Source organism: Streptomyces sp. NBC_00358, from assembly GCF_036099295.1.
Taxonomy (GTDB): domain Bacteria; phylum Actinomycetota; class Actinomycetes; order Streptomycetales; family Streptomycetaceae; genus Streptomyces.
On sequence record NZ_CP107976.1, the window covers coordinates 1,491,866 to 1,953,238 of the forward strand.

Annotated in this window: 356 protein-coding genes, 3 tRNA genes, 14 pseudogenes and 1 riboswitch (2 of these 374 only partly in view); of the genes and pseudogenes, 152 read left to right on the forward strand and 221 right to left on the reverse strand. The window is 71.0% G+C overall.

Features of this window, described 5'->3' with window-relative positions; all coding sequences use genetic code 11:
- On the reverse strand, nt 1-489 hold the 5' portion of the coding sequence (locus tag OHT01_RS06265; RefSeq protein ID WP_328552117.1) for an SCO0930 family lipoprotein. Its footprint begins 459 nt before the window's first position; only the first 489 of its 948 coding nucleotides appear in the window; it begins with the start codon at nt 487-489; the stop codon falls past the left edge of the window.
- 296 nt (nt 490-785) lie between these two features.
- Here OHT01_RS06265 and OHT01_RS06270 point away from each other — a divergent pair, with 296 nt between their 5' ends.
- The 3 genes from OHT01_RS06270 to OHT01_RS06280 all read left to right on the forward strand — a co-directional run bounded on the left by OHT01_RS06270 (nt 786) and on the right by OHT01_RS06280 (nt 2,938).
- The gene (locus OHT01_RS06270) at nt 786-1,403 is read left to right on the forward strand and encodes a hypothetical protein (protein WP_328552118.1); all 618 of its coding nucleotides are present in this window, start codon (nt 786-788) and stop codon (nt 1,401-1,403) included.
- 15 nt (nt 1,404-1,418) lie between these two features.
- Entirely contained in the window at nt 1,419-2,183 is a 765-nt protein-coding gene (locus OHT01_RS06275) for a bestrophin-like domain (RefSeq protein WP_328552119.1), read from the forward strand.
- Nucleotides 2,184-2,410: 227 nt separating this feature from the next.
- Complete coding sequence (locus tag OHT01_RS06280) at nt 2,411-2,938, forward strand: hypothetical protein (RefSeq protein WP_328552120.1); 528 nt, start codon at nt 2,411-2,413, stop codon at nt 2,936-2,938.
- Nucleotides 2,939-3,190: 252 nt separating this feature from the next.
- On the opposite strand, the gene OHT01_RS06285 is transcribed toward OHT01_RS06280, so the two are convergent.
- On the reverse strand, nt 3,191-3,682 hold the full coding sequence (locus OHT01_RS06285; RefSeq protein WP_328552121.1) for a hypothetical protein: 492 nt from the start codon (nt 3,680-3,682) through the stop codon (nt 3,191-3,193).
- A 331-nt stretch (nt 3,683-4,013) separates the two neighbouring features.
- Here OHT01_RS06285 and OHT01_RS06290 point away from each other — a divergent pair, with 331 nt between their 5' ends.
- The gene (locus OHT01_RS06290; RefSeq protein ID WP_328552122.1) at nt 4,014-4,676 is read left to right on the forward strand and encodes a class F sortase; all 663 of its coding nucleotides are present in this window, start codon (nt 4,014-4,016) and stop codon (nt 4,674-4,676) included.
- Between the two features lie 117 nt (nt 4,677-4,793).
- Here OHT01_RS06290 and OHT01_RS06295 read toward each other — a convergent pair whose 3' ends face one another.
- The gene (locus tag OHT01_RS06295) at nt 4,794-5,639 is read right to left on the reverse strand and encodes a polysaccharide deacetylase family protein (RefSeq protein ID WP_328552123.1); all 846 of its coding nucleotides are present in this window, start codon (nt 5,637-5,639) and stop codon (nt 4,794-4,796) included.
- Between the two features lie 81 nt (nt 5,640-5,720).
- The gene (gene lysX, locus OHT01_RS06300) at nt 5,721-8,999 is read right to left on the reverse strand and encodes a bifunctional lysylphosphatidylglycerol synthetase/lysine--tRNA ligase LysX (RefSeq protein WP_328552124.1); all 3,279 of its coding nucleotides are present in this window, start codon (nt 8,997-8,999) and stop codon (nt 5,721-5,723) included.
- Between the two features lie 103 nt (nt 9,000-9,102).
- On the opposite strand from lysX, the gene OHT01_RS06305 reads away from it, so the two are divergent.
- A complete protein-coding gene (locus tag OHT01_RS06305) occupies nt 9,103-9,567 on the forward strand; it encodes a universal stress protein (RefSeq protein WP_328552125.1) in 465 nt (154 codons plus the stop codon).
- 13 nt (nt 9,568-9,580) lie between these two features.
- Here OHT01_RS06305 and OHT01_RS06310 read toward each other — a convergent pair whose 3' ends face one another.
- Nucleotides 9,581-10,735: a CapA family protein gene (locus OHT01_RS06310; protein WP_328552126.1), complete on the reverse strand. Its 1,155-nt coding sequence runs from the start codon at nt 10,733-10,735 to the stop codon at nt 9,581-9,583.
- Nucleotides 10,736-11,010: 275 nt separating this feature from the next.
- On the opposite strand from OHT01_RS06310, the gene OHT01_RS06315 reads away from it, so the two are divergent.
- The 3 genes from OHT01_RS06315 to OHT01_RS06325 all read left to right on the forward strand — a co-directional run bounded on the left by OHT01_RS06315 (nt 11,011) and on the right by OHT01_RS06325 (nt 13,144).
- Complete coding sequence (locus OHT01_RS06315; protein ID WP_328552127.1) at nt 11,011-11,559, forward strand: sigma-70 family RNA polymerase sigma factor; 549 nt, start codon at nt 11,011-11,013, stop codon at nt 11,557-11,559.
- 135 nt (nt 11,560-11,694) lie between these two features.
- Nucleotides 11,695-12,210, forward strand: coding sequence for a hypothetical protein (locus tag OHT01_RS06320; protein WP_328552128.1), 516 nt, complete (start codon nt 11,695-11,697; stop codon nt 12,208-12,210).
- A gap of 253 nt (nt 12,211-12,463) precedes the next feature.
- The gene (locus OHT01_RS06325) at nt 12,464-13,144 is read left to right on the forward strand and encodes a zf-HC2 domain-containing protein (RefSeq protein ID WP_328552129.1); all 681 of its coding nucleotides are present in this window, start codon (nt 12,464-12,466) and stop codon (nt 13,142-13,144) included.
- 73 nt (nt 13,145-13,217) lie between these two features.
- Here the strand turns inward: OHT01_RS06325 and OHT01_RS06330 are convergent, their stop codons facing one another.
- From OHT01_RS06330 to OHT01_RS06340, 3 genes are all read right to left on the reverse strand, one after another.
- Nucleotides 13,218-14,078: an Fpg/Nei family DNA glycosylase gene (locus OHT01_RS06330; RefSeq protein ID WP_328552130.1), complete on the reverse strand. Its 861-nt coding sequence runs from the start codon at nt 14,076-14,078 to the stop codon at nt 13,218-13,220.
- A 38-nt stretch (nt 14,079-14,116) separates the two neighbouring features.
- A complete protein-coding gene (locus OHT01_RS06335; RefSeq protein ID WP_328552131.1) occupies nt 14,117-16,192 on the reverse strand; it encodes a SpoIIE family protein phosphatase in 2,076 nt (691 codons plus the stop codon).
- A gap of 78 nt (nt 16,193-16,270) precedes the next feature.
- On the reverse strand, nt 16,271-17,605 hold the full coding sequence (locus tag OHT01_RS06340; protein WP_328552132.1) for a DUF6777 domain-containing protein: 1,335 nt from the start codon (nt 17,603-17,605) through the stop codon (nt 16,271-16,273).
- 117 nt (nt 17,606-17,722) lie between these two features.
- Here OHT01_RS06340 and OHT01_RS06345 point away from each other — a divergent pair, with 117 nt between their 5' ends.
- A complete protein-coding gene (locus OHT01_RS06345) occupies nt 17,723-19,156 on the forward strand; it encodes a lipase maturation factor family protein (RefSeq protein WP_328552133.1) in 1,434 nt (477 codons plus the stop codon).
- A 51-nt stretch (nt 19,157-19,207) separates the two neighbouring features.
- On the opposite strand, the gene OHT01_RS06350 is transcribed toward OHT01_RS06345, so the two are convergent.
- Genes OHT01_RS06350 through OHT01_RS06365 form a run of 4 tightly spaced genes read right to left on the reverse strand, consistent with a single transcriptional unit; the run spans nt 19,208 to nt 23,152 of the window.
- Entirely contained in the window at nt 19,208-20,047 is an 840-nt protein-coding gene (locus OHT01_RS06350; protein WP_328552134.1) for an amidohydrolase family protein, read from the reverse strand.
- Nucleotides 20,044-21,030 (reverse strand): aldo/keto reductase, encoded by a 987-nt coding sequence (locus OHT01_RS06355; protein ID WP_328552135.1) that lies wholly within the window; start codon nt 21,028-21,030, stop codon nt 20,044-20,046. Before OHT01_RS06355 ends, OHT01_RS06350 begins: the two co-directional genes overlap by 4 nt.
- The gene (locus tag OHT01_RS06360; protein ID WP_328558037.1) at nt 21,027-21,791 is read right to left on the reverse strand and encodes an SDR family NAD(P)-dependent oxidoreductase; all 765 of its coding nucleotides are present in this window, start codon (nt 21,789-21,791) and stop codon (nt 21,027-21,029) included. The genes OHT01_RS06355 and OHT01_RS06360 overlap by 4 nt, the downstream gene beginning before the upstream one ends.
- Nucleotides 21,788-23,152, reverse strand: a complete 1,365-nt coding sequence (locus OHT01_RS06365) for an enolase C-terminal domain-like protein (RefSeq protein WP_328552136.1) — start codon at nt 23,150-23,152, stop codon at nt 21,788-21,790. Before OHT01_RS06365 ends, OHT01_RS06360 begins: the two co-directional genes overlap by 4 nt.
- A 375-nt stretch (nt 23,153-23,527) precedes the next feature.
- Between OHT01_RS06365 and OHT01_RS06370 the strand changes: the two genes are divergently transcribed.
- Together OHT01_RS06370 and OHT01_RS06375 are read left to right on the forward strand one after the other, a co-directional pair.
- Nucleotides 23,528-24,199, forward strand: coding sequence for a FadR/GntR family transcriptional regulator (locus tag OHT01_RS06370; RefSeq protein ID WP_328558038.1), 672 nt, complete (start codon nt 23,528-23,530; stop codon nt 24,197-24,199).
- Nucleotides 24,200-24,610: 411 nt separating this feature from the next.
- Nucleotides 24,611-25,954 carry an amidase gene (locus tag OHT01_RS06375; RefSeq protein WP_328552137.1) on the forward strand — a complete coding sequence of 448 codons (1,344 nt, stop codon included), beginning with the start codon at nt 24,611-24,613 and terminating at the stop codon, nt 25,952-25,954.
- Nucleotides 25,955-26,066: 112 nt separating this feature from the next.
- Here OHT01_RS06375 and OHT01_RS06380 read toward each other — a convergent pair whose 3' ends face one another.
- Nucleotides 26,067-26,243, reverse strand: a complete 177-nt coding sequence (locus OHT01_RS06380; RefSeq protein ID WP_328552138.1) for a hypothetical protein — start codon at nt 26,241-26,243, stop codon at nt 26,067-26,069.
- A 525-nt stretch (nt 26,244-26,768) separates the two neighbouring features.
- Here OHT01_RS06380 and OHT01_RS06385 point away from each other — a divergent pair.
- A complete protein-coding gene (locus tag OHT01_RS06385; protein ID WP_328552139.1) occupies nt 26,769-27,389 on the forward strand; it encodes an HD domain-containing protein in 621 nt (206 codons plus the stop codon).
- Nucleotides 27,390-27,455: 66 nt separating this feature from the next.
- On the forward strand, nt 27,456-28,262 hold the full coding sequence (locus OHT01_RS06390; RefSeq protein ID WP_328552140.1) for an SDR family oxidoreductase: 807 nt from the start codon (nt 27,456-27,458) through the stop codon (nt 28,260-28,262).
- Between the two features lie 61 nt (nt 28,263-28,323).
- Here OHT01_RS06390 and OHT01_RS06395 read toward each other — a convergent pair whose 3' ends face one another.
- The 6 genes from OHT01_RS06395 to OHT01_RS06420 form a co-directional block, all read right to left on the reverse strand.
- Nucleotides 28,324-29,838, reverse strand: a complete 1,515-nt coding sequence (locus tag OHT01_RS06395; RefSeq protein ID WP_328552141.1) for an SDR family NAD(P)-dependent oxidoreductase — start codon at nt 29,836-29,838, stop codon at nt 28,324-28,326.
- Between the two features lie 102 nt (nt 29,839-29,940).
- Entirely contained in the window at nt 29,941-31,269 is a 1,329-nt protein-coding gene (locus OHT01_RS06400; RefSeq protein WP_328552142.1) for a wax ester/triacylglycerol synthase family O-acyltransferase, read from the reverse strand.
- 167 nt (nt 31,270-31,436) lie between these two features.
- Nucleotides 31,437-33,779: a GH92 family glycosyl hydrolase gene (locus OHT01_RS06405; RefSeq protein WP_328552143.1), complete on the reverse strand. Its 2,343-nt coding sequence runs from the start codon at nt 33,777-33,779 to the stop codon at nt 31,437-31,439.
- A 322-nt stretch (nt 33,780-34,101) separates the two neighbouring features.
- Nucleotides 34,102-35,322 (reverse strand): glucose-1-phosphate adenylyltransferase, encoded by a 1,221-nt coding sequence (gene glgC / locus OHT01_RS06410; protein WP_328552144.1) that lies wholly within the window; start codon nt 35,320-35,322, stop codon nt 34,102-34,104.
- A gap of 81 nt (nt 35,323-35,403) precedes the next feature.
- Entirely contained in the window at nt 35,404-36,555 is a 1,152-nt protein-coding gene (glgA, locus tag OHT01_RS06415; RefSeq protein ID WP_328558039.1) for a glycogen synthase, read from the reverse strand.
- A gap of 85 nt (nt 36,556-36,640) precedes the next feature.
- Nucleotides 36,641-37,390: a (2Fe-2S)-binding protein gene (locus OHT01_RS06420; protein ID WP_328552145.1), complete on the reverse strand. Its 750-nt coding sequence runs from the start codon at nt 37,388-37,390 to the stop codon at nt 36,641-36,643.
- Nucleotides 37,391-37,600: 210 nt separating this feature from the next.
- Here OHT01_RS06420 and OHT01_RS06425 point away from each other — a divergent pair, with 210 nt between their 5' ends.
- Nucleotides 37,601-39,076: a DMT family transporter gene (locus OHT01_RS06425; protein ID WP_328552146.1), complete on the forward strand. Its 1,476-nt coding sequence runs from the start codon at nt 37,601-37,603 to the stop codon at nt 39,074-39,076.
- Here OHT01_RS06425 and OHT01_RS06430 read toward each other — a convergent pair.
- Entirely contained in the window at nt 39,066-40,265 is a 1,200-nt protein-coding gene (locus OHT01_RS06430) for a transglycosylase family protein (RefSeq protein ID WP_328552147.1), read from the reverse strand. The two genes, OHT01_RS06425 and OHT01_RS06430, sit on opposite strands and share 11 nt — an antisense overlap.
- Nucleotides 40,266-40,765: 500 nt before the next feature.
- Here OHT01_RS06430 and gndA point away from each other — a divergent pair, with 500 nt between their 5' ends.
- A complete protein-coding gene (gndA, locus tag OHT01_RS06435) occupies nt 40,766-42,205 on the forward strand; it encodes an NADP-dependent phosphogluconate dehydrogenase (protein WP_328552148.1) in 1,440 nt (479 codons plus the stop codon).
- 263 nt (nt 42,206-42,468) lie between these two features.
- Here the strand turns inward: gndA and OHT01_RS06440 are convergent, their stop codons facing one another.
- From OHT01_RS06440 to panD, 4 genes are all read right to left on the reverse strand, one after another.
- A complete protein-coding gene (locus OHT01_RS06440) occupies nt 42,469-42,693 on the reverse strand; it encodes a hypothetical protein (protein ID WP_328552149.1) in 225 nt (74 codons plus the stop codon).
- Between the two features lie 691 nt (nt 42,694-43,384).
- Nucleotides 43,385-44,062 carry an aspartate/glutamate racemase family protein gene (locus OHT01_RS06445; RefSeq protein ID WP_328552150.1) on the reverse strand — a complete coding sequence of 226 codons (678 nt, stop codon included), beginning with the start codon at nt 44,060-44,062 and terminating at the stop codon, nt 43,385-43,387.
- A complete protein-coding gene (locus OHT01_RS06450; RefSeq protein WP_328552151.1) occupies nt 44,062-44,406 on the reverse strand; it encodes a GNAT family N-acetyltransferase in 345 nt (114 codons plus the stop codon). Before OHT01_RS06450 ends, OHT01_RS06445 begins: the two co-directional genes overlap by 1 nt.
- A 53-nt stretch (nt 44,407-44,459) precedes the next feature.
- On the reverse strand, nt 44,460-44,879 hold the full coding sequence (panD, locus tag OHT01_RS06455) for an aspartate 1-decarboxylase (protein WP_328552152.1): 420 nt from the start codon (nt 44,877-44,879) through the stop codon (nt 44,460-44,462).
- A 526-nt stretch (nt 44,880-45,405) separates the two neighbouring features.
- Between panD and OHT01_RS06460 the strand changes: the two genes are divergently transcribed.
- The gene (locus tag OHT01_RS06460) at nt 45,406-45,669 is read left to right on the forward strand and encodes a hypothetical protein (protein WP_328552153.1); all 264 of its coding nucleotides are present in this window, start codon (nt 45,406-45,408) and stop codon (nt 45,667-45,669) included.
- Nucleotides 45,670-46,027: 358 nt separating this feature from the next.
- On the opposite strand, the gene OHT01_RS06465 is transcribed toward OHT01_RS06460, so the two are convergent.
- A complete protein-coding gene (locus tag OHT01_RS06465) occupies nt 46,028-47,740 on the reverse strand; it encodes a subtype B tannase (protein WP_328552154.1) in 1,713 nt (570 codons plus the stop codon).
- A gap of 599 nt (nt 47,741-48,339) precedes the next feature.
- Between OHT01_RS06465 and OHT01_RS06470 the strand changes: the two genes are divergently transcribed.
- From OHT01_RS06470 to OHT01_RS06480, 3 genes are all read left to right on the forward strand, one after another.
- Nucleotides 48,340-49,119 (forward strand): thioesterase II family protein, encoded by a 780-nt coding sequence (locus OHT01_RS06470; RefSeq protein WP_328552155.1) that lies wholly within the window; start codon nt 48,340-48,342, stop codon nt 49,117-49,119.
- A gap of 180 nt (nt 49,120-49,299) precedes the next feature.
- On the forward strand, nt 49,300-49,776 hold the full coding sequence (locus tag OHT01_RS06475) for a nuclear transport factor 2 family protein (RefSeq protein ID WP_328552156.1): 477 nt from the start codon (nt 49,300-49,302) through the stop codon (nt 49,774-49,776).
- A gap of 407 nt (nt 49,777-50,183) precedes the next feature.
- Nucleotides 50,184-51,491 carry a condensation domain-containing protein gene (locus OHT01_RS06480; protein ID WP_328552157.1) on the forward strand — a complete coding sequence of 436 codons (1,308 nt, stop codon included), beginning with the start codon at nt 50,184-50,186 and terminating at the stop codon, nt 51,489-51,491.
- Between the two features lie 25 nt (nt 51,492-51,516).
- Here the strand turns inward: OHT01_RS06480 and OHT01_RS06485 are convergent, their stop codons facing one another.
- Together OHT01_RS06485 and OHT01_RS06490 are read right to left on the reverse strand one after the other, a co-directional pair.
- Nucleotides 51,517-53,502 carry an AfsR/SARP family transcriptional regulator gene (locus OHT01_RS06485; protein ID WP_328552158.1) on the reverse strand — a complete coding sequence of 662 codons (1,986 nt, stop codon included), beginning with the start codon at nt 53,500-53,502 and terminating at the stop codon, nt 51,517-51,519.
- 151 nt (nt 53,503-53,653) lie between these two features.
- Entirely contained in the window at nt 53,654-55,987 is a 2,334-nt protein-coding gene (locus tag OHT01_RS06490; protein ID WP_328552159.1) for a peptidase domain-containing ABC transporter, read from the reverse strand.
- Nucleotides 55,988-57,912: 1,925 nt separating this feature from the next.
- Between OHT01_RS06490 and OHT01_RS06495 the strand changes: the two genes are divergently transcribed.
- The 3 genes from OHT01_RS06495 to OHT01_RS06505 are packed head-to-tail and all read left to right on the forward strand — an operon-like array spanning nt 57,913 to nt 68,381.
- Nucleotides 57,913-66,459 carry an SDR family NAD(P)-dependent oxidoreductase gene (locus tag OHT01_RS06495; RefSeq protein WP_328552160.1) on the forward strand — a complete coding sequence of 2,849 codons (8,547 nt, stop codon included), beginning with the start codon at nt 57,913-57,915 and terminating at the stop codon, nt 66,457-66,459.
- On the forward strand, nt 66,456-68,144 hold the full coding sequence (locus OHT01_RS06500) for an NAD(P)/FAD-dependent oxidoreductase (protein ID WP_328552161.1): 1,689 nt from the start codon (nt 66,456-66,458) through the stop codon (nt 68,142-68,144). Before OHT01_RS06495 ends, OHT01_RS06500 begins: the two co-directional genes overlap by 4 nt.
- A gap of 30 nt (nt 68,145-68,174) precedes the next feature.
- A complete protein-coding gene (locus OHT01_RS06505) occupies nt 68,175-68,381 on the forward strand; it encodes an MbtH family protein (RefSeq protein ID WP_328552162.1) in 207 nt (68 codons plus the stop codon).
- Nucleotides 68,382-68,509: 128 nt separating this feature from the next.
- Here OHT01_RS06505 and OHT01_RS06510 read toward each other — a convergent pair whose 3' ends face one another.
- The 6 genes from OHT01_RS06510 to fabG form a co-directional block, all read right to left on the reverse strand.
- Nucleotides 68,510-71,740, reverse strand: a complete 3,231-nt coding sequence (locus tag OHT01_RS06510; RefSeq protein WP_328552163.1) for an amino acid adenylation domain-containing protein — start codon at nt 71,738-71,740, stop codon at nt 68,510-68,512.
- Nucleotides 71,737-80,478 carry a non-ribosomal peptide synthetase gene (locus OHT01_RS06515; RefSeq protein ID WP_328552164.1) on the reverse strand — a complete coding sequence of 2,914 codons (8,742 nt, stop codon included), beginning with the start codon at nt 80,476-80,478 and terminating at the stop codon, nt 71,737-71,739. Before OHT01_RS06515 ends, OHT01_RS06510 begins: the two co-directional genes overlap by 4 nt.
- A gap of 55 nt (nt 80,479-80,533) precedes the next feature.
- Nucleotides 80,534-88,501, reverse strand: a complete 7,968-nt coding sequence (locus OHT01_RS06520) for a polyketide synthase (protein ID WP_328552165.1) — start codon at nt 88,499-88,501, stop codon at nt 80,534-80,536.
- Nucleotides 88,498-92,967 (reverse strand): MupA/Atu3671 family FMN-dependent luciferase-like monooxygenase, encoded by a 4,470-nt coding sequence (locus tag OHT01_RS06525; protein WP_328552166.1) that lies wholly within the window; start codon nt 92,965-92,967, stop codon nt 88,498-88,500. The genes OHT01_RS06520 and OHT01_RS06525 overlap by 4 nt, the downstream gene beginning before the upstream one ends.
- A gap of 29 nt (nt 92,968-92,996) precedes the next feature.
- A complete protein-coding gene (locus OHT01_RS06530) occupies nt 92,997-94,991 on the reverse strand; it encodes an AMP-binding protein (protein WP_328552167.1) in 1,995 nt (664 codons plus the stop codon).
- 175 nt (nt 94,992-95,166) lie between these two features.
- Nucleotides 95,167-95,928 carry a 3-oxoacyl-ACP reductase FabG gene (gene fabG, locus OHT01_RS06535; RefSeq protein WP_328552168.1) on the reverse strand — a complete coding sequence of 254 codons (762 nt, stop codon included), beginning with the start codon at nt 95,926-95,928 and terminating at the stop codon, nt 95,167-95,169.
- A gap of 284 nt (nt 95,929-96,212) precedes the next feature.
- Here fabG and valS point away from each other — a divergent pair, with 284 nt between their 5' ends.
- A complete protein-coding gene (gene valS / locus OHT01_RS06540) occupies nt 96,213-98,768 on the forward strand; it encodes a valine--tRNA ligase (protein WP_328552169.1) in 2,556 nt (851 codons plus the stop codon).
- A gap of 132 nt (nt 98,769-98,900) precedes the next feature.
- Here the strand turns inward: valS and OHT01_RS06545 are convergent, their stop codons facing one another.
- On the reverse strand, nt 98,901-102,461 hold the full coding sequence (locus OHT01_RS06545; RefSeq protein ID WP_328552170.1) for a choice-of-anchor D domain-containing protein: 3,561 nt from the start codon (nt 102,459-102,461) through the stop codon (nt 98,901-98,903).
- A gap of 586 nt (nt 102,462-103,047) precedes the next feature.
- On the opposite strand from OHT01_RS06545, the gene OHT01_RS06550 reads away from it, so the two are divergent.
- Both OHT01_RS06550 and OHT01_RS06555 read left to right on the forward strand, forming a co-directional pair.
- Complete coding sequence (locus tag OHT01_RS06550) at nt 103,048-103,587, forward strand: ArsR/SmtB family transcription factor (protein WP_328552171.1); 540 nt, start codon at nt 103,048-103,050, stop codon at nt 103,585-103,587.
- Nucleotides 103,584-104,876, forward strand: coding sequence for an MFS transporter (locus OHT01_RS06555; RefSeq protein ID WP_328552172.1), 1,293 nt, complete (start codon nt 103,584-103,586; stop codon nt 104,874-104,876). Before OHT01_RS06550 ends, OHT01_RS06555 begins: the two co-directional genes overlap by 4 nt.
- A gap of 57 nt (nt 104,877-104,933) precedes the next feature.
- Here the strand turns inward: OHT01_RS06555 and OHT01_RS06560 are convergent, their stop codons facing one another.
- Nucleotides 104,934-105,335: an ATP-binding protein gene (locus OHT01_RS06560; RefSeq protein ID WP_443043360.1), complete on the reverse strand. Its 402-nt coding sequence runs from the start codon at nt 105,333-105,335 to the stop codon at nt 104,934-104,936.
- A gap of 241 nt (nt 105,336-105,576) precedes the next feature.
- Between OHT01_RS06560 and OHT01_RS06565 the strand changes: the two are divergent.
- Both OHT01_RS06565 and OHT01_RS06570 read left to right on the forward strand, forming a co-directional pair.
- Nucleotides 105,577-106,408: pseudogene (locus tag OHT01_RS06565) on the forward strand (helix-turn-helix domain-containing protein).
- Nucleotides 106,405-106,617, forward strand: a complete 213-nt coding sequence (locus OHT01_RS06570; protein ID WP_328552174.1) for a DUF397 domain-containing protein — start codon at nt 106,405-106,407, stop codon at nt 106,615-106,617. The pseudogene OHT01_RS06565 and the gene OHT01_RS06570 overlap by 4 nt, the downstream one beginning before the upstream one ends.
- 93 nt (nt 106,618-106,710) lie before the next feature.
- On the opposite strand, the gene OHT01_RS06575 is transcribed toward OHT01_RS06570, so the two are convergent.
- Nucleotides 106,711-107,775: a hypothetical protein gene (locus tag OHT01_RS06575; RefSeq protein WP_328552175.1), complete on the reverse strand. Its 1,065-nt coding sequence runs from the start codon at nt 107,773-107,775 to the stop codon at nt 106,711-106,713.
- A gap of 353 nt (nt 107,776-108,128) precedes the next feature.
- Between OHT01_RS06575 and OHT01_RS06580 the strand changes: the two genes are divergently transcribed.
- Nucleotides 108,129-111,362, forward strand: coding sequence for an alpha-L-rhamnosidase (locus OHT01_RS06580; protein ID WP_328552176.1), 3,234 nt, complete (start codon nt 108,129-108,131; stop codon nt 111,360-111,362).
- Between the two features lie 138 nt (nt 111,363-111,500).
- Here OHT01_RS06580 and OHT01_RS06585 read toward each other — a convergent pair whose 3' ends face one another.
- Nucleotides 111,501-113,402 (reverse strand): ABC transporter ATP-binding protein, encoded by a 1,902-nt coding sequence (locus OHT01_RS06585; RefSeq protein WP_328558040.1) that lies wholly within the window; start codon nt 113,400-113,402, stop codon nt 111,501-111,503.
- A 240-nt stretch (nt 113,403-113,642) separates the two neighbouring features.
- On the opposite strand from OHT01_RS06585, the gene OHT01_RS06590 reads away from it, so the two are divergent.
- The 3 genes from OHT01_RS06590 (at nt 113,643) to OHT01_RS06600 (ending at nt 116,861) form a co-directional block, all read left to right on the forward strand.
- Complete coding sequence (locus OHT01_RS06590) at nt 113,643-114,626, forward strand: lysylphosphatidylglycerol synthase transmembrane domain-containing protein (protein WP_328552177.1); 984 nt, start codon at nt 113,643-113,645, stop codon at nt 114,624-114,626.
- Between the two features lie 147 nt (nt 114,627-114,773).
- Complete coding sequence (locus OHT01_RS06595) at nt 114,774-115,538, forward strand: crotonase/enoyl-CoA hydratase family protein (protein WP_328552178.1); 765 nt, start codon at nt 114,774-114,776, stop codon at nt 115,536-115,538.
- A 237-nt stretch (nt 115,539-115,775) separates the two neighbouring features.
- The gene (locus OHT01_RS06600) at nt 115,776-116,861 is read left to right on the forward strand and encodes a mechanosensitive ion channel family protein (protein ID WP_328552179.1); all 1,086 of its coding nucleotides are present in this window, start codon (nt 115,776-115,778) and stop codon (nt 116,859-116,861) included.
- 118 nt (nt 116,862-116,979) lie between these two features.
- On the opposite strand, the gene OHT01_RS06605 is transcribed toward OHT01_RS06600, so the two are convergent.
- Nucleotides 116,980-118,533, reverse strand: a complete 1,554-nt coding sequence (locus OHT01_RS06605) for a M1 family metallopeptidase (RefSeq protein WP_328552180.1) — start codon at nt 118,531-118,533, stop codon at nt 116,980-116,982.
- Between the two features lie 311 nt (nt 118,534-118,844).
- On the opposite strand from OHT01_RS06605, the gene OHT01_RS06610 reads away from it, so the two are divergent.
- The 3 genes from OHT01_RS06610 (at nt 118,845) to OHT01_RS06620 (ending at nt 123,485) form a co-directional block, all read left to right on the forward strand.
- The gene (locus OHT01_RS06610; protein ID WP_328552181.1) at nt 118,845-121,064 is read left to right on the forward strand and encodes an NADP-dependent isocitrate dehydrogenase; all 2,220 of its coding nucleotides are present in this window, start codon (nt 118,845-118,847) and stop codon (nt 121,062-121,064) included.
- A gap of 178 nt (nt 121,065-121,242) precedes the next feature.
- On the forward strand, nt 121,243-122,301 hold the full coding sequence (locus OHT01_RS06615) for a right-handed parallel beta-helix repeat-containing protein (protein WP_328552182.1): 1,059 nt from the start codon (nt 121,243-121,245) through the stop codon (nt 122,299-122,301).
- A gap of 155 nt (nt 122,302-122,456) precedes the next feature.
- A complete protein-coding gene (locus OHT01_RS06620; protein WP_328552183.1) occupies nt 122,457-123,485 on the forward strand; it encodes a methyltransferase in 1,029 nt (342 codons plus the stop codon).
- A 94-nt stretch (nt 123,486-123,579) separates the two neighbouring features.
- On the opposite strand, the gene OHT01_RS06625 is transcribed toward OHT01_RS06620, so the two are convergent.
- The 7 genes from OHT01_RS06625 to OHT01_RS06655 all read right to left on the reverse strand — a co-directional run bounded on the left by OHT01_RS06625 (nt 123,580) and on the right by OHT01_RS06655 (nt 128,895).
- Entirely contained in the window at nt 123,580-123,912 is a 333-nt protein-coding gene (locus OHT01_RS06625) for a TcmI family type II polyketide cyclase (protein WP_328552184.1), read from the reverse strand.
- A 30-nt stretch (nt 123,913-123,942) separates the two neighbouring features.
- Nucleotides 123,943-124,422, reverse strand: a complete 480-nt coding sequence (locus tag OHT01_RS06630) for an SRPBCC family protein (protein WP_328552185.1) — start codon at nt 124,420-124,422, stop codon at nt 123,943-123,945.
- Nucleotide 124,423: 1 nt separating this feature from the next.
- Nucleotides 124,424-124,684: a phosphopantetheine-binding protein gene (locus tag OHT01_RS06635; RefSeq protein WP_328552186.1), complete on the reverse strand. Its 261-nt coding sequence runs from the start codon at nt 124,682-124,684 to the stop codon at nt 124,424-124,426.
- A 29-nt stretch (nt 124,685-124,713) separates the two neighbouring features.
- On the reverse strand, nt 124,714-125,961 hold the full coding sequence (locus OHT01_RS06640) for a ketosynthase chain-length factor (RefSeq protein ID WP_328552187.1): 1,248 nt from the start codon (nt 125,959-125,961) through the stop codon (nt 124,714-124,716).
- Nucleotides 125,958-127,226 (reverse strand): beta-ketoacyl-[acyl-carrier-protein] synthase family protein, encoded by a 1,269-nt coding sequence (locus tag OHT01_RS06645; protein ID WP_328552188.1) that lies wholly within the window; start codon nt 127,224-127,226, stop codon nt 125,958-125,960. The genes OHT01_RS06640 and OHT01_RS06645 overlap by 4 nt, the downstream gene beginning before the upstream one ends.
- On the reverse strand, nt 127,223-127,702 hold the full coding sequence (locus OHT01_RS06650; protein ID WP_328552189.1) for a cupin domain-containing protein: 480 nt from the start codon (nt 127,700-127,702) through the stop codon (nt 127,223-127,225). The genes OHT01_RS06645 and OHT01_RS06650 overlap by 4 nt, the downstream gene beginning before the upstream one ends.
- 68 nt (nt 127,703-127,770) lie before the next feature.
- Complete coding sequence (locus OHT01_RS06655) at nt 127,771-128,895, reverse strand: SchA/CurD-like domain-containing protein (RefSeq protein WP_328552190.1); 1,125 nt, start codon at nt 128,893-128,895, stop codon at nt 127,771-127,773.
- Nucleotides 128,896-129,129: 234 nt separating this feature from the next.
- Here OHT01_RS06655 and OHT01_RS06660 point away from each other — a divergent pair, with 234 nt between their 5' ends.
- Nucleotides 129,130-130,797 (forward strand): FAD-dependent oxidoreductase, encoded by a 1,668-nt coding sequence (locus tag OHT01_RS06660; RefSeq protein ID WP_328552191.1) that lies wholly within the window; start codon nt 129,130-129,132, stop codon nt 130,795-130,797.
- Nucleotides 130,798-130,928: 131 nt separating this feature from the next.
- On the opposite strand, the gene OHT01_RS06665 is transcribed toward OHT01_RS06660, so the two are convergent.
- Both OHT01_RS06665 and OHT01_RS06670 read right to left on the reverse strand, forming a co-directional pair.
- Nucleotides 130,929-131,002, reverse strand: a tRNA-Pro gene (locus OHT01_RS06665).
- Between the two features lie 138 nt (nt 131,003-131,140).
- A pseudogene (locus tag OHT01_RS06670) lies at nt 131,141-132,059 on the reverse strand (LysR family transcriptional regulator).
- Between the two features lie 71 nt (nt 132,060-132,130).
- Here OHT01_RS06670 and OHT01_RS06675 point away from each other — a divergent pair.
- Nucleotides 132,131-133,018, forward strand: coding sequence for an SDR family NAD(P)-dependent oxidoreductase (locus OHT01_RS06675; RefSeq protein ID WP_328552192.1), 888 nt, complete (start codon nt 132,131-132,133; stop codon nt 133,016-133,018).
- A 67-nt stretch (nt 133,019-133,085) separates the two neighbouring features.
- Here the strand turns inward: OHT01_RS06675 and OHT01_RS06680 are convergent, their stop codons facing one another.
- From OHT01_RS06680 to OHT01_RS06700, 5 genes are all read right to left on the reverse strand, one after another.
- Complete coding sequence (locus tag OHT01_RS06680) at nt 133,086-133,853, reverse strand: NPP1 family protein (protein WP_328552193.1); 768 nt, start codon at nt 133,851-133,853, stop codon at nt 133,086-133,088.
- Nucleotides 133,854-134,141: 288 nt separating this feature from the next.
- Nucleotides 134,142-135,257, reverse strand: coding sequence for a maleylacetate reductase (locus tag OHT01_RS06685; protein WP_328552194.1), 1,116 nt, complete (start codon nt 135,255-135,257; stop codon nt 134,142-134,144).
- Nucleotides 135,254-136,117 carry a dioxygenase family protein gene (locus tag OHT01_RS06690; protein WP_328552195.1) on the reverse strand — a complete coding sequence of 288 codons (864 nt, stop codon included), beginning with the start codon at nt 136,115-136,117 and terminating at the stop codon, nt 135,254-135,256. Before OHT01_RS06690 ends, OHT01_RS06685 begins: the two co-directional genes overlap by 4 nt.
- 522 nt (nt 136,118-136,639) lie before the next feature.
- Complete coding sequence (locus tag OHT01_RS06695) at nt 136,640-136,819, reverse strand: hypothetical protein (protein WP_328558431.1); 180 nt, start codon at nt 136,817-136,819, stop codon at nt 136,640-136,642.
- A gap of 194 nt (nt 136,820-137,013) precedes the next feature.
- Entirely contained in the window at nt 137,014-137,373 is a 360-nt protein-coding gene (locus OHT01_RS06700; RefSeq protein WP_310434864.1) for an excisionase, read from the reverse strand.
- Between the two features lie 68 nt (nt 137,374-137,441).
- Here OHT01_RS06700 and OHT01_RS06705 point away from each other — a divergent pair, with 68 nt between their 5' ends.
- Entirely contained in the window at nt 137,442-138,413 is a 972-nt protein-coding gene (locus OHT01_RS06705) for a Clp protease N-terminal domain-containing protein (RefSeq protein WP_328552196.1), read from the forward strand.
- 401 nt (nt 138,414-138,814) lie between these two features.
- On the forward strand, nt 138,815-139,351 hold the full coding sequence (locus OHT01_RS06710) for an NUDIX hydrolase family protein (protein WP_328552197.1): 537 nt from the start codon (nt 138,815-138,817) through the stop codon (nt 139,349-139,351).
- 94 nt (nt 139,352-139,445) lie between these two features.
- On the opposite strand, the gene OHT01_RS06715 is transcribed toward OHT01_RS06710, so the two are convergent.
- From OHT01_RS06715 to OHT01_RS06815, 21 genes and pseudogenes are all read right to left on the reverse strand, one after another.
- On the reverse strand, nt 139,446-140,210 hold the full coding sequence (locus OHT01_RS06715) for a crotonase/enoyl-CoA hydratase family protein (protein WP_328552198.1): 765 nt from the start codon (nt 140,208-140,210) through the stop codon (nt 139,446-139,448).
- 85 nt (nt 140,211-140,295) lie between these two features.
- Nucleotides 140,296-140,889: a TetR/AcrR family transcriptional regulator gene (locus OHT01_RS06720; protein WP_328552199.1), complete on the reverse strand. Its 594-nt coding sequence runs from the start codon at nt 140,887-140,889 to the stop codon at nt 140,296-140,298.
- An 89-nt stretch (nt 140,890-140,978) separates the two neighbouring features.
- A complete protein-coding gene (locus tag OHT01_RS06725; RefSeq protein ID WP_328552200.1) occupies nt 140,979-142,361 on the reverse strand; it encodes a phosphotransferase family protein in 1,383 nt (460 codons plus the stop codon).
- Nucleotides 142,354-143,541: an acyl-CoA dehydrogenase family protein gene (locus OHT01_RS06730; protein ID WP_328552201.1), complete on the reverse strand. Its 1,188-nt coding sequence runs from the start codon at nt 143,539-143,541 to the stop codon at nt 142,354-142,356. The genes OHT01_RS06725 and OHT01_RS06730 overlap by 8 nt, the downstream gene beginning before the upstream one ends.
- A gap of 45 nt (nt 143,542-143,586) precedes the next feature.
- A complete protein-coding gene (locus OHT01_RS06735; protein ID WP_328552202.1) occupies nt 143,587-144,363 on the reverse strand; it encodes an SDR family NAD(P)-dependent oxidoreductase in 777 nt (258 codons plus the stop codon).
- 67 nt (nt 144,364-144,430) lie between these two features.
- Entirely contained in the window at nt 144,431-145,177 is a 747-nt protein-coding gene (locus OHT01_RS06740) for an enoyl-CoA hydratase/isomerase family protein (RefSeq protein ID WP_328552203.1), read from the reverse strand.
- Nucleotides 145,174-146,349 (reverse strand): acyl-CoA dehydrogenase family protein, encoded by a 1,176-nt coding sequence (locus OHT01_RS06745; protein WP_328552204.1) that lies wholly within the window; start codon nt 146,347-146,349, stop codon nt 145,174-145,176. The genes OHT01_RS06740 and OHT01_RS06745 overlap by 4 nt, the downstream gene beginning before the upstream one ends.
- A gap of 15 nt (nt 146,350-146,364) precedes the next feature.
- The gene (locus OHT01_RS06750; protein WP_328552205.1) at nt 146,365-147,126 is read right to left on the reverse strand and encodes an SDR family NAD(P)-dependent oxidoreductase; all 762 of its coding nucleotides are present in this window, start codon (nt 147,124-147,126) and stop codon (nt 146,365-146,367) included.
- Nucleotides 147,123-148,331, reverse strand: coding sequence for a thiolase family protein (locus OHT01_RS06755; RefSeq protein ID WP_328552206.1), 1,209 nt, complete (start codon nt 148,329-148,331; stop codon nt 147,123-147,125). Before OHT01_RS06755 ends, OHT01_RS06750 begins: the two co-directional genes overlap by 4 nt.
- Nucleotides 148,332-148,406: 75 nt before the next feature.
- A complete protein-coding gene (locus tag OHT01_RS06760) occupies nt 148,407-149,594 on the reverse strand; it encodes an alpha/beta hydrolase (protein ID WP_328552207.1) in 1,188 nt (395 codons plus the stop codon).
- Nucleotides 149,591-150,709 (reverse strand): homogentisate 1,2-dioxygenase, encoded by a 1,119-nt coding sequence (locus tag OHT01_RS06765; RefSeq protein ID WP_328552208.1) that lies wholly within the window; start codon nt 150,707-150,709, stop codon nt 149,591-149,593. Before OHT01_RS06765 ends, OHT01_RS06760 begins: the two co-directional genes overlap by 4 nt.
- A gap of 166 nt (nt 150,710-150,875) precedes the next feature.
- Entirely contained in the window at nt 150,876-151,262 is a 387-nt protein-coding gene (locus tag OHT01_RS06770) for a nuclear transport factor 2 family protein (RefSeq protein WP_328552209.1), read from the reverse strand.
- Nucleotides 151,259-152,215 (reverse strand): SMP-30/gluconolactonase/LRE family protein, encoded by a 957-nt coding sequence (locus tag OHT01_RS06775; protein ID WP_328552210.1) that lies wholly within the window; start codon nt 152,213-152,215, stop codon nt 151,259-151,261. Before OHT01_RS06775 ends, OHT01_RS06770 begins: the two co-directional genes overlap by 4 nt.
- A gap of 61 nt (nt 152,216-152,276) precedes the next feature.
- A complete protein-coding gene (locus OHT01_RS06780; RefSeq protein WP_328552211.1) occupies nt 152,277-153,389 on the reverse strand; it encodes an SMP-30/gluconolactonase/LRE family protein in 1,113 nt (370 codons plus the stop codon).
- A 132-nt stretch (nt 153,390-153,521) separates the two neighbouring features.
- On the reverse strand, nt 153,522-155,060 hold the full coding sequence (locus OHT01_RS06785) for a class I adenylate-forming enzyme family protein (RefSeq protein ID WP_328552212.1): 1,539 nt from the start codon (nt 155,058-155,060) through the stop codon (nt 153,522-153,524).
- Entirely contained in the window at nt 155,054-156,313 is a 1,260-nt protein-coding gene (locus tag OHT01_RS06790) for a CaiB/BaiF CoA transferase family protein (protein WP_328552213.1), read from the reverse strand. Before OHT01_RS06790 ends, OHT01_RS06785 begins: the two co-directional genes overlap by 7 nt.
- Nucleotides 156,314-156,620: 307 nt before the next feature.
- Nucleotides 156,621-157,283 (reverse strand): GntR family transcriptional regulator, encoded by a 663-nt coding sequence (locus tag OHT01_RS06795; protein ID WP_328552214.1) that lies wholly within the window; start codon nt 157,281-157,283, stop codon nt 156,621-156,623.
- A 70-nt stretch (nt 157,284-157,353) separates the two neighbouring features.
- On the reverse strand, nt 157,354-158,247 hold the full coding sequence (locus OHT01_RS06800; protein WP_328552215.1) for a hydroxymethylglutaryl-CoA lyase: 894 nt from the start codon (nt 158,245-158,247) through the stop codon (nt 157,354-157,356).
- A 58-nt stretch (nt 158,248-158,305) separates the two neighbouring features.
- Nucleotides 158,306-159,544, reverse strand: a complete 1,239-nt coding sequence (locus OHT01_RS06805) for a CaiB/BaiF CoA transferase family protein (protein ID WP_328552216.1) — start codon at nt 159,542-159,544, stop codon at nt 158,306-158,308.
- A 215-nt stretch (nt 159,545-159,759) separates the two neighbouring features.
- A pseudogene (locus tag OHT01_RS06810) lies at nt 159,760-159,903 on the reverse strand (IMP dehydrogenase); the annotation flags it as partial.
- A 353-nt stretch (nt 159,904-160,256) separates the two neighbouring features.
- Nucleotides 160,257-160,330: transfer RNA gene (locus tag OHT01_RS06815), tRNA-Pro, on the reverse strand.
- A 100-nt stretch (nt 160,331-160,430) separates the two neighbouring features.
- Between OHT01_RS06815 and OHT01_RS06820 the strand changes: the two genes are divergently transcribed.
- The 3 genes from OHT01_RS06820 (at nt 160,431) to OHT01_RS06830 (ending at nt 164,127) form a co-directional block, all read left to right on the forward strand.
- Nucleotides 160,431-160,958, forward strand: coding sequence for a DUF309 domain-containing protein (locus OHT01_RS06820; protein WP_328552217.1), 528 nt, complete (start codon nt 160,431-160,433; stop codon nt 160,956-160,958).
- 243 nt (nt 160,959-161,201) lie between these two features.
- Nucleotides 161,202-161,972 (forward strand): precorrin-6A synthase (deacetylating), encoded by a 771-nt coding sequence (gene cobF / locus OHT01_RS06825; protein WP_328552218.1) that lies wholly within the window; start codon nt 161,202-161,204, stop codon nt 161,970-161,972.
- 34 nt (nt 161,973-162,006) lie between these two features.
- Nucleotides 162,007-164,127 carry an MDR family MFS transporter gene (locus tag OHT01_RS06830; RefSeq protein WP_443043361.1) on the forward strand — a complete coding sequence of 707 codons (2,121 nt, stop codon included), beginning with the start codon at nt 162,007-162,009 and terminating at the stop codon, nt 164,125-164,127.
- Between the two features lie 142 nt (nt 164,128-164,269).
- Here OHT01_RS06830 and OHT01_RS06835 read toward each other — a convergent pair whose 3' ends face one another.
- The 4 genes from OHT01_RS06835 to OHT01_RS06850 form a co-directional block, all read right to left on the reverse strand.
- Entirely contained in the window at nt 164,270-165,016 is a 747-nt protein-coding gene (locus tag OHT01_RS06835) for a cobalt-precorrin-6A reductase (protein ID WP_328552220.1), read from the reverse strand.
- Between the two features lie 143 nt (nt 165,017-165,159).
- Nucleotides 165,160-165,933, reverse strand: coding sequence for a sulfite exporter TauE/SafE family protein (locus OHT01_RS06840; RefSeq protein ID WP_328552221.1), 774 nt, complete (start codon nt 165,931-165,933; stop codon nt 165,160-165,162).
- 64 nt (nt 165,934-165,997) lie between these two features.
- Complete coding sequence (locus OHT01_RS06845) at nt 165,998-167,506, reverse strand: long-chain-fatty-acid--CoA ligase (RefSeq protein ID WP_328552222.1); 1,509 nt, start codon at nt 167,504-167,506, stop codon at nt 165,998-166,000.
- Between the two features lie 168 nt (nt 167,507-167,674).
- A complete protein-coding gene (locus OHT01_RS06850) occupies nt 167,675-168,862 on the reverse strand; it encodes a thiolase family protein (protein WP_328552223.1) in 1,188 nt (395 codons plus the stop codon).
- Between the two features lie 369 nt (nt 168,863-169,231).
- On the opposite strand from OHT01_RS06850, the gene OHT01_RS06855 reads away from it, so the two are divergent.
- Nucleotides 169,232-170,044, forward strand: coding sequence for an SAM-dependent methyltransferase (locus OHT01_RS06855; RefSeq protein ID WP_328552224.1), 813 nt, complete (start codon nt 169,232-169,234; stop codon nt 170,042-170,044).
- Between the two features lie 148 nt (nt 170,045-170,192).
- On the forward strand, nt 170,193-171,926 hold the full coding sequence (locus OHT01_RS06860; RefSeq protein ID WP_328552225.1) for a GAF domain-containing sensor histidine kinase: 1,734 nt from the start codon (nt 170,193-170,195) through the stop codon (nt 171,924-171,926).
- A gap of 496 nt (nt 171,927-172,422) precedes the next feature.
- Here the strand turns inward: OHT01_RS06860 and OHT01_RS06865 are convergent, their stop codons facing one another.
- Nucleotides 172,423-174,240 (reverse strand): ABC transporter ATP-binding protein, encoded by a 1,818-nt coding sequence (locus tag OHT01_RS06865; protein WP_328552226.1) that lies wholly within the window; start codon nt 174,238-174,240, stop codon nt 172,423-172,425.
- 400 nt (nt 174,241-174,640) lie between these two features.
- Nucleotides 174,641-175,468, reverse strand: a complete 828-nt coding sequence (locus OHT01_RS06870) for a helix-turn-helix transcriptional regulator (RefSeq protein ID WP_328552227.1) — start codon at nt 175,466-175,468, stop codon at nt 174,641-174,643.
- 450 nt (nt 175,469-175,918) lie between these two features.
- Here OHT01_RS06870 and OHT01_RS06875 point away from each other — a divergent pair, with 450 nt between their 5' ends.
- Nucleotides 175,919-178,888: a helix-turn-helix transcriptional regulator gene (locus OHT01_RS06875; protein ID WP_328552228.1), complete on the forward strand. Its 2,970-nt coding sequence runs from the start codon at nt 175,919-175,921 to the stop codon at nt 178,886-178,888.
- 186 nt (nt 178,889-179,074) lie between these two features.
- On the opposite strand, the gene OHT01_RS06880 is transcribed toward OHT01_RS06875, so the two are convergent.
- The 8 genes from OHT01_RS06880 to OHT01_RS06915 are packed head-to-tail and all read right to left on the reverse strand — an operon-like array spanning nt 179,075 to nt 190,093.
- Complete coding sequence (locus OHT01_RS06880; protein WP_328552229.1) at nt 179,075-180,589, reverse strand: hypothetical protein; 1,515 nt, start codon at nt 180,587-180,589, stop codon at nt 179,075-179,077.
- Entirely contained in the window at nt 180,586-182,283 is a 1,698-nt protein-coding gene (locus OHT01_RS06885; protein WP_328552230.1) for a hypothetical protein, read from the reverse strand. The genes OHT01_RS06880 and OHT01_RS06885 overlap by 4 nt, the downstream gene beginning before the upstream one ends.
- Complete coding sequence (locus tag OHT01_RS06890; RefSeq protein ID WP_328552231.1) at nt 182,280-184,589, reverse strand: hypothetical protein; 2,310 nt, start codon at nt 184,587-184,589, stop codon at nt 182,280-182,282. The genes OHT01_RS06885 and OHT01_RS06890 overlap by 4 nt, the downstream gene beginning before the upstream one ends.
- Nucleotides 184,586-185,665: an LLM class flavin-dependent oxidoreductase gene (locus OHT01_RS06895; RefSeq protein WP_328552232.1), complete on the reverse strand. Its 1,080-nt coding sequence runs from the start codon at nt 185,663-185,665 to the stop codon at nt 184,586-184,588. The genes OHT01_RS06890 and OHT01_RS06895 overlap by 4 nt, the downstream gene beginning before the upstream one ends.
- Nucleotides 185,666-185,686: 21 nt before the next feature.
- Nucleotides 185,687-187,000: a M16 family metallopeptidase gene (locus OHT01_RS06900; protein ID WP_328552233.1), complete on the reverse strand. Its 1,314-nt coding sequence runs from the start codon at nt 186,998-187,000 to the stop codon at nt 185,687-185,689.
- Nucleotides 186,997-188,298, reverse strand: a complete 1,302-nt coding sequence (locus OHT01_RS06905) for a M16 family metallopeptidase (RefSeq protein ID WP_328552234.1) — start codon at nt 188,296-188,298, stop codon at nt 186,997-186,999. Before OHT01_RS06905 ends, OHT01_RS06900 begins: the two co-directional genes overlap by 4 nt.
- The gene (locus tag OHT01_RS06910; RefSeq protein ID WP_328552235.1) at nt 188,295-189,053 is read right to left on the reverse strand and encodes an ABC transporter permease; all 759 of its coding nucleotides are present in this window, start codon (nt 189,051-189,053) and stop codon (nt 188,295-188,297) included. The genes OHT01_RS06905 and OHT01_RS06910 overlap by 4 nt, the downstream gene beginning before the upstream one ends.
- Nucleotides 189,050-190,093 carry an ATP-binding cassette domain-containing protein gene (locus OHT01_RS06915; RefSeq protein WP_328552236.1) on the reverse strand — a complete coding sequence of 348 codons (1,044 nt, stop codon included), beginning with the start codon at nt 190,091-190,093 and terminating at the stop codon, nt 189,050-189,052. Before OHT01_RS06915 ends, OHT01_RS06910 begins: the two co-directional genes overlap by 4 nt.
- 383 nt (nt 190,094-190,476) lie before the next feature.
- Between OHT01_RS06915 and OHT01_RS06920 the strand changes: the two genes are divergently transcribed.
- The 9 genes from OHT01_RS06920 to OHT01_RS06960 all read left to right on the forward strand — a co-directional run bounded on the left by OHT01_RS06920 (nt 190,477) and on the right by OHT01_RS06960 (nt 202,347).
- On the forward strand, nt 190,477-190,680 hold the full coding sequence (locus OHT01_RS06920; protein ID WP_328552237.1) for a hypothetical protein: 204 nt from the start codon (nt 190,477-190,479) through the stop codon (nt 190,678-190,680).
- Nucleotides 190,681-190,816: 136 nt separating this feature from the next.
- Nucleotides 190,817-191,869, forward strand: coding sequence for a hypothetical protein (locus OHT01_RS06925; protein WP_328552238.1), 1,053 nt, complete (start codon nt 190,817-190,819; stop codon nt 191,867-191,869).
- A complete protein-coding gene (locus OHT01_RS06930) occupies nt 191,866-194,445 on the forward strand; it encodes a hypothetical protein (RefSeq protein WP_328552239.1) in 2,580 nt (859 codons plus the stop codon). Before OHT01_RS06925 ends, OHT01_RS06930 begins: the two co-directional genes overlap by 4 nt.
- Nucleotides 194,442-196,175, forward strand: a complete 1,734-nt coding sequence (locus tag OHT01_RS06935; protein WP_328552240.1) for a hypothetical protein — start codon at nt 194,442-194,444, stop codon at nt 196,173-196,175. Before OHT01_RS06930 ends, OHT01_RS06935 begins: the two co-directional genes overlap by 4 nt.
- Complete coding sequence (locus OHT01_RS06940; RefSeq protein WP_328552241.1) at nt 196,172-198,139, forward strand: YcaO-like family protein; 1,968 nt, start codon at nt 196,172-196,174, stop codon at nt 198,137-198,139. Before OHT01_RS06935 ends, OHT01_RS06940 begins: the two co-directional genes overlap by 4 nt.
- Nucleotides 198,136-199,680 (forward strand): hypothetical protein, encoded by a 1,545-nt coding sequence (locus OHT01_RS06945; protein WP_328552242.1) that lies wholly within the window; start codon nt 198,136-198,138, stop codon nt 199,678-199,680. Before OHT01_RS06940 ends, OHT01_RS06945 begins: the two co-directional genes overlap by 4 nt.
- Nucleotides 199,677-200,627 (forward strand): thiopeptide-type bacteriocin biosynthesis protein, encoded by a 951-nt coding sequence (locus OHT01_RS06950; protein WP_328552243.1) that lies wholly within the window; start codon nt 199,677-199,679, stop codon nt 200,625-200,627. Before OHT01_RS06945 ends, OHT01_RS06950 begins: the two co-directional genes overlap by 4 nt.
- Before the next feature lie 26 nt (nt 200,628-200,653).
- Complete coding sequence (locus OHT01_RS06955) at nt 200,654-201,574, forward strand: ABC transporter ATP-binding protein (protein WP_328552244.1); 921 nt, start codon at nt 200,654-200,656, stop codon at nt 201,572-201,574.
- Nucleotides 201,571-202,347 (forward strand): ABC transporter permease, encoded by a 777-nt coding sequence (locus OHT01_RS06960; RefSeq protein WP_328552245.1) that lies wholly within the window; start codon nt 201,571-201,573, stop codon nt 202,345-202,347. The genes OHT01_RS06955 and OHT01_RS06960 overlap by 4 nt, the downstream gene beginning before the upstream one ends.
- Before the next feature lie 256 nt (nt 202,348-202,603).
- On the opposite strand, the gene OHT01_RS06965 is transcribed toward OHT01_RS06960, so the two are convergent.
- Nucleotides 202,604-203,050: a MarR family winged helix-turn-helix transcriptional regulator gene (locus OHT01_RS06965; protein WP_328552246.1), complete on the reverse strand. Its 447-nt coding sequence runs from the start codon at nt 203,048-203,050 to the stop codon at nt 202,604-202,606.
- Nucleotides 203,051-203,164: 114 nt separating this feature from the next.
- Between OHT01_RS06965 and OHT01_RS06970 the strand changes: the two genes are divergently transcribed.
- Nucleotides 203,165-204,094: an alpha/beta hydrolase gene (locus OHT01_RS06970; protein WP_328552247.1), complete on the forward strand. Its 930-nt coding sequence runs from the start codon at nt 203,165-203,167 to the stop codon at nt 204,092-204,094.
- A 170-nt stretch (nt 204,095-204,264) separates the two neighbouring features.
- Here OHT01_RS06970 and OHT01_RS06975 read toward each other — a convergent pair.
- The 14 genes from OHT01_RS06975 to OHT01_RS07040 form a co-directional block, all read right to left on the reverse strand.
- Nucleotides 204,265-204,338, reverse strand: a tRNA-Pro gene (locus OHT01_RS06975).
- Nucleotides 204,339-204,397: 59 nt separating this feature from the next.
- Complete coding sequence (locus OHT01_RS06980; protein WP_328552248.1) at nt 204,398-205,705, reverse strand: MFS transporter; 1,308 nt, start codon at nt 205,703-205,705, stop codon at nt 204,398-204,400.
- Nucleotides 205,706-206,032: 327 nt separating this feature from the next.
- Nucleotides 206,033-206,392 carry an MmcQ/YjbR family DNA-binding protein gene (locus OHT01_RS06985; RefSeq protein ID WP_328552249.1) on the reverse strand — a complete coding sequence of 120 codons (360 nt, stop codon included), beginning with the start codon at nt 206,390-206,392 and terminating at the stop codon, nt 206,033-206,035.
- A gap of 167 nt (nt 206,393-206,559) precedes the next feature.
- A complete protein-coding gene (locus OHT01_RS06990) occupies nt 206,560-207,093 on the reverse strand; it encodes a GNAT family N-acetyltransferase (RefSeq protein WP_328558041.1) in 534 nt (177 codons plus the stop codon).
- Complete coding sequence (locus OHT01_RS06995; protein ID WP_328552250.1) at nt 207,093-207,665, reverse strand: helix-turn-helix domain-containing protein; 573 nt, start codon at nt 207,663-207,665, stop codon at nt 207,093-207,095. Before OHT01_RS06995 ends, OHT01_RS06990 begins: the two co-directional genes overlap by 1 nt.
- A 50-nt stretch (nt 207,666-207,715) precedes the next feature.
- On the reverse strand, nt 207,716-208,621 hold the full coding sequence (locus OHT01_RS07000; RefSeq protein ID WP_328552251.1) for a LysR family transcriptional regulator: 906 nt from the start codon (nt 208,619-208,621) through the stop codon (nt 207,716-207,718).
- 79 nt (nt 208,622-208,700) lie between these two features.
- Nucleotides 208,701-209,894, reverse strand: a complete 1,194-nt coding sequence (locus OHT01_RS07005) for a glycine C-acetyltransferase (protein ID WP_328558042.1) — start codon at nt 209,892-209,894, stop codon at nt 208,701-208,703.
- A gap of 19 nt (nt 209,895-209,913) precedes the next feature.
- The gene (gene tdh, locus OHT01_RS07010) at nt 209,914-210,942 is read right to left on the reverse strand and encodes an L-threonine 3-dehydrogenase (protein ID WP_328552252.1); all 1,029 of its coding nucleotides are present in this window, start codon (nt 210,940-210,942) and stop codon (nt 209,914-209,916) included.
- Nucleotides 210,943-211,220: 278 nt separating this feature from the next.
- The gene (locus tag OHT01_RS07015) at nt 211,221-211,808 is read right to left on the reverse strand and encodes a GAF domain-containing protein (RefSeq protein WP_328552253.1); all 588 of its coding nucleotides are present in this window, start codon (nt 211,806-211,808) and stop codon (nt 211,221-211,223) included.
- Nucleotides 211,805-212,404 (reverse strand): GTP-binding protein, encoded by a 600-nt coding sequence (locus tag OHT01_RS07020; protein ID WP_328552254.1) that lies wholly within the window; start codon nt 212,402-212,404, stop codon nt 211,805-211,807. Before OHT01_RS07020 ends, OHT01_RS07015 begins: the two co-directional genes overlap by 4 nt.
- On the reverse strand, nt 212,382-212,753 hold the full coding sequence (locus OHT01_RS07025) for a DUF742 domain-containing protein (protein ID WP_328552255.1): 372 nt from the start codon (nt 212,751-212,753) through the stop codon (nt 212,382-212,384). Before OHT01_RS07025 ends, OHT01_RS07020 begins: the two co-directional genes overlap by 23 nt.
- 2 nt (nt 212,754-212,755) lie before the next feature.
- Nucleotides 212,756-213,190: a roadblock/LC7 domain-containing protein gene (locus OHT01_RS07030; protein WP_328552256.1), complete on the reverse strand. Its 435-nt coding sequence runs from the start codon at nt 213,188-213,190 to the stop codon at nt 212,756-212,758.
- 84 nt (nt 213,191-213,274) lie between these two features.
- Nucleotides 213,275-215,332 (reverse strand): ATP-binding protein, encoded by a 2,058-nt coding sequence (locus OHT01_RS07035; protein WP_328552257.1) that lies wholly within the window; start codon nt 215,330-215,332, stop codon nt 213,275-213,277.
- Nucleotides 215,333-215,680: 348 nt separating this feature from the next.
- Nucleotides 215,681-216,898, reverse strand: a complete 1,218-nt coding sequence (locus tag OHT01_RS07040; RefSeq protein ID WP_328552258.1) for an MBL fold metallo-hydrolase — start codon at nt 216,896-216,898, stop codon at nt 215,681-215,683.
- A 423-nt stretch (nt 216,899-217,321) separates the two neighbouring features.
- On the opposite strand from OHT01_RS07040, the gene OHT01_RS07045 reads away from it, so the two are divergent.
- The 3 genes from OHT01_RS07045 to OHT01_RS07055 all read left to right on the forward strand — a co-directional run bounded on the left by OHT01_RS07045 (nt 217,322) and on the right by OHT01_RS07055 (nt 220,984).
- Nucleotides 217,322-218,977, forward strand: coding sequence for a thiamine pyrophosphate-binding protein (locus OHT01_RS07045; protein ID WP_328552259.1), 1,656 nt, complete (start codon nt 217,322-217,324; stop codon nt 218,975-218,977).
- Entirely contained in the window at nt 218,974-220,152 is a 1,179-nt protein-coding gene (locus OHT01_RS07050; protein ID WP_328552260.1) for a Glu/Leu/Phe/Val dehydrogenase dimerization domain-containing protein, read from the forward strand. The genes OHT01_RS07045 and OHT01_RS07050 overlap by 4 nt, the downstream gene beginning before the upstream one ends.
- A 211-nt stretch (nt 220,153-220,363) precedes the next feature.
- Nucleotides 220,364-220,984, forward strand: coding sequence for a TetR/AcrR family transcriptional regulator (locus tag OHT01_RS07055; protein WP_328552261.1), 621 nt, complete (start codon nt 220,364-220,366; stop codon nt 220,982-220,984).
- Nucleotides 220,985-221,386: 402 nt separating this feature from the next.
- On the opposite strand, the gene OHT01_RS07060 is transcribed toward OHT01_RS07055, so the two are convergent.
- Nucleotides 221,387-222,172, reverse strand: coding sequence for an SGNH/GDSL hydrolase family protein (locus OHT01_RS07060; RefSeq protein ID WP_328552262.1), 786 nt, complete (start codon nt 222,170-222,172; stop codon nt 221,387-221,389).
- Between the two features lie 368 nt (nt 222,173-222,540).
- Nucleotides 222,541-223,434, reverse strand: a complete 894-nt coding sequence (locus tag OHT01_RS07065) for a M23 family metallopeptidase (protein ID WP_328552263.1) — start codon at nt 223,432-223,434, stop codon at nt 222,541-222,543.
- Between the two features lie 2 nt (nt 223,435-223,436).
- A riboswitch (cyclic di-AMP (ydaO/yuaA leader) is annotated at nt 223,437-223,595 on the reverse strand.
- Nucleotides 223,596-224,226: 631 nt separating this feature from the next.
- Between OHT01_RS07065 and OHT01_RS07070 the strand changes: the two genes are divergently transcribed.
- Nucleotides 224,227-225,024, forward strand: coding sequence for a tyrosine-protein phosphatase (locus OHT01_RS07070; RefSeq protein WP_328552264.1), 798 nt, complete (start codon nt 224,227-224,229; stop codon nt 225,022-225,024).
- 22 nt (nt 225,025-225,046) lie between these two features.
- Here the strand turns inward: OHT01_RS07070 and OHT01_RS07075 are convergent, their stop codons facing one another.
- The 20 genes from OHT01_RS07075 to OHT01_RS07165 all read right to left on the reverse strand — a co-directional run bounded on the left by OHT01_RS07075 (nt 225,047) and on the right by OHT01_RS07165 (nt 246,230).
- A complete protein-coding gene (locus tag OHT01_RS07075) occupies nt 225,047-225,163 on the reverse strand; it encodes a DUF6126 family protein (protein ID WP_081221928.1) in 117 nt (38 codons plus the stop codon).
- 29 nt (nt 225,164-225,192) lie between these two features.
- Entirely contained in the window at nt 225,193-225,831 is a 639-nt protein-coding gene (locus OHT01_RS07080) for a helix-turn-helix domain-containing protein (protein ID WP_328552266.1), read from the reverse strand.
- A gap of 113 nt (nt 225,832-225,944) precedes the next feature.
- A complete protein-coding gene (locus OHT01_RS07085; RefSeq protein WP_328552267.1) occupies nt 225,945-227,345 on the reverse strand; it encodes an aspartate aminotransferase family protein in 1,401 nt (466 codons plus the stop codon).
- A complete protein-coding gene (dxs, locus tag OHT01_RS07090) occupies nt 227,342-229,294 on the reverse strand; it encodes a 1-deoxy-D-xylulose-5-phosphate synthase (protein WP_328552268.1) in 1,953 nt (650 codons plus the stop codon). The genes OHT01_RS07085 and dxs overlap by 4 nt, the downstream gene beginning before the upstream one ends.
- A 27-nt stretch (nt 229,295-229,321) precedes the next feature.
- Nucleotides 229,322-230,479 carry a flavodoxin-dependent (E)-4-hydroxy-3-methylbut-2-enyl-diphosphate synthase gene (ispG, locus tag OHT01_RS07095; protein WP_328552269.1) on the reverse strand — a complete coding sequence of 386 codons (1,158 nt, stop codon included), beginning with the start codon at nt 230,477-230,479 and terminating at the stop codon, nt 229,322-229,324.
- Between the two features lie 4 nt (nt 230,480-230,483).
- Nucleotides 230,484-231,506, reverse strand: coding sequence for an adenosyl-hopene transferase HpnH (hpnH, locus tag OHT01_RS07100; protein ID WP_328552270.1), 1,023 nt, complete (start codon nt 231,504-231,506; stop codon nt 230,484-230,486).
- 5 nt (nt 231,507-231,511) lie between these two features.
- Nucleotides 231,512-232,153, reverse strand: coding sequence for a phosphorylase family protein (locus OHT01_RS07105; protein WP_328552271.1), 642 nt, complete (start codon nt 232,151-232,153; stop codon nt 231,512-231,514).
- Nucleotides 232,153-234,156 (reverse strand): squalene--hopene cyclase, encoded by a 2,004-nt coding sequence (shc, locus tag OHT01_RS07110; protein ID WP_328552272.1) that lies wholly within the window; start codon nt 234,154-234,156, stop codon nt 232,153-232,155. The genes OHT01_RS07105 and shc overlap by 1 nt, the downstream gene beginning before the upstream one ends.
- A 154-nt stretch (nt 234,157-234,310) precedes the next feature.
- Entirely contained in the window at nt 234,311-235,441 is a 1,131-nt protein-coding gene (locus OHT01_RS07115; RefSeq protein WP_328552273.1) for a polyprenyl synthetase family protein, read from the reverse strand.
- Nucleotides 235,438-236,844, reverse strand: coding sequence for a hydroxysqualene dehydroxylase HpnE (hpnE, locus tag OHT01_RS07120; RefSeq protein WP_328552274.1), 1,407 nt, complete (start codon nt 236,842-236,844; stop codon nt 235,438-235,440). Before hpnE ends, OHT01_RS07115 begins: the two co-directional genes overlap by 4 nt.
- Nucleotides 236,844-236,981, reverse strand: a complete 138-nt coding sequence (locus OHT01_RS40145; RefSeq protein WP_405915508.1) for a DUF6380 family protein — start codon at nt 236,979-236,981, stop codon at nt 236,844-236,846. Before OHT01_RS40145 ends, hpnE begins: the two co-directional genes overlap by 1 nt.
- Entirely contained in the window at nt 236,981-237,931 is a 951-nt protein-coding gene (gene hpnD, locus OHT01_RS07125) for a presqualene diphosphate synthase HpnD (RefSeq protein ID WP_328552275.1), read from the reverse strand. The genes OHT01_RS40145 and hpnD overlap by 1 nt, the downstream gene beginning before the upstream one ends.
- The gene (gene hpnC, locus OHT01_RS07130) at nt 237,928-238,830 is read right to left on the reverse strand and encodes a squalene synthase HpnC (RefSeq protein ID WP_328552276.1); all 903 of its coding nucleotides are present in this window, start codon (nt 238,828-238,830) and stop codon (nt 237,928-237,930) included. Before hpnC ends, hpnD begins: the two co-directional genes overlap by 4 nt.
- A 366-nt stretch (nt 238,831-239,196) precedes the next feature.
- Nucleotides 239,197-239,976 (reverse strand): ABC transporter ATP-binding protein, encoded by a 780-nt coding sequence (locus OHT01_RS07135; protein ID WP_328552277.1) that lies wholly within the window; start codon nt 239,974-239,976, stop codon nt 239,197-239,199.
- Entirely contained in the window at nt 239,969-240,898 is a 930-nt protein-coding gene (locus OHT01_RS07140) for an ABC transporter permease (RefSeq protein ID WP_328552278.1), read from the reverse strand. Before OHT01_RS07140 ends, OHT01_RS07135 begins: the two co-directional genes overlap by 8 nt.
- 96 nt (nt 240,899-240,994) lie before the next feature.
- Nucleotides 240,995-241,879 carry a glycosyltransferase family 2 protein gene (locus tag OHT01_RS07145; RefSeq protein WP_328552279.1) on the reverse strand — a complete coding sequence of 295 codons (885 nt, stop codon included), beginning with the start codon at nt 241,877-241,879 and terminating at the stop codon, nt 240,995-240,997.
- Entirely contained in the window at nt 241,876-242,655 is a 780-nt protein-coding gene (locus OHT01_RS07150) for a CDP-alcohol phosphatidyltransferase family protein (protein WP_328552280.1), read from the reverse strand. Before OHT01_RS07150 ends, OHT01_RS07145 begins: the two co-directional genes overlap by 4 nt.
- Entirely contained in the window at nt 242,633-243,694 is a 1,062-nt protein-coding gene (locus OHT01_RS07155) for an iron-containing alcohol dehydrogenase family protein (RefSeq protein WP_328552281.1), read from the reverse strand. The genes OHT01_RS07150 and OHT01_RS07155 overlap by 23 nt, the downstream gene beginning before the upstream one ends.
- A complete protein-coding gene (locus OHT01_RS07160; RefSeq protein ID WP_328552282.1) occupies nt 243,682-244,434 on the reverse strand; it encodes a phosphocholine cytidylyltransferase family protein in 753 nt (250 codons plus the stop codon). The genes OHT01_RS07155 and OHT01_RS07160 overlap by 13 nt, the downstream gene beginning before the upstream one ends.
- Nucleotides 244,431-246,230, reverse strand: coding sequence for a DUF5941 domain-containing protein (locus OHT01_RS07165; RefSeq protein ID WP_328558043.1), 1,800 nt, complete (start codon nt 246,228-246,230; stop codon nt 244,431-244,433). The genes OHT01_RS07160 and OHT01_RS07165 overlap by 4 nt, the downstream gene beginning before the upstream one ends.
- 320 nt (nt 246,231-246,550) lie before the next feature.
- On the opposite strand from OHT01_RS07165, the gene galE reads away from it, so the two are divergent.
- The 3 genes from galE to idi all read left to right on the forward strand — a co-directional run bounded on the left by galE (nt 246,551) and on the right by idi (nt 249,483).
- Nucleotides 246,551-247,522: a UDP-glucose 4-epimerase GalE gene (gene galE / locus OHT01_RS07170; RefSeq protein WP_328552283.1), complete on the forward strand. Its 972-nt coding sequence runs from the start codon at nt 246,551-246,553 to the stop codon at nt 247,520-247,522.
- A gap of 141 nt (nt 247,523-247,663) precedes the next feature.
- A complete protein-coding gene (locus tag OHT01_RS07175; protein ID WP_328552284.1) occupies nt 247,664-248,602 on the forward strand; it encodes a cation diffusion facilitator family transporter in 939 nt (312 codons plus the stop codon).
- 287 nt (nt 248,603-248,889) lie between these two features.
- Complete coding sequence (idi, locus tag OHT01_RS07180) at nt 248,890-249,483, forward strand: isopentenyl-diphosphate Delta-isomerase (protein ID WP_328552285.1); 594 nt, start codon at nt 248,890-248,892, stop codon at nt 249,481-249,483.
- A gap of 8 nt (nt 249,484-249,491) precedes the next feature.
- On the opposite strand, the gene OHT01_RS07185 is transcribed toward idi, so the two are convergent.
- Nucleotides 249,492-249,992: an ATP-binding protein gene (locus OHT01_RS07185; protein ID WP_328558044.1), complete on the reverse strand. Its 501-nt coding sequence runs from the start codon at nt 249,990-249,992 to the stop codon at nt 249,492-249,494.
- A 297-nt stretch (nt 249,993-250,289) separates the two neighbouring features.
- Between OHT01_RS07185 and OHT01_RS07190 the strand changes: the two genes are divergently transcribed.
- From OHT01_RS07190 to OHT01_RS07200, 3 genes are all read left to right on the forward strand, one after another.
- Nucleotides 250,290-251,033, forward strand: a complete 744-nt coding sequence (locus OHT01_RS07190) for an enoyl-CoA hydratase/isomerase family protein (protein WP_328552286.1) — start codon at nt 250,290-250,292, stop codon at nt 251,031-251,033.
- An 88-nt stretch (nt 251,034-251,121) separates the two neighbouring features.
- The gene (locus tag OHT01_RS07195) at nt 251,122-251,988 is read left to right on the forward strand and encodes an SCO6745 family protein (protein WP_328552287.1); all 867 of its coding nucleotides are present in this window, start codon (nt 251,122-251,124) and stop codon (nt 251,986-251,988) included.
- A 153-nt stretch (nt 251,989-252,141) separates the two neighbouring features.
- Nucleotides 252,142-254,541 carry a Tex family protein gene (locus OHT01_RS07200; RefSeq protein WP_328552288.1) on the forward strand — a complete coding sequence of 800 codons (2,400 nt, stop codon included), beginning with the start codon at nt 252,142-252,144 and terminating at the stop codon, nt 254,539-254,541.
- A gap of 74 nt (nt 254,542-254,615) precedes the next feature.
- On the opposite strand, the gene OHT01_RS07205 is transcribed toward OHT01_RS07200, so the two are convergent.
- Entirely contained in the window at nt 254,616-256,256 is a 1,641-nt protein-coding gene (locus OHT01_RS07205) for an ABC-F family ATP-binding cassette domain-containing protein (RefSeq protein WP_328552289.1), read from the reverse strand.
- Between the two features lie 413 nt (nt 256,257-256,669).
- The gene (locus OHT01_RS07210) at nt 256,670-257,689 is read right to left on the reverse strand and encodes an oxidoreductase (RefSeq protein WP_328552290.1); all 1,020 of its coding nucleotides are present in this window, start codon (nt 257,687-257,689) and stop codon (nt 256,670-256,672) included.
- A 66-nt stretch (nt 257,690-257,755) separates the two neighbouring features.
- Here OHT01_RS07210 and OHT01_RS07215 point away from each other — a divergent pair, with 66 nt between their 5' ends.
- Complete coding sequence (locus tag OHT01_RS07215; protein WP_328552291.1) at nt 257,756-258,718, forward strand: FAD-dependent oxidoreductase; 963 nt, start codon at nt 257,756-257,758, stop codon at nt 258,716-258,718.
- A 25-nt stretch (nt 258,719-258,743) separates the two neighbouring features.
- Here the strand turns inward: OHT01_RS07215 and OHT01_RS07220 are convergent, their stop codons facing one another.
- Nucleotides 258,744-260,681, reverse strand: a complete 1,938-nt coding sequence (locus OHT01_RS07220; RefSeq protein WP_443043362.1) for a Xaa-Pro dipeptidyl-peptidase — start codon at nt 260,679-260,681, stop codon at nt 258,744-258,746.
- Nucleotides 260,682-260,883: 202 nt separating this feature from the next.
- Between OHT01_RS07220 and OHT01_RS07225 the strand changes: the two genes are divergently transcribed.
- On the forward strand, nt 260,884-262,407 hold the full coding sequence (locus OHT01_RS07225) for a M1 family metallopeptidase (protein WP_328552293.1): 1,524 nt from the start codon (nt 260,884-260,886) through the stop codon (nt 262,405-262,407).
- Nucleotides 262,408-262,443: 36 nt separating this feature from the next.
- On the opposite strand, the gene OHT01_RS07230 is transcribed toward OHT01_RS07225, so the two are convergent.
- The 3 genes from OHT01_RS07230 to OHT01_RS07240 form a co-directional block, all read right to left on the reverse strand.
- The gene (locus OHT01_RS07230; RefSeq protein WP_328552294.1) at nt 262,444-263,367 is read right to left on the reverse strand and encodes an adenosine kinase; all 924 of its coding nucleotides are present in this window, start codon (nt 263,365-263,367) and stop codon (nt 262,444-262,446) included.
- Between the two features lie 149 nt (nt 263,368-263,516).
- Entirely contained in the window at nt 263,517-263,996 is a 480-nt protein-coding gene (locus tag OHT01_RS07235; RefSeq protein ID WP_328552295.1) for a macro domain-containing protein, read from the reverse strand.
- Nucleotides 263,997-264,055: 59 nt separating this feature from the next.
- Nucleotides 264,056-265,522, reverse strand: coding sequence for an amino acid permease (locus OHT01_RS07240; protein WP_328552296.1), 1,467 nt, complete (start codon nt 265,520-265,522; stop codon nt 264,056-264,058).
- Nucleotides 265,523-265,822: 300 nt separating this feature from the next.
- On the opposite strand from OHT01_RS07240, the gene OHT01_RS07245 reads away from it, so the two are divergent.
- A complete protein-coding gene (locus tag OHT01_RS07245; RefSeq protein ID WP_328552297.1) occupies nt 265,823-266,521 on the forward strand; it encodes a MerR family transcriptional regulator in 699 nt (232 codons plus the stop codon).
- Nucleotides 266,522-266,554: 33 nt separating this feature from the next.
- Here OHT01_RS07245 and OHT01_RS07250 read toward each other — a convergent pair whose 3' ends face one another.
- The 6 genes from OHT01_RS07250 to OHT01_RS07275 form a co-directional block, all read right to left on the reverse strand.
- Nucleotides 266,555-266,869: a thiamine pyrophosphate-binding protein gene (locus OHT01_RS07250; RefSeq protein ID WP_328552298.1), complete on the reverse strand. Its 315-nt coding sequence runs from the start codon at nt 266,867-266,869 to the stop codon at nt 266,555-266,557.
- Nucleotides 266,870-267,000: 131 nt separating this feature from the next.
- Entirely contained in the window at nt 267,001-269,193 is a 2,193-nt protein-coding gene (locus OHT01_RS07255) for a 3-hydroxyacyl-CoA dehydrogenase NAD-binding domain-containing protein (protein ID WP_328552299.1), read from the reverse strand.
- Nucleotides 269,194-269,231: 38 nt separating this feature from the next.
- Nucleotides 269,232-270,446 (reverse strand): acetyl-CoA C-acetyltransferase, encoded by a 1,215-nt coding sequence (locus tag OHT01_RS07260; protein WP_328552300.1) that lies wholly within the window; start codon nt 270,444-270,446, stop codon nt 269,232-269,234.
- Between the two features lie 21 nt (nt 270,447-270,467).
- Nucleotides 270,468-271,610: an acyl-CoA dehydrogenase family protein gene (locus OHT01_RS07265; protein WP_328552301.1), complete on the reverse strand. Its 1,143-nt coding sequence runs from the start codon at nt 271,608-271,610 to the stop codon at nt 270,468-270,470.
- Between the two features lie 121 nt (nt 271,611-271,731).
- Nucleotides 271,732-272,868 carry a CaiB/BaiF CoA transferase family protein gene (locus OHT01_RS07270; protein ID WP_328552302.1) on the reverse strand — a complete coding sequence of 379 codons (1,137 nt, stop codon included), beginning with the start codon at nt 272,866-272,868 and terminating at the stop codon, nt 271,732-271,734.
- Nucleotides 272,869-273,118: 250 nt separating this feature from the next.
- Entirely contained in the window at nt 273,119-273,499 is a 381-nt protein-coding gene (locus OHT01_RS07275) for an MmcQ/YjbR family DNA-binding protein (protein ID WP_328552303.1), read from the reverse strand.
- A 140-nt stretch (nt 273,500-273,639) separates the two neighbouring features.
- Here OHT01_RS07275 and OHT01_RS07280 point away from each other — a divergent pair, with 140 nt between their 5' ends.
- The gene (locus OHT01_RS07280; RefSeq protein ID WP_328552304.1) at nt 273,640-274,812 is read left to right on the forward strand and encodes a saccharopine dehydrogenase family protein; all 1,173 of its coding nucleotides are present in this window, start codon (nt 273,640-273,642) and stop codon (nt 274,810-274,812) included.
- Between the two features lie 36 nt (nt 274,813-274,848).
- On the opposite strand, the gene OHT01_RS07285 is transcribed toward OHT01_RS07280, so the two are convergent.
- The 3 genes from OHT01_RS07285 to OHT01_RS07295 form a co-directional block, all read right to left on the reverse strand.
- On the reverse strand, nt 274,849-275,538 hold the full coding sequence (locus tag OHT01_RS07285) for an endonuclease V (protein ID WP_328552305.1): 690 nt from the start codon (nt 275,536-275,538) through the stop codon (nt 274,849-274,851).
- A gap of 89 nt (nt 275,539-275,627) precedes the next feature.
- Entirely contained in the window at nt 275,628-276,257 is a 630-nt protein-coding gene (locus tag OHT01_RS07290) for a DUF3887 domain-containing protein (protein WP_328552306.1), read from the reverse strand.
- 307 nt (nt 276,258-276,564) lie between these two features.
- Nucleotides 276,565-277,656: a WD40/YVTN/BNR-like repeat-containing protein gene (locus OHT01_RS07295; RefSeq protein ID WP_328552307.1), complete on the reverse strand. Its 1,092-nt coding sequence runs from the start codon at nt 277,654-277,656 to the stop codon at nt 276,565-276,567.
- A gap of 272 nt (nt 277,657-277,928) precedes the next feature.
- On the opposite strand from OHT01_RS07295, the gene OHT01_RS07300 reads away from it, so the two are divergent.
- Nucleotides 277,929-278,345, forward strand: coding sequence for an SsgA family sporulation/cell division regulator (locus OHT01_RS07300; RefSeq protein WP_328552308.1), 417 nt, complete (start codon nt 277,929-277,931; stop codon nt 278,343-278,345).
- A gap of 42 nt (nt 278,346-278,387) precedes the next feature.
- On the opposite strand, the gene OHT01_RS07305 is transcribed toward OHT01_RS07300, so the two are convergent.
- Both OHT01_RS07305 and OHT01_RS07310 read right to left on the reverse strand, forming a co-directional pair.
- Nucleotides 278,388-279,224: an isocitrate lyase/PEP mutase family protein gene (locus OHT01_RS07305; RefSeq protein WP_328552309.1), complete on the reverse strand. Its 837-nt coding sequence runs from the start codon at nt 279,222-279,224 to the stop codon at nt 278,388-278,390.
- Nucleotides 279,225-279,494: 270 nt separating this feature from the next.
- A complete protein-coding gene (locus tag OHT01_RS07310; RefSeq protein ID WP_328552310.1) occupies nt 279,495-280,175 on the reverse strand; it encodes a GOLPH3/VPS74 family protein in 681 nt (226 codons plus the stop codon).
- 330 nt (nt 280,176-280,505) lie between these two features.
- On the opposite strand from OHT01_RS07310, the gene OHT01_RS07315 reads away from it, so the two are divergent.
- The 3 genes from OHT01_RS07315 to OHT01_RS07325 all read left to right on the forward strand — a co-directional run bounded on the left by OHT01_RS07315 (nt 280,506) and on the right by OHT01_RS07325 (nt 284,236).
- The gene (locus OHT01_RS07315) at nt 280,506-282,140 is read left to right on the forward strand and encodes an ABC-F family ATP-binding cassette domain-containing protein (protein ID WP_328552311.1); all 1,635 of its coding nucleotides are present in this window, start codon (nt 280,506-280,508) and stop codon (nt 282,138-282,140) included.
- A gap of 128 nt (nt 282,141-282,268) precedes the next feature.
- Entirely contained in the window at nt 282,269-283,045 is a 777-nt protein-coding gene (gene ddaH / locus OHT01_RS07320; protein ID WP_328552312.1) for a dimethylargininase, read from the forward strand.
- Between the two features lie 213 nt (nt 283,046-283,258).
- Entirely contained in the window at nt 283,259-284,236 is a 978-nt protein-coding gene (locus OHT01_RS07325) for an acyl-ACP desaturase (RefSeq protein WP_328552313.1), read from the forward strand.
- A 194-nt stretch (nt 284,237-284,430) separates the two neighbouring features.
- On the opposite strand, the gene OHT01_RS07330 is transcribed toward OHT01_RS07325, so the two are convergent.
- Nucleotides 284,431-284,676 (reverse strand): WhiB family transcriptional regulator, encoded by a 246-nt coding sequence (locus OHT01_RS07330; RefSeq protein WP_328552314.1) that lies wholly within the window; start codon nt 284,674-284,676, stop codon nt 284,431-284,433.
- A 272-nt stretch (nt 284,677-284,948) separates the two neighbouring features.
- Here OHT01_RS07330 and OHT01_RS07335 point away from each other — a divergent pair, with 272 nt between their 5' ends.
- Complete coding sequence (locus OHT01_RS07335; RefSeq protein ID WP_328552315.1) at nt 284,949-285,740, forward strand: VOC family protein; 792 nt, start codon at nt 284,949-284,951, stop codon at nt 285,738-285,740.
- 159 nt (nt 285,741-285,899) lie between these two features.
- Here OHT01_RS07335 and OHT01_RS07340 read toward each other — a convergent pair whose 3' ends face one another.
- Complete coding sequence (locus tag OHT01_RS07340; protein ID WP_328552316.1) at nt 285,900-286,940, reverse strand: LacI family DNA-binding transcriptional regulator; 1,041 nt, start codon at nt 286,938-286,940, stop codon at nt 285,900-285,902.
- A 267-nt stretch (nt 286,941-287,207) separates the two neighbouring features.
- Entirely contained in the window at nt 287,208-288,239 is a 1,032-nt protein-coding gene (ligD, locus tag OHT01_RS07345) for a non-homologous end-joining DNA ligase (protein WP_328552317.1), read from the reverse strand.
- A gap of 74 nt (nt 288,240-288,313) precedes the next feature.
- On the opposite strand from ligD, the gene OHT01_RS07350 reads away from it, so the two are divergent.
- Both OHT01_RS07350 and OHT01_RS07355 read left to right on the forward strand, forming a co-directional pair.
- The gene (locus tag OHT01_RS07350) at nt 288,314-289,384 is read left to right on the forward strand and encodes an ATP-dependent DNA ligase (protein ID WP_328552318.1); all 1,071 of its coding nucleotides are present in this window, start codon (nt 288,314-288,316) and stop codon (nt 289,382-289,384) included.
- Between the two features lie 168 nt (nt 289,385-289,552).
- The gene (locus OHT01_RS07355) at nt 289,553-290,536 is read left to right on the forward strand and encodes a DUF3048 domain-containing protein (RefSeq protein WP_443043363.1); all 984 of its coding nucleotides are present in this window, start codon (nt 289,553-289,555) and stop codon (nt 290,534-290,536) included.
- A 15-nt stretch (nt 290,537-290,551) separates the two neighbouring features.
- Here the strand turns inward: OHT01_RS07355 and OHT01_RS07360 are convergent, their stop codons facing one another.
- On the reverse strand, nt 290,552-291,016 hold the full coding sequence (locus tag OHT01_RS07360) for a MarR family winged helix-turn-helix transcriptional regulator (protein WP_328552319.1): 465 nt from the start codon (nt 291,014-291,016) through the stop codon (nt 290,552-290,554).
- Nucleotides 291,017-291,289: 273 nt separating this feature from the next.
- Between OHT01_RS07360 and OHT01_RS07365 the strand changes: the two genes are divergently transcribed.
- The 7 genes from OHT01_RS07365 to pcaDC are packed head-to-tail and all read left to right on the forward strand — an operon-like array spanning nt 291,290 to nt 297,750.
- Nucleotides 291,290-292,072: a CoA transferase subunit A gene (locus OHT01_RS07365; protein ID WP_328552320.1), complete on the forward strand. Its 783-nt coding sequence runs from the start codon at nt 291,290-291,292 to the stop codon at nt 292,070-292,072.
- On the forward strand, nt 292,072-292,719 hold the full coding sequence (locus OHT01_RS07370) for a CoA transferase subunit B (protein WP_328552321.1): 648 nt from the start codon (nt 292,072-292,074) through the stop codon (nt 292,717-292,719). Before OHT01_RS07365 ends, OHT01_RS07370 begins: the two co-directional genes overlap by 1 nt.
- Nucleotides 292,716-293,918: a thiolase family protein gene (locus tag OHT01_RS07375; RefSeq protein WP_328552322.1), complete on the forward strand. Its 1,203-nt coding sequence runs from the start codon at nt 292,716-292,718 to the stop codon at nt 293,916-293,918. Before OHT01_RS07370 ends, OHT01_RS07375 begins: the two co-directional genes overlap by 4 nt.
- A gap of 10 nt (nt 293,919-293,928) precedes the next feature.
- The gene (pcaH, locus tag OHT01_RS07380) at nt 293,929-294,699 is read left to right on the forward strand and encodes a protocatechuate 3,4-dioxygenase subunit beta (RefSeq protein WP_328552323.1); all 771 of its coding nucleotides are present in this window, start codon (nt 293,929-293,931) and stop codon (nt 294,697-294,699) included.
- A 2-nt stretch (nt 294,700-294,701) separates the two neighbouring features.
- Nucleotides 294,702-295,265 (forward strand): protocatechuate 3,4-dioxygenase subunit alpha, encoded by a 564-nt coding sequence (pcaG, locus tag OHT01_RS07385; RefSeq protein ID WP_328552324.1) that lies wholly within the window; start codon nt 294,702-294,704, stop codon nt 295,263-295,265.
- Nucleotides 295,262-296,611, forward strand: a complete 1,350-nt coding sequence (gene pcaB, locus OHT01_RS07390) for a 3-carboxy-cis,cis-muconate cycloisomerase (RefSeq protein WP_328552325.1) — start codon at nt 295,262-295,264, stop codon at nt 296,609-296,611. Before pcaG ends, pcaB begins: the two co-directional genes overlap by 4 nt.
- Nucleotides 296,608-297,750, forward strand: a complete 1,143-nt coding sequence (gene pcaDC / locus OHT01_RS07395; protein ID WP_328552326.1) for a bifunctional 3-oxoadipate enol-lactonase/4-carboxymuconolactone decarboxylase PcaDC — start codon at nt 296,608-296,610, stop codon at nt 297,748-297,750. The genes pcaB and pcaDC overlap by 4 nt, the downstream gene beginning before the upstream one ends.
- A 260-nt stretch (nt 297,751-298,010) precedes the next feature.
- Here pcaDC and OHT01_RS07400 read toward each other — a convergent pair whose 3' ends face one another.
- Nucleotides 298,011-300,677, reverse strand: coding sequence for an ATP-binding protein (locus OHT01_RS07400; RefSeq protein WP_328552327.1), 2,667 nt, complete (start codon nt 300,675-300,677; stop codon nt 298,011-298,013).
- Nucleotides 300,678-301,473: 796 nt separating this feature from the next.
- Between OHT01_RS07400 and OHT01_RS07405 the strand changes: the two genes are divergently transcribed.
- Nucleotides 301,474-302,481, forward strand: a complete 1,008-nt coding sequence (locus OHT01_RS07405; protein WP_328552328.1) for a DUF2510 domain-containing protein — start codon at nt 301,474-301,476, stop codon at nt 302,479-302,481.
- 386 nt (nt 302,482-302,867) lie between these two features.
- Here the strand turns inward: OHT01_RS07405 and OHT01_RS07410 are convergent, their stop codons facing one another.
- Entirely contained in the window at nt 302,868-303,518 is a 651-nt protein-coding gene (locus tag OHT01_RS07410) for a restriction endonuclease (RefSeq protein ID WP_328552329.1), read from the reverse strand.
- 309 nt (nt 303,519-303,827) lie between these two features.
- Between OHT01_RS07410 and OHT01_RS07415 the strand changes: the two genes are divergently transcribed.
- Nucleotides 303,828-304,457 carry an MmpS family transport accessory protein gene (locus OHT01_RS07415; RefSeq protein ID WP_328552330.1) on the forward strand — a complete coding sequence of 210 codons (630 nt, stop codon included), beginning with the start codon at nt 303,828-303,830 and terminating at the stop codon, nt 304,455-304,457.
- Nucleotides 304,458-304,915: 458 nt separating this feature from the next.
- Here the strand turns inward: OHT01_RS07415 and OHT01_RS07420 are convergent, their stop codons facing one another.
- Complete coding sequence (locus tag OHT01_RS07420) at nt 304,916-305,533, reverse strand: TetR/AcrR family transcriptional regulator (protein WP_328552331.1); 618 nt, start codon at nt 305,531-305,533, stop codon at nt 304,916-304,918.
- 232 nt (nt 305,534-305,765) lie between these two features.
- On the opposite strand from OHT01_RS07420, the gene OHT01_RS07425 reads away from it, so the two are divergent.
- Nucleotides 305,766-306,716, forward strand: coding sequence for a phosphatase PAP2 family protein (locus OHT01_RS07425; protein ID WP_328552332.1), 951 nt, complete (start codon nt 305,766-305,768; stop codon nt 306,714-306,716).
- Nucleotides 306,713-307,729: a hypothetical protein gene (locus tag OHT01_RS07430; protein WP_328552333.1), complete on the forward strand. Its 1,017-nt coding sequence runs from the start codon at nt 306,713-306,715 to the stop codon at nt 307,727-307,729. The genes OHT01_RS07425 and OHT01_RS07430 overlap by 4 nt, the downstream gene beginning before the upstream one ends.
- Before the next feature lie 181 nt (nt 307,730-307,910).
- Here the strand turns inward: OHT01_RS07430 and OHT01_RS07435 are convergent, their stop codons facing one another.
- The 3 genes from OHT01_RS07435 to OHT01_RS07445 all read right to left on the reverse strand — a co-directional run bounded on the left by OHT01_RS07435 (nt 307,911) and on the right by OHT01_RS07445 (nt 311,897).
- Nucleotides 307,911-308,750, reverse strand: coding sequence for a phospholipid scramblase-related protein (locus OHT01_RS07435; protein WP_328552334.1), 840 nt, complete (start codon nt 308,748-308,750; stop codon nt 307,911-307,913).
- Between the two features lie 52 nt (nt 308,751-308,802).
- Nucleotides 308,803-310,854, reverse strand: coding sequence for a phosphocholine-specific phospholipase C (locus OHT01_RS07440; RefSeq protein WP_328552335.1), 2,052 nt, complete (start codon nt 310,852-310,854; stop codon nt 308,803-308,805).
- 488 nt (nt 310,855-311,342) lie between these two features.
- Complete coding sequence (locus OHT01_RS07445) at nt 311,343-311,897, reverse strand: hypothetical protein (RefSeq protein WP_328552336.1); 555 nt, start codon at nt 311,895-311,897, stop codon at nt 311,343-311,345.
- A 105-nt stretch (nt 311,898-312,002) separates the two neighbouring features.
- On the opposite strand from OHT01_RS07445, the gene OHT01_RS07450 reads away from it, so the two are divergent.
- Nucleotides 312,003-312,548 carry a hypothetical protein gene (locus OHT01_RS07450; RefSeq protein ID WP_328552337.1) on the forward strand — a complete coding sequence of 182 codons (546 nt, stop codon included), beginning with the start codon at nt 312,003-312,005 and terminating at the stop codon, nt 312,546-312,548.
- 287 nt (nt 312,549-312,835) lie between these two features.
- Complete coding sequence (gene rph, locus OHT01_RS07455; protein WP_328552338.1) at nt 312,836-315,448, forward strand: rifamycin-inactivating phosphotransferase; 2,613 nt, start codon at nt 312,836-312,838, stop codon at nt 315,446-315,448.
- Nucleotides 315,449-315,622: 174 nt separating this feature from the next.
- On the opposite strand, the gene OHT01_RS07460 is transcribed toward rph, so the two are convergent.
- The 3 genes from OHT01_RS07460 to OHT01_RS07470 form a co-directional block, all read right to left on the reverse strand.
- Nucleotides 315,623-316,537 (reverse strand): LAETG motif-containing sortase-dependent surface protein, encoded by a 915-nt coding sequence (locus OHT01_RS07460; RefSeq protein ID WP_328552339.1) that lies wholly within the window; start codon nt 316,535-316,537, stop codon nt 315,623-315,625.
- 350 nt (nt 316,538-316,887) lie between these two features.
- Nucleotides 316,888-317,421, reverse strand: coding sequence for a DUF742 domain-containing protein (locus tag OHT01_RS40150; RefSeq protein ID WP_443043364.1), 534 nt, complete (start codon nt 317,419-317,421; stop codon nt 316,888-316,890).
- 639 nt (nt 317,422-318,060) lie between these two features.
- A complete protein-coding gene (locus OHT01_RS07470; protein ID WP_328552340.1) occupies nt 318,061-320,403 on the reverse strand; it encodes an FUSC family protein in 2,343 nt (780 codons plus the stop codon).
- 450 nt (nt 320,404-320,853) lie between these two features.
- On the opposite strand from OHT01_RS07470, the gene OHT01_RS07475 reads away from it, so the two are divergent.
- Complete coding sequence (locus OHT01_RS07475; RefSeq protein ID WP_328552341.1) at nt 320,854-321,423, forward strand: hypothetical protein; 570 nt, start codon at nt 320,854-320,856, stop codon at nt 321,421-321,423.
- A 76-nt stretch (nt 321,424-321,499) separates the two neighbouring features.
- On the forward strand, nt 321,500-323,053 hold the full coding sequence (locus tag OHT01_RS07480; RefSeq protein ID WP_328552342.1) for a hypothetical protein: 1,554 nt from the start codon (nt 321,500-321,502) through the stop codon (nt 323,051-323,053).
- Between the two features lie 188 nt (nt 323,054-323,241).
- Here the strand turns inward: OHT01_RS07480 and OHT01_RS07485 are convergent, their stop codons facing one another.
- On the reverse strand, nt 323,242-323,520 hold the full coding sequence (locus OHT01_RS07485; RefSeq protein WP_328552343.1) for a hypothetical protein: 279 nt from the start codon (nt 323,518-323,520) through the stop codon (nt 323,242-323,244).
- A 497-nt stretch (nt 323,521-324,017) separates the two neighbouring features.
- Between OHT01_RS07485 and OHT01_RS07490 the strand changes: the two genes are divergently transcribed.
- The 4 genes and pseudogenes from OHT01_RS07490 to OHT01_RS07505 form a co-directional block, all read left to right on the forward strand.
- Entirely contained in the window at nt 324,018-324,341 is a 324-nt protein-coding gene (locus OHT01_RS07490; RefSeq protein ID WP_328552344.1) for a hypothetical protein, read from the forward strand.
- The gene (locus OHT01_RS07495; protein WP_328552345.1) at nt 324,338-325,141 is read left to right on the forward strand and encodes a GAF and ANTAR domain-containing protein; all 804 of its coding nucleotides are present in this window, start codon (nt 324,338-324,340) and stop codon (nt 325,139-325,141) included. The genes OHT01_RS07490 and OHT01_RS07495 overlap by 4 nt, the downstream gene beginning before the upstream one ends.
- 31 nt (nt 325,142-325,172) lie before the next feature.
- Nucleotides 325,173-325,898: a GAF and ANTAR domain-containing protein gene (locus OHT01_RS07500; protein ID WP_328552346.1), complete on the forward strand. Its 726-nt coding sequence runs from the start codon at nt 325,173-325,175 to the stop codon at nt 325,896-325,898.
- Between the two features lie 104 nt (nt 325,899-326,002).
- Nucleotides 326,003-327,353 (forward strand): annotated as a pseudogene (locus OHT01_RS07505) (hypothetical protein); the annotation flags it as partial.
- A 41-nt stretch (nt 327,354-327,394) separates the two neighbouring features.
- On the opposite strand, the gene OHT01_RS07510 reads toward OHT01_RS07505, so the two are convergent.
- The 3 genes from OHT01_RS07510 to OHT01_RS07520 form a co-directional block, all read right to left on the reverse strand.
- Complete coding sequence (locus OHT01_RS07510; protein ID WP_328552347.1) at nt 327,395-328,465, reverse strand: slipin family protein; 1,071 nt, start codon at nt 328,463-328,465, stop codon at nt 327,395-327,397.
- A 263-nt stretch (nt 328,466-328,728) separates the two neighbouring features.
- Nucleotides 328,729-328,950: a hypothetical protein gene (locus tag OHT01_RS07515; protein WP_328552348.1), complete on the reverse strand. Its 222-nt coding sequence runs from the start codon at nt 328,948-328,950 to the stop codon at nt 328,729-328,731.
- 470 nt (nt 328,951-329,420) lie between these two features.
- Entirely contained in the window at nt 329,421-330,422 is a 1,002-nt protein-coding gene (locus OHT01_RS07520; RefSeq protein ID WP_328552349.1) for an acyl-CoA desaturase, read from the reverse strand.
- 286 nt (nt 330,423-330,708) lie between these two features.
- Between OHT01_RS07520 and OHT01_RS07525 the strand changes: the two genes are divergently transcribed.
- Complete coding sequence (locus tag OHT01_RS07525) at nt 330,709-331,314, forward strand: DUF5994 family protein (protein WP_328552350.1); 606 nt, start codon at nt 330,709-330,711, stop codon at nt 331,312-331,314.
- A 370-nt stretch (nt 331,315-331,684) separates the two neighbouring features.
- Here the strand turns inward: OHT01_RS07525 and cpt are convergent, their stop codons facing one another.
- A complete protein-coding gene (cpt, locus tag OHT01_RS07530; RefSeq protein WP_328552351.1) occupies nt 331,685-332,218 on the reverse strand; it encodes a chloramphenicol phosphotransferase CPT in 534 nt (177 codons plus the stop codon).
- 306 nt (nt 332,219-332,524) lie between these two features.
- Here cpt and OHT01_RS07535 point away from each other — a divergent pair, with 306 nt between their 5' ends.
- Together OHT01_RS07535 and OHT01_RS07540 are read left to right on the forward strand one after the other, a co-directional pair.
- Nucleotides 332,525-335,440: a helix-turn-helix transcriptional regulator gene (locus tag OHT01_RS07535; RefSeq protein WP_328552352.1), complete on the forward strand. Its 2,916-nt coding sequence runs from the start codon at nt 332,525-332,527 to the stop codon at nt 335,438-335,440.
- 124 nt (nt 335,441-335,564) lie between these two features.
- Entirely contained in the window at nt 335,565-337,187 is a 1,623-nt protein-coding gene (locus OHT01_RS07540; RefSeq protein ID WP_328552353.1) for a S53 family peptidase, read from the forward strand.
- Between the two features lie 787 nt (nt 337,188-337,974).
- Here the strand turns inward: OHT01_RS07540 and OHT01_RS07545 are convergent.
- A complete protein-coding gene (locus tag OHT01_RS07545; RefSeq protein ID WP_328552354.1) occupies nt 337,975-338,151 on the reverse strand; it encodes a hypothetical protein in 177 nt (58 codons plus the stop codon).
- A 99-nt stretch (nt 338,152-338,250) separates the two neighbouring features.
- On the opposite strand from OHT01_RS07545, the gene OHT01_RS07550 reads away from it, so the two are divergent.
- The 3 genes from OHT01_RS07550 to OHT01_RS07560 all read left to right on the forward strand — a co-directional run bounded on the left by OHT01_RS07550 (nt 338,251) and on the right by OHT01_RS07560 (nt 340,259).
- Nucleotides 338,251-338,610: a hypothetical protein gene (locus OHT01_RS07550; RefSeq protein ID WP_328552355.1), complete on the forward strand. Its 360-nt coding sequence runs from the start codon at nt 338,251-338,253 to the stop codon at nt 338,608-338,610.
- A 655-nt stretch (nt 338,611-339,265) separates the two neighbouring features.
- The gene (locus OHT01_RS07555) at nt 339,266-339,847 is read left to right on the forward strand and encodes a hypothetical protein (RefSeq protein WP_328552356.1); all 582 of its coding nucleotides are present in this window, start codon (nt 339,266-339,268) and stop codon (nt 339,845-339,847) included.
- Nucleotides 339,768-340,259: a hypothetical protein gene (locus OHT01_RS07560; protein WP_328552357.1), complete on the forward strand. Its 492-nt coding sequence runs from the start codon at nt 339,768-339,770 to the stop codon at nt 340,257-340,259. Before OHT01_RS07555 ends, OHT01_RS07560 begins: the two co-directional genes overlap by 80 nt.
- A gap of 260 nt (nt 340,260-340,519) precedes the next feature.
- On the opposite strand, the gene OHT01_RS07565 is transcribed toward OHT01_RS07560, so the two are convergent.
- Both OHT01_RS07565 and OHT01_RS07570 read right to left on the reverse strand, forming a co-directional pair.
- A complete protein-coding gene (locus OHT01_RS07565; protein ID WP_328552358.1) occupies nt 340,520-342,751 on the reverse strand; it encodes a peptidoglycan recognition protein family protein in 2,232 nt (743 codons plus the stop codon).
- Between the two features lie 1,281 nt (nt 342,752-344,032).
- A complete protein-coding gene (locus tag OHT01_RS07570; protein WP_443043515.1) occupies nt 344,033-350,125 on the reverse strand; it encodes a DNRLRE domain-containing protein in 6,093 nt (2,030 codons plus the stop codon).
- Nucleotides 350,126-350,528: 403 nt separating this feature from the next.
- On the opposite strand from OHT01_RS07570, the gene OHT01_RS07575 reads away from it, so the two are divergent.
- The 5 genes from OHT01_RS07575 (at nt 350,529) to OHT01_RS07595 (ending at nt 355,575) form a co-directional block, all read left to right on the forward strand.
- Nucleotides 350,529-350,897 (forward strand): hypothetical protein, encoded by a 369-nt coding sequence (locus OHT01_RS07575; RefSeq protein ID WP_328552360.1) that lies wholly within the window; start codon nt 350,529-350,531, stop codon nt 350,895-350,897.
- Between the two features lie 1,312 nt (nt 350,898-352,209).
- Nucleotides 352,210-352,920: a hypothetical protein gene (locus OHT01_RS07580; RefSeq protein WP_328552361.1), complete on the forward strand. Its 711-nt coding sequence runs from the start codon at nt 352,210-352,212 to the stop codon at nt 352,918-352,920.
- A gap of 82 nt (nt 352,921-353,002) precedes the next feature.
- Nucleotides 353,003-353,605 (forward strand): hypothetical protein, encoded by a 603-nt coding sequence (locus tag OHT01_RS07585; protein WP_328552362.1) that lies wholly within the window; start codon nt 353,003-353,005, stop codon nt 353,603-353,605.
- 496 nt (nt 353,606-354,101) lie between these two features.
- Complete coding sequence (locus tag OHT01_RS07590; RefSeq protein ID WP_328552363.1) at nt 354,102-354,533, forward strand: NfeD family protein; 432 nt, start codon at nt 354,102-354,104, stop codon at nt 354,531-354,533.
- Nucleotides 354,534-354,537: 4 nt separating this feature from the next.
- Nucleotides 354,538-355,575, forward strand: coding sequence for an SPFH domain-containing protein (locus OHT01_RS07595; protein WP_328552364.1), 1,038 nt, complete (start codon nt 354,538-354,540; stop codon nt 355,573-355,575).
- 883 nt (nt 355,576-356,458) lie between these two features.
- Here OHT01_RS07595 and OHT01_RS07600 read toward each other — a convergent pair.
- A complete protein-coding gene (locus tag OHT01_RS07600; protein ID WP_328552365.1) occupies nt 356,459-356,851 on the reverse strand; it encodes an ANTAR domain-containing protein in 393 nt (130 codons plus the stop codon).
- A 520-nt stretch (nt 356,852-357,371) separates the two neighbouring features.
- Here OHT01_RS07600 and OHT01_RS07605 point away from each other — a divergent pair.
- From OHT01_RS07605 to OHT01_RS07615, 3 genes are all read left to right on the forward strand, one after another.
- Complete coding sequence (locus OHT01_RS07605; protein WP_328552366.1) at nt 357,372-357,851, forward strand: SRPBCC family protein; 480 nt, start codon at nt 357,372-357,374, stop codon at nt 357,849-357,851.
- Between the two features lie 66 nt (nt 357,852-357,917).
- Nucleotides 357,918-359,534 carry a phytoene desaturase family protein gene (locus OHT01_RS07610; protein WP_328552367.1) on the forward strand — a complete coding sequence of 539 codons (1,617 nt, stop codon included), beginning with the start codon at nt 357,918-357,920 and terminating at the stop codon, nt 359,532-359,534.
- A gap of 144 nt (nt 359,535-359,678) precedes the next feature.
- A complete protein-coding gene (locus tag OHT01_RS07615; protein WP_328552368.1) occupies nt 359,679-360,731 on the forward strand; it encodes a YihY/virulence factor BrkB family protein in 1,053 nt (350 codons plus the stop codon).
- Between the two features lie 651 nt (nt 360,732-361,382).
- Here OHT01_RS07615 and OHT01_RS07620 read toward each other — a convergent pair.
- From OHT01_RS07620 to OHT01_RS07635, 4 genes are all read right to left on the reverse strand, one after another.
- Nucleotides 361,383-363,329 carry an amino acid transporter gene (locus tag OHT01_RS07620; RefSeq protein ID WP_443043516.1) on the reverse strand — a complete coding sequence of 649 codons (1,947 nt, stop codon included), beginning with the start codon at nt 363,327-363,329 and terminating at the stop codon, nt 361,383-361,385.
- 745 nt (nt 363,330-364,074) lie between these two features.
- Nucleotides 364,075-364,329 carry a DUF6479 family protein gene (locus OHT01_RS07625; protein ID WP_328552370.1) on the reverse strand — a complete coding sequence of 85 codons (255 nt, stop codon included), beginning with the start codon at nt 364,327-364,329 and terminating at the stop codon, nt 364,075-364,077.
- 63 nt (nt 364,330-364,392) lie between these two features.
- Entirely contained in the window at nt 364,393-364,581 is a 189-nt protein-coding gene (locus tag OHT01_RS07630) for a DJ-1/PfpI family protein (protein WP_443043365.1), read from the reverse strand.
- 171 nt (nt 364,582-364,752) lie between these two features.
- Entirely contained in the window at nt 364,753-365,088 is a 336-nt protein-coding gene (locus OHT01_RS07635) for a helix-turn-helix domain-containing protein (RefSeq protein ID WP_328552371.1), read from the reverse strand.
- Between the two features lie 1,207 nt (nt 365,089-366,295).
- Between OHT01_RS07635 and OHT01_RS07640 the strand changes: the two genes are divergently transcribed.
- Entirely contained in the window at nt 366,296-367,534 is a 1,239-nt protein-coding gene (locus OHT01_RS07640) for a PP2C family protein-serine/threonine phosphatase (RefSeq protein WP_328552372.1), read from the forward strand.
- Nucleotides 367,535-367,672: 138 nt separating this feature from the next.
- On the opposite strand, the gene trhA is transcribed toward OHT01_RS07640, so the two are convergent.
- The gene (gene trhA / locus OHT01_RS07645; protein ID WP_328552373.1) at nt 367,673-368,494 is read right to left on the reverse strand and encodes a PAQR family membrane homeostasis protein TrhA; all 822 of its coding nucleotides are present in this window, start codon (nt 368,492-368,494) and stop codon (nt 367,673-367,675) included.
- Nucleotides 368,495-368,720: 226 nt separating this feature from the next.
- Between trhA and OHT01_RS07650 the strand changes: the two genes are divergently transcribed.
- Nucleotides 368,721-369,281, forward strand: a complete 561-nt coding sequence (locus OHT01_RS07650) for a hypothetical protein (protein WP_328552374.1) — start codon at nt 368,721-368,723, stop codon at nt 369,279-369,281.
- 419 nt (nt 369,282-369,700) lie between these two features.
- Nucleotides 369,701-370,057 carry a hypothetical protein gene (locus OHT01_RS07655; RefSeq protein ID WP_328446067.1) on the forward strand — a complete coding sequence of 119 codons (357 nt, stop codon included), beginning with the start codon at nt 369,701-369,703 and terminating at the stop codon, nt 370,055-370,057.
- 108 nt (nt 370,058-370,165) lie between these two features.
- On the opposite strand, the gene OHT01_RS07660 is transcribed toward OHT01_RS07655, so the two are convergent.
- The 4 genes from OHT01_RS07660 to OHT01_RS07675 all read right to left on the reverse strand — a co-directional run bounded on the left by OHT01_RS07660 (nt 370,166) and on the right by OHT01_RS07675 (nt 373,015).
- On the reverse strand, nt 370,166-370,474 hold the full coding sequence (locus OHT01_RS07660) for an SCO5918 family protein (protein ID WP_326784465.1): 309 nt from the start codon (nt 370,472-370,474) through the stop codon (nt 370,166-370,168).
- 50 nt (nt 370,475-370,524) lie between these two features.
- Nucleotides 370,525-370,929 (reverse strand): CBS domain-containing protein, encoded by a 405-nt coding sequence (locus OHT01_RS07665; RefSeq protein WP_328552375.1) that lies wholly within the window; start codon nt 370,927-370,929, stop codon nt 370,525-370,527.
- Between the two features lie 50 nt (nt 370,930-370,979).
- Nucleotides 370,980-372,470 carry a DEAD/DEAH box helicase gene (locus OHT01_RS07670; RefSeq protein ID WP_328552376.1) on the reverse strand — a complete coding sequence of 497 codons (1,491 nt, stop codon included), beginning with the start codon at nt 372,468-372,470 and terminating at the stop codon, nt 370,980-370,982.
- 341 nt (nt 372,471-372,811) lie between these two features.
- Nucleotides 372,812-373,015: a cold-shock protein gene (locus tag OHT01_RS07675; RefSeq protein WP_326784468.1), complete on the reverse strand. Its 204-nt coding sequence runs from the start codon at nt 373,013-373,015 to the stop codon at nt 372,812-372,814.
- A 663-nt stretch (nt 373,016-373,678) separates the two neighbouring features.
- Here OHT01_RS07675 and OHT01_RS07680 point away from each other — a divergent pair.
- Entirely contained in the window at nt 373,679-373,945 is a 267-nt protein-coding gene (locus OHT01_RS07680; protein ID WP_328552377.1) for an ATP-binding protein, read from the forward strand.
- 313 nt (nt 373,946-374,258) lie between these two features.
- On the opposite strand, the pseudogene OHT01_RS07685 reads toward OHT01_RS07680, so the two are convergent.
- A pseudogene (locus tag OHT01_RS07685) lies at nt 374,259-374,381 on the reverse strand (MerR family transcriptional regulator); the annotation flags it as partial.
- A 46-nt stretch (nt 374,382-374,427) separates the two neighbouring features.
- Here OHT01_RS07685 and OHT01_RS07690 point away from each other — a divergent pair.
- Nucleotides 374,428-374,619, forward strand: a pseudogene (locus tag OHT01_RS07690) (transposase); the annotation flags it as partial.
- 372 nt (nt 374,620-374,991) lie between these two features.
- Nucleotides 374,992-375,489: a MarR family winged helix-turn-helix transcriptional regulator gene (locus tag OHT01_RS07695; protein ID WP_328552378.1), complete on the forward strand. Its 498-nt coding sequence runs from the start codon at nt 374,992-374,994 to the stop codon at nt 375,487-375,489.
- A 212-nt stretch (nt 375,490-375,701) separates the two neighbouring features.
- Here OHT01_RS07695 and OHT01_RS07700 read toward each other — a convergent pair whose 3' ends face one another.
- The 6 genes from OHT01_RS07700 to OHT01_RS07725 form a co-directional block, all read right to left on the reverse strand.
- Nucleotides 375,702-376,868 carry a PP2C family protein-serine/threonine phosphatase gene (locus OHT01_RS07700; RefSeq protein ID WP_328552379.1) on the reverse strand — a complete coding sequence of 389 codons (1,167 nt, stop codon included), beginning with the start codon at nt 376,866-376,868 and terminating at the stop codon, nt 375,702-375,704.
- Between the two features lie 629 nt (nt 376,869-377,497).
- Nucleotides 377,498-378,019, reverse strand: a complete 522-nt coding sequence (locus OHT01_RS07705) for a MarR family winged helix-turn-helix transcriptional regulator (protein WP_328552380.1) — start codon at nt 378,017-378,019, stop codon at nt 377,498-377,500.
- Between the two features lie 60 nt (nt 378,020-378,079).
- Complete coding sequence (locus OHT01_RS07710) at nt 378,080-378,571, reverse strand: STAS domain-containing protein (RefSeq protein ID WP_328552381.1); 492 nt, start codon at nt 378,569-378,571, stop codon at nt 378,080-378,082.
- Nucleotides 378,568-379,650 carry a cobalamin B12-binding domain-containing protein gene (locus OHT01_RS07715; protein ID WP_328552382.1) on the reverse strand — a complete coding sequence of 361 codons (1,083 nt, stop codon included), beginning with the start codon at nt 379,648-379,650 and terminating at the stop codon, nt 378,568-378,570. The genes OHT01_RS07710 and OHT01_RS07715 overlap by 4 nt, the downstream gene beginning before the upstream one ends.
- Nucleotides 379,647-381,245, reverse strand: coding sequence for a PP2C family protein-serine/threonine phosphatase (locus tag OHT01_RS07720; protein ID WP_328558046.1), 1,599 nt, complete (start codon nt 381,243-381,245; stop codon nt 379,647-379,649). Before OHT01_RS07720 ends, OHT01_RS07715 begins: the two co-directional genes overlap by 4 nt.
- Before the next feature lie 828 nt (nt 381,246-382,073).
- Nucleotides 382,074-382,721: a type III effector protein gene (locus tag OHT01_RS07725; RefSeq protein WP_328552383.1), complete on the reverse strand. Its 648-nt coding sequence runs from the start codon at nt 382,719-382,721 to the stop codon at nt 382,074-382,076.
- A 143-nt stretch (nt 382,722-382,864) separates the two neighbouring features.
- Here OHT01_RS07725 and OHT01_RS07730 point away from each other — a divergent pair, with 143 nt between their 5' ends.
- Nucleotides 382,865-383,296, forward strand: coding sequence for an Hsp20/alpha crystallin family protein (locus OHT01_RS07730; RefSeq protein WP_328552384.1), 432 nt, complete (start codon nt 382,865-382,867; stop codon nt 383,294-383,296).
- Between the two features lie 178 nt (nt 383,297-383,474).
- Nucleotides 383,475-383,915, forward strand: a complete 441-nt coding sequence (locus OHT01_RS07735; RefSeq protein ID WP_328552385.1) for a DUF2267 domain-containing protein — start codon at nt 383,475-383,477, stop codon at nt 383,913-383,915.
- A 71-nt stretch (nt 383,916-383,986) separates the two neighbouring features.
- Here the strand turns inward: OHT01_RS07735 and OHT01_RS07740 are convergent, their stop codons facing one another.
- Nucleotides 383,987-384,163 carry a CsbD family protein gene (locus tag OHT01_RS07740; protein ID WP_328552386.1) on the reverse strand — a complete coding sequence of 59 codons (177 nt, stop codon included), beginning with the start codon at nt 384,161-384,163 and terminating at the stop codon, nt 383,987-383,989.
- Between the two features lie 182 nt (nt 384,164-384,345).
- On the opposite strand from OHT01_RS07740, the gene OHT01_RS07745 reads away from it, so the two are divergent.
- From OHT01_RS07745 to OHT01_RS07755, 3 genes and pseudogenes are all read left to right on the forward strand, one after another.
- Nucleotides 384,346-384,516 carry a hydrophobic protein gene (locus OHT01_RS07745; RefSeq protein ID WP_328552387.1) on the forward strand — a complete coding sequence of 57 codons (171 nt, stop codon included), beginning with the start codon at nt 384,346-384,348 and terminating at the stop codon, nt 384,514-384,516.
- 402 nt (nt 384,517-384,918) lie between these two features.
- Entirely contained in the window at nt 384,919-385,137 is a 219-nt protein-coding gene (locus tag OHT01_RS07750) for a transposase (protein ID WP_328552388.1), read from the forward strand.
- Nucleotides 385,073-385,417: pseudogene (locus OHT01_RS07755) on the forward strand (transposase); the annotation flags it as partial. The gene OHT01_RS07750 and the pseudogene OHT01_RS07755, both read left to right, overlap by 65 nt.
- A 22-nt stretch (nt 385,418-385,439) precedes the next feature.
- On the opposite strand, the gene OHT01_RS07760 reads toward OHT01_RS07755, so the two are convergent.
- The gene (locus tag OHT01_RS07760) at nt 385,440-385,865 is read right to left on the reverse strand and encodes a GNAT family N-acetyltransferase (protein ID WP_328552390.1); all 426 of its coding nucleotides are present in this window, start codon (nt 385,863-385,865) and stop codon (nt 385,440-385,442) included.
- Nucleotides 385,866-386,070: 205 nt separating this feature from the next.
- Between OHT01_RS07760 and OHT01_RS07765 the strand changes: the two are divergent.
- Nucleotides 386,071-386,392: pseudogene (locus tag OHT01_RS07765) on the forward strand (PRC-barrel domain containing protein).
- A 63-nt stretch (nt 386,393-386,455) separates the two neighbouring features.
- Here OHT01_RS07765 and OHT01_RS07770 read toward each other — a convergent pair.
- Entirely contained in the window at nt 386,456-386,794 is a 339-nt protein-coding gene (locus tag OHT01_RS07770) for a helix-turn-helix domain-containing protein (RefSeq protein WP_328552391.1), read from the reverse strand.
- A 931-nt stretch (nt 386,795-387,725) separates the two neighbouring features.
- Between OHT01_RS07770 and OHT01_RS07775 the strand changes: the two are divergent.
- Both OHT01_RS07775 and OHT01_RS07780 read left to right on the forward strand, forming a co-directional pair.
- Nucleotides 387,726-388,060: pseudogene (locus OHT01_RS07775) on the forward strand (ATP-binding protein).
- A gap of 327 nt (nt 388,061-388,387) precedes the next feature.
- Nucleotides 388,388-389,227 (forward strand): RNA polymerase sigma factor SigF, encoded by an 840-nt coding sequence (locus OHT01_RS07780; RefSeq protein ID WP_328552392.1) that lies wholly within the window; start codon nt 388,388-388,390, stop codon nt 389,225-389,227.
- Here OHT01_RS07780 and OHT01_RS07785 read toward each other — a convergent pair.
- The 4 genes and pseudogenes from OHT01_RS07785 to OHT01_RS07800 all read right to left on the reverse strand — a co-directional run bounded on the left by OHT01_RS07785 (nt 389,178) and on the right by OHT01_RS07800 (nt 391,989).
- Nucleotides 389,178-389,525, reverse strand: coding sequence for a LacI family DNA-binding transcriptional regulator (locus OHT01_RS07785; RefSeq protein ID WP_328558047.1), 348 nt, complete (start codon nt 389,523-389,525; stop codon nt 389,178-389,180). The genes OHT01_RS07780 and OHT01_RS07785 overlap by 50 nt on opposite strands.
- 101 nt (nt 389,526-389,626) lie before the next feature.
- Nucleotides 389,627-389,929: a putative quinol monooxygenase gene (locus OHT01_RS07790; protein ID WP_326784476.1), complete on the reverse strand. Its 303-nt coding sequence runs from the start codon at nt 389,927-389,929 to the stop codon at nt 389,627-389,629.
- A 37-nt stretch (nt 389,930-389,966) separates the two neighbouring features.
- Nucleotides 389,967-390,776, reverse strand: a pseudogene (locus OHT01_RS07795) (GH32 C-terminal domain-containing protein); the annotation flags it as partial.
- Between the two features lie 250 nt (nt 390,777-391,026).
- Nucleotides 391,027-391,989 (reverse strand): carbohydrate kinase family protein, encoded by a 963-nt coding sequence (locus tag OHT01_RS07800; protein ID WP_328552393.1) that lies wholly within the window; start codon nt 391,987-391,989, stop codon nt 391,027-391,029.
- Between the two features lie 259 nt (nt 391,990-392,248).
- Here OHT01_RS07800 and OHT01_RS07805 point away from each other — a divergent pair, with 259 nt between their 5' ends.
- From OHT01_RS07805 to OHT01_RS07820, 4 genes are all read left to right on the forward strand, one after another.
- Nucleotides 392,249-393,265, forward strand: a complete 1,017-nt coding sequence (locus OHT01_RS07805) for a sugar ABC transporter substrate-binding protein (RefSeq protein WP_328552394.1) — start codon at nt 392,249-392,251, stop codon at nt 393,263-393,265.
- Between the two features lie 210 nt (nt 393,266-393,475).
- Nucleotides 393,476-394,468 (forward strand): ABC transporter permease, encoded by a 993-nt coding sequence (locus OHT01_RS07810; protein WP_328552395.1) that lies wholly within the window; start codon nt 393,476-393,478, stop codon nt 394,466-394,468.
- Nucleotides 394,468-395,304, forward strand: a complete 837-nt coding sequence (locus OHT01_RS07815; protein ID WP_328552396.1) for an ATP-binding cassette domain-containing protein — start codon at nt 394,468-394,470, stop codon at nt 395,302-395,304. Before OHT01_RS07810 ends, OHT01_RS07815 begins: the two co-directional genes overlap by 1 nt.
- A gap of 76 nt (nt 395,305-395,380) precedes the next feature.
- Nucleotides 395,381-396,412, forward strand: a complete 1,032-nt coding sequence (locus OHT01_RS07820) for a LacI family DNA-binding transcriptional regulator (RefSeq protein ID WP_326784480.1) — start codon at nt 395,381-395,383, stop codon at nt 396,410-396,412.
- Nucleotides 396,413-397,249: 837 nt separating this feature from the next.
- Here OHT01_RS07820 and OHT01_RS07825 read toward each other — a convergent pair.
- The 11 genes and pseudogenes from OHT01_RS07825 to OHT01_RS07875 all read right to left on the reverse strand — a co-directional run bounded on the left by OHT01_RS07825 (nt 397,250) and on the right by OHT01_RS07875 (nt 412,407).
- A pseudogene (locus OHT01_RS07825) lies at nt 397,250-397,882 on the reverse strand (MBL fold metallo-hydrolase).
- A pseudogene (locus OHT01_RS07830) lies at nt 397,882-398,966 on the reverse strand (S-(hydroxymethyl)mycothiol dehydrogenase). The pseudogenes OHT01_RS07825 and OHT01_RS07830 overlap by 1 nt, the downstream one beginning before the upstream one ends.
- A 60-nt stretch (nt 398,967-399,026) precedes the next feature.
- Nucleotides 399,027-400,244 carry a cytochrome P450 gene (locus OHT01_RS07835; protein ID WP_328552397.1) on the reverse strand — a complete coding sequence of 406 codons (1,218 nt, stop codon included), beginning with the start codon at nt 400,242-400,244 and terminating at the stop codon, nt 399,027-399,029.
- Nucleotides 400,245-400,288: 44 nt separating this feature from the next.
- Nucleotides 400,289-401,278, reverse strand: a complete 990-nt coding sequence (locus OHT01_RS07840) for a PDR/VanB family oxidoreductase (RefSeq protein WP_443043366.1) — start codon at nt 401,276-401,278, stop codon at nt 400,289-400,291.
- Between the two features lie 130 nt (nt 401,279-401,408).
- A complete protein-coding gene (locus OHT01_RS07845; protein ID WP_328552398.1) occupies nt 401,409-402,173 on the reverse strand; it encodes an IclR family transcriptional regulator in 765 nt (254 codons plus the stop codon).
- Between the two features lie 51 nt (nt 402,174-402,224).
- Entirely contained in the window at nt 402,225-403,436 is a 1,212-nt protein-coding gene (locus tag OHT01_RS07850; protein WP_328552399.1) for an ABC transporter substrate-binding protein, read from the reverse strand.
- Nucleotides 403,437-403,603: 167 nt separating this feature from the next.
- Nucleotides 403,604-406,039 (reverse strand): beta-glucosidase, encoded by a 2,436-nt coding sequence (locus OHT01_RS07855; RefSeq protein ID WP_328552400.1) that lies wholly within the window; start codon nt 406,037-406,039, stop codon nt 403,604-403,606.
- 503 nt (nt 406,040-406,542) lie between these two features.
- Nucleotides 406,543-409,140 (reverse strand): family 78 glycoside hydrolase catalytic domain, encoded by a 2,598-nt coding sequence (locus OHT01_RS07860; RefSeq protein ID WP_328552401.1) that lies wholly within the window; start codon nt 409,138-409,140, stop codon nt 406,543-406,545.
- Between the two features lie 44 nt (nt 409,141-409,184).
- Nucleotides 409,185-410,099: a carbohydrate ABC transporter permease gene (locus OHT01_RS07865; RefSeq protein WP_328552402.1), complete on the reverse strand. Its 915-nt coding sequence runs from the start codon at nt 410,097-410,099 to the stop codon at nt 409,185-409,187.
- Nucleotides 410,100-410,104: 5 nt separating this feature from the next.
- On the reverse strand, nt 410,105-410,989 hold the full coding sequence (locus OHT01_RS07870) for a carbohydrate ABC transporter permease (protein WP_328552403.1): 885 nt from the start codon (nt 410,987-410,989) through the stop codon (nt 410,105-410,107).
- A gap of 101 nt (nt 410,990-411,090) precedes the next feature.
- Nucleotides 411,091-412,407 carry an ABC transporter substrate-binding protein gene (locus OHT01_RS07875; RefSeq protein WP_328552404.1) on the reverse strand — a complete coding sequence of 439 codons (1,317 nt, stop codon included), beginning with the start codon at nt 412,405-412,407 and terminating at the stop codon, nt 411,091-411,093.
- Between the two features lie 253 nt (nt 412,408-412,660).
- Here OHT01_RS07875 and OHT01_RS07880 point away from each other — a divergent pair, with 253 nt between their 5' ends.
- Both OHT01_RS07880 and OHT01_RS07885 read left to right on the forward strand, forming a co-directional pair.
- Nucleotides 412,661-413,710, forward strand: a complete 1,050-nt coding sequence (locus tag OHT01_RS07880; RefSeq protein WP_328552405.1) for a LacI family DNA-binding transcriptional regulator — start codon at nt 412,661-412,663, stop codon at nt 413,708-413,710.
- A 15-nt stretch (nt 413,711-413,725) separates the two neighbouring features.
- Nucleotides 413,726-414,817 (forward strand): LacI family DNA-binding transcriptional regulator, encoded by a 1,092-nt coding sequence (locus OHT01_RS07885; protein ID WP_328552406.1) that lies wholly within the window; start codon nt 413,726-413,728, stop codon nt 414,815-414,817.
- Between the two features lie 10 nt (nt 414,818-414,827).
- On the opposite strand, the gene OHT01_RS07890 is transcribed toward OHT01_RS07885, so the two are convergent.
- Nucleotides 414,828-416,054, reverse strand: coding sequence for an MFS transporter (locus OHT01_RS07890; RefSeq protein ID WP_443043367.1), 1,227 nt, complete (start codon nt 416,052-416,054; stop codon nt 414,828-414,830).
- Between the two features lie 258 nt (nt 416,055-416,312).
- The gene (locus tag OHT01_RS07895) at nt 416,313-417,224 is read right to left on the reverse strand and encodes a LysR family transcriptional regulator (protein ID WP_328552407.1); all 912 of its coding nucleotides are present in this window, start codon (nt 417,222-417,224) and stop codon (nt 416,313-416,315) included.
- A 126-nt stretch (nt 417,225-417,350) separates the two neighbouring features.
- On the opposite strand from OHT01_RS07895, the gene OHT01_RS07900 reads away from it, so the two are divergent.
- The 9 genes and pseudogenes from OHT01_RS07900 to OHT01_RS07940 all read left to right on the forward strand — a co-directional run.
- Nucleotides 417,351-418,352, forward strand: a complete 1,002-nt coding sequence (locus OHT01_RS07900) for a fumarylacetoacetate hydrolase family protein (RefSeq protein ID WP_326789531.1) — start codon at nt 417,351-417,353, stop codon at nt 418,350-418,352.
- Nucleotides 418,349-419,314 carry a cyclase family protein gene (locus OHT01_RS07905; protein WP_328552408.1) on the forward strand — a complete coding sequence of 322 codons (966 nt, stop codon included), beginning with the start codon at nt 418,349-418,351 and terminating at the stop codon, nt 419,312-419,314. Before OHT01_RS07900 ends, OHT01_RS07905 begins: the two co-directional genes overlap by 4 nt.
- A gap of 23 nt (nt 419,315-419,337) precedes the next feature.
- The gene (locus tag OHT01_RS07910; protein ID WP_328552409.1) at nt 419,338-420,468 is read left to right on the forward strand and encodes an FAD-dependent oxidoreductase; all 1,131 of its coding nucleotides are present in this window, start codon (nt 419,338-419,340) and stop codon (nt 420,466-420,468) included.
- Nucleotides 420,465-421,469, forward strand: coding sequence for an amidohydrolase family protein (locus tag OHT01_RS07915; RefSeq protein WP_328552410.1), 1,005 nt, complete (start codon nt 420,465-420,467; stop codon nt 421,467-421,469). Before OHT01_RS07910 ends, OHT01_RS07915 begins: the two co-directional genes overlap by 4 nt.
- Nucleotides 421,470-421,481: 12 nt before the next feature.
- A complete protein-coding gene (locus tag OHT01_RS07920) occupies nt 421,482-422,420 on the forward strand; it encodes a VOC family protein (protein WP_328455748.1) in 939 nt (312 codons plus the stop codon).
- Between the two features lie 103 nt (nt 422,421-422,523).
- On the forward strand, nt 422,524-423,495 hold the full coding sequence (locus OHT01_RS07925; protein WP_328552411.1) for a fumarylacetoacetate hydrolase family protein: 972 nt from the start codon (nt 422,524-422,526) through the stop codon (nt 423,493-423,495).
- A complete protein-coding gene (locus tag OHT01_RS07930; RefSeq protein WP_328552412.1) occupies nt 423,492-424,247 on the forward strand; it encodes an SDR family NAD(P)-dependent oxidoreductase in 756 nt (251 codons plus the stop codon). Before OHT01_RS07925 ends, OHT01_RS07930 begins: the two co-directional genes overlap by 4 nt.
- A complete protein-coding gene (locus OHT01_RS07935; protein WP_328552413.1) occupies nt 424,244-424,591 on the forward strand; it encodes an SDR family NAD(P)-dependent oxidoreductase in 348 nt (115 codons plus the stop codon). The genes OHT01_RS07930 and OHT01_RS07935 overlap by 4 nt, the downstream gene beginning before the upstream one ends.
- Before the next feature lie 14 nt (nt 424,592-424,605).
- Nucleotides 424,606-425,045, forward strand: a pseudogene (locus OHT01_RS07940) (CoA transferase subunit A); the annotation flags it as partial.
- A gap of 605 nt (nt 425,046-425,650) precedes the next feature.
- Here OHT01_RS07940 and OHT01_RS07945 read toward each other — a convergent pair.
- The 3 genes and pseudogenes from OHT01_RS07945 to OHT01_RS07950 all read right to left on the reverse strand — a co-directional run bounded on the left by OHT01_RS07945 (nt 425,651) and on the right by OHT01_RS07950 (nt 427,353).
- Nucleotides 425,651-426,250: a transposase gene (locus OHT01_RS07945; protein WP_443043517.1), complete on the reverse strand. Its 600-nt coding sequence runs from the start codon at nt 426,248-426,250 to the stop codon at nt 425,651-425,653.
- Nucleotides 426,138-426,512 (reverse strand): annotated as a pseudogene (locus tag OHT01_RS40155) (AMP-binding protein); the annotation flags it as partial. The gene OHT01_RS07945 and the pseudogene OHT01_RS40155, both read right to left, overlap by 113 nt.
- 55 nt (nt 426,513-426,567) lie before the next feature.
- On the reverse strand, nt 426,568-427,353 hold the full coding sequence (locus OHT01_RS07950; protein ID WP_328552415.1) for an AraC family transcriptional regulator: 786 nt from the start codon (nt 427,351-427,353) through the stop codon (nt 426,568-426,570).
- A 207-nt stretch (nt 427,354-427,560) separates the two neighbouring features.
- Here OHT01_RS07950 and OHT01_RS07955 point away from each other — a divergent pair, with 207 nt between their 5' ends.
- Entirely contained in the window at nt 427,561-428,439 is an 879-nt protein-coding gene (locus OHT01_RS07955) for an NmrA/HSCARG family protein (protein ID WP_328552416.1), read from the forward strand.
- A 96-nt stretch (nt 428,440-428,535) separates the two neighbouring features.
- Nucleotides 428,536-429,435, forward strand: a complete 900-nt coding sequence (locus tag OHT01_RS07960) for an NADP-dependent oxidoreductase (protein WP_328552417.1) — start codon at nt 428,536-428,538, stop codon at nt 429,433-429,435.
- A gap of 100 nt (nt 429,436-429,535) precedes the next feature.
- On the opposite strand, the gene OHT01_RS07965 is transcribed toward OHT01_RS07960, so the two are convergent.
- The gene (locus OHT01_RS07965; protein WP_328552418.1) at nt 429,536-429,790 is read right to left on the reverse strand and encodes a hypothetical protein; all 255 of its coding nucleotides are present in this window, start codon (nt 429,788-429,790) and stop codon (nt 429,536-429,538) included.
- Between the two features lie 1,560 nt (nt 429,791-431,350).
- Between OHT01_RS07965 and OHT01_RS07970 the strand changes: the two genes are divergently transcribed.
- From OHT01_RS07970 to OHT01_RS07980, 3 genes are read left to right on the forward strand one after another with little or no spacing between them, the layout of a single operon-like run.
- Nucleotides 431,351-432,415: an aromatic ring-hydroxylating dioxygenase subunit alpha gene (locus OHT01_RS07970; RefSeq protein WP_328552419.1), complete on the forward strand. Its 1,065-nt coding sequence runs from the start codon at nt 431,351-431,353 to the stop codon at nt 432,413-432,415.
- Nucleotides 432,412-432,669, forward strand: coding sequence for a hypothetical protein (locus OHT01_RS07975; RefSeq protein ID WP_328558432.1), 258 nt, complete (start codon nt 432,412-432,414; stop codon nt 432,667-432,669). The genes OHT01_RS07970 and OHT01_RS07975 overlap by 4 nt, the downstream gene beginning before the upstream one ends.
- Nucleotides 432,666-433,601, forward strand: a complete 936-nt coding sequence (locus tag OHT01_RS07980) for a PDR/VanB family oxidoreductase (RefSeq protein WP_328552420.1) — start codon at nt 432,666-432,668, stop codon at nt 433,599-433,601. The genes OHT01_RS07975 and OHT01_RS07980 overlap by 4 nt, the downstream gene beginning before the upstream one ends.
- 72 nt (nt 433,602-433,673) lie before the next feature.
- Here OHT01_RS07980 and OHT01_RS07985 read toward each other — a convergent pair whose 3' ends face one another.
- Nucleotides 433,674-434,456, reverse strand: coding sequence for an IclR family transcriptional regulator domain-containing protein (locus OHT01_RS07985; protein WP_328552421.1), 783 nt, complete (start codon nt 434,454-434,456; stop codon nt 433,674-433,676).
- 186 nt (nt 434,457-434,642) lie between these two features.
- Here OHT01_RS07985 and OHT01_RS07990 point away from each other — a divergent pair, with 186 nt between their 5' ends.
- Genes OHT01_RS07990 through OHT01_RS08005 form a run of 4 tightly spaced genes read left to right on the forward strand, consistent with a single transcriptional unit; the run spans nt 434,643 to nt 438,068 of the window.
- Nucleotides 434,643-435,614 (forward strand): ABC transporter substrate-binding protein, encoded by a 972-nt coding sequence (locus OHT01_RS07990; RefSeq protein WP_328552422.1) that lies wholly within the window; start codon nt 434,643-434,645, stop codon nt 435,612-435,614.
- A complete protein-coding gene (locus OHT01_RS07995; protein ID WP_328552423.1) occupies nt 435,611-436,420 on the forward strand; it encodes an ABC transporter permease in 810 nt (269 codons plus the stop codon). The genes OHT01_RS07990 and OHT01_RS07995 overlap by 4 nt, the downstream gene beginning before the upstream one ends.
- Nucleotides 436,421-436,425: 5 nt before the next feature.
- Complete coding sequence (locus OHT01_RS08000; RefSeq protein WP_328558050.1) at nt 436,426-437,235, forward strand: ABC transporter permease; 810 nt, start codon at nt 436,426-436,428, stop codon at nt 437,233-437,235.
- 20 nt (nt 437,236-437,255) lie between these two features.
- Nucleotides 437,256-438,068, forward strand: a complete 813-nt coding sequence (locus OHT01_RS08005; RefSeq protein ID WP_328552424.1) for an ABC transporter ATP-binding protein — start codon at nt 437,256-437,258, stop codon at nt 438,066-438,068.
- A gap of 41 nt (nt 438,069-438,109) precedes the next feature.
- On the opposite strand, the gene OHT01_RS08010 is transcribed toward OHT01_RS08005, so the two are convergent.
- The 11 genes from OHT01_RS08010 to OHT01_RS08060 all read right to left on the reverse strand — a co-directional run bounded on the left by OHT01_RS08010 (nt 438,110) and on the right by OHT01_RS08060 (nt 450,169).
- Nucleotides 438,110-439,711: a glycoside hydrolase family 13 protein gene (locus tag OHT01_RS08010; protein ID WP_328552425.1), complete on the reverse strand. Its 1,602-nt coding sequence runs from the start codon at nt 439,709-439,711 to the stop codon at nt 438,110-438,112.
- 39 nt (nt 439,712-439,750) lie between these two features.
- The gene (locus OHT01_RS08015; protein WP_328552426.1) at nt 439,751-440,626 is read right to left on the reverse strand and encodes a carbohydrate ABC transporter permease; all 876 of its coding nucleotides are present in this window, start codon (nt 440,624-440,626) and stop codon (nt 439,751-439,753) included.
- Nucleotides 440,623-441,594 carry a carbohydrate ABC transporter permease gene (locus OHT01_RS08020; RefSeq protein ID WP_328552427.1) on the reverse strand — a complete coding sequence of 324 codons (972 nt, stop codon included), beginning with the start codon at nt 441,592-441,594 and terminating at the stop codon, nt 440,623-440,625. The genes OHT01_RS08015 and OHT01_RS08020 overlap by 4 nt, the downstream gene beginning before the upstream one ends.
- A gap of 8 nt (nt 441,595-441,602) precedes the next feature.
- Nucleotides 441,603-442,952, reverse strand: a complete 1,350-nt coding sequence (locus OHT01_RS08025; RefSeq protein ID WP_328552428.1) for an ABC transporter substrate-binding protein — start codon at nt 442,950-442,952, stop codon at nt 441,603-441,605.
- A gap of 178 nt (nt 442,953-443,130) precedes the next feature.
- Nucleotides 443,131-444,129, reverse strand: a complete 999-nt coding sequence (locus OHT01_RS08030) for a LacI family DNA-binding transcriptional regulator (RefSeq protein WP_328552429.1) — start codon at nt 444,127-444,129, stop codon at nt 443,131-443,133.
- A gap of 77 nt (nt 444,130-444,206) precedes the next feature.
- Nucleotides 444,207-444,896: a GntR family transcriptional regulator gene (locus OHT01_RS08035; RefSeq protein WP_328552430.1), complete on the reverse strand. Its 690-nt coding sequence runs from the start codon at nt 444,894-444,896 to the stop codon at nt 444,207-444,209.
- 115 nt (nt 444,897-445,011) lie between these two features.
- Nucleotides 445,012-446,013 carry a proline racemase family protein gene (locus OHT01_RS08040; RefSeq protein WP_328552431.1) on the reverse strand — a complete coding sequence of 334 codons (1,002 nt, stop codon included), beginning with the start codon at nt 446,011-446,013 and terminating at the stop codon, nt 445,012-445,014.
- A 68-nt stretch (nt 446,014-446,081) separates the two neighbouring features.
- Entirely contained in the window at nt 446,082-446,981 is a 900-nt protein-coding gene (locus OHT01_RS08045) for a dihydrodipicolinate synthase family protein (protein ID WP_328552432.1), read from the reverse strand.
- A 59-nt stretch (nt 446,982-447,040) separates the two neighbouring features.
- Nucleotides 447,041-448,729: an FAD/NAD(P)-dependent oxidoreductase gene (locus OHT01_RS08050; protein WP_328552433.1), complete on the reverse strand. Its 1,689-nt coding sequence runs from the start codon at nt 448,727-448,729 to the stop codon at nt 447,041-447,043.
- The gene (locus tag OHT01_RS08055) at nt 448,722-449,021 is read right to left on the reverse strand and encodes a (2Fe-2S)-binding protein (protein ID WP_328552434.1); all 300 of its coding nucleotides are present in this window, start codon (nt 449,019-449,021) and stop codon (nt 448,722-448,724) included. Before OHT01_RS08055 ends, OHT01_RS08050 begins: the two co-directional genes overlap by 8 nt.
- A complete protein-coding gene (locus OHT01_RS08060; RefSeq protein WP_328552435.1) occupies nt 449,018-450,169 on the reverse strand; it encodes an NAD(P)/FAD-dependent oxidoreductase in 1,152 nt (383 codons plus the stop codon). Before OHT01_RS08060 ends, OHT01_RS08055 begins: the two co-directional genes overlap by 4 nt.
- Before the next feature lie 172 nt (nt 450,170-450,341).
- On the opposite strand from OHT01_RS08060, the gene OHT01_RS08065 reads away from it, so the two are divergent.
- The 3 genes from OHT01_RS08065 (at nt 450,342) to OHT01_RS08075 (ending at nt 454,286) form a co-directional block, all read left to right on the forward strand.
- The gene (locus tag OHT01_RS08065; RefSeq protein ID WP_328552436.1) at nt 450,342-451,751 is read left to right on the forward strand and encodes an aminopeptidase P family protein; all 1,410 of its coding nucleotides are present in this window, start codon (nt 450,342-450,344) and stop codon (nt 451,749-451,751) included.
- A 173-nt stretch (nt 451,752-451,924) separates the two neighbouring features.
- Nucleotides 451,925-453,754 (forward strand): ATP-binding protein, encoded by a 1,830-nt coding sequence (locus OHT01_RS08070; RefSeq protein ID WP_328552437.1) that lies wholly within the window; start codon nt 451,925-451,927, stop codon nt 453,752-453,754.
- Nucleotides 453,732-454,286, forward strand: a complete 555-nt coding sequence (locus tag OHT01_RS08075) for a hypothetical protein (RefSeq protein ID WP_328552438.1) — start codon at nt 453,732-453,734, stop codon at nt 454,284-454,286. The genes OHT01_RS08070 and OHT01_RS08075 overlap by 23 nt, the downstream gene beginning before the upstream one ends.
- 72 nt (nt 454,287-454,358) lie before the next feature.
- Here OHT01_RS08075 and OHT01_RS08080 read toward each other — a convergent pair whose 3' ends face one another.
- Genes OHT01_RS08080 through OHT01_RS08095 form a run of 4 tightly spaced genes read right to left on the reverse strand, consistent with a single transcriptional unit; the run spans nt 454,359 to nt 458,367 of the window.
- A complete protein-coding gene (locus OHT01_RS08080; protein ID WP_328552439.1) occupies nt 454,359-455,174 on the reverse strand; it encodes an ABC transporter permease in 816 nt (271 codons plus the stop codon).
- A 10-nt stretch (nt 455,175-455,184) separates the two neighbouring features.
- Nucleotides 455,185-456,075 (reverse strand): ABC transporter permease, encoded by an 891-nt coding sequence (locus OHT01_RS08085; RefSeq protein WP_328552440.1) that lies wholly within the window; start codon nt 456,073-456,075, stop codon nt 455,185-455,187.
- A 7-nt stretch (nt 456,076-456,082) separates the two neighbouring features.
- A complete protein-coding gene (locus OHT01_RS08090; RefSeq protein ID WP_405915603.1) occupies nt 456,083-457,291 on the reverse strand; it encodes an ABC transporter substrate-binding protein in 1,209 nt (402 codons plus the stop codon).
- Between the two features lie 26 nt (nt 457,292-457,317).
- A complete protein-coding gene (locus tag OHT01_RS08095; RefSeq protein WP_328552442.1) occupies nt 457,318-458,367 on the reverse strand; it encodes an ABC transporter ATP-binding protein in 1,050 nt (349 codons plus the stop codon).
- Between the two features lie 123 nt (nt 458,368-458,490).
- Between OHT01_RS08095 and OHT01_RS08100 the strand changes: the two genes are divergently transcribed.
- Together OHT01_RS08100 and OHT01_RS08105 are read left to right on the forward strand one after the other, a co-directional pair.
- Nucleotides 458,491-459,309 (forward strand): FadR/GntR family transcriptional regulator, encoded by an 819-nt coding sequence (locus OHT01_RS08100; RefSeq protein ID WP_328552443.1) that lies wholly within the window; start codon nt 458,491-458,493, stop codon nt 459,307-459,309.
- Nucleotides 459,266-460,060 (forward strand): PDC sensor domain-containing protein, encoded by a 795-nt coding sequence (locus OHT01_RS08105; RefSeq protein WP_328552444.1) that lies wholly within the window; start codon nt 459,266-459,268, stop codon nt 460,058-460,060. The genes OHT01_RS08100 and OHT01_RS08105 overlap by 44 nt, the downstream gene beginning before the upstream one ends.
- A 92-nt stretch (nt 460,061-460,152) precedes the next feature.
- Here the strand turns inward: OHT01_RS08105 and OHT01_RS08110 are convergent, their stop codons facing one another.
- Nucleotides 460,153-460,812, reverse strand: a complete 660-nt coding sequence (locus tag OHT01_RS08110; RefSeq protein ID WP_328552445.1) for an MmyB family transcriptional regulator — start codon at nt 460,810-460,812, stop codon at nt 460,153-460,155.
- Nucleotides 460,813-461,082: 270 nt separating this feature from the next.
- Here OHT01_RS08110 and OHT01_RS08115 point away from each other — a divergent pair, with 270 nt between their 5' ends.
- Nucleotides 461,083-461,373, forward strand: the 5' portion of a protein-coding gene (locus OHT01_RS08115) for a helix-turn-helix domain-containing protein (protein WP_328552446.1). Its footprint extends 366 nt past the window's final position; only the first 291 of its 657 coding nucleotides appear in the window; its start codon is at nt 461,083-461,085; its stop codon lies off the right edge, out of view.

Consider the following 461,373-nt stretch of genomic DNA (forward strand, 5'->3'; position numbering starts at 1 on the left):
GGCGAACCGGTACATGGGCCAGCCGCCTATGGTCAGCTGCTTCGTACCGTCGGACCGGGTGACCTCGCCGAGCAGCGCCTTGTTGACGCCGGTGGCGGCCTCGGCACCCTCGGCGGGCACGGGCGGCCAGGCGGTGGCGCAGGTGCCGTCACAACTCGACTTCGGCGGTTCGGCGGTGTCCTTGTCGAAGCGGTAGAGGGTGAATCCGGCGCCGTCGGTCAGCACCTTGCCGAGCTTCACGCTTTCCGTCACGGTGAGCTGGCCCGCGACCGCCGGCTTGGCGGCAGCGCTCTGGTCCTTGGAATCGGCGCCGTAGCCATTGCCCGCGCCCGCCGTGGCGCTCGTCCCGTAACCCCCCGCCGCCGCGGTGGCACCCACGTTCTGCGTGCCCGTAGAAGGGGTGCTCTGTTCCTGACCACACGCCGTCGTGAGCGCCAGCACGGCCGCAGCTGACGCTACGAGTGAGGCGCTCCGCCAGGAGGTCTTCATTGGTAACTCCCGCTGTTCGCATAAGTGTTGCAGCGCCCTGCAGCGCCGCGCATGGCCCTAGGTACGGACGGGAGGGGCAGGAGTGTTCAAACGGGCGGCAGATTTCTTTCGGAAGGCTGTGTCGCGTTTCCTTCGGAAGCCCGCGTCGCGTTCGATCCGACTCGCGCACATATTCGGTCAATGTCGGCGCTTCCCGGCCCCGTACGTCAAACCACCGGGATCCGGAGGTACCCCCTTCGGGGGCAATCCAGGACACTCCGGCGTGCCCGGGTTCCCCGCGCCTCATGATCTCCGTCGTGCATGCACCCCAACGGACCCGAACCGCCCTCGTCATACGGGCACTGGCGCTGACGGCGCTCACCTGGCTCCTCGTCGGCGCGCCCGGCACGACCGCCGAGGCCGACGCCTGCGCGTACGCCTCCACGGGCCCGGGCGGCGACGGGATCACCGCGGTGGCCGTGGCGGGCGACGGGGCGGTCGCCGTCGCCGGGAACACCGTCCGCTGCCCGGCCCCGACTCCGACACCGCCCTGCCCGCCGACCCCCACGCCGACCCCGCCGCCACCGCCGAAACCCCCACCGCCGCCGAAGCCGGCGCCACCCCCTCCGCCCACCCACGCCCCGAAGCCCAAGCCGCCGCCCCCGCCCCCGCCACCGCCTCCTCCGCCTGCGCCTGCGCCCGTGCCGAAACCGAAGCCCGTGCCGCCGCGGTCGGCACCGGTCCTGGCACCGAGACCCACGCCGAAGCCGACACCGAGCCCGCGCCCCAGCCCCGCACCGGTTCCGGTCAGCTATCCGGCGTACCGCACCCCGCCGCACAAGCACGCGCTCCGCGGCGGTCCGTCGCTGGTCTCGTTCACCCTGCTCATCACCGCGCCCGCGGTGCTCGCCGTCGCGGCGCTGCGCCCGCGCTGACCCTGGAGGCAAACCTTGTCGGATTGGCTTGTTCTCGCCCTCGCGATGGCGGCCGCGTGCCTCGTGGTTCTCATCGTGACCCTCGTACGCCATCGCAGGGCACGCGAGGACGAGGACCCCACCGAGACCCCGGACGTCATCGAGTACATGACGATGATGATCGGCGTGGTGTACGCCATCGTCCTCGGTCTGGCCATCGCCGGTGTCTGGGAGGCCCGCAGCGGCGCCCAGGACCATGTGCAGTCGGAGGCCCAGGCCCTGCACGAGATCTCCGAGCGGGTCCGGGTCTACCCGCCCGCCGTGCGCGACCGCATCCGCGGTGACGTCGACACGTACGTCCACTACGTGGTCACCACCGAGTGGAAGGCCATGGCCGAGCACGACCGGGTGACCGCCGAGGGCGGTCGGCTCCTCGACCGGATCCGGCACGACGTCACCGACTACCGGCCGAGGTCGGACTTCGAGGCGCAGGCGTACCAGCCGCTCCTCGACCAGGTGACGGCGGCCGACACGGCGCGGAGCGCCCGCGCCGACTCCACGGGGGCGACCATGCCGGGGGTGGTGTGGTTCGGGCTGATCACCGGCGCCGTGGTCACGGTGGGGATGATCTTCGCGCTGCAGATCCGGCGCACCGCGAGGGAGCTGATCCTGGCCGGGCTGTTCTCCGCCCTGATCGCCTTCCTGCTGTTCCTGATCTGGGACTTCGACGCGCCCTACAGCCGCGGGGTCACGGCATCGGCGGAACCCTTCACCGCGCTGTTCCCGCAGCTTCCCGGGTGACGGACCGCCCTCTACGGAAAACCGCGGACGGGGGACCGACGGCGCGCCGCGCCCGTCCCCCGTCCGTACGTACGCCATCCCTCGAACGGCCCACACGATTGCCCCGTTCGCGCTACTGGGATCGCGCCCCTGTTCACCCTTTCCTAGCGTTTCGACCATCGAGGTGCATTTCTGGCGCAAGCGGAAAAGGTCCGCAGCAAGGCTCCTCGGGGACCTGGAGGCTCACCATGCGCGCGATACGCGTCGCTTCGGCCGCACTGCTGGGCATGACCGCCCTGACCTTCACCGCACCCGCCGCGTTCGCCGGTGACGGGGACCACGGCATCACCCCGTTCGCCTTCAGCGTGCAGCCGTCGACCGTCGCCGCGGGCGGCCAGGTCTCGCTGCTCCTGAAGCGGGACGGCGGATGCAGGGGAAGCGCCACGGTCACCTCCGGGATCTTCGACACCGTCACCATCCCGCCGGGGCAGTCCTCGGCCACCGCCACGGTCGACTGGGACGCCAGACCCGGCGCCGTGTACGACGTGACGTTCTCGTGCGGGGGAGCGAGCGGCAGCACGGGTCTCACCATCGCCGGCCGCCGGCCGGTCGAGCCGACCCCGGTCCCCCTGCAGCGGGGTGTACGCGCCGGCGTGGGCGGCAGTGTGGGCGGCTTCGACCTGAAGGAGATCGGGATGGGAGCGGCGCTCATCGCCGGTTCCGTCGGCACGGCCTGGTACCTGTCCCGCCGGCGCACCGCGTCCGACGACTCCTGACCGGCGCACCGCGTCCGACGACCACCGACGGACCCGAGGCTCCCCGGCCGGCCCGGGGCTCCCCCGCGGACGGGGTGCGGTTCCGGAGGGGACCGGCGGCGCCGACGGCAGCGGGGCTCCCGACGGAGCGTCCGAGCCTCTCGCCCCGGGCCCTGTCAGGCGGGTCCGGAGCGAGGGGCTGTCATGGGCGCGCCGCACGGCGGACGGCCGGCCCGTGAAGGGGGCGGGACCGGCAGCTTCGCCGACGGAACGTCAGATGTGCTTCTCCGATCTGCGCCGCATCCAGAACACCCCGCCGGCGACGGCCGCCGCGGCCACCAGGCCGCCGCCGATCGCCATGTCGGCGGGCGTGGCGCCGGTGGTGCTGCTGCCGCCGAGACCACCGCGCACACCGCCGATGACGGTGAACGCGGCCGGCCGCGTCAGCGGGCCCGTGCCGTCGCAGTTGACGGTGATGTCGTACGAGCCCGGGCGGGCGTCCTGGTTGATGGTGGCGGTACCGCTGGACGACTCGTTGTGGCTGCCCAGGAGAGGCGAGAGCCGCGCCTGCCGGAACGCGGGCGAGGTCATGGTGCCTCCCCTCGGGCACCCGTCGACGGTCACGGTCAGCTGGCCGCCGCGGGCGATGACACTGGGCATGGCGACGATGTTGCTCGGTGTGTTCCACGCCGCGGCCATCGGGGCGGCGAGCCCCACGGCGGCGACCGTGGCGGCAGACACCGCCAGGGCACGAGTAGTACGCATGTGATCCTCCGCGGGGGCGCCCCGGGAACCGTCCCCGGTGGATCGGCGAGAAAGCGCCTCCCAGACAGACCCTCAGATGCCGTGCACGGGGCCGCATTTCGGGAATGGTCCGTCCTGGTGAGAGGACACGCCGAAAGAATTCCACACAATCGGATATTGCCGCAGGTCACGCACCGTCAGAAAATTCCTGGTCACGGCAACTCGGATGGCTCACGGGCCATTCCTGACGCCACCCGTTCGCCCGCGCCCCGTCGCCGGGCGGCGCTGCTGCCATTAGCGTGCTCATATGCGCGGATGACGAGGCGACGGCCGCGTCGAGAGGGGATTGCGAATGTCTGCGTCCGAGCTGGCCGAAGAGGAGGAGCGGCAGAGGAAGCGCGCTCCCTGGGGCGTGATAGCGCTTGTTCTGCTGACCGGCCTCGCACTCATTCGGAATGGTTCCGGTGAGTTCGACGTGGGCCCCCCGCAGCCCGCCTCGGCGGCCGCGGCGGACAGCCGTACACCCGTCGGCACCTTCTCCGACACGCCGGACCCGCTGCCGTACTCCGTGGTCGACCGGGTACGGATCCCGGCCATCCGGGTCGACGCGCCGGTGATGCCGGTGGGCCTGGACATGGACGGATGGGTCGACGCGCCGCCGCCCGACAACCCGAATCTCGCCGGCTGGTTCACCGGCGCGGTCTCGCCCGGCGAGAAGGGCACGGCCGTGATCGTCGGCCATGTCGACAACATGCAGGGCCCCGCCGTCTTCTACGGACTCGGCGCGCTCAAGAAGGGGAACAAGATCGAGGTCCTGCGCAAGGACGGGAAGACCGCGGTGTTCGAGATCTACGGCATCGAGGTCTTCGCGAAAGCCGATTTCCCCGGCGACCGTGTGTACAACAGCAAGGGCACTCCCGAATTGCGTGTCATCACCTGCGGAGGCGGTTTCTCCAAGCAGCACGGTTACGACGGAAACGTGGTCGTGTTCGCCCGGCTGTCCGGGGTGCGCTGAGCGTTTCCCGGACGGGCGGACGCGAAGCGGGCCGGCGGGTTTCTTCGCCTCCCGCCGACCGGCCCGGCAAAAGGCCCCGCGACACACGGCGCGCGGGGCCTTTTGCCTTTCCCGGTTCTAGGAGTATCTGCGGCGCGGCACCGTGATGTGGTAGCCGGAGTCCAGCAGGTGCGGGAGGTAGTCGCGCAGCGCCCTGACGCTCTGCGAGCGGTTGCCGCCCGCGTCGTGGGAGAGGACGACGACGCCGGGGGCGGCCTCCTTCTCGACCGTGCCGACGATCGAGCGGATGCCCGGCATCGACCAGTCGAGCGTGTCGATCGTCCAGGCCAGGGGCTCCATGCCGAGTTCGGCGCCGATCTGGTAGGTCGCCCGGTTCCACTCCCCGTAGGGCGCGCGGAACCAGACCGGAGGCTCGCCGTAGGCCTCCTCGATGACCTTGCTGGTGCGCTCCATCTCGGAGCGGATCGCCGAGCGGGAGAGCTTGGTCAGCAGCGGATGGCTCCAGGTGTGGTTGCCGACGATGTGTCCGTCGTCGGCCATCACGCCCAGCAGGTCCCTGTTGTCGTTGGCCATCTCCCCGCACACGAAGAACATGGCGTGCACGTCGTACTCGCGCAGGGTCCTCAGGATCTCCGGGGTGTACGTCGGGTCGGGGCCGTCGTCGAAGGTCAGCACCAGGGTGCGGCCGTGCCCGGACACGCGCATGAAGGGCTCGTGCCGGATGAGGGTCTGCGGGTGCGCGCCGTGCGGCGGCGGACCGTATCCGGCGATCGGCTGGAGGCGGTAGGCGGAGGGCTTGAGGGCGCGGGACGCCTGTGGGCCGGAGAGCGGGGAAGTCCCCGCCGGCTCCGCGGCCTGGCCGGCGGTCAGCAGGCGGGCCGTGCCCGCGGCCCCGGCCGCCCCCAGGACGGCGGCGCCGGCGATCAACGCCCGGCGCCGAGTAATCAGCTGATCCTTTTTCATGACCAATCAGTCACCCGGCGGAGGGGCCACCCGGTCGAGCAACACCGGTGAGGCCTCGCGAAAGCACCCGCCTGGACCATTTCAGCGGCGCCTCACCAGCGGGAACGGCAGCGTCTCGCGGATCGTCAGCCCGGTGAGGAACATGACGAGCCGGTCGACACCGATCCCGAGGCCGCCGGTCGGCGGCATGGCGTATTCCAGGGCGTCGAGGAAGTCCTCGTCCAGCTCCATCGCCTCGGGGTCTCCCCCGGCGGCCAGCAGCGACTGCTCGGTCAGCCGGCGGCGCTGCTCGACCGGGTCGGTCAACTCGGAGTAGGCGGTGCCCAGTTCCGTGCCGAAGGCGACGAGGTCCCAGCGTTCCGCGAGCCGCGGGTCGGTGCGGTGCTGCCGGGTGAGCGGGGAGACGTCGGTCGGGAAGTCCTTGTAGAAAGTGGGCAACTGCGTCTTCTCCTCGACCAGGCGCTCGTACATCTCCAGGACGACGTCGCCGCGTCCGTCGTCCGGCGTGTACGGCACGCCCGCGCGGTCGCACAGCCGCAGCAGCGCCTCCAGGGACGTGTCGGCGTCGATCTCCTCCCCCAGCGCCTCGGAGATCGCGCCGTGCACCGTCTTGACGGGCCAGTCCCCGGAGATGTCGTACTCGGTGCCGTCCTTGCGGGCGACCGGTGAGCCGAAGGCGGCGGTCGCGGCGCCCTGGATCAGTTCCCGGACGAGGTCGAGCATCACGTCGTAGTCGGCGAAGGCCTGGTACGCCTCCAGCATCGTGAACTCGGGGTTGTGCTTGTACGAGACGCCCTCGTTGCGGAAGGTGCGGCCCATCTCGAAGACCTTCTCCAGACCGCCGACGCACAGCCGTTTGAGGTACAGCTCGGGTGCGATGCGCAGATACAGGTTCAGGTCGTAGGCGTTGATGTGGGTGGTGAAGGGCCGGGCGTTGGCGCCGCCGTGGATCTGCTGGAGCATCGGCGTCTCGACCTCCAGGTAGCCGCGGTCGAGGAGGCCCTGGCGCAGTGCCTGGACGGCCGTGGAGCGGGCCCGTACGACGTCACGGGCGGCGGGGCTGGACACCAGGTCGAGATAGCGGCGGCGGACCTTGGCCTCGGGGTCGGCGAGGCCCTTGCGCTTGTCGGGCAACGGGCGCAGGCACTTGGCGGTGAGCCGCCAGGCGGTGACGAAGACCGTGGTCTGGCCGGTGTCGCTGGCGCCCGCCAGGCCGTCGGCGCTGATGTGGTCGCCGATGTCCACGACCTGCCGGAAGCGGTCGAGCGCGGCGCCCGAGTCCTTGCGGGTGAGGGCGATCTGGAGATCGCCGGACCAGTCGCGCAGCACGGCGAAGACGAGTCCTCCGAAGTCGCGTACGAGCATCACGCGTCCGGCGACGGTCACGTCCTCGCCGCCGCGGACGTCGGCCAGGACGTGGGTCCGCGGCGGGATGCCGACGGGATAGGGGTCGGTGCCGTCGGCGCGCAGCCGGTCGAGCTTGCGGTGCCGCACGCGGACCTGGTCGGGCAGACCGGTGATGGGATCACCGCCCCCGGCCGCGTCCCCGGTGGGGAGGCCGAGGGCCGTCAGCGACGGCAGCCCCGCGGTCGTGGCGGGTTTGGGTCCGCCCTTCGCGTGCCCCTTGCCCCACAGCGTGCGCAGCGAGGGCACGGAGACGAAGCCCTCGGCGATGGCGGAGGCCATGCCGATTCGGGCCAGGGCGCCGGTGTCGCCGTAGCAGATGAAACGCGGGTACCACTCGGGGTGGTACTTGGCGTTGGACCGGTACAGGGCCTCCAGCTGCCACCACTTGGAGAAGAACAGCAGCAGCCGCCGCCAGAGCCTGAGCACCGGGCCGGCGCCGATGCGGGCGCCCTCCTCGAAGACCGAGCGGAACACCGCGAAGTTGAGGGAGATCCGCCGGACACCGAACTTCCCGGCGACCGCGCACACCTCGGCGACCATGTACTCCATGACGCCGTTGGGCGCGCTGCGGTCGCGGCGCATCAGGTCGAGGGAGATGCCGTCGCGGCCCCAGGGCACGAAGGAGAGCAGCGCGAGGAGTTTGCCGTCGGAGCCCATCGCCTCGACGAGCAGGCAGTCGCCGTCCTCGGGGTCGCCGAGCCGGTCGAGGGCCATCGAGAAGCCGCGCTCGGTCTCCGTGTCGCGCCAGGCGTCGGCCCGGCTGACGATCTCCTCCATCTCGGTGTCGGACAGGGTGGAGTGGCGGCGTACCCGGCAGCTGGCGCCGGTGCGCTTGACACGGTTGACGGCCTGTCGGGTGCCCCGCATGTCGCGGCCGGAGAGGTCGAAGCCGGCGATGTGCAGGATCGCCTCGTCGCCGAGCTGGAGGGCGCCGAGCCCGGCGCGGGCGAACGCCTTGGCGCCCTCTTCGGAGGCGCCCATCGCGGCGGGCGCCCAGGCGTAGCGGCGGGCGATGTCCAGCCACGCGCCGATCGCGTGCGGCCAGGCCTCCCGGTCGCCGACGGGATCACCGCTGGCGAGGCAGACTCCGGCCTCGACCCGGTAGGTGACGGCCGCCTTGCCGCTGGGCGAGAAGACGACGGCCTTGTCGCGGCGGGTGGCGAAGTAGCCGAGGGAGTCCTCGCCGCCGTACGCCTGGAGGAGGGCGCGGATGCGGGTCTCCTCGTCGCCGTGCAGGGCCGCGACCAGACGCTGGGAGCGGAAGAGCGTGGCGGCGGCGTTGAGCAGGGCGAGGGCGCCGAACAGGCCGAGGACGAAGAACAGCCAGCGGGGCGGGCGGCCGTCGAAGGAGCGTGCGGAGACGAGTCCGCCGCAGACCCGGTTGGCGGCCCACAGCAGCCGCTGGCCGCGCGGGAGGGTGCCGGGGAACAGTTCGACCAGGCCCCAGCCGAGCAGGATCGCCACGACGAGTCCGCCGATCAGGACGAGCAGGGCCCGTCGTACGGCGGCGCGCCGCGAGTCGGCGTAGAACTCGCGGCGGGCCACGATCAGCAGGGCGAGCAGGAGGCCGCAGACGATCAGCGAGGGGATCGAGGCGGCGTAGAGGCCGGCCGCGACCCCGAGGGCGTCGGTCAGGACCAGCAGGCCGAGATAGACGACCACCAGCCACCAGGCGATCTTCTTGCGGGCGGCCGTCGCGGCGGCGAGCAGGAAGAGGAAGACGGCGTACGCGAGGTTGGCGCTGACCGGGATGATCAGAAGGTCGAGGAAGCGCACCACCGGGCGCAGCAGTGCGCGCACCGGGGGGATGAAGGCGAGCAGGGCGCAGAGCAGGCCGATGGCGCCGAAGAAGGCCGCGAAGCCCTCGGGCACCTTGCTGAGGAAGCCGTCCCGGGGCGGCCGTGCGGGGCCGGTGGTGGTCTTCGGCGGGCGGGCCTCCACGGTGGCACTCATGGTTCCGACTGTAGGAAGGGCGACGCCGCCGCGCCCGTCGAGCGCGTTTTCCCCGGGCTCCCCGGAGGCCGTGGGACCTGGGCGTTCCGATAGCCTCGCAGCCGTGACGGAAGAGCAGCACGCGCACAGGTTCGAGCGCGGGACGGACGGTCCCAAGGTCATCGTCGTCGGTGTGGACGGCTCCGACTCCTCACTGCGCGCCGCGGCGTACGCCGGGGGCCTGGCGCGGCGGCAGCGGGCGCTGCTCGCGGTGGTCTACGTGCGGCCGGTGATGGCGGCGGGGGCGGCGCTCGGGGTGCCGGTGGCGGACACGACCGACGAGATCGCCGAGGATCTGGTCCGGTACATCCGCGACGCGGCCGAGCGGGTGAAGGACATATTCGATGTGCGCTGGGAGTTCCACACCTTCCGCGGCGACCCGTACAGCGGCCTGGTGACCGCCGCCGACGAGTTGAAGGCGGACGCCGTGGTGGTCGGGGCCTCCGAGCAGGCGGGGCACCGGATCGTCGGTTCGGTGGCGATCCGGCTGGTGAAGGCGGGCCGCTGGCCGGTCACGGTCGTGCCGTAGGCGCGTCCGGGGGTCACTTGCCCATGACGAGGCCGGCCCGGCCCGCGCCCCGGCCGAGGACCACGTCCCGGATCCGGTCGCGTACGGAGCCGACCGTGGCGCCCTGCTCCAGCGCGGCGTCGAGATCGACGACCCGGCCCGCGTCGAGGTCGTAGGCCTCGGGGACGAACTCGGCCTTCGTCACCTCCCAGCGCCCGCCCGGCCGTGCGGGCGGGGCGAAGGTGAAGCGTCCGACGGTGCTCTCGTTGCCGCGCGGGTCCTGGACGCCCAGGCCGTTGTACATCTCGCCGGCGATCTGGTCGCCGGTGCCGTAGACGACCCAGGTGCCGTTGACCTTCTCGTACGCCTGCGGGACGTGTGCGCCGGTGCCGAGGATCAGGTCGATGTCGGGCCGCCCGCCGGTGCGGGACGCTGTCAGCCGCCCGCTCAGCAGCAGTTGCCGCTCGTCCGGCGCGTCCTGCCAGGCGGTGCCCCAGTCGAGGGAGACGACGACCACGTCGGCCCCCGCTCTGCGGGCCGCGCGGGCGTCCGCGACGATCCGGTCGGGGTCGGCCAGGCCGACCGCCCAGGGCTGTTCCGTCGGGAGCGGAAGGCCGTTCGTGCCGTCGGTGTACGCGAGATGGGCGACCTTCGCGCCCCCCGCCCGCATCAGGGGGGTGGCGGTCGCCTCCCGCGCGGTGCGCGCCGATCCGGTGTGCCGCACGCCCGCCCGGTCCAGTGTGTCCAGCGTGCGCCGGATGCCGTCGGCGCCGTCGTCCAGGGTGTACCGGGTGGCGGTGGAGCAGGAGTCGTAGCCCGTCGCGGCGAGGCCCTCGGCCACCTGGGGCGGGGATTCGAACGCGGGAGAGCCGGTGTGGTCGGCGGCGGCGTCGTCCACGGTCGCCAGATGACAGATCGCCAGGTCGGCACCGGAGACGACGGGCCGGATGCCGGCGAGCATCGGACGGAAGTCGTAGCCGGTGCCTCCCGCGTCGGAGTTCGCCCGTTCGAGGACCGAGCTGTCCGGCAGGACGGCGCCGGCGGCGACGAGGGTGAAGCCGCGGGCCGCGGCGGGGGCGGGCCGGCCGTCGCCGTGGCGTGCGGCCGAGTCGTGGGCCTGGCAGGCCATCGCGGCCGCGATGAGGGCGGCCGTGAGGGCCAGATTGATCTGTCGCGTGCGTGTGATCATGCCGGGCCCCATACCGTCGTATTTGATGACTAATCGAGGTGCATCCATGTACACAGGGGGCCGGCAGTCAAGGAGACACCACGGCCGCTCACCCGTTCGGCGTTCATGGTCGTGCCCGTCGGGGCGAACGGCGGTACGAGGGCGCGCCGGCCGGAATCCAGGGCTCCAGCTCGGCGGACCGTTCGGCGCACCGTTCACCGACTGCTTCGACCGCCCAGCGCACAACCGTGTCCCCGGCCTGTCCGCGCGGGGCGCGGGGCGCTGACATACACGCCATGACGGCCGGAACCACCACCATCACCCACGGGACGCCCGCCGAGCACGAGCTGGCCGCGCTGCAGCGCGAGCACGGCCGCCCTCTCTTCGCCCTGCTGCTGCGCCTGTCCGACGGCGACCGCCAGCGCGCCGAGGACCTGGTGCAGGAGACGTTCGTACGGGCCTGGCAGCATCCCGAGGCCCTGCGTGCCGACGACTTCGACTCCGTACGGCCCTGGCTGCTGACGGTCGGACGGCGGCTGGCGATCGACGCGCGGCGGGCCCGGCAGGCACGGCCCCCGGAGGTCGGGGACGCGGTGCTCGACAGCGCGCGGGTCTGTGCCGATCACGCCGAACGGTCGGCGGAGACGCTCGATGTGCGGGAGGCTGTGAAGACACTCACTCCCGAACACCGTGAAGTGCTGGTGCTGGTGTACTTCCAAGGGGCGAGTGTGGCGGAGGCCGCCGCGGCACTCGGGATTCCGCCGGGTACCGTGAAGTCCCGTGCGTACTACGCGCTGCGCGCCCTGCGACGGGTTCTTCCGGGCTACGCGGCCGACCTGCGGTGAAACCGAAGTCTTGGTCAAGCCTCCGTAAAGCGCCTTGCTGAGGACCATGGTTGAGCAATCAGCTTGCCTCATCCGTTTTCCGGACTGGGGCCCGGGGTCGGGCGACGCGCACGCACCGGAGGAAGGCAGGAAGGGATGCTGCACAGAGGGCAAGAGAGCACGGACGGCACCGACGGGGGCGAACTCACCGTCCCCATGGCCTGGTTGTACGCCGAGTACATCGCCGACGAACTGCTGCGGACGGGCGACCTGATGCCGCCCACCTCCTTCGAGTTCCGCGCCGGGCGCGACGCCCTCGCGCTGACCATCTTCCTCTCCGACAGCGGGGGCGAACTCTCCGGGATCCGGGTCATCACCCAACTGGAGACCTGGCTTTCGCTGACGGCCTACGACCAGCCCTGGCACACCTGGGTGCGCGAGCACCTGGCCCGGCGCGCGGCCGAGGCCACCGGATCCGCCGCACCCGATCCCGATCTGAGGCTGGCGTCCGCGGCCTGGCGGTGGCTGGAGGAGACGGAACTGCTCGCTCCGGACCTGGACGCGGTGCCCGGCGGCGGCTCCGTGCCGGGTGAGGACGACGGTCCCAAGGTGTGGACGGCGGCCTGGCGGCTGGGACTGCCGCTCGGGCATCTGGCCATCCACCTCTTCTGACGGTGGCCGCCGCACCGCCGAAAACACGTTCGGCGGCGGCGGTGACCGCGCCGGGAACCCTCCCGGCGGTGGCCGTGACCGCGCCTGGAGCAATTTTTGCGGGCCCGCACCAATCCGCGGGCACCGGCGCTCCGAATGTCTTGACCCCGATTCCTGACGAGTCTTGAGTGATTCGACGGTCTGATGCGTACCCGTGGGCAACAGCAACACCACTCACAGTCCGCACCAACGCCACGAGGATTCGGTATTCGGTATGAGGTCCCTGGAACGGCATCGCGACGTCGGCGCCTATGCGCTCGGCGTGCTCGGCGAGGCGGAAGCCTTCCGCTTCGAGGACCACCTCGTGGAATGCGCTCGGTGCACGGCGTACGTCAGCGAGTTCCGCCCCGCCGCACGGCAGTTGATGCTGTACCGCCGGTCGACACCACGCAGCGTGCACCCGTTCGCCGCCCCCGGGCCGCGACTCCTCGACCGGCTGCTCGGTGAGGTGGCCACACGCAACCGGGCCGGGCGCCGGCGCTTCCTGTTCGCCCTGGCGGCCTCGGTGGTACTCGCCGCGGGCGGCCCCGCGATCGCCCTCGTCGCCGCGCACGACTCCCCCTCGGACCAGGTCGCCGCGGCCGACCCGCCGGCGAACCAGATGGCCAGGACCGACGCGGCGACCGGCGTGTGGGCCCAGGTGACGACCCGGGACCGGATCTGGGGCAGTGAGGTCGAGGTCCAGGTCAAGGACGCCAAGGGACCGCGCTCCTGCGAGCTGGTCGCCATCGGCAAGGACGGCTCCGAGCAGACGGTGACGAGCTGGATGGAGCCCCCGCACAACGGCGCCGCCATCACCATGCTGGGCGGCACGTCGATGCGGAGCACGGAGATCGTCCGGTTCGAGGCCCGCACGGCGGACGGCGAACATCTCGTGACGCTCAACTCCCCCTGAACGAAGCCCTTCCCACCGCTGGGGCCGCCGCCCTCGGCACCGGCTCGTCGGGCAGAGCGCGGGTCCTGCCCCGCTACTTGAGCAGCCGGGACATCCGCCGGTCCGCGAGCGGCTTGCCGCCCGTCTGACAGGTCGGGCAGTACTGCAACGAGGAGTCGCTGAAGGAGACCTCGCGGATGGTGTCGCCGCACACCGGGCAGGCCTCACCCGTTCTCCCGTGCACCCGCAGACCGCTCTTCTTCTCCGCCTTCAGCCGTCCGGCCGCCAGCCCGTGGGAGCGCTCCACCGCCTCGGCGAGCGTGCCGCGCAGCGCCTCGTACAGCCGTCGGGTCTCCTCGGGGGTCAGCGAGGAGGCGATCTTGAACGGGGACATCCGCGCGGCGTGCAGGATCTCGTCGCTGTAGGCGTTGCCCACGCCCGCGATCAGACTCTGGTCGCGCAGCGCGCCCTTGAGCCGGCGCCGCTCGCCCTGGAGCAGCCCGGCGAACCGCGTCTCGTCGAAGTCGTCGGCGAGCGGGTCCGGGCCGAGCCGGGCCACGCCGGGAATCAGCTCGGGGTCCTCGACGACGTACACGGCGAGCCGCTTCTGGGTGCCCGCCTCGGTGAGGTCGAAGCCCTCGCCGGTCTCCAGCGCGACGCGCAGCGCGAGCGGCCCCTTGCCGGGCCGGGGCGGGCCGTCGGGGAGCGTGTCCTTCCAGTGCAGCCAGCCCGCGCGGGCCAGATGGGTGACGAAGTGCAGGCCGTCCGCGTCGAGGTCCAGGAACTTGCCGAACCGGCGGACGGCCGTGACCTCGCGCCCCTCCAGGGCGGTGACGGGAGGGTCGTACGTCTTCAGGACGCTGATGGCGACGGGCAGCACCCGCACGATCCGGCGGCCGGCCAGACGACCGGCCAGGAAGTCCTTGAGCGCTTCGACCTCGGGCAGTTCCGGCATACGTCCAGGGTGCCATCCGGCACCGGCGGCGCCAGTGATCAGTTCCGTTCCCGGACCATGAACTCGCACCACACGCACTTGCCGCCGCCACGGGCCTCGACACCCCAGACGTCGGTGAGGCGGTCGACGAGCAGCAGCCCACGGCCGGAGACACCGGACTCGCCGGCCTCACGCCGGCGCGGCAGCGCGCTGGAGGAGTCCTCGACCTCGACGCGCAGTCTGCGCTGGGAGCCCGTCAGGACCCGCAGGGTGACGATGGCCGAGCCCTCGGTGTGCATGAGGGCGTTGGTGATCAGTTCGTCGGCGACCAGCTCGATCTCGTCGGACCGGTCACGGGCTCCCCAGGCGCGGACCGCGGCCCGGATCATGTGGCGGGCCTCGATGAGCGCCTCGGGGTCACCGGGCGCCACATGCTGCTGGAGGCGTCCGCCCGCGCGCTGGTCGGTCCCCCCGTGGCGGCGCAGGAGCAGCAGGGCGACGTCGTCGTCGCCGCCGCGCTCCTCGGCCATGTCGATCAGCCGGTCGGCGAGGTCGTCGACGTCGTCCGGGCCGCCGCAGATGAGTTCCCCGAGGGTGCGCATGCCGTCGTCGAGATCGACGCCCGGCTCTTCGACGAGCCCGTCGGTGCACAGCAGCAGGGTCTGGCCGACGTCGAGTTCGACGCTGGTGACCGGGTATTCGAGGCGGCCGAACTCGGCGGACAGGCCGAGCGGCAGGCCGCCTTCCACCGGCAGCCGGCGGCACGTTCCGTCGGAGCGCCGGACCAGCGGGTCGATGTGGCCGGCCCGCACCATCTGCGCCACTCCGGTGGACAGGTCGATCTCGGCGTACAGGCAGGTCGCGAAGCGGTCGGTGTCGAGCTCGTCGAGGAAGACCGAGGCGCGGGCCATCACGGTGGCCGGGGTGTGACCCTCGGCCGCGTAGGCGCGCAGGACGATACGAAGCTGGCCCATGACGGCGGCGGCGTGGGTGTCGTGGCCCTGGACGTCGCCGATGACGGCACCGACCCGGCCGCCCGGCAGCGGGATCAGGTCGTACCAGTCGCCGCCGATGTCCCGGCCGAGGGAGGCGGAGCGGTAGCGGACGGCGATGTCGGCTCCGGCCACGCTGGGGATGGAGCGCGGCAGCATGGCCTGCTGGAGTCCCTGGGCGAGGTCCTTCTCCTGGTCGTAGAACATCGCCCGCTGGAGGCTCTGGGCGATGCTGCTGCCGAGCGCGAGGAGGACGTTGCGCTCGTCCTCGGAGAAGCCGTGCCGGTCGTTGTAGAGCAGGCCGATCGCGCCGATCGGACGGGCCTGCACGATGAGCGGCAGATACGCGGCCGAGGTGATCTTCAGACCGGTGATGTTCGGCCACAGGAGCGGGTACGACTCGGCGAACTCCTCGGGCGACTCGATGAAGTGCGGCGCGAGAGTCCGTACGACCTCGTTCATCGGGTACTGCGCGTCCAGGCGCGTGACCCGGGTGCCGGGGACGTAGCTGTGCTCGGGACCGGTGGCGACCATGCGGATGCGGCCGGCCTCCACCAGGCCCATGACCAGGCTGGCCGCCCCGAGGTGGGTGAGGCCGTGGGTGTCCTGCAGGACGTCGATGACGTCCTCGACGGTGCGGGCGTGGGCCAGCGCGGCCGTGGTCAGCTGGACGACGTTGGTCTGCTGGCGCCGTACCTCGTTCAGGGCCGCCTGTTCACGGCGGGCGGCGCTCTCGTCGAGCTCGTCGGTGGCGTCGCGGACGATGCCGATGATCCGGCGCGGCCGGCCGGTCTCGTCGCGACGGATGTAGCCCTGGGTGTGGGTCCAGCGCAGTGAACCGTCGCGGCGGCGGATGCGGAAGTAGGCGCCGTAGTTCTCGCTGCCGTCCTTGAGGGCGTGGGACACCATGGTGTCGAGACGCACGGCCTCGGTCGGCGGGACGCGCATGCCCAGGGTGGCGGGGTTGCCGTCGTATTCGTCCGGGCGCACGTCGAAGACCTCGTGGGCCTGGGCGTCCATCTGCATCAGACCGTTGTCCAGGTCCCAGTCGAAGCTGCCCATGCGGTTGAGCGCCAGGATCGGATCCGGGTGGGCTGGCCAGTCGTCCGGGAGTGACAGGGCGCTCGCTCCCCGATCAACCATGGGGCCACCATGCCAGTATTTGCCCGATTATTCGACTTCTGGGGAGCCCGGTTCGGGGCTCCCCGGACGAGCGGGCGTTCACCTGCCGAGGGCCACGGCCGAGACGTCGAAGACACTGTCCGGACCGGTCTGCTCGTCGGGGATCAGCCCGCCGCCGTCGGGCGGGTCGGGGCTGTCCGGGACGGTGTCCTCGGTGGGCGTGCCCGGCTCCTCCGACGGGACCTCCGGTGCGGAGGGCTCCTCGGAGCCTGTCGGGTCGGGAGCGGCCGTGTCCGTGGGCGGGGCGGTGTTCCCGCCCGAGGGGGCCGGGGTGGTCCGCGGACCGGTCGTCGGGGCTGCCGTGACGGTGGCCGTGGGGCAGTCCGAGGGACGGCCGGCCGGGGGCGCGGACCGGCCCGGCCCGGACACGTCCATGGCGGCCCCGTCGGTCGGCGTTCCGGTGGGCGTGGTGCCGGGCCCGGCGGTCTCGCCCGGGGCGCTCTCCCCCGTCCCCGGTGACGGCGTCGTGGTCGCGGTCGCGGTCGGCGTGACGCAGTCGGACGCCGAGGCCTCCGGGGACGGGCTGCGCCCACCGGGCGAGGCGCTGGAGGAGGGGTCGTGCGGGGACGCGGAGTCGTGCGGGCCCGGGGTCGGGCCGTCGGGCGGGGGGACGACATGGTCGTGACGGTGTCCGTCGTGCCCGACCGGCCGTTCGATCCAGGTGTTGTCACCGACGTCGACGATCGTGATGTCGGTGATCACGTCGGGCGCCGGGGTCACCATGACGACCTGGGCGGGCCGGTATCCGCGCCAGGACCTGCCCCGGGTACCCGGGTTCCCGTCGACCACGACGGGCGGGCCGAGCGGGTTGCCGCAGGCGCAGCGGACCCGGGGGACGCCCCGGTTGTCGACGAGGACGGCCGTACCGGCCTGGAGCACGGCCTGGAATCCGGTCGCCCGCCCGTCGCCGAATCCATGGTTCGTGACACGGGTGTCGGCGCGCAGGACGACCGGGGTGAGCTGGCGCAGATAGTCCGGGACGGACGCCGTGGCGATCCCGGAGACCTCGCCGAAGGCCCGCGCCCCGGCCCGGTCGGCGTCGAGGTAGCGGATCTGCTTCTCGACATCGCAGCTACCGGCGTTCCGGGTGCCGCCGTAGAGGCCCGGTGTGGCGCCCGAGAGGGTGCGCACCTGAGGTGAGCCGGTGGGCGCCGACTGCGGCGTTCGGGTGACGGGCGGCCGGGACGCGGTGGAGGTGTCGGTGGACGCCGTGAAGGGGTCCGGGCCCCGGTCCGCGACGGGCTGGAGGAACAGCTCACCGCCGGTCGAGCCGTTCGATGCCTGGCCCCTGTCACCGCTGTCACAGCCCGCGACGACGAGGAGTACCGCCGCGAACGCGCAGGCCGCGACAAGGGTCCTGGAGGGTATGTGCACCACGTTCTCCCGTTCGTCCCGGGCAGTCGGTGCACCATTCTCTGCGTCACCCTCTTGGCGCACGCAAGCGGAGATCGGTCACCCAGCGTCACAATGGTGGAGAGAGGAGCACGCGCCATGGAGTGGTTCACCGCATCCGGCTACTGGCTCAGCCGTCTGATCTTCCAGCGGGCTCTGGCCGTGCTGTATCTCGTCGCGTTCCTGGGCGCGGCCCTGCAGTTCCGCGCGCTGATCGGGGAACGCGGGATGCTGCCCGTGCCCCGTTTCGTGCGGCGGGTGGCGTTCCGTGAGGCGCCCAGCGTGTTCCAGCTGCGCTATTCGGACCGCTTCTTCGCCGTCTGGTGCTGGACGGGGTGCGCGGTCTCGGTGGCGTTGATCGCGGGTCTCGACGGGCGGCTGCCGCTCTGGGGCGGGATGCTGCTGTGGCTGGTCCCGTGGGCCCTGTACCTGTCGGTCGTCAATGTCGGCCAGACCTGGTACTCGTTCGGCTGGGAGTCCCTGCTCCTGGAGGTGGGCTTCCTCGCGGTGTTCCTCGGCAACGACGAGGTGGCGCCGCCGGTCGTCGTGCTGTTCCTCATGCGGTGGGTGCTGTTCCGCGTGGAGTTCGGCGCGGGGCTGATCAAGATGCGGGGCGACGCCTGCTGGCGGAAGCTGACCTGTCTCTATTTCCACCATGAGACCCAGCCGATGCCGGGTCCGCTGAGCTGGTTCTTCCACCATCTGCCCGGACCGTTCCACCGTGTCGAGGCGGCCGCGAACCACTTCACGCAACTCGTGCTGCCCGTGCTGCTGTTCACTCCGCAGCCGGTCGCGACGGCCGCGGCCTCGCTGATGATCCTCACCCAGTTGTGGCTGGTCCTGTCCGGCAACTTCTCCTGGCTGAACTGGACGACGATCGTGCTGGCGCTGAGCGTGGTGGAGCTTCCGGCCGAGGCGCCTCGGGTCGCCGCGGCGCCGCTCTGGTACGAGGTGCTCGTCCTGGTGGTGGCCGCGGGCCTGCTGGCCCTGAGTTACCGTCCGGCCCGCAATCTCGTCTCCCGGCGCCAGGTCATGAACCGCTCCTTCGACCCGCTCCACCTGGTCAACACCTACGGGGCGTTCGGCAGTGTCAGCCGGGTGCGGCACGAGGTGGTCATCGAGGGCACGTCGGACGAGGTGCCGCGCGAGGACGCGGACTGGCGCGCCTACGAGTTCAGGGGCAAGCCCGGCGATCCGCGCCACTGGCCGCGCCAGTTCGCGCCGTACCATCTGCGGCTCGACTGGCTGATGTGGTTCGTGGCGCTCTCTCCCGGCTACGCCGGAACCTGGTTCTCGGCATTGGTGGAGAGGCTCCTGGAGAACGACCGTGACACCCTGCGACTGCTGCGCCGCTCCCCGTTCCCCGCCGACGCGCCGCCCCGCTACATCCGCGCCCGCCTCTTCCGCTACCGGTACACGACCTGGCGGGAACTGCGGGAGACGGGCGCGTGCTGGCATCGGACGTACGTACGCGACTTCCTCCCGCCGACGCGGCTGGAGGGCGCGGTCGAGCGGCGGATTCCGCACGGGTGACGCTCCGGCGGCCCACGGGGGCCCGCAGACCTGCGGGGCCGTGGGCATGGATCAGACGCGGTAGACGCGGGCGGCCGTGGCGGTGAAGACGGACCGGCGCTCGGTCTCGTCCAGGTGCGCCGTCAACTGCTCCGCCGCCCTGAGGACTTGGCCGTAGGTCGCGGCGAGCGTGCACACCGGCCAGTCGGAGCCGAACATCGTCCGGTCGGGGCCGAAGGCCTCCAGGACCGTGTCGGCGTACGGCCGCAGGTCCTCGGGGGTCCACCGCGCGGGGTCCGCCTCGGTGACCATTCCGGAGAGCTTGCACACCGTGTTGGGCAGCTCGGCCAGGACGCGGACCGCGCCCGCCCAGGGTTCCAGGGCGCCGGTCACTATCGGCGGCTTGCCCAAGTGGTCCAGCACGAAGGTCAGTCCGGGGTGGTCGGCCGCCGTCCGCGCACAGGTGGCCAGTTGACTGGGCAGGACGACCAGGTCGTAGACCAGCCCCGCGTCCGCGACGGCGGCCAGTCCGCGCCGCACGTCCGGCCGCAGCAGCCATCCGGGGTCGCGCTCGCCCTGGACCTGGTGGCGGATGCCCCGGAGGAGACGGCCTCCGGGCACCTCCCGCAGCCGTGCGAGCTCGTCGGCGACGTCCGGCCGGGTCAGGTCCGTCCACCCGACGACGGCCGCCACCAGACGGCTCTCCTCCGCGAGGGCGAGGAGTTCCGGCGTCTCCTCGGCCACGGTGACCGTCTGGACGACGACGGTGCGGTCCACCCCGGCGGCGTCCGCCTCCGGCGCGAGATCGGTCATGCCGAAGTTCCGCCGCAGGGGCCGGAGTTCGGGGCCGGTGATCCAGTCCTGGTCGCGGACGGACAGGTCCCAGACGTGATGGTGCGCGTCGACGGTCACGGCGGATCCCGTACGGGGAGGGGTGCGGCGTCGGGCAGCAGGCCCTCCGCGTGCAGCTCCCGCCAGAAGTCAGGGGGTACGGGCGTCGCGAACGACCGCGCGCAGTCGCGGACCTCGGCCGCCGAGCGGGCGCCGGCCAGGACGCTCACCACTGCCGGGTGGGCGGCCGGGAAGGCGAGGGCGGCGGCGCGCAGGGTGGTGCCGTGCCGCTCGGCGACCGCCTTCAGACGCAGGGCGCGCGAGATCAACTCGTCCGGCGCCGCAGCGTAGTTGTAGGTCGCTCCTGGCCCCGGGTCGGCCAGCAGACCGGAGTTGAAGGCGCCGCCGATGACGACGGAGGTGCCGCGGTCCTGGGCGGCGGGAAGCAGTTCGGTGAGGGCGCCGTGATCCAGGAGGGTGTAGCGGCCCGCGCACAGCACCACGTCGACGTCCGTGTCGCGGACGAACCGGGTGAGCATCCCGGTCTGGTTCATTCCCGCGCCGATCGCGCCGACCACGCCCTGCGAGCGCAGTTCCTCCAGTGCGGGGTAGCCCTCGCGGAATGCCTGCTCGGCGTGGTCGTCGGGGTCGTGCAGATAGACGACGTCCACCCGGTCGAGGCCGAGCCGTTCGAGGCTGGCGTCCAGGCTCCGCCGTACGCCGTCGGCACTGAAGTCCCAGACGCGGTGGTGCGTGGCGGGCACCGCGAAGCCGTCGGCCAGGTCGTCGCCGCCCGCTTCCACGGGTTCCAGGAGGCGCCCCACCTTGGTCGAGAGGGTGTACTCGGCGCGGGGCCGGTCGCGCAGGGCCGCGCCCAGGCGGCGTTCGGAGAGGCCGAGGCCGTAGTGCGGGGCGGTGTCGAAGTAGCGGATGCCGCTCGTCCAGGCGGCGTCGACCGCCTCGTACGCCTGCTCGTCGGTGACCTCGGTGTACAGGTTGCCGATCCCGGCGGCGCCGAAGGCCAGCCCGCTCACGCGGACGCCGCTCCTGCCGAGGGGGTTCACCGGACATCCGGGCGCGGCCGCAGCCCCTGCATCCCGCCGTCCACCGCGAGCGCCGTGCCGGTGGTCGATCCGGACAGCGGGCTCGCCAAATAGGCGATGGCACCCGCGACTTCGGATGCCGACACCAGGCGGCCGGTGGGCTGGCGGGCCTCCAGGGCGGCACGCTCGGCGGCCGGATCGGGCGCGGCGTCCAGGAGCCGGCCCACCCACGGGGTGTCCACCGTGCCGGGGTTGACGCAGTTGACGCGGATGCCTTCGCGGACGTGGTCGGCTGCCATGGCGAGGGTGAGCGCGTGGACGGCGCCCTTGGACGCCGAGTACAGCGCCCGCTGGGGCAGGCCCGCGGTGGCCGCGACCGAGCAGGTGTTCACGATCGCCGCGTGCCCGGACTCACGCAGGTGGGGCAGGGCGGCGCGGGTCGTCCGCACGACGCCGAGGACGTTGACGTCCAGGACACGGTGCCATTCCTCGTCGTCGTTGTCCTCGACGCCGCCGCGGGCGCCGATGCCCGCGTTGTTGACCAGGATGTCGAGGCCGCCGAGGACCGCGACCGCCTCGGCCACCGCTGCCCGTACGGAGGCGTCGTCGGTGACGTCGGCGCGGTGGCCGGTCAGCGGTTCGCCGACGGACGACGGATCGAGGTCGAGGACCGCGACCCGGGCGCCGCGGGCGGCGAGGAGGTCGGCGGTGGCCCTGCCGATCCCCGAAGCACCCCCGGTCACCAGCGCCTTGAGCCCTCCGAGTTCCTGATGGCCCGTCATTTCCGGCATGCGACCTGTCCTTTCCCGTTGTCGATGTCCCGCCGGGCCCGGTCCGCGGCCCAGAAGGTGCCGCCCGGGTAGGTGAACTCCGCGACGGAACCGGGCCGCATGGCGGCGGAGAAGCCCGGTGCCGTGGGCGCCGTGTAGTGGCCGTCGCGGATCACCACGGGTTCGGCGAAGTGGTCGTGCAGGTGGTCGACGTACTCGATGACGCGGTCGTCGGTGGTGCCCGACAGGGCGACGAAGTCGAACATCGAGAGGTGCTGGACGAGTTCGCACAGGCCCACACCCCCGGCGTGCGGGCAGACGGGCACGCCGAACTTGGCCGCGAGGAGCAGGATGGCGAGGTTCTCGTTGACACCGCCGACGCGCGCCGCGTCGATCTGGACGATGTCGACGGAGCCCGCCTGGAGAAGCTGTTTGAAGACGACGCGGTTCTGCGCGTGCTCGCCGGTGGCGACCTTGACGGGGGCGACCGCGCGGCGCACGGCGGCGTGGCCGAGGATGTCGTCGGGGCTGGTCGGCTCCTCGATCCAGTAGGGCCCGAACTCGGCGAGCGCGTTGGTCCAGGTGATCGCCTCGTCCACGTCCCAGCGCTGGTTGGCGTCGATCGCGATCCTGATGTCCGGGCCCACCGCCGCGCGGGCGACGCGGCAACGGCGCACGTCGTCCGCGAGATCCGCGCCCACCTTCAGCTTGATCTGCCGGAATCCCCCGGCGACCGCCTCGGCGGCGAGACGGGTGAGCTTCTCGTCGCTGTAGCCGAGCCAGCCGGGTGAGGTGGTGTACGCGGGATAGCCCCGCGCGCGCAGGGCCGCGGCGCGTTCCGCGGCCCCTTCCCGGCCCCGGCGCAGCAGTTCCAGCGCCTCCTTCGGTGTCAGCGCGTCCGTGAGGTAGCGGAAGTCGACCTGGCCGACGAGCCAGGCGGGATCGGCGTCCGCGAGCAGCCGCCACAGCGGCTTGCCGGCGCGTCTGGCCGCCAGGTCCCACCCGGCGTTGACGACGGCGCCGATCGCCATGTGCATCACGCCCTTCTCGGGGCCGAGCCAGCGCAACTGGCTGTCGCCCACCAGGTCCCGGGAGAGCGAGCCGGGGTCGGCGCACAGTTCGTCGACGGACCGGCCGACCACATGTCCCCGCAGCGCGTCGATCGCGGCGACCTGGACGTCGTTGCCCCGCCCGATGGTGAAGGCGAAACCGTGCCCCTCGGCTCCGTCGGCCGCGTCGGTGCGCAGGACGACGTACGCCGCCGAGTAGTCGGGGTCCGGATTCATCGCGTCCGAGCCGTCGAGCTCGCGTGACGTGGGGAATCGGATGTCGTAGGTGTCGACCGCGGTGATACGCGCGGGGCTCGGGGACACGGGAGGCCTTTCGGTCGGTCCTCGTCGGGCGTTGTCGAGCGAAGTCGGGCGTTGTCGCACGGGGTGGTGGCGACCAGGTCGGGCGCGAAGGACTTGGGAGCGTGCCGGGCGGGAGGGTCGGTCGGCGGTCCCGCTGCCGACCGGGACGAATATTTATCAGACCACTTCGCGACACGGACACCCGTCGGCACGAACTTTCGCCGATTTTCCCGCGCATTGACTCACAGTGGTCCGACCACTCCTCTTAGACTGCCGCGCACCCCGGCGACAGGAGAACACGGCGTGGACGACACCCCGCTCGATGACACGGAGCCCGGCGAATCGGAGCCAGGCGCCCCCGGGCCCGGTGACGGGCCCGCTCCGCGGAAGGGCACCGTGACGCAGGGCGCCATCGAACGGATCAAGGCGATGATCCGCGAGGGCTCGCTGGAGCCGGGGCAGCGGCTGCCGACCGAGCGGGATCTGGCGGCGCGGCTGGGCATCTCGCGCAGTTCGATGCGCGAGGCGATCCGGGCGCTCACGGTCCTCGGTGTGCTGGAGGCGCGGCACGGATCGGGGATCTACGTCACCCGGCTGGAGGCCGGAGACCTGCTGGAGACCTTCGGCGTCGTCGCCGACCTCTCGCGCGGCCCGCAGCTCGTCGAACTGCTGGAGCTGCGCCGCGTCCTGGAGTCGGCGGCGACCTCGATGGCCGCCGCCCGGATCACCCCGGACCGGCTCGCCGAGGTGGAGGGGCATCTGCACGCGATGGACGCGACGGACGACCCGGAACGGATCCTCGCCCACGATCTGGCCTTCCACCGCGCGATCGTCTCCGCCGCGGGCAACGCGACGATGACCGCCGTCCTGGACGGCCTCTCCTCGCGCACCTTCCGCGCCCGCGTCGGGCGCGGCCACCAGGAGGAGGGCGCCTTCGAACGCACCCGGCGCGAACACGCCGCGATCCACCGCGCGTTGGTGGCCCGCGACCCGGAAGCGGCACGGGCGGCGGCGGCCGCGCACGTCGGTGGGGTGGAGCAGTGGCTGCGGTCCCGGCTCGACCCGTAGCGGCTCACGCGGCGCGCGCCGCTCGCCGGGGACTCGGGGCGCGGTCGGGTCCGGCGCCGCGGCTGATCGAGCGGGAGAGCACCGGGCCGTACCGTGCACGACGAGGGACTTCACCGGACACCCGAGGCCCACGCCGATCGCAAGGACATCAAAAGCCGCGAAAGGGGTGTTCCGCACCGAAGCCCGAGCATACGATCGAAGGACCGCGCGCCGCCGAGACGGTCCCGCGTGCCGCTGCGGCCGGTCCCGTGCGCCGCGGAGGCGGCTCCGGGGACATCGGCGGGCGCCCGCGCGGAATTCGGGGAGGACCGGACCGAGGTCCCGGGCCGACGGCTCTCGACGCGGCGCCCCACCTGCGGGCAGAGTGCTCCCCGTAACTACTCACCAGTACGACACGAGTGAGGAGCGCCCGTGACCATCTGGGCCGGCCGGACCGCCACCGAGATCGCCGCAGCCGTACGCGAGAAGAGGGTGACGCCCCGCGAGGTGGTGGCCGAACACCTCGCACGGATCGAACAGCTCGACGGGCGGGTCGGCGCCTTCCGTACGGTCCGCGCCGAGGCCGCCCTCGCGGAGGCCGACGAGCTGGCCACCAGGGATCTCGGCCGGCTCCCCCTCGCCGGTGTGCCCGTGGCGGTCAAGGACAACCTCGCGGTACGCGGCGAGTCGACCCGCAACGGCTCCGCAGCGACCCCGGACACGCCCGCCGACGAGGATCACGTCACCGTGGCCCGGCTGCGGGCGGCCGGCGCCGTCGTGGTGGGCCTGACGAACGTGCCGGAGCTCTGCGTCTTCGGCACCACGGACGGCGTGTACGGCAACGCCCGCAACCCCTGGGACCTGTCCCGCACGGCGGGCGGCTCCTCGGGCGGCAGCGCCGCGGCGGTCGCCGCCGGAATGGTGCCGATCGCGCTCGGCAACGACGGAATGGGCTCGCTGCGCATCCCCGCCGCCAACTGCGGCCTGGTGACCCTGAAGCCGGGCCACGGCGTGATCCCCGCCGGGATCGGCCACGGCGACTGGTTCGGCATGTCGGAGAACGGCCCGCTGGCCACGACGGTCGAGGACGCCCGGCTGATGTTCTCCCTCCTCGCGGACATCGAGCCGGCCCCGCCCACGGAGCCGGTCACCCACAGGATCGCCGTCTCGGTGCGCAGTCCGCTGGCCGGAGTTCGCGTCACCCGGCCGTATACGAACGCGGCCCGGGAGGCCGCCGCCCTGCTGGCGGAAGCGGGTCACCAGGTGCGGTCCGCGAACCCGCCCTACCCGCTCTGGCTGAGTACGACCTCGCTCGCGCACTGGACGGCGGGCACCGCGGTGGACGCCGAGGATCTCGACCCGCGCAGGCTGACCCGGCGCACCCGAGTCCACGCGGCGGTCGGGCGCCGCTTCGTGACCGGGGTCCGCAAGGGGGATCGCCGCGATCGGCTGCGCGCGCGGCTGGCGCCGTTCTTCGCGGAGTACGACGTCCTGCTGACCCCGGCGCTCGCCCGGCGCGGTCCCGCCTCCGCCGACTGGCACGAGCGGGGCTGGCTGCGCAATCTTCTGGCCAACACCACCTACTCGCCGATGACTCCGCCGTGGAACCTCACCGGCTGGCCCGCGATGTCGGTCCCCTTCGGAAAGCTGCCGAGCGGCGCCCCCTGCGCGGTGCAGCTCGTGGGCCCGCCCGACTCCGAGGCGGCCCTGCTGGAGGTGGCCGGACAGCTCGAAGTGCTGCACCCGTGGCGGCGCACCGCTCCGCTCGGTCCCTGACGGCCCGGTCGCACCGAAGCCGCGGCCGGTCGCCGGCCGCGGCTTCCACGATGGGCACGGGCGCGCATCCGCCCGCCCGTGCCGTCATCGATCGCGATGGTCCCTGCGTCGGTCAGTCGACGCTCGGCAGGATGTGGGGCTCGGCGAGGTCGTCCTCGTAGCCCGCGAGGCGGATGGGGGCGGACCTGGCCCACACGTCCAGGCTTCCGAGCTTGGTGTCGGACCCACCGCCCAGGCGCTCCGTGTGTTCCTTGGGGCCCTGATCGAGATTCGTCTTCTCTGGTGTCACCGCGCACTCCTTATGTGTCGGGTCACCCTCGGGACGGCGGCGCCCGGTGCCCGGGTCGCTGACGCCCGCTCGGGTATGAGTCGAAGCAGTTAGGGACGCGGTGGCGCCGGTAACTCGTGTGAGAGTGGGCCGTGGTGACCGGCTTGTCCCGGGACGGACCGTGGGTGTGGGTGGACCCCAGTAAGGCTGTCCGTCGGCTACAGACTAACCAAATGAGCAGGCCCCTGCTCGATGGGGCTGAAAACTTGAGGTTACTGTCACACGTCATCCAGGACTCATCAGGCCCCGATCTGCGGCGATTTGAAACATGATGCCCACTTCGCGACCACCCATTTGGCTCAATATCGCCCCTGGATGGGGGTGTCGGGGCCGACCAGGGGAATGACTGACGTCACCCTCGACCCAGGGTGACGCGCGCATCCGGCTCCGAGGGCGGAAGACAGTTCAGGTCCCGTTGGCCGGTTCGCAAGGAGGCCATGGTCTGCTGTCGCACGGCAACGGCCTTTCTCGCGGGAGGACTGACGCATGGAGCTGCGTGGCGTCGAGGAGCTGATGGATCTGCTGCACGCCTGCCGGGGCGTCTGGGACACCCCGGGACTCCCCCACTCCCGGCTTCGCCCGGGCGGGGGGACCCCCGTCGGCGGCCCCGTCGATCTGCACGATCACGCGCTGCAGACCGCCGCACTGCTGCGCCGGGGCCGTCCCAGCGACAAGGAGCTCCAGGTCGCGGGTCTGGTGCACGACATCGGACATGTGCTCAGGCCCGGTGACGACGCCGGGCACGCCGACCACGCGGCCGACGCTGTGCGGCCGCTGCTCGGCGAGCGGGTCTCCCGTCTCGTACGCCTGCATGTCGCGGCGGAGCGCCATCTGGCGGCCACGTCTCCGGGCCGGGGTCCTTCGCCACTGGGCTCGCTCACGCCGACCGTGCCCGGCGGCGCGATGAGCGCGATCGAGGTGGCCGCGTTCGAGCTCGACCCGCTGGCCGAGGACGCGGTGACCCTGCGGCAGGCGGACGAAGCCGGCAAGGTGGCCGGCCTGTACGCCGGAGTCATGGAGGACTGGCGCACGGTGCTGGAGCTGGTGGCGGAACGTTCCGTTCGCACGGGTATCCCGAGGGGCGCTCCCGCGGGCCCACGCCCGTGACGCCCGCCGCGCGGCGGCCGCCGCCGAGGCCTGTCGCCTGACGGCCCGTCATGAGACGGTACGCGGATGACGCCGCCGTACGGACTCCAGGGCAGGGCCGCCATCGTCACCGGGGCCTCGCGCGGGATCGGTCTCGCCGTCGCCGAGGCGCTCGCCGGAGCGGGCGCGCGGGTGTGTGTGACCGCGCGCGATCCGGACGCGGTGCGGCACGCCGCCGAACGGGTCGGCGGTATCGGGCTCGCGGGTTCCGTCGCCGACGCGGCGCATCTGACGGAGCTGACCGGGCTGGCGCTCCGCACGTTCGGGCGCGTCGACATCGTGGTCAACAACGCGGCGACCAACCAGCCCTACGGCCCGCTCATGGACGCCGAACCGGGGCGCTGGCGCGACGCGTTCACCGTCAACGTCGAGGCGCCGCTGCGGCTGGTGCAGTGCGCCTGGCGGGCCTGGATGGGCGAGCACGGCGGGTCCGTGGTGAACGTCTGCACGGAGGGCGCCGGGCACGTCGGGCCGCACGTCGGCGCGTACGGCACCAGCAAGGCCGCCCTGCTCCATCTGACCCGGCAACTGGCCGGGGAGCTGGCCCCGAAGGTCCGGGTCAACTCGGTCTCCCCCGGCCTGGTCCGCACCGAGATGGCCCGTTTCGTCTGGGAGCACTCCGAGGACGAGCTGGGCGCCGGGCTCCCGCTCGGCCGGATCGGGCGGCCCGAGGACGTCGCCCGCGCCGTGACCTGGCTGGCGTCGGACGCGGCCGAGTGGATCACCGGCGCCGACCTGCTGGTCGACGGGGGCACGCGGGTCCGGGCCGCGTACCCGGGCGCCCCCGTCCACGCGGTCCAGGAGCGCCTGCGGGCACGCGCACCCGACGGATGACGCCCCGGGACCCCGGCCGCGCGCACGCCTCGGCAGATCACCGTCGGCCTGCGCCTGCCCGCTACCACTTGCCGGGCGCGTAGTCCTTCATGAAGACGCCGTACAGGTCCTCGCCCTGCTCGCCGCGGACGATCGGGTCGTACACGCGGGCCGCGCCGTCGACCAGGTCGAGCGGGGCGTGGAAGCCCTCGTCGGCCAGGCGCAGCTTGTCGTAGTGCGGGCGCTCGTCGGTGATCCAGCCGGTGTCGACCGAGGTCATCAGGATGCCGTCGGTCTGGAACATCTCCTGGGCGCTGGTGCGGGTCACCATGTTCATGGCGGCCTTCGCGGCGTTGGTGTTCGGGTGGCCCGCGCCCTTGTAGCCGCGGCCGAAGACACCCTCCATCGCGGAGACGTTGACGATGTACGAGCGCTGGGAGGACGCCGTGCGCGCGGCCTCGGCCATCTGCGGGCGCAGGGCGCTGATCAGGATGAACGGCGCGGTGTAGTTGCACAGTTGGGTCTCCAGCAGTTCCACGGGGGAGATCTGCTCGATGGTCTGGACCCAGGTGTTGCTGTCGACGACGTCCGGGACCAGGCCGCCCGCGTCGATGGCGGTGCCGTCACGGTGCCGGACCACACTGGCGTTCCCGGCGACCAGCGCGAGGTCGGCCACCTTCTGCGCGTCCAGCCCGGAGACGCCGACCGGCAGCGCGGTCAGTCCGTCGACCGCGCCGGAGTTGAAGGCTCCGATGACGTGGCTCGCGGGGAGTTCACCGGCCGGCAGCGGGGCGCTCTCGCCCTCGACGAGCGCGGCGTAGGCGGAGGGCAGCCGGCGCACGGTCTGGGTGGCGTTGTTGATCAGGATGTCGAGCGGACCCTGCTCGGCGACGCGGTCCGCCAGGGCCACGGCCTGGGCGGGGTCGCGCAGGTCGATGCCGACGACCTTCAGGCGGTGCATCCAGTCCGCCGAGTCGTCCATGGCCTTGAAGCGGCGGATCGCGTCCTTCGGGAAGCGGGTGGTGACGGTGGTGTGGGCACCGTCACGCAGCAGGCGCAGCGCGATGTACATGCCGATCTTGGCGCGGCCGCCGGTGAGCAGCGCCCGCTTGCCGGTGAGGTCGGCGTGGGCGTCGCGGCGGGAGCGGTTCAGGGCGGCGCAGTCCTGGCAGAGCTGGTGGTAGAAGTAGTCGACCTCGACGTACCGCGTCTTGCACGTGTAGCAGGAGCGCGGGCGCTGGAGTATCCCGGCGATCCTGCCCTCCTCCGTCACGGACGACGGCAGGAGACCCTCGGTCTCGTCGTCGATGCGCTGGGCGGAGCCGGTCGCGGTGGACTCGGTGACCTGCTTGTCGTGGGCCGTCTTGGATGCGCGGCGCTCCTGGCGGCGGCGCTGCTTCACGGTCCGGTAGACGCCCGCGGTGGCGCGGCGCACGGCGATGGCGTCGGGGTGGTCGACGTCGATCTTCTCGAGTTCGTCGAGCACGCTGAGGCAGACGGCCAGTCGCTCGGCGTCGATACCGGGACCGAACGCGACGGCCGCCGCTTCTGTCGTGTCCACGGCGGGGGTCGCCCGGCCGTCCTCTGTCACCGTCATCGCTGCTGCCGTTCCTCGGGTTGTGCGCCGCGTTCGAACCGCGCTCGCTTTCGAAGGCGGAATTTTACGGACCAATCGCGCGCGGCACCAAACCCGTGGTGATCATGACGTGCAGGCGGTGATCAGTGAGCGCACCTCCTCGGTCAGGGAACGGGCCAGCAGATCGAGGTCCGGGACGGCCTCCGCGTCGGCCACGAGCCCGTAGTGGACGCGTCCCCGGTAGGTCGAGACGGCCACCGCGAGTGCCTGGCCGCGGGCCAGCGGGGCGAAGGGGTAGACCTCGGTGAGCGGGCAGCCGCCGAGCTTCAGGCCGAGGCTGGGCAGCGGCACGCTGGTCACGAGGATGTCGAACAGCAGCCGGGCGGCCTGGCCCACGACCGGGCCGCCGAGCCGGTGGCCGAGCGGCGGAACGTGGTCGGCGAGCAGCGCGACGGCGCCGGCGCCCCGGTTGGGTCCGGCGTCCTTGTTCCGGTCCATCGCCGTCCGTACGGCACGCAGCCGGCCGAGCGGGTCCGGATCGTCGACGGGAAGCCGTATCAGGTAGCCGGAGAGCCGGTTGCCCTGTGGGTGCGCGGTGCGCGGGCGGCGCCGGGAGACGGGGATCAGAGCGCGCGGGGAGACGCCCTCGCTGCCGTCACCGCGTTCGTCGAGCCAGCGGCGCAGGGCGCCCGCCACGACGGCGATCAGGACGTCGTTGACGGTGCCGCCGACGGTCTTGCGGACCACGTGGACGTCGTCGAGGTCGATGACCACACCGGCGGTGCGCCGGGTGCCGCTGGGCGTGGAGGTGAGGGCGGGCGAGGACCGCACGCCGAGTGTGGCGCGCGCCACCGAGGTGCCGATGTCGAGGGCGCGGCTCATGTCGGAGAGGGTGCCGCGGACCAGGTCGGGCAGCCTGCGGACGTCCGGGAAGAGCCCTCGGGGCGGCTCCGCGGGGCGCGGGCGGGGCTCCGGCAGGTCCATGGGGTCCATGATGGCGGCGGCGAGCATCAGCGCCCTGAGTCCGTCGGCGAGCGCGTGGTGGAACTTGAAGAGCACCGCGAAGGACACGCCGTCCTCACCGGGCAGGACGTGCGCCTCCCAGGGCGGCCGGCCGCGCTCCAGCGGGCGTTCCATCAGCCGTCCGGCCTCGGCGTGGAAGTCGGCGGCCGGGGCGTGCAGCAGGACGTGGTCCAGCGGTTCGAAGTCGGGGGCGGGCTCGCGGGCGGCGCTGCCGAAGGCGAGGGGCTCCAGCGGCTGCCAGACGTCGCGGATCCGCATGCGCAGCCCGGGGACGGCGGCGGCGCGGGCCGCGAGCAGGTCCGCGGCGTGGGCGCCGGCGGTGGGCGAGTGCGCCGCGAAGACACCGAGGGCTCCGAGGTGCATCGGGTGCCGGTCGGACTCGATGTTCCAGAAGGCCAGGTCGAGTGGTGCGAGGAGGTCGGAGATCAAAGGCTTGCTCTCGCGTCGACGACGGGTGAACTTGCAGTCAAACCCGGACTGGTGATTACGGTCAAGTACGATCAAGCTACACACAGTTAACAGCAGATTAAGTCCCGCTCCAAGTCCCGCCCCTCGGAGGAGGGACGGGACTCGATCACCTCACGACGTGTTCGGTGTCACTTCAGTACCGGGGGTGCCGCCGACGGCTCCGTTCCCCACGTGGAGGGCTCCGGGCCGACCGTGAACCGGAGCGAGCGGATGCTCCTCAGCGTGCCGGTCGTCACATACGTACGGCCGTACGACGATCCGTCCAGGCGGGCCGTCTGGATGTACCGGTCGGCGTCCGAGGTGCCCGGCGCCGTCACGGTCAGGGCGCCGCGCGGGTAGTAGCGCCGGTCCAGCGTGAGGTCGACCCGCTCGAAGACGGGCGTGGACAGGCCCCAGGTGTCGTAGCCGGGCTGCACCGGGAAGATCCCGATGGACGACAGGACGTTCCAGGCGGACATCGTGCCGAGGTCGTCGTTGCCGGTCATCCCGGTCGGCGCGTCCGTGAACAGGGTCAGCGCCGCGTGCACGACATCGGTCGTCTTCCACGGCTGTCCGGTCGACAGGTAGGTGTACGGGGCGATCAGGTCGGGCTCGTTCTGCGGGTTGTACTTGTCCGCGTTGTAGTAGGCGTACGGGCCGTTGACCCACACCTCGCGGGCGGTCTTCGCGGGGTCCTTCAGCAACTGCCCGTAGGCGAAGAACGCGTCGAGCCGGTCGTTCGCCGCCCGCTCGCCGCCGATCAGGCCGACCATGCCCGGCAGGTCCTGGGGTACGAGCCACTGGTACTGCCAGGACGTGCCCTCGTGGAAACCCTCGCTCTGGGCCGGGTCCGCGGGTCCGGTGAAGGCCCCGGAGGCGTCCCGGGCGCGGAAGAAGCCGGTCGAACCGTCGTGGATCGTGCGGTAGTTCTGGGACCGCGCGAAGTAGCGCGCGGCGTCCGCCCCATGGCCGAGATCCCGGGCCATCGCGCCGAGCATGGCGTCCGACAGGGCGTACTCCAGGGTCGCGGAGGCGCCGTGGTCGTAGTCCGAGTCACCGGACTTGGCGTGCGGCCGGCCCTTGACGTAGGGGGCGTAGCCGTTGGCGATGTACTCCCTGTTGGCCTCGCGGCCCACCGCCGGCGAGTCGGCGGGCGGCACGCCGTCGGCGTTCTTCTTCAGCGCGCGGTAGGCCCGCTCGGCGTATCCGCCGGCCCCCTTGAGCAGACCCTGCTGATAGGCGTTGGTGAGGAACGGGGTGACCGGGTCGCCGGTCATGATGTTCGTCTCGACCGTGCCGTAGCCCCACTTGGGCAGCCAGCCGCTCTCCTCGTCGATCCGGATGACGGAGATCGCCATGTCGCGCGCCTCGCGCGGCGCGAGCAGGGCCAGCAGTTGCGACTGGGTGCGGTAGGTGTCCCACAGCGACCAGTTCTGGTAGTACGTGAAGCCCTTGGCGCGGTGGATCCGCTGGTCCCAGCCGGTGTAGCGGCCGTCCGCGTCACTGCCGACGTTCGGCGCGAGGAAGGAACGGTAGAGCGAGGAGTAGAACGTGCGGCGCAGGGTGTCGGCGCCGCCCTGCGCGCGGACGTCGTCGAGCCGGTCCTCCCAGGCGCGGTGCGCGGCGCCGCGCACCGCGTCGAAGGAACGGCCCCCCTCGGAGCGGAGGTTGACGGCCGCTCCGCCGGCATCCACGTACGAGAGCGCGGTGGTCGCCTCGACCGTGCGGTCCTTGGTGGTGTCGAAGCGGACGAAGGCGCCGGTGCGTCCGGTGGTGCCGGCGGTCTCCTGGGAGCCCTCGGTGACGGTGTCGCCGTTCCAGGTGCCCGAGGTGGTGAACGGCCGGTCGAAGCGGGTGATCGTGTACACCGTGTACGGCTTGGTGGCCTGGCAGAAGCCGCTGCCGGTGATCGCCGTGCGGACCGTCCTGTTGTCCAGGATCTCGACCTTCGTCGCCACCGTCCTGTGCAGCGACTGGCCCGCGTTCAGCAGCACGTTGGCCTTGTCGGTGGCCGGGAACGTGTATCGCTGCACGCCGGTGCGCGCGGTGGCCGTCAGTTCGGCCTCGATCCCGGACTTCAGGCCGACCCTGTAGAAGCCGGGGTGCGCCTCCTCGGTGTCGTGGCCGAACTCGGCCTCGTACCGGGCGTCATCCGTCCCGGTGACGTCACCTGTCGTGGGCAAGACGGGCAGGTCGCCGCCGAGCCCGCAGCCCACGCCCGAGAGATGGACGAGGGAGAAGCCGCGGATGTGGTTCTGGGAGTGGTCGTAGCCGGTGTTGTGGCCGGTGTCCGGGGAGAACTGCACCATGCCGAAGGGCACGGCGGCGCCTGGATAGGTGTTGCCCTCGTTCTCCGTTCCGATGAACGGGTTGACCAGATCGGTGAGTTGGCCGTCGCGCGGCTCGGCGGCGTGTGCGGTGGGCAGGGCGAACAGCGCGGAGGCTGTCACCAGCCCGGCCGTGCACAGGCGCAGGCGCCGGGTCCATCTCATGCGGAAGACCTCCGGTGGGTGATCGACATCGTTGTCCACATGCATGGTCGGGGCGGGAGACCGGCTTTCCGGGCAACCGGAGGAGATCCCGCCGTACGCGTCGCGTCCGGGCACGGCGCGTCCGAGACCGTCACCGTCTATGACATCGTTGTCAGAGCTGTACAACGTTGTCATGCACGGCAGTTGGCATGACAACACGCGCCCTCGGCTCATGTCCAGGGACATGACAAAGGCCCCGGAGTCCCGGCTCGTCGAGCCGGGACTCCGGGGCCGTCGCCGCACGCGGCCGGCCGGGGGTGTCCGTGACCGCCGCCACCGGCGGTCACGGCACGAGCTGGCCCTTGCCCAGGGCGATCACGCCGCCCTTGGAGACCGTGTAGAGGTCGGAGTCGCGCTCCGGGTTGACGCCGATCGTCGCGCCCGGCGGTACCTCGACGTTCTTGTCGAGCACCGCCCCGCGCACCACGGCACCCCGCCCTATCTTCACGTTGTCGTGCAGGATCGAGCCCTGCACCACCGCGCCCGGATCGACGACCACGCCCGGCGACAGCACCGACCGCGTCACCTGCCCGCGGATCAGGCACCCCGCGCTGATGATGGACTCGCTCGCGATCCCCCCGGCGTTGAAGCGCGCGGGCGAGAGCTGACCGGAGCTCGTGTAGACGGGCCAGCTCCGGTTGAAGAGATTGAAGGCGGGACGCTCCGCGATCAGGTCCATGTGGGCGTCGTAGTAGGCGTCGAGGGTTCCCACGTCGCGCCAGTAGCCCTGGTCACGGGTGGTCTCGCCGGGCACGTGGTTGTCGCTGAAGTCGTAGAGCTGGGCCTCGCCGCGCTCGGTGAGCGCGGGCAGGATCGAACCGCCCATGTCGTGCACGGAGTGCTCGTCCTCGGCGTCCCGCTGGAGCGCCTCGACGAGGGCCTTGGTGGTGAAGATGTAGTTGCCCATCGAGGCGAAGACGCACTCGGGGTCGTCCGCGAGGCCGGGCGGGTCGGCGGGCTTCTCCAGGAAGCCCCGCACGCTCTGGCCGTCGGATCCGGGGCTGATGACCCCGAAGGACGACGACTCGGCGCGCGGCACCCTGATCCCGGCGACCGTCACTCCCGCACCGCCCTCGATGTGCTGGGCGAGCATCTGCCGGGGGTCCATCCGATAGACGTGGTCGGCGCCGAACACCGCGACGTACTCGGGCTGTTCGTCGTGGATCAGGTTCAGCGACTGGAGGATCGCGTCCGCGCTGCCCAGGTACCAGCGGGGGCCGAGCCGCTGCTGGGCCGGGACGGGCGTCACGTAGTTGCCGAGCAGGCTCGACATCCGCCAGGTGGTGGTGATGTGCCGGTCCAGCGAGTGCGACTTGTACTGCGTGAGCACGCAGATGCGCAGGATGTCGGCGTTCACGAGATTGGAGAGGACGAAGTCCACGAGGCGGTACGTGCCGCCGAAGGTCACCGCCGGTTTCGCCCGGTCCGCCGTGAGCGGCATCAGCCGCTTTCCCTCACCGCCCGCCAGTACGATTCCCAGCACCGAAGGTCCTCCGCGCCGCATGCCGCCGCCCCTCTAAGCCCGGTCGGACCGGGCCCGGACACCCGGACCCGCCCGTGTCTCTGAAGCTCACCTGTCCGATGGTTACCCCGGTTTGAGGACTTCCTCGTACAACTGGACGGTCTTTCGCGCGACCGCGTCCCAGCCGAACTCCCGTACCGCGCGCAGCCGTCCGGCCTCGCCCATCCGGCGGGCCGCTGCGGGGTCGGCGAGCACGGAGTCCAGGGCCGTCGCGAGAGCGGCCTCGAAGTCGTCCTGGAGCGGCACCAGCAGGCCCGTCTCGCCGTGCTCGACGACCTCGGGGATGCCGCCGACGCGTGAGGCGACCACCGCCGTCCCGCAGGCCATCGCCTCCAGATTGACGATGCCGAGCGGCTCGTACACCGAGGGGCACACGAACACGGCCGCGTGCGTGAGGAGTTGGATCACGTCGGGGCGCGGCAGCATCTGCGGGATCCAGTGCACGCCGTCGCGCACCGCGCTCAGCTCCTGGTACAGCTCGCGGAACTCCCGGTCGATCTCGGGGGTGTCGGGGGCACCCGCGCACAGCACCACCTGCGCGGCCGGGTCGATGTCCCGTACCGCGCGCAGGAGATGGGGCACACCCTTCTGCCGGGTGATGCGGCCGACGAACAGGATGTACGGGCGCCCGGTGTCCAGGCCGATCCGCTCCAGGACGTCGGTGCCGGGGTCGGGCCGGTAGAGGGCGGTGTCGATGCCGTTGTGCACGACGCGCACCCTGGCCGGGTCCAGGACCGGGTAGCAGCCGAGGATGTCCTCGCGCATGGCCCCGGATACCGCGATCACGGCGTCCGCGGACTCGATGGCGGTGCGCTCGGCCCAACCGGACAGGGCGTAGCCACCGCCCAGTTGCTCGGCCTTCCAGGGGCGCAGCGGTTCGAGGGAGTGGGCGGTCATCACATGCGGGATGCCGTGCAGGAGCTTCCCGAAGTGCCCCGCGAGGTTGGCGTACCAGGTGTGGGAGTGGACCAGTTCGCGGCCTTCGAGAGCGGCGGCGATGGACAGGTCCACGGAGAAGGTGCGCAGGGCGTCGTTGGCGCCGTCGAGTGCGGGCCAGGGCCGGTGACGGACGACCCCGCCCGTGCCGCCCTCGCCCCAGCAGTGCACGTCGAGTTCCGTGAGGGCGCGCAACTCCCGCGCGAGGAACTCGACATGGACGCCCGCACCGCCGTACACGTCCGGCGGATACTCCCGGGTCAGCAGTCCCACGCGCACACAGAACCCCCGTCGTAGCCGGTTGGTGCCCCTCATGGTCACTCAGTTGAAGCCGATACGGAAGACCACGCGGAAAGCCCCTCGGTCAGGTCCGGCCGGGCGCGGGCCGCGGCGGGCGGTCGAAGCAGCAGTCGCCGCAGACTCCGCCGCCGGGCACCCGGTAGTAGAGGCAGCAGCTCCGGCGGCGGAGCGTCCTCGGGTCGAGGGTGCCGACGAGGTCGGGGTGCGCGAAGAGCCGGCCGGCCAGCTCCCTGGCCCGCTCCCCCACCTCCGGGCGTTCGTGGACGAGCGCCCAGCGGTCGAGCTGACGGACGGTCCCGGCCAGGGCGGAGCCCGCGTTGCCCCACAGCAGGCCCGGCGAGACGCGGTACCGCGAGCGCAGGGCCGCGCTCAGCGGGACGAGAAGACCGGCGCGCACGACCGCGTCGAGATCGGTCACGGGCCGGACCCGGACCTCGGAGAGCCACAGGTCGTCCGGAGCGGCGGCGTCCGGGTCCCAGCGCAGCAGCTCAGGGTCGAGGTCGGGCACCTGGCCGCAGAGCGCGGCGGCACCGAGCGCGATGGACCAGAACCGGGCGGCCAGACCCTGCTGGGCCACCGAGACCGCGGTCCGCGACTCCGGCGCCCGAATACTCCGCGCGACCTTCTCTACGCGAAAAGTTGTCGGATCCGCGTAAACCTCCGCGGGGGTCCCGGATCGCGGGTCCGCCCAGGCGCTCGCGAGGGTGGGCAGGGGGCCGCGCGGCGGTACGCCGGTGCGTAGTACGAAGAATCCGCCGAGCCTGTCGAGCACGGTGAGTCGGGGGTCGAGGTCCACGAAGACCAGTAGTACCAAGTCCCCTAGGGGTAACCAGCAGTGGATCGGTCCCTGGTGTCGCCCACCCTGGGGAGGACAAGGGGCGATCCGTACTCCATCGGCAGTAGGACCCAATGACTGCTCAGGGACGACGACGCGAACTAAATCACGGGGCATCGTTGTTTCCATGGAAGCCGAACGTTCGTCGCGCCGGGGTGCTGCTCCGCGCCGTACGCAGAGGAGGGACTCGTGAGTGCCCTCGCTTTGTCCGTGGTGCTCTCGTTCGTCTCGGCCGTCGCGTATGCGGGCGGGGCGATCATTCAGGAGCAGGTCGCGGTGTCCTCTCCCGGCCAGACCTACGCACCGCTGCGCAAGCCGGGCTGGTGGGCCGCCGTGGCGCTGACCGCCCTGGGCGGGCTGCTGCACGTGGTCGCCCTCGCGTTCGGCCCGCTGAGTCTCGTCCAGCCGCTCGGCGCGCTGACCATCGTCTTCGCGCTTCCGATGGCGGCCCTCTTCGTCGGCCGCAAGGCCGGAGCGGCGGCCTGGCGCGGCGCGATCATGGCCACCGTCGGTCTGGCCGGTCTGCTGGCCCTGGTGGGCGCGTCCGACGCGCAGTCCCTGAGCAATGCCCAGCGCGTGGCGCTGGCCGTGGTGGCGGGCGGCGCGGTCGCGGCCCTCATGGTCGCCGGGCGCGCGGCGCACCGGCACCCGGCCGTGCGCGCCGTACTGCTGGCGGTCGCGTCGGGCATCGCGTTCAGCATGTCCTCCGTGTTCACCAAGACCGTCGCGGTGGACTGGTCACGGCACGTCTCGCTCGCCGACCTGTCGAGCCTCGCGGCCATAGGTGCCTTCGCCACGGCCGGCATGCTGCTCTCGCAGGCCTCCTACCGCGGCGCGGGCCTGGAGGCGCCGCTGGCCACGCTGACGGTCGTGAACCCCGTCGTGGCGGCCGCGGTCGGCATCACGATGTTCGGTGAGACCTTCCGCTACGGCACGACCGGCACCGCGCTCGCGCTGAGCTGCGGCGTCGTCGCGGCGGGCGGTCTGATCCTGCTGACGACCGAGCGGATCGGCAGCAGCGACCGAGCGGCGAGCGCGCTCCCGGAGCGCCCGGACCTGCCACCGGCGGACGCGCAGCGTCCGACGGACGAGCCGGCCGCGGTGGCCGCGGAGGTCACCGCCGACGAACTGGTTGCGGTGGCGGACACGGCCGACGGACCGGTTGCGGCGGCGGACACGGCGGACGGACCGGTTCCGGTGGTTGTCACGGCCGAGGCGGCCTACGGGGAGGCACAGCTTGCCGGGCCGGTCGCTCCTCAGCCGGTCGTCCAGGTCGTCCAGGTCGTATCGGACCGCAGGCTCCCCGAGTCCCCTGTCCCTGCCGTCCCTGTTGTCCCTGCGGCCCCCGTCTCTGCGGCCTCCGCCGTCCCTGCCGTCGCCGACCTCGGTGCTGTCACGGTCGGCGAGGCTGCCGTGGAGGAACTGCTGGCCGGGGTGCCCAAACCCTCCCGGGGCGGCGACGGGTTCACGCCGGGTTCGCATCCCTCAGGCGCCGGAGGGGTGCCCGTACCGGCTCCGCTGAAGGCCGCCGTGCCGGCCATGGAGATCGTCGCGGCGCAGGCCCCGGCGGCCAGGGACGAGCTGCCGTTCCTGACCGCCATGCTCGGCGTGCCCTACGTGCCGATGCCGTTCGTCAAGCACCGCCGCACCCGCGTCAAATCCTGACGCCGCCGGCCCGGAGGTAGGCCACCGGGTCGATGTCGGAACCGAAGCCGGGCCCCGTCCGCACCTCGAAGTGCAGATGCGGGCCCGTGCTGTTGCCCGTGGACCCGGAACGGCCGATGCGCTGGCCGGCCACCACACTCTGCCCGGCCTTCACCGAGATCGCTGAGAGATGGCCGTACTGCGTGTAGCGGCCGTCGGCGTGCCGGATCACCACCTGGTAGCCGAACGATCCGCCCCAGCCCGAGCTCACCACATGACCGGCGGCGACCGCCGCGACGGAGGTACCGGTCGGCACCGGGAAGTCGACGCCCGTGTGGTAGCCCTTCGACCAGTGGGAGCCGGTGGCACGGTAGGGGGTGCCGGTCGCGGCGTGCACCGGGGCGACGAGGGAGTGCGTCTCGGCCTTGTCCGGGGTCGTCCTGTGCGGGGTGGCTCTGTGCGGGGCCGTCGTGTGGGTCGAGGCCTTCTTCGCCGGAGCCCGTTCGGGCGACTTCGTCGGCGTCTTCGTCGACGGGTGCCGTGTGTGCGCGGGCGTTCGGGCCTTGCCGCCCAGTTCGAGGCGCTGGCCCGGCAGGATCAGGTCGGGGTCGGAGCCCACGGTCGTACGGTTCGCCGCGTACAGGTCCTGCCAGCCGCCCTGGACATGCCGGGAGTCGGCGATACCGGACAGCGTGTCGCCGTGGACGACGGTGTACATCTCGGCGGTCCCGGCCTGCGACTGCGGCGTCGTCTGCGGCTTCACGTCCCGCACCGAGCGCTGCTTCGCCGTTCGCGGCGCGGTCCCCGCCGGCTCGATGTCGGGGGTCGCGCCACCTCTGGTCAGTCCGCCGTGCACCGAACACACCGGCCAGGCGCCGGGCCCCTGGCCCTTGAGCACCTTCTCGGCGACGGCTATCTGCTGGTCCTTCGTGGCCTGGTCCGCGCGCCGCGCGTAGGCCCTGCCGCCGTACGCGTCCCAGGTGGACCGGGTGAACTGGAGTCCGCCGTAATAGCCGTTGCCGGTGTTGATGCTCCAGTTGCCGCTGGACTCGCAGGCGGCGACCTTGTTCCAGGTCCCGACATCGGCCGCGTGGGCGACCCCGGCGCCGACGAACGGGAGCGCGATCCCGGCGCCTCCCGCCGTGACGGTGAGTGAGGCGCGATTGATCCTGTTCGGCTGATACCGGCGGTGCCGACCGCGTACGGCCATGAGGTAGCCCCCTCGACATGCGTCAGGAGCGGCAAAAGTAAGCGTTGGGAACAGGACAGGACAAGGCGGCAACCGGTCGCTCCGAAAAGGCGGTTGACCGGTATTCGCGCTGCCGCCGGGCCCGCCGCGCCCGGCACGGTGGGTGACCGGGCCGCCCCTCGGCACGGGTTCACCCCGGCCGCTTCCAGGCCCGTCCGCGTCGAAGTTCCCGGGTCCGGCGAAGGACGGCCGCCCCGGTCCCCGGAAGGGCCGCCGCGGAGTCGGGAACCGTATCCGCGGCGGCCGGGGCCCCCGGGCCCGGCACCCGACGGCGTACGACCTGTCCGAATTCCGCCCCCGTGGCGCCGGGACGTCCCCCTGCGTGGACACCTCCGACACGTCAGGATGGCCTGGGGCAATACTGGCCGGCAGCACGGACGAGCACAGCCGGCAGCACCGACAGCAGGATTCTTCACCCTTGTCAGCGGCCGGACTTACCGCACTTCTTAGGAGCCAACCGAATGAGCACTTCAGCCCAGATCGGCGTCACGGGTCTCGCGGTCATGGGGCGCAATCTCGCCCGCAACTTCGCACGCAACGGCTACGCGGTCGCCGTACACAACCGCACCGTGGCGAAGACGAACGCGCTGGTGGAGGAGTTCGGCCACGAGGGCACGTTCGTGGCGGCCGAGACAGCGAAGGAGTTCGTGGCGGCGCTGGAGCGGCCCCGCCGCCTGGTGATCATGGTGAAGGCGGGCGATCCGACCGACGCGGTGATCCAGGAGTTCGCCCCGCTCCTGGAGCCCGGCGACATGATCATCGACGGCGGCAACGCGCATTTCGCGGACACCCGGCGGCGTGAGCGCGCGCTGCGCGAGCAGGGCATCCACTTCGTCGGCACGGGCGTCTCCGGCGGCGAGGAGGGCGCGCTGAACGGGCCGAGCATCATGCCCGGCGGCTCCGTCGAGTCGTATGCCTCGCTCGGCCCGATGCTGGAGAAGATCTCCGCGAAGGCGACGGACGGGTCGCCGTGTGTCACGCACGTGGGTCCCGACGGCGCCGGGCACTTCGTGAAGATGGTCCACAACGGCATCGAGTACGCCGACATGCAGCTCATCGGCGAGGCCTACCAGCTGCTCCGCGACGTCGCCGGGTACTCCCCCGCGCAGATCGCGGACATCTTCCGCACCTGGAACACGGGCCGGCTCGACTCGTATCTGATCGAGATCACCGCCGAGGTGCTGTCGCACGTGGACGCGGCGACGGGCAAGCCGTTCGTGGACGTGGTCCAGGACCGGGCCGAGCAGAAGGGCACGGGCCGCTGGACCGTGCAGATCGCGCTCGACCTGGGCGTGCCGGTGTCCGGTATCGCCGAGGCGGTCTTCGCCCGCTCCCTGTCCGGGCACGCCGACCTGCGCGCCGCCTCGCGCGGCCTCGCCGGTCCGACGGCTCAGAAGCTCGGCGAGTCCGAGGCCGCCGCCTTCGCGGACCGGGTCGAGCAGGCGCTGTACGCGTCGAAGATCGTCTCGTACACGCAGGGCTTCCACGAGATCATCGCGGGCAGCGACGAGTACGACTGGAACATCGACCTCGGTTCCGTCGCCTCGATCTGGCGCGGCGGCTGCATCATCCGGGCGGCCTTCCTCGACCGTATCCGCGCCGCCTACGACACCCGGCCCGACCTGCCGAGCCTGCTGTCGGACGAGACGTTCGCCCAGGAGATCGCGGCGGCCCAGGACGACTGGCGCGAGGTCCTCGTCGCCGCGACCCGCCAGGGCGTACCGACGCCGGGCTTCTCGGCCGCGCTCGCCTACTACGACGCCCTGCGCGCCGAACGTCTGCCGGCCGCCCTCACCCAGGGGCAGCGGGACTTCTTCGGCGCGCACACGTACCGCAGGACGGACCGCGAGGGCTCGTTCCACACGCTGTGGGGCGGCGACCGGTCGGAGGTCGGGGCGTAGGGCTGTCCGGGGACCGCAGGACTCTCACCGCCCGGGCCGTAACCCCGTGGCCGACGGGCCCGTAAGCCTGTGGCCACCCGGGCTCCAGGGCCGGCGCCCGGGCCGGACACCACGCTCCGCCGCCGAAGCCGTCACGTTCCCGAATCCGGGCCCGTGGCGGCTTCGGCATGCCCGGGACGGCAGGGGCTCGGGCCACTCCGGGTGCCGGGCTGGACCGCGCCCGCTGCTGAAGTGCCGGGCGCGGGGCTGGGGCTGGGGCTGACCTAGTCCCGCTGGGCGGCGAACAGTTCCAGGTGGGCGCAGGTGGGGCAGCGAAAGGCGTCTATCTGCCAATGCGCACGGCCCATCCTCTTGGCACCACCCATCGGGCCTCGTTCCAGGGCGCCTTGGATCCACCGCGCGAAGCCGCGACTGCCCTGTCCCGAGTCCTCGACGAAGCCCTGTTCCAGCCCCACCGCGCCGCATTGGGAGCACCGTATGTTGTTCACCGGGCGAGTTTATGGAACCGCCGGAGACGCCGGTCATCGGGGTCGGCTCCCTCGGCCCTGTCCGGCGTGACGGGCCACGGGCAGGCCATGTGCCGTTCGTCCACGGCCTGTTGGGGCGCACTTGCTCACGGCCTGTAGAGGCGCACTGCCCACATGCCCTTCGCGAGAACTCGCGTGCCCTTCGCGAGAGCTCGCGCGAGTCGGCCTCGGCGCGGCGCCCCGGCCTGAGGCGCGTCACGGCCGCAGGCGCGAGCCCCGGTCGCTCACGCACCGCGGCCGGGCACCCGTCGGGCCCGAGCGCCGGACGTCCGTCAGGACAGCGGTTCCGGCCGGGGCTGGGGTTCCGGTACCGGGTCGGGGCCTGGCGGCTTCGGGATCGGGGAGGGGGACGGGACGGGCTCCGGACCGGGGGCGGGATCGGGGTTCGGTCCGGGTACGGGATCGGGACCGCCCGGCTTCGGCGTCGGGTCCGGGAACGGACTGGGCCCCGGGGGCTCGGGGCTCGGCCCGGGGGTGGGTCCCGGCGGCACGGGGTCGGGGTACGGATGCGTCATGGTGGTCCTCCAGCCTGTCGGTGCGTCGGCTCTGGACTTGTCCCACGCGTACCCGGCCCCGGCTCACCCACTCACCCCGTCGCGCAAGGGACGGCGTCCAGGTGGGCCTATGCGGGGGCGCCCCGCACTGGTGGGCCCTAGGGACCGGCGTGCGTCGCGCGGATCGCGTCCGCCGCCGCGGCGAGTCCCGGACGGGGGCTCGACAGCACACGCACCGAGGTGGTGGTGAGCCGCTGGGCCGGTGCCATGGAGGCCTGGGCGAGGACGATCGCGTCGGCGTCGGTGACCTCGTCCGCGGCGGCGGCCACCGCACGGGCACAGCCGTCCGTGTCGCCCGCCTCGAACAGCGCCCACGCGCCCTCGACCAAGGCCGTACGGACGTCCACGGGGCGACCCGCGCGGCGGGCCTCCTCCTCGACTAGGGCGACGGTCGGTCGCAGGGTGCTCGCGACCGTCGCGAGGACGACGACGCGGGGGCCCGCGGCCACCGCGGCGGCGGCCATGGGCCGGTCCACGCGGAGCACGGGCACCCCGGCGTCGGTCCGCTCGGCGATGTCCCCGATGGTCGAGCAGGTGCAGAGCACGGCCCGGGCGCCGTCGGCGACGGCCCTGGTGAGCAGTGCCCGCACCTCGTCGGCCACCGCTTCGGGCCCGTCGCGCCGGGCCCTGGCCAGCAGCTCCTCGTCGACCGAGTGCCGCAGTTCCAGGCCCGGACGGTCCTCGTCGCGCAGCGCGTCGAAGACGGGGACGTGCGCCGGTGAGGTGTGCAGCAGGGCGAGCGGTCCGGAGTGGGGCGGGCGCGGCGCCCCTGCCATCAGAAGCGTCCCGGGTGCGCCTTGAGCCACTCCACCGCGGCCTTCAGCAGTTCCGGGTCGGCCGCAGGAGCCTCCGCCGGGTGACGCTCCGCCCACTTCACGACGTACGGGCAGAGCGGCGCGACGACGACTCCCTCGCGTGCGGCGATGACGTACAGCTCACGGGCGAGGGAGCCGGCGATGCCCTGGCCCTCGTGCTCGGGTTCCACGATGGTGTGCACGGGGACGAGAGCCCGGGCGGGTTCCTCCAGGACGAAGTACTCGATGTGCCCGACCACTTGGTCTCCGGCGAACGCCTCAAGGCGGCCGGCCGGCCGGTCGTCGCGGATCTCGATGTCGCTCACGGGCACTCCTCGGGTCGTCGGTCCAGGGGTCCTGCGATGACGCCGCCCGCCGATCAGGCGGTGACGGCCTGCGGGCTGCGCCGCTGGTCCGAGCCCGGTACCGGCTCGGACGGGTCGGCGCCGAGGGCCACGATCCGGTTGTCGCGGTCCACGTGCACGACGCTCGGCCGCAGCGCCCGCGCCTCGGCGTCGGTCACCTGAGCGTAACTGATGATGATCACCAGGTCACCGGGATGCACGAGATGGGCCGCCGCTCCGTTGATCCCGACGACCCCCGACCCGCGCTCCCCCTCGATGACGTACGTCTCCAGGCGGGCACCGTTGGTGATGTCGACGATGTGGACGAGCTCACCGGGCAGCAGATCGGCGGCGTCCAGCAGATCGGCGTCGATGGTGACGGATCCGACGTAGTGCAGGTCGGCCTGGGTGACCGTGGCACGGTGGATCTTGGACTTGAACATGGTACGAAGCATCGAGGCAACTCCGGAATGTCGGCTCCCTGCCTGCTCGTGCAGGTCAAGGGCGTTTTTCACTCTACAACGGTCAGCTTCCAACTGTTCCCGGCCTGCCTTTTCAGACACTGACGCCGACCCATTGCTGAGCTCTGATCCATTGGCAGGTGGAAGGGTAGGCGTCCTCGGGTATCCGCTCCGGCGTCAAGGTCAACAGGCGGAACCAGCGTACGGAACGGCGGTCCTGACCGCATTGAGAGCCCCGTCACTGAGCATGAACTGACGGAGAATCAGAGAGCGGTGCCTGCCGCACATCGAATTCCTGGCCCGTGGACCCGCAGCATCGAGCAGCATGGCGGCCTCACCGGGCCGGCTGCGACGAGACCAAATCCCGTCGCAGCCGGCCCCAGCCGTGCCCACCACCCCTGCCCTCAGAGGTCCCCACTCCATGACCCGGCCCTACGACCATCACCATCGCGAGGCCCTCGGCGCTCAGCTGCACTTGCCCGTGGCCGAACGAACCTGCCCAATCTGCGGCCGCACGACCATGCGTCTTTACCATCACACGAAGTACGGCCGGAGCGAGCCTTCGTGGATCAACTACCTGTGGTGCGGCGACTGTCATGCCTACTCGTCGTCCTTCACGGGTGCAGGCCGCAAGATGGTCGAAAGTGACCCGCTCCTTGAGCAGTACGGCGACCGGATCTCTGAGGTCTTCGACGACCCCGAGCGCCTGCTCAAGATCCTCGACGGCTACTGGAAGACGGGAAAGCTCCCTCAGACGATCTCCCGCCGCCCCCGCGGCCGCTGATGGGCGACGGCAGCGCCTTCCTTTGATGCTGTCCGACGATCGCACCCGCCGGCGTGCCAATGCTGTGAGCCCGGCGGGCGCGAAGCTCGGTGAGCGTGAGGCGGCGACCGCGATCCTGGAGGTCCGTGCCGAACCGGCGCGCGAGCGCCAAGTCCTGCTGCTGATCAGCGACAGGACTTGGCCGCAGAGGGCTTCGAGCGGCCCTCTCCATTCAGCGCAGCGCTGCTACCGCCGTCGAAGAGTAGGGGCGATCCTGCGGCCGGACGGGCAGACACCCAAAGGGTTCCGCCGGCTGATCAGTCGGCCAACGAGACACCCTCAAGGCCCGGCGCCGCGCGTCGGCCCACCGCCGGCCGGGCTATCCGTGGTGGCCGGGGGCGGGCGGGGTGCCGGCGTCGCGGACGACGTCGGCGATCCAGGCCATGGCCTCGGGCACGTCGTAGTTGCCGGCGTGCGGCTGGTTCCAGGCGAGCTGGTAGTCGACGTTCTTGACCTGCTTGTCCGCTTCGAGGGCGCGGTCGAGGTTGACCGAGACGATGAACGACGTGTCGCGGTCGCGGGTGCCGGCGCGCACGTACCAGTTCGGCGCGGTGTCGGCGCCGGTGCCGACGAAGTCCATCGGATTGATCAGGTGGACCTGGTCGTCGACGGTGGTGCTCCTCCTGCTGGTGTACTGGTCCCAGGTGAGCCCGGTGTCGTCCGTGCCGCTTCCGTCACCGGCGACGTTGTTGTGATTCCAGCTGTACTCGGTGTAGTTCATGTACTTCTGGGTCGGTGGGCCGAAGAGGTTGGTCTCGGTGCCGCTGGTGGTGTTGCCGTTGACGCCCACCGCGTCGAAGGCGGGAGTCGTCTTGAGGACGGCCTGGGTGGCGACGAACGCGAGGTACTTCGCCATGTCGACGGAGAGCACCTTGTCGGTGGCGTTGTCCGCGTCGATCCAGTCGTTGACGTACGACTTGGTGGTGGGCGGGCCTCCGGGACCACCGGACTGGATCTCGAACGTGCCGCCCAGAGGCGGAATCGTGTTGGCGGGATCCGCCTTCATGTAGGTCTCCGCTGAGCGGATGACCTCTTTCCTGATGGTGTCGAGCATGTTCGCGGCGGTGAGCCGGGAGCCGTCGGGGTTGCGCAGCCCGAGGCGCTGCTCGTACGCGGGAAACCGGGCCGCGATGGCGGCGGCGTCCGCCGGCGAGGGGTTCTCGCCCGTGGAGTCGCGGGTGGCGAGGATGTTGTACAGCCACTCATAGGCGGTGTCGGCGTTGCCGAGGTCGGTGATCGGGCAGTACGCGTTGACGGCGAACACGTCGTCGCGCAGGGTGCTTTGGCCCTTCGCGTCGATGCCCGCGGCGCCGACCGCGGCCAGGTAGGGGTCGTACTCGGCGCTGTTGCCGGAGGCGCCCAGGATCGAGGCCAGGGCGCCGCCGCCGCTGGTGCCGTTCACGACGATCCGCTCGGCGCTGCCGGGCATCGTCGCGTCGTTGAGGCGCAGGTAGCGGACGGCGGCCTTGGCGTCGACCACCGCGGCAGGGGCCTTGCCCGGAGACGTGCCGTCGGCGCCGATCAGTCCGCGGCTGCGGTTGGCGATGTCGGCGAAGACGTAGCCGGCTTTCAGCGCGGCGCCGACGTTGCTCGTCGCGCTGTCGTAGGAGGCGCCGTCGGTCACTCCGGCCTTGATGTAACTGGCCATCCAGCCGGCGTTGTTCACCGCGAAGTAGATCGGCGCCCGCTGGTCGGCGAAGGCGCTTTCGGGGACGAACACGTTCATGCTCTCGTAGCCGCAGGCGGTGTTGGGGATCGTGGTGCTGCCGCCGCCGGGGCCGCCGGGCTGCTGCGCCGCCGCGGCGACCGGGTTCGCGACGTAGCAGATCTCCTTGTACCAGCGCACGTTCATCGGCCGGCCGTCGACCGAGACGGTGATCGTCGTGTAGGCGCTGGAGTCGAAGGCCAGCGCGGCGTCCTGCGGGTCCGCCACGGAGGCGCCGCCCCGCGCGTGGGCCGCCCCGGCGCCGTCCGCCGCGAACGAGGCCGGCACAGGGGCCGCGGTGAGCACGAGGGAGCCTGTGACCGCCATGACTCTCAGGAGGTCTCTACGGATCACAGGGTGTGCCTCGCGCTTGCCCGTCACTCGGGCCAGTGCATCGCGTCCGAAGGACGCGGAGAGCCGCTGCATGGGGGTCTCCCGTCGTTGAGCACCAAGTGCTCCGCTGACGCCTTGGGGCCAAGGCGTGACGGACGCTACAAGATTGTTAACAATATACCTAGCGATCTATCAGACAATTTTGCTGACACTTTCGCTCCCGCGGACTTCGGGACAGCTCCCGGTCGACCGACCGCGCCCAGCGCGACTGCTGCCTGCCCGGCGGGTGGGTGGGTGAGTGAGTGGCAGGCTCCGGGGTTCGCCGTGTCGCGTCCGACACAACCTGCGACAGCGGGGACGAAGGGCCTGCGGCCAGGCCGAACCACGCTCCGCACGGCGGCTCTCGGGGGAAGGAGACAGCTTGATCCGCCGGGAACCGGACTCAACGATGTTGCATCATAAGGAACATGACGAAGCGACCGTAGAGCGACGACTTCGCGTTCCGGCGCAGGTCGGCCGCCGACGCAGGCCGTCGGCGCAGGCCGCCACCCGCAGCACCACGAGAGCCGTTCGGCGGCAGAGGGATCAACACCATGGCAGCAGCGTCCACCCGACCCGCCCGCTGGATCCGGCGGTTCCACCCGGCACCGGACGCCCCCACCCGGCTGATCTGCTTCCCGCACGCAGGCGGCTCCGCCTCGTACTACTTCCCGGTCTCCCGGTCGCTGGCCCCGGGCATCGAGGTCTTGGCCGTGCAGTACCCGGGCCGGCAGGACCGGCACGCGGACGCCTTCGTCGACGACATCCACCGCATCGCCGAGCTCGTCACCGCCGAACTGGACGACGAACTCCTGGACCGCCCGGTGGCACTGTTCGGCCACAGCATGGGGGCGACCGTGGCCTTCGAGGTGGCCCTGCTGCTGCAGCAGCAGGGCAGGATCCCGGTCGCCCTGTTCGCGTCCGGTCGGCGCGCCCCCTCCCGCCGCCGGGACGAGCGCGTCCACGAGGCCGACGACAAGGCCATCGTGGCGGAGTTGGCCAAGGCGGGCGGAACGGACGTCGGCCTGCTCGACGACGAGGAGGTGCTGAACATGGTTCTCCCCGTGATCCGCAACGACTACCGGGCCGCCGAGACCTACCGCTACCGCCCCGGGGCGCGGCTGCGGTGCCCCGTCGTCGCCTTGACCGGCGACAACGACCCCTATGTGACGATCGACGAGGCCCGGGCCTGGCAGGACCACACGTCCGCCGCCTTCGATCTGCGGGTGCTGCCCGGCGGTCACTTCTTCCTCACCGACCGGGCCCCGGAGGTGCTGGAGACCATCTCCGAGCAACTGGGCCGGGCGCTGTCGGCCCCTGCCGCGCGCACCTGACGGCAGCGGTGACGGGCCCGTCGCCGTCCGGGAAGCCGAGGCGAGACCGTCCCCCGCCTCGCACGGTCCAGCGACACCGACGTGGGCGAGCCGTGCCGACGCCGACGCCGGGCCACCGGCTCGGGGAATGAATCACGAAAGGTGTAGCGGTGCCGATGATCATCCTGATACGACATAGGGATGATTACTGAAGCACTGAATCCCATAGACCGTCTGCTTGCCGAGCGGGCATGCGAACGCGTCATCGTCGATTTTGTCCACAAGCTCGACTTCGGTGACCCGGGGGACGTGGCGGATCTCTTCACGGACGGCGGGTTTTGGGAGTGGCCGGAAGGGGACCGCCGGATCGAGGGACGCGACGCACTTCGGTCGTATTTCGCCGGCCGGCCCTCGGACCGGCTCTCGCGCCGGATATGCACGAATATCCTTGTCACCGTCACATCGGAATCGACGGCCATCGCGACCACCTACTTCACGACGTACCGCGTCGACGGACATACCGGCAGCGGTTTCGCGCCCCAGCGGCCCCCTACCCAGGTCGGGCACTACACGGACACCTTCCTCAAGGTCGAGGGCGATTGGCTCCTCGGTTCCCGGTCCTTGCACCTGGCCTTTGCCGGACCGACCGAGCGGCTTGAAGCAGAAGCCGAGGACTGAAATCGCCCTGGCATGAGCTGACATGCCAGGACCTGAGGCACCGGGTGAGCGTCTTGGCCGGGCCTCGGAAGGGAGCGGTCTCGCGGCACCCGTCAGGGGTGCCGCGACACCGGGAGCCGAGCGGGCGCGCGCACTCTGCGGGTTCGCCCGGCGGCCGGCCGCCGGGTTTCGGCCGACTCCGGGTTTCGGCCGGCTGCCGGGCGGCCCCTCCCGTCCGGCGCCCGGTCGACACGCACACTGAAATTCTTGTGAATTCCGGCTCCCGGGGAATGAAGTCTCAATTCCTGCGCGGTCGTTCCGCATTGACTCCCCTTGACAGCGGGCGCGGGCCCGCTGTTCGATGCTTTCGGAACCAAATACCGCCCCTATGCGGTGTGCCCGAAATCAACTCATCCGCAGGGAGAGAAATGCAGGCGTCGACGGCCGCGCCCACGGTGAGGTATCCGCTGACATCCGGGCAGTCCTCGTACTACGCCCGCGTGCGGGAGCGGCCGGAGATGTCCAGCTCGATATCGGCCGCCTACCGGATCGAGGGCGAGCTCGACGTCGCGCGGTTCGCGGAGGCCGTCGCGCGCACCGTCGCCCAGCACGACGCCCTGCGCATCGGCCTGTGCGACGAACAGGCCGACGTCCCGAGCCAGTTGGTGCGTCCGCAGCCGGACAACTCGGCGCTGCTCTCCCTCCAGCAGGTCCGCAGCAGCTCGGAGGCACAGTTCGACCGATACGTGCGGCTCGTGCACGGCAAGGATCTCGCGGAGCCGTGGGACCTCGCCACCGAGTACCCGTTCAGGTTCCGCCTGTTGCGCCGCTCCCCCACGGTCCACGCCTTCCTCGCCTCGTTCTCGCACGTCGCCGTCGACGGCAGGGGCATGTCCCTGGTACTGCGGGACCTCTGGCAGAACTTCGAGCAGGACACCGCACAGCCGGACGGCCCGTCCGCGCCACAGCGGGAGAGCTTCGTTTCGGCGGCCGAGCAGCACGCGGCCGACGCCTCGGCGAAGGCGGCCGGCTTCTGGCGGCAGCGCGTCGCCGAGAACCGCCCGTCCGGCGAGCCGGCGCCCGCGCGGCCGGACACGGCCGAGCAGCAGGGCGTGACCGTCCGGGTCACCCTGAGCGGAGCGGAGCGCAAACTGCTGCGTGAGCGGGCGCGGACCTTCGGCTGCACCGAGTTCCAGCTGACCATGGCCGCACTCGCGTACGCGGTGCTCACCGAGACGGCCACGGGTGACCGGGTGCACGTCTGGTTGCCCGTCGACGCCCGCTCCCCGGCGGATTTCGACACCTCGGGCATGTTCACCGTCTCCCTGCCCGTCGCTCTGCCCCGGACCGCGAGCCTCACCGAGATGACCCGTCAGGTACGGGAGGAGGTCATGGCCGTGGCGGCGTACCGGCAGGTCGATCCCGCTACCCTCACCGAACTCCAGTCGTCGTTCCGGGAGAGTGACGCGCGCCGCGGCTGGAGCGTCATGGCCACGTATTTCAACCGCGACCAGAATCCGGGGGAGAGGTCAGCGCGGGGCATCGTGGCACGCCCCGGAAGTTATCCGGCGGACTTCCAGTACCTATCCCGGGGAGTGGAGCTCGACGTGGTCGGCGGAGCCGCGTCGCTGAGGATCGCCCTCGCCCTCGACCCGGCGTTCTCCGCGGACGGTACGGCCGACCGCCTGGTGGACGCCTTCAGCGCGGGGCTGGGCGGCGTCCACCTCGCAGGCTGAGCGGCGGAACGGGCCGGATTCGCCGCTACTCCGATTCGGCGTGACGCATGACGCCGCCGTGCCGGCCCAGATTGATCACCTCAAGGGCCCTGCGCTGCGGCAGCCGGGTGGCCGACGCCGCATCCGCGCCCTCGGCCTCGGAGCGGGCGAAGCAGCGTATGAGGTCCCGCAGTCGGTAGCGGACCTCGCCGGTACCGTCGGTCCGGCGGGCGTCGACCAGCCGTAGGTCCACCAGTTCCTCGATCACGTCGGCGGCGTCGAACTCGGAGAGGCCGAGGGGGCCTGTCGCGTCGGCGATGGTGAAGCTGCGTTCGGCCCGGGTGCCGAGCAGCAGGAACGCCTCCACGCTCTGCGGGCTCAACCGGTGGAAGGCCGTGGCCAGGCTCGCCCGGATGTCGAGGTCGTTGTGGGTGAGTTCCACCAGGCGGCGGTCCTCGTCGGCGAGCCGGTCGGCGAACTGGCGGAGCGACCAGTGCGGGCGCGCCAGCAAGCGTGCCCCGGCGGTGCGCAGGGCCAGCGGTGAGCCGTCGGTGAACCCCCCGATCCGCGCCGCCTGGGCCGGATCCGTCGACAGCCGCTCGGGGCCGATGATCTGACCGAGCATCCGCACCGAGTCGTCCGCGTTCATCGCGTCCAACTCGACGATGTACGCGCCCTCCAGGCCGGTGAGCCGGCGGCGGCTGGTGATGATGGTGGCGCTCGCGCCGAGCAGCGGCCGGACCTGGCGTTCGTCGGCGACGTCCTCGAAGACGGTGAGCACGTCGTCCCCCAGCATCGACCGGTACAGCTCGCCGAGCTCGTCGAGGGTCAGCGTCTCGTCGGGCTCGTCCACGCCCAGCATGCGCAGCAGCCGCTGAAGGGCCTGCTGCGGCGTCACCGGGTCGGCGGACATGCCGCGGAGGTCGATCTGGAACTGGCCGCCCCGGAAGCGGCTCTTCACGAGGTTCGCCACCCGCAGCGCCAGGGCGCTCTTGCCTTCGCCCGCGTTGCCGGTGATCACGACGGTGGGGGGCACGTGGGCCGGCTCGACGAGGAACGTGCAGGCCTGGGTGAGCTCCCGCTCCCGGGCGACGAAGTCGCCGAGGTCCGGCTTGAGATGGCACCGCTCGGCCCCGCCCGGACTCGGGCGGCCGTTCGGCTTGCCGGCGTTCGAAGCCGCGGGCCGCTCGCTCCGGGAGTTCGGCGCGGCGGCCGTCACGGTCTTCCCGCAGGACAGGGTCATGGTCCGGATCGGTTCGCCGGCCAGGATCTGCAGCTGGATCTCCTGGAGTTCCCTGGCGGGTTCGATCCCGAGCTCGGTGGTCAGTTTCCGGCGGCAGTCCTGGAACACCCGGAGCGCGTCGGCCTGGCGGCCGGACCGGTAGAACGCGATCATCAGGAGGACCGCCAAGTGCTCGCGCAGCGGGTTCTCCACCAGCAGGCTGACCAGTTCGACCGCCGCCTCGGCATGCCGTCCGAGGGCTATGTCGATACCGATGCGGTCCTCCAGGGTGGAGAGCCGGCGCTCCAGCAGCCGGCTCCGCTCGGCGCCGAAGAAGTCGGTGGAGAGCGGACCGAAGGCGTCGCCGCGCCACAGCCCCAGCGCGGTGTCCATCCGCTCGCGCGCCGTCTCCAGGTCGATGTCGACCAGCGCGACTCCCTCGGCCAGGGTCTGCGTGAAGACGTTGAGGTCGACCTGTTCCCGGTCGACCAGCAGCGAGTAGCCGTTGTCGATGAGCGGGAGCAGTTCGCTGGTGCGGGCGTCGCCCATGTCCGGGTCCAGGGCGCGGCGCAGACCGCCCACGTATTTGTGCACCAGGTTGCGCGGGTTCCCGGGCAGTTCCTCGCCCCAGACCGCCTCGATGATCTCGGAGATGGCGTGCGGCTGTCCGGTGGCCAGCAGCAGCCGGGCCAGCACCGCCCGCTGCCGGGCCGGGCCCAGGTCGACCTCGTGGTTGCCCCGCCAGGCCCGGATCGGACCGAGCAGCGCGAACCGGAACGATTTGTCGGTCTCAAGCGGAAAAGGGAACACGGGTGTCACTCCCACGGTCGAGTCGTCCGCCGCGCGCGCGGCGGAACAGGCGGCCGACCGGCAGGCGAGCGGCGGGGACGGGCGGGCATCCCGATCGTCAGGTCGTCGGTACTTGGCTTCCATGGCATACGGTCGGCAGTCCATCGGCGCGTCAGCTCGTCAGGGCCCGGTAGGGGCCGTCCTGGTCGGAGAGCTCGTCCGGCTGCCCGAGCTGCACGACCCGGCCCGCTTCGAGCACCACCACCTGGTCGGCGCAGTCGATGGCGGTCAGCCGGTGCGCGACCACGACCAGCGTCATGGGCAGGCTGCGCAGGCGGGTGAAGATCTGGAGCTCCAGGATCGGGTCGAGCGCGCTGGTGGCCTCGTCCAGGATCAGCAGGCGCGGCTTGCGCACCAACGCCCGTGCCAGGATGATCCGTTGGCGTTGGCCGCCGGACACACCGGTGCCGCCGGGGCCGAGCAGGGTGTCGTACCCCATGGGCATCCGGGCGATGTCCTCGTGGATGCCGGCCAGTCGGGCGGCCTCGACGATCTCCGCTTCGGTGACCTCCGAGCCGCCCCAGCCGATGTTCTCCCGGATCGCCCCGGAGAAGAGCTTGGAGTCCTGGTTCACGAAGGAGATGGACCGGCGGTAGTCACCGGTGTCCACGGAGGCGAGGTCGTGTCCGTCCACCAGCACCGCTCCGCTGCTCGGCCGGTGCAGGCCCGCGAGCAGGAGCGCGCAGGAGGACTTGCCCGATCCCGAGGCCCCCAGGATCGTGGTGAAGCTGCCGTCCAGGACCGTGAACGAGACGTCGTGGACCACCGGGGTCCGCTCCGCCTGGTAGGTGAAGGAGGCCTGCCGGACTTCGAGGTTCCCGCTGACGGCGCCGACCTCGGTGTCGCCGGTACGGCGCTCCGGGGCCGCCTCCATGATGTCGCCCAGTCTGGTGAGTTCGGCGCTGATCCCGGCCACCTGGAAGCCGACCTGGACGCAGTTGACCAGCGGAACCAGCAGCCCCATGGCGAGCACGCTGAAGCCGAGCACGTCGCCCAGGCTCAGTGCGCCCGAGGAGAGCCGCTGCGTGCCGACGACCAGGATGATCAGCGGTGCGACCAGTTGCAGGGCGGAGCTGAGCGTCGAGGAGAACGCGAGGAGCCGCCGGCTGCGCAGCCGGGTGTTCAGCTCCTCGGCCAGGGTGTGACTCCAGCGGTGACCGGCCGGGCCCTCGACACCGGCCGCCTTGATCGTGGCCATGCCGTCCAGGATCTCGACCAGCTCCGACTCGGCCCGTGAGCGGGCCTCCAACGCGTCGGCGCTCGCGTACTCCTGACGGCGCCAGGTCACCACGAGGAGCAGCACCTGGAGCAGGGCCACGCCGACGACCACCAGCGCCAGTGTGCTGTCGATCAGCAGCAGCAGGGTCATGTAGACCAGGACCAGGAGACCGTCGAAGACACTGGCGAAGGACGAGGCCGAGAAGACCTGGCGGATCGTCGAACTGGTTCGTACGCGTTGCAGCAGGTCTCCCGGAGTCCTGCTGGTGAAGAAGTCGTAGGGCAGCGCGAAGAGCCGGTTGAGAATGCCGAGGGTGACGTTCTCGTCCATGGCCGCCTGGATGACCAGGAAGGTCAGCGAACGGAGGAACTGCAGCGCGAAGTAGGCCCCGGCGAGGACGGGTATCGCCACCCACAGGTAGCCGACCCCGACGGCGTGGCCCGGTACCACCTGGTCGACCACGTACCGGGTGGCCAGCGGCATGCCCAGGTTGAAGAACACGAGGAGCAGCGAGCAGACCGCGAACGGGACCCAGCGGTAGCCGGTGGGGACGAAGTGCCAGAGGTACCGCCAGGAGCCCGTGCTCCGGCGCGCGGCACGGCGGGCGCTCCAACTGCGCACCGTCTCCAGGGCCGGGGTGATCTGCAGGGCCACACCGGTGAAAGACGCCCCGGCGGCCTCCAGGGTCAGCCGTCTCCGCCCCAGCGCGGGATCCACGATGTGGACGGTGTCGCCTCGCACCCCTTCGAGTACGACGAAGTGCGCGAAGTCCCAGAACAGGATCGTGCCCGCTGGCAGGTGTCGTAGCGCGTCGAGTTCGACGCGGACACCACGCGCGTTGAAACCGTAGGTGCGTGCCGCTTCCAGGATCTGACGTGCCGACACCCCGTCCCGACCGGTGTCGGTCGCCTGACGGAGCTCCTGGATGGGGACGTCGACCCCGTGCAAGGCGAAGACCATGGAGAGCGACGCGGCTCCGCAGTCGCTGATCTGGGCCTGCAGGCGTACCGGCACGCGGGGCCGGGGCCGGGGCAGTCGGCGCTTTCTGCGGCGGGACGAGGCCGGGCCTTCGGCGGACGGCCGGAACGGGAGGCGTGCGAGGCGGCCGGGCGCCACCTGGGCGCCGTAGTCGCGTACGGCGCCGCGCGCGGCGAGAGCCTGCTGCCGAAACCTGCCCGCCGGAGCCGGTCGCGGGGTCGGGGCGCCGCCGTCTTCCGCAGTGTCCACTGTGCTCACCTGAGAGTTTCCATCTATGCGGTCCGGGTCGCGGGACCGACGTTCGTGTTGTTGCCGGTCGCGGCCTGAGCCGCTTCCCGGCGGGAGTGGTGGCCCCGCCGTCTACCGATCCCTGGGGTGACGGTGGGTCAACCGTCGCCGGGGCCTATCATGAACCGGGCCTCCTGGCATCTGATTCATGCCAGGAGGCCCGGTCTCATCGCCTTACAACGTCCTCATCCCCAGGGGGATTCAGAGGCAGCGGACGTGGCTGACGACCAGGGCGTGGCCACCAACGACATCGGCGAGCTCGTCGTCCGCCAGGTCGGCGATCTCGACGTTCTCGAACTCGATCTTCTCCATGCTGTTCACCTCCTCGCAGGACTCGGAACCTCGGCGCGGCCTCAGGCCGTGCAACGGGCGGGGTTGGCAACCAGGGCGTGGCCACCAACGACATCGGCGAGCTCGTCGTCCGCCAGGCCGGCGATCTCGACGTTCTCGAACTCGATCTTCTCCATGCTGTTCACCTCCCCTCGTTGGGCGAGACTGTGTGACAAACCGCGGCCTTCTCCCGAGCACAGCGCCTTGAGGGCACGGCGCTCAGGAGTACGGCAGCGGAGTATGCGGGGAGCCCACGACTCGTCCCGGCTTCCGGGGAGTGGACTCGAAGCGGCGGATCCGGGCACGACACCCTGCGGCACCTACGGGATGCGCGGCAGCGGGAGGTGTCGCGGGCAGAGATCCGCACAGGCGGCATCTCGGCGGAATGACTTCGGGAAAGAGAGGCCGTCGGCTTTCGATCGCCGAGACCGGCGTAGTGGCCGATGGGCGCCACACCTGGTGGCTGCCTTCGATCGATCGCCTGGAACGACGGTAATTCGGTCAGTGAATGAATGTCAACGGATGCTGCATCGACTCATGGCTGGATTCACGCTCCCCCGAGGTGTTTTGGTCAACCCGCCTAGCCATGATCAAACACTTCGACTCGGCGTCATGTCAACCCTGCTTGATATCAAGGCTGTTGCTGGATTGGTTGAATTGCTTGACGAGTTCGGCGCCCACCGCGTCTTCCTGGTCGGGTACCACCGGCCCAAGCCGCGGATGACGTGCGCGTGGGTGCCTTGGCGGGGCGCGCAGACCGCCTTCCGCTCCACCGCTCGCACCACGCGCTCACGGCCGCGTCGACCCGCGAGAACCGCAAGTGGGCTTCGTCGTCCTGGACTTCCACCGCACGTGCCAGGTCGCCCGCACCAGCCGGTGCCGCACCGTGCGGGTGAGTGGGACGAGCGGCCGGAAACGGTGTACGCGATCACCGGACCGCCCTCCGGCACGGCCGACCCGCGGCGAACGAGAGAGATCGCACAGGCCGCACGGACAACCAGAACAAGATCCATTGCATCCGGGTGTGACCTGCGGTGACGACGCCCCGCGTCGGTACCGGCCACGAGCTCCAGAACATCGCCACGTTGAACTCGGTCGCGGTGAACTCCCTTCGGGGGGCGGGAAGTTCGAATCGCTCACCCTTGGCGCCGGCTCGCCGGTTCGCCGCGCACGGCCTCGCCCGATCCCTTCGGCATCCCTTCGCCCCGCACCGTGATCACCGATCCCCGAGTGGCCGCGTCGCGGTCGGGAACCGGGGGCGCGCAGGACCGGGACTCGGGCCGGCCGGGCGTATCGGCGCCTAGCAACAGCCTTGTCGTGACGGGCGAGTTCGATGCCGCCCGGCCGGGTGTCACGGACGTCGCCGCCGCCCCCGGGCAAGCCCCCGACGGGGGCACCACCAGGCATCCTGCGCCCATGTGACACACCGGCACCTGGGGCGGACCCGCTTCCGCCGCCGGGGTTCACTCGTCGGCAGCGCGACTTCAGTGACCCGCAGTTGTGATTCACGACGGATTCATCGGCGCTCGATACGGTGTCGAGAAAATAACACCCCCATGCCCGAAGAGGAGCCGATTTTGAGCGTGGACCCGATTGCGGTCGTCGGATTGGCCCTTCGGGTGCCCGGAGCCGTGAATGCCGATGAATTCTGGCGGAACCTGGTCGAGGAAAGGGAGTCGATAGCGCGCCTCGGCGACGACGACCTGATTTCCGCGCACGACGACCCGGGCATCCTCGATCGGCCGGACCTCGTGCGCGCGGCCGGGCTCCTCGACGGCATCGAGCAATTCGACGCGGACTACTTCGGTCTCACCGCGCGCGAGGCCGAGCTGATGGACCCGCAGCAACGGTTCCTCCTCGAAGCGGCGGTGGAGGCTCTGAACGACGCGGGCCACGACCCCGCCACGAGCGAGCAGGCGACCGGCGTCTTCCTGGGCGTGGGCCGCAGCGGCTACTTCCTCCACCATCTGCTGCCGCGGGCCGAGCTGATGGCCTCCTTCGCCCGCCAGATCGCGCTCTTCAACGACAAGGACTACGCGGCGACCCAGCTGTCGCACCGGCTCGACCTCACCGGGCCGAGCATGACGGTCAGCACGGCCTGTTCGAGCTCCTTGGTGACGGTCCATCAGGCGTGCAGGAGTCTGGCCGAGTTCGAGTGCGACGTAGCGCTCGCGGGCGGCGCCTCGATCAATGTGCTGCAGCGCGGTGGCTATCTCTACCAGGAGGGGAACATCTTCTCCCCGGACGGGCACTGCCGCCCGTTCGACGCCGACGCCAACGGCACCGTCTTCGCCAGCGGCGCCGGCATCGTCGTCCTCAAACGCCTCAACGACGCCCTGCGCGACGGCGACACCATCCGCGCCGTCATCCGCGGCTCAGCCGTCAACAACGACGGCGCCGACAAAGTCGGCTTCACCGCCCCCAGCGTCCGCGGCCAGGCCAACGTCATCTACGAAGCACAACAACTCGCCAAAACCGACGCCCGCACCATCGGCTACATCGAAGCCCACGGCACCGCCACCACCCTCGGCGACCCCATCGAAATAGCCGCCCTCACCGAAGCCTTCCGCACCACCACCCAGGACACCGGCTACTGCACCCTCGGCTCCGTCAAATCCAACATCGGACACCTCGACACCGCCGCAGGCATCGTCGGCTTCATCAAAACCGTCCTCACCGTCCAACACGCCACCATCCCCGCCACCCTCCACTACCAAAAACCCAACCCCCGAACCGACCTCCACAACACCCCCTTCCACATCAACAACCACACCCAACCCTGGACCGGACCCACCCCCCGACGCGCCGGCATCAGCTCCTTCGGCATGGGCGGCACCAACGCCCACATCATCATCGAACAAGCACCCGAAACACCTGAAGCACCTGAAGCACCTGAAGCACCTGAAGCACCTGAAACAAACCAGCACGACACCACCGACACCAACGCCACCAACGCCACCAACTGGCAGATCCTCACCACCACCGCCCGCACCCCCACCTCCCTCACCACCCAACAACACCGCCTCACCACCCACCTCACCACCACCCACCACCCCCTCCCCGACATCGCCCACACACTCCAGACCGGCCGCCACCACCACCCCCACCGCGCCGCCACCCTCGCCCGCACCACCACCGAAACCACCCGACCCCCCATCACCGGCCACGCCCACCCCAACCCACGAACCGCCTACCTCCTCACCGGACAAGGCAACCCCTACCCCTCCATGGCCCACGGCCTCTACACCACCCACCCCACCTTCCGCACCACCCTCGACACCTGCACCCAAACCATCGAACAACACACCGGCCACAACCCCCTCAAGGCCCTCTACACGCCCGATGCCACGAGCGACCACCTCACCGACACCGAGCACCAACAGCCCCTCCTTTTCGCCATCCAGTACGCCATGGCCCAGCAGTGGCGCGCCTGGGGCATCGAGCCCCACGCCCTCATCGGCCACAGCCTCGGCGAACTCGTCGCGGCCACCCTCGCCGACGTCTGGACCCTCGACGACGCCCTCCGCCTCGTCTGCCTGCGAGGCAGGCTGATGCAGCAGCAGGCCCCGGGCGCGATGCTGGCGGTGTCGCTGGGCGAGGCCGAGGTGTCGGCGTTCGTGACCGACGACTGCGTCCTCGCAGCGGTGAACAGCCCGCGGCAGACGGTGCTCTCCGGTACCCACGAGGCGATCGACCGGGCGGCCGCCGCGCTGACCGGGCGCGGCGTGCGGCACCGGCGGCTGGCCACCTCGCACGCCTTCCACTCCCCGATGATGGAACCGATGCTCGCGGAGTTCGAGCGGGAGGTCGCCCGGCTGGAACTCGGCGCGCCCCGCACCCGGTTCGTGTCGAACGTGACGGGTGACTGGATCACGCCGGAGCAGGCCACCAGCGCTTCCTACTGGGCCCAGCACATCCGCGGCACCGTCCGGTTCTCCGCCGGCCTGTCCACCCTCCTGCGCGACGAGCCCGACGCCATGCTGCTGGAGGTCGGGCCCGGCGCCGCGATCCGGATGATGGTGGCCGACCACCCGGAGGGCCGCGAGCGGATCCTGGTGCCCTCGATGCGGCACGCCCGCGAGGACCGCGACGACGTCCAGGTGGCCCGGGAGTCGCTTGCCCGGCTCTGGGTCAACGGCGCGCCCGTCCGCTGGTCCGCGCTGCACGAACACCGCAGCCCGCGGAAGGTACCGCTGCCCGCATACGCGTTCGACCACAAGCGTCACTGGATCGAGCGGGCCGCCCAGCGGCCGTCGGATCAGGACGGGACGCGACTGTTCCGGCCGGTCCTCCGGAAGAACGCCCTCCCCGCCGCCACCGAACCGGGCACGGCGCGCTGGCTGGTCCTCACCGACGCCACCCCCGCCGCCGACCGCTGGACGGCACGGCTGCGCGAGTCGGGCGAGCAGGTGGTCACGGTGACCGCGGGCACCGCGTACGAGCGCACGGCCGAGGACGCCTTCCGCATCCGGCCCGAGACCGCCGGGGACTACGAGCTGCTGGTGGACGCGCTCCAGGAGCAGGGCGGGCCCCGGACCTGGAACGTGCTGTACCTCTGGAACGTCGAGGCGGGCGCGAGCCCGGAGCAGGCACAGGTCCGGTCCCTCGACGGCTTGGTGCTGCTGGCCCGTGCCGTGGGCCCGCGCCGCGGCGCCGACGTCACCCGGCTCGCCGTCGTCACCCGCGGTCTGACCCCGGTCGCGGGGCAGCCGTCGACGGCTCCCCCGGCACAGGCGCTGGTCCTCGGTCCGGTGCGGACCCTGCCACTGGAGTACCCGGCGCTCACCGCGTCCGTGATCGACTTCGAGGCCGAGCCGGACGGCAGCGAGGACGGCTTCGACGCGGCCTTCCCGTCGGTCGTCGCCGAGGTGCGCGCCGGGCTGCCGGAGAGCCTCGTCGCCTACCGGGGCACGGTCCGCCACGTCGAGCGCGTCGAGCAGTTGCCGACCGGCTCCACCCCGGCGCGGAGCCGTTTCCGGCGGGGCGGGGTCTACCTGGTCACCGGAGCCTTCGGCGGCGTCGGCACCGAGATCGCCGGCTGGCTGGCGCGCAACCATCAAGCACGTCTGGTGCTCACGGGGCGTACCCCGCTACCGCCGCGCGGGCAGTGGGCGGAACTGGAGAACGACCCGAGCACCGAGGCGGAGATCCGCCGCAGGCTGGCCCTGATCCGCCGACTGGAGTCGGCCGGCGCCGAAGTGCACGTCGAGTGCTTCGACGTGACGGACCGGGAGGCGCTCGGGCAGGCCCTGGGCCGGGCCGAGGCGCGTTTCGGACCGGTCGAGGGCGTGGTCCACGCCGCGGGCCTGGCCGGGGGCGCGCTGGCGCAGTTCCAGCGGTCCGAAGCCATGCGCCGGGTACTGGCACCCAAGCTGGACGGCACGCTCGCCCTCGCCTCCGCGCTGCGGGACCACCGGCTCGCGTTCTTCGCCGTCTTCTCCTCCGTCAGCGCGCTGCTGGGCAACGTCGGCCAGGTCGACTACTGCGCGGCGAACGCCTTCCTGGACGGCTGGGCATGCTCGTCCGAGGCGCCGGAAGGTGCCGTGACCATCTCCTGGGACACCTGGCGCGGCGTCGGCATGGCGGCGCCCGAACGCCTGCCCGCTGCCGTCCTCGCGGCCCACGCGGATCAGGAGTGGTCCGGGATGCCGGCCGCCGCCGCCCTGTCCGTCTTCGAGCAGGCCGTCAGCGGAGGGCAGCGGCGCGTCGTGGTGTCGACCGGCTCGCTGCCCGATCGGCTCGCCGCCCGCGGCGCCCGCCGCCCGGAACCGGCGGGCCACCATGCCGGAACCCTGGTCGAGCGGTCCCGGGCCGAGGTGGAGGAGACACTGCTCGAGATCTGGCGGCTCCTCTTCGGGCGTACGGAGATCGATGTCGACGCGAACTTCTTCGAGCTGGGCGGCGACTCGCTGCTCGTGATCGAGGCGGGCCGTCAGATCAAGGAGCGGCTGCAGACCACGCTGCCGGTGTCCGACCTCTTCAAGTACCCGACCGTCGCCCACCTGGTCGACCGGCTGTCCCCGGAGCAGACGGCGCAGGCGCCCGCGGCCCGGCCGACCGTACGGCCCGAGCCGGCGGACGACACGGCGATCGCCGTGATCGGCATGGCGGCCCGCTTCCCGGGCGCGGACAACGTCGAGGAGTTCTGGCAGAACCTCGTCGACGGTGTCGAGTCGCTGGTCCCCACCTCGGAGCCGGCCGAGTCGGCGATCGGTCCCCGCGGCCGGTACGTCGCCGTGGCCGGCGCCCCGAACGGCGTCGACCAGTTCGACCCGGGCTTCTTCGGCTTCTCGGCGCGCGAGGCGGAGGTCATGGACCCGCAGCAGCGCCTGCTGCTGATGTGCTCGTACGAGGCGCTGGAGGACTCGGGCTACGACCCCCGGAACTACCCCGGGCCGGTCGCCGTCTATGTCGGCGCCGCGTTGAGCAGCTACCTGCTCAACAACCTGGTCCCGCACCGCGGTACCTCGGACCTCGATCCCCTCTTCGTCGGGATGGGCAACGACAAGGACTTCGCGGCGACCCAGATCTCGTACCGCCTCAACCTGCGCGGCCCGAGCGTGAGCGTCAGCACCGCGTGCTCCAGCTCGCTCGTGGCGATCGCTCACGCCTGCCGGAGCCTCGCGGCGGGCGAGTGCGACGCGGCGATCGCGGGCGGCGCGAAGGTCCGTGTGCCGGATCGCGGTGGTTATCTCTACCAGGAGGGGAGCATCTTCTCCCCGGACGGGCACTGCCGCCCGTTCGACGCCGACGCCAACGGCACCGTCTTCGCCAGCGGCGCCGGCATCGTCGTCCTCAAACGCCTCAACGACGCCCTGCGCGACGGCGACACCATCCGCGCCGTCATCCGCGGCTCAGCCGTCAACAACGACGGCGCCGACAAAGTCGGCTTCACCGCCCCCAGCGTCCGCGGCCAGGCCAACGTCATCTACGAAGCACAACAACTCGCCAAAACCGACGCCCGCACCATCGGCTACATCGAAGCCCACGGCACCGCCACCACCCTCGGCGACCCCATCGAAATAGCCGCCCTCACCGAAGCCTTCCGCACCACCACCCAGGACACCGGCTACTGCACCCTCGGCTCCGTCAAATCCAACATCGGACACCTCGACACCGCCGCAGGCATCGCCGGCTTCATCAAAACCGTCCTCACCGTCCAACACGCCACCATCCCCGCCACCCTCCACTACCAAAAACCCAACCCCCGAACCGACCTCCACAACACCCCCTTCCACATCAACAACCACACCCAACCCTGGACCGGCCCCACCCCCCGACGCGCCGGCATCAGCTCCTTCGGCATGGGCGGCACCAACGCCCACATCATCATCGAACAAGCACCACCAACCCCCGAAACACCTGAAGCACCTGAAACAAACCAGCACGACACCACCGACACCAACGCCAACGACTGGCAGATCCTCACCACCACCGCCCGCACCCCCACCTCCCTCACCACCCAACAACACCGCCTCACCACCCACCTCACCACCACCCACCACCCCCTCCCCGACATCGCCCACACACTCCAGACCGGCCGCCACCACCACCCCCACCGCGCCGCCACCCTCGCCCGCACCACCACCGAAACCACCCGACCCCCCATCACCGGCCACGCCCACCCCAACCCACGAACCGCCTACCTCCTCACCGGACAAGGCAACCCCTACCCCTCCATGGCCCACGGCCTCTACACCACCCACCCCACCTTCCGCACCACCCTCGACACCTGCACCCAAACCATCGAACAACACACCGGCCACAACCCCCTCGACTCGCCCCAGCAGCAACAGCCCGCGCTCTTCGCCATCCAGTACGCCTTGGCCCAGCAGTGGCGCGCCTGGGGCATCGAGCCCCACGCCCTCATCGGCCACGGCCTCGGCGAACTCGTCGCGGCGACCCTCGCCGAGGTCTGGTCCCTCGACGACGCCCTCCGCCTCGTCTGCCTGCGGGCCGAGTCACGGCACGAGGAACTGGCGGACGTGCTGTCGACGATGCGGCTGAACGCCCCGCGGCTCCGGTTCGCGTCCAGTGGGACGGGCGACTGGATCACGGCCGAGCAGGCCACGAGCGCGTCGTACTGGGCGGAGCACTGTCGAGCGGAGACGGCCGCCGACTTCACCGGTCTGCTGCGGGACGAGCCGGAGACCATGCTGCTGGAGATCGCTCCGGGCGCGGCGGCCGTACTGGGGGAACAGCCGATCGACCGGATCGTCGTGTCCTCGACGAACCCGGTGCGTCACGACGTCGTGGCGATCCGGGAGGCACTGGCGCGGCTGTGGGTCAACGGCGCGCCCGTCCGCTGGTCCGCGCTGCACGAACACCGCAGGCCGCGCAGGGTGCCGCTGCCCACGTACGCGTTCGACACCGAGCGGTACTGGATCGACGCGCCGGGCCGCGGGGAGAGCGCCGCCGTTGCCAACCGCGTCGCCACCGCGGGTGCGGCGGCGGTCGGCCCTCGTCCGACGCCGAGCGTCGAGCCGCAGCCACCCAGGCCCGCGGCACCCGGCTACGACCGCCCGCAGGCCGTCCGCAGCGCCCCCGTCGGCACCACCCTCACCACCGTCATCACCCTCCTCGAAGAAACCCTCGGAACCAGCCCCATCGCACCCGACGACGACTTCTTCGACCTCGGCGGCGACTCCCTCATGGCCCTCCACCTCATCGCCAAGGCCAACACCACCTTCGACATCGAACTCCCCCACCACACACTCCTCGAAGCACCCACCGCCACCCACATGACCACCTACATCGACGACCTCCTGCGGCCACGGGAGACCCCCACCCCGGCCCCCGAACCCGACCGCCCCCAGACCGTCCGCAACACCCCCGCCGGCACCACCCTCACCACCGTCATCACCCTCCTCGAAGAAACCCTCGGAACCAGCCCCATCGCACCCGACGACGACTTCTTCGACCTCGGCGGCGACTCCCTCATGGCCCTCCACCTCATCGCCAAGGCCAACACCACCTTCGACATCGAACTCCCCCACCACACACTCCTCGAAGCACCCACCGCCACCCACATGACCACCTACATCGACGACCTCCTGCGGCCACGGGAGACCCCCACCCCGGCCCCCGAACCCGACCGCCCCCAGACCGTCCGCAACACCCCCGCCGGCACCACCCTCACCACCGTCATCACCCTCCTCGAAGAAACCCTCGGAACCAGCCCCATCGCACCCGACGACGACTTCTTCGACCTCGGCGGCGACTCCCTCATGGCCCTCCACCTCATCGCCAAGGCCAACACCACCTTCGACATCGAACTCCCCCACCACACACTCCTCGAAGCACCCACCGCCACCCACATGACCACCTACATCGACGACCTCCTGGGGTCGCAGGAGGGGGCCGCGTCGCTGATCACGCTGCGGGAGGGGACGCCGGGCCGGCGACCCCTGTTCCTGTTCCACCCGGTGGGCGGCAGCGTGTACGTCTACCGCGAGTTCGCCGGCCTGCTGCCGACCGGGCAGCCGGTGCACGCCTTCCGGGCCGCCGGGCTGCACGACGGGGCGGTGCCGCGGCGGACGGTCGAAGAGCTCGCCGACCGCTACCTCCCGGAGCTGCGCGCCGCCCAACCGGCGGGCCCCTACGCGCTCGGCGGAGCCGCCTTCGGCGGCCTGGTCGCCCTGGAGGTCGCCCAGCGTCTGCGCGCGGCCGGCGAGCACGTGGAACTGCTGGCCCTGTTCGACACCCCCGGCCCCGGACAGATGCCGCTGAACCGCCATGCGGAGCTGCCCCCGGCGGAGGCGGACCAGTTGCTGGCCGAGCGCCTGGCCGCCAGAGGCGTGGCTCCGGGCCCGGCCGTCGAGGAGTCGGCCCGGCAGGTCCTCGCGGTGTACCAGGCCAATCTCGCGGCGCTGTACGCGTACCGCCCGGCCCCCTACTCCGGTCGCGTCCTGTTCTTCCTCGCGGAGCGGCGCAGGGAGGGACTCGACCCTGCCCGCCCGGACAGCGCCTGGGCGCGACTGGCCCTCGGCGGACTGACCACGCACATCCTGCCCGGCGACTACCTCGACATGTTCGGGTCCGTGAACGCCGGGACCAGCGCGCGGATCGTCGCCGCGGAACTCCGGCGGGAGGGCGCACGATGAGCGACGGGACGGACATCCGGTGCGACGTGCTGATCATCGGCGCCGGGCTGGCCGGCGGCTCGCTGGCACGCCAGTTGAGCCTGGAACAGCCCGACCTGGACATCGTCGTGGTGGACCGGGTCACCGAGTTCCCCCCGGGGCTGGACGAGGCCTCGGGCGAGGAGTTCTCGAACTACGCCAACCGCGTCCTGCGGATCGGCCCCTACCTGCGCAAGCACCACCACGTCAGCTCGGGGACGCGCTACTTCTTCGACTCGCGCGAACGGGACGTGCCGATCGACCGGATGTCCGAGATCGGCGGCCTCAGCCCGCACCCCATCCCCACCTACCTGATCGACCGGCCGGCGGTCGAGCAGGCGCTGTGCGAGATGAACCGCCGCAACGGGGTCCGGGTCCTGCTCGGTACGACGGTGCTGAACTGCGGCCCGGACGAGTCGCCGGCCGAGGCGATCTCCCTCGACGCCGAGCGCGGCCACCGGGTGCGCACCTCCGCCGGCGTCATCACCTGCCGCTGGCTGGTCGACGCCGCGGGCGAGGCGTCCCCGCTCACCCGGATGCTCGACCTGGTGGCCGAGGACGACCGCAATCCCATCGCCGCCGCCTGGGGCCGCTTCGAGGGCTGCGCGTCCCTCGACGACCTCGGCGACAAGGCGTGGCGGCGGCGGGTCCCGCACTGGGGACGCGCCTCGTCGATGACGTACTTCATGTACCGCGGGTACTGGATCTGGCTGTTCCCCGTATCGGAGACGACCTGCAGCATGGGGGTCGTCTTCGACCGGCGCCACGTGCGGCCGGAACTCGGCTCGCCCGAGGAACTGCTCGCGTTCCTGCGCGAACACCGGGCGCTCGGCGAGATCCTCGGCCCCTCGCCGCGCCCGCTCTCCTACGGTTCCCGGGCCCGGTTCGCCCGGTTCGCCCGGCAGCAGGTCTCGCAGGAGCGCTGGTTCCTGACCGGCAACGCGGGGACCGTGCTGGACCCGATGTTCGCCAGCACCTCCTGGCTCTTCACCGAGAACAACAAGCTCATCGGCGAGTTCATCAAGGCCGAACGCGGCGGCCGCGGGCACCAGTTGCCCGGCATGGTCCACCACTTCGGCATCCGGACGCGCAGCCGCTACGAGAAACTGCTCAACAGCCCCGGCCACTACCTCGCCAAGGGCTCCTTCGACACGTGGAGCGCCTGGTTGGCCCTGCGCAACCGGGTCTACTACAACCGCATCGTGCCGGACGCGTTCGAGGACCACCGGATCCTGCTGACCTTCGCGCGGACGCACGGCACCGACTGCCAGTGCGACGACCAGGTGATGGGCGGCAAACTGTCCCGCCTGCTCAAGTCCGCCGACCGGCTGACCGAGGAGTTCACCGGTCTGCTCGACCGCTGGGGGATGTTCTACAGCGGCAACGACGGGATGTTCCTGGACTCGCGCTCGTTCGACCAGGACGAGGTCCTGATGGCCAAGGTCCACCAGAGGCGCGACTGGGCGCTGGAACTCCCGGCGGACGAACGGACCTACGAGATCTTCTGCCGCACCCTGGTCCGCCGGCTGATCGAGATCTCCGGGGCCGACTGGGACGAGACCCGGTTCAAGGCCGTGTTCGACCCGGACTGGGACGGCCACCAGCCGCTGGAAGAGCTGTACCGGGGCACTCTCGGGCACGAACGCCCGACGCCGCACCGGTCCTGACACACGACACGAGAACGAGGAGGGAGAGCCATGACGGACGACGACGAGTCCGGCGCGGGCTACAAGGTCGTGGTGAACGACGAGGAGCAGTACTCGATCTGGTTCGCCGACCAGCAGAGCCCGGCCGGCTGGCGGGACACCGGGGTCGCCGGTTCCCGCACGGACTGCCTGGCCTGGGTCGACGCGAACTGGACGGACATGAGGCCGCTGTCGCTGCGCGGCGCCGCGGCGCACTGAGCGGTTGTCCGCGGCGGGCGGAACGCGCACGAGGCGGGGGCGGGACCGGACTTGGTGTCCGGTCCCGCCCCCGCCTCGTGCGTTGATTCCCCGGTACGAGGGTCCCGCCGCCCCGCCCAGCCGGCCGCTCAGTCCGCCGTGGAGTCCGTCGGAGCGTCGGCCCCGGCGCCCCGGGCGGCCAGGCGACGTTCCAGCCGGCTCCGTACGCCGGTGAAGGCGGGCCGCTCCTCGACGCCTTCGATGTGGCGGGCGAGCTCGGCGATGGTCGGATAGCGGAACAGGTCGGTCATCAGCACGCCCCCCGGGTAGCGGGACTTCAGATCGCCGAACACGCGGGCCAGCAGCAGCGAATCGCCGCCGAGTTCGAAGAAGCCGTCGTCGATCCCCGGGCTCGGCACACCCAGCACCGAGGTCCAGACGGCGGCGACGGTCCGCTCCGTCTCGCTCACGGGCGCCCGGTAGGCCCGCCGGGACAGCACGGGCTCGGGAGCCGGCAGCGCCTCGCGGTCGACCTTCCCGTTCGGGGTGAGCGGGATCCCGGCCAGCTCGACGAAGGCCGACGGCAGCAGGTGGCCGGGGAGGGTGGAACGCAGCGCCCGCACCGTCTCCGACGGGTCGAAGCCGGGCCCCGGCTCGGTGACCACGTAGGCCACCAGCCGCTTGCCTCCGGGCGCGTCGCCGCGCACCACGGCCACCGCGTCCCGCACGCCCGGCAGCGCTCGCAGGGCCGCCTCGATCTCGCCGAGCTCGATCCGGAAACCGCGCAGCTTGACCTGGTGGTCGGTCCTGCCGAGGTAGTCGAGCCCGCCGTCGGGCAGACGGCGCACCACGTCCCCGGTCCGGTAGAGCCGGGCGCCGGGGCGCCCGCCGAACGGGTCCGGCAGGTAGCGGCCCGCGGTGAGCGCGGGGCGGTCGTGGTAGCCGCGGGAGACGCCCTCGCCGCCGAGGAACAGCTCGCCGGCGACGCCGACCGGCACCGGCCGCAGCCGGGAGTCGAGGACGTACGCCTGCGCGTTGGCGACGGGCCGCCCGATCAGGGGCTTGCTGCCGTCGTCCGGGACCAGGGCGAACGTCGAGTAGACGGTGTCCTCCGAGGGCCCGTAGAGGTTGTACACCTTGCGGATCCCCGGCTGTCGGTACAGCCGGTCCACCAGGTCCCGCGGGAGCGGCTCCCCGGCGAGGTTGACCACGGCGACGCGGGCCGGCAGCGCGCCGAGCCGCAGGAGCGTGTCGAGCGCCGACGGGACGGTGTTGACCAGCGTCACCTCGTCCCTCGCCGGCAACGAGGGCAGCAGCAGGGCGTTGTCCGCGAGGACCACGGTGGCCCCGGTGGTGAGCGGCACGAAGAGCTCGAAGACGGAGAGGTCGAAGCAGATCGACGTCGAGGCGAGCGTTCCGGAGAGCTCCTCGGCCGAGTAGACCCCCGCCGCCCAGGCGAGCAGCGCGCGAATGTTGCGATGGGTGATCAGCACGCCCTTGGGCGTGCCGGTCGAGCCCGAGGTGTAGATCGTCACGGCCACCGCGTCGTCGGCCACGTCCACGGGGACGAACGGGGCGGCCGGGTCGGCGTCCGGGCCCTCGTCGGGGCCGTCGAGCAGCAGGACCGGAATCGCGGTGCCGGCCGACAGCGCGCGGGTCGACTCCTGGGCCAGGACCACCGCGGGAGCCGCGTCCGCCAGGATGTGCCGTACCCGCGCCGCGGGGTACGCCGGGTCCAGCGGCACATACGCCGCCCCGACCTTCCAGGCCGCCAGCAGCGCGGCGGGCAGGTCGGCCGTGCGCTCCAGGCACACGCCCACGTGGTCGCCCGCGGCCACACCGGCCGCGTACAGCCGCCCCGCGATCCGGTCGGCGCGCGCGTCCAGCTCCGCGTACGAGCGGCGCGCCTCCCCCGCGATCAGTGCCGTCGCGCCGGGAGTCGCTGCCACCCGCGCCTCGAACAACCGGTGCACCCCGCCGGAACCGGCCGTCGGCAGCGCCAGGCGGGGGCCCGCGGCCTGTGCCGCAAGCGCCGCCCGCTCGGCCGGACCGACCACGGTCAGGTCCCCGACCCGGGCCGGCGGGGCCGCCAGCGCGGTGAGCAGCGTCGTGTAGTGCCCGAGCATGCGCCCGACCGCATCCGCGTCGAACCGGTCCTCGTCGTAGCCCAGTTGCAGCGACATGCGGTCGCCCGGGGCGACCGTGAGGGTGAGCGGGAAGCTGGTCCGCTCCGCCATGCGGATCGCCTCGACGCGGATCGGTCCGTCCTTGGCCGCCAGCGCCGGCGCCAGCGGGAAGTTCTCGAAGACCACCAGCGTGTCCGCCAACGCGAGGTCACCCGGCAGACCCGCCCAGCGCCGGATCTGCGCGAGGGACGCGTGGCCGTGCTCCTCGCGCTCCACCTGTGCGGTCTGCAGGCCGCGCAGCCAGTCGGCGACCGCGGCCCGGTCGTCGACCGCGACACGCACGGGCAGCGTGTTCAGGAAGCACCCGACCGCGGACTCCATGCCGGGCAGGGACGGCGGGCGCCCCGACGTGATCGCCGCGAGCAGGACGTCGCGCTCACCGCTGTAGCGGCTGAGCAGCAGGGCCCACGCGCCCTGGACGTAGGTGTTGAGTGTGATCCGCTCACGGCGGGCGGCGGCGAGCAGCGCGGCCGTGGTCTCCTCGCTCAGCAGCACCCGCTGCTGCCCGCCCGGTCCCTGCTCGGCGGTGCCGTGGGCGCGCGGCCGGTCGATGCCGAGCTGTGTGGGTCCGCTCACCCCGGCGAGCGAACGGCGCCAGTACTCCTCCGTCGCGGTCGCCTCCCGCGCCCGGAGCCAGGCGATGTAGTCGCGGTACTGGGTCACCGGCCCGAAACCGGGCTCCTCCTCCGCCCGGTCCGCCTGGTAGCAGCGGACGACCTCGGAGAGCACGGTGGGCATGGACCAGCCGTCGGAGACGGCATGGTGACGGGTCCACAGGAAGCGGTGCCGGTCCCCGGCCAGTCGCACCAGCAGGCAGCGCAGCAGCGGGGCCCGCTCGGGCACGAAGTCCTCCGCGCGGTCCGCCTCCAGCAGCGCGGCGAACCGGGTCTCCTGCTCGGCGTCCGGGAGGTCGCTCCAGTCCTCCTCCCGCCAGGGCAGTTCCACCGTCCGGCGCACGATCTGGAGGGGCTGTTCCTGGTCCAGGCGCAGGAAGCAGGTCCGGTGCACGGCGTGCCGGGCGGTGACCTGCTCCCAGGCCCGCCGGAACGCCCCCGCGTCGAACTCCCCGAGGATGTCGAACGACAGTTGCAGGACGTACACCCCGCTCCCCGGAGCCAGCCGGGACCGGAGCAGCATCGCGTGCTGGAGCGGTGAGAGCGGGTAGATCGCCTCTACGTCGTCGGGCCGGCTCAAGCCAGCTCTCCTTCCTGGTCGCGCAGTTCGCCGAGCAGCTCGTCCAACGACTCCTGCGTCAGATCGATGTCGGGGAAGTCGGAGGGGGTGAGCCGCACGCGTCCGGCGCGGCAGTCCTCGACCCGTCGGCGCAGCGATGCGCCGAACCGGTCGGCGAGGGCCCGGATCGTCTCCGGACGGTGCACGGCCTCGCTGAAGGTGAAGTCGACGCGAAGCCGACCGTTCGCCACGAGGCCGTTGACGTTGAGCAGGTGCCGTCGCCGCTGCGCGGGCGCGTGCGGCGCGCCAACGGCCGCGGGGGCGAGGGCCAGCAGCGCGTCCTCGCTCCTGGAGCTGTCCGCCTGGCCGAGGTAGTTGAAGATGATCTCGGGCCGGCGTCCGCCGCCCAGGCGGTCCCGGACCGACGCGTCCTGGTGCAGGTGGCGCAGCAGGCCGTACCCGATCCCGCGGCGCGGGATGCGCCGCACCTGTTCGCGGACCGCCGCCGGCCGGTCGTCGGGGGCCTCCGGAAGTTCGACGCGCAGCGGGTAGAGCGCCGTGAACCACCCGACGGTCCGTGAGACGTCCACGTCCTCGAAGAGGTCCTCGCGTCCGTGCCCCTCCACGTCGAGCAGCAACGACCGCGAGCCGGTCCACGGCGCGCAGGCCTCCGCCACGGCGCAGAGCAGGACCGCGTGCAGGTCGGCCCCGTGGGCCGCGGGCACCTCGTGCAGCAGGGCGTCGGTCTCGTCGGCGGACAGCTCCGCGGTGACGGTCCGGGCACTCGCCTCGGTGTTGTCGCCGTCGTGGTCGCGCGGCAGCGCCGGTGCCGGACCCTCGATCTGGTCCGCCCAGTAGTCGAGTTCGGCGCGCGTCCGCTCGGCGCCGGCCTCCCGCACCAGCCTGCCGGTCCACTCCTGGAACGAGGTGGTCTTGGCGGGCAGCTCCACCGGCCGGCCGGCCCGCAGCAGCCGGTAGGCGCGCTGCAGGTCCTCCAGCAGGACGCGCCAGGAGACGCCGTCGACCACCGTGTGGTGGATCACCGTGAAGACCTGGTCGGGCCGTCGGCCGCCGTAGCCGAAGGAGACCATCCGCAGCAGCGGACCGTGTGCCAGGTCGAGGGCGCGGTGGACGCGGTCCTGGACGTCCGCGACCTCCCGCGGCCAGCTCTGCTCGGGCAGCCCGCCCAGGTCCACGTGCTCGATCGGCGTCGTGGCTTCCCGGGGTGCCTCCGTCCACTGCTCCCAGCCGGCCTCGCCCTCGCGGAACCGGTTGCGCAGGGCGTCGTGGTGCCGCAGCAGGGCGTCACGGGCCAGGGCCAGCAGGTCGAGGTCGAGCGGATCGCCGATGACGTCGGCCAGCACGGCCTGGTTGTAGTGGTGGGCGTCCGCCAGCCCCTGTTCGAAGAACCAGTGCTGGATGGGGGCGAGTGGCGACTCGCCCAGGACCGGGCCCTGTTCGGCCGAGGTGTGCACGCCCTGGCGTGCCACCGCGGCGAGCGCCCCGAGCGTCTGGTGCTGGAACAGGTCCCGGGCCGCGAGGGTGAGCCCGGCCTGCCGGGCGCGCGAGACCATCTGGATCGCGACGATCGAGTCCCCGCCGAGTTCGAAGAAGTTGTCCTCGATGCCGACCTCCGCGCGTTGCAGCAGGTCGCTCCAGACGCCGGCGAGGATCTGCTCGGCCGCCGTCCGTGGCGCGGCGGAGCGTGCGGTGGGCTGCTCCGCGGGCGGCTCCGGCAGCGCGCGGCGGTCGGTCTTGCCGCTCGGCAGCAGTGGCATCGCGTCCAGCCCGACGAACCGGGCCGGCACCATGTATCTCGGCAGCCGTGCCTCCAGGTGCCCGCGCAGCGCCTCGGCGTCCAGGGGCCCCGAGGTGACGACGTAGGCGATCAACAGCCGTCCGCCCCGTCCGTCGTCGGCCGCGACGACCGCGGCGGCCCGGACCTCCGGCGCCGCGGCCAGCGCCGCCTCGATCTCCCCCGGTTCCACCCGGAAGCCGTGGATCTTCACCTGGTCGTCCCGGCGGCCGATGAACTCCAGCTCGCCGTCGGCCCGGTAGCGCACGACGTCCCCGGTGCGGTACATCCGCGCCGCCGGGTCGGCGGCGAAGGGGTCCGCGAGGAAGCGCTCCGCGGTGAGCTCGGGCTGGTGCAGGTAGCCGAGCGCCACGCCGTCGCCGCCCAGGTGGAGTTCGCCGGGCACACCGATCGGCACGGGGGCGCCGCGTTCGTCCAGCACGTACGCCCGGGTGTTGGCCAGCGGTCGGCCGATCGGACCGCCGGCGTCGCGCACCAGGTGGCTGGTGGACCAGATGGTCGCCTCGGTCGGGCCGTAGACGTTGAGCAGTTGCCCGCCGACCGCCCGCGACAGGTCCGCCGCGAGGGCCGGGGTCAGCGCCTCGCCGCCGACCAGCATCCAGTCCAGGGAGCCGAGCGCGGCCTTGACCCGCTCATCGGCGACCAGCAGGGAGGCCAGCGAAGGGGTGCACTGGAGGTGGGTGACGCCGTGCCGCTCGATCAGTCCCGCGATGGATTCGGGGGCGTCCTCCCCGGAGCCGGGCGACACCAGTCGGCGCAGTTCGTCCAGGTGGTCGAGGCTTGCCAGCACGTCGTCGGTGGGGACGCCGAAGTCCATCAGGCAGGCGATCTCGTCGACGCCGGCCGCGCTCAGGCGGTCGACCAGGGCCACACACCGCTCCGGGGTGCCGAAGAGCCCGCTGGTGTCGTAGTAGCGGTCGAAGGCGTGATCGAGGAGCGCGTCGAGGTCGGCCTCCTCGAAGTCCTCCGGCTCCAGCCCGCGGGACCTGGCGATCGGCCGGACCAGGTCCACGGACTCCCGCAGGTAGTTCTTGAAGGGCTCGCGGACGGTCCGGCGGACGAAGTCCTCGTCCCCGGACACGAAGGTGTGCAGCATCAGGGTGACGTGGCCGGGGCCTGCATGGCCCGCCTCGCTGCGAGCCTCCCGGTACACCCGCAGCGCCTGGGCCAGTTCCTCGACGGACTGCCCGAGCAGGTGGGTCAGCACGTTGGCCCCGATCGCGCCGGCCCGCCGGAAGGTGTCGGGGTTGCCGGCGGCGGTGATCCAGACCGGCAGCTCCGGCTGGACCGGACGCGGCAGCGTGCGCACCTCGATCTCCTCGCCGGTTCCTGAGGCCGTGCGCACCGACTCGCCCCGCCACAGTCCGCGGACCACTTCGAGGTCGCGGAACATGACCTCCTTGCGGTCCGCGAAGTTGTCCGGCGCCAGCGCGAAGTCGTGCGGCTGCCAGCCCGAGGCCACCGAGAGCCCGACCCGGCCGCCGGAGAGGTTGTCGATCATGGCCCAGTCCTCCGCGACCCGGATCGGGTTGTGCAGCGGGAGAACCAGGCTGCCGGTGCGGATGCCGATGCGGCTGGTCGCGGTGGCCAGCGCGGCGGCGGTGACCACGGGATTCGGGTACAGGCCGCCGAAGGTGCCGAAGTGGCGCTCCGGCGTCCACACGGCGGCGAAGCCGTGCCGGTCCGCCCAGCGCGCGCCCTCCAGCAGCAGGCGGTACTTCGCCGAGCCGCGCTCTCCGGCGTCGCTGGCGAAGTAGAAGAGGCTGAAGTCCGTCTCCCGGCGCCTCGGCGGGGCTCCGTCACTGAGCACGAGCTCGTCGCCGACGAGGACGACCTTGAACCCGCGGGTCAGGGTCCACAGCAGCTCCAGCACCGAGATGTCGAAGGTGTACCGGGTGACGGCGAGCCAGGTGCCGGGCCGGTCGGTGCCGGGCCGGTCGGTGCCGAGCCGCTGGTCCATGGCGTCGAAGAAACCGGCGAGGTTGCGCTGACCGACCATCACGCCCTTGGGGCGGCCGGTCGATCCCGAGGTGTGGATGACGTACGCGAGGTCCTCGGGACCGGTCCGGCGCGACGGCGCCGAGTCGTCCGTGCCGGGCTCCTGTCCGGGGTCGATCAGCGCGACCCCGGGGGGCAGGTCGGCGGCCCGGTCCCCGGTGGTGATCACGAAACGGACCCGCGCGTCCGTGATCAGGTCGGCGTTGCGCGCCGTCGGGGCGCCCGGGTCGAGCGGGAGATAGGCGGCGCCCGCCTTGAGCACGGCGAGCACGGCGACGACCATCTCGGCCGAGCGGTCCAGCCACAGACCCACCAGGTCGTGCTCGGCCACTCCCCCGGCCCGCAGGACGTGCGCCAACCGGTTCGCCGCGCGGTCGAGCTCCTCGTAGGTCAGCGAGCGGCCGCCGTGGACGAGCGCGGTGTCCCGCGGCCGGCTCCGGGCCTGCTCCTCGAAGGCGTCCGCGGCGAACCGGGCCTCCGGACGGGCGCGGTACCCGGCGTTCAACTCCCGCAGCACCAAGGCACGTTCACCCTCGGGCAGCAGGCGCAGGTCACCGATCCGCGTGCGCGGGGCCCCGACGATCGAGCCGAGCAGCTCCTGGAAGTGGCCGGCCAGCCGCTGGACGGTGCCGGCGTCGAACAGGTCGGTCCGGTACTCGATCCGGCCCCGCACGCCGTCGGCGTGCTCCACCAGGTCCAGCGTGAGGTCGTACTTGGCGACCCGACCGCCGAGCGGCACGGGCTCCAGCCGCACGCCGTCCATCACCAGTCCCTCGTCCGGGGCCGGCTGGTAGACGAAGAGCGTCTGGAACAGCGGCGAGTGCCCGGCGTCGCGCGGCGGGTTGAGCGCCTCCACCAGCCGCTCGAACGGCAGGTCCTGGTGGGCCTGGGCGGCCAGCACCACCTCGCGGACCCGGCCGAGCAGGTCGGTGAACTCCGGGTCGCCGGTGAGGTCGGTGCGGATCACCAGCGTGTTGAAGAAGCAGCCGATCAGCTGCTCCACCTCGGCTCGGGTGCGGTTGGCCACCGGCGTGCCGACGGCGATGTCCTGGCTGCCGCTCTGCCGGGCCAGCAGCACGTTGAAGGCGGCCAGCAGCACCATGAACATGGTCGACTGCTGCCGGTGCGCGAGCGCGCGCAGCCCGGCGACGGTCGCCGGGTCGAGTTCGATCGGCACGGTCGCGCCGGCGTAGCCCTGGACAGCGGGCCGCGGTCGGTCGGTGGGCAGCTCCAGCAGCGCCGGCAGGTCACGCAACTGCTCTGTCCAGTACGTCAGTTGGGGCTCAACTCCGGCGCCCTCCAGCCAGCCGTTCTGCCAGACGGCGTAGTCGGCGTACTGGATCGGCAGCGGGGCGAGCGAGGCGGAGAGGCCGGCGCGGCGGGCGTTGTAGCGGGCCACCGTCTCCCGCCACAGAATCGCGGTCGACCATCCGTCGGAGACGACGTGGTGCAGGCAGAGCAGCAGCACGTGCTCCTGCGGTGCCACCCGCAGCAGCGCGGCGCGCAGCAGCTCGTCGCACGCGAGGTCGAAGGGCCGCGCCGCGAAGGCGAGCGCCTGCCGGACCACGTCCGCCCCGGCGGCCTCGGTCAGCGGCACCTCGAACGGCGCGGCCTCACTGACCACCTGACGGGGCGTCTCGCCGACGAGCACGATGTTGGAGCGCAGCGCCTCGTGCCGGTCGACCACCTCGTGCAGGGCACGGACCAGGGCCTCGACGTCCAGCTCACCGTGGATGCGGACGGCCGCCGGGATGTTGTACGCGGCGTCGGCGCCGTCCACCTCGGACAGTACCCAGAGCCGGCGCTGGGCGTAGGACAGCGGCATGGGGCCGGTGCGCTCGGCCACGGGGATCGCCGCGGCGTCCGCGTCGGCCTGGGCGCCGTCGACCAGCGCGGCCAGCCGCCCCACGGTGGGGGCCTCGAACAGGGCGCTGACGTGCAGGCCGATACCGGTGGTGGCCCGGATCCGGGCCACCACCCGGGTCGCGTCCAGGGAGTTGCCGCCGAGCGTCTGGAAGAAGGAGTCGTCCCGGCCGACCCGCTCGCAGCCGAGGATCTCCTCCCACAGGGCGGCCAGTTGGACCTCGGTCTCCGTCTCGGGCGCGACGTACGCGGAGCGGGAGGCGGCCGGGTCCGCCGCGGGCAGGGCCCGCCGGTCCACCTTCCCGTTCGGCATCAGCGGCAGGGCGTGCAGCGGGACGATCACGGCCGGGACCATGTGGTCCGGCAGCCGCAGCCGTAGCTGCCGGTCGAGTTCACCGGTGTCGATCCTGGCGCCGCGACGCGGTGTGACGTACGCCGCCAGCCGCGTCTCGGCCCCCTCGCCGATGGCGGTCACCACCGCGTCGGCGACGTGTTCGTCGCGGCGGAGCTCGGCCTCGACCTCGCCCGGCTCGACCCGGTGGCCGCGGATCTTCACCTGCTGGTCGGTACGGCCGAGGAAGACCACGGCACCGTCGGGGCGCTGCCGGACGAGGTCCCCGGTCCGGTACATCCGCGCGCCGGGCCCGGCGTCGAAGGGGTCGGGCAGGAAGCGCTCCGCCGTGGTCCCCGGTCGGTCCCAGTAGCCCAGGGCGAGTCCGGGACCGCCGAGGTACAGCTCCCCCGGGGCACCTTGGAGCACCGGGCGGAGCCTGGCGTCGAGCAGGTAGGCGCGGTAGCCGGCGAGCGGCCGGCCGATGGGCAGCGGGCCCGGCTCGTCCCCGGCGGCCCGATGGACCAGCGCGCCCACGGCGGTCTCGGTCGGACCGTAGTGGTTCACGACCCGAAGTCCCGGGCGCAGTGCGCGGATCCGCTCCAGCAGCGCCCGGGAGGCCGGCTCACCGCCCAGCACCAGGCAGCGGGTGGGCAGCAGGTCGGCGGCGTCGGGCGCGTCGAGCAGCGCGGCCAGGTGCGAGGGCACGATCTTCAACAGGCCGAGCGGACGGGTGCGGAAGCGCGCGGCGAGCGCGTCGGCCGCGAGGACCTCCTCGGCCGTCGCCAGGAAGAGCGGACGGCCCGTGCACAGGGCGCCGAAGACCGCGGTGTGCCCGAGGTCGGCGGCGGGCGTCGCCAGGGTGCCCAGCAGCTCGTCCCGCGGCGGGTTCAGGGCCGCGAGCACGCCGTCCAGGTAGGCGCAGACGGCCCGGTGCGGGACGGCCACGCCCTTGGCCCGTCCGGTCGAGCCGGAGGTGAAGATCAGGTAGGCGGGGTGCTCCGGCCGGACCGGCACGTCCACCGGAGTCCCGGACAGGCCGGCCAGTTCCGCGGCGTCGCGGTCCAGGTCGAGCACCGGCGTCGGGCCGGCCGTCTCGGGGTCGATACGGCCGCGGTGGGTGATCAGCACCCCCGGGCGGACCTCCTCCAGCATCCCCCGCACGCGCGCGGCCGGGAGTGCCTGGTCGACGGGCACGAAGGCACCGCCCGCCTTGAGGACCGCGAGCAGACCGACGACGTAGTCGACGGAGCGGTCCAGCACCAGGGCGACCGGCGCACCCGGGCCGACCCCGCGGGTCCGCAGGGCGTGTGCCAGCCGGTTGGCCCGGCCATCCAGCTGTCCGTAGGTCAGCTCCTCGTCGCCGCAGACCACCGCGAGGGCCTCGGGCCGCTCCGTGGCCGCCCGCGCGAACCGCAGGTGGGCGAGTGCGGTGCCGGACGCCGCCGTGGGCGCGGCTCCGTCGTGCCCGGGAACACCCGGGTGGGGCCCGTCCGCCAGACCGAGGTCCGCGAGCGGCGCCTGCGGGCGCGCGGCGACCTCGCGCAGCACCGAGACCAGTTGGCCGGCGATCCGCACCGCGTGCCGGTGCGAGACGCGTCGCTCGTCGCGGACGAGCGACGCCGTGAGAGCGCCGTCGGCGGCCCGGACCACGTCGAGGTGCAGCGCCGCGCCGTCGGGGCCGCCGCCCACGCCGGTCACGGTCAGCCGCGCGCTCCCCGCGCGCACGGTGGCGGGCAGTTCGGTGAAGGCGAAGCCGAACGGGAGCGGATCGGCGAGGCGCGTGCTGTCGAAGGCGAACTGTTCGGCGGGAGCGTCGGCCAGGAACCGGTCGAGGTCGCGGACCAGCGAGGCGAAGGGCAGCGCGTCGACCAGGGTGGCCGCCACCGGCACCGGGCTCTCGAACGGCCCGATCACGTCCTCCAGTTCGTCCAGTCCTCGGGAGCCGGGCAGCACGGCGGTGAGGATCTCCGGCCGGCCGGTCAGCCGGAGCAGCAGGACCTGCCAGGCCCCGAGCAGCACCGCGGCGGCGCTGCCGCCGATCCCGGCGCTCGTCCGGTCCAGCTCCGCCGACAGCGCGGGGTCCAGCCCGAGCGTCAACCGGTCCGGCTCACCGAGCGGGCCGGTCTCCGAGGGCAGGGCGGACTCCCAGGCGAGGGCCAGCTCCCGGCCGAGCCAGCCGTCCATCCGGGCCCTGGACTCGTCCGTCCCGAGCTGCTCGTGCAGCCACTCCGCCGCGTCCAGGTACTGGATCGGCTCCTCCTCCTGCGGCGACCGGCCGTCGAGCAGCTCGGCGAGCTCCGCCAGGACCACGAGCAGCGACCGGCGGTCCGCGAACACCCCGCCGGCCGTCAGCACCAGGACCGCGTGGTCCGCGCCGGCCAGCAGGCGTGCCCGCAGCGTTCCGGTCCACGGCTCGGCGAGGTCCGCCGCGGCCGTGTTCTCCACCGCGGCCGCGGCCGCCCCGGCGTCGGCCGGCAGGTGGTCCTCGTACCACTCGGGCTCGGCCGACGGCCGCACCGACTGCAACGGCGCCGTCAGTCCCGGGACCTCGATCAGGTCTGCGCGGAGCAGCTCATGACGCCCGGTCACCAGGACCAGCGCCCGCCGGAGCAGGTCGCCCGGGACCTTCCCCTCCACCAGGGCGCGGACCTGTACGCGCTTCCCGGCGGCATGCGACCAGGTCCGGAGCTGCGGCGGTGCCAGGCGGAATCCGGCCTGCGCCATGCTGTCGAGCTCGGCGTCGTTCATGGTGTGCGACTCTCCATATTCAGCCCATCGGGCCGGTGCGTACTCGGAATCCGGATCAGCGGTCGGCGGGGGCGGGCAGGTCGGCGCGCATCATGTCGCCGAGCGCCACGACGATCTTCCGCGGCCCGACGAAGGGCCGGCGGGCGTGCGCCACCAGCATGTTGTCGGTGACGAGGACGTCGCCCTCCTGCCAGGTGAAGACCAGCGCCTCCCGGTCCATCACCTCGCGGACCTCGGTGACCACCTCGTCGGGAATGACCGAGCCGTCGCCCCAGTACACGTTCCTGGGCAGGCCGGCCTCCCCGTACAGCGCCTCCAGCGACTGCCTGGTGTCCGGGTCGAGGCACGAGGGGTGGTGCAGGGCGAGCTGGTTGAAGAAGACCGCCTCGCCGGTACGGGGGTGCGTCAGCACCGCGTCGGCCCGCCGCCAGGTGCGCAGGGTGCCGTCGGGCAGCCAGCGGAAGGCCTCGCCGGCCTCGGCGCACCTGCGCTCCGCCTCGGCCCGGTCCTCGGTGCCGTAGAACCTGGACCAGCTCACGTCCACGCCGTCGATGAAGTTGCGGACGTAGCGCAGCCCGCGCCGGGTGAACTCCTCGGCCAGCTCGGGACGCAGGCTCGTGAGCACCCGGCGGCAGTCCACGATCGGCGTCTCGCCGCCCTCGCGGGCCGCCACGACGCAGGAGAAGAACTGCCGCATCGGCCAGGTGTGCAGGTGCGAGCTCTCGTTGTGGAAGAGGATCGACCGGTCGTCCGGGTAGGGCGTGGACTTGTAGACGCGGGTCGACTCGCCCTCGCGCGGCAGGTCCCCGTACTCGGGGAAGAGCGTCGGGCAGATCGCCGAGGCCGCCTCCTCGAACCGCTCGACCGACCCGGCGTGGAAGCCGCGCAGCAGCACCGCCCCGTACTGGTGCAGATGGGCGTCGACGGCCTCCCGGTTGCCCCGCAGCCACCCCGCGAGGTCGACGCCGGTGTCGGGCGTCAGGACGAGCGGGGCCTGCGGCAGACCGGGCAGGAAGCCGGTGCGTACCGGACTGGTCCGGCCGACGTCCACCGAGCGGCGCTTGGCGCTGCGCAGCGACTGGAGCCTGGTGCTGCGGGAGTCCCGCTCGGTCATGTCCCCTGTCCCGTCCTGGTCGTTGTTCTCCATGCGCAGCTCGCCGATCCGGGTGTCCGGCGCCTCGGCGGCGTCGTGCAGCACGCGCACGAGCCGCGTCGCCATCCGGTCGATCGTGGCGGCGTCGAAGAGTTCCGCGTTGTAGATGAAGGTGCCGACGATCCCCTGGTCCTGTTCCTCCATGAACAGGGTCAGGTCGAACTTCGTGTGCAGCGCGTCGACTTCGACGGTGCGCGCGGTGATCCCCGGGAGTTTGAGGGTGATGTTCAGCTTCTGCAGGAGGAACAGCACCTGGAACAGCGGCGTGTGCGCCGGGCTGCGCTCCTGACGGAGTTCGTCGACGAGCGTCAGGAACGGCAGGTCCTGGTGCGCGTAGGCGTCCACCGACGTCGCGCGGACGCGGGCGAGCAGTTCCCGGAAGGTGGGGTCGCCGCCCAGGTCGGTGCGCAGCACCAGGTTGTTGACGAACATCCCGATCATCTGCTCGAACACGGCCCGGGTCCGGTTGGCGTTCGTCGTGCCGACCGAGACGTCCGTGGTGCGGGCCAGGCGTGACAGCAGCACCTTGAATCCGGCGAGCAGCACCATGAAGAGGGTGGCGCCCTCGTCCCGGCCGAGTCCGCCGAGCCGCTCGGCGAGTTCCGGCGGGACCACGAAGCGGTGCACCGCGTTGCGGATCCGCTGCGTCTCGGGCCGCGGCCGGTCCGTCGGCAGTCCGAGGAGCTTCGGAGCGCCGGCCAGCCGGCGCCGCCAGTAGGCGAGTTGCCGCTCGAACAGCTCGCCGTCCAGCCAGCGCTGCTGCCAGTCGGCGAAGTCCGCGTACTGGTGGTCGAGCGGAGCGAGGGGTGACCGCCGACCGCGCACGAACGCCGAGTACAGCTTCACCAGTTCCTCCACCAGGACGCCCAGCGACCAGCCGTCGGAGACGATGTGGTGGATGTTGACCAGCAGGACGTGGTCCGCCTCCGCGACCCGCAACAGGGCCACCCGGATCAGCGGCCCCCGCTCCAGGTCGAAGACGGTGCGCGCGTGCTCCTGGGCGAGCGCCTCGATCTCCTCCTCGGCCACCTCCCGGACCGGCAGGTCGACCGTGACGTCCTGGTGGATCCGCTGCACCGGCGAGCCGTCCACGGTGTGGACGGTGGTGCGGAGCACCTCGTGCCGTCCCACGACCTCCCGCAGGGCGCGCCGCAGCGGCTCGGTCTCCAGCCGGCCCAGCAGGCGCACCGCTCCGGGGATGTTGTAGGTCGCGCTCGGGCCGTGGAACTGCTCGGCCAGCCACAAGGACTGCTGGCCGAAGGAGAGCGGCACCGGTTCGTCCCTGGGCACCCGCCGCAGCGGGATGTCCGGGTGGGCGTCCTGGGACTGCGACGCCCGCACCTTCTCGGCCAGGCCCGCGACCGTCGGGGCGTCGAACAGTGCCTTGACCGCCAGGTCGACGCGGAAGCGGCGGCGGATCCGGGCGATCACCTGGGTGGCCAGCAGTGAATCGCCGCCCAGCCGGTAGAAGTCGTCGTGCGCGCCGAGTTCCTCGGTGCCGAACAGTTGCCGCCAGATGACCAGGATCTCCTCCTCCACGTCCGCCGCTGCGGCCTGCGCCGCCTCAGCGGCCCCGTGGGTCGCCCTCGCGCGCCGGTGGGCCGTGCCGGGGTCCGGGGCCGTCCCGGCCAGCAGCACCGCGCCGGGCCGGTCCAGGGCCTGCTCCAGCAGGGCCGGGTTCCCGTCCGCGTCCCAGCGGATCGCGGCGACCCGGTCACCGGCGAAGACGTCGAAGACGCTGCCGGCGAGCGCGGGGCGCAGACCGCCCGTGCCACCGGTGACCGCCCGTGCGGGCGAGACGAAGGCCAGCGCCGGGACCTCCGCCTGCGCCGCGGCGCCCACCAGGGCCCGCGCGGCGGCGACGTGCTCGGCCGCCAGGTCGGGCAGGTCGGCGGGTTCCCACGGCAGCGGTGTGCCGTCGAGCGGCAGCTCCGGCGCGTGGACGATCCCGTCCACCCGCCCGAACCGCGCGGCGGCCCGGGAGAGGACCCGCGACAGGTCCTCCGGCGAGGTCGGATCGGCGTCGACGACCATGACCTCGGCGCCCAGGGCGGCCAGCTCCCGCACGGCCCCGATGCGCTCCCGGGTGGTGCGCAGGACGACCTCGGCACGGCGGGCGAGGTGCGCCCGGTGGCCGGGCGGGTCGAGCGTCGCGGGTTGCCGGGCGAGCACCAGGCCGTAGTCCGTGGTGCCGCGAGCGGCTTCGTCGCCGGGGAAGGAGACGACCTCCGCGAACGGCCGCTCCCGCAGCACCCGGTCCCAGGTGTCCAGCGGGACCAGCGGCGAGCCGCTCCGGACGTCCTCGTCCTCGAACAGCCACCACCCCTCGGCGAGACCCCAGAGCAGTTCGACCCAGCGCAGCGACACCACGGCCTCGACCAGTCCGAGCAGACCGCCCGGAGCGATCAGGCCGCGCAGGTTCTCGACCGTGTCCGCGATCCGCGGCGTCGCGTGGACCACGTCGAAGCCGATGACGGCGTCGAAGGAGTGCGCCTGGAGGCCCTGCTCGACCGGGTCACGGGTGATGTCGAGGACCTGGCAGTCCAGGGTGGTGAAACCGCACCCGGCGGCCCACCCCCGGGCCCGGCGGACGAAGGAGCCGCCGAGGTCGGTGAAGCAGTACTCGACCTCCCGCCCGCGCAGCGCCGCGGCCACGATCCGGGTCAACTGGCCGTTTCCGCCGCCGACCTCGAGCACCCGCAGCGGACGTCCCGGGACCGCGTCGGCCAGCTCGGCCAGCAGGCGCCCGGTCAGCTCCGCGTAGACGCGGTAGTTGCTGGCGTCCAGCAGGGTGCGGAACGCCTGCTCCAGCCGTGTGGAGTCGCCGTCCGGGAAGAGCACGCCGACGGCGTCGACGTCGCCGCTCAGCGCCGCCGGGAAGTTGCGTACGCAGTGCTCGATGAAGGAGATCGTCGGCTCGAAGCCGGGCAGCTCGGCGTTGGCGGCGGCGGAGTCGAGGAGTTCCACCTGCTCCGGCCCGCGCAGTACCTCGACCCGGTCCCCCTCGCAGCGGACGACGCCGTCCTCGTGCAGCACCTGGAGGAAGAAGTCGAGGAACTTGACGAACGCGGGCAGGATCCGCATCCGCTCCGCTATCCCGGCGCGCCGGTGCACCACGCCGGCCCGCAGGTCGACGCCGCCGTCCCGCAGGGTCCGGTACACGTGGCTGCCGCAGAGCCGGTTGAGCACTTCGCCCACCGTGTCCCGGTTCCAGGCGGCCCCGGCCGCCTCGGCGAGCCGGTGTTCGGCGGCGGACAGGCCGGGCGTGAGCCGCTCCAGCTCGGGCAGGGTTCCGGCGGCGGACACGGCGGCGAGCGCGAGGCCGGGGCCGGTTCCCTCGTCGAGCCAGTCGGACCACCGCGGTTCGGGCGGCAGGGGGTGCCGTTCCACCAGGGTGAGCCCGGCCCGGCGGTGCCGCGCCAGCCGGCGCGCGAGGAGCATGGACACCTCGGCGGACCCTCCGGTGAGGACGAAGTTGCGGGCCTGCGGGGCCCGTCGCGTCGTCAGGTCCTCCTCGTAGCGCTCGACGTGGCGGGTACCCGCGCGGAACGCGACGACGGTCTCGGCGACGCCGCCGACGAGTTCGCCGACGATTCCGTCGGCGGCCTCCGCGAGCCGGTCGTCCACGTCCACGCAGACCACGGCCAGCTCCGGATGGTCTGCCGCGATCGCGCGGCAGAAGCCGGTCAGGGCCGCGGCGCTCGGTGACGGGTCGTCATCGGCCGCGATCCGGTGCAGCCCGCGCGCCACCAGGGCGAGCTGGACCTCGTCGTCCCCGGCACCGGCGAGCAGCTCCGCCACCCAGACCCCGGCCTGGCGCAGTTCGTCCCCAGCGGCTCCGGCCGCGCCCGGTCCGCACTCCAGCACGATGCGGCGGGGCAGCCCTCCGCGCCGGCGCAGCGCGCCGAGCAGCGCGGCCACGTCCTGGGGGCTGGCCGGATCGAGGACGAAGTCCGTGTCCCGCGCGGCGAACGCCGCACCGCGACGCACCCGGACGACACGCTCCCCCTCCTTCTCCAGACGGTCCGCCAGCGCCTGGCCCAGCCCGTCGTCGGCCACCACCAGCCAGTCGCCCGGCTGCGATCCGGCGGCGTCGAGGCCCGTACGCGGCACGGGAGTCCAGTGACGGACCAGGCTGCCGGTCGCGGCCGCCGGCTCGCTCGCGGCAGGTGTCACCGCGGCCTGCGGTGACGGCTCCGTGGCCGCCGGAACGGGCTCGATCCAGTGGCGCTGGCGCTCGAAGGGGTACCCTGGCAGTGGCACGCGGTGCCGCCGCTGTCCGGCCCAGAACTCCTGCCAGTCCACCGGCACGCCGGCACAGTGCAGAGCCCCGAGCGCCTCCAGCAGCGCCTCGCCGTCGGTCCGCGGGTCGTCGGCGCCGCGCGCGGAGGAGATCACGCGGTGGGCCGGAACGCCGCCGCGGCGCACCATCGAGCCGAGCGTCCGCCCGGGGCCCACCTCCAGGAAGACCTCCGCGCCCTGCTCGGCGGCCGTGCGGACGGCGTCGGCGAAGCGCACCGTCCCGCGCAACTGCCCGGCCCAGTAGCCCGGGGCGCCGAGTTCCTCGGCCGACGCCACCCGGCCGGTGACGCAGGACACCACGGGGATCCGCGGCGCCCTGAGGTCGAAGCGGGCCACCTGCTCCTCGAACGGGCCCACGACCGGGTCCAGCATCGCGGAGTGGAACGCGTGCGAGGTGCGCAGCCGACGGTGCTCGACGCCCTGGGCGGTCAGTCGCCGCTCCAGCTCCTCGACCGCCGGGTAGGGGCCGGCGGCGACGCAGTGCTGCGGGCCGTTCACGGCCGCCAGGGAGCAGTCCCCCAGCAGGGGCAGCAACGACCGCTCGTCCAGGGACACCGCCAGCATGGCGCCGCCGGGCGCCTCGTTCATCAGCCGCGCGCGTTCGACGACGAGATCGAGCGCGTCCTCGAACGGGAGGACGTCGGCGAGCGTCGCCGCGACGTACTCGCCCACGCTGTGCCCGATCAGCACCGACGGCCGCACACCCCACGCCATCCAGAGGCGGGCGAGCGCCAGCGTCACGGTGAACAGGGCGGGCTGGGTCAGCCAGGTCCGGTCCAGCCGCGCGCGCTCGCGTTCCTCGTCCGCGGGGTCCGGCCAGATCACCCGGCGCAGGTCCACGCCGAGCCGGTCGGCGGCGTGCTCCGCGCAGCGGTCCACCACCTCGCGGAAGACCGGCTCGTCGGCGAAGAGACCGGCCAGCATCCGCACCTGCTGGGCGCCCTGGCCGGGGAACACGAAGGCGACGCCGGGGGCGTCGGTCCCGGCCACCCCGGACAGCGGCACCGAGGGACGCTCTCCGGCCAGTGCCTCGATCGCCCCGGCGCGGTCCCGGCAGACGATCGCACGCCGGTGCGGGTGCGCCCGGCGGCCGGTGCTCAGGGTGAACGCGAGGTCCGCCAGAGGCGTTTCGCCGGCCGCGCGGAAGGCGTCCGCCAGTTCGGCGCCCAGCCGGTCCAGCGCCTGGGGCGAACGGGCGGAGAGGACCACGAGCTGCGCGTCGCGGGAGGGCCCCGAGGCCGGACGGACCGGCGCCTCCTCCAGTACGACGTGGGCGTTGGTCCCGCCGATGCCGAAGGAGCTCACCCCCGCGCGCCGCGGCGTCCCGTCCGGCGCCGTCCAGGGCCGCAGCTCGGTGTTGACGTAGAACGGGCTGCGGGCGAAGTCGATGGCCGGGTTCGGCTGCTCGAAGTGCAGGCTCGGCGGAAGGTCGCGGTGCCGCAGTGCCTGGACGGTCTTGATCAGGCCCGCGATCCCGGCCGCCACGTCGAGGTGGCCGACGTTGGTCTTGAGCGAGCCGATCGCGCAGTACTGGCGGCGGTCGGTCTGCTCCCCGAACGCCCTTGTCAGGCCGACGAGTTCGATCGGGTCCCCGATCACGGTACCGGTCCCGTGCGCCTCCACGTAGCCGACCGTGTCCGGTTCGACGTCGGCGAAGGCGAGTGCCTCGGCGATGACGGCGGCCTGCCCGGTGGCGCTCGGGGCGGTGAAACCGGCCTTCGCGGCACCGTCGTTGTTCACCGCCGAACCCCGGATCACCGCGAGGACGTGGTCGCCGTCGGCGACCGCCTCGGAGAGCCGCTTCAGCAGCACCAGGCCCATGCCGCTGCCGAAGCGGGTCCCGCCGGCGGCGGCGTCGAAGGCCCGGCAGTGCCCGTCCGGCGAATGGATGCCGCCCTCGTGGTACTGGTAGCCCACCCCGCTGGGCAGGATCGCGCTCGCGCCGCCGGCGACGGCGAGGTCGCACTCGTACCCGAGCAGCGCGCGGGCCGCCTGATGCACCGCGACCAGGGAGGTCGAACAGGCCGTGTCGACCCCGACGCTCGGACCGGTGAGGTCGAACTTGTGCGAGATCCGGGTCGGCGCGAAGCCCTTGTCGGTGGCGAAGAAGATCCGCTGCATGCCGACCTGCTCGATCAGCTCCGGACGGCCGATCAGGTTGTTCACCAGGTAGGAGGGGAAGCCCACGCCGACGTAGACCCCGGTGGTGGCGCCGAGCGTCTCCGGGTTGTAGCCGGCGTGGTCGAACAGCGCCTGGGTGCCCTCCAGCAGCATCCGGTGCTGCGGATCGAGGATGGCCGCCTCCATCGGGGTCAGTCCGAACAGGCCGGCGTCGAACTGCTCCATCCCGTCCAGCACGGTGGCCGCCCGGACGTACCCCGGATCGCGGAACCGCCGCTCCGGGACCCCCGCGGCGAGCAGGTCCTGCTCCGACAGCCGGGTGACGGACTCGACGCCGTCCGCGATGTTGCGCCAGAACTCCTCCGGGTCCCGGGCGCCGGGGAACCGGCCGGCCATGCCGATGACCGCGATGTGCTGGATGTCGTCGTCGGTGTCGCGCTCGCTCACGAGCTCTGCCTCCTGCGCTGCTGCCGTCGGACGGCGGCCCTCTGCTTGTTGACCCGGTCGTCGACGCGCCCACGTTCGGCGTCGACCGTGCCGCCGGAGCCCAGCCGGGCGGCCAGGGCGGCGATCGTCGGGTAGGTGAAGATGTCAACGAGTTCGACCGGGCCCAGGCCCGTGTCCTGGATGCGGCTGTGCAGTCTGGCCGCGAGCACGGAGTGACCGCCGACCTCGAAGAAGTTCTCGTGCACGCCCACCGAGTCGCGTTCCAGGAGTTCGGCCCAGATCCGCTGCAACGCGCCCTCGGCCTCGTCGCGCGGGCCCACGTACCCGGCCGGCACGGCCGAGGAGACCTCGGTGGCCGACCGGACCAGCGCGCCGCGGTCCGTCTTGCCGTTCTGCGTCAGGGGCAGAGCGTCGCGTGCCACGAACCTGGAGGGCACCATGTACTCGGGCAGCAGACCGCGCACGTGCGAGCGCAGCGCCTGCTCGTCGCACCCGGCGTCGCCGCGGGGGACGACGAAGGCGATGAGGCTGCTGTCGCCCGCACCGTCCCGCCGGGCACTCACGGCGCACTCGGCCACGTCCGGGTGCGCGCCGAGGACGGCCTCGATCTCGCCGGCCTCGACGCGGAAACCGCGCACCTTGATCTGGTGGTCCACCCGGCCGAGGAACTCCAGCCGGCCGCCGCCCAGTGACCGCACCAGGTCACCGGTGCGGTACATGCGCGCACCGGCGGCCGTGGCGAAGGGATCGGGCAGGAACCGCTCGGCGGTCAGCGCCGGCCGGTCCCAGTAGCCGCGGGCCACACCGGTCCCGCCGACGAAGAGCTCGCCGACGACCCCGGGCGGCACCGGCCGCAGGTGACGGTCCAGCACGTACAGCGTGGTGTTGGCCAGCGCTCCGCCGACGGTGACCCGGCCCGAGGCGTCGACCTCCAGCGTCCGCACGGCCGACCAGACGGTCGTCTCGGTCGGGCCGTACATGTTGAGCATCCGCTCGACGCCGGAGCCGCCGAGCCGTTCCACCAGCTCCGGGAGCGCCGCGTCGCCGCCGACCAGCAGGTGCCGGAGCGGGCCGAACCCGGCTCCGGTCCCGGCCGTCTCCAGCAGCATCCGGGCGTAGGCGGGCGTGCACTGGAGGTGCGTCACCCCGTGCCGGGACAGCGTGTCGGCCAGCAGCGTCGCGGACGCCTCGGTGAGAAGGCGGCGGACCGTCACGACGTGGTCGAGTGCGGCGAGCGCCTGCTCGTCGTCGACCCCGAAGTCGATCAGGCAGGCGATCTCGTCGACCCCCGCGTCCGCCAGTTCCCGTACCAGCGAAGCGCAGTGCTCGGGCGTGCCGAAGAGCGCGCTGCTGTTCGCGAAGCGCTGGTAGGCGTGGTCGACGAGCAGCTCCCGGTGCTCCACCGGGTCGAGGCCGAGCCCCTTGGCCAGCCCCCGCATCAGATCGATCGAGCTGCGCAGGTAGTTCTTGAACGGCTCGCGGACCGCCTCCTGGACCACGTCCGGGTCGGGGTGGACGAAGGTGTGGAGCATCAGGGTCACGACGCCCTCGTCGTGTCCCGCCGCGGCCCGCGCGGCGCGGTAGACCCCGATCTTCCGGGCCAGCTCGTGGACGTTCTGCCCCAGCAGGTGGGTCAGCAGGTTGGCGCCGGCCGCGCCCGCCTGGCGGAACGTCTCCTCGCTGCCCGCCGCGGTGGCCCAGACCGGAAGTTCGGGCTGGACGGGCCGGGGCAGGGTGGCGGTCTCCACCTCGGCACCGACGCCGTTCACCCGCCGCACGCTCTCACCGCGCCACAGGGCCCGCACCGTCTCGATGTCCCGCCACATCCGCTCCTTGCGGTCGGCGAACTTCTCCGGTGCCAGCACGAAGTCGTCGGGCTGCCACCCGGAGGCGAAGGAGAGGCCCACCCGTCCGTCGGAGAGGTTGTCGACGGCGGCCCATTCCTCCGCGACCCGCAGCGGATCCTGCAGCGGAAGAACGACGCTGCCCGCCCGCAGGGCGACGCGCTCGGTCACCGCGGCCACCGCGGCGGCCAGCACCGAGGGGTTCGGGAACGCGCCGCCGAAGGCGTGGAAGTGCCGTTCCGGGAGCCAGACCGCACGCAGGCCGGCGGCGTCGGCGAACCGCGCCCCTTCCAGCAGCATCCGGTAGACGTCGGACCCCCGGCGCTCGCCGGAGTCGGAGGCGAAGTAGAACAGGCTGAAGTCCACCGGGCGCGCCGGGGCGGAGCCGTTCGCCCCGGCCCGCCGCGCGGGCGCCGCCCATCGTTCGGTCTCGACGATCACGCGGTAGCCGCGGCACAGGGTCCACAGCAGCTCGACGACCGAGATGTCGAAGCAGACGCTGGTGACCGCGAGCCAGACCGGCTGCTCGCCCGTCGGCGGCGCGCCCGTCGGCGGCGCGCCCACGGCGAGGTCGAGGCCCGCGAACAGGTTGGTGACGTTGCGCCGCGTGACCATGACCCCCTTGGGCCGGCCGGTCGACCCGGAGGTGTAGATGACATAGGCGAGCGCCGCCTCGGGGGTCGCGGCGAGCGGCGTCGGCGCGAGCCCCGCGGCCTCACGCGCGAGCGTGTCCAGGGCGACGCGTTCGCCGGGGCACCCGCGGACCGCCCGCTCGCCCGTCCGGTCCACCAGGCAGAGCGCGATCCCGCCGTCCTCGGCCATGTGGGCGAGGCGCTCCGCCGGGTAGTCCGGGTCCAGCGGCAGATAGGCGCCGCCGGCCCGGACGACGGCCAGCATGGCCACCACCAGCTCGACCGAGCGCTCGGCGCAGAGACCGACCCGCACCTCCTCGCGCACCCCTCGGGCACGCAGTGCGGCGGCCATGCCGTCGACCCGGTCCCCCAGTTCCCGGTAGGTCACCGAGCGCTCGCCGCACACCAGGGCGACGGCCCCCGGGGTCCGGCGCACCTGGGCGTCGAACTGATCGAGCCAGGACAGCTCGCCCAGGTCCACCGTGGGCCCGCTGGTCTCGGCGCGCAGCTCCCGCTCGGCCTCGCGGGACAGGGCCGGAAGCTGCGAGACCCGCCGCTCCGGGCGCGCGGTGACGGCGTCGAGCAGCGCCAGGTAGCCGTCCGCGATCCGCTCGACGGTCGCCCGGTCGAAGAGGTCGACGTTGTAGGTCCAGGAACAGGCGAAGCGCCCGTGCACCTGCTGGACGGAGAGGACCAGGTCGTAGGGGGCGCCGCGCTGGCCGGAGGCGGCCAGCGGCGTGAGGGGGACCGGCTGCCGGTCGGGGTCGGTCTGCTGCCAGACGTACATCACCTGGAAGAACGGGGAACGGCGCGGATCGCGCACCGGGTTGAGGCGCTCGACGAGCAGCGGGAACGGGAACGGGTGGTCCAGGGCCCGCAGCAGGGTCCCGCGGGTGCGCCCGAGCGCCGCGAGGAAGGTGGGATCGTCCGCGAGCCGGGTGCGCACGACCACCGGGTCGGCGAAGAAGCCCACCGTGTCCCGCACGTCGGCGGTCGGCCGGTTGGCGGCCGGTGTCCCCACCACGACGTCGTCCGCACCCAGGTACTTCTGCAGAAGCACCTGGAAGGCCGACAGGAAGAGCATGTTCGGTGTCGCGTCGGCCTCGCGGGCGACCCGGCCGATCGCGGCCGACAGCCGGTGGTCAAGCTGCACCGTGTGGCGACCGCCGCGGAAGGTCTGCACCGGGGGGCGCGGCCGGTCGAACGGCAGCTCCGCCTCCTCCAGTCCGGCCAGCTCCTCGCGCCAGAAGGCCAGGGCGTCCGCCGCGCCCGGACCGGCGAGCCTCTGCTGCTCACGGCGCGTCTGCTCGGCGAAGTCCACGCCGTGCGGCATCGTCTCCTCGGTGTCCTCGGCCCGGTAGGCGGCCAGCCACTCCTCGACGATCACGTCTACGGACCGCAGGTCCGCTGCGATGTGATGCACCGCCAGTGCCAGTACCGGGCGCGCGTCGTCAGGACCGCCGCGCACCAGGGCCGCCCGGAGCGGCAGCTCCCGTTCGAGGTCGAAGGGCCGGTCCACGAAGGCTTCGGCGAGGGACTCGGCCGCCTCCGCCGCGGCGGTCTCCTCGACGAGGACCGCCGCGGGAACCTCCGCGACGCACCGCAGCGGCTCGCCGTCGTTCCAGCGGTAGGTCGTCCGCAGGATCGCGTGACGGGTCATGACCGAGCGCAGCGCGCGGTCGAGCCGCCCGGCGTCGAGAGCCTCGTCGGTACGGGCCACCAGCGCGAGGTTGTAGGCGACGCTGTCCGGGGTCAGCCGCTGGTGCAGCAGCAGACTGCGCTGACCCGCGGTCAGCGGTCCGCCCTGCGCGGCCCCGGCCCCGGCGCGCAGGTGCGCCACGATCGCGTCACGGCGCTCCCGTACCTGCTCCAGCAGCGCGGGCGTCAACCGCACCTGCTCCCCGCGGCACTGGAGGCGGCCCTCCTCCAGGAAGAGCCTGATGCCCAGGGCCTCGACCCCGGCCATGAACTCGCGTACGTCCTCGGCCATCGCCGGCCTACTCTCCCCGTGCTCGCCCATCAACCCAGGTCCAGCTGAATCTCCGCGGCCCCCGGCGTCGTTCCCGGTTGCGTCTCCTGCGCGCGCAGCCGCAGCAGCGCGGCGAACTCGCCGACCGTGTGCACGGCCGCCACGTCGGACAGCGTCAGCCGGTGTCCGAGGCGGGTGTCCAGATCGCCCAGCAACTGCACGGCCTTCAACGAGTCGCCGCCCAGTTCGAAGAACCGGTCCTGGACGCCCACCCGCTCGACCCCCAGGACCCTGCTCCAGGCGTCCGCGACCGCCTGCTCGACCTCGTCGCGCGGCGCCGTGTACTCGGCGCGGGAGCGTTCCTCGCGCGGATACTCCCCGGCCAGATGGGCGGCGCGCACGGCGGAGCGCCGCAGCTTCCCGCTGGAGGTGCGCCGGATCCCGCCGCGCGGCACGAGGACGACTTCCCGGACGGCCACCGCGTGGCCGGCGCCGACCCGTTCCCGGACGGCCCCGGCTATGGCCCGGCCCTCCTCCGCGGTGGTCCGGCCGGTCGTCTCGACGGCCAGCACCAGTTCCTCGCCGCGCTCGCCGCCGACCGCGAAGGCCACGCAGCGGCCGCCGCGGATCCGCGGATGCGCCTCCTCCGCGGTCCGTTCCAGGTCGTGCGGATAGTGGTTGCGGCCGTGCAGGACGATCAGGTCCTTGACCCGGCCGGTGACGAACAGGCCCTCCGGTCCGGCGAACCCGAGATCGCCGGTGCGCAGGAACGGGCCCTCGCCGGTGGCGAGCGTGGCCCGGAAGACCGACTCGCTCTCCCGCTCCCTGCCCCAGTACCCCCGCGCCACGCTGGGGCCGCCGACCCAGATCTCCCCCACCGTTCCCTCGGGTGTGCGTTCACGCGTCGTGGGATCGACGATCTCGACGCGCTGGCCCGGGTCCGCGCTCGGGCCGCATCCCACGACCACCCGTGCCTGCGCACCCGGTGCCGCCTCGCGCACCCGGTGGCGTTCGAGCTCCGCCGCGTCCAGGCGGGCCAGGCGGTCGCCGCCGGGCTGCGCCGTCACCACGAGGGTGTTCTCCGCCAGTCCGAAGGAGGGGTGGAAGGCGTCGCGGCGAAAGCCTGCGCCGGCGAACGCCCGGGCGAACCGGTCCAGCGTCGCGTGATGAACCGGTTCGGCGCCGGATATCGCCACCCGCCAGTTGCTCAGATCCAGGCCGCGGATCGCCTCGGGATCGGCCTCGGCGGCCTGGGCCGCCATCTCGTAGGCGAAGTTCGGCGCGGCGCTGACACGGGCGCCGTAGTGCGACATCGCGCTGACCCAGCGCAGGGGGTCGCGGAGAAAGGCGAACGGCGCCATCAACTGTGACCGGCCACCGCAGAAGAGCGCCATCAGGATGCCGCCGATGAGCCCCATGTCGTGGTACGGCGGCAGCCAGAAGACACCGTTCATCCGGCCCGCGACACCGTACGCGTCGCGTCCGGCCCGCAGGTTCTCCAGCAGGTTCCGGTGCGAGAGCATGACGCCCTTCGGCTGCCCGGTGGACCCGGAGGTGTACTGGAGCACGGCCAGGTCCTCGGGCCGGGTCTCCGTCGCCTCCCAGGCGTCCGCCGACTCCGCGGGGACCGAGGAGGAGACGATCCACTCCACCGAGGGGAACTCCTCGTGCAGCGAACTCCCCGACAGCCCCGCCATGTCGTCGACCAGGACACAGCTCGGGGCCGCGTCGGCCATGATCGCGCGAACCCGCTCCAGCCCCCGGCTCAGCCGCGTCGCCTCCGGCGGATAGGCGGGCACCGCGATCGCGCCGGCCAGCATGGCGGCGAAGATCCCGACCACGTAGTCCGCGCCCGGCTGGTTGAGCACCAGGACACGGGAACCGGGAGCCGCGTGGCACTGGATCCGGGCGGCCAGGGCTTTCGCGCGCTGGAACAACTCACGGTTGGTGAGCTGCTGTTCGCGCCAGGCGCGCCGGTCGGTGAAGCGGTCGACGAACGTGTAGGTGACGGCCTGCGGCAGTTCTTCCGCGTGCCGCTGGAGCAAGCCGTTGAGATCTCGGACAATGGGCTCAAAGCTTTGCTTCGACACGGCCTGACCCTTCATATGGAGCGCCTTTCTGCTGGTCAGGCTATTCACGCCCACTGAATTCGCCATGAAATCCCGCTGCGGGCCGGTGAAGCGGTGCTGCACCGCCCTCTCACCGCTCGTCGGACCCGGCTCAGATCGCGAGTCCGCCGTCGATGCCGATGACCTGACCGGTGATGTATGCCGCCCGGTCGGAGACGAGGAACGAGACGAGGTCGGCCACCTCCTCGGGCGCGCCGAACCGGGCCAACGGGATCTGCTTGCGGTGCTTGTCCCTCGTCGCGGGATTCATCGACGCCATCATGTCGGTGTCGACGAATCCCGGTGCCACCGCGTTCGCGCGGACGCCGAGTTTGCCGTACTCCTTGGCGAGGGCGCGCGTAAAGCCGATGATCCCGGCTTTGGCGGCGGAGTAGTTCGTCTGCATCACCGAGCCGTACACACCGGCGATGGACGACAGCGTCACGATGACGCCCTTCTGGCGTTTGATCAGGAACGGCAATGCGACGCGGCAGAGATGGTAGGTGCCGTCCAGATTGACGCGCACCACGTCCTGCCACTGGGCGTCGTCCATCATGACCAGCGGCTGGTTGCGGGTGATGCCCGCAGCGGTCACCACCGCGTCGAGGGAGCCCAGTTCGGCCTCGGCCGCCGTGACGAAGTCGCGGGTCGTCGCGGCGTCGGCGACGTCGACACGCCGCGCGAAGGTGCGGGCGCCGTGCCGGGCCGCCGCCCGGGCGGTCTCGTCGGCGGCGTCCGACCGCGAGCGGTAGCAGAACGCGACGTCGTAACCGTCCTGAGCGAGACGGATCACGATCGCGCGGCCGATACCCCGGGAACCGCCCGAGACGAGGGCCACAGGCCGGACGGCCCTGTCGAATGCGGTGGTGGTCACGCGGTGTCCTCCGGGATGGGTGGCGGTACGCCGCCGACGGCCGGTCCGCAGGATCGAATTCAGTGCCGGGCGTCCGTGCGCGTCAGCGTCGAGGCGGTCGGCCCGCCCAGGCGTCGGAATGCGCCGGACATTCCTCAACTCGCCATTCCTCTGCGGCGATCCTATCGAGCGTTGCTGAACCGGCAGTGAATTGCGACTGAGTTCCGGTGAAGCCGGACTGCAGGAGGCAGGTCGACCGGCCTCGGTCGCCCCCCGGGACGCAACTGTCATTATGATCCTGGGACATGACGACCCCTTTTTCTCGGCCCACGACTCCCGACAAGCCCACACTGGACGGCCTTGAGGCCAAGTGGAGCAAGAGCTGGGACGAGCAGGGCGTATACGAGTTCGATCGCAACGCGACCCGGGACCAGGTGTATTCGATCGACACCCCGCCGCCCACGGTGAGCGGCAGCCTGCACGTAGGACACGTCTTCTCCTACACCCAGACCGATGCGATCGCCCGCTTTCAGCGGATGCGCGGCAAGCAGATCTTCTATCCGATGGGCTGGGACGACAATGGACTGCCCACCGAGCGGCGCGTCCAGAACTACTTCGGCGTCCGCTGCGACCCGTCCCTTCCCTACGACCCGGAATTCGCCCCGGCGGCCGATCCCGGCAAGCGGCAGATCCCGGTCTCACGGCGCAACTTCATCGAACTGTGCGAGCGTCTGACGCTTGAGGACGAGAAGGTCTTCGAGAACCTGTGGCGGCGCCTCGGGCTGTCCGTGGACTGGCGGCAGACGTACCAGACGATCGGCAGCCGGGCTCGCGCGGTCTCCCAGCGGGCCTTCCTGCGTAACCTCGCCAGGATCGAGGCCTACCGGGCCGAGGCGCCGACTCTGTGGGACGTCACATTCCAGACCGCGGTGGCCCAGGCCGAGTTGGAGGACCGCGAGCGGCCGAGCGCCTACCACCACATCGTCTTCGAGGGGGCCGGAGAGCGGGCCCTGGAAGTCGCGACGACCCGGCCGGAACTGCTGCCCGCGTGCGTGGCCCTGGTCGCGCACCCGGACGACGAGCGGTTCCAGGACCTGTTCGGCACCACCGCGCGCACCCCCGTGTTCGACGTCGAGGTGCCTGTGCTGGCGCACCGCCTGGCCGACCCCGAGAAGGGGACCGGGCTGGTGATGGTCTGCACCTTCGGCGACACCACCGACGTGATCTGGTGGCGCGAACTCGACCTGCCCACCCGGGCGGTGATCGGACGGAACGGCAGGTTCGTCGAGCACGGCCCGGCCGGCCTCGACTCACCGCAGGCCCGGGAGGCCTACGCGCGGCTCGCCGGTGCGACCCCGCACACCGCACGCGAGCGAATCCTCGAACTGCTCGGTGACGCGCGGGCGTTGAACGGCGAGCCGCAGCACTTCAACCACATGGTGAAGTTCTACGAGAAGGGCGACAAGCCGCTCGAGATCGTCACCAGCCGGCAGTGGTACCTGCGCAACGGCGGCCGCGACCTCGCCCTGCGCGACCAACTGATAGGCCGGGGACGGGAACTGACCTGGCATCCGGAGTCGATGCGCAGCCGGTACCAGTCCTGGGTCGAGGGTCTCAACGGCGACTGGCTGATCAGCCGCCAGCGCTTCTTCGGGGTACCGATCCCGGTCTGGTACCGCCTCGACGAGTCGGGCGACCCGACCGACGAGATGATCCTGCCGGCCGAGGACGCGCTGCCGATCGACCCGAGCAGCGAGGCCCCGCCCGGATTCACCGCCGAACAGCGCGACGTCCCCGGCGGGTTCACCGGCGACCCCGACGTGATGGACACCTGGGCGACCTCCTCGCTCACGCCCCAGATCGCCGGCGGATGGGGACACGACGACGATCTGTTCGCCCGGGTCTTCCCGATGGACCTGCGCCCCCAGGCCCACGAGATCATCCGTACCTGGCTGTTCTCCACCGCTGTCCGCGCCGAGCTGGAGCACGGCGTGCTGCCCTGGCGCCATGCCGCGATCAGCGGCTGGATCCTCGACCCCGAACGCAAGAAGATGTCGAAGTCCAAGGGGAACGTGGTCACCCCGGTCGACCTGCTGGACCAGCACGGCTCGGACGCGGTCCGGTACTGGGCGGTCTCCGCGCGCCCCGGCACCGACACGGCGTTCGAGGTCGGCCAGATGAAGATCGGACGCCGCCTCGCCGTCAAGGTCCTCAACGCCTCCAAGTTCGTCCTGGGCTTCGGCACCGGCCCCTCGGCCGCCGAGGTCACCCGGCCGCTCGACCAGGCCATGCTGGCCCGGATCGCCGAGGTCGTCGCCGAGGCCACCGAGCATCTGGAGGGCTACGACTACGCGCGCGCCCTGGAGACGATCGAGCGCTGCTTCTGGAGCTTCTGCGACCACTACGTCGAGCTGGTGAAGAACCGCGCCTACGGCGCCATGACCGAGGCCGACGCCGACTCGGCCCGCGCGACCCTGACGACGGCGCTGTCCGTCCTGCTGCGCGCCCTGGCCCCCTTCCTGCCGTTCACCACGGAAGAGGCCTGGAGCTGGTGGCGGAGCGGCTCGATCCACCGTGCCGCCTGGCCCACCCCCCAGGAGCTCCAGCCCCTGGCACCCCACGGCGACCCCCGGCTGCTGACCCTGGCCGCGGAGGCCACCACCGCCATCCGCAAGGCCAAGAGCACCGCCCAGCTCTCCATGCGCGCCGAGGTGAAGAGCCTTGTCGTGACCGGCCCGCCCACCCTGCACAACGCCCTGCGCGAGGTCCTCCCCGACGTCCAGGCCGCGGGCCGCGTCCTCGACGTCGAGTTCCGCTCCGCGGAGACGGACACCCTGGCCTACGAGGTCGTCCTGCTCTGACCGGTCCGCCGCCCCTCGCCACCCGGACCGTTTCCGGCCGGGACTTCACGCGCGACACCCACCGGGACTCCTCTCGGTGGCAGGTGCCGCCGGGCGCGCCCGCGCCCGGCGGCACCGTCGAGGCGGGCCGGGTCAGGTGTTCCAGACCTGGAACTCGGAGATCTGACCGGCCGGCCAGCCGTTGTTCGCCGTGATGTTCACCCGGAGGTATCGCTGGGTGGTCGCGGTGAAGGTGATGGTGACCGTGTTGTTGGTGGCGGGGTCGAAGGTGTACGCGGCCGACGACTTGATGGTGGTGAACGAGGCGCCGTCGGTGCTGCCCGACAGGGACAGCGTCTGGTTGCGGGCGCCCCAGCCGGCGGGGAGCTGGAGGACGACACGGCCGGTGCTCTGCGCGGAGCCGAGGTCGACCTGGACCCACTGCGGGAAGGCGTTGTTGGCGCTCTCCCAGTAGGAGCCCTGGTTGCCGTCCGTCACGTTCGAGGACGCGTACACGTCGGTGTGGCCGGACTCGGTGGTGGCCGCGCCGGCGGCCAGGTTCCTGCTCACCGTGCCCGCGCCGGTGCCGGTCAGCGCGACCGTGGTCGTGCCGTTCGACGCGTTGCTGGCGATGCTGAGATCGCCGGTCCGGGTGCCGGACGCGGTGGGCCTGAAGGTGACGTTCACCGTGCAGGAGGCGTTCGCCGCGATCGACGTTCCGCAGTTGTCGGTCCCCGAGAAGTCGCCCGTGACGGTGATGCCGGAAACGGTCGCGGCGGTGGTTCCGGTGTTGGTCACCGTGACCGTCTGCGCACTGCTGGAGGTGTTGAGCGCCTGGGTGGGATACGACAGGGACGTCGGGCCGGCCGACAGGATCGCGTTCGAGGAGCCGCCGTCGCCGGGGAACACCTCGAAGTCCGACAACTGGGCCGCGTTCCAGCCTGTGTTGGCGGTGATGTTCACCCGCACGTATCTCGCCGTGGCGGCGCTGAACGTGATGGTCACGGTGTTGCCGTTGGCGTTCGGGTCGAAGGTGTACCCGGCCGACGCCTTGATCGTGGAGAAGCTCGAACCGTCCGTGGATCCCTGCACCGACAGTGTCTGCGTGCGAGCCGACCACGCCGTCGCCGGCGGGAGTTTGAGCACGACCTTGCCGACGCCGTAGTTCTGGCCGAGGTCGACCTGGGCCCATTGCGGGAACGAACCGTTCGTGCCTTCCCAGTACGTCGACGCGTCCGGGTCGGTGAGGTTCGAGGCGACGTACGGGCTGTTGCCCGAACTCGCCGTCGCCGGACGGCCGGCGGCGACATCGGTGGTGCTGTCGATGCCGCTGCCGGTCAGGGAGACGACGGTCGGGCTGTTGTTGGCGTTGCTGGTGACGGTCAGGTTGCCGCTCCGGGATCCGCCCGCGGTGGGCTTGAACCCGACGTTCACCGTGCAGGACGCACCGACCGCGAGGGTGGAGCAGTTGTTGGTCTGGCTGAAGTCACCGGTCGCCGCGACGGCCGCGACGGTCGCCGACGCGGTACCCGAGTTCGTCACCTTCACCGCTTGCGTGGCGGCCGAGGAGCCGACCACCGTGGCGTCGAAGGACAGGCTCGCCGGGTCGGTGTTCAGGACCGGGCCAGGCGCGGTGCCGGTACCGGAGAGGGTGACCGTGTCGGTGACGCCGCCCGCGTTGACGGTCAGCGTGCCGCTCCGGCTGCCGGTCGCCGTCGGCGCGAACTTCACACTGACGGTGCACGAGCCGTTCGCCGCGATCGACGAGCCGCAGGTGTTGGTCTGGGAGTAGTCGCCACCGGCGGAGATCGAGGAGACGGGCGCGGAGCTGTTGGTCGGGTTGGAGACGGTCACGGTCTGCGGGTCGCTCGTCGAACCGGTCGGGACCGAGCCGAAGTTCAGCGCGCCGGGGGTGGCCGTCACGCCTTCGGACGGGTAGGGCGGGTAGACCGGGGCGGGCCAACCGCCGCAGTACGGTGTGCCGCTGATGCCGGAGTTGCCGCCGCCGTCGGTGACGACGAAGTTGCCGCCCGAGCAGTTGTACACCGGGGACGAGTAACCGACGCCGGTCGCCGTGACGTTGGTGAACTTCGCCGCGCCGCCGGTCTGCTCCTGCAGGGCGAAGGTTCCGGTGCCGGCGATGGTCACATTGTTGAGGTTGACACCGCTGATGGTGCCCTCGACCCACTGGACGGCCTCGTACGGACTCTGCTGGATCAGCGCGTTGGTGACGTTGACCGGGCCGGTGATCGCGCCCTGGCTGCCGTCGAACCACAGGGCGCCCACGCCGAACTGCCAGTTCGGGTCGAGGCTGCCGTCCCGGATCATGGTGTTGTCGGAGATCGTGGTGGTGCCGACCGGTGTCGACGTGAAGCGTTGCCCCACGTGGATGCCGCCGCCCTGGGCGAGGCCGGTGTCCACCACCCGGTTGCCGCTGACGGTGTTGTCGTGGCCGCCGTAGATCGCGATGCCGTTGGCGAGGATCTGCAGGGACACGGTGTTGTTCGAGATCGTGTCGTTGGCGTCGGCGCCGATGCCGGAGTCCGCCCAGGTGGCGATGCCGTCGTCACCGGTGTTGCGGATGTCGCTGTTGGTCACCTTCGAGTTGGTGACGGCGCCGTGGAAGTTGATGCCGTCCGCGGTGGTGTCGCGGATGCGCATGCCGCTGAACGTCAGCCCGTCCATCGGCCCGTCCATCCAGGCGCCGACCTTCATGTGGTCGATCCACAGGTTGGCGACGGTCGAGGTGCTCATCGCGCCGCCGATGCCGTTGACCTGGGCGCTGTCGTCGCGTTCCTGCACATTGCCGAAGATCGCGAAGTTCTGGAGGTGCACGCCGGTGCTGGCCGAGGGCGCGGAGCCGCCGTAGAAGCCGGGGGCCGTGCCGGTGACGGTCGAGTACCACATTCCGGCGCCGGCGATCGTGACGTTGTTGACGCTGATGTGGCCGGGGATGTTGTAGGTGCCCGGCGGGATCCACACGGTGCCGCCGGGGCCGGCCGCGCTGATCGCGGCGTTGAACGCGCCGGTCGCGTCGCTCGCACCGGTGGAGTCGGCGCCCTTGCTGGTCACCGACACCGCCCCCGAGGGTGCGGTCAGGGCGGCGCCGACCTGCTCGAAGTCGGCGAAGTCGAGCGTGTACGAGGAGGCGGTGTCCCCCGAATCGACCTGCAGCTTGAAGGTCGTTCCCGCCGGATAGGTGGTGGAGAACAGGCGGTGGGCCTCGTCGAAGAAGTGGTGCGGGTTGCTGCCCGGCGAGTTGGTGAAGGGGTAGCTGCCGTAGTACCAGCTGTAGGCGTTGGTCAGGGTGAAGTCGGGCTGCTTGACGCCGTTGATGTACAGGGACAGCGCGGCGGTGTAGACCGAGCCGCCCGAGGTGTCGGGGATGCTGTACCGGAAGTTGATCGAGTTGGTCGCCACCGGCGTGGTGAACGTGACGTACTTGCCGGTGCCCTGGAGCGTCGTCGCCTTGCGGTACGACGCCTCGTCGGCCAACTGGCCCTGGGTGTAACTCGGGCCTATGGGTGTGCCGTTGGTGGCGGAATTCTCGGCCTGCACCTCGACGTACGGCAGGCTCGCGCCGCTGCCGCCGGTGGCAGCGGTCGCCGCCCAGGCAGGTGGGACAGCCAGCGCGAAGACGCCGACGACGGCCAGCATCGCGGTGCTGACCGCCCAGACGAGGGCTCGTCTCAGATCTCGGATGGAATGGAACACGTGCCACTCCTTTCATCAAGAAATGCCGGAACTGTGCCGCCGACACCGCCGGAGAAGGAGGAGCGCGGCTCAAGGGGTGACGGGAGACAGGGGGAAGGCAGGGATGCTGACCACGCGAGGGGGACCGTAATATCCTCGACATGCACACGCAAGAACTAGACAGAACATTGCAACAATAAAAATCTGGCCTGCAAGATCTAGAACTGCTGTCCGACGCCACTGCGGGGAAGGGGTGGGTCCAGGAGATCCCGATCAGGCACTCAGACACCTGGCCCGCGGGCCTGCGGGAACGAGCCATGCGAGTCATCGCAAATTTCTTACTGAAGTCCGCAAATATCGGATGGTGCGCGGCATGACCGCCTCGGCGTCTTGCCGGTGCGGGGATTCCCACCCGAGGTCCGCACCCGCGGACGGCCGCGAACGACCCATCGGGAGAGATCCGCGGAGAACGGAGATCTCCTGACAACTCTCCGGATCGGCGGCGGGTGGGGGCTTTTTGACGGAGCGTCACGCTCCGGACGACAGATTCCGGAGGATCGCACGAATCCCCTTGCGCAATGGTCAAGAATCGTTGACCATTGCTCGCATGCCTACCGACGACCTTCCCGAGACGTTTCACGTCACCACGGACGAACAGTTGCGCGCGGTCTCCAGTCTCACGCGCCACCGGATCATGGCCGTGCTCCGCTTCGAGCCGGCGACCATCACGCAGATCGCCGAGCGGGTGGGCCTCGCGAAGGGGAGTTCCAGCTATCACGTGCGGCTGCTGGAGCGGGCCGGCCTGGTGAAGGTGGTGCGGACGCGAAAGGTGCGGGGCGTCACCGAGCGGTACTACGCCATGGCCGCCCGGTCGATCGCGCTGCCGGACCCGGGCGAGGGCGGACCGGACGTGCTGATGCGTCATGCGGTGGCGGACCTGGAGGCCGCGCCCGCGGACGGCGAGCGGCACGTGCGGATGGCGCATCTGCGGCTCACCGACGAGCAGTTCGAGGAATTGGGGGCGCGGTTGCAGGCGCTGGCGGACGAGTACCGGGAACTGTCCGACCCGTCGCTGCCGGACGCGTCACTCGTCTTCGCGCTGTTCCACCCGGCATCACGGCAGCAGGCCGAGGGAGGCGCCAAGTGACTTCGGAGACGCGGAAGTTGCCGACCGGGTTCGGACGGCTGTGGACAGCTCAGACGGTGTCCTCGCTCGGCGACGGGGTGACACAGGCCGCGCTGCCGCTGATCGCGTTGACGTTGACGCGCGATCCGATGGCGCTCGCCGTCGTCACGGCCGCGGGGACGCTGCCGTGGCTGCTCTTCGGGGTGCTCGGCGGTGCGCTGGTGGACCGCTGGGACCGTCGGCGCACGATGTGGGTCGCGGACGCGGCACGTGCGGTGCTGCTCGCGATACCGGCGGCCGCCGCCGCGCTCGACGCGCTGAGCATTCCGCTGCTCGCGGCCGTCGCCTTCCTGCTCGGCGTCGGCGGGCTCTTCTTCGACACGGCCGCCACGGCCTTCCTGCCGGATCTGCTCCGCCGCGACCCCGCGCTCCTGGAGCGCGCCAACTCCCGCCTGCGCGGCGCCCAGACCGCCATGTCCGGTTTCGTGGGGCCGCCTGCGGGCAGTGCGCTGCTCGCTCTGGGTCGGGCGGTTCCGCTGCTGGCCGACGCGGTGTCGTTCCTGCTCTCCGCACTGCTCGTCCGCACGCTGCCCGCCATGCCCCGTCCGGTGCCGGAGGTCCACGAGTCGCTGCTCCGGCAGGCGCGGGCCGGGGCCTCCTACGTCTTCCGGGACCGGGTGCTGCTCGGGCTCGCGCTCCGCCCGGCGGTCGGGAACATCGCCTTCCTCGCCGTGGAGACCGTCCTCGCCCTCTTCGCGCACGACCGTCTCGGCATCGACACCTACGGCTTCGGCCTGCTCCTCACGGCGGAGGCCACCGGCGGTCTGCTCGGCGCGGGTATCGCCTCCTACCTTGGCCGGCGACTCGGCACCGGCACCGCGCTGACCTGCACGGCCGCCGTCGAAGGGCTTGCGATCCTGGGCCTGGCCGCTGCCCCGAACCCGTACGTTGCGGGGCTGGCGCTCGCCGTCTGCGGGGCCGGCATGGGCGCCACGATGGTGCTCGCGCCCTCCCTCCGGCAGGCGATCGTCCCGGCCCACCTGATGGGCCGGGTCGCCTCCACCTCCCGCATGCTGGCCATGTGCGCCGCCCCCGTCGGGGCGTTCCTCGGTGGCTGGCTGGCCACCACGTACGACATCCGCACCCCGCTCTACGCCGCCGCCGGCCTCCTCCTGGCGATGACGGCCGTCACGGCGTCCATGACCAGCAACCGCCGGGTCGAAGCCGCGCTGCGTGCCGCCGCCCCGGCCGACGGTCCGGATCACCCGGCGTCCAAGGATCCCGCCCAGGAGAGTGCACCCCGTGTGTGATGTGACGCCTGCCGCCACGGGGTCGCAGAAGTCGGGTGCCGGGCCCCGGCGGGCTGTTCAGGGTGTGTCCACCGCTACGGGAAGGCGCACTTCCGCCCACACGGTCTTGCCGGGGGCGGCCGGGCGCGGGGTGACTCCCCAGTCGTCGGCCAGAGCGTCGACGAGCAGGAGGCCTCGCCCGGACTCCTCGTCCGGGTACGGCGCAGCCGTAACGGGCAGTCGCTCGGCCCGAGTGTCGGTGACCTCGACCCGTAGGAGGCGGCCGGTCGCGGCGAGTCGGAGCCGGAAGTCGCGGCCGGGTACATGGCCGTGCCGGACCGCGTTGGCGGTGAGTTCCGCCGTGATCAGGGTGACGGTCTCGTTGGCCGGTGACGTGTACGGGTGACCCCACTCGTTCAGGCGGTGCGAGGTGAGGCGACGGGCGAGTCGTGCGCCGCGCGGGGTCGATGTGAACCGCATCGCGAACTCCCGTGCGATCAGCGTGCGTTGCGACTCATGCCTGTGCGGGGGAATTTCCGGCTCCATGGGCAGAACGGTCGCGGCCCGTGCGTAGCTTTGAACAGGCGTGACACGCGGACCGGTACCTGTTGTACGTGATCGGTGCGCGGTTGTACGCGGAGTGAGGCGTGACCGGCCTCCTCCGTGGCGCGTTGGCCGCGCGAGGCGGTTCCATCGGCGGTACGTACGGGAGGTTCCGGGCGTGGAGGAGCAGCGGGCGGAGGGTGAGTACGAGTCCGGGGCGGGCATCCTGCACGTGTTCGGGCGGCAGTTGAAGCTGTGCCGGGAGCGGGCGGGGCTCGACCGGACGGAACTGGGGGGCGCGGACGGGGTACTCGGCGTCGACGATCGCCTCCTTCGAACAGGGAAGGCGGATTCCGCCACCCAAGTTCATCGACCGGGCCGATGAACTCCTTGACCCGGGCGGGATGTTGGGAGCCGGGAAGGAGGAGGTGGCTCGGGCGCAGTATCCGGCCTTCTTCCGGGACGCGGCGAGTTTGGAGACGAAGGCTGTTGAGGTGCATGTCTACGCGACCCAGGCCGTACCCGGGCTGTTGCAGACGGAGGACTACGCGCGGGCGGTCTTCGCCATGTGGCGGCCGCTGCTGGACGAAGGGGTCATCGAACAGCGAGTGGCGGCACGGCTGGCGAGGCATGAGATCTTCGTCAGGCGTCCGGCACCTCGCTTGACCTTTGTCGTCGAGGAGGCGGTACTTCACCGTCCACTTGGCGGGGAGGCGGTCCGGCGTGGCCAGTTGGAGCACCTCCTCCTGGAAGGGGAGAGACGGAACGTCGAGCTTCAGGTGATGCCCCTGTCTCGCGTGGAACACGCAGGACTGGCGGGACCGTTCACCTTGATGGAGACCACGGATGGGCGGAGGATCGCCTACACGGAAGTCCAAGGCGACAGCCGTGTCCATACGGAGCGTGGAAAGGTCCGGGAGATCGAGGCCGCGTACGGGAGCCTCCGTGCGCAGTCGCTCACACCGGCTGAATCGCTCTCTTTGATCGAGAAGCTGTTGGGAGAGAGATGAGCGGGGTAGCGGGCAGGCCGGAAGACGACAACCTGGCTTGGTTCAAGAGCAGTTACAGCGCGGGCAACGGCGGCGAGTGCCTCGAAGCAGCCCCCGGGATGGACTTCACCCTCGTACGCGACTCCAAGAACACCGCCGGCCCCATGGTGCGCCTCGGCCGAACCGCCTGGACCGAGTTCATCGGCTTCGCGGCCGGGCACACCGTCTGAGCCGAGGCGCGGCCTTCTCGCGCCCCGTGACGGTCCACGACCGGTTGCGGGGCGCGAAGAGGGCGGGGCGGGGGTCTTCGATCCACCTCGCCCTCAGTGGTCGGCGACCACCCGAAGCTCCAGCTCGTGTCTCGCCCCGCTCCGCAAGGTCGCCTCCAGGCGGTACAACTCGGCGACCAGTCGGTCCTCGTGGCCGAGCACGCGGCCGGCCAGGCCGATCAACGAGTCGTCCTCATGACGGGAAGACCACTCGAACAGAAGGTCGTAAAGGGCGTCACTGCTCTCGTGCGGCTGCGGAGCGGCACGCAGGCCGACCCATCCGCGTTCCACCCATTGGCCCAGAAGGGCGGTGAACGTCTCGACGCAGTGCCGTTTGTCGTCGGTGTCCGCATCGGAGTTCAGCCGCGCGACCAACTCGGCGTAGAGCTCCGGCATACCGAGTCCCAGCAAGCGTGCGCCCGCGTACGCCCAGCGGTCCGATCCCGTCCCGCCGCCGTACGCCTGCCAGCGGGGATTCCACAACAGCCGGGTGAACTCGGCGCGTGCGGCGGCACCATGAGCGGCGATGCCCAGGATCAGTCCGCCGTTGCAGTCCGTGGACGCGCCGCTCTCGCCCCACTCGACGAGCCTTCCCAGCCACGACGGGTCACCCGTCTTCGTGGCGAGGACCGGCAGGAACTCGGGGAACAGGCCGGAGCCGACGTGCCGCTCCAGAGCCTCCGCGATCTCGGTCCGCAGACCTTGGCACGGCAGGTGCAGCAACCCCAGGCACGCGTCCATCGCCTCGTGGTGATCGACGTGATCGCCGCGAGAATCATCGACGTGCTCCCACAGCATCCGCTCGGCGGACTCGCACCCCAGGTATCCGACGGCGTGCAGCACACCGGTCGGCACGCCGTCGCGCAGCCTGCCCGCCTCGACGCCCGCTTCCAGCAGGCGTTCGGCCAGAGCGATGTCTCCGTGCCGGGCGAACACCGGAACCAGCCTCTCGCGCGCTCCGGGATCATCGAGGAAGACGGGGAGCAGCGCCTCCGCGTCGGATCGGGACCCGTAGCGCAGGACGACGTCCACGACCATCGACTCCCACCGCCAGGTCACCGTCTTCGGATCGCTGACGTACCTGTCGAGCAACTGCCGCGTCGCCCACGAAATCGCCACCCCGACTACCACCCCTGCCTAGACAACGCCGTTCATCATGGCCGAAGGCCCGGCCAGAGGCCACGGAGATTCGACACGCCTCCCCGGTCGCAGGCGTCGGACGCGGGTCCGGGCGGTCGTGACCGCGGCCGTCCGGGCGCGCGGCAGCCTGCCGGGAACACTCCTCTGACCACTCCGCCCAGAAATTGAAACCGTTCAATCGTCAGGTACGCAATCCGGCCAGATCCCCTTGATGACACGGATCAACGGAGCCCGATAGCGGAAATTACCTGCACACTCATTGACCCTCACCTCCCCCGCCCCTACCTTCACCGCTGTGAATCGATTCACAACTCCTAGGTGAGGGGCCGCAGTTGATCAGCAGGAGGAACATCCTGGCGGGCGCGGCGGGCGCCGTTGCCGCGACGGCCACCGGAGCGGGACCGGCCGCGGCCGCACCCGCGGCCGCTTCCCCGTCCGGACCGGCGTCCGCGGCAGCGGTCACGCGCGCCCGGCGCGGAGCTCCGCGCGTCATCGCTCCGACCGTCGAGTACGTGCGGCACCCCTTGGGCCTCGACGTCCCGCGCCCCCGGCTGAGCTGGCCGATGGTCTCGGACAAGCCCGGGACGCTGCAGCGCGCCTATCAGATCCGCGTCGCCTCCCGGGCGTCGGGGCTGTCCCGTCCGGACGTCTGGGACAGCGGGAGGGTGACGTCCGATCAGTCCGTCCTCGTCGAGTACGCCGGCCCTCGACTCGCCCCGCGCACCCGCTACTTCTGGTCCGTGCGGGTCTGGGACACGGACGGCTCGGTGTCCGGCTGGAGTGCGCCGTCCTGGTGGGAGACCGGGCTCATGGACACCGCGAACTGGTCGGCGGACTGGGTCTGCGCTCCCGCGGTCCTCACCGACGCCCCCTCCCTCGAAGGCTGCTCCTGGATCTGGTTCCCCGAGGGGGATCCGGCGAGCGGCGCTCCGGCGGCCACGCGCTGGTTCCGGCGCGTCGTCGACCTCCCCGAGGGTGTCACGGCCGCGAAGATCGCGATCAGCGCTGACAACGTTTTCTCGCTGTCGGTGAACGGCGCCGAGACGGCCCGCACCGACCTGGCGACGGACAACGAGGACTGGCGCCGTCCGGCCGTCGTCGACGTCCTCGGACGGCTCCGCCCCGGACGGAACGTCCTCGCGGTCGCGGCGACGAACGCGACGGTGAGCCCCGCCGGTCTGGTCGGTGTCCTCACCCTGACCACGGCGTCCGGTGAGCAGCGGATCGTCACCGACGCGTCCTGGCGGACGACGGACGCGGAGCCCCCCGACGACTGGCGCGCGGACGGCTTCGACGACAGCGGCTGGTCGGCCGCCAAGGTCGCCGCCGCCTGGGGCTCGGGCCCCTGGGGCAGGGTCGTCCCGGCGTCGTTCGCCGCCAACCAACTGCGGCACGAGTTCACGCTCCCCCGCAAGAAGGTGGCCCGAGCCCGCCTGTACGCCACGGCGCTCGGCCTGTACGAGGCCCACCTCAACGGCCGCCGGGTGGGCCGCGATCAGCTCGCCCCCGGCTGGACCGACTACCGCGAGCGCGTCCAGTACCAGACGTACGACGTCACCTCGTTGCTGCGGCCCGGCGTCAACGCCCTCGGCGCCTATGTGGCGCCGGGCTGGTACGCGGGGAACGTCGGCATGTTCGGGCCCCACCAGTACGGCGAACGCCCCGCGTTGCTCGCCCAGTTGGAGGTCGACTACACCGACGGGACCAGCGAGCGCGTCACTTCGGGCACGGACTGGCGGGCCGCGGCCGGACCGATCGTCGCCGCCGACCTGCTGGGCGGCGAGACGTACGACGCGCGGATGGAGACGGCCGGCTGGACCTCACCCGGCTTCGACGACCACGGCTGGCTCGCGGTGCGCGCCGCGGGCGACGGCGCGCCCGCTCGGATCGTCGCCCAGGTCGACGGCCCGGTGCGGGTGGCCGGTGAACGCGCCACCGAGAAGGTGACCGAACCCGCGCCGGGCGTCTTCGTCCTCGACCTGGGCCAGAACATGGTCGGCTCGGTGCGGCTGCGCGTCTCGGGCGACGCCGGGACGACCGTGCGGCTGCGTCACGCCGAGGTCCTCAACCCGGACGGCACCCTCTACACCGCGAACCTTCGCTCGGCCGCGGCGACCGACACGTACACCCTCAAGGGGGGTGGCGAGGAGACGTACGAACCGCGCTTCACCTTCCACGGATTCCGCTACGTCGAGCTCACCGGGTTCCCCGGCACTCCCTCCGCGCGGGCCGTGACCGGTCGCGTTATGCACACCTCGGCGCCCTTCACCCTCGACTTCGAGACCGACGTCCCGATGCTCAACCAGCTTCACAGCAACATCACCTGGGGGCAGCGCGGCAACTTCCTCTCCGTACCGACGGACACCCCCGCGCGCGACGAACGGCTGGGCTGGACCGGCGACATCAACGTCTTCGCGCCCACGGCCGCCTACACGATGGAGTCGGCCCGTTTCCTGGCCAAGTGGCTGGTGGACCTGCGGGACGGCCAGACCGCGGAAGGCGCGTTCACGGACGTGGCGCCGATGGTCGGTACCGTCGGCAACGGTGTCGCGGGCTGGGGCGACGCGGGTGTCACCGTCCCCTGGTCGCTGTACCGGGCCTACGGGGACCGGCGGGTCCTCGCGGACGCCTGGCCGTCCGTCCAGGCCTGGCTGGCCTACCTGGAGCGCAACAGCGACGGCCTGCTGCGGCCTGCGGGCGGATACGGGGACTGGCTGAACGTCTCGGACGAGACGCCCAAGGACGTCGTCGCCACCGCCTACTTCGCGCACAGCGCCGACCTCGCGGCCCGGATGGCCACGGAACTCGGCAAGGACGCGGGCCCGTACTCCGGTCTCTTCGAGCGTGTACGGGAGGCGTTCCGGAACGCCTATGTCGGCGCGGACGGGAGGGTGAAGGGCGACACGCAGACGGCGTACGTCCTCGCCCTGTCGATGAACCTGCTGCCGGACGCCCTGCGTACGGCGGCGGCGGGCCGTCTCGTCGATCTGATCCGCGCGAAGGACTGGCATCTGTCGACGGGCTTCCTCGGCACTCCCCGGCTGCTGCCCGTCCTGACGGACACCGGCCACACGGATGTCGCCTACCGCCTGCTCCAGCAGCGCTCCTTCCCGAGCTGGGGCTACCAGATCGACAAGGGCTCCACCACCATGTGGGAGCGCTGGGACTCCATCCGTCCCGACGGCAGCTTCCAGACGCCGGACATGAACTCCTTCAACCACTACGCCTACGGCTCGGTGGGCGAGTGGATGTACACCAACATCGCCGGCATCTCGCCGGGCCGGCCCGGTTACCGGGAGATCGTCGTGCGGCCCCGGCCGGGCGGTGACGTCACCTCCGCCCGCGCCACGTTCACCTCGGTGTACGGCCCGGTCTCCACGCGATGGCACCAGCGCCCCGACGGCTTCGACCTCACGTGCGCCGTGCCCGCCAACACCACGGCGCAGGTGTGGATCCCCGCGAGCGGCCCGGACGCGGTCTCCCACACCGGGGCGGTCTTCCTGCGGACGGAGGACGGCTGCGCGGTGTACCGGGTCGGCTCCGGCAGTCACCGGTTCACCGCCTGACCCGGCATCCCGGAGGAGAACACGCGGGGACGCCCGCCGGTGTACGGCGGGCGTCCCTCCACGGGTGGCCGTGGGCATCGGCCGGGACGTACGGAACCCCGGTGCATACGGCCCGGTCCCCGTACGGGACCGGGGTGACTACGGAACGGCGTCCACGGCGACCGCGAGGTCCGCCCCGCTCTCCCGCGCGGTCCTGAACTGCGTCCGGTACAGCTCCGCGTACCGCCCCTCCGCCGCCAGCAGATCCTCATGGGTGCCGCGCTCGACGATCCGCCCCGCCTCGACGACGAGGATCTGGTCGGCGGCTCGCACCGTCGAGAGCCGGTGCGCGATCACGAGGGCGGTACGGCCCTCCAGCGCCTCGGCGAGCGCCTCCTGGACGGCCGCCTCCGAGGTGTTGTCGAGGTGGGCGGTGGCCTCGTCGAGGATGACGACGCGCTGGCGGGCCAGCAGCAGCCGGGCGATGGTCATGCGCTGGCGCTCACCGCCGGACAGCCGGTAGCCGCGTTCACCGACCACGGTGTCGAGGCCGTCCGGCAGCGACCGTACGAGCTCGTCGAGACGGGCCCGGCGCAGCACGTCCCACAGCTCGTCCTCGCCCGCGCCCGGCCGGGCCAGGAGCAGGTTCTCGCGGACCGAGTCGTGGAAGAGGTGCCCGTCCTGGGTGACCATGCCGAGCGTCGCGCGCATCGAGGCGGCGCTGAGTTCGCGGACGTCGACCCCGCCGATGCGCACGGCGCCCGCGTCGGTGTCGTAGAGCCGGGGCAGCAGTTGCGCGATGGTCGACTTGCCGGCGCCGGAGGAGCCGACGAGCGCGACGGTCTGGCCGGGTTCGGCGCGGAAGGAGATGCCGTGCAGGACCTCGGAGCCGCCCCGGGTGTCGAGGGCTGCGACCTCCTCCAGGGAGGCGAGGGAGACCTTGTCGGCGGAGGGGTAGGCGAAGCGGACGTCGTCGAACTCGACGGAGGCGGGCCCCTCCGGGACCGTACGGGCGTCCGGCTTCTCCTCGATGAGCGGCTTCAGGTCCAGCACCTCGAAGACGCGCTCGAAGCTGACCAGGGCGCTCATCACCTCGACGCGCGCCCCGGCGAGCGAGGTGAGCGGCGCGTACAGGCGGGTGAGCAGCAGCGCCAGCGAGACGACGGCGCCCGGCTCCAGCGTGCCGCGCAGGGCGAACCAGCCGCCGAGCCCGTAGACGAGGGCGAGCGCCAGGGCCGACACCAGCGTCAGCGCGGTGATGAAGGCGGACTGCGCCATCGCCGTACGCACCCCGATGTCCCGCACCCGCGACGCGCGCGCCGCGAACTCGGCGGACTCCTCCCCGGGCCGCCCGAAGAGCTTGACGAGGGTGGCACCGGGCGCGGAGAAGCGCTCGGTCATCCGGGTGCCCATGGAGGCGTTGAGGTCCGCGGCCTCGCGCTGGAGCTTGGCCATCCGGCTGCCCATCCGCCGGGCGGGGAGCACGAACACCGGCAGCAGGACCAGCGCGAGCAGGGTGATCTGCCAGGACAGGGTGAGCATCACGACCAGGGTGAGCAGCAGCGTCACCACATTGCTGACCACTCCGGACAGGGTGTTGCTGAAGGCGCGCTGGGCGCCGATGACGTCGTTGTTGAGTCGACTGACGAGCGCGCCCGTACGTGTGCGTGTGAAGAACGCGACCGGCATGCGCTGCACATGATCGAAGACAGCCGTACGCAGATCGAGGATGAGTCCCTCGCCGAGCCTCGACGAGAGCCAGCGGCCCAGGATGCCGAGTGCCGCATCGGCGAGCGCGATGACGGCGATGAGCACGGCAAGACGGACGACGCTGCTCTCGGCCCCGTGGGTCACGATGACGTTCACGACATGCCCCGCGAGCACCGGCGTCGCGACGGCCAGCAGCGCGGACAGCACACTCAGGAGGACGAACTGCGCGATACGACGGCGATGCGGACGGGCGAAGGCGGCGATGCGGCGAAGCGTCGCGGGGTCGAAGGGACGACGCTCCTGCTGGGCGTTCATGACACTGTGGAGCTGTGTCCAGGCTGTGGTCTCCATGCTCATGGGAGAGACAGTAGGACCTCAAGCTTTGTTGAGGTCAACGGCTCCGGGCGGGAGCCCGCGCGCGGGCCGCGGCTCGTGAGCACCGGGGCCGGCACACGGGCCGGCACCGAGGTGAGGTCCAGAGGCGGCACCGCGCCCCTGAGGGCCACCCCTCCCGCGGCTTGCCCGGCGTGTCAGCCGCCGTCTCCGCGCCCGCAACCTCACGTTGGTGCGGTGTGGAAAGCCTCTCCCGATGTGACTGCCGTACGCCTTCCCCGGGCGCTGCCCCGGCTCCCCCGACGCCTCGCCCTGCGGCCCGCCGTCCGGCCGCTCCTGTGCCTCCTCCCGCTCGCGCTGGTCCTGGTGGTGGCCGTGCGGCACCGGTCGGTGCTCAGCGAGGGCTTCGGCCAGTTGAGGTCGGCCGAGTGGCCGTGGCTCGTGGCCGCGGTCGCCGCGACCTGTCTGACCTGGGTGGCCGCGGCCGTGACCCGCCAGGGCGCGGTCGTGCAGCGGCTGCCCGCGCGCCGGCTGCTCGCCACGCAGTTCGCCGCGGGCGCCGCGAACCACCTGCTGCCGACCGGGCTCGGCGCCGGGGCGGTCAATCTGCGGTTCATGACGGTGTGCGGAGTGCCGCTGGCCCGGTCCTCGGCCGCGCTCGCGCTGTATCTGCTCGCCGAGTCCGTCGCCCGGCTGACGCTGCTCCTCGGTCTGCTCATCGCGTTCCCCGGAGCGCTCGAGATCGGCGGTCCGCTTCCGGACGGGGCGGTCGGCCCGCTGCTGCTCGGCGTCGGCACGGCCCTGTGCGCCGCGGTCGCGGTGCTGGCTCTCGTACGACGGCTGCGCACGGCCGTCTTCTCCTTTCTGCGCACCGCGTTCGGCGAGGCCCGCTCGGTGCACAGCCGTCCGTCCCGGGCCCTCGCCCTGTGGGGCGGCTCGCTCGCCTTCCCGCTGCTCCAGGCGGCCGGGCTGGCCTCGGTGGGGCAGGCGCTCGGCCTCCAGGTGTCGCCCGCGCACATGGTGATCGCCTATCTCGCGGCGACGGTCGCGGTCGCGATGGTGCCGACACCCGGCGGACTCGGTTCGGTGGAGGCGGCGCTGATCGTGGCGCTGGTCGCCGCGGGCGGCCCGGTGGCCGTGGCGACCGCGGTGGTACTGGCGTACCGGATCATCACGGTCTGGCTGCCGCTCCTCCCGGGGGCGCTGACACTCGGCGCGCTGGTCCGCTGGAAGGTGATCTGACCGGAGCGGGGCCGGTCCGGTCCTCGCCGGTCCGCTCCACACCGGGGCGCCGGTCGCTCCGGGTCGTGCGTTCCGGCGCGGGCTGTGATACCGAGGAGTAACCACGGCGTGCGGTGTGGCGCGCCGGCCGGAGAAAGGGACAGCGCGATGCCGGTCCGGATCGAACGTCAGGGTCACGTCACCACCGTCGTCCTCTCCCGGCCCGCGGCCCGCAACGCGGTGGACGGGCCGACCGCCGCCGAACTCGCCGACGCCTTCCGGAAGTTCGAGGCCGACGAGACGGCGCGCGTCGCGGTGCTGTGGGGCGAGGGCGGCACCTTCTGCGCGGGCGCCGACCTCAAGGCCATCGGCACCGAGCACGGGAACGAGGTCGCCGAGGAGGGCGACGGGCCCATGGGCCCCACCCGGCTGCGCCTGACCAAGCCGGTGATCGCGGCGGTCGCGGGACACGCCGTCGCCGGAGGTCTGGAGCTGGCGCTCTGGTGCGATCTGCGGGTCGCCGAGGAGGACGCCGTCTTCGGGGTGTTCTGCCGCCGCTGGGGCGTCCCGCTGATCGACGGCGGCACGGTACGGCTCCCCCGGCTCATCGGCATGAGCCGCGCGATGGACATGATCCTCACCGGTCGTCCGGTCACCGCTTCGGAGGCGTACGGGATGGGGCTCGCCAACCGTCTCGTCCCGGTCGGCCGGGCCCGCGCCGAGACCGAGCGGCTGGCCGCCGAGATCGCCGGCTTCCCGCAGTCCTGTCTGCGCAGCGACCGCGCCTCGGTGCTCGACCAGGAGGGCCTGATCGAGAAGGAGGCCATGCGCACCGAACTCCGGTACGGCATGGACGTACTGGCGGAGAGCATGGAGGGCGCCGCCCGCTTCGCCTCCGGCGCGGGGCGGCACGGTTCGTTCGACGGGCCCTGAGACCGGAGCCCGTGCCCGCAAGGGCAGTTGACGTGGTGGGCGGTCAAGGGGGGCCGCGCCCGGGGATGGTGATGGCGGGGCAGGTGGATGCGGCAGGATGAGCGGTCTCCCCGGACGGCGACGAAACGCGTCCGGGCGTGATCGCGCGTTCCCGGATTCGAGCAGGTGGCAAGTGACGACACAGCACATTCGGCCCGCGGGCCCTCATCCCGGTCCCGGACTCCGAGGAGGTCATCGATGAAGCGCTCCGTCACCGTGGACGACCTGATGATCGCCGGAATAGCCGTGGCGGCCGGGCTGCTGGCGGCGTTCCTGCTGCGGATGCTGCTGCGCTGGCTGGGCAAGCACGCCGAACGCACCCGCTGGAGCGGCGACGACATCATGGTGGACGCGCTGCGCACCGTGGTGCCGTGGTCGGCCGTCGCCGGGGGCATCGCCGCGGCGGCCGCGGTGCTTCCGCTGACCGCGCCCGTCGGCCGCACCGTCAACCGGTCGCTGACCGTCCTGCTCATCCTGGTCACGACGGTCACCGCGGCCCGGCTGATCACCGGCCTGGTCCGGTCGGTGACCCAGTCCCGTTCGGGCGTCGCCGGTTCGGCGACCATCTTCGTCAACATCACCCGGGTCGTGGTGCTGGCGATCGGCTTCCTGATCGTCCTGCAGACGCTGGGAATCTCGATCGCGCCCCTGCTGACGGCCCTGGGGGTGGGCGGTCTGGCCGTCGCCCTCGCGCTCCAGGACACCCTCGCCAACCTCTTCGCCGGCGTGCACATCCTCGCGTCGAAGACGATCCAGCCGGGCGACTACATCCAGCTGAGCAGCGGCGAGGAGGGATACGTCGTCGACATCAACTGGCGCAACACCACGGTCCGTCAGCTCTCCAACAACCTGGTCATCATCCCCAACGCCCAGCTCTCGGGCACCAACATGACCAACTTCACCCGGCCCGAGCAGCGGATGACGCTCACCGTGCAGGTCGGCGTCGGCTACGACAGCGACCTGGACCACGTCGAGCGGGTCACCAACGAGGTCGTCGCCCAGGTGATGACCGGGATCGTCGGCGCCGTCCCGGAGCACGAACCGGCCGTCCGCTTCCACACGTTCGGGGATTCCCGCATCGGCCTCACCGTGATCCTCGGCGTGGGCGAGTTCAGCGACCAGTACCGGATCAAGCACGAGTTCATCAAGCGCCTGCACAAGCGCTACCGGGACGAGGGCATCGGGATTCCGTCGCCCGCCCGGACGGTCGTGCTCCAGCCCGGCGGCGCCGGGTTCCTGGAGACCGCCATCCCCCATCAGCGCGCGGCCGCGAAGCGGCCTTGAGAACGGCCGGGCCGGGCGGAGTGTTCCGCCCGGCCCCCGCCGGTCACCGGCCGCCGCCGGTCACCGGAGACCGGCCGCCGGCGAATCGCCGGTCACGAGTCGCCGGTCGTCGGCCTGATCAGAGCGTGGCGGTCGAGTCCGGGTAGTGGCCGGGCGCGCGGTGGTGCGGTGCGACCAGGCTCGACACCACCGGGGTCACCGTCCAGTCCGGGTGGTTGGGCATGCGCGGTGTACTCGTCCCGTACAGCCAGTCGTTCAGGAAACCGGACCGGTCCTGCCCGGAGATCTCGGAGACGACCGCGATGTAGTCCGCGGTGGTCGCCGAGGAGTTGCGGTACCGCGCCAGGAACGTGCGCTCGATGCTGTTGAAGACGTCCTCACCGACGAGCTCGCGCAGCGCGTAGAGGACCAGGACACCGCCCAGGTAGCGCTGGTCGTCGAAGAGGTTGACCGCGTTCGGCGCGGCGACGGGCCCGGAGGACCGGCGCCACTGGTCGCCCTTGGCGTACGTGTCCTTCATCCGGGCTTCCATCGTGGTCATGCCGAGCGAGTCGGCCCAGCCGCGCTCGTAGCGGTAGAGCAGCCCGTAGAAGTCCGCGTGGCCCTCGTTCAGCCACAGATCGGCCCAGTTGGCCGGGCTGACGCTGTTGCCGAACCAGGAGTGGACCAGCTCGTGCATCATGTGCGAGCCGATCTTCTTCTCCTCCTGGAGCAGGAAGTTCGGCTTGTAGAGCGTCAGGGTCTGGGTCTCCAGGCCCGTGAAGTCGAAGGCGTTCGCGTCGTCGGAGTTGCAGGGCAGCAGCCCGTACGTCTCGAACGGGTAGGCGCCGAGGCGCTGTTCCAGCCAGCCGATCAGGCCGGGGCTGAGCGCGAGCGCCGGCTCCAGCGCGGCGGCGCGGGCCGTCGGCACGACGTCGCGCAGACCCAGCCCGTTCGGCCCCTGCCGCTCCTTGACGACGTAGTCGCCGACCGTGATCTGCACCAGTTCGGTGGCCATCGGCGAACCCGAGCGGTAGGTGTACGCCGTCCGGTCGCCGTCCAGCTTCTCCGTTCCGACCAGTCTGCCGTTCGCGACACCGCGCAAGGCGTTCGGCACGGTGATGCGGAAGCTGAAGTCCGCCTTGTCCAACGGATGGTCGTTGCAGGGGAAGACAGTGTGCGCGGAATTCGGCTGAGGACATATCGCGAAGCCGTCGGGGGTCGGAACCCAGGCGGTGTGCGCGAGGGCCTTGGCCGGGTCGACGCCGTACTCGACGCAGACCGCCACGGCGCAGGAGTCCGGCAGGGTCCGGGCCGGGGTGACCCGCAGCTTCTCGTCCACCTGCTCGAACGCGGCCGCGACACCGCCGACCTGTACCGCGCGCACATCGAGGCCGAGCGCGTCGAGCGAGAACCGGGAGATGTCCTGGGTCGCCCTGATCATCAGGGTCGCCGTGGCGTCGACCAGCCGGGTCGTGGCGTCGTACGAGAGGTCGAGGTGGTACGCCTGCACCCGGTAGCCGTCGTTGCCGAGGGCCGGGAAGACGGAGTCGCCGAGGGTCTCCGCGCCCGGGGTGCCCTCGTCCGGCCGTAAGGCCAGGGGCCGCGCCGAGGCCGCGGGGGCGGCGACGAGGACGGCGGCCGTGCCGAGCAGCGCGGCCGCGGGGGCCGTCACTCTGGTGCGATATCTCATGGTTCGCTTTCGTCAGGGCGACGCAGCCCGGGGGCCCGCCGCGAGATCAAGGGGGCGATCACCTGGAGTACGCACGGGCGCGGCGCGCGGTTGCCTCGATCCGGCGGCACCCGTGTTCACACCGGCCCGCGTTTTCACTTCCGCCCCGCCCGGCGCCGTACGGTCACTCTCCGCACGGCCCGGCCGGCCCGCTGCCGGACGGCGGTTTTCCGGCCGCCCGGCCCGACCCGGGACGGACCGCTGTCGAGCCCGGGCCGCTCACGAGATATCTTGATGTCGAGCAATGTTGCAGACGTGGAGCGGAGCACCCGGTGACTGACTCGACCATCATCTACACGCACACTGACGAGGCCCCGGCCCTGGCGACGTATTCGTTCCTGCCGGTGGTCCAGGCGTACGCCTCGCAGGCGGGTGTCACTGTGGAGACCCGTGACATCTCGCTGGCCGGGCGCATCATCGCCCTCTTCCCGGAGTTCCTCCAGGAGGACCAGCGCATCGCGGACGCCCTGTCCGAGCTCGGTGAGCTGGCCAAGACGCCCGGCGCGAACATCATCAAGCTGCCGAACATCTCGGCCTCGATCCCCCAGCTCAAGGCGGCGGTCGCCGAGCTTCAGGCGCAGGGCTACGCGCTCCCGGACTACCCGGACGACCCGAAGTCGGACGAGGAGCGCGACATCCGCGCCCGTTACGACAAGGTCAAGGGCAGCGCCGTGAACCCGGTGCTGCGCGAGGGCAACTCCGACCGCCGCGCCCCCGCGTCGGTCAAGAACTACGCCAAGACCCACCCGCACCGCATGGGCAAGTGGACGTCCGACTCGAAGACGAACGTCGCCACCATGGGCGTCGACGACTTCCGCTCCACCGAGAAGTCCGCGGTGATCTCCGAGGCCGGCTCGCTGCGGATCGAGCTGGTCGGCGACGACGGCTCCACCACCGTGCTGCGCGAGTCCGTACCCGTCCTCGCGGACGAGGTCGTGGACGCGTCCGTCCTGCACGTCGCTCCGCTGCGCGAGTTCCTCACCGAGCAGATCGCCCGCGCCAAGGCCGAGGACGTCCTGTTCTCGGTGCACCTCAAGGCCACGATGATGAAGGTCTCCGACCCGATCGTCTTCGGTCACGTGGTGCGCGCCTTCTTCCCGAAGACGTTCGCGGCGCACGGCGCGGCCCTCGCCGCCGCCGGCCTGTCCCCGAACGACGGTCTCGGCGGCATCTACAAGGGCCTGGAGGCGCTTCCCGAGGGTGCCGAGATCAAGGCGTCCTTCGACGCCGAGCTCGCCGAGGGCCCGGCCCTCGCGATGGTCGACTCCGACAAGGGCATCACCAACCTGCACGTGCCGTCCGACGTCATCGTCGACGCCTCGATGCCGGCCATGATCCGCACCTCCGGCCACATGTGGGGCCCGGACGGCCAGGAGGCCGACACGCTCGCGGTCCTGCCGGACAGCAGCTACTCCGGTGTCTACCAGGTCGTCATCGACGACTGCCGCGCCAACGGCGCCTTCGACCCGTCGACCATGGGCACCGTCCCGAACGTCGGTCTGATGGCGCAGAAGGCCGAGGAGTACGGCAGCCACGACAAGACCTTCGAGATCCCGGCCACCGGCACGGTCCGCCTCGTCGACCAGGCCGGGAACGTCGTCCTGGAGCAGGCCGTCTCCGCCGGCGACATCTTCCGCGCCTGCCAGACCAAGGACGCCCCGATCCGCGACTGGGTGAAGCTGGCCGTCACCCGCGCCCGCGCCACCGGCGACCCGACCGTGTTCTGGCTGGATGAGGACCGCGCCCACGACGCCGTCCTCATCGAGAAGATCAAGCGGTACCTGCCGGAGCACGACACCGAGGGCCTGGACATCCGCGTCCTGTCCCCGGTCGAGGCGACCAAGCTGTCGGTGGAGCGCATCCGCCGCGGCGAGAACACGATCTCGGTCACCGGCAACGTGCTGCGCGACTACCTGACCGACCTGTTCCCGATCCTGGAGCTGGGCACCAGCGCCAAGATGCTGTCGGTCGTCCCGCTGATGGCGGGCGGCGGCCTCTTCGAGACGGGCGCCGGCGGCTCCGCCCCGAAGCACGTGCAGCAGCTCGTCAAGGAGAACTACCTGCGCTGGGACAGCCTCGGTGAGTTCCTCGCGCTGGCGTCCAGCTTCGAGCACCTCGCGACCACCACGGGCAACGCGCGCGCCCAGGTCCTCGCCGACACCCTCGACCGCGCGACGGCGACCTTCCTCAACGAGGACAAGTCGCCGACCCGTCGCGTCGGCGGCATCGACAACCGCGGCAGCCACTTCTTCCTCTCCCTGTACTGGGCGGACGAGCTGGCGCGCCAGAGCGACGACGCGGACCTCGCCAAGGCGTTCGCCCAGCTCGCCGAGACGCTCACCGCGCAGGAGTCGACGATCGTCGGCGAGCTGAACGCGGTCCAGGGCGACCCGGCCGACATCGGCGGCTACTACCAGCCCGACCCGGCCAAGGCCGCGAAGATCATGCGCCCGTCCGCCACCTGGAACGAGACCCTGGCGATCCTCGCCTGACCCCGCACCACCCACGCAGCACCCTCGCGACGCAGCTCTGCGCGCACGCCGCCCCGGCCGGATCCTCCGGCCGGGGCGGCGTCGTCGTGAGGACCGCTCGGCGCGTCACGGTGACAGCTGCGGCCCACCTGGGGGATCACCGGTGGCGGGCCGGAACAGCCGTTCATAACTTCGGCCTATGACCAAACAACAGCTGGCCTACCTCGCGTGCACCGCGGTGGTCGTGGCCTCGGGTGTGGGCGCCGCCCTGCCGGCCGACCACCCCTCAGTGCACCTGGTACGCCCGGGTGAATCCATCCAGAAGGCCGTGGACTCGGCACGGGCGGGCGACACCGTCGTCATCGCCCCCGGCACCTACCACGAGAGCGTCACCATCACGGCGGCGGACCTCACGCTGCGGGGCGCGAGCGCCCGTTCCACCGTCATCGTGCCGGGTACGGCCGCCACCGACGCGTGTGCCAAGGCGGGCAACGGCATCTGTGTGACGGGGACGGACAAGAGTCCCGTCCGCGGCGTCACCGTCGCCTCGCTGACCCTCAGGGGCTTCTCAAAGCAGGGCCTGTGGGCGTCGGGGACCGACGGCCTGACGGTCCGCGGGGTGACCTCGGAGAAGAACGGCCAGTGGGGCCTGGGCGAGGAGCGGTCCGTTCGCACGAAGTTCGTCCACAACACCGCCAAGGACAACGGCGACGCCGGTGTGTTCCTCGCCAACACGGTCGCCACCGAGGAGGGAGCCCGCGACACCCGGGGAACGGTGGTCGCCCACAACCAGTTGAGCGGCAACCGGATCGGCATCACCGTGCGACGGCTGCGGAACCTGAGCGTCGCGCGCAACGACGCCACCGGCAACTGCACCGCTGTGTTCATCGTGGGCGACGAGAACAAGCCGCGCGTCGGTGACCTGTCCGTACGCCGGAACTACATCCACGCCAACAACAAGTCCTGCCCCAAGACCGCCCGGCTGCCCGCCCTCCAGGGCTCGGGGATCGTCCTCACCGGTGCCGAGGACGTGCGTGTGACGCACAACCGGGTCGAGGACAACGTGGGCACGTCCCCGCTGTCGGGCGGCATCGTCCTGTTCAAGAGCTTCGTGGGCGCGCTCAGCGAACGCAACGTGGTGCGCGACAACGTGGTCCTGCGCAACGGCCCGTCCGACCTGGCCAACCGCGACACCGGCAAGGGCAACACGTTCCCGGGCAACACCTGCAAGGTCTCCGAGCCCGCCGGAATGTGCTGAGGTCCCGGCCCGCCCGCAGTCCCGGGTCCGCGCCCCCGTACAACCCGGTCCTCCCCCCGTACCGCGCGGTCCTCTCCCCGTACAGGCCGGTCCGTCCCCCCATGCGGACCGGTCCGCTCCCCCCGTACGGCACGACTTCAGAAACGAGGCATTGAATGACGACTGTCGATCAGAGTCCCCCGCCGCCCATGCGGCTGAGGGAACTCGTCTTCGGAGCGGCCTGCGCCGCCGCCGTGAGGGCCGCGGCCCGCCTGGGCGTGGCGGACGCCCTCGACGACACGCCCATGACCGCCGACGACCTGGCGGCGGCGGTGAAGACCCAGCCGAAGACCCTGCGCCGGCTGCTGCGCGCCCTGTCCAGCCAGGGTGTCTTCGTGGAGCGCCCCGACGGCACGTTCGCGCACACGGAGATGTCCCGGCTGCTGCGCGAGGACGACCCGCACAGCCTGCGGTACATCGCCCTGTGGTGCACCGAGCCGTGGACGTGGAACGTCTGGCCGAAGCTCGACGAGGCGGTCCGCTCCGGCCGCAACGTCTTCGAGGACGTGTACGACAAGGAGTTCTTCCAGTACCTCAACGAGGACGCCCCCGAATCCGCGCACGTCTTCAACCGGGCCATGACGACGTCCAGTTCACAGTCCGCGCAGGACGTCGCCGCCCTGCTCGACCTGCGGGGCGTGAAGTCGGTCGCCGACATCGGAGGCGGCCAGGGCCACGTCGTGGCCAGTCTGCTGGAGAAGCACCCCGGCATGCACGGCACCCTGCTCGACCTGCCGGGCGTGGTCGAGAACGCCGATCCGCGCCTGCGCGGCGGCGGAGCGCTGGCCGACCGGGTGCGGATCGTGCCCGGGGACTGCCGTGAGGACATCCCGGTCCAGGCGGACGTGTACATCATCAAGAACATCCTGGAGTGGGACGACGAGAGCACCCGCCGGGCGCTCGCGAACGTCCGCAAGGCCGCACGGCCCGGTGCCCGGGTCGTCGTCATCGAGAACCTCGTGGACGACACCCCGTCGATGCGGTTCACCACGGCCATGGACCTGCTGCTGCTCCTCAACGTCGGCGGTGCCAAGCACACCCGGCAGAGCATGGTCGAACGGCTCACCGACGCGGGCCTGGTCATCGGCGAGATCCGCTCGGTGAACGCCTACCTGCACGCCTTCGAGTGCACCGTCCCCGGCTGACCGGACCGGTCCCCGACGAAAGCCGGAAAACCCGAGGCCGCCGGTTCCGCTTCATCGCGGAGCCGGCGGCCTCGGGTTGTGTACGGACGCGCGCTCAGCCGGCGGCGTCCCGCTCCCAGCTGTAGAAGCAGTGCGCCATGGCGTCCTTGGGGCTGCGCCAGGTCTGCGGGTCGTACGCGCTGACGTACGCCGACAGCTCCTGGCTGACGCTCCGGAACTCGGGGTGTCCGGCGATCTTCGCGATGGCCGGTGCCGGGTCCCGCTCGGATTCGATGAGGTGCAGATACACGTCACCGAACTGGAAGAGGCTGCGCCGGTCGACCCCGATGAGGTGCGGGAGTTCACCCCGGTCGGAGGCGGCGAACACGTCGGAGATCGCCGGCGCCGAGCCGGGCGCCATGCGGGCGACGATCAGGGCGTGGTGCATCGGATGTCCTTCCTGTGCGGGTGGCGGCGGTCAGCGGGGCACGGCGGCCGGGCTGCGGCGCTCCCGGGCGGCCTGCTCGATCCGGTCGCGGATGAGGGCCATCTGCGTGACGGAGTTGCGGTTGATGTTGTCCGTCATCCAGGCGTCGTCGACGGGGGCGTCGGGCTTCATCGCGAAGTCCTGGACCCAGCGCATGTGGGTGCCGGCCGGTGTCTCCTCGTACTCCCAGCGGATGTTCATGTGCGCGAACGGTCCGGTCTCGACGCGGCGCGCCCGGACGGTCCGCCGCTCCCGGTCGACGGTTCTCTGGGACACCCAGCTCCACACCTTGCCGTTCTCGTCCGGGTGCATGGTGAGGCGGAACGTCGTCGTGTCGCCGTCCCGGGAGAGGACTTCGAGGGACGCGTACTCGCTGAACAGCCGCGGCCAGTTCTCGATGTCGTTGGTGATGTCCCAGACGAGATCGAGCGGGGCGTCGATGACGATGCTGTTCTCGGTCTTTCCAGCCACTTCAGGCTCCAGCCTTGAGGGTGTCGTTGACGAGGTCGAGGAACTCGCGGGGGGTCTTGCAGCGCTCCGCGTCGGGCGGCAGGGGCCGGCTGTACCGGTTCTCCAGCTCGCCGACGATGCCGAGCAGACCGAGCGAGTCCAGTCCGAGGGTGCCGAACGGGGTGTCGGAGGACTGCGCGAGCTCTGCGGGGTCGACGGTTATCCCGGCCGCCTTCTTCATCAGCGCGGCCAGTTCGTCGACGGTCACTTCGGTGGTGATCATGCGGGTGTTCTCCTCACGTGCGGCCCGGACTACCGGGCGTGGTCCCCGCCCCGGCGTACGACCAGGGCCGCGTTGGACCCCATGAGTCCCCTGCTGAGGATCAGGGCCGTGCGCAGTTCGGCGGGGCGGGCGTCCGACGTCACGACATCGAGGTCGTGGCAGACGTCGAACACGTTGGGGGTGGGCGGGATCTGGCCGTGCTCCATCGCGAGCACCGCGGCCGCGGTGTCCAGCAGGGGTGCCCCGCAGTACGCCCGTCCGATGCCCGTCTTGGGCGCCGTGACGGGGACCCGGGTGCCGTGTGCCCCCAGGGCGTCGGCGATGGCCAGGGCCTCGGCGCGGTCCGCCGCCGGGACGCCCAGGGCGTCGGCGAAGACGACGTCGATCTCCTCCGGGGCGCAGTCCGCCTCGGCGAGGGCGCCCCGGATCGCGTGCGCGAGTCCCTCCCGGGACCGCTCCCACTGCGAGGCGCCGGTGAAGGTGGCCGCGTGTCCGGCCACGACGGCCCGGACAGCCGCGCCCCGGTCGCGCGCACGCCGCTCGTCCTCCACGACGAGCATGGCGCCGCCCTCCGCGGGCACGAACCCGCAGGCTCCCTCGGTGAAGGGACGGTAGGCGCGATCCGGGTCCTCCACGGTGCTGAGCTCGGGGTAGGCGAGCTGGCAGACCATCGAGTACGGAGCCAGGGGCGCCTCCGCGGCGCCGACGACCATCGCGCCGGTGCCGCGCCGTACGCCCCGGGCGGCGTGCGCGATGGCGTCCAGTCCCCCCGCCTCGTCGCTCGCTACGACTCCGCACGGCCCCTTGAAGCCGCCGCGGATGGAGATCTGGCCGGTGCTGGCGGCGTAGAACCAGGCGATGGACTGGTACGGGCCGACGAACCGGGAGCCCTGGCCCCACAGTTTCTGCAGTTCCCGCTGGCCGAACTCGCCGCCGCCGGATCCCGCGGCGGTGACCACGCCGACGTCGTACGCCTCCTCGGGGTCGATCGCTCCCATGCCCGCGTCGTCGAGGGCGAGGACGGTCGCGGCCATAGCGAAGTGGCTGAACCGGTCCGTCTGGACGAGGAACCGCTCCTCGATGAGGTCCGCCGCGTCGAAGGCCCGGACCTCACCCGCCACGCGCAGCGGCAGGTGCTCGCAGCCCTCGCGGGTGATCCGGTCCAGAACGCCGAGGCCTTCCCTGACGGACTTCCAGTAGGCGTCGGCGCGCAATCCGTTGGGCGCGATCACACCGATACCGGTGACGGCCGCGCGCCGGGGGCGCTGAGTGCTCATCGTTTCCTCCCAGCCGGCCCGGTGAGGAGCACCGCGGACTGGAATCCGCCGAACCCGCTGCCGACGGAGAGCACATTCCTGAGCTTCCGGGGGCGTGCGGTGCGCGGCACGTAGTCCAGGTCGCACTCGGGGTCGGGGGTTTCGTAGTTCGCCGTGGGCGGCACCACCTGGTGCTTCAGGGCGAGGACGCAGGCGACGACCTCGATGGCGCCGATCGCGCCCAGCGAGTGGCCCACCATGGACTTGATGGAGCTCATGGGCGTCCGGTACGCGTGCTCGCCCAGGGACTGCTTGACCGCGGCGGTCTCGTGCCGGTCGTTCTGCCGGGTGCCCGAGCCGTGCGCGTTGACATAGTCGATCAGCGTGGGGTCGAGCCGGGCCTGGTCGAGCGTGCTGTCGATGGCACGGGACATCTCCAGGCCCTCGCTGGTCAGACCGGTCATGTGGTAGGCGTTGCCGTAGGTGGCGTAGCCGCCGATCTCGCAGTAGATGTGCGCGCCGCGGGCCCGGGCGTGTTCGTACTCCTCCAGGACCAGAACGGCCGCGCCCTCGCCCATGACGAACCCGTTGCGGTCGGCGTCGAAGGGCCGGGAGGCGTGCTCGGGGTCGTCGTTGTTGGGCGACGTGGCCTTGATGGCGTCGAAGCAGGCCATCGTGATCGGGGATATCGGTGAGTCGGACGCCCCGGTGATGCAGATGTCGGCCCGGCCCTCCTCGATGGTGTGGAAGGCGTATCCGACCGCGTCGAGTCCGGAGGTGCAGCCGGTGGAGACGGTCTGCACCGGTCCCTGCGCCCCGAACCGCTCGGCGACGACCGAGGCGAGCGTGCTGGGCGCGAACGCCAGGTGCAGTCGCGGGTCGGCCGCGCGGTGGTCGACGTCCCACCGCTTGCCGCCTTCGCTGACCTTGACGTAGTCGTGCTCCAGGCGGGTGGTGCCGCCGACGGCGCTGCCCAGGGAGACGGCGACGCGCCAGGGGTCTTCCCGGTCCGCGTCGAGTCCCGAGTCACGGACGGCTTCCCCGGCGGCGACCACCGCGAACTGGATGTACCGGTCGGCGTCCCGGACCAGCTCCGGGTCGAGTCCGTGGTCGAGGGGGTCGAAGTCGCATTCGGCGGCTATGCGGGAGCGCAGTCCCGCCGGGTCGAACAGCGTGATGCCGCGGGTCGCGGTGCGGCCGGCCGCGAGGAGGTCCCAGAACGCCTTGGCCCCGGTGCCTCCCGGAGCGACCACACCGACACCGGTGACGGCCACCCGCCGGGTCACTGTATGGCCCCACTTCGTTCGGACGGCTGTCCGTGGTCCGGCGCGGTCAGGTCGGGGCCGCCGATGACGACCTCGTGGCCGGGTGCGGCCTCGGACTCCTCCGTGTCGACGTGGCCGAGGCTCGGGCGCGGCGCGAGCGGGCCCAGGTGGAAGACCATGCGGGCCTCCTCGTCGCCGACGTTGCGGAAGCGGTGCCGCATGTCGATCGGGATCAACAGGCCCTGGTCGGGCCGGAGCGCGAACGCCTCACCGTCCAGGTCCACTTCGAGGGCGCCGCTGACCACGTACACGAACTCCTCGGAGTACGGGTGGTAGTGCTCGCCGATGCGCTCTCCTGGCTGGATGATGGCCAGGCCCATGAAGCCGCTGGTGGACCCCGCCGTGGCGGGCGTGAGCAGGGCCCGGATGTCGCCACCGCGCCTGCGGTTGGGTTCCGTCTCGCTCAGGTCCACGATGCGTGGATGGTGCTTGATCATGGTTGATACCTCCGGGTGTGGCGAGGACGTCGGTCGGGACGTCCGGGTACGCGGTCTGCGGCGGTCCGTCAGGAGCCGACCGAGCTGCGGTCGGTGATCGGCAGCATGTCGGCGTGCGACAGGAGGCGGTTGATGTTGCGTTCCGTCCCCAGGGAGCCTTCGACGCCGATCGCGGCACCGTCGAGGAGGCGCTCCAGCTCGGCGGCCTTCTTGGCGCCCTTGAGGCCCAGGGAGGCGACGGGGTCGAGGTCGAGGTCGCCCACGATGTCGATGAGCCGCACCACGATGTCGTCGCGCTGGAAGACGGTGCTGCTGTACACCGGGCTGTCCTTGTCGTCGGCCGCGGCCTCGTCCTGGTGGGCGAGCAGCCGGGCCAGCTCCATGCCGCAGCCGGTCCGGGCGGGGTAGTACAGCGCGTGCCGGCTCAGCTTCGCGGGCTCCTTGCGGCCGGAGACCACGTGGTGCACGGCGGGGAGCGCCGCACGGGTGAAGAAGACCCGCGCCGATTCGGGGTCGCTGAGGTCCCGGTCCTGCTCCAGGTAGGGGTTGATGGCCTCCTCGACCGCCCTCACCTCGGGCTGGCGCGATACGTGCCGCAGCGCGGCGAGCAGGTCGCCCTCCACCTCGACGGCCCGCACGACGCGGTTGCCGTGCATGAACAGCGAGGTGCGGCGCAGCCGGGTGGTGTCGTCGACCTGGGCCTGGGGCGACTGGTAGCCGGCCAGGATCTCGGCGACCTTCGACTCGGACCCGGGCTTGACGGTGAACGTGAGGGCGTGGCGGGCCACTCCGTTGCCCACGCGGGCCTCGACCTGCCGGGGCGCCCTGACCGACTCCGGGGTGAGCGGCTCGGCGGGACTGGTCTCGCGGAGGATGCTGTAGCGCATCGACCGGGTGTCCCGGACGCAGCTGTGCATCGGCCGGACGGTCTCGACGTGCTCCTCGCTGTTCACCCAGGCGAGGAAGGGCGGGGCACTCTCCCACTCGCTGGTGATGAGCCACTGCGAGGGGTTCTCGATCGACTGGCAGAGCTGGTCACTGATGTGGCCGGGTACCGAGGCGACCTGGTTGCGCATGAGTTCGTACGCGTCGAGGAACTGCTGCTGAGCGCCTTCGTACAGGTCGAGCAGCAGGATCACCCGAAGCTTCGAGCCGTCGAAGGCCGACTGCGAGATACGTCCCGAGACAGTCATTGCGGCACACCTCTCCTCTTCGTCACGGAAGTCAGGAACGACCGCGGTGTCCGAAACGCCGGGGCCGCCATGAACTGATCGTTGACGTGAGGCCGGAACTCCGCGAGTCCCACGGGTCGGACGAGTGAACCGCGCGCCATCCGGGTGCCCCTGCCGAGCGAAACGGTCCACACAGGGCATGGAATCTGCATCCCCATTCCTCACTCGCGTCGCAGCCGACGCTGGAGGCAATCAATGAACCGATTCGAAGAGGCCGGCGAGAACGGTCTCCACACGCCCGTCCTCATCGTGGGCGGCTCTCTGGTGGGCCTGTCCACGTCGCTGTTCCTGGGGCGGCTCGGCGTGCCGCACATCCTCGTCGAGCGCCACGCGGGGACCTCGATCCACCCGCGCGGGCGCGGCAACAACGTGCGCACCATGGAGATCTTCCGGGTGGCCGGGGTGCAGCGGCGCATCGAGGAGGCCGCCTCGGTCCTCGCGGACAACCACGGCATCCTGCAGACGCCGACCCTGGTGGGCGATGCCGGGGAGTGGCTGTTCAAGGAGATCGACCCGGGCGGCGGGCTGGCCCGGTTCAGCCCGGGCGCCTGGTGCCTGTGCAGCCAGAACGACCTCGAACCCGTACTGCTGGCGAGCGCCCGGGAGCTGGGCGCCGACCTGCGGTTCTCCACGGAGCTGCTGTCGTTCGAGCAGGACTCCGAAGGAGTGACGGCGAAGGTCAAGAGCCGGGAGACCGGTGAGCACACCACGATCCGCGCGGACTACCTCGTCGCGGCGGACGGTCCGCGCAGCCCCGTCCGCGAGGCGCTGCGCATCGGGCAGACCGGGCCGGGCGACCTGTTCCACAACGTGAGCCTCACGTTCACCTCCCGCGGACTCGCGGACGTCGTCGGTGACCGGCGGTTCATCGTCTGCTATCTGACCGATCCGGCGGCCGACGGTGCTCTGCTGCCGGTGGACAACAAGGAGCACTGGGTCTTCCACGCCCCCTGGCATCCCGAACACGGCGAAACCCTGGAGGAGTTCACCGACGAACGCTGCGTGGAGCACATCCGGCGGGCGGTCGGCGTGCCGGATCTCGATGTGGAGATCACCGGCAGGGCGGCGTGGCACGCGGCCGAGCGGGTCGCCGAACGGTACGCGCAGGGACGGGTGTTCCTGGCGGGCGACTCGGCCCACGAGATGTCACCCACCGGGGCGTTCGGCTCCAACACCGGTATCCAGGACGCGCACAACCTCGCCTGGAAGCTGTCCGCCGTACTGGCGGGCTGGGCCGGCCCCGGACTGCTGAAGTCGTACGACGCCGAGCGCCGGCCGGTGGCGGAGGCGACGAGCGCACGCGCCTCCTCGCGCTCGGTCGAGCACAGCCACCCCGGGTACACCCCGGAGCCCGGAGCCGGCGGGCAGGGCGGCCCCGGCGGCAGGAAGGGCGGCATTCTCAATGTGGCGCTCGCCTACCGCTACCCGCGGGGCGCTGTCCTGGGCGCCGATCCGGCCGTTCCGGTCGTGCCCGAGGGTGTACGGCTGACGGGCGAGCCGGGGACCCGGGCACCGCATCTGTGGCTGACCCGCGCCGGCGCCCGGATCTCCACCCTCGACCTGTACGAGCGTTCCCTGGTGCTGCTGAGCTCGGCGGACGGCGCCGGCGCGTGGCACGCGGCGGCGAGCGACACGGCCCGGCAACTGTCCGTCCCGCTCGACTCGTACCGGATCGGCGGCGGGTCGGAGGCGGACCTGGTCCCCGCGGGCGACACGGACTGGGCGGCGGTCCACGGCGTCACCGCCGAGGGTGCGGTACTGGTCCGCCCCGACGGCTTCGTCGCCTGGCGGTCCGAGGGCCCCGCCAAGGACCCCCGTACGACCTTGCGGAAGGCCCTGCTCGCGCTCCTGGACCAGGCCTGACCTTCGTCCCTGGCGGGCGGTCCGAGGGCGTCGCCCGGTAGGGACGGCCGACCGCCGTCCCCCGCGGTGCACGGAGAACGGCCGGAGGCCGTATCGGAATTCCGATACGGCCTCCGGCCACGACTTCACAGTCGGGACGACAGGATTTGAACCTGCGACCCCTTGACCCCCAGTCAAGTGCGCTACCAAGCTGCGCCACGTCCCGATGCGTCCCCTCGCGGTTCCCCGCGTGAGCGCACGTCGAAACCCTACCGCACGTCGGTGGATGGCCGCGCACGCATTGTCATCGTCCCAGCGTGCGATGTGTCGACGTCCCGGAATCCGGGCGGCGGTGGAGTCGCCGTCACGCCGGATCGTCCAGGTCGGCCGCCGCCACCCGGAGCGCGTCGGCCAGCCGGGCGGCCGGCTCGGTCAAGGGGCTCGGAAGGCGGGCGAGGACGAGGCGGCGGCGCTCCTCCGGGCCGCCGTGCACGGACAGGATCCGCACGCCGGGCGGCACGGCGGGGACCAGCGAGGCGGGAACGGTGGTCAGACCGCAGCCCGCGGCCACCAGGTGCAGTTTGGCCAGCCAGTCACGGGCGGTGTGGGCGATCACCGGACGCTCGTCCAGTCCCGGCCAGACGCCCATCAGCCGTTCGTCGCCGACGGACGAACCGGCGATCCAGCGCTGTCCCCGCAGGTCGGCGATGTCGACGCAGTCGTGGGCGGCGAGCGGATGGACCGCCGGCACCGCGAGCCGCAGACTGCGTTCGGCGAGCGTCCGCACGGCCAGCGGCGGCGACTCGCCGTCGAAGGGCCGGAACGGCGGCGCCGAGGCGAGCAGGGCCAGGTCCAGGGTTCCGGCCCGCAGCGCCCGGACCAGCGCCGGGGTGCTGCCCTCACGGGTGCCGACGGTGATCGCCGGGTGGCTGCGGCGCAGTGCGGCGACGGCGCGCGGCAGCAGGACGGCGCCCGCGCTGGCGAACCAGCCGGACCGTCCCGGCCTCGGCGGGCAGCCCCGCGAGTTCCCGTGCCGTCGCGTCGATCTGGTCGAGCACCGTCACGGCCCGGCGCAGGACGACGTGCCCGGCCGCGGTCAGCCGTACGCCGTCCCTGCGCCGCTCCAACAGCGGTGCCCGTGCGGCCCGTTCGAGCGAGGCGATCTGCCGGGACACGGCGGACTGGGTGTAGCCGAGCGCGCCGGCCGCCGCGGTGAGCGTGCCCCGTTCGGCCACCTCGCGCAAGACACGCAGGGAGACGAGCGAGACGTCGGTGAAGTCCATGACGATGACGCATACCAGACCTGAGCAGGTTTCGTTGGACGCATGCCCGGGGTGTTCCTAGCGTGGTGGGCATGACCAACGCACGCATCGCCCTCGTCACCGGAGCCAATCAGGGGCTCGGCCTCGCGCTCGTCGAAGGGCTCGCGGCCCGGCTGGACCGTGGCGACCTGGTCCTGCTCACCGGGCGCGACGCCCACCGGGTCGCCGACGCCGTCGCGCGGGTCGACGCCTCCGCTGCCACCGTGAGCCGGGTGGAGGGCCGTGTCCTCGACGTCACCGATACGCGGGCCGTGCGGGAGCTGGCGGCCGAACTGGGCGCGCGGCACGGCGGGGTGCACATCGTGGTGTCCAACGCGAGCGCGATGCTGACGCCCGAACGGTCGCAGTCGGAGCAGGCCGACGCCTTCATCGACGTGGCCAACGGGGGCGCGCACGCGGTGCTGCGCTCGTTCGGCCCGGTGCTGCGTCCCGGTGGACGGCTCGTCGTGGTGGCCAGTTCGCTGGGCACGCTGGGCCATCTCGACGCCCGGTTCCACCCGCTGTTCGACGGTGTCCCGCTCGACGGGGTGGAGGCGGCGGTCGAGAGCTGGCGGGCCGCCGTGCACGCGGGCACCGCGGTCGGACTCGGCTGGCCCCGCTGGATCAACGTGCCGTCCAAGGTGGCCCAGGTCGCCGCCGTGCGGGCGGTCGCGGCCGAGCGCCGGGAGGCGGACCTGGCCCGCGGGACGCTGGTCGCGGCGGTCTGCCCGGGACTCGTCGACACGCCGTTGTCGCGCCCGTGGTTCTCCGACTTCAGCCAGGCGCAGACCCCGGCGCGGGCCGCCGTCGCGATTCTCGATCTGCTGCTGCGCGAGAAGACCGATCCGGCGCAGTACGGCGAACTGGTGCGGTTCGGTGAGGTGCTGCCGTGGCACGCGGGGAGGCCGCCGCGTCACCAGGAGCGGCTTCTCGACTCGTAGGGGCCGTGTGGGCCCCGGCCGGTGGTGGGTGGCGCCGAGCGCGCTTCACCCACCACCGGACCACCGGTCAGGCGTTGGGGTCGAACGCGATGCCGGCCGGTTCGGCCTTCGCCAGGTGGGAGTTGAAGTTGCCGTCCTTGAGGCCGAACACGGCACTGCCGAAGTCGTACGCGCTCAACTTGTCGCGCAGCCCGGCGGGGTAGCCGTTCCAGCCGACCAGCGTCGGGAACTGCCAGGTGTGGTAACTGTTCTCCGGCGGCTCGTCGTTGGTGTTCGCGGGGCGGAAGCAGTGGGTGCCGATGCCGTCCTTGTGGTAGACGACCTTGGGGTGCGTCCCGTCCCAGCGGATCTGGTCCCGTGGGTAGATCTTGAAGCTGCCGTGGGCCGACGTGGAGACGTACTTGGCCTCGTTGTCCTGGACCCACACCACGACGTGCTCCCAGTCGTTGCGGTGGCCGCCGAGGCCGCTGCCGACGACTGCCTGGTCCTTCTCCATGTAGAGGCCGTAGATGATGGCGCACCAGCCGTTGTTGCACTTCTCGCGGGAGTACCCGTTGGTGTTGTCGAGGTCCCAGGAGTCGTGGCAGTGGCCGTTCAGGGCCCCGGAGGGATTGAGGCCGGGGTTGATGGTGCCGTCGGGGCCGATGGCCGGGGTCGGGTAGCAGCCGTCGGTGTCGTAGTCGAAGGCCGGCTGGAACGTCGACTCCAGTCCGTCCGCGTTCCCGGGCAAGGCGGTCGGCGGGTCGGCGAGGGCGCTGCCCGGGAAGGCGACGACCAGCGCGACGGCGCTGCCGAGGACGAGCGAGACCTTGCGGGTCCGCGAGCTTCTTGTCACTGCTTCCTCCAGATCGACCGCGGCGTGGGGGCGGGGCAGACCAGGCGGTCGTCTTGGCATGCCCAGGTCACCCTTTCGGGCGGGCACGGAAAACACCAGAGGTCGCGGGTGTCGGAGCGATGACGGATACGCCAATGAGGAGGGTGGGGCGGCCCGTTGGGGGCCATCGGGCCCCTTTTGACCCCAACTCTCCTTCGCTGAAGACCAGTTGGTGTCAAGGAGCAGGAGTCGCCGGATGGCCCGACGGGGCCGGTCCAAGGACCCGGCCCCGTCGCCCCGGGCCTGGGCCTACGCCTGGGCCCCGTCGCCCCAGGAGTTCTCGCTCCTCGGCTCCCAACCCTCGTAGGCCGCCGTCAGCAGACCCAGGACACCGTTCGCGGTGACCTCGCGGGGGTTGGGATACGACTCCGCGGCGACCTGGGTCGCGGCGCGGACCAAGTCGGCTTCCTTCAGGCCGAGTTCGGCGAGGGTACCGGGAGCACCCAGGCCTCGCGCGAGCTCCCGCACGGCGCGGGGGACGTCGTCGGTGTCCATGGCCCGCGACAGGACGGCGATCGCCTGCGGAGCGGCGGGCGCGTTGTAGGCGAGGGCGTACGGGAGGACCACGGTGTGGGTCTCGGCGTGCGGCAGACCGAAGGTGCCGCCGAGGACATGGCACAGCTTGTGGTGCAGACCCATGGTCGTAGCGCCGAGGCAGGCACCGCAGAGCCAGGCGCCGTACAGGGCCCGGGCGCGCGCCTCCGGATCGCCGGGGGCCGCCGCCACGTCGGGAAGGGCGCCCGTCATCGCCCGTACGCCCTCCTCCGCCATCAGGGAGACCAGCGGGGAGGCGTCGGGGGCGTACAGCGCCTCGACCGCGTGCGCGAGGGCGTTGACGCCGCTGGTCACCGAGAGCGGGACCGGGAGGCCGAGGGTGAGCTCGGGATCGTAGACGACGCACCGGGGCTGTACGGAGGAGTCGCGGCCGGTGCGTTTGGCCCCGCCCTCGGTCAGTCCCCACACCGACGTCATCTCGGAACCGGAGTAGGTGGAGGGCACGGCGATCAGCGGCAGGCCGGTGCGCAGCGCGATCGCCTTGCCGAGGCCGATCGCGGAGCCGCCGCCGACGGCGACACAGCCGTCGGCACCGGCCGCCCGCGCCACCTCGACCGCCTCGTCGGCGACCTCGACGGGTACGTGCATCCGGGCGCCGGTGTGCACCCCCACGCAACTGTCGCCGAGCGCGTCCGCCACCGACCGGGCGACGTCCGCGCCCCGGCTGCCGCACACCACGAGCACCCGGTGCAGCCCGAGCCGTGCGGCCTCCCCCGGCGTCGCGGTCACCGCGGCGCCGGGCCGGAAGACGACGCGGGCGGGCCGGGTCTCGTAGGAGAAGTCGAGCGGAGTGTTGGGCGGGGTGGTCAAGCCGGCTCCAGTACGAGTTCGAAGTGGGCGTGCCGGAACGGGTTCGTGACGCCGAACTCCCGGGCCAGCGACGGATCGTCGGTCTCGGCGAAGTCCTGGACGAGGCTCTTCTTGACGGCGAAGACGGCGTCGGAGTCCAGATACGGGCTGCCCGCCACGAAGATGTGCGTGGTGACGGGGGCGTGGCCCTCGGCCGAGGCGATGAAGTGGATGTGGGCGGGGCGCCAGGGATGCCGACCGGTGGCCCGGAGCAGGGCTCCGACCGGGCCGTCGGTGGGGATCGGGTAGGGGCTCGGCACACAGGTGCGGAAGCGGAAGCGGCCCTCGGCGTCCGCGGTGAAGAGCCCGCGTCCGTTGCCGGGCGGCTGGACCTCCGGCCGCTGCACGTCGTAGAAGCCCTCGCCGTCCGCCTGCCACACGTCGAGGACCGCGCCGGGCAGCGGAGTCCCGTCACCGGACAGTACCCGGCCGCTGACCACGCACGGCTCGCCGGTGCCGACCAGGTCGATGGTCGCGCCGAGTTCCAGCACGGGCGACTCGGTCATGTGGAACGGGCCGAGGACCGTCGACTCCGTCGCGCCCGGGTCGCGGTCGCCGTTCAGCGTCTCCATCAGCATGGAGACGCCGAGCACGTCCGACAGCAGGATGAACTCCTGCCGGGTGTCCGTGCACATCCGGCCGGTCGCGGTGAGGAAGCCGACCGCGCTCTCCCACTCCCCCGCGGTCGGCCGGGTCTCGCGGACGAAGGCGTGCAGATGGCGGGTGAGCGCGCCGAGCAGTTCCCGCAGCCGGGGATCGGCCGTGCCCTCGAAGCTGTCGACGACAGCGTCGGTGATGTCCGTGGTGTATTCCGTGGCCATGCCGCTCCTGTGGTCCCGCCGGTCGTCCTGCCGGGCGGTATCAGGCTCTCCGACTGTTGAGGGTTTCGCTCAAGGATCCTTGGACCGGGGATCCCCGTGAGTATCGCCGATGCGGAACGCGTTGGACGGTGATCGGCCCTCACTGGGTCAAGGCCCCATGTGCGCGTACGGGGCCCACGACCGTGGGCTGAGCGGACAGCGCCCGCGCAGGGCGCGGGTCACGCGGTGCATCGCCTCGGCGGGCGGCACGCCCTCCGCCAGGAATCCGTACAAGGTCGTGGTGAACTCGGTGGCGTCGCCGTCGGCGGCCTCCCATCACGGCTTTGCAACTCGTGTGGCCCCCTGCACCCAGCACGACATCGACGACTGGCCGGCCACCGACATCTGGGTCCACCACCTCGCCCGGACCTTCCCCTGCTGTTCGCCCACCTCTGAGTCGGACCTCCCCGATCCGCCTCGACCAGGTCACCCGCACGGAGGGCGGGGTTGCACTCACGCTCGGTACCAGCCGACCGACCTGGTCTACAGCAGTTTGTCGAGGGTGATGGGGAGATCGCGTACCCGGATTCCGGTGGCGTTGCAGATGGCGTAGCCGACCGCGGCGGCGGAGCCGACGGTGCCGAGTTCCCCGCAGCCGCGAGCACCGAATGCGCTGATGACGGGGTCGGGCCTGTCGACTCTCGACCCCGAGCAGTCACACATCGTTCTCGTCTACACCGCGGTCCCCGGCAGCGAAAGCCACAAGAAACTACAGCTCCTCTCGGTCATCGGACCCCAGCACGTCGTCCCGCAGACACTCCCGAACGCGTGAACGCATTGCACAGGTTCTGATGGCTCGGCCTACCGATACGGTGTGGCACCGCTCCGGGCCGATGGCACGGGGCCGCTCGCGCCGGTCACTTCCGCTCCAGCGCGGCCAGCCGCAGCTCAAGCTGGTCAACCCGGTGCCGAAGCAGGGTGACCTGGGCTTCCAGGCTGACCTCCCGCTCCGCCCTGCGCTGAATGCGCGGTGATGCGGCGGCGCGCTCGATCACCGCGTCCAACTGGACCAGGCGCTGCGGCCCGTTCGGACCGTCCACCAGCCGGGACCGGATCTCGCCATTGCGGTACCAGGACCGCAGGGCCGAGCGGGAGACACCGGTCTCGGCTTCCGCCTTGGCCAGCGTGACCCAGGGTGTCTCGTCCAGCCGCTCGAACAGCTCCAGCTCATTCTGCCAGCGCGCGAGCCGGTCCTCCCAGTCCGACGGTGTCTCCATCACACCCTCCCTTCACCCCGGTGACCATATCAATAACAGTGTATTGACACGGTTGCGAGCATGGAGACATGTCATTTGAAAGGTTCACGGTGGAAGCCCGCAAGGTGGTCGTCACGGCTCAGGAGGAGGCGAGGCTGCTCAAGCACCACCACATCGGCACGGAGCACATCCTGTTGGGGCTGCTCGACGCGACGGACAGCACGGCGGCGAAAGTCCTGCACCAGCTCGGGTACGACAAGGAGACGGCGCAGATCGACATCGCCGCGGTGGTCAAGCCCGGCACGCAGGAGCTGAGCGGCCATATCCCGTTCGCGCCGCGCGCGAAGAAGACGCTGGAACTCGCCCTGCGCGAGGCGCAGCAGCTGCACCACACCTGCATCGGTACGGAACACATCCTGCTCGCCCTGGTCAGGGAAGGCGAGGGCGTCGGCGCGCGGGTACTTGCCGAGCGGATCAGTCCGATCAGCAGGATCCGTGCCGCGGTGCTGGCGTCAGCGGAAGGACCGCAGGACGTCGCGGCCGGCCCATGGCCGGCCGGCACATCCGCCACCGAGGACACCGTGTCCGCCGCCAGCGCGCTGGCCGGTGGCGCACCGGTCGGCAGTCATCACCTGCTTGAGGCGATGCTGCGGGCGGAGAACAGCATGGCGGCCAAGGTGCTGCGGGAACTCGGGGTCGACCCGGACGCGGTCGCCGCCAAGATCGACGAACTGGATCCGGAGACGACCACGGACGCGAACCCGGAGGAGGCCGCCGCGCGCAAGATGGAAATCCGGCTGGTCGACGATGAGGTCCACCTGATCCTGCGGGACCCGGCAACGGTCACGGCCGCCAAGAAAGTCACCGAGCTGTCCAACGGCCCGATCCAGGGCGTCGGGCCGGTGGCCGGCATGTTCGTCCCGCTCTGGCGGTCGACCAACGAGCTGCTGCAACAGATCCAGCGTGTGCTGGAACCGGAACCCGGAGACGAGGACGGATCCGCCGCGAGCAACGTGGCCAAGGTCGTGCGCACGGCCCTCGCGCCCCGGCTCCGCCGGTGACCGGCGGATCAGCGGGCCGGAACCTGTCGGTGGGACAGGCGAGGACGGGGGCGTGGTGAGCGACGATGCGCCGGCACCGTTCTCGCCGACGACCAGGACGTCGTTCACAGGCGCGTTCGCGGCGCAGGCGTAGCGCGGCGCCTGACAGGCCGTCGCCGCCGACCGGCACGCGCTGGTAGTCGCGCCTCGCCGAACCGGCCGAGGCCGGCCGGCCTCGGGAGGCTTCTCCAGACACCGGTGATGCGCGGGCGACGCGCGCCACCGGGACCGGATTCCCCCGGCGCCCGCTGGACCGACACCCTGTGGCCGACGCCGGATGATGCGCGATGACCCTTTCCCTGGGGCATCGTTGACCTGGAGCATCACCCCCGCACCGGACGCACGGAAAGTATGATCAAGCAATGTCTGACTTGACCGAAACCACGCCCGGCTGGCTGTCCCGTGACGAACTGGAGTCGGCCCGCGCCCGCATGCCGATCCTGTACGTCGAAGCCGTACCGGTACGCGTCGACGACAACGGCGAGGTCACCCACATCGGGCTCCTGCTGCGTATCGGTCCGGACGGGACGGTCAGCCGCAGCCTCGTCTCCGGCCGGGTGCTGCACCACGAGAAGGTCCGCGACGCCCTGCTGCGCCATCTGGAGAAGGACCTCGGCCCGGTGGCTCTCCCCCGGATCCCGGCCTCCCTGCATCCCTTCACCGTCGCCGAGTACTTCCCGACGCTGGGTGTCACCCCGTTCCACGACCCGCGCCAGCACGCCGTGTCCCTGGCGTACATCGTGCCGGTGACGGGCGACTGCCGCCCCCGGCAGGACGCCCTCGACCTGGTCTGGTTCAGCCCGGAGGAGGCCGCGTCCCCGGTGGTCACGGACGACATGCCGGGCGGTCACGGGGTCCTGCTGAAGCAGGCACTGGCGTACGTCGGACGGATCGCCTGACGCGCAGGGCCGGCGCACCCGGCGGGCCGGGGGACGGTTCACCGGAAGGAACAGCCGACGGACCGTCACCGACGGTCCCAGGGCGTGTTTCGCCCTAGCGGCCGCTCCACACCGGGCTGCGCTTCTCCGCGAACGCGGCGGCGCCCTCACGGGCGTCCTCGGAGACGAACACCGGCGCGATGATCCTCTCCTGCTCCTCCCAGCCCTCGGCCAGCGTCCAGTCCGCGCTGGAGCGGGCGATCCGCTTCGTCGCGGCGACCGCGAGCGGGCCGGCCGACGCCACCCGCGCGGCGAGCTCCAGCGCGCCCTCCAGGGCCTTGCCCTCGGGCACCAGGCGGTTGACCAGGCCGACCTCCGCGCCACGCCGCGCGGTGATCGGATCGCCGGTGAGGAGCATCTCCATGGCGACGGCGTACGGGATGCGGCGCGGCAGCAACAGTGCGCCACCGGCGGCCGCCACCAGGGAGCGGGTCACCTCCGGGACGCCGAACCTGGCCGTCTCGCCCGCGACCACCAGGTCGCAGGCGAGGAGCAGCTCGAACCCGCCTGCCAGCGCCCAGCCCTCGGCCGCGCCGATGAGGGGCTTCTTCGGCGGGGTGATCGTGATGCCCGCCAGACCCCGGCCCTCGATCGCGGGGCTCTCGCCGCGGAGGAACGCCTTGAGGTCCATCCCGGCGGAGAACGTTCCGCCGGCGCCCGTCAGGACGCCCACCCGGAGGTCGTCGGACGCGTCCAGCTCGTCCACGGCGTCCGCGATGCCCTGGGCCACGGCCAGGTTCAGGGCGTTCTTCGCCTGCGGCCGGTTGATGGTGATGATCTGCACGCCGTCGCGGCGTTCGACCAGGACTTCGTCCGACATGTCGTTCGTTCTCCTTGTGGTGCGGTCGTTCCGGCTCAGTGCTCGGACGACGTGTTCTTCGGCCGTTCGACGGCGCTGACCTTGTTCAGCCGTTCGACGGCGCGGATCGCAGGATGCCCGCGAGGAAGGTGTCGCAGAAGACGTCCGCGATCTCGCGCGGCGGAAGTCCGGCGTCCTTCTTCAACCAGACGTACGAGTAGTTGAACATTCCGAGGATTCCCTTCAACGCCACGGCCTCGGGCAGCGGTTTGAAGTCCCCGGCGTCGATGCCCGCGTCGAGCGTGCGCCGCCACACCTGCTCGTACTGCTTGCGCAGATCGAGCACGGTTTCCATGAGCGGTCCCGTGAGCGCGGTGAAGTCCCGGTAGTGGACGGTCCATTCGAGAACGTGGTCGGCGATGTTCTCCATCAGCGTCCGGGCCAGTTCTCTGAACCGTTCCTCGGGATCCTCCACGCGCTTCTCGATGTCGAGCGCGATCTCGACCATGACACGCAACTGGGAGGCGCTGATCTCGAAGAGCAGTGCTTCCTTGTTCCCGATGTGGTGGTAGAGCGCACCTCTCTGGAGCCCGACAGCCGCCTCGAGTTGAGCCATCCCGGTGCCGTGGTAGCCGTGTTCGGCGAACAACTCCGCCGCAGCACGCAGAATCCGAGCTTTCTGAGGTGACTTGGGGGCCATTGACCTGCCGTTCTCGAGAAGGTTGCCGGGGGAGGTAGAGACTACCGAGGGTCGTCGCACGCGCTCGCGCGCGCCGGTGGCCCGCGCCGTCAGCCCTCTTCCGGCGCGTCGGGCCGACCGAGATACGCCGGGTTGGCCACGAGCAGCTTGTCCCGCACCGTCCCGACGACGGCTTGAACCACGCGGGGGTTCACAGGTGTCACGGCGCCGGAGCGCAAGGCTTCGGCGAGGTCCCGATCCGTCGCGAACCCGAGGCCGTCCAGCCGTCCGCGGTGCCGCTCGGTGACCTCGGCCGCGAGCAGGAGCTCCCGCCGTACGATCCGCAGGGCGTTGGCCGCGACCCTGGCGAGGTAGCGGGCGCTGCCCTGCGAACCGAGCTCACCGCGCGCGAGGGTGCGCTCGACCACGGCGAGCAGGTGGTCGGCGTCCGGGGCGTCGTGGGGCGCGGCGCCCGTGCCGACCGTTTCGGACTCCGCGGCGTCGACCGCGGCCAGCACGTCCTCGGCCTTCTCCGGCCGCGTCAGTCCGAGCGTGAGCAGCAGGTCGAACTCCGCCTCGCACACCCGCCGGCCGATCACCGCGTGTTCGAGCGAGTCCTCTTCGCCCTCCAGGTGTACGGCGGCCTGCTGACGGCAGATCAGCACCCAGCGCAGTGTGCTGTAGACCTCCCACCAGTGCAGTTGCGCGTCGGTCGGGCGCCAGCCCGCCACCTCCTCGTACCCGTCGAGGAGCTGTGCGCGGGTGCCGAACCCGCCGACCGGGAGCGCCGAACCGAACCGCCAGGCCTTCACGCACAGCCATCCGAGGTCCTCGACCGGGTCCCCGCGGTGGACCAATTCCCAGTCCAGGACCGCGCGGATGCCCTCGGGGCCGACGATGGCGTTGCCGTTGCGCAGGTCTCCGTGGACGACGGTGTCGGCGACGGCCGGCACGGGGTGGTCCTCCAGCCAGCGGATCGCGAGTTCGACCGAGGGCCGGGGCGAGTCCCACCGTTCGGCGAGGGCGCGCAGTGCGGCGATGGGTTCCTGCCGGTCGAGCCCGCCGAGGGTGTCGGGGGACATCGTGTGGATGCGCGCGGCGATGGCACCGAACTGCGCCGCGAGGGTCTCCCGTGCCGTCGCGTAGGCGTCGTCGCGCAGCAGTCGGCGGGGGATCACCTCGCCCTCCACAAGGCTCATCACGATGTAGGGGTTGCCGCCGAGCGACGCCCCGCTGTCCACCAGCTCCGGGACCGGGACCCCGGCCGCGGCGGCGGCGGCCATGACCTTGGCCTCCAGGTCCATGGTCTCGGCACCGGCCGGACCCGACAGGTCGCGCCGCAGGACCAGGTCGCGGGAGCGGCCCTCGGTCTCGGCGGTGAAGCGCATGGTCTGCCGGCTGGCTCCGCCGGGCAGGGCGCTGGGGACGGTGGCCGTCACCGGGGCGCCCCAGGCGGCGGTCAGGCGCGTCTCGATCTCCTCCTGGTCAGTCATCGAGACCGCCCTGGAGCCAGGGGGCGCGGGAGGGGTCGGCCAGCAGTCGTCGCGCGACGACCATCCGGTGGACCTCGTCCGGGCCGTCGTAGATGCGGGCGAAGCGCGCCTCGCGGTACATCCCTTCGAGGGGCGTGTCGTCGGTGACGCCGAGGGCGCCGTGGACCTGGATCGCCCGGTCGATGACGTTGTGGAGCATCTGGGCGGCCCAGAACTTGACGATGCTGATCTGGATGCGGGCCTGTCCGTCCCGGTCGAACTGCTTCGCCGCGTCCAGGACCATCAGCCGCGCCGCGTGGATCTCGGCGGCGGACTCCGCGACGTAGCGCTGGATCTCGCCCTTCTGCGAGAGCAGCGAGCCATGGGCGTAGCGGGTGTTGGCGCGGTCGACCATCAGCTCGAAGGCCCGCTGGGCCTGGCCGAGCCAGCGCATGGCGTGGAAGATCCGGCCGGGGCCGAGGCGGATCTGGCCGACGGCGAATCCGCCGCCGCGCTCGCCGAGCAGGTTCTCGTAGGGGACGCGGACCCCGGTGAGGCGGATCTCGCAGTGGTCCCCGCCGGTGGAGCCCATGGTCTTCAGGACGCGGACGACCTCGAAGCCGGGGGTGCCGGCGGGCACGACGATGGCGGACAGGGCCTGGTGGGCCTTGACGTCCTCCGGCTCGGTGCGGGCGTAGACCGTGGTGAACGCCGCGTTGGAGCCGCCGGTGGTGAACCACTTGTGGGCGTCGATGACCCACTCGTCGCCGTCGAGCCGGGCGGTGGCCTGGATGAGCGTCGGGTCCGATCCGGCGACCTCCGGCTCGGTCATCCCGGTGCTCGGGGTGATGTCCCCCGCCACCAGCGGAAGCAGCCAGCGCTGCTTCTGCTCCTCACTGGCGAAGCGGTGGAGCATGATCGCGTCCTGCATCGACAGCGTGCCCGCCGCGAGCTGTCCGTACTTGGAGCGGCCGATGATCTCGTTGACCAGCGCGAACTCGTAGAACGGCAGACCGCCGCCGCCGATCTCGGCGGGGTGGCCCAGCGCCCACAGGCCCTTCTCCTTGGCGCTCGCCTGCAGGCGCTTGAGGGCGACGGCGGCGGTGTCGCCACCGGCGTCCAGGGCTCGTTCGGCGGGGATGACCTCACCGTCGACGAACTCCCGCATGGCGGCGCGAAGTTGTGATCCTGATGTACTCATGGGCTTCATTCCTGACAGCAGCGGACGGGCGGGGCGGGGCGTCGTTCACTTGGGGGGAAGGCGGACGCCCCCGTCGATCCGGATCACCTCACCGTTCATGTAGCTGTTGGACAGCAGCTCCCACGCGAGGCTGGCGAACTCCTCGGACCGGCCGAGCCGGCGCGGGAAGACGACGTCCTTGGCGAGCTTGGCCTTGAACTCGGCCGGGTTCGGGACCGTGTCGTAGATCGGCGTCTCGATCAGTCCGGGCGCGATGGTGTTCACGCGGACGCCTACGACCCCGAGGTCACGGGCCAGCGGCAGGGTGAGTCCGACGACGCCGCCCTTGGAGGCGCTGTAGGCGACCTGGCCGATCTGGCCGTCGAACGCCGCGACCGACGTCGTGTTGACGATCGCGCCGCGCGCGCCGTCGGCGTCGGGCTCGTTGTGGGACATCGCGGTCGCGGCGAGGCGGACGACGTTGAAGGTGCCGATCAGGTTGACCTCGACGACCTTGCGGAACGCGTTCAGGTCGTGGGCCGAGCCGTATTCGCCGTCCTTGCCGACGGTGCGGGCGAGGCTCGGGATGCCCGCGCAGTTGACGACGACGCGCAGCGGGGCGTCGGACACGGCGGCGTCGACGGCGGCTATGACCTGGTCGGGGTCGGTGACGTTCGCGGCGATGAAGCGGCCGCCGATCTCCTTGGCGACGCGGTTGCCGCCGACCTCGTCGAGGTCGAGGACGGTGACCTTGAGGCCCTTGGCCGCGAGGAGGCGGCTGGTGGCCTCTCCCAGGCCGGAGCCTCCGCCGGTGACGATCGCCGAGCTGCCTGCCAGTTCCATCGTTGACTCCTTGGTTCGTGTGCGGTGCGGTGCGGGTGCGGCCGGGCTCGTGCCGGCCGGTGTGCGGTCAGCGTTTGCGGACGAACGCGGCGATCGCCGCCTGCGCCTCGGGGGAGGCGATCACCGCGACCTGGTTGTCGATCTCGGCTTCGAGTGCCTCGGCGAGCGAGGTCTGCCAGGCGTTGTTGAGCAGTGACTTGGTGCCGGCCAGCGCCGAGGGCGACAGCTTGCGAAGGCGGTCGGTGAGGGCGTCCACCTCGGCGGCCAGTTCCTCCGGCGGCGCGACGGAGGTGATCATTCCCCAGTCCAGCGCGGTGGCTGCGTCCAACGAATCGCCGAGGAAAGCCAGTTGGCGCGCCCTGCGCTCCCCCACCAGGCGGGGCAGCAGCCAGCTTCCGCCGCTGTCCAGGGACAGTCCGCGCCGGATGAAGAGCTGGAGGAAGCGGGACCGGTTGCTGGCCACCACGAAGTCGCAGGCCAGCGCGAGGTTGACGCCCGCGCCCGCGGCGATCCCGTCGACCATCGCGATGGTCGGGAACGGTGCCTCGTGCAGGGCGAGGACACAGCGGTTGGAGACCCTGATCCGATCGGGCAGCGCGTCGAGGTCGTCGAGCAGTCCCTCGACGTCCGAGCCGCCGCAGAACGCCCCGTCGGCTCCGGTGACCACCACGGCGCGGGTGCCGGGATCGGCCGACAACTCGGCGAGCAGGGCCTCCAGCGTGCTCCACATCGTGTCGGTCATGGCGTTGAGCTTGCCGGGCCGGTTCAGGGTGATCGTGGCGACGCCGTCCCGCGTCTCGCAGTCGACGCTCATCGGCGGGCCCGCTTGTCGGGTGCGTCGATGGACCGGCCGATGATCTCCTTCATGATCTCGTTGGTGCCGGCGTAGATGGTCTGCACCCGCGCGTCCAGGAACGCCCTGGCGACCGGGTACTCCTCCATGAAGCCGTAGCCGCCGTGCAGTTGGAGGCAGCGGTTGACCACGTCCTGCTGGAGATCGGTCGTCCACCACTTGGCCTTGGCCGCGTCCTCGGCGTCGAGATCCCCGGCCAGGTGACGTCGGACGAGGTAGTCCACGTAGACCTGGGCGACCTCGGTGGCGGTGAGCATCTCGGCCAGCTCGAACTTGGTGTTCTGGAAGGAGGACAGCCGCTGTCCGAAGGCCTCGCGCTCCCGGCAGTAGTCGATCGTCCAGTCCAGGACGGCACGGGCGCCGGTGATCGCCGAGACCGACAGCGCCATGCGCTCCTGGGCCAGGTTCGCCATCAGGGTGGCGAAGCCCGTCCCCGGCTCGCCGAGCAGGTTATCGGCCGGCACCCGGGCCTCGTCGAAGAACAGCTCCGCGGTGTCCTGGCTCTTCAGGCCGATCTTGCGCAGGTGGCGTCCGCGGCTGAAGCCGGGGGTGGCGTCCTCCACGACGATCAGGCTGAGGCCGCGGTGGCGCTCCTCGGGGTCGGTCTTGGCGGCCACGATGACCAGGTCGCAGTTGAGGCCGTTGGTGACGAACGTCTTGGAGCCGTTGACGACGTAGTGGTCACCGTCGCGGATCGCGGTCGTACGGACGGAGGCCAGGTCCGATCCGGCGCCGGGCTCGGTCATCGAGATCGCGCCCATGATCTCGCCGGTGACGAAGCCGGGCAGCCAGCGGGCCCGCTGCTCCTCGTTGGTCGCGCTCAGCAGGTACGGCAGCACGATGTCGTTGTGGAGCGTGATGCACATGCCCGAGCCGATGACGTTGGCCCGCTGAAGCTCCTCGGAGATGATCACGTTGTAGCGGAAGTCGTCGACGCCGAGGCCGCCGTACTCCTCCGGTACGGCCATGCCCAGGAAGCCCTGGGCTCCGGCAGCCAGGAACATGGACTTGTCGACCCGGCCCGCCGCCTCCCACTTCTCGTGGTTCGGGACGATCTCGGCCTGGACGAAGGCCCGGAAACTGCTGCGGAAGTCTTCGTGGGTCTCGTCGAACAGGTCACGGTGCACAGCCATCGCGTGCCTCCTCTCTCATCGTGCGGTCCATCCGCCGTCGACCGCGAGGGTCTGTCCGGTGATGAAGCTGCCGCCGGGTCCGGCCAGCAGCAGCAGGGCTCCGTCGAGTTCTTCGGGCCGGCCCGGCCGGCCCATGGGGGTGTTGCGTGCGATCCAGCGGCTCGCGGACTCGTCGGCCAGCATCTCGGCGGTCAGTTCGCTGGGGAACCAGCCCGGCGCGATGGCGTTGACGCGTACCCCGGAAGGGGCCCATTCGGCGGCCAGGTGGCGGGTGAGGCTGACGACGGCGCCCTTCGCGGCGCCGTAGGCCGACTGGGGGATCGGGGCCGAGGCGACGAGCCCGAGGACGGAGGCGATGTTGACGATCGCCCCGCCGTCGCGCTCCGTCATGGACTTCGCGGCGAGCACGCTGAGCTGGAAGAGCGCGGTCACGTCGATGTCGAGGGTCTTGCGGAACGAGGCGAGCGGCTGATCGAATGCGGGCAGCGCGTCGGCCCATCCCGCGTTGTTGACCAGGATGTCGACGCCGCCGAGCTGTTCGGCGCGGGCGATCAGGGCCGCGCAGTCGTCCTCGTCGGTGATGTCGCACCGGTGGGCCACGATGCCGTCGTGCTCGGCGGCCAGTGACTCCAGGAGGTCGGTTCGGCGGGCTGCCGCGACCACGGTGGCACCGGCCGCGGCCAGCGTCAGGGCGAACCGGCGTCCGAGTCCGCTGGAGGCCCCGGTCACCACGGCGACCTTGCCGCTCAGGTCGATGACGTGGGCCCCCGTGGTCACGACAGCCTCTCGATGACCGTGGCGTTGGCCATGCCGCCGCCCTCGCACATGGTCTGGAGGCCGAACCGGCCGCCGGTGCGCTCCAGTTCGTGCAGCATGGTGACCATCAGCTTGGCGCCCGAGGCACCGAGCGGGTGGCCCAGCGAGATACCGCCGCCGTTGACGTTGACCTTGGCCGGGTCGGCGCCCAGTTCGCGCTGCCAGGCGAGGACGACCGAGGCGAAGGCCTCGTTGACCTCGAAGAGGTCGATGTCGTCGAGGCTCATCCCGGACCGCGCGAGGACCCGCTGGGTCGCCGGGATCGGGCCGGTCAGCATCTCGACCGGGTCCGAGCCGGTCACGGCCATGTGGCGGATGACCGCGCGGGGGCGCAGGCCCAGCTCGCGCGCTTTCTCCGCGCTCATGATCAGGACGGCGGCGGCGCCGTCGACGATCTGCGAGGAGTTGCCGGCGGTCACCCGGCCCTCGGGGACGAAGGACGGCTTGAGGCCGGCCAGTGCCTCGGGGGACGTGTCGCGGATGCACTCGTCGGCGAGCAGGGTGTCGCCGGGCTCGGTGACCTCGCCGGTCTCGCGGTCGCGCACCTTGCGGGGCACGGGGACGATCTCGCGGTCGAAGCGGCCCTCGTCGCGGGCGGCGGCGGCACGCTGGTGGCTCTGCAGACCGTAGGCGTCCAGTTCCTCGCGGGTCAGCTTCCACCGGTCGACGACCAGCTCCGCGGAGATGCCCTGCGGGACGAGACCGCTGGCCCCGTACGCCTCGCGGTCGGCGTAGCGCTGGTGCGCGGCCTCGCCGTAGACGGCGCGGATGTCGCCGCCGGGGGCGTTGGAGAACATCGGCACGGTCGACATGCACTCCAGGCCGGCCGCGACGACGACGTCGCAGGTTCCGGCCATGATCGCCTGTGCGGCGAAGTGGACGGCCTGCTGGGAGGAGCCGCACTGCCGGTCGATGGTCGTGGCGGGCACGGTCTCGGGCCAGCCCGCGGCCAGGACGGCCGTCCGGCCGACGTTGGTGCTCTGGGGACCGTTCTGGGTCACGCAGCCCATGATCACGTCATCGATGATGGCGGGGTCGATGCCGGAGCGCTCCTGGAGCGCGATCAGCGTCTGGGCCGCGAGCTCGGCGGGGTGCCAGCCGGACAGGGATCCGTGACGCTTGCCCGAGGCGGTGCGGACCGCCTCGACGATTACTGCTTCGGGCATGGGAGACCTTTTCGGGGACGACCGGCATACGAGGGGTGTGCGGTCGGGGGTGTAAGGGGCTGGTGGCTGCGGCGGTCAGGCGGACGGGGCGAAGCCGCGCTCGGCCATCCAGCCGGTGACGACGCCGATGGCCTCGGCGAGCTGGGGGCGCTGGTCGGGGCCCGCGTAGTAGTGCGTGGCGCCCTTGACCACGTGCAGGGTCTTGTCCGGGTGGCCGACCGCGTCGAAGAGGCGCTGGGTGTGGCTCGGGGTGCACGCGTCGTCGGCGCTGTTGCCGATCACCAGAGTGGGGATCTCCAGGTCGGCGGCGCACTTCACGCCGTCGCCGTTGGCGTCGTCGTAGCTCCACTGGGAGAGCCAGCCGCGCAGGGTGTTGAACCGGGCCAGGCCGACCGGGCCGTTGTTGACGACCTTGGGGTCGCCCAGGTAGCAGCCCGGCGCGCGGTCGCTGGGGTCGACTGCGGGGTCGAGCCAGCGCGGGTCGGCCATCGTGCCGTGCACGACGAAGCCGCGCTCCTCCAACTCGCGTCCGGACTGGCGCAGTTCGGCGAGCTGCGTCTTCACCCAGGCGGTGATCCTGCGGTTGCGGGCGATCTGCGCGGCCCGGTAGCGCTCGATGAACTCCGCCGTGTACGGCGGCTGGTTCGGGTTCTTCGGGTCGTACAGGTCGAGTTCGCGGTCCCGGACGTCGGGGTCGTTCTCGTCCAGGATCGAGGCGTCCAGCCACTCGGTCATGGTGCCGTGCCGGCTGACGTGCGCGGCGAGCAGCATGATGCCGTCGGCCGGAGGCAGGTCGCAGCGGGTGAGGTCCGGCGCGTCGCCGGCCGGGGTGGCGGTGACCGTCGGGTTCTGCGCCTGCTGCTGGTAGTACAGCGACAGCGAGCCGCCACCGCTCCAGCCGGCCAGCACGACCTTGGCGTAGCCGAGCCGGTCACGGGCGTCGCGGACGCAGGCCCCGAGGTCCTGGACGACCTTCTCCATGATCAGGGCGTTGTCGACGCCGCGGTAGCGGCTGCCGCAGTAGATGACGTGGTGGCCGGCCCTGGCCAGGGCGTTCATCATCGGCAGGTAGGCGCCGCCGCCGATCGGGTGCATGAACACGATGACGGTGTCGGACTCCACCTCCCGGGGCTTGAGGAGGTAGCTCTCCAGGGCGACCATCGCGCTCGGCCCGCCGTACGTGTCGCGGTAGGCCGAGGTGTCCTCGAACATCACCAGGTAGGGGATGCGGTCGTAGGCGTGCTTCTTGGCTTCCGTGCTCATATCTGGATCTCCGGGTCTGCGGCGCCCGCTTCGGCCGCCGCGGTGAGGACCGCCTCGCTGGGCACCAGCCGCCGCCGGGTGTCGACGGCGATGATCTTCCATTCGACCCGGGTGTCCCGGTCGAAGCGGCGCCGGGAGCGTTCGCGGGCCTTCTCCGGGGCTCCGTGGTGCGTGCCCTGGGGGGCGTGCGAGATGAGGCCCGGCGGCAGGTCGATCCCGAAGACGTTGCCTCCGTGGAAGAAGGCGATCTCGTCGAAGTCGACGTTGCGGTGGTACCACGGGTAGCGCTCGGTCCCGGGCACGCCCTCGGCGGCCCTGGGCAGGAAGTTCATCACGTACACGCCGGTGGCCTGCATGAACAGGTGCACGGTGGGCGGCAGGTGCACGCTCTCTGAGGTGATCACGTTGTAGTCGTCGATGTTGAAGGTGAAGGGGAAGTTGTCGCCCCGCCAGCCTTCGGCGTCGCACGGGTCGTGCGGGTAGAAGATCGAGGTCCGCTGACCGGAGTGGTACAGCCGGACCTCGTACTCGTCGCGGCCGTCGTCCTCGACCACGGCGGCCTCGGGGACCACGACGAGCGCGCTGTCGAACGGGAAGTGCCGGCCGAGGACGCCCGCCGGCGGGACGCGGAACTCGTCCACCGCCTCGACGACCAGGACGCAGCTTCCGCCCTCGTCGGGGACCTGGCGGTAGGTCGTCGCCTTGGGGAGGTAGACGTAGTCACCGGGGCGGTATGCCAGCGAGCCGAACTCGGTGACGAAGGTTCCGGTGCCCTGGTGCACGAAGTGCAGCTCGTCACCGTCGACATTGCGTACGTAGAACGGCGCGGGGGCGTTGCGCATGCTCAGCGAGATCCGGCAGTCGGCGTTGCTGAACATCAGCAGCGGTGCGCCGCTCGGGTCGTCCTTGTCCGTGGGGGTCAGCGCGCTCGCGGCGATGTCGACGCCGGTCAGCGGACCCTCGCTGCGGTACTGGGTGGGGTCGTGACGTCGGTAGAGGTGCGCCGTGCGGCCCTCGAACCCGCCACGGCCGAGCTCGTCGTCCTTGAGACCTTCGAGGTCCGCGTGGATCCTGCGGGGCGTCGTGCCTTTCCGCAGGTGGGTGAATGACTCCACTTACCGCTCCCGTCTTCGTCCGGGGCGCCGGATGTTCTGGCATCCGGCGCCCCGGCACCGAATCTCCGTACCGACTGATCGGTACAGTAATCTGGCCAGGTGTTCCCGTCAATGGTGGGCTGTCAGGGCCGACCGTGCCGTTCGGCACACCACGGTCGGCGTTCGATCAAGGTGCTGCCGTCGCCGCCAGCCGTATGTTCAGCGGGCCCGGGTCGACGTATTCCTCGATCCGGCGGATGTGCCGGTCGTCGCAGAAGACCCTGAGCATGGCGGGCATACGGATTCCTTCGCACCGCCCGCCGAGTTCGACGACGTGCTGCTGTACGAACCCGTCGTCCAGGACCGTCCGCCGCACGTCCACATAGCGCAGCGGGCCGGCCTTCGCGGCGAGCCAGGAGAGCAGCCGCAGGCTTTCCGAGCGCGTCTGGTCGACGTCGTCGTAGTTGTGCCAGACGGTCACGTCGGGGCTGTACAGCGCCTCCAGTTCCGCGAGGTCCCCACGGGAGACCGCGGCGAAGAACCGGTCGGCGAGCGCGGAGACGCCCGCGCTCATGCCTGCTCCCCCTCCGGTTCGCCGGTGGGGCCGTAGTTGAGGGCCAGACCGGGGCGCGGCCAGTCCACCTTGACGAGCTGTCCGGTGCTGGCCATGGTCATGTAGGCGGTCCGCAGTCCCTCGCCGCCCCAGCAGATGTTGGTCAGGCCCGGGTCGTTGTCGACGTGGATGTCGACGAACTCCACCAGTTCGCCCTCCGGGCTGACCACGGAGATGCCGGTGTGGACCATCGACGCCACGCAGAGGTTGCCGTCGGCCTCGATGCCGAGCCCGTCGAAGTTCGTGTAGTCGGGCGCGGTGTACAGGAAGTTGCCGCCACCGGAGCCGCCCATGGACAGACCGCCCTTGATCTCGCCCGGAGCGGTGACCTCCCACCACCACACGCGCGCGGTGAAGGTCTCGTTGACGTACAGCCGCGTTCCGTCCGGGGAGAGCCCGATGCCGTTGGGGCCGTCCATCCCGCCGGTGAGCAGCTTGATCGAGGTGCCGTCGGCGGTCGCGTAGAAGAGCCGGCCCTTGTCGCCCGTGACCCCGTCGCTCTTGCCGTAGTCGGTGAAGTACATACCGCCGTGGGCGTCGAAGACCAGGTCGCTGGCGCTGCGCAGCGGCTGCCCGTCGCACTCGGTGTAGAGGGTCTCCACGGAACCGTCCGTGAGGTCGACCGCCTGGATGCTGCCGGTGACGTAGTCCGGCGCGATGCCGACGGCCCAGGTGAAGCCGGCGACCTCGAAGCCCATCATGCCGCCGTTGTTGGTGACGTAGACCCGGCCGTCGGGGCCGAGGGCCGCACCGTTGGGACCGCCGCCCAGCTCGGCCACCACCGACACGGTGCCGTCCGGGGTGATCCGCGTCAGCTTCCCGCCCAGGACCTCGACGACGAGCACGTCACCGTTCGGGAGCGCGACCGGCCCCTCGGGGAACTTCAGTCCGGTGGCAAGAGTGGTGACATTCATTTGCTTTCCCTTCCCGGGATGTTCTTTGCAGCTGACTTTTTACGTTTGTTCCGACGGGCCTTCAGTTCAGTGCCAGGCCCCGCCGCGGCCACTCCACCTTCAGCAGCCTTCCGGTGCTGGAGGCGGTGATGTACGCGGTGGTCAGGTGTTTTCCTCCAAAGCAGATGTTGGATATGCCCGGGTCGCCGCCGACATTGATGTCGACGAACTCCACGAGGTGCCCCTTCGGGCTCACCACCGAGATGCCCGCGTGGATCATCGACGCCACGCAGACGTTGCCTCCGGCCTCGACGGCGAGCGAGTCGAAGTTCGTGTAGTCGGGCGCGGTGTACAGGAAGTTGCCGCCGCCCGAACCGCCCAGGGAGAGACCGCCCTTGATCACTCCGGGGGCCGTGACCTCCCACCACCAGACCCGCGCGGTGTACGTCTCGCTGACGTACAGCCGCGTGCCGTCCGGCGAGAGCCCGATGCCGTTGGGGCCGTCCATCCCGTCGGCCACCTTCCGGATCGAGGTGCCGTCGGCGGTGGCGTAGAACAGCCGCCCCCGGTCGACGGCGGTCGCGCCGGTCTTGCCGTAGTCGGTGAAGTAGAAGCCGCCGTGGGCGTCGAAGACCAGGTCGTCCGGACCGCGCAACGGCTGCCCGCCGGCCTCGGTGTAGAGCGTCTCCACCGACCCGTCGGCGAGGTCGACGGCCTGGATGCTGCCGGTGACGTAGCCGGCGGGGGTGCCGCCGGCGAAGGTGAACCCGCCCACGTCGAAGCCGTTCAGGCCGCCGTTGTCGGCGACGTAGACCCGGCCGTCGGGGCCGAGCGCGGCGCCGTTGGGACCGCCGCCCAGCTCGGCCACCACCGACACGGTGCCGTCCGGGGTGATCCGCGTCAGCGTCCCGCGCAGCACCTCGACGACGAGCACGTCACCGTTCGGGAGCGCGAGGGGCCCCTCGGGGAACTTCAGCCCGGTGGCCAGGACGGTCACCTTCGGCTTCCGGCTCCCGCCCGGCCTGCCTCCCCTGCCGTCCGCGGCCACGGCCCCGCCGACCGGGCCGAGCACGGCTGCGCCCGAGGCCCCCGCGGTCACCGCGGTCATCCGTCCGATCAGCGACCGGCGCGAGAGGGCCCTCCGCGGCGGCGGTATGTCCTGACCGGCCCGTGCGGACCCCTCGGTTCCTTCCATGGCCAACCGTCCTTTCGGTGCAGCTCCTGGTGAACGCGTTGCTGGTTTCGCCGTCCGGCCCGAGGGCCGTTCCCTCGGGCCGCCGCCGGAGCGAGGATCACCCCTCGTGGGGCGACTCCCCCGCCACGGACGTCACTCCCCGGTGCCGAACCGGTCCCGCAGGTCGTTCTTGCGGATCTTGCCGCTGACCGTCTTCGGCAGGGCGTCCGCGAAGAACACCGCGCGCGGCTGCTTGTACGAGGCGAGGCGGCTCCTGCACTGCGCCACGATGTCGTCCTCCGAGACCTCCTGGCCCTCCCTGCGGACGACCACGGCGGCCACCTTCTCGCCCCACACCGGGTCCGGCAGTCCGATGACCGCCGCCTCGGCGACCGCCGGGTGCTCGTAGAGGGCGTTCTCGACCTCGCTGGAGTAGACGTTCTCGCCACCGGAGATGATCATGTCCTTGGCCCGGTCGACGATGTAGAGGAAGCCCTCCTCGTCCGTGCGGGCGAGGTCACCGGTGTGGAACCAGCCCCCGGACCAGGCTTCTTCGGTCGCCCGCGGGTTCCCGTGGTACCCGACGGTGACCTGGTCGCCCTGGACGACGATCTCGCCGATCTCGCCGATCTCGCAGTCCTCGCCGTCGGGCCGCACCACGCGCACGTCCACCAGGGCCATCGGCTTGCCGACCGCGTCGAGCAGGTGCTCCTCGCCGTTCACGGCACGGATGTGGGCCGCCTTGTCGAGGGTCAGCATGTTCCCGCCCAGCTCGGTCATGCCCATACCGGCGTACACGATCGGCCCGAAGCGCTCGATCGTGCGGCGCAGCACGTCGACGGGGATCTTGGAGGCGCCGTAGCCCATCCACTCCAGGCTGCTCAGGTCGTACTCGTCGATCTTCGGGTGGGCGAGGAGCATCGCCATCATCGTCGGGGCGAAGCCGCCGCTGGTGACCCGGTGGTCCTGGACCAGCCGCATCCACTGCTCCGGGTCCCAGCCGGACATCATCAGCACGGAACCGCCGTTGAACTGGTGCATCGGCGTGAGGTAGCCGGCGACGTGGCACAGCGGCATCGCGTTGAGGAAGCTGGTCTCCGCCGTCGGCTCGTAGGCGAGCACCGACTGGACCAGCGCGGTGTTGATGTTGCGGTGGGTGAGCTGGGCGCCCTTGGGGAACCCGGTGGTGCCGCTGGTGTAGAGCAGCCAGGCGACCTCGTCGTCGGTGACCCGCACCTCGGGCTCGGTCGGGCGCCCCTCGGCCACGAGGTCCTCGTAGCTGCGCACGCCGGGCCGGGACGCACCGATGACGACGATGTGCTCGACCGTCTCCAGCTCGGCGCGGTGCTCGGTGAGCGCCTCCAGATACTGCTCCTGGACCAGGACGACCCGGGCGCCGGAGTTGTTGAGGATCCACACCCATTCCTTCGGGTGCAGGCGGTAGTTGAGCATGGTCAGCGCCATGCCCACGGCGGGGACGCCGTAGTACGCCTCGACGTACTCGGGGTTGTTCTCGGACAGGATCGCGATCCGGTCGCCCCGCGAGGCGATGCCGAGGAGCGCGTCCGCGAGGCGCATCGCCCTCTCGTACAGCTCGGCGTAGGTGCGGGAGCCCGAACCGTCCGCCATGAGAAGCGCGTTCTTTTCCGGTGTCCGCATCGCGTTGCGACGCAGCACGTCACTGATCAGCATGGCGTTCTTCCTCCTGTGCGGTCGATGACCGAGGCGGCGGTGCGGTCCGGGAACGCGACCACGTGCCTCTCGACGAATCCGGTGATCTGCTGGTGGCTGTAGCCCGCCGCGCGCAGCACGTCGGCGGAGTCCCGGCCCGGCGCGCCGGGCGGTCTCGGTGCCGCGGGCCGGGTGCGGCTGAAGCGGGGGGCGGCGGCGGGATGCACCACCCCTTCGATGTCGAGGAACGTGCCGCGCGCACGGTTGTGCGGGTGGCCCGCGACCTCGTCGAGCGAGAGGACGGGGGTGACACAGGCGTCGACATCGTCGAACACCGCCATCCATTCGGCGCGTGACCTGGCGGCGAACGCCTCGGCGATGCACTCCTTCATCGCATCCCAGCGCCGACGGTCCAGCCGGTCCCCGGCCGCCCTCGGGTCGTCGGCGACGCCGAGCGTGTCCAGGAGACGGTCGAAGAAGTACCGCTCGGCGGCGCCGACGGCCACGTACTCGCCGTCGGCACAGCGGTAGGTGCCGTAGAAGGGCGCGCCCGAGTCGAGGGTGTTGGTGCCGCGTTCCGTGTTCCAGGTGCCGGCGGCCCGCATCCCGAGCACCGACGACAGCAGCACGGCGGCTCCGTCGACGATGCCCGCGTCCACGACCTGCCCGGTTCCCGACTGCCGGGCCTCCAGCAGTGCGCAGACGATCCCGAAGGCCAGCAGCATCCCGCCACCGCCCTCGCCGACCAGGTTCACCGGCGGTACCGGCGGCTGCCCGGCGAGACCGACGGTGTGCAGCGCTCCCGCGACGGAGATGAAGTTGATGTCGTGGCCGGCGCGGTCCGACAGGGGACCCCGCTGCCCCCAGCCCGTCATCCGGCCGTACACCAGGCGCGGGTTGCGGGCGCGGCACTCGTCGGGCCCGATGCCGAGCCGCTCTGCGACCCCCGGGCGGAAGCCCTCGATCACCGCGTCGGCGGTCCCGGCGAGCCGGAGCACGATCTCCGCGCCCTCGGGGGACTTCAGGTCCACGGCCACGGAGCTGCGGCTGCGCTCGGGAATCCGGAACCGGGGGTCGTCCATCCCGGGCGACTGCTCGGTCGCCGCGACCCGGTCCACCCGGATCACCTCGGCGCCCATGTCCGCCAGCAGCATCGCCGCGAACGGAGCCGGGCCGACCCCGGCGATCTCCACCACCCGCACCCCGTCGAGAGGCCCGCTCATGTCCACCTCCAGTCGTCGTACCTCGTTGTACCGTCCGGTCGGTACAGGCATGAAAGCACAGCGCCCTCCGATTCGTACAGACCTCAATCACCACGGCCGGGGGACGACCGTGAGACCGTCACGGACGGCCGGGTACCGCGTCACGCGGAGCGGGCCGCGAGGGCGAAATCCACTGGTCAACGGCTCGTACGGGCGTGGACCCGGCCCCTGGGAGGGCGCGCCGGACCCACCCCTCGACCACGCCGGGACGGGGTGCACGGAACGGGCCCGGGACCGCCTCGGAGTGCCACGCGGACCGCACACCGGACGCCGACGGGGGGCGCGGCCGGTCCCTCCGGGGAAGGACGGGCGAACCCGGTCAGTCCACGGGCTGCTGGTCGGCCCTGTGGCGGCTCAGGGACGCCCGCGCGGAGAGCACGTGCGCCGTCATGACCGACTGCGCCCACGTCCCGTCGCGGGCGGTGAGCGCGTCGACCAGCTCCCGGTGCTGGCGCAGGCTGCGCGCCATCTCCTGCGGGGAGTAGTTGTGGAACGTGTGCCGGACGAGGGAGATCTCGATGACCCCGGACAGGATCCCGGGGAGCAGCGCGTTGCCGGCCGCCCGGTGCAGCGTGCGGTGGAACTCCATGTTGAGTTCGGTGATGCGGTCGTCGGCGTCGTCGCCACCGGCACGCGCCGCCTCGTCCATGGCGTCGCACAGCGCGCGCAGTTCCTCGCGCTCGGCCTCCGAGGAGTCGCGCTCGGCCGCGCGGCGGGCGGCGTATCCCTCCAGCAGCGCCCGCAGGCTGAAGATGTCGTCGAGATCGGCGGCGTCGAATCCGGTCACCTGCGCGCCGCGGTTGGGATGCAGGGTGATGAGCCCGTCGGCCTGCAGCCTGCGCAGCGCGTCGCGTACGGGAGTGCGGCTCACCTCGTACGTGGTCGCGATGTTCTCCTCGCGCAGCCACGAGCCGGACGGGTGCACTCCGGTCAGGATGCTCCTGCGCAGGTCCTCGTAGACCCTCACCGACGGCTTCGTCATCGTTTCTGCTCCCGGTACGGCGTCATGACCAGCGCGCGGCCGGACATCACCGCGCGACCGTCCCACGGGGTCATCGCGCGGGCGCGGGGAACCGTCCGGCACGCAGCAGCTGTCCCGGCAGCGGCCTGCCGAGGACCTCCGTGATCCACGCTGCGGTGGACAGCAGCACGTCGAGATCGATGCCGGTGTCCACGCCCTGCCCTTCGAGCAGGTAGACGAGGTCCTCGGTGGCGATGTTACCGGTCGCCTTCGGAGCGAAGGGGCAGCCTCCGATGCCCGCGACGGAGCTGTCCAGGACCGACACGCCCGCTTCCACCCCCGCGTAGGCGTTGGCGTAGCCGGTGTTGCGCGTGTTGTGCAGATGGAGCCCGAGGGGGATGCCGAGCCCCGCTGCGCCGGTGAGCAGCCGGGTCACCTGCCGGGGCACCCCGACGCCGATGGTGTCGGCGAAGACGAGTTCGTCGGCGCCGGTGGCGGCCACCCGTTCGGCGATGTCCAGCACCCGGCCGGGATCGACGGCTCCCTCGAACGGGCAGCCGAACGACGCGGCCAGCGTGACACTGGCCCGGCGGCCGTCCGCGTGGGCCGCCGCGACGATGTCGGCCGCCTCCGCGATCGACCGCTCGACACTGCGGCCCTGGTTGCGCTCGTTGAAGGTCTCGGTCACGCAGAAGGCCATACGGGCCTCCTCGACCCGGGTCTCCGCCAGTCGCGTGTAGCCGCGCTTGTTGAGCACCAGCGCCGCGAGGCCGACGCCGTCGGCGTGTTCCACCGCGGCACAGACCTCTTCGGCCCCGGCCATCTGCGGCACGCGGGCGGGGTTGACGAAGCTGGCGATCTCGATGCGGTCGACGCCGGTGGCGGACAGCCGGTCGACGAAGTCGGCGCGCTGCCGCGGGCTCAGGTGTTCGGGCTCGTTCTGGAGTCCGTCGCGCGGACCCACTTCACAGATTCTGACAGTCACGGGTGTCTCCTCTCCTTGCCCGGGGCGTGCTCCTCGCCCGGGCCGTGCGGCCGACCGGCTAGATGACGCCCTGCTCGTGCAGGAGGGCGCGGGCCGCGGTGTCGAGGCCGAGGATCCCGCCGTACACCTCGTCGTTGTGCTGTCCCAGTTCCGGGCCGAGCGTCTGCACCGAACCGGGGGTTCCGGACAGCCGGGGGGCGACGTTCTGCATGGGGAAGGAGCCCAGCTTGTCGTGCATCAGCCGGACGATCGTCTGCCGGGCCTCGAAGTGCGGGTCGGCGAACATGTCCTGCGCGGTGTACGTCAGACCGGCCGGCACCCCGCTCTCGTGCAGGAGGTCCAGCAGTTCCTCGGAGTCCTGCTCCTGGGTCCAGTCGGCGACCAGCTTGTCCAGCTCGGCCTGGTGCTCGCCGCGGGCGGCGTGGGTGCCGAACCGTTCATCGGTCTGCCACTCCGGCTTGCCCATGATCTCGGCCAGCCGGTTGAACACCGTGTCCCGGTTGGCGGCGATGAGGACGGCCGAGCCGTCGCGGGTCGGATACACGTTGCTGGGCGAGACGCCCGGCAGGACCGACCCGGTGCGCTCGCGCCGCGACCCGCTCAGTTCCCACTCCGGCAGGATCGACTCCATCATCGCCAGTACGGCTTCGTAGATCGCGGAGTCGACGACCTGGCCCCGACCGGTGTGCTCACGGGAGAACAGGGCCATGACGGTGCCGAGCGCGGCGAACGTGCCGGCCAGCGAGTCGCCGATCGAGATACCCGTGCGGCTGGGGGCCCGGTCGGGTTCCCCGGTGATGTGGCGCAGGCCGCCCATCGCCTCGCCGATGGAGCCGAATCCGGCGCGCCGGGAGTAGGGGCCGTCCTGGCCGTAGCCGGTGACCCGGGTGACCACGAGCCGCGGGTTCAGCTCGGCGAGCTCGGCGGGTCCGAGCCCCCATCGCTCCAGCGTGCCCGGCCGGAAGTTCTCGATGAACACGTCGGCCGTCGCCAGCAGGTCCCGCAGCAACTGCTGCCCCTCGGGCCTGCGCAGGTCACACGTGATCGACTTCTTGTTGCGGGCGATGATCGGCCAGGTCAGGGAGAGGCCCTGCGGGAGGTTGCTCCCCCACTGGCGCATCGGGTCGCCGTTGCCGGGGTCCTCGGCCTTGATCACTTCGGCCCCGAAGTCGCCGAGCAGCTGTCCGCAGAACGGCCCCGCGATGAGCGAGCCCGTCTCGACGACCCGCACCCCCGCCAAGGGACCGTGGGCGGCCGCCGCCGGTTGCCGGCCGTCGCTCCGCTGATCGTCAGCCATGGGATTCCACCTCTCGCCCACATCACACACATCGACCACTCGCCGTCGGGTTGTACACAACTTCGGTGCGTCGATCGAGGCCTCATTGCCTCTGTTCAGGCACCATAACCTCTCACTCGTCGAATGGACACGGGTGATTGTGTGCAATCTCGGTGGCTGGACACGGGTCCGGGCACAGGAGGCTCCAGCGGCCTGTGCGGGTGGGAGACAGGAGGTCAGGGGCGGATGAGGGCCTTGAGTACCTGTCGGCCGGCCATGGCCCGGTAGGCGTCCGGTGTCCGGTCGAGGGTGAAGGTCCGGTCGAGGACGCGGCCGGGGGCGATCGTGCCGTCCAGGACGTCGGGCAGCAGTTGCTCGATTTGACATCCTCCCGGGTCTAAAGGCCCGGGATTCGGGGTGTCGGCGTCCTGGTCCTTCACTCTGGCCCGGATCGCGCCGGTGTGGCAGGGCGAGCTCTTCGGGGGTAACGACAGGGCCCCCTCCCGGCCGCACGGCAGATGCGCGGCGCGTGAGAGGGGAGTCAGGGCATTCCAGAGCGCGCACAGCGAGAGCGCCGAGCCGGGCCATGACCCGCACGGCGGTGTTGCGGAACGACGCGCTCCCGCCCCAAGGACCACCGGAACGCGGTCGTGGTCGTGCTAGTCCCCAGAAAACGATCAAGGGCCGGTTTCGGATGTCTCCGAAACCGGCCCTGACCTGCGACTGTCTCCAGTCGGGACGACAGGATTTGAACCTGCGACCCCTTGACCCCCAGTCAAGTGCGCTACCAAGCTGCGCCACGTCCCGGTGCCTTCACCCACGGTGACCCGCGTGATCGTGCGAACAGAACTTTACCCCACGCCGGGGGGCTGCTCGGCAGAGGGACGGGGCGCGCGACAATCGGCGTATGACCGGGACATCTGAGACGCGGCGGGCCGACGGACGCGATCGGGACACCGAGGGGCGGGCACGGAACGCCCGGCCCCGCGACGGACTGGGGCGCCCGCTGCCGTACGGCGCGGACGGGGTGGAACGGCAGCCGGAGGGTGTCGTGCGCGCCCCCGAGGAGACGGTCACCGAGGCGCAGACACTGCTGGACGCGGGCCGGCCGTTCCACGCGCACGAGGTCTTCGAGGACGCCTGGAAGTCCGGTCCGCAGGAGGAGCGCGGGCTCTGGCGGGGACTGGCCCAGCTCGCCGTGGGGCTCACCCACGCCGCCCGCGGAAACGCGACCGGTGGCGCACGGCTACTGCGCCGTGGCGCCGGAGCGGTCGAGGAGTGGACGTCGGGGACCGGCCGGCCGGTCCGGCCGTACGGCCTGGATCTCGCGCAACTCACCTTCTGGGCACGGGAGTTGGCGAGCGCCGTGGAGCGCGACGGTGGGCGGGTCGACGCGGCGGCGTCCTCGCCCCGGCTGCGCGGCCGGGGCGCCTGACGAGGGCAGGCACGCGGCACCTGAGCTCGTACGGGCTTCCCACCCGTAGACGTGCGCGCTCCACGCCCGTAGACGTACGCGCCAGACCCCCTGGACGAACGCGCTCGGCCCCGTGGACGAACGGGCTCGACACCCGCGGCCGTACGGCCGCGGCACCCGTGCCCGGATGCCCTCGGCGCACCGGCCCGGGCCACTGTCGGGTGCGGTGCGTCCACTGTCGGTGGCGTGCGGCAGACTCCGGGTGTGCGAAAGATTCATGTCATCGGCATCGGAGCGGGCGACCCCGATCAGCTCACGCTGCAGGCGGTCAAGGCGTTGAGGAGCACGGACGTGTTCTTCATCCTGGACAAGGGCGAGGTGAAGTCGGACCTCGTCCGGCTGCGCCGCGACATCCTCGACGCGCACCTGCCACCAGGGACGTACCGCCTGGCCGAGGCCACCGACCCGGACCGGGACCGGACCGCGGGCGGCTCGGCGTACTCACCGGCCGTCGGGGACTGGCGCAGCGCCCGCGCCGCCATCTACGAGCGGCTGATCACCGAGGAACTGGGCGAGGACGAGAGCGGCGCGTTCCTGGTGTGGGGCGATCCCGCTCTGTACGACAGCACGCTCGGCATCCTGGAGGAGATCCTGGACCGCGGCGCGGTGGCGTTCTCGTACGACGTGGTGCCCGGCGTCAGCAGTGTCTCGGCTCTGGTCGCCCGGCACCGCACGGGGCTGAACCGGGTGGCCCGCCCTGTCCAGATCACCACCGGGCGGCGTCTCGCGGAGGGCTTCCCCGACGGGGTGGACGACGTGGTCGTGATGCTCGACGCCCACCAGACGTTCCGGCGGTACGCGGACGAGGACATCGACATCTACTGGGGTGCCTACATCGGCACCCCCGACGAGATCCTCGCCTCCGGCCCGCTCGCCGAGACGGCCCCCCGCATCGAGCGGTTGCGCGCCGAGGCCCGGGAGCGCAAGGGATGGATCATGGACACCTATCTGCTGCGCAGGAATCCGGAGAGATAGGGACCCGCCGCCTACGCCGGGCGGGTCGCCCCGCATGCACGGGGCGCCCACCGGTGTGAGGGTGGCGATTGTGACGATCACGGAGGACACGGCGCCACCCGCGGCGGGGGCGCCCGGACCGCCGGTGCTGGACAACCGCCGCCGCAACATCGTCTTCGCGACGATCGTGCTGGGCATGCTGCTCGCCGCGCTGGACCAGACGATCGTGGGCACCGCGCTGCCGACGATCGTGTCGGATCTGGGCGGCGCCGCGCACATGTCGTGGGTGGTGACCGCCTATCTGCTGGCCGAGACCGTGGCGACCGTGCTGGTCGGCAAGTTCGGCGACCTGTTCGGCCGCAAGGTGGTCTTCCAGGCGTCGGCGATCATCTTCATCACGGGTTCGTTCCTGTGCGGGCTCGCCACGAACATGACCCTGCTGATCGCCTGGCGGGCGTTGCAGGGCGTCGGCGCGGGCGGTCTGATGGTGACCGCGATGGCCCTGATCGCGGACGTGATCCCGCTGCGCGAGCGGGGCAAGTACCAGGGCGCGATCGGTGCCGTGTTCGGTGTGGCCACGGTCATCGGGCCGCTGCTAGGCGGGCTGTTCACGGACCATCTGTCGTGGCGGTGGGCGTTCTACATCAACGTGCCGCTCGCGATCGTCGTGGTGATCGCGGCGGCCCGCACCATCCCCGTGGTGAAGTCGGTGACCCGGCCGGTCATCGACTACCTGGGCATCGCGCTCGTCGCGGTCGGGGCCAGCGCCCTGATCCTGGCGACGAGTTGGGGCGGCAACCAGTACGCCTGGGGATCGCCGGCCATCATCGGCCTGTTCGTGGGCGGTCTGGTCGCGCTCGCCCTGTTCTGCGTGGTGGAGACGCGCGCGGCCGAACCGATGCTGCCGATGCGGCTGTTCGGCAACCCGGTCTTCACGGTCTGCTCGATCCTGAGCTTCATCGTGGGGTTCGCGATGCTCGGCGCGATGACCTATCTGCCGACGTATCTGCAGTACGTCGACGGGAACTCGGCCACCCTCTCCGGCGTGCGCACGCTGCCCATGGTCCTGGGGCTGCTCATCGCGTCGGTCTTCAGCGGCAACGTGGTCAGCAAGACCGGGCAGTACCGGATCTTCCCCATCGTCGGTTCCCTGGTGATGGCGGTCGGGCTCTATCTGATGTCACGGATGGGGCCGGACACCGGGGTCTGGCTGGAGTCCCTGTACATGTTCGTGCTCGGGACCGGGATCGGACTGTGCATGCAGGTGCTGACGATCGCCGTACAGAACACCGTCGAGTACACCGACCTCGGCACCGCGACGTCCGGGGTCACCTTCTTCCGTACGCTGGGCAGTTCGTTCGGTACGGCCGTCTTCGGAACGATCTACACCAACGCGCTGAAGCCCAACCTGGCCGACGGGGTCAGGGCCGCCGCGGAGACCGGTGCGGCCGGTCCGGCCGTCATCGCGAGGGCCGCGCAGAGCCCCGAGGGGCTGCACAGACTCCCGCCGGAGGCGGCGGGACCCATCGTCGACGCGTACGCCGACACCATTCACACGGTGTTCCTGTGGACGGTCCCGGTCGCGGTCCTCGGTTTCGTCGTGGCCCTCTTCCTCAAGCAGGTGGAACTGCGCGACAGCGCGCGGATGGGGTCGACGGACATGGGCGAGGGTTTCGCGTCGCCGTCCACCGCCGACTCCCGGCGGCTGCTGGAGTTCTCGGTCGCGAAGATCCTCGGCACGACGGAGATGGACACCGCGCGCCGGATCGTCTCCGAGTCCGACACCCGGCTGGATGTGGCGGGCGCCTGGGCCGTGATGCAGGTGGAGCTGTTCACCCGGATGGTCGGTCACGCCAACCTCGCGCTGATCGCCGCGCGGCGCCACCTGCCTCCCGAGGTGCTCGTTCCGGTGTTCGGCCGCATGGTCGAGGAGGGCTATCTGACCCGGCACGGCTCGCTGTTCTCGCACACCGCGGCGGGCGAGCGTGAGGCACGGGTGATCAGCGAGGCCTGGGGCCGATGGCTCGCCGAGCGGGTGGAGCGGGACATCGGGCGCCCGTCCGGCGAGGAACTGCGGGCCGCCGTCGACACCATCGCCAAGCGTCTGCTGGTCGAGGATCTGACGCAGGGCCTGCCCGACCGGACCCCGGAACTGACGTCGGCCACGAGGAGTTGACGCGCCCCGCGCCCGGCCCATCACCCGTCACCCGTCACCCGTCGAATGTGAACAGCGCGCGGGGGCGCCGGTTGCCGGAACAGGCGGCCTGACCGAGCGGGGGAAGCGGAGCGGGTGGGCCCCGCGGCGGACCGGCGGCCGGTCATCCCGGGCCGAGGTCCAGCAGCGCCAGCGCCGAGGCGACGTCGGGTACCGCGCTCACGCCATCCGGGAGGGGCGGACGACGTACGACGACCACGGGGAGGCCGAGGTCGCGGGCCGCGGTCAGTTTGGCCGCCGTCGCGGCCCCGCCGCTGTCCTTGGTCACCAGCACATCGATGCGATGCCCGAGCAGCAGACTCCTCTCCCCGTCCACTGTGAAGGGGCCGCGCGCGAGCAGCACTTCGGTGTCCGCGGGCAGCGGCGGCTCGGGGGCGTCCACCGACCGTACGAGGAAGTGGAGCCGGGCGAGATCCGCGAAGGCCGCGAGCCCGAGCCGGCCCGTGGTGAGGAAGACCCGGCGGCCCAGGTCGGGCAGCAGCGCGGCGGCTTCGGCGAGGGAGTCCACCGGGTGCCAGCGGTCGCCGGTGCCGGACTGCCAGCCGGGGCGGCGCAGCACCACGGCGGGAGTCCCCGTGACCGCAGCGGCCCGTGCCGCGTTCGCCGTGATACCGGAGGCGAAGGGGTGCGTCGCGTCGACGACGGCGTCGACCCGGTGGTGGCGCAGCCACTCCGCGAGCCCGTCCGCCCCGCCGAACCCCCCGATCCGTACCTCCCCTTCGAGCGCTCCCGGCCGGGACACCCGGCCCGCAAGCGACGTGGTCACCCGCACGCCGGGGCGCGCGGCCAGCTCCGCGGCGAGTTCGCGGGCCTCGGTGGTACCACCGAGAAGGAGGAAGTGCCGGGACATGGACCGAGCCTACGGGGTGGGGAACGGGCACCGGGAAGGGCTGCGCGCATGCCCGGCCGAACGCCGGCCCGCCCGCCTGTGCTCACGGCCGCCGTTGCGCGTGCCCACCGGTGCACGCCCACCGCGGCCGAGGAGGTCCGGACTCAGCGCAGCAGCAACTGCGCTCCGCCCAGCGCCGTCGCCGCGATCACCAGGCGCTCGAAGAGCAACTGGTTGATGTGCTTGACCGCCCATTTCCCGAGGAACGCCCCCGGCACGACGAAGACGGCCAGGACCGCGTCCAGGAGCAGCGACCGGCCGTCGATGAGGCCGAGGCCCGCGCTGAAGGGCAGCTTGGCGACGTTGACGATGAGGAAGAAGAAGGCGGAGGTGCCGAGGAAACCGAGCTTGCGGAAGCCCGTCGACAGGAGATACATCGACATGACCGGGCCGCCCGCGTTGGCGACCATCGTGGTGAAGCCGCCGAGCACACCGTACGAACGTGCCTTGACCCGGCCCGCGCGGGTCGCGACCGCGTCGGGTTCGTCGTCCTGGACCGCGGCCCGGCGGCGCCACACCGTGATCCCGGTCATCAGCAGCAGGATCGCGCCGATCGAGGTCCGTACGACCCCGTCGTCGGCCCACACCAGGAAGACCGTGCCGAGGGCGACGCCGGCGGCGACCGCCGGGAACAGGCGCCACAGTGTGGGCCAGTGGGCGTGGCGCCGGTAGGTGGCGACGGCCAGCACGTCGCCGACGATCAGGAGGGGCAGCAGGACGCCGGTCGAGGCGCGGGCGGGCAGTACGGCGGCGAAGACCGCCAGGCTGACCGTGTTGGCGCCGCTCACGGCGGTCTTGGAGAAGCCGACGAGCAGAGAGGCGGCGGCGAGCGCGGCGAACTCCCCCGGGGATATGTTCCAGAGCGTCATCGTGTTCATGCGGGGGCCGATGCTATGCCCACGCAACTCTTCCGGGTGAGGAGGGTCCGGCGGGGACACGCGGTCACACGGTGTACCGGGTGCGCAGCTCCCTCTTGAGGACCTTCATGCTCGGGCCGAGCGGCATGGCGTCGGTGAACTCCACGCGCCGCGGGTACTTGTGACGGCCCAGGTGCTCCTTGGACCAGTCGGTGATCTCGGCCGCGTCCGCCGTGGAGTCCCCGGCGCGTACGACGACCGCGCACACCTCCTCGCCGTGCAGCTCGTCCGGCAGTCCGATGACCGCGACCTGGGCGACCGCGGGGTGGCGCATCAGCACTTCCTCGACCTCGCGGGGGTACACGTTGTAGCCGCCGCGGATGATGATGTCCTTCTTCCGGTCGACGATAGAGAGGAAACCCTCGTCGTCCTTGGTGCCCAGGTCACCGGTGCGGAACCAGCCGTCGACCACGGCCTCCGCGGTCGCCTCGGGGCGGCCCAGATAGCCGGAGAAGACGTTGTGGCCGCGGATGACCACCTCGCCCAGTTCACCCGGCGGCAGCAGTTCGACGCGTTCCTCGACGTCCGCCCGCGCGATCTCCACGTCCACGCCCCAGAGCGGGTGACCGATGGTGCCCGCGCGGGTGCCGAAGTGGGGCTGGTTGACCGTCGCGCTCGGCGAGGTCTCCGACAGGCCGTACCCCTCGTAGATCCGCGTGCCGAACGCCGCCTCGAACCGCTCCAGGACCGCGACGGGGAGCGAGGCGCCGCCGGAGATGCACAGGCGCAGCTCCGGGAGAGCCCCGGCCCCGGCAGCCGCGGCGGCCAGGGCGACGTACATCGTCGGGACGCCGTGGAAGGTGTTCACCCCTTCCTTCACCATCACCTCGATCGCCCGTGCCGCGTCGAAGCGCGGCAGCAGGACGAGGGTGGCGCCCGCGCGCCAGGTGGAGTTGAGGGAGACGGTCTGGCCGAAGGCGTGGAACAGCGGCAGCGCGCCGAGCGCGATGTCGTCGGGGCGGACGTCGTTGGCGTCGAAGGCGTTGACGGTCGCGTTCATCACCAGGTTGAAGTGGCTGAGGACGGCGCCCTTCGGGATGCCGGTGGTTCCGCTGGTGTAGAAGATGACGGCCGGATCGTCCGCGTCCCGGGTGACGTACGACGGGAGGGGTTCGGCCTCCGTCGCGAGCTGCTCGAACTCGGTTCCCAGCGTCACGGTCCGGACGCCGAGGGACCGCGCGACCTCGGCGCCCGTCGCGGCCTGTGCCGGGTGGCAGAGCAGGAGGCCCGCTCCGCTGTCCTTGAGCACGTGCTCGATCTCGGACGCCGACAGGAGCAGGTGCACGGGGACGACCACACCGCCGGCAGCCGTGATCGCGTAGTAGGCGTGCGGGAACTCCGCCGTGTTGGGCGCCATCAGGGCCACCCGGTCCCCGGGCCGCACGCCGAGCCCGACGAGTGCACCGGCCTGGGCGAGGGCGCCCTGCCACACCTCGGCGAAGGTGAGACGCAGGTCTCCCTCGACGAGTGCCGTCTTGGCGGGACGGCGCCGGGCGTTCTCGGCGAGGATCGCGGCGAGGGACAGGGTGGCCATGGAGGAGGGATCCGTTTCTTGCTGGTGCGGTCGGGCCGGAACGGGCGGGCGGGGCGGGCGGACGCGCGTGACGGCGTACGGCGTCGGCGTACGGCGGCCCTTGGCGCCCCCGCGTCCGCGGCCGGCCTCGGTGTCAGTGAGTCAGCGAGTCAGTCGGTGGTCAGCGGGTCAGTGGCGTTCGACCAGGACCGCGCTGCCCTGTCCGACGCCGACGCACATCGTGGCCAGGCCGCGCTCGGCGCCGGTGCGGCGCATGCGGTGCAGCAGGGTGGTGAGGATGCGGGCGCCGGAGGCGCCGAGCGGGTGGCCCAGTGCGATGGCGCCACCCGTCGGGTTGACGAGGTCGGGGTCGATGCCGAGGCGGTCGACGCAGGCGAGGGCCTGGGCGGCGAACGCCTCGTTGAACTCGGCCTCCTGGATGTCGCCGACGGTCCAGCCGACGCGACCGAGCACCTTGCGCGTGGCGGGCACGGGGCCGATGCCCATCACGTCCGGGTCGACACCGGCCGAGGCTCCGGCGACGTAGCGGCCGAGGGACTCCAGGTGGAGTTCGTTCAGGACCTCCTCGCTGACGAGCAGCACACCCGCCGCGCCGTCGTTCATCGGCGAGGCGTTGCCCGCGGTGACCGTGCCGCCGGCCCGGAACACCGGCTTGAGGCGGGCCAGTTTGTCGAGCGAGGTGTCCTCGCGAACGCATTCGTCGCTGTCGACGATCACACCGTCGAGGCGCTCCACGGGGAGCAGTTCGGCGTCGAAGTACCCGTTCTTGCGGGCGTCGGCCGCCCGCCGGTGGCTGCGGAGCGCGAACGCGTCCTGCCGCTCGCGCGAGACGCCGTACCGCTCGGCGACCTCCTCGGCGGTCTCCCCCATCGACAAAACACCGTGCAGTTCCTTCATCGCCGGGTTGACCAGCCGCCAGCCGAGCCGGGTGTCGACGGTCTCGATGCGGTGCGGCAGCGCCTCGTCCGGGCGGGGCAGGACGAAGGGGGCCCGGCTCATCGACTCCGAGCCGCCGGCGAGCACGATGTCGGCCTCGCCGGAGGCGATGGCGCGGGCCGCCGTCGTGATGGCTTCGAGGCCGGAGGCGCAGAGCCGGTTGACGGTGGCGCCGGGCACGCTGTCGGGCAGTCCGGCGAGCAGCGCGGCCATCCGCGCGACATTGCGGTTGTCCTCGCCCGCCTGGTTCGCGGCGCCCCAGTAGACGTCGTCGACCCGGGCCGGGTCGAGCGTGGGCACCTCGGCGACGAGGCCGCGGATGACGCCCGCGGCGAGGTCGTCGGGCCGCACGGGGGACAGGGCCCCGCGCAGTCTGCCGATGGGCGTGCGGCGGGCGGCCGCGAAGTGGACGGGACGCACGACAGGACTCCTGACGGACACCGGACATTGACGAGCACTGCCGCTAATGAGCATCGCCATTAATTAGCACTGCTAGTTTTTGACTATAACCCCGGTCCGGCCCCTTGGGAAGATCCCCTCCCCCCGGCCGATATCCGCCCATCCGTACGGCCCCGAGACGGGCCCGGGAGCGGACCCGGAGCGGACCCAGGACACGATCCGCCGAAGCGGCGCCGGTGACAACCGTTCCCCGTCCGCCACGGTCGCCCGGGTGGCCGGGGATCGACGGCCCCGAGGCCCGCCCCGTGCCTGGATGGCACACTGCTGGTGCCACTCCGCCGAACCAGGGCTGACGGGGTGAACAGGCCCGGCGGAACAGGGAGTTGTCGTATGGCGGAGACGGAGCCCGGCGCGAACCGGATCGACACCACCAGGCCGCATCCGGCACGGGTGTACGACTGGTATCTGGGCGGCAAGGACAACTATCCCGTCGACGAGCGGCTCGGGCAGCAGATCACCGCACGTGATCCCGGTGCCAAGCGGGCCGCGCGCAGCAACCGCTGGTTCATGCAGCGGGCCACCCGCCATCTGGCCGGCACGGCGGGAATCCGCCAGTTCCTCGACATCGGCACCGGCATTCCCACCGAGCCCAACCTCCACCAGATCGCGCAGAACAGCGCGCCGGACACACGGGTGGTGTACGTCGACAACGACCCGATCGTCCTCGCCCACGCCGAGGCGCTGCTGCGCGGCACCCCGGGGGGACGGACGGAGTACGTCCAGGCCGATGTGCGCGAGCCGGAGAAGATCCTCGACGAGGCCGCGCGGGTGCTCGACCTCGGCCGTCCCGTGGGCCTGTCGCTGATCGCGCTGATGCACTTCATCGCCGACGACAGCGGCGCCTACGAACTGGTGGAGACCCTCGTCGACGCGCTGGCGCCGGGCAGTTCCCTGTCGCTGTCCGCGATGACCGCCGACTTCGAGCCGGAGGAGGTGCGGCTGGGCATCGCGGCGTACGCGCGCGGCGGTGTCACCCTGGTGAGCCGCTCGCACGCCGAAGTGGGGCGCTTCTTCAAGGGACTTGACCTGGTGGAGCCGGGCGTCGTCTCCGTGAAGGACTGGCGTCCCGAACTCGCGGAGGGCGAGACCCCGATCGGCGACGAGCCGGTGTCCTTGTACGGCGGAGTCGGCTTCAAGCGCTAGCCGGGGCCGGGCCGATCGCCCCCGCGGCCTCCCGAACGGCTCACGGAGATCGACGAGGCCTTCGACCGCCTTCCGTACAGGTGCTCGACCGTGGGCACGGCCCGTCGGGCATCATGGCTTCGTCGGGCGGCTAGTTAGGGGTACACGAATGGACCGGAACGCGCACCTGCCGGAGGAACCCTCGGCACCGCGGTTCCGGCTGGACGCCCTGCTGGAGGACCTGCAGGAGCAGGTACAACGCGTGCGCGGCACCCAGAACAGGGTGCACACCCTCCTCGAAGCGGTTCTCGCGATCGGCAGCGACCTGGATCTGGACGTGGTCCTGCGGCAGATCGTGGAGTCGGCGGTACAGCTCGTCGACTGCCGCTACGGGGCGCTCGGCGTCCTCGGCGACGAGGGCGGCATCAAGCAGTTCATCACCGTGGGCATCGACGACGAGACCATCGCCGGCATCGGTCACTATCCCCGGGGAGAGGGCATCCTCGGCCTGCTCATCCGGGAGCCGCGCGCGCTGCGGCTCCCCGTTCTGAGCGACCACCCGGACTCCGTCGGCTTCCCGCCCGGCCACCCCCCGATGACCACGTTCCTCGGCACCCCCGTGCAGGTCCGCGACAAGATCTTCGGCAATCTGTACCTCACGGAGAAGAACGGCGGGACCGAGTTCGACGCCGATGACGAGGCCGTGCTGCGCACGCTCGGCGCGGCGGCCGGTGTGGCCATCGACAACGCCCGGCTCTACGACGACGCCCGGCGCCGTGAGCGCTGGCTGGCGGCGAGCAGCGAGCTGACCCGCACGCTGCTCTCGGGCGCCGATCCGACCGACGTCCTGCACACGTTCACGGTGACGGTCAGGGAACTGTCCGACGCCGATCTGGTGACCCTGGCAGTGCCGCTGCCCGGCACCTCGGACCTGGTCATCGAGTCCGCCGAGGGGCGCGACGCCGACCAGGTACGGGGGCTGACGCTGCCCCAGGGCACGAGTCTGGCGGCCAAGGTGTTCACCTCCGGCGAGCGCATCGTCAGCACCTCGCTCAGCGAGGACCCGCGCACCGGCACGGGCAGCGCCTCGGTTCTCGACCTCGGCCCGGCGTTCGTGATCCCGCTCGGTACCCAGGAGCGGGTGCGCGGGGTCCTCCAGGTCGCGAACCGGCAGGGCGGCACCGTGTTCCCGGACGCCACCGTCGACATGATCGCCGGGTTCGCCGGGCACGCCGCGCTCGCCCTGGAGATCGCCGAGCACCGCCGCGACGCGGAACAGCTCCTCGTCCTCAACGACCGTGACCGCATCGCGCGCGACCTGCACGACCTGGCCATCCAGCGGCTCTTCGCCGGGGGGCTCAGTCTGCAGTCGGTGCTCAACCGTCTCACCGACCGGCCCGACGTGGCCGAACGCGTCCAGCGGGTGGTGGACGATCTCGACGACACGATCAAGGTCGTACGCTCCACGATCTACGCCCTGCGGGAGAGCGACCGGGCGGGCGCCACCGGTCTGCGCGCCCGGCTCGTCACCGAGGTGGGCCGTGCCGCCGAGACACTCGGCTTCGCCCCCGCCCTGCGCATGAGCGGTCTGCTGGACACCGACGTGTCCGACGAGCAGCGCGAACACGTGGTCGCGGTGCTGCGCGAGGCCCTGTCCAACACCGCGCGGCACGCGGACGCCACCGCCGTGGAGGTCACGGCCGAGGCCACCGCCACCACGCTGCGGCTGCGGGTGGCGGACAACGGCCGGGGCATCGGCCCCGGCATCACCCGCCGCAGCGGTCTCGGCAACATAGGCACCCGCGCGGAGCAGTTGGGCGGCGACTGCGCCCTCACGCCCAACAAGCCGAGCGGCACCGTCCTGGAATGGACCGTGCCACTGCACCACGCCGCCCCGGCCTGACCCTCGGCACCCGGCCGAACCCCGGAGCCCGTACAGCCCCTGGGCCCCGTCCGGGCCGCTGCGGCACGACTCCGCGCCCGTCCGGCGGCCACGACCGCGGAGAGGTCCCCAGGCACGGGGCGGCGCGGTCCGGGTCGGTCCGGGTCGGGTCGGTCCGGGTCGGGTCGGTCCGGGTCGGGTCGGTCCGGGTCGGGGCGGTCCGGGTCGGGTCGTGGGGCCGGTCGGGGCGGGCGGTCCGGGGCGGGGCGAGTCGGTCCGGGGCGGGGCGAGTCGGTCCGGTCAGGTCCGGTCGGGGCGGTCCGGGGCGGGTCGAGTCGAGTCGGGGCGAGTCGGGTCGGGTCGGGTCGGGTCGGGGCGAGTCGGGGCGGTCCGGGGCGGGTCGAGTCGGGGCGAGTCGGTCCGGTCGGGGCGGTCCGGGGCGGGTCGAGTCGGGTCGGGGCGAGTCGGGTCGGGTCGGGTCGGGTCGGGGCGAGTCGGTCCGGGTCGCGGGTCGTGTTCAGTGCTGGTCGGCCGGCGTGGGGCTGTCGTCGATGAAGCCGCCCGACTGGTGGCGCCACAGCTTGGCGTACGCGCCGTCCGACGCGAGCAACTCCTGGTGCGTGCCCTGTTCGACGATCTTTCCGCGGTCGAGGACGACGAGCCGGTCCATGGTGGCGACCGTGCTCAGCCGGTGCGCCACCACCAGCGCCGTGCGCCTCTCCATGAGCCGCCACAGCGCCTCCTGGACGAGGATCTCGCTCTCGGAGTCCAGGGCGCTGGTCGCCTCGTCGAGCAGCAGGATCGGCGCGTCGCGCAGGATCGCGCGGGCCAGGGCGACCCGCTGGCGCTGGCCGCCGGACAGCTTGATGCCGCGCTCTCCGACCATGGTGTCGAAACCCTCCGGCAGCGCGTCGGCGAACTCCGTGACGTGCGCCGCCTCGGCCGCGCGGCGGATCTCCGCCTCGGTGGCGTCCGGACGGGCGAAGACGATGTTGTCCCGCAGCGTGCGGTGGAACATCGCCGGGTCCTGCGGCACATAGGCGATCTGGCCGCGCAGGTCGGCCTGGCGCAGCTTGCTGATGTCCTGGCCGCCGATCAGGATGCGGCCGTCGTCGATGTCCGTCATCCGCAGCAGCAGCCGGGTGAGCGTGGTCTTGCCCCCTCCGGACCGGCCGACCAGACCGATCTTCGCCCCGCTGGGCACGGCCAGTTCGAGCCCGGTGAAGAGCGGCTTCGCCCCGCCGTGGGTGAAGGTCACCCCTTCGAAGCGGACATCGGCGGCCCGGGACAGCAAGGGCTCCGGGGCGACCGGGTCGAGCACGGTCGGCGGTGTCATCAGCAGCTCGGTGAACTGGGCGGCCTCCGTCATCGAACTCTCCAGACGACGGTAGATCTGGTTGAACTCGAACATGATCCGGGTCGCGTTGGCGTAGTAGGTGAAGGCGACGACGACCGCCTCAACGCCGTGCCCTCCCCCGCCGAGCGTGATCGCGAGGAGCAGGCCGAGCGCGTTGGTCAGGACGGACATCGGAGCGACGAACGTGTCGATGCGCAGGTTGCCGTAGTCCCAGGACCGCAGGGTGAGCCGCCGCGACACCGCGACGCGGGACCGGTGCTCGGCCGCCTCGCGCTCCTCGGCGGCGAAGGCCCGGACGGTGTCCATGTTCATCAGGCTGTCGGCGACATGGCCCGAGACCCGGGCGATCGCCTCCTCACGCTGGTCGACGAGTGCCTGGCGGCGCCGGATGAGCGGCACCACGCACAACCCCGTCACGGCGATCATCACCAGGAGTCCGACGACGAGCAGCGGCTCGTAGCGCCACAGCACCACCGACCCGAACACGAGCGGTACGAGGCTGCCCACGACCTGGAAGGTCATCGTGTCGACGAACTCCTCGAAGCGGGAGGCGAAACTCAGCACCCGCTTGGTCAGCGAACCGGCGAAGTTGTCGTGGAAGAACGAGGCGTCCTTGGCGAACAGTTCGTCCATGCCGATCACGTACAACTGCTCGATGCCGAGGGCGTCCAGCCGGTTCAGACAGTGCAGGCCGAGGCGCCAGAGCGCCTCGGCGAGCAGCAGGACACCGCCGAAGGCGAGAACGTAGGGCAGCGCGGCGCCGAGGGAGACACCGCTGCCGTCGTCCGCGATGCGGCCGACGAGCTTGGCGACGATCAGCGGCGCGATGTAGCTGATGCCGATGTTGCCCAGCGCCGGCATCAGCATGGCGGGCGCCGTCAGCCACCGGAGCCGACGCAACTCCCGTCCGTAGTAACGAAGGGCGAGGAGCACCGAACCCCTGCCCGGTAAGGCCTTGCGCGCTTCAGGAGATGCCATCCCAACCCTGTGTCGTCGTAGGCGGCCCGCCACTCCCTCCGCGGTTCACGAAGACGCCGATGTACGGATATGGGCAGGCCAGGAGTTGCAGTCTCCCGTGACGGCGGCCACCCGGTCCAAGCGTTTTTCTCGGCCATCGGGGCTTCTCGGACACGCGTCCGGGCCACGGCCCCGACCCGGGTCGGGGCCGTGGCCCGAGCCGGGTCGGACGGTGGCCGGGTACGACGCCCCACGTGATCGCCTACCGCGTCATGCCGGATGATCCCGCTCTCCCCCGAAAAGCCGCGCACGCCTTTGACGAAGCCCCTCACGCCGGGGCGGAATGAGTTCGCCGGCCGGGTGGTCGTTCGAGGCCGGTGGTGACCCGGCTGCCGCCCTCCGGACCTGCCGGCGGGGCGGGTCAGAGTTGCGGAGACGGGCCGATCAGGTCGAGGCGGAACGCGTTGGCCCCGGCCTGAAACCGGCTTTCGGCGTTGAGCGCGAGGAGGATCGCGGCGATGTGCCGTCGACAGGTGCGCAGGGAGACGCCGGTACGGCGGGCGATCGACTCGTCCTTGGCGCCGGCCGCCAGCAGTTGCAGGATCCGCAGCTTCAGCGGGTCGTCGGCCAGGTTGTCCGGGTCCGTCGAGGAGTCGTCGACGGGTTCCCCGGCCCCGACGGCCCGCACGGGCGGCATGGACCGCGTGGACCGCTCGGCGGGCACCGCGGTGGACCAGGCGGCCTCGAAGAGGAGCCGGGCGAGCCGGACGGCGGCCGGTTCGCGGAGGACCGCGACTGCCGGTTCGCCTCCCGGTAAAGCCTGTGGCACCAAGGCGATCCGATCGTCGACCAGCAGGATCTCCTGCGGGAGACCGGGGCTGCTCCGCACCTCGGTCTCCCCGGTTCTCGGGTGGGCCTCCAGCAGCCGCCCGGCGCGGGCCGCGTCGGACACCGAGTCCAGCAGGGCCCGCACCCGCACCTCGCCGGACAACCCGTCCAGCCCCCGGCCGAACAGCGGCGCGAGCGCGGACGGCCGTCGGCCGCCGGACCGCAGCCAGTCCACCCCGGACCGGCAGTCGGTGGCCAGTGAGCGGAGCAGCGCCGAGAGCGCTTCGGTGCCCACGGCGCGCTCGGTGACCGGTCCGTCGAAGGCGGCGGAGACCTGCTTCTGCATCATGAGCAGGGAATCCAGCCGGCCCCCCGCCAGGTCGAGCACCGACCGCCAGTAGCTGCTCTCGCTGGCGAGCACGGCGTGGAGTCCCGAGGCTGCCGCTTCGGCCGCGGCCGGCCACCGGGCGGCCGACCGAACGGCCGACGGGGTGACGGCGGGCGCGGATCCCAGCGGGGCGCATCCGGGAGATGCGTGGCCAAGAGGTGTGGGTCCGTGGGGCGTGGGGCATCGGCAGGTGCTGGGAGCGAACGCAGTTGCTGCCATGTCCGCCGCTGCCGCGCGGATACGCGTCAAGACTGCTCCTGGAGGAGGGATGAACGAGGCCCGCAGTCCCCGTTCTTGTGGTGGTGGGGGGCGACGTCGCCGAATCTATGGGCGAGGGGATTCGCCGGGCATCCGCAGAACTACCTAACTCATATACGTACTGATGATCAGTCACCTAAGGTGAGCCCTGGTCGGGCACGGTCCCGACCGCCGGGGGAGCTCTGCTGGACCGGCGCTGGTGCAAGGTGGGGCGGGGCGGGGCCTGTGGACGTACCGGACGTTCGCTCGGGGCGGCCGGCCGGGCTGGTCGGCCGGCATGTCGAAGTCGCACGACTGGAACGCGCGGTCGGGCAACTGCTGAGCGGCCTCGGGGGAATCCTGGAGATCACCGGGGAGCCGGGGATCGGCAAGACCCGGCTGCTCCGGGAACTGTCCGCCGACGCCCGTTCGCGTGGCGTCCAGGTCCTGGAGGGCCGGGCGACCGAAGCCGAGACCGGGCTCGGGTTCGGGATCTACCAGGACGCGCTGGGCGACCGGTTCCGTGCCGAGGCAGCGGGACCGCTGCTGCCACCCGGTCTGGCCGACTCGCTCCAGCCACTGCTGGGCGACGGCCCCGCGAACGAGCTCTGGTCGGATCAGCCCGCACCCGTCGGCGCCGAGCGGGCGCGGACGCACCAGCGGGTGCGCTCGCTCCTCGGCCGGTGGGCCGAGCAGGCACCGACCCTGCTGATCCTGGACGACGCCCACTGGGCCGACCCGGGATCGATCGAGCTCACCGACCATCTGATCCACCATCGGGTGCGCGGGCCACTGCTGCTGGTGATCACCCACCGTCCCCGGCAGACGCCGCTGCGGCTGCTCGACGTCCTCGGCCGGGCCGACCAGAGCGGCCCGGCCGAGCGGGTCGAGGTCGGACCGCTGTCCGCCGCCGAGTCCGCCGCCCTCGCCCGCCTGACGGGCGGCACCGGGCAGGCCGACGGCCGGTCGCACTGCTGGGACGAGATGCACCGGGAGAGTGGTGGCAACCCGCTCCTCCTGCTCGCCCTCGCCGACCTGGCGGGGGACGACGGAGCGGTCGGCGTCCGATCGCCGGGCACCGGCGGCCGGACACTCGGCCAACCGGCGGCGGTGCTGCTCGGCGAGCTCGCCCTGGTGCCCGACGACGGCCGGTTACTCACCGCCGCTGCCGCCGTGCTCGGCGAACGCTTCCTGGTCGAGGCACTGGCGGAGGTCGCCGAACTCTCCACGGAGCGGGCCCACCACGCGGCCACCACGCTGACCCGGCGCGACATCCTGCGCCCGGTCCCCGGCACGCCCGAGCTGACGTTCCGCCACCCGGTCCTGCGCAGGCTGGTCCACCAGCACGCCGACCCGGTCTGGCGGGTCGGTGCACACCGCCGCGCGCTCGCCCGGCTGACCCGGGGCAGTGCCCCCGCCGTGGAGCGGGCCCGGCACGCCGAACGGTGCCTCGTCGACGCCGACCCGCAGGCCGTCCAGATCCTGGAGGAGGCCGCCGAGGCCGCGCTGCGGACCGCCCCGGGCGACGCCGCACGCTGGCTGGGCGTCGCTCTGCGGGCCATCCCCGACGCCCCCGCCGAACGCGACCGCCGGCTCCGGCTGGAGCTCGCGCGCACCCTCGCCCTGGCCACCTCGGGGCAGTTGTCGGAGAGCCGCGACCTGCTGCACGAGGTGCTGGCCCGGGTCCCGACCGACCACCTGGACCGGCGGATCGAGACCGCGATGCTGTGCGCCCGCACGGAACGCATGCTCGGCCACTACTCCGAGGCCGAGGCCCTGCTGCGCGACGAGTTGCCCAGGATCGAGGGCTGGTCCTCGCCCCAGGCGGTCGCGCTGATGACCGAGTACGGCACGGTGGCCCTGCTCACCGGAGGCTTCGCGGACGCCGACCCGTTCGTCGAACGGGCGGTGCGGATGGCCCGCGACCTCGGCGACCCGCCGGCCGAGGCGGCGGCCCTCGCCGCACGCGGACTCGGCAGCATCTGCCTCGGCCGGGTCGACCAGGCCCGCCGGGAGCTGGCCGCGGGCGCCGCGCTGGCCGACCGGCTCTCCGACGCCGACCTCGCCCGGCAGCCGGAGGCACTCGGCCAGCTCGGCTGGGGCGAGCTGTTCGCCGAGCGGTACGCCGACGCGGCCCGCCACCACGACCGGGCTCTGCGCCTGACCCGCCGGAACGGCCAGGACCACGTGGTGCCGCACCTGCTGCTCGGCATCGGCTTCCGGCAGCTCTGGACAGGCGAGCTGCGGCAGGCCGAGCGGACCGCCGAGGGGGCCGAGGAGGTCGCCCGGCAACTCGGCATCCGTGAGCTCAGGGGCCTGGCGATGGCCCTCCGTGCGGCAGCGACGGGCTCGAACGCCCGACCCGCCGACGGAGCGGCCCTGGCACTCACCGAGGAGGCCGTCCGGTCCGCCCCGAGCGCGGGCTTGTGGAGCCGGAGCACGGTGGCCGTCCACGCACAGGCGCTGCTGGCGGCCGGTCAGGCCGCCCGCTGCGCCCGAGTCCTGCTGGACGCCGGGGGCGGCCCCGAGCTGCCGCTCACCCAGGTGATCTTCCGTCCGCTCTGGTACGCCCTGCTGTCGGCCGCCGCGCTGGCCACCGGCGACGTCGCGGAGGCCGACACCTGGGCAGTGCTCGCGGACACCGTGGCCAACAGCCTCGGACTCCGCGGCCAGCAGGGCTTCGCCCGGCGGGCCGGAGGTCTGGTGGCCGCCGCCCGGGGCGAGCCCACCCGCGCCGTGGAGGGCCTCGCGGCGGCGGCCGAGTGGTTCCAGGAAGCCGGGTTCGCCGTCCAGCGTGCGCTGACCCTGGCCCTCGGCGCCCCGATCGCGGCCGCCGCCGGAGACCGCCACCGAGCCGACGCCTGGCTGGACGAGGCCGACCGGCTGGCCGCCGAGACCGGCGCCGGCTCGATCGCCGGGCAGGCCGCAGCCGTCCGCCGGGGCCTGGCCGCACGGTCCGGGACGGCCGGGCAGGCCCCGCCGGACACCGCTCCCCGCCTGGCCCTGCTCACCACACGGGAACGGCAGATCACCGCGCTCGCGGTCGAGGGCACCCGGACCCGGGAGATCGCCGACCGCCTGTTCCTCAGCCCGCGCACCGTCGACGCCCACCTCGCGAAGATCTACCGCAAACTCGGCGTGACCTCCCGGACAGCGCTCGGCGCCCTGCTGGCCGCCGAGGGCGGTCGGCAGGCGCTCGGCCTTGACCGGCCCTAGGGCGTGTTTCGAAAGTAGCGTCGTCCGCCCGGAGGGCGGGGCTCGCGGCGTCTGGTGCGGTGCATCGCAAGGCGGAGGGTCGTCCGCGTACTGGGCGTACTCGGGCGATCCCGACAACGCGGCGAGGTGCCGTGCCAGGCGTCGCGAGCCAGACGGGACTTTCGAAACACGCCCTAGCACGGCGGATCACGGGCGCAGGTCGAGCATGGGCTCGGCGTACCGGGTCGCGCCGCAGGCCGTCAGGAACACCGGGGACTCCGCCTCGGGCAGGCGCAGCAGGTCGGCGAGCCGGTGTTCGTCGAAGGACCGCGCCGGACGGGCGAACAGGCCGTGCGCCGCCGCGCCCAGGGTCAGCCCGTGCGAGACCCAGCCGCACCAGACCTGGAGCAGACCCCAGGCGGCCGGCCCGAGATCCTCGACCAGCGTCCGCAGATCGGCCGAGAAGATCCACAGTGCGGTGGCGTGCCGGACGCCGCAGTCGTTGGCCGGCGTGAGCGGGTAGCCGAAGAGCGCCTCCATCCGGCGCGGCAGCTCCGGGTCGGCCTCCGCCAGCCGCAGCCCGCCGTCGGTGAACCCGTACCGGCCGGTGGGCAGACCGGCCAGCCGCTGGGGTACCACGGTGAGCCTGACCCGGGCAGCCACCTCGCGCAGCGCGACGGGCGCCGGGGCCGCCGCCCAGGCCAGCAGGTCCCGCAGGCAGTCCTCGCCGCGAGTGACCGGCCGGGCGGAGAACCCGCTCAGCGGTCGTGGCACGCGGCCCGCCGACCTGTTCCACCACACCCGGGCCCAGTCCTGGTCCGCCTTCTCCGATCCGGGCCGGGGCAGCTCCGGGAGCGCGCGACCGGGGCCGGCGGGGGTCGCGGGGCCGGCCAGCCGGGGGGCCACGGCGGCGGCGGTCTCGGCGAGGCTGAGATGGCGGGTCTCCACTTCGAGCAGGGCGTCCAGCTCGGCGTCGAGTGCCCCGCCACCGACCGGCTCCAGCGGTCCGGGCGACGGCAGTTCGCCCACCTCGTGCAGCGTGACCACCACCGGTGCCGACCAGCTCCCCGGACCGGTCGCGGCCACCAGCCGGGCGGCCCGGACCACCTCGGGTCCCGACATCCGGACCGAGGCCCGCAGGCCGAACAGCTCGGCCGTCGCCAGCAGGCTGCGCAGGTTGATACCGACTTCCAGGTCCGCCAGGGCGCAGCGCAGCACACCGTAGGGCGTCGGCAGATCGGTGTGGCGGCCGGCCAGCACGATGTTCAGGTCGTTCCGGGCGGGACGCGGAGCCGGGGCGTCGGCCGGGTCGAGGTCGACCACGGCGTGCCGGTACGGGTCGAGATATCCGGCCGGGCCCTCGGCGGGCACCGTGAAGACGTGCACCGGAAATTTGCTGCGGACGGAGGCCGTCACGCGGTGGTCGTTGGCGGGATTCGACGGCTCCCGGCGCAGTGGCCCGAAGGCCGCTGCCAGCACGGCACCCACCCGTCGGCCGCCGCCGTCCTCGGCGGCACCTACCCGGCCGGCCGGGTACGGGGTGGCGGCCAGCAGGTCGTGCGCACCGAGGGGCAGCGGACGGCCCCGGTCGCCGCGGGCCGACCGCGGCGGGAGGCAGGCGGTGGTCGGCACCCGCTCGTCCACGTTGATCGGATCGTGCAGCAGACCGCGCAGCGGCCCCTGACGCAGCGCGAAGCGGAGCACGTCGGCCGTGCCGGTCACGATTCCTCCGGGGCCCGGGTGGGGGCGGTGGGTGGGGCGGCCAGCCAGATCAGGCCGCAGGGAAGCGGTACGGGGCCGAGCACCGGGTCGGTGGTGAGCCTGCGGGCGTGGACCGCGCGGCCGCGCAGCACCTCCGGGGAGCGGAGCGCGGCATCGAGGGCGGTGAGCTCCGTCGGGCCGGCCCACTCCAGGGCCCGGGTGCCGACGGTGGCGGCCGCGAACGCGGCCCTGTCCTGCTGGAGTCCGGCCAGGGCACGGGCCAGCGCTGCCTGCGCGGCGGCCTGGGCGGACGGTCCCCACTGGCGGGCGAGGCGTGCACCGGTGTCCGCGTGGGTGACGGTGACCAGGGTCCAGTCGGTGCCCGGGAGGGTGCGGCGGCTGAGCCTGGCGGGGCGGTCGAAGTAGTGGGTGAGGGCCCGGACGAGTGACCGGGCCAGCGGCGTGGCCAGTTCGGACCCCGGCAGCGGCGGGCCGTCGTCGGTCTCCTCCGCGGACAGGACCCGGAGCAGGCCGTCGAGCAGCCAACGCCGGGACGTCGTACCGGCGGCGGCCGTGCCCGGGTGGGCGGGATCCGGCCTCGCGTCCTCGGCCGTCGCCCGGAGCAGCCGCAGCAGCGCGTCCCGCCGGGCGTCCTCGGGCTCCGTCCCCCAGCCGAGCAGCACCGGCTGTCCCGGCAGCACGATCGCTTCCAACGCAGCCAAGCGGAAAGGCAGTTGGGGCAGGTCGAAGTCGTCCCGCCACTGTCCGAGCCCGGACCACCGTGTGGTGAGCGGCTCGTCCGGAGTGCTGTCCGCCGGGGAGAGCGTGTCGTCGGCGTCCGCCGGTGCCTGGTGGGTGACGGGCGACCAACGGGGTCCGGCCGGGCGGACGGTGAACGGGTGGCGGGTGGTCCGGAGGGTGCGGCCGTGGATGAGGTGGAGGTCAGGGGTGTCGAGGGCGGTCGCGCCGAGGTGGTCGAGGATGCCGCGGGCGGCGAGGGAGCCCGCGAGGGTGGCGGCGTGCAGCGTGGGGGCGCGTCCGGCGGGGTGGCCGCGGGACCAGGCGGCAGCGCGTTCGGCCGCGGCCCGGAAGGCGCGGGCCTGCGGCACGCCGCGCAGCACCGGGCCGACGATCTGGTGGCCGTCCCCGGCCGGGACCGGGATGTACGGGGTGTCGCCCGGGAGGAGGGCGGCGAGCTCGGGCAGCTCCACGGGTGCGGCGACGGCGAGGACGGCCGCCGCGGTGCGGGGGCCCGGCCGGTCGGTGACCGTGCCGACGCCCAGGTTCAGCAGCCCGCGGGTGGCGCTCCTGGCAGCGGGACCTTCGCCCAGGACGGCCACCTCGGCCGCGCGCAGGACGGCGAAGGCGGCGTACGGCTCGGCGCAGTGCTCCTCGTAATGCGCCAGGGCGTCCCCGTACCGTTCGGCGGTCGCGAGGTCGGGAACGGGCCCGCCGGCCCGGTCGAGGTCGAACAGCACGCCCTGGTCGAGCAGCGCCACCAGGACCTGTCGCAGGGCGACCCGCTCGGTCGGCTCGACGACGGAGCCGAGCAGGTCCGCCGCGTCGGCGCCGTCGGTGAGTTCGCCGAGCCGGTCGTCGAGGAGCCGCTGGAGGGGTGGCGGGGAGGCCAGCACGAAAGTGCGGTCGCCCCGCGCGCAGTAGAGGCCGCGCGCCACCGGTACGAAGTGCGCGCCGGGGCGCAGCTTCACCCTCACGGCCTGGCCCCGTCGTGGAAGCGCCCGCCGGGCGCGCGGTCGTACTCCAGGACCCATTCCAGGGCGTGCGCGCCGTCCTGCACGCCGACCGGAAGCTCCTCCAGGCAGCCGCCCGCGGGGAGTTCGCGGACGGTCTCGGCCAGCAGCGCGCTGCCGAGGTCGACGTAGCGGGTGCGGTCGGGTGCCGTCGGCAGCGGGCCGAGGAGGCCGTCGGGGTCGGTGTCGGCCGGGCGGGGTTCGACCAGCAGCAGTTCCTCGGGGACGTCGTGGGCGGCCCGCCAGTCGGCGAGCGCGCAGAGCAGTCCGGGCCCGGTGGCGGTGGGCAGGTCCTCCCCCGGGTACCAGCGGCGGCCCTGGAGGACCACCCGGCCCGCCGTCAGCCTGGGCGACGAGACCGTGCCGGTGGTGCGGTGCGGATCGGCGGCGGCCTCACCGGGCGGGTCGAGCCGGAGGCGGCCGGTGCCGTGCAGCCAGAGGGCGATCCGCATCGGCGGCGCGAGCCGGCCGGGCGTGGCCAGGGCCGGGGAGTGCACGGCGACCGGCGCGCCGTCCGGGTCGAACAGCTCCAGGGTGTCGGTGCCGGGGTCGTGGGCCAGGGTGAGGCCGAGCCAGCCGACCGGGTCGATCCGGCCGGGGAGGAGCGGTGGGCGGTGGTTGACGTCGAGGCCGTGCAGTCCGCGGTCCTCCAGCAGGGCGGCGGGGCCCGCGGCGCGGTTCAGCCGCTCGGCGAACCTGGTGCGGGCCTCGCCGCCGAATGTGCGATCGGTGCCGATGTACCGCAGTGCGGAACTCCCGCCGCCGGGGTGGTACCCCCGGACCGCGAGCCGTTCACCGATCGGCCGCACCAGCACTCCGTACGAGGCGTGGGGACGACGGAAGCGCTCGGGAAGTCCGTCGGCGAGGGCGGCCAGCTCCGCCGGGTCGATCCTGACCTCGGTGGGCCCGGTCGCGATCCGCTCGCCGAGCAGCGCCCGGGCGGCGACGCGCAGCCGCAGCAGTTCGGTGAGGGAGCCGTCGGTGGGGCCGAAGTCCGCACTGGTGACGGGAGTCAGCAACCGGGCCCGGCGGGCGACCACGGCGACCAGGTCGGCGGCGCAGTCGGCCAGCCTGACCCGGCCCCCGGGACCGAACCGCTCGGTGAAGGCCGCGACCAGCAGCGCCCGGGCGTCGTGCACCCGGTCGGACAGGGCGACGAACTCCAGCACCCGGGCCAGGTCGTCCAGGGCCTCCCGGTGCGGCGACGCGGCGATCCCGACCGGCGGCAGCACGTACTCCTCGGTGACCCGTAGTCCGATCGGGTGCGAGAGCAGGGCGTTGAGAGCCCGCTGGTCCTCGGCCAGCCCGACCAGGGCGTCGGCCGGTGGCCGCTGCTGGTGACCTGCGGCGGCGTCCAGTCGCTCCTGGACATCGACCAGCAGCTTGGCCGCTCCGGGGTGACGGTCGGTCAGGAGTTTGGCGGCGGCTGCCGCAGGGCGTTCGTCCTGACCGTCGAACCCCGCTGCGCCGACCAGGAGTTGGAGCTCGACCGCCTCGGCCGCCAGGGCGGCTGCGGCCTCCGGTCCCAGCGCGAGCCCGGCGGCCAGCTCCCGGACCAGCACCTCGGCGGGCAGCGGACCGAGCTCGACCAGGCCGAGCAGGGCCCGGACCTTCCCGGTCGCCGCGGTGCCGACCAGCCGGAGCTGTTCGCCGTCGCGGCGGTAGAACTGGACCTGGGAGTGCCGGTGCCGCACGGTCCAGTTGGCGCGCAGCAGCGGCGGGAGCGACCCGGCCGCCGGACCCGGGCCGGCCAGCAGGGCGTCGACCGCCATCACGAGCTGCGGCCGGTCCAGCGCGAGGACGGAGCGGCCGCGGGCCGGGGCGAGGCCGGGTCGGTCCAGCGAGGCGCCGTGCTCGTCCCAGCGGCCCAGGGCGACCGCGGTGTGCGCCGTCGGCGGCCCGAGCCGGAGCATCGCCCGGGTGAACTGCTCCAGGACGGCGGGCTCCGAAGCCGTGGCGTCCCGCGCGGCGGTCGGCTGCTCCGGCGGGTCGGCGGCGAGGTAGCGGCTCACCGGGCCGCCGGGCCGTCCGGCGGCGAGCGTCGACCGGAAACCGTCCCCGAGCAGCGCCGAGCGCAGCGCGGCGCGCTCCTGCCGTAGCGCCTCGCCGTGAGCGGTCGCCACCTCGCGTTCGGCCGCCGCCCGGTCCGGGGCGGCGGCCAGCGCGGTCAGGGCGGCTCGCAGACCGGGCGAGGTGAGGCGGCGGCCGGGGACGCGGCCGAGCAGGAGGACCGGGGTGTCCGCCGGGCCGCCGGCGGCCGGGGCGGTCATACGGTGGCTCCGGCAGGTGCGGCGCTCTCCGTGGCGAGTCGGGGACGGACCTTGTCCGCGAAGAGTTCCACCGAGCGCATGGCGTCGGTCCCGCCGAAGCCGCCGAAGTCCGCCTGCCAGAGGATCCCGTCCAGGGAGACCCGCTCCTGGAAGCGGCCGATCTGGTCGGCGACGTGCTCGGGCGAGCCGACGAACGCCGTCCCGGTGGCCCGCAGGTCCTTCGCGGTCAGCGTACGGACCACGTTGCCCAGACCCGTGTACTGGAGGTAGTCGGTGGAGACGGTCTCGTCCCAGGTGTCCAGGGCGGAGGCCCAGACCTTCAGGTACTCGTTCAGGTGCGGGTCGGCCAGCTCGCGGGCCTTCTGGTCGGTCTCGGCGACCAGCAGCGGCAGGCTGGCCATGACGCTCGGGGTGCCGTCCGGGTGGTGCGCGGCGAACGCCTCGCGGTAGCGGGCGGTGAGCGAGGTGTCGAACTCGCGGCCGGTCGGGGTGATCAGCAGACCGTGGCCGAACCGGCCGATCCGGTCGAAGCTCTCCGGGGTCTGCACCGCGGCGACCCAGAACGGCGGCCGCGGGTTCTGGGTCGGCCGGGGAAGCACGGTGGCGTTCTGGAACGAGAAGTACGGGGTGTCCTCGGTGACCTGCTCCTCGGTCAGCAGCCGGTGCACCGCGTTGATCGTCGCTTCGAAACGCTGCCGGCTGCCGTCCATCGGCACCTGGAAGGTCTGGAACTCGTGCGGCAGGTAGGCACGGGCGAAGCCGACCTCCAGGCGCCCGTCGCTGATCGCGTCGACCATGGCGATGTAGGAGGCGAGTTTCACCGGGTGGTGGAAGACCGGCAGGGTGCAGCCGGTGATCAGCCGGATCTGCCGGGTCTGCGCGGCCACCGCGGCCAGGAAGGTCAGTGGGCTCGGGCAGTAGCCACCGTAGGCGTGCAGGTAGTGCTCGGTCATCTTGACGTAGTCCATCCCGGACTCGTCCGCCAGCCGGCAGAGGTCGAAGACCTCCCGGTAGTAGTCGACCGGAGACTTGGTCCGCGGTGAGGAGTCGGGGAGGAAGGAGACGCCGAAGCGCATGGTGTTGCTCCTAACTGGGCGTCAGTCGGTGTCGGCCTGGGCGGCCGGGCCGAGCAGCACCGCGGTGTACGCCTCGGGGCGCAGGTGGGCGGCGGCGGCCGCGCGGACCTCGTCGTCGGGGACGGTGCGCAGCCGGTCCGCGATCCGGTCGGCCCAGTCGGCGGGCAGGCCTGCCAGGACCGGCCCGTACAGGCTGTCGGCCAGACCCTTCTGGGTGGAGCGGACGAGCGCCTGGATTCCGAGTGCGTAACCCCGGGCGGCGGCGATCTCCTCGGCGGTCGGCGGTCGGTCGCCGGAGATCGCGGCCAGTTCTGCCAGGGTGCTGTCGACGGCCGCGGTCGCGTGCCGCGGCGCGCTGGCGAACTGGACGGTGCCGAGCGCCGAACCGGTCCGCTGCTCGATCGCGGACTGCCCGGTGTAGATCCGGCCCTCCCGTTCGCGCAGCCGTTGGACCAGGCGCGACGAGAAGTAGCCGCCGAAGACCTGGTCCGCGAGCACCAGCGCGGGGTGGCCCGGATCCGTCCGGACCAGGGAGGGCGCGGCCAGCCGGGCCTCGCACTGCCGGGACCCGGCGGCCGGGACGGCCTGGGCCGGCTCCCCCTGGTGGGCCGGGGCGGGCAGTGGGGCCATCCCCACCGCCTGGCGCCGGGCCGACCAGCCGCCCAGTGTGATCGCCGACTCCTCGACGACCCGGGTGGGGTGGACGTCTCCGACCAGAATCAGTGCCGAGCCGCGTGGCACCAGTCGGGTCCGGTGCAGTTCGGCCACCTCGTCCCGGTCGACGGCTGCGACCCGGTCCGTGGTGGGGGTCTCCCGGGTGGCCGGGTGATCGCCGAAGCAGCGGCGGAGCAGCGCCGCTCGCGCGGTCCGGGCCGGCACCGACTCGGTGAGCCGGATCCGGTGCAGCAGCCGCTCTCGCTCGGCCTCCAGCGTGGCCGGCTCGTACCCGGCGCCGGTGAGGCAGTCCGCGAGTACGGCCAGCAGCCGGGGCAGGCCCTCGGTCAGTACCTGACCGGTGATCCGGAATTCCTCGGGCCCGACCACGGCTTTCAGAGTGCCGCCCACGGCGGCGAGTTCGTCGTCGACGGCGGTCCGGCCGCCCCCCGCGCCGCCGGTCAGCAGGGTGCAGGCGAGCAGTTCGGCGGCGGCCGTGTGCCGGGCGGTGGAGCCGCCGAAGGGTACGCCCAGGCGGAGTTGGACCACCGGGGCGGTGGCCCGGCGGGCCGCCACCACGCGCAATCCGGTGGGCAGGACGGTGTCCACCACCTCCAGCGGTGGCGCGGACCGCGGTGGGGCGAGCGGGGGCAGCATGGCCCCGGTGCTGCCGGGGTTCATCGGTCGGCCTTCCGCTCGGGTACCAGCCGGAGCACGGCCGGGTGGCGTCCGGCCAGGTCGGCCGTCACCCGCCGCACGTCCTCGGTGGTGACGGTGGCGAAGCGCCGCGGTGCGTCGAGGACCAGTTCTCCGTCGCCGTGCAGCAGTTCGTAGCCGGCCAGTCGTCGGGCGCGGACCCCGACCGGGTCGGTGTCGGAGTACCAGGCGGTCTGCAACCTCCGCACCGCGCGCAGGAGTTCGTCCTCGGCGGGGCCTTCGGCGGCCAGTTCGGCGAGTACCTCGTCGATGGCCTCCGCCGTGTGCCGGGCGGAGACGCCGGGCGGGCAGACGGCGTTGACCAGGAAGGCGTCCGGGTCCCGGGAGTCGAAGGGGCCGGAGAGGCCGGCCATCGCCATCACCTGGGTGGCCAGCCGGCGTTCGCGGATCAGCGAGCGGCGCAGCCGGCTCGACTCGCCGTCGCCGAGGACGGCGGCGGCGACCACGGCCGCCAGGTGGTCGGGCGAGTCCGGCGGCGGCATCCGTCGGCCGACGGCGATCGCGGGGAGGGGAGCGAGACGGTCGGTGCGTTCGACCGTGCGAGGCCCGGCGAGCGGCGGTTCGGCGAGCTCGGGCGGCGCGGCGGCCGCACGGGGCGGGATCGTCCCGAAGTGCCGCTCGGCCAGCTTGGCCGCCTCGTCGGGGTCGATGCCGCCGCAGATGGCGAGTACGGCGTTCGCCGGGGCGTAGTGGTGGTCGAAGAAGTCCACGCACTCCTCGACCGTCGCCGCGCCGAGCGACGCGTGATCGCCGTACCCGTCATGGGTGTTGGCGAAGGAGTCGAAGAGCACCCGCGGCAGCCGGAAGGTGGGGAAGCCGCCGTACGGCCGGTTGGTGACCGTGCGGCGGATCTCCTCGGCGATCACCGAGGCCTGGGTGGTGATCGCCTCCGGGGTGATCCGGGGTGCCCGCATCCGGTCGGCCTCCAGGAAGAGGCCGAGCTCCAGGGCCTCGGCCGGCATCGCCTGGAAGTAGCTGGTGTGGTCGCGGTGGGTGGTGCCGTTGAAGACGCCGCCGTTGGCCTGGATGTGCCGGGCGTGCTCCTGGGCCGTGAGGTTGGCGCTGCCCTGGAACATCAGGTGCTCGAAGAGGTGGGCGAAGCCGGACCGGGACTCGGAGCGATAGCCGACCCCGTAGGCGACGGCCAGGCCGACGGCCGGACTGCCCGGGTCCGGGATCACCACCAGCCGCAGTCCGTTGGCCAGCCGGTGCCGGTGCACCTCGGCGACGGCGGGTGGGGCCGCCGCGGTGGGCACGGTCATGAGCCGCTGCGGATCGCGCGGGCGGCGAACCAGGTGGCGAATGCCGCCAGGCCGGCCGCGACGGCCACTCCGACCAAGGTGTCGCTGCCGCCGAACTCGCCTGCGAACAGGGCACGTTCGGCTGTCACGATGTGCGAGATCGGGTTGGCTTCGGCCAGTCCGGCGAGCCAGCCGGGCGCCAGCGCCAGCGGCAGCAGCACCCCGGAGAGCAGCATGGTGGGCAGCATCAGCGTGTTGAGCACCTGGCCGTACGCCTCTTCGTTCTTCACCAGCAGCGCGAGCCCGTACGCGAGGCCCGACATCGCCAGGCCGACCACGGTGACCAGGGCGAACGCGGCCAGCACCCCGCCGACCGGCGCCCGCAGTCCGGCGACCAGCGCGCCCAGGGTGAGCAGCCCGGCCTGGAGGGTGAGTACCACGGCGTCCCGGAGCATCCGGCCCAGCAGCAGGCCGAGTTCGCCGGCCGAGGAGATCCTCATCCGGTCCAGCGCGCCGGACCGGACCTCCGAGATGATGCCGAAGCCGACGAACACGGCGGAGAAGACGCCCTGTTGGACGAGCAGACCAGGGACGAAGACCCGCCAGGTGTTGCCCCCCTCGAAGCCCGGCGCCTGGCCGATCCGGCTCAGCAGTGGGCCGAACAGGGCCAGGTAGAGCAGCGGCTGCATCAGGCCGAAGATCACCCAGGAGGGCTTGCGGAGGGTGTAGCGCATCGAGCGCTGGAAGATGATCCAGCTGGTCGCGGCGGTGGTCACGTGGTCACCTCGGTGCTCGGCGTCTCGGTGGCCGACAGGATCTGGTCTCCGTCGGAGGGCACGGGCAGTGCGGGGCGGCCCTCTTCGCGCAGGGAACGGCCGGTCAGGCGCAGGAAGACGTCGTCCAGGGTGGGGCGCTTGACGGAGACCGACTCCAGGGCGACGTCGGCGAGGTCGAGGGCCCGCAGCAGTTCGGGGAGCAGTCGCTGGGCGTGCGCCACGTGGAACTGCACGCCGTCCGGCGTGGTGTCCAGGTCGCAGCCGGGGACCAGCCGGGCGACCACGGTCGCGGCGTCGCTGATCCGGCTGGTCTCCAGGGTGACCACGTCGCCACCGATCCGGCCCTTCAGCGCCTCGGCGGTGTCGGAGGCGATCACCCGGCCGCCGTCGATCACGATGATCCGGTCGCAGAGCAGGTCGGCCTCTTCCAGGTAGTGCGTGGTGAGGAAGACCGTGGTGCCGTGCCCGGTGCGAAGTCTGCGCAGGTGGTCCCAGAGGTTGGCCCGGCTCTGCGGATCCAGTCCGGCGCTCGGCTCGTCCAGGAAGAGTACGGCGGGGTGGTGCACCAGCCCGAGCGCGACGTCCACCCGGCGGCGCTGGCCGCCGGAGAGCTTGGCGATCGGCCGTCCGCTGAAGCCGTCGAGCTCGAACTGGTCGATCAACTCGGAGGTCCGGGAGGCTGACTGACTGAGCGTCATTCCCTGGAGTCGGGCCTGGGTGCGAAGTTCGTCAGCGACCAGGTGCTCGGAACCGCCGGAGGACTGGCCGACGTAACCGATCGCCCGCCGCACCGCGGCCCGCTCGCGGACCACGTCGTGGCCGGCCACCGAGGCGGTGCCGCCGGTGGGCGTCTGGAGGGTGGTGAGCATCCGTACCGTGGTGGTCTTGCCGGCGCCGTTGGGGCCGAGGAAGCCCACCATCTCGCCCTCGGCCACCTCCAGGTCGATGCCCCGGACGGCGTCCACGGTCCCGTTCCGGACGGCTTCGACCGTGCCAAAGCGGGTCCGGTACGAGTAGCTGAGGCCTTGCGCGCTGATCACAGAGTTCCTCCGGTCCTGAATCGAACAGGCGCCGCGGGATGAGACGGGCGGACAACGGTCAAGCCCTGGGCGGCCCGTCGGCGTCGCCGCACCGGCGGCGGCCGGGCACTGCGCCACTCTGGTCAATTCCGCGCCGCGGAGTCCAGCGCCCGGCGGGGGTCGAGATCTCGTCTGACAGCAACGTGCCAATGGCGGCGAGGCGGATCTACCGGATTGCCCGGATTCGGCGACGGGGTGACCCCGCGGGCATTTCATGACTACGGCAGGAAAGGCCGGCGGCGGCATTTTGCTGCCGTTCGATTTCCTTGCCGGGATCTCTCGGCAGGCACTTAGCTCATGCCCAGCCGCCGGCAGCCCGCCGGTCGATCCGAAAGGAACCCGCCATGAGCACTGCTGTGGACTTCGCCGCGTTCGACGTCAACGAGCTGGCCGTCCTGGACGCCAACGACGCCGTCGCGCTGCCCGACATGGGCGCCTCGGTCATCATCATCATCTCCTACACCGAGGACGGCGAGGAGATCCTCACCGAGGACACGCTCAACGACATCGGGAGTGGCTCGCTCAGCACCTCCTCCTCCTGCTGCTGATCTCCCGCGGCTGACCATCCCCGACTTCTCGTAGTCGGGTGCCGGCAGAGCCGGTGACACCGTACCGAACGGCCGTCAGCGATCGTGCCGCCGGTTTCACGCCGACCGACCGAATCGTGCATTTCCTGGAGTCGTCATGCGAACTATCGATCCGGGCCTGGCCATACGGGTTTTCGACTATTCGGATAATCCGCGGGAGCTGCTGCGAGAAATCAGCGAGCCCCTGCTGCACCTGAAAAGCTCGCAGCAGCTCCCCGTGGTCCATGTGCGCCGAGGCTGGCTGCACGGCTCACACCTCCTCCTGACCCTCCGCCCTTACGGCGAACGGACCGTCGACGCCGACGAGTTCGTCGCCACCGCGACCGCACTGGCCGCCGCCCGCGGCGCGAGCGCCCCGGACCAGGAGACCTACCTGCGCCGCGCACAGGAACTCGCCCGCTGGGAGAACGTCCGGGACGAGTTGCTGCCCTGCCATCCGCAGGGCACCGTGATCGCCGAACCGCACCGGCCGCGCACCGATTCCCCGGCGCTCTCCCAGGCCGTCGACCAGATCATGGGACGCTTCCTCGAACCGGCGCTCGGCTCGCTGGCCGTCCCCGAGGCCGACCTGCTGCCGCACCTCGCCCAGGTCCTCGCGCTGCTCGCCCGCACCCACCCGCGCGGCATCAGCGCCGGCGCGCTGCCGTACCGCTCGCACGCCGAGGGCGTCGCCTCGGTGACCGGGAAGCACGCCGACCTCAGATCAGCTTTCGCCGCACGGTACTTGAGTGACCGTCAGGTCTTCCTCGACGCCCTTCAGGCACCGGTGCAGAGCGACACCCTGCGGTCCTGGGAACGGGCCATGCAGTACGCCTGGGGAGTGGCCGAGGCCCACACCGCCGGCCAGGCCGTCGACGACCGTGTCCTTCAGGGCGCGGCCGGCGGCGGGGACTGGGAGCACCCGCTCGGCACCCCGGTCCGCAGCGAGTTCATCGGCGCGGTCCTGGACGGCGGCATGCTGCGCAAGCCCTCCTACCGTCACATCGCGCACCGGATCGTGCTGAACGTCCTCTACGCCGGCCTGACCTGCTTCGGCATCACCCCGATGCAGCGGTACTACCTCTGCTACGGACTGGGCGAGGGGACCGACGAGTTGACCGGTGTGTCGTCCATCGAGCGGGTGCAAGCCTTCAGCAGGGAGCTGGCGTGACCACGTCCTGGAACCTGGCCGACACACCCATGTACCGGGTGAATCCCACCCCGGGTCTGCGCCTGGGCGGCGACCGGCTCGGTACCGTCCTGCGGGCCCTGTTCACCGCACATCGGGACTGCCGGTCGCTGGCCGACGAGGTCTGCGAGGAGCTCTACCGACTCGCCGGGGTCGCCGTCGGCCGCGAACGCCACCGCCTGCTGCGGCTCAAACGCGCCGTCTTCAACGACCGCTCCCCGGACGCCGCCGACCTGCGGGACGGCTGGCAGACGCCGCTCCCGCCGGCCGTCACCGCCTGGCTGGCCGCCAGCGAACGCGGCCAACTCGCCCGTACCGCACTGGAGGCGGGTCTGCCGGGCTTCCTCGCCGAGGAGCGTGAACGGCTCGCCCAGGCGGTCGGCTCCGAGCCCTTCCAGCTCTCGCTGGCCCTCAACTCCCCCCAGGTGCTCGACGCGGCCCAGCGCTACCGTGCCTCGCCGGGGGCACTGACCGCCCGTCAGCGCAAGTCCGAGCGCGGACTGCTCCAGCACCTCGCGCGCGCCCTGCTGCGGGTCAGTCCGCTGTCCCGGCTCACCGCCGTCGGCTTCGCCGATTGGTCCGAGGACGGCCGCCGCCTCGACGAGGCCGCCTTCGACCGCCGACGGGCCCACTCCGTACTCACCCCCGACCGGGCGCTCTTCTCCAGCCTGGTCAACGGCATCGCGGCCCCGCCCCGCCCGGGTGAACTCCCCGCCGTCGTCCAGCACAACGCGATGCTCCGGCGGGAGGGCACCCACGTCCGCTTCCAGCACGTCGCGGACGGCCGGCGGCGCACCCTTGCGGCCGAGCTCAACGAGCAGCTGACCACCGTGCTGAAGCTCACCGTCCTCGGCCCCCTGCCGGTCGAGCTGCTGACCGCCGAACTCGCCCGCCGGTTCGCGGTGCCCGAGCCGGATGCCGCCCGACTGGTCACCGCCGCCGTCGACGCGCAGATCCTGGTGGCCGCCCCGGTCCTCGACGAGCAGGCCGCGGACCCGCTGCCGCCCGCCGAGAAGCTGCTCGCCGAACACCACCCGGAGGCAGCCGCGACGGTCGCCGCGATCGCCGCCGACCTCGACCTGATGGCCCGGGACTCGGTCGGCGGACGCCGGGCCGCCCTCAGCAGGATCCGCACCGCCGAGACCGCGCTCAACGAGCTCAGCACCTGCCCCGCCAGGCTCCAGGTCAACGAGGACTACCTGCTGGAACCCGGCGCCGTCTCGCCCGAGGGCTACCGCGCCGCACTGGCCGACCTCGGCCGGGTGACCGCCTTCCAGAGCCTCTTCGACCGGCATCACGAGATCCGCGCCCTGCTCACCCGGGCCTTCACCGACCGCTTCGGCGTCGGTGCCCGGGTCGACCTGCTCGACCACGCCGACGAACTGGTCACCCTGGTCCGCGGCCGGGAGCTCTCACTCACCCGGGCCGACGCCGAGCAGTGGGGCCCCGCCGACGGTTCGCTGTCCGAGCTGCGCCGCCGGCGCGCCGCCGCCCTCGCCGTCCTCGCCGCCCGGATCCGCGAGGCCGGCGACGACGCCGAGGTCTCGGTGGACCCCGGCCTGCTCGCCTCGCTCGCGGACGGCCTGCCCGACCGCTTCCGGCTCCCCACCGCGTCGTACGGCCTGCTGGTCCAGCCCGCCGACGGTCGGCTGGTGCTGAACGCCTGCTACACCGGGCACGGCCAGCTCGGGACCCGCTTCCTCGGCGCTCAGGCCGAGCTCGGCAGTGACGTCGCCTCCCGGATCGCCCGCCGGATCCAGCACCGGTTCGGCTCCGACGGCGTCCGGCTGGTCGAGGACCGCGGACTGCACCGGGCCAACATCAACCACCGGATGCGGCTGCTGGACGAGACCTTCACTCCGGAGGACTGGCTCGGAGTCACGCTGGCCCACGACCCGGTCGCCGACCGGCTCGATCTGCTCGACCGGGACGGGCAGCCGGTCCGGGTGATGTCGCTGGGCATGAAGTGGGTCGAACTCCAGCCCACGCCGCTCACCCTGGCCGTCTGGCTGTACGACACGGGCCGGGTCGCCTTCGACCCGGTCGGGCAGCTGCACACCCAGCGACGCGACCTCGACGGCGGCACCGTCCGCTACCCCCGGCTGGTCGCCGGGGACGTGGTGCTGCAGCGCCGCCGCTGGTACCCGGGGGACGACCTCCCGTCCATGACGGCCGGCGAGCCGGAGGACGAGGCCGCCCACCTGATCGCCATGACGCGCTGGCGCGCCACGCACGACATGCCCGAGGAGATCGTCATGAAGACCCCGCTCGGCATGCCGGCCGGCCAGAGGCTGTCCGGCGACGCCGCCGCCGCGGCGCTCACCCGCTACCTCAAGACACGCAGCCGGGAGAAGCCCCAGTACCTGGACCTGGGCAGCGCGCTGATGGTGCGGGTGCTGCCGAAGTTCCTGGAGCGCCGGAGCGCCGGGTTCTTCGAGGAGGCCCTGCCCGGGGTGCGCGGCGGGGTCACGGCCGGCGAGTGGCTGCTGGAGTACGACATGGTGCACGGCCCTGGCTCCGAGCAGCCGCAGGCCGCGTCCGCCGGGGAGGACGAGTGAGGGTCAAACTGCGCCCCGGTACGCACTTCGCACCCGTCCGGCAGGGCGTGCACGTCGCCCGGGTCGGCGAGTCCTTCGTCCTCGCGGGGCCGCCGACGCTGTACACCGTCCTGGACAGTCGGCTGGCGGAGCTCAGCGACGGCACCGACGTCGACGCCCTCGTCGCGGCCTTCGGGAGCGAGTCCGCCCGCCCGGCCCTCGACCGGATCCTGCGCACCCTGGTGGACCGGGACGTCCTGCTCGACCTGGACGCGCTGACCACCCCGGCACCCGACGGGGCCACCGCGGCCCGCTACGCCGAGACGCTCGCCTACCTGGAAGCCCACAGCCCGGACCCCTACGGGGACTTCGCGCGGCTCCGGGGCGCGCGGGTGCGCGTGCTGGGGAGCGGACCCGCCGCCGAGACGGCGGCGCGGTCGCTGCGGCGCCACGGAGTGGCGGACACGGTCGCCCGCTCCGACGGCTTCGAACCGCTGGATCCGGGCTGGGTGGTGCTCATCACGGATCACGAGCACCCGTCCGGCCCACCTGCGGCGCTGCCGCCCGGCACCCGGGTGGTCGCCGTGCACGCCGGGGAACACGTGGCCCTGGTGGCCGAGCTGGACGACGCCACCGGGACGGCCGCCTTCGAAGCGGCCGTCCACCGCGCGGCGGCCTGGGTGGCCGGGGACCCCGAGGCCGGCGCCCCGCGCCCGCTCAGCGCGGTCCTCGCCGGAGCGCTGGCGGCCCGCGCCGTGCTGGCCGGCCTCACCGATCTCGACCGGTCACCCCGGACGGCCACGGTGATCCACGGCCGGCAGCTCCGGACCACCCGCATTCCCCTCCCCGACGGCCCTGCCGCGCAGGACGGGCCGGCCGGTGGCCATATCCCGGCTGCGGCCGGGCCCCCGTCGGCACCCGCAGGGTCACTCGGGATGTCCGGGGGCGGCGAAGGACTCGGCGTCCCGGTGCTGCCGACCGAGGACGCCGATCCGCCGGGGACCGAGGAATTGCTGACGGCCTGGACTCCGCTGACGACCCGTTGGGTCGGGCCGGTGCGGCGCGGGCGTGACCTGGACCTGGACCAGTTGCCGTTCTCCCTGGAGACCGTCGAGCTGCTCACCGGTCCGGCCCCCGCCCGGGCCGCCGGGTGGGGGCCGGACCGCGCCGCCGCCGGCGTCGGCGCGCTGCTGGCCGCGGCGCGCCGGCTTGCCGGGCCCGACGGCGCCGCCGGGACGACCGAGGGACGCTGGCTGCTCGACGGTGTGCTGCGTCAGCTCGGCGCCGAACTCCTGCTCGGCCGTCCGGGCGACCGGATCGGATGGGACGGACTCGGCAGCGCCGAAGGCCGGACGCTGTTCGGCCTCCTGGAGTCCTGGTTCGACCGCACTGCGGATCTGACACATCGTCAATGTGCGGTGTCCGGCTGGTCGTTGGTGACGGTCACGGAGCAGGACGGGACGGTGGCCGCGACCGAATGGGGCGAGACCCCGGCCACCGCGACCCGGTCGGCCCTCGCCGCCGCCGTCGCCCGTGCCCAGGCCGACCCCGAGGTGCGCGGGCTGCTCGCCGAACAGCCGGTCGGCACCAGCGTGTTGGAGACCTGCTCGGTGACCGCGGTGCGGCTGGCCCTGAACCGCCTCGATACCGAACCGGCCGTCCGGGGCCGTACCGTCCGCGCCCGGCGACTGACCCACGACCCGGTCATCGGACAACTCCCGCTCCACTGCGGGCCGGTGCGGCTCTCATGACCGAGGACATCACGGTGGCGGAGACCCCCGGACAGCCGGCGGCGACCGGACCCCGGATCGGCCCCGGTGCGCCGGGCTCCTGGGACTGGCGGACCTGGGCCGAGCGGTTGGACGGCTGCGTGCTGACCGCCCATGGCGAGCTCGATCTGGACTGGGAACGCCGGGCGATGGCCGCCGCCCGTGCCACCGGCAAGGATCTGCTGTCCGTCCGGATCGGCGCCACCGAGATCCAGATCGGACCACGCTGGACCCCGGACGGCGCCCTGGCCTGCCCGGGCTGCGCCGCCGCCGCCGACACCTACCGCCGCTGGGACCCCGAGAAGCGCCCCGAGAGCGACCGGCGCGAACGCGAGCAGGCGGCCGCCCACCGGAGCGAACCCGACACGCGCGCACCCGCCCCCGGTCGGGCGGTCCCCGTGTCGCCGTGGCTGGAGGCGGTGGTCGGTGCGGTGCTCACGGCCCAGGCCGCGCCCGGTCCCGGTGAGCTGGTGGCCGTCTCGCGAACCGGCGTGGTCGCCCGGCACCGGGTGATGCGGACCTTCCGGTGCCGCCTGTGCGGGGGCGGCCCGCCGCTGCTGGCCTCGGCCGCCGACGGGCCGCCGGCCCTGCCACGGCCGGTGCCGCGTCCGACCACCGCCGAGGTACCGACCCGGCAGAGTTCGGCGCCCTTCGGGATGGACCCGGACCGGATGCGGGCCGCGTTCGCGGATCCCCGCTTCGGCCCGGTGGTACGGATCACCCGCTACTCGTCGGGCAGCTTCCCGGTGAGCGAGGTCGACGTACTGGCGGGGACACCGTCCGGTCTCGGCCGGGGGATGCGGTTCCGCGAGGCCGAGGCCGTCGGCATGTACGAGGCGATGGAGCGCCAGGCCGGCTACCCGCACGCGGCGACCGTCGTCCCCGACGTGCCCCACCGGGAGCTCGGTGCTCTCGCGCTCGACCCGGCGACCCTCGGCGGCTACACCGACCGCCAACTCGCCTCCCCGCTGAGCAAGGTGCGGCGGTACACCGAGGACACCCCGCTGGACTGGGTGTGGGCCCGGCCACTGACCGGCGGCGAACCCCGCCTGGTCCCGGCCGAGATCGGCTTCTACCGGTACGGCTACCGCATCAGGGCGGCGGAGGGGGAGAGCCGGCGCGGCGCCTTCCTGGAATCCTCCAGCGGCTGCGCCCTCGGCGGCGGCTTCGAGGAGGCGGCCTTGCACTCGCTGCTCGAACTCGCCGAGCGGGACGCCTTCCTGCAGGCCTGGCACCTCGCCCGCCCGCTGCCCGCCGTCGATCCCGCCACCGTCCGCGACCGCCAGTCACGGCTGCTGCTCAGGACGGCCGAGAAGCACGGCTACGACGTCCACCTGCTGGTCGCCACCGCCGACATCCCGGTGCCCGCGGTCTGGGCGCTGGCGGTGCGGCGCGACGGGGGTCTGCCGGCCAGCTTCAGCACGGCCGGCTGCCACCCGGATCCCGAGCAGGCGGTGCGCTCGGCGCTGTGGGAGCTGGCCCAGTTGGTGACGGGCGGGCTGAACTGGGATCCGAAGCCGCTGGAGCCGCTGATCGACGACCCCTGGCAGGTGGAGGAGTTGGCGCAGCACTGGCGCCGCTACACGTTCCCCGAACTGCTGCCTCGGGTCGAACGGGTCCTCGGCGGCCCGGTGCTGCCGCTGGCGGACGCCTTCGACGGCTGGCCGCGGCCGTTGATCCGCGCGGCGGGCGGTGACGTGACCGGCGCGCTGGAGTACGTGCTCGACCTGTACCGGGCGGCCGGGCTCGGCACCGTGCTGGCTGTCGAGCAGTCCACCCCCGATCACTCCGCGCTCGGCATGTCGGTGGTCAAGTGCGTGGTGCCCGGCATCCTGCCGATGTGCTTCGGGCAGGCACACCAACGCCTGTCCGGCCTGGACCGGTTGCTCTCGCGGCTCGACGCGGATCCGGCCGACCTGCCCCTCGACCCCCACCCCTTCCCATGACCGCAGCCGCCTCCGCATCCGCCTCCGCATCCACGCGACCCGGTGCGCCGACCCTGGCCGACGTCCGCCGCTTCGCCTTCCGGCAGGGCCCCGGCAAGGGGCACCTCGGCGAACAGCACCTGGTGGACGACGGGGTCCCCACCACCAGCGCCCTGCCGCCCCGGTGGGCCCGCTCGTCCACCGGCGTGCCGCTGCCGCTCGGCACCCACGAGCTGCTGGCCGCCACCTCGTACCCCGGGCCCCGCGAGCCCGGGACCGTCGCGGCGCCGGCCCCGCGCGACCGGCTCGGGCACCTGCTGACCACCGCCTTCGGCCTCCAGCGCCGCGAGCCCTCGCACCGCTACGCCGACCATCGTTCGGTCGCCTCCGGGCGGGCGAAGTACCCGGTGCACGCCTTCCTCGCCCAGGGGTCGGCGGTCCGCTATCTCGACGTGTACCGGCACGCGCTGGTGGACGTGACGCCGCCCGAGGGAGCGGCCGAGCTGACGGGGGACGGGACATCGGTGCTGCTGGCCGCCCGCTACAGCGACCTGCCCGCCGCCTACGGCCGGATGCGGTACGCCGTCACCGAGGTCGAACTCGGGGTCAATCTGCGGTCGTTGTGCGTGGCGGCGGACCTGCTCGGGGTGGAGGCCCGGCTCGCGCTGGACGGCGGGAGCACCGCCGAGGCCGAGGCCGTGGTCCGCTCGGCCGGTCCCGGCACCTGGTCCGCCCCGCTGTCCGTCCGGCTCGGCGGCCTCGGCCCGGTCGGGCCGAGCACGGTGCTGCCCAGCCCGGCCGGCATCGAGTCGGGCCACCGCGACTCCCTGCTGGAGCCGGACGATCCGTCGGTCCAGGACATGGCCGCCGTCAGTGCCCTGCGTCACGGTCTGCCGCCAGGGCCGCCGCCACCGGCCCGTGGGCTGCCCGAGGACGGCCCGGCCGGCGGCGCCGACTGGGCGGAGGTGCTGTGGAACCGCACCTCCGGCCGGATGCCGGACCGGTTGTACGGCTTCGCGCTGCGGCCCGCCGAGGTCTCCGCCGACTGCCTCGCCGATCTGCTGGCGTGGGCCGACCGGCCCCCGCCGGACCGTCTGCTGGCCGAGGTCGCCGACCGGGTCCGACTGAGCGTGGCCCTGCAACGGGTCGGCGGTCTGCCGACCGGCGTCCACCGAGTCGAGGGCAGGGAACTGACGCCCGGTCCGGTCCGGCCCAGGATCATGGCCGCGCTCCAGCCCGGATTCGGCCAGCAGCCCTCGCCGAACACCGACTCCGGGATGCGCCACGCGGCGATGGTCTGGGTCCACTCCGTCGACGTCGGCGCGCTGCTCGACGACTTCGGTCCGTCGGCCCTCGGCCTGCTCCAGCTATGCCTGGGCTGGAGCGTGCACGGCCTCTGCCTGGCGGCGGCCGCGCACGGGCTGGTCGCCCGCCCGGCGCGCTCCTTCGTCGAGTACCACGTGCAGCCCCTGTTCGGCCTACGCCGCGAGGAGACCCCGGTGTTCATGACCGTCTGCGGGACGTCCCGCTTCACCGAACCGATGCTGGACCTGCGCACATGAGGACACCCGACGCCCAGGGCCGATGGCGCAGTTGGCACCTGCACGCGGGCTCGCTGCGACCCGCCGCGCTGGAGAACCTGCTGCTCCGAGCCGTGGTTCCGGTGGTCGAGGAGCACGTGGCCGGTCAGGGGCCGGGCGACCCGCCCCGGCCCTGGTTCTTCATCCGCTACTGGCAGGGCGGTCCGCATCTGCGACTGCGGATCGCCGACCTGGGCGATCCGGCGGCCACCCGGATCACCGCGGAGCTGACCGCCCGGACGGACGCCGTCACCGCCGAGCTGCCGCCCGAGGACCGGATCACCGCCGCCTCGTACCGGCAGGCCGCACGGCCGCTCGCCGACCTCGGCGAGGGTGGTCACGCACTCGACCTCGGCGAGTTGCTGCCGCCGGGTGTCCACCCGGCGGTGTACGAGCCGGAGATCCGGCGCTACGGCGGGCCCGGAAACATGGCGCTCAGCGAGGAGTTGTTCCATGCCTCCAGCGTGGTGGCACTGCGCGCCTGCCGGGCCCGCCCGGGACACGGCCGCAGCGTCGCGGACGGGTTGGAGGCGATGGCCGCGACCCTGTCGGCCTGGCCCGGCGACCGGTCGGCTCTGCTGCGCGCGGTGCGCGACGGCTGGGCGGAGTGGTCCGGCGGGCCGGGCCGGGGAGAAGCCGCCGAACGCATCGCCCGCGGCGTCGCCGAGCAGGCCGACCGGCTGCGGGCGAGCGCGGGGGCGCTGGCCGCGCTGGCCGACGGCGCCCCGTCCCGCTGGAGTGCCTGGACGACCAGGCTCCGGCCGGCCGCCGAACTGTGGACCGAGTCCCACGGCATCCCCGGCGCCGGCCGGATCCTCGGCTCCCAACTCCACATGACCCAGAACCGGCTGGGCGTCGGCGTGGGCCGCGAGGGCATGATGGCCGCGATCCTGCTGAACCTCCTCCAGCAGCACAGCGGTGTGTCATGACGCAACGTCGGCCAAGCGGGCGTGCGGTGATCGAACTCGTCGACGTACACAAGCGATTCGGCGAGGTCACAGCGGTCGACGGCCTGAACCTGCGGGTCGAGGCCGGCGAGGTGGTCGCCTTCCTCGGGCCGAACGGCGCGGGCAAGTCCACCACCATCGACCTGCTGCTGGGCCTGGCCAGGCCCGACTCGGGCACCGTCCGGGTCTGCGGCCGCCTCCCCGTGGACGCGGTCCGGCACGGCCTGGTGGCCGCCGCGCTGCAGAGCGGCGGCCTGCTGCGCGACTTCACGGTCGCCGAGACCGTCCGGTACGTCGCCTCCGTGTACCCGACGGCCAGACCGGTCGACCAGGTGCTGGAAGTGGCCGGGCTGACGTCGATCGCCGGACGACGGGTCGGCAAGTGCTCCGGCGGCGAGCAGCAACGGCTCCGCTTCGCGCTGGCCCTGCTGCCGGAACCGCGGTTGCTGGTTCTCGACGAGCCGACCACCGGCATGGACGTCGAGGCCCGGCAGGACTTCTGGAAGGCGGTCCGCCGCGATGCGGAACGCGGCCGGGCCGTGCTGTTCGCCACCCACTACCTCGACGAGGCCGACGCACACGCCGACCGGATCGTGGTCGTACGGGAAGGCGTCGTGGTGGCCGACGGCCCGGCGGCGAGGATCAAGAACCTGGCGACCGGTCGCCGGATCCGGGTGCTCTGGCCCGGAGCCGAGCCGGCGACCGTCCAAGCCCTGCCCGGCGTGGACTCCGCGGAGGTGCACGGCGATTCGGTCCTGCTGAGCACCCGCGACTCCGACCGGGTCGCCCGCCATCTGCTGAACCACACCGCCGCCCGGGACCTGGAGATCACCGCCACCCTGGAGTCGGCCTTCGTGGCACTGACCGGCCGCGGCTCCTCCCGGTCGTTCGCGGGCGCCACCGAGTCCGACCCCGAGGAGCGCGGATGACCCACGTCACGGCCGACCCCGAGGCCTCCGCCCGGCCGCCGTACGGCGGATTCAACACGGTGGCCCTGCGACTGGAGGCGCGACGGGTGCTGCGCAACCGGCGCACCCTGGTCTTCGCCCTGGGAATGCCCGCACTGTTCTTCCTCTCCTTCGGCCTGCCGCAGGCCGGCCGGGCCGCGGGAGAGACGGGGGTGCGCCAGCTCACCATGATCAACATGGCGGTCTACGGCTCGATGCTCGCCGCCACCTCCTGCGGCGCCGCCGTCGCGATCGAACGAAGCGTCGGCTGGACCAGGCAACTGCGCATCACGCCGCTGCTCCCGCTCGCCCACCTGGCGATCAAGGTGCTGACCGCGATGCTGCTCGGACTGCTTTCGGTGGCCGTGGAGTTCACCCTCGGCGCGGCCTCCGGAGTGCGGGCCCCGCTGCGGGTCTGGCTGCTCTCCGGCCTGATCGCCTGGCTCGGCTCCTCGGTCTTCGCCGCCCTCGGCCTCTTCGCGGGATTCGTGCTGCCCTCCGAGAACGTCATGCAGTTCGTCGGCCCCGCACTGGCACTGCTCGCCCTGTGCGGCGGCCTGTTCGTCCCGCTGCCCTTCCTGCCGGAGTCGGTCCGCTCCTTCGCCCCGTTCACCCCCGGCTACGGAGTCGGTCAACTCGCCCGCCTCCCCCTCACCGGCGGCCCGGTCGGCGTGGCACTGGCCAACCTCACGATCTGGGCGACGGTCTTCCTCGCGGGAGCCGCCTGGCTGTACCGCCGCGACCCGGCCCGGTAGCCGGCCGGCGGCACGGTCGGACGCGGCCGGGCCGGCCCGCCGACTGCCATCGGCCGCACGGTCGCCGGCTTGTCCGAGCTTGTCCCGGTCGGGACGAGCCGCTGTGGAGCGCTCCGCCCGTGGCGGGGAGTCGAACAGCATCCGAGGGTTCACAGGCGCCGGGGTCGCGCCGGAGCCGAAGGCGGGGGAAGTCGACAACCATGCGGATCTCCCGCGAGGTCCGTACCCGTGTGGTGCCCGACAGGGCCATGTCCTCTCAGCCCGGTCGGCCGTGGGAGCCCTCCTCAAGGGTCGCGCGAAGGGTGGCCAGGGTTGAGGCGATGCGGGTCAGGTCGTCAGGGGGAACCGCCGCGGTCAGCGAGATGAGCACGCTTTCGACCATGGGGCGGGAAGCGGCCAGCCGCTTCTCGCCCTCGGACGTGAGGCGCAGGACGGAAGAGCGGCGGTCCTGGGGGTGTGCGACCCGCAGGCACCAGCCCGCAGCCACCAGCCGGTCGACCGCCTTGCTGACGGCCCCGACGGTGATCGCCAGTTCACCGGCGATGTCGAGCACGCGGCACCCCGGCACACGGTCGATGATCTCCAGAAGCTCGAACTGCCCCAGCCCCAGCCCTTGCTCGGCGCGCAGCCGGGCACTCACGGCGTTGTAGAGCCGGGTCTCGACGCGGACGAGGTCGGTGAAGATCGGGGTGACGTGGCTCACAGCATCTCTCCAGGTGGATTCCTGGGAATCATCTTCCTTGGAATCTGGTTGGGCTCAAGTGGATGGATTCCCAGGAATACATCCTCGCACCCCGCCCACTCCGTGGAGGCCCCCATGTCCCGACAGCAGCGCGACGCCCTGGATGCCATGTTCCGTTCCTCCCCTCGCAGCGAGACGCGGCCCACTCCCGAGAAGCAGCGCAACGGTTTCGCCGGAGCTGTCACCCGCCCCGCGCCGGAGGGCGTCATCACCCGCAGGACCGTCCTGGGCGGCCGGCCGGCCCTGGAGCTGGAGCCGGCCGAAGTCGCCGGCCGCGGCCGACTGCTCTACCTGCACGGCGGCGGCTACGTCGTCGGCTCACCGGACACCCACGCGGGACTGGTCGGTGAACTGGCCCGCCGCGCCGGACTGCGAGCGATATCGGTGGATTACCGGCTGGCGCCCGAGCACCCCTTCCCCGCGGCCGTCGACGACGGGCTGGCGGCCTATCGTGAACTGCTGGCGGCGGGCACAGACGCACGGGACCTCGTCATGGCCGGCGACTCCGCCGGTGGCGGCCTGAGCATCGCCACACTGCTCGCGGCCCGGGAGGCCGGGCTGCCGCAACCGGCCGCCGTGGTCGTCTTCTCCCCGTGGGTCGACCTCACCCTCGCGGGCGGAAGCATCCGTTCCAAGGAGGGCGCCGACCCCATTTTCACCGAGGCGGACGTGCGCGCCTACGCCGATCTCTACGTCGGCGCGGGCGACCGGGCGCATCCCCTGGCCAGCCCGGTGTTCGCCGACCTCACCGGGCTGCCCCCACTGCTCGTGCAGGTCGGGGCGAACGAGGTGCTGCTCGACGACGCGGTCCGGCTGGCCGGCCGCGCGGGCGCCGACGACATCGAGGTCACACTCGAAGTCGGGCCCGGTCTCCCCCACGTCTTCCAGCACCACTACGGCCACCTCGACGAGGCGGACGCCGCACTCGACCGGGCCGCCCGCTTTTTCACCGCCCACCTGGGCGCCGGGCACCCGGGCGCCGACCGTCTCGAACGGGCCCACTGACGTCGGCCCCGGCGGCCTGCACGTGATCAACAAACCGCATGACGCACCTTGACCGGGTCACGTTGCGCTTCACCCCAGCCAAGTGCGCCGGCCCCAGCCGGCCGCAGGAATGATCAAGGGGCCGTTTCAGATCTCCTCTGAAACGGCCCCTGATTTGATACTTCGTAAAGTCGGGACGACAGGATTTGAACCTGCGACCCCTTGACCCCCAGTCAAGTGCGCTACCAAGCTGCGCCACGTCCCGATGCCCGTCTGACCTGGGGTTTCCCCTGGCTGGACGTGCACGGAAACAATACCGCACTCCTACCGGTGGTCGCGCACCCGTTTCCCGTGGGCCGGTTCGAGCGGTGCGCCGCCGGTGGTGGCGCGCGTCCGGGACACGGGGCCGTCGACGCGCACCAGATTGCGCACCGCGGGGACCGAGAGCAGGGCCGTGGAGACGACGAGGGTCATGACACCGGCCACGAGCAGGACGTTGTCGGCGCCGAGGGCCGCGGAGGCGGGTCCCGCGAGCGCCTGACCCACCGGCATCATCGCCAGGGAGCCCGCGACGTCGTAGGCGTGAATGCGGTTGAGGACGTCGGGCGCGACCTGTGTCTGCACGCTGGTCGCCCACATCACACCCCAGAGCGACATACCGGCTCCGGCTATCACCGCTCCCGCCGACATGGCGGCCACGCCGAGCCCCGCCCCGACGGACGCGGGGAAGCAGGCGAAGGCGAAGAGGGCGAAAGAACCGGCGCGCAGCATGCGGCGCGGCCGCAGCCGCAGGGCCACCAGCCCGCCGATGACCGTACCGGCGCCGAGGGCGGAGTTGATCAGGCCGTAGGCGCGCGCGCCGTGCCGCTGCACCACCTCGGTCGCCACCAGGGGGACGGTCGGGCCCCAGACCGAGATCATGTAGACGCACCAGATCAGGATGACGGCCCACAGCCAGGTACGGGATCTGAACTCCCGCCATCCTTCGGCGAGATCGGCCGTGAAGCTGCCGCCGTGCGCCCGGCCGCCGGTGACGGCCGGGGGAAGGCGGAGCAGCAGCAGGCACAGGGCACTCAGCGCGAAGGTGCCGGCGTGGGCGACGAAGACCCCTCCGGCGGAGGCGAACGCGACCAGCAGACCCGCGAGGGCGGGACCGGCGAGCTGGGCAGCCGACTCGGCGATCCGGATGGCGCCGTTGGCCCCCTGGATGTCGGTGGCGAGGCGCGGCACGGTGCTGGCGACGCCGGGCTGGAAGACCGCGCCCGCCACGCCGTTGACCGCGCCGATCACGCAGATCTGCCAGAGGATCACGTGGTCGGTGAAGAAGAGGGTTGCTGCGGTCGACTGGGTCACCAGGCGCGCGAGGTCGGCGCCGATCATCAGTCTGCGGGTGCTGAACCGGTCGGCGATCACCCCGCCGAAGACCACCAGTCCGGCGAACGGGGCGGCCGACGCTGCCATGGCGAGGCCGACGGCGCCCACCCCGTAGCCGTACCGCAGCAGTCCGGCGGCGAGGGCCACCGGCAGCATGGTGTCGCCCAGCCGGGCGAAGGCACGCGCGACGAAGAACAGGGCGAAGTCCCGTGACCAGACCGGCCGGGGCGGCCGGTCGGCGACGGACTCTCCCCGCACCGAACCGCCGGACGGCTCCCCGTACGACGGTTCTCCGTTCGGCGGTGCTGCGTACGGCGGTTCTCCATACGACGGTTCCCCGTACGGCGGTGCTGCGCAAGGCGATGCCGCGTACCTCGGTTCTCCGTACGACGGTTCTCCGTGCGACGGCTCTGCGTACAGCGATTCCTCGCCCGATGACGTACCGGTCATCCCGATCGCCCCCTCCCCCTGGAGCCGCCCCCGCGGCTCCCCCACGAAGCCGTCCGTCCCGCTCCTCGGCCCATGGCCTGCGGATCACGTCCGCTTCGGATCATGCCACGGGGCGGCGACGGCGAACGGGCCGTTTCAGTCGGCGGACGGGAGCCCCAACTCGGGGTGGGCGTCGATCAGTCGGGGCGTGGCCGCCTGCCGCCAGGAGTCGGCGAGGATGGCCCGGAGCTCGTCGTCGTCCTCCAAGGCGGCGAGCCGGGCCCGGACCCAGGCGAAACCGGCCTCGTGGTCGGCGATCCAGAACTTCCCCGGCTCGGCCAGGACCAGTTCGTCGCGCTCCTCCTTCGGGCAGCGCACGGCGATGGAGGTCTCCGCCTCGGGCAGCGTGGCGAACATCTTTCCCGCGACCCGGAAGGTGGGCATGCTCCAGGCGATCTTCTCCGTCGTGTCCGGCAAGGAGAGGGCGATACGGCGTACGTCTTCGGCATCCGGCATGAGACGCACGGTAGCCAATGGCACTGACATCGACGCGGTGAAGCCCGACGTCAGCGCCGGATCGGGCGGGCCGCCCGGAGATCCGGCCGGCCTGCCGCCCGTCGATCCGGCGGTGCCGCCACGCGATGCCACCGGGCCGGTCCCGTGCCCCGCCCCGCCGAGACCTGTCACCGGTCGCCGGCGGGCGCTCCCAGCCGCTTGTAGAAGATCGTCGTCGGATGCAGGTCGCCGGACGGTGTGGTCGCGTAGTCGGGTATCTCCCCCAGCCGGGTCCAGCCCGCGGCGAGGTAGAGGGACTCGGCGGGGCTGTCCGCCTCGGTGTCCAGATGGAGGAGCGTGACTCCCGCGGCTGCCGCCGCGCTCTCCGCGGTCGTGAGCAGCGTACGGCCGAGGCCCTGTCCGCGGCCGTCCCGGTGAACCATGAGTTTGACGAGTTCGGCGCGGTGGCGGCTGTTGGGCTTGTCTGGGAAGTCGAGCCCGACGGTGCCGAGCAGCCGGTCGTCGCCGTGGGCCACCCAGACCGCGAGGCGCCCGGCCGAGACCGCGTCCGCGCGCTCCCGCCACCAGGCGACGGCCGCCGGGCGGCCGAGCGGTACGAGGAATCCGATCGAGGCACCGCCGTCCACCGTGTCGATGAGCAGGTCCGCCAACTCATCGGCCACAGCGTGGAGTTCGGCCGCGGTGAGGCGCGCGACGGTGATCACGGCAGCACCACCGCCAGCGCGTACCGGACATCCCCGGGGCCGGGGCAGCCGAAGCGCGTCGGGCCCCACACCCGCCACCGGAGGCAGTCGCCGGCGTCGAGGCGGTGCCGGACGTCCTGCGCGGTCACGTCGAGTGTTCCGTCGAGGACCCAGACATGCTGCTCCAGGCCCGGCACGGGGGGCCTGTCGTAGGCGAGGTCCGCGCCCGCCGTGAGCCGCCCCTCGACCAGTTCACCGCGCAGTCCCGGGTGCGGCGGAGAGACCGACCGCCGGACGAACCCCGAGGCCGTGTCCGTCCAGACCTTCTGCTCGGCGGCGCGGACCAGCAGCGCGGGCTCCCCCTCCACCTCGCTGAGCAGGAGCGACATGGTCCGCCCGTACACATGGCAGAGGCGGTTCAGCAGGGAGGCCGTGGGACTGATCTCGGCGCGCTCGACACGGGAGAGGGTCGACCGGCTGATTCCGCTGCGCTCCGCCAACTCCCCCAGGGTCCAGCCCCGTTCGGCCCTCAACTCGGCCAGTCGCGCCGCGAGCCTGGCGTCGACGTCGACGATGTCATCCCTTCCCATATCAGGGACGCTATCCCAAATACGGGAACGAGACGAGAGTGCCCCTCGGCTCAGTCGACCGTCGCCGCCTGCGCCAGGGCCTCCAGGACCGGCCGGATCAGCGGATGGCCCTCCGCTCCCCGGCGTACGGCGGCGAAGACGCGGCGGGTGGGCGCGGTGCCGTCGACCGGGCGGACGACCACACCCGTCAGCTCCATGCCGCGCAGCGCCGAGCGGGGCACCAGGGCGACGCCCGCGTCGGCGGAGGCGAGGGCGACGACGGCCCGGAAGTCGTCCGAGGAGTGTTCGAGGCGCGGCTGGAATCCGGCGTTCTCGCAGGCCAGGACGACCACGTCATGACAGGGGTTGCCCGGGTACGGGCCGATCCACGGGTCCTTCGCCAGTTCGGCGAGTGGCACCTCCTCGGCGTCGGCCAGGCGGTGGGTGACGGGGACGACCGCGTCGAAGGGCTCGGCGTAGAGCGGGACGTGGGTCAGCCGCGGGTCGTCGGCGTCCGGGGCACCCCGGTATTCGACGGCCACCGCGATGTCGACCTGCCGGTCGAGCACCATCGGCAGGCTCGCGTCGCCCTCGGCGTCCTGGACGCGGACGAGGATGCCGGGCGCCGTGACGGCGAGGCGGGCCAGCGCGGGGGCCACCACCAGGCCGATGCCGGTCGCGAAGGAGGCCACCGTGACCGTACCGGCGGAGCCCGAACTGTAAGCGGCCAACTCGGCCTCCGCGCGCTCCAGTTGGGCAAGGACGGCATGGGTGTGGCCGAGCAGGATCTCGCCCGCGGGCGTCAGCCGCACCCCCTTGGCGCCGCGCTCGACGAGCCGGTGGCCCGTCTCCTGCTCCAGGGCGGTGAGCTGCTGCGAGACCGCCGAGGGCGTGAGATACAGCGCGGCGGCCGCCGCCGTCACCGTGCGGTGGTCGGCCACCGCACGAAGGATGTGGAGCCGCCGCGCTTCGATCATGCGACCGATTCTCTCAGGTCACGCGCCTTTTCCGGCCATCGAGCCGGTGTGCGCCCCCGGCGCGAGGGCGCACCCGCCGTCAGGCGTCCAGCTCCGCGCGCGCCGCCACGAAGGCGTCCACGGCCCGGTTCACGTCCTCGGTGGAGTGCCCCGCGGACAGTTGTACGCGGATACGGGCCTTGTCCTGCGGGACGACCGGGTACGAGAAGCCGATCACGTACACGCCGCGCTCCAGGAGCAGCTCCGCCATGCGGCCGGCGACGGACGCGTCACCGATCATGACCGGGGCGATCGCGTGGTCGCCGGGGAGGATGTCGAAGCCCTCCGCGGTCATCCGGGAGCGGAACAGCGCGGTGTTCTCCGCGAGCCGGACGCGCAGGTCGTCGGCCGACTCCAGCAGGTCGAGGACCTTCAGGGAGGCCGCGGCGATCACCGGCGCGAGCGTGTTCGAGAAGAGGTACGGGCGGGACCGCTGGCGCAGCAGCGCGACGATCTCGGCGCGGGCCGCGACATAGCCGCCGGAGGCGCCGCCGAGGGCCTTGCCGAGCGTGCCGGTGATGATGTCGACGCGGTCCATGACCCCGTGCAGTTCGGGGGTTCCCCGGCCGCCGGGGCCGACGAAGCCCACGGCGTGCGAGTCGTCGACCATGACCATCGCGTCGTAGCGGTCGGCGAGGTCGCAGATCTCCTGGAGCGGGGCGACGTAGCCGTCCATCGAGAAGACACCGTCGGTGACGATCAGACGGCGGCGCGCGCCGGAGGCCTCCTTGAGCTGCGCCTCCAGGTCGGCCATGTCGCGGTTGGCGTACCGGAAGCGGCGGGCCTTGGACAGCCGGATGCCGTCGATGATCGAGGCGTGGTTGAGGGCGTCGGAGATGACCGCGTCCTCGGCGCCGAGGAGGGTCTCGAAGACGCCGCCGTTGGCGTCGAAGCAGGAGGAGTAGAGGATCGTGTCCTCCTGGCCGAGGAACGCGGACAGCCGCGCCTCCAGCTCCTTGTGCACCTCCTGCGTACCGCAGATGAAGCGCACGGAGGCCATGCCGTAGCCCCAGCGGTCGAGCGCTTCGTGGGCGGCGGCGACGACCTCGGGGTGGTCGGCCAGACCGAGGTAGTTGTTCGCGCAGAAGTTGAGGACCTCACCGGGGCGGCCGCCCGAGGTGACGCTCACGGTCGCGGACTGCGGGGTGCCGATGACCCGCTCGGGCTTGTGCAGCCCGGCGGCGCGGATCTCGTCGAGGGTGGTGCGGAGGTCGTCGCGCACGGAGTCGAACATCATCAGTTCCTTTGAGTCCTCAGAGGGTCCAGTCGAGAATGACCTTGCCGCCACGGCCGCCGGCCGCGTCGTCGAACGCTTCCTCGTAGTCCCGGAAGCCGTAGCGGCCGGTGATCACGGGCGAGAGGTCGAGGCCGCTCTCCAGGAGGACGGACATCGCGTACCAGGTCTCGAACATCTCGCGGCCGTAGATGCCCTTGATCGTGATCATGGAGGTGACGATCCGGGACCAGTCGACCGGGAACTCCGCGGACGGCAGGCCCAGCATCGCGATCCGCCCCCCGTGCGTCATGTTGGCGATCATGTCGCGCATCGCCTCGGGGCGGCCGGACATCTCCAGGCCGATGTCGAAGCCCTCGCGCAGGCCGAGCGTGCGCTGGCCGTCGGCGATCGTCGAGCCCCCGACGTTGAGGGCGAGGCTGACGCCGATCTTGCGGGCCAGCTCCAGGCGCTCCTCGCTGACGTCGGTGATGACGACGTTGCGGGCGCCCGCGTGGCGGGCCACCGCGGCGGCCATCAGGCCGATCGGTCCCGCGCCGGTGATCAGGACGTCCTCGCCGACCAGCGGGAAGGACAGCGCGGTGTGCACGGCGTTGCCGAACGGGTCGAAGATCGCGGCGACATCGAGGTCGACCGGGACGCGGTGCACCCACACGTTCTGGGCGGGCAGCACGACGTACTCGGCGAACGCGCCGTCGCGGCCGACGCCGAGGCCGACGGTGGCACGGCAGAGGTGGCGCCGCCCGGCGAGGCAGTTGCGGCACTTGCCGCAGACCAGGTGGCCCTCGCCGCTGACCCGGTCGCCGACGTTGATGTCGGCGACGTCGCGGCCGGTCTCGACGACCTCGCCGACGAACTCGTGGCCCAGCACGAGGGGCGTGGTGATGGCCTGCTGCGCCCAGCCGTCCCAGTTGCGGATGTGCAGGTCGGTGCCGCAGATCCCGGTCCTGAGGACCTTGATCAGTACGTCACCGGGGCCGGCCTGGGGCTCCGGGACGTCCGTGAGCCAGAGTCCGGGCTCCGCCTTCTCCTTGACCAGCGCCTTCACTCGACGGCTCCTGTGCGTGAGGTCCCGGGAAAAGGCACGCCGAAGGAGGCCCGCACCGGGGAGAGGGGTGAATTCACCCAGAAATCTGCCGTACGACGGTGCCCCCGGTCCATCGAGGATTTCTTAAGCGCTGCCCCAGCTTTGCTTCACGCCCCAGTTCTCCCTAGCCCTGCTTGGGGTCGGATGTCGCGGGGCCGGAGTGGCCCAAGAGGGGGAATGCGGTTCCGGAGGCGACTACTTGGCGTCCTCCCCCTCGCGTCGGATCCCGTGGACGCCCGTCAGATCCCGTGGACCCCTTCCCGCCGTTCGAGCCGCTCGACCAGCTCGGCCGCCATCGACTTGATCGTCCGCAGGCCCGCCTGTCCCCAGGGGCGCGGCTCCACGTCCACGACGCAGATGGTGCCGAGGGCGATGCCGGTGCGGTCGATCAACGGGGCGCCGAGGTAGGAGCGGACACCGAACTCGTCGACGACCGGATTCCCGGCGAAGCGCGGGTAGTCGCAGACGTCCTCCAGGACGAGCGCCTTGCGGCGCACCACCACATGAGGGCAGAAGCCGTGATCCCGGGCCATGTAGCGGCCCAGTTCGAGCTCTCCGCCCTCCCGGGCCGCGGCGAGGCCCGCGCCCTTGGCACCGCCGTCCGGAGTGTGCAGGCCCGCGAAGAACTGCTGCTCCTCGTCGATGAAGTTGACCATCGAATAGGGAGCCGCGGCGACCTCCGCGAGGCGGTCAGCGAAGGCGTCGAAGGCGGGCTCGGAGCGCTCCCCGAGCCCCAGTCCGCGCAGTCGCCGCACCCGGGCCGGAGCGTCCTTGTCCTCCGGTGTGAGCAGCAGCCGACCGGCCGGCCGTGGCGGGTCGTAACTCATGTACGGGCTCCGTGACTCGGGAAGGGGGCCGGTGCGTGGGCGAGGAGGTGGCGGACCAGGCTGAGCAGGGTCTGCACTCCCGAGCTGGAGATCCGGGCGTCGCAGCACACGACGGGGATGGCGGGGTCGAGGTCGATGGCGGCGCGCACCTCGGCGGGGTCGTAGCGGTACGAGCCGTCGAACTCGTTGACCGCGACGATGAACGCGAGTCCGCGCTGCTCGAAGAAGTCGACGGCCGCGAAGCAGTCCTCCAGGCGGCGCGTGTCGGCGAGGATCACCGCGCCGAGCGCGCCCTCCGAGAGTTCGTCCCACATGAACCAGAACCGCTCCTGCCCGGGTGTGCCGAACAGATAGAGCACATGTTCCGGATCCAGGGTTATGCGGCCGAAGTCCATCGCGACCGTTGTCTCGACCTTGTTCTCGATGCCGTCGAGGCGGTCGGTCGAGGCGCTGACCGTGGTGAGCAGTTCCTCCGTACTGAGCGGCGCGATCTCGCTCACCGCGCCGACGAACGTTGTCTTTCCGACCCCGAACCCGCCCGCCACCAAGATCTTCAGCGCGGTGGGGAAGGGGTCAGAGCTGCCGTCGTAATCCATCGAGCACTGCCTCCAGAAGAGACCGGTCAGTGGGGTTGTGGTGGAACTCCGGGGGCTTCGTGGTGAGCGCCCCGCAGTCGACGAGGTCCGACAGCAGCACCTTGGTGACCGCTGCCGGCAGCTTCAGATGGGCGGCGACCTCCGCGACCGAGACCGGTGCCCGGCAGCGTTCCAGTGCCTGGCTGTGCTCGGGGCCGAGGTAGCCGAGGGGCATGGCTCCGGTGGCCATGACCTGGGAGAGGAGGTCGAGCGCGGTCGTCGGCCTGGTCCGGCCGTTGCTGACGGTGTACGGGCGCACCAGGCGTCCCGCCGCGTCGTCGAGCCAGGGCCCGTCGCCGGCCGCGGCCACGCTCAAGACCTCATCGCCGGGGGTTCGGCGGCGGGCTGCCGGGGCGCGGTGACCAGATAGGGCCGGACGCTCTTGACCAGCATCGCCATCTCGTAGCCGAGCACGGCCGCGTCGGCCTCGCGGCCGGCGAGCACGGCGAGACAGGTTCCGGAGCCGGCCGTGGAGACGAACAGCAGGGTCGAGTCGAGTTCGACCACGACCTGGCGCACCTCGCCGCCGTCCCCGAACCGCGCGCCCGCGCTGCGCCCGAGGGAGTAGAGGCCCGAGGCCAGCGCCGCCATGTGGTCGGCGCTGTCCGGGTCGAGGCCGTGGACCGACTTCACGAGCCCGTCGCAGGAGAGCAGCACCGCGCTGGTGGTGTGGGGTACGCGCTGGACGAGGCCGCTCATCAGCCAGTCGAGGTCGGATACGTGGCCGGTCGGCGCATCGCTCGCCATGGGGGATCGACTCCTTGAGGTACGAAGGTCTTCGGGAGCGGTGGGGTGGACGTGGGGGTGGAGGCGGTCGTCTGGGGGTGGCCGTCAGGCCGGGGTGTTCCCGTCGTGCCGGGTGGTGCGGTCGTGTCCGGAGGCGGTGTCCCGGGCCCCGTGCGGCGCCTGCGCGTGCGCCGTGCGCGGCTCGCCCGGCCGGGTGGCCGGTCCGTCGTCCTGCGGAGGTACGTCCACGGGGTCGCCGCCACGGGCGGGGGTGCCGGTGGACAGCTCCCCGCGGGTGTGGACCGCGGGCTCCCTGTACAGCGCTTCCAGGCGTGGCCGGTCCGGGAACGAGGCCGGGGCGGCCGGCACGTCCGCCCCGGCCGTTCCCTGGGGCGCCCCCGGGTCGGCCCGGCCGTCCGACTCGCTGGAGGAGGCCTCCGCGAGCCCGATCCCGCGCTGGAAGGCGGCCATGAGACCCGGGTCGTGGCCGACGAGATGCCCGGTGTCGGGACGGGCCACGGGTCCTTCGCGCAGTTGCGGGACGATGTGCTCCTGGGCGCGCCGCTTGGGCAGGTGGGGCTTGCCCATCGTGCCGCGCACGACGCCGGCGCGCGGTGCCGGCGGCATGACCGCGTTCTCGGCGGCGGCGAGCCGGTCCTCGGCGCGGATGCCGGGTACCGCCTCGGCCGGATTGGGCCGCGGTGCGCCGGCCCCGCGCACCGGGAGGGGTGCGGGACCGCCTCGCCCCGCGACCGGCGCGACCCGCCGGGGTGTCTGCTGCTCGCCCCGGGCCGGCTCCCGCGGTGTCTGCCGGGGCACGGGCGCCACCGGGCGGCCCCCGGGAACGACCGGCACCGGGGCCGACCGCGTGGGCCCGGGGCCGAGGGACAGCTGCGGCACCCCGCTCGTCCCGGGCTCCACCGCCCGCGTCGCGCCGCCGTCTTCGAGGGCACCGGGCCGGGAGCCCAACAGCCCCTGCGGGACCACGAGTACGGCCTGGACGCCGCCGTAGATGTTGCTCTGGAGCCGTACCTGGATGCCGTGCCGACGGGCGAGCTGGGAGACCACGAACAGGCCGATGCGCCCGTCCTGGAGCAGGCCGGCGACATTGACCTGGTCCGGGTCGGCGAGCAGGGCGTTCATCTTCTCCTGCTCGGCCGTCTGCATACCGAGGCCGCGGTCCTCCACCTCGATGGCGAGTCCCGAGGTGACGAGGTTGACCCGCAGCAGCACCTGGGTGTGCGGGGCGGAGAACACCGTGGCGTTCTCGACGAGTTCGGCGAGCAGGTGGATGACATCGGCGACCGCGTGCCCGCGCAGGGTGCCGTCGATCGGGGGAACGAGCTTGACGCGCGAGTACTGCTCGACCTCCGCGATCGCGGAACGCACCACCTCGGTCATGGAGACCGGGTTGCTCCACTGCCGGCGCGAGACGGCGCCGCCGAGCACGGCGAGGTTCTCGGCGTGGCGCCGGATGCGGGTGGCGAGGTGGTCGACGTGGAAGAGCCCCTTGAGGAGGTCGGGGTCCTCGATCTCGTTCTCCAGCTCGTCGAGGATGGAGATCTCGCGGTGCACGAGGGACTGAAGACGGCGGGCCAGATTGACGAAGACCTCGACCTTCTGCTCGCTGCCCGCGTGGCTGGAGAGCTGCGAGGCCTGCACGACGGCCACGACGGCGCCGTCGTGGGCGCGCGAGATGTCCGCGGCGAGCAGCTCGAAGTCGTCGGCGTCCGCGGGAGGGCGGCGGCGCGTCCTGCGGGCGGGCGGCTCCTCGCCGCGCCGCAGCCCCTCGACGACGGCGCGCAGATCGGTCTCGGCGCGGGCGCTGGTGCGGCGCAGGGCTCCTATGCGTTCCCGTACGGAGGTGGCGGCGCGATCGGCGGCCACGGCTGCGATCAGGATGCCGGCCAGGGCCACGCCCACCGCTCCGGCGAGGACGGCCCACAGGACCGGGCCGGGCCGGGCGCCGGTGGAGCGGACGGTGAACAGGACGGCGGCGCACGCGCTGAGTGCCACGGCCGTCGGCGGCAGGACCGCGAGGCGCAGCAGCTGCGGCCGCAGGTGCGTCTCGGGCGGCGGAGGGGTGGCACGGGCGACCGGTCGTCCGTGCCGCCCGCCCTCACGGCGGTCTGCGCGTGCGGCCGGTGCGCGAAGGTGAGACATCGGCGTCCTCGTACTGGATGCGTCGGGGGCAGGGAGCCCCCGCGGGTCTGCGCGACTCGGGCGTGTGCCATCGCGGTGCCGGTCGAGAGAGCCGAAAAAATCGGCCCTGCGTCGCCCGACGGCAACTGACAGTAGTCGCCAACGCATCATGTGCGGTGGGCTGTTGACAAACTCCCCCAGGTAGCGTCCCGCTCTGGTATGAGGCGTCGTACGGCTGACCGATAACCCGTTCGGACGCACGTTCGTACCGGACTCCAGCCCTGATCAGAGCTGGTCAGAAGCGGTCACAAGAAAACGGCGAGGACCGAGGAGCGTTTCGCTCCTCGGCCCTCGCCGTAGATCGGACGATCAGCCCGCGGACACCGTTTCCGGCTCCCCGGTGCCCTCCGGGGACCCGTCGGCGACGTCACCGGGCGTGTCGGCGGTGGTCTCCTCGACGACCGGCCAGCCGTCCTTCGGCGTACGGGCCACTCCACGCCACCACGGCTCGGAGGGGACCGTCTCGGACGCGGGCTCGAAGGGCTCACCGGGACGCGGCAGCGCCACCCGGGCACCGACCGCGCGGGCGGCGGCCAGCGTGCCCTCGCCCGGGTCGGACCAGGCGTGGGTGGAGAGATTGAACGTCCCCCAGTGGATCGGCAGCATCACTCCGGAGGGCCGCCCGCCCTGGAGGTCGAGGTGGGACCGCATCCCCTCCTGGGGAGTCATGTGGATGTCGGGCCAGAAGTCGCTGTACGCGCCGATCTGGATCATCGTGGCGTCGAAGGGACCGTGGGCCGCGCCGATGTCCTTGAAGCCCTGGAAGTAGCCGGTGTCGCCGCTGTGGTAGATCCGGTGCGTGTCGCCCTCGGCGACCCAGGAGGCCCAGAGGGTGTGCTGGGTGTTGCGCAGGCCGCGGCCGCAGAAGTGGCGCGCCGGTGTCGCCGTCAGCGTGATCCCGCCGACTTTGGTCGACTCCTGCCAGTCCAGCTCGCGGATCCGGTCCACCGAGACGCCCCAGTGCTCCAGATGCGCTCCGACGCCCAGCGGCACCGCGAACACCGTGTCCGTGCCGGCCAGCGCCTTGATCGTCGGCATGTCGAGGTGGTCGTAGTGGTCGTGCGAGATCACCACGACGTCGACCGGGCCGAGCGCGGCCAGCGGAAGGGGCACGGGGTGGAGTCGCTTGGGACCGGCGAAGGCGAACGGTGAGCAGCGCTCACCCCAGACCGGGTCGAACAGCACCCGGTGGCCGTCGATCTCGGCGAGGACGCTGGAGTGCCCCATCCAGGTGAGCCGCAGCCCGGTCGCGGCGGGCCTGGCCAGGTCCGCGAGCGTCGTCGCGTGCACCGGCACCGTCCCGGTCGGGGAGCGGTGGGCACGCTCCTCGCTGCGGAAGTAGACCTTCGCGAACTCGACCATCGAGCCGTCGGGGCGCGTACGGGCGTTCTCCGGGTTCTGGAAGACACCGTCCGCGAAGTTCGGCGAATTGCGGATGCGCCGCATGCGCGCACCAGCCGGATCCGCGCCGAAGGCGGCGGGCCGCAGCGCGCGGAGCCCGGAGCTCAGGGTACGGAAACCGGTCACGGATACCTCCAGATGGAGTCGGTCAGGCTTTCATTATGGTCGTCGCCTCTGACAGCGCCGGGTCGCCCCGGTCACAGAGCGATGTCCGTGACCCCGGGTCTGTCATTGCTCAACCCCACCGCGCCCGCGCTTCTTCCGGCTCAGGGAGACGTTCTGAAGCGCCACAGCGCCCACGGGTGCCCCGCACGTGCCCACACCGACGGCCCGTCCGCGCGCGGCCCCGTCCGGGTACGGCCCGGTTCCACCGACCGCACCCGGGCCGCTCCGCGCAGCCGTACCCGGGCCCCCGGCGTCCCCTCCGGCGATCGGCGCAGCGCGTCGACATGACCCGAAGGCCGTTTCGATACTGACTCATGATTCAGTAGACCGGTACCGTCCCAGTGGCCCGCGGGCCGCGCCCGCCCGTCCATCCCTGGAGACACCGTGTCCGACCCGTCCGCAGAACCGGTCCCGCCCGTGACCGGCGGGACGATCACCGGCGGCGAAGCCCTCGTCCGCGCCCTGCGCGGTCATTCCGTGACACAGGTCTTCGGGATCCCCGGAACCCACAACCTGGAGATCTACCGCCACCTGCCCGCGTACGGCGTCCGGCACGTCCTGACACGCCACGAACAGGGCGCCGGATACGCCGCCGACGGCTACGCGCGCGTGACCCGGCGCCCCGGTGTCGTGCTCACGACGACCGGACCGGCCCTGCTGAACGCGGCGGCCGCCGTCGGCCAGGCGTACTCGGACAGCGTGCCGCTGCTCGTCGTCTCACCGGGAATGCCGCTGCGCCACCCGCGGCTCGCGACCGGTCTGCTGCACGAGACGCGCAGCCAGACGGAGGCCCTGCGGGGCGTGGCCGCGTTCAGTCATCGCGTGTCCTCGGTCGCGGAGATCGACGCGGCGGTGGCGCGCGCCTTCACCCTGTTCCGCACCGGCCGGCCGCGGCCCGCGCACATCGAGATACCCCTCGACCTGCTGGAGGCCGCCGAGGAGACCCGTCCGGTCCGGGTGACCCCGCCCACCGCTCCCCTCGCCCCCGCCCCGGCGGCGGTGGAGCGGGCCGCCGAGGCCCTGCGCGGTGCGCGCCGTCCGGCGCTCGTCCTCGGCGGCGGGGCGCGCGGAGCGGCCGTCCCGGGGCTCGCCCTCGCCGAGGCGCTGGGCGCCCCCGTCCTCACCACGGCCAACGGCAAGGGAATCGTCCCCGAGACGCACCCGCTGTCCCTCGGCGTGTCCCTGCACAGCCCCTCGGTCCAGAAGTGGCTCACGGAACGGGACACCGTCCTCGCCGTCGGCACGGAACTCGCCGAGTCCGACCTGTGGGCGGCGCCGCCCGCCCTGAACGGCACGCTGATCCGTGTGGACCTGGACCCGGACCAGATGTACTCGGGCCTCCCCGTGGACATCGCCGTCGTCGGCGACGCGGAGCTCTCCCTGACGGCGCTGCTCGCCGCCGTGGAGGGGCACGGCGCAACCCGCCCGCACGCGCGCGTGCCGGACGAGGACCCCGTCCGGCGGGCCGGAGCCCTGGTGGCCGCGCGGAACGCCGAGACCGCCGGGCGCGACGCCCGCTGGATCCCGTACCTGCGGGCCGTGCGTTCCGTCCTCGCCGAGGACGCCGTGATCACCTCGGACAGCGCCCAGTGCTGCTACTACGGAGCACTCCCCCACCTCCCGCTCGGCCCCGGGGGCCGCTATCTTCACCCGACCGGCTTCGGCACGCTCGGCTACGCGCTGCCCGCGGCGATCGGCGCCAAGGCGGCGTGCCCCGACCGTCAGGTGGTGGCGCTCAGCGGGGACGGCGGCCTCCAGTTCACGGTGCAGGAACTGGCGACCGCGGCACAGCTGAACCTCCCGCTGCCCGTCGTGGTCTTCGACAACGGCGGCTACGGGGAGATCCGCGACGAGATGGCCGCCCGGGGCGACACGCCCACGGCCGTCGACCTCGCGCCGGTCGACCTGCCCGCCCTGGCCCGCGCCTACGGAGGACAGGGCACGCGCGCGTACAGCCCGGACGAGCTGGCCGCCGCGCTCAGCGAGGCACTGCGCACCCCCGGCCCCACCCTGATCGCCATCCCCGAGGAGACCCGATGACCGCCCCCCTGATGACGCTCACCTGGACGGACCATGTCACCGGCCGTCCGGGATTCCTCGTCGTCGACCGGCTCGTGCGCGGTGTCTCCAGCGGCGGTCTGCGGATGCGGCCGGGCTGCACCCTGGAGGAGGTGGCCGGGCTCGCCCGGGGCATGACCATGAAGGAAGCTCTGCACTACAACCCCGAGGGCCGGTACATCCCGCTGGGCGGCGCCAAGGGCGGTATCGACTGCGACCCCCAGGACCCGGCGGCGTACGGGCTGCTGGTGCGCTATCTGCGCGCGATGCGCCCGTACATCGAGGCGTTCTGGACCACCGGCGAGGATCTCGGGCTCAGCCAGGACCTGGTCGACCGGGCCGCCGAGGAGGCCGGGCTCGTCTCGTCCATCCAGGCCGTGTACCCGCTGCTCGACGACGAGACGGCGGCCCGCGGACGGCTCGCGGACGCCTTCGCGGTCGAGGTGGACGGTATCGGGCTCGACGAACTCGTCGGCGGCTGCGGCGTCGCCGAGTCCGTGCTCGCCGCCCTGGACCGGGCCGGGGTGGAGTACGCGGGAACCCGCGTCGCCGTGCAGGGGCTCGGCACCATGGGCGGGGCCACCGCGCGGTTCCTCGCGCGCGCGAGGCTCACGATCGTCGCCGTCGCCGACATCAAGGGAACCATCGCGAACCCGGACGGCCTCGACGTCGAGGCGCTGCTCGCGGCACGGGACACGTACGGGACGGTCGACCGCGCGGTACTGCGCGACGCCGACCGTGAACTCCCCGGTGACGCCTGGCTGTCCGCCGACGTGGAGGTGCTGGTGCCCGCCGCGGTCTCGTACGCGATCGACACGGCGAACCAGCAAGGGATCAGGGCCCGTTGGATCGTCGAGGCGGCCAACATGCCCGTCCTGGCGGACGCGGAGCTGCTGCTCGCCGCGCGCGGGGTCACCGTGCTGCCGGACGTGGTGGTCAACTCCTGCACGAACGCCTGGTGGTGGTGGACCCTGTTCGGCGACATCGGCGCGGACGCGGACGAGGCGTTCGCCCACACGCGGCGCTCCATGCGCGCCCTGATCGACCGGACGCTCGCGCGCGCGGAGGCCGACGGTACGACGCCGCGGGCCGCCGCCCACGCCATCGTCACGGACCGGCTGCCGGTCATCGCGGAGCGGTTCGGGTGGTACCGGTGACGGCCCGGGGCCGGTGACGCCACCCCGCCGCGGGCTCGTCGGGGCCCCGGCGGGACCGCCGCCCGGTCACGCTGTCGATCCGCGCCGAGGACGCCGTTCCCCGGCGGGAACCGCGGAGCGGCCCGGGCCCGGGCCGACCCGGCGCGGGGCGCCGGACGCAGGCGTCAACTCCTGCCGGACCGCTCCCGGAAGGGCTGTGTAGGGTTGCCGCGTGGCGAGAGTGCGGTTGAGCGTGGCGGAGCGGCGCGAGGAGTTGCTGCGGGCCGCCGTCGAACAGATCGAGGCGCGGGGCGTGGCGGCGGTACGGATCGCCGACGTGGCCTCCTCCCTCGGCGTGAGCAACGCGCTGGTGCTGTACCACTTCTCGACGAAGGAGAAGCTCGTCGCCGCCGCGTTCACCTACGCGGCCGAGGACGACCTCGCCCATCTGCGCAAGCTGCTCGGCCGCCGTACGACGGCGCTGCGACGTCTTCGGGCCGCCGTGCGCTGGTACGCCCCGACGGGACAGGCCAAGGGCTGGCGCCTGTGGATCGAGGGCTGGGCGGCCGCCCTGCGGGAGCCCGCGCTGCGCGAGGTCACCCGTGATCTCGACCGCCAGTGGAAGGCCGCGATGACCGAGGTGATCGCGGAGGGAGTGGCCGCGGGCGAGTTCCGCTGCCCCGACCCGGCGAGTTCGGCCCTCCGGCTGACGGCGCTGCTGGACGGGCTGGCCGTCCAGATGACCGCTTACTCGGGAGCCGTGTCACGGGCGCGGACCCAGGAGTGGGTGGACGAGGCCCTCGCCCGTGAACTGGGCCTTGAACGCGAGGCGTTGATGGCGGCGGTCCGCTAGGGCGTGTTTCGAAAGTCCCGTCTGGCTCGCGACGCCTGGCACGGCACTCCCCCAAGCTCTTCGAGCAGGGGGGACCCCCACGCCGCGCTGTCGGGATCGCCCGAGTACGCCCAGTACGCGGACGACCCTCCGCCTTGCGATGCACCGCACCAGACGCCGCGAGCCCCGCCCTCCGGGCGGACGACGCTACTTTCGAAACACGCCCTAGTACGCGCCCGCCCCTGCGTGATCGCCGGCCGGGCGTGCCCACGCGACCCGCGGCGGTTCGCGGCCGGCCCCGCGCCGTCGGCCCCGCCCCGGCCGGCGTCGGGGCGGACCGGGGCGGGTGCGGCTGTGACGCCGTGCCGACGTGCCCACCGGAGCGGAGTGGTCCGGTGACGGCGCGACCGGGGTGGTCCTGCCTCAGGCCACCGACTCGATGCGCATCTTGATGTCGTCCGGTGACAGGGCACCCTTGGCCGCCACGTGATCGCCCGAGGACTCCCCGCGCAGCCGCCGTCCGATCCACGGGACCAGGTACTCGCGCGCCCACTGGATGTTGTCGCGGCGCATTTCGAGCGTGCCGCGCGGCGGGAGGGGCGGCCAGGGCTGGTCCGGGTCGGCGGGTACCTCCAGGCCGAGTACCTGTCCGGCCCGGAGCGCCACCCGGGTGTGCCCCTCGGGTGAGAGGTGCAGTCGGTCGCCGTCCCAGGCGCGCCGGTCCTGGATCGTCTTCAGGGACCAGAGGTCGAGGACGGGACAGCCGTAGCGGTCCGCGATGGCCCGCACATGTCCGTTGTAGGTGGCGATCTTGCCGCGCAGATGCTTGAGCACGGGGACGCCTCGGGTGTCGAAGCCGGTGGTCACCATGACGGTGCCGACGGCCGAGGTGAGGTCTGCGACCGCGCGCTCGAAGCGCTCCGCGACCTCGTCGGGGTCGGTGCCGGGGCGGATGATGTCGTTGCCGCCCGCGCAGAACGAGACCAGTTCCGGGCCGAGCTCCTTGGCCTTCAGGAGCTGGGTCTCGACGATCTGGTCGAGAAGTTTGCCGCGCACGGCGAGATTGGTGTAGTTGAAGTCGCCCTCGGGTCGCCGGTCCGCGAGAAGTACCGCGAACCGGTCGGCCCAGCCGACGAAAGCCCCGTCGGGCCCAGGGTCGCCGACGCCCTCGGTGAAGCTGTCCCCCACCGCCACGTACGACCCGATCACTGATCTGTTGTCACTCTTCGAATCGTCTGCCACATCGACCCATGATTCACCTTCGGATGTGAGCTACGCGACCGTAGGGAAGGGTTGACGGGCGGTGAGATAAACCACTCGCCAAGCATTGGTCAACTCTGGAATAAGGCCCGGATCAAGGACGTTGAAGCAGCGATCACTCGATGGCCGGGACATCGCGGAGAATCGCTCGGCACGGTCGCACATGCCGCCGGACGACAGCTACTTTCGCCGTACACGCGCCTCGTGACGGAAAACCGCCGAAGGCCGGACCCCGGGAATCATGGGGTCCGGCCTTCGGCGGCGGTCCTGCTGTCAGGTCAGGAACGGGGCAAGCTCATGGAACTCGGGGTGACGCGTCAGCCGACGGCGACACCGTGCGACCGCAGGTAGGCGACCGGGTCGACGTCCGAGCCGTAGTCCGGCGTGGTGCGGATCTCGAAGTGCAGGTGCGGTCCGGTGACGTTGCCGGTCGCGCCGGAGAGGCCTATCTGCTGGCCCGCCGTCACGGTCTGGCCCGCCGAGACGGACAGCGAGGACATGTGGGCGTACTGGGAGTACTTGCCGTCGGCGTGCTGGATGACGACCTGGTTGCCGTAGGCGCCGCCCCAGCCGGCGGAGACGACGGTGCCCGCGGCGATGGACTTGATCGTGGTGCCGGTGGGGACCACGAAGTCCACGCCCGTGTGGTAGCCGCTGGACCACATGCTGCCCGCCACCTTGTAGCCGGTGCCGACGCTGCCGCCCTGGACCGGCAGGGTGTAGCCGGAACCGCTTTCGGCGGAGGCCGAGTTGGAGGGAGCCGTGTCGGCGGCCGGGGTCGCCTGGGTGGTCTTCGCCGCCGGGGCCGACGTGCGGGTGGCCGAGTGGGCGGCGCCGGCGAAGGCGGCCTTCTTGCCGAGCGACAGCTTCAGACCCGGGTGGATCAGCGACGGGTCGCCGCCGATGGCGGAGCGGTTGTCGGAGTAGATCTTCTTCCAGCCGCCGCTGACGTTGTGCTCGTCGGCGATCTTGGAGAGATAGTCACCGGCCCGCACCGCGTACGTCCTCGTCGTGACGGTCTTCTCGGCGGCGGGAGCCGCGGCCGCGGCCTTCTCGACATGCTGCGCGACGGCGGTGGCCGGGGTCGCGGCGTGGGCGCCCGTGGCTCCCATCAGAGGCAGCGCGAGCGCTGCGCCACCGGTTCCGGCCACGGCGATGGAGCGGGTGAAACGCAAGGACTTGGGACGGCGGTGCTTACCCTTCGCGGGCATGACGATTTCCTCTCCGGCGCCTGCGGGGTGAGCTGTCGGGTGCGGGCTGGAGATGCCCGGCCGCGCTGCTGCGCGGCTGTACCCCTAGCCTGTTCCGGAGTCCGGACAGGCACGGAACCTGTGGGTCCCCCGCTCCTGCCGTGTACGGGTGAGTTTGCGGATTCCGGGCGGCGGCAGGATTGGGCGTCCGTCCGGATTGAGGCAGAACGTAAGCGACATGAGAGCGCGTCGACAACTGTGCGCGGATTCCGTGCGCTCGCCTTTCTTGATCCATGGTGGAATTGCCGTCACCCTCCGTGGAATGACGATCTTCCGGGCCTCTCAACCTCCCCGGAATTGCGGGCCGGTTGAGAAATGGAGGCGGCAACTCATCGTCACGAATATGACGCTCCTCACGCGACTCGACCCAGGATGCGCTATTCCAGGGCCAGTTGTAATGAAGGCGCCATTTCGGGCAGAACAGTCAGATGCGATGCGGGCGGACATCCATCACATCCAGCACCCCACGTGAGCCGACACGCAAAACGGCGTGCATCAATGCCTCATATCGGCCGAATTCATTCCGCCAGGTCCGCACGGTCGCCCACAAGGCCGACCCTTCGGTGAATTCGAACATATGCACCTATTGGGCAACATCAACGCGGGCTCCGCGTCCGGGAGGCGTCGCCTGTGGACAACTCATTGCCTCAGGAACCCATGTCGTATCGTCGAGGGCGCGAGCCGCACACAACTGCCGACCAGCGACGCCGAGTCCAGCCCTGCGACGCCGGCGGCCGAATGAGGGGAGCCCCCGTGACCCAGCAGGTCCCGTCGACCGAGCCCGAGCTCGGCGGAGTGCGCAACTTCCGCGACGTGGGTGGCCTGCCCACCGCGGACGGCCGACGAGTGCGCTACGGGCACCTGTTCCGCAGCGGCCACCTCGCCCACGCCACGGAGGAGGACGCCGCGTTCCTCGCCTCCCTGGGGCTCCACACGATCTTCGACTTCCGCAATGCGGCCGACCAGAAGCTGGAGGGCCCGGACGTCGAATTGCCGGGCGTGCGGAACGTGAATCTTCCGCTGACCGACCCGGCGGACGGCAGTGAGTTCTGGAAGATGGTCCGCGACGGCGATCTCGACCAGTTGCGCGCGATCCTCGGCGACGGCAAGGCCGCGGCCCGGATGATCGGCTCCTACCGCACGATCATCAAGGAGCGCACGGCCGAGCACTCCCAGGTGCTGCGCGCGCTGGCCGAGGACAGCGTGCCCGCGCTGATGCACTGCGCCGCCGGCAAGGACCGCGCCGGACTGTCCATCGCGATCACCCTGCTCGCCCTCGGCGTCGAGCGCGACGCGATCGTGGCCGACTACCTGGAGTCGAACGCCACGCACCGCCGCTACAAGGTGCACCGCAACAACACCTCGGCCACCGCCTACTCCCCCGAGGTCATGGAGCTGCTCAGCCCCCTGTTCGACGCGCGCGCCGAGTACCTGACGGCGGCGTTCGAGACGGTCGAGGAGACCTGGGGCAGCGTCGACGTCTATCTGGAGCGGGGCCTGGGCATGACGCCGGAGCTGCGGGAGCGCCTGCGCGAGCGACTCCTGGACTGAACCGCACCCGGGACGCGGGCCGCTACTGGTTCTGCGCGCCCAGCGTGAAGAGCAGGTAGACGAAGGCCGCGAAGAGGTGGCCCACGGCGACGTAGATGATCAGCCGTACCCACAGGGCGCGCGGGAACTTCTCCTCCATGGACGGCCGGCGGGGTTCTGTGGGTTCCGTCATGACGTCTCTCCCGAGGTGGGGTGGCCCGTCGCCGGACCGAGGCACAGCGCGGCGACGGGGCTCTGCAGCAGGGTGTGTACGAAGAGGAGCTCGGCTCCGTCGCGCTCGGCGGCGGCGATGCGGTGCGGGGTGAGCGAGTCGAAGTGGGCGCTGTCCCCCGGTTCGAGGACGTGCGCGGTGTCCCCGAGGCGCAGCCTGAGCCGCCCCTGGAGGACGTACAGCCACTCCTCGCCCGGATGCACCCGCACGATGTCGCCCTGCGAGCCGTACGGAACGTGCACGCGCAGCGCCTGCATACCGCGGCCCGCGGCGCCGGCCTGCCAGTACGTCCAGCCGCCCGCAGGGGTCGGTTCCATGTCGGCCGCGCGCACGATCGCGTCACGGTCGGCGACCGTCTCGCCGAGCAGTTCGGAGACCGTCGTACCGTAGACACGGGCCAGCGTCAGCAGCATCGGCAGCGAGGGCTGGCGCTGTCCGGTCTCCAGACGGGAGAGGTGCGCGGGCGACAGCCCGGCGGCGCGGGCGGCGGCCTCCAGCGTGAGGGAGGCGCCGCGGCGCAGCGCGCGGAGCTGGGGCGCCACGGCGTGCAGCTCGGCGGACGGCTCGTCGGCCGCCCCTGGATCGGCGGGGATCATAGGACCATTGAGCCCGACGATTGCCTCCAGGGCAATTTTCTTGCCCCAGAGGCAAACCGGGTTCACGTGCCCTCCGCCCGCCGGAGACGGCGGGCCTCAGGGGTGGACGGGGCTCAGCGGTTGGCCACCGCCTGCTTGACCAGTGTCCTCCCGAAGTCCCACATCAGTCCGCCGCCGCCGTGCGCGTCCTCCATCACCGCGGTGAACGCCTCCACGAACCGGTCGACGTCCTGCTCGTCGACGACCAGCGGCGGGATCAGCTTGATCACCTCCAGGTGGTCGCCGGAGACCTGGGTGAGGATGCGGTGCCGCTGGAGCAGCGGGACGACGACCATCTGCGCGAACAGACCCTTGCGCGCGGCCTGCAGCATGGTCCAGCGACTGCGCAGTTTGAGCGACGTGGGCCGGCCGAACTCGATGCCGATCATCAGACCCCGGCCACGTACGTCGCTGAGCAGCTCGTACCGGTCGACCAGGGCCGCCAGCCGGGACTTGAGCCGTTCCCCGGTGATCCGCGCGTTGGCGACGATCTGCTCGTTCTCCATCACGGAGAGCACCGCGAGCCCCGCCGCCATGGCCTGGGCGTTGGACCCGAAGCTCGCCGAGTGCACGAGGACCCGGTCCATGGAGGAGTAGACCTTCTTGAAGATCCAGTCCTTGCCGAGCGTCGCGCCGACCGGTACATAGCCGCCGGAGAGCGCCTTGGCCACGCACACCAGGTCCGGTTCGACGCCTTCCTCGTGCTGGTAGGCGTAGAAGTCGCCGGTGCGGCCGAGGCCGGTCTGCACCTCGTCGGCGATGAGCAGGGCCTTGTGCTTGTGCAGCAATTCCTGGGCGGCGCGCAGATATCCGGGCGGGGACTCCTGGACGCCCTTGCCCTGGATCGGCTCCACGATCAGCGCGGCGACGTCACCCTTCTTCAACTCCCGTGCCAGGGCGTCGAGATCGCCGAGCGGGACGGCGGTGTCGGGCAGCAGTGGCGTGAAGCCGTCACGGAAGCCGTCCTCGCCGTTCACGGACAGGGATCCGGTGGTCAGGCCGTGGAAAGCGTGCGAGCAGTACAGGATCCGCGGTCGGCCGGTGGCGTACCGGGCGAACTTCAGCGCGGTCTCGACCGCCTCCGTGCCGCTGTTGCCGAAGAACACCCGGTCCAGGTGCGGGGAGTGGGTGAGCAGTCGCTCCGCGAGCAGGCCCGGCAGGGGCTGGCAGTCGAAGCGGGTGAGGTCGGCGAGCGAGGCGTCGAGGACGTCGTGCAGCGCGCGCCGGACGACGGGGTGGTGGCGGCCGAGGCCCATCACCCCGAACCCGGCGAGCATGTCCAGGTAGTCGTTGCCGTCGGCGTCCCAGAAGTGCGCGCCCTCGGCCCGCTCGTACACCTTGTCGAAGCCGATGGTGTGCAGCATGCGCGGGAGTTGGTGGTTCAGGTACTTCGTGTGCAGCTCGTAGCGCTCGGCTCCGCGCTCGGCGAGGAGCGCGCCGAGGTCGAACTCCCCCTTCTGGGCAGGGTCGGTCATTCCTGTTTCTCCTTGGACAACTCGTGCTCGGCCGGCTGGTCGGCGGCCGTCGTCGGCTCGTACGCGGCCTTGGAGCGCTCGTCCCTGATCGCCAGGCCCGCGCTGATCCGTCCGGCGATCTCGACCGGTGTGAGCCCGATGTCGGCCAGCACCTCGGCCCGCTTGGCGTGTGCGAGGAACTGCTCCGGGATGCCGAATCTCCGTACTGGCACGTCGACTTCGGCGTCCGCGAGGGCGAGCGCGACCGCCGCGCCGACGCCCGAGGCCCGGCTGTTGTCCTCGACGACGGCGACGAGCCGGTGTTCGGCGGCGAGGTGGGGCAGCGCCGGGTCGACGGGCTTGACCCAGCGGGGGTCGACGACCGTGCAGCCGATGCCCCGGGCCTCCAGGAGGTCGGCGGTCTGGAGGCAGACCGGCGCCATGACGCCCACCGCGACGAGCAGCACCTCGGGGCGCTCGCCCCGGTGCAGGACGTCGAGCCCGCCCACGTGGTCCACCGCGGGGATCGCCGGACCGACCGACTCCTTGGGGAAGCGGATCAGGGTCGGCGCGTCGTCGACGGCGACCGCCTCCCGCAACTGTGCCCGCAACTGGTCGGCGTCGCGGGGCGCGGCGATCCTGAGGCCGGGCACGACCTGGAGGATCGACATGTCCCACATGCCGTTGTGCGAGGCGCCGTCGACGCCGGTGACCCCGGCCCGGTCGAGGACGAAGGTCACCCCGCAGCGGTGCAGCGCGACATCCATGAGCAGTTGGTCGAAGGCCCGGTTGAGGAAGGTCGCGTACACGGCGACGACGGGATGCAGACCGCCGGTGGCGAGTCCGGCCGCTGACACGGTGGCGTGCTGCTCGGCGATGCCGACGTCCCACACCCGGTCGGGGAACCGCTCGGCGAACTTCCCGAGTCCGACCGGATGCAGCATGGCCGCCGTGATGGCCACGACGTCCGCGCGTTCCTCGCCGATCCTGACGATCTCCTCACCGAACACGGAGGTCCAGGAAGGGCCGTTGGACGGCGCGAGGGGCTCGCAGGTGAGCGGGTCCATCACGCCGACCGTGTGGAAGTGGTCCTCCTCGTGCGCGAGCGCGGGTTCGTAGCCGCGTCCCTTCTCCGTCAGACAGTGGATGAGCACGGGTCCGTGGAAGCGTTTGGCCCGGCGCAGCGCGGACTCCACGGCCCCCACGTCGTGACCGTCGATCGGGCCGACGTACTTGAGCCCCAGGTCCTCGAACATGCCCTGCGGCGCGAACGCGTCCTTGAAGCCCTTCTTCGCGCCGTGCAGCGACTCGTAGATCGTGTTGCCGACGAGGGGGGTGCGCAGCAGGACGCTCTTGCCCCAGGCGAGGACCTGTTCGTAGCTGTCGGTGGTGCGCAGGGTGGCCAGGTGGTTCGCGAGGCCGCCGATGGTCGGCGCGTACGAACGCTCGTTGTCGTTGACGACGATGATCAGCGGCCGGTCCTTCGCGGCGGCGATGTTGTTCAGCGCCTCCCACGCCATGCCGCCGGTCAGCGCGCCGTCGCCGATGACCGCGACGACATGGCCCTTCTCGCCCTGCACCTGGCGGGCCTTGGCGAGCCCGTCCGCCCAGCCGAGCGCCGTGGAGGCGTGGCTGTTCTCGATGACGTCGTGCTCGGACTCCTCGCGCGAGGGATAGCCCGACAGTCCGCCCTTGCCCCGCAGCTTGGAAAAGTCCTGACGTCCCGTCAGCAGCTTGTGTACGTAGCTCTGATGGCCGGTGTCCCACAGGATGCGGTCGACGGGTGACTCGAAGACCCGGTGGAGGGCGATGGACAGTTCCACCACTCCCAGGTTGGGTCCGAGGTGACCGCCGGTCCTGGCGACCGCGTGCACCAGGAACTCCCTCACCTCTTCGGCCAGTTCACCGATTTCCGCCTCGGACAGCGCCTTCAGGTCGCGTGGTCCCCGGATGTTCTCCAGAATCGTCACGTCGGGCCCCCTCTCGGTCCGTGCTGATCAGCTCACGGTGACGGCCGGTTCTCCGGACGCGACGCCGTCGTTCTCCATCTGCTCCGCGATCTTCATCGCCTCGTCGATGAGGGTCTCCACGATCTTCGACTCGGGGACGGTCTTGATGACCTCGCCCCTGACGAAGATCTGGCCCTTGCCGTTGCCGGAGGCGACCCCCAGGTCCGCCTCCCGCGCCTCGCCGGGGCCGTTGACGACGCAGCCCATGACCGCGACGCGCAACGGGACCTCCATCCCCTCCAGGCCGGCCGTGACCTCGTCGGCCAGCTTGTACACGTCGACCTGGGCACGCCCGCAGGACGGGCAGGAGACGATCTCCAGGCGCCGCTGCCGCAGCCCGAGCGACTCCAGGATCTGGATGCCGACCTTGCACTCCTCGGCGGGCGGCGCGCTCAGCGAGACCCTGATGGTGTCGCCGATGCCCTCGCTGAGCAGCGCCCCGAACGCCACGGCGGACTTGATGGTCCCCTGGAACGCGGGACCCGCTTCGGTCACGCCGAGGTGCAGCGGGTAGTCGCTCTGCGCGGCCAGTTGCCGGTAGGCGTTGACCATGACGACCGGGTCGTTGTGCTTGACCGAGATCTTGATGTCCCGGAACCCGTGCTCCTCGAAGAGCGACGCCTCCCACAGCGCCGACTCGACGAGTGCCTCGGGCGTCGCCTTCCCGTACTTCTCCAGCAGCCGCCGGTCGAGCGAGCCCGCGTTCACCCCGATACGGATCGGGATTCCGGCGTCCTTGGCGGCCCGCGCGATCTCCTTGACCTTGTCGTCGAACTGCTTGATGTTGCCGGGGTTCACCCGCACCGCCGCGCAGCCCGCCTCGATGGCCGCGAACACGTACTTCGGCTGGAAGTGGATGTCCGCGATCACCGGGATCTGCGACTTGCGGGCGATGGTCGCGAGCGCGTCCGCGTCGTCCTGCGTGGGACAGGCGACACGGACGATCTGGCAGCCGGACGCGGTCAGTTCCGCGATCTGCTGGAGGGTGGCCCCGACGTCCGACGTACGGGTCGTGGTCATCGACTGCACCGACACGGGCGCCCCGCCCCCGACCGCCACCGGTCCGACCTGGATGCGCCGTGAGACACGGCGCTCCGCGATCGGCCGGACCGGTACCTCGGGCAGGCCCAGGGAAACGGCGGTCACGAGGTCACCCGCGGCTTTCCGTGAAGGTCTCACGGGCCGCCCGGATCGACTCCTTGAGGGATCCCATGGTGGCGAGGACCGCCGTCGGCTCGTAGCCGCAGTGCGCCATGCAGTTGGCGCACCGGTCGTCCTTGCCGCGGCCGTAGGAGTCCCAGTCGGTCTCCTCCAGGAGCTGCTTGTACGTCTGCACGTACCCGTCGCTCATCAGATAGCAGGGCTTCTGCCAGCCGAAGAGCGAGTAGCTGGGGATCGCCCACGCGGTGCACGGGAAGTCGACCTTGCCCTCCAGGAAGTCCAGGAAGAGCGGGCTCTGGTTGAGCCGCCAGCGGCGCCTGTTGCCGCCAGCGAAGGCCTTCTTGAACAGTTCCCGGGTCTGCTGGACGCCGAGGAAGTGCTCCTGGTCGGGGGCCTTCTCGTAGGCGTAGGCGGGCGAGAGCATCATCTCGTCGACCTTCAGGTCGTCGTTGAGGTAGTTGAGCACCTCGATGATGGTCTGCGGGGTGTCGGTGTTGAAGAAGGTCGAGTTGGTGGTGACGCGGAAGCCGCGCCGCTTGGCCTCCTTGATGGCCTCGACGGCCTCGTCGAAGACGCCTTCCTTGGCGACGGACTCGTCGTGCCGCTCGCGCAGCCCGTCGATGTGCACGGCCCAGGCGAAGTACGGCGAGGGCTTGAACTTGTCCATCTTCTTGCGCATCAGCATCGCGTTGGTGCAGAGGAAGACGAACTTCTTCTTGGCCACCAACTGCCGGACGATCTCGTCGATCTGAGGGTGCATCAGCGGCTCGCCGCCGGCGATGGACACCATCGGCGCGCCGGATTCGAGGACCGCGCCGACGGCCTGGGCGACCGGCATGCGCTGCTTGAGCACACCGGCGGGGTGCTGGATCTTGCCGCAGCCCTCGCACGCGAGGTTGCACGCGAAGAGCGGTTCCAACTCGACGAGCAGGGCGAACTTGTCCCGCTTCCTGAGCTTCTGTTCAAACAGGTATGCAGCGACCTTCATGGACTGCCGAAGCGGCATGGCCATACGGCTCACCTCCGAGGGAGCGACAAAGAACGGTGCCATTCGAAAAAAGCGGGAAGCACGGCACGAAGAACGCGGAAAGCTGATATTCCACCGCGGAACGTGCCGATTCGGACCAGTTCATGTTCTGGAGCATCCACGACCACCCGTACGGCCGCAACGGGACGGATGCCCGAGCGGACCGCGCCGAGCAGGGTGGCCGCGGACTCCATGTCGACGGCGATGGCCCCGGTCGCGAGCAGACCGGAACGCTCGTGACCGCGGACGACGTGATCGGAGCCGGTCAGCGGCCCCGTGTGGACGGTGCGGCCGGGCACGGCGCGCGCCAGTTCCTTGACCAGGAGATCGGTGCCCACACACGGCGTGGTGCCGCCCGGGTCCCGGGTCTCCTCGGCGACGACCAGGTCACCTGGGTGCATGCCCGGGGCGAGCCCCGCGCAGAAGCCGGTGGCCAGCACGGCCGCCGTGGACAGCGCCGGGTCGGCGAGCACCCGGGTGACCGACCGGTCGGCGGCCTTGGGTCCCATGCCGGTCCGCAGCACGGTGACCGGCCCGCCGGCGCCGCTCCGGTCACCGCTGCGCAGGGCGAGGTGCTCGATGCCGAGCGCGCAGGCGATCAGCAGCGGGTCCGGTGCGGGCCGCCCGTCCATCAGCCCCCCTCGGCCGCGGAGAAGGGCTCTCCGTGGACGTAACGGCCGAGCGCGGTGAGCGGGAAGACCTGGCGGTAGAGGTGGTAGTTGATCGAGAAGTCCCACGGGAAACCGGTCCCCGTGAAGTACGGCTCGTCCCAGGAGCCGTCGGCGAGCTGGGTCTCCGCGAGCCAGACCACCCCGCGTTCCACGGCCTTGGAGTCGCTCTCCCCCGCGGCCAGCAGGGCGAGCAGCGCCCAGCCGGTCTGCGAGGCGGTCGAGGGGCCGCGGCCGCTCCATCCGGCGCTGTCGTCGTAGGAGCGCATGTCCTCGCCCCAGCCGCCGTCGTCGTTCTGCACGGCCTCCAGCCAGGCCACGGCCCGCCGGATCGCGGGGTGCGAGCCGGGCAGCCCCGCGGCGGCGAGCGCCGGGACCACCGACCCTGTTCCGTAGACGTAGTTGACGCCCCAGCGCCCGAACCAGGAGCCGTTCGGCTCCTGATGGGTGAGCAGCCACTCGATGCCCCGGCGGGTACGGGGGTCGTGGGCGAGCCCCTCGAACGCCAGCATCTCCACCACATGCGCGGTGACGTCCGCGGAGGGCGGGTCGATCACCTCCCCGAAGTCGCAGAACGGGAGCCGGTTGGGGAAGGCGCTGGTGTTGTCGACGTCGAACGCGCCCCAGCCGCCGTCCTTGGACTGCATGCCGAGATTCCAGCGGACCCCGCGTCCGATGGCGTTCTCGACGCGGTCCCTGTCGTGGTGCCGGACGCGGCGCAGTGCGAGCACGACCTCGGCGGTGTCGTCGATGTCGGGGTAGTTGTCGTTGTGGAACTCGAACGCCCAGCCGCCGGGCGGGAGTTGGGGACGCTTGACCGACCAGTCACCGGGCCGGACGATCTCCTCCCCGAGCATCCAGTCCACGGCCTTGACGAGTTGCGGGTGGTCGGAGGGCACCCCGGCGTCGGCCAGTGCGATGGTCGCCAGACAGGTGTCCCACACCGGCGACTGGCAGGCCTCGATCATCCGGGCACCGTCGTCGCGCCACACGGCGAAACGGTTTAGCGAGGCCAGCCCCTCACGCATCACCGGATGTTCGAGGTCGTAGCCGAGCAGATGCAGGGCGATGACCGAGTAGACGGCGGGCGGCTGGATGCCTCCCCAGCAACCGTCGTTCTCCTGGCGCTCGATGATCCAGCGGGCCGCCGTGTTCATCGCAGCCCTGCGCAGTGCGCGCGGTGCGACCTTGCGGTACTGGTGCAGGGCCTTGTCCAGGCGCTGGAAGACGCCGTCCCAACTGGCCACGCGGGCGAGCGGCTTGACCGGATTGGGAGTACGGGCGTCGGTGTGGAGTTCGTCCAGCGGGAACGGCGCGGGCCGCACCGGACGCTTGGCCGACACGATGGTGAGCGGCACGATCGTCTGCCGCGCCCAGCAGCCGAAGTCGTAGATGTTGAGCGGCATCCACTTGGGGAAGTAGATGAGTTCCGGCGGGAGTTCGGGCAGGTCGTCCCACTTCCACCAGCCGAAGAGGGCGAGCCAGATCCGGGTGAAGACGCGGGCCGCGGCGATGCCGCCGCGCTCGCGGATCCACGCGGACGCCTTCGCCATGTGCGCCTCGTCCGGGGCGTCCCCGGCCAGCCGCAGGGCGACGTACGCCTCGATGGTGGTGGAGATCTCGCCCGGACCGCCGAAGAAGGAGGCCCAGGTGCCGTCCTCGCGCTGCTCGCCGCGGATGAACAGCGCGGCGCCGCGGGTGGTCGGCTCGTCGCGGATGCCCAGGAACTGACGGAGAAGCAGGTCCTCGGCGTCCATGGTGACGTTCGTCTCGAGGTCGCCCTTCCACCAGCCCTGGGCGTCCTGCCGCGCGAGCAGGAAGTCCGTGGCGCGCTCCATGGCGCGCGTGGCGGCGTCTCGGGTCTCGACCGTCCCGGCCGCCTCGGGAGTGGTCTGATGCTGGGTTTCGCTGGCCGAGGCAGCGCGGGGCGGCAGGGCCCCGGTGCTTCCGTCGGTCGTCGCTGTCATGGCTTCCCCTTCGTGCAGTGGTGTGTCTCTGCTGTGGGTCCGCCGTCGGCCGGTGCGTTCGTTCGGATGGACATCCCCCCGCTCGAACGAGGTTCGAAGCTTGGGAAAGAAGCACCGGCCGGCGACTACGCGAGGTCTATTCGACCGATAACGATCATCTCTTCCGTACGACTACGAAGTCGGCCAGCGCCACGAGCTGGGCGCGTACGTGCTCGGGCATCGGGACGGTGTCCAGGGCCTCGATGGCGATCGCGTGCTGGCGGCGCGCCTCCTGGGCGGTCCACTCCCGGCCGCCCGCCTCCTCGATGAGCGCGGCGCGCGCGGCGAACTCCTCCTCGGAGAAGTTCTCGAAGTCGCTGGCCTTGGCGTCCTCGGCGAGCAGGTCGCCGAGCCGCTCGGAGGCGGGACCGCCGGCGGCGAGGGCTGCCACCACCGGCAGGGACTTCTTGCGCTGGCGCAGATCGCTCCAGGTCTGCTTCCCGGTGGCCTCCGGGTCGCCCCAGATGCCGAGGAGGTCGTCGACGGCCTGGAAGGCGAGGCCGAGGTGGTAGCCGTAGCGCTCCAGCGTGTCGGCGGTCAGATCGTCGGCGCCGCCGAGGACCGCTCCGATCGAGCAGGCGCAGGCGAGCAGGGCGCCGGTCTTGTTGCCCTCCATCTCCAGGCACTCCTCGACGCTGACCCGGTCGCGGTGCTCGTAGGAGATGTCCTGGGCCTGGCCGTCGATGAGGGCCCGGGTGGCGGTCGTCAGACGCCGGGTGGCCCGGCCGGCCTCGACGGTGCCGAGTTCCAGGAGGACCTCGTTGGCCAGCGCGAACAGGGCGTCGCCGACCAGGATGGCCTGGGCGGGGCCGTGCACCTTCCAGACGGTGTCGCGGTGACGGCGCTGTTCGTCGCCGTCCATCAGGTCGTCGTGCAGCAGCGAGAAGTTGTGCACCAGTTCGACCGCGACCGCGCCGGGGACGCCCACCTCGGGGGCGGCGCCGGCGGCCTGCGCGGAGAGCACGGCGAGCGCGGGGCGCACCGCCTTGCCGCCGTCGCCGTCCGCGGGGTTGCCCTCGGCGTCGATCCAGCCGAAGTGGTAGGCGGCCACGGTGTCCATGGGTGCCGCCAGACGGTCGACGGCCGCCTTGAGCACCGGTGTGGCCAGGGTCCGGCCGCGCTCCAGGAGCGCGGTCACGTCCACCGCGTCGGCAGCCGTTTCGGCCGGGGGCACAGTGGGCACAGTCTCTCCTCTTGTTGCGGTACCGGGGGTGCGGGGGCCTGCCAAGCTCCGGTCGAGCGTCATGCCGCCTCCTCGAAGAGTCCGAGCAGGTGATCGCGGGGCCGGCCCAGGGCGTCCAGCGCGGCGTCCGCCGCACCGACTCCACTGCGAACCGCACTCTCCATGGTCGCGGGCCACCCTGTGGCGGTCCACGCTCCGGCCACGTACAGGCCGGGGGCCTTGGTACGGGCACCGGGCCGCAGCCGCCCGACGCCCGGGGCGGGGGCGAACGTCGCGGTGCGCTCCCGGGTCACGAAGAAGTCCTTCACTCCGGCGCCGCGCGCACCGGGCAGCAGCCGTTCCAGTTCCGGCAGGTACCGCTCGCGCAGCACGGCGACGGGCTCGTCGATCTCGTCCTGCGCCGCGGACTGCGACAGCGCCAGGTACTGCCCCTCCCGGAGCCCGGAGGCCTCGGTGCGGTCGAAGACCCACTGCACCGGGGAGCCGAGCGCCGCGAAGAAGGGCGCGGTCAGGACCTCGCGGTCGTAGACGACGTGGATGTTGAGGATCGGCGCGGTGCCGATCTCCAGGAGCCGCTCGGGGGCGTCGAGCGCCCCCTCCGGCAGCAGCTCGTGGGCCTCGCGCTGCGGTACGGCGAGCACGACGGTGTCGGCCTCGATACGCTCGCCGGGAACCTGAACGCTCCAACGCCCGTTTCCGTAGGGGGAGACGGAGGTGACTCGTGTACGGATCTCGGTACGCACGCCCGCGGAGTCGAGCGCCTTGCGGGCGAGGGTGTCGTGCAGTTCGCCCAGCGGGACGCGCGCCCAGCCGATGTCGGCCGCGCCCGGGTCGGACAGCAGACCGGTCTTGAACACCATCGCGGCGAGCCCGAGCGAGGAGTCCGCGGCCACCGCGTTGAGGGTGGCGACCCCCACGAGGTCCCACAGTGCTTCGACGGCGCGTTCCGACTGACCGTGCCCGGCGAGCCAGTCGCCGAAGTTCTGCGCGTCGAGTGCCGGATCGGTGAGATCCAGGCCCTTGAGCGCGAGCGCGGCACGGCCGACCCTGGCACGCTCGGCGAGCGACAGATGCTGATACGTCGCGAGGCTGCGCGCCAGATGCAGCGGTACGGGCAGAGCGCTGCGGCCGATTCTGCCGAGCCGTCTCCCCGGAGGTGCGTCCAGGTCGAGAACGGGCACGTCGAGACGATCCTGCACGGGTGCGAGCGACGTTCCGTCGACGCGGTCGAGGAACCAGCGGTAGGCGGTGCAGCAGCGCAGGAAGACATGCTGTCCGTTGTCCACGGTGAGCTCGCCGCGCCGGAAGGAGAACGCGAGTCCGCCGAGCCGGGGCCGGCCTTCGAGCAGCGTCACCCGCAGCCCGGCGTCGGCCAGCGCGAGCGCGGCGGTGATCCCGGCGAGCCCGCCGCCGATCACCACGGCGGTGGCCCGGCCGGAGTCGTCCGTGGACTCGGCCTCGCTCATCACGCACCCTCCCCTACGGCCGCGCCATGATGGTTGAACGGTGCACGGCAGGCCGTCGCAGTCAGGGACGCCGCACGGCCCCGGAGGGTTGCGTGCCGCTTTTCGCCGCTGGAATCACCTTGGACCATTTTGTCCATCAGGCGCGCCTCCGGACGGTACGGCGCGAGACGTGCCGGGCGTCGAGGCCGGACAGGCCGCGCACGGCGACGTACGCCTTCTCGTGCCCCGGCAGCGAGACCCGGCCGCGCAGCACGGCCTCCGGCTCACGCTCGATGCGGTCGAGCAGGCGCCGGTAGATGCCAGCCATGGCCGCGACACAGGCGCCGCTGCGCCGGTCCAGCATGGGCAGGAGCCGGTAGCCCTCGGCGAAGAGGGCACGCGCCCGGCGCACCTCGAAGTGCACGAGCCCCGCGAAGTCGGAGCCCGGCGGCGGAGTCGGGCCGCCGAACCCGGCCGAACAGCCGAACTTGGCCAGGTCGTCGGCCGGCAGATAGGTGCGCCCGCCCGCGGCGTCCTCGCGGACGTCCCGCAGGATGTTGGTGAGCTGGAGTGCGAGCCCGAGCGTGTCCGCGTACTCCGGCGCGCGCTCGACGCCACGCGCCCCCGGTTCGGTGCCGAAGACCCCGAGCGAGAGCCGCCCGATCGCCCCGGCCACGCACCGGCAGTAGACCTTCAGGTCGTCCCAGGTCTCGTACGTCTCACCGTGTACGTCCATCAGCACGCCGTCGATGAGCTCGTCCAGGCCCCCGAGGGGTACCGGGAAGTACGCGGCGGTGTGGCTGAGGGCGACCGCGACCGGGTCGGTGTCGTCCTCGGCGACGGCGCCCGCGCGGACGCGGGCGAGCAGCGCCCGGGTCTCCTCCAGGCGCACCGCCTTCACGTCCGGTGCCAGCGTGCCGTCGCCGATGTCGTCGACGCGCCGCGAGAACGCGTAGAGCGCCGACATCGCACGCCTCTTGGGCGTCGGCAGAAGCCTGATGCCGTACGCGAAATTGCGCGCCTGCTGACCGGTCACCGCCTCGCAATAGCTGTACGCGGCGAGTACCGGTGCGGACACGTGCTGTTCCGACTCCACGGTCCGGATCACCCCTCTCCTCGCAGAGTCACTCCCACCTCGCGCAGCAACTGGAGCTTGCCGGGCTTGGGCGGGCCGGGAAGTACGTCGTATTCGGCGGCGGAGATCGCTCGGATCGCCGCCCTTCCCCCCGCAACGAACCCCGCGAGCAGCAGCTTCAGCCTGCCGTGGACGCTACCCACGAGGGGGGTGCCTTCATTCAGGAGGTTCCTTGCGCGTTCTGCTTCGTATGCAACCAGTGCTCGCACCGATGCGCCTGCTGTGGGAACGGCAAGATCCGCTTCGACGACATGAAAGCGCTTCATGTCCTCGGCGGGCAGGTAGACACGGTCGCGGCCGAGGTCCTCGGCGACGTCCTGGAGGTGTTCGACGATCTGCAGGGCCGTGCACACCGCGTCGGAGTGGCGGACCCGGTCGGGCGTGGACGTTCCGGTGACGGAGAGGACCAGGCGGCCGACGGGGTTCGCGGACAGTTCGCAGTAGGCGAGCAGATCGTCGTAGGTCTCGTACCGGGTGACGAGCTGGTCCTGGCGATTGGCCGCGATCAGGCCGAGGAAGGGCTCGGGAGCGAGGCCCGCGCGGCGGACCGTCGGCTGGAGCCGGCGCAGCAGGGGGTGGCGCGGCGTCGAGTCGAACACCCGGTGAAGATCGGCCTCGAAGGCGTCGAGGAGAAGCATGCGGTCGTCGGCCTCGGCGGGCGACACGCCGAGGAGCCGGGCGTCGGCTCCGCCGGGGGCGAGGTCGCCGTCACCGATGTCGTCGACGAGGCGGGCGAAGCCGTACACCGCCATCAGGTCGTCGCGCCAGGCCCTGGGCAGGAAGAACGGGGCCACCGGAAAGTTCTCGTCCGCGGCTTTGTCGAGGGTGCCGCGCTCCGGATCGCCGGTGCGGGCCGTCCCGGCTTCGGTCACCGCGCGCCACCCGGCGCGAGGACGGCACACGCATCGCGGAGCTGGAGAGTCACCGTAGCCATTGCCGTCACATCTCCCGTTCTACACTGCCGACCCAATGCTGCCCATTTCGGACACGCCGCCCGAAGATCCGCGCCGCGTGACGGTGCCGGGTGTCGCGTATTATCGCCCCACTTGGCGCGTTTCAGCACCGGTACAGCTTACGTTGTACAACGCGACACACTCCGCCGGGGTGTCCTGCACATCACAACAACACACCGATTGGCGTCAAGATTCCTAAGGCCGACGGGAGTTGGCGTTTCCTTTGCAGACGCAGGGCCCCGCCGGAGAGTTCCGGCGGGGCCTGGGGCCTTTCGGCGAAACGGGCTACTTGCCCGTGAACTTCTCGTACTCCTTGAGGACGTCCTCGGTCGGGCCGTCCATGCGCAGTTCCCCGCGCTCCAGCCACAGCACGCGGTCGCAGGTGTCGCGGATCGACTTGTTGTTGTGACTGACCAGAAACACCGTGCCCGCGCTCTTGCGCAGCTCGCGGATGCGGGCCTCGGAGCGCTTCTGGAAGGAGCGGTCACCGGTCGCCAGGGCCTCGTCGATCATCAGGACGTCGTGGTCCTTGGCCGCCGCGATGGAGAAGCGCAGCCGGGCCGCCATGCCGGAGGAGTAGGTCCGCATCGGCAGGGTGATGAAGTCGCCCTTCTCGTTGATGCCCGAGAAGTCGACGATCTCCTGGTAGCGCTCCCTGACCTGCTCACGGGACATGCCCATGGCCAGACCGCCCAGGATGACGTTCCGCTCGCCGGTGAGGTCGTTCATCAGGGCCGCGTTCACGCCGAGCAGCGAGGGCTGGCCGTCGGTGAAGACCTTGCCCTTCTCGGCGGGCAGCAGACCGGCGATGGCCCGCAGGAGGGTGGACTTGCCGGAGCCGTTCGATCCGATCAGACCGATGGCCTCGCCGCGGTACGCGGTGAAGGAGACGCCCTTGACGGCGTGCACCTTGCGCACCCCGCGCTCCTCGCCGCGCTTGAGGATGCGGCTGAGAGCCGACGTGGCGCTGCCCTTGCCGGTCTTGGCGCCGTTCACGCGGTAGACGATGTGCAGTTCGTCCGCGATGACGGTCGGGATGTGCGACCTCTTCTCGAGCTCAGCCACGGCCGTACCTCTCCTCAGCCTTCCAGAAGTACACGAAACCGCCGACGGCCGTGATCACGGCCCAGAAGACGGCGATGGCCCACACGTGCGAGGGCAGGTGGGAGGAGCCGTAGCCGTCGATGAGCGCGTAGCGCATCAGGTCCATGTAGACGGCGGCCGGGTTCGCCTGGAGCACCCGGGCGATCCACGCGGGGCGGCCGACGAGCATGGCGCTGATGGAGAACATGACACCGGAGGCGTACATCCAGGTGCGCAGGATGAACGGCATGAGCTGGGCCAGGTCGGGCGTCTTGGCGCCCATCCGCGCCACGATCAGCGCGAGGCCCGTGTTGAACAGGAACTGCAGGAACAGCACCGGGATGATCAGCAGCCAGGACAGGCCGGGGTAGCTGCCGAAGGCGATGGCCACGACGAACAGCACGATCATCGAGAAGAGCAGTTGCTGGAGCTGCTGGAGCGCGAACGAGACGGGCAGCGAGGCACGCGGGAAGTGCAGCGCGCGCACCAGCCCGAGGTTGCCCGAGATCGCCCGGACGCCCGCCATGACCGAGCTCTGCGTGAAGGTGAAGACGAAGACGCCGGTCACCAGGAAGGGGATGTACACGTCGTGCGACATCCCGCGGTCGGCCTTGAGGATCAGACCGAAGATCAGGTAGTAGACGGCCGCGTTCAGCAGCGGTGTCGCCACCTGCCAGAGCTGGCCCAGCTTGGCCTGGCTGTACTGGGCCGTGAGCTTGGCCTGCGAGAAGGCGAGGATGAAGTGCCGCCGGCCCCAGAGCTGACGAACGTACTCGACCAGTCCGGGCCGGGCACCGCTCACCGCGAGCCCGTACTTCGCCGCCATCTCGGCGGCGGAAAGCCCGTCATCGGGCGACAGCCGGTCGCTCACCGCGACTACGCCGTCCTGCGTGGTCTCACTCACAAGGGAAACTTTCGTCTTCAAGATGCGCACCGCCGGATCGGGCGCGCGCATGAGCCGGGGACCGGGTGGGGCCCGGGTGCTCTCAGAATGAGCTTGTCAGATGACGGGGGGCCGGCCCAGTCGAGTCAGCCGCCACACCGTGCGCCACCTCATGGGACGGCGAGGTCCGCACGGACTCGTCCAGCCTTCCCCGAATCCGCCGAACCAGGCCCGCAGAGCCGCCATCGAGGGCCGGCGCAGCAGCGTCAGGAGCATCCAGACGCCGAGGTAGACCGGGACGAGCGGCGCCGGAAGGTTGCGGCGCGCGAGCCAGACCCGGTTGCGGGCCACCATGCGGTGGTAGACCGCGTGCCGCGAGGGGGCGGTCGTCGGGTGGTACAGCACCATGTCGGACCGGTAGTCGATCATCCAGCCGGCGTCGAGGGCCCGCCAGGCCAGGTCGGTCTCCTCGTGCGCGTAGAAGAACGCGTCCGGGAGCCCGCCGACCTCGGCCAGGACCTTCGTACGGACCGCGTTGGCGCCGCCGAGGAACGTGGTGACGCGCGAGGAGCGCATCGGGTCGGCGGCGCGCAGCCTCGGGACGTGGCGGCGCTGGGTCTCGCCCGTCTCGGGGTCCGCGATACGGAAGCTGATGATGCCGAGTTCCGGGTCGTCGGCGAAGGCCCGGCGGCACAGCTCGGCCGTGTCGTGGCGGGCCAGCAGCCCGTCGTCGTCCAGGAACAGCAGGACGTCCACGTCGGTGCCGCCCGGGCCGAAGGCCTCGATGCCGACGTTGCGGCCACCGGGGATGCCGAGGTTCTCGGGCAGTTCGACCGTGCGGACGCCCGCGGGGACGTCCGGGACGGGTGAGCCGTTGCCGACCACGACCACCTCGACGCGGTCGCCGTCCTGCTTGGCGACGGAGTCGAGGAGGGCCCGCAGTTCGTCGGGGCGGTTGCCCATGGTGATGATCACCGCGCCGACCTTCGTGGCCGTACTCACTTGAGCCTGCTCGAAGCGAGGATGGACACCAGGTGCAGCACGGTCTGCACCAGCGCGATGCCGGCGAGCACCGCGGTGCCGAGCCGGGTGTAGAACAGGTCGCCCCTGATCTGGTCCGCGACGGCGAGGACCAGGATCAGCAGGGACGCCTCGATACCGAGGATCAGCCGGTGGAACTTGAGTGCCGCGGCGGCCCGGCGGGCCAGCGCCACGCCCGACGAGCGGGGCTCGGACGCCGACTCCTTGACCGGTGGCAGCCCGCTCTGGTGGCGGGCGACCCCGACGAGATCCGTCTCGGCCTTGACCAGGATCGCGCCGAGCGCGGCCAGCGTGCCGAGGAAGGCCCACAGCCAGTCGACGCGGCCGCTGCCCCACAGGTCGGCGGCGCGCAGACCGAGCCCGACCAGGACGGCCGCGTCGGTCAGATAGGCGCCGACCCGGTCGAGATAGACCCCGCCGAGCGAGTACTGCTTCTTCCAGCGCGCGATCTCGCCGTCGACGCAGTCGAGCAGCAGATAGAGCTGGACCATCACCACGCCGAGCACGGCGCCCGCGATCCCCGGCACCAGCAGGGCCGGGGCCGCGAGCACGCCGCACAGGGTCATCAGGTACGTGAGCTGGTTGGGCGTGATCCTGGTGTTCACCAGGTACCGGTCGCAGCGCAGCGAGATCTCTCGCATGTACAGGCGTCCCGCCCAGTGCTCACCGCTGCGCCGGTCCTTCACCCCTGGGGGGTGAACGACGGGGCGGAGTTCAGCTACCGATGGCCTTGGCATAGTCGGAGTAGATGTCCTTGATCTGGTGGGTTTTCAGGTCGAGATGTTCGAGGATCGTGTAGCGGCCGGGCCGGGTCTGCGGAGCGAACTCCACCACCTGCACGAACTCGTCCACGGTGAAGCCGATCTCCTCGGGCAGTACCGGCAGTCCGTGCCGGCGCAGCACCTCGGCCATGAACGCCGCCTCCTCGTGGGCCCCGCGCATATACATCGCGAAGGCCGCGCCCAGGCCGCACTGCTCGCCGTGGCTCGCCGCGCGCTGGGGGAAGAGGAGGTCGAAGGCGTGGTTGATCTCGTGGCAGGAGCCGGAGGCCGGACGTGAGTCGCCCGAGATCGACATCGCGATGCCGGTGAGGACGAGCGCCTCCGCGAGCACCTGGAGGAAGTCGTTGTCACCGATCCCGCCGGGGTGCCGCAGTACGGCCTCACCGGCCTGGCGGGCCATCGCGGCGGCCAGACCGTCGATCTTCTCGCCCTTGACCCGGTTCGCCAGCTCCCAGTCGGCGATCGCGTTGATGTTCGAGACCGCGTCGCCGATGCCCGCCCGGACGAACCGGACCGGCGCCTCACGGATCACGTCGAGGTCGATGAGCACGGCGATCGGGTTCGGTACGCCGTACGAGCCGCGGCCCGCGTCGTTGTCCAGGGTGGCGACCGGCGAGCACAGACCGTCGTGGGCGAGGTTCGTGGGCACCGCGACCAGCGGCAGCCCGACCCGCGCCGCGGCGAACTTCGCGCAGTCGATGATCTTGCCGCCGCCCAGGCCCACGACCGCGTCGTAGTGCCCGGACTTCATGGCGTCGGCCAGCCGGATGGCGTCGTCGAGCGTGCCACCGCCGACCTCGTACCAGTCGGCTCCCGGCAGTGCCGGGGCGATCCGGTCGCGCAGCCGCGCGCCCGAGCCGTTGCTGACCGCGATGGCCAGCTTGCCCGAGTGGGAGATGCGCTCGTCGCTGAGCACGCTCGCGAGGTCGTCCAGGGCTCCCGGACGGATGTCGACGACGACCGGCGAGGGGATGAGCCTCGTCAGTACTGGCACGCGATCTCACGTCCCTTGGCGAGGTCGTCGTGGTTGTCGATCTCGACCCACTTGACGTCGCCGATCGGGGCGACGTCGATCTTGAAGCCGCGGTTGACGAGCTCCTGGTAGCCGTGCTCGTAGAACTGCTGCGGGTCCGTCTCCCAGACCGTCTTCAGGGCGTCGGCCAGCTCGTCGGCGGCGGCGCCCTCGATGAGGGTCACACCGATGTACTCACCGGTGGCCTCGGACGGCTCCATGAGCTTGGTGATCTTCTGGACGCCCTTCTCGGGGTCCACGACGACCTTCATCTCCTCGTCGGCGAGCTTCTTCACCGTGTCGAGGGCGAGGATGATCTTCTTGCCCTCGCCGCGGGCCGCGAGCAGCGTCCGCTCGACGGAGACCGGGTGCACGGTGTCGCCGTTGGCGAGGATCACACCGTCCTTGAGGGCGTCACGTCCGCACCACAGGGAGTAGGCGTTGTTCCACTCCTCGGCCTTGTCGTTGTCGATGAGGGTGATCTTGAGGCCGTACTTCTCCTCGAGGGCGGCCTTGCGGTCGTAGACGGCTTCCTTGCGGTAGCCGACGATGATGCCGACCTCGGTCAGGCCGATCTCGGCGAAGTTGCCGAGGGTCAGGTCCAGGACCGTGATCGAGTCCTCCATGCCCGCGGGGCCCACCGGCACAAGGGCCTTGGGGAGGCTGTCGGTGTAGGGACGCAGACGCCGTCCGGCGCCGGCAGCCAGCACGAGGCCGATCATGCGGGTTCTCCTTCATCGTGTACGGCGGGTGCCCCGGAGGACACCCAGAAGCGGATGCTCTCGACGAGCACCAGCAGCGCCACGGTCACGGCAAGCACCGTGAGCGCGACCTTGAACTGTGTGGCGGCGAGCAGCGCGGCCAGGACGGTGACGAGCAGCGTCCTGCCTTCGTGCCCACCGATCGCCCGCACCAGCCAGTGCGGGGGGGCTCCGGCGTTTCCGCGAATGCGGTACACCGTGTCGTAGTGATGGTAGGCGACGGCGGCCACCAGGCCGAAAGCAGCCGGAAGCGCCCCGTTCACGTCCGCGTCGACCGCCAGTACCAGAACGGTGAGGTACTCGGCCGCGCGGAAGAGCGGCGGGACGAGCCAGTCGAGGGCTCCCTTGAGGGGCTGGGACAGGGCCAGGCCCGAGGTGACGGCGTAGGCGACGGCACCGCCGACGATCAGCCAGGAGTCGCCCGAGGCGAGGGTGTTGCCGAGGACCAGGACACCGATCACCGCGTACACCAGCGGCGAACCGGCGTAGAACCGCGTGTTGGGGCTGCGCCACCTGGCCGCGTATTCGGCGAGCGGACCGTTGTCCGCGAGGTCGGCCAGGGCCTGGGCGGCGCGGTCGGTGCGGCTCGCCTTGCGGGTGAGCGAGCGCAGCACCCGGCCGGCCGTCGTGTACGTGGCCGCGAAGGCGCAGCCGACCAGCAGCGCGTAGAAGGTGATGCGTGGGGTCGTCAGCGCCGTGAGGACGGCGATCATCGCCCATCGTTCGCCGATGGGCAGGACTATCATCCGCCGCACCCAGACCGTCCAGCCGACGCTGTCGAGCTTGTCGGAGAGGGCCGCGGTGGGGCTGGTGTTGGCGGTGGCGTCGTGGTTCGCCTCGTTGAAGGAGAAGTCCACGACGTGCCGACAGGTCTGAAGGATCATCGCGCCGAGCGCGAGCGCCCACACGTCGTCGCCGCCGCGGGCCGCGCCGAGCGCGAGGCCCGCGTAGTACGCGTACTCCTTGGCACGGTCGAAGGTCGCGTCGAGCCAGGCCCCGAGCGTCGAGTACTGGAGGGAGTAGCGGGCGAGCTGTCCGTCCGTGCAGTCCAGGACGAAGGAGAACAGCAGCAGCAGCCCGGCGGCGACGTAGCCGGGGCGGGTGCCGGTGGCGGCGCAGCCCGCGGCGATCAGCGCGGTGATCAGCGACGCGGTGGTGACCTGGTTCGGGGTCAGGCCGCGGCGGGCGCACCAGCGGGCGATGTAGCGCGAGTAAGGGCTGATGCAGTACGTGGTGAAGAAGCCGTCGCGGGCCTTGACGGCGCTCCGCAGTCGCACGGCCTCGTCGTCCACGGCCAGGACGGCCTGCCGGACCTCGTTGCGCTCCTGCGGGTCGGCGGGGACGGCGGCGACGAGGGTGCCGAGTTCCGGGCGGTACACGGAGAGGTCGTCCGCGTCGAGCGCCTCGCCGAGGCGTTCGGCCAGGTTCTCCGGCTCGACGGCCGTGCTGCCCGCGGCCACGCTCTCGCGGGTCATGGCGCGGGTCAGTGCCCGCCGGGCCTCGGGCTGCACGGATACGGCGCCGGGCAGCGCGGAGGCCGCGAAGCGGGGGTCGGTGAGGCCGAGGCGCAGGGCGTGCTGATGCCCGACGAAGCGGGCGTCGACCACGGCGACGCGCTCGTTGGCCGGAACGGCGGCGAGCAGTGTCCCGGCCTCGCCCGCGTCGGCGGCCGTGAGGACTTCGAAGCCGAGCGACCGCAGATCGCCTTCGAGCGACGATCCGGGGACCGGCTGGCCGGTGAGGATGGCGGTCGGCAGCGAACTCACTCCCTGAGTGCCGGCGCGGTCTGGCGCCCGGCGTGTGCGTGATGGGATGGGCCCCGGTCCACGGCGGCGGCCCCGGCGGCATGTCGGCAGAGGCTATCGGATGAAGAGAAGCGGGCGTTCACCACCCGTTCACGGCCCGATCAGCGGGTTTTGTCCCGCGGGAGCCGCGGTCATCATCAGGGATCTCGGGCCCGGGCCACAAACGCGGGTCCACGGAACGGCACATTCCCGGCATGGCGTACGGCGGCCCTCGCACCCCCGGAAGCGGGACACGGCGGACGCGGTGGCGGAGCCGCATAGGGTGGGCGTCCATGACATGGCTGATCACAGGCGGAGCCGGATACATCGGGGCACATGTGGCGCGCGCGATGGCGGAGGCCGGGGAGCGCGTCGTCGCCCTCGACGACCTCTCGTCCGGGGTGCCGAACCGGCTTCCGGAAGGCATTCCGCTCGTCCAGGGGTCGTCGCTGGACGCGGATCTGCTCAAGCGGGTGCTGGCGGAGCACGCGGTGACGGGGGTCGTGCACCTCGCCGCGCGCAAGCAGGTCGGCGAGTCGGTGGCCCAGCCGACGCGCTACTACCAGGAGAACGTGGGCGGCCTCGCGACGCTCCTGGAGGCGGTCGCCGGTGCGGGCGTCGAACGCTTCGTGTTCTCCTCGTCCGCGGCCGTCTACGGCAATCCCGATGTGGACCTCATCACGGAGGACACCCCCTGCGCCCCGATGAGCCCCTACGGCGAGACGAAGCTCGCCGGCGAGTGGCTGGTACGGGCGGCGGGCCGGGCTCACGGCATCTCCACCGTGTGCCTGCGCTACTTCAACGTGGCGGGCGCTGCCTCACCGGAGCTCGCCGACACGGGGGTCTTCAACATCATCCCGATGGTGTTCGACCGCCTCACCCGCGGTGAGGCCCCGCGGATCTTCGGCGACGACTACCCGACGCCGGACGGTACCTGCGTGCGCGACTACATCCATGTCGCCGACCTCGCCGAGGCACACCTCGCGGCGGCCAGGCGGCCGGCGGGCGGCGATCTCACGGTGAACATCGGCCGCGGCGAGGGCGTCTCCGTACGGGAGCTCCTGACGCTCATCGCCGAGGTCACCGGGGACCCGCTGCGGCCGGTCGTCGAGGCGCGCCGCCCCGGCGACGCCCCGCGCGCGGTCGCCTCGGCCGCGCTGGCCGCCGGAGAACTGGGCTGGGACGCACGGCGCGGGGTGCGCGAGATGGTGGAGTCGGCCTGGCGCGGCTGGCGGCTGCACCACCCGGAGATCACGGTCACCTGACCGGGGCCGGGCGGGTGCTCTGACCTGCTGATCGTTTCCGCAGGTCAGAGCATATGACAACGGTGTTCAGTGCCGCGTTGCCCGATACCCCCCACCCGTAGTTGACTGTCAGGACCGAGCACAACACGGGAGGCGGCTTTCATGGGGGCTGGGCACGACCACGGGCACGCGCACGGCGCGCCCCCGACCGGTACGGCGACAGCCGCGTACCGGGGGAGGCTGCGTGTCGCGCTGGCCATCACGCTCACCGTCATGGTCGTCGAGATCTTCGGCGGTGTCCTCGCCGACTCGCTCGCGCTCGTCGCGGACGCGGCGCACATGGCGACGGACGCGCTGGGTCTCGGCATGGCCCTGCTCGCGATCCACTTCGCGGCACGCCCGCCCAGCGAGAAGCGCACCTTCGGCTACGCGCGGGCCGAGATCCTCGCCGCGCTCGCCAACTGTCTGCTGCTGCTCGTGGTCGGCGGCTATGTGCTCGTCGAGGCGATCCAGCGTTTCGTGACGCCCGCGGACACCCGGGGCGGACTGACGATCGCGTTCGGTGTGTTCGGTCTGGTCGCCAACACGATCTCGCTGACGCTGCTGATGCGCGGGCAGAAGGACAGCCTGAACGTGCGCGGCGCCTTCCTGGAGGTGGCGGCGGACGCGCTGGGCTCGCTGGCGGTCATCGTCGCCGCGGTGGTGATCATGACCACCGGCTGGCAGGCGGCGGACCCGATCGCCTCGATCGCCATCGCGCTGATGATCGTCCCGCGCACCTGGAAGCTGCTTCAGGAGACGCTGGACGTGCTCCTGGAGGCGGCGCCCAAGGGGGTCGACATGGCGGACGTACGCGCTCACATCCTGGCCCTCGACGGAGTCGAGGACATCCACGACCTGCACGCCTGGACCATCACGTCCGGGATGCCCGTGCTCTCCGCGCACGTGGTCGTCAGCTCCGACGTACTGAACGCGATCGGACACGAGAAGGTCCTGCACGAACTCCAGGGCTGCCTGGGCGTCCACTTCGACGTGGAGCACTGCACGTTCCAGCTGGAGCCGAGCGGACACGCGGAACACGAGGCGAAGCTCTGCCACTGACCCTCCCGGACGCTCCCGGGCCATCCCCGCGATCACGGTGCCGCGGGTGGGCGTCCGGCCCGTATCCGTGGCGCCGTCCGAACACCTGATGGCCCCTGTCCAGCACGATTCCGTGCCGTCGGCGCCGGGAACGATCAGGTATCCGGCCGGTTCCGGCGTGTGACCGACCCCGGCCGCGCATCCCGCCCGGGGCTTTCCGCGGCGGGACATGCGGGAGCCGCGAAGTGCCGGGAGTGCCGGTTTCGTACGGCAGACTTGGGGCTTGAAGACCGATGCGAAGGATGGGTATGCCGATCACACCTGCCACCGCGACGCACAGTTCGTCGAACGGCACCGTTGAAGCGATCTTGCTGGAACTGGTCGACGAGGACGGCAACACGATCGGTACGGCGGAGAAGCTCGCGGCCCACCAGGCCCCGGGACAGCTGCACAGAGCGTTCTCGGTGTTCCTCTTCGACGAACAGGGCCGGCTGCTGCTGCAGCAGCGCGCCCTCGGCAAGTACCACTCCCCCGGCGTCTGGTCGAACACCTGCTGCGGCCACCCCTACCCGGGCGAGGCGCCCTTCGCGGCGGCGGCCCGGCGGACGTACGAGGAGCTCGGGGTGTCGCCCACCCTGCTCGCCGAGGCGGGCACGGTCCGCTACAACCATCCGGACCCGGACTCGGGCCTGGTGGAGCAGGAGTACAACCACCTCTTCGTCGGCATGGTGCAGTCGGCGCCGAGGCCGGACCCGGAGGAGGTCGGCTCGACGGCCTTCGTGAGCGCCGCCGAGCTGGCGGAGCGGCACGCCGCTGACCCCTTCTCGGCGTGGTTCATGACGGTGCTGGACGCGGCCCGTCCGGCGATCCGGGAGCTGACGGGCCCGTCCGCGGGCTGGTAGCCGGTCTCCTACACACCCGGCGCGAGCGGCAGGGCGGCCCAGATCACCTTGCCGCCGCCCGTGGTGTGCTCGACGTCGCACACTCCGCCGAACTCCTTGGTCACCTCGCGCACCAGCAGCAGGCCCCGGCCCCCGGTCTGCCCGTGGTCGGCCTCCAGGGCGGTCGGACGGTAGGGGTGGTTGTCCTCGACGGACACCCGCACCCACTCGGCGCCGACCGCGACCTCGACCGCGAGCATCGGCGACAGAAGTGCCGCGTGCCTGACCGCGTTCGTGACCAGTTCGGAGACGATCAACAGCAGTCCCTGAACGACATCGTCCGAGACCGGCACCCCCTGGCGGACCAGCAGATCACGGACGGCGTGCCGCGCCTGCGGCACCGAGGCGTCGACGGCGGCGGCGGTGAACCGCCACACCCCCTCGTACGGCAGCGGTCCCGGCGATCTGACGCCGGGAGCCGCGCCTCCACCTTCGGGGCTGGGGTCGGACCCCCGCCCGAGGTTGTCCATCGTCCGGTCGCCACCCTTGCGCTCGATTGTCACCACACGTCGAGTGTTGGTAATGCGCTGGTCCGTACCGAATGACTGAACAGAAGTCAGCAATTATCGGTGTTTTCTGATCACGCGTGCATGATGCGGTCGATTCAATGACAACCCTTGCCCTTTCTGTGCCGATTTCCGAAACTATTCGGGTTGTACGGGTTTGCCCCTTCAGCGACCCGGTTCCCTCCCGGCGGCTCCGGCGCCCGCCGGACGGCGCCGGACCATGATCACAACGGGCCGGAGGGTGCCGATAGCATCCGGCCCATGGAGCCGCAGCTTTTGCACCACGTCGACGCCGGGGTCGCCACCGTCGTCATCCATCACCCCGCCAAGCGGAACGCCATGACGACGCCGATGTGGCGAGCGCTGCCGCCCCTGCTGGACGAGCTGAGCGTCCGCGCCGACGTCCACGCGCTGGTGCTCACCGGTGAGGGCGGGACGTTCTGCGCCGGTGCCGACATCTCGGCCCTCAAGGACTCACCCGCCGAGGCCCAGGGTCTCGCCGTGCTCGCCGAGGAGTCCCTCGCCGCGTTCCCGAAGCCGACGCTGGCCTCGATCCGCGGCTACTGCGTGGGGGGCGGGTCCCAGCTCGCGGCCGCCTGCGATCTGAGGTTCGCACAGGAGGGGGCACTGTTCGGCGTGACTCCGGCGAAGCTCGGCATCGTCTATCCGGCCTCCTCCACCCGGAGGCTGGCGGCACTGGTGGGTCCGTCCGCCGCCAAGTACCTGCTCTTCTCAGGCGAGTTGATCGACACCGGGCGCGCACTGCGCACCGGGCTGGTGGACGAGGTGCTGCCCGAGGGCGAACTCGACAAGCGCGTCGCGGAGTTCACCCGCGTCCTGGCCACGCGCTCGCTGCTCACACAAGCCGCGGCGAAGGAGTTCGCGAACGGGCGCACCGACCGCGACGCGTACTGGACGGAGCAGGCGCGCGCCGGCGGCGACACCGCGGAGGGGGTCACCGCCTTCCTGGAGCGCAGACAGCCTCGGTTCACCTGGACTCCCTGAGGGGCCACCGGCCCTTCGGGACCAGCCCTTCCGGTCGTCTCGGGCCTCCCTGTTCCCGGCATACCAACCAGTCGGTAATGTGGAGGGCATGACTCCTCCCCTGCCGGAGCGCGCCGGGCGGCGCTGCCACAACGTGCTCAACCCGCTGCACTCGACGCACTACTTCTCACCCGATCTGGGGCGTGAGCTGGCCGCGGTCGGCGTCGGGAACGAGCGCACCGCGTACTTCGCGGTGCGGGCCGCCGCGATGGGCGCCGTCGGCGCCGGCACGGTGACGGCGACTTTCTTCAACTTCCGGCACGATCTGGTGGCCGAGCACGTGCCCGCGGTGTGGCGGACGGCCTCCCCGGAGACGGTGCTCGCGGCACGCGCGCGTGCCGTGGACGCGACACTCAGGCGGCTGCTCGGCGAGGACGTCATCGCCTCCGCGGAGGTCGCCGAGGCCGCGGAGCTCGCCCTGCGCGCGACCGAGGCCTGCGGCTCGACCGCCCGCCCCCTGTACGCCGCGCACGCGGACCTCCCGGTCCCCGACGAGCCGCACCTGGCGCTCTGGCACGCGGCCACCCTGCTGCGCGAGCACCGCGGCGACGGTCACCTGGCGGCGCTGCTCGACGCGGAGCTCGACCCGGTGGAGGCCCTGGTGAGCCACACCGCGACCGGCAAGGGCATGGCCCCCCGGTGGGTGCTGGGCACGCGCGGCTGGTCCCGGCAGGACTGGGAGGCGGCGTCCGGGCGGCTGCGGGAGCGCGGGCTGCTCGACGCGGACGGCGAGCTGACGCCGGCCGGTGCGGCCCTGCGCCAGGACATCGAGGCCCGGACGGACCGCCTCGACCGCGCCCCCTACGAGCACCTGGGCGCCGCCGGGGTGGAGCGGCTCACCGAGATCGCGAAGAGCCTGCTGATGACGGCGTTCGCCGCCGGCGCGTTCCCGGAGGGGATGACCGGCAAGGGCTGAGGGGGCCGAGCCGCTCCCGGCGCCGCGCGCCGGGAGCGCGAACCGCTCCGGCCCGCGGCGCGCGACCCCGCCGAGTGCCGCCCTGAGCCCCCGTTGTCGGTGTCACCTGCCACAATTGCCGCGCAACCTCAGTGGAGAAGGCGGTACGGGATCGTGACGACACCCCTCGTAGGGTCCATCGAAGGCAGGATCGCCGAGGAACTCGGCGTACGGGAACGGCAGGTCAAGGCCGCCGTCGACTTGCTCGACGGCGGTTCGACGGTGCCCTTCATCGCCCGCTACCGCAAGGAAGCGACCGAGATGCTCGACGATGCGCAACTGCGCACCCTCGAGGAGCGGCTGCGCTATCTGCGGGAACTGGAGGACCGGCGGGCCGCGATCCTCGACTCGGTGCGCGAGCAGGGCAAGCTCAGCGCCGAGGTCGAGGCACAGATCAGAGCCGCCGGGACGAAGGCGCGCCTCGAGGACATCTATCTGCCGTTCAAGCCCAAGCGGCGCACGAAGGCGCAGATCGCGCGCGAGGCGGGTCTTGAGCCGCTGGCCGAGGGGCTGCTCGGCGACCCGTCGGTGGACCCGCTCGCCGCCGCGGCGGCCTTCGTGGACGCCGACAAGGGCGTCGCCGACCCGCAGGCCGCCCTGGACGGCGCCCGGTCGATCCTCACCGAGCGCTTCTCCGAGGACGCCGACCTGATCGGCGAGCTGCGCGAGCGGATGTGGGTGCGTGGACGGCTCGCCGCCAAGGTCCGCGAGGGCAAGGAGGAGGCGGGCGCCAAGTTCGCCGACTACTTCGACTTCGCCGAGCCCTTCAAGGCGCTGCCCTCGCACCGGACCCTCGCCATGCTGCGCGGCGAGAAGGAGGACGTCCTCGACCTCGTCCTGGAGCCCGAGGAGCCCACCGAGGGGCCTTCGTCGTACGAGGGGATCGTCGCCCACCGCTTCGGGATCACCGACCGCGGCCGGCCCGGTGACAAGTGGCTCACCGACACCGCCCGCTGGGCCTGGCGCACCCGCATCCTCGTGCACCTGGGCATCGACATGCGCCTGAGGCTGCGCACCGCCGCCGAGGACGAGGCGGTGGACGTCTTCGCGGCGAACCTGCGGGACCTGCTGCTCGCCGCCCCCGCGGGCACCCGCGCGACACTGGGCCTGGACCCCGGTTTCCGTACGGGCGTGAAGGTGGCCGTCGTCGACGCGACCGGCAAGGTCGTCGCCACCGACGTCATCCACCCGCACGTCCCGGCCAACCGCTGGGACGAGGCCGTCGCCAAGCTCGCCCGGCTCTCCAAGGAGCACGCGGTCGACCTGATCGCGATCGGCAACGGCACGGCCTCGCGCGAGACCGACAAGCTCGCCGGTGACCTCATCACCAGGCACCCGGAGCTGAACCTCACCAAGGTGATGGTGTCGGAGGCGGGCGCCTCGGTGTACTCGGCGTCCGCGTTCGCCTCCCAGGAGCTGCCCGACATGGACGTGTCGCTGCGCGGCGCCGTCTCCATCGCGCGCCGCCTCCAGGACCCGCTGGCCGAACTGGTGAAGATCGACCCGAAGTCCATCGGGGTCGGGCAGTACCAGCACGACCTGTCCGAGGTGAAGCTGTCGCGTTCGCTGGACGCGGTGGTCGAGGACTGTGTGAACGGCGTGGGCGTGGACGTGAACACCGCCTCCGCCCCGCTGCTGGCCCGGGTCTCCGGCATCACGTCCGGCCTCGCGGAGAACATCGTGGCGCACCGCGACGCCAACGGTCCCTTCACCTCGCGTACGGCCCTCAAGGGCGTGGCCCGGCTGGGCCCCAAGGCGTACGAGCAGTGTGCGGGCTTCCTGCGGATCCGGGGCGGCAGCGACCCGCTGGACGCGTCCAGCGTGCACCCCGAGGCCTACCCGGTGGTACGGCGGATGGTGAAGTCGGCGGGCAGCGAGGTCGCGTCGCTGATCGGCAACACGGGTGTGCTGCGCTCGCTGAAGGCGGCCGACTTCGTCGACGAGACCTTCGGTCTGCCGACCGTCACGGACATCATCAGGGAGCTGGAGAAGCCGGGACGCGACCCGCGGCCCGCCTTCAAGACGGCCACCTTCAAGGACGGCGTCGAGAAGATCTCCGACGTGGCGGCCGGGATGGTCCTGGAGGGGGTCGTCACGAACGTGGCCGCGTTCGGCGCCTTCGTGGACATCGGCGTCCACCAGGACGGGCTCGTCCATGTCTCCGCGATGTCCAAGACGTTCGTCAAGGACCCCCGGGACGTCGTGAAGTCCGGCGACATCGTCAAGGTGAAGGTGCTGGACATCGACATCCCGCGCAAGCGGATCTCGCTGACGCTCCGGCTGGACGACGAGGCGGCGGCCCCGGACGCCGAGGGCGGCGGCCGTCCCCAGCGGGGCGGGCGGCCGCCCCAGCAGCGCGGCCAGCAGCGGCAGGGCCGCGGCGGCGGTGCGGGAGGCGGCACGGGCGGTGGCGCCGGTGGCGGCTCCCGTCAGGCTCCGCCGCCGGCGAACAGCGCCATGGCGGACGCCCTGCGGCGCGCGGGCCTGACCGACCCCAAGCGGGGCCGGGGCTGACGCATGGAGGGGGCCGGCCGCCGTATCGGCGGCCGGCCCCCTCCGCGGTCCGGCTCAGCGTGCTCCGACCGGACTCAGTGCTCGGTCACCTTGCCGTCCGCCACTTCCAGGCGGCGGGTGGTGCGGACCGCGTCCAGCATGCGGCGGTCGTGGGTGACCAGCAGGAGCGTGCCCTCGTAGGAGTCCAGGGCCGATTCAAGCTGCTCGATGGCCTGGAGGTCGAGGTGGTTGGTCGGCTCGTCGAGGACCAGCAGGTTGACGCCGCGGCCCTGGAGGAGAGCCAGGGCCGAGCGGGTGCGCTCCCCCGGGGAGAGGGTGGCCGCCGGACGCAGGACGTGGTCCGCCTTCAGGCCGAACTTGGCCAGCAGCGTGCGGACCTCGGCGGGTTCCGTGTCCGGGACGGCCGCGCCGAACGCGTCCAGCAGTGACTCGGAGCCGTGGAAGAGCTTGCGGGCCTGGTCGACCTCGCCGACGACCACACCGGAGCCGAGCGTGGCGTGGCCCGCTGACAGCGGGACCCGGCCGAGCAGCGCGCCCAGCAGGGTCGACTTGCCGGCGCCGTTCGCGCCGGTGACGGCCACCCGGTCCGCCCAGTCGATCTGGAGGGTCGCCGGACCGAAGGCGAAGCCCCCGCGGCGCACCTCCGCCTCCCGGAGCGTGGCGACCACGGCGCCCGATCGCGGGGCCGCCGCGATCTCCATGCGCAGTTCCCACTCCTTGCGCGGCTCCTCGACGACGTCCAGCCGCTCGATCATGCGCTGCGTCTGCCGGGCCTTCGCGGCCTGCTTCTCGCTGGCCTCGCTGCGGAACTTGCGGCCGATCTTGTCGTTGTCGTTGTTCGCCTTGCGCCGGGCGTTCTTGACGCCCTTGTCCATCCAGCCCCGCTGCATCTGGGCCCGGCCTTCGAGCGCGGACCGCTTGTCGGCGTACTCGTCGAAGTCGTCGCGGGCGTGCCGGCGGGTGGTCTCGCGCTCTTCGAGATAGGCCTCGTAGCCGCCGCCGTACAGCGTGATCTGCTGCTGCACCAGGTCGAGTTCGAGGACCTTGGTGACCGTGCGGGTGAGGAACTCGCGGTCGTGGCTGACGACGACGGTCCCGGCTCGCAGACCGGAGACGAAGCGCTCCAGGCGCTCCAGGCCGTCCAGGTCGAGGTCGTTGGTCGGCTCGTCGAGCAGGAAGACGTCGTAGCGGGAGAGGAGGAGGGAGGCGAGTCCGGCGCGGGCCGCCTGGCCGCCGGACAGGGACGTCATCAACTGGTCGAGTCCGACGCCGAGCCCCAGGGAGTCGGCGACCTCCTCGGCCCGTTCGTCGAGGTCGGCGCCGCCGAGGTCGAGCCAGCGCTCCAGGCTGGTGGCGTACGCGTCGTCCGCGCCCGGCGCTCCGTCGACGAGCGCCTGGGTCGCCTCGTCCATCACCCGCTGGGCCTCGTCGACGCCCGTGCGGCGCGCGAGGAAGTCCCGTACGGTCTCGCCCTCCCGGCGCTCCGGCTCCTGAGGCAGGTGCCCGACGGTCGCGGAGGGCGGGGAGAGCCGCAGCTCGCCCGCCTCCGGGGCGAGGAGACCGGCGAGCAGCCGCAGCAGCGTGGACTTGCCCGCGCCGTTGGCGCCGACGAGCCCGATCACGTCGCCGGGCGCGACGACGAGGTCGAGCCCGGCGAAGAGGGCGCGGTCGCCGTGTCCGGCGGTGAGATTCTTGGCGACGAGAGTGGCAGTCATCAGGGGGCCGATTTTAACGGGCCCCGGCACCACCCCGCGCCGCCGCTCTCCGGGCCCCTTGAAGGCCCCGGTCACCGGGCCCCCGCCGCCTCGCCCCTCGATCCGCCACCGGAATCGCCGCCGCCCCGACCACTCGGCACGGCGCGGCCTCCGTCACCGGGTCCGCCGGTTCTCGGCGCCGCCGGGCCCATCGCTTCCCCGGTGGCCGGGCCGGCCGGGCCTCGACCCGGCCCGCGGCTCGCGGGACCGCCAGGTTCCTGACCCGGCCGGCGACTCACGGTCGCCGGGACCGCCGGGGACCGACGCCCCGGGGCACTCGGCCTGCCGCCTCGGGCGGCCAGGGGCGGCGGGCCGAGTGTCCCGGGCCGCCCGAGGCGGCGGCCCCGCGGCTCGCTCGACCGCGCGGCCGTCGCTCAGTGCGGCATCGCCGCCACCAGGACGCCTCCGGACGTGCGGGCCACGATGAACGACTCCCCCTTCACCGCCCTGGTCTCCAGCGGGATCCGGTGGTGGCCGGGTTCCAGGACTCCGTCGAACACGTCGTGCGCGCGGGTGCGCGAGAGGCGGTCCAGGCGGTACGCGGTCAGCCGGACCCGGCAGGTGGAGGTGACCTCGACCCCGGCCTCGTCCGTGGCGGCGACCAGGCGGGTGAGCCGGCGCAGTTCCCGCGGGCTGCGGTCCAGGGCGTGCTCGATCTGGGCGACCAGCAGCGGGACGATCGGGGCGAGACCGACGACCTGGGCGACGTCGACGCCTGCGCCGCGGAACGACTCCCGTACGGCGGCCCGTTCCGCCTCGGGGGCGCCCCGGCCGAACACCACGGCGCCGTAGGCGCGCAGTTCGTCCGCCGGGACCCCCGTGGTGTCGCGGGCGATGTCGGCGCCGATACCGACGGCGCGCAGGGCGGCGGCCGGCTTCGCGAGCAGCGCGCCCCGGGCGCCGATCAGCAGAACCCGGCGGCGGGCTCCCGCGCCCCGGTCGAGCAGGGAGCTCAGCGCGCTGCGGTACACGGCGCCGTGGAAGCGGAACGGCCCGGTGCCGTGATAGCCGTTGCGTTCCAGGTCGGCCCGGTCGCCGGTCTGCCAGGCGAAGTCACGCCAGACGTAGTCGTCGCCGTCCCGCTCGATGAGCGCGGTGACGGCACCGCACTCGATGTTCTCGCACTCGGGACACCCGTAGATGACGTACCTGCCTCCCGCGAGCGGGGCGTCGGCCTCCAGGAGGAGACCGCGCACCTGCGCGGTGAAGATCGCGGGCGGTACGTCGGAGGCGAGCGGGGAGACGGCGTCGAGATCGGAGAGCTGGAACAGCAGCGGGCGTCCGTCGACGATGAAGTCGACGAAGTCCCGGTGCGCTTGGTAGTCACCGTTGGCGAGGACTCCACCGGCACGCATCGCCGGTGCCAGGCCGAACGTGGCGTACTCGGCAGACATGCTGTGAGTATCCCCGGACGGAGAGTGATGTGACCACGGCGGATCGCATTCCGCTACCGTCCCGGCATGGAGAAGCCCTGGAGCGGCGACGTGATCGTGGTCGGCAGCGGGGTCGTCGGTCTGACGACGGCCGTGGTGCTGGCCGAGGCCGGCCGGCGCGTCCGGGTGTGGGCGCGGGAGCCCGCCGAGCTGACCACCTCGGCGGTCGCGGGGGCGCTGTGGTGGCCGTACCGCATCGAGCCGAAGGCGCTCGCCCGTGAGTGGGCGCTCGAATCCCTGTCCGTGTACGAGGAGTTGGCGGCGCGACCGGAGGAGAGTGGCGTACGCCTGGTCGAGGGGGTCATGGGCGAGACGCGACTGGACGAACTGGGCTCCTGGGCGGCCCGGGTCCCCGGACTGCGGGCGGCGTCGGCCGAGGACTATCCGGGGACCGCGTTGCGGGCGCGGCTGCCGTTGATCGACATGCCCGTGCATCTGCGTCTCCTGCGGGACCGGTTCCTGCGGGCCGGCGGGACGGTCGAGGAGCGGACGGTGACGGACCTCGCGGAGGCGAGGGCCCCGGTCGTCGTCAACTGCGCGGGCCTCGGCGCCCGCGACCTCGTCCCGGATCCGGCCGTACGGCCCGTACGCGGACAGCTCGTGATCGTCGAGAATCCCGGGATCGACGAATGGCTCGTCTCGACTGACCCGGCGGCCGGGACGACGACGTACGTCTTCCCGCAGCCGGGCCGGTTGATCCTCGGCGGCACCACCGACGAGGACGACTGGTCGCGGGTCCCCGATCCGAAGGTGGCGGAGGAGATCGTCGGGCGGTGCGCGGCACTGCGTCCCGGGGTCGCCGGTGCACGGGTGCTCGGCCACCGGGTGGGGCTGCGGCCGGTGCGTGACACGGTCCGGCTGGAGCGCGAGGTCCTGCCGGACGGCCGGGTGCTGGTGCACAACTACGGTCACGGTGGTGCCGGAGTCACGGTGGCGTGGGGTTGCGCGCGGGAGGCGGCCGGCCTCGTCGGCCCGGCCGCCTCCCGCTGATCTCCTTCTGGACTCCGTCAGGGGATCAGTGGTCCTCCCCCGGGACACGGAGCGTGCCGCGCGGTGCGTGTACGCCGTCGAGGACGGACGCGGCCGGGGCCGCCTTGGAGCCGGCCGTGGCCCGCGCGAACGCGTCGGCGCCTCCCACCAGGGGGACGCGGGCCGAGGTGCGGGACAGGTCTAGGGCCAGGGTCGGTGTCGTGGACGGCGGGTCGATCAGATCCCTGTCGGTGCCCGCGACGATCAGCGCGAGCCGGTGGCCCTTCGGGACGACGTGGTCGGTGGGCGCCAGGTCCAGCGTGATGGTGTACGCCCGGCCCGGGGTGAGCGGAACGCCTTGGCCCGAGGCGTAGTTGCCGAGGTCGGCCCAGCCGCGGCTGACGACCGTGTAGCCGACGTCCGCCGTGGCCGCCTCGGTCGCCAGGTAGCAGGAGCTGTCGCCGGTCGTGCTCGCGCCCCAGCAGGTCCGGTCGGTGCGGGTGGTGATGCCCTCGCCGGAGCCCGCGTAGTCGCGGATGGTGTCCGGCCCGAGGTCGACGAGCACCGCGGAGAGGTGGGCCGTCGAGGTGGTCGGGGTGGCGGTGACGGTCACCTTGGAGGAGCCGGAGAGCCGCAGGTCGTGGGTGAGCGGCCCGGTGGCGAAGCCGGCCTTGTCGGGAGTCGGCTGGTCGATGTGCGCGGCCCAGTCGGTCTCGCTCAGCCGCGGGTCGTCGGTGAAGGTCTCCGTTCCGGACCTGCCGCGCAGTCCGAGGGTGCCGACGCCGGGCCGCGTGCCGGTGCCCGGACGCAGGGTCGTGGCGCTGGTGGTGCGGGGCGGCCAGACGGCGGAGGTGGCCCACAGGTCGGGGTGGCGTTCGATGTCGGCCATGGGCTCGTGGTCGATGCCGTTGTCGTAGCCGAGGAGTTCATGGTCGAACCAGCGGTGCAGGGTGTCGACCCAGGCGGCGCGGCGGTAGTCGAAGGGGTCGACGTGGCCGGTCTGGGAGAGCCAGATCTTGCGCTCGACGCCGTTCTTGGCGAGGGCGTCCCACCACTGGCCGAAGTTCTTGGTGCGGACGTTGAGGTCCTGCATGCCGTGGACGAGGAAGACGCTGGCCTTCACCTTCGCGGCGTTCTTGACGTAGTCGCGCTCGGTCCACAGCGATGTCCAGTCGCCGGTGCGCGGCGCCCCGTCGACGAGCTTCCGCTGCACGGCGGCGCACTTGGTGGCGGCTTCGGGGCTGTCGACGTAGCCGGACAGCCAGTCGGGGCCGGAGTCGTAGAGCGGGGCGCCCTTGGCGAAGTAGTAGTCGTACCAGGAGGAGATGGCACTGATCGGCACGATGGTCTTCAGGCCCTTGACCCCGGTGGCGGCGACGCCGTTGGCGATCGTGCCGTCCCAGCTCTTGCCGATCATGCCGGTTCTGCCGTTGGTCCAGGTGGCCCTGGCCGTGGCGGCGCCGGTGCGGGTGGTGTAGCCCTTGGCGCGGCCGTTCAGCCAGTCGACGACCGCCTTGGCGGACTGGACGTCGGAGCGGCCGCCCACGTCGACACAGCCGTCGGAGCGGTTGGTGCCGGCGAGGTCGACGCCGACGAAGGCGTAGCCGCGCGGCACGAAGTAGTTGTCGTAGAACAAGGGCATCTGGACGACGTGGCCGTTCGCGTCGTACGTCTTGGTCTGGCTCTCGTTGCCGCGCCCGCAGCAGGAGTAGTACGGGCTGGCGTCCATGATCACGGGGACCTTGCGGCCCTGCCGGGCGAGTTCGCGGGGCCGGACGATGTCGACGGCGACCCGGTCGTTCCTTCCGTCGCTGTCGCCGTCGAGACCGGTGTCGACCCAGACGGACTCCCGTATCGCGTTCTCGTACGAATAGACCGGGGTGCTCTCCCGCGGAGCGCCGTGTGCGGCGACGGGGGTGAGGAACGCGGCCATCAGGGCGGCAACGGCCGCCGTCGCGAGCGATCTCCAGGTCATGAAGCGCATGCGGCGCGATGATATCGGCATGCGCGGAACGTACCCCGGTCAACTCCCTTGCGACAGAGGGTCCATGAGGGGTCGTTGGGCCGGGCGGGTCATGTCGGCCGAATGGCGATCGTGTGACAGGGGTGGCCGTGGACATGACCGGGGCCACCGGGACTGAATAGGCTCCGGACCGACTTCACGCCCCGACGACTTGGAGCTTGACGTGCACCGCAGACTCATCGCCCCGGGCGCTCTCGCCGCCTCCCTGCTGCTGGCGATCCCGGCATCGGCGGCAAGTTACACGCCGGGAGCACCGGGCATCGGCGATCCCTACTACCCGGCCTACGGCAACGGCGGATACGACGTCTCGCACTACGACCTGAGGCTCACGTACCAGCCGCGGACCGACGAGCTGGAGGGCACGGCCACCCTCCTGGCGACCACCACGCAGGACCTGTCCCGGTTCGATCTGGACTTTCTGCTCGATGTGAGCGAGGTACGGGTCAACGGCGCGAAGGCGTCGTTCGCCACCTCGGGCCAGCACGAGCTGGAGATCACGCCGGCCACGCCGCTGGCCAAGGGCACGCCGGTCACCGTCGTCGTCCGCTACAGCGGGGTGCCCTCCACGAAGAGCGCGTACGGCTTCTCGACCTGGCACCGCACTCCGGACGGGGCGGTCGCGGCGGACGAGCCCGAGTCGGCGTGGTGGTGGTACCCGAGCAACGACCACCCGCTCGACAAGGCGACGTACGACGTGTCCGTGGCCGTCCCGGACGGCACCCAGGCGATCTCCAACGGCACGCTGCAGTCGACGAGTTCACGGCTCGGCTGGACCCGCTACAACTGGCGGTCCAACAAGCCGCAGGCCACGTATCTGACGACGCTCGCGGTCGGGAAGTTCGACATCACGACCAGCACGTCCGAGGGCGGCGTCCCGGTCGTCAACGCCTACAGCAAGGACCTCGGCGACAACGACGGGGCGGCGCGCGCCAGTGTCGAGCGGACGGGGGAGCTGGTCGACTGGCTGAGCGGCTACTTCGGGCCGTATCCCTTCAGCAGTGCCGGCGGCTACGTGCCCAACACCACGACCGGGTACGCGCTGGAGACCCAGACCCGGGTGTACTACAGCCCCAAGCAGTTCGCGAACGGCTCCAACACCTCCGTGGTCGTCCACGAGTTGGCGCACCAGTGGTACGGCGACGACGTGTCGCTGAAGGGCTGGAAGGACATCTGGATCAACGAGGGCTTCGCGCGCTACGCGCAGTGGCTGTGGTCGGAGCACGAGGGCGAGGGCACGACGCAGGAGCTCGCGGACTACGTGTACGCCTCGCATCCGGCGGACGACGCCTTCTGGACGGTGGCGCCCGGCGACCCGGGTCCTGACAACCAGTTCGACATCGCGGTCTACGACCGGGGCGCGCTGGCGGTGCAGGCGCTGCGCAACCAGGTCGGGGACGACGCCTTCTTCGCCATCCTGAAGGGGTGGCCCAAGGAGCACGCGTACGGGAACGCGTCGGTCGATGACTTCCGGAAGTACGCCGAGCAGGTGTCGGGCACCTCGCTCGGGGCGCTCTTCGACACCTGGCTGTTCCAGCCGTCGAAGCCGGCGGCACCCGCGGCGCGGAGCGCGGGAGTCGCTCCGGCCCCGGCGGCGAAGGGTGCCGTGGCCCGGCCGAAGTCCTGGAAGAAGATCGCCGCCACCGACGCGGTCCACTCGGGCCGAGCGGACGCGGTCCACTCCGGCTGAAGGGTCGGCTGACCGGCCGCCCGCCGCTGATCTCGCTCAGCGGCGGGCGGCCCTCTCCTCCAACTCCGCTACCTGGGACAGGAGTTCCGCACGGCTGATGGCGTCGGCCCGGGTCGCGGGCACGGTGCAGGCGTAGGCGCCCGCCACCGCGCCGTACAAGGCGCAGCGCCCGACCGGTTCGCCGGTCAGCCGGCCGTAGAGGAAGCCCGCGGCGAAGGAGTCGCCGGCGCCGTTCGAGTCGACGACGGGGGTACGGGGCTCGACCACCGGGATGTGGGTCAGTTCGCCGTCGGTCAGCAGGCACGCGCCCTCGGCTCCGGCCGTGGCGACGACCACCTCGGCCCTGCCGCGTTCCACGATCCCCCGCATGGTGCGCTCGGGGTCGGCGAGGGCGGTGGTGGACACGAACACGATGTCGGCGGCGTACGCGAACGGCTCGTGGTAGGGATTCTCCCCGTCCCAGTTGTGGAGGTCGGTCGAGAGCGTCACCCCGGCCTCCCGCAGGACTGGCAGGGCGAACGCGCAGGGGTGGGTGATGGACACATGGGCGTGCCGGCTCGCCGCCGCCAGGTCCCGGACCGTCTTCTCGGGCAGCCGGTCCCCTTCGCGCGAGCGGCTGTCGTCGTACAGGGACAGCCTGCGCCCGTCGGGGCCGACGAGATTGACCGCGCGCTTGGTGCCCGCGGGCTGGGGGACCTCGGTGAGCGCGATGCCCCGGTCGTGGTGCAGGGCTCGTACGAGGTCGCCCTCGGGGTCGTCGCCGAGCATGTCGAGGTGGTGCGTGCGCAGGCCGAGGGCGTGCAGGCCCAGCGCCACGAAGTCACCGGTCTGTCCGGCCCGGGACTCGATACCGGGCCGGATCATGTAGCTGTCGGCGTAGGGAAGCGGCAGTTCGGGGACCTGGACGATCGTGTCCACACCCGCCCCGCCCAGGACGAGGACGTCGATCTCGCGGCTCATGACTCTCCCTCTCGGACGCGAGCAGCGAGTCAAGCAGCCCCCGACGATCACGGCAAGCAGTTGCAGAAACTTCCACAAGCCCCATCGTCCGGAGCCGTCCGGCACGACGCGCCGGACCCGCCCGACGCGCCCGCCCGGCGTCGCGCCGTTCAGGCCCCGTGGTCGTACACCGTCACCGCCAGGCCCCGGCCTACCAGCCGCTCGCCGACGAGGGGCTCCACCCGCGACCAACTGCCGCCGGCCAGCCCGCACCCGATGCGCGGCATGTGCACCGACGCGCCGAGCTCGACGGCCTTGTCCGCCAGCAGTCGGAGTGAGGCGTCGATGGCCTCGTAACGCACGGGCACGCCCTTGCCGCCGGTGCGTATCCCCCGCTGGCCCACCAGGTTCGCCACCCATACGTACGGCTCGACCTGGACGAACTGGGCGGCGCCCAGGCCGAAGTCGTTGCCCGCGCGGTCGCGGTGCCAGGCGCGGTAGGCGGCCTCCGGCTCCGGCCAGCGGCGGGAGAGAGCGAGCACGAAGCCCTTGCCCCAGCCCCCGATGTCGTTGCAGACATGGGCTATCACTTTGACGCCCTTGACCGACGGAACGGTGGCGTCACCCCGGACGTACGAGATCCCCGACATGACATCACCGTAGAGGCCGCCACTGACAGAGGCCCCGGGCCGCCGTGGGCCGCGGGCCGCTACCCGGTGAAGGTGCTCAGTTCCCGGTCGGCCGTCTTCGAGACTCGGTTGCGGACCGTGAACCAGCCGGCTACGAGCAGGACGGCGATCACCGGGACGAGCAGGAGGGTCTTGCGGCCGATCTCGGGGTCGTTGCCCATCAGGCCGAGGACGGCCAGCAGGAAGGCGATGGTGACGATCTCGGTCACCGGGCTGCCGCGCAGGCGGAACGACGGGCGGATCACCAGTCCCTCCCTGGCCCGGCGGACGAACACCAGATGGCAGACCATGATGATCACCCAGGTGCTGATGACGCCGAGGGACGCCACGTTCAGGACGATCTCGAAGGCCTGGCTCGGCATGAGGTAGTTGAGGCCGACGCCGAGGACGCACACCGCGCAGGTGAGCAGGATGCCGCCGTACGGGACCTGGCTGCGGTTCATCCGGGCGGTGAACCGGGGTGCCGAGCCCGCCATGGCCATGGACCGCAGGATGCGGCCGGTGGAGTAGAGGCCGGAGTTCAGCGACGACATGGCGGCCGTCAGGACGACCAGGTTCATGACGTCACCGGCCGCCGGGACGCCGATCCCGGACAGGACGGTGACGAACGGGCTCTCGTCGGCGGAGTAGGCCGATCCGGGCAGCAGCAGGGCCAGCAGGACGACCGAACCGACGTAGAACAGACCCACGCGCCACATGATCGAGTTCACCGCGCGCGGGACGACCTTCTGCGGGTCGGCGGTCTCGCCCGCGGCGACGCCGACCAGTTCCAGCGCGGCGTACGCGAAGATCACGCCCTGCATCACCAGGACGACCGGCATCATCCCGTGCGGGAGGAGGCCGCCGTGGTCCATGACGAGGCCCGGACCCGGCGTGCTGTCGCCGACCTGGTGCTGCGTGGCCAGCAGGAACACGCCGATCAGCATGAAGCCGACGAGCGTGGCGACCTTGACGATCGCGAACCAGAACTCCATCTCGCCGAAGATCTTCACCGAGATCAGGTTCACGGCGAGCACCACCGCCAGGGCGATCAGCGCCAGCACCCACTGCGGGACGTCCGTGAACAGGCTCCAGTAGTGCGTGTAGAGCGCGATCGCGGTGATGTCGGCGATCCCGGTCGTCGACCAGTTGAGGAAGTACAGCCACCCGGCGACGTAGGCGCCCTTCTCGCCGAGGAACTCGCGGGCGTACGAGACGAAGGACCCCGACGAGGGCCGGTAGAGGACGAGTTCACCGAGGGCGCGGACGACGAAGAAGGCGAAGATCCCGCAGACGAGGTACGCGACGGCGAGCGCGGGGCCCGCGTCGCGGAGGCGGCCGCCCGCCCCGAGGAAGAGTCCGGTTCCGATCGCGCCGCCGACGGCGATCATGTTGACGTGGCGGGCCTTGAGGTCCTTGCTGTAACCGGCGTCGCCCGCGTCGGCGGGCGACTGGGTCGCACCGGTGCGGGAAGCTGCCCCGGCCGTGTCTACGACGTCCTTGCTCACGGGTGGATCTACCTTCTGGTGCGCCCCCGCCGCACGGGCTGCGCGGGGGTCCGGATGGGCCTGGCCCGCGCCGTCCCGGAGGCGACACGGACCAAGGCGCCGCCTTCCCGGCGAGGTCACCCCGTATGCGGTGGCACACGTCACACAGCCGGAGTCACGCGGCCGGTGCCGGATGTCCGCGCCGATGCCGGCCGGACGCTTTCACAACACTGGTGGGACAGCAATACTGTTGCACCGCGCCGTCACCGGTCACCGGTCGCCGAGGGCGCGCGGCGCACCACGGGAGAGGCGGGGCCTGCCATGACGACGGACACCGAGGAGCCGGCGCTCACGGTCGACGAGCTGGCCGCGCGGGCGGGCGTCACGGTCCGTACGGTGCGCTTCTACAGCGCCCGGGGCCTGCTGCCGCCGCCCGTGATCGGCCCCCGGCGTGTGGGGCACTACAGCCAGGAGCATCTCGCCCGGCTCGCGCTCATCGAGGAGTTGCAGCACCGGGGCATGACACTGGCCGCGATCGAACGTCATCTGACCCAGTTGCCGCCCGGTCTGAGCGCCCGCGAACTCGCCATCCACCGTGCCGTGGTGGCCTCCTGGGCACCCGCCGCGACGGAGGACGTCTCCCGGGAGGAACTGGAGCGGCGGGCCGGCCGACCGCTGGGCGACGCGGACCTGGAGCGGCTGGCCGCCATGGGCGTCATCGAGCGGTCGGGGGACACCGTCCGGCTGGACCCCGGGCTGCTGCGGCTCGGGACGGAGCTCCTGGACGTACCCATCGCCGACGAGACGCTCCTCGCCGCGCGGACCGTTCTGCTGGAGCACTCGCGCGCGGCGGCCGGCGAACTGTCCGCCCTGCTGCGCGACGCCGTGGGCGAGCGGGAGTCCGTGGCGGCGGTGAAGTCGCTGTCCGCGCACATGCAGCCGCTGGTGGTGCAGGCGCTTCTCACCGCGTTCCAGCGGTCGTTGAAGGACGAGCTGCGGGAGTGGCTCAAGGAGTCCTGACCCCGGTCCGGCCCGCCGTGGTGGCACGCGTGCTCACAAGCAGGCCGATCCGCCCGCGACGTTGAGGGTCCGCAGGGCCGGCCGCCGGAGCAGCCCGATGAGCCCCTTGGCGAGCCCGGCGGCGATGCGCGGGCTGACGAACGCGGGCCGCCGGGTCGCGCGGGCGTATCCGTCGGCCATCGGGACGACGGCGCCCTCGTGGATGCCTAGGACGTATTCCGGTGCGCCCCCGGCCTCCGCGAGGGCGGCCAGGAAGGGCGGTTCGGTGGTGCCGGGGCTGCCGAGGACGCGGTCCACGCCCTCGCCGCGCAGGATGTCCGGCAGAGCGAGGGCGGGACGGCGGCCCATGGGGGCTCCTCGGCGGGGGCGGGTACCGGTTCGCCGGTCGGCGTCCGGTGCCCGCCCCCGCGGAGCAGGTCCCTCGTACCACTCGGCGACACGTCATCTCGTGGCGTGGGCCGGGTGCGGCGCGTCCGGGCTCAGGACGCGTCGGTGAACCGCTCGCCCTTCTCCGCCTTGTCGACGAGCAGCGCGGGCGGGAGGAAACGGTCCCCGTAGCGCTCGGCGAGCTCCCTCGCGCGGGCCGTGAACGCGGCCGGTCCGGTGCCGGTCGACCCCTCGTAGCCGTTGATGTACTGCAGGACACCGCCGGTCCAGCCGGGGAAGCCGATGCCGAGGATGGAGCCGATGTTGGCGTCGGCGACCGAGGTCAGCACGCCTTCCTCCACGAGCCGGACGGTGTCCAGCGCCTCGGAGAAGAGCATGCGCTCCTTCATGTCCTCGAACGGGATCTCGTGCCCGTCCTTCGTGAAGTGCTCGCGCAGGCCCGGCCACAGCCTGCCGCGCTTGCCGTCCTCCGTGTACTCGTAGAAGCCCGCGCCGCCGCTGCGTCCGGGGCGCCCGAACTCGTCGACCATGCGGTCGATGACGGCCTCGGCGGGGTGGGTCTCCCAGGTGCCGCCGGCCTCCTCGACGGCCTGCTTGGACTCCTTGCGGATCTTGCGCGGCAGGGTGAGCGTCAGCTCGTCCATGAGGGAGAGCACCTTGGCCGGGTAGCCGGCCTGGGCCGCGGCCTGCTCGACGGACGCGGGCTCGATGCCCTCGCCGACCATCGCGACACCCTCGTTGATGAACTGCCCGATGACCCGGGAGGTGAAGAAGCCCCGCGAGTCGTTGACGACGATCGGGGTCTTCTTGATCTGCCGTACGAGGTCGAAGGCGCGGGCCAGTGCCTCGTCGCCGGTGCGCTCGCCCTTGATGATCTCGACCAGCGGCATCTTGTCGACGGGCGAGAAGAAGTGCAGCCCGATGTAGTCCTCCTGCCGCTCGACGCCTTCGGCGAGGGCGGTGATCGGCAGGGTGGAGGTGTTGGAGCAGAGCAGCGCGTCGGGTTCGACGATGTTCTGGATCTCCTGGAACACCTTGTGCTTGAGCGCGGTGTCCTCGAAGACCGCCTCGATGACGGCGTCACAGCCCGCGAGGTCGTTCGGGTCGGCGGTGGGCGTGATCCGGGCGAGCAGCGCGTCGGCCTTCTCCTGGGTCGTACGGCCCCGGGAGACCGCCTTGGCGCAGAGCTTCTCGGAGTACGCCTTGCCCTTGGCCGCCGCGTCGGCCGAGACGTCCTTGAGGACGACCTCGATGCCCGCGAGGGCGCAGGAGTAGGCGATGCCCGCGCCCATCATCCCGGCGCCGAGGACGGCGACCTTGCGGACCGGGCGCGGCTCGATGCCGCGGGGGCGGTTGGCGCCGGAGTTGACGGCCTGGAGGTCGAAGAAGAACGCCTGGATCATGTTCTTCGAGGTCTGGCCCGCGGCCAGCTCGACGAAGTAGCGGGCCTCGATGACCTGGGCCGTCTCGAAGTCGACCTGGGAGCCCTCGACGGCGGCCGCGAGGATGTTGCGGGGGGCCGGGTAGGGGGCGCCGTTGGTCTGCTTGCGCAGGCTGGCCGGGAAGGCGGGCAGGTTGGCCGCGAACTTCGGGTTGGCCGGGGTGCCGCCGGGGATGCGGTAGCCGGGCTTGTCCCAGGGCTGCTGCGACTCGGGGTTGGCGTCGATGAAGGCGCGGGCCTTGGAGAGCAGTTCCTCGGGGGTGGCGGCCACCTCGTGGACGAGGCCGTTGTCCCGGGCGCGCGTCGCGTTGTACTGCGTGCCCTGGAGGAGGACCTTCAGCAGGGCGTCGGCGATGCCCAGCAGGCGCACGGTGCGGACGACTCCACCGCCTCCGGGGAGCAGGCCGAGGGTGACCTCGGGGCAGCCGATCTTGGTGCCGGAGGTGTCGAGGGCGACCCGGTGGTGGCAGGCGAGGGCGAGTTCGAAGCCGCCGCCCAGGGCCGCGCCGTTGATCGCGGCGACGACCGGCTTGCCCAGGGTCTCGATGCGGCGCAGGTTCCGCTTGATGGCGAGGCCGCCGTCGAAGAGGTCCTGGGCGGTCTCGGGGGTGACCCGGATGAGGTCGCGCAGGTCGCCGCCCGCGAAGAAGGTCTTCTTGGCGGAGGTGAAGATGACGCCCCGGACCGATTCCTTCTCGGCTTCCAGGCGGTCGGTGATCGCGGCGAGGGAGGCGCGGAACGCCTGGTTCATCGTGTTCGCGGACTGGTTGGGGTCGTCGAGGACGAGGGTGACGACGCCGGTCTCGTCCTGTTCCCAGCGGATGGTGGTGGGCTCAGTGCTCATCAGGGGATGCTCCGTAGATCCTTGATCCGTTGGGAAGGTCAGACGCGCTCGACGATCGTGGCGATGCCCATGGCGCCGCCCACGCACAGGGTGGCGAGGCCGTACCGCTTGTCCTGGCGCTCCAGTTCGTCGACGAGGGTGCCGAGGATCATCGCGCCGGTGGCGCCGAGCGGGTGGCCGAGCGCGATGGCGCCGCCGTTGACGTTGACCTTGTCCAGCGACAGGCCCATGTCCTTCACGAAGCGCAGGACGACGGCCGCGAAGGCCTCGTTGATCTCGACGAGGTCGATGTCGTCGATGGTCAGACCGGCCTTGGCGAGCGCCTTGCGCGTCGCGGGCGCGGGACCGGTGAGCATGATGGTGGGCTCGGAACCGGAGACGGCCGCGGAGACGATCCGCGCGCGCGGGGTGAGGCCGTAGCGCTCGCCGACCTCGCGGGAGCCGATGGCGACGAGCGAGGCGCCGTCGACGATGCCGGAGGAGTTGCCCGCGTGGTGGACGTGGTCGATCTGCTCGACCCAGTGGTACTTCTGCAGCGCCACTGCGTCGAATCCGCCCAGTTCGCCGATGTCCGCGAACGACGGCTTCAGCCTGGCCAGCGAGTCGGCGGTGGTGCCCGGACGCAGGAACTCGTCGTGGTCGAGGACCGTGAGACCGCTGCGGTCCTTGACCGGGACGACGGACCTCTCGAAGCGGCCGTCCTTCACGGCCGCGGCGGCGCGCTCCTGGGAGAGGGCCGCGTACTCGTCGACGTCACGGCGCGAGAAGCCCTCGATGGTGGCGATGAGGTCGGCGCCGATGCCCTGCGGCACGAAGTTGGTGGCGAGGTTGGTCATCGGGTCGGCGAACCACGCGCCGCCGTCGGAGGCCATCGGCACGCGCGACATCGACTCGACGCCGCCCGCGAGGACCAGGTCCTCCCAGCCCGAACGGATCTTCATCGCCGCAAGGTTGACGGCTTCAAGGCCCGAGGCGCAGAAGCGGTTCTCCTGCACGCCGGCCACCGTGTCGGGCAGTCCGGCGGCGATCGCGGAGATGCGGGCGATGTCGGAGCCCTGGTCGCCGACCGGGCCGACGACGCCGAGGACGATGTCGTCGATGGCGGCCGGGTCGAGACCCGGGAAGCGCCGCTGCACCTCGTGGATCAGCCCGACGACCAGGTCGATGGGCTTGGTGCCGTGCAGGGCGCCGTTCTGCTTGCCGCGACCGCGCGGGGTGCGGATCGCGTCGTACACGTACGCTTCGGTGCTCACTGGTAAGCCTTTCGGGGAGGGTTAGCCGAGCAGGGAGCGGCCGATGATCTCCTTCATGATCTCGGTCGTCCCGCCGTAGATGGTCTGGATGCGCCCGTCGGTGAAGGCCCGGGCGACCCGGTACTCCGTCATGTAGCCGTAGCCGCCGTGCAGTTGGAGGCAGCGGTCGGCCACGCGTTTCTGCAGTTCGGTGGCCCACCACTTGGCCATGGAGGCGTGCACCGCGTCGAGTTCGCCGTTCGAGTGGTCGACGATGCAGCGGTCCAGGAAGGTGCGGGTGACGGCGCACTCGGTGGCCATCTCGGCTATCTCGAAGCGGATGTGCTGGAGTTTCGCGAGCGGCCGCCCGAACGCCTCGCGCTCCTTCACGTACTGCGTGGTGATCTCCAGCAGGTGTTCGGCTCCGGCGATGGCGGCGACGGCGATGCCCATGCGTTCCTGCGCGAGGTTCGTCATCAGGTGGACGAACGCGCCGTTCAGCTCCCCGAGGAGGTTCTCCTTGGGCACGCGCACGTCGTTGAAGAACAACTCGGCGGTGTCCTGCGACTTCTGGCCGATCTTGTCGAGGTTGCGGCCGCGTTCGAAGCCTTCCGTGCCGCGCTCGACGACGAGCAGCGACAGCCCGCGCGCACCGCCCTCGGGGGTGGTCCTCGCGACGACGATCACCAGGTCGGCGAGGATGCCGTTGGAGATGAAGGTCTTGGAGCCGTTGAGCAGGAAGTGGTCGCCCTTGTCCTCGGCGTGCGTCGTGATGCCCTGGAGGTCGGATCCGGCGCCGGGTTCGGTCATCGCGATGGCGGTGATGACCGAACCGTCGCAGAAGCCGGGCAGCCAGCGCCGCTTCTGCTCCTCGGTGGCGAGGTCCGTCAGATACGGCCCGATGATGTCGTTGTGCAGCCCGAGGGCGAGTCCCGCGGCTCCCGCGCGCGTGAACTCCTCGGCGAGTACGGCGCTGTAGCGGAAGTCGGTGGTGCCGCCGCCTCCGTACTCCTCGGGCACGGCGAGCCCCAACAGGCCCTGCTTCCCGGCCGCCCGCCAGGCGTCGCGCGAGACGATGCCGTCCTTCTCCCACTGCTCGTAGTGGGGCAGCACCTCCTTGCCGAGGAAGGTGCGCACGGTCTCGCGGAACGCGTCGTGCTCCGCGGTGAAGATCTGCCGCTTCATGCGGGAAACACCTTCCTGGAGTTCATACGGGGGAACCCTCGGAGAGGGGCGGTGACGGGGCTCTCGGGGGCGCGTACGGGCGCGACGTCCCCGCCGGCGGCGAGCGGTCGGGAGCGGGGCATCAGCCGCCGTCCTTCGTCAGCCGGGGTACGTCCCAGTCGCGGGCCACGTCCTCGGTGTCCGCGCCCGGCCGGGCTGGACCTCCGCGGACCGAGGTGGGGGTGGCCGAGAAGCGCGGCGCGGGGGCCGGCTGGGTGATGCCGCCGTGGTCCACGAAGGTGCCGCGAGCCGCGAGGTGCGGGTGCTCGGGCGCCTCGCGCAGCGACAGGACCGGCGCCACGCACGCGTCCGAGCCCTCGAAGACGGCGGTCCACTCGTCGCGTGTACGGGTCCTGAAGCGGGCGGCGACCGTCTCGCGCAGTTCCTCCCAGCGGGCCGGGTCCTGGCGCGCGGGGCCGAGTTCGGGGATGCCGAGCAGTCCGACGAACTCGTCGTAGAACTGCCGCTCCAGGGGACCGACCGCCATGTACCGGCCGTCGGCGGTCTCGTAGGTCCCGTAGTACGGGCAGCCGCCGTCGAGGAGGTTGGCGCGACGCCGGTCCTGCCAGCCGCCCGCGGCCAGCATGCCGTGGATCATGGTGGACAGGTGCGCGGTGCCGTCGACGATGGCCGCGTCCACGACCTGTCCGGCGCCGGTCGCGCGTGCGTGGTGGAGGGCGGCGAGCACGCCGACGACGAGATAGAGCGAGCCGCCCGCGTAGTCGCCGAGGAGGTTCGCGGGGAGTGGTGGCGGCTCGTCGGGCGCGCCGATCATGCCCAGGGTGCCGGTGATCGCGATGTAGGCGACGTCGTGCCCGGCACGGTCGGCCAGCGGGCCTTCCTGGCCCCACCCGGTCATCCGCCCGTAGACGAGTGCCGGGTTGCGGGCGAGGCAGGCCTCGGGGCCGACGCCGAGCCGCTCGGCGACGCCGGGGCGGTAGCCCTCGATCAGGATGTCGGCGCGTTCGGCCAGGTCGAGAACGGCGGCCGCGCCTCCCTCGGCCTTGAGGTCGATGATCACGGACCGCTTGTTGCGGTTGGTGGTGTCGTAGGCCGGTTCGACCCCGATCCCGGGGCCACCGGGCCGGTCCACCCGGACCACGTCCGCGCCGAGGTCGGCGAGCAGCATGGCGGCGAACGGGCCGGGGCCGATGCCCGCCAGTTCGATCACGCGCACCCCGGTGAGGGGGCCGTGCCCCGGCGTTCCTGCCCCTGTCATCAAGCCCCCAGCGATGTGACAACACTGATGTGACATCAGCGATGTTAAGAACGTGTTCCACTCCGGGCAAGCCCCTGACGAGCAAGCGCTTAGTTAAATTCCCCGGACGGGGATCGGCTCCGGCCCGGTACCTGGATCGACACCGCCCGGTTCCGGGATCGGTTCCTGCCCCGTTCGGCCGTCGGACCCGGCTCCGTTCGGGGGTCACGCCCGGCCTCGTTCCCGGATCGGACCCGGCCCCGTTCGGGGATCAACCGCGGTCCAGCTCCGTGATCAGTTTCTTGGGGGCTATGACGCGATAGCTCTCCTCGACCCAGTCGCACAGCAGCTCCGCCGCGGGAGCCCCTTGCTCCTCCAGGGGTACGCGCACCCAGCCGGCCTTGCCCAGGCCGTATCCGGCGGGTTCCGCGCCGGGCGAGGTGAGCGCGTGGGCGTGCGCCGCCTCGTCCTTGAGCTTCACAGTGATGCCCATCGGGTAGCTGCCGTCGTCGAGACCGAGGAAGACGAAGACCTTCTTGTTGACCTTCGCGACGGTCTCGCCCCAGGGGAACTCCTCCGCGGCTCCGGGCAGGCCGAGCGCGAACTCGCGCACCTTCTGCCACTTTTTCAGCGCGTTTTTCGACACGGCCACGGCTGCCTCCGGCCTGTTCGTGCGACCTCGTCGTCCGACTGTTCGTACCTCACGCTAGCCTCAGCCACCGACAACGGCGCTTCGCGCGCGACGTGGCGCGGACCGCACGTTCGAGCGCAGCCCACAGTGCGGAGGGTGTCATGAGCAGGCTGAACGAGTCGGACCGCCCGTACGACATCGTGCTCTTCGGAGCCACGGGGTTCGTCGGGGAGCTCACCGCGGAGTATCTGGCCGCCCATGCGCCCGAAGGGCTGCGGTGGGCGATCGCCGGACGCAGCACGGAGAAGCTGGAGCGGCTGCGTGAGCGGCTCGGCGGCGCACCCGGAGTGCTGCGGGCGGATGTGACGGACCCGGAGTCGGTCCGCGAACTCGCCCGTCTCGCGCGCGTGGTGGCCACGACGGTGGGCCCGTACATCACCTACGGGGAGGACCTGGTGGCCGCCTGCGCGGATGCCGGGACCGATTATCTGGACCTCACCGGCGAGCCCGAGTTCGTGGACCTGATGTACGTCCGGCACGACGCACGCGCGCGTGAGACGGGCGCACGGCTCGTGCACGCCTGCGGCTTCGACTCGATCCCGCACGACCTGGGCGCCTACTTCACCGTGCGGCAGCTCCCGGAGGACGTGCCGTTGAGGGTGGACGGATACGTCCGCTCCCAGGCGATGTTCTCGGGCGGCACCTTCGCCTCCGCGCTCAACCAGTTCGCGCGCGGCCGGCACATGCTCGCCGCGGCGCGGGACCGCAGGCGTCACGAACCGCGCCTGATGGTGCGGCGGGTGGAGGCCCCGCTGGGCGCGCCGCGGTTCGCCCCGGAGGTCGGGGCGTGGGCGATCCCGCTGCCCACGATCGACGCCCAGGTGGTGCAGCGCTCGGCGCGGGCCCTGGCCCGGTACGGGCCGGACTTCCGCTACCGGCACTACGCGGCCGTCGAGCGGCTGCCCATCGCCCTCGGTGGGGTCGCCGGGGTGAGCGCGCTCTTCGCCGTCGCACAACTGCCGTCCGCGCGGCGCTGGCTGTCCGACCGGATCAAGCCGGGCGAGGGGCCGAGCGCCGAGCGCCGCGCGAAGAGCTGGTTCTCGGTGCGCTTCGTGGGCGAGGGCGGCGGCCGGCGCGTGTTCACCGAGGTCTCGGGCGGCGACCCCGGCTACGACGAGACCGCGAAGATGCTCGCGGAGTCCGCGCTGTCCCTGGCCCTCGACGATCTCCCGAAGACGTCCGGGCAGGTCACCCCGGCGGTGGCGATGGGCGACGCGCTGCTGGACCGGCTCGGCGCGGCGGGCATCACCTTCCGGGTGGCGGCGGTGCGGTAGCGCCGGGACGGCGCGTTCGCGGGGGTCGGCCAGGCATCAGGTCGTTGCATCCCGGAGGGCCCGCCTGCACAGGGAGTCCGCGCGTCGGGTGGATTCCGGCAGGCGGTACTTCGGGGTGAGGGCCAGGGTGTGCGCGCAGGCGTTGTCGAGGTCCACACGATGGCCGACGGACACGAACACGGGCTTGATCCCGTCCTGGGTGCGCAGAGCCCGGCCCACCTCCTCGGTGCCCGCGAGCAGCGGCGCGACGCTGCCGCGCGGGGCGCCCGGCTCCTCGTAGGAGAACGCGAACGGGTTCTTGGCGACCCCGATCGTGGGGAGCCCGGTGAGGACGCCGAGGTGACTGGCGAGGCCGAAACGGCGCGGGTGGGCGAGCCCGTAGCCGTCGCACACGACCAGGCCGGGCGGGCAGGGCAGGGCGTCCAGCGCGGCCAGGACGGTCGGGATCTCGCGGAAGGCGAGCAGTCCGGGGACGTACGGGAAGGAGACCCGGCCGACGGCGGTGGCCTCCGCCACGACGTCGAGGGTCACCGCGTCGAGGACGACGGCCGCCGCGGCCACGACGTCCCGCTCGTCGTCGTAGGCCACGTCGACGCCCGTCACCCGACCGGTACCGGGCGGCGGGCCCGGCTCGTCGAGCAGCACCCGTTCGCGCAACTCGTCCTGTACGAGGCGGGCTTGCTCCTCGGTGGCGGGCCAGCCCGCGGGGATCCTCACGGTCGTCATGATGGGGACGAGCCTAGGCGAGGGAGGGACATCGCCGGTGACCAGGGCGGCGGTTCGCCCCTCCCCGGCCCGGGACGGGGACGGACCCGTCACGGGACCTCGGGCGGGAGGACGAAGATTCCGGCGACCTTCTCCTCGGCGTCGAACGCGACCCGGGCCTTCATGTCGCCGGCCTCGTAGTTCAGCGGGATGTCGACGACGGTGTGGTCGCCGACCCGCCGGACGAACGGCTCGCCCTCCGCGAAGCCCTCGAACGCGCCGACGAGTCCGGCGACCGTGGCGAGGCCGTCGGCCCGGACCTTGTCGGTGAAGGCCTCCTCGACCTGCGCGTTGAACGACGGCCGGGCGTCGTCCATGCGGTTTTCGAGGACGGCCGTCACGATCGCGAGGGCACGTTCCGCGGCGTCGGTCATGCGCACTGTCTTGTCCATGGGTTCTCCGGTTCGGGGGTCGATGGGTTTGCCGAACCGCTGGAAGGCGGCCTGGCGGGTGACTCCGAGCAGGTCCCCGATCTCCTGCCAGGTGTGCCCGGCGTCGCGGGACTGCTGGACGCACAGCTTGAGCACCTGTTCTCCCAGGACGTCGATGCCCTGGGCGCGTCCGACCAGGTCGAGGTAGGCGGGCGGGCTCAACGGGCTGCCCATCGAGGCGGCCAGGGCCGACGCCTGCTCGGCGAGCCGGGCACAGACGGCCGTAAGGGACAGCGAGGAATCGGTCACGTGTAAAGGATGCCTTTACGCGACTGGCTCGTCAAGGATTCCTTTACAGCTTCACCCGCGGGAGCCCGGACCAGGCTGCGGACGCGGGTGCCGGCCACACGCCGAGGGGCCCGGGATCCGGTCGGCGAGCCGGGGACAGGCGGGTGCCTTCGTCGCGACGAAGACACCCCGGCCCGGAGCCGCACCGCGAGCCGCTCGGCTGAACGCCGTCGCCCGCCCGCGCCCACATGCCCGCCGGGGCTGTCGGCCGCCACCCCTCGCGGTGCGGTGCCCCGGCCCGGGCACCGCACCGCTCAGGGCTCAGAGCTCAGAGCTCCAGCCGGGCGACCCTCCCCTTCTCGCCGGAGGCCCAGCAGCCCAGATCCGGGGCGCAGTCCACCGTGTCGTACGAGCCGGTGTCGAGGGTGCGCCAGGTGCGGCCGCCGTCGGTCGTCAGGTCGGTGCCGGTGGGGCCGACCGCGAGGGCCGCGGTGCGGCTGCGCGGCAGCCAGGCGACGCCGGAACGGTAGGCGGGCGGGGGCCGATCGGCCGTGGTCCAGGTGCGGCCGCCGTCGGGGGTGGTCGCGGCGGCCCTCGGTGAGGCCTGGTCGGCGCGGTAGTCGCCGCCGACCGCGATTCCGTGGACGCGGTCGCGGAAGGCCAGGGCGAAGACTCCGCGCGCCGGATCCCCGGCGGGCACCGGTGTGTCGGCGGCGGTCCAGGTCAGTCCGCGGTCCGCGGAGTGCAGCACACGCGCGCGTGCGCCCCCTCCCGTGGCCAGCCACACGTCCCGGGGCCCGGAACCGACCAGGCACTGGCCGCTCGCCGCGAAGCCGGCCTCGCCGTCCTGCGCCGCGGGCATCCCGTCACGGGGAAGCACCTTCCAGGACCGGCCGCCGTCGCTGGTCGACAGGATGCGGAACCGGCCGTCCACCGGGTCGCTCATCGCCAGGCCGTGGCGCCGGTCGAGGAAGGTGAGGCAGTCGTAGAAGGCGTTGGCGTCGGTGTTGCGGAAGGACTCGGTCCACGTGGCGCCGCCGTCCTCGGTCCGGTAGACGCGGGACGCCTCGCCCTCGCCGATGGCCAGCACCACCGCCCGCCGCGCGTCGAACGCCTCGATGTCGCGGAACTCCAGGTCCGCGGCCCCGGGCGGCGACACGTTCCGCCAGAGCGCGCCGCCGTCGGTGGTGCGCAGCACGGTGCCCTTCGAGCCGGCCACCCACGCGGTGTCCCGGCTGACGGCCGACAGTCCACGGAAGCGCGCGTCCGTACCGCTGTCCTTGAGCGCCCAGTGCGGCCCCCGCGCCGCCTCGTGCGCCTGCGCGGGGCCCGCCACCGCGAGGGCCGCGGCGAGCGTGGCCGCCCCCAGTCCCACGGCGACCGTCCGGCTCGTACGTCTCGTCTTCCCCAAGCCCCTCATGGCGGGCGAAGCTAGTGCAGTCCCCCGTTGGCGTCCAGATGGCGTCCCCCGGGAACCCCGGAGCCCGCCCGGGTGTCCTCATGGGTGTCCGGTGCGTGCGGAACGGAAAGAGATCACCCCGGCCCGGAAAAAAGTGGATCTCCGTCATGCATGACCTCGGTGACAGAGGTCACTTGGCTCAGAGGTGCACGCGCCGGGTCATTCTTCCGTCTCTTCAATTGACCGGCTTCATCCGCCCGGAGTTCGATCAGCCGTCACAAGGGAGCAAGGCGTTGTCCACCGTCATCGAGCAGCCCGTAGAGGCCCGCCTCGTCGCCGCCGCGCCGCGGATGCCGAGCATTCCGGCCACGCTCCACTACGACCGGACCGACCCGTTCGCCGTCCGCATGACCTTCCCCGCCCCCGCCACGCTCGAAGGCGTGGAGGTCTGCTGGACCTTCGCCCGCGAGCTGCTCGTGTCGGGCCTCGCCGACGCGGTGGGGTACGGCGACGTACGGGTGCGGCCTTACGGATACGACCGCACCGTGCTGGAGTTCCACGCCCCCGAGGGCACCGCCGTGGTGCACATCCGCTCGGGCGAGGTGCGCAACTTCCTGCAGCAGACCACCGAGTTGGTGCCGGTCGGCCTGGAGCACCTCCAGGTGGACCTGGACCACGATCTGGCGGAGCTCATGCGGGGCACCTGCTGAAGGGGCGCCGGCACCGTCGACGTTTCTCAGCCTTCGGCGCGGTCAGCCGACGCGGCCCATCAGGGCGTTGAGTCCCGCGTAGTCGAGCCCGTCGACCGGCGCCCCGCAGGTCCCGGTGCCCAGCAGCTCCCGCGCGGCACGCCGGACCAGGGCGTGCGCGGCCACCGCGATGCTCGAACCCGCGCTGATCCGGGCGACGCCGAGCGCGGCCAGTTCGGCGACGGAGGGCGCTCCGGGGCCCACCAGGATGTTCAGCGGGCCCTCGATGCCCTCGGCGAGCGCCTTGACGGTCACCGGGTCGACGACTCCGGGGACGAAGACGCCGTCGGCTCCCGCCGCGAGGTAGGCGGCAGCCCTCCGCAGGGTCTCCTCCACTCCGCCCGCGCCGCGCAGGAACGTGTCGGTGCGGGCGTTGACGAACAGCGGTACGCCCGCAGCGTCGGCGGCCGCGCGCGCCGCCGCGATGCGCTCCGCCTGCTCCTCCACCGCGCGCAGCGGCCCGGTGCCCTCCGTGTGAAGGGCGTCCTCGATGTTCACACCCACGGCGCCCGCCGCGAGCACCGCTCGGACGGTGTCCCCCACACCCCGGGCGTCGGGCGCGTACCCGCTCTCGATGTCCGCGCTGACCGGCACCCGCACCACCGCGGCGATCCGCGCGACAGCCGCGAGGACGCTCTCCCGGTCCAGCCGGTCCCCGTCCGCCGTCCCCAGCGACCACGCCAGCCCCGCGCTGCTCGTCGCCACCGCGCCGGCGCCCGCCTCCTCGACGATCCTGGCGCTCCCCGCGTCCCAGGCGTTCGGCAGGACGAGGGGGCGGCCGGGGACATGGAGGGCGCGGAAGGCGAGGGCGGTCTCGCGGAGCTGCTCGGTGTCGGTCATGGGAGAACCCAAACACGGACCGCGCGAGGGAGCTGGCAGGAATCCGCCATGTACGTGAGGGCACCGCACCCACCCGGGAACCCTCGTCCACGCGACGCCCGGCTCCCCGGCTGCCCTTCCGCAAGCTGCCGTCCGGTGGCCGGACACGCGTGAACACGTCGCCGCGCGCGGTCCGCGTTCCCGGGGCACGCCGCGTCCGGGGACCCCGTCCCGCACGCGTGCCCCGCGGGAACGTGTGTTCCCGCGGGGCACGCCTCGGACCGCGTTCGTTCAGTTCGCCGTGGTCGCGGCCGTGGCGGAGGCCGTCGTGGCCGCCACGACCACCGCCGTACGCACCTCCTGGACGACCTTCCTCAGGGCGGGGGCGGCCGCGCCGCTGCGTTCGGAGAGCTCGTCGATACGGGCCCTGTGGAGTTTGCGCTCCTTGGCCGTCGCCAGGGTGCGGAGCTCGGCCGCGGTGGCGAGGGCCACGAGGGCCGCTTCGCGGTCACCGACCTCGGAGACCGGCACCGGCCCCTCCAGTACCTCGCGCGCCTCCGCGCGCAGGGCCTCCACGGCGGACACCCGGTCCAGTTCGTACTCCACGGAGGGGAAGATCCCGAGGACCCGCTTCTTCTCCGCCCGCAGGTATCCCTCGGCGGCGAGCTGGGCGCGGACGGCGTCCAGGGTGACCCTCGCCCGACAGGTGACCCACGGCTTCCATCTGCGGGGACGGGACTCCGCGACGAGTTCCAGGAGCCCGTCGAGGACGAGGTCCCCGGTCCGGGAGTCGGGGTCCACGGGCGTGACGATCCCGTCGTCGTCGACGAGCAGCCCGCGCTGTGCGAGTTCGGTGAGGGCGCCGGCCCGCACCAGGTGATGGAGGTGGGTGGACCCGGCGATCCTCCGTTTCGTGGTGTCCCACGACAGGAGGTAGAGCCGGGCGGGCAACGAGAGCGGGCCGTTCGGCACGGGATCTCCTTGGGTCGTCGGGGGCGCGGTGCGGTGCGCCGCGGGCGCTTCAATTCCTTTGACAGCCCACCGGGCCGCTCGTACGGTGTTCAGCGGTTCTGTTGCCGTCGAATGGAGAAGGACGTTGCTCGTCTGAGGTCTGAGACACCGCGTCACACCCAGCCGGATCCGTGATCTGTCCGGCCCGCGTGTGCGCTGCGTGCGACCTCGGCGTTCGAGCCGTCCTTGGGTGCGGAGCCTTCCTCTCGCTCTCCTCCGAACCGGATCGTCGTCGCCTCGCGGTGTCCCGTACGCGTACCCCCGACCGCATCCAGCAACCGCGAGGCTCTCATGTCAGCGTTCCCCACCTCCATCACCTGCACCTCCCTGTCCTTCGCCTGGCCGGACGGCACCGGCGTCCTTGACGGCCTCCAGGTCGCCTTCGGACCCGGCATCACCGGGCTCGTCGGGGTCAACGGATCAGGAAAATCAACCCTGTTGAAACTGATCGCCGGAGAGCTCGCCCCTGCCGACGGCACCGTCCGGGTCACCGGCGAGGTGGGCCATCTGCCGCAGAACGTCACCCTCGACACCGCCCTGCGGGTCGACGAGGCGCTCGGCATCTCCGCCGTCCGCGCCGCCCTGCACGCCATCGAGGCGGGCGACGCGGCCGAGGAACACTTCGGCGTGGTCGGCGACGACTGGGACGTCGAGGAGCGGGCCCGCGCGACCCTCGGCGAACTCGGCCTCGGACACATCGAGTTGGACCGAACGGTCGGCGAGGTGTCCGGCGGCGAGTCGGTGCTGCTGCGGCTGGCCGCACTTCTGCTGCGGCGGCCCGACGTCCTCCTCCTCGACGAACCCACCAACAACCTGGATCTGTACGCGCGACAGCGGCTGTACGCGGCCGTGGAGGCCTGGTCGGGGGTCATGGTCGTGGTCAGCCACGACCGCGAACTGCTGGACCTGGTCGACCAGATCGCCGATCTGCGGTCCGGCGAGGTCACCTGGTACGGCGGCAACTTCTCCGCGTACGAGGAGGCGCTCGCGGGCGAACAGGAGGCGGCGGAACGCATGGTGCGGGTCGCCGAGTCCGATCTGAAGAAGCAGAAACGTGAACTGGTCGACGCCCGGCTCAAGTTGGCCCGGCGCAAGCGGTACGGGCAGAAGATGAACGAGCAGAAGCGCGAGCCGAAGATCGTCATGGGTGCGCGCAAGCGGGCGGCCCAGGAGTCGGCGGGCAAGCACCGCATCCTGCACGAGGCCAGGCTCAGCGAGGCGAAGGAACGTCTCGACGAGGCGGTGGAGGCCGTACGCGATGACGACGAGATCCGCGTCGACCTGCCGTACACGGCCGTTCCGCCGGGCCGCGAGGTCCTCACCCTCGACCGGCTGGAGCTGCGGTACGGCACCCGGGTGGACGGCGTGTTCGATCTGCGCGGGCCCGAACGTATCGCGCTGACCGGGCGCAACGGCTCGGGCAAGACGACGCTCCTGCGCACGATCGCCGGGGAGCTCGACACCGTGTCCGGTGAGGTCCGCGCCCATGTGCCGCTGCGCTTCCTGCCGCAGCGGCTCGATGTCCTCGACGACGCGCTGACCGTCGCCGAGAACGTGGCCCGGTTCGCGCCCGCCGCCACCAACAACCGGATCCGGGCCCGTCTCGCCCGCTTCCTGTTCAAGGGCGCGAAGGCCGATCAGCGGGCGGCGACGCTCTCCGGCGGCGAACGCTTCCGTGCGGCGCTCGCGGCCCTGATGCTGGCCGACCCCGCTCCACAGCTCCTGATGCTCGACGAGCCGACGAACAACCTCGACATGGCGAGCGTCCGCCAGCTCACCACGGCGCTGGAGTCCTACGAGGGGGCGCTGATCGTCGCCAGCCACGACCTGCCGTTCCTGGAGTCGATCGGCATCACGCGACTGCTGCTCCTGGAAGGAGGAGAACTGAAAGAAATCGCTCCGGAAACTGTCGGGTATTCCTCCTAGTGCGGGGCGCGGGGGCGGCCTAGCGTCGGGGGTGGGTGGTGCGCGGCGTCAGGCCGGGGGGTTTTGCGCGCGCGAACCGCGCTGCATGATGTTGCGCCGACACCCCCTGCCGATTCGGAGACCCACTCGTGCCCAGCCAGAAAGCGCTCGTACGCCGGCCCAGCCCCCGCCTCGCCGAGGGGCTGGTGACGCACATGGAACGCACCCCGGTGGACATCGACCTCGCGGTCGAGCAGTGGGAGGCGTACACGGAGGCGCTGCGCACGCACGGCTGGGAGACCGTGGAGGTGGACCCGGCGGAGGACTGCCCGGACTCGGTGTTCGTCGAGGACGCCGTCGTCGTCTTCCGCAACGTCGCCCTGATCGCCCGTCCCGGCGCCGAGTCCCGGCGAGCCGAGACCCCCGGGGTCGAGGAGGCCGTGGCACGGCTCGGCTGCTCGGTGAACTGGATCTGGGAGCCGGGCACCCTCGACGGGGGCGACATCCTGAAGGTGGGCGACACCATCTACGTGGGCCGTGGCGGCCGTACGAACGCGGCCGGAGTCCAGCAGCTGCGGGCGGTCTTCGAACCGCTCGGGGCGCGGGTCGTCGCCGTACCCGTCAGCAAGGTGCTGCACCTGAAGTCGGCGGTCACCGCACTGCCCGACGGGACGGTGATCGGTCACGAGCCGCTGGTGGACACCCCCTCGCTCTTCCCGCGCTTCCTGGCGGTCCCGGAGGAGTCCGGGGCGCACGTCGTCCTCCTGGGCGGCGGCAAGCTCCTGATGTCGGCGGGCGCCCCGAAGACCGCGGAACTGCTCGCGGACCTCGGCCACGAACCGGTTCTGGTGGACATCGGCGAGTTCGAGAAGCTCGAAGGCTGTGTGACATGTCTCTCGGTACGACTTCGGGAGCTGTACGTCTGAACGAGTGACCGTTGCATCCGTCCGGCCCATGGACCTCGACGTCCAGGGCTCGTCCGGCGCGCGCCGGGAGGTGTGCGTCTCCCGCCCGTAACACCGCTGATCAGAGGCCTTTACAGGGTTCTTAACCTACGGAGACGTAACCTACGGAGACGTAGCCTACGATGCCGTAGGTTAGCTTTTCCGCTCGTTGTCCCGTCCCTCTCTGGAGTACCCGTGACGATCACTTCTCCTGACCTCGGCAGCCCGGCAGCCGCCTGGACCGACGCTCGCCTGCTGTTCGCGCTGGAGGAAGTCGTCGAGACGGAACTGAACCGTCACCTGAAGGTGGCCAAGGACTGGATGCCGCACGAGTACGTGCCCTTCAGCGACGGCCGCAACTTCCCCGGGATCTTCGAGGACGGCGAGGCCTGGGACAAGGAGCAGTCCAAGGTCACCGAGATCGGCCGGATCGCGCTGGTCGTCAACCTGCTCACCGAGGACAACCTCCCGAGCTACCACCACGAGATCGCCTCCCTCTTCGGCCGTGACGGCGCCTGGGGCACCTGGGTGCACCGCTGGACGGCGGAGGAGGGCCGGCACGGCATCGTGATGCGCGACTACCTGCTCGCCTCGCGCGCGGTGGACCCGGACAAGCTCGAAGCGTTCCGCATGCAGCACATGAGCGAGGGCTTCGAGTCGGACAACCGCCACTCGATGCTGCACTCGGTCGCCTACGTCGCCTTCCAGGAGCTGGCGACCCGCGTCTCGCACCGCAACACCGGTCACCAGTCGGGCGACCCGGTCTGCGACCGCATGCTGGCGCGCATCGCCACGGACGAGAACCTGCACATGGTCTTCTACCGCAACCTGCTGAAGGCCTCGTTCGAGCTCGCCCCCGACCTGACCATGCAGGCCTGCCGCGACGTCGTCGTCAACTTCCGGATGCCCGGTCACGGCATGCCCGGCTTCGAGCGCATGGCCGCGCAGATGGCCATCGGCGAGATCTACAACATGCGCATCCACCACGACGACGTGCTCCAGCCGGTGCTGCGTCACCTCAAGGTCCTGGAGATCGACGGCCTCGGCCCCGAGGGCCTCAAGGCCCAGGAGGAGCTCGGCTTCTTCATGGGCGGCCTCGACGCCGAGGCCTCGAAGTTCGACGAGAAGCTCGCCGCCCGCAAGGCCCGGATGGCCGCCCGCGCCAACGCGTAGCCCCGCCCGCCGGACGTACGGCTCAGGCCGGACGGCCGACGTACGGCCGCGCCCGCGAAGTCCGCGGCCCCGCACCTCGCCCCCGGTTCACGCCGCCCCGCCACGCGCGGGGGACGTGCCCCGGGGGCTCGCGCGTTTCCGGCGGATGTCACGACGCCGCCGGTCCCCCGCTCAGGGGAGCCGCGCCCGTCACGTCATTCCAGGGCGCGCCGCAGCCCCAGGCGCTCCTTCTCGGAGAGTCCACCCCACACGCCGAAGCGTTCGTCGTTGCTCAGCGCGTAGTCGAGGCACGCGGAACGCATCGCGCACATCCCGCAGATGCGCTTCGCATCGCGCACCGAGCTGCCCGGCTCGGGAAAGAAGAAGTCCGCTCCCGTCTGCGCGCACAACGCCTGCTCCTGCCAGGCGAGGTCGGACGGGGTGATCGTTTCCAAATGCATGTTCAAGATCGTGCCTCGCGGCGAAAAACGTTCGATCAACGCGGGATCAACGCCGTGTTCCGAAGCCCCTGGCGGCCTCGATGATGGCCCCGCGCGAGGGTCCGGGGCACGGCGGCGCGCGGAGGCGGGTGACGACAATATGAATCCCCGAAGCCACCGAGAGTAACGACGGCCGCCGCTCCGGTGCGGGCTGCGCGTCCCGGCCACGATTGTCAGTGGGCGGTGGAAGACTCGGCACCAAAGGCAACGGGACCCCTCAAAGGAGGGCAATCATGCTCACCACCCGCTTCGTCAACGGTGCCCCGAACTGGCTGGATGTCGGCACATCCGACATCGAGGGCGCCACCTCGTTCTACGGAGGCCTCTTCGGCTGGCAGTTCCAGTCGGCGGGCCCCGAAGCCGGTGGCTACGGCTTCTTCCAGGTCGACGGGAAGACCGTGGCCGGCGGCATGCAGATCACCGCCGAGCAGGGACCGCCGTCCTGGAACGTCTACTTCCAGACAGCGGACGCCGAGGCCACGGCCAAGGCGGTCGAGCAGGCCAAGGGCAACGTCCTCATGCCGCCCATGGACGTGATGGGCGAAGGGCACATGGCCATGCTCGCCGACGAGGCGGGCGTGGCCTTCGGCATCTGGCAGCCGGGCCGGACCAAGGGCCTGGGCATGGCCGGCGACCCGCGCTCGCTGTGCTGGGTCGAGCTGTACACCCCGGACATCGCGGCGGCCGCAGCGTTCTACAACTCGGTCTTCGGGTGGAACACCTCGGCGGTTCCGTTCCCCGGCGGCACCTACACCTGTGTCAACCCCGCGGGGACCGAGGAGGAGGGCATGTTCGGCGGCGTCATGGCGCTCGCGGACGACCCGGTCGAGGCGAAGTCCGGCGCGTACTGGCTGCCGTACATCGAGGTCGCCGACACGGACGCCGTGGTCGCCAAGGCCCAGGAGCTCGGCGGTACGGTCCGGACGCCCGCCACGGACATGGAGGGCGTCGGCCGCATGGCCAAGCTCGCCGATCCGTACGGGGCACGCTTCGCGGTGATCAAGAGCGCACCGCAGCAGAGCTGACGCTCCCGGTCGGCGGGACCCGACGACACGGTGTCCCGCCGCCCGGTCCCGGCTCTCACCGTGGCTCGGCCGGCCCGGCCGAGGCTGCGGGCAACCCGGGCCCCGGCGCACATGACGTACGCGCGGACCTTCGACGAGGTCCCCTCGCCCCGCGGTGTGCTAGGCGGACGCCCGTCGCACCACCGTCGTCGGCAGGACCACTCCGGAGGCGTCGGACGCCCCCGGGCCTTCCGCCCGCGTGCCGCCCTCCAGCCCGCGGATCAGCAGGCGGGCCATCAACCGGCCCATCTCCTCTATGTCCTGACGCACCGTAGTCAGCGGTGGATCCGTCTGCTCGGCGATCGGCAGCATGTCGTCGAACCCGATCACGGCGACGTCCTCGGGCACCCGCCGGCCGTGCTCACGCAGCACGCGCAGCACGCCGAGGGCGGACAGGTCGTTCGCCACGAACACCGCGTCCACGTCGGGGTGGCGCTCCAGCAGCTCCCGCATCGCGCGTTCGCCGCCCGCGGGGGTGAAGTCCCCCTGCGCCACGAGCGTCGGATCGGCGTCGGCCATGACCTCCCGGTAGCCGTCCAGCCGGTCGACGGCAGACGTCTGGTCGAGCGCGCCGGTGATGTGGGCGACGCGCGTCCGCCCCAGGCCCAGGAGGTACCGAACGGCCTGACGGGCACCGCCGCGGTTGTCGCAGTCGACGTACACCGCCTCGCGGACGCCGTCGCCCCAGCCGGGCCGCCCGCCGAACACGGTCGGCACGCCAGCGCCGTGGATCAGGCCCGGCAGAGGGTCGTCGAGGTGCAGCGAGAAGACGAGGGCGCCGTCGACATGGCCGCCGGCGAGATAGCGGGCGACGCGGGCATGGTCGTCACGGCCCTCCGTGAGCAGCAGCACGAGCTGGGAGTCGTGCGCCGTCAGTTCCTTGCTGATGCCCCGGAGCTGGAGTGCGAAGAACGGGTCGGCGAAGACTCTGGTCTCCGGCTCGGCGATCACCACGGCGACCGCGTCGTGGCGCCGGGTGACGAGGCTGCGGGCGGCCTGGTTGGGCACGTACCCGAGTTCTTCGACGGCCCGGCGCACCCGTTCGACGAGCGGCTCACGGACTCCGTCCCCACCGTTCACGACGCGCGACACGGTGGCCCGGGAGACCCCGGCCCGCGCGGCCACGGCCTCCAGCGTGGGTCGCGACGCTGTCTCGGTCACGTCAGGGCACCTCCTCGGCGGATGCGGATCAGGATAGCCGCGTGACCCTCGCTCCGTGAGAGCGCTCACCGATCATCGAGAACGGCTCGAACCGGTCGTCCCCGAAGGGGACTTGGGCCCCGGGCCGGCCCGGGGGCACCGGACGTCCGGCCCGGCCGGTCCCGTCGTCGAGGACGGCCGCGCGCCGGGTACCGGCCACACCCGGGAAGCGGGGGACGACCGGCCGGGCGCGGGTCCGGACGGGCCCGATGATCCCGCCGGGGATGCTCAGTCGCCCGGAGACCCGGCGTCCTCGTGTCTGGCCCGGCTCGGCTGTACGCGCTTGGGCTCGCCCGGCATCTTCGGGTACTCGGGCGGGTACGGGAGGTCGCCGAGACCGTGGTCGTGCTCGTCGCGGCTGGCGAGTTCCAGCAGCGCCTCCAGGGAGAAGGCGTGGTCGTCCATGTCGGCGTGCACATCGCCGAGTTCGGCGAAGCGCCCCGGCATGGTCGCCAGGTCGAAGTCCCGGGGCCTGGCGTCCTGCACCTCGTCCCAGCGCAGCGGCGCGGAGACGGGGGCGTGCGGGCGGGGCCGTACGGAGTAGGCGGAGGCGATGGTGCGGTCCCGGGCGGTCTGGTTGTAGTCCACGAAGATCTTCTCGCCCCGCTCCTCCTTCCACCACGCGGTGGTCACCTGGTCCGGCATACGGCGTTCGAGCTCGCGCCCGACGGCGATGGCGGCCCGGCGTACCTGGGTGAAGGTCCAGCGCGGCTGGATCGGCACGAAGACGTGCAGACCGCGGCCCCCCGAGGTCTTGGGCCAACCCCGCAGACCGCCGTACTCGTGGAGGACCTCGCGCAGTTCGTGGGCGGCACGCACCGCGTCGGCGTAGTCCGTGCCGGGCTGCGGGTCGAGGTCGATGCGCAGTTCGTCGGGCCGGTCGACGTCGTCGCGGCGGACCGGCCACGGGTGGAACGTGAGCGTGCCGAACTGCGCCGCCCACAGCACGGCGGCGGGCTCGGTGGGGCACATCTCGTCGGCGCTGCGGCCGCTCGGGAAGGTGATGTGGGCGGTCGGGATCCAGTCGGGCATGTTCTTGGGGGCCCGCTTCTGGAAGAAGGACTCGCCGGTCACTCCGTCCGGGTAGCGCTCCAGGGTGGTGGGGCGGTTGCGGAGGGCGCGCGTGATGCCGTCGCCGACCGCGAGGTAGTACTGGGCGAGGTCCAGCTTCGTGAAGCCGCGCTCCGGGAAGAAGATCTTGCCCGGACTGGACAGACGTACGCTCCTGCCGGCCGCTTCGAGTTCCACCGCATCGCCCATGCGAGCCACGGTAGGCGCAGCTCGCGGGCCCCGCACACCGGGCGGACGGCCGCGCCACCGCGCAGAATCGAAGTATGGATCTGCCGGTGATGCCCCCCGTGAAGCCGATGCTCGCCAAGTCCGTGGCGAAGATCCCGCCGGACATGCACTACGAGGCGAAGTGGGACGGGTTCCGGGCCGTCGTGTTCCGCGACGGCGCGGAGATCGAGATCGGCAGCCGCACCGGCAAGCCGTTGACCAGGTATTTCCCCGAGCTCGTCGAAGCGTTGCTGGAGCGGTTGCCGGAGCGCTGCGTGATGGACGGGGAGATCGTGATCGCCAGGGACGGGCGGCTCGACTTCGACGCGCTCACGGAGCGGATCCACCCGGCGGACTCGCGGGTGCGGATGCTGGCCGAGAGGACCCCCGCCTCCTTCGTGGCCTTCGACCTGCTGGCGCTCGCCGACACGTCGCTGCTCGACGTTCCGCTGGGCGACCGGCGCGCCCTGCTGGTGAAGGCGCTGGCCGGGGTGACGGCGCCCGTGCACGTGGCGCCGGCGACCACGGACCGCGAGGTGGCGCAGCGATGGTTCGAGCAGTACGAGGGTGCGGGGCTCGACGGAGTGATGGCCAAGCCGCTCACGCTGCCGTACCTGCGGGACGAGCGGGCCATGTTCAAGATCAAGCACGAGCGGACGGCGGATGTCGTCGTCGCCGGCTACCGCTTCCACAAGAGCGGACCGGTCGTCGGGTCGCTGCTGCTCGGCCTGTACGACGACAAGGGCACGCTCCAGCACGTGGGGGTGAGTGCCGCGTTCACCATGAAGCGGCGCGCCGAGCTGGTGGAGGAGCTGGAGCCGCTGCGGCTGGAGGACGCGGCCGGGCATCCGTGGGCGGCCTGGGCGCAGGAATCGGCGCACGAGACGGCGCGGCTGCCGGGCGCGCCCAGCAGATGGTCGGCGAAGAAGGACCTGTCCTGGATCCCGATCAGGCCGGAGCGGGTGGCCGAGGTGGCGTACGACCACATGGAGAACGGCGCGCGGTTCCGGCACACCGCCCGCTTCCGCCGTTGGCGCCCCGACCGCACCGCCGAGAGCTGCACGTACGGACAACTGGACGAGCCCGTCGGCTACGACCTCGCCGAGATCCTGGGGCCGCGGGACTGACACGCCGGGCTCGGAACGGCCCGCTCCGCGGTCCTGTTCCGCTCTGCCCGGACCATCCCGCCGAGCCGATCGGCTCACTCGACGCGCGCATTCGGAAACGATCGGGTATGGCCACCGATGAACTGATGAACGCACAATCGATGGCACGGGACAGGTGGCACGGTGGGCATGCGGGAAATGGTGCGGATACGACGCGGCGCATGGACGGCGGCACTGCTGGCCGTCACGGTGACGGGCTCCCTGCTGGCGGGCTGCACCTCGGGGGGCGGAGCGACCGACGACGGCCGGGGCCATGCCTCCAGCCCCACCCCGAGCGACAGCGGGACCGGCACGTCGAACGCCGGCCCGGTACTCGCGGTGAAGATCGACAATGTGCCCGGCGCACGCCCCCAGACGGGGCTCGACGCGGCGGACATCGTGTACGCGGAACAGGTCGAGGGCGGCCTGAGCCGGCTGATGGCGATCTTCGCCGGCACGCTGCCCGAGGCCGTCGGGCCCGTGCGCAGTGCCCGCGAGTCGGATCTGGAGGTGCTGAGACAGTTCGACGATCCGACGCTCGCCTTCTCCGGTGCCCAGCGCAAGCTGCTGCCGCTGATCGACAGCGCTCCGCTGCGTCCCGAGACGCCGGGCAAGGTGTCCGACGCCTGGTACCGGGGCACGGGCAAGGCCGCACCGCACAACCTGTACCTGCGCCCGCGGCGGCTGATGGGCTCGGCCCCCGGCGAGGCGGCGCTGACCACGGGGTTCCGATTCGGGGCGGCACCCCCCGGCGGTACCCCGGAGGCCTCCCGCACCGTCCGTTTCCCGTCGGCCCGCTTCACCTTCACCTGGTCCGCCGGCCGTGGACGCTGGCTGGTGGCCATGGACGGCACGCCCACGGTGACTACGGACGGCACCTCGGTGGCACCGGCGACGGTGGTCGTCCAGCATGTGAAGGTACGCAAGTCCCGCTACCACGACGTCAACGGCAACAACTCGCCCTACACGGAGTCGGTGGGCTCGGGCACGGCCGAGGTGCTGCGTGACGGCCGCTCCTTCGACGCGAACTGGACGCGGCCGGAAGCGGCCGGCGGCACCCGGTTCACGACCCCTGACGGTGCTCCGCTGAACTTCGCGAAGGGCCAGGTGTGGGTGGTCTTCGCGAAGGAGTGAGGCGGCGGGCCTTCCCTAGCGTCGCGCGCCGAGGGGTTCCGCGGGGTTGCGGAGCCCCTCGGCCGCGTCCGAGACCCGCTGGATGAGGTCGAAGAACAGGGTCTGCTCCTCGGCGGAGAGGGGGGCCAGGAAGACCTGGTTCATGCGCGCGGTGCGGACGGTCAGTTTGCGGTGGGTCCGCAGACCTTCGTCCGTGAGGCGGAGCAGGAAGCGCCGTCCGTCCTGCGGATCGCGCACCTTGTCCAGCAGTCCGCGGCGCCCGAGGCGGCTGATGACCTCGGCGATCGTGGACCGGTCCAGCCCGACCCGCTCCCCCACCGTGCGCTGGTCGAGGCCGGGCTCGGCGACGAGCGCGTTCAGGACCGCGAACTGGGGCGAGGTGATCTCCTCGGAGACCATCGTGTTCCACAGCAGGTAGTGCGCCTGTTGCAGTCGCCGGGCCAGGTGCCCGGGGTGGGTGGAGAGGTCCACCGCGGCCATGTGCGCTCCTCGGGTCCGGTGCGCGCCGGTGACCGCGCCGCACCAGGGTCGGGTGCGTCGACGCACCGAATTGATTGGTGCACTGAAGGATACTCGCCACACCCGCCGACTGTCCCGGCCATCGACGGCCTCGATGATCTCCCTGATCAGCCATCCATCCGGGGTCTTGACGGACCGGAGACGGGGTGGCAGCGTGTCGAGAACCTCGAAGAATTAATCAGTGCCCTGATTAATTTCGGGCTCTGGACACTCGGGAGAGATGAGGCTTCACGCATGGACAAGGTGGTCGCCACGGCGCTGGAGGCGGTGTCCGATGTACCGGACGGCGCGACGCTCGCGGTCGGCGGATTCGGCCTCAGCGGCGTACCGAACGTGCTGATCGAGGCACTCCTCGCGCGTGGAGTCCAGGGACTCGGAGTGGTCTCCAACAACTGCGGGGCCATGGAATCCGGGCTCGCGACCCTGCTCGCCGCCGGGCGCGTCGCCCGGGTCACCGGCTCGTACATCGGCGGCAACAAGGAGTTCGCCCGGCAGTACCTGGCCGGCGAGCTGGAGGTCGAGATGATCCCGCAGGGCACGCTGGCGGAGCGGCTGCGCGCGGGCGGGGCCGGGATTCCCGCCTTCTACACACCCGCCGGGGTCGGCACGCAGGTCGCCGACGGCGGACTGCCCTGGCGCTACGACGGCCACGGCGGCGTCACGAAGGCCTCCCCGCCGAAGGAGGTGCGCGAGTTCGACGGCACCCCGTACGTACTGGAGCACGGCATCCGCACCGACTTCGCCCTGGTGCGGGCCGCGAAGGGCGACCGGCACGGCAACCTCGTCTTCAACAAGTCCTCCCGGAACTTCAACCCGCTCGCCGCGATGGCCGGCCGGGTGACGATCGCCGAGGTGGAGGAGCTCGTGGAGCCGGGCGGGATCGATCCGGACGCCGTACATCTGCCGGGCATCTTCGTGCGGCGCGTCGTGGCCCTGACCCCCGAGCAGGCGGGCGCCAAGTTGATCGAGAAGCGGACGGTCTCGGCGTCCGCGGCGGACGGAACGGTGAGCGAGTAATGGCCTGGAGCAGGGAAGAGATGGCCGCCCGCGCCGCGCGTGAACTCGCGGACGGCCAGTACGTGAACCTCGGCATCGGCCTGCCGACGCTGATCCCCAACCACCTCCCCGCGGGTGTCGAGGTGATCCTGGAGTCGGAGAACGGCATCCTGGGCACCGGCCCCTATCCGACCGAGGACCAGGTCGACCCCGACCTCATCAACGCCGGCAAGGAGACCGTGACCGTCCTGCCGGGCGCCTCGTACTTCGACTCCGCGCTGTCCTTCGGGATGATCCGCGGCGGGCACATCGACGTCGCCGTGCTCGGCGCGATGCAGGTCTCGGCCGGCGGCGACCTCGCCAACTGGGCCGTCCCGGGCAAGATGATCACCGGCATCGGCGGAGCGATGGACCTCGTCCACGGCGCCCGTACGGTCATCGTCGTGATGACCCACACCGCCAAGGACGGCTCGCCCAAGATCCTCCGGGAGTGCGAACTGCCGCTCACCGGCAAGGCCTGCGTGAACCGGATCATCACCGACCTCGGCGTCCTCGACGTCACCGCCGAGGGCCTGCTCCTGGTGGAGACCGCGCCGGGCGTCACGGCCAAGGAGATCGCGGCGAAGACCGCCGCCGAGATCCGTGTCGCGGAGGGGATCCAGTCGTGAAGGACGTCTACATCGTCGATGCCGTCCGGACGCCGGTCGGCAGGTACAACGGCTCACTCGCGGCCGTCCGCCCGGACGACCTGGCGGCCCACGCCATCCGTGAACTCCTCGCCCGGACACCGGACCTGGACCCGGCGCGGATCGAGGACGTGTACTTCGGCAACGCCAACGGCGCGGGCGAGGAGAACCGCAACGTGGGTCGGATGGCCGCCCTCCTCGCCGGGCTGCCCACCTCCGTGCCGGGCGTGACCGTCAACCGGCTGTGCGCCTCCGGGCTCGAAGCCGTCATCCAGGCGGCCCGCGCCATCGCGCTCGGCGACGCCTCCATCGCACTGGCGGGCGGCGTCGAGTCGATGACCCGCGCCCCCTACGTCCTGCCCAAGAGCGACCGGCCGTTCCCCGCCGGGCACGCCGAGCTGTACTCCACGACCCTCGGCTGGCGCATGGTCAATCCGCGGATGGACCCGCAGTGGACCATTCCGCTCGGCGAGTCGGCCGAACTCATCGCCGACAAGCACGGGATCACCCGCGAACAGCAGGACGAGTTCGCCCTCGGCAGCCACCGGAAGGCGGCCCGGGCGCAGGCGGAGGGACTGTTCGACGCCGAGATCGCGCCGCTGACCCTCCCCCGGCGCAAGGGTGAACCGGTCGTGTTCGGCGCCGACGAATGCGTACGCGCCGACGCGTCCCTCGACGCCATGGCCCGGCTGAAGCCGTCCTTCCGCACCGAGCGGGGGACGGTGACCGCGGGCAACGCCTCACCCCTGAACGACGGCGCGGCGGCCCTGCTCCTGGTCGACGCCGAGGGACTGAGGGCCACCGGCCGCGAACCCCTCGCCCGGATCTCGGCGACCGGCGTGTCCGCCGTCGACCCGCGGTACTTCGGGCTCGCCCCCGTCGAGGCCGTGAACCGCGCACTCGCCAAGGCGCGCAAGGGATTTGACGACCTGTCGACTCTGGAGCTGAACGAGGCCTTCGCCGCCCAGGTCCTCGGCTGTGTCGCCGAATGGCCCGAGTTCGACACCGGGATCCTCAACCCGCAGGGCGGCGCCATCGCCCTCGGCCACCCCCTCGGCGCCTCCGGTGCCCGGCTCGCCGGCACCGTCGCCCACCAACTCGCCCGCAAGGGCAGCGGAGTTGGTGTCGCCACCCTCTGTATCGGCGTGGGCCAGGGCCTCGCCCTCGTCCTCGAACGCTAGGAAGTCGACCATGGCTCTGACTCAGTCGGACATCGACGTCGAGATCAAGGATCTCCAGGACGACTACGACAAGGCGGTGGCAGGCGGCGCGCCCGTGCTGCACCACGCCGCCCGCGACTACGCCCCGTACCGCAGCTCCCGGCTCCGCCACCCCAAGCAGCCGCTGATCGCCGTGCGCGGAGGTGATCCGGAGACGGTCGAGCTGTCGGGCCCGGTCTTCGGTGTCACCGACATCACCGAGATCGACAACGACCTCACCCTGCAGCACCGGGGCGAGCCGATCGGCGAGCGGATGACCGTCTCGGGCCGGCTGCTCGACCGCGACGGCCGTCCCGTACGCGGTCAGCTCGTAGAGGTCTGGCAGGCCAACGCGGCGGGCCGGTACGCCCATCTGCGCGAGCAGCATCCGGCGCCGCTCGACCCCAACTTCACCGGCGTGGGTCGCACCCTGACGGACGATCAGGGCCGGTACACGTTCACCACCGTCAAGCCGGGACCGTACCCGTGGGGCAATCACACCAACGCGTGGCGGCCCGCGCACATCCACTTCTCGGTCTTCGGCACGGCGTTCACCCAGCGGCTGGTGACCCAGATGTACTTCCCGGGCGACCCGCTGTTCCCGTACGACCCGATCCTGCGGTCCGTCACGGACACCGCGGCCCGCGACCGGCTGATCGCCGGCTACAACCATGATCTCTCGCGGCCCGAGTTCTCCCTGGGCTACGAGTGGGACATCGTCCTCGACGGTCCCTCCGCCACCTGGATCGAGGAAGGCCGTTGAGCATGACCGAGCGGTTGCTCCCCACCCCGTCCCACACCATCGGCCCGTTCTACGGCCACGCGCTGCCCTTCACCGGCGGCGGCGACATCGCGCCCCACGGTCACCCCGACACGATCACCCTGCACGGCTACGTCTTCGACGGCGCGGGTGCCCCGGTCCCCGACGCCCTGCTGGACTTCTGGCAGGCCGCCCCCGACGGCTCCCTCACCGGCGCCCCCGGCTCGCTGCGCCGCGACCCCTCGACAGGCGGCTTCCTCGGCCGCAACGGCGTCGACTTCACCGGCTTCGGCCGCGTCGCCACCGACGCCGACGGACACTACGCGCTGCGCACCCTGCCTCCGGGGAACACCGGACTGCCGTACATCAGCGTCTGCGTGTTCGCGCGGGGCCTGACGCACCACCTGTTCACCCGCGCCTACCTGGCCGACGGCCCTGACCCGCTGCTCGACGCGCTGCCGTCCGAGCGGCGCGCCACGCTGATCGCGGCCGAGGGCGCGCCGCGGACGTACCGTTTCGACATCCGCCTTCAAGGCGAAGGCGAAACGGTCTTCCTGGAGTTCCAGTGACAGCTGCCGACCCCGACGCGTCCGACGCCGGGCTGCTCGCCCCCGGCACCGCGGGATCCCCGGCGTCGGCCGCGACCGGCGACGCCGCGTATCTGCGGGCCCTGCTCGACGCGGAGGCCGCGCTGACCCGCGCCCAGGCATCACTCGGGCTGGCCCCCGCCGAGGCCGCCACGGCGGTCTCCCTCGCGGCCGACGGCGCGGACTTCGACATCGCCTCGATCGCGCTGCGCGCCCGGAGCGGCGGCAACCCGGTGATCCCCCTGGTAGCGGACCTGACGGCCGCCGTCCCGGCCGAGTTCGGCCCGTACGTCCACCGGGGCGCGACGAGCCAGGACATCCTGGACTCGGCCACCATGCTCGTCGCGGCCCGCACCCTGGACCTGGTCCTGAGCGACCTGGACCGGACCGGACGGGCCCTGGCCCGGCTGGCGGAGCAGCACCGGGACACGGTGCTGCCTGGCCGCACGCTCACCCAGCACGCGGTGCCGACGACCTTCGGGCTGAAGGCGGCGGGGTGGCGGTCCCTGGTGCTCGACGCCCGGGACCGGGTGCGCGCCGTTCGGTCCGCCCTGCCCGCCCAACTCGGCGGCGCGGCGGGCACCCTGGCCGCCTTCACCGCCTTCGGCGCGGACGACACCCGTGCGCTGACCGCCGCGTACGCCCGTGAACTGGGCCTCGCCGAAGCAGAGTTGCCCTGGCACACCCTGCGCACACCGATCGCGGACCTGGCCGGCGCGCTGGCGTTCACGGCCGGCGCGCTGGGCAAGACGGCCGTCGACGTCCTCACCCTCTCGCGCACGGAGATCGCCGAACTGGCCGAGGGCTCCGGCGGCGGTTCGTCCGCGATGCCGCACAAGGCGAACCCGGTGCGGGCCACCCTCGTGGCCGCCGCCGCCCGGCGCGCTCCGCTGCTCGCGGCCACGCTGTACGGCGCGCTGGCGGCCGAGGACGAGCGCCCCGCCGGGGCCTGGCACACCGAGTGGGAGCCCCTGCGCGATCTGCTCCGACTGGTCGGCGGGGCGGCCCGCGACGCGGCCGAACTGGCCGAGGGACTACGGGTGAACGCCGACGCCATGCGCGAACACCTGGGCCTCACCCACGGGTTGATCGTCTCCGAACGACTGGCCGCCGAGCTCACGCCGGTGCTCGGCCGGGCGCGGGCCAAGGAGTTGCTGACGCGGGCCGCCGAGCGGGCGGTCAGCGAAGGGCGGCCCCTCGCGGACGTGCTCGGCGAGGAGCCCGACCTCAAGGACGTCCCCGGCGTGGACCTCGCCGACCTCACCGATCCGAACCGCTACACGGGCTCCGCGGGAGTCCTCACCGACCGTGCTCTGGAGCGACGTTGACCGTGAAACTGCTCGACCACCGCACCGAGGGGTCCACCACCGCTCCCCCGCTGTTCCTCGGGCCCTCCCTCGGGACGTCGTACGCCCTGTGGGACAGGGTCGCGCCCGAACTGTCGGTCACCCACCGGGTGGTGCGCTGGAACCTTCCCGGACACGGCGGCTCACCGGCCGGGTTGATCGGCCCCGGTGCGACCGTCGCCGACCTGGCCGCGCTCGTGCTGGAACTGGCCGACTCCCTGGGCATCGAGCGCTTCTCGTACGCCGGGGTGTCGCTGGGCGGCGCGGTGGGCCTGCATCTCGCGGTCCACCACCCCGAGCGGCTCGTCTCCCTCGCCGTCATCTGTTCCTCGGCCCACTTCAACGGGTCGAAGCCGTGGGAGGAACGGGCCGAGCTGGTGCGCCGCGAAGGTCTCGGGCCCGTGGCCGCGACCGCCGACACCCGGTGGTTCACGGCCGGTTTCACCGTGCCGGAGCTGGTCGAGGACCATCGCACCGCCGACCCGGGGGCGTACGCCGCCTGTTGTGACGCCCTGGCCGCGTTCGACATCCGGGACCGGCTCGCCTCCGTCACCGTACCCACGCTGCTGATCGCGGGCCGCGAGGACCCCGCGACCCCGCCCGCGCATCTGCGGGAGATCGCGGACGCCGTGCAGGGCGCCGCGCTCGTCGAGATCCCGGGCGCCTCGCACCTGGCACCCGCGCAGTGCCCGGAAGCCGTGCTGACCGCCCTGCGGGCGCACTTCTCGGCGGGAGGCGCGCGGCGCGGCATGGAGGTGCGCCGTCAGGTTCTCGGCGACGAGCACGTGGACCGTGCGCAGGCCCGCCAGAGTCCGTTCACGGCCCGCTTCCAGGATTTCATCTCGCGCTACGCCTGGGGTGAGATCTGGACCGATACGACGCTCACGCGCCGCGAACGCAGCATGGTCACGCTGACCGCGCTGGTGGCGCACGGCCATCTCGACGAGCTGGCGATGCACGTCCGCGCGGCGCGCCGCAACGGGCTCACCCCCGAGGAGATCGGCGCGGTACTGCTCCAGACAGCGGTCTACTGCGGTGTACCGGCCGCCAATTCGGCCTTCGCGGTGGCCCAGCGAGTACTGGCGGAGGACGACCCCGAGGACGGCCGGCCCTCGGGGTGACCCGGCCGAAGGGGCACGCCCACCCCGGGCCCGTCGCATCCCGGACCCGCCGCACCCCGGGCCCGCCGCACCCGGTTCGACCGCTCCGCGCGGCCGGTACCGGCCCTGGGCGCCGGCCTCGGGCGGGTCCGCGTCCGCTCCTCCCGGTCCGGCCCGGGGCGGACCCGGGTCCCGGGCAGCGCACTCAACGAGGCCGGATTTTGGGCGTCGCGGCCCCTCGGGCCGGTGCCCGGTGCCCGGCCAGGAGGCCGGGCACCGGGCTACAGACCGGCCAGGGCCGACTCCGCCTTCGCGACCAGTCCGTCCGCCCCGCTGGCACGCGCCAGTGTCAGGCCCTTGTTCAGCTCCATCACCGAGCGGGACACGATGCCGTACTCGATGCGGGCCGCCGCGTGTTCGTACTGGCAGGGGGAGGCTTCCAGGTAGGTGACCGCCTGTGCTGCCAGCCGGACCGCGCGCTGCCCGGTTTCGAGGGCCGCGGCGCAGCGGAGCGCTTCGCCGATCGCCGTGTCGGTGCCGAACCGCTCCGCCTGCCGGCGGGCGTCCGTGGCGAGGGCGGCGGCACGTGACGGGTCCTCGGTGGCGAGCGCCCTGGCGAGGTCGACGGCCCACGGTGCCAGCACCGTGTTGTGGTGGCCCCGGGCGGCGGCGGCCTTCTCGGCCGCCTCCAGCTCGTTTATGCCCTCCTTCGTACGGCCGACGGCGAGCAGCAGCCGGCCGCGCACGGAGCGGGTGTCGGGAAGGACGATCGTGGAGGGGTACGGAGGGGTGAAGCCGTAGCGCTCCGCGATCTCCGCGGCCTCCTGGACGTGCCCGCGGGCCAGCAGGGTGTCGATGAGCCCGCAGGTCGCCGACCAGTACAGGGGCAGCCCGCGTCCGACCCGCTCCGCGAGCCGCAGCGATTCGCGCTGGTAGTGCTCCGCGTCGGCGAGGCGGCCTCTTCTGCGGTGGGCGAGTCCGAGGTAGGCGTTGGCCAGGGAGAGGTGACCGCCGCTCCAGCCCGCCTTCACATAGGCGTGCAGCGCTTCGCTGAACAGGCTCTCGGCCCGGTCGAGCCGGTCCGCGTAGGCGTACGCGCTGCCCAGCATGAGCAGGAGTTCGACGCCCCACTCGGTGTCGGTCCAGGCGAGGCCGGGTGCGAGCCGTCCGTTGACGAGGGCGCGGTCGCAGAGTTCGATGACCTCCTCGGCGTTCTCGCCTCGCGTCATCGCGTCGAAGCCACGCAGTATGAGGAGCGCGCGCTCGGAGTTGTCGCGCCCGGTGCAGGTCGTGACGAGCTCGGCGAGACCGCTGGAGTGTCCGGCGCGCTCCTCGCCCGCGTGGATGCCCTCCCACATGTAGTGCACGGCCTGGAGGCGCATCCGGGCGGGTCCCGGGTCCAGCCGCTCGGCCTCGGCCCCGACCGTGCGGACGGCCTCGTCCAACTGGTTGTTGTGGACCAGCGCCTGGGAGAGCCGGAAGACCGCGTCCACCCGTACGGTGTCTTCGAGGCCGGGCCGTTCGAGCGCGGCGCGCAGATGCGCGATGGTCGTGGACGGCGCGGTCAGCAGCGTGGCACAGCCCAGTTCGTAGAGCACCCGCGCGTGCACCTCGGGAAGCGGCGGTTCCTTCAGGGCACGCTCCAGGCAACGCCGGGCCGCGTCCGGGGCGCCGACGGCGAGGTGTTCGCGGGCGGCCTCACGCATCTGCTCGACCAGTTCGGGGTCGTCGTCCGGGTGCACCTCAAGGAGGTGCCGGGAGGCGGCGGCCGCTCCTCGTCCGGACTCGGTGACCGCCCAGGCCGCCTGACCGTGCATCGCCGTGCGCAGGGCGTCCGGGATCGAGCGGTAGACCGCTGTCGCGATCAGGGGGTGCACGAACTCCAGGTCGCCGTCGGGTCCGTGGCCGTTCGGCGACTCGGCCGCGGTCAAGATACGTGCCGCGCCCAGTAGTTCGGCGCAGCGGGACGCCTCTTCGTCGGGCATTCCGGCGAGTTGGGCGGCGAGGTCGAGGGAGATCCCGGTGCCGAGGATGGCCGCCGCCCAGGCGAACCGGGTGGCGTCGATGCCCAGTCCTTCGAGCCGGGCGACCAGTCCGCGGCCGCGGGCCGAGCGGTTCAGGTCGCGCAGTTCGGCGGCCGAGCCCTCGCTGGGCTCCAGTTCGCTGTCCTGGACCTTGGCGAGCAGTTCGACGGTCTCGTACGGGTTGCCGCCGGTGACCGCCCACACCTCGCGGCAGAACGGCGCGTCGGCGTGCTCGCCGATGGTGGCGCGGGTCAGTCCCTCGGTCGCGGCCGGGGTCAGGGCGCTCAGCGTGGAGACGGGACGAGCCGCGGCGGCCACGGCGTCGAGCAGCCGGGCACTCTCGCCGCTGACCCCGCCGGGCCTGCGCGCGACCACGACGAGGACGGACAGGTCGTCGAGGCGCTCGGCGAACGCGGCGAGCCAGCGCAGGGTCTCCTGGTCGGCCCAGTGCGCGTCGTCGATGAGCAGCACGAGTGGCCAGTCCCGCTTCGCGAGCCGGCGCACCGCTGCGACCAGACCGTCGCAGACACCCTGCGGGTCGGGCTGCCGGTCACCGGGTTCGGCTATGCCGAGGGCGGGGCCGGCGATGTCGTACCAGTCGCCCAGATACTCGCGTGCCTCCTCCGGGAGCAGCGAGACCAGAGCGGGCTGGAGCAACTGCCGTACGACGTTGAAGGGGACGGACGTGACGGTCTCGCCGCCGCGTGCCGACCACACCGCGCAGCCGTTGGCCTCCGCGATCCGGCGCGCCTCGGCGAGGAGTGCCGTCTTCCCGAGACCCGCGTCTCCGCTGAGCACCAACAGGGTGCCCGCGGTCGCCGAGTCCGCGCGCAGCGCGGTGATCGCCTCTTCGAGGGTGGCGACCTCCTCGTCACGCTCCCACAGGGAAGCCGAGGCGACCGTTCCGGGCCGTGCCTGCGTCATCCCGCTACCTCCCCAGGTCGCCCAAACGACGTAACTGCAAAGAGCCTAGCCTCCTGGAAGCCAGGGTGGAGGCGTGACCCGGCAGCAGTTGCCGGTACGAGTGACGGCGATGTCGCGGAGGCGACGCCGCCGGGCGCCCAGTGGCGTGGGGACAGTTGATGGTCAGTCAACTGCGGGGAAAATGAAGGCAATTTCCCGTCCTGGGCATCGACACCGGGCCGGGGGCGGGTTGTCTCCCGCACGCCCCTCGGAAAACCGGCACGAGCGCCCCAGCGTGCGGGGTTGACCTGCACGCCCTCAGGTCCGGCACGTCCGCGGCACCCCGCTCGCCGGCTGCGCCGGGCGCTCCTTCGAGGGAATCGAGGGATACGAGTTCGGCGTCCGCGACGGTTCCGCGACGCCCGGCGCACCCCACCGCCCCCGGACGGTCCTCCAGGCCCCTCGCGATACCCCGGCACCCTTGGCACAGGCGTTCTTCATCCGTCCGGCTGGCCCGCGCGCGGCCCGGAGGCCCGTCCGGGGGTGGCGGGGCGACACAAGTACCGGGAGGTGCCCACAGGCACGGCACGGGCGGCGCAGCACGGCACGGGCGGCCACGGATGCGGGCGGCACAGGTGGCCGGGTGGCGCAGGCCCGGCACGGGCGCAGCACGGCACGGGCGGCACCGATGCGGAACGCATGCGGCTCGCCCCGGAGTGATCGACGGGGCTGGCCGGCATGTGCGCGTCAGCCCCCGGAGCCGGCTTCCGGGGAACCCTCTCATCCGGCTTTCACCCTGGGCTCATACGGTGGGGCCATGACGCAGGTGACTCCCCCCGGCTGGTATCCCGATCCCGGGCAGACAAGTGACGCTCCCGCCACCGAGCGCTGGTGGGACGGTAAGGCATGGACGGACCAGATCCGCCCCGTCGGGTCGGCGGCCGCATGGGGTCCCCCGGCGCTGCCGCCGGAGGCCGGATTCCATCCGCCGTACCCCCCGGGTCCCTCGCGGCGCGGGCTGCGCACGGGCATAGCCGTCGCGGCGGCTATCGCCGTGCTCGCGGGCATCGTCGGCGGCGTGTACGCGCTGACCAATGACGGCGGAGGCGGCAGCAGCAGCGCGGCTTCCCAGAGGCCCGGCGGCCCGAACGGACAGGGCGGACAGGGCGGCCCCGGTGGGGGCCAGGACGGCTCGGGCGGTCCGAGCGGTGCTCCTGGCGACTCGGGAGGCTCCGGTGGTCTCGGCGGGCAGACGCCGGCGCCGGGCGCCTCGGGCCTGCCGCAGACGGAGGACGGCTACGCCACCGACGTCTACAACGGGATCAGCATCCCGGTGCCGGACGGCTGGACCGGCCAGAGCGGCGCGAGCGCCGCCGCGGTCTCCACCAAGGACACCTACACGTGCCCTGGCGACACCTCGCAGAAGTGTCAGCGCGGCGGCGCCTACTCGGCTCCGGCGAGCGCGCAGAAGCTGAAGTCCACGACGGCGGAGGCGGCGGCCAAGGAGGACATCTCCAAGAACGCCACCGAGTCGTACGGCACGGGCTACGGCTCGATCACCTCGCACACGGAGCTCGCCTCGAAGGCGGTCACGGTGGCCGGCGAGAAGGGCTACCTGGTCCGCTGGAAGGTCGTGACGAGCAAGGGTGACGACGGTTACGTCGAATCGCTCGTCTTCCCCGCCCCGGCCGACCACAACTCGCTCGTCGTCGTCCGCTTCGGCGTCGACGCCGGCTCCAAGGCCCCCAAGCAGTCGATCATCGACACGATCACCAAGGGCATCAAGGTGGCGTCCGGGACCGGCGGCAACGGGCAGAACGTTTGACAGATGCGGGTGGGGTCGACGACGTGCAGCAACGCCCTCGCTGTCCGCTCTCGACCTCGCCCGGCATCCGCTCCCCGAATCCGGATGCGACCGGCTGGGAGTCGGCGCCCTCAGCGGCCACTCGACGTGATCATCTCCCACCCGTCCGGCAAGGGAGGCGACGAAGGCCCCGCCGGCTCGTCGCCGATGCTGTTGATGGCCGCGGGGGCACTTCGTCTCGCTGCCCGGGACCAGGGTGGGGGCTTCGCACAAGGGGTGAACTCATGCCCCACCCTGGCCGGACGGCCTGACGACGGCACGCGCACGCGTCACGCGCACAAGGGGCGGGGAACGCATCCGGGCCGGGCCGGCTCGCCGCCCGCGCCCACTGATCCCTGCTGCGGCGACTACGCGGCCCGTTGACCGGCCTGCTGCCAGGGGGCCGGGCCGGTCTGCGACGCCCATCCCGCGAGGGCCTGCTCGTCGTAGAGGCGAATGCCCTGCGTGGCGGCGTAGCCGATGGCGTGCCGCGTGAAGGTACTCGTGGTGACCACCACGGCAACCTGGGCATGGTGCACCGTGAAGCAAGTGCCCCCGAACCGCTGCATATCGGGGGATCCGACCTTGTGAGTGGGCCCGTACCGCTTGCACTGGATGACGATCCGCCGTCCGTCCGGGGCGGTCGCGACGACATCGGCTCCCAGGTCTCCGGCTCCACCGCTCACCTCGACGTCCGTGCACCCGTCCCGCCGGCACAGATAGGCGATGGCGTGCTCGAACTCTTTGGAGCCGAGGGTGTGGTAGCGGGCGATCTCCCGTGACTGCACCTCGCGAATCCGCGCCTGGCGGGCGGCCTCAAGGCGCTGCTGCTCGGCGTCGCGGGCGCGGTGCACCGCGTAGACGATGCCGCCGGCGGCCGCGGCCAGGATCAACGGGATGCCGACTTCCGGAACGTGCTTGACCAGTTGGAGGAGAACCGCGAGCGGAATGCCGACGGTCCACAAGAGGCGGATGACGACCGACTGGCAGGACGAACCGCGGGTGCGGCGTGGCGACATGAAGGTTCCCCCGGGGACGCGATCTGTGCGGAAGCGTAGCTGTACCGCGTTTGCACCGGGGCTGACTGGCGGGCGCGGCCTGATGTCGTGTATGGCGAACCACCCTCGCCCCGTTGCCGGTTGGCGGAGGGTCGGCAGGACCCGGACCCCTCGCGATCCGGCAACCACCCCATCCCGAGCTCCGGACGGAGCAAGTTCGTTGAAGGTTCACATTTCGTTACGGTTTCATCACCGTATCTCCATGACTCTTACAGAACTCTCACCTGCACCGTTACGTTCATCCCTCAACGCACCACCCAGGGGGGACACATGTCGCAGAACCAGCCGCCGCCGTCCGGACCGTTCGGCTGGAGCCAGGTACCGCCGCCTCCGGTGCCGCCGCAGCCCACCGGCCGCCCGAAGTGGGCTCGTAAGCGGATCGCCATTCCCGCCGCCCTGTTCATCCTGTTCATCGGCGTCGGCATAGGCTCCTCCGGCGACGATCAGAAGACGGCCGCCGCCGCGAAGCCCGCGCCGCGCGTCACCGTCACGGAAACCGCCAAGAGCAAGGCGAAGGCCGCCCCCGCCCCGACGGTCACCGTGACGAAGACGGCGAAGGCGGCGAAGGCCGCCACCACGAAGGCCAAGCCGAAGAAGACGAAGGCGGCCGCGTCCGCCGACAAGGTCGTGTTCAAGGTGTGGGGGTCCGCGCCGTCCGGCCTGGACATCACCTACGGCAGCGACAGCGACAACCTGCAAGGCCGTGGTCTGCCGATGACGAAGACGCTCACGCTGAAGGACGACGCCATGTACTACGTCGTCACCGCGCAACTGTCGGGCGGCGGCGACATCCACTGCTCGGTGACCGTGGACGGGAAGACCAAGACCGGCCACGCCGCCGGCGGATACAACATCTGCTCGGCGCAGCTCAGCGGCGGCCTGTTCGGCGGCTGGAGCTAGAACGACCGCCGCCGGTCCTCCGGAGGTCCGGGCACCGTCGCTTCGGCGTCGGCCTCGGCCCGGCCGACGGTAGGACCGGCCCGACGACGTGGCCGCGGGCGTGGCAGGTCGCTCACCGCCTCCGCGAGAACCGGCCCGGCCCTCTCACCGGGCTACGCGCACCAGGTGCAGCCGTGGCCGGCCAAGGGCGGCTGGGGACCGGTCCGTCAGGTCGGCCCGTCCCGGACCACGCCACCGCCGCGCATCCGCGCCCCGGCGTCCACGTACCCGCATCCCCCTGCGCTCCCCTCCCGGCTCCGCCGGGACGCCGGGGACGCCGGGACATGGATCGGCCGGGTGGAGTGCCCCTCCGCTCAAGGGGTACCCCACCCGGCCGGGGGGTGCGCGCCGCCCCCGTCCCCACGGTGCGGCGCGTTACAGGCCGACGTCCGGTCATCCCGCGGACGTCGGCCTGAGTCTCAGGTGAGGCCGAGAGTCGGCAGGACGACCGCCTCCACGAAGCGTGTGAGATACGCCGCGTCGGCGTACTGGCCCTCCAGCAGGGGGCGCACGCGCAGGACGCCGAGCATCTGGGCCGGAATGAACTCCAGCGCCGGATGACCCGCGTCGACCTCGCCGCGCTCGACGCCCCGGCCGACCATCTGCCGCAGCTCGGCGACCTCGGGTTCGACGAGCGCGTCGCGGAGCGCCTGCTGGAGCTCCTTGTCCTGCATCACGGCATTGCCGAGGCCCTGCAGCAACTGCGTGTTGTCCCGGGCCGACCATTCGCCAGCGGCCCTGGCCGCCTCGCGCAGGTCTCCGGCGAGCGAGCCGGTGTCGATCCCCGTGAACCGCGGACAGCGGTTGTTGCGCAGCGCGGCGGCCACGAACTGGGGCTTCGTCCTCCACTGCCGGTAGAGCGTGGACTTGCTGCACCGGGTGCTGGCGGCGACGCCCTCCATGGTGAGCGCCTCGTAGCCGCATTCCCGGATCTGTTCGAGCACGGCGTCGTAGAACTCCTGCTCACGCTCCGGCGTGATCTTGGAGCGGCGCGAGGCGACGACCGTCTCCGGTCCGTCCGCGGCCTGCGACGTCATGGCGCTTCTCCTCGCTCGATCCGGTGGATGCCGGTGCGGTCTTGCGCCCAGTGTAATCGATACGGGAGGGTACCGGTACGCATCCGTATCGGTACCCTTGCGTATCGGTACACTGCCGTATCGATGAGCCTCGGACAGGATCCGCACCTCCCGCGCAGGGAGGCCGAACGGAGCCTGTCCCGGGCTCACCGCGCACCACTGGACACCAGACCGTCAGCAAGGGGGCCGGGGGATGGATTCCCGAACCGAGCCTGCAGATTCCGCATCCGAGTCCGCGACAGAACCGGAGCCGCCCGACGCGGCCATACCCGCGGCCGCGTCACGCCACGCGGCCGGACAGGCGCACCCGAAACCGCGTCCGGGCCCGCACACCCTGGCGGACGCGTTCCCCGGACCGGGCCGGGACGACACCGCGGCACGCCCGCCGCTCCTGCGCGAGCTGCTGCTCGTCGTCGGGCTCTTCGTCGTCTACAAGGCCGGCCGTCTGCTGGCCACCGGCCACACCGACGAGGCCTTCGCCAACGCGCACCGCGTGTGGGGCTGGGAAAGGTCCCTGCACCTGCCCGGCGAGGGCTCGGTGCAGACCACGCTGCTGCACAGTGACGCGCTCGTGCACCTCGCGAACACCTACTACGCGACGGTCCACTTCCCGGCCACCGTCGCCTTCCTGGTCTGGCTGTATCTGCGGCGGCCGGCGCACTACGTGTGGGCGCGCCGGGTCCTCGCCCTGGTCACCGCCGCCGCCCTGGTCGGGCACCTCACCTTCCCGCTCGCACCGCCGCGGATGCTCGCCGAGACGGGTCTCGTCGACACCGGCCAGGTGTACGGGCCCACGGTGTACGGGGCCCACCCGGCGACCGACGCGTTGGCGAACCAGTTCGCGGCGATGCCGTCGCTGCACTTCGGCTGGGCGCTGATGGTCGCGATCGGCCTGATCGCGACGACCCGGTCGCGCCTGCGCGTGCTGTGGCTGCTGCACCCGCTGCTCACCCTGCTGGTGATCGTCGGCACGGCGAACCACTACTGGCTCGACGCGGTCGTCGCCACCGCGCTGCTCTGCGTCGCCCTCGCGGTGGTCCACCCGCCGCACCGCACGGTGACGGCCTCGAAACGGCACCCGAGGAACGAGCGCCCCGTGACACCCGTACAGGACCGGCCCGAACTCGTGGGAGCGGGGCGATGAATCCGACACTCGCCGCCGTCGTCCTGTCCCTCTTCTCCGCCGTCGCCTATGCCTCCGCGGCCGTCGCCCAGGAGCGGCTCGCCGCCCGGTCGGACGGATCGGGCACGCTGCGCCTGCTGGCCCGCGGCGCCTGGTGGGGGTCGGTGACGCTGAACGCCTCGGCCGCGCTGCTGCATGTCGCGGCCCTCAGGTACGGAACCCTGACGCTGGTCCAGCCGCTCGGGGCGCTCACCCTCGTGGCGGCGGTGCCCCTGGGTGCCCGGGTCGCCGGTCGCCGGGTCAGCCCGGTCGAATGGCGCGGCACCGCGCTCACCCTGATCGGCCTCGCCGCCCTGCTCGTCACGGCGTCCGGGCCCGAGCCCGACGACGTGCTCAGCCTGCCGCAGGCGCTGGCCGTCGCGGGAACGACCGCCGTACTCATCGGCGGGCTGGCCCGCGGTGCCCGCCCCGGTCTGCGGCACGCGACCGCCTCCGGGTTCGCCTCGGGCGTGGCGTCGGCTCTCACCCAGACCGTGACGGTGGCCGCGACGGACCGTTCGGATTCCCTGCCGAGCGCCGAGGTCGTCGCGGTGGCGCTGCTCGTGGCGGTCTTCGCGGCGGGCGGACTGCTGCTGTCTCAGATCGCCTACCAGGGCGGACTCGGCGCCCCGCTGGCCGTCGTGACGCTCGCGAACCCGCTCGCCGCGGCGGTGATCGGCCTGTCCCTGCTCGGTGAACGACTGCAGGGCGGCGCGACGGGCCTGCTGCTCGCGTTCGCGGGAGCCTCGATCGCCGGCTGGGGTGTGGTGACCCTGTCCCGTTCGGCGCCCGAACCGGCCGCGATCCCGGCGGACGCATCGCCGGACGGCTCGCTGGGCGCCTCGCTGGACGGCCGGGCGGGCGTCTTCGCGGACGCCCTGGCCGACGACGACCACCCGGTCGCCGCGGTGCTGGCACTCGAAGCGGGATCGGCGGCGTACGAACCCTCGTTGGTGCCCCAGCAGCCCAACTCGGGCCATTTGACGTCACTGTAGGCACGGACGCGCGTGCGGCCGGGGAAGTACCGGCGCACGCAAGAACGAGGAGCCGGCTCGCGCGAGAGCGAAGAGCCGGGTCACGCACGAGCGAGGAGCCGGCTCGTACGCCGGGCCGGAACATGCGGGAAGGGCGGTCGCGGAGAGATCCGCGACCGCCCTTCCGTGCAAGCGCCTCCGGTCAGCCCAGGCCGCGGGAATCCTGCTTGAGCGCCGTGTCGACGGTCAGCGCCGTCGCGACCACCAGGCTCAGCAGCGGCTCGGGGAGCTGGAAGTGGATCTGCAGGACGTAGTTGTCCGCGGTCGTGAACATCGTCTTGGCGAGGCCTTCCCAGGTCTTCGTGATCCGGGCCACCTCGTTCTCCGACTGGTCGACGATCGCGAAGTTCCAGGCACGCCAGTTCTCCGCCTTGATCGCGCCGACCTTCTGGCCGTTGACGTTCATCGCGAAGTTGATCTTGCCGATCATGTTCTGCTGCACGATCTCGCCGACCGGCGAACCGTCCGGACGTGTCACGACCACCCGCGACTTGAAGATCTTCGCGGGGCGCGTGAGCAGCAACTGCGGCTGACCGTGCGCGTCACGGATCTCCAGCTTGTGCGTCAGATACTGGTCGAGGCTGGAGACGAGTCGCAGGATCTTCCTGAACACGCCCTGCCCGACCTCGACGACCGAGCCGATCAGGTTGCCCTGCTGGTCCATGACCTTGTACTCGTTGGTCAGCTCGATCAGCTTGGCCTTCTGGTTCACCACCAGGACCGGCTCGGTGAAGACCGTGCCGCCGCCGACGCCGCTCGGGGCGACCCCGGCCTGCTGCTGCACCTGGCGCTGGACGCGCGGGTCGGGAGCCGCGGCCTGCTGAGGAAACGCCTGCTGGGGCGCCTGGGCCTGCTGCGGTATCTGCTGCGCGGCCGGAGCCTGCTGGTCGGTCCACTGAGAGCCGTCCCAGTAACGCTGGGTCTGGGGCGTCCCGTTCGGGTCCGGGTACCAACCTGCAGGAGTGTTCGAATGCGTGGTCACCGGGGCACCCTACCGTGACATGGCCTGAAATCAACCGGCAGTTGGGTATCCATCAGGCGGTGACGAGAGCCGGGTCACTGACGCCGGGCAGGCCATTCTCGACATGTCCGGCGAATCGCCGCAGGAAGCCCGCCTCCGTGTCGCAGACGACGGTCAGGTCGTACCAGCGCTTGCCCGCCCGCAGGTCCACCGTGTGCTTCACGGTCGCGCCCGCCCGGACCCGGAGGACCTGGGGCTGCCCGCCGTAGCCGTTCGTGAGCTTGAGCGTCGAGGTGACGGCACCCTTGTTGACGAGGGTGAGCTCCAGATCGCAGCCGGTGTGGCGGGCGGTGACCTCGGTCCCCGCTGTCCTGCCGGCCCCCTTGAAGGTGCGCAGGAAGCCGTTGGGGCCGTGCACCGTGAGGTCGTACGAGCCGCCGGAGTAGGCCGAGTTCCAGGTGTCCGAGACGGTCTTGCCCGCTTCGGTGGTGTACGTCCAGGGGCCGTCGGTGCGGTTGCCGGAGGTGACCAGGAAGGCGGCACCGGCCTGGGCGCCGGAGCCGAACGTCAGCGTGAACGTGCCGGCCGCGGTGTTCGCCGAACCGTCCACGAGCGGTGCGTACTTGAGCGGGCGGGCTGGGCGCGAGCCACGTTCCTGCGCGGGCAGGGCGGGGTTGGCGGGCGGGGTCGGAACATAGTCGGGGTGACGGTTGCCGTCCGGCGGCCGGTAGCCGTCCGTGTCGGGCAGCGCGACGGGCCCGGTGTCCTTGCGGGTGAAGTCGAAGGCGGCGGTGAGGTCGCCGCAAACGGCGCGCCGCCAGGGCGAGATGTTGGGCTCCCGCACCCCGAACCGGGCTTCCATGAACCGGATGATCGAGGTGTGGTCGAGCGTCTCGGAGCAGACGTAACCGCCCTTGCTCCAGGGCGAGACGACGAGCATGGGCACCCGCTGGCCCAGTCCGTACGGTCCGGCGGCGTGACTCGCGTCCCCCGCGTAGAGGTCCGGGCCGACGTCGACCGTGGACTTGCCCTGTGCGGCGGACTGCGGCGGGAACGGCGGCACCAGATGGTCGAAGAAGCCGTCGTTCTCGTCGTACGTGATGAACAGCGCCGTCCTGCTCCACACCTCGGGGTCGGAGGTGAGCGCGTCCAGCACCTGGGAGATGTACCAGGCACCGTAGTTGGCGGGCCAGTTGGGGTGCTCGGAGAACGCCTCGGGAGCGGCGATCCAGGAGATCTGCGGCAGCGTCCCGCCCTGCACGTCGGCCCGCAGCCGGTCGAAGAAGCCCTCGCCCTTGCGGGCGTCGGTGCCGGTACGGGCCTTGTCGTACAGCGGGTCGCCGGGCTTGGCGTTGCGGTACTGGTTGAAGTAGAGCAGCGAGTTGTCACCGTAGTTGCCCCGGTAGGCGTCGGGGATCCAGCCCCAGGAGCCGTTCGCGTCGAGCCCGTCGCCGACGTCCTGGTAGACCTTCCAGGAGATCCCGGCCGCCTCCAGCCGCTCCGGGTAGGTCGTCCAGCCGTACCCCGCCTCGTCGTTGCCGAGAACCGGGCCGCCGCCCTTGCCGTCGTTGCCCGTGTAACCCGTCCACATGTAGTAGCGGTTGGGGTCCGTGGAGCCGATGAACGAGCAGTGGTACGCGTCGCAGATGGTGAACGAGTCGGCCAGCGCGTAGTGGAACGGGATGTCCTCACGCGTCAGATAGGCCATCGTCGTCGCCGACTTGGCGGGCACCCACTTGTCGTACCTGCCCTTGTCGAACGCGGTGTGCCCGTCGCTCCAGCCGTGCGGGAGGTCCTGGATGAACGCGAGACCGAGGTCGTCCGCCTCCGGGTGGAACGGGAGCACGTCCTTGGTGCCGTCCGACTGGTACCAGACCGGCTTGGTGCCCGTCGTGGTGGCCGGACGCGGGTCGCCGAAGCCCCGGACGCCCCGCATCGAACCGAAGTAGTGGTCGAACGAACGGTTCTCCTGCATCAGGACGACGATGTGCTCGACATCCTCGATCGTGCCCGAGCGGTGGTGCGCGGGCAGCGCCGCGGCACGCTGGACGCTGCCGGACAGCGCGGTGAACGCCGCTGTACCACCGGCGAGTTGGAAGAATCGGCGCCGATTCACTTGAGACATGGGCGGGTGACCTCTTGTCCTGACGGGCCCTGTGGCCGTGGATGGACGGAACGTGCGCGAAGGGAGTGTTCCAAGCGCACCAAACGTCAGGAAAGGGCCCTGTATCGCTTACGTGAAACTCGGCGGTACGCGAGGCGAACGGTTCCGGACACACGACGCCGGAAACCCTCCCGATGCGGCCGCCGGGCGCGGGGCACGCCGGCAGAGGGCACCGCATCCGACGCCGCGCGCTCATCCACCGGGGATTGCGGGACAGCCCTTGGTCGCCGCTGGTTCCGGCCCGCCCGTGGCTCCGAGGAGCGGTCCAAGTACCGCCACCTGAACCGGCCTTCGTCACCCGCCCGCGCGCGACCGTCTACGCGAAGACGGCCACTGGATCACTTCCGTTCCATCCGTCCGGCCCTGTCACCGACACCGCCGGCGATCGGTGACCGTCGGCGGAACGGCTCGGTGGCGGGGCGGACGGAAGACGGCTGGTGTGTTCCCGGTCAGCAGCCCCTTCTCCTGGGGGTGAAGTCCACGCGGGCGTGCCTGTCCGTGCCGATGGCCGCGACGTAGGTCGTTCTGCTGACCTGGAACCAGACGTCGTCGCGTGTCGCGTCGCCGTCGAGGTCGTCCAGGCTGACGCACCAGCGTTCCGGCCGGACGACGCGACGGTAGGTCTCGGTACCGCTGCGGACCTTCCTGCATACCTGGGAATGCTCGGTGGAGTACCAGGTGCGGGTGCGCCGCTTGGTGCCCGATCCGGTCCGTGACGTGTGCTTGACCCGCCGCGTGGTCGTGGTGCACTTCTTGGTCATGTGCGGCCGCGTGGCCCGGACGGTCCTGGCGGCGAGGTGGCGGACCTCCTCCCGGAGGCCGAAGACGGTCGCGCCCGCCGTGGCGGTCGCGCCCGGCCGGGACTTCTCGGCAGCGCTCCCGCCGACCTGGCCACCACCGACGGAGTGGCCCTTGCCCTCGTCGTGGACGTCACCCCCGCCGCACGCGCCGAGCCCGGCTATCAGCACCGCCGTCATCGCGGCCGTCACAAGTCGCTTGAGCATGTCTTCCTTTACGATCAACGGCCCCGCAGCGTAACGGATCACCGGCCGGATCCGAACCGATGACCGAACGACGCCGTCGCACCCCGCGGTCGGTACGGTGCGATCATGGCCACGTTTCTCCAGCAACTCCCCGCCCTCCTCGGCGTCGTGATCGGCGCCCTGGGTTCGTATCTGGCCCTCGCCCGCAGCGACCGGGAGCGGTTCAAGCGGGAGCGGGCGGCCCGTTGGGAAGAACGGCGCCTCGCCGTGTACGCCGAGTACGCGCGGGCACTGAAGAAGTCGGTCACCCTCACGTACCGCGTCGCCGCCCACATAGGCAACGACCCGCACCCGCATCCGCTGACCGTGACCGAGGCCGAACCGCTGCTGGCCCGGGCCACCGACGACCGCGATCCCGCCGGGGAGGCTCTCATCATGCTGGGCAGCCGCGAAGTGGTGGACCGGGCCCGGGTGTGGGTGACGGTGGTGATGGACATGGAACGGTTCCAGCGCGTCGGCACGCGCGACCCACAGGCCTGGCAGACACTCCTGGAACGCCAGCGCGCGGGGCGCGAGGGCTACTACGCGGCCGTACGCGAAGACCTCCAACTGCCGCCCGGACACCCGGCACGCTGGTCGACGGCACCCGACGCGCAGCCCGGGCTCACTTGATCCCACCCGAGCGGCACCGGGGCGCGGGGTTCGCCCTCGGCCCCAAAAGACAAAGGCAAGGAGAGCCCTCTCCTTGCCTCTCTCAACGTATAGCGGACCGGGGGGCTTGCGGCAAGGCCCCCAGGGTGCCGCAAAATCATCGGCCGAGGCCACAACCTGCGGAAACGGGAACAGGACGGGCGTGTGTTGTCGATGTGTCCGACAACGGGTTCGGCCAGACTGCGGAGGCCGGTGATGCGACCGGCCGGTGCGGTGCAACGGGACACGACTGCCTCGGAGGTGGCGCGATGACGGAGCGGTACGTGTTCGGTCTTCAGGAGGTCGACGAGACGCGGGTCGCGCTCGTCGGCGGCAAGGGCGCGCACCTGGGCGGGCTGTCGCGGATCGACGGCATCAGCGTGCCGGCCGGGTTCTGCGTGACGACGGACGCCTTCCGGCGGGTCATGGCGCAAGCGCCGTCACTCGACGACGAGTTCGATCAGCTCTCGCGTCTGGACCCGGACGACCGGGAGGCGATCCGCACGCTCAGCGCGCGGATCCGCCGGACCATCGAGGAACTCCCCGTCCCGGCCGATCTCGCGACGGAGATGACCCGCGCGCTCGCCCGGCTCGGAGAGCAAGGGCTCGGAGAGCGAGCCGCCTACGCCGTCCGGTCCAGCGCCACGGCGGAGGACCTGCCGACAGCCTCCTTCGCCGGGCAGCAGGACACGTACCTGAACGTCGTGGGGCCCGCGGCGATCCTCCGGCACATCAGCCGGTGCTGGGCCTCGCTGTTCACCGAGCGGGCCGTGACCTACCGCCGGCGGAACGGTGTCGACCACCGTACGGTCCACATGGCGGTGGTCGTGCAGCGGATGGTCTTCCCGCAGGCGGCCGGCATCCTGTTCACGGCCGACCCCGTCACGGGCAACCGGAAGGTCGCCACCGTGGACGCCGGTTTCGGGCTCGGTGAGGCCCTGGTCTCCGGCCTGGTGAACCCGGACGTCTTCACGGTGCGCGACGGCGAGGTCGTCACCAAGGTGATCGCCGCCAAACAGCGTGCCGTTCGGGCCCTGCCGGACGGCGGTACGCGGGAAGTGGCGATCGGCGCGCGCGAACAGCGGCAGCCGGCGTTGACGGATGCGGAGGCCGTGCGGCTCGTAGGGCTCGGGCGGCGGATCGAAGCGCACTTCGGCCACCCGCAGGACATCGAATGGTGCCTGGCCGACGGCGACTTCCAGATCGTTCAGAGCCGGCCGATCACCACGCTGTTCCCCGTTCCCGAGGCCGGCGACCAGGAGAACCACGTCTACGTCTCCGTAGGCCACCAGCAGATGATGACGGACCCCATGAAGCCGCTGGGGTTCTCCATGTGGCAGCTGACGGCCATGGTGCCGATGCACGAAGCGGGCGGGAGGCTGTTCGTCGACGTCACCCGGCGCCTGGCCTCGCCCACGAGCCGCGCCGCCCTCCTGGACGTCATGGGGAAGGGCGATCCGCTGGTCAGGGACGCGCTGGAGACCGTACTCGGCCGCGGCGACTTCGTTCCGTCGCTCCCGGACACGGGTCCCGGCGGCCCGGCGGCAGGTGGTGCGCCCGCCCCGGTCGAGACCGATCCGGCCGTCGTCACCGAGTTGGTCGAGCGCAGCCGGAGTTCCGTCGCCGCTCTGGAGCACGACATCCGGACGAAGACCGGACCGGCACTGTTCGACTTCCTCCTGGAGGCCTTCGAGGAGCACAAGCGGGTCCTCGGCGACCCGCTGAACATCCAGGCGATCATGGCGGGGATGGAGGCCACGTGGTGGCTCAACGACAAGTTGCGGGAGTGGCTGGGCGAGAAGAACGCGGCTGACACGCTGACGCTGTCCGCCCCCGGCAACATCACGTCGGAGATGGGGCTGGCGCTGCTCGATGTCGCGGACGTCGTCCGCCCGCGGCCGGAGGTGGTGGCGTTCCTGGAGGGCGTCGAGGACGACGGCTTCCTGGACGAGTTGGCGAAGCTCGCGGGCGGGGTGGAAGCGCGCGACGCCGTCGAGGCCTACCTCGACCGGTACGGCATGCGCTGCGTCGGCGAGATCGACATCACGAGGCCGCGCTGGCGCGAGCACCCCGCCACGATCGTGCCCGTGATCCTCGACAACGTCAGGAACTTCGGGCCGGGCGCGGCGCAGCGGCGCTTCGAGCAGGGGCGTCGGAAGGCCCTGGAGAAGGAACAGGAGGTGCTGGCGCGCCTGCGGGCCCTGCCCGACGGGGACGAGAAGGCCGACGAGGCCAAGCGGATGATCGACCGGGTGCGAACCTTCATCGGGTACCGGGAGTACCCCAAGTACGGCATCGTCAGCCGCTACTTCGTCTACAAGCGGGCCCTTCTGGAGGAAGCCGGGCGTCTCGTGCGGGCCAACGTGCTCACCGAGCGGGAGGACGTCTTCTACCTCACGTTCCAGGAGTTCCACGACGTCGTGCGCTCGAACCAGGTGGACGACCGGCTCATCCAGCAGCGCAAGGACGCGTTCCGGTCGTACCACGCGCTCACACCGCCCAGGGTGCTCACCTCGGACGGTGAGGCCGTCGACGGGGCGTACCGGCGCGACGACGTGCCGATGGGTGCTCTCACCGGCCTGCCGGTCTCCGCCGGGACCGTCGAGGGAAGGGCCCGCGTCATCCTCGACATGGCGGACGCCGATCTCGAAGCCGGCGACATCCTGGTCACGCCCTTCACGGACCCCAGTTGGTCGCCGCTGTTCGTCGCCGTCGCCGGCCTGGTGACGGAGGTGGGCGGCCTGATGACCCACGGCGCGGTGATCGCCCGGGAGTACGGCCTGCCGGCCGTCGTGGGCGTGGAGCGGGCCACCCGGCTGATCCGGGACGGGCAGCGGATCCGCGTGCACGGAACGGACGGGTACGTCGAGATCCTGGACTGACCCTTCGGGCCTCGGACGAGACCCGCCGGACACCGTGTGCACGATGTCCGGCGGGCCGCTCGACCGGACCGCTGCCGGGCGGCCCCGCCCGCGGGCCGACGCCGATGGCGTCGATGGCCTACGGGCGGAGCCTCAAGGGCGTGCTAGGACACAGGAGTTGTCCCCGGTACCGCGTCAGGAGCGACGCATTCGGCGGGACATGAACACGGCACCGGCTCCGGCGACGATCACCAGGGCCGCACCGCCGGCGATCGGGCCGAGCGAGCCGTTCGCACCGGTCTCCGCCAGCGGGGGCGAGCTGTCGCTGGGCGACGGCTTCGGGGTGGCGGGCGGCGTCGACGTCAACGGGGGCACATCAGGCGTAGTGGTCGGTGTACTGGACGGCTTGGGCGTGGCCGCCGGGGTCGTCTCGCCGGCGGGCGGCCGGCTGGCCTCGGGGGTCGCGGGGGTCGCGGGCGTGGACGGGGTGGACTGCGACGGGGTCGGTGTCGGTGATCCCGGGGCGCACGGCTTCTCGCCACCGTTCCACGCGGCTATCAGGTGGAAGGGGGTGGCGATGTTGTCGGGTTCGTAGGGAGCGGGTCCGTGGCCGTCCCCGGTCTTTCCGTCGTACGTGACGTCGTCGCCGTACAGGTCGATCTGGCCGTAGCAGTCGGGCGTCCGCACCTCCAGCTTCTGCCAGGTCCGCTTCGCGTCGGCCGAGTCCGCGACGTCCGCCGCGGTGAGGTAGACCGTGGCCTTGTCGACCAGATCCTGGTGACCGGAGGTGAACCAGTTCGGGCCCTCGGTGGTGTACTCGGCGAGGGAGACGGGGTACTTGCAGCCGTCACCGACACTCTGGTCGGGGGCCAGGCGGACCTCGACGGTTCCGGGAACGGCGTCCCACTGGTGGAACCCGCCCTGGGAGGACCAGTCGGCGCCCACGGGCTTTCCGTCGGCGTCGACGATGCGGTACTGAACCGTCGCGGACTGGCAGTCGCCCGAGGTCGTGGCGCTTGCGGTTCCGGCCACGAGGAGCGGGACGACGGCACCGGCGACGGCCGTTGCCGCGAGGGTGGCGAGAATTCTTGCTTGATGCGAACGCGACAAGGTGAGCCTCTGTGAAGGTCAGGGTGTGGGAGGTGGCAGAGTGCGAGCGGCCGACACGGACGGGCGCCATGAAGTCATGGGCGACGAAGACGTGGCCGCCCAATTCACTCGCGTCACTTCGCTCTCTTCAGACACAGCGAAGCGAGGCACATTCTTGTCGCCCTTCACAACTTCCGTCAATCTGGCACGGGTTGAACACAGGAGGTCTCCCGGCGAACGTCCCATCCGGCGATCGACCAGGCAATACCGCACCAAAACATGGGCACTTGACGAATATCCCGACGCGCCCGCCGGCCATGCCGTCCCACCCCGACTCTTCGGGACGAACACATGGCGCCGCGATACGCGCCCTAAAGTCCTCGAAGCCCGCTGAGCACCCTTTCGAGCAGGGTCACATGGGGCCGTCCCCCGTGCGCGTCGTCCCCGCCGGGCTGCTGTATGGCGACAAGCCCGGCTTCGGCGAGGTCCGCGACGAGGATTCTGGTGACTCCGAGAGGCAGGGCGAGGTGCGCGGAGATCTCCGCGACGGACTTGACCTCCTGACACAGGAGCCGGATCCGGTACACCTCGGGAGACTGCGCGACCGGCTGCGACAAGGGGGTCGTGGTGCTGACCAACGCCTCTATCGCGAGGTGATGGCTCGGACGGGTACGGCCACCGGTCATCGCGTAGGGCCGGACGAGCGCGGACGGCTGCGCGGGGCGGCCCGGTGCGGCACGGAGGCGGGGGTCCTGTCCCGCGGGCTGCGGGGGGTGGCTCCGGCGCTGTTCGCCTCCTGGCGGCGTCGTCACGGATCCTGCTCCATTCGGATAGCGCGCCCGCGCACGTCGGACGCCGAAGTCGGCCCGCTGGTGGTTCAGCGGAGGTTGCACGAGCGTGGACACGGCCCGACTCCGGCGCGCAGGGCGCCCCTCGACCCGCGCGGGAGCCCGCTACGGATCCCTCGCGTAATCGATTACGAGTCGGTTCGCACTGCGCACCCTAGACGCTGAAGCCGCCGCGGGGCGGACCTTGGCGTGCTTGATACCTCGCAGCGGGAATCGGCATATGCCACAACCGCCGGTTCGGCGGCGGGCGGCCATCGGTACCGGCGGCGCACGGCCGTCGGTGCCCGGGGCGCACCGCCGTCGGTGCCTGCGGCGCACCGCCGTCACGAACGTGCGTCGACGGTGACGGTGACGGTGACGTCCGTGGCAGTCCCGACCGCAGCAGCCCATGAACCGATCCGGTTCGGCAGGTCGGTTGATCGATGTGCGGTGGGGGCGAACTCCTCCCCGGACGGCCAACACGTCGCTGCACCACCACCTCGCCCGGCCGCGTGCGCCGCTCGGGCCGCGGCGGGAGCGGCTGGTCCACCGGTACGGCGGGTACCGGCTGGAGCTTCGTGCCGGCGGGACAACCGGCCTCGATTCCCGGCCGAGGAGTCCGCTCCGGGACGGGACGTGTCCGCTCGGCCGCGACCGGCTCACCGCGTCCGGTGAAACTGGTTCAGCCCGCCCGGTGAAACCCGTTCAGCTCATGATTCACAAGGGATGTCCGGAGGGCCGGAAAAGGCCCAGGCGGGCGTTGTGCTCGCGCTGCCGCTCGGCCACGGCACGCGCCGGCTTCCGTACAGCCCGCTGCAGCCGCCGGGCGGCCTCCAGGTGGTCGGCCGTCCACACGATCCGGATGGCGGCCGGGGACTGCTCGCTCCTGTCGTCGACGAGGTCCCGCTCGACCGCGTGGATCAGCCGTTCGTCGGCCCCGATGTCCTTCGGCTGCGTCTCGGGTACGTCGCCGAACCCGGTCATGGCCTGGGCCGTCGCCTCGTACCAGGAGACCAGCGCGTCCCCCGAACGATCGATCTCCGAGCGCGCGGCGGTACGGTCGGCGGCCGACTGGCCCTGGTCCCGCTCCCACAGGTCGAGTACGGCGTCGGCGGTGAGCCGGAGTACGGCGACGGCGGTCACCAGCGTGGTGATGTCGGTCAGCGGAAGGTGCTTGGTGCCGCGTTCCGCGAGGAACCCCCGGAAGGCGTCGTCCAGTCGCCGGGCCGCCGCCGCGGCACGGTAGCGCTCCTCGTCCGGGAGCGGAGCGGTCCGTACGAGGCTGTCGCAGCGGGTCACGCCGTAGCCGATCGCGCTGCGCAGATACCGGGTGCTCTCCGAGATGCCTTCCGCCAGAGCGTGCCCGAGGACGGGTGCGGCACCGCGGGGCCAGAACAGCGTTCCCACGACGACGCTCACGGCGCATCCGATCGCGACGTCCTCGATCCGCAGGATTCCCACGGTCCAGCCCACGGGTTCGAGGAGGTTGAACAGGATCAGGATCGAGACCGTGAACCCGGCCTGGCCGGCCGCGAAGGAGATGGCCGCCGGGGCGAGGCCGGTGAACAGCACCGCGACGGGGAGCAGGATCCAGAGAAACGTGGTGTTCGATCCGATCAGGTGGATCAGTCCGCCGCCGATGACGATGCCGACAGCGGTGCCGGCGATCGCGCGCAGAGAGTTCTGCCCGGTCAGCACGGCGCTGGAGCGCAGGACGGCCAGGGTGCCGAAGACGACCCAGAAGCTGTGCTGCACGCCCGACAACTCCGCGACCAGGACGGCGAGAGCGAGGGCGACGGCGCCTCGGACACTGTTGCGCAGCCAAACCGAGTGCCGTTCGGTGTGCGCTCCGGCGCGTTCCTGGGCCGATGCCAGGGTCGAGGCGGCGCCTTCGGGGCGTTGTCCGATGAGCCGCTGCCACAGGGTGCGCCGGCGCGCCGCGAGGATCAGCTCGACGTTCCTGGCGATGGCGGACACGGCGAAGCTCATCTCCTGAGCGCGGAAGCTCGGTTCCAGGGAGCTCACGAAGCGTGTCGCGGTCGTCCCGGGCCGGGTGTCGGCCTCGCTCCGCCCGGGCTGCGGACCGTCGGGGGTCCTCGGCCGGAACGACGTGACGGTGTTCTCCATCGCCGACCGCGTCAGGGCGAGGCGTTCCTGTAGCGGAGTCAGCTGTCCGGGCTCCGGGTCGTCCGCCGCGGACAGCGCGTCCACGCTCGCTCGCAGCAGATCCGCGGCGGCCGTCTTCACTCCGCAGACGACCGCGTCCGAGGGTGTCGCCTTCTCGCCCACGGACACGCGGTCCAGGATCGTGGCCAGCAGCAGCACCTCGTCGACGAGACGGATCAGGACGCGTGTGGACGTGGAGAGGCCCGTCGGCCGGTAGGGGGTGGCGAAGAACGCGTCGCGCAGCGCCGTCACGGCGTCCTGCGCCTCGCTCACGATCGTGCCGAGCGCCGTCCGGTCCGCCGTTCCGAAGCCGCGCAGTACGCAGTCCGCCTCGGTCCTGAGCTGTGCGGCGAGCGCTCGGCACGCGTTCGCGGTGGCGTTCCGCAGGGGCTCACGCACGGGAGTGGGCCACAGCAGCCGGACGGCCAGGAGCGAGGCCACGCCGGCCAGACTCCAGCCCGCGAGCCGGTCCGGGATCGCGTGCGCCGTCCCGGGAAGGGTGGCGGCCAGGACGAAACTCACGAGCAAGGAGGTGGAGGCGCCCGCCAGGGCTGAGCTGACCACACCGGAGAACAGCACGAGGAAGCTGACGACCGCCGTGGCGAGGGTGGAGAGCCAGACCTCGCGGGAGACCAGCGTGCCGAGGGAGATCAGCACCGCTCCCGTCACGACGAGTGCGGCCTGTTCGATGAGCCGGTCGCGCATGGGCCCCGCGAACTCCACGAACAGCAGCATCGCGATCGATCCGAACGCCGCGAAGAGCGGGACGACCGGGCTGTCCGTGATCGCCATCGTGACGGCGAAGAGCCCCGGAGCGACGATCGCGGCTCTGACAGACCTGCGGAGCGCGGTGAGACCCGCATCGCGCCGGAGCAGGGACCGCAGGATGTTCACAGCAGACGCCTCCCAGACACATCCGGTCTCTCGCACGTCACTCTGACAGCTTGTCCTTTGAAGACCCGTCAGGCTCCGGCTCCGGGAGGGTCGCGCAGCCGGCCATCAGGTCGGACGTCACCCGATCGTGCACCAGACCCGCGGTGCACGCCGGGCCGCAGCCGCGGGAACGGCTCCGGCTCCGGCTCCGGCTCCGGGAAGGGATCGACGGCGGGCATCTGCGGGCACCCCGGAACCGGGTGCGGGCGCGGGCGAGTCACCACAGGTGAGACACGGGATTTCGCTGCTGCGCCCACAGCGGTGTCCTGGAACGATCACTCGCGAGCGGGCGCGGTGGCCGTACGCACACGGACCGGGAAGGACACCACGGTGATACCGCTCGACGGAAGGCTCCCGGGTACGCCTGAGAGCACCCACAGGCACCCTGACCGGACGGCGGCCCTGTGGCCGGTGCTCAGGGTGCCGCGCGGCGCGGCCCGGACCGCCGCCCACGGGCTGGCCTGGCTGCTTCTGGAAGCAGCCGTCACAGAGGCGTTCGACCTCTTCTACTGGTCGGACAGCAACGCGCCCCGGCACCCCACCGGCTTGCTCGTTCCGATTCTGCTCACCGTGCCGGCCCTGCTGATGACGGCGGCCCTGGCGAGCGCCCTCCGGCTCGACACCTCCGATCGGCGTCGGCGCCTGCTCGGCCGCGTCCTGGGCACCCTGGCGTGGACGGCGGCCGTGGCGGCAAGTCTGACGACCCTGCTGATGCTTGTCATCGGGGCCGCTGATCTCTGCGAGATGACCGCACCCCCTGTCCCAGCCCGCCTTGAGCCCGCGCTGATGGTCCCGGCCTGCCTGGTCGCGGCGCTGGCCCTGGGGGCGGCAGCCGGCAGCGCCGCCTCAGCCATCAGCCGACACCGCATCGGCACCATGGCCCGCTACGCGGTCTGGATCGTCACCGCCGCAGTCAGCGTCTTCCTGCTGCTGGCACCGATCCTGCGCGCATCGCCGACCTGTCGGCCGGTCGTCCCCTGACCTCCCCATGCCGGGGTGCCCGGCAACTCTTCCTTCAGCGGCGCACGCCCCTGACCGACGGAAAGGATCAACCGAAGTGCCCAAGACCGAGGGCCTGCAGTGGTGGGAACCGCCGTTCTACCTGCATCCGAAACAGTTCGGCTCCCGGGCGAGGTACGACCCGACCGTCCCCCCGCACGTCGTGAAGGCAAACGGTCAGCGCAGCCGCGGGCGGGCGAAAGTCAAGAACCCCGGCACGGGAAGGGGCCCGTGGCGACAGCGGTGGACCGGGATCAACGTCCCCGTTCATGTCCTCGTGGGCCCGGCCGGCACGGGCAAGACCCTGCTCGCTCTGGACCGGACCAACACCGGCTCCCACAGCTACTTCGACCCCTACCACTGGAGCGAGGGACGGGACGTCCACTTCGTCGACGCCCATGACGAGTCGTCACTCGCGGCAGGCCTCACCGACCTGACCCGCCGCCTCACGGCACGGGGGGCCGCGAAAGACGGGGGCGACCGGCCGTACGGGCGAAACACCCCGGAAGACCGGGCGCTGAGTGCCCTGGTGGGGAGCCCGAAGAGCTGGGTGCTGCTGGTGGACGGGCTGGACGACCCGCGGATGGTCGCGCGGGCCTGGTCGCCCGCCGGCCTGCTCCGTCGACATCTCCGCCAGGAATTCCGGGACGGTTTCGGTCGGATCATCGTGACGTCGCGCCTCGGCGACCGCGAGGCATGGCCCCCGTGGATCACCGTGACCCCGGTCGGCCCGCTGCCCGCCCCACTCGCAGGCGAGCAGCTACGACGCCACGGTGGGGCAACCGCCGGGGCCTCGAAGGAGGCCGACCACCTGGCCGACCGACTCGGTGGCCATCCCCTCACCCTGCGCATCGCCGGAAACCACCTTCACACCGGCTCGGCGCCGAAGGCGGTGGTGAACGCCGACACGTACCGCGACTACGAGGCCCTGCTGGACAGCGATGCCGCACGACGTGGGGTGCCAGGCCCCGGCACACCACAGCTTGAGACGCTCGCAACCGTGTGCGAACTGGCCCTCGACCTGGCGGCCCGACGCGGGATACCCGAAGCCCGCCCGATCCTGCGGCTGCTCGGCTGGTTCGCCGCCGCCTCCTTCCCGAGTGAACTGCTCGTTCCCGAGGAGCTGGACCGCCTGATCCCCGGCCTCTCCGGGGACCGTCCCGACAGCGATCTGGCGCCCGCGTTCACCGACGGCAAGCTCTATGAGACCGTCCGGACGCTCCGAAGCCTGGGCCTGCTGCACACCTTCGGCCCCGACCGGGCCATCGACAAGCAGGACCGCTACCTCGCCCTCGATCCCGCGGTGGCGCAGACGCAGCGCGACGCCCTGGCCACCGAGCCCACCCAGGCAGCGGTGTTCCGGGCGGCGGCGGTCGAACTGCTGCACCGCCAGGCGGTGTCAGCCACGTCCGACCGGTCGCAGGCGTGGTGGTGGCCCGTCCTGCTGCCGCACGTGGAGGCCCTTGGCCGCCAACTGCCCACCATGGAACGCGCTTGCGCCGAACGGCTGAGGGACACCGCCGGCCGGGTTGCGGACGGCCTGCACCACAACGGGCAGGACCGTGCCGCCGTTCTGCTCCGATCGTCCATCGAGGGCCTGGGCGCAGGGTGAGCCTGCACGCCACGGACCGGAGGCGCGCGTCAGGCTCGGCGGCTGCTGGTCTCGGCGGCCCATGTCCCGCTGGACGATGCCCTGTTGGGCGTCGGTGCGGGAGAAGCGCCGTGATCCGGGCAGCCGAGATCCGCGAGTGGCGCGCCCCGGACACGGGACGCCGGCTGTACGACGGGGCGGTCTGCCGGTCACCCGCGGCGTTCGTGGTCCCGACGGTCCTCGCGCCTCCAGCGCGCCCGGTTCTGTCGGCTGTAGCGGCGGTCCCAGCGGTCCTGCCGGTCCCGGCGCTCCTGGTAGTCCCGGTAGCCCTTGCGGTCGGAACCGTCGCCGCGGATCCAGCCTCCCCCGCGATCACGGCCGTAGCGGGTGGCGCCGAAGAACAACGCGGCCGCGGCCACCCACCAGAGGGGATTGAGAAAGCCGAGGCCGATCAGGACGACGATCGGCACGAGAAGCAGAACGAACACGGCGGGCCTCTCCGGAGCGGGACAAACCATCACTGCCGGGGACCAGGGCCTGTTCACACAGCGTAGCCCTTCCAAGAGGCTGCGGATAGCGCACCGTGTCCGCGGCGTCCGACGGAAGCGGTCGGAAGCGGTCGGAAGCGGATGTCCGCCCCGGCGGCCCCTCCCCGGCTCGCGGAACTCCCGCTTGCCGGGACCGCGTTGACAAGGGAGGCGGTCGGGCGGCGAACGACAGCACGGCGCAAGGCCGATCAACCAAGAGAGGGGCCTCGGGACTATGCTGCGTACGGACGTCCCAGACCCCGGCGGGCCACCACTGCTTGGCCCGCATGCCTGCGGAGAGCGGATCACCCGTCCGCCCGCCCCGCGCATCCCCGAGGTAACCGGCTGGGTCCTACGCTCCGGAACGACGGCTGCTGGATCGGTCATTCACCTGCCTGCACGACCGTACGACCGTACCGCGTACCCGGTGCGGTCCCGTGAACCGAGGCACCCCGCCCATGGGTATCCCACCGATCCTGAACGTCTGCCGGCACGACACGGACAACCGGGCGCTGGTCACCCCGACCGGCGAGATCGGCCTGAAACCCGCGCCTTTGACACCCACGCCCTTGACACCCACGCCGGCGGAGCGGTGCCCGCACGGCGGCCGCCGGACCATCCATGTCGATGTCGACGTCTGCGCCTTGATCCACACCTTCGTCGGCATCCTGGTTCGTCCGCGCGACGCCTTGCTCCTGACACCGGTCCTCCCCTCGGGGGTGCGAACGTCGTTGATTCCGAAGGGACTTGATCACCGCTCCTCGACCCGGTGGTCGCCGTGATCCCCGGCAGCCGGTCGGCGCGGATCCAGGCTCTGGTGGCCGAGCAGGCGGCCCTGCGCGGCGCCCGGGTCGGCGTCCTCGACGTGTGCACGGCGGCAGTGGCGGCACTGCCGGTCGGCGGGGCCGGGATGTCCGCGATGTCCCGCGACCGGGCGAGTCATCCGCTGTGCAGCACCGACTCCGTCAGTCAGCATCTGGAAGAACTCCAGCTCACCCTGGGCGAGGGACCGTGCGTGGACGCCTACGCCCTCGGCTCGACGGTCCTCTGCCCCGACCTGTTGGCCGGTGAACTCCAGCGCCACTGGACGGTGTTCGCCGACGCGGCCCTGGAAGCCGGTGCCAGAGCGGTCTTCGCCTTCCCCCTGCGGATCGGGGCCGTCAGCCCCGGCGTCCTCGACCTGTACTCCAGCAGTTCGGTCGAGCTGGACGCGGAGGAGGTGGCCGACGCGATGGCCTTCGCCGACGCTGCCACGTCGATTCTGCTCGATGCCCGGATCAGTGAGACGGGTGTCCCGTTCGACACCCACGCGGCCGGCACCGACCGGCCGGACGCCTCCCCCTTCGACGACCTGGGCGGATACCGCGCCGAGATCGACCAGGCCACCGGCATCCTCATGGTCCAGCTCGACGTCGGCTTCGAGGAAGCCTTCATCCGGTTGCGCGCCCACGCGTACGCCCGGGGGACACGGATCTCGGTGGTCGCCGCCGACGTCGTCGCCCACCGGCTCCGCCTCCCCCCGGACACGGCTCCGTCCGACATCCGACCACCGGAGACACGGCCCCCCGACGAGGAGTCCTGATGCTCAAGCCCCATACACAGAGGCGGGCACGATGAAGGAACAGTTGATGGCCCGGACGTTCGTCGAGCTCGCCGACAGTCTCGTCGCCGACTTCGACCTGATGGACTTCCTGCGCCTGCTCACCGACCGCTGCGTCGACCTGCTCGACGCGAGCGCGGCGGGCGTCCTGCTCGCCGACCATGACGGCGTACTGCGCGTCATGGCCGCCTCCGACGAACGGGTGCGCCTCCTGGAACTCTTCCAGCTCCAGAACCACGAAGGCCCCTGCCTGGACTGCTTCCACACCGGAGCCGCCGTCTCCGTTCACGACCTGCGCGACGAGACCGCCCGCTGGCCCCTGTTCAGCGCTCAGGCGCGGCGCAGCGGCTTCACCGCCGTCCAGGCGCTGCCCATGCGCCTGCGTAACGAGGTCGTCGGCGCCCTCAACCTCTTCCACACCACCCCCGCGCCCATCAACCCCGCCTCCGCACCCTTCGCCCAGGCCCTCGCCGACGTCGCCACCATCAGCCTGCTGCAACAACGCACCACCGAGCGCAACACGCTCCTCAACGAGCAGTTGCAGTCAGCCCTCAGCAGCCGCGTCCTGATCGAACAGGCCAAGGGAAAGCTCGCCGAACGCCGCCACACGGACATGGAACGGGCCTTCACCACCCTGAGGGCCTACGCCCGCTCCCACAACCGCCGCCTCTCGGATGTCGCCCGCGCCTTCATCGACGAATCCGAGTACCTCCCCGGCCTCAGTTCCCGAAGCTCCTGAGCACCCGTCTCCACGAAGGGTTCGTCATACCACTCGGCCCCCTCCCGGAACCTCGCCCGACACGCTCCACACCCCCGACGACCCCGAACGCCTCGACGAGGAGGAACTACTCCCTCTCGCACGCCTACGGGGCCGCGTTCGACAACCCGGGGCTCCTGGCGGCCTGCGTGATCGGCGACGCCGAGGCCGAGACGGGCCCGCTGGCCGCCTCCTGGCACTCGAACAAGTTCCTCGACCCGGTACGGGACGGTGCCGTCCTGCCGATCCTGCACCTCAACGGCTACAAGATCGCCAACCCGGCGGTCCTGGCCCGGACACCGGAGCCCGAACTCGACTCCCTGCTCAGGGGATACGGCCACGAGCCACTCCACGTCACCGGGGACGACCCTCCCCCCAGCCTCCGGCCGGGGGACCCCCATCTCGCTGCGCTCGCCGTCCACCAGGCGATGGCCCGCGCCATGGACGAGGCCCTGGACCGCATCGCCGCCTTCCAGCACGCCGCCCGCGCCGAAGGCGCCGGTTCCGCCGTCACCGAACGCCCGCGGTGGCCGGTGATCGTGCTGCGCACCCCCAAGGGCTGGACCGGACCGGCCGAGGTCGACGGCCTCCCGGTGGAGGGCACCTGGCGGGCGCACCAGGTCCCGCTGTCGGCCGTACGCGAAAACCCGGTCCATCTGCGGCAGTTGGACCAATGGCTGCGCTCCTACCGGCCGGAGGAGCTCTTCGACGAGCACGGACGCCCCCGGGCACAGGTTCTGGCCTGTGTCCCCGACGGCTTACACCGCCTGGGTGCCAACCCGCACACCAACGGCGGTCTGCTGCTGCACGACCTGCCCCTGCCGCCCCTGGAACGGTTCGCCGTCCCGGTCGACAAGCCCGGCGCGACGGCGCATGAGCCGACCCGTGTCCTCGGCGACCTGCTGGCCCGGGTGATGGCCGACACGGGCGAACGGCGGGACTTCCGGCTGGTCGGCCCGGACGAGACGGCCTCCAACCGCCTCCAGGCCGTCTACGAAGCGAGCGGCAAGGCGTGGGAGGCCCAGGTACTGCCGACGGACGAGCACCTGGAGCGCGGCGGCCGGGTGATGGAGATCCTGTCCGAACACACCTGCCAGGGCTGGCTGGAGGGCTATCTCCTCACCGGACGGCATGGCCTGTTCTCCTGCTACGAGGCCTTCGTCCACATCGTCGACTCCATGGCGAACCAACACATCAAGTGGCTGCGCGTCGCCCGCCGGCTCCCCTGGCGCCGCCCGATCGTTCGACATGGTCGTACGCAACGACCTCGACCGGTACCGGCTGGTCATGGACGTCATCGACCGGGTGCCCGGCCTCGCGGTCCGCGCGGCGGAGCTGCGGCAGCGGATGGTCGACGTCCGCTACCGCCATCACGACTGGATCCGCGCCCACGGTCAGGACCTGCCCGAGGTCGCCGAATGGTCCTGGAGTCAGTGACGAGTCCGGCCGCCGGTTCAGCGCAGCCGGCGGCGGAGCGGTCAGCCGTTCAGTGACTCCTCGGCGTCCTTCCGTGTCGGCCAGTCGTCCCGTCGCTCCCGGGCCACCTCCGCACGGCCGCCGATCCGCTTGCCGCCGGAGCCGACCCGCTCTCCGCTCAGCGAGAAGGGGGGCGCGAGGGCGGGTGCCGGGGCGGCCGGTGCCGGGATGACAGGCGCCGGGATGACAGGTGCAGGGACGGCGGGTGCAGGGACGGCGGGTTCGGGGATCACGACGCCCGTGGGCGCCGCGGGGCGCCGGATCGTCCGGCTGATCCGGTGCGTGACCCGCCCTTCGGACGCGCCGCCGGTCTCCCTGCTCTGGTGCTCGAAGAAGCGGAGCATCTCCACGGGGAACGGCATCACGAGGGTGCTGTTCTTCTCGGCGGATACGTCCACCACGGTCTGCAACAGGCGCAGTTGGAGGGCTCCGGGGGTGTCGGCCATGGTCGCGGCGGCGTCGGTCAGCCGCTGGGACGCCTCGAACTCGCCGTCGGCGGCGATGACCCGGGCACGGCGTTCCCGCTCAGCCTCGGCCTGCTTGGACATCGAGCGCATCATCGACTCCGGAAGGGCGATGTCCTTGATCTCCACACGTTCGATGCGCAACCCCCAGGGCTCCTCGGTGGGGGCGTCCATCACCTTCTTGAGCTCAGCGTTGATGTGGTCGCGGTCGGAGAGCAGTGTGTCCAGGTCGGCCCTGCCGATGACCGAGCGGAGCGATGTCTGGGCGATCTGGGAGACGGCGGCGGGGTAGTTGCGCACGTTCACCAGGGCTTTGACGGGGTCGATGACCTTGAAGTAGACGACAGCGTCGACGGTGAGTGTCACGTTGTCGGCGGTGATGGACCCTTGCGGCGGGATACCGAGGACCTCGGTCTGTACGGACACCTTCCGCATCCGGTCCCCGATCGGCCGGATGACCCGCAGGCCCGGCCCGCGGATGTCCGGCAACAGCCGCCCGAAGCGGAACACCACACCCTTCTCGTACTGCTGGACGTTGCGCACGCTGAGGGCGAGCAGGACGAGCCCGGCCACGGCGAGCACGGCCAGCACCGTGATCAGAACACCCATGATTTCCACATTCCTTACGTCGATCGCGGCCCCGGACCCGAGAGGTCGGGGAAGCAGGGGGCACGGGAGATTCCCGCCCTGCGGTTCGTGGTGCGACGGCGGTGCCGGGAGGGAGCGGTTCGCCGGCGCCGTCCGGCGGGATTCCGACGGCGCTCACGGCGGCTCTCGTCCCGCACCCCGTGGATGTGCCCGCCCGTCCGATCCTCATCCACGGGTGCGCCCGTCCGGGTGCGGCCGGGGTGGTCACAGGGCCTGCTCGGCCGCTATCCCGCCGTCGGCCGAGCGGAAACGACGGGGATCCGCGGACGCGCCGCCGGCTCGCCGAGCGCATCGTCCCCTTCGGAGTCCCAGGCCGCCTGAACGGCCCGGTCGGTCTCCGAGACCGTGCGCAGGCTCGCCGCCTCCACCATCAGCCGGTCCGCGTGCGAGGTGCGCAGGCAGTCCCTCCCGGCGGCCATCAGCCAAAGGGCCGAGGCGGGAGTCATCGGCATCCGCGCGCCCGCCGGTACCGCGCCCGGGACAGCCGGCCGGTACGGGTGGTCCGCCAGGTCGCGGGTGGTCCGGTCCCACGGCGGATCGAGCGCGGCGCTCGGCGAGGAACCAGCGGAAGCTAAGGGCCTCTGACAGGACGCAGAGGAGGGCGTGCTTTCGGGCAGCGGCGTGGGGGTAGCGGTCGCATTCATGACACGAACCCGGCTCCGGACCGACCGGAACCGGCCCGAGGTGATCAAATCGCCGAAAGCGACACGGACATGGGAGCCGGTGCGCGAAATACCCTCGGTAGCACTGAGCCTACTCCGCGGACGGTCCGGACGGACTCCGCGTGCGCACAACACGGCTGCCTCAGGACCGGGAACGAGCCCCCTCCCCTCCGGAGAACGGGGACGAGGACGGGGAGAGCAGGGGCGGGGGCGATCGTCACGAGAACGCGTGGAGGAAGCACGGTCGATCGGGTTCACACGCGGCGGGAGGCGATACGGTCCGGGGTCGGCCAGCGCACGTCACTGACCCAACCGAGGCGTTCGAAGAGGCGGATGACGGCGGCGGAGGGATCGATCTGGCCGCGGTCGACACCGTGCCGGGCGCTGGTGGGGTCGGCGTGGTGCAGGTTGTGCCAGCTCTCCCCGAACGAGAGCAGGGCCAGAGGCCACAAATTGGTCGCGCGGTCGTGGAGCCGAGTGCGGAACGGACGCTCGCCGATCACATGACAGAGGGAGTTCACGCTCCAGGTGACGTGGTGGAGCAGGGCGACGCGGACAAGTCCCGCCCACAGCAACGCCGTCAGAGCGGATGCCCAGGTGCCGCCGATCAGCAGACCGGCGGCGAAGGGGAGGGCGAGGGTGAGCACGCACAGGGACGGGAAGGCCCGGGACACGGCGCGGATATCGCGGTCGGCGACGAGGTCGGGAGCGTAACGCGCCGCGGACGTGGGGTCGTTGCGGAACAGCCAGCCGACATGGGCGTCCACCAGGCCCCGCAACTGGCCGCGCACGGACGTGCCGTAGCGGTACGGAGAGTGCGGATCGCCCGGCCGGTCGGTGAAGGCGTGGTGGCGGCGGTGGATCGCGACCCAGCCGATCACGTCCCCCTGGAAGCTCATCGACCCGGCCGTCGCGAGCGCGATGCGCAGCGGCCGTACGGCCCGGTAGCCGCCGTGGGTCAGGCCCCGGTGGAAGCCGACGGTGACGCCCAGGCCCGTGACGGTGTACAGCACCGCGGCGAGCAGGACATCGGCAGGATGGATCAGGCGCCCCCACAGCAGCCAGCCGGCCAGGCCGAGTGCCAGGAACGGCAGGAAGACGATCAACGCCGTGATCGTCAGGGACAGCCGGTCGTTGCCGGTGCGCTCACGAGTCGTTCCACCGCGCGGGAAGGGTGCCCTCCCGTCGTACTCCAGGAGCGGTTGGGCGGTTTCCGGCTCAGCGGCGGACAGGGGAGGGAGAGTCGGGAAAGACATCGGCGGTCCTTGACCTCGGGGACGACACTGCGGCCGGGGTCTTGGGCTGCGGATCTTCGACGGCGGGCCTTGCGACGAGGACGAGGCCGGTGCGATCACCGGCGCACGACGTGCCCCCGCCGTCCTCACCGTACTCCTGCCCGTACGGCGGCCGCAGCATGCGTACGGGCAGGAGTACGGTGGGCCTACCGAGGGCATTTCGCACACCGGCTTCCACGCCGGGTCGTTCCCGGCGAAAGTGAGACCCGGGCCGCGACTCCAGGCGGCCCGGAGACGGGTCCTCAGCATGACCGCCATCTTCGAAGCAACCCTGCCCCGGCTCGCAGCCGTCGCAGCGCCTCCCGCCCTTCTCGTACCGGCAGCTCCTCCCGCCCGTCTCGCGCTGAAGGCCGACGGACCCTCCCGCGGACTCCTGGACGGTGCCTGGTGGCCGCGCTCCCGCGATCTGCTGTCCGAACTGCCCGCGCTGACCGACGTGTTGGACCCCCTGTGGGGCCGCATCATCCATGTCGCCGTCAACCCCGAGCACTGGCCGGTCATCCCGCACAAGGTGCCCGTCAGCGGCCATGTCGTGAAGGTCGGCTGGTTCACCCCGGAGCTCGACCCGCACAAGCTTCTTCTGCTCTCCTACGGCACCGGCCGCTGGGACCTGCTGGTGATCCCGCCCGAGACCGGCCCGGAAGCAGCCGCACGTCTGATGGCTGCGGCTTCCGCGTACGGCGGCCGGCCAATGACCGCGAGCTCGCTCATCACCGCCGACCGGGAACGGCACGGCGTCTCCGTGCCGATCCAGGTGCGGGACGCGGAGACGGCGTGGGAGTCCGAGGGCGGCGCCCCGCAGCCCACTGCGGCCGTCCCGAACCAGGCCAGCCGACTGATCATCGGTATGTGAGGTGCGCGGCGGCAGACGGCCGCCTCCGGCGCTGCCGTCACCGTCGTTCCGTCGTTCCGTCGTTCCGTCGTACACAGGCGTCGGAACGCGACCGGAGCCTGTTCGAGCAGACCGGTCCTGCCCAGAGGCCGCCGGCAACCGTCCCGTTTCACCAACGGGCCGCTCCCCGCACTCGCCACGCGCCGTCGTCACGCGATTCGCGCGCGGCCTCGATGCGCCCGAGCGGGCACCGCCGGCCGCTGCCCGCCGCGTCGCAACGCGGGAACTTCCCCCGCAGCGAGAAGGGTGTCCGCCGGGGAGGCGGCCCCTGACAACAGCGGTCCGGTCGTCTCAGCACTGCGGTCATGGCGGCAGACCACCGGTCCGGCGGTCACCCGACGTGTACGGCGATGGCCCGTGCGCACTCCATCGACTCGGCACGTGTGGTGTCCACCTCCAGGTCGTAGACCATGCCCCGGTGGACCACCTCCGCCTGGGACGCGGCCATCCCGATGACCCGATCGCCTCGTGCGACCTCACGGCCCGCGGCGACGGCACCGTCGCACCGGACGCCGACCCACAGCACCCGCAGGCCGCCCAAGGCCTTCCGCCACCGCTGCTGCGAGTCCGCTCCGCCGAGGAAGACCTCGTCGACGATGACCCGCGCGCCCGCACGGGCCATCGCGGCGACCCCCTCGATCCAAGCCGCTTCCAGCGTCCGGAACTCCGGCCCGACGATCACCTCGCCGTCCGGAGCGAACTCGATGCCCGCATCCGACGACCGCATGGACGCGGGCATCGCGTCAACCAGCGTGTCGGTCCCGAGGGCCAGCCACGGATCCGGCAGGACCGCCTGCAGACACCGGACGATCCCGGACTTCCCCGAGCTGGAACCACCGTTGAGAACGATCACCTCAGTCGTCACCGCGCCACAGTAGAGGCACCGCGGCAGCCCCCGAAACGGATTTTCCCCAGCGTCACGCGGGCAGCGGGAGCGGCGGCGGCAACGGGCACGGCACCTGCGGGGATCTGGCGAACAGGCCGCGTGACGGACGTCATTGACAAGCCGAATCCACCAAGGTTGTCATGAGCACATGCTGCGATGCCTCGGGACCTGCCGCACTGACCGCGCCGACGACTCCGCCCCCGGCGCGGGTCGTAACCCGTCATCGGGTGCGGCATGCTCGGAGACCGCCGGTGCCACCCCCAGGGCAAAGGGCGGGCGACTGCCATGGAAGTACGGTCCTTGACCGGGCGCCGCGAGCTGCTCGGCACCGCCCGCGCCGAATTGACGACCCGTCCCGGAGTGCTCTTCCACGGCCCCCCGGGGATCGGCAAGTCCTTGCTCGTGGCGGCCCTCGTGACGTCCTTGGCCGCGCGTGACCGGCCGGCCGGCACGGTGCTGCACTGCTCGCCCGTGCAGGAGGACGCCCGCCTCCCGTTCGTCGGCCTCATCGACCTGTTCGCGCGAGTGCCCGAGAGCTGCCTGGAGACCCTGGCGCCCGCGCCCCGAGCGGCACTGCGGGCGGCCCTGCTGCGCGGGGAGGAACCGGCCGACGACCGGAGCCGTCTCGCGGTGCGCGTCGCCGTCCTCGAAGTGCTGCGCACCCTGGCCGCCACCGGCCCCGTCCTGCTGGTCGTCGACGGACTCCAGTGGCTCGACGAGCCCAGCGCCGAGGTGCTCGCCTTCGCGGTACGCCGTGTCGAGGGTCTCGACATACGGATGGTGGCCGCCGAGCGGGTGGCCGAGTGCGAGCAGCCCGAACGGCTGCGCTGCTGCCCACCCGGCACGGTCGGACTTCCCGTGCCCCCGCTGGCGGACGGCGAGGTGGCCCAGCTCGTGCGCGCCGGTCTCGGCGCCGGTCTGCCACCGGCGGTGCTGCGGGCCATCCAGGACACCGCTGCCGGAAACCCTTGGTACGCAATGGAGTTGGGGCGGGAGGTGCTGCGCGCCGGAGCGCCCGCGGGCTCCGGCCCGGCACTGCCCGTACCCCGAAGGCTGCGTGCCCTGCTGCTGGACCGGGTGCGCACGCTGCCGGAGACGGCACGGCACACCCTCCTCGTCGCGAGCGCCACCGCCCACCCCAGCCTCACCCTGCTGCGCGCCGCCGGACTCGACGACCCCGCCGCGGACCTCGCGGAGGCCGATGGAATGGGCGTGGCGACGGTCGACGTGGGCGGGACCGTACGCTTCCGGCATCCGATGCTCCGGGCCGCCGTCCACGCCGATGCCCCGGAGCACAGCCGCCGGCAGGCACACGCCCTGCTGGCCCGTGCGGTCACCGAGCCCGTGGAGCAGGCCCGCCACCTCGCCCTCGCCCACCCGCACGAGGACGAGACCACCGCCCGCACCCTGATGTCCGCGGCCGCGTACGCACGCCGCGACGGCGCACCCGACACCGCCTTCGAACTGGCCGAGTTCGCCGCCCGGCGCACTCCCGGCGACCGCCCCGTGGACCGCGCCGAGCGACTGCTGGCCGCGGCCGAGTACGCGTGCGACGCCGGACAACTGGAGGAGGCTGGGCAGGTGGCCGAGACCGTCCTCGCCGCGTCGGGTTCGCCGCGGCAGCGGGTGCGGGCCCGGCTGATCCTGCTGCGCAATGCCGGGCAGGCGCTGGAGGGCGCCCACGAGCTGATCGAGGAGGGCCTGCGGGACGCCGTCGGCGACCCCGGGGCGGAGGCCTGGCTGCACCACTGGGCGGCGTTACGCGGCTTGCTGTGCGGGGAGTTGGAGGAGGCGGCCCGGTACGCCCGGCGCGCTGCCCGGCAGGCGGCCCGGGCCGGAGACACGGACACCCGGATCGGGGCACTCGCCACCCTCGCCCGGGTGCGGTCCCTGGCCGGGGAACCGGTCGCCGCCGACGCCGCGCTGGAGGAGGCGCTCGCCCTGGTCGGCGGCGCCGACGCGGGCCCGGAGAGCTGGGGCCTGATCCGGATGCGGGCGATCCTCGCCCTGGACTCCGACAGGGTGACCGAGGCCCGGACTCAGGTCGCCGGACTCCTGGCGGAGATCGGCGAGTTCGCCGGGGTCGAGGAGGTCATGGCGACGTTGGTGGCACTGACCCGTATCCAGGTGCGCTCGGGCCACTGCCGCGAGGCGCTGCGCACCGCCGCCCGCTGCTCGCGCGCCCTGGCCGAGACGGGCGTACAGGCGGCTCCGGCGCTGTACGCGGCGGCGCTCGCGGCCACCGCGGGCGGCACCGCCGACGAGGCCCGGCACCTCGCCGAACAGGCGGTACGGGCCTCGGAGGCGGACGGCGACCGGTTGTTCCTGCTGCGCGCGCTGGCGGTGCTCGGGCAGGCCGAGCTGCTCGTCGGCGACCCACGGGGTGCGGCCGCCGCGGTCGAGGCGCTGCAACGCGTCAAGGAACTCGGCGAGGCCATGTCCGCCGCCGATCCGCCGTTGCTGCACTGGTACGGCGACCTGGCCGAAGCCCTGGTCGTCCTGGGCGAGACGGACGCGGCCGGGGCCGTGATCCGCGAGGCCCGCGCGCGCGTGTCCGGCGATACGCCCGGGAGCGTACTGGCGGCTCTCGAAAGGGCGGAGGGACTGCGTGAGGCGGGGCTCGGCCGGGCGAAGGAGGGGGCGGTACGGCTGCGGGCCGCCGTGGACCGCCTGCGCCGGCTTCCGTTGCCCGTGGAGCTGGTGCGCACCCTGATCGCGCTCGGTGCGGCCGAGCGTCGCGCGCGCCGCAGGAACGCGGCGCGAACGGTCCTCGGCGAGGCGCTGGAGACCGCGACGCTCATCGGCGCCGCTCCGCTCGCGGCGCGGGCCAGGGACGAGCTGTCGCGGCTGGAGGCCGGAGACAGGAGAGGTGAGGCGGGCGCGGGCGCGGGCGGCCCCGAACTCACCCCCACGGAGGCCAGGATCGCCGGACTGGTCGGCGGCGGGGCCACCAACAGGGAAGTCGCCACGGAGCTGTTCATCAGCGTCAAGACGGTGGAAGGCGCCCTGTCGCGGGTCTACCGCAAGTTCGGGGTCCGCTCGCGCACCGCGCTCGCGCACGCGATGGCGGTCGCCGTCATCGCGTCGGGGGCGGCGGTGGATTCCGCTGAGGACGACCAGGTGAAGCCCCAGGGACAGACGGTGATGACTGGTCAGGTCGGCCGCATGCGGATTCCCCGTGCGCTCGACACACGCCGTTGACGTGACATCAGTAGTTAACACGTGAAGCAAGGGTTCCCCCGCTTATGCGGGTGGGGCCGGTGTTCCTAGGTTGAAGCCGTTCCGCTTCCGGGACACCACCCCCACTCTCCGGAGAACCTCTGTGATGTCACGTCTGAAACTGGTCGGCCTGGTCGCCGTGCCGGCCCTGCTCTCCGCCGCCGTCCCCGCCGCCTACGCCGTCGGCACTCCCCAGCCGCACGCGATCACGGCCGTGAAGGGGGATGTCCTGAAGGGCCTGAACAAGAACGCGACCCGCACCGGCAACGTCGCCGCGGGGAAGCGGATATCGGTGGCGATCAGCCTGACCCCCAGAGACGCCAAGGCACTCGACACCTTCGTGGCGAAGGTCAGCAACCCGCGGTCGAGTACCTACGGCCACTACCTGACGAAGCATCAGTTCGCCGCGCGCTTCGGCCGGACCGATGCCGAGGTCAAGCACCTGAAGGAGTACCTGCGTTCGCAGGGGGTCACCGTCACCGCCGTCCACTCGGGAAACCTGCTGGTCGACGCCAGCGGCACCGCCGCCCAGTTGGAGAAGGCCTTCGGTACCAAGCTGTCGACCTGGAAGGACGCCTCCTCGGGGCGCTCGTTCTACGCCAACGACACCGCGCCGACCCTGCCGACCGCCATCGCCTCCCTCGTCAGCGACGTGGCCGGACTCAACAACCGCGTCCAGCTTCACCACCAGGCGACCTCCACCGTGACCCCCCACAACGGACCGGGCGGCGGCTACACCCCGGCCCAGCTCAAGGGCGGCTACAACGTCTCCGGCACGTACACCGGCAGCGGCCAGAAGACCGCGCTGATCGAGTTCGACGGCTTCCAGCAGTCCAACATCACCAAGTACGACACCAACTACAGCCTGGGCTCCCCCACCCCGGTGGTGCAGAAGGTGGACGGCGGCTCGGGCGCGCTCGGCGACGGCCAGGTCGAGGTCGAGCTGGACATCGAGGTCCTGCACGCGATCGCGCCCAAGGCGAACGTCACGGTCTTCGAGGGCCCCAACTCCGACGCCGGCGAGGTCGACACCTACCAGGCCATCGTCGACAGCGGCATCCCGACCACCTCGATCAGCTGGGGCGCCGCGGAGAGCGCGCGTACCACCTCCAACATCAACGCCGTGGACGCCGTCTTCAAGGCGGGCGCCGCCCAGGGCCTCGGCTTCTACGCGGCCTCCGGTGACGACGGCTCCGACGACGCCGGCGACGGCGGCACCTCCGTCGACTACCCGGCCAGCGACCCGTACGTCACCGGCGTCGGCGGCACCAAGCTGACCGTCACCTCGTCCAACGTCTGGAGCAAGGAGGTGGCCTGGTCCGGAGGCGGCGGCGGAAAGTCCTCCGTCTTCAAGATCCCGAGCTGGCAGACCGCGGTGCAGAAGACCGCCGGCGGCGGCTTCCGTCAGGTGCCGGACGTCTCGGCCCACGCCAACCCGAGCCCCGGCGTCTCGGTCTACTCGCAGGGCTCCTGGACCGCGGTCGGTGGCACCAGCGCCGCCGCGCCCGAATGGGCGGCGTTCGCCGCGCTGTACAACCAGCAGGCCGCGGCGGCCGGCAAGGCCAACCTCGGCTTCGCCAACCCCGCCCTCTACACGGCGAACGGCACCGGCTTCCACGACATCACCAGCGGCAGCAACGGCGCCTACTCCGCCGCCACCGGCTGGGACTTCACCAGCGGATGGGGCTCGTACAACGCCGCGACGCTGGCGACCAAGCTCCTCGGCTGACCCCCACCGACCGAGGACGAACCCCCGAGGCGCGGGCCGGGATCACTCCCGGTCCGCGCTTCGGGTCAGTTCGCCGCCGTACGACGAGATCCGTCTCCCTCACCCCTCACCCCTCACCCCTCACCCCTCACCCCTCACCCCTCACCCCTCACCAGGCACTTTCCGGTCTGACTTCTGTGACACGGAAGTCTTCTTGCTCGCCCCCGGAGCCGGTCCCGACGATGTCGCCACGACCCAACGACGGGAGCCGAGCGCCATGCCGCGGATGACCGCCTTCGTCAGGAACCAGTGGTACAGCTAGCGCATCTTTCTGACCTGCGCTTGCGTGGGGCCGAACCGGCTGTGACCTGCTAGGACGGGTTGCAGAGGCGAGCGGAGGCAGTCAGAGGCAACGCCCTCTGTAACTGACCTTTGAGCCACCCGAGTTGACCGGCGTTGATCACGAGTGCACGGCTCTGGCGGTGCTCTGTGTCGACCTCGGTCGAGCTGCGATGGGGACGCCTGCCTCCCCCTCGGGGCCAGGCATACGGGGTCTTCAGGATGGCCGTCCTGAAGACCTCGCCGGCGCTGATGGAGGTCGCTTCGGACATCACCCGTGGTTTTAGCGGGCCTGGGTGGCGTCCACGTCTTTGCGAGACGACCCCACCGTGTCAGACAGCACCCACCAGTCACTCCCCCAACGACAGTTCACCCACCTCCGCGGCCCCCTGGGCCTTTCCCGACTGTCCTCGGCTGCGGCCGATCTGATCCTGCTTGGCGACCTCACCGGCCTCTACGCGAGCGGCAGTTACACCAGGCTCGACTCCAGCGGCCGGCCGTTGTCCTGCGCGCCGATCGCCAGGGCGCAGCCGAACACGGGCACCGGATCACCGCGGCCATCGCATGCCACGTAGCCCGCGCCGGAGGCACCGGCGACCATCTGACCCAACTGCTGCCGCACCCCGAGCACGAGGGCGGACGGCACGCCCGGCACATCGCCTTGCGCTCCGGGCAGTCGCGCGTTCTGGACTAGATCCGCCGGGTCTGGGACAGCGCCTCCGAAGCGGTCAGCACCACCAGGGCATTGGAGTCGCGACACGACGCGTACGAAATTCTCGCCGCGCTACGCGACCGCATCGAGACAACGCCCTGGCGCGGGGAGCGGGGACGGACCGCGCTGCGGGTGCTGCGGGCCCACCTGAACTTCGCCGAGATCGCGGGCGGTCCGCTGCATCACGCCAGTGAGCGGCAGACCGCGGAGGAAGCCGGGATCTCCCGGACGACGCTGCGCGTCGTCTACGAGACGGTCCTCAAACCGGGAACGTGGGTGAACCCGGACGGGACGATGACCACGGACGTCACCTCGGGGACGATCCGCGTCAAGGAGAACGGACCAATGGCGCCGGATCAACACCGACCTGGTCGACTCCGGCAGCAGGCTTGAGCCGAAGACTGCGGTTGCCGACGTGCAACTGTCCGACGGAGGCGCCGAGGACTTCGCCCAAGTCGCCTCTGGGACACGGTCATTCGGGCTGGACTGGGCGGACGGCGAGTCCAACAACGGCCTGCAGATCCGGGCCGGCGACGAGCAGGACTCGAAGAGCTGGCGTCGGTTCCGCTCGGCCAACTACGTCGACGGTTCCCAGGGCCCGACCCGAGCCGGCCCTGTCGGTCACGTACAACACCAAGCCGGGCGCCGCGAGTGCGGTGAGCCCAGCCACGGACGCCTTCACCGCCGACACCACACCCACGCTCCAGGCAAAGGCCACGGACGCAGACGCAGACGCAGACGCAGACGGCAACACTGTGCGGCTCAGCTTCGAGGTGTGGAACTCGTCCGGCACCACCAAGGTCGCCTCCGGCACCTCGGCCTACGTCGCTTCTGGCGCCACCGGTAGCTGGACGGCGCCCGCACTGGCCACTGGTACCTACAAGTGGCGGGTCAACGTCTACGACGGCACGGACTGGAACAGCACCTGGACCTCTTGGCGCAACCTGACCGTGGACACCTCCGTCCCGGCCGCGCCAACGGTCACATCGACGGCGTATCCGACGGACGGCCTGTGGCACGGAGACGCGGGTAGCGCAGGAACGCGTTCATGCTCACCGACCCTGCGGGTAAGGCGACTTCCACCGAGTACCGCCTCGACGAGGGTGCGACGCAGACGGCGACCCTGGCCTCCGGCAAGACGACGCTCACGCTGACGCCCACGACGCGCGGCACGCACACGCTGACCGCACGGGTCAAGAGTGCCGCCGATACCTGGTCGGACTGGGCCGAGTACACCTTCCGGACCGGCAACATCACCGGAACCCTGGCCGTCCCGTTCATCAATAAGATCGCCGAGACCCACTTCGCGGACCTTCTGCACCCCGCCGATGGGCTCGAGGCCACCGACGAACCGGATGAGGAGATCGCGGACGAGGGCGACAGTCCGGCCGGCTACGTCGAGCAGGAGGACCCGGAGAAGACGGAGACCGAGGACTCCGCGGTCCAGACGGCCACGACGGAGCTGCCGTCGTCCTCCGTCGGTACCCTGACGGGGCAACAGCGCCGACGGAGCCGCCCAGACGCTGATCGACCTCCCGGTGGCCTCCTCGGTGACTGCCGAGCTGAGCGAGACCGGCCTGGTGATCTACGCCAACACCCAGAAGGACGCGGACACCATCGCCGTCCGTAGCAGTGCCAGCCAGGTCGAGCTCTTCCACCTGCTGCGCAGCGCCAACGCGCTGAAGTCCTTCGTCTACAAAGTCGCCCTGCAGGCGGGTCAGGAGATTTCGGCTGTCTCCGACAACACGCTGATGATTTCCGACGCGAACAGTGACCTGGTCACTTTCCTCAGCGCGCCGGTCGCCGTCGACGCCAAGGGCGCCACGGTGCCCGTGACGATGAAGGCCACCGGATCGGACGTGGAGGTCTCCCTCGCCCCGGCGGCCGGCCAGACCCTCGCGTACCCGGTGATGCTCGACCCGAGCAGCGCCAGCTACACGGTGACGCCCGCCGAGCGCAACTACTGCTACTGGAACCCGTACGACTGTTCCAAGGCGAGGGACCAGGGAGGTCGCAGGTTCAAATCCTGTCCCCGCTACTGAAACCTGAGGGGCCGGCACATTGTGCCAGCCCCTCAGACATGTTCAGTCCGCTGCCGCTCCCAGGGCGAAGCGCCATCGACAAGGACGTCTCCACATGGCTGAGACAGACCAGTCGCGTCTCCGAACGGCTGCGCGCCCGGCCGTGACCAGTTCCTCATACCTGCCCAACGAGCAGTTCTTGGGTCGGACTTCTCCCTCTGCGTGGTTGTCGGACGTCAGGGCCGATCTCGCTTCGGGGGTGGAAAGCGGGGCACCTGCGGCTATTTCATGTAGACGAGTCCGTCGGTGGTGACGGCCGGGCGTCCGGTGGTGCCGACTACGACGATCCTGATGGTGTGGGTGGCACTGGTGGACCAGTTCTTGGTCCATGCCGCGTCGCGGTATTTGGTGGTGCTCGACTTCAGGTCGACAGTGGCCGTCTTGGTGCCGTCGACGTAGATGTAGGCCTGACCGGAGGTGCTGGCGCGCGAGACCACCCAGGCTGCCGAGCGGCCGGTGAACTTCCAGCTGAGCGAGGCGTTCTTAGAGCTGGAGGTGTAGGACTTGCCGCCCAGGTAACTGGTGGAGGACTTGGTGGTCCAGGTACCGGTCCGGGTCGCCGAGGTCTCTTGGAGGATGACCGGGGTGGCCGTGGTGGTCGCTGTGGCGGTGTTGCCGGCCTGGTCGTGGGCCGTCATCGACCAGGTGGTAGCGGTGCCGGAGTTCGAGGTCAGCGCGGCGGTGTACGTGGTGGGGCCGTAGGTGTGCGCCGACGGGCTCGTCAGGCGTACCTCCTTCAGGGCCGCGGCGTCGGTGGCCTTCCAGCCCAGGGCGACGGGAACAGCGGTGGTGTTGACAGTTCCGCTGGTCAGATTCACCGAGGGCTTGGTGGTGAAGGTCGGCGCGATGGTGTCGGCAACGACGGCGGCATTGGGAGTCACCGCCGTGCGCCCTGAGATGTGTACAGCTCGTACGGCGACGGTGTGGGTGCCCGCGGCCAAGGTCAGCGAGGCGGAGGTGGCGGTGGGGCCAGGGGTGGCCGTGACCTTACCGTCGACGATCACTTCGTAGCGCTTGACGAGTGAAGCGGGTGAAGTGATGGCCCAGTTCACCGTGAGCGGGCCCTTGGTGTAGGCGGTGGTGCCGGAGACGACCGCCTGGCCGAAGGCTTTGAGGGCGAGTCCGGTGACAGGGCCGCCGGCGAGGGTGCGGATGCCAGGCAGGGAGGCGTACAGCTTGTTGCCGGGGCACTCGGTGGCATAGCCGTCGCGGTGTCCGGAGATCCGGTAGAAGCTGGCGGTCTGCCCGAGCTTGAACTTGCCGTTGTCCATGCCTGCCGTCAGGTCCACCTTGCCGACGGGGTCATGGCCGTACTGTCCGAGCTTCCACGCGGCCAGGCGTGCCACGGAGGCTTTGGCGGCGGCGGAGGCGTCGATGGACGAGTACTCACCCAGGACCGCGATGCCGACGGTGTTGGTGTTGAAGCCCGGGTTGTGGGCGCCGATCACCGGCCGGTCCACACCTCCCATGCGCCCCTCGAAGACCGTTCCGCACTTGTCGACAAGGAAGTTGTACGCGATGTCCTTCCAGCCGTTGGACTTGATGTGGTACGTGCGGATGGCGCGGACCAACGCGGCGGAGTCCGCGCAGGAGTAAGTGTTGGCATCCACAGTGTGGTGGACGAAGACCGCCTTGATCTCGGTGCCGTATTCGGGCGCTTCGTCGTTCATGGACTCGTCGGCGCCCCACTGGGCGCGGGTGACGATCGTCGGCTCGGGCGCGTTCGACACCGGGGCGGGTGGCAGGGTGGCGGTGGGCGAGTCGCTAGGCGTCGGAGACGGAGACGGAGAAGCGGTGCCTGTGGTCGGCTCGTTGCTGGGGGACGGCGTGCTCGTCGCCGGGGTCGGCTCATCCGCCGAAGTGCCCGTGCTCGCGCCGGCGTCCGTCGGCTCGGTCGTCTCGTCTGAGGGTGTTGCGGACGGCTCGTCGGTCGCGTCGGTGGCGTAGGCGACGGGATCGGCGTCCGTTGCCGCCCGCCCCTCACCCGGGTCGACCATCTCCAACCGCATCCCGGTCGGGAGCGGTGAGCCCTGCCCGTTCACGCGGGCCTGCACACCGTCCGACGGACCGACCCATGCCGGTTCGGTCGCGCCCCGGCGGCTCTCCTCCGCCGGAGCGCCGTGCCCGCCCGTGTCTAGGGTGATCCAGGATCCCCACGCGCCGGTATGGGCGTTGCGGGCCCGCACCTGTACGGTGCCCGCTAACTGAACCGACGGCTTGGTCCATGACAGACCGATCAGGCTGAACGCATCGGTGTCGTGCTGGGACACCTCGGCCCGGTCGCCCTTCGCTGTTACCGCCGTGGTGTGCACTGCGGTGTGCACCGGTCCGGTCACTCGCGGGGCGCTTTTGCCGTCCCGGTCGCCGTCGGTTCCATGAACTCCCTGAAACACGGCGACGCCGGTCACGGCCGCCGCTACCACGGCCGCCGTCCCCCATATACGTCTCTTCATGCCTTTTGGTTCCCCTTTTGTCAATGATGGCGTCGCGGACCGGGAGTATTCCTCAACCGATGCAGGCCAGAGTAATGGAAGCATGAAGGGGGGAGAAGCGCATAATCGACGACAGCGAATTCTGTCCTTTATGTACACTATCACCGCTTCGCGTAATGAACATCAGGAAAATTTAACCCCTCCGCGGTTGCCTCGCTCCTGGTAAATTCGGATGGCTCGGCGCAGAGGTGATTATGCGCGTAATTGGCGGACTGGCATCGCCGAGGTCGCCGGTGCGGAACATCGCAGATATGCCGACAAGGAAGATCTGAACCCTGCCGACCGTGCGGAGGGTAGCGTTTCTGTACCTGCTCGAACCGTCAGGGTTCTCAAGGCCGAGGGAAAATCGTTTCAGTCACATTTGCTCCATGACCTGGTCTTGCGCAAGCCTACCCAAGCAGAGCTTCCGGGCTGAGTGTCTGGAATTCGAGCGAGCACCCACCCTTTCCCTGGGTTTGGCCCTCAACTCCTTGACCATCGACCCGATGGTCTGACCGGCGGCCTGCGCCAACTCGACCGCATCGTGCTGGAATTCCTCCAGGTGCCGACCGGTACCCTCATGGCCCAGGTCCTCCCTGCTCGGAGTGTCTCGACTCAGGACGGCACATGCACATGGGGACATGATCGCCCTTACGGATGCGGGTCCTTCTAGCCATGGGCAGATCGACGAGGTGGACATAGCGCGGCCCGGGTCGAACGAGGCACCGGCCAGCCGCGGAGGTGAACCTCTGTCCAAAGCCGAAACGGCCCGCCGGAGAATCCGACGGACCGTCACGAAAGATCGAGACTAGGACTTACTGTTGCTCCGCTTGAATATCCGTAATTTGACTGCCTTCCCGACCCTCCAGAGCAAGGTTACGGTGAAGAGAGAGAAGACGGACAGCCGGAACACGGCGTCAGCGAATATCTGGCCGGGGTGATCCAGCAGCTTCACCCCGATGATTAGCAACTGCCAGAAGTGGACGAATATCCCCATCATCCGAAGTGGTTGCATCGCCAGGACTGGGTGTGCGCGAGGCTAAGGTCTTCCTCGGTCATTCCGCTATCTCGTTCTCCGCGGTCTGCGTATCGCGATCGCGATAGCCGCCCCGACGATAATTCCAGGGATGATCAGGATTCCGAGTGACAATTTTGGCATCACGAGGTGCGCCAGGTAGATACTGCTCACGCTGGCGATGGCAGCGATGATGGACCCGACACGGTCGGGTTTACGATCAGACGAGCGCATTTGTGTCATCTTTTTCAGCCCCATCGGTAACTGCCCATTCCGCCTACACAGCCGAAGCCGCCGGCGAGCCCGGCCATGCCCCAGTCGATCGGCCCACCCCAGAAACCGTACGTGATGACCGGCCCAGCTCCGGCTCCGCCCCACCACGCGCACTGTCTGACGTAGTGATTGTGAAATGTGCGAGACGCAGCCACATGATAGAGGTGGAAAACGCGATGGTGCCTCATGTAGTGGACGGCTCGGTAGCGTGCACGATGCCAGTAGCGGCGCCAATGCGGCCATTGCCCATTGATGTCGTAGCAGTTGACGGGATCGGCGGCGCAGTAGTCGTATGCGTTGGCGCTGCCGCCGGGGACGGGGTCGACGGACAGGAATCGACCGGTGGCGGAGTTGTAGAGGCGGGCTCCCATGAGGGTGAGACCCGTGGGAGTTTCGGTGGAGCGGACCTTGGCGCCGAGCCACCCGTAGCGGGTGGGCTGCTGTCCGGCACGCGGGTTGCCGAACTCGTCGGTGTCCAGGACGGTCGGGGCGACGGTGGTGTCCAGGGGGAGCTGGAGGGTGATGTCGCCGTGGAGGTTGGCCAGTTGCAGGACGGTGGCGCCGGTTTTGGTGCTGGTGGCGGCGAGGTCGCCTGCGGGGCCGTCGATGTTGCGGGTGAGGTTGCCGCTGGTGTCTTCGGTGATCCAGCGGGGGCTGTCGCTGTCGGAGTCGTAGTGGTTGGTTTTGACGGCGGTCTGGGTCCAGGTGCCGGAGGTGTTGGTCTCGGTGGTCCAGGCGCGGAAGCGCTGGTTGGAGTCGAGGGTCCAGGTCTGGCGCTGGGTGCCGGCGGTCTGCTGCTGGACGAGGTCGCTGTTGTAGTAGGCGAGGGTGGTGCCCGGGAGGGCGGTGGTGCGGCCGAGGTTGTCGTAGGTGTAGCCGGTGTCGACGATTCGGTCGGCGCTGTCGTAGGTGCTGCTGGTCGTGGTAGCGCCGGTGGTGGTGCAGTCGAGGCCGGTGTCCGCGGCGGCGGTGGCCAGGGATTTGCGGTTGCTGTTCTTGTCGAAGGTGTAGGCGCGGGTGGTGCAGACGGCGTCGGCGCCGGTGTCCTGGACCTGAGCGAGGCGGCCGGTGTTGTCGTAGGTGTAGGCCTGGGAGGCGGTGACGCCGGGAGTGCCGCCGTGGACGACGATCTGGCTGTGGGTGTTCTCGCTGACGGTGTCGGCCACGAGGACGGTGCCGTCGCTGGTGCGGGTGTAGGTGCGGGCGGTGGCTGAGCCGGTGGTGTCCTGCTCGTCGGTCTGGGTGTAGCCGCCGGGCAGGGTCTGGGTGGCCAGGTCACCGTCGGCGTCGTAGCGGGCGGTGAAGGTGCCGGCGACCGAGTCGGTGACCGAGGTGGTCAGGCCGCGCGGGTCGATGGCGGTGTCGTAGGTGTACGTGGTCGTCGAGGGGACCGTGTCGGTGGTCTTCGAGGGACGGTCGAGGGCGTCGTACTCGGTGGTGGTGGTTGCCCCGTCGGCGTCGGTGTAGGTCATCTGACGGCCGAGCTGGTCGAACGTCTTGGTGATGGTGCCGCCGCCGGTGGAGGTCTGATTGTTCGCCAGACCGGTCGCCGCGTCGTAGCCGGTGGTGACGGCCGGGACGGCCGTGCCGAGCCCGCCGGTGATGGTGACGGTGGTGGGCCGGCCGGCGGTGTCGTAGCCGTTGGCGGTGGTGCGGGTGGTGCCGTTGGCGGTCTCGGCCAGCTTGGCGACCTGGCCGTCGACGGCGTACTCGGTGGTCTTGGTCGGCAGCTGGGTGGGGTTGGAGCCGCCACCGGTGATCGCCGCAACCGGTGCGGTCTGGCAGACCATGTCAGCCCACTCCGGCCGGCCGTTGCAGGTGCCCGTTCCGGTGGCGGAGTAGTAGGTGGTCAGCGTCGCGCCCGCGTCGCTGCCGGTGGAGGCGGGCAGGGCGGTCTTGATGACCCGGCCCTGGTCGTCGTAAGTGGTAGTCGTGGTCAGCGCCAGACCGCCCGGGTCCTTCGTCTTGCTGGTGGGCACGCCCTTGACCCAGTCGAAACCGGTCGCCGCCACCCGCGGGTCGGCGGTCAGAGCCGGCCAGGCCCGCAGCTGGGCGCCGGTGGTCTGCTTGGTGACCTGATTCTTGACCACGGCGGTGCCGTCGGTGGGACGGCCGCTGTCGTATTCCTTGAGAGTCTGGGTGCGGGCGATGACCTTGCTGCCGGCCTGGGCGACGGTGGTGGCGCCGCTGAGGAGCTTGGATCCGAGGACGACCTGGTGGACCGGGCCGTCCCCCTCGACTTCGCGGGTGCCGGTGTCGTTGTAGACGCTGGTGGTGGACAGCAGCTGGGCCCGCTCGGCCGAGGCCAGGTTGCTGATCCCGAGCCCGGTCAGTTCCGTCTTCTGGGCCGTGGTCGTGCCCAGGGCCAGTTCGCGGTTGGCCGCGGTCAGCGACCGGACCGTGTTGCCGAACTGGTCGTACTCGGTGACCGTGATGTGGTGGCCGGGGGTGGCTTCGTCGACCTCGCGGCCGGAGGCGTCCAGGTAGTGGATGCCGGCCCGGGTGTAGGAGCTTGCCGTCAGGGCGCTGCCGTCGTTGCCGGCGGGTACCTGGTCGGCGGGGAAGACCGCGGTGGCGTCACTGGGGGTGTCGGTCTGTGCCCAGGAGGCCAGAGCCGAGGTGCCGAGGTCTTCCGGTGCGGACGTTCCGGTCAACGGGACGCCGTAGACGATGCTGGTGGCCGCGGTGCCGTTGGTCTGGCTCGCGCTGCCCGGGGTGAGGGTGGGGCGGGAGGCCTTCAGCAGCATGCCGTCGCCGGCGGCCGGGTTGGAACCGGCCTGTCCGTAGGTGAAGGTCCACGGCAGCTGTCCGGCCGGGGTCAGCGTGGTGACACGGCCTGCGCTGTCGTAGGCGTAGGCGGTCTTCAGCGCGGGGCTGATGCGCGGGTCCCACTGCTCACGCAGCCGGCCGCTGTCGTCGTAGGCGTAGGAGGCGATGGTCTGCACGGTGGACAGCGAGGCCCCGGGCACGGTCGACCACAGCTTGATCGCCGAGACCTGGTCCTTGAAGTCGCCCAGCGCGGAGCCGGCCGCGGTGGTAGCGGTGGCGTAGACGAACTGCAGCACCCGGCAGCCCTTGACCGACGGGTCGGCCGCACACGCCGAAGCGGAGACGGCCGAGGTGGGGGCGATGAGCAGCTTGGGGCGGGAAGTGTTGTACTCGCCCAGGGTGACCGCTTCGTTGACGGTGGTGGTCGTGGTGTTGGCCAGGCCGTCCAGGTAGGAGGTGGAAGCGTTCCACAAGGTGCTGCTGGCGCCCGCCGGGGTGAAGGTGGTGGTTTCGCCCTCAGTGTTCTTCAGGGTGAAGGTTCCGCTGAAGTCGCCGGTGAGGGTGTAGTCCTCGGCGCCGACCTCGGGTATCCAGCCGGTCTTCGCCGCGTTCTGGGTGAAGTTCAGGCGCGTGTCATCGCTCGAGGCTCCGATGCTCACCGACGTCGCAGAGGTTTTGGCCAGTACTGTCCACGGGGCGGAGGTCTGGTCGCCGGCGGCGCCGTAGAGCCATTCCTTTCCGAAGATCGGTGCCTGCTGGCCGGTGCCTGCCCCGGCCTGCGGAGAGCGGGAGGAGGCGGTGCGGTCGACGGACAGGCCGAAGACGGAGGCATCGTTGTCGGAGAGCGTGTAGTCACCGGTCAGCAGGTTCACCGAACCCGGTCCGACGTCCTCGCCCGCGGCGCCGTCGGCGGTGCGGTCGACGGTGACATCGACCGGGTCCGACGAGGCGGAGGCGCTGGAGGGGCCGATGAAGTCGGCCCGGATCTGCACCGCTCCGTCCGGGTTGACCGTGGAGGTGGCGTTCCAGATCAGCTTCGGGGTCTTGCCGCTGGTCAGGGCCACCGGCCAGGTAGTCAACGGCTGGCCTGCCACCGTCACGTCACCCGCGGGGACGGTGGTCCAGGTGTCGGCCTCGCCTCGGCGCCAGGAGAAGGTGGCCTTGTCGAACTTCGAGCCGTCCGCCTCGGCGGTCAGCGGAAGCCGGGCAGCGGTGCGGGTGCCCTCGTCAGGGCTGGTCACACCGCCGGGGCCGACGTGGAAGGTGTAGGACAGGGCCTCGGACTTGTTGTCGGCCTTGTCGGTCGCCCGCACCTGCAGCGTGTTGGTGCCCGCCTTGGCCGGCTTGACGGTGATGCTGACCGGGGTGGTGCCGCTGGTGGCCACCTTCGTCCAGGTCGTTCCGTCCAGTGACCACTCGATGCCGTTCTGGTCACCCGACGGGGGCGTCACCTTGAACACGCCCGCCTGGCCGACGCCCTTGACCCACGAGGCGGAGGGATAGTCGGTGGAGGTCACCGCGGTCGGCGCGGACGGTGCGGAGGTGTCGACGGTGAACGTCGCGTACGCCGACCAGTCGTTGTTGTAGTGCAGCCCGTCGTAGGGGTTGGTGCGGAACTTGTAGGTCTTGCCGTTGGTGAGCAGACCCGAGGGAACCGTCACCGTCGCCGGCTGCCCGGAGGGCACGTAGGGAGAGACCAGGTAGTTGCCGACCTGCGCGTTGGTGGTGGCGTCGTCGATCTCGAAGGTGCCGTCGACCTTGTCGTTGTTGGCGTCGACGAAGGTGTCGCTCAGCGTCGGCGTCGTGGTGTTGACATACCAGGCACCTGAGGCGTCCTGGAAGAACGGCGGGCCGGCCTGCTGGTCGGTTCCGGTCTTGGGCCGGTAGTTGTAAGTCACCGTCAACTTCGGCGGATTCGACGCGGCGTTGGCCGAGTTGAACCGCTTCCACTGCGCGGTCGCCGTCTCACTCGGCGCACGCAGGCCCATGCCGGAGGTGACGTTCTTCGCCGAGGCCCACGTCTGCACCAGATTGGTGACATCCGCGTTCACCCAGCCGTCCGGCGCCGAGGTGCAGCCGGGATTTCCCTTGGTCTCGGTCGACGTCGCCGAGGCGGTGGCCGGCCAGGTCGGCTGGGAGGTCCAGCGCGAGGCGGTGGACGCCGTGGCCGTGCTGTACACGCCCCACGGGTAGGCCGCACAGTCGGTGTTGCCCGAGTGGAAGTTCCACAGGCTCAGTTTCGCGCTCGAGACCAGCGAGTCCGAGATCGGCTTGGTGTTCCAGTTGATGAAGGAACGGGCCGTGCGCGGTGTGCCGTCGCTGTTGGTCGTTCCCGGGTTGCCCATGTCGAGTTCGACGTCGGTGGACCAGTCGACCGTCTCGCCCTGCTGGACGTAGGTGTCGAACACGTTGGACAGCGCCGAGGTCGAGGGGTCGACCGTGACCGGGTACTGCGTCTTCGGGTCGGCGAGGAACTTCGCGTCCGGGGTGAACACCAGATCGATGGTCCCCTTGGCGCGGACGACCTTCACCTTCACCGGTGCCCGGTGCGTGTGCTCGCCGGAGACCTTGTCCACCCGCGCGTCCCACATCACCGGGGCGGGCATGGTCGCCTGCTTCTTGCCCTTCCTGTCCGTGAAGAGCAGGCTCCCGTCCTTCAGCTGACGCACCTTCAGGCCCTTGGCCTTCAGCGGCAGCGTGTACGAGTAGCCGTTGCCCGGACGAGCGCCGAGGACGACGTACTGCTCGAAGCCGGTACGGGTCGCCTCGACCACCACGTCCGCGCCGGACGCGGCCCCCGCGTACGTCGCGCGGTTGCCCTTCAGCTTCGGCCTGGGCAGATCGCCCTTCCACTGCAGGGCGATCTGCCGGTCGCCCTCGCCCAGCGTCACCAGGTCATGTACCGCCGAAGCGGACCGCTTCACGCCGGCCGACGTGGCCTGACCGCCGCCCAGACGCAGGCCCCGCGGATGAGCCTTGGGCTCCACCCGCCCGCCGACCGCCCGCAGATCCAGATCGACCGAACGCCACTTGCCCGCGTCCTTGAACCGCACCGGACCGGCCGACAGCTCCGTCGTCAGCGAACCATTGGCGTTCACCCACGTCGTGGACGTCTCCGTCCGCTCCGACAGGGCCTCGACCTTCTTGCCCGACAAACGGGCCAGCACCCGGGCCGACGCCAGATCCGCAGCCGCCGAAGGGTAATGCTTCACCTTCGACCGGGACGACGCCTTGCCCACATGCACCGCGGAACTCACGGCCAGGGCCGGCTCCGCCTCGGCAAGCGCTGTCACAGCCAGGGCTAACGCCAGCGAACCGGCTATGCCCCGGCTCCACCCACGCCCAGGTTCCAGCAAGCCAGGTCTGCGCCTGACTCCCACTCTCTTGCTCATTCAAGCTCCCATGTTCACAGAAGCCCCATAGATCAACAGGGCAGCCGCAAAGCTAGCTGAGCCCAAAAGAGGACAAAAATGTTCACAGCAACACCAAGATCACCTAGCTTCAAATCGAACAGGTAAAACGTTCACAAAAATAAGGAAGGAAAGATGTCAAAGTGCCCATGGCATATTCAAACCAGCCACCCATCAACACAATCCAGCCACCGGGAAGCGGCGCAAGCAAGGGCTCTTGCGGGGATTTAACGCATCTCGCGGCACCACTTTGCTGCACATTAGAGGCATTAATTCCGACAACGTGAACAGCGTGTCCGTGCAGCAAATTTTTCGAGCGTCGAGGCTGACTCGAAAGGCTTTCCGGCATCAAGGCTCCAACCTCTCCATCAGCCCTAATCCCCTTGCTGGGCAGGCATGCTGGCCGCAGCTCACGGGTTCGCGCATGCCCACTTCGAAACCGTCCTTCAAGTCGCAATCAGCGTCGATTTTCGGTGGGTATGGTGGCTGGATTGCATTGATGGGCGGCTGGATTGAATATTCCATGGGCACTTTGACATCTTTCCTTCCTTATTTTTATGAACGTTTTACCTGTTCGATTTTGAAGCTAGGTGATCTTGGTGTTGCTGTGAGCATTTTTGTCCTCTTTTGGGCTCGGCTAGCTTTGCGGCTGCCCTGTTGATCTATGGGGCTTCTGTGAACATGGGAGCTTGAATGAGCAAGAGAGTGGGGGTCTGATGCAGGTTTGGGTGACAGGTTGACCTGCCCCACCTCTCAGGTTCCAGTTTTGGTGGCTAACTGACGGCCTTCACGAAAGGCTGCCGGACATGCCCCGCGCCTACCAACAGGGTCCGCCACCAGCGCTCGTCACATGGCTTCCCAGTCATCCGACTCCATACCCGGACCACGGCGATCAGCTGCTCACTGCTGCTCGGATCCGGGACTTTTGCGCTGGACCACTCCTCGTGCAGCCACTCTCCTAAGCGCCTGTCGAGGGCGGACTTCGGGCCGGCTGCTTCACTGGCAACTTCACGACGCGAGTACTTCTGACCGCGCTTCTTGCACGCGCGCTTGGCTCTTGCTTCCTGGGCCCGAAGCTCGTCATAGAGGTCACGGGCCCTGGACGGCTTCCCCATCTACCCTCCCTTCTGACGGCGCCCGCCTGCCCGCCCAGGTACGGCGAGCACCCGCAATGACCTGGAGCGTAGTAGGAATTTGCCCGCACTGCCCGCTCTTTCAGACACCACTCACTCCCGTCCGGCACGGTCGTTTTGCCCGACCGCTCAGACCGACCCAAGGAGATGAACTCATGGACAAGACCACGCCCATCGCCCGCAGGCTCAGCCGCGCTGCGCTCTTCAGTCTGGTACGCGGCGCAGCATAGGCAGCGGGCTCTGCTCTTGTGGCGGGCATCGTCTGGGTGGGGCAGAACCGGTAGCTCTGGCCGGTCCGTGCGCCACCGGCCGGCCTGATTGCCGCAGCGGAGGCTGCGGTCCGCAGTTGGCAAGCCCCGGCAGGCGAGGTCTGCAAGAGTGTTCGCGTGCGCTGCCACGGTCGGCGGGCAACTCTTTGCCCGTCGACCTGTAGGCCGCAGATCAGCTCATTGCCACAGCACCCCGCATACCTCACACACCACGGGATACAGCCACTACACCGAGCTGATCAGGGACTTCACGAAGGTTCGCCCTGACGAGCCGAAGTCAGTAGTGCGGGCACTGGCATCAACGTCGGCCGGATCGCCCCGCAGGCCGCCGCCGACCTCCGTCTCGTCGACGGAACCCCGGTGTGGTGCGGCCTCAAGGCCACCGAACTGACCCTCGTGAAGCTGTAGCAGGAACCTGAAGCGGTTCTGGAGGCCGTCCTGACTCCGCAGGACTGCATAGAGATCGCAAAGAAGCAGCTCAGCTGCGGAACCCGACCCCTGCCAAGTGGATCACGTCCAGTAGCGTCACCTCCGCATTCGACCATGCATGCGAGCAACGGGGGAGACAGGCATGGGCAATTTATTGTTCAACGTGACCACGGCAGCGCTGATGGTGCTGATGTTCAAGGCAGGGCTGGCGCTGCTCGGCGCCGACTCGATCCCGCAGCGGCGCATACCCTGGGCCTCCGCGGCCGTGCTCGCGGTGGCGCTCGCCGGTGTCGTGACCCAACTCAGTTGGGCAGGGGCCATGGACGCTTTCGACGCGGACCCTGGCAAGTCCGGCTGGTGGCGTGTCGTCACCTCTGTCTTCATGCAGAACGGCGGCTTCCTGGGCGGGGCTTGGAACATCGCGACCCTTGCCGTGGTCGCGGGCCTCGCGGAGTGGTTCTGGGGCGGGCCCTTGATGATCGGCCTGTTCGTGGCCGGGATTCTTCTTCCGCAACACATCGACTCGCTCTTCATGGAAGCGAACCGCAGCACTGATCCCCGTAACTTCGCCGGTAGTTCGGGAGCCACTTACTTCCTCGCCGCGACCCTCGCCGCCGGTCTGCTGCTGCGGGCCAAGGACCGTAAGGACCGGCTGCTGGCTGTTGCGGCACCCGTGCTCGGGCTGGTGATGTGGTTCGCCCAGGAGAACGGGCACGGACTGGTCGTCGTGTACGGGTTCGGGCTGGGCGTCCTGGTGTGGGGACTGGGGCATCGGATGATCCCACCGGACCTCGATTCGCAGAAGACGCCGCGCATCACAGTGGGTTCACTGGCGGCGAGGATCCGGCTCTAGCCCGACAGGACGACGGCCGGCTGCGACCTGCGCCCTGGCCGCCAATAACGGGTCCGTGTTGCCCGATGAACGAAGGACGAAAGTGAATTCGCCCCTTGCCCGGTCGGGTCCCGCCACATCCACGAGCAGCGTTGCTCGCGCTGTGACGGACATCCTGCAGCCGCGCAACGTACTCGTGGTCGGCATGCTCGGGATCGGAGCTGTCGCGGGTGGCCTCGTCGGCCTGGCATGGGGACTTCTCGGCGCGCTCTGCGCAGGACTGGTGCCCGCCGCCTATATCGAGTTCGAACGGAAACGGGGAAAATGGGGCGACCGCCATGTGGTGGACCGGACGAAGCGGGCGCCCATCTTCCTCGTCATTCTGGCGTCCGTCGGGACCGGCGCACTCCTGATGACACTGGGGCACGCCCCGGCGGACGTCATCAGAGCCATGGTCGCGCTGTGGCTGATGACCGTCGTCCTGCTGAGCGTCAACACCGTCTGGAAGGTCTCCGTCGACTCGGCGGTCGCATCGGCTGTGGTCGCGCTGCTCGCCGTCGTTCACAGTCCTTGGTGGCTGACGGGGTACGCCGTGACCGTGGTGGTGTGCTGGTCCCGAGTGGCTCTGCGGTACCACACAGTGTTGCAGACCGTAGTAGGTGCGACCCTGGGGGCGCTGACCACGGCCGCGTGGGTCGGAGCCTGACCTGGGACCCTGTCGCATACGAGATGCTGCAGCGCGTGCCTGTGGGCAGCGATCGCCGTTGCCCACAGGCACGCAGCGCCCGGGGCCGGTCCTCCCCATGGTCGCCCGGCACTGCGATCCGTGAAGCGTTCGACGACACGCACCTGGCCGTCCGAGGCCCGTTCTCCTCCCTCGCATCGACTGGGGTCGCAAAGCCACCATCATCGCTACGGCGAAGGCGACGTCGTAGCAGAGGGCGCTTGGCAGGCCCAGCTAGTGCGGCAACTGATGGGCGATCTTCGCACCCATCTGGCCGGCGCTGAGGAGTCCTCGGGTCTTCCGCTACGGGTAAAATTGAGACAAGAGGAGAAGTAGCCGGCTCGGGCTGCACATTGCCTCCGATGGTTCCGATGGTTCGGCAGGGTTTTTCCTTCTCCAGGACTATCAGGTTGTCCCGTATCGGGGTGCAGTTGGGAGTCAGGCCCTTCCGCAGCACACCAGTCAGTAGAGGCACGCAATGGATCCATGGCTGATCTGGTTGATCATCGCGGCCGTGTTGGCTGCGGCCGAGATCTTCACCGTTACTGCTGCGCTCGGAATGCTAAGTGTGGCCGCATTGGTCACGGCGGGGTCCGCCGCGGTCGGACTGCCACTGCCGTTTCAGTTCTTGGTGTTCACCGCCGTAGCGACAATCAGCGTGCTGTTTGTGCGCCCCCTTGCGCTGCGCCACGTTCTCCAGCCCCAAGCGGAGAAGTTCGGCGTAGACGCACTGATCGGCAGGGGTGCGTATGTCGTCTCGGAGGTGACAGGCCTGGGTGGCAGGGTCCGCATCGGCGGTGAGGAGTGGACGGCCCGCGCCTACGACGAGACGTTGGTGATTCCTCCTGGAAAGATTGTCGACGTCATGGAGATCAGCGGCGCCACCGCGATTGTCTACCCCCGGGACTGAGACCATGGAAACTACGGCGTGGTTGATTGCCGGCCTGATCGTGGCGCTGATCGCGGTTTTCACCGTGGTGCGGGCGGTACGGATCGTGCCCCAGGCGCGTGCTCGTAATGTCGAGCGGCTCGGCCGCTACCATCGGACTCTGAATCCCGGCCTCAGCCTGGTAATCCCTTACATCGACCGTGTTCGACCGGTGATCGATCTGCGCGAACAGGTCGTTTCCTTCAAACCACAGCCTGTCATCACCGAAGACAATCTGGTTGTCGAGATCGACACCGTTCTGTATTTCCAGGTCACCGACCCACGAGCGGCTTTCTACGAGATCGCGAATTTCCTTCAGGCGGTCGAGCAGCTTACCGTCACCACCTTGCGCAATGTCGTGGGGTCCATGGACCTGGAGAAGACGCTCACCTCACGGGACACCATCAACAGCCAGCTTCGTGGTGTGTTGGACGAGGCCACCGGAAAATGGGGGCTGAGGGTCAACCGGGTGGAGATCAAGGCCATCGACCCTCCGCAGTCCATCAAGGACGCCATGCAGAAGCAGATGCGAGCCGAACGGGACAAGCGGGCCGCGATTCTCGGGGCTGAGGGGCAACGCCAGTCGCAGATCCTCACCGCCGAAGGCGACAAGCAGGCTGCTGTCCTGCGTGCTGAAGGTAACCGGACCGCGGCGATCCTCCAGGCCGAGGGCCAGTCGCGGGCCATCGACGAGGTGTTCCAGGCCGTGCATCGCAATGATCCCGACCCCAAGCTGCTCGCCTACCAGTACCTTCAGACGCTGCCCCAACTCGCGCAAGGCTCGGGCAACAATTTCTGGGTGATCCCCAGCGAGATCACCTCCGCACTCCAGGGCGTGTCCCGCGCCTTCAGCGAGGTGCTGCCCCAATCACCGGCCACCCGCGACAAGCCCTCGGACGACATGGTCGCCCAGGCCGCCAACGACAAGGCTCAGGCGGAAGAAGCCGCTGCCGCGGCCCTCGCCGACGCAGCCAAGGCCGAGGGCGCCAAGCCCGATGCACTCCCAGCCGACCCGCCTTACTGAAGGAGGGCGGCATCTCTGCCAGCGCAACTCGCGCACCGGAAGCCTCCGAGCGCCAGCCCATCTGGAATTCAGGGTGCGACGTGGCTCAACGAACTCCGGGCCGGCCGAAGCCGCGGTCGCGCGATGGGTATACAGCCCGGCCCGCACAGGCTCGGCCTGCTGCCACCCTCCCGTGCCTGTCCCTCGCGGTAACAGCCCTACTAGGGGTGAGGAGAGCGATGATGCGGCCCTGGATGCATCGGAGGGGCGTTCCGGGCCGCCAACACCACACCATCGCATCAGGGGCCGCCGTGAGCAGGACCGCAGAGGCAGTACCCGCAGTGACGGTCAGCGGTTCCCCGGTAAATGGCGTCGGCTGCGGGCGCGCGTGCCGGGAAGTTCGGCAGTGGGGTTCCGAGCCGGAGCAGATGCCCGACGGGCGACGGGGCCGGCTGCCGAAAGCGCGGCGCTTCCCCAGCCACCAGCAGTACGCATCACCCGCAGTACAGAGCAGTCCGCAGTACGCAGTCCCACGAGTAAGTGTTGGCCAGAGGGATGAACGGAGGAATCTCGCGCCATCAGGATCGCCCGGGCGGAATGGCTGAGCCCGGGTGCCGGCCCGCATCGCGTAGTTCGCCTGCCAGGGCCTGGTCTGCCGCGTGGCCCGGACGGCGGCCTGCCGTTCGTAGAGTTGCTGCGGCAGGAAGCCGGTGTCCGCCGGTCGCTGCGGATGCAACTGGACTTGATCGGGCACTGGCCGCAGTCCTCCTTTTCGTTCTTCAACCGCCTGCTGGTCCTCCGACACAGCGCCGTACCGCAACTGGGTTCCTGCTTCACCCCGCTGCGCGGGCACAGGTTCGGGCAGCGGTCCGCCAGCGCACCTTCGTCCGGTGCTCCAGGGTGCTCAGTCGGTCGCTTGACCGGCTGGCCGGGCAGTGCGGCGCTGGGCACGGATCGCTTCCTCCAGGGCGATGCGGATACCAAGGTTGAGTTCGCCGCAGGAGACCCAGGCGGTGAGGAGTCCGGCGATGCGGAGCAGCGTGACGCCGGTGCGCTGGGAGACTTCCGTCAGCACGGTCCGCGCCTGGTCGGCGGGCAGGCGTCCGAGTGCCATCACAATGCCCACTGCCTGCTCTCTCACCGTGTTCGCGCCGGGGTTTTGCGGCATGCCCGGTCGCTCTGGCAGCGCCCCCGCCTCATGTGCGGTGGCCGCGGTGCGCGGGATGGTCGTGGTGGTCGACTGCTCGGAGTCCGGGTCACCCTTTCGGTCGTGGCCGGAGGCCAACAGCTCCCGCATCCGACTCGCCTCCTCGTTGATCTGGGCCGATGCCGGGCTCCTGCCGTGCGCGGAGCGGATCGCCCGAGCATGGCAAGAACGGGCTGCCAGGGTTCACCGTGTGGGGATCTGCATGGCCAGAGGCAATCGCAGCTGGCGGGGTGATCCCCTGCTCGGCGTGCGCCTCCGGTCCGAAGCACTGATTCGCGTATGCCCCGCCGTCACGTCAGCAAACATCGCCGCCCACTCCAGCCCCAGCAGCACCACCGGGCGCCGCACCGGCGCCTGGGCCATCTCGGCCCCGAGACCGCAGGCGGCTCGGGGCACGACCGCCGTCCGGCCCGCCAGGGGACTCCCAACGGACACGGCTCCTCCGCATGGAACAGCCTGGCGCCCTTGCCAGGATGCCCCTGGTCACGGCGGGCTGTACTCCGGTAGCTGACAGACGGCACCGGAATTCGTCCCCGAGCGGGAGTGTCTACCCGGGCCTAGCGTGGAAACGCGCAGCAAGGGACCTGACACTCCAACGGCGGAGGAACGCATGGCCGTACGGCACCGGCTGATCAGGAAGTCTCCCCAGGACGTCTGGGAGGTCCTGTCCGACGTCGACCGGTACGGGGACTGGGTCGTGGGCCCCTCACGGGCCGAGCTGGACGAGGGACGGTGGCCCGACCTGGGGGCGGCCCTCCGCTACGAGATCAGGATCGGGCCGCTCACCCTGCACAACCGGACCGTCGTGCGCCGCAGTGAGCCGGTCGCCGTCCTCGAACTGGAGGCGGACAGCGGACCGCTGGGGACCGCGAGGATCGCGATGGAACTGCGGCCCTGGGGCGAGCACACACTGATCATCCTCGATGAACACCCCCTGCGCGGCGTTGGAGGCGCCTTGCACAACGGCCTCCTGGAGGTGGCGCAGCAAATAAGGAACCGCGCCATGTTGGGCCGCCTCGCCCGGCTGTGCGAGGGGGACGAGGACCCGGCCCGCACCGCTTCCGTGCGGCGACGACCGAGCACGGCCTGAAACGGCACCGAGACCTGGGCCAGCCGCTCCACCGGGCGCGGCCACCCACCGAGTCGGGAGCGAGTCATGCCGGACGCTGTAGTGATCGGAGCGGGCCCCAATGGGCTGGTCGCGGCGAACCTCCTGGCCGACGCGGGCTGGAGCGTGGAAGTCCTGGAGGCCCAGGACGAGCCCGGAGGGGCGGTCCGGCACGACCGGGGGGTCGACCCCGACTTCGCCAGCGACCTCTTCAGCGCCTTCTATCCCCTCGCTGCTGCCTCCCCGGTCCTGGCCGGCCTTCATCTGGAGCGGGAGGGGCTGACCTGGAGCCACGCCCCGAAGGTGCTCGCCCACCCTTTGCGGGACGGCCGCTGTGCCGTCCTCAGCCGTGACCTGGAGGAGACGGCCGCGAGCGTGGAGGCGTTCGCCCCCGGGGACGGGGCCGCGTGGAAGGAGCTGCGGGAGGTCTGGGAGACGTTGCGGGCCGGCATCCTCGACGCCCTCTTCACGCCGTTCCCCCCGGTCCGCGCCGGAGCCCGGCTGGCCCTGCGGCTGCGCGCGGCGGGCGGGCTGCGCATGGCCAGGACGATGCTGCTGCCGGTGCGGCGTCTGGGAGAGGAGGAGTTCCGCGGCGAGGGCGGCAGGCTTCTCCTCGCGGGCAATGCCCTGCACGCGGACCTCGCACCGGAGGCGGCAGGCAGCGGCGGCTTCGGCTGGCTCATGTCCATGCTCGGCCAGACCTACGGTTTCCCGGTTCCCACCGGCGGTTCCGGGGCGCTCACGGCCGCTCTCGTCCGTCGGCTGACGCGGCGCGGCGGGACCGTCCGCTGCGGGGAACAGGTCACCGAGGTCGTCGTCCGCGGCGGCCGCGCCGTCGGTGTCCGTACTGCGGGCGGCGAGGCTGTCCCGGCCCGCAAGGCGGTCCTGGCCGATGTGTCCGCGCCCGCGCTCTACGGCTCTCTGGTCGCCGAACGGCACCTGCCCGGGCAACTGCTCACCGACTTGAAACGCTTCCAGTGGGACTTCGCCACGTTCAAGGTCGACTGGGCGCTGAACAGCCCGGTGCCCTGGTCCTGCCCGGCGGCCGCGCAGGCGGGAACCGTGCATCTCGCAGACGGCGTGGACGGCCTCACCCGCTTCGCCGCGCAGATCGCCATGGGCCGAGTCCCCGACGAACCTTTCGCCCTCTTCGGCCAGATGACCACCACCGACCCCAGCCGTTCGCCACAGGGCACCGAGTCCGCCTGGGCCTACACGCACGTACCCCACCGAGTTCGGGGTGACGCGGGAAACGACGGGCTGACCGGCTCGTGGGACGCCCGGGAGCAGGAGACGATGGCAGATCGTGTCGAGGCGCAGGTCGAGCGCTATGCCCCCGGTTTCCGCGGCCTCATCAGGGCCCGGCGCGTCCTCGCCCCGCCCACCCTGCAGAGCATGGACGCCAACCTCCACGGCGGCGCCATCAACGGCGGCACCACGGCCCTGCACCAGCAGTTCGTCTTCCGCCCCACACCCGGCACCGGCCGCCCCGAGACACCCGTCGCCGGCCTCTACCTCGCCTCCGCCTCCGGGCACCCGGGCGGAGGAGTCCATGGCGCCCCCGGAGCCAACGCCGCCCGGGCCGCCCTGCGCCGGCGGCGCACGGGCGCCCTGTCTCACCTGGAGAACCGACTGCACCAGCGCGACCGCAAGGGGCAGCGCTGACAACCCGCCCGCGGCGTCGACGACAGGCCCGGCATCGGCAGAGCCGGTGCAGCATCGCTGGTCACGCGTTCTCCGAGCGCTTTGCCTGTTGCAGCCCGGGTCGGCTGAGCACTTCAGGTGGGTCGACCGGGGTACTCGGCGACCATGGCGAAAATACATCTTCCAGGACAAAACAATCACGACAGTGACGACAAGCCGCCGCCGGACGAGGTCGGACCCGCCCCTGAAGTAGAGCAACAGGCCCCGGACACGCCGACAGCGCTGCCCCGCAGAGCTTGGGGCAAGGTGTTCAGCGGGAGCCTGCGGGAGTTCAAGAAGGAGGAGCTGACCGACCGGGCGGCCGCGCTCACGTACTACGGGGTGCTCGCCCTGTTCCCGGCCCTGCTGGTCCTGGTCTCCCTTCTGGGCATCACCGGCAGGTCGACCACGGACAAGGTCATGACAAATCTCAGACAGCTCGCTCCGGGCCCGGCCCGCGACATCATCACCCGCGCCGTGGAGCAGCTGCAGGGCAACGCCGGCACCGGCTCCATCGTGGCGATCGTCGGCCTGGTGGTGGCGGTGTGGTCGGCCTCCGGGTACGTCGCGGCGTTCATGCGCGCCGCGAACGTCGTCTACGACATGCCCGAGGGGCGCCCCGTCTGGAAGATCCTGCCGGTGCGCGTCGGTGTGACCGTCGTCCTCATGGTGCTGGCGGTCGTCAGCGCGCTGATCGTGGTCTTCACCGGCGGCATCGCCCGCCAGGCCGGCGCGGCACTGGGGATCGGGGACACGGCGCTGACGGTGTGGTCGATCGCCAAGTGGCCGGTCCTGGTCGTGCTGGTCACGGTGATGATCGCGATCCTTTATTGGGCGAGCCCGAACGCGAAGGTGAAGGGCTTCAAGTGGATTACTCCGGGCAGTTTCCTGGCCCTGGTGATCTGGATGATCGCCTCCGCCGGATTCGCGTTGTACGTGGCCGACTTCGCCTCGTACAACAAGACCTACGGCACGATGGCCGGCGTCGTCGTCTTCCTGGTGTGGCTGTGGATCAGCAACCTGGCCATCCTCCTCGGCCTGGAGTTCGACGCCGAGGCGGTACGCCAGCGGGCCATCGCCGGCGGCATGCCGCCGGAGACCGAGCCCTACACCCAGCCGCGCGACACCCGGACATGGGACGAGGAAGACCTACGCCGCCTCGACGAAGGCGAAGAATGACTGTTGGATGCTGGGCGATGTGTATCGCATCATCTGGGATATCCGCATCTCATGAGCGCTCCATGATCGCCGAACTCGACGAACGCGAGCGGCGCATCATCCCCATGCGGTTCATCGACGAACTTGCCCAGGCCCAGATCGACGAACCTCGGCGCCTCCCGACTGTGCGTCTCCCGCCTGCTCAACCGCACCGTCACCAAACTGCGCGAAGGCATGCTCACCTCCAACAAACCACACCCGCCCGCAGCGAACCGGCGGCGTTCGCCACCCCTCGCACGTTGGCGAACAGCGCCGGTTCTACAGCATCGAGACGGTGGCCGTCGGCTGGCTCTGCCGGACGGCGGGTGGGTCAGCGGCGGCGGCCCACGTCGGAGGCGCGGTAGGCAAGCGACGCGAACTGGTCCTCCATCCGTATGGAGTTGGTCTTACGGCCGAAAGAACTGCCGACCAGTCGCGCACGCGCCCGAGGCCAGCGACGACGTGGGCTCATCCCCTGTATCGGCTTCGGTCACGCTGCCCTGGTAGCCGAGCACATGCCCTCCTGGCACCGTGATCTGCAGGCCCGCTCACAAGGAACAGCGGGCTGACGCTCTCCGGCGCGAGAGCGGGAACCGGTCTGGCCAGCTCGAATCACGAAGCACGGCCCCGAGCTCATCCGCCGACGTGGATGCCGGGGCGGCGGTCGGGGTCGGGTTCGTTGCTGCGGATGATTTCGCGGGTGACTGGGGCGGTGTCGCCGCGGCCCAGGAGGAAGTAGCGGAACATGTGCCGCAAGGGGCTTCCTTCGGCCCACGCGAAGTAGCAGTGCGGCTGGACACCGGTGGCGTTGCGCAGAGCGAGCAGGATCGCCGCAATCGCGTTCGGAGCGGCCGGGGCCTCGGCCCGCAGGACGCGGTAGCCGTCCACCTCGACCCCGTGAACGGAGAGGGTTTCGCTGAAGTCGGACGGATCGACCACATCGATTTCCAGGAACAGCACGTCGGCAGGGCCGGGCACGGGGTTGGTACCGCGCTGCTCCCGCTCCTTGTGGGCGTACTCGGCGCTGTCGCCGGCCTGTCGCCGGTTGGCGATGATGTTGATGGCGTTGTCGTGTGCGAGCGTGTCGGTGATGAACCGGCGGGCTTCGTCGTCGAACACGATCCGGTCGGCGCGCAGTTCGGTGGTGCGTGAGACCCGGGAGATCAGCGACACGGCGATGATGCCGGCGATGAACATGCCCGAGATGGCGATGCCGTCGGGCTTGTCGACGATGTTGGCCATCAACGCGTAGAACAGGACGGCGGTGAGGAGCGCGAATCCTGTACCGGCGAAGCGTCGGCGACTGCGGACGACCGAAACCGTCACGGCGAACGCTCCGGAGACCATCATGGCCAGGATGCCGGTGGCGTAGGCGCCGGCCTGGGCGTCGACATCGGCACCGAACGCGATGGTGATGATGACGCAGAGAGCGGTGTAGACGATCACGACGGGGCGTACCGCACGTCCCCATTCCGGGGCCATGCCGTAGTCGGGCAGATATCTGGGCACGATGTTGATCAGCCCTGCCATCGCGGACGCGCCCGCGAACCACAGGATCAGTATGGTGCTGATGTCGTAGGCGGTGCCGAACACTTCGCCGACCTTCTCGTGCGCGAGCCAGGCCAGCGCCCGGCCGTTCGCCTGGCCGCCGGACTCGAACTCCTTGTGCGGGATGAGGACCGTGGTCACGAAACTCGCGGCCATCAGGTAGACGCTCATGACGAGCGCGGCGGTGGTCAACAGCCGCCGGGTGTTGCGGATCCGTGCCTGCTTCTGCTCCTCGGGATCGCTGCCTTCCGCGGAGATGAGAGGCATCATGCTCACACCCGTCTCGAAACCGGAAAGGCCCAGCACCAGCAGGGGAAACGCGAGGAGTGCGGGCCCTGCCAGATCTCCGAGACCGCCTCCGCCGTCGCCGAGGGCGTCCGTCCAGGCCGAGAACGCGCCCGGCGTGGTGAAGACGTCCACCAGACCGACGCCGATGACAGCCGCGTTCAGCACCAGGAAGGCCGCGACCAGGGGGATGGCCACCTTGACCGCTTCGCTGAACCCGAGCAGGAACACCCCACCGAGCACCAGCAGCAGCGCCACGGTGAGGGCAACCTCGTGGCCGTGCAGCGCATGCGGGAAGTAGGGGTTCTCCACTACATGCACGGAAGCGTCCGCCGTCGACAGCGTGATCGTGATGATCCACGACGTGGCGACAAAACCGAGCAGGACCAGGACGAACAGCTTGCCCCGCCAGAACGGGAGCAGATCCTCCAACATCGCCACTGACCCAGCTCCGTTGGGACTCTCATGAGTCACCCGCCGGTACATCGGCAGCATCCCCACCAGGGTCAGCGCCACGATCAACAGCGTCGCCAGGGGCGAGACCGCTCCTGCCGCGAGGGCGGCGATCGCCGGGACGTAGGCCAGGCTGGAGAAGTAGTCGACCCCGGTCAGGCACATCACCTTCCACCAGGCGTGCTGCTCGGTGTGTCCCTCGCCTGCCGCTGGTCCGATCGGTTGCACCCGGTGATGCAGCAGCCATTGCGCAAAGCGTCCGGTCGGCTGGGCCCGTAGAGCGGGACTTTCCATCTCTGCCGGTATGACCGGTTCGTTCGCGACCTTCATGTCCCCCATCAGTCCTTCCAGTTCGTGCCCTCGGTACACCTGTCCCAGTTCACGGCACGGACAGGCGAGCAACGAGTATGCGGCCCCACCGGAGGTGTCACGACCACCGGGGCGGCGTTGATGGCCGTGGTGATGGCGCCCTTGTTCCCCGCGCCCAGCTCACTACCCGCCCGGTCGGGTTGTACCAGCGACGGTGGAAACAGCGTGATGGCCGAAGGGTTGGGCGCGGGGAGACCCGTCAACGATGGTTGGCGGGTGATCGCCGACAGGGGGCGCAGTCCGTCAAGGGCACCGAGACCGTCTCCAACGCCAGTCACGGCTTCGGCACGCGGAAGAAGGATCAACGGACGCAACAGAAACAGAGCAAGTAGGCTGCACGCCGAACTCACAAGGACCCCGTCCACTTGAAACGGCCAGCCTTCGCGGTTCTTTGTGGGCGACCAGGAGCTGCGACTCTGCTCACGCTGCGTCGGTGACCGCCTCCTCGCCACGGCGAAATACTGAAGAAGGGCACTGACGGGCTGCCGATCCTGCCGGAGCTGTGCAGGGATTGCGACGCGGACAAGCCCGCGGCCGCCGCACTCATCCGCTGCTTCACCGCCGACGTAGCCGCGACCTCAGCAGCTCCGAGAAGTCGCCCAGCTCCTCATGGGGTGGACGAAGGAAGGCATGGCCGCGCACGGCACGGCCGGTACTGGGCAGAAGACGGTCAGGGGCGGGGGTGACCCTGCTCGGGGTCGTCGTCGGGAGTGCTCCATCCTTCGCCGCGCTGTGCGGGGTCAGCCAAGTTTCGGCGGGCCTGTTCGACCCCGGGCGCGGACGTGGACACCTTGCGCTGGGCGGCGCGCCGACCTCCGACGACGAACGCTGCGATGAGGACGGCGACCACAGCGACGCCCGCCACCGTTAGCCAAAGAACGCCGACGGAGGAAACGGCCAGCATGGTTTGAGCTTCGTCGATCATGAGTGCCGCGTACCCCTAATCAGCGTAAATCACCCCATCAATGACACTTCAACGCCCCTGCCCTCAGGAACCGACCAGGGCTTTGTTGACGGCGCCAAGGAAGTCGTCGAGATCCTTCGGCGTCCGGGATGTGACCAGGGTGTAGCCGTTGGCACTGTCGCTCACGACAGCTTCGTCAACCCAGGCCTTGGCACCTGCGTTGCGGGCATCGGTACGCACTGAGGGATAGGAGGTCAGCGTCTTGCCGCTCAAAACGTCGGCTTCCTCGCCAACGCCTCGGCCAGCCCGACCGCAGCAGTACGTCCCCGGCGTGTCCGACCAGTCCCTTGCCGTCGGCCCGCACGGCCGGCCGCCGGACAGACGACCCGGGCGTCACACCCCGACATGTGCGTGTGGGATCCGCCGGAACCTGGACGCACCGTCTCAGGACTCGGGCGGACCGGACGGTCCGGCCGTCCGGCGGTGTTCGGCGTTGATGCGCTGGGCTTCTTCGAGTTGGTCTTCGAGGATGATGATGCGGCAGGCGGCCTCGATGGGGGTGCCGTTGTCGACGAGTTCGCGGGCGCGGGCGGCGATGCGCAGTTGGTAGCGGGAGTAGCGGCGGTGGCCCCCCGCTGAGCGCAGCGGGGTGATCAGGCGGGCTTCGCCGAGGGCGCGCAGGAAGCCCTGGGTAGTGCCGAGCAACGCCGCGGCCCGGCCCATGGTGTAGGCGGGGTAGTCGTCGTCATCGAGCCGGCCGAACGAGTCGTCTGCTGTCACTTGCACCTCTCCGAAAAACGCGTGGAGGGGCCCTGGCGCCAGTAGCGCCAGGGCCCCGAAGGAACTGCTACACCATCTGCCGGCCCTGGTACTGCGCCGGCCTCATGTTTCCGCACGCCCACCCGGGAGAGGGCGGGGAATGCGGGGATCGCGGTTGCTCGACCGGAGACCACCTCACTATCGATGTCCTGCGGTACCCGGGCTCTGCCATTCCGCCCGGGCGATCCTGATGGCGCTCGGCCCCTCCGTTCTTTCCCTCTGGGATCAACTCACTGCTGGTACTGCTCTACCGCGCACTGCTGGTGATGCGACCTGCTCGGTGACCTGTCACAGCGCCACTCTCCGGCAGCCAGCCCCGTCGCCCGTCCTGCGTCCGCTCTGGCTTGGAACCCCACTGCCGAACTTCCCGGTGCGCGCGCCCGCAGCCGACGCCTTCACCGAGGAACCACTCACTGACTTCACTGCTGGGTCTTGCGAACTGCACTTACCGGTACTGCCACTGCATCAACTGCGGTCCTGCTCACGGCGGCCCCTGATCACTGCGAGCCACCCGGTCCGGTCGTCAGCCCCGTCGCCGTCCCGCAACAACCCTGGCTTCGGAGCTCCACCACCGCACCGCCCTGCACATTCCAACTACCTGCACTACTGCCTGGCAGTTCGTGTCTGCCGGGCCCTGCTGATCTCGGCTACGAGAGAAACCATAGCCAGACGATCTCCCAATGTCTACTCCAGCCAGCACAGATTTTTGTGCGGTCGGCGGGGAGGTAAGCGACCTCGACGGCGACGGAGGCTGGCACTCGTCACTGCCAGGGCGAGAGGGCGAAAGGTCTGGGCAATGCGCAGCGGGCAGAAGAGTGTCGTCGCGCGATCCAAAAACCCTGGGACCCCAACGAAGAGCGTCAACGCCACAACCGCCCGCTCACCCGCCGGCCGGCGAGGACCTCGGTATGCGGGCTTGGTGTGTCGCACGGACAAGGCGTACGGCCGCCGAGTCCGGGGCGGAGGTTGGCGTCCGTTCAGGGGCTCTGTGGTGCAATGACACTGCCCGGCACCGGGCCCTGGCGCCGCCCCGTCGGCCCACTCGGCAGGGGGCACTGCGCTGGCGGGCAGTAAAGAGCGAGGAGTCACCGTGACCGTATGCGGGCCTGGCGAAGAAGGCAGGCCGACCACTCGTCTTCCTGACAGCGGCGGCGCCCGGGGCGGGGCGATGACCTTGGCGGGGACACTGGCGGCAGCGGAGGCCGCGGCGCCCGTGGAGTCGCTCGACGTGGTCGCGCGCATGCTCAAAGAGCGACTCGGGGCCGCGGCGGTGTCGTTCCTGATCACCGACTTCAGCGGCAGCTCGGTTGTGCGGCTGGGGGCGGCGGGCAGCGTCGAGACCGACGAGCCCGCGCGGCGCATCAAGTTGCGGGGCACCCTGTACGACGACGTGATCCGCACCCAGCGGCCGAGGGTGGAGGACAAGGGCGAGGGCGGTCTGGTGCGGCTCGTCGCCCCGGTGACCAACCGCGGGGACGCCATCGGGCTCCTGGAACTGTTCTTGCCCGTCGCGCCTGACGCGGAGGTGATGCAAGAGGTCAGCGAGACCGCGCACGCCCTGGCGTACATCGTCATCGCGAACCGGTCCTTCACCGACGTCTACCAGTGGGGCCGCCGCACCGCCCCGCTGAGCCTGGCCGCCGAGATCCAGCACCGGCTGCTCCCGGCATCACTGGCATGTGAGGCGGCCCAGTTCGCGGTCGCCGGGGCGCTGGAGCCGGCCGACCACGTCGGGGGTGACACCTTCGACTACGTGATCGACCGGGACACGGTCCAGCTCTCCGTCACCGACGCCATGGGTCACGACGTCGACGCCGCACTCCTGGCAACTCTCCTGGTGGGCGCCCTGCGCCGGGCACGGCGGGCCGGCGCCGGCCTCGCCGAACAGGGCGATCAGGCCGATCAGGCCGTGCGCGAGCACGGCCGCCACGGCTACGTCACCGGGCAGCTCCTGCGCATCAGCCTGCTCGACGGCACCGCCGAGTTCATCAACGCCGGGCACCCCTGGCCACTGAGGATGCGGGACGGACAGGTGCGGGAGATCACTCCGAAGATCGATATGCCGTTCGGCTTCCACGCACCGCACAGCTACCGGGTCCAGTCGCTGGACCTGCGGCCGGGAGACCGGCTGGTGATGCTGACCGACGGCATGCTGGAGCGCAACGCCAACAGCCTCGATCTGCCGGACCTGATCGTCCGCACCCGCGCGCTGCATCCCCGCGAGGCCGCCCGCACCCTCATCGCCGCGGTCGTCGAGGCCAACCACGGTCACCTGCAGGACGACGCGACCGTCATGTGCCTCGACTGGCACGGCATCGGCCACTCCCATCGGGACGCCGACACCGGCGCCAACCTCGCCGACGCCTCCGCCCCGTCGCAAACGGGGCGGACCACTCCTGGGCGATGACCTTGGGACTGCTCCGCTCCCCCGCTTCGGGCGGCCCCTGGACCGCGGGGCGCGATGCCTCGACGGCCGCCCTGCCCGTCGCGGCCCGGCACGCGGCAACGTGCGTGACCAGCGGCCCTGGCCAAAACGTTGTCGCGGTCAGTAGACGGCCAGGGAGATGGCGATGTAGTGCGCCGTGAAGGCCGCCACGGTCAGGGCGTGGAACACCTCGTGGAAGCCGAACCAGCGCGGTGAGGGATCGGGGCGCTGGAGGGCGTAGACGACCGCGCCCGCGCTGTAAAGAAGACCGCCGGCCACGACCAGGGTGAGTACGGCCGCTCCGCCGGCGTGCAGGAAGTCGGGCAGGTAGCGCACCGGTGCCCACCCCAGCGCCAGGTAGCACGGGGTGTACAGCCAGCGCGGAGCTCCCACCCACAGGACCCGGAAGGCGATGCCGACCAGTGCGCCCGCCCACACGATCCACAGCAGCACGGACCGCTGGCCCGGCGGGAGAAGGACCACCGCAAGGGGCGTGCAGGTGCCGGCGATGATCAGGAAGATGTTGGCGTGGTCGAGACGCCGCAGGACCGCCTCGCCGCGCGGCCCCCAGGTGCCACGGTGGTAGATGGCGCTCGTTGCGAACAGCAGCCAGGCGGTGACCGAGTACACGGCGCAGGCCACGGCTGCCTGCGGGGTGCTGGCCAGACAGATGAGCACGATGCCCGCGATCAGTGCGGCGGGGACCATCCCGGCATGCAGCCAGCCCCGCAGCCTCGGCTTGATCGGTTCGGCCAGATCGGCCGCCCGCTCCACCAGCGCGGCAACCGAGTGCCCGCTCTCCCCACCTTGTGATCCGCAGGGCAACCCGTCTTCATGGTCTTCTCCACGCGCTGCGGCGGCGTACGTGTATTCGGCTTCAGCGGCGTCGTGCGACACGGCTTCTCGTCCTCCCTCGGACTCCTGGGCATCACCGGTGATCATGCAGCCATGCTAAAAGGCCTCGCCCAGACAGTTTTCTGCAAGGCCGGTCTCGAAACAGCCAGGCCGCGTCGCCGGAAAGGGGTCACTGGGTCACTTCGCCGCCGTGTGAACTCCGGCCCGTTGCTGCTGCCGCCCATTGGGTTCGAAGCGGAATAGATCAGCTGCTCATGGGAACGATCAGAGCTCCCGAGCGGGTATCTCCGCTCCCTGCGCGCAAGGATCGCCGATGCTTCCTGAGGTCCGCCCCCACCTGTCCGGCCCGCTCGCCGACCAGTTGGAACACCAACTGGGCCTGGTTCCGCAACGGGAAGCCGGCGATCTCGATGTGCAGCGCGTCGCCGGCATCGCCGTCGTCGCGGCCGCCCACTCCGATGGGTATGCGGCCACCGGTCACCTCCTGGGGCTGCTGGCCGCGCTGCCCGCCCCCACCAAGGCAGGAGAACGCTTCTGGTCGGAGCTGTGGAGGTCTTCGGGCACCGCGTACCTGCTGCCTGCCAACATCAAGACTGCGGTGCTGCGTTCCCTGGCGGGAGAAGGAATCGTGCTGGCCCGACAGATCCTGTCGGCTGTCGATGAGATGACCCCGCCCCAGCGCGTCGCAGCCGGGGAGGTGATCGGTCAGGCCCTTGCCGAGTCCGACCATTTTCCCGACCTCAAGACACAGGTCATCGGAGAACTGTGGCTCCGTGACCTCGAACTCACCGCCTGGCGCGTCCTGCACGCGGACCGCAGGTCCGACGATCCGACGGGACGCAAAGCATTCCTCGATGCCTGGAGCAGGGTCTGAGCTTCAGCGCTTGCTTGTCGTGATGGGTGAACAGATCCAGCAGTGCCCGGACGGGCACGTGTGCGTCTGCAGGGTGGCGGAGGGTGCCGTCCAGGCAGAGGAGGTAGCGCGTGCGCCGTCCAGCGCGCTCCCGGCGGAGGTAGCCGGCCTGCTCAAGATCGTGACGATGTTCTGGGCGGGTCGCTCGGTGACGTGGCAAGCCGCGGCGATGTAGCGAAGGCGGGCGGCAGGGGCGCGGGCGATGACGATCAGTCGGAGCCTTGAGGGTCTTCCCACGGTCGAAGCCGCTTTGCCTGCCTGCGAGGCGCTCCCCGTGGCCACCGCGCCGGCTCCTTTGCCCATCTGGCGGAGGATCCGACTGGTCAGCACCTCCCGCACACCGGCGGAACCCCAGGGGGGCTAGTTAATATAATCGGCCCATGTCGAAGCCTGACGAGCTGCTCGTTGACGTCGCCGCCCTGGTGGAGTCCGGGCAGAGCAACCAGATGTCCCTGACCGTGGTCACCGGTGGTGCTGTCATCACCGGCCGGCTTGCCCCCGAAGCAGTGTGGCGGCAGAGGGTGTCGGACGTGCTGACGGATTCCGCCCGCCTGGGAGAATTCTCAGCCGTCTTCGACACCCCCGCGAAGAACGGGCCGCCCACGCATCTGCACTTCCATGTCGCCCGGATCCTGCAGGGCACGGTGGGGATCCCGGAGACGGGCGGGATGTACCGCGTGGCGATCGCCGACGTCGGCGCCTGGACCGTGGGCGACTTCAGCTATTCCGACCACTGAGCAACGAGTGCGGCGGGTACCCGTTGCAAGCAGTGTGGGCCCGACCGGCGCGTGCCGGTCGGGCCCACACTGCTGTTCAGGTGTCGGCTTCGTGCCTGTTTCCCTCGGTCAGACGGACACGGGAGTGCCGAGCATCGCGGAAGCGTGCTGGAGCGGGCTGAGGATGCGTACGGGTGCGGCCTCGGGGAGGGTACGGCAGGTGAAGCCGAGCTGCGTCATGGCCCGGAGGACTTCGCCGGCGCTGAAATCACGTCGGTCCTGGCGGGTGATGACCTGGCCGACCTGCTTGACGGGGTAGTGGCGGCGGCCGATGATCACGGATTCGCCGGTACCCAGTTCGGGCTTGATGCCCTTCATCGATTCCAGCACGCCGCTCTTGGTGAGCTCGAAAGGGAAGCGGGCGATGACACAGCGCATGTGACCTCACAGAGAGAAGAGGGAGAACGGGCCGACCACGGTGAGACGGCTCAGCGGGAGAGGGCGAGTACGCCCAGGGCGCTGCCTTGTCCGTCGACCACCGGCAGGGCACCGAGCCGGAGGTAGCGCATCGCGTGCTCGGCTTCGGCCATCGTGGCCACGGATGTAGTGAACGACCCGTGGTCGTCGAGGAGGTCGCGCAGGCGGACGCGGTCCGTGTAGGCGGAGCTGTCGCGGACGGCGGTGAGTTCGGCCTGGGTGACCAGGCCGGTGCACTGGCCGTCCTGGTCACAGACGACCAGCCGACCCGTGCACGCGGCGGCCATGACCGACAGCGCCACCTCGAGACTCATGTCGTCGCAGACCTGCGGTCCGGCCTCGTCCATGAGCTCCGCCACCGTCCTGTGCGCGGGGCCGGCGCTCGCGGGGCGGGGCTGCATCTGAACCAGCGTCACAAGGTGCCTCCTGCAGAGATGGGTCAGCTTCCTGATCACGAAGGTTGGTTCTAGGCCGCCGTGCCGAAGACGGCCTGGGGTGCGGGCGCGCGCCGGGTCGTCGAAGAGGGGCGGCGCCGGCCTCGCGAGGTGCTGCGCTTGGAGCGTTCGGCCACCGGTGCGGTGATGACGACCGGGATGCCGGACGGGGCCTGGGCGCCGGTGATCCGGTGCAGGGCCTCGTCGCCTGAGCGGATCTGGGTGGTCTGCGGCCGGATCCCGGCGTCCACCATGAGGCGCACCATGCCGCGGCGCTGGCTCGGTGTGACGAGGGTGACGACGCTGCCGGACTCGCCGGCTCGGGCCGTACGGCCTCCGCGGTGGAGGTAGTCCTTGTGGTCGGTCGGCGGATCGACGTTCACGACGAGGTCGAGGTTGTCGACGTGGATGCCGCGCGCCGCGACATTGGTCGCCACCAGCACACTGACGTGCCCTGTCTTGAACTGTGCCAGCGTGCGAGTGCGCTGCGGCTGCGACTTGCCACCATGCAGCGCGGCGGCCCGAACCCCACTGTTGAGGAGGTCCTGGGTCAGCCGGTCGACGGCATGCTTGGTGTCCAGGAACATGATCACCCGGCCCTCGCGGGCGGCGATCTCCGTCGTGGCGGCGTGCTTGTCGGCGCCGTGGACGTGCAGGACGTGGTGCTCCATCGTCGTGACCGCACCGGCCGACGGGTCGACCGAATGCACGACGGGGTCCGTCAGATAGCGGCGCACCAGCAGATCGACGTTACGGTCCAAGGTGGCGGAGAACAGCATCCGCTGACCCTCGGGTCGCACCTGGTCGAGCAGCGCGGTGACCTGCGGCATGAAACCCATGTCGGCCATCTGGTCGGCCTCGTCCAGCACCGTGATACCCACCTGGTTCAGCCGGCAGTCGCCCCGGTCGATGAGGTCCTTGAGCCGCCCCGGAGTCGCGACGACCACCTCGGCCCCGCCGCGCAGCGCGCCGGCCTGCCTGCCGATCGACATCCCGCCCACCACCGTGGCCAGCCGCAGCCTGACGGAACGGGCGTACGGAGTGAGCGCATCGGTCACCTGCTGCGCCAGCTCACGCGTCGGTACGAGGATCAGCCCCAGCGGTTGTCGGGGCTCAGCACGCTGTCCCGCGGTACGGGCCAGGAGAGCGAGGCCGAAGGCGAGGGTCTTGCCGGAACCGGTGCGCCCGCGGCCCAGGACGTCACGGCCCGCCAGGGAGTTCGGCAGTGTCGCGCCCTGGATCGGGAACGGCGCGCTCACACCCTGCCTGCCGAGTTCGGCCAGCAGCTGCTCGGGCATGGAGAGATCGGCAAAGCTCTCCACGGCAGGCAGCGCGGGGGTGATCGTCGTGGGGAGCGCGAATTCACCCTGCACGGGGGCGGGCCGACGGCCGTAACTTCCGGAACGGGCAGGACCGCCGGAACGGCGCGGTGCCGACGAGCCGAAGCGGCTGCCGCCCCTTCCTGCGTCGGCACTGCCATTACGGGCGCGGGGCGAGCGGTCGTTCGTACGTGTGCGGTTCATGCGGAACCTTCCTCGATGCGGCACATATCAAGGAATTCCCGCCAGCCGTGAGCAGCACGGAATTACAAGTATGGACCGATGTCAAAGCAAATCCGGCCGACGGGAATCCGCGGCGGGGGTAAATGCTGAAATAGGTGACGCAGCGAGGACGTAAAGTCCCGGGCGCCGAGGTGCGGTGTGGCTCTTCAGGAGGCGCCTGCATCCTGAAGGAGGAGCCGCGTGTGGTGAGACCGCGGATTTCTCCGAGCCGTCCCGCAGGTGAAACCACTGCGGGAAAATGCGTGTAGCTGGGGCCCGCACCCCGAGGGATGCGGGCCCCAGCTACACAGTGCGCGTCAGCGTCAGGCCGGAACGATGTTCTCGGCCGTCGGGCCCTTCTGGCCCTGCGCGATGTCGAAGGTCACCTTCTGGCCTTCCTGAAGCTCACGGAAGCCCTGGGCGGCAATGTTCGAGAAGTGGGCGAACACGTCAGCGCCGCCACCGTCCTGCTCGATGAAGCCGAAACCCTTGTCCGCGTTGAACCACTTCACGGTGCCAGCAGCCATGTCATATCTCCTTTGGGGCAGTACACCGGCATCCGCACTGTGCGAACACCGTGTCGCCGCGATGATTACCCCGCCGGAAAATGACCGGAAATACAAAAGCGCTCTCCCCGACAGAAGCCGAGTGGGAGCACTTGAAGTTCGGGAACCACAACTGCAACTGAGATGGACAGTAGCACGCCGCAACGGTCCGCGTCGGTTAAGTAATTCCACTCCGCTCATTGCGGTAAAAACTCTCTCTACACGGTCCGGCAAACTCTCACCTCACGAGCACAGATATTGGCTCACTCGCAGTGCAACGTTCCAGAAAAGCGGAGTCGTCAGCCGCAACCAGGGTTGTCGGGGCGCTTTGGCGTGTGCGGCTGTCCGCAGAATCGCATTGAACAGCGGCCAAGAGCAGCCACCAACATGAGGCGGACCTGCGTTGATCGCCGCGTCCGGAGCAGTGGTCGAGCGTTCGATCCGGTGAGGGGACGTCACCGTGGATCGTGTCGGGCAAACCGCGCCCTCCGGAAGTGCCGTGCGCTCAAAGGCTCGGCTTCACCCGGACATGGCAGCTGACAGCGGGCTGAAACTTTGGTGTTCGTTCGCCGTCTGCCTGACGGGCGCCGCATCCATGACGACCTGTGGGGAGAGTCCGGCCGCTGACCGGTCGAGATCGTCCAGTTGATCGTCAGCGAACTGGTGACCAACGCCCGAAAGTACGCGCCGGGACCGGCCCTCTTGCACCTGCGGGTCACCAGTGCCGTGGTGCGGGTTGAACTCCGGGTCAGCAATCCCGCAGTGCCGGTTGCACAGGCGCCGGATCCGGAACGCATCGGCCAGCACGGCCTGGAGATCGTCAGGGCACTCGCCCAAACCGTCATCGTCGAGCGGACCCGCCTCGGCAAGCGCATCACCGCGGACATCGCCCTCATCCCGGCCACCGCATAGCCGGTCCCGTCTCGCCTGTTCGAGTAGCTCATGGCGACGGCCGCCGGTCGGCCGGCGGCCGTGTGCCTCGCGTGACGTGGCCCCCGTACCGTCCGCATCGAGCACTCCCCCGCAGGCAGGACCCGGAAGCATGAAACCCGGGTATCGAAGCTGCCCGCCAGGGACGCACCGGGCCTGTCGGCCTCTGCGGGAGTCGCGGCGGGCCCGGCGCTCATGGAACGCCGCAGGCTCGCTCTGCTGCGGGAAGCAGCCTCAGCCACCACACCCGAACGGCGCAGGGAGACTGCGCCCCCAACCTAGCCCCTCACAGCCGTTACCGACCCGTCGGGTTCGATGATCCGGCGGCGCGGCGGTGTTCGGCGTTGATGCGCTGCGCACCTTCCAGCTGGTCCTCGAGGATGACGATGCGGCAGGCGGCCTCGATGGGGGTGCCCTCGCCGGAGCCATTCGTGAGAGGTGCGATGGCAGCAGACGACTCGTTCACCAACGAGAACACCAACCGGCTGTTGCGGCAGTACCTGCCCAAGGGCGCGGACCTCCGCGCATTCAGCCAGGTCGACCTCGATGCCATCGCCCACGAGCTCAACCACCGTCCGCGCAAGACCCATGGCTACCGCAGTCCGAGAGAGGTCTACGCTGACCTCCTGAACAGGGTTGATGCGTTGACCGCTTGAGCTCGCCCCACCGGTGCCCGATGGCGGTGCAGTCACCCGGCCCGGTTGCCAAGCATGGCGATCACCGGTGCTTCTGTCCCTGCGTCCGAAACGGTGCCGCCGTGCTGCGTCCACCCGCATGAACTATGCATGCTTCATTGTGGCTTGGCGTTCACCGTCGTCACCGTCTGCGCCAGTAGAAGGTGTGGTGGGCCCGTGTCGGCTTCTTACGATGCCTGCGCAATACCTACCTAGGGAGCGCACACAGGGAGTCGAGGGACGAAATTGGCGATCGCACACGGCGGCCCTTGCTTGCTCATCGGGACTTCGGGTACTGCGCTTGAATGAGCATGGCATCAGAAAATGCCCCGGGCTTACTGAAAGTTGTTGTTCGTGACGCACCTCGACGACCTCGGTGACGAACAGGCGAGGGGATCGGGTGATGCCCCTGCCGTCATCGCCCTGGAGATTTCCGACGCCGTAGAAAGCCTCACCGACCTGTGGTCCGTTGCCGTACAGGATGCGGCACTGCGCTTGTCTCCGGCTCAGTCGAAGGCGTTGCGCACCCTGAACAGGTCGCCGGCCTTGAATCTCACGGCGTTGGCCGAGTGGCTGGACATCGGGCTGCCCACGGCCAGCCGGCTGTGTGATCGCCTTGAGGCGGCTGGTTTGATGGAACGGGCGTCCCATCCGAGCAATCGCCGCGAGGTGCAGCTGATTCTGACCGGGGCTGGCCGGCACGTGCTCAGCGATATGGCCGGGCGTCGAGCACAAGCTCTGGCTGCCGCTTTGGGAGGGATGGCGCCTGCCGAGAGGACCGCGTTGAGCCGGGGGCTGAAGGCCTTTCTCAGGGCGCAGGAAGCAGCCTTGTCACGGTCTGAGGAGACTTGACGGGGTTCATTGCGCCTGAGGGGTGCGGGGACCTGTTCCGGTGGCGCGGCCGTTCCAGTCCAGGCGGATGACCGAGGCGTCGACGGCGAGTTCTTGCTGCCGACGTCCCGGTCAGGCAACCCGATGCCTTGGCCCATGCCGTCGGTGACGGTGAGGGTGAGCAGCCGTGCGGCGGGCCCGTCTCCGGGGCCTGGCAGGCGGCGTGCCAGCCGTCACGATGGCCGTCCGCGCCAGTCCAGGCAGACCACCAGGGCGTCATCGGTCGGCAGGGCCTGGCCACGGTGGCCCGTCAGTTCCCGCAGGACGGCCCGGGGGACGTCGGCAGGCGGCAGCAGCCGGGTGGACATGATCGCCCGGGTCAGGGCGGCATCCCCGTACGACTCTCCGCCGGGAGAAAAGGCTCCGTAGACGCCGTCGCTGACGAAGACGAGACGGTCGCCCGGCTCGACTTGGAATTCCTGGGCTGCGTAGTCAGTCTCCTCGAACATGCCCAGAGGCATCTGGGCCTCGAAGGCGACGCGCTCGACCGTTCCGTTGCGCAGGCGCAGCACCTGGGGGGAGCCGGCGTCCACGACCTGGACCTGTCCGCTGATCAGGTCGAAGTCGAACATGAGGGCAGACAGGTAGCAGCGCCCCCGGTAGTGGGCGTAGACCGCCTGGTCGGCGAGGGCGGCCTGGTCGGCGAGGGCGATGCCGGCCCGCCGGGCGTTGCGCAGAGCGTTGACGGCCAGATTGGTCAGCAAGGACGCCTCCATCCCCTCGCCCATGCCGTTGGAGACGTACAGGAGGAGCCGGTCGGCGGTCACGGACCAGTCGAAGTTGTCGCCGAAGATCGCGTAGGCGGGCTCCAACTGTGCTCCGAGCTCGTATTCGGGGCAGGCGTAGGAACGGCCGGGCAGCAGTTGCCACTGCATCTCGGCAGCCAGGGTGAGCCGGTCCTTGCGTCGCGCTTGCAGGTAGAGGTCCGTGTCGCGTTCGGCCACGGCGACCTCGTGGGCGAGCACCTCGGCGATCTCTGTCAGTTCCTTCAGGCAGCTGCGTGCGTGCTCCCCGCCGGGGAGGGTCACTGAAAGGACGCCGAGTCGGTCGCCGCGGACGGTGACGGGCAGGTGGACGCTCACCAGGCCGTCCGAAAGGCCTTCGATGAAGGGTTCCTGGGCGCCGAAGGCTCGTCCTGCCGGGCTGTTGTGTACCGACACCGGTTCCAGGGTGTGCGGCAGTCTGGAGACTGGTTGCAGCACGGTCAGACCGTAGTCGGCCATGAAGAGCTCGACAGTGTCCGCTTCGTACTGCTCAGCCAGGACGCGGCGGACCGCGTCGAGCAACTGGTGGGGCGCCGCCGTGCGCAGAGCGCGCTCAGCAGCCACGAATCTGTTCACAGTGGTGAGTACGCCGATCTTCTGTCTGACATGGGAGGCCTTCGGTTCGCGACGAAGTCATGGAGAGGTGCCGTGTCCGTGGTGCAATCCATCTCTAGCCAGCTCGTTCGCCCCCTACGCCGGCCGTCGTCTTCGTGCCTGCGGGAGGGTGAACCGGACCTCGTCTTCGCGTTGCACAGCGCCGGGCAAGTCGCGCGTGGGAGTTCCATTGCCGCGGAGGGACAGGCGCCGGGTGTCAACTGCACACTCGTGCCGGTGTCCCCTTTGTGCATGCTGCTCGCCCGCGAGGCGGCCAGTCCGGGCCGAGCGGTGCGCCGCGGTATGGGACGCGATCTCGGCTGTCGGGTCCCGGTGAGCAGAGAACGGTGCGACCGCCATCCGCCGGAGCATTCCTGATCCTCCCCGTATCCGTGCGAGCTGCACTTTGTTGCCTCACGGCTACAGTTGTCAAATGGCAACTGCTTACCGCAGTATCGGTCTGCAGGTGAGTCCGGGGTTCAGAAGGAGTTCAGACGGTCATTGAGTAGGCCGCGGAAGGCGGGGCGCGCACGCTGGTCTCCCGCTCACGGCGGAAGACTGCCACCCCGCTCCTGGCCCCTGGATGGCAGGTAGGGGTCGGCGCCTTCCGCTCAGGCTGCCGTTTCTCGATGCCTGTCTGCGGGCGTCGCGCCCTCTTGGGCCAGGTGAAGTGCGGGCTGGCTGAGCAGCGCGTGCTGCAGGCTGGTGAGACCCTCCGTCAGTGCGGTGCGCTGAGGGGAGGGCACGGCAGCAATCGCCTGGTGCAGCAGTTGGTCGCGCAGTTCACGGATCCGGGCCAGTTGGTTGTGGCCGGCGGGAGTGATGGAGAGCAAGACTTCGCGGCGACTGTCGGGACAGGCACGGCGTTCCACGAAACCGAGGGCCTGCAGGCGGTCGATCAGGCGGCTGACCGAGGGGGGCGCGGCACCCAGGAGCTGGGTGAGGTCGCGCATGCGGATGCCGTCCTCGCGGTCGACGATGCACATCACGCGCAGCTGTGAGGCTGGGATGTAGGGGGGCGGGGTCTGGCTGCGGGCCTGTTCCCAGAGGATGTCGAGAAGTTCGACGATGCCCTGGACCTGACGGGCCGCTGCACGGACGGGCTCGGAGGCGGGGCGGGTGCGCTCGGTCATGCGGTTCCCCTCCGAGGGGTTGGGCCCCCTTTTATACCGGTCCGGGTGTGCGTTCGGACATCAGTCGCCGGCGTCCGATCCAGCACTCGTGGAGCCGGCAGGGGTGCCGTCCTTGGACGTATGACGATATGCCATGCACTGGGCGTCATGCAGCCCGCCGGCCGGGCCGGCGTCCTGCGCCTCGTGCTGAGCGCTCTTTTCGACCGTCCGGTCGGGGGCCAGGTGGTCCAGAGTGCCGGTGATGTCCAGTATCCGTTCCAGAGCCGGTGTCCGGTTGTCCAGGTGGAGGGTGACACTGGCGGCGACGGTCCGGCGGTGGAGCATGAGCAGCATGGCGAGCCCCATGGAGTCGATACCGCTCAGGGCCGTGCAGTCCAGGTGCAGGTGACGCAGACGCGGATTGACGGTGAGGTGCCGGGTGGTGACTGCGAGGAAGTGGTCGGCGCTGTCGTAGTCGAGGAACCCGTGCACCTCGACGTGCATCGCCTCTCCTTGGGCGGGGGCGATGGTCGGGCGCAGGTGGTCGAGGTCGGATCCGTCAAGGCGTGTCATACGGTGTTCCTGGTGTCGGAGGCGATCACTGATCCTGCCCGGGTGAGGAGGTCGGCGGCCTGGTGGAGCGTGGACGTGGCCCGGGGGAAGTCCTTGAGCTGCTCGCTCAGGATGCCCAGAGCCGGGATGAGGGAATGGGCGGGGACGCCCCGGGCGGTGAGGATGCCGGCCGTCCAGAGGATGAAGTCGGTGAAGAGGTCCACGTCGTCGGTGTAGAGGGCGGTGGCGAGGAAGTCGACGATGTGCGCGATGTCCTCGGCAGTGCGTTCACGCTGGGCATCGGTGTAGTCCCGCATCGCGGGAAAGCGTTCTTCCAGGGTGCCCATCACTGTTCGCACCAGGCGGGTGCGGGTGCGGGCGACCATCGTGTACTCCTGGTCGGCCAGGTGCGGCAGGTCGTCGATGGGCTGGTGCGCCGCTGCGGGGCGGGGAAGCGGACCCTGCTCGAGCCGGTCGGCGGCGGCCCGGGCGTCGGGCGCCCACGCGTCGGCGCCCAGTCGGCGGGCGTACTGGCCGTGCCGGCCGAAGGCTGCGCCGCCGACCAGGACGGGGGTGCCGGTGGCCTGGATTGCGGTGATCGTGGCGTGCGCGGTCGGCAGACGGACGGGGATCGAGCTGGACAGCGCGACGAACTCGGGGCCGGTCTGGTGGATGTGGCTGATCAGATGGCTGGTGGGGACCTGGGCGCCGAGATAGTCCACCTGCCAGCCGCGCAGCTTGAGCACTTCGGCGACCAGGCGGGCGGGCAGGCCGTGCCATTCGCCGTCCACGCAGGCCACGGTCGCCCGGCCCCGGCCGGCTGCCGTGTGCTGGGCACAGCGGTAGGACAAGGCGGCGATGGCGCGTTCGTTGATGGCGGTGGCCGCATGCTCCTGGGCGACCGTGATGCGGTTCGCCGCCCACTCCTGGCCCACCCTGTGCTGCACGGCGCCGACGAGGTCCAGGAGCACGGTCTCGGGTGAGGCGCCGTCCTCCAGGGCGCCGAAGACGGTGCGGGTGGCTGCCTCTTCGTCGCCGGTGCTGACCGCCTCCCACAGTTGCTCTTCCCACTGCTGCGGAGCGGTTGATGTACGGGTCACGCGGTGAACCTGCCCCGGGTATGGCCGCCCACCGCACTGAGATGAGCCGAGCGGGGAGCGGCGATGATCATCACGGCCATATCGTCGTGGACCTCGGATCCGACCCACTCGGAGGCGAGCATCAGCATGTGCTCGACGACCGCTTCGGCCGGCATGGCCGCGCAGTGCGCGAGGGCCTTCTTCAGCCGGGACTCCCCGAACAGTTCATCGCCCAGCGGGCCACCCTTGGCCTCGGTGAATCCGTCGGTGAACAGCACGCAGAAGTCCCCGGGTGCCAGCGTCTCCTGCGTCGTCGTCGCTCGGGCCTCGGGCAGCACGCCGACGAGCGTGCCGCGTGACGCGCCTTCCTCGACGCTGCCGTCGCCTCGCACGATCAAAGCCGGCTCATGCCCGGCGCTGGTCACCCGCAGCCGCACGCCGCCCCCTTCCCGCACGACGGACGCCATGATCAGCGTGGCGAAGCGTGTCGCCTGAGAGTTGAGGAGTGCGCTGTTGAGGAGGTCGATCACGCGTTGGTGGTCATCGGCCATCGGCAGCAGCGCCTGCAGCGTGTTGCGGATCTTCCCCGTCAGCACCGCCGCCTCGAGACCCTTCCCGCAGACATCACCCAGGACAGCGAAGGACTCCTCGCCGTCGGTGGCGGCCGGATGGACGTCGTAGAAATCGCCGCCGATCCGCTCATGGTCCTTCGCCGCCCGATAGCCGCCCGCGAACTCAACGCCGCCCATCCTCTGGAGAACGGGTGGAAGCAGATCCCGCATCAGCGTCTGGGCGAGGGAGGACTGCTCGGCGTACAGGCGGGCCGCGGACATGGCTGCGCCGGCCCGAGCCGCGAACAGACGGGCGAAGACCTCCTCTTCCGCGCTGAACGCGGCCTCTCCGCTGCGCCGCAGGAGGACCAGGGCACCGGCGGGGACCCCATGCCCGGGAAGCGGCGTGATGACGATGGAGCCGACGGGCCCGAAGCCGTCCGGGACCAGCCAGCCCGGGGCGGTCGCGGGGTCTATCCACCGCGACGGCACCGGCGGGAACCCCTGCAGGGCCTCCCCGAGGCCGAGGACGTCTTCAGGATCGACATTCCACGTGAAGCGCTGCGGTTCACCCCCGCTCAGACACAGGACGACCGGCAGGCCGCGTGCTTTACGCGGGGCGATGACCAGGGCTGCATCGGCGAGGTACTCCGCCGCGAGCTGCGCGGTCACGTCCATGCATCGCTCCAGATTCAGCGACGAGAGCAGCGTGTTGGACGCCTCGGCCAGAAACGCCGTCCGCTCACGCTCCATCCGCAGAGCCTCACGCGCCAGCCGACGGTCCGTGTCGTCCACCAGCCACCACAGCACGTCCCCGTCGTCCTGCACCGTGGGATGAGCCTCGAAGACCCGCTCGTCCACCGGCCCGGACACCACAGCACCCGCCGGCGAGGCGCCCGTCATGCGTTGCGCGTGCCCGTCCGCAAGCCACGCCGGAACGTTCCCGTACAACGGCCCGCCGGGGCAGAGAGCTGGAAAGAGATGGCTGGCCTGTGGGTTCGCGTGACGTACTGTGCCGGACCGGTCCACGATCACGACCGGGTACGGCACCGGCACCAAGGCCATGGCCGCTTGCGCCGGAGCGCCGGCGCTCACGACAGGTCCCTGCTCGATGGAAGTCACAAACACCAAGGCCCGCTGAGCGAACCCCTCACCTCATCCAGTCGATGAATTATTGCCTCACGGCAACCATCCTCTACCGCCACCTCTCCTGGCAACCCGCACCCCGCTCACCCTTGCCCCAGGCACGCATGTCGCCGCCAAAACAGCGGGAAGGGCGCGGAACCGCCACAAGGCCGGACCGGCCTCTACGGGCTAAAGGAGCGGGTCAGCGGCCCTTCCGAGTGAGATGACGCACGTCCGGAGCGGCGGTGGACCAATGAGTGAAGAGTCCGAGGAGAGCCTGCAAAAGTTCACCGCCGAGCAGACAGAGAACCACTGAAGCCGGCCATCCGACGATGGCCGGCCGAGGCGGCATCGCAGCCGGAGAAGAGCAGGCGGCAAGCGACCGCTGACGCCTGACCCTCCCGAGGCGCCACCGCGTCCCTGTGGCCGCACCCGCAGCACGAGGGGTGCAGTGATTGAGGGCGGACGAGGAAGGTATGGCCAGCCGTGGCTGGCACCCGAGACAGCTCCTCGAGAGGCCTCAACTCAGGTAACGGGCGCACAGATGGACTCAGGAGCGGTGGGCGGACATCAGCACCGGCACGCGGCGAGGGCAGGGCTGCCACCGGGACGCGCGGCACCGCCCAAGCAGCCCGGTCCCGCCGCCCTCCCGATGAGGCCTCCTGCTCGCGGCACCGGCGATGGCCGAAGATCTTGTCGCAGGGTCGGGTCGGGTGGATCGTCAACCGGGACGGATTCTTTCGCGACGTCCATTTCACCCGGCGGCTGTTACTGCCTGCTCGAAGAGCGCTGACGCTGCTCGCTCTCGCGTCGCTCGTGGGCGTGGCGGTCGATGTCGGTGACGCGGTCCGCGAGGTCGGGATGAGCAGGCCGCAGGTGGGGGCCCGCATCGGAGAGAGGGCCGAGGAGTCGGGAAGGGTCACTGTCACCGAGTGCGGCGTGGAGGGACCTGATCGCGTCCGTTGCGGTGGCGGGAAGGTCCGGCAGGGCAGTGATGGTCCCGGCGAGCTGGCGCAGCACGGCGGCGTGGTCATGAGCCCAAACAGCTACGGAGCGGTCCGCGGCGCGCCGGCCGCGGGTGGCCTGCACACGCTGTTCCTTGGTGGCACCCGCTTCACCGGGACGCACGCGCAGGTAGCGCCGCTCGGCGGCCTGGCGGCTGGAGACGCCGAGGGGGTGGGCCAGGTCGGCCCAGCTGGCACCGGCTTCCCGGGCCGTCTCGATCAGCCCGGGCTCCCAGCCGGCCAGTTGTTCACGAACCTCGCGCAGGAGCAGCAGGGCCGCTATGGCCTGCTCAGGATCGTCGACGGAGGCGTTCTCCGCGGTTCGCGCAGTCCGCATGGCCTGGGCGATGGCCTGCAGCGCGGTGGCCGTTGCCGCGAAGGAAGCCGGTGCCGGGATGGGGTCGTCACTCATCGTCTCTCCTTCGCTGGTTGTGGCCCACCACCCAATGCGTCGTCGTTCGGATGACCCATGAGTTGTCGTCGTTCGGATGACATGCTACAACGGTGTCAGGTGAAGCGCACAGCAACTGCTGAACTCATCTGGAGGTGTATCCCGTGTTGATGCGCACCGACCCGTTCCGTGAACTCGACAGGCTGGCCCAACACCTGATGGGTCCGGGAACGTGGTCCCGCCCGTCCGCGATGCCGATGGACGCCTACCGGGACGGCGACCAGTACGTCATCGCCTTCGACCTGCCGGGCATCGACCCCGACGCCCTCGACATCGACGTCGAGCGGAACATGCTCACCGTGAAGGCGGAGCGCCGGCCCCTGCCGCGGTCCGAGAGCGCCCAGACGGAACTCTCCGAACGGCCTCTTGGTGTCTTCTCCCGCCAGCTCGTCCTGGCCGACACCCTCGACACCGAGCGCATCTCCGCCGACTACGAGGCCGGCGTCCTGACGCTCCGCATCCCGATCGCGGAGCGGGCCAAGCCCCGCAAGATCAGTGTCAGCAGCACCGGCAACCGCAAGGAACTCGACAGCTGATCCGGTGAACGTGCCCCATCCACCGGGGCTCCGGGCGGCCTGCCTGCAATCCCGCCTGGGCCCCGGCGGCAGACTCCCCGCTCCACGCCGGACAACCGGCCCCGCGAAGAACACGGTTCACGCGCAACAGCCGGTCCACCGCAGGAAGACGGTCACGCAAGGAAAGCCGACACGCCTCATGACTCTTCTCTCCCCTCCCGCGCCCCCTGCCCCGACGGCAACCGTCACCTTCGAGCAGATGCTGGAGAAGGTGCGCTATGAAGGCGCCTACCCCACCCGCGCCCAGACAGAAAGCGTCGTACGCCACGTACTCGAAGGCCTCGGCCGCCAGCTGACAGGCGCCGAGCGGACGGAACTCGCCGCTCGCCTCCCCCAGGAAGCCGCCCACGCCTTCGCTTCGCAGATCCCTGCGGGTGAGGCCCTGACGGGATGGGGCTTCGTGAAGGACCTCGCCGAGCGAACCGGCGGCACGCCGGCGACGACCCGCTGGGACGTCGGATCAGTCCTGGGCGTCGTCGCCCGCCTCGCCGGAGACGACCTGACCACCCGGATCATCGGACAACTCCCCGACGGCTACGCCCTGCTGTTCGGACGTGCCGAGCTCGTCCGGGCCGCCTGACTCCCCAGCCCGGGACCCGCAGCAAAGATCCCGGCAGCCAACGGGCTGCCGGGATCAGGGGTGCTGAGCGCCTACTTGGGCCGGACGGCGTCCTTGGCCTTCTCCTTGGCCGCCCGCAGGTCGCCCTTGGCCTCCTCGACGCGCCCCTCGGCCTTCAGCGACTCGTTGCCCACCGCACCCCCGACGACCTTCTTGACCTTGCCCTCGACCTGCTCGCCCTTGGCCTGAGCCTTCTCGTCCGCAGCCACAACCACTCACCCCTGCCTCACTCGGAACTCAACTACGCCCTCCGTGTCACCCCGGATCGCATCCTCAAACCAGCTCGATGACCGCCACGCTTTCGCAGCCGTGGACCGTCTAAGGAATACATAAGACCTACAGGAATAGAGATCGATCCGCAGGGCACACGAGGGTCCGGAGGTTGATAACTATGTTTCCTATTCTTCTTGTTCTACTGCTCGCCCTGATTCTTTTCGGTGCCGGTTTCGCGCTGAAGGCGCTCTGGTGGATCGCCGTGATCGTCCTGATCGTGTGGGTCCTCGGCTTCGTGATCCGCCCGACAGCAAGCGGCGGCAAGCGCGGCCGCTGGTACCGCTGGTAGACGGCCTGATCAGCACATCATCATGGGTGGGGCCCGACGCTTCGGCGTCGGGCCCCACCCATGTCCCGTCCCGGTGACCGAAGGATGAAAGGCTAGTTCCTTCCGGTTCGGGGTAGCTGGAGGCCATGGCCGGAGGCGGCCGTGACGTCAGGAACCATGGCCCTCCAGCACGACGCCTCCGGCTGTCCGCGCTTTCCGCAGGGCGTATGAATAGGCGCAAGAAGCTGGGAACCCGAATCCCTGAGGGAACGTCACCAATGACGCTCGATCTCGGCAAGTCTGCAGTTCAACTGCGGGCGGCAAAGCATTCTTTGATGAGGCAGCCGTACTTTATGAGTGACAATATCCAGCCTAGCCGGCCGGCCACCGGCTAGGCCGTGAATCGAAAGTGGATCATGAGGCATGAATGATCACGGTTCATGGCGCGGGGGCGATCTCACGGACGAACAGTGGGTGGCGTTAGAGCCGTTGCTGCCGAAGGGGACGAAGGTGGGGCGACCACCTATCTGGTCCCAGCGGCAGTTGATCGACGGTATACGGTTCCGGGATCGAACGGGAGGTCCGCGTGCCCCGCATCGGGCCGGGTCGGCCGTGCGTCCGTCCCGATCGGGTGCGCGCTGACAAGGCGTACGCTTCCCGCAAGAACCGCGCTTACCTGCGTCGCCGGGGGATGCGCTGCACCATCCCGGACAAGGCCGATCAGGCGCGCAACCGCCAGAAACTCGGCTCCCGCGGCGGCCGGCCGCCACACTTCGACCCGGTCGGCTACCGCGAGCGCCACGCGGTCGAGTGCGGGATCAACCGCCTCAAGAGGCACCGCGCCGTCGCCACGCGATACGACAAACTCGCGGTCCGCTACGAGGCGACCGTCCTCGTCGCGGCCATCAACGAGTGGCTGTGACCAGCACCACCACACCGCTTGCCTACAGTGTGATCCAGTAGCGGCGCTTGATGCCCTCGTCGGTGGTGCGGACGTCCTCCAGAACGCCGCCATTGCGCTCGATGGTGCGCGCCGATGCGACATTGTCGTCGTCGCATGTGATGAGGACGCGGCCCAGACCGAGCGCACGGGCTTCGGGGAGAACAGCCCCGAGAGCCCACGTGGCCAGGCCGCGCCTTCGGGCGGAGGGCCGGATGCTATATCCGATGTGCCCGCCGCTATGGAGCAGAAAGGCGTTCAGACGGTGCCGCAGATCGATGGCTCCCATATAGCTGTCGCCCTCCACGATCCACCAGTGGGTGGCGTGGACCCACCCATCGCTCAGGGCAACCGACCTGTCCGACTGCTGCTGCAGTCGCTCCACCCACGCCGAGAAGACGGCGAGGTCGTCGAGGTCAGCCTCGGACATGAGGCCCAAGCCAGTACCGGCCTGGTGAGCGCCTGGAGACCACTCGTCACGCGCCGCGAGCCATGAGGGCTGAAGTCGACCGGTGGGTGGGATCAGTTCAGGCATGCGGGCGACGATAACACTCACACACCCCATGTGATCAGGCATTTTATGCTGGACCGTGGCCCACGACCGTGTCACACCCGATGGCGCATGATCATCGACAATCAAGATCCACTTTCGACATACGGCCTGGACTGCGGGGACCGCCCTGACCGGATACAAGGTCGAGGCCACCGACGGTGGCCTCGCGAGGTCGACCAGCACTCGGACGACATCGACTCCTCCCACCTTGCCACCGGCGTGTGGATCTTCGGCAAGCACGTTCTGCTGCCGGCCGGAACCATTCAGCGAGTCGGCCAACAAGCGGAGGTCTACGTCGCGCTCACCCAAAACGAGATCAAGGACTCCCCCGAGTTCACAACGTCGGCGACGCCGGCCACCACGATCAAGTCGGCAGCTACTACCAGAACCAGCGCAGCATCTGACGTCAGCACCCGTGCCCATGCGAAGGGGGCGGCGGGCGCGGGAAGTCCAGGGGTCCAGTCTCCTCAGGCTGCGGCCGTTGGATCCGCAGGCGGGGAGGCGCGGCGGTGTTCGGCGTTGATGCGCTGGGCTTCTTCGAGTTGGTCTTCGAGGATGATGATGCGGCAGGCGGCCTCGATGGGGGTGCCGTTGTCGACGAGTTCGCGGGCGCGGGCGGCGATGCGCAGTTGGTAGCGGGAGTAGCGGCGGTGGCCCCCCGCTGAGCGCAGCGGGGTGATGAGGCGGGCTTCGCCGAGGGCGCGCAGGAAGCCCTGGGTGGTGCCGAGCAACGCTGCGGCCCGGCCCATGGTGTAGGCGGGGTAGTCGTCGTCGTCGAGCCGGCCGAACGAGTCGTCTGCTGTCACTTGCACCTCTCCGAGAAACGGATGGAGGGGCCCTGGCGCTATTCGCGCCAGGGCCCCGAAGGAACTGCTACACCATCTGCCGGCCCTGGTACTGCGCCGGCCTCATGTTTCCGCACGCCCACCCGGGAGAGGGCGGGGAATGCAGGGATCGCGGTTGCTCGACCGGAGACCACCTCACTATCGATGTCCTGCGGTACCCGGGCTCTGCCATTCCGCCCGGGCGATCCTGATGGCGCTCGGCCCCTCCGTTCTTTCCCTCTGGGATCAACTCACTGCTGGTACTGCTCTACCGCGTACTGCTGGTGATGCGACCTGCTCGGTGACCTGTCACAGCGCCACTCTCCGGCAGCCAGCCCCGTCGCCCGTCCTGCGTCTGCTCTGGCTTGGAACCCCACTGCCGAACCTCCCGGTGCGCGCGCCCGCAGCCGACGCCTTCACCGAGGAACCACTCACCGACTTCACTGCTGGGTCTTGCGAACTGCACTTACAGGTACTGCCACTGCATCAACTGCGGTCCTGCTCACGGCGGCCCCTGATCACTGCGAGCCACCCGGTCCGGTCGTCAGCCCCGTCGCCGTCCCGCAACAACCCTGGCTTCGGAACTCCACCACCGCACCGCCCTGCACATTCCAACTACCTGCACTACTGCCTGGCAGTTCGTGTCTGCCGGGCCCTGCCGATCTCGGCTACGAGAGAAACCATAGCCAGACGATCTCCCAATGTCTACTCCAGCCAGCACAGATTTTTACGTGTCCGGCGGAGAGCTAGTCGGACTCGAACAACGACGGCGGAAGGCCCCGGCCGGGTTGACCGGCTGCGCGCCAGGGCACAAGCACAGCGCACACACCGGACATTGGACTCCACAGAGGCTTGGGGGAACTGATGGTCACGATGAGCGCAGGACGTCACACCCGACCGTTCTGTGGCATCCATCGCCGGCGTACGCGAGAGCGCCCGGGCCCTTCTTGAGCGTCTCGGCCCGATCGCGCAGGACGCCGCCGACACCGTGGTCCTGGTCGTCTCCGAACTCGTCACCAACACCCTGCGCCACGGCGGCGGCGCCTACACCCTGGACCTGGTCGCGCCCCGGACAGCATCGAGGTGGCCGTGCACGACCACTGCTCCCAGGCGCCCCGCATGCGCATCCCCGCTCTGAACAGCGCCGGAGGCTTCGGCCGGCCCATGGTCAACCACCTCGCCCACGCCACCGCCGTCACCCGCCACCCGTTGGGGAGCAAGAGCGTGAGCGTCCTCCTGCCGCGGTAGCGACCCGGCGTAAGCGTCGGGCGGCACTTCTGGCCGTTGCTGGGGAAAGTGACCGCAGTGGCAAAGTCCTGACGTCGCGTTGCCCGTCGTGCCAGCACCAGGTTCTTCGCCGGGACGGCATCTCGGCGAGGGCGGCCGGCCCTACGTCGAAACCCCGCATGCCGAATGGGTTAACCTCGCTTCCGCTTTGACTCCTGAGGCCGGATGGCCGGGCAGCAGATCTACTGCGGAATTGCCTGGCATGGATGCCTCAACTCCGGGTACGCCGTCTCTGGCCGCTCAGGAGCAGGCTGTATATGAGGATGGATCACGCAGGAGGGGACGAGCATGACAGTGACCGAGACGGCAGGGGCGCGGACCGTTGTGCTGCCGGAGATCAATGACCCGTCGCAGATCGCTCCGAAGGACGCCCGCGAGCTGTCGAGGCTGTTCTTCGACCAGCTCGCCGTGCTGGAAGAGGGCACGCCCGAGTACCAGTACGCGCGCAACACCCTCATCGAAATGAACATCACCCTCGTCCAGTTCGCGGCCTCGCGTTTCCGCAGCCGCGGCCAGGACGAGATGGAGGACATCGTCCAGGTCGGCACGATCGGCCTCATCAAGGCCATCGACCGTTTCGAGCTGTCCCGCGAGGTCGAGTTCACCTCCTTCGCCGTCCCCTACATCGTCGGCGAGATCAAGCGCTTCTTCCGCGACACCACATGGGCCGTCCATGTCCCCCGCCGGCTGCAGGAAGCACGCGTGGCGCTCGCCAAGGCCACCGAGGAGCTGCGCAGCCGCCTCGGCCGCACCCCCAGCACGCGGGAACTGTCCGAGCTGATGTCTTTGTCGGAGGAAGAGGTCATCGAGGCCCGCAAGGCCTCCAACGGCTACACCTCGGCCTCCCTCGATGCCGCCATCACCTCCAGCGAAGACGGCGAGGCCGCCCTCGCCGCCTTCATCGGCGTGGACGACACCGCCCTCGAACTAGTCGAAGACTTCAACGCCCTCGCCCCTCTGATCGCCCAGCTCGACGACCGCGAACGCCGCATCATCCACATGCGCTTCGTCGACGAACTCACCCAGGCCCAGATCGGCGAACACCTCGGCGTCTCCCAGATGCACGTCTCCCGCCTCCTCAACCGCACCCTCGCCAAGCTGCGGACAGGCATGCTCGCCACCAACTGACCATCCCAGAGTCTCCGCCGGTGTTCAGCATGAGCAGCAGCGGGTCGTGCTTGGCGGCTGCCTCCTGCCCTCCTAGGATGATCCGGCCCGCGTGGGGGGTGGCGATCTGGTCACTGACGAAGCCGATGGTGCTCGACCGCTTCAGCCGCCGGCCACGGGCCAGTCCGTTGGGCGCGTACCCCAGTTGCCGGGCCGTCTCCAGAACGCGCTGCCGGGTCTCGGTGTTGACGCGCTTGCCCTCGACCTCGTTGAGGATGTGGGAGACGGTCGTGACCGAGACTCCGGCGGCTGCCGCCACGTCCCTTATCCCGATCCGCCTGCCCAAGTGGTGCCCAATCGTTTCGGCAAGTGGGTACGGGATGAGACCACGCCCCCGTGGAGGCCTTTGTCGACGGTTCGTTACGGATTCGTGGCCAGCGGGTTCAGGAACGTCAGCGCGGAGGCGTCCTCTTCGATCAGCCGAACGAGGGCGGCGTTGAAAGGGCCGCCGTACGGGGCGTTCAGGTGCGCCTGGAAGGCGTCCTCGTCCCGGTACACCTCGAAGATCCAGAAGGCGCGCGGGGCGGCTGCCTTGGTGTAGACGTCGAAGGCGAGGTTGCCTTCTTCCTCGCGCACCTTCAGGGTGTAGTCGCCGATCAGACGGGCGACCTCGTCCTGTGCTCCCTCGCGGGCGGTGAACTCGGCGAGCAGGGTTTTCTTCACGGTCTCGTGTCCTTGTCAGTCGTGGGCGTCGCTTGTGTGCGGAGTCGAGGTGCCAGACGACGGCCTTGTCCAGCTTCACCGAGCCGTTCTCGGCCTTCAGCGCGGTCCGGACACCGGGGAAGGTGCTGCTGAAGTCCATGGCGCCGGAGTGGGTGCGGTCGACGTACACAGCTCCTGAGTCGTGATGTCGTAGCCGATGACGGTCTCCTCGCCATTCGCGCCGGTGCGCACCTTCAGACCGAAGCGTTCGGCGTCCTTGAGGGAGAGGGTCGCCTCGATGTCGAGAGCCTTGCCCTGCGCCGCGGGGCCGATCAGGGTCTTGGAGGCACTCTTGACGGTGACGCCGGACGCGGTCACCGCGTGCGGCTGCTACAGGGACCACACCCTGTTCACGGGCCGGCTGGTCAACAGGATGCTGCCGTCGACCGTACGCAGGGCATCTCCCCGAGGATGCTCTGCGCGCCGCGCCATGGTGACGTGGGGATGACCCCGCTGTAGTCCCAGCTGTTCATCCAGCCGATCATGTACCGCTTGCCGCCCGGCGCGTTCTCCCAGGACACCGCCGTGTAGTAGTCCTTGCCGTAGTCGGCCCAGTCGGCGCGCTGCACGACGGACTTCGCGGCCGTGTCGGTGGCGGTGAACCGGTCGGCGAGGAGGTGGCCCCAGCCTGCGGTGTTGATGTCGACGATCTGGATCTGCGCCTCCTTGCCGGCGTAGGAGCGCATGTCGAAGGAGGCCCGGTCCAGGTCTCGCTGTTGGAGCTGGTGGCGCTGCGGACGACCTTGCCGTCGACGATCAAGTTGACGGACGTCTCCTGGGAGACGAGCTGGGCCTGGGTGCCCGAGAGCGTGCCGGGATACACGTCCAGAGCTCATGGTGTCTCCTGTGCTGTGGCCGTCCACTGGGCGGAGCCTGCGGCTCGTGCGTGGACCGACCGAAACGTGACGCCCTGGTCGGCGTCGTCGTCCAGGCGGCCGAACCGGGGGTGTCATCGTTGACTTGTGTCATCGTTGACATCAAGTGGCCCGATGATGTGCGGAATCCGGCAGACGCGTCAAGGGTTGCGGCGGAACTGCCCGCCGCGGCCCGCCCGCCCGTCAGGCGCCGCCGGCGGCCGCAAGCTGCGCCAACTGGTTCCGCCACGGCGGATTGGGTCCGGCGACCGAGCAGGTCAGGGCCGCGACCCGGGTGCCGAACCGGCAGGCTTCCGCGACCTCGTCGAGACCGAGATCGGCCAGCCGGCCACCGAGGAGTCCGCGGGCGCCGAGGTGGTGCAGCAGGCCGGCGGTGAAGGAGTCCCCCGCGCCGACCGTGTCGACGACCCGCGTGGCCACCGCGGGCACCCTTAGCCGTTCGCCGTCGAGCGAGGCCAGGGCGCCGCCGGCGCCGAGCGTGATCACGACGAGCCGTACCCCCGCCGCATGCCAGATGTCGCACGCCTGCTCGGGCGGAGTGCCCGGCAGGAGGAGTTCCAGGTCGTCCTCGCTCAGCCGCAGGATGTCGGCGAGAGCGCACCAATGCGCGAGCCGGGCGCGGTAGACCTCGGGGCGCACCAGCAGCGGCCGGACGTTGGGATCGATGCTGATGGTGGCCCGCGGAGCAGCAGCCGCCAGGAACTCCTCCACCGCCGCTCCGCCGGGCTCACGGACCAGCGCCAGCGACCCGGTGTGCACACAGGCTGTTTCGGACAGATCCACCCTTGCCAGTTCCCCTGGAGTCCACTGCCAGTCGGCCGTGTTCTGCGCGTGGAACGAGAACGCGGCCTGCCCGGTGGCGTCCAGCTCCGCCACGGCCAGCGTGCTGGGCTCGGCGGCGGCGACGGCGTACGACAGGTCGACGCCGGACGCCTCCAGGTGTGCGCGGAACAGGCGGCCGAACACATCGCCGGACAGGCGTGCGAGGAAGCGGGCCGGCGTGTCCAGCCGGGCCAGGGCCACCGCCGTATTCGCAGGTCCGCCGCCAGGCAGCACCCGCAGGGCGAGCTCGTTCGAGGCGTTTGCCGGTTCGGCGAAGGCGTCCGCGACGCACTCTCCCAGAACGGTGATCTGACGCGGGCTCATGGGCTGCTCTCTCTCGGAAAGGCTCGGGAAGAACGGGCAAAGGGGCGGTACGGCGACACAGCCACTGACCGGCCGCGCGGAGCCGACGACTGGGGACGTTGCCAATTTGTGACGAGTGGAAGGCATTGACGTTGCCGGGATCCGGAGTCCATCATCCTGGCCAGGCAGTGTCAACGATGACATAAGTCAACGATGACACCCCGGGCGGCGCGCTCTGATCCCAACCCCCGTGCCGCCCGCTATTCCACAGGAGTCGATCATGTCTCGCACCACTCGCCTGTCCTCGTCCCTCCTCCGAGCCGCCGCGGTCACGGGCGTCGCGGCACTCACCCTGACGGCCTGCGGGTCCGGCTCCGGTTCGGGCTCCACGAGCTCCGGCTCGGGCAAGGTGAAAGTCGGTCTGATCACCAAGACCGACACCAACCCGTTCTTCGTGAAGATGAAGGAGGGCGCGGAGAGGGCCGCCAAGGAGAACGGTGCCCAACTGTCCACCGCCGCAGGCAAGTTCGACGGGGACAACGCCGGTCAGGTCACCGCCATCGAGAACATGGTCGCCGCCGGGGTGAAGGGCATCCTGATCACCCCGAGCGACTCCAAGGCGATCGTGCCCGCGATCCAGAAGGCCCGTGCCAAGGGTGTTCTGGTCATCGCGCTGGACACGCCGACCGAGCCGGAGAGCGCGGTCGACGCTCTCTTCGCCACCGACAACCTCAAGGCCGGCCAGCTGATCGGCGAGTACGCCAAGGCCGCCATGAAGGGCAAGACGGCGAAGATAGCCGCCCTCGACCTGGCGCCGGGCGTCTCCGTCGGCGTCCAGCGACACAACGGTTTCCTGAAGGGCTTCGGCGCCACCGACAAGGACGTCGTGTGCGCCCAGGACACCGGTGGCGACCAGGCCAAGGGTCAGACCGCGATGGAGAACTGCCTGCAGAAGTCACCCGACATCAACGTCGTGTACACCATCAACGAGCCGGCGGCCCTGGGCGCTTACACCGCGCTGAAGGCCAAGGGCCGGGAGAAGGACGTCCTGATCGTCTCTGTCGACGGCGGCTGCACCGGCACCCAGGCCGTCAAGGACGGCAAGATCGCCGCGACTTCGCAGCAGTACCCGCTGAAGATGGCCGCCGAGGGCGTCAAGGCAGTCGTGACGTACGCCAAGGACGGCAAGAAGGCATCCGGTTACACCGACACCGGCGTCACGCTGATCACCGACAAGGCGCAGGACGGGGTCACGTCGAAGGACACCGCCTATGGCCTGGAGAACTGCTGGGGCTAAACCCCCCAGGGACTGTCGTCACCTTCCCGTCGTCCGCCCGAGGCAGGCGGGAAGCTGACAACAGCCCCAGGACCGTACGACACCGCCACTTCCCTCAGCGGGGCGGTCGGCCCAACTCCCCGACCAGGGACGGCCGCCCCCTTGTCCCGTCGGCGGGGCTTCTGCCCTCGTCCTCCGACAAGGACATCTGTCTTCCGACAAGGACTTCGCATGACAGCCACGACAACGCCGTACTCGGAGCTCAAGGCACCGACCACAGCCCGCAGACTGCTCACGGCGCCGACCACCGGACCCCTGGCCGCCCTCCTCCTGGCCTGCGCCTTCTTCTCCTTCTCGACCGACCAGTTCCTGACCGGCGGGAACTTCTCGCTGATCGTGCAGCAGGTCATGGTCGTGGGCACCCTCGCTATCGGGCAGACCCTGATCATCCTCACGGCGGGGATCGACCTGTCCTGCGGGGCCGTGATGGCGTTCGGCAGCATCGTGATCGCCAAGATGGCCGCCGAGGGCTCCCTGCCCCCGCTCCTCGCCGTCGCCCTGGGCCTGGTGGTCTGCGGCGGGTTCGGTCTGCTCAACGGGTTGCTGGTGCAGAAGATCCCGCTGCCGCCGTTCATCGTCACCCTTGGCATGCTCAACGTGGCGTTCGCGCTGACCCACATCTACTCCGAGGAGCAGACGGTCACCAACCTGCCCGGCCCGCTGACGGCCCTCGGGGAGACCTTCCCGCTGGGCCACACGGACATCACCTACGGCTCCCTGGTCACCATCGCCCTGTTCCTCCTCCTCGCCTACACGCTGAGCAGCACCGGCTGGGGACGGCACGTCTACGCCCTGGGCAACAGCGCCGAGGCCGCCCGGCTCAACGGCATCCGTACCTCTCGCCTGACCATCGGCATCTACACCGTGGCCGGTCTGCTGTACGGCATCGCCGCCCTGCTGCTCATCTCCCGCACCGGAGTCGGCGACCCGCAGGCCGGGCAGACCGACAACCTCGACAGCATCACCGCTGTGGTCCTCGGCGGCACCAGCCTCTTCGGCGGACGCGGCTCGGTCCTGGGCACCTTCATCGGCGTCCTCATCGTCGGCGTGTTCCGCAACGGCCTCCAGCTGATGGGCGTCGCCTCCATCTACCAGACCCTGATCACCGGAGTCCTGGTGATCCTCGCGGTGACCGTCGACCAGCTCTCCCGGAAGAAGGCCTGATGACCGTCTCCTCCTCCCCCACGCCCGTACTGCAGGCCCGTGGTCTGGTCAAGCGGTACGGCCAGGTCACCGCCATCGACGGCGCCGACTTCGACCTGCTCCCCGGTGAGGTCCTCGCCGTCATCGGCGACAACGGCGCCGGCAAGACCAGCCTGATCAAGGCCCTCACCGGCGCGGTGACCCCCGATGCGGGCGAGATACGACTCAACGGCGAGCCCATCACCTTCTCCGGCCCGCAGAGCGCACGCGCCCACGGCATCGAGACGGTCTATCAGGACCTCGCCGTGGCCGCCTCCATGGACATCGCCTCGAACATGTTCCTCGGGCGCGAGCTGCGCCGCCCCGGCGTCCTCGGCAGTGTCTTCCGCATGCTGGACAAGAAGCGCATGCGCCAGGAGGCCGCCGAGCACATGGCCGATCTGAAGATCGGCCTGCGCTCGCTGACGCAGTCGGTGGAGACGCTCTCCGGCGGACAGCGGCAGGCCGTCGCGGTCGCCCGTTCCGTCGCCTGGGCCCGCTCCGTCGTCGTCATGGACGAACCCACCGCAGCCCTCGGCGTCAAGGAGTCCGGCCAGGTCCTCGACCTCATCCGCCGGGTCCGCGACAAGGGCATGCCGGTCGTCCTGATCAGTCACAACATGCCCCACGTCTTCGAGATCGCCGACCGGATCCACGTCCACCGCCTCGGCCGGCGCGCTGCCGTGATCAAGCCCTCCGACTACTCCATGGCCGAGGTCGTCGCCATCATGACCGGCGCCCTCACAGTCGACGAAACCGGAGATACTGTCGTAGCGGATTCGGAGGCCGCGAAGGCCGCCGGAGTCCGGGCCACCTGACAGCACTACCCAGCTCTCGCATCTTCCGGCCGAGGCCGCGGCCGGAAGCGAGAGCCCTCAGGAGACGGTTTCCTCCATGGCAGCGAACCGCCGCCCCACCCTGGCCGACGTCGCCCGAGAAGTCGGCGTCAGCGCCAAGACGGTCTCCCGAGTCCTCAACGAGGACGGACCCGCCTCCGCGCAGACCAGGGAACAGGTACTCGCCGCAGTGGCCAAGCTCGGCTTCCAGCCGAACCTCATGGCCCGCAACATCCGCATCGGCGGCCCGGACACCACCATCGGCCTGGTCATTCCCGACCTCGCCAACCCCTTCTTCGGAGCCGTGGCCCGCGCCATCGAGGACACCGTCCGCGAACGCGGACTGACCCTCCTCATGGGCTCCTCCGCGGACGACCCCGAGCGCGAACGCGCCCTGACGGACAAGTTCCTCGCCCGCCGCGTCAGCATCCTGATCGTCGTACCGTCCGTCGGCGCCGACCACTCCCACCTCAAGTCCCACCGTACGGCGGGGCTGCCCGTGATCTTCCTGGACCGACCCGGAGTCGGCCTCGCCACCGACAGCATCGTCAGCTCCAACCGGGCCGGCGCCCACGACGGCGTCGCCCACCTCATCGCCCACGGACACCGGCGCATCGGCTTCGTCGCCGACCTGCCCGTGAAGCTGTACACCCGCCGTGAACGTCTGGCCGGCTACCGCTCGGCACTCCAGGAAGCCGACATCCCCGACGACCGCTCGCTCCTCGCCAACGCCCACAACCAGCAAGGAGCCGAGGCCGCGACCGCCCAACTCCTCGGCCTGGCCGATCCCCCCACAGCGCTGTTCGCCGGCAACAACATCATGGCGCTGGGCATCGTCGCCGAACTGGCCCGCAGCAAGCGCAAGGACGTCGCCGTAGTCGCCTTCGACGACGTCTCGCTCGCCGAGGCACTCGAGCCGGCCCTGACCGTCGTCGCCCAGGACGCGGAAGAACTCGGCAGGGCAGCCGCGACCACCGCGCTGACCCGACTCGACGGCGACCGCACACGCGCCCGCACCATCACCGTCCCCACCCACCTGGTCGTCCGAGGCTCGGGCGAACTCCCTGTCGCTGCGTTGCAGGAACCGTGACCTGGAGTTGGCGCCGAACTGCACGGCCAGGCAGGCTGTCGAGATCGGCCGGCCGGCATTGCCGCTCTTCGGTATGGCGGTGAACCCGCAGGTGGCACTCCCCTGACCGCGGCGGAAGAGCACCGCCGCGCCACAGGCCGCGGCACGGCCGTCCTCGGTGCTCTCCACGCGAGCGAAGGTGATCCTCCCTTCGCTGTTCCTGTCCGCGGGCCAGGCACGTTCTCTCCGCGCAAGCAGAACGGTGGCAGCACGATGATCTCGTTGCCATACACCTCTACCGACGGTGGGAGCCTCAACCGACCTGCCCGGCCTCCACTCCCTGTGCCCCTCGTAGAGGGCATACCTCCATCGGAACAGACGCCGCCGTGAGAAGGTTCCTGGGCCGTTTTCAGTACGGGCCGTTTCTCCCGCACCGCAGTCTGGTGGCAGCCCAGTGATCCAAGTGTCACGCAGCACCCTGATCGCCTGCTGCCGCTCCGCCACCCACCCCAGCAGCGTCGGGCAGGCGCCGCGGCAGCCCCTTCCGATTCCCTGCGTCCTGCCAACGCCCCCAATTCGGCGCCCAGCCACTCACTGAGGCCACATGCGGCGGCTTCCCCCGCTACGAGCCAAGACCGCTCTGATTCCAGTATCGGCTCCTCCACCAGGCGAAGACCCGCATGCGGCCCCAGCACAGGCATGGCCCTGGTCCCGGCGAGCAGAAGCGGCCATGAAGGCACCGGGCAGGCCGGCGGATCCGCAGCATAGTCCTTGTGTCAACTGGGCAGCCTCACCTCGTTCGTTGTATGCGATGCTCCTGAGCAGGCACAGCTCCAAGCCTCGCATCACCGACCCCGTTCAGTGACCGGCGGCTATCCGCTCCCCCAGATGGAAGCTTCCGTCCGGATGCTCGTATCGCTGCCGTGCCCGGTGTAGACCTGCGTGCCGGGCGGCAGGGTGAGGAGTCGGTCGCGGATCGAGCGGATGATGGTGGGAAAGTCCGAGTACGAGCGCCCAGTTGCTCCGGGGCCGCCCGCGAACAGAGTGTCGCCGGTGAATACGGTGCCGAGCGTCGATGCGTACAGGCAGATCGATCCCGGTGTGTGGCCGGGGGTGTGTATCACCCGCAATTCCGTTCCCGCGACGTCGATGCGCTGGTCATGGGACAGGTAGCCGTCAGGGCTGTGCTCGGGATGGGTGTGCTTCCACCGCAGTCGGTCGTCCAGGTGCAGGAGGACGGGAGCTCCGGTGGCTTCGGCGAGCGCCGGGGCTGCGTTGATGTGGTCGTTGTGGGCGTGGGTGCACACGATGGCGGTCAGGCGCCGGTCGCCTATGGCTGCCGCGATGGCATCGGCGTCGTGGGCAGCGTCGATCACGATCGCCTCGTGGTCGTCACCGACGATCCAGACGTTGTTCTCGACGTCCCAGAGGCCGCCGTCCAGGCTTGAAGGTGCCTGAGGTTGTGAGGCGTTCGACGCGGACCCCGGTCATCAGAAGATCACCACCGAGCGGAGGACATCGCCCTTGTGCATGCGGGCGAAGGCGTCTTCGACCTCGTCCAAGGTGATCGTCTCGGTGACGAAGGAGTCGAGGTCCAGGCGGCCTTGGAGGTAGAGGTCGATGAGCATGGGGAAGTCGCGGGACGGGAGGCAGTCGCCGTACCAGGAGGACTTGAGCGTGCCGCCTCGTCCGAAGACGTCCAGTAGCGGCAGGTCGAGTTGCATGTCGGGGGTGGGGACGCCTACGAGGACGACGGTGCCGGCCAGGTCACGGGCGTAGAACGCCTGTCGGTAGGTCTCCGGCCGCCCGACGGCTTCGATGACGATGTCGGCGCCGAATCCGCTGGTCAGCTCGCGGATCACCTCGACCGGGTCGGTGTCGCGCGCGTTCACGGTGTCCGTGGCGCCCATCGTCCGGGCTGTCTCGAGCTTGAGGTCGTCGATGTCCACGGCGATGATCTTCGCGGCGCCGGCCAGCCGGGCACCGACGACGGCTGCGTTGCCGACGCCTCCGCAGCCGATGACAGCGACGGTGTCGCCTCGGCCTACTCCTCCTGTGTTGATCGCCGCACCGATGCCTGCCATGACCCCGCAGCCGAGCAGGCCGGCGGCGGCTGGTGAGGCGGCCGGATCGACCTTCGTGCACTGGCCGGCGGCGACGAGGGTCTTTTCGGCGAAGGCGCCGATGCCGAGGGCGGGTGACAGTTCGGTGCCGTCGGTGAGGGTCATCTTCTGGCGCGCGTTGTGCGTATCGAAGCAGTGCTGCGGGCGTCCACGTCGGCATGCGCGACAACGGCCGCAGACCGCCCGCCAGTTCAGGACGACGAAGTCGCCCGGCACCACGTCGGTGACTCCGGTGCCGACCGACTCCACGATGCCCGCCGCCTCGTGTCCGAGAAGGAACGGGAGTCGTCGTTGATGCCGCCTTCTCGGTAGTGCAGGTCGGTGTGGCAGACGCCGCAGGCCTGCACTCTTACCACCGCCTCGCCCGGCCCTGGATCGGGCACGACGATCGTCTCGACGCGCACCGGCTCGCCTTTGGCGCGGGCGACGACGCCGCGTACGTGCTGAGGCATGGATGGATCCTCTCGACTGTCTGTATGGAAAGTGAGGCTCGGGTTTCCGACGGACGGTGGTCAGCTCGCGGGACGCACGCGTACGGGGAGCGCTGCGAAGGAGCGCAGGGTGTTGTTGAGATGCCGGCGCGGTTCGCCTGCGAGCTCGATGCGTTCCACCCGTCGGGCCAGGGCGGTGAGGAGTACCTCGGCTTCCAGGCGGGCCACGTGCTGGCCTACGCATTGGTGGATGCCCATGCCGAAGCCGACGTGTCCGGATGGATCGCGGGTGAGGTCGAAGCGGTCCGGGTCGTTCCAGCGGGCCGGGTCGCGGTTCGCCGCGCCGAGGAACATGAGGATCTTGGATCCCTCGGGGATGAGGGATCCCGCGATCGCGACGTCGGTCGTGGCGGTGCGGAAGAAGGTCTGGACGGGTGACTGCCAGCGCACCGCCTCATCGAATGCCACGCGGGCCAGTTCAGGGCGTTCGCGGAGCCGCTGCCATTCGCCGGGGTGGCCGGCGAGGGCGTAGAGGGTGGCGGCCAGGCCATGCACTGTCGTGTCGACGCCGGCGGTGAGAAGGGAGCGTACGACCAGCGGTGCCTGCTCGTGGGTGAGGTCGCCGCGGTCGGCAGCGGCCCAGATGCGGGCGCCGAATCCGTCATCGGTGAGGGCTTGGCGGGCGCACTGGGCGTTCACCCAGGCGGACAGGTCGGCGGCCCTGGCAGCGTCTGCCTGCACGAGGGCGTTGACGGGGCCGAAGGCATTGAAAGCCATGTTGCCGTAGGGCAGGAGGTTGTCGCGGCCCTCGGGTCCCAGTCCCACGGCGTCCGGGAAGACGCGCAGCGGGAATGCTTTGGCCAGGGCTTCGAACGCGTCGAAGCCAGTTCCCTGGGTGGCCAGGACGGTGTCGACCAGGTCGTCGGCTATCGGCTGCCATGCCGCACGCAGTCGGCGCAGTGCTGGTGGGGCGAGTATCTCGCGCAGGACGCGGCGCGGTGCGTCGTGGTGCGGCGGGTCGGCCTCCAGCAGCAGGCTCGGAGGCCGCCAGGGCTTCGAATGGCGGAAGTTGGCCAGTCCCACGCCGGCGGCGGACTGGAACGTCTGCCAGTCGACGAGGGCCGCGTGCACGTCGCGGTATCGGGCGAGCGCGTAGACGTCGTAGCGGGACAGCCGCACGACAGGACCTGCTTCCCGAAGGGCGTGGTGCAGGGGTTCGGGCGTCGTGAGGTGTTCGGTGGCGAACGGGTCGGCGTCGCTCGTGGGCGGTTCGACGGCAACGGCGGGTGCTTCGGACATGGCGGCTCCAGCGAAGTGCGGCTCGGGAAGGGGCAGGTCGTGGCTCAGAGATCCAGGACCAGGCGGGCCGAACGGGAACGTGAAACGCAGGGCAGCATGCAGTCGTTGGCGGCGCGTTCGTGTTCGGCCAGCACCGAGTCCCGGTGGTCCGGGGTACCTTCCACGACCGGGGTGAGGCAGGTGCCGCAGGTGCCGTGCTCACAGGAGGACAGCACGTCGACACCTGCCTGCCGAACGGCTTGAAGGACGGTGACGTCGGGGGTGACGGTCACCGTGCGCCCGCTGCGGCGTAGTTCGACCTCGAAGGGTCCGCGGTGCACCGGCTCTGTCAGGGCCTTGGCTGTGAATCGCTCGGTCCGCAGGCTGTACGTGGGCCAATGGGAACACGCTGTCTCAACGGCAGTGAGCAAGGGCCCAGGTCCGCAGCAGTACACCTTGGTTCCCTCATTCGGTTCGCTCAGCCAGGCCTCCAGGTCGAGGAGTCCGACCTCGTCCTGGGGGCTGATGCGGACGCGGTCGCCCCAGGAGGATGTGAGTTCCTCGAGGAAGGCCATGGAGACCCGGCTGCGGCCTCCGTACAGCAGTTGCCAGTCGGCTCCGGTCACGTCGGCTTGGTGGATCATCGGCAGTAGAGGAGTGATGCCGATGCCGCCCGCGATGAACAGGTAGCGCTCGGCGGGCGCCAGGGGAAAGTGGTTGCGCGGCCCTCCGACTTCTACGAGGTTCCCGGGCATGAGCTGATCGTGGATGTAGGCGGAGCCGCCCCTGCCGGGGGCTTCGCGGAGGACCGCGATGCGGTAGGTGTACGGGTCCCATCGGTCGCCGCACAGGGAGTACTGGCGAGTCACTCCGCTCGGCAGGATGAGGTCGATGTGCGAGCCGGGCGTCCAGTCCGGTAGCCGTGTGCCCTCGGGATGCGCGAGGGTGAGTGACACGACGCCGTCGGCGACAGGTTCCTTGTCCTGCACCTGCAACGTCACGGTGGAGAGGTTCTGCTGCAGCGGAGCGGTGGGCAGCAGGTTGTGTACGACCACGTTGTCGCCTCCCGTCTGTGGAATGCAGGAAGCATGCGCGGGGGCACCGTCGGACCGCGACGGCATTCTCGTTCAGTGAGAGACCAACTTCGCGGAGATGTCATGCAGCCGTCGCATCGCTGTCATATGCCTATGGGGCGTCTTGTGTCCCGCGTCCGGCCAGCGCGCGGGAGATGCCTCGGGCTGCGGTCCGTACGACGGGGACAACGGCCTGGGCACCGGCCTCATTGGGCACGATGACCGACAGCGCCGCGATCACCGCGCCGTCCGCACCGCGGACGGGCGCGGCGACGCCCAGGGCCTCCGCGTGGACGTAGCCGGGGCAGTACGCGTAACCCTGCTGCCGGATCTCGGCAAGAACCGCGCGCAGCTGTGCCGGTGTGGCTGGTGTGACCGGTGTGTACGCGATCAACGGGCTGTCCAGGATCCTTTGTTTGAGGTCACTGGGGCCGTGGGCGAGGAGCACCAGACCGCTGGAGGAGGCGTACAGAGGAAGCCGCCCGGCGATCCGGGTGTAGTTGATCACGGCCTGTGGTGCCGAGAGCCGTTCGAGGAAGAGCACGTCGTCGCCGTCGAGGACGCCGATCTGCACGTGGTGGCCCACGACGTCGTGGACGCCTTCCATGAACGGCATTGCGTGATCACGCAGGGAGAGAGTGGGGGAAGCACGCGTTACCAGCTCCCACAGCCGCACGCCGATGCGTACTTTGCGGTCGGAGTCCCGGCTCAGGAAACCGTGCGCCACAAGCTCGGCCACGAGGCGGGAGACCGTGGCCACGTGCAGGCCGGTTCGACGGGCGATCTCGGAGACCGTCAGCGCCGGCTCGTCCTGGCTGAACGCTTCGAGAATGCGGGCTGCCCTGGACAGCACCGACTCCTGATGGGGTGTGTGCATGGCGAACCGTTCTGCTGGTCTCCCAGCCGGGGGCGGTGTCCGTCTCTGCGTCTACTCGTACGCACGGTCCATGGCAGCCAGTGCGTGAGCGATGTCCGTGGTGCCTGCGAAGAGGGCACGCACCTGCTCGAAGTGCGTCTGCTGCACCTCCGAGTTGGGCCATCGCTGATCCATGAACGGTACCGTCGTTCCGTCCTTCTGCCGCCGTGCCACCTCCGCGACCGCGGGATCGGTGGAGAAGGAGTTGCTGGGCAGAGCGGGCAGCGTTGCTCCGGACCGGTTGTACAGGTTCTGGCCCCGTTCTGATCCCAGGAAGTCCACGAACGCCAGTGCCGCTTTGCGGTGGGGGGCCTTGGCGTTGAGCCCGTAGGCGGCGGAGACGGCGCCGGGAATCCGGGTTTCGCTCGGCTGATCCGTGGCCGGCAGGGCCGTCATCCGGAAGTGCATTCCTGGGGCCGCGGAACGCAGAGCGGCGAGAGTGCCGGCGACCTGGACCACTCCCACCGCTCGCCCGTCGGCCACTTGGTCGAGGGCGTCCTCGTAACTGGTTTTGAGCGGAGCAGTGCTGAAGCAGCCACGATCGCGCATCTCCAGGTACTTGGTCATGGCTTGGCGCCATCCCGACCGGGCGAAGCTCTCCTTGCCGGACTCCATCTGCGTGTCGAAGCCGGGGTCGTGGGCGTACACCGTGGTGGCGACCAGTGCGTAGTCGACGAGCTGGGTGACCCACGGGGTCTGGTTGCCCAGTGCGAAGAGCACCTTCCCGTGCCGGCGGGCGGTGTCGCACAGGGCGAGAAGGGTGCTGTAGGTGGTGGGCCGGGTTCCGCCGATGGCCTTGAGCGTTTCCGCCGAGTAGATCGCGCCGATAGCGCTGAAGGTGACGGGTACCAGGTACGTACCGACGCCGCCGTCGGTGACCGGCCGCATGCTGTCCGGTATCCGGCCGGCGAAGAAGCGCAGGCTGAGTGCTTCCAGGAAGTCGTCCTCTTTCAAGGCCAGGACGGAGGCAGGGTTGCCGCTGCCGGGCCAGACGGTGAAGACGTCCGGTGCCTTGCCTGCCCGAAGCTGCTGCGGAAGCTCCTTCTGCAGGGTGTTGGTGTCGGCGTAGCTGACGTTGACGTGGATGCCGGGACGGGCTCGGTGGAAGGCCGCGACGACGGCCTGCATCGAAGCCTTGTCGGTGATGTTGGCCCTGACGGACACCTCGGTGTCCGACGTGTCACTGCCGGCTCCGATGACGGAGCAGCTGGTCAGAAGCGTCATGCTCAACGCCAGGGATGCGGCGAAGCGAAGGGGTCTCGGTCTGCGGGACACTGGCGGGCTCCATGCGGTGGTGGAGGCGGAGGTTCGACGAGCCGGACGGGAATGGCTGAGGCGCGTCACGCCGTGGCGAGGAGGCGGACGGCGTGACGCGCCGGCCGGGATTGCGGTCAACTGATGGGAACGGCTCGCTGCGCGGTCAGGTCACGGGAACTGTGCGCTGTGGCAAAGGCGTACCTGCCGGGGACAAGTGTCCAGGCACCTGCCTTCCAGATGGTGAGGTCGTCCACGGGAATGGTGACCGTGAGCCGCTGGGAGCCCGCGGGAGCCAGGGTGAGTTTGCGGAACGCGACGAGCCGCTGCGGCTCGGCGGCGGCGGCGCTCGGCAGTGCGGCGTAGAACTGCACGAGTTCCGTGCCCTTGCGTGAGCTGGTGTTGGTGACGGTCACGCCCAACGTCACTGTCTTGGCTCTCTTGTCGTATGTGGCTTCGAGGGAGCCGTGGGCGAAGGTGGCGTACGACAGGCCGTGGCCGAAGGGGAAGCGCGGCTGCTGCCCCTTGCTGTCGTAGTAGCGGTAGCCGATGGAGATGCCCTCGTCGTAGGAGACGGCTCCGTTGCTGCCGGGGTAGGTCGCGGGTGTGGTGCCCGGCCCCTGGGTGGCGTCGGCGGGGAAGGTGACGGGCAGACGGCCGGAAGGGTCGCTGTCTCCGAAGAGGACAGCGGCCAGCGCCGTGCCCATGCCGCGACCCCCGTACCAGGCTTGGAGCACGGCCTCGACGTCGCCGAGCCAGGGCATCGTCACGGGACCGTCGGTGTTGAGGACGACGGTGGTGCGCGGGTTGACCGCTGCCACGGCGGCGATGAGCTGTTCCTGATCACCAGGCAGACCGAGTGCCAGGTGATCCATGTCCTCGCCGGCGACCCGGTTGACGAAGACGATGGCGGCGTCCGCGGCACGCGCCGCGTCGACAGCGGCGGGGATCAGGGATTCGGGCTGCCATCCGAGGGTGAGCCCGCAGGTGCCGGGGTCGGTGGTCGCGTTGGTGTAGGTCACCTCGATGGTGACGGCCTTTCCGGCGGTCAGCGCGGTGGCGCCCTGGAGGGGGTAGTCGTAGGGGCCGAGGAAGAATCGGCGGCTGTGCCGGGTGCCGGTGGCGACCGTGGTGCCGTTGACCTTCAAGGTGGCGGTTCCGGCGGCGAGCAGGGAGAACCGGTGCAGGCCCGTGGTCGTCGGCACCAGGGTGCCGGTCCATTTCGCCGACCACACGTCGGGCAGGTTGTCCACGGGAGCAGCGGTGAAGTCGACGGTGGCGTCGGTGCGGGTGGTGAGCGGGGTGCCGGAGGCCTCTGCCCCTGAGTAGTAGGTGGCGGACAGGCCAGGGGTCCCGGCGCCGCTGCGCAGCACGGTGGAGGGAACCGCGGTCAGGGGAAGATCTCCCTTGGTGCCCTGTGCGTGCGTGACCGTGACGCCGCTGCCGGCGCGGGCGCGGATGGCGTTCAGGGGCGTCGTCCATGTACCCGGGTCGACGTAGGTGGAGCCGCCCACGCCGGTGAGGACGTCGGTGCCGGCCGGGCCGATGACGGCCAGGGATTTCAGGGTGGCCGGGAGAGGGAGTGCTGCGGAGCGGTTGGCCAGAAGCACCAGGGAGGCGACGGCGGTCTCATGGGCGAGGTCCTGGTGGGCCTGGGTGCTGACGTCGGCCGCCGGAGTGGGTACAGGATGGTCGAAGAGACCGTTCGCGTACATCGTGACGAGGATGCGTCGGGCTGCGTCGTCCAGCCGGGTGCTCGGTATCGCACCGCCCGTGAGTACTCCGGCGGGGATCTTGACTGCGTAGGGTCCGAGCCCGGCGAGGTCCATGCCGGCTCGTGCGGCGGCGACCTGGTCGTCACCCGCCCAGAAGTCCGGCACGGTGTAGCCCTGCAGTCCGATGGCCTTCTTCAAGTCGTCGAAGAGAGCCGAACTCTGTGTCGCGAAGGTTCCGTTGATCTTCGGGTAGGCCATCATGACCGAAGTGGTCGGGGCGGCGGTGACCACGCGGCGGAACGGTGCTTCGTGGAGTTCGTGCAGCGCACGGTCGGAGACCTTGGTGTCTGTGGAGAAGCGGTTGGTCTCCTGCGTGTAGGCGGCGAAGTGCTTGACCGTGGCTGCGACGTTCTGGCTCTGTATGCCGGTGGTGAGAGCCGCGCCCAACTGGCCGGCGAGCAACGGGTCCTCGCCCATGCCTTCGGACTGTCGGCCGGAATGCCAGGTCCGGGTGAGATCGACGGTGGGGCCGAGGAGGTTGTTGTAACCCTTGGCACGGCCCTCCGCGCCGATCGCGCGGCCGATACGTGCCGCCAGGTTCTCGTCGAACGTCGCCGCCTGCGCGACCGGAACGGGGAATGCGGTCACGCCTTGCTCGCCGCGCAGACCGGCCGAGGCGTCCACCATGGTCAGAGCCGGTATACCCAGGTGAGCGACGGTCGCGAAGTCGCACCGGACGAGCGCTTCCTTCTCAGCCGCTGTCATACGGCCGAGCATCGCGTCCGCCTGATCCTGCGGTGCCTCGGACCGTGCGGCGACTGCCGCTTCGGTCATCAGGGGGGCCATGCTCAGGCTCATTGCGGTGAGGGTGGCGGCAGACAGAAATGATCTTCTTTTCACGGCGGCTCTCCGAAAGGGGGGGGCGGATCTACGCTTATGGAAAAAGGGGCCGGCCGAGGGGTCAGGTTCACGGCCGGCCCCGACTCGGGGAGGGAAACTGATCCCTGCGGTGTTCCCGGACTCACCTGCTTGCCTACCGAGTCCCGCGGCGGCAGAAGCAGTGAGGGAATGGAGATTTCCATGCGGCGTACGCTTGTTGAACGGAAAAACTAGAGGACCCGCCCAGCAGGGTCAACCCTTTCAGCAGCCGTGCTGCAAAAAGCCGTTGACCAGCCAGTTTGATACTCACATTGAAAAGTGTGCGTGAAATTTCAATTGAAACCAGCAGGCAGCGCGACTGACTATAAACCGTATCGATAGGCGTCATCGACAGGTCGAATGGCAAAGCCGCAGAGGATGCCGAAAACAAACAGTCCGGCGCCGTGATCAGCGCCGGACTGTTTGGAATCGGTGAATGTTTCTCAGGCTGATTTCTCCAGGAGTTCCCAGGAGTCGAGCTCATGCTCCCCCGGCTCCACATGGACCGGCGGACACCCTGGGAGCCGCACGACGCCGGAGCAGCCGTCGGGCACGACGACATGGATGCGCATCCGGCCGTCGGCGGTTGTCTCCCACGACGACTCGGCTGCGCCGTAGGGCGTTTCGTGGCGTGTCCGTGCCCAGGTGATGCCGCCGCCGGGCCGGGGCTGGAAGACAAGCTGCCGATAGCCGGGCATGGACTCGGCCATGCCTCCGACGACGCGGTGCAGCCAGTCGGCGACGGCTCCGAGAGCGTAGTGGTTGAAGGAGGTCATACCGCCGGGATTGAGGGTGCCGTCGGGGCGAAGGCTGTCCCACCGCTCCCAGATGGTGGTTGCCCCTTGCGTGACCGGATAGAGCCAGGAAGGACATTCGGTCTGGGTCAGCAGGCGGTAGGCGACGTCCAGGTGGCCGGTGTCGGTGAGGGCGTCACAGATCACCGGAGTCCCGACGAATCCTGTGGCGATACGGGCTTCGTCGGCGAGGACCAATTCGGCCAACCGGTCGCCGGCTGCGCGTCGTTGCGGCTCGGCGAGGAGGTCGAAGGCGATACCGAGTGCGTAGGCGGTGGGGCTGTCGCTGGTCATGCGGCCGACGGGCAGTACGTACCGGCGGCGGAAGGCGGCCGCCACCTCTGCGGCCAGTGCGGCGTACTGCGCGGCGTCCTGTTCCATGCCCAGTTCGGCCGCGGCCAGGGACAGGTGACGGGCGGAATACGCGAAGTAGCCCGTGGCCACCAGGTAGCGGTCGGTGCAGCCGGCAGCCGGGTCATCCGGCGGGGCGGCGGGGTCGAGCCAGTCACCCAGCTGGAATCCGGTGTCCCAGAGGCGATCGGGGCCGGCGAGCCGTTCGACGAGGTTCACCCATGCCTTGGCCATGGCGTAGTTGCGGCGCAGGATCTGCAGGTCGCCGAAGCGCCGGTACAGGGTCCAGGGGGTGAGCGTGGCGACGTCTCCCCAGGCGGCACCGGGCTGGATCGGCGTCCACATCGGTTTGCCGGGGATGACGGGCACGTACCAGGGGATGGTGCCGTCGGGAAGCTGCTCGAACCCGACGTCGGTGAGCCAGGAGTCCAGCATGCCGGCGCAGTCGTAGAGGAAGCTCGCGGTCGGGGCGAAGACCTGAAGGTCGCCCGTCCAGCCGAGGCGTTCGTCGCGCTGGGGACAGTCGGTGGGGATGTCGACGAAGTTGCCGCGCATGCTCCATACGACATTTTCGTGGAGCCGGTTGATCAGCGGGTCGCTGCACTCGAACCAGCCCGTACGGCGCATGTCTGTGTGATAGACACGGGCCGTCACCGACTCCTGCGTCAACTCCCCTGGCCAGCCGCTGATTTCGGCATAGCGGAAGCCGTGCAGGGTGAACCGGGGCTCCCACGTGTACGGACCACGTCCGGACAGAATCAGGGTGTCGGTGGAGTACGCCTCGCGCAGGGGTTGGGTGGCCGGTTCTCCGTCCTGGAGCACTTCGGCGTGTCGGACGGTGATGGTGGTGCCGACGGGGCCGTCGGCGGTCAGGCGGAGCCGGCCGACGAGGTTCTGGCCGAAGTCGAGGAGGTGACGGCCGTCGGCCGTTCGCCTGATGGCGACAGGGGCCATCTCCTGGGTGCAGCGCACGGGCGGGCCCTGGGGGGCGACGAGTGTGCGCGGGTTCCGGTTGCCGAGCCGAACGGGGGTCCATTCTGTGTGCTGCTCAGGCGTGCGGGTCGCCCAATGGGGGTCGTCGAGTCGGGCGTCGAAGTGCTCGCCTTCGTAGAGGCCACTACTGGCGATGGGCCCCGTGGCCGCCGTCCAGGTGGCGTCCGTGGCGATGACCGTGGTGGTGCCGTCGTCGTAGGTCACTTCCAGCTGGGCGATGAGGGCTTGGTCGGTGCCGTAGATGTTGCGGGTGCCGCCGTCGAATCCGTACTTGCCGCGGTACCAGCCGTCGCCGAGCCAGGCACCGATGACGTTGGTGCCTGTGGCGAGGTGGGCGGTGACGTCATGGGTGCGGTAGCGCAGGCGGTGGGGGTAGACCGTCCAGCCCGGGGCGAGAATCTCGCTGCCCACGCGGAGTCCGTTGATCTCCACCTCGTACAGGCCGTGAGCGGTGACGTAGAGGCGGGCTCGGGTGATCGGGCGATCCAGGTCGAAGTCTTTGCGTACCCGGGCCGGTTGGCGTTCGGCGGCCGGATCCTCGGTCCATCCGCCGCCGACCGGTATCGCACTCCAGTCCGCCGGGTCGAGCAGCCCGGCTTCCACCACGCTGGGCTCGCTCCATGCGGAAGGAGCCGCGGCTCCGGCTGTCCAGACCCGGACTCGGACGGTCACGCTCTCGCGTGAGGCCAGCGGTTCACCGGGCCAGGGCACCAGTAGCTGGTCACTTCCTTCGATCCGGCCGGTTCTGTGCTCACGGCCGGAACGTTCGAGCCGGACCTCGTAGGCCTGCTGGCTGCCGGTGCCGGGGGGAAGCTTCCAGGTCAGCCGTGGGGTGGCCGTACCGATACCGAGGCCGTCCGGGAGGTGTTCGAAGGAGACCGGGACGGGTTGGGGGGTCGACAAGGGGAACCTTTCTTCACGTGCGGGAGCGGTTGGGCTTCGGAGGTTCAGCCCTTGAGCGCTCCGGAAGTGAGGCCCTTCATGACCTTCTGGTTGAGGAAGAGGTAGATCAGGAGGGTGCCGAAGACGTTGAGGCAGATGGCGGCGAACAGGGGGCCGTACTGGGTGGCGCCGAAGTCGCCGGTGAAGTTGAGCAGGCCGACCTGGACGGTGCGCAGGTCCTGGCTGTTGGTGAAGGTGAGGGCGATCAGCAGGTCGTTCCAGATGAAGAAGAACTCGACCAGGCCGACCGTCAGGAGCGCGTTGCGGACCATCGGGACACTGATGGTCCAGAAGGAGCGCAGGATCCCGGCGCCGTCGATCGTGGCGGCCTCGAAGAGTTCACGGGGGACGGACTTGTAGTAGGTGGCCATCATGAAGACGGTCAGCGGCAGGCCTGTGCCGGTGTAGGTGAGGATCAGCGGCCACAGCGTGCCGGACAGACCGGTCTGGAAGTACACCGTGAACAGGGGAAGCAGGATCATCTGCGGCGGCACCATCATGCCGGCCAGAAAGACCAGCAAGGTCAGGTTGCGGCCCTTCCACACCATGACCTGGAGCGCGAAACCGGCTGCCGCTCCCAGCAGCAGGATCAGGGCAAGCGCCGGGACGACGGCGAGCAGGCTGTTGCGGACGTACAAGCCGATGTGGCCGGTGGTCCACGCTTCGGTGTAGTTGCCCCACTCCCACGTGGTGGGCAGGCTCCAGGTCGAGTGGTTGAGGTAGTCGCTGTTGGACTTCAGTGAGGTCAGGAACATCCAGACGAGCGGGTAGATCTCGACGACCAGCAGCAGGGTGACGACGATCTTCACCCACACCTTGCTGACCCGGACGCGCCGCCGGGAACGGGACCGTCCGGAAGCAGCGGACGATCCGCGGCCCGCCTGATGGGCGGTGGCCTTCACAGGGGTGTCGATGGCCATGGTTGTCAGCCTTCCGTGAGGTCGCGCCGTGAGACGCGGAAGACGACCAGGCTCACCAGCAGGCACACCACGGTGAGCAGCACGGCGATGGTGCTGCCGTAGCCGTAGTCGCCGTAGGTGAACGACGTCTGGAACATGTACAGGGTCAGTGGTGTGGTGTCGTTGCCCGGGCCGCCGTTGGTGAGCGCGACGATGGAGTCGAAGGCCTTCAGCGTGCCGTTGATACTGAAGATCAGAGAGGACATGAGCACGGGCAGGGACAGCGGCAGCACGATGTGGCGCACCAGTCGCAGGCCTGTCGCTCCGTCGAGGCGCGCGGACTCCAGGACTTCCTCAGGGATGTCGACGAGACCGGCGAAGAGCAGGACGGCGTAGAAGCCCATGGAGCGCCAGATGTCCATGACGACGAGGACCCAGAAGGCGCTCGAAGAGCTGCCGAAGAAGTCGATGGAGTCGATGCCCACCGCGTTCAGCAGTGAGTTGACGGGGCCGGTCTGCGGGGCGACCTGGAAGAACTTCTGGAAGAGCAGGCCGACGGCGACCGTGGGCAGTACTACGGGGAAGAACACGAGGGTTCGCACAAGCGCGGAGGCGCGCTTGAGGAAGAAGACGTAGAGCAGAGCCAGGAGGTAGCCCGCGACCACCTGGCCGGCGGTGACGACGACGGCGTACTTGAGGGTGAACCACAGGGCGTGGCGGACGGCCGGATCATCGAGAAGGCGGGAGAAGTCGGCGACGCCGTTGCCGGTGAAGCCGTCGATGGAGTTGCCCTTGGTGAAGGAGTAGCCGAGCGACCACACCATCGGGACGAGCATGATCAGGGAATAGACGACGAGTGCGGGACCGAGCAGGATCGCGATGGCCCTGCGGTCACCGAGTACGCGGTGCATGAGTGGTATCCACTTCGATGACGATGAGGAGTTGTGCCGAGCAGGCGCCGGGGCGGCGCGCGGAAGGCGCGTGCGGCGTCAGGCACGCCGCCCCGGTCGGCTCACTGAGCGGACAGCGCGTCCTGGACGGTCTGCATGAACTGCTCGGGGCTCACGCTTCCGCTGACCAGGCCCGCGGCGTTGGTCTGGCTGATCGTGGTGGCCTTGGTGCCGAACAGGGCCTCGAACCACAGGACGTTCTGCTTGGAGGCACTGATGGTGTCGCGCACCTGGGTAGTGACCTCGTTGGCGTCGCTGACCGGGGTGTTGACCTTGAAACCGGAGATCGAGCCGTGGTCCTTGAGCGCCTTGCTGCCGTAGTTCTTGGCGATGCAGGAGACCCAGGCGCCGGTGTTCTTGTCGAAGGACTTGGCGCTCAGGGTGATGCCGAGGCCGACGTTGGACGGGTACTGGTCGATGGAGCCCTTGCCGCCGGAGACGGCCGGGAAGGGCATGAAGCCGACGTTGTCCGCGCCGATCTTGTCCTGCTTGGCGTCCGAGATGTTCGCCAGTGCCCAGCTGCCCATGTAGAGCATGGCGGCCTTGCCGGTGAGGAACTGGTTCATGGCGGTGTCGTAGTCGATGGAGCCGACGCCCTTGCCGAAGTAGCCCTTCTTGCCGAGGGCGGCGATCTCGGTGGCGGCCTTGACGTACTGCGGGTCGGTCAGCTTCGCCTTGCCGTCGGCGACGTCCTTGAGCGCGTCCGGGCCGAGGCTGCGGTAGAGGTAGCCGCTGAGGAGGCGGGTGAGCGGCCAGCCCTGCTGACCGGAGGCGGAGAAGGGCTGGATGCCCTTGGCCTGGAGCTTGGCCGCTGAAGCGACCAGCTCGTCCCAAGTGCCGGGGACCTTCAGGCCGTTGGCCTCGAAGATCTTCTTGTTGTAGAAGACGCCCTCGATGTTGTACTCGTACGGCAGGACCTCCAGCTTGCCGCCGTACAGTGCCTTGATCGTCGACACGGCGGCCGGCTCCAGCTGGTCGTCGACTCCCAGCTCCTTCAGCTTGGCTTCCAGGTCGGCGATCTTCCCCGACTTGGCGAGCTTCTGGGTGAGCGCGGGGGCGTTGCCCGCGGCGAACTGCACCGGCAGGGCGCCCTGCCCGGCGAGCAGTTGCAGCTTCTGGTCGAGGCTCGCCTGGGGAACGGTCTCCACCTTCAGGGGCAGCGCGTCGTTCGCGGACTTGCACGAGCCCTCGGAGAGGCTGGTCAGGGCCGTCTTGACGGTGGTGTTCTCGGTGACGCTGAGGTAGCTGAAGTTCTTCGGCGCCGCCGCGGTACCGCTCCCGCTGCCGCCGCAGGCGGTGGCGAGCAGGGCCATTGAGGCCGCGCCGGCCGTGAACAGACCCAGACGTGTGCGCCGAGCGCGGAACGTGCGAAGGGACACGGGTGACTCCCAGGGGTTGGAGAAGAAGCGAGATGTGAGGCGGAAGGACGGCGCCGAGAGCGACAGGCGGCCGCGCCACGCTGGAGTTCGTAAAACGTTCTCCATGTCGAGTGGGCAACACCCTGCACCCGTCGCCCTACTCCGTCAAGACACGGAGCTGTAACACCAGGGATTTCAACCAGAGACTTGACGCTGGGCGTGTGACATCCTGTAAACCGTTACACCAACGACCACGAGAACCGGAGTGCGGGCGATGGACGGCGCTGCAGAACCCAGGCAGAACAAGCGCGTGACGATCACCGATGTCGCCCGGCACGCAGGCGTGTCCATTGCGGCCGTGTCCAAGGTGCTCAACAACGCCTACGGGGTGAGCCCTGCCATGCACGAGAAGGTGCAGGCCGCGATCACCGCACTCGACTACCGCCCGCACGCCGCCGCCCGTGGCATGCGCGGGCGGACCTACACCATCGGCGTCCTGCTGGACAACGTCCGCAACGCCTTCTTCGCCGACATCCTGGACGGCATCCGGGACGAGCTGCGCAGCTCCGATTACACCGTGCTGATCGGAGCGGCCGGGTTCGACGCGCAGGACCAGGCCCGCACCATCCGTTCCATGGTGGACCGCCAGATGGACGGCCTGGTCCTCATCGCGCCGAGCACGCCCCGCCCGGAGGTCCTCGCCACCGCTGCGTCGACGCCCACGGTCGTGATCGGCCACGACGACGCCTCGGACAGCCATGATTCGGTCGTCGACGCCGACGATGTCGGCGCCGGCCTGGTGGTGGACCACCTGGTCTCCCTCGGCCACCGCGACATCGCCCTTGTCTCGGCGCCTGGAGCCAGGACGGGCCGGTGGAAGAGAACACCCGAGATCGTGCTCGCCTCCGGCTACATGGAGGCCATGCGACGGCACGGCCTCGCTGACCACGCCCAGGTGCACCATGGCGCGTACTCCGACGATGGTGGTTTCAAAGCCGGTATGACCTTGTTGACCGCGGAACGCGCACCCACGGCCATCATGACCGGCGCCGACGTCGCGGCCCTGGGCATCTACCGCGCCGCCCACGAACTCGGCCTGCGCATCCCCGACGATCTCTCCCTCGTCGGCTACAACAACACGGCCCTCGCGGCCCTGGCCCCGGTCCAACTGACCAGCGTCGACCAGGCCGGACACACCATGGGCTCGACAGCCGCGCGCCTTCTCATCGAGAGAGTCGAAGGCCGCCGCGACCGGGCGATCCGCACCACCATGACTCCGCGCCTGGTCGTGCGGAAGAGCACGGCAACGCCAGGAGGCCGGTAGACCGTGGAACGGACGATGCCCACCGTGCCCGTGGTCCGGCGCGAGCCACCGCGCCACCACACAGCAGCCGCCCGGGAAGCCAGAGCCCGGCGCAGAGTGGGTATCAAGGACGTGGCGCGGGAAGCCGGCGTCTCGCTCGGCACGGTGTCCAACGTCCTCAACCGCCCCGACATCGTCGCCGCGCCGACCCGGCAGCGGGTCCTGGACGTCATCGACGCCCTGGGATACGTACGTTCGGACGGCGCGCGCCAGTTGCGCGGCTTCGCTTCCCGGCTCGTGGCCGTCTTGGTCCTCGACCTGGCCAATCCCTTCTTCACCGCACTGGCCGCCGGCGTGGAACAGGCCGCGCTCGAGGCCGACCTCGGGGTCATGGTGTGCACGGCCGGCCGAGGACCGGCCGACGAGGCCCGCCACCTTTCGCTGATCACCTCGCACCAGGTCCGCGGCGCCGTCCTGGCCTCCGGAGACGGCACGGGGCGCAGGGTGGCGGGCTTCCGCCGCAACGGGGTGCCGTTCGTCATCGCGGACCAGAACGCCCCTCAGCCGGGGGCCTGTTCGGTCGGCATCGACGACGTCGCGGGAGGACAGGCCGCCGTGCGCCACCTGATCCAGCAGGGACACCGGTCGATCGGCTACGTCAGCGGACCCGACTGTCTCCAGCAGGTTCGGGACCGGCGCCGGGGAGCGGCCATCGCGGTCAACCTGGCCGGACTTCCGGCGGAGTCGCTTCGGGACCTGCCGTGCCCGGCGCTCACCGTGGGCGCCGGCAGGGACGCCGGGCACAGGATCCTCGGCCTCAGAAAGCGCCCCACCGCCGTCTTCTGCGCCAACGACCTGCTTGCACTCGGCGTGATGCAGGCGCTGTACGAGGCCGGCCTGCGGGTGCCGGAAGACATCGGAGTGGTGGGATACGACGACATCGAATTCGCCGCGTCCGCCGTCGTTCCGCTCACGTCGGTACGACGCCCCGCTCTCGCATTGGGCCGCGAGGCAGGCCGACTGCTCCTCGAGGACACGGCCGAAGCCGCCACGCACGAACACACCCACGTGGTGCTGCAGCCGGAACTGGTCGTGCGCCGGTCGACCATGCGGACGCCGGCGCGGTGACCCGAGTGAGTCAGATGCTTTCGGGAACATGCTGGGGCAGCGTCTTCGGTGATCGGCGGGTCAGGGGAAGCAGCGCGGCCGAGACCAGCATCGTGAGCAGGCCGAGCAGCACGACGGCCGAGGCCAGCGTGCCCAGCATGCCCTTGGCGGCCAGCAGGGCGAGCGGGCAGGCGAATTCACCCAGGAAGAAGGCCGCCGTCCACAGCCCGGTGCCACGCCCGCGGTCGGCGAAATCGAGCCGGGACAGCGCCAGCGTCAGCAGGGAGGGAAGAAGCAGCCCCGTACCGACGCAGTTGACGACGGCGCCGACGATGACAAGGGCGACGTGGTCCGTCGCCCCCATCAGCAGAAAGCCCACGGCGCACAGGAGGAAGAGGGCCGGCATTCGGCGGCGTGGCCGATCGGTGAGCCTGGTGAAGAGTACAGAGCCCAGGACGGTGGCCGCGCTGGCCAGCGCCGTGACCGCACCCACCACTCCGGTGGACCGCACGCCCAGGTCGTCCATGAGATACGCCATCTCCACGGGCACGGTGTAGAAGACCATCGCGCCGAAGACGGTCAGCAGACAGATCCCCGCCATGCGCCGCAGCGGGAAGGGGTGTTGGCCGGCTGTTGCCGGCTCAGCCGTCGGATTCGGAGTGGGCAGCACCCTGGCCATGGCCGGAGCGAGCAGCAGGCCGACGGCGTACAGCCAGAAGGGCGCCCTCCAGCCGATCGAACCGAGGGCCCCGCCAAGGACGAAGAAGAGTGTGGCGGACGCCGATGCGCACATGGTCTGCAGGGCGAGGTACCGGTCACGGGTCCGTCCGCTGTAGTAGTCGCCGATCAGCGTGGTGCAGCACGTCATGATGGCCGCTTCGGCGACGCCCACCAGGACACGGCTGAGCAGGATGCCCACGAGCGAGCCCAGCCACAGTGGGGCGGTGCCGAACAGCGCGTACAGCACGGTGGCTACGACCAGCAGGCGCTTGCGGCCGAGCCGGTCGACGAGAACACCGGCGAACGGGGCGAGCACGGCCAGGGAGAGGGCCGGGACGGTGAGCACGAGCGGGACGAGAGCGGCACTGCCCGGGACGTGCTGGAAGGCGTCCTGCATGCGTGGCAGGACCGGAGCGATGAGGACAGCTCCCAGGATCGGCAGGCAGCTGCCGGCCATCAGCAGCACGGCGGGCAGCCTGCCCCAGACGGCCGGGTCCCCCGTACGTTCGTGGGCGGGCAGGGCGGCGGAAGCGGGCATGGCGGCACTCCGTGGGACGTGAGGAGGGGAGGAGCGCCGTGTAGCGGACCGGGCCGGACGGGCTGTGCGGGCGGCCCCCGCAGTCGGCTCACGGGCGCGGTGGTGTCCCACGACTATGCGTTCCGGGTCTCGGCCTGCCCACCCCTCACGTCATCCAAGTTGCCGATGCCTTCGATCCATCGTGTGGATAGTGATGTCGTTGGCTGCGTCGGGCTTCAGCGACTTCCCGCCCGGTGGCCGCTACAGCCGGCTCGCCGCTCAGCCCCGGGAGCCTAGACGGGCTCCGACGCGCGCGGCGGTCTCACGCAGCCAGATGTGTGCCGCGTCATGCGTGTGCACCGGGTGCCACCACAGTGCCTCTCTCAGCGGTACGGCTTCGTAGGGCGGCTCCACCACCTTGACGGCGGCGATGGGTTGCATCATGCGGGCCATCCGCGCCTGGACCAGTGCGATGCGCCGGGTTCCCGCGACCAGCAGCGGCAGCGACTGGAAGCTGTCGACGGAGACTTCGACCCGCGGTTCGATCCCCAGCATGCCGAGCTGGCGTACCGCTGGGGCGTCGTACGTTCGCTGGTACGTCACCCAGGGAAGCCGGGCAAGGTCCTTGCGGGTGAGCCGGTCGTCGACGCTCGGGTGGTCCCGCGCGACGAGAAAGACCCAGCGGTCGTCATAGAGGTCGGTGGCGGGGAAGTCGCTGATGACGCCGTGCGGCATGAACAGACCGTCGCTGGCGCTCAGCAGGGTGGCGGTGTCGTCCACCACGGTCGTCGGGGTCTGGGAGAAGCGCAGCCGGATCCCGGGAGCCTCCTCATGGATCACGCGAGCCAGCTCGGTGCCGAAGATCGCCACGGCGTAGTCGGACGCCACCAGCTTGAATTCCCGGTTCTCCTTGGCCGGGTCGAAGTAGGCCTGGCTGGCGAAGAGGCGTTCCAGCACGTCATAGGCGGTCGAGGTCCGGTCCAGAAGGACCTGCCCCAGCGCGGTCAGCTCGTAGTGGCCGCCGACGCGGGCGAGCAGGTCGTCGTCGAAGTGCCGGCGCAGCCGGGAGAGGGCAGCGCTCATCGCCGGCTGACTGAGGCCGACACGCTGCCCGGCACGGGTGACGTTGCGCTCCTCCAGCAGGGCGCGCAGAGCGACGACGAGGTTGAGATCCAAGCGGGCCAGGTTCATGAAAGTCCCTCTACAGAGCGATGCCGACCCGGAGCAATCCATGACATGGATGGAGGTCATCCACAGAATCGATTTCCCTGATCAGTGGTGCGGGGTCCAGATTAGTCCCACCGCAATCAGGAGGACATGTCCGTGAAACCTGAATCCGCGTCCGCACTCTTCGCCGGACCTTTCGCCCTCGCGACTCTCTCGGCCCCCGACGGGCCCCGCTTCCCCGCTCTCGTCATGCCGGACGGCAACGCTCTCGACCTTCGGGCCGCACTGGGTGACGAACAGCTGACCGTGCTGAGCCTGCTGGATCGCTGGGACAAGGCCCTGCCACAGCTGCGTGCCCTGGCCGCCGACACCGGCGTCAGCCGCACGCCGATCACGGACTATCACGTCCATGCCCCGGTCGAACCGCGCCAGGTCTTCCAGTCGGGTGCGAACTACCGGCAGCACGTGATCGACCTGCACGTCGCCCACCGTGCCCCCGGCGATGACCGGTCCGAGGCCGAACGGCGAGCGGAAGCGGCCGAGATCATGGACCGGCGAGCTACCGAGGACCTGCCGTACGTGTTCATCGGCCTGCCCAGTGCGATCACGGGTCCCTACGACGACGTCGTGCTGCCCGCCTGGGCCGAGAAGCCGGACTGGGAACTGGAACTGGCGGTCGTGATCGGCCGCCCCGCGTACCAGGTGTCCGTCGCGGAGGCATCCGCGCACATCGCGGGCTACACGATCGCCAACGATCTGACCGACCGGTCGACCGTCTTCCGCAGGGACATGCCGCAGATCGGCACCGACTGGCTGCGCAGCAAGAACGCGCCCGGCTTCACACCGCTCGGCCCGTGGATCGTGCCCGCCGAGTCCATCGCCGACCCTGACGACCTGCGTGTGACGCTGAAGCTCAACGGCGAAACCATGCAGGACGAGTCCACCAAGGACATGATCTTCAAGGTCGCGCGGATGGTGTCGTACGCCTCGCGGACGGCGCATCTCCTCCCGGGTGATCTTGTGCTCACGGGCAGCCCGGCCGGCAACGGCATGCACTGGGGCCGCCTTCTGCGCGACGGCGATGTGATGGAGGGCTCGGTCACCGGGCTCGGCGTCCAGAGCACCCGATGTGTGGCGGAGGCGAAGGCATGACGGCCGTCGATCCCCGCGATCCGGAAGGCGCGATCGCGCTGGCGGCCAAGACGTACTCCAACTGGGGCCGCTGGGGCGAGGACGACCGGCTCGGCACACTGAACTTCCTGGACGAGGGGAAGCGCCGCGAAGGTGCCGGTCTCGTCCGGCGCGGGACCAGCTTCTCCCTGTCGCAGTCCTTCGACATGAACGGCCCGCAGAAGGGCTGGCGGCGGCGCACCAACCCGGTGCACACCATGCTGGACACCGGCACCGACGCCGCGCTCGGCCACCAGGGCTTCCCGCACGGCATCGGCGGCGCCGACGACGTGATCGCCATGCCGCTCCAGTGCTCCACGCAATGGGACGGGCTCGGGCACATCTTCGATCACGGCAAGGCATGGAACGGCCGTGCGGCCGAGAAGGTCGTCACCTCCGACGGCGACCTGGTCACCGGCATCGAGCACATGGCTCCCCATGTCGCCGGACGCGGCGTGCTCCTGGACGTGGGACGGGTCGTGGGCACCGCCGGCGAGCTGCCCGACGGATTCGCCATCACCGAGGAGCACCTGGCCGCCACCGCGGAAGCGCACGGCGTGAGCGTGGGACGCGGTGACATCGTGCTGATACGCACCGGTCAACTGACCCGCGTACGCCGAGACGGGTGGGGCGACTACGCCGGCGGACCCGCGCCGGGGCTTTCCTTCACCACGGCCGGCTGGCTCCACGGCACCGAGATCGCGGCGATCGCCACGGACACCTGGGGCTTCGAGGTCCGTCCCAACGAGTTCGAGAACGCCTTCCAGCCCCTGCACCAGGTCGCGATACCCAATATCGGCCTCCTCATCGGGGAGATGTGGGACCTGGAAGCCCTGGCCGAGGACTGCGCGGCGGACGGAGTGTACGAGTTCCTGCTCGCCGCCGCGCCCCTGCGCATCACCGGCGCTGTCGGTTCCCCCGTCAACCCGATCGCGATCAAGTGACGCGCTCAGCAAGGGAGTCCTCCATGAGCACAGCCCGCACGGTCCTGGTGATCGGTGGTGGCGCTGCCGGAAACGCCATGACCATTCTGCTGCGCCGGGCCGGTCTGACCGTCGACCTGATCGAGGCGAGGGACGACTGGAACGCCACCGCCGGTTCAGGCATCACCCTGCAGGGCAACGCCTTGCGTGTGCTGCGCGAACTGGGCGTGTGGGAGGAGGTCAGCGCGTCCGGTTTCGGTTTCGGATCCGTCGGCATCACCGCTCCCGACGGAACGGTCCTGCACGTCGCACGCGACATTCGAACCGGTGGCGACGACCTGCCCGCCACCGTCGGCATGCAGCGCCCGAGGCTGCAGCGCATCCTGATCGACGCCGTCCGTGCCAGCGGCGCGTCGGTGCGCCTCGGCACCCGGGTCGAGCAGTTGGAGCAGGACGGCACAGGGGTGAGCGCGCGCTTCACCGACGGCACCGAGGGCCGCTACGACCTGGTGATCGCCGCCGACGGACTGGGTTCCACCACCCGTGCGGCCATCGGCATCACCGCCAAGCCGGAACCCACCGGCATGGCCATCTGGCGCGTCGCCGTCCCCCGGCCGGCCGGCGTCACCCGCACGGATCTCGCCTACGGCGGTCCGGCCTACATCGCGGGTTACTGTCCGACGAGCGACACCACGATCTACGCCTACGTGGTCGAGGCCAATCGCGACCGGGCGTCGATCCCGCCGGAGTCCTACGCCGACGAGATGCGGGGCCTCGCCGCCGCCTACGGGGGATTCTGGCCGGAGATCACCGAGCACATCACCGATCCGGCGAAGGTCAACTACACCTGGTTCGACCGGATGCTGGTCGAGGGCTCCTGGCACCGGGGCCGCGTGGTCCTCGTCGGCGACGCCGCCCACTGCTGTCCGCCCACCCTCGCGCAGGGCGCCGCCCTGTCCCTGGAAGACGCGTGGGTGCTCTCGCGTCTGCTGACCAGCGCCGAGGTCTGGGACGACGCGCTCTTCCAGGCGTACTACGACCGGCGTATCACCCGCGTCCGTCCGGTGGTCGAGGCGTCCGTGCAGATCGGGCAGTGGCAGCTCGACGGCGTACGCGACGCGGACGTACCCGGTCTGATGGGCCGCACGATGACGATGCTCAGGGAGCTGCCGTGACCTCACCGACCGTCGACGTCCACGCTCACGTGCTGCTGCCCGAAGTCGAGTCCCTCGTCGACGGCCTGCCCGGACTGGCGATGGCGAGAGCGCTGGATGCCCGGCGCAACGGCCCCGCGGCCCTCGCGGTCAGCGGCCCCATGGTGCGCGAGCGCATCCCGCGGCTCACCGACCCGGCCGCACGGCTGGCCGCGATGGACGCACAGGGCGTGGACGTCCAGCTCGTCAGCCCCTCACCCTCGCACTACCACTACTGGACGGACGAGGAGACAGCCGAGAAGCTGTACCGGCTGGCCAATGAGGCGACAGCCAGGCACTGTTCAGCCGCTCCGCACAGGCTGCGCGGCCTCGGGTTGGTACCGCTCCAGCACCCGGACCACACAGTGGGGGCGCTCGATCACGCGCTGGAGCAGGGCCTGGCCGGGGTGGAGATCTCCAGCCACGCTCCGGGCCTGGAACTGTCCGACCCGGCCTACGAGCCGTTCTGGTCGCGAGCGGAGGAGACCGGCGCCGTCATCTTCCTGCACCCCTTCGGATGCACGCTGGACGAGCGCCTGGACCAGTGGTACCTGTCCAACACCGTGGGCCAGCCCACGGAGAACGCCGTGGCACTGTCGCACCTGATCTTCTCGGGAGTGCTCGACCGTCACCCGGGGCTGAAGGTGATCGCCGCCCACGGCGGTGGCTACCTGCCGACGCACATCGGCCGCTCCGACCACGCCTGGTCCGCCCGCACCGACGCGGCCGCCGGCTGCGCTCATCCGCCCAGCAGCTATCTGAAGCGCCTGTACTTCGACTCGCTCGTCCACGACCCGTCCGTCCTGCGGGAGCTGATCCGGGTCGCCGGGCCCGACCGTGTCCTGCTCGGCTCCGACTTCCCCTTCGACATGGGCACGAAGGACCCCGTGGGCGCTCTGCGCGCCGCACGTGTCTCCGAGGCCGACTTCGAGGCCATCCGGGGCGGTACCGCCTCCGCCCTGCTCAACCTGACCCTGTCCTGAGGAGGAACCCTCATGAGCGCACGACTGCTCACCCATCTGCGGCACGTCGACCTGGCCGTGCCCGACTACGACAAGCAGCTCGACTTCTACGCGGGTGTCTGGGGTCTGACCAAGGTCGCCGAGGACTCCGGGATCTCCTTCCTCGCCGCCGAGGGCTCCCCCGAGCAGTACGTCATCAGGCTGCGCAAGGCCGAGGAGAAGCGCCTCGACCTCGTCTCCTACGGTGCCGCTTCGCCTGCCGACGTGGACACTCTCGCAGAGCAACTCCTCTCCGGTGGCGTGCGGTTGATCACGCAACCGGGCAAGGTGGACACACCCGGCGGCGGTTACGGCTTCCGCTTCTTCGACGTGGACGGCCGGACCATCGAGGTCTCTGCCGACGTGGCGGTACGGCAGCACCGCAAGATCGAGGAGAAGGAGTCGATCCCGGTCAAGCTGTCCCACGTCGTGCTCAACTCCCCTGATCTGGACCGGACGAAGGAGTGGTACGAGCAGCACCTCGGCTTCCGGCTCTCCGACACCCTGAGCTCGCCGCACATGGGCGAGGTCATGCACTTCATGCGGATCTCCAACCAGCACCACTCGATGGCACTGGCGAAGGGACCGCACGCCTCCCTGCACCACGTCTCGTTCGAAATGCGTGGCATCGACGAGTACATGCGCGGCTCCGGCCGGGTGATCCGCGCCGGATTCAAGAAGATCTGGGGCCCCGGCCGCCACATGGCCGGCGACAACACCTTCACGTACTTCCTCGACCCGCACGGCAACACCGTCGAGTACACGACCGAGCTGGAATGCCTGGACGAGGACACCTGGCATCCACACGTCTACGACTTCTCCCAGCCCGAGGTCACCGACCAGTGGGGCACCGCCAACCCGATGAACGAGCTCGTCGCCAAGGAGTCCTTCAACGACCCCGACCGCGGCTGCTTCGTCGCCCCGCCGGTCTGATCCCTCTCCGAACTCCCGGGGCGCGGCAGCCTGTCACCTGCCCTGACACACGGCGCCGCGCCTCGGGCCCAGCCCCAGCCCCAGCCCCAGCCAGGAGCTGCTCATGCGCTTCGCCGCCTACGAACACCAGCATCAACCCCGCGTTGCCGTGGTCGACGCCGATGGCGTGCTGTATCCCGTGCCCGGCCTCCGCTCGTTGACCGAGGTCATCAGCGCCGGGGACGGTCTCCCCGCACTCCTCGATCTCGGTGCCGCCACCCTCGACGTCCCGGCCGGCCCACACGTCTCCCAGGTACGCCTGCTGCCACCGCTTCGGCCCGCCTCCGTGCGGGACTTCGTCACGTTCGAGGAGCATGTCGAGGGCGTACGCCGCTCGGTGGAGGGAACAGGCGGCGTGCCCGAACAGTGGTACACCGCGCCCACCTTCTACTTCACCAACCCGCACGCGATCTACGCGTCCGGCGACGACATTCCGATGCCGCCGGGCTCCGCAGTCCTGGACTTCGAGCTGGAGGTTGCCGCGGTCATCGGCCGCGAAGGCCGTGACCTCACTCCCGACCTGGCACGCGATCACATCATCGGTTACACGGTCTTCAACGACTGGTCCGCACGGGACCTTCAGTCCGCCGAGATGAAGGTGGGTCTCGGCCCGTGCAAGGGCAAGGACACCGCCACCACCCTCGGCCCGTACCTGGTCACCGCCGACGAGCTCGAGCGGCATCGGGACGAGGACGGCTTCCTGAAGCTGGCTCTCACCGCTGAGGTCAACGGCGACGTCGTCGGCAGGGATCTGCTGTCCAACATGAGCTGGACGTTCGAGGAAATGGTCGCGTACGCCTCCCGCGGCACCCAGGTCGTCCCAGGCGACGTACTCGGATCCGGCACCTGCGGAAACGGTGGCTGCCTCGCCGAACTGTGGGGCGTACGCGGAGAACAGACCCCGCCCCCGCTCAAGCCCGGCGACACCGTCACGCTCACGGTCGAGGGCATCGGCACCGTGTCCAACACCGTCGCCCCCGGCCCTGAACTCATCGCACTCCCCGCCGGCCGACGCCGCTCCCGGGAGAGGCCATGAGTGACCCGCACCCCAAGAGGCTGCTCGGCAAGGTCGTCGTGGTCACCGGAGCGGCCCGGGGCCAGGGGGCCGCCGAGGCCGAGGCACTGGTGCGGGAGGGAGCCCGCGTCATCGCCACCGACGTCGCATCCGCCGAGGATTGTCGTCGCCTCGATGTCACCAGTGAGAAGGACTGGGCGGAACTGGCGGCCGAGCTCAAGGAGGCGTACGGGCAGGTCCACGGTCTGGTGAACAACGCCGGCATCACCTGGCGGGCCCGCGTCGGCGACGTGCGCCCCGAAGACCTGGCACGTGTCCACACGGTCAACGTGGGCGGCCCGCTGCTCGGCATTCAGCACCTCGCCCCGCTCATGCCGCCCGGCGCATCGATCGTGAACGTCGGTTCCTCGGCGGCCCTCACCGCTCACTATCCGGTCGCCTACACGACCAGCAAATGGGCTCTGCGCGGCCTGTCGAAGACCGCGGCCACGGAACTCGGCCCGCGCGGCATCCGCGTCAACACGATCCACCCCGGCTACATCGAGACCGAGATGACCGCCTCCGCCGCGCCGGCCTTCCGCGAAGCCAACATCCGCGAGACCCCGCTCGGGCGCACGGGCACCGCGGCCGAAGTGGCCCCGCTGGTCGTCTTCCTCCTGTCGAACGAATCCTCCTTCATCACCGGCGCGGAGATCGCCGTCGACGGCGGCCTGACCGCGCACGGCGGCGTGAAGTCCGTGTCGGACGCCCTCCTTGGGGAGGCCGGCGCGTGAGGCGACTCGACGGCAAGGTGGCCTTGATCTCCGGGACCGCCAGCGGTCAGGGCCGGGCCGCAGCACTGCGTTTCGCGGCCGAGGGCGCGCTCGTCGTGGGAGGCGACCTGCTGCACGAGCAGGCACTCGAGACACAGCAGGTCATCGCCCGCGAAGGCGGGACCGCCCTGACCCCCGGCCCCCTGAACGTCACCGACGAGCAGTCCGTCTCCTCCTGGGTCCACGAAGCCGTGGACGCCTTCGGCGGCATCGACATCGTCTACGCCGGAGCCGCCCGCATCACGGGAGCCAACCTCGTCGTCGACGGCGACTGCTCCGCCGTCCTGCCCGGCACGAGCCCCTGAAAGGACTCCTTCGTATGAACAAGGTCCGAGCGAGCGCCACTGAAGCCGTCGCCGACATCCCCGACGGCGCCTCGCTGGCCGTCGGCGGCTTCGACTCAGTGGCGTACCCGAAGCCCTCATCCGCGCCCTGCACGCGCACGGCACCAGCGATCTGAAGGTCATCTCCAACAACTGCGGCGTCGACGACCGCGGCCTCGGCGTTCTCCTCGCCGCGAGCCGCATCAGCCGAGTCACCGGTTCCTATGTGGGTGAGAACAAAGAGTTCGCCCGGCAATACCTGTCCGGAGAACTCGAGGTCGAACTGGTACCCCAGGGCACTTTGGCCGAGCGCCTGCGGGCCGGCGGCGCCGGTATTCCGGCCTTCTACACCCCAACCGGCGTCGGAACGCAGGTCGCCCGGGGCGGACTCCCCTGGCGTCATGGGCCCGACGCTTCGCCGGTACCGCCATGGCCGCACCGCTCGGCGGATACCCACGCCTATCCACCGCGCTCGTCGCCGCCTTCGCCGCGCTCACCGCCGCTGCTACAGCAACGCTGTTGAACTCATGACCAGCGGATTCAGTCCGTTGAGCGAAAGTTCCGAATCCGAACGCCCGATGAGGTGTTTCCACAAGTCAGAAGCCTGCGCAGTGGGGCGGGTGGGACTCGAACCCGCGGCCGACGGATGATGAGTCCTTCGAGGATCTTGGCGGCCTTTGCTTTTCTGAGTTGATCCGTGGGCTTTCTGCAGGTCAGATGGGGTGACCTGTGTCGACACTCCCCTGCCCTTGTCAGTCTGTTCCTATCCTTGCGTCCCCAATGCGTCCCCAACGCCGTCGCCCAGCAGAAATGGCACGGGGCTGCCATTCGGTCGCGCCCAGCTCTGAGGGGGCCTCGCACCTGCCCACAGCGGATTCCCCTTCCAACGCGTAGAGGCCCTGCCCACGGGATTGGGCCAGAGCCTCTATGGCCGCAATCACCGGCCAGATCTAAACAGCGAGCGTATCCGGAAATCATGGCAGGTGGCTCAGTTGCTCGCGCCCGGTGGGTCTGACACGAAAATGACTCGTGGTTGAGCCGTCAGGCTGGGATGGGGTCGAAGCGGATGGTCAGGCCGAGGCTGTTGGCTTCCTTGAGCATGCGGCGCATGGCGCGTTCGGGGTCGCGGCGGGTGAAGTGGTCAGCTCCGAGGTCTCGGTAGGGCTCGTGGTCGTGCAGGACGTGCCAGACGGCGATCACGAGTTTGCGCATCACGGCGACGAGTGCGCGTTTGCCGCCGCGTCTGGCTGTGAGACGGCGGAAGAAGACTCCGAGGTAGGAGCCCTTGTTCCTAATCGCGACCATGGCGGCGACGCCGAGCAGGCACTTGAGGTTGGCGTTGCCGGGTCGGGTGCGTCCCGACTTGCTGACTCCGGCGGACTCGTTCTGGCCGGGGCAGACCCCGATCCAGGAGGCCAGGTGGTGGGCGGAAGCGAACTGGGCCACGTCGCCTCCGGTCTCGGCGATGATGATCTCTGAGCCGAGTCGGCCGATCCCCGGGATGGTCTGCAGGACTTCCGAGCACAGCTGCCTCTGCGTCCTCGCAGACCACGATCTGGTCCTGCACCGAGGCCAGGGCCTGGAGTCCCGTGAAGCGCCCTCCGAGGAGGTACGTCGCAGCCTGCACGATCCAGTACTCAGGCGTGTTCGGGCTGAGCATGGTGACGCCCACCCCCAGGCCAACGCCGCGCCGACTGAGCGCACCCATGTACTGCGAGACCAGGTCCCGCACCTGGGCGTAGGTCAGTCGCCGGTCGCCCGCGACGAACGCCTCCGACGAGCTGTGCCGCGTCAGCGACTGGACGATGAGGTCGCTCAGCGTCGCACCGGCCGAGGCCGCCGATGCCGGAGAGGAGCTCTGGGTGATGGCGGAGGGAGTCACCCTTCCAGCGTGGGCTCCCACAGCATTGGGCTGCCACCGATGTTCCGCCAGGCACTACGGCTACCCCGCCAACCTCTCACCCATGGGAGCTGCGGGAGGACCGAGCCGACGAGCGATAGCCCCCCGGTGTCTGACCGACCAGCTCGGTGAAGGCGTCGATGAAGCTGCTGGGGTTCGACCAGCCCAGCCGGATCGCCGTGTCGGTGACCGAGACGCCGTGGCTGAGCTCGATCAGCGCCCGTTGAATGCGCAGCAGGGTGCGCCACTGACGGAAGCTCATCGACAGCTCGCTGCCGAACAGTCGGCTCAGGGTGCGTTCGCTGGCACCCGTGCGGTGGCCCAGCTCGGCCAGGGTCGCCGGGCTTGCTGGGTCCATGTGAAGCAGGTCGGTGACCGCCTTGAGACGCCGGTCGATCGGCTCCGGGAGGCGCAGCGGCTCCTGTGCGGCGCGGGCGAGCTCGGCGAGTACGACGTCGATCAGCAGCCGCGCACGGGGGCTCTCCAGCGGCTCGCCCTCGCTCATCAGCGCCAGATAGGCCTCGCGCAGCAACGCGCTCGCCACGAAGACCGACGGCTCGGCCGGCAGCTGTCCGGTCAGCGTCACGGGCAGCGACAGCACCCGGATGTCCGTCTCGCCGTACGCCTTGCTGCTGTGCACCGCGAAGGGCGGCACCCACATGATCCGACTGGCCGGCGCCACCCAGGTGCCCACCTGGGTCGCTGTGACCAGGGCCCCACGCGCGGCGTAGCGGAGCTGGCCGTAGTCGTGGAAGTGCGCGGCCACGTCGGCGCCATGGGCCAGCGGCGCCGACAACGGCGCATCGTCGGTGCAGAAGCTCGGCTCGCCGCTGGGATCGGACACGCGATCGAGGCTACCCGACACTGGCGGGTTATCGGGAGAACCTGGCGCGATACCGGTGGTGAGCCTGGCGCCGCAGACGCATCGTGGAGACATGTCACAACAGATCAAGCTCGAGGACGCCGCGCCCGCGTCGTCCTCCCCCCACCGCCGAGGTCAACACCGGACTCGCGCTCACCTCGCTCACGCCCTGAGTGAGGGGTGGCAGCGATGAGCACACAGACGACCGGCACGATCGCAGTCTTCGGCGCGACGGGGCAACAGGGCGGGGCGGTGGTCGACGCGCTGCTGGACCACAAGGCCACGGTGCGGGCCCTGGTCCGCAACCCGCAATCCGACCGGGCTCAGGCGCTGGCCGCCCGCGGCGTCGAGCTGGCGGCCATCCGGACCGACGACCCGGCGTCGCTGGCCGCCGCGCTGACGGCGGTCGAGGCGTTCTGCTTCATGACCCCGGAAGCGAACAACCTCGAAGAGGTCGAGACGGAGATCCGCATCGGCACCGCGCTCGTCGACGCGGCGGTCGCGGCACGCGTCCCGCACGTCGTGTTCAACTCGGTCTTCGGCGCGGACCGGGAGCGGGGTGTGCCGCACCATGACTCGAAGCACTCGATCGAGGAGCACCTGAGGAAGTCCGGCCTCAGGGCCGCGATGGTTCGCCCGACCCCCTTCATGGAGGAGATGGCACCGAGCCTGGAGCACGGAGAGATCGTGCTGAGGCTGCCGCTGCCGGAGGACGTCGCCCTGAAGATGATCTCGGTCAGGGACGTCGGCCGGGTCGCCGCCGCGCTCCTGCTCGACACCGCGGAGGCACCCGGCGGAGCCGTCGAGCTCGTCGGCGACGAGCTGACGGGCCCTCAGATCGCCGCGGCGTTCGGCGCGCGCGCCGGGCTCCCGGCACGTTACGAGGCCCTCCCGTTGAGCGTGCTTCCCAGCGACCTCGACAGGGCGATGTTCCGCCAGTTCGCGAAGGCGGCGGAACACCCGTCGGATCTTGCGGTGGTGCGGGCGATCGAGCCGGCCACCCTCGACCTGGCCGAGTGGATCCGATCCACCGGCTGGACCGCGCCCACAAACGTGGCCGGTTCCTGAGCCTCCGAGCCGGAACTAGTCGAAGTGCCGGTGCGGCCGCCACCGGTCCCGGCCAAGTTGATCTTTCACCTAGAGCGACGAGCACTGGAGCAGGACATGAAGGCGATCACCTACACCAAGTTCGGCGGCCCGGAAGTCCTCCGCCTCGAAGAGGTCGACGAGCCGCACGCCGGACCCGGGCAGGTGCGGCTGAAGGTCGTGGCGGCAGGGGTCAACCCGCTCGACTCCAAGATCCGCAACGGGTGGAGGCCGCAAATCGCCCCGCCGTTCCCGGTGATCCCCGGCGTGGAGGCGGCCGGCGTCGTCGACGAGGTCGGCGAAGGCGTGACCGGCGTCGCGGTGGGTGACGAGGTCCTGGGCTGGACCGTCACCGGCGCATACGCCGAGCACGCGCTGGCCGTCGACTTCGGCCCGAAGCCCGCGGACCTCGACTGGGACCTCGCCGCGGCACTGCCCGTCGCCGTCGAGACCTCGGTCCGCGTGCTCGACGCCCTCGGCGTCGGGGAAGGCGACACGCTCCTGCTGCACGGAGCCGCGGGTGTGGCCGGCGCCGTCGGTGTTCAACTCGCAGTCACCCGCGGCGCCACGGTCATTGGCACCGCCTCCCCCGGCAACCACGACTACCTGCGCTCGCTGGGCGCGATCCCGGTCGCCTACGGCGCCGGCCTGGCCGACCGGGTCCGCGAGGCCGCACCGCAGGGCATCGACGCCGTGTACGACGCCGCGGGGGCAGGCGACCTGGAGGTGTCGATCGACCTGCGCGGCGGCACCGACCGGATCATCACCATCGCCGATCTGAAGGCCGCCGAGCTGGGCGTCACCTTCTCCGGCCCCGGCGCCCCGTTCGGTTCCCGCCTCGGCGAGTACGCCCGCCTCGCAGCCGACGGCAAGCTCACGGTGCGCATCGCGCAGAGCCTTCTGCTGGAGGACGCCGCGAAGGCGCAGGAGCTGAGCGCGAGCGGTCACGCCGCCGGGAAGCTCGTCCTGCGGCCGTAGCTCAGCGCCCGGCCGGCTGGGGAGGCACGACGGCAGCGCACCGGCCAGTCGCCACGGTCCTGGCGAACCCGGCCAGCTCGTCCGCCTCCACCGGTCCTGCCTACCGCACGGCCTCGAACAGGACACGCCGCCCGCTGTAGTGCTCCTCCACATGCGCGACCAACGCCGGTAGCAGCGGCTGGCGTTGCCTGACCCGGTCGGCGGTGCGTTCGTTGATCCGGCGCCGCCGCGCCCCGAACCCCCGCAGGTCCGCCGGCGGGATCGGACACGGCGCGGCCCAGCGCGCCCACCGCTGGGGTTCCTCCAATGCCCAGCTCTGGATGTCCATGTAGAACGCGCGGACCGGCAGCAGCATGCCGGTACCGCCGTCGACCCGTGGTTTGCCGTCCTTGCGCAGCCGGATGGCCTCGCGCCACTGGTCGTAGACTTCCTGCGGCAGGTTCAGGTCCTGCTGGCCGCGGATTACGAGTGGGCGGTTCGTGATTCTTTGAGGGGTTCTGGCGTCGCCTGATGGTGTGAGCTACCAGGGCAATGAGGGGCCGACGAGGACGGCGCCGGGGCCGCGTTCGAGGTCGTGATGATCGGCCTGCGCCACCAGCAGACGTCTTCCATGGCATGGCACCGCTCGCCGGCCTTCAACCTCCGGTTCGTCGCGTCTGCGGCGTCCGGCAAACAGCCGATGATCACGGCCTCCCCCGGGCCCGGCGCCAACATCCGCACCACGGCGCTGAGCGACGGCGGCATGACAGCCGCATGGCTCAGCAGACAGGCCGGGCTGTTTTCTGTTCGGACAGTTTCCGCCCTGGCGCGCACCAGCTCCTCACGCCCTGCTCCGACGCGATCGAGCTCCCCAGAGTTGAGTCCGAACCCGGTCAGCACGGAGCTCCTCGGGCGGCCGGCCAGAGCCCACGGGGACTGGTCAGCAGACCTCACCGAAACCCTGCGTCCCCAACACGTCCCCAAAATCACGAAAACGAAGCCGCGGAGACGCTGCCAGCTCGTGACGTTGCTGAGGCACAAGTCCTGATCATCAGCATTGCCGCAGGTCAGCGCGATGTCTGCTCAGCGAGGGAGCGAGAGCCTCGCCCCGTTCCGAAGCCGCGAGCAGCGGATTCAGTCCGTTGAGCGAAAGTTGACGCTCCGACACCTCACGAGGAACGTTTCCGCAGGTCAGAAGCCTGCAAAGGTGGGGCGGGTGGGACTCGAACCCGCGGCCGGCGGATGATGAGTCCGCTGCTCTGCGCTATGACGAATTCACTCCCCACTGACTTCCCAGCCCTCGCTATAGGGCTAGTAGCAGCCAGATTAAGAACCTTCCTGGCCACACCGCCCGAAACCAACCGGGCCACTCCTGGGCTGAGTCACCACCCGACAGCAGCCCCGTTTGCGCAAGCCAAAGCAGGCGTCGCACGCGTGTCACTGGGTGACGAACGGCCGATCGATGACTGTCTCTGCGCGTCCTTCAGGCCAGTAATCTCCTCGCGATTCCTGCCCCAAGCCTCGCGCCCTCTGCCCGACCTGCGACAACACACTGAAGAGCCGAAAGAAGGGCAGATTCGACCCGGATTCGACCCCGAAGCCGGCACACGCACCGACGAACACATTTGATCTACGACGATGCAAATTCTGCTCCCGTATTACCAGGATCCGGCATCCGATTCGCCACAGAACTCTAAAAACAGTCATACACGCATAACTTACGAGCGAAAACGTGGCTCAAATAGCCGCGGGAGGTCGAGGCCGGCACGGCGACCCAGTGGACGAGCATCGCAACCGCCACCGGGGAGGGCACTCACACATCAACCCGCTGACGTGGCATTTCATTGGACGTCTTCCGTGAGACGGAAGTCGTATTGCGGCCCGGTGATGTCTGGCCGAACGATGCCACCACCATCAGAGACGGGAGCCAGCGCCCATGCCGCACATCACCGCCTTCGCCAGGAACCAGTGGTACGTCGCCGCCTATACCCACGAAGTGGGGCGCGAGTTGCTCGGGCGGACGGTGCTCGGTGAGCCGCTCGTTCTCTATCGGGCCGAGGAGGACGGGGCGGCCGTCGTCCTGGCCGACCGGTGTGTGCACCGGCGATTCCCGCTCTCGGAGAGCCGGCTCGACGGTGACCGGATCGTGTGCGGGTACCACGGGTTCACGTACGACACGACCGGCACGTGTGTGTACGTGCCGGGGCAGAAGCGGATTCCGCGCACCGCCCGGGTCGCCTCCTACCCGGTCGTCGAGCAGGACCTGTTCGTCTGGGTCTGGATCGGCGACCCGGCGCTCGCGGACCCGGGAACCGTCCCGCGCGCCCCGCACATGGACTCGCCGGACTGGACGACGGTGAGCGGCATGGAGCCCATCGACGCGGACTACGGACTCCTCGTCGACAATCTCCTCGACCTCTCCCACGAGACGTATCTGCACGGCGGCTACATCGGGACGCCCGAGGTCGCCGAGACGCCGATCACCACCGAGGTGGACGAGGGCGCCGGTGTCGTGCGCGTCTCCCGGCACATGGACGACGCCGAGTGCCCCCCGTTCTACGCCCGCTCGACCGGCATCGAGGGCCGCATCACGCGCTGGCAGGACATCGAGTACCACGCGCCGTGCCTGTATGTGCTGCACAGCAGGATCGCCCCGGTCGGCGTGCTCCCCGAGGCGGACGGCAGCGACCCCGACGCCTTCCACACCGAGGTCACCTACGCCATCACTCCGTCCGGCGACGGCAAGGTGTACGACTTCTGGGCGGTCTCCCGCGACTTCGCCCGCTCGGACGACGAAGTCACCACCTTCCTACGGGACTTCAACCACACCGTCGTGATGCAGGACGTCGACGCGCTCAATCTGCTGCAGCGGGCCCTCGCCTCCGAACGCACCGGTTACCAGGAGCTGAGCATCAACATCGACACCGGCGGTCTCGCGGCCCGCCGCATCCTGGCCCGCCTGATCGAGGAGGGCGACAAGCCGATGGAGAGGGTGCGGTGACCGGCCGGACCGGCGAGATCTACCGCGTCGACTGGCTCCCGGGCACCGACGTACTGCGCGGCACCTGCCACTGCGGCGCCGAACACACCGCCCAGGACCCGGTCGCGATGTGGGAGTGGATGCTCGCCCATCCCGAGGGACACGAGCCACGGGCCGCCGCCGGTCAGGGGCAGCCCAGGAGCGGGATCGGGCACAGGAACGGAGACGGCGACGGGAACGGGGGCGTTCCCGGATCGCGGGGAAAGAGGTCATGAACGTGTACGAAGCGGAACTCGCCGTGGAGCGGCGGACGTTCGCCGCCGACGACGTACTCGCCCTGACCCTGCGCCATCCGCTCGGCACCGAACTCCCGCCCTGGGAGCCGGGTGCCCATGTCGATGTCGTACTCGGGCCCGGTCTGGAACGGCAGTACTCCCTGTGCGGTGATCCGGCGGACCGCGGGGCATGGCGGATCGCGGTGCTGCGTGAACCGGAAGGGCGGGGAGGATCGGCCTTCGTCCACGGGCAGTTGGGCGAGGGAGCCAGGGTCCGTGTCAGGGGTCCGCGCAATCACTTCGCGCTCGTGCCCGCCGAGCGCTACCGGTTCGTCGCGGGCGGGATCGGCATCACCCCGATCCTGCCGATGCTCGCCGCGGCCGAGGCGGCGGGCGCCGAGTGGACGCTGCTGTACGGCGGACGGACCCGCGGTTCCATGGCGTTCGCCGAGGAGTTGAGGCGGTACGGGGACCGGGTCGTCCTCGCTCCCCAGGACGAGACAGGACTGCTGGACCTCGCGCCGGTGCTCGACGAGGTCCCCGCGGGCACCCTCGTCTACTGCTGTGGTCCCGGACCGCTGCTCGACGCGGTGGAGGAGCGCTGTCCGGCCGGACTGCTGCACGTCGAGCGGTTCCGGCCGAAGGTCCAGGAGGCGGGCGGGGAAACGGAGTTCGAGGTCGTCCTGGAGCGGTCCGGACGGACGGTGACCGTCGCCCCCGGCGTCTCCGTCCTCGACACCGTGCGCGCCGCCGGTGTCGAGGTGCTGTTCTCCTGCGCCGAGGGCACCTGCGGGACCTGTGAGACGGAGGTGCTCGAAGGCGTCCCGGACCACCGGGACTCGGTGCTCACGGACGAGGAGCGGGAGGCGGGCGAGACGATGCTCATCTGTGTGTCCCGCTGTCGCGGGACACGGCTCGTGCTGGATCTGTGAACCTCTCCCTCTCCCTCTCCCTCTCCCCCTTCCTTTTCCTCTTCCTCTCCGTGGCGCGAAGTCGGGTCCTTCTCACAGGAGTCGGGTGACCGCGAGGTCTCCCTCGATCCGCGCGACCGTCTCCAGCAGGTGGGGAAGCAGATCGCGGCGGACGGACTCCAGGCTGTTGCGGCTTGCGTGCACGGGGATGTTCGCCGCCGCCACCACGGCGCCGTCCCGGTCGCGCACCGGGACCGCGACCGAGCGCAGCCCTTCCTCCAACTCCTGGTCGACGATGGCGTATCCCTGCCGCCGCGCGCGTCCGAGTTCCGCCTTCAGCAGGTCCCGCGAGACGATCGTGCGTGCCGTCAGGGGGCGCAGTTCGGCTCGCCCCAGCCTGGCCTCGGTCTCCTCGGCCGGGAGGTGCGCGAGGATGACCCGGCCGACCGAGGTGACGTGGGCCGGGAAGCGGGTGCCGACGGTGATCGTGGCCGTCATGATGCGCCGGGTCGGGACCCGTGCCACGTAGACGATGTCGTCGCCGTCGAGGACGCACAGCGAGCTCGACTCCCCGACCCGCTCGGCGAGTTGCCTGAGATGGGGCAGGGCGATCTCCGGGAGGGTGAAGCCGGAGAGGTAGGCGTAGCCGAGTTCCAGCACGCGCGGGGTGAGCCGGAAGACCCTGCCGTCGGTGCGGACGTATCCGAGATCGACCAGGGTCAGCAGGAAGCGGCGGGCCGCCGCGCGGGTGAGGTCGCAGCCGCGCGCGACCTGACTGAGCGTCAGTTCGGGGCGGTCGGCACCGAAGACGCGGATGACGGCGAGTCCGCGTTCGAAGGAGCGGACGAAGTGGGGCGCTCGGTCTGCTGCAGGCATCGTCGCCTCCAGTGGGACAAACGGAGCACTCTCCGCGCGAGTCGAGAGCGCACTTCGATAACTGTCAACAATATTGTCAGCCAAGGCCATTGACCCGGCACGGACGGGGTTCTACCTTCGCGCTGAGCACCATTGTGCGGTGTGCGCACAACCTGTCGGAACACTTTCGTCTGCACAGGAGGAGCCATGCGTCGTCTGCTCGCCGGATTAGCGGTCGGAGCCTTCCTGGTCGCCGCGTCGGCCTGCGGTTCGTCCGGCGGCGGTGGCGCCTCGGACAAGAACTCTTCGTCCGGTGGTACCACCACCGTCAAGCTGGGGGTCATCCCCATCGTCGATGTCGCCCCGGTCTATCTGGGCCAGAAGAAGGGCTTCTACGGCAAGCACGGCCTGAAGCTGTCGATGACGCTCGCGCAGGGCGGCGCGGCGATCGTGCCGGGGGTCGTCTCGGGCCAGTTCCAGTTCGGGTTCTCGAACGTGACCTCGTTGATGATCGCCCAGTCCAACGGCGTCCCCGTGAAGGCCGTCGTGAACGGTGTCGCCTCGACGGGCGTGACGGGCAAGGACTTCGGCGCCATCACCGTCAAGAAGGGCAGCTCCATCACGACGGCGAAGGACCTGGAGGGGAAGAAGGTCGCCGTCAACACGCTCAAGAACATCAACGAGACGGCCGTGCGCGAGTCGGTGCGCAAGGCGGGCGGCGATCCGTCCAAGGTGAAGTTCGTCGAGCTCGCCTTCGACCAGATGCCCGCGGCCCTCGACAGCGGCCAGATCGACGCCGCCATGGTGGTCGAGCCCGCGCTGGCCACGGTCAAGAGCCAGGGCGCCACCGAGATCGCCTCGTCCCTGGTCGACGTGGCGAAGGACCTCACCGTCGCGATGTACTTCACCTCGAACCAGTACGCGCAGCAACACCCGGACGTGGTCAAGGAGTTCCAGGAGGCCACCGCGGAGTCCCTGGCCTACGCCGACGCCCACCCGGACGAGGTCCGGCAGATCGTCACCACGTACACGACGATCCCGGCGGCCGTACTGGCGAAGGTGACCCTGCCCAAGTGGCCCGCCGAGCCGAACCGGACCTCGATCGAGACGCTGGAGAAGCTGGGCGAGCAGGACGGCCTCTTCAAGACGGCGCCCGATCTGGACAAGCTGCTGCCGTGAGCCGGAAGCAACCGCGGGCCGGCGGCTCCGCCGGACGGGCCGTGAACGCCGCTCTGGGAGCCGCCGGACTCGCGGCTTTCCTCGCCCTCGGCGAGGTGGTGCCGCGGGTCGGCATCGTCAAGGCGCGGTACTTCCCGCCGACCAGCCGGATCGCGCGGGCGCTCGGCGCCGAGATCACCGACGGCACCTTCTGGACGGATCTCGGCGACACCCTCACGGGCTGGGCGCTGGGCCTGGTGATCGCTGTCGGCGCGGGCATCGTGGTCGGCGTGGTCGTCTCGGTCGTGCCGTATCTGCGCGAGGCGACCGCCTCGACGATCGAGTTCCTGCGCCCGATCCCCTCCGTGGCGCTGATCCCGCTCGCCGTCCTCCTCTACGGCACCGAGATGCGGTCGGTGCTCCTCCTGGTCGTGTACGCGTCCTTCTGGCAGGTCCTCGTCCAGGTCATGTACGGCGTGCGGGACGTCGACCCGGTCGCGGAGGAGACGGCACGCTCGTACGGGCTCGGCACCTGGGCCCGGGTCCGCCATGTGCTGTGGCCGACGGCGCTCCCTTATGTCATGACGGGTGTCCGGCTCGCCGCGGCGGTCGCGCTCATCCTGACCGTGACCGCCGAACTCGTCATCGGCGCACCGGGGTTGGGGGCGCGCATCGCGGTCGCCCAGACCTCGCAGGCCGTGCCCGAGATGTACGCCCTGATCGTCGTCACCGGTCTGCTCGGGCTGCTGATCAACGTGGGCGCGCGCTCGGTGGAGCGGCACGCGCTGGCCTGGCACCAGTCGGTACGCGGGGAGGTGGCGGTGTGACGGACATCCCGGCGGGCCCGGCGAGGCCGAACGCGTGGCGGGGTCCGCTGCTGCGGGCGCTGTTCGTCGTCGCGCTCCCCCTGCTGCTGGTCGTCCTGTGGTGGTTCACCTCGGACGGCAGCACCGACGTCTACTGGCCGCCGCTGCGCACGATCCTCAGGACGTTCCCCGACGTCTGGACCCGCGCGCGGCTCCGCGCGGACCTGGTGCCCAGCCTGCTGCGGCTGCTCGCCGGCTACGCGTCGGCGGCGGTCGTGGGCGTCGCCCTCGGCACGGTCATCGGCTCGTACCGCAAGGTGCGGGCGGTGTGCGAGCCGGTCCTGGAGTTCCTGCGGGCGGTGCCGCCGCCGGTGCTCGTGCCGGTCATCATGCTGTTCGCGGGCATCGGGGACACGATGAAGATCGTCGTGATCGCGAGCGGCTGTGTCTGGCCGATCCTGCTCAACACGGTCGAGGGCGTGCGCGCCCTCGACTCGGTGATGTCCGAGACGGCCCGTTCGTACGGCATCACCGGACCGGCCCGGATGCGCTCGGTGGTGCTGCCGGCGGCCGGTCCGCAGATCTTCGCGGGGCTGCGACAGGCACTGTCCGTCGGAATCATCCTGATGGTCATCAGCGAGATGTTCGCGGCCAGCAACGGCCTCGGTTTCACCATCGTGCAGTTCCAGCGCGGCTTCGCGATCCCCGACATGTGGACCGGGATCCTCGTCCTCGGCCTGCTCGGCTTTCTCCTCTCGGTCGTCTTCCAGCTCGTCGAGCGCCGGGTGCTCGGCTGGTACCACGGTCTGCGCGACTCCTCCCGGCGGTCCCCGTGACGCATCCGAAAGGGCGGTCCATGCACGCGTCTTTGGTCGTATCCGGCCTGCGGAAGGTCTACGAGGGGTCGGGGCGCCGGGTGGAGGCGGTCCGCGATCTCACCTTCACGGTGGACGCGGGGGAACTCGTCTGTCTGGTCGGCCCGTCGGGCTGCGGCAAGACCACGCTGCTGAAGTGCGTGGGCGGTCTGCTGACGCCGACTGCGGGCGAGGTGCTGCTCGGGGGCCGGCGGGTGAGCGGCCCGCCGCCCGGCATGGCGTTCGTCTTCCAGGAGTACGGGCGCAGTCTGTTCCCCTGGATGCGGGTCGGCGAGAACGTCGAACTCCCGCTGAAGCAGAAGGACCTGAGCAAGGCGCGGCGGCGTGAGCTGGTCGCCGACGCGCTGGAGTCCGTCGGCCTGGCCGATGCCGCGAGGGCCTATCCGTGGCAGTTGTCCGGAGGGATGCAGCAGCGGGTGGCCATCGCGCGGGCCCTGGCCTACGAGCCCGAAGTCCTGCTCATGGACGAGCCGTTCGCCGCGGTCGACGCGCAGACCCGGGCCGATCTGGAGGATCTGGTACGCCGGCTGTGGCGGCAGCGCGGGATCACCGTCCTGTTCGTGACCCATGACATCGACGAGGCCGTCTACCTGGGCGAGCGGGTGCTGATCCTCTCGGCCTCCCCCACGGTCGTACGGGAGCAGCTCAAGGTCGATCTTCCCGAGGAGCGGGACCAGTTGCACACCCGGGTGGCCCCGCGCTTCGCCGAGTTGCGGACCCATGTGTACGAGCAGATCCAGGCGGCGAAGCGCGGGGAACCGGGCACGAGGGCGGATACGCCTCCCCTTCGCTGAACCGGCGCGCAGGCACGTGCGGGGGCGGCGGTCCGGTGCTCTCAGGCGCGCAGCCAGACCGCCGTGTCCGGCGGAAGGAACCCGTCGGCGTCCAACGGGCCGCTGCCGAGCAGGAGTTCGGAGTGCTCCGGGAGCTCGACCGGGCCGTCGGCCAGACTGACGACGCAGAGCAGTCCGTTCGTACGGGCGAAGGCGAGGACGCCCTCGGGCGCGGGCAGCCAGCTCAGCGGGCCGTCGCCGAAGCCCGGTTCGGTGCGCCGGGCGCGGATTGCGGCACGGTAGAGGCTCAGCATCGAGGCGGGATCCTCCGCCTGGCGGTCGGCCGCGTACGAGGGCCAGTCGGCGGGCTGCGGCAGCCAGGGGTCGCCGCCGAATCCCGCGTACGGGGCGTTTGCCGTCCAGGGCAGCGGGACCCGGCAGCCGTCTCGGCCCGGGTCCGTGCCGCCGGAGCGGAAGTGCATCGGGTCCTGGATGCTGTCGAGTGGCAACTCGACCTCGGGCAGGCCTAGTTCCTCGCCCTGGTAGACGTACACGGAGCCGGGCAGGGCGAGCGAGAGCAGGGCCGCGGCGCGGGCCCGGCGGGTGCCGAGTGCCGGGTCGGTGGGGATGCCGAAGGCCTTGGCCGTGAAGTCGAAGCCGGTGTCCGTGCGGCCGTAGCGGGTGACCGTGCGGGTCACGTCGTGGTTGCACAGCACCCAGGTGGCGGGCGCCCCGACGGGGGCGTGCTCGGCGAGGGTCTCGTCGATGGAGGTACGCAGCCGCCCGGCGTCCCAGGGGCAGGACAGGAAGGAGAAGTTGAAGGCGGTGTGCAGTTCGTCGGGGCGCAGATAGCGGGCGAAGCGCTCGGAGTCGGGGAGCCAGACCTCTCCGACGAAGACACCGTCGTAGTCGTCGGCGACCGCCCGCCAGGAGCGGTAGATGTCGTGGAGCTCGTCGCGGTCGACGTACGGGTTGGGGTCGCGGCCCTCGACGAAGTCGGGCAGGTCGGGGTCCTTGGCGAGCAGTGCGGCCGAGTCGATGCGCACGCCCGCCACCCCGCGCTCGAACCAGAAGCGCAGGATCTCCTCGTGCTCCTTGCGGACCGCCGGGTGCGCCCAGTTGAGGTCGGGCTGCTCGGGGGTGAAGAGGTGGAGGTACCAGTCGCCGTCGGGCAGCCGGGTCCACACCGGTTCGGCGGAGCCCGCGAACTGCGAGGGCCAGTCGTTGGGCGGGAGTTCACCGTGTTCGCCGCGTCCGGGGCGGAAGTGGAAGAGGTCGCGCTCGGGACCGCCGGCCAGCGCCGCCCGGAACCAGGGGTGCTGGTCGGAGACATGGTTCGGCACGATGTCGACCAGGGTGCGGATGCCGAGCTCGCGGGCCTCGCCGATGAGTTTCTCCGCCTCGGCGAGGGTGCCGAAGGCCGGGTCGATGGCGCGGTAGTCGGCGACGTCGTAGCCGCCGTCCGCCAGGGGTGAGAGGTACCAGGGGTTGAACCACAGGGCGTCCACACCGAGTTCGGCGAGGTACGGGAGTCTGGCGCGGACGCCCGCGAGGTCGCCGGTGCCGTCGCCGTCGCCGTCCGCGAAGCTGCGGACGTACACCTGGTAGATGACGGCGGAACGCCACCACGCGGACTGATTTCGGGCAGGGCGGGGCTGTCCCACGGTGCGTTGCCTTTCGTTCGAGGAAGTCACGTACAGGCGTCAGCCCTTGGTGCTGCCCGCGCTGATTCCGGCGATGATGTGCCGCTGGAACACCAGGAACATCACGACCATGGGGATGCTGGCGATCACCATCGCGGCGATGAGCACGGTCAGCTGGATGTTCTGCGACAACTGGACGAGCGCCACGCTGATGGGCTGCTTGTCGGTGTCGGAGAAGACCATCAGCGGCCAGAGGAAGTCCTGCCAGACGGCGACCAGGGCGAAGATCGACACGACTCCGAGGACGGGCCGGGACATCGGCAGCACGATCGACCACAGGGTGCGCAGCCGGCCGGCGCCGTCGATCTCGGCGGCCTCCAGGACGTCACGCGGTATCTGGTCGAAGAAGCGCTTGAGGAGGTAGAGGTTGAAGGCGTTGGCGACGGCGGGCAGCCAGATGCCGAGCGGGGAGTTGAGCAGGCTGGTGTGCAGGACGGGCAGGTCGGCGACGGTCAGGTACTTGGGGACCACCAGGGCCTGCGTGGGGACCATCAGGGTGGCGAGGATGCCGCCGAGGATCACCTTGCCGAAGGCCGGCTTCAGCTTGGACAGGGCGTAGGCGGCGGCCGTGCAGAACACGAGCTGGAGCAGCCAGGCGCCCGTCGCCTGGACGACGGTGTTCCACAGGTGGGTGGGCAGGTCCATCAGGTCCCACGCGTCGATGTATCCGCTCAGGTGCCAGTGGTGCGGTACGAGGGTGGGCGGAGTGCGCGTCACCTCGTCCGGCGACTTCATGGCGCCGGTCACCATCCAGTAGACGGGGAAGAGGAACGCCAGCGCGAACAGCAGGACCACTCCGCTGAAGACGGTCCAGTAGGCGGCCCTGCCGCGCGGGCGGGCCAGCGTGAGCGGGGAGACCAGGGTGCGGGTGCTCATGCGTCCTCTCCTTCCGAGCGGGTCAGCCGCAGGTACAGCGCGGAGAAGACGCCGAGCAGGACGAGCAGCATGACGCTCAGCGCGCAGGCTCCCCCGAAGTCGTTGTAGAGGAAGGCGTACTTGTAGATCAGGTAGAGCACCGTGACGGTCTTGTCCTCGGGGCCGCCGCCGGTGATCACGAACGGCTCGGTGAACACCTGCATGGTGGCGATGATCTGAAGGAGCATCAGCATGAGGATGATGAAGCGGGTCTGCGGGATCGTGACGTGGCGGACCCGCTGCCAGATGTTCGCGCCGTCCAGTTCGGCCGCCTCGTACAGCTCGCCGGGGATGCTCTGGAGCGCGGCGAGGTAGATGAGGACGGTTCCGCCGAGGTTGGCCCAGGTGGCGACGATGACCAGCGAGACGAGGGCGGTGTCCGCGCCGTTGGACCAGTTCGAGGTCGGCAGGTGCAGTGCGCGCAGCACCTCGTTGGCGAGGCCCGCTCCGGGGTCGTAGAACCACTTCCACAGCAGCGCGCTGACCACCGGCGGGATCATCACCGGCAGATAGACCACGACTCTGAAGAAGGCCTTCGCGTGCCGCAGTTCATTGAGCACCAGCGCCATCACGAAGGGGACGGCGAAGCCTATGGCCAGGGCGAGCACGGTGAAGGTGAGGGTGTTGCGCCAGGCGGCGGTGAACTCGGGGTCGTGGAAGACCCGGGTGAAGTTGGCGGTGCCGACCCATTCGCCGCCGCTGCCCGGGGTGTACTTCTGGAAGGCGATCACGACCGCGCGGATCGCCGGGTACCAGGAGAACAGGGCGAAGCAGAGCAGGCCGCCGATCAGGAAGGCGTACGCGCGGGATTGGTCGGCCAGGCGCCGGCGCCACGTTCCCCCGTTCCGGCGCCCGGCCGACCGCGGCACCTCCGGCACGCCGACGGCGGCCGGAGGGAGCGCTGCGGGGGGCTTCGATGCGGTCTTCATGAAGAGTGTCAGCCTCGGGCCAGAATGGAGTCGATCTTGCCGGAGGCGTCCTTGAGGAGCTGGTCGATGTCGGCGTCCTTCTTGGTGAGGACGGCGGACACGGCGGCGTCGAGGACGGAGTAGATCTGCTGGGCCTGCGGGGGCTCGATCTTCATCTGCAGGTTCTGGTTGCCGTCGAGGAAGGCCTGGTAGTTCTCCACCGGCACGTTGGCGTTGGCCTTCTTGATCTGCTGGTCCTTGGCGTCGGCGGCTCCGGTGAACAGCCGCGGCTCGGGCAGGCCGACCGGGGCGTTGTTCTGCTTGGCGCGGGCGTAGTCGCCGACGAAGCCGGATCCGGGCGTCAGGAACATGTGGTCGAGCCACTTGAGGCCGGCCTTGATCTGCGCCGGGGTGTCCTTCTTGTTGAACATGTAGCCGTCGCCGCCGATGAGCGTGCCCTTGCCGCCGGGCATGGGCGCGAGGGCGAGGTCGTTGTAGTTGCCGCCCTTCTCCTTGACGAGGATCGGGATGTTGTCGGGCGCGGAGAGGTACATGCCGAGCTTGCCGGAGCCCATCATCTGCTGGACGTCGTTGATGACCAGCAGTTGCTTGCTGCCCATGGAGTTGTCGCCCCAGCGCATGTCCTTGAGGTTCTGCAGGACCGCCTTGCCCTCGGGGGTGTCGACGGTCGCCTTCTTGCCGTCCTCGGAGACGACGTTCCCGCCCTGCGAGTAGACCTCCGCGGTGAAGTGCCAGCCGCCCTGGTTCTGGGCGCTGTAGTCGGCGTATCCGACCGTGCCCTTGCCGAGCGCGGCGATCTTCTTGGCGTCCGCGCGCAGCTCCTCCCAGGTGGCCGGGGGCTTGTCGGGGTCCAGGCCGGCCTGCTGGAAGAGCTTCTTGTTGTAGATGAGGCCCATCGAGTAGCCGGTGCGCGGGACGCCGTAGATCTTGCCGTCCACGGTGTAGATGTCGCGCAGTTGCTGCTGGATGGTGCCGTAGCTCTTGAGGTCCTTGACGTAACTCGTGATGTCGGCGGCCTGGTTGACGTCGACGACGTGCTTGGCGTCGGTGAAGTACGTGTAGAACACGTCCTCCATCTGGCCGCCGGCGAGCTTGGCGTCGAAGGTCTTGGGGTCCTGACACGGGAACGCGTCGTGCATGGCGACGTCGATGCCCGGGTTGGCCTTCTCGAACTTCTTGGTGTCGGCGTCGAAGAACGAGCGGTCGACCTTGGCGCTCTTCGGCGGCTCGCAGTTGACCGTGATGCGGGTCTTTCCGTTGGCCGCGTCGTCGCCGCTCGAACCGCAGGCGGCCGCGGTGAGCGCGACGGAGGACGCCATGAGCGTGACGAAGGTACGGCGGAACCCGGTACTTCTCATTGGTGGACCCCTTCGGGCAGGAGCAAGGAAGGCCCACGGCGGGCGCGCCGCCGTGTTCTGGCGCCGCACACTCAAGCACCGCCGACATCTCTCCGCAAGATGTCGCGCAGAATCTGTAATTATTTGACAGCGGTTGGGGGTCTCTGTGGCAGGTGGTTGCGCTGCCGCGTCGGGAATCTCAGCCGCGGGGCGCCTGCGCGGTGGACCCCCGCACCACCAACTCCGGTTCGAACAGAAGCTCTTCGGCGGTCACACTGCCGCCGCCGATCTGCGCGCTCAGCAGTTCCACCGCGGCGCGCCCCATGGCCTCGATGGGCTGGCGGACCGTGGTCAGCGGGGGTTCGGTGCAGTTCATGAACGCCGAGTCGTCGTATCCGACGACGGAGATCTCGCCGGGGACGCTGAGACCCTTGCGGCGGGCGGCCCGTACGGCGCCGAGCGCGAGCGGGTCGCTGGCGCAGATGATGCCGGTGACCCCCTGGTCGAGCAGCCGGGTGGCCGCGGCCTGACCGCCCTCCAGCGAGAACATCGCCCGCGCGACGTGCGCGTCGGGGAGCCCGGGCGCGAGGGCGCGCGCCGCCGCGAGCTTGCGGCCCGAGGGCATGTGGTCGGCGGGGCCGAGGACGAGCCCTATCCGCTCGTGGCCGAGGGAGTCGAGATGACGCCAGGCCTGCTCGACGGCGACCGCGTCGTCGCAGGAGACGCAGGGGAAGCCGAGGTGCTCGATGGCCGCGTTGACCAGCACCACCGGAATATTGCGGTCCGCGAGCTGGCGGTAGTGGTCGTGCGGCGCGTCGGCCTGCGCGTACAGACCGCCGGCGAACACCACTCCGGAGACCTGCTGCTGGAGCAGCAGCTCCACGTAGTCGGCCTCGGAGACGCCGCCCTTGGTCTGGGTGCACAGCACGGGGGTGAGGCCGAGCTGCGCGAGCGCTCCGCCGATCACTTCGGCGAAGGCCGGGAAGATCGGGTTCTGCAGCTCGGGCAGGACGAGACCGACGAGCCGCGCGCGTTCGCCGCGCAGTTGGGTCGGCCGCTCGTACCCGAGGACGTCCAGGGCGGAGAGCACCGCCTGCCGAGTGGAATCGGAGACTCCGGGCTTGCCGTTGAGCACCCGGCTGACCGTGGCCTCACTGACCCCGACCTTCTTCGCCACCTGAGCAAGTCGTCGCGTCATGAGCGCAAGAATAGCGCAAGATATGCAAGTCGCTTGCGTAGAAGTCCGGCCGCTTCCCTCCCGTGCCGGTCATCCCCTCAGGGCGCCGCCCACAGACCGCGGACATGACCCAGGTGCCGTGTCATCACGGCTCGTACGGCGCGCTCGTCGCGCTCCAGGAGGGCGTCGAGGAGTTCCAGGTGCTCCCTGGCCGAGGCCTCCAGACGGCCCGCCTCGACCAAGGCGTTGAGCCCGTACAGGCGCGACCGCTTGCGCAGGTCGCCGACGACCTCGACCAGGTGGGAGTTGCCCGCGAGGGCCAGCAGGCCGAGATGGAAGCGGATGTCCGCCTCCACGTAGGCGATGAGGTCACCGGCCGCGGCGGCGGTCACGATCTCCCGGGCGGCCGGCCGCAGCGCCTCCAGCGAGACGGGGTCCGCGGTGGTGGCCAACCGCACGACGGTGGGGATCTCGATGAGCGACCGGATGTGGGTGTACTCGTCGAGCTGCTTCTCGGAGACCGCCGTGACCCGGAACCCCTTGTTGGGCACGGTGTCGACCAGGCCCTCCTTGGCCAGGTCGAGCATGGCCTCGCGGACCGGCGTCGCGGAGACACCGAAACGGGCCGCCAGCGTGGGCGCCGAGTAGACCTCGCCGGGCCGCAGCTCGCCCGCGATCAGGGCGGCGCGCAGGGCGTCGGCCACCCGCTCGCGATAGCTGCTCCGCCTGCCGCCCAGCGTGGGCAGATCGGGAGCGGCTGAGGGTGCGTTGCTGCGCCGGTCGGCCATCGGGGTCTCCTCGTACGGTCGTACGGGCCGGTGCGCCGCCGTTCTGCCGCACCGGCCATGTGCCATGTCACGTGTTACTCGGAGCACCAGTATCCACTCCCCGGAGCGGGACCGCTCACAGGACGAACCCGGCCGGGAACGGGTCCGACGGGTCCAGCAGGTACTGGGCGGTCCCCGTGATCCAGGCGCGACCCGTGAAGCTGGGCAGCACGGCGGGTGTTCCGGCGACCTCGGTGGTGCCCAGCAGCCGCCCGGTGAACCGTGTCCCGATGAAGGACTCGTTCACGAACTCGGTGTCCAGCGGGAGTTCACCCCGGGCGTGCAGCTGGGCCATGCGCGCGCTGGTGCCCGTACCGCAGGGTGAGCGGTCGAACCAACCGGGGTGGATCGCCATCGCGTGCCGCGAGAAGCGGGCCGTCGCCCCGGGGGCGTACAGGTGGACGTGGTGGCAGCCGCGGATGGACGGGTCCTCCGGGTGCACGGGCTCGTCCCCGGCGTTGACCGCGTCCATCAGCGCCAGCCCCGCCGCCAGGATCTCGTCCTTGCGGGAGCGGTCGAAGGGCAGTCCGAACTGCTCCAGCGGCAGGATCGCGTAGAAGTTCCCGCCGTACGCCAGGTCGTACGTCACCGTGCGCCCGTCGGCGAGGACGGCCTCGCGGTCCAGGCCGACGACGAAGGACGGCACGTTCCTGAGCGTGACCGACCTGGCCGCGCCGTCCTCGACCTCGACCTCGGCGACGACGAGCCCCGCCGGGGTGTCGAGCCGGATCGTGGTGACCGGCTCGACGACCTCGACCATGCCGGTCTCCACGAGCACCGTCGCGACGCCGATGGTGCCGTGTCCGCACATCGGGAGGTAGCCCGACACCTCGATGTAGATCACGCCGTAGTCGCAGTCCGGCCGGGTGGACGGCTGGAGGATGGCGCCGCTCATCGCCGCGTGGCCGCGCGGCTCGTTCATCAGGAACTGCTTGACGTCGTCGCGGTGCTGACGGAAGTACAGCCGCCGTTCGTTCATGGTCGCGCCCGGGACCGTGCCGATCCCGCCGGTGATCACCCGGGTGGGCATGCCCTCGGTGTGCGAGTCGACGGCGTGCAGGACGAGTTTGCTGCGCATGGCACTCCTGAGTGATGTCGGCGGGAGGCCGACCGGTGGCGGCCGGGGGTGTGGAGACCGGTGACGGCTCAGGCGAGACCGGCGGCGACGGCCCGGTCGGTGGCCAGCCGCACGGCGGCCTCCTGCTCGGGCAGCAGCGGGACGCGCGGCGGCCGGACCGGACCGCCGTGGCGGCCGACGAGGTCCATGGACAGCTTGATGGCCTGGACGAACTCGACCTGGGAGTCCCAGCGCAGCAGCGGGTGCAGCTGACGGTAGAGCTTGCCCGCCGTGTCCAGGTCACCGGCGACGGCCGCGCGGTAGAGCTCGACGCTCGCGCGGGGCAGCGCGTTCGGGTAGCCGGCCACCCAGCCCTTGGCCCCCGCGACGGCGAGTTCGAGCAGCACGTCGTCGGCGCCGATCAACAGGTCCAGTTCCGGTGCGAGTTCGGCGATGCGGTAGGCACGGCGCACATCGCCGGAGAACTCCTTGACGCCCTGGACGAACCCGGCCGCGTGCAGCTTCGCGAGGAGTTCGGGCACCAGGTCGACCTTGGTGTCGATCGGGTTGTTGTACGCGACGACCGGCACGCCCGCCCGGGAGACCTCCTCGTAGTGGGCGAGGACGGAACGCTCGTCCGCGCGATAGGCGTTGGGCGGCAGCAGCATCACGGCGCCGCAGCCCGCGTCCCTGGCCTGCTCGGCCCAGCGGCGGGCCTCGGCGGAGCCGTACGCGGCGACGCCCGGCATCACCCGGGACCCGCCGATCGCGGCGACGGCCGTCTCGACGACCCTGGCTCGCTCCTCGGGTGTGAGCACCTGGTACTCGCCGAGCGAGCCGTTCGGCACGACGCCGTCGCAGCCGTTCTCGACGAGCCAGGCGCAGTGCTCTGCGTACCGGTCGTAGTTCACCGAGAGGTCGTCGTTCAGCGGGAGAGCGGTGGCGACGAGGACACCGCGCCAAGGGCGGCTGTCGGGGGTGACGGTCATGAGGTACTCATCCCTCTCAATAGGGTGTGACATTTTACTGTCGGAGGTGTCGAGGCGGTTCACCGCGCGGTGGGAGGAGAGTCCGCGTCCGGTGCTCCTCCGTCGTCCGTACCGGCACGGGCGAGCACGCCGAGCGGCACCGGGCGCGCCAACAGCCTTCGTGTGGCGCCCTGTTCGCAGCCGGCGAGTCCGGCGACCGCGGGTTCGCAGATCCGGCCCTGGCACCACCCCATACCGGCGCGGGTGAGCAGTTTGACCGTCCGTACGTCGCCGGCGCCGAGGTCGGTCACGGCCGCGCGGACACGGCCGCCGGTGACCTCCTCGCAACGGCACACGACGGTGTCGTCGGTGATCCGGTCCGTCCAGTGGGCGGGCGGCGCGTACACGGCGTCGAGGGCGGCGGCGAACCTCCGCATTCTCGTACGGGCCCTGACGGCTCGGGCCGTCGCACGGGGGTCGGCCGCGGCACCGGTGAGGCGGGCGGCGACCGACCGGCCCGCGAGGTGCCCCTCGGTCAGGGAGAGTGCGGCGCCGCCGATACCGGTGGTCTCGCCCGCGGCCCAGACGCCGGGAACGTCGGTGCGCTGTTCGTCGTCCACGTCGACCTTCATCCCGTCGATACGGCAGCCGAGCGCCCCGGCGAGATCGGTGTGGGGGATCATCCCGTGGCCCACGGCGAGCGTGTCGCAGGGGATGCGGCGCTCGGTTCCCGGCCGCACCCGCCCGTCGGGGCCGAGCGCGGCGACGGTCACGGCTTCGAGCCGCTCCGCGCCGCGAGGCCCCTGCGCTTCGGCTCCACGGGTCTCGGCTCCATGGGCTTCGGCTCCATGGGCTTCGGCTCCATGGGCTTCGGCTCCATGGGCTTCGGCTCCATGGGCTTCGGCTCCATGGGCTTCGGCTCCATGGGCTTCGAGGACGGTGTGCAGGGGGAGGAACGGCACCCGGTGGCGCAGGAGCCGGGCCGCGTAGCGGGTTCCCTCGACGAGCTTTCCGGGCTGAGACGTGAGCGCCCCGGCCCTGCGGAGCACGCCCCTCGGGTCGGCGGACTCCACGACCGCGGCGACCTCGACCCCGGCGGCCGCCAGTCCGGTCGCCACCGGCAGCAGCAGCGGCCCGGTGCCCGCGACGACGGCCCTCCGCCCCGGCACCACGAGACCGCCCTTGAGCATGGCCTGGGCCCCGCCCGCGGTCACGACTCCGGGAAGGGTCCAGCCGGGGAAGGGCAGCACCTTCTCGTACCCGCCGGTGGCGAGCAGCACCGCGTCGGCGCGCACGGTGACGGAGCGCTCCTGGAGGCGCCCGAGGAGGGCGTGGACGACGAATCCGGGCCAGGCGGGGATCAACCGTTCGGCGCGTTCGGCACGTTCGGCCCGCCCCGCTCGGTCCGCGCGCTCGCCCCGCTCGGTCCAGGCGGCCCGCTCGGTCTCTTCCGTCCCTTCGGTCCGCCCGGTCTCCTCCGTCCGCTCCACCAGCCATACGTGATGGTCCGTCAAGTACTCGACGGTGCCCGCTTCCACGTGTTCGGCGAGCCCCTGTTCCAGGCGTTCCCAGGTGCGCCACTCGTGGTGCAGCGCCCGGGGCCGCCGGGCTCCGAGACCGCTCGCGGGCCGGCGGTAGAACTGCCCGCCCGCCGCCGCGGCCGAGTCGATCAGTGTCACGTGGATGCCGCGTGCCGCCGCGGCCAGCGTGCCGGCCAGGCCGGCCGGACCCGCGCCGATCACCACGAGACGGTGGCGTCCGTCAGCCATCGTGGCCGATCCCTTCCTGGGTGCGGATCGAGTCGCCGGGGGCCAGCGGGACCAGACAAGCCCGTTGGTTGGGGCGGTCGTTGACGATGACGAGGCAGTCGAAACAGACGCCGATCCCGCAGAAGACACCGCGGGGCCGACCGCCGTCGCGGGTGGTGCGCCAGGAGGTGACGCCCGCGGCCCACAGGGCGGCGGCGACGGTCCGGCCGGGCAGCACCTCGATGTCCCGGCCGTCGAGGGTGACGGTGAACGAGGGGCCGGGCTCGGCCCGTACGAGGTCCAGGGGATTCACGCGGCCTCCTCCAAGAAGCGGTCGGGCCGGAACGGCGCGAGGTCGAGATCGGGTGCGCCGCCCGCCAGGGTCTGGGCGATGAGCAGTCCGGTCCCGGTGGACAGTCCGATGCCCGCCCCCTCGTGCCCGCAGGCGTGGAAGAGACCGGGCACCCGGGGGTCGGGGCCGATGGCGGGCAGATGGTCGGGCAGATAGGGGCGGAATCCGAGGTAGGTCCGCAGGGCGCGCACCTCGGACAGGAAGGGAAAGAGCCGCGTGGCGCCCTCGGCCAGTTCCCGCACGACGGGCAGCGAGAACGCCCGGTCGAAGCCGACGCGTTCCCGGCTCGCGCCGATCAGGATCGGCCCGGCCGCGGTCCCCTCGACCACGGGCGATGTCTGCAGAGCGGCGGAGTCGCTGGCGACGTCGGCCACGTAGTCCGCCGCGTACACCTTGTGGCGCACCCGGCGCGGCACGGGTTCGGTGACGAGGACGAATCCTCGGCGGGGCAGGACGGGCAGGGTGACGCCCGCGAGCGAGGCCACCTCGGCACCCCAGGTCCCGGCCGCGTTGACGACGGCGGGTGCGTGCAGATCACCCCGGTCGGTGCGCACGCCGCGGACCGAGCCGTCCTTCGCGCGCAGCACCTCGGTGACGGTGCGCCCGGTCAGCAACCGCGCCCCCGAGGCCCGTAGAAGATGCGCCGCGGCCAGGGCGGGCATCACCTGGGTGTCCTGCGGGTAGTGAACGGCGCCCGCGAGACCCGGGGCCAAGTACGGTTCCAGGCTGTGCAGTTCATCGGCGGTAACCGGTTCGGTCAGTACACCGGCCGCCCGCTGCCCCTCGGCGAAGGTCTCCAGCGCGGCCAGGCCCTCGGGCGTCGAGGCCACGACGACACCGCCCTTGGCCTCGTACTCGATCGACTCCGCCCGCTCCTCGGCGAGGTCGGCCCACAGGCGCCCGGAGAGCAGTGCGAGGTCGAGTTCGGGCCCGGGCTCCTTGTCGGAGACGAGCAGGTTCCCCTCCCCCGCGCCGGTGGTGCCGCCGGACACCGGGCCCCGGTCCACCACGGCGACGCCGAGGCCCGCGCGAGCCGCGTACAGGGCACAGGCGGCACCCACCATTCCGGCGCCGACGACCACGACATCGCAGGTAAATGGCTTGCTCACATCAGTACTATGTCACATGCTTCTCTCGCCCGGAACGGCCGACGCTCCGGACGGAGTCACGCTCGGACGTCACGCTCGCACGTCCCGCCCGGACGACACATCGGGCGCGCCCGGGACGACACCATGAACGACACGACCTGCGCGACACGACCTACACGAGAAGGTGCCTGACGTGGCCAAGGGCCGAAAGAACGGTCTCTACCGAGGAATCTCCGACGAGCTGTCCGCCCTGATGCGCACGGGCTGGGCCGACACCGAGCGGAACGATCTGCGGCCCGGCGAACAGGCCGCCCACGCGGCCCGCCGGCGCGCCGCGCTCTCCGCCCTCTTCCCCGGCGAGCGGCTGGTCGTCCCGTCCGGAGGTCTCAGGACCCGGTCGAACGACACGCACTATCCGTTCCGCCCGTACACGGGATACGTGCACCTGACGGGCGATCAGGCCCGGGACGGCGCGCTCGTGCTGGAGCCGCGCGCCGACGGCGGCCACGACGCGCACTGCTACCAGCTCCCCCGCGACAGCCGGGACAGCGACGAGTTCTGGACGGGCATGACGGCCGAGCTGTGGATGGGCCGCCGCCGGTCCCTCGCGGAGTCCGAGCAGGTTCTCGGACTGCCCTGCCGTGACATCCGTACGATCTCCGAGGACCTGGCGGACAGCGGCGTCCCGACCCGCGTCGTGCGCGGCCACGCACCCGCGGTCGAGGCGGCGCTCGTCACGGACGAGGACCGGGACGCCGAGCTGGAGGAGGCGCTGTCCGGGCTGCGACTGGTCAAGGACGCGTGGGAGATCGGCGAGCTGCGCCGCGCGGTGGACTCCACCGTCCGCGGATTCACCGATGTCGTACGGGAGCTGTCACAGGCGGTCGCCACCTCGGAGCGGTGGATCGAGGGCACCTTCTTCCGCCGTGCCCGTGTCGAGGGCAACGACGTCGGCTACGGCTCGATCTGCGCCGCCGGTGAACACGCCACGATCATGCACTGGACGGAGAACGACGGACCGGTCCGCCCCGGCGAACTGCTGCTGCTCGACGCGGGCGTGGAGACCCGCACGCTCTACACCGCCGACGTGACCCGCACCCTTCCGATCAGCGGCACGTTCACTCCGGTCCAGCGGAAGGTCTACGACGCCGTGTACGAGGCGCAGGAGGCGGGCATGGCGGCGGTGAAGCCGGGTGCCCGGTACCGCGACTTCCATGACGCCGCGCAGTGGTCGATGACCGAGCGGCTGGTGGCCTGGGGCTTCGTCGAAGGCCCGGTGGAGCGCGCGTTCGAACTCGGCCTGCAGCGCCGCTTCACCATGGCGGGCACCGGGCACATGCTCGGGCTCGACGTCCACGACTGCGCCCGCGCCCGCAACGAGGACTATGTCGGCGGGGTCCTGGAGCCGGGCATGGTCCTCACCGTCGAACCGGGCCTGTACTTCCAGCCGGACGACCTGAGCGTGCCCGAGGAATGGCGCGGCATCGGCGTCCGTATCGAGGACGACCTCGTGGTCACGGCGGACGGCTACGAGAACCTCTCGGACGCGCTTCCCCGCTCGGCCGACGAAGTCGAGGCGTGGATGCGGAAGTTCGCCGGATAGCACCTACAGCTCCCTCCGCCGGCCCGGGTCGCGGGCGGCAGCACCTGCCGGCCCTCGGCCCCGCCTTCCGGCTGGTGCGGCCCGTCGACCCCCGGCAGGCGGCGGTCTTCAGCGGGAACACGGCATGGCTCGACTTCGCATCCTGGGGAGACGACGGAGGATGGGCGGGCGCCATGCCGCCCGCCCTCCAGCCGTTGGAGTGGCTGGCTGACGTGGAGGAGGCGAGCGCGGTCTTCCGGCTGCCGCTGGCTCTCAACGGCCACGTTCCCCGCTTCCCCGTACAGTCGGTGGGGCAGGCGACCTCGCTGGCCTACGCACCCGAGGGGCCCCACGTCGTACTGGGTCAGGGCGCCGACGGCCGCGGCGGGACGTCGGCCCCGCTGGGCGTCGAACTCGAAGACCTGACACGGCACGCGCTGATCGTCGGCAGCAGCGGCTCCGGCAAGACCAACTCGACCCTGTCGCTGTGCCGCCAGCTCTGGGCCGACCACCGGATCCCGTTCACCGTCCTGGAGCCGGTGAACACCGATCTCGACGACTACCGGTGGCTCGCGACGCTGCCCGGATTCGAGGACATGCTGGTCCTCACCGCCGGTGACGAGAGCACGGCTCCCCTGCGGCTCAACCCGTTCGAGGTCCCGGCCGGGGTGAGGATCTCCACCCACGCGGGCAACCTGCTCGACTGCTTCGACGCGGCATTCGGTCTGTGGGACCCGTTGCCGTTCATCTACCGCACGGCACTGACCGAGGTCTACCGGCGCCAGGGCCTGGACATCACCGCGAAGGCGCGCGGCGACGAGGCGTGGCCGGTGCTCGCGGACTTCATCGCGGTCATGGAGGACGTGGTCGCCGGCTACGACTACGCGGGCGAGGCCAAGGCCAACATCATGGCCGCCTCCCGGCTGCGGGTGAAGTCCCTGGCCGAGGGAGCCTGTGGTCCGGTGCTCTCGGCACCGAGGTCGATGCCCGTCGACGAACTGCTGAACCGTCCGTTGGTGGTGGAACTGGCCGAGCTCGGGGACTCCCAGCAGCAGGCGCTGATGATGGCACTCCTCCTCAACTCGATGACCGAGCACTACAAGGTGCACCGCAAGTCGTCCGAGCTGGCGCATGTGACCCTCGTCGAGGAGGCCCACCGGCTGCTGCGCCGTCCGCAGGCCGGTGGCGCGGACGGGAAGGGGGACGCCACGGCCAGGGCCGCTGAGTCCTTCGCCAACACGCTCGCGGAGAACCGCAAGTACGGCGAGGGGCTGGTGGTGATCGAACAGGATCCCTCCAAGCTGATCCCCGACGCGTACAAGAACACCGCTCTCAAGGTGATCCACAAGCTCTCGGCGGAGGAGGACCGGCGGCTGATCGGCGACACCATGCTGCTCACCGACGATCAGCGGCATCACGCGGCCGTTCTGCCCAAGATGTCGGCGTACGTGGCTCACTCACGCATCGACCGTCCCGTACTGACGGAAGTACCGGACGTGCGGGCCGAGGACGCCTCTCAGCGCGGTCTCGCGCGCGCTCCGCTCGCCGGTCAGGACGAACTCGCGCGGAGGCACGCCCGCTGGGTGGCCTCCTCGCCCGTGGTGCGCGAATCGCTGCGGCCGCAGGCACCGTGCGGCTTCTGCCCCGTCGAGTGCTCTCTGCAGTATCCGGCGGAGCGGGCGACCGCGGCCGCCCCGGACGGGGGCTTCAAACAGCTGACGGCGGACGGGACGGCCGAGCGATTCGCGATCGGCTGGTGGAGCCGGCTGGTCGAGTATCTGGACCGTGCCGGGGACGCCGTACGCCCCCGGCACGTCCCGGACGGTGACGCCCACTGGCGGATCGCCCTGCTGCGCGCGCACCATGCCGCCGAGTACCCCACGGCACACGCGCCCCTGGCCGCCAAGTGGGTCCGCCTGCTCCGCCAGTATCTGGAGGGCCCGGCGAGACGGGCGGCACTCGACGGACACGGCGCAACCGAGCAAGTCAGGAGAGCGGACGATGGAGTGGTCCGGGGCGGTTGAGTCGGCAGAGCCGGCGGAGTCCGTGATCGAGTCCGCGGAGGAAACCCCGGAGCAGGCCGAGCTGCCGGACCTCTCGGACTTCGAGATCGAGATCATGGAGAGCTTCGCGGCCGAGACCGCGGTCGAGGCAGAAGCCGAGGTCGAGGTCGAGATTGAGATTGAGGTCGAAACAGAGGCCGAAGCCCAGATCGAAGCCGAGGCCGAAGCCGGAGCAGAGGTAGAGGTCGAAGTCGAGACGGAGGCCGGGACCGAGACGGAGGCCGGGACCGAGGCCAAGGCGGAGGCCAAAGCCGAGGCCAAGGCGGAAGCCGGGGCCGAGGCCGGGGACGGTCGAGGTGCTGAGGGCGGGGCGGGAGCGGAGTTGCCGGATCCCCTCGATCTCATGAACGGCGTCGAGTTCGAGTTCGGGATCAGCCTCTCGAAGGAGGGTGTGAAGCTTGAGGCCGGCGTCTCCGTGGAGGTGGCGGACGGAGTAAAGGCCGGGCTCTCCACGGAGATTCCGCTCGCGCCACCGCCCGGCAAACCCTGCTGACGCGGCTGGGCCACCAGCCGCGTCAGTGGACTCGCGTGCGTCAGCCCGTCGGCGGCGCGCTCGGGTTCTCCCTCAGATCCTGCTCTCGGTGGCCGTGTCCGCGGACAGCCGCTGGGCCGCGTAGATCGGGATCACCGAGAGCAGGACGAGCACCGCGGCCACGACGTTCACGACCGGGGCCTGCTGGGGCCTGGTCATGTTGTTGAAGATCCAGATCGGCAGGGTCTCGATGCCGGGACCGGCCGTGAACGTCGTGACGACGATCTCGTCGAAGGACAGCGCGAAGGCGAGAAGCCCGCCGGCCAGCAGCGCCGAGCGCACCAGCGGGAAGGTGACGTCGACGAAGGCGCGGAAGGTGTCCGCGCCGAGATCCATCGCGGCCTCCTCGTACGTGCCGGAGGTGCGGCGCAGTCGCGCGACCACGTTGTTGAAGACGACGACGATGCAGAAGGTCGCGTGGCCGACGATCACGGTGAACATGCCGAGGCCGACGCCGAGCGGTTGGAGCACCGTGCTGAACGCCGAGTTGAGCGCGACGCCCGTGACGATGCCGGGCAGCGCGATCGGCAGGACGACCACGAAGGAGACGGCGTCCCGGCCGAAGAAGCGGTGCCGGGCGACCGCGAAGGCGATCAGCGTGCCCAGGACCAGGGCGATGGCCGTGGCCCCGAGGCCCGCCTTGACGGAGACCCACAGTGCGGCGCGGGCGCCCTCGTTCTCCCCGGCGACCGACCACCAGTGGAAGGTGAGCCCGGACGGCGGCCAGCTCGCGCTGCGGTCCCGGTTGAAGGAGTTGACCAGGACGAGCGCGAGCGGCACGTAGATGAACGCGAAGCCGAGCCCTGCGGCGGCGCGCAGCGCGATGCGCGCGGAACGGGAGAGTTGCACAGCGGGCTCCTCAGAGACTGCTCAGGGCGCCCGTGCGGCGCATCGCGAGGAGGTACACCACGATGATCACGACGGGGACCGTGCCGAGCGCGGCGGCCATGGGCAGGTTCAGTTCGATGTTGGAGTAGACGACGTTGCCGATGAGCTGGGTCTTGCCGCCGACGATCTGCACGGTGATGTAGTCGCCGAGGCTGAGCGAGAAGGTGAAGACCGAGCCGGCGGCCACGGACGGCAGGATCACCGGCAGCACCACCGACCGGAAGGTGCGGCTCGCGCGGGCCCCCAGGTCCGCGGACGCGTCGAGCAGGTTGGCGGGCAGTTGCTCCAGCGCCGTGTGGATCGGCAGGATCATGTACGGCAGCCAGAGGTAGGTCAGCGCGATGACCGCCGCGGTCAGTCCGTAGCCGGGGCCGCTCAGCCCGAAGGGCTTCAACACCCAGTCGGCGAGGCCACCTTGGGACAGGATCAGCCGCCAGGCGTACACCTTGACGAGGTAACTCGCCCACAGCGGGGTGAGGATGGCGACGACGAGCAGCGGGCGGCGCCGGGGCTTGGCGATCCGGGCCGTGTAGAAGGCGATCGGGAAGGCGATCACCGCGCACAGGGCGGTGACCGCGAGGGCGACGCCGACGCTGCGCAGGATCACCTGGCGGTACACGGGCGTGGTGAAAAGCTGGTGGAAGTTGTCGGTGGACCAGATCTTCACGACCTCGGAGGTGAAGGAGTCCGTCGTCCAGAAGGCCGAGACGAACAGCACGGCCAGCGAGCCGAGATAGAGCACGACCAGCCAGAGCAGGGGTGCGGTCAGCAGCAGGGACAGCCGTAGCCGGGAGTGCCGGTGCAGTGTCCCGGCGAGCCGCCGGACGGGGGAGCGTCCGGCGGCCTGCGCGGTGGTGGTCATCGTTCGGTCAGCCCTTGATCTCGGTCCAGGCCTGGACCCACTTCGCGTACGGGACGCACTTGACGTCGGTGCGGCCGTCGAGGCACTGCTCGATGGGCGTGTTCCAGAACGCGATGTTCTTCCAGTAGCTCTCGTCGGTGGCGTGGAAGGTGTCGCAGAAGGTCTTGTCGCTGGTGTACCGGCACGCCAAGGCGTTGGAGGGGGCCTCACCGAAGTACTCGGCGACCTGGGCGTTCACCTTCGGCGAGATGATCCAGTCCATCCATTTGTAGGCGCAGTTGGGGTGCTTGGCCTTGGCGGAGACCATCCACGTGTCGGACCAGCCGGTGGAACCCTCCTTGGGCACGAAGGCCTTCACCTTGGCGCCCTCGTCGGCCGTGAGGTTCGCGATGACCTGCCAGGTGGTGCCGACCACGGAGTCGCCGCTCTTGAACGCGGAGATCTCCTTGAGGTAGTCGCTCCAGTACTCCCCCACGTTCGCGCTCTGCTTCTTCAGCAGGTCCACGGCGGCGTCGAACTGCTTCTGGTCGAGCGCGTAGGGGTCCTTGATCTTCAACTCGGGCCTGGCGGACTTCAGATAGAGCGCGGCGTCGGCGATGTAGATCGGCGAGTCGTACGCGGTGACGTGGCCCTTGTACGGCGAGGCGTCGTCGAAGACCGCGGACCAGGACGTGGGGGCGGGGTTGACCTTCTGGGTGTTGTACATCAGGAGGTTGGCGCCCCGGCCGTGCGGGATGCCGTACATCTGGCCGTGGACGGAGTTCCAGGCGCCCTTCTTCAGGCCGCTGAAGACGTCCTTGTAGTTCGGTACGAGGCCGGTGTTGACCGGGGCCGCGTCGCCCGAGGCGATGAGGCGCAGGGAGGCGTCACCGGAGGCGGAGACCGCGTCGTACTGGCCGGTCTTCATCAGCTTGACCATCTCGTCCGAGCTGGCGGCCACCTTGGAGTTGACCTGGCATCCGGTCTGCTTCTCGAAGTCGCTGACCCAGTCGACCTTGGGGTCGTCGGAGCCGTCCTCGACATAGCCGGCCCAGGCGATCAGGTTGACCTGTCCCTCGGTCTTGCCGAGCTTGGACTGCGCCTTGAGGTCGGGCGGGTTGAGGCCGGTGGACCCGGAGGAGCCACTGCCGGACGATCCGCAGGCGGTGGCCGCGAGGAGCACCGCGACGGCGGCGGCGGCCTTGAGAGTTGGGGTGAGGCGCACGGCGTACTCCATACGTGACGGGGGACTTGTCGGGAGAGTCAGCGGGGGTCGGGGACCTGGAAGGCGTGACGGCGGTGCCACCGGAGCCGGACCCGGGTGCCGCGCAGGGCGGCGACGTCCTCGGAGGAGGTCTCCAGGTTCTGCTGGAGCGCGGTGAGACGGCCGCCCGCGTCGAGGTCCACCAGGAAGCGGGTGGCGTCGCCCAGGTAGACGACCTCGGCGACGGTGCCGGCGGCGGTGGAGTGCTCCGCCTCGCCGTCCTGGGCGTCGGCCTCGGCGGACTCCTTCAGGACCCGGATCTTCTCGGGCCGGATGCTGTACGTGCCCGGGGCTCCGACGACCTGCTGCGCCGACTGGCCGTCGAGGAGGTTCGAGGTTCCGACGAAGCCCGCGACGAACGGCGTGGCGGGGCGCTCGTAGATCTCGGCCGGGGTGCCGACCTGTTCGATGCGGCCCTGGTGGAAGACGGCGATGCGGTCGCTCATCGTCAGGGCCTCCTCCTGGTCGTGGGTGACGAACACGAAGGTGATGCCGACCTCGCGCTGGATCGCCTTGAGTTCGACCTGCATCTGCTCGCGCAGCTTGAGGTCGAGGGCGCCGAGGGGCTCGTCGAGCAGCAGGACGCGGGGGCGGCCGACCAGGGCCCTGGCGAGGGCGACGCGCTGGCGCTGGCCTCCGGAGAGCTGGCCGGGGCGGCGTCGGCCGAACCCTTCCAGACGTACGTCGGCGAGCGCCTTGCGGGCCCGGACGAGCCGCTCGGCCTTCTTCACCTTGCGGACCTTGAGGCCGTAGGCGACGTTCTCCTCGACGGTCATGTGCGGGAACAGGGCGTAGTCCTGGAAGACGGTGTGCACGTCCCGTTCGAAGGGGGCGAGACCGGTGACCTCCTGGCCGGCCAGTTCGATCCGGCCCTCGGTCGGGCTCTCGAATCCGGCGATCATCCGCAGCACGGTCGTCTTGCCCGAGCCGGACGGGCCGAGCATCGAGAAGAACTCGCCGTCGGCTATCTCCAGATCGACTCCGGCCACGGCGGTCGTCTCGCCGAACGCCTTTCGCAGGCCCTGGAGCCGGATCGCCTTTGCCTCCATGGGCGGGGAACCTTTCTGGTGCGGAGGTACGTTTGCAACACTGACCGGAAAGATATGAAGTCATAGTTCAAACTTCAAGACCCCTTTAGAGTAAAGGTTGAGTCAACGCACAAGGTGGTGACCGTGAAGCAACACAGGGGCGACGGCGTTCGCAGAGCCGTCTTCACTCCCGTGGACAACCGCGCGCGCGTCGAGACGGTCGTACACCGGATCGGCGACGCCATCGAGCTCGGGCTGCTCGCCGACGGGGAGCAACTCCCCGGGGAGATGGAGCTGGCCGGGCAGCTCGGCGTGTCCACGGTCACCCTGCGCGAGGCCCTCATGGCCCTGCGGCAGCAGGGGCTGGTCACGACGCGGCGGGGGCGGGGCGGCGGCAGCTTCGTCTCCCTGCCCGAAGTCCCGGGCGAGGAGCGGCTGCTGGCGAGGCTGGCGAGCTGGAGCACGGAGGAGCTGCGCGACCTGGGCGACCACTGGGCGGCCCTGTCCGGGGCGGCCGCCCGGCTCGCGGCGCAGCGGACGGAACCGGACGACCTCAAGGCACTGCGGCGCACCCTGGACGACCTGGCGTCCGCCGAGGACGCGGCCGCCCGCAGCCGCGTCTACGGCCGCTTCCATGTCGAGCTCGCGGCGGCGGCGCAGTCCGCCCGGCTGACCCGTGAACAGGTCGTACTCCAGACCGAGGTGGGCGCGCTGATGTGCCTCGTGCTCGGAGACGACGAATATCGTGAAGAAGTCGCCGACCGTCACCGCTCCGTAATCTCGGCCGTGCAAGATGGTGCCCACGATTCGGCCAGAGCACTGGCCGAACGGTGCGTACAGGACTCGACGGCGCGGCTCATCACCCTCCGCCTCTCGATGCCGCGCGCCGTGTCAGGTCCGCGTCCACTGGAGGGCACCCATGAGCAGGAGCCCCGCTCCGGTCGGCGCGACGGCGACTCTTGACGCGACCCCCGGGGCGACGACCGCCGAGGCGGCCGTCGCGGCGCAGGTCCGCTGTGCGCTGGAGGCCGTCTTCGCCGCGGTCGCCGACACCCGGGCCGATACGACCGCACTGCTCACCCGCGTCGCCGCGCAGGGCCGCCGTCCCGCGACGGTGGACCTGGCGGCACTGCGCCCGGGGCTCCATCTGCGGCTCACCCGGCAGGAGTTGGTGTCGGGCGCCGGCTTCGTGGCGGCACCCGGCCTGCTCCGTGACGTACCGGCGTGGCTGGAATGGTGGCAGCAGGGCTCCGACGGGGGCGTACGGCCCCTGCTGCTCGACCTCGATCCGGCGCACTCCGCGTACTCCGACTACACGCACTGGGACTGGTTCGCGCTCCCCCGCGACACCGGGCAGCGCGCCGTGGCCGGACCGTACGTCGACTACCTCTGCTCCGACGAGTACAGCCTGACCCTGTCCGCGCCGGTCCATGTGGAGGACCGTTTCGTGGGGGTCGCCGCGGCCGACGTGTATCTGCGGCACTTCGAGGGCGCGGTCGTCCCGCTCCTCCAACGGCTGCCCGGGGCCGCCTACTTGGTGAACGCACGAGGCCGGGTGGCCGCGTCCGCCGACCCGGCGCACCTGGCCGGATCACTCACCAAGGGCCCGGACTTCGGGGCCGTGCTGGCGGCGGCCCGGCCCACGCGTCACGAGGGCCTGCGGCTCGTCCCCTGCGACGGCGTCCCCCTCGTCCTCGTCCTGCCCGCCGACTGAACACCAGGGACGCACCCGCACACGCACCCAGCCGGGAACACGACACCCGGCCACCCGAGTCGCCCGCGTGGCGCCGGCCGGGTCGGGGTGCGTCACACCGCGCGCAGCTCCGCCGCGCCGTTGCGGGTCTTGCGGGTCCTGCTCGGTCCGCCCCGGACCGGTCGGACCGCCTCGCGCAGTACCAGGGTCATCCGCGAGTAGCCCATGTCCCGGAGGGACTTGGGGGTGTCGTCGACGATCCGGCAGTCGGTGCTGCCCCAGCGCGGGTCGGGGTGCACCAACGGGCGAACGGCCCCGTCGTGCTCGACCGCGCGCGGTCCGACCGCTGCGATCCAGTGCGGCAGGCCGTGCCGATAGGCGGCGTCCATGATCGGGTCCAGGGCGATGTCCCGGCGGATCGCCTGGAGTCCGCGGTCCTGGCCGTTCCGCTCCACCGCCGCCGCGAAGTGCGCGAGCATCGGCAGACACCAACTCGACTCGTGCTCGCCGAGGATCGATCCCGCGTCCGGGTGGAACAGCACGAACCGAAGGAAGTTGTCGCCCGGCATGGCGGTCGGATGGGCGCCGACGCCGTCGAAAAGTGTCCGGAACGCGGCGTTGGACAGGACGACGTCCCAGCGGTGGTCGAAGACGACGGAGGGGAAGGTGACGGCCTCGATCAGCGTGGCGTAGTCCTGGAGGTACGCCTGCGCTTCGAGACTCTCGGGGACAGGTCGCGGCTGGGACCGCTGCCTTCCTGCCTGGTACGCCATCGGGAGGTCACCCCTCTTGCCTCTGCGGCCTTCACGCGGCGCCCCGATCCTGCTTCCCCGGGGACAGGCGTGTCAACTATCGTGGCATTCGGCGCTCGTTGACGGCTGAATCTCGCCACAGTTGTGGCGAGACCTGGATGTGAGTTCGAGGAACGGGCTACGCTCCGGTTGGCTCCCCGGTCTTGCAGCCGGGATGGTTTCTGACCTTCGTGTCCACATGGTTCCCGAACTTCGTGAGAGCCACCTGAGAGAGACGTAGGAGATCTGTCGGTGACGGATGGCTTCGAGGTTCCGTGCGCCACGGCGACGGTTCTGCTGCAGGCCGTCGTGGCCAGGGTCACCGCACTCGCCGACCGGCTCGGCGTACCGCACGCCGAGGTGTTCGACGTCCGACGGCTGTCGGGCGAGTCCGGCGTCCCCGAACCGGTGGTGAAGGCCCTGCTCAACGGCCGCCCCGCGGGGGAGCCCGACCTGCAGGCGCGGTTCCTGCAACGCCTGGACCTGCTGCGCCGCACCCGGCTCAAGCCCAACGGGCGCCGCTACACCCAGCAGGAGATCGCC

Bases quoted from the DNA above. Each gene is read 5' to 3' on its own strand.
- OHT01_RS06280 (WP_328552120.1), top strand. From the start codon at position 2,411: ATGCGCGCGATACGCGTCGCTTCGGCCGCACTGCTGGGCATGACCGCC.
- OHT01_RS06285 (WP_328552121.1), bottom strand. From the start codon at position 3,682: ATGCGTACTACTCGTGCCCTGGCGGTGTCTGCCGCCACGGTCGCCGCC.
- OHT01_RS06290 (WP_328552122.1), top strand. From the start codon at position 4,014: ATGTCTGCGTCCGAGCTGGCCGAAGAGGAGGAGCGGCAGAGGAAGCGC.
- OHT01_RS06295 (WP_328552123.1), bottom strand. From the start codon at position 5,639: ATGAAAAAGGATCAGCTGATTACTCGGCGCCGGGCGTTGATCGCCGGC.
- lysX (WP_328552124.1), bottom strand. From the start codon at position 8,999: ATGAGTGCCACCGTGGAGGCCCGCCCGCCGAAGACCACCACCGGCCCC.
- OHT01_RS06310 (WP_328552126.1), bottom strand. From the start codon at position 10,735: ATGATCACACGCACGCGACAGATCAATCTGGCCCTCACGGCCGCCCTC.
- OHT01_RS06315 (WP_328552127.1), top strand. From the start codon at position 11,011: ATGACGGCCGGAACCACCACCATCACCCACGGGACGCCCGCCGAGCAC.
- OHT01_RS06320 (WP_328552128.1), top strand. From the start codon at position 11,695: ATGCTGCACAGAGGGCAAGAGAGCACGGACGGCACCGACGGGGGCGAA.
- OHT01_RS06325 (WP_328552129.1), top strand. From the start codon at position 12,464: ATGAGGTCCCTGGAACGGCATCGCGACGTCGGCGCCTATGCGCTCGGC.
- OHT01_RS06330 (WP_328552130.1), bottom strand. From the start codon at position 14,078: ATGCCGGAACTGCCCGAGGTCGAAGCGCTCAAGGACTTCCTGGCCGGT.
- OHT01_RS06335 (WP_328552131.1), bottom strand. From the start codon at position 16,192: ATGGTTGATCGGGGAGCGAGCGCCCTGTCACTCCCGGACGACTGGCCA.
- OHT01_RS06345 (WP_328552133.1), top strand. From the start codon at position 17,723: ATGGAGTGGTTCACCGCATCCGGCTACTGGCTCAGCCGTCTGATCTTC.
- OHT01_RS06360 (WP_328558037.1), bottom strand. From the start codon at position 21,791: ATGACGGGCCATCAGGAACTCGGAGGGCTCAAGGCGCTGGTGACCGGG.
- OHT01_RS06385 (WP_328552139.1), top strand. From the start codon at position 26,769: ATGGAGCTGCGTGGCGTCGAGGAGCTGATGGATCTGCTGCACGCCTGC.
- OHT01_RS06390 (WP_328552140.1), top strand. From the start codon at position 27,456: ATGACGCCGCCGTACGGACTCCAGGGCAGGGCCGCCATCGTCACCGGG.
- OHT01_RS06395 (WP_328552141.1), bottom strand. From the start codon at position 29,838: ATGACGGTGACAGAGGACGGCCGGGCGACCCCCGCCGTGGACACGACA.
- OHT01_RS06405 (WP_328552143.1), bottom strand. From the start codon at position 33,779: ATGAGATGGACCCGGCGCCTGCGCCTGTGCACGGCCGGGCTGGTGACA.
- glgC (WP_328552144.1), bottom strand. From the start codon at position 35,322: ATGCGGCGCGGAGGACCTTCGGTGCTGGGAATCGTACTGGCGGGCGGT.
- OHT01_RS06430 (WP_328552147.1), bottom strand. From the start codon at position 40,265: ATGGCCGTACGCGGTCGGCACCGCCGGTATCAGCCGAACAGGATCAAT.
- gndA (WP_328552148.1), top strand. From the start codon at position 40,766: ATGAGCACTTCAGCCCAGATCGGCGTCACGGGTCTCGCGGTCATGGGG.
- OHT01_RS06445 (WP_328552150.1), bottom strand. From the start codon at position 44,062: ATGGCAGGGGCGCCGCGCCCGCCCCACTCCGGACCGCTCGCCCTGCTG.
- panD (WP_328552152.1), bottom strand. From the start codon at position 44,879: ATGCTTCGTACCATGTTCAAGTCCAAGATCCACCGTGCCACGGTCACC.
- OHT01_RS06460 (WP_328552153.1), top strand. From the start codon at position 45,406: ATGCGTCTTTACCATCACACGAAGTACGGCCGGAGCGAGCCTTCGTGG.
- OHT01_RS06465 (WP_328552154.1), bottom strand. From the start codon at position 47,740: ATGGCGGTCACAGGCTCCCTCGTGCTCACCGCGGCCCCTGTGCCGGCC.
- OHT01_RS06470 (WP_328552155.1), top strand. From the start codon at position 48,340: ATGGCAGCAGCGTCCACCCGACCCGCCCGCTGGATCCGGCGGTTCCAC.
- OHT01_RS06475 (WP_328552156.1), top strand. From the start codon at position 49,300: ATGATTACTGAAGCACTGAATCCCATAGACCGTCTGCTTGCCGAGCGG.
- OHT01_RS06480 (WP_328552157.1), top strand. From the start codon at position 50,184: ATGCAGGCGTCGACGGCCGCGCCCACGGTGAGGTATCCGCTGACATCC.
- OHT01_RS06495 (WP_328552160.1), top strand. From the start codon at position 57,913: ATGCCCGAAGAGGAGCCGATTTTGAGCGTGGACCCGATTGCGGTCGTC.
- OHT01_RS06500 (WP_328552161.1), top strand. From the start codon at position 66,456: ATGAGCGACGGGACGGACATCCGGTGCGACGTGCTGATCATCGGCGCC.
- OHT01_RS06505 (WP_328552162.1), top strand. From the start codon at position 68,175: ATGACGGACGACGACGAGTCCGGCGCGGGCTACAAGGTCGTGGTGAAC.
- OHT01_RS06515 (WP_328552164.1), bottom strand. From the start codon at position 80,478: ATGAACGACGCCGAGCTCGACAGCATGGCGCAGGCCGGATTCCGCCTG.
- OHT01_RS06525 (WP_328552166.1), bottom strand. From the start codon at position 92,967: ATGGCCGAGGACGTACGCGAGTTCATGGCCGGGGTCGAGGCCCTGGGC.
- valS (WP_328552169.1), top strand. From the start codon at position 96,213: ATGACGACCCCTTTTTCTCGGCCCACGACTCCCGACAAGCCCACACTG.
- OHT01_RS06550 (WP_328552171.1), top strand. From the start codon at position 103,048: ATGCCTACCGACGACCTTCCCGAGACGTTTCACGTCACCACGGACGAA.
- OHT01_RS06560 (WP_443043360.1), bottom strand. From the start codon at position 105,335: ATGCGGTTCACATCGACCCCGCGCGGCGCACGACTCGCCCGTCGCCTC.
- OHT01_RS06570 (WP_328552174.1), top strand. From the start codon at position 106,405: ATGAGCGGGGTAGCGGGCAGGCCGGAAGACGACAACCTGGCTTGGTTC.
- OHT01_RS06585 (WP_328558040.1), bottom strand. From the start codon at position 113,402: ATGGAGACCACAGCCTGGACACAGCTCCACAGTGTCATGAACGCCCAG.
- OHT01_RS06595 (WP_328552178.1), top strand. From the start codon at position 114,774: ATGCCGGTCCGGATCGAACGTCAGGGTCACGTCACCACCGTCGTCCTC.
- OHT01_RS06600 (WP_328552179.1), top strand. From the start codon at position 115,776: ATGAAGCGCTCCGTCACCGTGGACGACCTGATGATCGCCGGAATAGCC.
- OHT01_RS06605 (WP_328552180.1), bottom strand. From the start codon at position 118,533: ATGAGATATCGCACCAGAGTGACGGCCCCCGCGGCCGCGCTGCTCGGC.
- OHT01_RS06615 (WP_328552182.1), top strand. From the start codon at position 121,243: ATGACCAAACAACAGCTGGCCTACCTCGCGTGCACCGCGGTGGTCGTG.
- OHT01_RS06620 (WP_328552183.1), top strand. From the start codon at position 122,457: ATGACGACTGTCGATCAGAGTCCCCCGCCGCCCATGCGGCTGAGGGAA.
- OHT01_RS06625 (WP_328552184.1), bottom strand. From the start codon at position 123,912: ATGCACCACGCCCTGATCGTCGCCCGCATGGCGCCCGGCTCGGCGCCG.
- OHT01_RS06635 (WP_328552186.1), bottom strand. From the start codon at position 124,684: ATGATCACCACCGAAGTGACCGTCGACGAACTGGCCGCGCTGATGAAG.
- OHT01_RS06640 (WP_328552187.1), bottom strand. From the start codon at position 125,961: ATGAGCACTCAGCGCCCCCGGCGCGCGGCCGTCACCGGTATCGGTGTG.
- OHT01_RS06650 (WP_328552189.1), bottom strand. From the start codon at position 127,702: ATGATCAAGCACCATCCACGCATCGTGGACCTGAGCGAGACGGAACCC.
- OHT01_RS06655 (WP_328552190.1), bottom strand. From the start codon at position 128,895: ATGACTGTCTCGGGACGTATCTCGCAGTCGGCCTTCGACGGCTCGAAG.
- OHT01_RS06660 (WP_328552191.1), top strand. From the start codon at position 129,130: ATGAACCGATTCGAAGAGGCCGGCGAGAACGGTCTCCACACGCCCGTC.
- OHT01_RS06675 (WP_328552192.1), top strand. From the start codon at position 132,131: ATGACCAACGCACGCATCGCCCTCGTCACCGGAGCCAATCAGGGGCTC.
- OHT01_RS06690 (WP_328552195.1), bottom strand. From the start codon at position 136,117: ATGGCCACGGAATACACCACGGACATCACCGACGCTGTCGTCGACAGC.
- OHT01_RS06695 (WP_328558431.1), bottom strand. From the start codon at position 136,819: ATGTGTGACTGCTCGGGGTCGAGAGTCGACAGGCCCGACCCCGTCATC.
- OHT01_RS06700 (WP_310434864.1), bottom strand. From the start codon at position 137,373: ATGGAGACACCGTCGGACTGGGAGGACCGGCTCGCGCGCTGGCAGAAT.
- OHT01_RS06705 (WP_328552196.1), top strand. From the start codon at position 137,442: ATGTCATTTGAAAGGTTCACGGTGGAAGCCCGCAAGGTGGTCGTCACG.
- OHT01_RS06710 (WP_328552197.1), top strand. From the start codon at position 138,815: ATGTCTGACTTGACCGAAACCACGCCCGGCTGGCTGTCCCGTGACGAA.
- OHT01_RS06715 (WP_328552198.1), bottom strand. From the start codon at position 140,210: ATGTCGGACGAAGTCCTGGTCGAACGCCGCGACGGCGTGCAGATCATC.
- OHT01_RS06720 (WP_328552199.1), bottom strand. From the start codon at position 140,889: ATGGCCCCCAAGTCACCTCAGAAAGCTCGGATTCTGCGTGCTGCGGCG.
- OHT01_RS06725 (WP_328552200.1), bottom strand. From the start codon at position 142,361: ATGACTGACCAGGAGGAGATCGAGACGCGCCTGACCGCCGCCTGGGGC.
- OHT01_RS06730 (WP_328552201.1), bottom strand. From the start codon at position 143,541: ATGAGTACATCAGGATCACAACTTCGCGCCGCCATGCGGGAGTTCGTC.
- OHT01_RS06735 (WP_328552202.1), bottom strand. From the start codon at position 144,363: ATGGAACTGGCAGGCAGCTCGGCGATCGTCACCGGCGGAGGCTCCGGC.
- OHT01_RS06740 (WP_328552203.1), bottom strand. From the start codon at position 145,177: ATGAGCGTCGACTGCGAGACGCGGGACGGCGTCGCCACGATCACCCTG.
- OHT01_RS06745 (WP_328552204.1), bottom strand. From the start codon at position 146,349: ATGGCTGTGCACCGTGACCTGTTCGACGAGACCCACGAAGACTTCCGC.
- OHT01_RS06755 (WP_328552206.1), bottom strand. From the start codon at position 148,331: ATGCCCGAAGCAGTAATCGTCGAGGCGGTCCGCACCGCCTCGGGCAAG.
- OHT01_RS06760 (WP_328552207.1), bottom strand. From the start codon at position 149,594: ATGAGCACGGAAGCCAAGAAGCACGCCTACGACCGCATCCCCTACCTG.
- OHT01_RS06770 (WP_328552209.1), bottom strand. From the start codon at position 151,262: ATGAGCGCGGGCGTCTCCGCGCTCGCCGACCGGTTCTTCGCCGCGGTC.
- OHT01_RS06775 (WP_328552210.1), bottom strand. From the start codon at position 152,215: ATGAATGTCACCACTCTTGCCACCGGACTGAAGTTCCCCGAGGGGCCG.
- OHT01_RS06780 (WP_328552211.1), bottom strand. From the start codon at position 153,389: ATGGAAGGAACCGAGGGGTCCGCACGGGCCGGTCAGGACATACCGCCG.
- OHT01_RS06785 (WP_328552212.1), bottom strand. From the start codon at position 155,060: ATGCTGATCAGTGACGTGCTGCGTCGCAACGCGATGCGGACACCGGAA.
- OHT01_RS06790 (WP_328552213.1), bottom strand. From the start codon at position 156,313: ATGCCTGTACCGACCGGACGGTACAACGAGGTACGACGACTGGAGGTG.
- OHT01_RS06795 (WP_328552214.1), bottom strand. From the start codon at position 157,283: ATGACGAAGCCGTCGGTGAGGGTCTACGAGGACCTGCGCAGGAGCATC.
- OHT01_RS06805 (WP_328552216.1), bottom strand. From the start codon at position 159,544: ATGGCTGACGATCAGCGGAGCGACGGCCGGCAACCGGCGGCGGCCGCC.
- OHT01_RS06820 (WP_328552217.1), top strand. From the start codon at position 160,431: ATGACCGGGACATCTGAGACGCGGCGGGCCGACGGACGCGATCGGGAC.
- OHT01_RS06830 (WP_443043361.1), top strand. From the start codon at position 162,007: ATGCACGGGGCGCCCACCGGTGTGAGGGTGGCGATTGTGACGATCACG.
- OHT01_RS06835 (WP_328552220.1), bottom strand. From the start codon at position 165,016: ATGTCCCGGCACTTCCTCCTTCTCGGTGGTACCACCGAGGCCCGCGAA.
- OHT01_RS06840 (WP_328552221.1), bottom strand. From the start codon at position 165,933: ATGAACACGATGACGCTCTGGAACATATCCCCGGGGGAGTTCGCCGCG.
- OHT01_RS06845 (WP_328552222.1), bottom strand. From the start codon at position 167,506: ATGGCCACCCTGTCCCTCGCCGCGATCCTCGCCGAGAACGCCCGGCGC.
- OHT01_RS06855 (WP_328552224.1), top strand. From the start codon at position 169,232: ATGGCGGAGACGGAGCCCGGCGCGAACCGGATCGACACCACCAGGCCG.
- OHT01_RS06860 (WP_328552225.1), top strand. From the start codon at position 170,193: ATGGACCGGAACGCGCACCTGCCGGAGGAACCCTCGGCACCGCGGTTC.
- OHT01_RS06865 (WP_328552226.1), bottom strand. From the start codon at position 174,240: ATGGCATCTCCTGAAGCGCGCAAGGCCTTACCGGGCAGGGGTTCGGTG.
- OHT01_RS06890 (WP_328552231.1), bottom strand. From the start codon at position 184,589: ATGACCGCCCCGGCCGCCGGCGGCCCGGCGGACACCCCGGTCCTCCTG.
- OHT01_RS06895 (WP_328552232.1), bottom strand. From the start codon at position 185,665: ATGCGCTTCGGCGTCTCCTTCCTCCCCGACTCCTCACCGCGGACCAAG.
- OHT01_RS06900 (WP_328552233.1), bottom strand. From the start codon at position 187,000: ATGAACCCCGGCAGCACCGGGGCCATGCTGCCCCCGCTCGCCCCACCG.
- OHT01_RS06905 (WP_328552234.1), bottom strand. From the start codon at position 188,298: ATGACCGTGCCCACCGCGGCGGCCCCACCCGCCGTCGCCGAGGTGCAC.
- OHT01_RS06920 (WP_328552237.1), top strand. From the start codon at position 190,477: ATGAGCACTGCTGTGGACTTCGCCGCGTTCGACGTCAACGAGCTGGCC.
- OHT01_RS06925 (WP_328552238.1), top strand. From the start codon at position 190,817: ATGCGAACTATCGATCCGGGCCTGGCCATACGGGTTTTCGACTATTCG.
- OHT01_RS06940 (WP_328552241.1), top strand. From the start codon at position 196,172: ATGACCGAGGACATCACGGTGGCGGAGACCCCCGGACAGCCGGCGGCG.
- OHT01_RS06945 (WP_328552242.1), top strand. From the start codon at position 198,136: ATGACCGCAGCCGCCTCCGCATCCGCCTCCGCATCCACGCGACCCGGT.
- OHT01_RS06950 (WP_328552243.1), top strand. From the start codon at position 199,677: ATGAGGACACCCGACGCCCAGGGCCGATGGCGCAGTTGGCACCTGCAC.
- OHT01_RS06960 (WP_328552245.1), top strand. From the start codon at position 201,571: ATGACCCACGTCACGGCCGACCCCGAGGCCTCCGCCCGGCCGCCGTAC.
- OHT01_RS06970 (WP_328552247.1), top strand. From the start codon at position 203,165: ATGTCCCGACAGCAGCGCGACGCCCTGGATGCCATGTTCCGTTCCTCC.
- OHT01_RS06985 (WP_328552249.1), bottom strand. From the start codon at position 206,392: ATGCCGGATGCCGAAGACGTACGCCGTATCGCCCTCTCCTTGCCGGAC.
- OHT01_RS06995 (WP_328552250.1), bottom strand. From the start codon at position 207,665: ATGGGAAGGGATGACATCGTCGACGTCGACGCCAGGCTCGCGGCGCGA.
- OHT01_RS07000 (WP_328552251.1), bottom strand. From the start codon at position 208,621: ATGATCGAAGCGCGGCGGCTCCACATCCTTCGTGCGGTGGCCGACCAC.
- OHT01_RS07005 (WP_328558042.1), bottom strand. From the start codon at position 209,894: ATGTTCGACTCCGTGCGCGACGACCTCCGCACCACCCTCGACGAGATC.
- OHT01_RS07015 (WP_328552253.1), bottom strand. From the start codon at position 211,808: ATGAGTTACGACCCGCCACGGCCGGCCGGTCGGCTGCTGCTCACACCG.
- OHT01_RS07020 (WP_328552254.1), bottom strand. From the start codon at position 212,404: ATGGATTACGACGGCAGCTCTGACCCCTTCCCCACCGCGCTGAAGATC.
- OHT01_RS07030 (WP_328552256.1), bottom strand. From the start codon at position 213,190: ATGGCGAGCGATGCGCCGACCGGCCACGTATCCGACCTCGACTGGCTG.
- OHT01_RS07035 (WP_328552257.1), bottom strand. From the start codon at position 215,332: ATGTCTCACCTTCGCGCACCGGCCGCACGCGCAGACCGCCGTGAGGGC.
- OHT01_RS07050 (WP_328552260.1), top strand. From the start codon at position 218,974: ATGACCGCCCCCCTGATGACGCTCACCTGGACGGACCATGTCACCGGC.
- OHT01_RS07065 (WP_328552263.1), bottom strand. From the start codon at position 223,434: ATGCCCGCGAAGGGTAAGCACCGCCGTCCCAAGTCCTTGCGTTTCACC.
- OHT01_RS07075 (WP_081221928.1), bottom strand. From the start codon at position 225,163: ATGGAGGAGAAGTTCCCGCGCGCCCTGTGGGTACGGCTGATCATCTAC.
- OHT01_RS07080 (WP_328552266.1), bottom strand. From the start codon at position 225,831: ATGATCCCCGCCGATCCAGGGGCGGCCGACGAGCCGTCCGCCGAGCTG.
- OHT01_RS07085 (WP_328552267.1), bottom strand. From the start codon at position 227,345: ATGACCGACCCTGCCCAGAAGGGGGAGTTCGACCTCGGCGCGCTCCTC.
- hpnH (WP_328552270.1), bottom strand. From the start codon at position 231,506: ATGGCCATGCCGCTTCGGCAGTCCATGAAGGTCGCTGCATACCTGTTT.
- OHT01_RS07105 (WP_328552271.1), bottom strand. From the start codon at position 232,153: ATGGACGGGCGGCCCGCACCGGACCCGCTGCTGATCGCCTGCGCGCTC.
- shc (WP_328552272.1), bottom strand. From the start codon at position 234,156: ATGACAGCGACGACCGACGGAAGCACCGGGGCCCTGCCGCCCCGCGCT.
- OHT01_RS07115 (WP_328552273.1), bottom strand. From the start codon at position 235,441: ATGACGCTCGACCGGAGCTTGGCAGGCCCCCGCACCCCCGGTACCGCA.
- hpnE (WP_328552274.1), bottom strand. From the start codon at position 236,844: ATGAGCGAGGCCGAGTCCACGGACGACTCCGGCCGGGCCACCGCCGTG.
- OHT01_RS40145 (WP_405915508.1), bottom strand. From the start codon at position 236,981: ATGGACAAAATGGTCCAAGGTGATTCCAGCGGCGAAAAGCGGCACGCA.
- OHT01_RS07150 (WP_328552280.1), bottom strand. From the start codon at position 242,655: ATGCCAAGGCCATCGGTAGCTGAACTCCGCCCCGTCGTTCACCCCCCA.
- OHT01_RS07160 (WP_328552282.1), bottom strand. From the start codon at position 244,434: ATGATCGGCCTCGTGCTGGCTGCCGGCGCCGGACGGCGTCTGCGTCCC.
- galE (WP_328552283.1), top strand. From the start codon at position 246,551: ATGACATGGCTGATCACAGGCGGAGCCGGATACATCGGGGCACATGTG.
- OHT01_RS07175 (WP_328552284.1), top strand. From the start codon at position 247,664: ATGGGGGCTGGGCACGACCACGGGCACGCGCACGGCGCGCCCCCGACC.
- idi (WP_328552285.1), top strand. From the start codon at position 248,890: ATGCCGATCACACCTGCCACCGCGACGCACAGTTCGTCGAACGGCACC.
- OHT01_RS07185 (WP_328558044.1), bottom strand. From the start codon at position 249,992: ATGGACAACCTCGGGCGGGGGTCCGACCCCAGCCCCGAAGGTGGAGGC.
- OHT01_RS07190 (WP_328552286.1), top strand. From the start codon at position 250,290: ATGGAGCCGCAGCTTTTGCACCACGTCGACGCCGGGGTCGCCACCGTC.
- OHT01_RS07195 (WP_328552287.1), top strand. From the start codon at position 251,122: ATGACTCCTCCCCTGCCGGAGCGCGCCGGGCGGCGCTGCCACAACGTG.
- OHT01_RS07205 (WP_328552289.1), bottom strand. From the start codon at position 256,256: ATGACTGCCACTCTCGTCGCCAAGAATCTCACCGCCGGACACGGCGAC.
- OHT01_RS07210 (WP_328552290.1), bottom strand. From the start codon at position 257,689: ATGTCTGCCGAGTACGCCACGTTCGGCCTGGCACCGGCGATGCGTGCC.
- OHT01_RS07215 (WP_328552291.1), top strand. From the start codon at position 257,756: ATGGAGAAGCCCTGGAGCGGCGACGTGATCGTGGTCGGCAGCGGGGTC.
- OHT01_RS07220 (WP_443043362.1), bottom strand. From the start codon at position 260,681: ATGCGCTTCATGACCTGGAGATCGCTCGCGACGGCGGCCGTTGCCGCC.
- OHT01_RS07230 (WP_328552294.1), bottom strand. From the start codon at position 263,367: ATGAGCCGCGAGATCGACGTCCTCGTCCTGGGCGGGGCGGGTGTGGAC.
- OHT01_RS07235 (WP_328552295.1), bottom strand. From the start codon at position 263,996: ATGTCGGGGATCTCGTACGTCCGGGGTGACGCCACCGTTCCGTCGGTC.
- OHT01_RS07245 (WP_328552297.1), top strand. From the start codon at position 265,823: ATGACGACGGACACCGAGGAGCCGGCGCTCACGGTCGACGAGCTGGCC.
- OHT01_RS07250 (WP_328552298.1), bottom strand. From the start codon at position 266,869: ATGGGCCGCCGTCCCGCCCTCGCTCTGCCGGACATCCTGCGCGGCGAG.
- OHT01_RS07255 (WP_328552299.1), bottom strand. From the start codon at position 269,193: ATGAGCACTGAGCCCACCACCATCCGCTGGGAACAGGACGAGACCGGC.
- OHT01_RS07265 (WP_328552301.1), bottom strand. From the start codon at position 271,610: ATGAAGCGGCAGATCTTCACCGCGGAGCACGACGCGTTCCGCGAGACC.
- OHT01_RS07270 (WP_328552302.1), bottom strand. From the start codon at position 272,868: ATGACAGGGGCAGGAACGCCGGGGCACGGCCCCCTCACCGGGGTGCGC.
- OHT01_RS07280 (WP_328552304.1), top strand. From the start codon at position 273,640: ATGAGCAGGCTGAACGAGTCGGACCGCCCGTACGACATCGTGCTCTTC.
- OHT01_RS07285 (WP_328552305.1), bottom strand. From the start codon at position 275,538: ATGACGACCGTGAGGATCCCCGCGGGCTGGCCCGCCACCGAGGAGCAA.
- OHT01_RS07295 (WP_328552307.1), bottom strand. From the start codon at position 277,656: ATGAGGGGCTTGGGGAAGACGAGACGTACGAGCCGGACGGTCGCCGTG.
- OHT01_RS07305 (WP_328552309.1), bottom strand. From the start codon at position 279,224: ATGACCGACACCGAGCAGCTCCGCGAGACCGCCCTCGCCTTCCGCGCC.
- OHT01_RS07315 (WP_328552311.1), top strand. From the start codon at position 280,506: ATGTCAGCGTTCCCCACCTCCATCACCTGCACCTCCCTGTCCTTCGCC.
- OHT01_RS07330 (WP_328552314.1), bottom strand. From the start codon at position 284,676: ATGCATTTGGAAACGATCACCCCGTCCGACCTCGCCTGGCAGGAGCAG.
- OHT01_RS07335 (WP_328552315.1), top strand. From the start codon at position 284,949: ATGCTCACCACCCGCTTCGTCAACGGTGCCCCGAACTGGCTGGATGTC.
- ligD (WP_328552317.1), bottom strand. From the start codon at position 288,239: ATGGGCGATGCGGTGGAACTCGAAGCGGCCGGCAGGAGCGTACGTCTG.
- OHT01_RS07350 (WP_328552318.1), top strand. From the start codon at position 288,314: ATGGATCTGCCGGTGATGCCCCCCGTGAAGCCGATGCTCGCCAAGTCC.
- OHT01_RS07355 (WP_443043363.1), top strand. From the start codon at position 289,553: ATGCGGGAAATGGTGCGGATACGACGCGGCGCATGGACGGCGGCACTG.
- OHT01_RS07360 (WP_328552319.1), bottom strand. From the start codon at position 291,016: ATGGCCGCGGTGGACCTCTCCACCCACCCCGGGCACCTGGCCCGGCGA.
- OHT01_RS07365 (WP_328552320.1), top strand. From the start codon at position 291,290: ATGGACAAGGTGGTCGCCACGGCGCTGGAGGCGGTGTCCGATGTACCG.
- OHT01_RS07370 (WP_328552321.1), top strand. From the start codon at position 292,072: ATGGCCTGGAGCAGGGAAGAGATGGCCGCCCGCGCCGCGCGTGAACTC.
- pcaH (WP_328552323.1), top strand. From the start codon at position 293,929: ATGGCTCTGACTCAGTCGGACATCGACGTCGAGATCAAGGATCTCCAG.
- pcaG (WP_328552324.1), top strand. From the start codon at position 294,702: ATGACCGAGCGGTTGCTCCCCACCCCGTCCCACACCATCGGCCCGTTC.
- OHT01_RS07400 (WP_328552327.1), bottom strand. From the start codon at position 300,677: ATGACGCAGGCACGGCCCGGAACGGTCGCCTCGGCTTCCCTGTGGGAG.
- OHT01_RS07405 (WP_328552328.1), top strand. From the start codon at position 301,474: ATGACGCAGGTGACTCCCCCCGGCTGGTATCCCGATCCCGGGCAGACA.
- OHT01_RS07410 (WP_328552329.1), bottom strand. From the start codon at position 303,518: ATGTCGCCACGCCGCACCCGCGGTTCGTCCTGCCAGTCGGTCGTCATC.
- OHT01_RS07415 (WP_328552330.1), top strand. From the start codon at position 303,828: ATGTCGCAGAACCAGCCGCCGCCGTCCGGACCGTTCGGCTGGAGCCAG.
- OHT01_RS07420 (WP_328552331.1), bottom strand. From the start codon at position 305,533: ATGACGTCGCAGGCCGCGGACGGACCGGAGACGGTCGTCGCCTCGCGC.
- OHT01_RS07425 (WP_328552332.1), top strand. From the start codon at position 305,766: ATGGATTCCCGAACCGAGCCTGCAGATTCCGCATCCGAGTCCGCGACA.
- OHT01_RS07430 (WP_328552333.1), top strand. From the start codon at position 306,713: ATGAATCCGACACTCGCCGCCGTCGTCCTGTCCCTCTTCTCCGCCGTC.
- OHT01_RS07440 (WP_328552335.1), bottom strand. From the start codon at position 310,854: ATGTCTCAAGTGAATCGGCGCCGATTCTTCCAACTCGCCGGTGGTACA.
- OHT01_RS07445 (WP_328552336.1), bottom strand. From the start codon at position 311,897: ATGCTCAAGCGACTTGTGACGGCCGCGATGACGGCGGTGCTGATAGCC.
- OHT01_RS07450 (WP_328552337.1), top strand. From the start codon at position 312,003: ATGGCCACGTTTCTCCAGCAACTCCCCGCCCTCCTCGGCGTCGTGATC.
- rph (WP_328552338.1), top strand. From the start codon at position 312,836: ATGACGGAGCGGTACGTGTTCGGTCTTCAGGAGGTCGACGAGACGCGG.
- OHT01_RS07490 (WP_328552344.1), top strand. From the start codon at position 324,018: ATGGGTATCCCACCGATCCTGAACGTCTGCCGGCACGACACGGACAAC.
- OHT01_RS07500 (WP_328552346.1), top strand. From the start codon at position 325,173: ATGAAGGAACAGTTGATGGCCCGGACGTTCGTCGAGCTCGCCGACAGT.
- OHT01_RS07510 (WP_328552347.1), bottom strand. From the start codon at position 328,465: ATGGGTGTTCTGATCACGGTGCTGGCCGTGCTCGCCGTGGCCGGGCTC.
- OHT01_RS07515 (WP_328552348.1), bottom strand. From the start codon at position 328,950: ATGACTCCCGCCTCGGCCCTTTGGCTGATGGCCGCCGGGAGGGACTGC.
- OHT01_RS07520 (WP_328552349.1), bottom strand. From the start codon at position 330,422: ATGTCTTTCCCGACTCTCCCTCCCCTGTCCGCCGCTGAGCCGGAAACC.
- OHT01_RS07525 (WP_328552350.1), top strand. From the start codon at position 330,709: ATGACCGCCATCTTCGAAGCAACCCTGCCCCGGCTCGCAGCCGTCGCA.
- OHT01_RS07535 (WP_328552352.1), top strand. From the start codon at position 332,525: ATGGAAGTACGGTCCTTGACCGGGCGCCGCGAGCTGCTCGGCACCGCC.
- OHT01_RS07540 (WP_328552353.1), top strand. From the start codon at position 335,565: ATGTCACGTCTGAAACTGGTCGGCCTGGTCGCCGTGCCGGCCCTGCTC.
- OHT01_RS07555 (WP_328552356.1), top strand. From the start codon at position 339,266: ATGCTCACCGACCCTGCGGGTAAGGCGACTTCCACCGAGTACCGCCTC.
- OHT01_RS07565 (WP_328552358.1), bottom strand. From the start codon at position 342,751: ATGAAGAGACGTATATGGGGGACGGCGGCCGTGGTAGCGGCGGCCGTG.
- OHT01_RS07580 (WP_328552361.1), top strand. From the start codon at position 352,210: ATGGGCAATTTATTGTTCAACGTGACCACGGCAGCGCTGATGGTGCTG.
- OHT01_RS07590 (WP_328552363.1), top strand. From the start codon at position 354,102: ATGGATCCATGGCTGATCTGGTTGATCATCGCGGCCGTGTTGGCTGCG.
- OHT01_RS07595 (WP_328552364.1), top strand. From the start codon at position 354,538: ATGGAAACTACGGCGTGGTTGATTGCCGGCCTGATCGTGGCGCTGATC.
- OHT01_RS07600 (WP_328552365.1), bottom strand. From the start codon at position 356,851: ATGCGGGAGCTGTTGGCCTCCGGCCACGACCGAAAGGGTGACCCGGAC.
- OHT01_RS07605 (WP_328552366.1), top strand. From the start codon at position 357,372: ATGGCCGTACGGCACCGGCTGATCAGGAAGTCTCCCCAGGACGTCTGG.
- OHT01_RS07610 (WP_328552367.1), top strand. From the start codon at position 357,918: ATGCCGGACGCTGTAGTGATCGGAGCGGGCCCCAATGGGCTGGTCGCG.
- OHT01_RS07615 (WP_328552368.1), top strand. From the start codon at position 359,679: ATGGCGAAAATACATCTTCCAGGACAAAACAATCACGACAGTGACGAC.
- OHT01_RS07620 (WP_443043516.1), bottom strand. From the start codon at position 363,329: ATGGAAAGTCCCGCTCTACGGGCCCAGCCGACCGGACGCTTTGCGCAA.
- OHT01_RS07625 (WP_328552370.1), bottom strand. From the start codon at position 364,329: ATGATCGACGAAGCTCAAACCATGCTGGCCGTTTCCTCCGTCGGCGTT.
- OHT01_RS07640 (WP_328552372.1), top strand. From the start codon at position 366,296: ATGACCTTGGCGGGGACACTGGCGGCAGCGGAGGCCGCGGCGCCCGTG.
- trhA (WP_328552373.1), bottom strand. From the start codon at position 368,494: ATGATCACCGGTGATGCCCAGGAGTCCGAGGGAGGACGAGAAGCCGTG.
- OHT01_RS07650 (WP_328552374.1), top strand. From the start codon at position 368,721: ATGCTTCCTGAGGTCCGCCCCCACCTGTCCGGCCCGCTCGCCGACCAG.
- OHT01_RS07655 (WP_328446067.1), top strand. From the start codon at position 369,701: ATGTCGAAGCCTGACGAGCTGCTCGTTGACGTCGCCGCCCTGGTGGAG.
- OHT01_RS07660 (WP_326784465.1), bottom strand. From the start codon at position 370,474: ATGCGCTGTGTCATCGCCCGCTTCCCTTTCGAGCTCACCAAGAGCGGC.
- OHT01_RS07670 (WP_328552376.1), bottom strand. From the start codon at position 372,470: ATGAACCGCACACGTACGAACGACCGCTCGCCCCGCGCCCGTAATGGC.
- OHT01_RS07675 (WP_326784468.1), bottom strand. From the start codon at position 373,015: ATGGCTGCTGGCACCGTGAAGTGGTTCAACGCGGACAAGGGTTTCGGC.
- OHT01_RS07705 (WP_328552380.1), bottom strand. From the start codon at position 378,019: ATGACCGAGCGCACCCGCCCCGCCTCCGAGCCCGTCCGTGCAGCGGCC.
- OHT01_RS07710 (WP_328552381.1), bottom strand. From the start codon at position 378,571: ATGACACGCCTTGACGGATCCGACCTCGACCACCTGCGCCCGACCATC.
- OHT01_RS07720 (WP_328558046.1), bottom strand. From the start codon at position 381,245: ATGGCCTTGGTGCCGGTGCCGTACCCGGTCGTGATCGTGGACCGGTCC.
- OHT01_RS07725 (WP_328552383.1), bottom strand. From the start codon at position 382,721: ATGAGTGACGACCCCATCCCGGCACCGGCTTCCTTCGCGGCAACGGCC.
- OHT01_RS07735 (WP_328552385.1), top strand. From the start codon at position 383,475: ATGACTCTTCTCTCCCCTCCCGCGCCCCCTGCCCCGACGGCAACCGTC.
- OHT01_RS07745 (WP_328552387.1), top strand. From the start codon at position 384,346: ATGTTTCCTATTCTTCTTGTTCTACTGCTCGCCCTGATTCTTTTCGGT.
- OHT01_RS07750 (WP_328552388.1), top strand. From the start codon at position 384,919: ATGAATGATCACGGTTCATGGCGCGGGGGCGATCTCACGGACGAACAG.
- OHT01_RS07760 (WP_328552390.1), bottom strand. From the start codon at position 385,865: ATGTCCGAGGCTGACCTCGACGACCTCGCCGTCTTCTCGGCGTGGGTG.
- OHT01_RS07780 (WP_328552392.1), top strand. From the start codon at position 388,388: ATGACAGTGACCGAGACGGCAGGGGCGCGGACCGTTGTGCTGCCGGAG.
- OHT01_RS07800 (WP_328552393.1), bottom strand. From the start codon at position 391,989: ATGAGCCCGCGTCAGATCACCGTTCTGGGAGAGTGCGTCGCGGACGCC.
- OHT01_RS07805 (WP_328552394.1), top strand. From the start codon at position 392,249: ATGTCTCGCACCACTCGCCTGTCCTCGTCCCTCCTCCGAGCCGCCGCG.
- OHT01_RS07810 (WP_328552395.1), top strand. From the start codon at position 393,476: ATGACAGCCACGACAACGCCGTACTCGGAGCTCAAGGCACCGACCACA.
- OHT01_RS07815 (WP_328552396.1), top strand. From the start codon at position 394,468: ATGACCGTCTCCTCCTCCCCCACGCCCGTACTGCAGGCCCGTGGTCTG.
- OHT01_RS07820 (WP_326784480.1), top strand. From the start codon at position 395,381: ATGGCAGCGAACCGCCGCCCCACCCTGGCCGACGTCGCCCGAGAAGTC.
- OHT01_RS07835 (WP_328552397.1), bottom strand. From the start codon at position 400,244: ATGTCCGAAGCACCCGCCGTTGCCGTCGAACCGCCCACGAGCGACGCC.
- OHT01_RS07845 (WP_328552398.1), bottom strand. From the start codon at position 402,173: ATGCACACACCCCATCAGGAGTCGGTGCTGTCCAGGGCAGCCCGCATT.
- OHT01_RS07850 (WP_328552399.1), bottom strand. From the start codon at position 403,436: ATGACGCTTCTGACCAGCTGCTCCGTCATCGGAGCCGGCAGTGACACG.
- OHT01_RS07855 (WP_328552400.1), bottom strand. From the start codon at position 406,039: ATGAGCCTGAGCATGGCCCCCCTGATGACCGAAGCGGCAGTCGCCGCA.
- OHT01_RS07865 (WP_328552402.1), bottom strand. From the start codon at position 410,099: ATGGCCATCGACACCCCTGTGAAGGCCACCGCCCATCAGGCGGGCCGC.
- OHT01_RS07870 (WP_328552403.1), bottom strand. From the start codon at position 410,989: ATGCACCGCGTACTCGGTGACCGCAGGGCCATCGCGATCCTGCTCGGT.
- OHT01_RS07880 (WP_328552405.1), top strand. From the start codon at position 412,661: ATGGACGGCGCTGCAGAACCCAGGCAGAACAAGCGCGTGACGATCACC.
- OHT01_RS07885 (WP_328552406.1), top strand. From the start codon at position 413,726: ATGCCCACCGTGCCCGTGGTCCGGCGCGAGCCACCGCGCCACCACACA.
- OHT01_RS07890 (WP_443043367.1), bottom strand. From the start codon at position 416,054: ATGCCCGCTTCCGCCGCCCTGCCCGCCCACGAACGTACGGGGGACCCG.
- OHT01_RS07895 (WP_328552407.1), bottom strand. From the start codon at position 417,224: ATGAACCTGGCCCGCTTGGATCTCAACCTCGTCGTCGCTCTGCGCGCC.
- OHT01_RS07900 (WP_326789531.1), top strand. From the start codon at position 417,351: ATGTCCGTGAAACCTGAATCCGCGTCCGCACTCTTCGCCGGACCTTTC.
- OHT01_RS07905 (WP_328552408.1), top strand. From the start codon at position 418,349: ATGACGGCCGTCGATCCCCGCGATCCGGAAGGCGCGATCGCGCTGGCG.
- OHT01_RS07910 (WP_328552409.1), top strand. From the start codon at position 419,338: ATGAGCACAGCCCGCACGGTCCTGGTGATCGGTGGTGGCGCTGCCGGA.
- OHT01_RS07920 (WP_328455748.1), top strand. From the start codon at position 421,482: ATGAGCGCACGACTGCTCACCCATCTGCGGCACGTCGACCTGGCCGTG.
- OHT01_RS07925 (WP_328552411.1), top strand. From the start codon at position 422,524: ATGCGCTTCGCCGCCTACGAACACCAGCATCAACCCCGCGTTGCCGTG.
- OHT01_RS07930 (WP_328552412.1), top strand. From the start codon at position 423,492: ATGAGTGACCCGCACCCCAAGAGGCTGCTCGGCAAGGTCGTCGTGGTC.
- OHT01_RS07955 (WP_328552416.1), top strand. From the start codon at position 427,561: ATGAGCACACAGACGACCGGCACGATCGCAGTCTTCGGCGCGACGGGG.
- OHT01_RS07960 (WP_328552417.1), top strand. From the start codon at position 428,536: ATGAAGGCGATCACCTACACCAAGTTCGGCGGCCCGGAAGTCCTCCGC.
- OHT01_RS07965 (WP_328552418.1), bottom strand. From the start codon at position 429,790: ATGCTGCTGCCGGTCCGCGCGTTCTACATGGACATCCAGAGCTGGGCA.
- OHT01_RS07970 (WP_328552419.1), top strand. From the start codon at position 431,351: ATGCCGCACATCACCGCCTTCGCCAGGAACCAGTGGTACGTCGCCGCC.
- OHT01_RS07980 (WP_328552420.1), top strand. From the start codon at position 432,666: ATGAACGTGTACGAAGCGGAACTCGCCGTGGAGCGGCGGACGTTCGCC.
- OHT01_RS07985 (WP_328552421.1), bottom strand. From the start codon at position 434,456: ATGCCTGCAGCAGACCGAGCGCCCCACTTCGTCCGCTCCTTCGAACGC.
- OHT01_RS07990 (WP_328552422.1), top strand. From the start codon at position 434,643: ATGCGTCGTCTGCTCGCCGGATTAGCGGTCGGAGCCTTCCTGGTCGCC.
- OHT01_RS08005 (WP_328552424.1), top strand. From the start codon at position 437,256: ATGCACGCGTCTTTGGTCGTATCCGGCCTGCGGAAGGTCTACGAGGGG.
- OHT01_RS08015 (WP_328552426.1), bottom strand. From the start codon at position 440,626: ATGAGCACCCGCACCCTGGTCTCCCCGCTCACGCTGGCCCGCCCGCGC.
- OHT01_RS08020 (WP_328552427.1), bottom strand. From the start codon at position 441,594: ATGAAGACCGCATCGAAGCCCCCCGCAGCGCTCCCTCCGGCCGCCGTC.
- OHT01_RS08025 (WP_328552428.1), bottom strand. From the start codon at position 442,952: ATGAGAAGTACCGGGTTCCGCCGTACCTTCGTCACGCTCATGGCGTCC.
- OHT01_RS08030 (WP_328552429.1), bottom strand. From the start codon at position 444,129: ATGACGCGACGACTTGCTCAGGTGGCGAAGAAGGTCGGGGTCAGTGAG.
- OHT01_RS08035 (WP_328552430.1), bottom strand. From the start codon at position 444,896: ATGGCCGACCGGCGCAGCAACGCACCCTCAGCCGCTCCCGATCTGCCC.
- OHT01_RS08040 (WP_328552431.1), bottom strand. From the start codon at position 446,013: ATGCGCAGCAAACTCGTCCTGCACGCCGTCGACTCGCACACCGAGGGC.
- OHT01_RS08045 (WP_328552432.1), bottom strand. From the start codon at position 446,981: ATGACCGTCACCCCCGACAGCCGCCCTTGGCGCGGTGTCCTCGTCGCC.
- OHT01_RS08050 (WP_328552433.1), bottom strand. From the start codon at position 448,729: ATGGCTGACGGACGCCACCGTCTCGTGGTGATCGGCGCGGGTCCGGCC.
- OHT01_RS08070 (WP_328552437.1), top strand. From the start codon at position 451,925: ATGCCGCCCGCCCTCCAGCCGTTGGAGTGGCTGGCTGACGTGGAGGAG.
- OHT01_RS08075 (WP_328552438.1), top strand. From the start codon at position 453,732: ATGGAGTGGTCCGGGGCGGTTGAGTCGGCAGAGCCGGCGGAGTCCGTG.
- OHT01_RS08085 (WP_328552440.1), bottom strand. From the start codon at position 456,075: ATGACCACCACCGCGCAGGCCGCCGGACGCTCCCCCGTCCGGCGGCTC.
- OHT01_RS08090 (WP_405915603.1), bottom strand. From the start codon at position 457,291: ATGGAGTACGCCGTGCGCCTCACCCCAACTCTCAAGGCCGCCGCCGCC.
- OHT01_RS08095 (WP_328552442.1), bottom strand. From the start codon at position 458,367: ATGGAGGCAAAGGCGATCCGGCTCCAGGGCCTGCGAAAGGCGTTCGGC.
- OHT01_RS08105 (WP_328552444.1), top strand. From the start codon at position 459,266: ATGAGCAGGAGCCCCGCTCCGGTCGGCGCGACGGCGACTCTTGACGCG.
- OHT01_RS08110 (WP_328552445.1), bottom strand. From the start codon at position 460,812: ATGGCGTACCAGGCAGGAAGGCAGCGGTCCCAGCCGCGACCTGTCCCC.